The sequence below is a fragment of the Legionella cherrii genome, from assembly GCF_900635815.1.
Lineage (GTDB): Bacteria > Pseudomonadota > Gammaproteobacteria > Legionellales > Legionellaceae > Legionella > Legionella cherrii.
On record NZ_LR134173.1, the window covers coordinates 2,362,374 to 2,823,746 of the forward strand.

Here is a 461,373-nt window from a genome sequence, read left to right on the forward strand (position 1 = left end):
TCAGTATCTCTGGCCGTTAGTGATTACTACAGAAACAAAAATGGCTACAGTGGTGATGGGTATTCGATATTTAGCTGGAGTGGCAGATCAAGTCCCACAATGGCATTACATTATGACTGTTGCATTGATTGCTCTAATTCCACCTTGTATGGTGGTCATGTTCATGCAGCGCTGGTTTGAAAAAGGGTTAAAATAAGTATGGCAACAGTTAATCTCATTGAAGTATCGAAGAGTGTTGGGGCTACAACAGTTCTGGATAAAGTAAATGTTAGCATCAAAAAAGGGGAGTTTGTGGTTATTGTTGGGCCCTCTGGATGCGGAAAAACTACTTTATTACGTTTAATTGCTGGTTTGGATAATGTAAGTTCCGGTTCAATTTTAATTAATAACCAATGCGTCAATGAAATACCCGCAGCCAAAAGAGACATGGCTATGGTTTTTCAAAACTATGCTCTATATCCCCATATGACGGTATTTGAAAATATGGCTTATGGGTTAAAAATGAGACGTTATAAGAAAGCAGAAATTAAAAAAAGGGTAGATGAAGCAGCCCAGCTGTTGCATTTAACCCCTTATCTGGAACGCAAACCCCAAGCACTTTCAGGAGGACAAAAGCAGCGAGTTGCCATGGGCAGAGCTATGGTTCGTTCTCCGGCAGTTTTTTTATTTGATGAGCCTTTATCCAATCTGGATGCAAAATTGCGTACGGAAATGCGCCATGAAATTCGCCGGTTGCATCAACAATTAAACACGACCAGTTTGTATGTCACACACGATCAAACTGAAGCAATGACTATGGCTGAACGTGTTATCGTACTTCATCAAGGTATTGTCGAACAAATAGGTACTCCTCAAGAGCTCTATCAAAATCCTGCAACTTTATTCGTGGCCGGATTTACTGGACAATATCCTATGAATCTGGTTTCTGGAATCTTCGATAAAAGCAGTAATACCGTGCACACGGATTTGGGAGTTAATTACCCAGTGCCTGAGTTGGCTCTTGACCTTGAAGATAAAGAAGAGTTGGTTTTGGGCATTCGTGCCGAGCATATTTTGCTTTGTCCTGAAAATAATCCACGAGGGATCCCCATCCATATTGAATTTATTGATGATATGGGGGCTGACAAATTGATCCATGCGAAATGTGTCAAAAATGGTCAGCGGCTTAATTTGCGCGTGGCAGCGGATCAACTACTAACGAGTGGACAACTCAGTGTGGAGTTTCCTAAAATTAAATTACATCTTTTTCATCGTACCTCTGGAAAACGTATTGGAGAATGGCGTGCGTAAAGAAAAAAACAAACTAAAACCAATTGATACTCCGGTCTATGGCTATTGGTCTGCATTGTATATGTCTTTCTATGCACGACGTCTGTATATTGATGTTGGAAAACGTTGGCGGGGTTTTGCTCTTCTTTATCTCTTATTGACCATAGCTTTATGTTCCATTCCATTTTCATTAAGAATGAGCTTTAGTCTGAATCAATCTTTTAAAGAGCAAATTACTGATCCTTTATCAAAAATTCCTGTTTTTTATATACAAAATGGAGAGGTTTCTTTTGATAAGCCCATGCCTTATTTCATTAAGAATGATCAAGGGCAAGTAGTTGTTGTTATTGATACTACAGGAAAAATTAATGATTTTCCCGCAGATTATCCTTACCTTACGATTTTGATTAATAAAAACAAAATCTCTCTTAAAGTGCCAAGTCTTAAATTGTTCAATATGACGGATTCAAAACCCAGTAAAGGCGCTCCTTTAGTTCAAACCTTTGATAAGGGGACGAACCTGGTATTTGATGGTAAAAAACTTGCAGAAGAAAACTCGATTAAAGAATTAAAGTATTTTTCGCAATTAATGATTTATCCTATGGTTGTTGCAATATTCTTCTCAATTTTTATTGTTTTTTTCTTGGTGTTAGCATTTTTAGGACAAGTTTTTTCAACTATATTCTTCTCTTTTAATGTGAGCTTTTTGCAATCAACCCGACTGTTAGTCGTTGCAGGAACTCCTATGTTATTACTGCTGCTTATTATGCTCACACTCAATTCAATTTTTCAGGGATCAGGATTCGTTTTATTTGCATTACTTATTGCTTATTACAGTTTTGCTCTTCATGCCCTGCGTGCAGAAAGCAGACGTCTTGCAAATTTATAAAAAACTCTTTGAAACATTTCTAAAAGAAATGCAAATTAGATTAAATCAAATAAAAAAAGCTCCCTGACTTTAAGTATGTGTCAGGGAGCTTTTTGCTAACTATTGAGTAGTGCTCAAAGGATTTTTCCATGTATGGGCCACATCCACCTCTTTGATATTCTGCTCTTCTGAGAGAATGTGAGCCTGGGTTCCACACCTAAAAAATGGGACACCGCTGGTGAAAACAGATTTTTTTGTGCTTCCGACTTCCAAATCAGGCGACAGCAGGGATTGAATACTTTTTATAGCAGCTCCAATCTCCATACCCTCAATACGTTGGCGTAAATTCTTAGTAACTTTTTGACTCGCTTCAGTACCATCAAGAATAAATTTGACAACATCATCAAGAGAAGCCGCTTTATCTAATTTTTTTAAATTATTTAACATGGCTTTCTGATTTGTCTCATTTTTTAAAAAATCAGTGCTTTCTTTATCATGAAAATGATCCGCCTCATAGCGCCAAGCAATCCATTTAGCAGCATCAGCAGGATCACGGTACGCTCTTACTACCGCTTTAGGATCTTGGCTGGTTGGAAATGGAATGTTTATATATTTTTCTCCCTTCGTTAATCCTTCATACAATTTGTCAACTGTATTATCAGGTAACCATTTTTCGTCATAATTTTCAGGCGAAGCAATAATAACTACAGGGATTCCTCTCTCTAAGCCATTTAACATTTCAATTTGTGTCCAACGTCCGGCGGGTTCAATTACAACCATCGAAGTACACATGCTCGCTAAATAAGGAGAGTCTTGCCCCCAGTCTACATTTTCGACAATAAATTGAGTCCGAGAGCCATGAGATTCTTCCGTTTTGACGGGATCGCTATCGCTGAGAAGGAAATGTTTAGTACGGGAATGCATGGTGACTGCGTCGGTACTTCCTCCTTCCGGCATCACGGTGATGGGAGGGAAAAATCCACCACCAGAATGGGTATCATGATCATGGATTAATCCATATAAATGCCCCATGTAAGTCATACCAACTTCTCTTGGTGTTTGTTTTTGTCCAGACCAACCTCCATTTACCGTAGTGAAGGCTAATTTTTGGTTTTCAAGTTCTTCGATAACACCGTCAATAGCTCGAGCCGCATAAGAGGCGCGTTGTTGATACATCAACTTGGTTTTTCTTTCTTCTGGTCCTTTCTGTGTTACTTCTTTTTCTTCCAAATGATCAGGGAAATTACGTGCAAATCCTAATAAACCAATGCGCTGGATATGCATTTCATTCAGAGATTTTATAGTGGATCCAAGAGTAATATTTTTTTGTTTGACAAGAGTATTCTCCTTGTCGCCATAAAATGCATGAACGCTCTCGAGATCGGGATTCAACACAACACAAGGGTCAGCAATTTTAAGTTGAGGCTCACCCTTGACGTCATATGAAAAAAATATTCTCGTACAATCAGGTGGAGCAGAACAAAATTGATATGAGAAATTAGTTTCTCCCTTTGTGGAGTTGGGAGGAGTGACAGTAACATTCCACATTTCAAAACGAGATATAGACTTCAATTGTGCCATCTCTTTAACGAAAATGTTGAATTTCATTAAATCGAGGGCTTCTTTTGAGTCTGGTGAATATCCTTTCTCTTCACATATCTTTTTATTTTTATCAAGCAGCTCCAAAACTTCATAAAAGGATGGCTTGTCAAATCCCTTTAATCGTTGTTCTTTCCTTAAATTTTCTTTAAAAATTTCAGAAAAACCCATTATTTCGTCTCCGCCTAAAACAATATTGTTTTTGATTAGATCCTGATTTAAATTAGTAAAATTAATAAAAATCGACATTGGCAGTAATCAATATTGTTCATTTTAATTAACTACTGTTTCTCTATTTTACATATCAATTATTAAGGGATTGTTAATTTCGATCTATTCCTGTGCATAATTAAAATTATTTAACCAATCTTCCCTAAAAGGCGACAGTTTTTCAGCATTCAGTTTTATGTTGTACGGACCAACAATTAGTCAAAATTAAACCATATTGATAGATTATGAATCTGTATCGCTTTTCAATAGAATGTCTCTGTGTTATTATAAGAGTTTAAAATTTAATCAGTGAGGATGAAAATGAAGATTTATTATCAAACCAATAACAAAATAGGATTTTTTTCAAAAGCTCAAGATCAAGCTATTCGTGATCAAACTAAAGTGCATTCTCTTTTAACAGGGCGTAAAGACACATTGGATGAGGCTTATCTTGACCAAAGGGAAGTGAGTATGATGATTAAATATAGCCCTGGGGCAAGAGCACAAGAAATTGCACAGTTTATAGACCAAGAAGGAAGTGTGGTTATTCATCCTTTGAAAGACGAATTTAAAGCTGAATTGAGAGGCAGAATATTTAATAACAACCAAAACCCAACACCGCATAACCCCACGATAATCCCGATAATAATGTTTGCGCCCTTTCTTTATCCTAACAGCAACTTTACTCTGACAGGTACTCTTTTAAAGAGATATCTGTCAGAATAAATTTCTTCTCCAAAATTTCTATCCCTGATGGCTTCTTGAACAAAGGGTTTAAAATTGCGTTGCCTGGACGACAGCGGTTGAATTGCTGGCTAGTTCAATTCTGTCTTTCAAAATCTGCCAAAAAATCCCGACAAAAACAGCCAAATGTATGCGAAATAACATTGCTTCAACTACTATACTAAGATTAAGCTTATGAATCTTATGTTGTAGGAAATTTTTTTCAACTTGAACCGTAGTGCCTCATTGGGCATAAGTCGAAGCATTACAAACTCGTTTTTACTTGCTATAAAAATCGTTATATGATTATTTTGTTTAATTTATCAATGAGTTATGAATTGAGAGGTTTTAATTTGACCATCTACTTAAAGCTGCGGACAAGCTGGCTAAACGTAGGCGGCAGGTGAATTGTCAATACACTTCGGTTGGGGATTCTGGATTATTTATAGGGATTTCTACTGGTAGCAATGCAAATGGTGAGTTTATGAAAGAGATGATTCATTTTGCGCATGGAAATGGTTTCCCAGCTTTATGCTACAAACAAATGTTGGATGGCCTCGAGAATGAATTCGATTATTGTTACATCGACAGACTTGGCCATAATCCTTTATTTCCTGTGAGCGAAAACTGGCACAATCTCGTTTCTGAAGTTATTTTCAGTATTGAAAAGCAGGCCAATCAGCCTGTAATTGCAGTAGGGCATTCTTTGGGAGGCGTTTTAAGCTTATTGGCAGCAATTGAACAACCCGAATTATTTAAAGCGGTCATTATGTTGGACTCACCTTTAATTGGTACTTTCAAATCAAGTATGGTTCGTTTGGCAAAAGCACTTGGCATCATTGATCGGGTTACACCGGCATTTAGAACTCGAGGCCGTCGTATGTATTGGAAAGATCATGATCAATTGATTGACTATTTAAAAACACGAGACTTATTTAAAACTTTTGCGGATGCCTGCTTAGATGATTATATTACCTATGGTTTGGAGTATAAAGAGGATGGATATTATTTACGCTTTGATAGGCATATTGAATATCAGATTTATCGAACCATTCCACATGTCATTCCAAATTATGAAGGTAAATTATTAATTCCGTCAGCACTAATTTATGGTGACAAAACTACTGTGGTTGGTAAAATGGATGTGCGTTACATGAAAAAGTATTTTAATGTAGCAAGTTATAAAACTAATGGGACCCATTTATTTCCCATGGAACACCCTGAAGTTGTGGCAAAGCAAATTATAAAAATTGTGTCTGGTTTAAACTTAAATTGAGTCTGTTTACAATTCGCTAGGCTGAAGAAGAGTAGAATTGTCCACAGACTTTAGTACTTGTGGCCAGAAGGCCCAAAATTAAGGAGAATAATGTGCTACACGCTATTTTAGTGCTCATAGTCATTGGAGCTGCAGGGATATTGCTAACAAGGCAGGCAGCAATTTCAGTGTGGGCTATTAGCTTTGGTTTATTTAGTGCTCTTGTTTTCTATTATGGATCTCCTGGCTTAACGACAAAAATCATTCTTATTTTAGTTGAACTCGCTTTAATTGCTGGCGCGATAAGACCTTTAAGACGAACATTATTATCCAAATATTTTTTTAAAACCGTAAGTAAAGCCATGCCAGCTATGTCTTCGACTGAAAGAGAGGCTCTAGAGGCGGGTACTGTAAGTTGGGAAGGTGATTTATTTAGTGGTGCTCCGGACTTTTCCATTCTGAGAAACGCACCTACAGTCCGTTTGACGGAGGAAGAGCAAGCTTTTCTTGATGGTCCTGTAAACACCTTATGTGCCATGATTGATGATTGGAATATCACTCATAATCTTACCGATTTACCTCCAGAAATTTGGCAATTCATTAAAGACAATCGGTTCTTGGGTATGATTATTCCTAAGCAATATGGAGGTCTGGAATTCTCTGCCACAGCGCAAATGTCAGTTTTAGTAAAAATCTATGGGCGTTCAATTACAGCGGCTACAACTATATCTGTACCCAATTCTTTAGGACCAGGAGAGTTATTACTTAAATATGGAACTGAAGAACAAAAAAATTACTATTTGCCACGATTGGCTGATGGAAGGGAAATCCCATGCTTTGCTTTGACAGGACCTAATGCTGGCTCTGATGCCGCATCGATACCAGACAAAGGCGTAGTATGTCATCAAGAAATGAATGGTCAAAAAGTATTAGGTATTCGGTTAAATTGGGATAAGCGTTACATCACCTTATGTCCAGCAGCTACTGTAATTGGATTAGCATTCAGATTATTTGATCCAGATAATTTGTTGGGTAAGGGGGAAGATGTAGGAATCAGTTGTGCGTTGATACCAGCAAATACCCCTGGTATTACAAAGGGACGCCGTCATTTCCCACTGAATACAGGCTTTTTAAACGGTCCTACTCAAGGTAAGGATGTATTTATTCCCATGGATTACTTGATCGGTGGTGTTTCCATGGCAGGCTGTGGTTGGCGTATGTTAATGGAGTGTTTGAGTGCTGGAAGAGCTATTTCCTTGCCTTCGAGTGCTAATGGAGGTGCGCAAGCGGCTGCTTTAGCTTCTGGAGCTTATGCACGCATTCGCAAACAATTTAGCCAACCAATAGGAAAGTTTGAAGGGATTGAGGAGCCTTTAGCTAGGATTGCAGCGAACACTTATATTATTGATGCGGCATTAACAATGGCTGCGGCTGCAATTGATCACGGAGCCAAACCTTCTGTAGTAGGTGCTATATTAAAATACCATACTACGGAACGTGCAAGACAAGTTTCGCTTGACGCGATGGATATTCATGGTGGCAAAGGAATTTGTCTCGGTCCTAATAATTACTTGGGTAGAGGATATCAGGGATCTCCTATCGCTATTACTGTTGAAGGTGCAAATATCTTAACTCGAAGTTTAATTATCTTTGGCCAGGGAGCAATTCGATGTCATCCTTATGTGTTTAAGGAACTTGAAAGTATAAGAAATAATAATTTGGTTGAATTCGATAAGGCATTTTTTGCTCATGCTGGATTTGTCATTGCTAATTTTACGAAGTCAGTCATTTTTGCCTGGACTGATGCATATATGTCCAAAGCACCAGTCAGTAGTATGAAGCGTTACTATCAACTCGTGCATAAGTACAGTGCTAACTTGGCTTTTCTTGCAGATTTCTCGATGAGCGTTCTGGGTGGCAACTTAAAGCGTAAAGAAAAATTATCTTCTCGTCTTGGCGATATGTTGAGTGCATTGTATTTGACTTCAGCAGTCTTGAAACGGTTTCATGACGATGGTGAACCTAAAGCCGATTTACCTTTAGTTGAGTGGAGTTGTCAGCAATTATTGCATGAGTGTGAAATGGCAATGCATGGTGTTATTGTGAATTTTCCAGCACGTTGGGCACGAATCGTTTTACGCTTGATTATCAAACCATTAGGTAATCGAAGAAATAAACCGAATGATCAACTAGGTCATAAATTAGCTAGAATATTAATAGAACCTGGTGAAACACGTACGCGTATCACTCGTTTGGTTTACAGTAAAGCTGGTGAAAATTGTCCTTTGGGTCGCATGGAGGAGGCTTTCCATAAAATTTGCGCTGCTGATGAGTTAGAAAGAAAAGTAATGAGAGCAGTAAAAGATAATGTTTTAAAGTCACTTACCTTGCTTGAGCAGATCAATGAAGCTTTAGTATGTGGATTGCTAACTGATGCAGAAGCCAAGCAATTAAAAGAAGCGGAATTGGCTCGACAAGATGTGATCAAAGTAGATGATTTCGATGATGGGGAACTAAGACGCCCATCATCAGTAAAATCTGCTCGAGGAAAAAAAGTTGTTGTAAATAAAGATGATATAGAATCAGAGATGATTTAACTTTGATTTATGTATTAGTCGTTGTGAGTTCATTGCTAGTTCAAAAATAGTTTAGTCTGGGTGCGCAGGGAGACCAATATGATGCACTCAGGCTATTCTAGTCTATACTTAGACAAAGCCATTCAGTCAAAGCGATTATAGTCTAAAGCACATTATTCCTTGATGTTGGGAATGATTTAAAAATATGGAGGTTAGCATGAAAAAAAGTTCAGTGAAGAACACGATCATGATGACCCTATTCATGAGTTGTTTTTTACTGTTAGCATCCATATCGACTATGTCCTTCGCAGATCCTCCCACTCAAGTTGCTCGACTAAGCTACATTAACGGGACTGTGAGCTTTTTACCCGCAGGAGAATCACAGTGGGTAGGTGTCACTCTTAATCGACCTTTAATTGCAAATGATCAAATATGGTCTGATACAGGTTCGATTGCTGAAATGCAACTGTCTGGGGCTACAGTCCGTGCTGGAAGTCAAACAGCATTAAAAATTTTGAATTTAAATGATGAAATAGCACAGTTTCAAATCGAACAGGGAACTCTTGTTTTAAGTATCAAAAAAATCAATTCCCAACAATCATATGAAGTGGATACACCGAATTTAGCTTTTGTAGTAACTGAACCTGGATATTATCGTTTCGATGTCATAGCAGAAGACAATATGACTACCGTAAGTGTGAGAATGGGGCAGGGAACAGCTTATGGAGAAAGTACATCCAATACGATTAGTGTGGGTAACTCATGCAGTGCAACAGGGACTAATTTAGATAATTTTCAATGTACTACATTGGGTGTAGCATACGATGATTTTGAGAGCTGGAGTTTAGAGCGTGATAAAATGGCAGGAACAGTCTCTACTCAATATGTTTCTCCAGATACTATAGGTTATGAAGATCTTGGTAATTATGGTTCTTGGACTGAAGATCAACAATATGGTCCCGTTTGGTATCCTAGTCATGTAGAGTCAGATTGGGCACCTTACCAAAATGGTCAATGGATATGGCTAGGTCTTTGGGGCTGGACTTGGGTGGATAATCAACCTTGGGGGTTTGCACCATTTCACTACGGACGTTGGGCCTTCCTTAGGAATCGATGGTGTTGGGTTCCTGGACCAATAGGTGCTCATCCTATTTATGCACCTGCATTAACCGTATTCATTGGCGGCAATAATCCCCAATTCATGATCAATGGCGGATATGGCATTGGTTGGTTTCCTTTAGCTCCAGGAGAACCTTATATTCCTCCTTATTATGTTAGCCGAGACTATTTTACTGCGATCAATCTGAGTAACACAGTTATTGATGCTGCGTTTATCAATAATATTTACAAAAATCCAAATAAGGTAATTAATTACAGAAATGTACGGTTTGCAAATGCAGTTACTGTTGTGCCATCAGATGATTTTATTAATTCCAGGATAGTGAGGAATATTCGCTCACGTATTCCTAATCAAATTCTCTTTAATGCTGCGCAAACTCATGTCGCACCTATTGTGCCTCGACCTGTTAGTATATTTGGAGGAAAGGGATTCACACCGGCGATACCTCCTGCACAAATAATATCAAGACCAATCATAACCAAAACTCAGCCTCCTTCAGCAACGCCTTCTTTCTCACAAATAAAACCGTTTTTGTTAAAAAATGGCGGTAGACCTTTGAGTCCAGCAGAAGTTCAAAATATAAATGCTGGAAAATCAGGTATCATAACGCAATCACCTCCAGTAACTGTTCATCCAGTACCTGGGCAAGTTCCGGGTGGGCAATTAGTTCCGAATCAACCGAATCCCAAAGTGAAGCCGGGTCTAAATGTTCAGCCTACCCAAAATATTCAACCTGGGCTAAATGTTCCACCTGGCACAAAAGTCCAACCCGGTCCCAAAGTTCATCCTGGCCCAAAAGTTCAACCTAGTCCAACCGTTCAGCCTGGTCCAGCTGTTCAGCCTGGTCCAACCGTTCAGCCTGGTTCAGCTGTTCAACCCGGTCCAAAAGTTTATCATGGTCCTAAAGTCCATCCTGGTCCAACTGTTCAACCTGGTCCAACTGTTCAACCTGGTCCAACTGTTCCACCTGGTCCAACCGTTCAGCCTGGTCCAAAAGTTCAACCTGGTCCAACAGTTCAACCTGGTCCAACAGTTCAACCTGGTCCAGCTGTTCAGCCTGGTCCAGCTGTTCAGCCTGGTCCAAAAGTTCATCATGGTCCAACAGTTCAGCCTGGTCCAGCTGTTCAGCCTGGTCCAACAGTTCAGCCTGGTCCAGCTGTTCAGCCTGGTCCAAAAGTTCATCATGGTCTAACTGTTCAACCTGGTCCAACAGTTCAGCCTGGTCCAGCTGTTCAGCCTGGTCCAGCTGTTCAGCCTGGTCCAAAAGTTCATCATGGTCTAACTGTTCAACCTGGTGCAACCGTTCAGCCTGGCCCAACCGTTCAACCCGCTCCTAAAGTTCAGCCTGGTCCAGCTATTCAGCCTGGGCCAACTTTTCAGCCTAAACCGTATGTTCATCCTGGTCCAAATGTTCAACCTAAACCATATGTTCAGCCAAAGCAGCAATAGACTTTAGTCATCAATTCTACTGCAGCTTCTTTTTGCGGAGTACTAAAGGATTCTAAAGTTAACAAGGGAGTATGCGTTAAGAATGGTTTAATCATATAAAACGATGTAAACCTATATGAGTATAAAAAGAAATCAATATCTAATAGGAAATATCAAAAAAAGTTCTATGTTTTAGGGAACAAAGCTAATGATTTAGAATGGATTATTATTCCGGTAAATGTGACCCATGAGTCATGTCTCTTATTCCATGTTTCAATAACATTTTCTGAAAATCTTTAAGCGTTTTCCTTAACCTCATCTGGCATAGTGATGTTTAATTCAAGCACTGAGTTATCACCCATGCGCTCAAGATTCACACTGACTTGATCTCGAGTGACATGGACATATTTCGCAATAACAGCGAGAATTTCTTCTTGAAGCTTTGGCAGGTAGTCAGGTGTATTGCGTTGTGAGCGTTCATGAGAAATGATTATCTGTAAACGTTCTTTAGCAACTGATGCTGTAGCAGTCCTTCTACGCAAGTAATTAAAAATACTCATACCGTCACTTCCTCCTTATTTTTACTGAATAAGCGACGCAACAATCCCTTACGATCACTACTTATGAAGCGCATTGGTCTTTCTTCACCGAGAAAACGAGCAATTGCATCTTGATATGCAATACCGGCGTCACTTGTTTCGTCAAGTACTACGGGTGTACCTGTATTTGAAGCTTTAAGCACTGACTTTGACTCTGGAATAACGCCAATTAATGGAATGGCCAATATTTCTTTTACATCTGTTACAGAAAGCATGTCACCACGCTCGACACGTTCTGGGTCATAGCGTGTTAATAATAAATGTTCTTGTATTGGTGCTTTATTTTCAATAGCTCTTTTAGTCTTACTTGCAAGAATTCCTAGTATCCGATCGGAATCGCGTACTGAAGAAACTTCTGGATTCGTTACAACGATTGCATGGTCAGCAAAATACATGGCCATTAATGCACCTGTTTCAATTCCAGCAGGTGAATCACAAATAATAAAGTCAAAATCTTTAGAAAGATCATTAAGGGTTCTTTCAACTCCTTCGAGTGTTAATGCATCTTTATCTCGTGTTTGTGATGCAGGAAGGATACAAAGGTTTGGGATACGTTTGTCTTTAATTAAAGCTTGATTGAGGTTTGCTTCGCCATTTATGACATTAATAAAATCATAAACTACTCGTCGTTCGCAGCCCATAATGATATCAAGGTTTCTTAAACCGATATCAAAGTCAATAACCACAGTTTTATGCCCTAAAAGAGCAAGTCCTGAAGAAATAGCCGCAGAAGAAGTAGTTTTTCCTACTCCACCTTTGCCAGATGTAATTACAATTATTTTAGCCAACGCTGAACCCTTCCTATTTTTTTTGATTCAACACAATATTTAACCAACAGTGTACACGTTAATCGATTAATAATTCAAGTGGTGGAGGAGTGATCTGTGGAAAAACATTTTCCAAAATCGAGTGAGATAAAAATCATTTTTAAACTCTTTTTACGTTTCATTGTTTGCTTGGGTCTTTAGCAATATTCGATAAAAAAAACGGTAAATGAGGACTCAAGAATTAAGAACCTGGATTTTTGATGGGAACAGCTAATAAGTCTTATAATTATAAGGGATTATGTTGTTTATTGTAAATTATCTGTTTAATTTGTCCACAATTTATAGTAAACTATTCGGTTAATTTAACTCCTGATAGCGAGAATAAAATGGCGCTTTCTATTGTGCAGCAATCATTAACCTTTGACGATGTACTTCTTGTTCCTGCACACTCTTTAATACTTCCTAAAGATGTGTCTTTGAGAACAAAATTAACTCGTGCGATTAACCTGAATATTCCTCTTATATCAGCAGCCATGGATACTGTGACTGAGGCGCGCTTAGCCATTGCCTTAGCGCAAGAAGGTGGTATTGGTATAATTCATAAGAATATGACCATTATGGCACAGGCTGAAGAAGTCAGAAAAGTGAAAAAATTTGAAAGTGGTATGGTTCGGGATCCAATCACTGTGACTCCTAGTATCACTGTAAAGGAATTACTGGATGTCATGTCTAAGTATAATATTTCAGGGGTTCCTGTAGTTGATGGAGAACATTTAGTTGGCATCGTAACGAGTCGTGATATCCGTTTTGAAACGAATTTGTCTTTGAGTGTCGAGCAAGTGATGACACCTAAGACGCAATTAGTAACGGTTAGAGAGGGGGCGAGTCGCGAAGAAGTACGTAGTTTATTACACAAACATCGTATTGAAAAACTGCTTGTGGTAAACGATGCTTTTCAATTACGTGGGTTAATTACAGTTAAAGACATCCAGAAAGCTAAAGAAAATCCTTATGCGTGTAAAGACGATGCGGAGCAATTACGTGTTGGTGCAGCTGTTGGTGTGGGTGAGGGCACTGATGAACGTATTTGTGCATTGATTGAAGCTGGTGTTGATGTCCTTGTTGTTGATACGGCTCATGGACATTCGCAAGGCGTGCTTGATCGTGTTAAGTGGATTAAGAAGCACCATCCGGAAATACAGGTAATTGGAGGAAATATAGCTACAGCTGCAGCAGCTCGTGATTTATATACTGTTGGTGCGGATGCTGTAAAAGTGGGTATAGGCCCAGGTTCTATCTGTACTACGCGGATCGTAACCGGTGTTGGGGTTCCACAAATTACTGCCATCGCCAATGTGGCAAAAGAACTTAAAGGAAAAATTCCAGTAATAGCAGATGGTGGAATACGTTTTTCTGGTGATGTGTGTAAAGCACTAGCTGCAGGTGCTGATACTGTAATGCTTGGTAGCATGTTTGCAGGAACAGAAGAATCACCAGGTGAAATTGAATTATATCAAGGTAGAACTTATAAGAATTATCGAGGTATGGGATCAATTGGTGCCATGGCTTCATCACAAGGTTCCAGTGACCGTTATTTCCAGGATGCTTCATTAGGTTCAGAAAAATTAGTTCCAGAAGGAATTGAAGGTCGTGTTCCTTATAAAGGATCGGCGCAAACAATTATTCACCAATTGTTAGGTGGTTTGCGTTCTTGCATGGGCTATACAGGATGTGAAAATATCGAAAAATTACATACTAAGGCTGAATTTGTACAAGTGACTAATGCAGGAATGAGAGAATCACATGTTCATGATGTCAGTATTACGAAACAGGCACCAAACTATCAGGTGGATAATTAATAATGAACGATTTAAAGCAACATCCTTTATTGATCCTCGATTTTGGTTCTCAATACACACAATTGATTGCTCGCCGAGTACGTGAGCTAGGTGTCTATTGTGAAATTCATCCTTTCAACATAACCCAAGAAGAATTTGCTTCTCTAAGTCCTTGTGGCATCATTTTATCTGGTGGCCCAGCAACTGTAACCCACGATGAAAACCCTCGAGCACCCCAGTGGTTATTTACCGCGGGGATTCCTATTTTGGGGATTTGCTATGGGATGCAAACCATGGCAGTACAATTAGGGGGCGAAGTACAGTCATCTTCTATGAGAGAATTTGGTTATGCTGAATTGAAATTGCATGGTCACAGCAAATTGTTTTCGCAAATTGAAGATCGCCTTAACACAGATGGAAATGCATTATTAGATGTTTGGATGAGCCATGGAGATAAGGTGACAAAATTACCTGTTGGTTTTAAGGTAATTTGTGAAACGCGTAATGCTCCAATCGCTGGAATGGCAGATGAAAATCGTCACATGTATGGGGTGCAATTTCATCCAGAAGTAACCCATACTCTGCAAGGGATGCGTATTTTACATCGTTTCGTTGTAGATATTTGCAAGGCTTCAACGAATTGGACGTCAGAACTGATTATTGATGAAGCAATCAGTAAAATCAGAACTAAGGTAGGCACAGAGAAAGTTTTGCTCGGTTTATCGGGTGGTGTAGATTCTTCGGTGGTTGCTGCTTTATTGCATAAGGCTATTGGCAAACAATTAGTTTGTGTTTTTGTTGATACGGGCTTGTTGCGTTTTAATGAAGCAGATGAAGTCTTGGAGATGTTTGGCAAGCACATGGGTGTTGAAGTGATTGCTGTTCAAGCAGAAGAGAGATTTTTTAATGCTCTGAAAGGGGTTACTTGCCCTGAGGAAAAAAGAAAAATTATTGGACGTACTTTCATCGAAGTATTTGATGAGGAAGCACTAAAAATTCCTGGAGTTTCCTGGTTGGCACAAGGAACGATTTATCCTGATGTTATTGAGTCGGCAGCAACGAGTACCAATGGTGCTTCTGTGGTCATTAAATCGCACCATAATGTAGGTGGATTGCCAGAAACTTTAAACTTAAAACTATTAGAGCCTATCCGTGAATTATTTAAAGACGAAGTTCGTAATATTGGTCTTGAGTTAGGTTTGCCACATGACATGGTTTATCGCCATCCATTTCCTGGTCCCGGATTGGGCGTTCGAATTTTAGCAGAAGTGAAAAAGGAATATGCAGATATTTTACGTCGAGCGGATGCTATTTTTATTGAAGAATTAAGAAAAGCGGATCTTTATCATAAAGTCAGTCAGGCTTTTGCCGTATTTTTACCGGTTAAAAGTGTGGGGGTGATGGGGGATGGACGTAAATACGATTACGTGATTTGTCTTCGGGCTGTTGAGACAGTCGATTTTATGACAGCACATTGGTCGCAATTACCTTGGGACTTTCTCGGTCATGTATCCAATCGCATTATTAATGAAGTACATGGGGTATCCCGGGTAACGTATGATATTTCAGGTAAACCACCAGCTACAATTGAATGGGAATAATTGTAGGCTGGATTATAGGTCAAAATGCCCGGATTACGCTGCGCTAATCCGGGCTACAAATCACCTAAGCTATAAATTTTAAAATTTTTTTCTATAACTAATAATGAACGATCACTATTGGATGCAAATAGCATATGAGCAGGCAATTCTAGCCCAAAATGAAGGAGAAGTTCCTGTTGGTGCTGTATTGGTAAGCAAAGATAATCAGTTATTAGGCTTAGGACGAAATGTCACACAAAACAGCCATGATCCATCGGATCATGCAGAAGTCCGTGCAATCAGGCATGCATCGCAACAGCTAAAAAATCACCGACTATTAGATACAACGCTCTATGTGACTCTTGAACCTTGCGCCATGTGCGCGGGACTTATTGTTCATGCCCGGATTAAAAGAGTAGTTTTTGCAACCCGAGACTTTAAAACAGGAGCAGCCGGATCTGTCTATAACTTATTGCAGGGTTATCCTTTAAATCATAAAGTTCAAATTGATGAGGGAATTATGCAAGCGGAATGTTCTTTATTACTGACTGAATTTTTTCAAATATTGCGGTAAATTTTTTTAAAGTTTTTCTATTGGGATTCATAGGTACTTATGAATTACCGGATATAACTGTAAATTACAGAAAGATTCACATGCTCAGATGATGACTAAATTTTGGATTGAGTAAATATAAAACTTATAGTAGCTTAGGTTGGTCTTTTTCCTGTATCTCCTGTTGTTTATCCACTATCGTCCGTCCCTTAAAAAATCTTAATGTATCTTTTTCAACAGGTGCGATTTTCTTATCAAAGTCCAGAATTGCTTGATAAAATTCGGTAGTTTCTGGCTTTTGTAACTTTTTGGGGCTACGGATAGCTTTCTCGGCAGCTGCTAGGATTTTTATATATTTATCTGCCGAACTTAAAGTAGGGTCAGTTGCAATCTTATAAATACGCGCAACACGATGAGGGACTGTTTTCTCCTGTCCATCAATAACAATAGTCTTGCCTCCTCCTAATCCAAAGAAGCCCGTCTTCCATATTCCTTTTTTTATTTCATTCTTAAGTAGATCAATTATAAAACCATTAAAAAATGCATGGTATTTTCTGTTGGGGATATTTTGGGGTATATAAGTCCTTACAATCTCTGGATTTGACTCCCAAGGGGCTTCTACTTTTTTTAGTTGATTGTTTTCTTTTAAGAAGTAAAAATTGATTTGTCCCCGTTCATAATAAGGTTTAAATTGCTCCCAATAGCGGTAAAGAAAGCGAAGTTCAGCAAAAGTTATTTTGTCGAATTTTTTATCAAAACACATCTTGTAATCTATTTTGTTCAAAACAAAATGTAGCTTATGTTCATTATTAAGCGTCCAAAAAACGCCCATCTTTGACATTTTTTTAATGAAGGGCATTTTGTCAGTTTGCTTTGCTAAGGGCGAAAGTTGTTCAATTTCATTGTTTAAAAGACTGGCATATGATTTAAATGTTTGTGCGGAGGCATAAAAGGGATTGGTTGGTTTTGCAAAACTGGGATCGAGAAGGGGTTCAAGAAAGGGGTCAATAGTTGCATTAAATAGCTCATCTACTCTTGTAGCGAAAACATCTTTTCCTTGTGATCTCAAAAAATAAAATAAACTAATACGTGAACCGCTTATTCCATAAACTAGATCTCCCTCCTCAAATCCATCTAATAGTGTATCTAAGTTTTCTTCAAGAATTTTCGGAATAAATTCTTTTAAATAAAATGGATAATGAGGCTCAGAGGGGCTAGAAATTACCTCTAAAACATGATGATATTCCTCTTCTATTTCATCGGGAACTTCTTCTTCATCATCAAGATGTACCAAAGTATTATAACTTTTTTTTAGCTCTTCAATTTCATCAATATTGGCGTTCCAATAAGTTCGCAAAATCGAAGCTATCTGCCGTTTTTTCATACAATATCAGGTTGATTTCCTTTGCTTCAATATAGTCAAATTGAGAGTGATATGCAAATAAATACAGCATGTTGGTTGGATTTGTCTCGTTTCCTTTGTTAAGATGTTCTATATTTCTTGAGATGTTACTTTGAAGAGACTAGTAATTCCTGAGTTAGCTTTTGTTTTAAAACTTCTTTTTCGTCATGATTTAATGGCTGATTGTGTTGATTTGTAATATAAAATGTATCTTCTGCACGTTCCCCTGCGGTAACAATTTTTGCGTTGTGTAAATGAATATTTAAAGTGGAAAATACCTTACCTATAGTCGCTAGTAGGCCAGGTCTATCTCCAGTGACCAAAAACAATCGAGTCTGATGAGAGGTCAAGTCATCGTTGTAATGAATTTGAGTATTGACATTAAAATGAGCCAAAGCTCTTGAAAGTCTTTTTCGGGCTATGGCGGGCAGTTGTCCTGTTTTTGCTAAATGGATGCACAAAGCGTGTTGAATATCATGCGAGCGTTGTTTATCAAAAAATGCCTGATTTTGCTCATCTAAAATAATGTAGGTATCCAAATCATATTGATTATCGCAGGTAAGGATCATTGCTTCTTGAATGGTGACATTATGGTTACTTAAGACCGTTGTCGCAATGGCAAATCGATCATCCCGGTGAGGCATATAGATAAAAACTTCCGTTCCTCCCTGGCTATGGTGAGGCATGATCATCACTAAGGGAAATTTTGTACATGCAAGGATTGCTTTAGTATGACGGGCTATGATTTCGGGAGACTCATGTAAAAAGTATTTGTCTTTGAATTGTTCCCATAAATCTTCAACCATGCTTGCTGCAATTCCTTCAGCAACTAATATCGATAAAGCGTAGTGTTTTCGTACTTTAATCAGCTCTGTTTCATCCATTAATTCTTGTTCTTTATGCAACATATGTTTGGCAGCACGATATAACTCTTTAAGTAGGGAGTCTTTCCAAGAATTCCATAACGTGGGATTAGTTCCACAAATATCAGCAACAGTAAGCAGATACAAATAATCCAGAAAGTGGGGGTGGGGTAAGAGTTGGCAAAAATTCTTTATTGTATTGGGATCATAAATATCTTGACGCTGAGCAGTTTGTGACATGATGAGGTGATTTCGCACAAGCCACACAAGCAAATCACTATCTTCTTTTTCAAGATGATGATTTTGTGCAAAATGCAGTGCTTCAACTGCACCCAGCTCGGAATGATCGCCGCCTCTTCCTTTGGCTATATCATGAAATAAAGCACTTAGGTAGAGTAGTTCAGGTTTGTTTAAAGTAGACATGATTTGTACACAGAGAGGAAATTGCTCTGCATAATTTTTTTCTTTGAAACGTGATAGATTGCGAATAACAAATAATGTGTGTTGATCTACCGTATAGACATGAAATAAATCATATTGCATTTGACCGGTGACCACAGCGAAGCATTCAAGATAATGGGCTAGAACACCATATCGGCTCATTCGATGTAAGGCTTTATAAGGTCCATCCTCTGTTTTAAGAATGTTCATAAACAATTCTGTTGTTTCTGAAGATGCTTTAAAACGTTTATTCATCAGATAGAGAGATTCTCTAATTAATCGAATAGTATTCGCTCTGACCCCTTCAATATCTCGGCGTTTCGCTATCCAAAGAAATAATTTTAATAGCGCTTGGGGATGATGGATGAAAATACGGGTATTTCTTACTTCGATGTAATTATTAGACAGTTGAAACTCATTATCTAAATGAAATAATTTTTGCTTGGGGGAGTGCGCAATGGTTTCATCAAACCATTGTAATAGCATCTCATTGAGTTCTCTGTTCCGTTTAATTACTTTAAAGTAATCTTTCATAAATTGTTCTATGGCTAGTGAATGAGGTTTATCTTTATAGCCAAAAAACTGAGCTAATTTAATCTGATAATCAAAAGATAAGCGTTCCTCCGCTTTTTCAGCTAATACATGTAAGGCAAAACGTACGCGCCAGAGAAAATGCTGGCAGTATGTTAATTTTTCATATTCTTTATCCGTAATGAATCCATAGCTTATGCCATCAGCTAATTTTTTAATATTAAAATGACGCTTACCAATGCTGAGTAGAATGTGCAAATCTCGCAGACCGCCAGGGCCATATTTGACATTGGGTTCCAAGTTATAAGCTGTTTCACCATACTTGGCATCGCGTTTTTTTTTGCTCTTGAAGTTTTGCCAAAAAATAATCATGACTTGTCCACATGTGTAGGGGATGGATTTGATAAGTCAATTCTTCCATTAATGCGCCCCGACCGCATAATAAAAACATGTCCATCAGACTTGAAATCACGGCAACATCTTGACTTGCGAGATCCGCACACGAGGAAACGCTAGTGATTTGATGGCTGAGATCCAATCCCACATCCCAGCAATCCTGGATAAAGTTTTGTGCGCGCTGTAATTGTGATTTAGAAACTGTATCAGTATGAAGCAACAATATATCGACATCAGAATAGAGGTGCAGTTCTCTACGCCCATAACTGCCAAGGGCGAGAAGGCAAAAAACATCATGATCCAATTGATTTTTAGTGAATAGACTAATTACTAGTTCATCGATGAAGACAACGAGCTTACGAATAATGGTGGTAATATTGGTTTTATAATCGAATTCTTCTCGTAGTTTTTCTTTAAATTGTCTTAGAGAGTTTTTAAGATGTTGCAATTCTAAGGTCATCCCTTTTGTTTCTGCATCGAGTGCTTGTGTAAAGGGATGAGCTTTTGTAGGTTTATTTTCGTTCTTCATCGCGCAGAGTCAAAATTTCTACACCATCATCGGTAACCAATAAGGTATGCTCCCATTGGGCTGAAAGACTGTGATCTTTAGTGACTACAGTCCAATGATCAGGCAATAAACGAGTGTGGTGTTTGCCTATATTGATCATGGGCTCAATTGTGAATGTCATCCCGGGCTCCAGTTTCATTCCTGTGTTAGGTACACCATAATGCAGTACCTGGGGATCTTCATGGAAAATACGTCCTATGCCATGGCCACAATAATCACGGACAACAGAGCAACGATTTTTTTCTGCATGCTGTTGGATAGCATGGCCTATATCGCCTAAATGAACTCCGGGTTTTACCATGTCAATTCCGATAAACAAACACTCATGAGCCACCTGAGTTACATGCTTTGCTTTGACTGATGGCGTACCAATAATGAACATCTTACTTGTATCGCCGTGATATTCATTTTTGATTACGGTGACGTCAATATTAATAATGTCGCCATCTTTTAAAACTTTTTTTCCTGGGATCCCATGGCATACTACATGATTGACTGAGGTACAAATGGATTTTGGAAACCCATTATAATTTAAAGGAGCAGGAATCGCTTTTTGTATGTTCACGATGTAGTCATGACAAATAGTATTCAGTTCATCAGTGGTGATGCCTTCTTGTACATGAGGTCCAATCATCTCAAGAACTTCTGCGGCAAGTTTGCCGGCAACGCGCATTTTTTCGATTTCATCAGGGGTCTTTATAGTAACTGCCATAGGATGATCCAAAATTGTTATTTGATTTTGTTACAATATATATAGTGTAGGCTAAGTAAACGCTGTATGTATCCATGGTTTTGGAACGAAAGCCATCTTAGCATAACTGATTGTATATGTCATCGAATCCAATTTGTCGCCGGATTAGCACGGTCTCAATTGGTTTTTATTTTTAAATCTTAGGTTGGGTTAGGGCTATCGCCAACATGTTGACGATTTTCTTTCTGCTCTAACATTTTTTCTGCTACTTGTAATTTTTTTTCGGCTTTCAAATAAAGTTCGCTATGCCAAAAAGATCCGTATTTAGTATGTGCTCCTGGATTATATTTCTGAACGTTCTTTCCCATCACAACTTCCGGTTCTACTTCAGTTGGATATTTACCATTATGATTTGGAGTATAAGCCAAAAAATAATCTTCGGTATTAGGCGGTGTTTTCAAATATATAGTAAATGCTTCTAAAGTAATATGACTTTTTCTTCCCATGTTTTGTAAGGCGCTCTTAATTAAGTCTTGCAACTCAATTATGGACCCATCTTCCAGATCAACAAAACAATCTTTGGCTTCTTTAGGACAACCATGTTCGTCGATTTCAACAACTTTTTTAAAGACTTTGCCAGGAGGAATTGATAGATAAATCATAATACTTTTTCATAAGGGTAAACAATTACTCGAGTGTATCATAATCATTCAAAATTCATATTTATTTGGCGTAAAATTTTGTTTCACTTACTCTCATTTCGAGTACTATACTTTATTAAGATCTGGCCGCTTACTCTAAGGAAAGAAAATGAAAGTATGTGCTCGCGTTTTCCTGTTTGCTTTATGCTTTCTTATCAGTGTTTCTATTTTTGCTTTTGAGGGACATGTTGGTGGCGGCTACCATGGCGCACCTCCGCCAAATACTGGGTACAATAATGGGTATCACAATAATGGTAATTATGATAATTACCATGGCAATTACTATCACAATGATGATTGGTATGGAGATGGGATTAATGTGAATACAGATGATATTTGGTATGATGATAATTTGAATGATAATACCGGTGTGGTTATTGGAGTGCCTGCGGAAGGTTATTATGATCCTTCATGCCAAACAATAGATGACTGTAGTTCAGGTACTTGTGTGTTGGTTAATACGTGTGAATAAGGATTATGGATAAGAAAACATATCAATGGGCAGTGGTAGGAGCCGGTCCTGCGGGGATCGCAGCAATCGGGAAGTTATTAGATAATGGTATTATAGCAGATGATATTTTATGGATTGACCCCCATTTTAAGGTCGGTGATTTAGGACTGCATTGGTATAATGTTTCGAGTAATACAAAGGTAAAATTTTTTAAAGATTTTTTATTGGCAGTTCATTCTTTTCATTACCAAGATGCACCTCTTGATTTTCAATTAAATCATTTACCCGTTGATCAAACATGCACTTTAAGTTTCATTGTTGAACCTTTACAGTGGATTACGGAACATTTATTACAAAAGGTTCAATCAGTAAAAACAACAATTCATAGTATGTTCTTATCCAAGCGTCTATGGTCTTTATGTTCAGACTCAAAAAGCTATCAAGCTAAAAATGTCATATTAGCTACAGGTGCACTGCCGTCTACATTAAATTATCCCGGTGTTAATGTAATTCCTTTTGATACCGCAATTGATAAAGAGAAACTGTCTTCTGTCATTCAGCGAGATGAGACTTTTGGTGTATTCGGTTCATCACATTCTGCAATTATTATTTTAAAGCATCTTGTCGAATTGGAGGTTAAAAAAGTGATTAATTTTTATCGCTCTCCATGCCGTTATGCCATTGAAATGGATGATTGGATTCTTTTCGATAATACAGGACTTAAGGGTCAAACTGCGGCTTGGGCTCGAGAACATATTGATGGTGTTTTACCCTCTAATCTGGTTCGTTATAATCTCAGTGAACCTAATATTGCACGTTTTTTACCCGAATGTGACCAAGTAGTTTATGCAGTAGGTTTTGAGCAACGAAAAAGCATTGTAATTGGTGATTACGAAAATGCGCGTCATAATCCCTATGTCGGCATCATTGGGCCGGGATTGTTTGGTTTAGGTATTGCTTATCCCGAGACAAAGACTGATATTTATGGCAATGTCGAGTCTCAGGTGGGGTTATGGAAGTTTATGGTGTACCTGAATAAGGTAATGCCTGTTTGGTTGAAGTATCCCACTTAAGTTTTAATTCGTGATCCGTGAACATTAATGCCAGTGGATCACGAAAACTCTTTTAAGACCTTCCATTTTGTTATCTAAATCAGTCTCTTGTAGTGTAAAGATAAAGCTGAATAAGAATCACTATCAAATATTAAAAAAAATTTGTAAAATACGCCTCTATTTTGAGGAGAAAGTTATCAAAACAAGTCGTACAAGTTATTGGTCTAGTGAACTGATCACCTTAGTGTGTAGTCTTTTTTTTACCTTAGCATGTAACAGCTCTTTCTGGACAGAATTACTTCAAGGTAAAGACTTAGCGAATCCATATACCTGGTTTATTATTTTTTGTACAGCAACTGCAATCACAGGTTTGCAGTGGTTCTTACTTCTTTTAGTGATTAATCGTTGGACTTTCAAATGGTTTACCATGGGGCTGTTGCTGGTTACCTCTATTGCTGTGTATTTCATGAATACATTTCATGTGTACATTGATCCCACCATGATTACCAATGTTGTGAGCACCGACTATCAGGAGAGTAGTGAGTTTTTGCAGTGGCGTATTCTTCCTTATTTTCTATTCCTAGGAGTACTTCCTTGCTGGATCATTTGGCATATCAAAATTTATAAAAGAAGCCTTCCTTCCTATTGGGCTGGACGATTAGGAACTATTTTTTTGTCATTGTGTATGATGTTTGGTGGTTCATGGGCTATATTTCACGAACTTGGTCCAATTCATCGGGAAAGAAAGCAAATCATCTATTTAATTACCCCCTTAAATATCATTTCATCTTCAACAAAAGCATATTGGAGAGCGCGACAGGCGCGTGTGGATAAGACAAAAATCAAGATTGGAACAGATGCGCATAAGCTTCCACGCCCTGAAAATAGTAAACCGCGAGTTATTATTCTTGTTGTTGGTGAGACGGTTCGTGCTGGAAACTGGGGTTTAAATGGATATCATAGACAAACAACCCCAGAACTTGCTAAACGTCAAGTGATTAATTTCAGTGAAGTCACTAGTTGTGGTACGACAACAGCAGTTTCGTTGCCCTGTATGTTTTCTCATTATGGCATGCATGCATACAACAGCGCGAAAATTGATCAAACGGAATCTTTGCTCCATTTACTGGATCGTACCAATGTTTCTGTTTTGTGGCGTGATAATCAATCAGGCTGTAAAGGGGTATGTGAAGTTTCCATGTTTGAAAAATTAAAAAAGGATGCTCTATGTCAAAACAAGCGTTGTTATGATGAGGTTCTTTTGCATCAACTTCAGGAACGGATTATTAATAAAAAAGGGGATCAGCTGATCATCTTGCATATGCTTGGTAATCATGGTCCAGCTTATTTTGAACGTTACCCAGAACAATTTAAACATTGGACTCCTATCTGTGAAACCACGGATTTATCCACTTGTTCGCAAAAAGCATTGGTAAATACTTATGATAATGCAATTTTGTATACAGATTCGATATTGGCTCAAGCAATTGATTTGTTACATAATATTAAATCCCATGATACAGGATTAATTTATGTATCAGATCATGGTGAGTCACTTGGTGAACATAATTTATTTCTTCATGGGTTACCATATTTTATGGCTCCGGACGAACAAAAGAAGGTTCCTATGATTCTCTGGTTATCAGAAGGATTATCGAAACAATTAGCCATGAAAGAAAATTGTTTGCTTAATAAGCAATCTGATCCTATATCGCATGATTATTTATTTTCAACGCTGTTGTCGCTTTTTGATGTAAAAGCAAAGGAATACAATCCAAAATTTGATTTGATTCACTCATGCCGCATATAAAATAGCTTAGCGGTTTTGTCATTGCGAGCGCAGGGAGGCCTATTTCATCTTAACCTTGTGCTAGAGGGTGGAGATCTCTCGCTGCGCTCGGGATGACGAGACCAGGCTATGGTTGATGTGATCGATAACGCCAAAACTTAGGAAAGGCCAGGCAACAAACAGTCACCCCGATAATGCATAATACCCCACCGGATATCAAAGCGGTGGTAATGCTAAAACTGGATGCGATAAATCCGGCTCGGGTATCTCCTAATTTAGGTCCACTTAAATAACTGATCATTTCGATGCCTGCTAATCTGCCGCGATATTCTGTTGGAATGGTATTGTTCCATAAAGTGGCACGAAATATTCCACTTATAGCATCAAAAGCACCAGCAAGCGCCAGGAAAAATAGGACAAGCCAAAGTGAACTGGATAAACCAAATCCAATAATTGCAGCTCCCCATAGCGCAGCGGCAATTGCAATGGCTTTACCATCACGATCTATTTTTGCGGTCCAACCACTGAAAAATGAAATAATCAAAGCACCTACAGCAGGTGCAGAATAAAGTAAACCCAAAGTTTTTGCGCCACCGAATGATTGAGCTATAGCAGGGAGTAAGGAGTTAGGCCATGCAAAAACCATCGCAATAAAATCAACAAGATAGCTTCCCATTAATTCTTGTCGATTAAAAGCAAAGGAAACTCCTTGTTTTAACGAAGAGACAATGGATGGATGCTCGTGCTGTACGGGTTTGGGAATATTATGCAGTCTAATTAAAGTGACTAATGACATAAAAAAAGTAATTAAATCAATTAAATAAGTAATTATAATGCCGTATTGAGCAATGATGAGTCCAGATATAGCTGGAGCAATAATCATACAAAAACTGAATTTAAATGTAGCAAGAACCCCCATATTTTTGTAATCATTGGGCTCAACAATCTGTTGCGCAATACTATCAAAAGCAGGACGATGTAAGCCGTTAATCGCTGACATAGAAGCTGAAACGATAAAAATAAGGATTAGAGAGGGGTCAGCTTGATAGGAGTTAAGTACAAGCATGCAACAGCCCACAGCAAGGAGTAATTCACTCATGATCAATAATCCGCGACGATTGTATCGATCTGCAAATACCCCACCAATCAGGGCAGTAATTAATAGAGGTAATAATTGCACTAAGCTTAATAATCCGACCATCAGTGTTGATTGGGTCATTTGATAAATTTGATAGGGCAGGGCGACGCTAGTGATCATGGTGCCTATAAATGAAATAAATTGCCCAAAATAGAGCAGCCTGAAATCACGATTTTTTTTTAAAAGAGATAGGTCTAGAAGTTGACTCATTTTGAACATCCAAATAGATAGGCAATAAGATACGCGAATAAAAGTAGATTCTATGCTTTTTAATTGATTCAGTATAGTGCTAATCGAGCAAATCTGAGCTTATTCGATCTAGTGATCATCAGAGTCATCATGATTTCCTTTGTTTTTTATTGCTAAAGGTTCCACAAAACTTAACGGGGTAGAGTAGGTCATTGGTATTTTTTCATCGTCAAGTGCTTTTTTAATGCTTGTGAGTACTTCATCGAGTGAACGGCGTTGGTCGCTTGGTTTGGATTTTGTCCACCAATATATTTCAAAATCAATTCCATTCGAAGAAAATGAAACTACATAAATTTGAATGTATTTATCTTTAGAAACAGTCTCGCATCGTTCCAATGCTTTGGCAATCACTGAACGTGCTTTTTCCACATCTGTACCAAAATCAACACTACAGCCAATTTTTTTTCGTCTTAGCGGCGTATCAGTTAATACCACTACAGTATTAGTATACAATTTAGAATTGGGGATGTAGACACGAGTTCCATCTGTTTTACGTAAATGAGTGTTTTGCACGGAAATACGATAAACATAGCCTTGTTGTGAATCAACGATGATAAAATCACCAATACTAAAGGGCTCTCTGAGTAAAAGTAAAAAGCCGGTAAAAAAGTTTTCAAAAATGCTCCTAAATGCCAAACCAATTGCAACAGAGGTCAATCCCAAAGTTGCTAAGACATTGGCTGTGGTTACTGATGGAAATATGATGGCTGAAATGATTAATATTCCAACGAACCAAACCATGATAAGGGTCAGCTTATGAAAAATAGTGACCAAATTGGCACGAATTGCCATTCTGGGTAAAAGAGAACTGACGAGTCGACTAACTATTTTTGCGACAAAGTAAGTCACAAAAGCAAAAATAATACCGACAATGATATTAGGAATAAGCGCAATCAAATTTTGCGCAAATTTATCCAGTGTTTTTGTTATAAGCTCTAAATAGCTCATATCGGATTTCCTTATCCTAGATTCAAAGTTCTAATCGTCGATTTTAGTTTAGTAGCAAAATGGTGAAAAGAAAATAACAGGGGCTTTTACTCTAGTACTTTCTAGGCATCATACTGCGAGTTTATGTGCCCGGTATTCACATACAGCATTTGGCCCAAGAAACTCTTCTTACACAGGGTTTATTGATTATTCCGATAGCTATTTGCGATGACATAATTTGTTAATGAAATAGCAAAATGAACTGTTACAAAGAGAATTCAGATAGATTGAAGTAATCCTCGCATTCTGATGGGATTTCATATAGGATAAAATAAGGTATCCTATTGTTAATTATAAGGAATTATGGCAATACTACGACGCGATCCTAAATCTAAAGCTTCAAGAAAAGTTTCTATTGCAAGTTTGATTGGCACAACAATTGAATGGTATGACTTCTATCTTTTTGGTACTGCTTCCGCTCTTTTTTTCAACACACTGTTTTTCCCCAAAATTAGTCCTGTAGCAGGAATCATGGCCGCGTATGCAGCCTATGCAGTTGGCTTTTTTGCTAGGCCATTAGGGGGACTTATTTTTGGTCACTTTGGGGATAGAATAAGTAGAAAAAATATGCTTATTATCACGTTATCCCTGATGGGGGCATCTACCTTTATGATAGGGTTACTTCCTACATACAGCACAATAGGGATATTTGCACCAGTTTTACTTGTGATTTTGCGATGTATTCAAGGAATAGCTGTTGGGGGGGAGTGGGCTGGTGCAGTGGTAATGTCTGCTGAGGTTAGCCGAGAAAAGGAAAGAGGATTTTATTCAAGTTGGCCAAATGCAGGGGCTCCATTTGGCTTGGTTATTTCCATTGCGGTATTTCTTATTTTTTCTTCGCTTCCTAGGGAACAGTTTTTAGCATGGGGATGGCGTATTCCTTTTTTACTCAGTTTTGTTCTAGTTCTTGTTGGACTTTATATTCGACTACAAATTATGGAGAGTAAAGTTTTTGTAGAGGCCTCCAAAAATAAACGACCACCCAAAGTTCCAGCTTTAGAAATGCTGCGCTCCCATTTTAAAAACTTTATGCTAGCAATAGGGGCGCGTTTAATTGAGAGTTCTTCTTTTTATATTTTAACCGTTTTTATATTAAGTTATGGGACATATAATCTGCATTTATCAAAAACCCTTCTTCTTTATGCCGTAATGTTGGGGTCCATTTTTGAAATGCTACTGATTCCATATTTCGGTATGGTTTCGGATCTAATTGGACGTCGCCCAGTATATATCTGTGGCGCTTTATTGATGGGTTTGTTTGCATTCCCATTTTTTTGGATGTTGCAATCAAAAAGCCCGCATTTGATTTTTTTTGCCGTAATTTTGGGGATGTGTGGACCTCATGCAATGATGCATGGGGCTCAGGCAGCATTTTATTCGGAGCTCTTTAAAACACGCATCCGTTATAGTGGAACAGCAATTGCTTATCATTTATCAGCAGCATTGTCTGGAGGATTAACTCCATTAATTGCTACCGGTCTGGTAGAGTGGGCTCATGATCATACGTGGCCTGTCTCAGTCTATCTCATTATCTTGGCAGTGATTACCATTATTAGTGTTTATTTAGCTGCGGAAAAAGCACAGAAAAATATTTCCTAATTTAAAACATCGCTTGGAATTTGTTTGCTATTCCGGTTCCTTAAGAAAACCTTGAGTAATACTGTTGCTTGCTTTAATTTTTCATCCCATAGTGACCCTGTTCATCAGGGTACACCATTTGCTGCTTCGATAGATTAAGGTTAATTTAAACTAAATGAAAAAAACAAAACCACTATGATTTAAAAATACTAATAATTAGCATATAATGACCACTCAATCCAATTGAGTAAAGAGATGATATGACAACAAATTTGAATGGTACTCATTATCTTGATAATGAAAATGAAACAATAATTTCTGAATCTATTTCACAAACTGATCCGCAAATATTAAAGCCCAATCAAATAATTAAATTATTAAAATCTCAGAGTCGTCAAAAAGATGTAAGAAACGTTTTTTTTTACACTTTTGCAGATGTAGATCAAAAAGCAGTATTGGATTTAATGAGAACGCTGCAAGAGTATCCTATAGATACTTCGGATGAAGTATGTGCGGCAACAATTCATCAATGGTACCTTACATTGGGAATGCAAAATAAACATGGATTTGTTATGACTGATAAGGAATATCAGATGTCCAAAGCCGCAAATATTGCTCGTATTATTACTTCAGGCTTATCCCCACAAAGTAGAACGAGATTAAAGGGAAAAGCGCTCCTAGATGTAGGGGCAGGTGATTGCGCTATGACTTATTTAGTGAGCGAAGCACTTAAGATGGAAGGAAATGCTATTGATATTCAATCGAATATTGATTGGGGTGGGGAAAACAGTAGTGATAAGAAAAACAAAAATGAGTATATGGAACAAATTAACCGCCATTATGTCTATGATGGGAATGATTTATTAGGTGCGCTTAACGGAAAAAAGTTTGCTGTGGTGATGTATAATCATTCATTACATCATTTTCCTTCTTTCAAGGCGCAATTTGACAGTTTAAAACAGGCAAGTCAAATTTTAGAGCCGGGTGGGATTCTCTTTTTATCCGAACATGCGAATTGTTTTGATGACGATGTTTTAGATCTCTCTCATATTTTATTAAACCTAAGATATAGTATTGATAAAAATCAAATTCCTACCCCTGAAGATGCCATGAAAGCTGTTTCAAAATTTAAATCTGAATATCAATCGCATTATTTTTCCAAAAACATTCTTGATGCGATTATGGGGCAACTAGGATTTACATTGGTTAAAGAGGACATTCGCTCTGTAGACGACGTAGCAAAAGCAACGTTTTTCTGTTTTGTTAAAAAATCACCAAGAGAGGAATCAACCTATTCCCCATACTTCTTTGATATGGATAAAGCGAAGAGACTTCAGCATCATACGGAAGATTTGGATCACAATGAATCAATTCAAAGAAGATATTCTGCTGAATCAATTAATTAGCACACTCCCAACAAGGAAAATAGGGCTGTACTGCTATTAATAATTCTCGAGTATCGTAACAGGTATCTCCACCCAGGTGGAGAATTAGCTTAAATATCAATTTTATCAGGAATGGATTCCTTTATATTTTGGAATGACAACTACTTTACTATGGATTTCGCCTGCATTAATTTCTTAAATCATTGATACAGGCAATGATCTATCTGTATTATTTAGCGAACTTGTAAGCAAGCGATGGAGCCTCATCAATTTTTAAAGATGAATCCTTATCGATAGCGTTTAAAAATTCAGTTATGGTTTCTTGATATTCCGGAAATAAACGTGAATAGACAGCGAGATCCTCATGTGCTTGTTCAATGGTGTTTTTCCTGTATTCCTGTACATATCCTTTGTCTTCAAACATAGACTCTTGACGAAATAAATTGGATAACATATTCCGTACATGCTGTTGATAGGATTTAATCAGATCTCCAACATTAGCTCGATTTGCAAATAAATTTTGCATATTAATATTGCGAATGATGGTATCTAATACCACAACATTTCTATTCCAGTAGTCATTAAAGCGTTCTTCAAATAAAGAATTTTCAAATTTCATAATAAACCTTTTTTATACAAGACTAATAAATATATAGAGAAATTATTAAGAAAATATTAAGTACTATTATTCATAAAGAGAGGCATAGAAAGGTGAAGTGTTCCTAATGCATGGCGAGTATTGGGGGGGGGTTACTGATTATTCACTTCTCAACGAATTTTTAGAGGTCATCCCCTCCCATAATTCACGTACAAAATCAGTATCTTGCAGTTCATGTATGGTTAGTTTTTCAGGTAATAAGGGATTTAAATCAGCGAAGTGATTTCGTACAGGTTCTCCTTGCATCAAATCTTCTAAGTCAGTTACATAAGCAATGATGCGATCTTCAGATAAATTTTCAATTATTGCTTCATTCTCTTTTATAAAATTTGCAACTGCATTAGTAGCTTCTTCTGGATTTAAACCAGTAAAATAATCAAGTAAAGGTTCATAGAGTGAAGATAATTCGATAACTCTTCCAGGGACTCCCACAATTAATCCACTTACTCCATTTTCGACTTTCTTACCTTGTAAAAATCCAGTGAACAAGTTTTCAAGAAGCACAGTTCCTCCATAGGCTACAAGCGGTTTGTTCACCGATATGTATTTGACTAATGCTTCAATAGTGACTCTGTCAAAATTACCCCTTGTTGGCAAACCGTTCTCCGGACAACCACCGTGAATTCTATAATAGGGTATATTATGCTCAATTGCCGACGCTAACTGGGTAATACTTTGAGGCCTTGTTTTGAAAAGACCTAGTAGGCTTTTCCCAAAACTCATACGAACACTCCTAAATACAACATACTTCAAAAAGGAAAATCAATTCGTGTAAAGTATATGTATAAGTATAATGCATTATGCGTTAAGTATAGACATTAATTGGCTGTGAAAAAAAGAAGTAGTACTGATAGCTCAGTTGAAGTAGCTGAATCGCTTTGAATTGACGCTGCATTTAAAGATATAAATTCAAACAAAAGATTTTCTCAATGTTCGAAATTCCTTTGGTAGGAAATGAAATTTAAAAATTGATATCTATTAAAACTTGGGATTAGTGGTTGATAATTCGTCAGTTGATCTGTGCGTTTCTGGTGCATTAGCATCGTGCCTAAAGGTTTGTTCTGGTTTTTTACTACCATCAATTGTTTTTATTCTCTGCGAATCTACAAATTTTTTTGCTTTTTCAACGAATGAGGATGCTTTTGAAGAAAAAGTGGCATTCATGGATTTTGGTATCCATTTTTTTAAGAAATCCTGATCAAAAATCTCCTTGCGCACTGGTTTTTTATCGAGACCTTCCATTAGCTCTGTTCCCATACAAAGCAAAGCCCAATATTTTCGACTCATTAATTCGGCTTTACTCGCATTTGACGAGGACCATGAGTATATCCCATGCCTTATTGTATAGTCATCTAATTTCTTTCCAATCTCTTTCAAAAAACTGTTGGAATGGTTTTTGAATTTTTCTATCAATTTATCATGGTCTATCGCAGCCTGACCCTCTGAAGGAAGTTTGGCTGTTTTTGTGTCAAGATATGCCTTCAAAGATTCATTAGATTGTAGCAACCAAATCGGTGGAAATTTCCCTTCCTTTAAGGCCGCATCAATAAGATTACGATGATCGACCACTTTTTCTGCTTTAGCTATAGTAGGTATAAATTCCTTTTGAAAAGGCCGGTCAAATTTAAGATCAACTTGATCTTTAAGGCAGATATCCTCTAGGCTCATTTGATTCAGTCTATCCATAGTTGGCACCTTAGCCAATGGTGTTCCAGATAAATTAAGCGGGTTTCCTTGTTTATCAGCAACTAATACCATTTGATTCGGTAAATGTTTAATGTCCAGATGCGGATAATTTTGAGCCAGCCGACCTACCATTCTTTCCGTAATATGTCTATGGGTTGGCAGAACAGCGCCTTCAATAACACCATTTCCCCAAATCAATCTCATTCTGGTGTGACCGGCTTTTTGCTCAGCAATGATAAACTCTTCTAACAGCTTTTCCGATGAATTTAAGTTATCCCCACCTTTGTCATGAATGATAAGAACACTGGAAGATTTAAAATCAGTTTCGGGTGGGACCGCATCACCAGAGATGGCTATTATGCCTGCGCATCCCGTTAAAGCATCGGTGTAAACATATTGTAGGTTAGGTTCAATTAGAGGAAACTGTGCGGCAACGCATGGCGTGGGTGCACCTTCATAGGGTGCAGCAACTCCTCGGGCAATAACTGTTCCTGAAGAAATAATTTCATGATTGACTCTTTCACGATCCAAATTTTCTCGATAGAGCTCGTACTGGGTTTGCATATTCAAATGAATTAACTTTGATCATAAATAATATATAGTAGACAACAAGTATTATATGCAAGCAATTTGAGCGGAAATTGATTGAATGCTTGAGAAATGGTATAACTGGGTTATACGGCTATTTTTTTACATAAGCCAGATCTATGGCAAGTAAAGGAGTTGAACTGGTAAATAGGGAACAATTTCTGCGGATACACCAAACTTATAGAGCATATTACTCATAACCAGTTAGCGTAAATGCGAGCCTTAAAGGCAAAGAAGTCCTTCATCAAAAGGCTGCTTACTTTTAAAGCTTCTAAATGGGTTGTATATGATTGAATGAAGTTTAGTGGTTTATATGTTCTTTTCTACGGTTTGTAAACGAATTCCTTTTTCTTCAAGATGAATCAAACCCTGTTTATAAAGTTGTCCAAGTGCACTTTTAAAATTTTTTTTGCTTTCTGCAAATATTTGTTGGATCTCTGCAGGAGAGCTTTTATCATGTAACGCTAAAAAACCACCTGCTTGCTCAAGCTTAGATATAATACGTTGCGCTAATTCATTAATACTGTTTTGTCCTATTTGTCTTAAAACAACATCAATTTTGCCATCTTCACGTACTTTCTTAATGTACCCTTTTATTTTTTTGCCATAAATTAAAGTTTGAAAAATATCACCTGCATGGATTAATCCCCAGTGACTGTTATTGATAATCACTTTTTGCCCCAAAGGTGTTCTATCAGCAACAAGTAGACTAACTTCCTCCCCAGATTTAAAGTGAGCCTCTGTCTTATCCAAAAAATAATCGATTTTTGAGCTCGCAATAATGCGCCCCTGATTATCTTGCTTTAAATAGACCAGATAAGATTTCCCTTTTTCCATAGGACGAAGTTGTTCTGGTTTGGGTACTAATAAATCTTTGTCTAATCCCCAATCAAGAAAAGCACCTACAGCATTCACATCAATCACTTTTAAAAAAGCACAGTGACCTAATTGGGCATGAGGGCGTGCTGTTGTTGCAATAATTTTGTCGTCTGAATCAAAATAAACAAATACATCCAGCACATCACCAACTAGAGCTCCTTTAGGCACGGATTTATTGGGTAGTAAAATTTCGCCCCATTCGCCTCCTTGAAGATACACCCCAAAAGGAGCTTCCCGTACCATTTTTAATTTATTAAACTGCCCAATTTTAATCATGACCAAACTCATTTTTCTTCTATTAGCCAAGCTTAACACAGAAAAAATATTGTTGTTTATTTTTTATTAATGTTGTTACAAAATGATGGCAGATGGGGTTAAATCCTTGGTAAAGAAAGTCAATGCAATTTTTCCAATAAGATAACATCCGTACCACGGACATGTGATATTTTTTTTGCTGTTGCTGATGAGTCCTGGAGTATTTTTTGTATATCAGAAAATAAATCAAAACCATGGTGTTTTAATGGTCGTAATAAAAAGTAAGCTTTGCCTTTCTTTGCAAGCGAATTTTCTAGTGCTCGAATGTAATTCTGAAAAGAGCTATCTAAATAAAACCGACAACGGTTTTTAAATTGGGAAGGTGAAAGCATTCCGTGGCCAAGATGGAAATAGGGTGGATTACTGATAATCAAATCAAATTTGCCTTCCCATTTTTTTTCATGTAATGCATCATAATTTAAAAGATGCCAGCGGAATTGCAATTCAGGTCGATTGATGTGTGCCAAGTTTTGATAAAAATACTCAGTATAAATATCCTGGATCTCGATAAAATCAATTTGCCGGATTGCTTGAAGATGCCACGACAGTTCAAATCCAATGACCCCACAACCTGCGCAAAGATCTAATACACGTAATGAACCAAGATCTGGGTGGGATTTGAATTGTGTGGCGACAAATTTCGCAAGCTGGATTGAATCAAGACTAAAACGATATTCATCAGGTTGTTTGTAATGATAAGTAAAAGGCATTTGTTTGTTCTATAAAATTATTCGATGTAGGAAATATTGGTCACCGTTAAAATAGATTCTTTATCACCAACCCGTAATGTCCTACTCTCTCCAACTTTAGCTTTCAATAATGTTTTCGCTAAGGGGGAAACCCAACTTATTTTTCCTACATTAATATCTGCTTCATCCAGACCTACAATTTTGACCGACTGTGATTCACCATGTTCATTGATGTATTGGACAGTGGCGCCAAAAAATACTTGAGTAAGACCCACTTGAAGTTTTGGATCGACTATTTCAGCGCTCTCTAAACGTTTCGTCAAATAACGAATGCGTCGGTCAATTTCACGTAAACGCTTTTTTCCATAAATATAATCCCCGTTTTCCGATCGATCGCCATTACTTGCTGCCCAACTTACTACTTTTACAATTTCCGGCCGTTCATTACTCATTAGATTTCGTAATTCATTTTGCAGCATTGCAAATCCATTAGGAGTCATATAATTTTTAATACTGGGTAACGACAAGTCTGGACGTTCTGGTTCTGAATACTCATCATCTTCTTTAGTAAAAGCCTTACTCACCGGCAACTCCTATTATAATCGTTAGAACAGAGTATCTTAAATTATATCATTCTTTATAATTATCCCTGTCTGATATTATTTTTGACTTCATTATTCTCATCAAAGATTGTACTTAAGTCTATATCATTTGCGTTATTACGAATCCAAGACAATCACTTAATTTTATATAATATTCTGGTTTATTCTAATTTGATTTTGGGCTCAAGCGGACTTATTACAGAGTATAACTCCAGATATGTTGCGTCACCTCGATGGGTAAATGATGTTGTTGAGCTGCTTGATACACGAGTTTTTCTACAATACTTTGAGAGTAAAGATTGTAAATCTCGATAAAGTTCGACCTGGCTTCATTTGCTGTATCGCTTTCTGCATGGGAGCCAAGTTTTTCCAGGCGGGTAAGCAAGGTGATCTGATCATTTTCACTGAGGACTGCAGCATGTGTTACGAATAGTTTATGTACCAAATTGAGATGAAGATGATCCAAATTTGCAATCAAATGGCGAATAACGAAGATCCGTTCATTTTCATTTAGCACAGGCGTTAAGTCCTCAAGTACCTCATAAGCTCCTCTAGAATTGTAGTTGAGATTAAGAAGAAAGTTCTTTAATTTTGCTTGGAGTAGGGAAGATTGCTGTTCAGCGGGTAACCAATCCCTTAAAAGAAAAAGGGTTTTAAAAAAATGATAATGAGTGATGTCCTGAGCAGTATCGTCTATGTTTTCCATTAAGTAATTGATAAAAAACTCTTTCTTTTTGGGAGATAGCCAATCCTTTAATGCAACGATTGTTTTGAAAAGTCCTTTCCAGATATGAGGATCTTTTGTTTTTTTGATGGTTTTAAGTAAAACCCCAGTCACTTGTTCTTTTTGTTCGGAGTTACAGTTGGAAGTGCTAAATTGACGTAACGCTTTATAGGCGGCTCTTTGTAAGTTTTTATGTTTCGTTTTCTGTGCAATGATGTGGCTTAGCACAGGAATAGCAGACTCATAAACAGGTAAAGACAGTCGTTTTTGTTCTAGTGCAATGAAGTGAACAATGGCCTCTTTAATGGTTCTGTTTTTGGTAGGATTCTGTAAAAAACTAATTAAAGACAGGGCAACATCCATACATTTATCTTTATCAAGCTGAGGTTGTATGTCCGCCAGTGTTTGGACAATATCAAATTGTAACAATGGATTATCTTTTGCATGAAAAAGGGCAAGTAACTTATCATTTAAGGTGGTATACGCTGTTTTACCCATTGATGATGAGAGATGCTTGATCAGTTTTAACGTAAAAGCGGAATGGTTATTTGGGGGAGAGAACAAAGGGATTTTGGGTTGATCGATTAAAGCAAACAGACTATCAATGGTTGTGTTCTTAAATTCATCAGATAGATACCAGTTGAATGTAGTAAGTATTTCTTGAGCAGTTAACCGAGTAACATTAGCCTCATCTTCATCCTTATAAATCGTCAAAAGCATATTAAAAAATTGAGTATGCATTTTCACTTTATCAGGTGATGTATCGATTAAGGTAGTTATAATCTGGAGCGCTCTTACTCTTTCTGTTTGAGATAATAAATAAAAAAATTTCCGATCTTCATATATAGCGGGATTGAATTCGGCTAGTAATAGAGAGAATGCGTATTCAACAAGCTGGAGTCGTTTTTCCGCAGACATCATCGCAATGAGCTGAGGACGCCGCTTGGTAACAGGCTGAATATACTCATCGTAGGAGTATTCTAGATAATATTTAAAAAGATCATAGCAAATATTTTCTTGTGAGATCCTGTCCATACTGTCCTTGATACGCATGAAGAGTTCACAATAAGATTCAAAATTCATGCCCAGCTCAGGATTGTTCCTTCGATCAAAGCTTAATAATTGAGTTATTTTTCCAATCACTCCTTCTCGCATTGTTTCAGGTAGTTCAGGTAGGGCTGCGGGAATTTGGGCGAGTGAATGACAAAAAAGGCCTTCAAGAAAAGGATCGGATGTCTGTAGAAATTCCTGAATGAAATGCAACATCAGTTTCACTTGCATGGAAGAAGATGCAAACACACTGAGAAAATCGAGCTCAAAAAGAATATAATGTATGGAGACTTTATCTAATCGAAGTAACTGAGTTCGCTCTTTTCTCTTGAGTAAGTGTTCAATCGCTTCGTCAATTTGAATAGAGCAGGTTTTATCATCCATTAATTTTTTTAATGCGATTTTTGCACTCAGCTTCATATCTAAATCGGTATTGCCTATAAGAACAGTAAGGCGCTCTATAATTCTGCTGTGCAAAGACGGAGCAATCCAAGCTCGTAAATTAATAAGACTTTTTATCAGTATTTTCTGGCTTTCAAGGTCAAGTCTAGGGTCTTCCAATTTCAATAATATACGCTGAGTAAAATATTTCTGATAACCGGTCTGATACCCAGGTATCCATTTTTGCAGGGCAGACAGTTTTTCAAAAGCGTGCTTTTTTACATCATCGTTTTCATCATCTATCTCATTCAGAATAGGAGAAATCCATTGATTATAAACAGTAGTTCGCCAAAAATCGTGAACCCGTAATTGCTCGGTCAATTTATCAGACAGGTGGATATAGTGTTTGTAACAAGAAAAGAAGGCGCATAGTATTTGTGATGTACCTTGTTTGATGTCCAATTCATCAGGATGTTGATTCCAGTATTTCAGTAAATCATAGATGGCTTGATCACCTACAGAGTTAGAATCAGGATTAGGCTTTAACAGGGTAAGACAGTGCTTCGCAAGCTTAAGGTCATTTCTTTGATTTGAGTGAAGCAACATGGAGCAGCGCTGTAAGGGAGAATTTATTTTTGCTACATAGTGTTCTAATAAAGTAATTAAAACTTGACTGGCCTCCGTTCCGATGTCTTTCTGATGGATAGCCAGAATCGTTTCAATGGCTGTTTCATATTCTTTAAATGCTTTATGAATTTTTTTTTCTTCAGCTGCGTGTTCTTTGTTTATGTTAGTTCGCTGAGGGAGCAATTTTTCATTCATTATATTAAATTGTTTTACACTATCTGCCGCATCTGCTGAATCATTTTTTTCTATTTTATCTTGCATTGAATTTCCTAATGATGATCTGAATACCACTGAGGATATGGTTGCCTACAAAGGTGTAGGGCGAACTTCATTGGTTGGTATTCCTGGATAGTTGGCTATGGTTTGGTTGCGTAAACTTTATTCAATGTAATGACGAGTGAGAATATACTTTTTTGGAAAGAAAATTTTTCCTATTAAGAAATAAGCTCTAAGCTCTTTTTCATGAAAGGAATTAACAGAAATCTATTCACTTCAATAAGTATTTTGGGGAAAAGACTCCCATCGAAATGCGAGTGCATAAGAAATTTTAGGAGGGGGATTTTAGGGCTTCTTCATCAAAGGATTTAAGTATTAACTATTTTTCAATGTCTTCCATCTTCCTCTTAAAATCCACAAACCTCATTTTTTATTATCAACAAAGGAAGAGGTAATTTGTGTTGATAAGGCTTTTTCACAGAAAAAGTTCAACAGTAAATTAATTTTAGGCTCATTGACTAAATACATTGGATAAATTGCATAAAGATTAATTTCTGGAGAAGTTTCTTGAGTTAATACTGGAATTAATGTGCCATTTTTTATTTCCTCACAGACTGAGAAATACGGAGCCCATAGTAGCCCGATGCCAGCAATGGCAGCCTGCTTTAAAACACTTGCGTTATTACTTTTAAAGTTTCCTGAGACATGGACAATTTTTTTATTGAATATCCATTTATTTTGAAGTCCATAAAGGGTATTAATCAAGCAATTATGCTTTTGTAATTGCTCAATTGTTTCGGGAAATCCATATTGATTGATATAGGCGGGTGATGCAAATACCTCTCGTTGAATGGCAAATAATTTTTTGCAAATGAGTTTTGAGGAATTGACATCATCAAATGAAATGGCCACATCAAATGCAGTAGATAAAAGTTCTTTTGAATCAGATCCTACAATAATCTCAATTTCCATTTTGGGGTATTTTTGCATGAACTCAATACTTAATGCAGTTAAATAAGGTATTGCAGGCGTCACCGTAAGATACAGTGTAATTTGACCTTGTAATTCTAATGGTTTTGGAGTCGCAATCTCTCTAACCGCACCTAATTGTTCAAAAAGTCTCAATGCCTCTCTATAAAGTCTCTCTCCTGATTCAGTCACAATTAATCCCTTTGTAGAACGCTGAAATAATTTGGTTTTTAACTCATCCTCTAGCCAAGTAATTTGTTTGCTTAATTTAGATGGTGAAACATATAATTTTTGCGCGGCCTTTGAAAAGCTTTTATTATCAACAGTTGCAATAAAACCTTTCAAACACAATAAAATATTCATAGGAACACGTCTTCATTAAAATGGATGAAATTATACCATAATAACCAGAATTCATTCTGAATGGTGATTTCCATTAATTACTCAACCTATTGTTTTAATATATTTTAGCCTTTTTATTGTGTTTGTTTAAATTCTTTCAACAAAACAACAGTCGGCTATGCAGGAATGACAGGACCACGGATTAATTGCTCAAGCTTCGTGAGATATCCATATCCCAAAGTGTATTATTCTCGAACTCACCAGAACATGCTTATTGTAATCACCATTAAGCAGTGAGCGTAAATTTGAGTGAGACAGCGTCATGGGCGCCTTCATTGATGCCAGTTATAATATTCTGGGAGATTTGGATATCAATAGGTTCCTTTTTAAAAAAAGCATGGCCATATCCGAAATCAACAGTGAGATGGTTCATCAATTGATATCCCATGGAAAAACCAGTAATCAAACTGTCTCCAGGGCCTATTTGAAATTTCCCATTTGAGGGGGACTGATTGTATGTTCCTGCTACTCGGACTACCCACTTTGGTGAAACTTGATAAATTGTCCCTAAGGTTAGAAGCCAACCATTATGAAAATGATAATTAATGCGTGCCCTGGGGACGATGAAGACTTGGGAGGCGGCTTGCGTTGCAAAATTATACACAGAAACTTCTTTAAAGATATTCCATTGCAGGTATTGAACCGTTCCTAAAAAGCCTAATTTTTCATTGAGAAAATGGCTTAGTGTCATGACACTTCTTGCTGGTGTCCAGTATTTAAAGTGATAATCATCCGAAGAAATACCTGGCGAACCGGTTATTGTACTACTGCCCTGTAAATTATAAGTCACTGCACTACGGTAATTAAATCCCAAAGCTGTTTTTTTACCGGGTTTAATAAGAATCCCGAAGTCACCTCCCAAACTGTTTGCTTGAGTGTCATTCAAGCTGCGGCTTTCAGGAATATTCAAACGGGGTATGCCTGCAGTAATAGGCTCCTGGATGAGATGAGCATAGGTAAAGTTAATGTTTCCTCCTATGGAAAGAAATTGATTGATTTTAATGCCTAGCGCGGGAATAAAATCAATATTATTCGTTTGATTTCGTGCAAGGATATAGCGAAGAATTGGGTTGTTATCCAGTTCGCGATTAAAATCATTCGCAACGACAGCAAAACCTGCGACAAATCGTTCATTCATAGGGATGCTTAGGTATACGGAAGGCAAGAAAAAATTGGATTTTGAGATGGTTGAACCCGACTCGGTAATCCCAAAAGGTATATTTTGCGCACTCCCATTAAACTGAAATTGCGCTCTTGCTAGGGTGCTCAAAAGGATAAGTTGTTGATGAGGCGAAATAGTTAATGCGGCCGGATTAAAATAAACGGCTGTAGCATCCTTCACCACGGCAGTTCCCATTGTTTGCTCAATAAAAGAGGCATGTAATGGCGAGTTCAACAACAAAAAACCTATGATCACGTACTGCCTTAAACCAATTAAGCTTGCCATGAATCTTAAAGGAAGAATGTGAATATCCTTCAAGTTTTAAGAGTATTTTTTACGATAGTCAAGGTTAATTTGATGAGGATAGGTGCTAAACTCATTGCGTTAGAGTTTGAGCGGTTTGCAAGCTCCGGGACTGGCCTGCTGATAATCCCCTGGCTTGAGTCCGGTTTAGAGGCTCGAAAAGCATACGACAAGGTCAACCTCAGTGCTAAGGGTATCTCCATCCATTATAGCAGAGTGGAGATCTCTGGTTGCGCTAGGGATGATGTGAGTTTCGGTTATAAACCCGCAACCAGGAAAAGTCTTTATAATCGTGCAATTGCTCTCGGATACCCCTCTTCTGTAGCATGTTCCACCTCGGCAGACAGAGGTTGTTCTGGTTGATAATCTGGCCCTAACAAACCGTTGCGCGTGGTGTATTCGGGTTTTCTCGTTGGCATAATTCGCAGTCCGTATAAATCCATGTCGACCAAAAACTGACACAACATTTGCTTTGCAAATGGATTAGCTGGACAACGTCTTGGTCCTGCACCGAAAGAATAAAGGTCAGGATCACCCTCAATCCACTTTTCTGGCGAAAACACACGATTGGGTCCCTGCATGGGTCTAAAAAGAAACATCAACATATCGTTTTTCTGAAACGATACTGTTTCCCCATTAATGTTCACTTGAAAGGGTTTAAGTACTGCTCGGGGAAAATTAGGAATAGGAGTTGCTTGCCAAAGAGCTTCCTCAACGACTGCACGAACGTAGGGTAAATCCCCTAATCGTTTGTATGTAAAAGGCTCTTTACCCAAAACACGTGCAATTTCTTCGTGCATCTTATTGGCCACATCAGGTCTCTGACTCAGCACATCCAGCAGATAGAACATCGTTGCTCCTACATTAGAGGAGGCGAAAATCGTTAGAGGTCCGTGTTCTCGTATAAATCGATCATGTTCGATAAGATCACGTACAATTTTTGCCTTCGGATTGTGTTCCTCAAAGTGGGTACAGTCATCAAAATTGATCTCAGGGTGTAATTGTTCGGCACGAAATATTCCCAAATCCCAGATGTAATTATTACCTTTACAAATGTTGTCTATGTTTGAATTAAGAAGTTTCTTTGCAATATCTGCCATAGCCTTGCTGGTTTCCCGAAAGTCAGATCGTAGGCCTGGATGGATAAGACGGCTTAGGGGATCCATGCTTGCTTTGGTAATGAGACGTGTCGCTTGCATGAATATTTGGTGTGTATCTGAGGGTAAAACTGAGAGATCTTCACTGCCTACAAAGCATGCAGCAATACAACCTATAGTATGCCAGGCGACATAGGCATAGAGATCATCAACGCCTCCATTGGATGCGAGTTGCATCGAGGCGAAGGTGCGTTCATTGACTTGAGCGATTCTTTCAAAATTTATCGGACCACGGGCTATGGTGTTCAAAAAAACTTTACGTGGTTCAGAAGCGGCTGCTCCGTCTTCAGCAAAAAAAACTCTTCCTACCATATGCGTAAACGGTTCAAGTATGTCTCCACGCCCAAGATCAGGATATTTTGTCAGCAGTTCTTTGGCTATATTGCCATCAGTTACTATATAAATTGGTTTTGTGCCAATGTAGATTTTGAAAAACTTTTGTTTTGTCCGCGCAGCCATTTCATAAAAGAAAGGAGAAGCACCCTGTTCGAATAAACGCCCTAAGTTACGCCAGCCTTGTTGATGCTGTGGTATTGCTATAGAGGTTGTTTCAGGTTCGGGTATGATAGGCAACGCTTCATGTGGCGAACTTACAGACTTTTGTGTTGAAAAGAGGGCGTATGGACATGTTCTTGTGTTTGGCTTTTGCGCTTTAAATAATTTCGTTTTCATTTTATGGATTCCCTTAAATAATTCAAAAAAAGGTTTTATTTGGCCATGTTTCTATAAAATAGTGACTTGACCAGAACACGATTAGATTTACCTGGATAGCGAGTACTACCTGCAGTACATCAAAACTCTGGAGCCGGAAATCGATACAAACTAATGTAGATGGTACAGTTGCAAGCCAATTAGTCTATGCTCATTACCTCCGTATGCTGTTAATCGCTTCAAGTGTGATTAGCCAGCCAATCAACTACGATAATTAAGCGTCAATCTTAAGATGCTCTAATCCATGTTTTTCAAATTGCCGTGCATAGTGTTCTTTGAATTCCTCGACTTTTTTTAGTCGTTCAATAGGATTCATCTTTTTATATTGTTCCATTCCTATTTTTTGAATCATATCCCGCTCACCCAATCTTTGAGTTAATTCATCCCAAAACAGCATGTTCTCAAAGGGTTGGATAAAATTGTCATTCAAAGATTGTTCATACTCTATTTTTTCAAAATATTCATTCAATTCTGAGGAAAACTCTATTTTGTCACTAGCATCCATCTCTTTAAAATAGGACAAAAATTTTTGCTTTAAAGCGTCATATTCATTCTGCTTAGGTGCCTTTGTCGTATATAAATTCAAAACCCAATCTGCAATACATAACATATCCAGTAATGTTCCATATTCTTTTTTTGTAATACTTATGTTCATCATTATTCTCTGCTCATTTTATGCTTAATGGTCTATTATTAACCTATCTGCAAAAGTTCAAAACGGTCCATTTTGGTTAATAGAATTGGATTCTAGTGCCGATGCGCGGCTTTTTAAAGCGGTTTTATTATTATTTTTAGAGCCATTTGTACTATTTTGTAGTATGCGTCAGTGGTTAGCTTTGAAAGCATTAGTTGGAATAATCACAAAAAAAAGGTGAATAGAACGATTTATGCTGCAAATCCAGATAAAATACTGTATAATACCTGACAAATTTTTATCCATTTAATTTTAACTTAAGAGTGCTATGACTGATTTAAACCTTTACAGAAACATTGGTATCTTCGCCCACGTAGATGCCGGAAAAACAACCACTACTGAGCGTATTCTTAAGCTCACCGGTAGAATCCACAAAATAGGTGAAGTTCACGATGGTGAATCTACAACCGATTTCATGGTGCAAGAAGCGGAGCGTGGTATTACCATCCAGTCAGCTGCAGTTAGTTGCTTCTGGAAAGATCATCGATTCAATATTATCGATACCCCAGGACACGTTGACTTCACTGTAGAAGTTTATCGTTCACTGAAAGTGCTCGATGGCGGTATCGGGGTATTCTGTGGATCTGGTGGCGTTGAGCCTCAGTCAGAAACCAACTGGCGCTATGCGAACAATTCAAAAGTATCTCGTTTGATTTTCGTAAACAAACTGGACCGTGTTGGTGCGAACTTCTTGAAAGTAACGGAGCAAATTAAAAAAGTATTGGGTGCACATCCTTTAATTATGACCTTGCCCATTGGTTATGAAGACAGCTTCGTAGGTGTTGTCGATTTATTAACCCGTAAAGCGTATGTTTGGGATGAATCTGGTCAGCCAGAAAATTACAAAGTGACTGATGTTCCAGCCGATATGCATGACGACGTTGAAATGTATCGTGCACAATTAATTGAAACCGCACTTGAAATGGATGATGAGTTGCTGATGGCTTACTTAGAGGGAGAAGAGCCTTCTATAGAAGAAATTAAGCGTTGTATCCGTAAAGGTACGCTTGAATTAGCTTTCTTCCCAACTTATTGTGGTTCTGCCTTTAAAAATAAAGGAATGCAGCTATTATTGGATGCAGTGGTTGATTATCTGCCTGCTCCCCATGAAGTGAACCCACAACCTTTGACTAATGCAGAAGGAGAGCCAAACGGTCAATTCGCTATCGTTTCTCCTGATGAGCCATTCCGTGCCTTGGCATTCAAAATTATGGATGACCGTTTTGGTGCGCTAACATTCGTGCGTATCTACTCAGGAAAATTGAATAAAGGAGATACTATTCTTAACTCCTTTACTGGTAAAACTGAGCGTGTCGGTCGTATGGTAGAGATGCAAGCAAATGAGCGTATTGAATTACAAAGCGCTGAAGCAGGCGACATTATTGCGATTGTAGGCATGAAAAACGTTCGAACCGGCCATACTCTTTGCGATCCAAATCATGAGTGTACACTGGAAGCGATGGTTTTCCCTGAGCCAGTTATTTCTATTGCAGTTACGCCAAAAGATAAAGGCGCTACTGAAAAAATGGCTATTGCTATTGGTAAGATGGTTGCCGAAGATCCAACGTTTAGAGTGGAAACTGATCAAGATTCAGGTGAAACCATTCTTCGTGGTATGGGTGAATTACATCTTGATATTAAAGTGGATATTCTAAAGCGTACATACGATGTTGAGTTAATCGTAGGTCAGCCACAGGTTGCGTACCGTGAAACCATAACCAAAACAGTTCAAGACAGCTATACTCATAAAAAACAATCAGGTGGTGCTGGTCAATACGGTAAGATTGATTACACGATTCAACCAGGCGAGCCAAATAGTGGATTCACATTCATTACCTCCGTTGTGGGTGGAAACGTTCCTAAAGAATTCTTCCCTGCTATTGAGAAAGGATTCCGCTCAATGATGGACACGGGTACTTTAGCTGGTTTCCCTGTATTGGATGTTGTCATTGATCTCACCGATGGTGCTTACCATGCTGTGGACTCTTCGGCAATTGCGTTTGAGATTGCTGCAAAAGGAGCTTTCCGTCAATCGATGCCCAAAGCTGGTCCACAATTGCTTGAACCAATCATGAAGGTTGACGTTTATAGCACAGAAGAGGATGTCGGTAATGTGATCGGTGACTTGAACCGTCGTCGTGGCATGATTTCAGGCCAAGAGCCCAGTGCAGCTGGTGTTCGCATTAAAGCCGATGTTCCTCTTTCAGAAATGTTTGGTTACATCAGTACATTGCGCACCCTGACTTCTGGTCGTGGTCAATTCTCAATGGAATTCTCGCATTATGCTCCTTGCCCAAGCAATGTAGCTGAAGCAGTAATTGCCAAAGAGAAAGAAAAGAAAGCCGCAGCTATGGCATAAGATAGTTAGTAATTTTGAAAAGCACTGTCAGATGTTCTGACGGTGCTTTCAAAAATCCAATAAATCAGCTTATTCTCGAAATTTAGATCCCAGTTAAATCTAACTTTTAAGCCAATTGCAAATTAACTTACAAAAACGACAGATAGAATCAACTCCTGAAATTAAATGAACACTTAATTTCTAGGATGGACGCATAGCTAAGCTTGCTTTAGAAAGAATTTCGGCTTCTTGAGTTGAGCAGTATTTTGAATTGTACTCAAATAGCGCAAACCAAGTTGACGGATTGATCACTGAGTAAGAGCCATTAACAACTTCAAATCTGTCGTTAAACTTTTTTACAGCATCCTCTAACCCTAGTACTATTGGAACGGCGAGTGCGACCCAGTTCCAATAAATTTCTATAAATTCAGGATTCTCAGAATCATTACACTCTTCAAGCTTGTTTTTTTCTGAATTCATTTTAAAAAATCGAGTCATGATCAGATGGTTCTTAAAAAGAAATTAACAAAATTTAACATATAGCTTTTTATAATTCCATGAATAGATAATTATCCCTTCTGGAAACACACTTTTTGTGTTCTATTATTATTAATTGCAATAATGGAACAACCCATTGGCATCATCCAACAAGAGGAATTATAAGAGACAGGTGCTCTTGATAAGACAAATAGGGTAGCACTGCTTCTTTATTTTTCTTCTTTTTTTTCCAAATGATGAGCATCCAAATATCGTTCCTGACGTTCATTTTCTTGCTTCTCTATCTGTTTTTCTTTTTTCGTTCTTCCAAATTTAATGCGATTTTCTGTAGCTTTTTTATCCTTTTCCAAACGAATTTTAGCCTTTCTTTTTTTATTAAAATTAATAATGTCTACCATGGTATTCTCTATCATGTATGTTGTTTTATACTATAGCGCATAAAAACACGCGAAATCATCTAAATACACAAATTCATCAAAACACAAGAGTATTTCTATTTATTGAAGATTCAACTTGATAATTGCTCAAACATTCGCTCATAGGGTGAGTACATGCCATAAAAAATGGGCCAAAAGGCCCATTTCAAGAGTTAAATTTTTAGTTTGGCGACACTACCACTAAATCCCACCCCAAAAGAAATAAGCAATAAAGTACCATTTACTTTTTGCTGATTGATCAGTCTTTCCAGCATAAATCCTATGGAACAGGAAGATAAGTTGCCATAATTTTTAAGCACAAAATAAGAAACGGACATTTTATCCATTTGATCATCCAACATCAGATTTTTTTGGACAGCACTAATTATTTTTTTGCTTCCAGTATGAATTAAATAAAAATTAATATCCTCTTGTGTTAGATGGTCATTATTTTGACTTATAGCTTGGCGTAATAACAACTCACTATATCGCGCTCCACGTGCAGGAACCACCTTGCCCAACGTATATTGGGGAAAGTTTTGATAACATGGAATCTTGCTTCCGCCTTCATTCATGCAGAGTATCTCACTGTCACTCGCATCAATATTGGTCAAGTGATATGATTCAAAACTATCCTCTTGAGTTCCGTGACCTAATAGCAATGAAACAGCCCCATCACCGAATAAATAGCTATTAATCAAATTATTTAATGCCATCTGTGCCTCTTTTTGTTCAGTAACATCCTGAATTTCCTTTATTTCACCAAAAGAAACTATAGACTTATTGGCAAGCACAGATGAAACCATGGCGGTATGGGTTTCAGCAACAGAAATAACTACATGTTTATGAGGGTGTGCTTTTAAAAAGTAAGAGGCAATCTCAAAGGCCTTTATTAAAGCGCTACATCCTTGGTTTTGCATGTTAATGATATTAATATCATGCGGCATCATATCATCATCCATCATAGAAATAAGCTCATATGCCATACAGGGTAAAGGCCTTTCGGCAGTATTGGTGACCGCTATCAGTAAACCAACATCTAAATCGTGAGGAAATTGCGCTAAACATTTTCGGATTGAATTTGCGCCCAATTCATTCACACCAGACATCAGCTTACGTTGTTCTTCACCAGCTAGATATTGGGGATAATTTTCAACAACTGAATATCGTTTATCTATATCCATCGATTGAAGCATATCAATTACTTGAGTGCTAAGATGTCCTGATGCTTTATCCAGAAGGTCTTTGCTTGCTACACACTGTTGAGGTAAATCAGATGCAACACTTAAAATCTCTAAAGAGCCCATACCATTTTCTCCCAATTAATGTTAACCAGGTTAAAAATAAGGTCTATGCAGTGATTTTATTTTTTATGATGTTGTTTTTAAGAATCAAAACTCGACACAGCCATGAACAACAATGAAATTGCCAACTAACCAGTTATATACATCAAACTGTTTTAACCAAATAACTCTTGATGGAAAACCAACAAGTAGTATTTTTGAATGTAGCACATATTTGTACAAATTGTGCAACTGCTAACAAAAAAATTACAAAAAACATATTTTAGCAAGCTCATTATGGGTTTTTACCTTTAAAATTCATTTATAATCATCTCTGAGTGAAAAAATGGGCTTATTAAATCCAATACCCAAAAATTGATTTGCAGTGCAGCATTTTTTTAGAACTCAGCTAACCATTTGTTTCGTTCTATCTATAAAAAAGGGCATTTTGATATTTACAATCGTCGGCATTGATCTATTGTTTTTTAAGGATCGATTCGGTGAACGACTGATGGCAAACCTAGGTATCGTTCTACTTTTTACTACCTATTAATCACGATTCATCAAATAAAGGGTTCTAGAAACATTTTGTCTACCCTTATGGAGCACGATTTAAAGATTTTTTGTAATATGGTTTGATGTTTTTTAAGTATGGATTGAGACTATAACCTGGCGACATAAGCAACAGGCTGCTTCAACACGTCATTTGGAGCTAGGGAAAACTTCCCGAGGGGCCAGATCAACCCGCCTCAAGTTTGCACGCAGCTGCGTGAGTTCGCCAGTTCTGACTTTATCAAGCTGCACTAAGGCTGCCAAATCATAGATCGCAGAAGCTGTTGCCCACCCAACGACACCGCCTACAGGCTGCATGGCCCCACGAATCACAAAATCAATAACTCGATTAGCAGAGTCCGAAATGACAAAGGGAAACCAAGAGTCCTCTTTTCGCGTTCTATAATTGTAGAAGCTTAACTCCCGTGGCAAGGTTTTTTCCTTAAACGTAGGCAGCGGGTCAAATGCACGGTCTTTCCGGCAATATTCATTAGCTACATGGACAGGTACATCGCGCTGCAAGATACCTACTTTCCTCCAGGCAACCTCCATAGCATCCCAATTTCGTGTACTCAACCAGACGTCGTAACCCTTAATATAATTTTCTAGAGCTGTTTTGAGGGGGGTAAAATCAAAATGTTTGGAACCCTTTATCTCGACGCCATGTTGTATGTACGTCAAGCCATTCACTTCGATATCCTCACAGCGCTTGAGCATAGCTGCTCTGGTTTCTGCGTCCATGTATTTTTCCAGCATACGGCACATGTGAGTGTCCTTTGCCCAGTAGGCGTATTCATATGCTGTGATGTTTTTAAAGGTTCTACCCGAATAGTCAGTTAATGTGCCACACTGTAATTGCAATTCAGGGTGCATATCGACTATCTTTTCTGCTCTATCCTGTTGTCCAGTTGCTGTATTCAACAACAATAAAGAGAGTAAATCACCCAGTCGATTGGGTTGGAATAGGGCATGTGCTCTTTTGTGTGTTCTTATTAGTGCGCTGATATCTTTATCTGTTTTGGGGTCTTTCTTTTTGAGAAAGTCGCCAATTCTTGTAAGAGTCTCGTGAGAAATGGTTTCGAAGTAAGGAAATTGATTCATCAAATCAATTATCTCTTGCGGCAGGTCGTGAATCTCAGATAAATTACTAATCAATTCAAGTTGCTGATTTGGAAGCAAATGATGAAAATTCAAAAATTGATTTTTAATTTTATTGGGTATGCCTGTGAATGCAGTATTGTTTTCTTTAATCTGTTTGACAACTTTTGCATATGACAATTCAAAATGAGTGCCTAGTTCTGGCTTTTCAATTTTGTATTCTGCCATGTCAAAACACGCTCAAGTGATTTAGTTGGTGACTGATTGTATCACAAAATGCTCTTTATGTGTAATAAGTGATTAAAAAGGCCGTTATTATATCTTTAAGGGATATAGAATTGATTTCTAAAAAACTATGAATATTCGATTCGATGATGAAAAGTGTAGCAATCTTAGTAAGACTGGATCTCAATGTTGAGCATGCGGCAAGCATTTAAGATTTCTTCAACGCACAACTCATTATCATTAGAATAATAAAAAAAGTCTCTGTGAATGTTACTACTGATAGAATTTAACGAGCAGCCATAAATCGAAGAAATGGCACTCTGCCTGCCGTCTGAAAGACTCACTCTGCTGTAGTCACTGGATAAAAAACAGGTCATTTCTGGGTTATTAGAAAAAATGGAAGTTAAAAAAAATGAGTTAAAGCACTGACACGCGAATACATTGTTATGAAACAATAAAACAATTGTAATCAATATGATTAAAAAATTATTTTTAAAAGTGAGTATCATGATCAGCACCTCAGCAAATCCATTTACTAAATTATAGAATACTGATTCTTACATACTCATTTTATACGGTTCATTGAAGAATATATTGAGGCTTACTGTTTATCTGTTCATCACAAAATTGAACTAAACCCTGAATACGGTATTGATCCAACAGAGTAAAAAAAGAAGGATGGGGCAGATCGATATTATTATTTTTTATGAAATTATGGACTGCTTTTCCATATTGTTTCATTTTACGCTCATGGTACATGTTCTTTCCACGGCTAAAGATTTGATTGGAGTTACATAGTTCTAAATCTTTGTGAGCAGTTGTTTCTGCTGTTTCTTGGCTTTCAGATTCTAAAGCAACATCAATTAGACTTTTCCCGGCATAATGATCATAAAAACTGTCAAAAGCATTTTGGCCTTCTCTCAAAAGAAGATAAGTTGCTTCATAATCTGAAAGCCAAGCTCCAGCTGAATTATTATCAAAACAACATTATTTTAACCTCCAAAGAGATTTGGCTGATTTGCGTGAGGCATGCCGTACATTAGCATTAAAATAAGAGAAAATATTCATTTAAAGAATCACACAAGAATCAAGGAAAATGAGGAGTAGATAACTCAAAATAGCTCATAGTGAATAAAAAATCACTTTAAAATGATACCTTAGAAAAAAATTTTCTAAAAAATTTTTGTTCAGGAAGTGATGACCTTAATCAGCCTGATGAGCCAAAATGTGTAAGGAAGGTAAATAGTATGAAATTAAGTGACAATGGCAAGACTCTCCTTGAAGTTACTGAGGGTGATATCAAAGAAGATGGTTCGTTTGATATTCCGGCAGGGGTTACCTCTATTGGAGCAGGGGCATTTAGAGGTTGCAGCGGTTTACAGAACATCACCATCCCCGCAGGGGTTACCTCTATTGGAAGGGCAGCATTTAGAGCTTGCAGTGGCTTACAGAACATCACCATTCCACAAGGGATTGCTTCTATTGGAGAAGGAGCATTTTATGACTGCAGCGGTTTACAGAGTATCACCATACCCGAAGGGGTAACCTCTATTAAAGATGGGGCATTTGAGGGTTGCATTGGCTTACAGAGCATCACCATACCCAAAGGAGTAACCTCTATTGGAGACGCGGCATTTGCTTATTGCAGCGGTTTACAGAGCATCACCATTCCCATAGGGGTTACCTCAATAGGAAAATGGGCATTTGCTTATTGCAGCGGTTTACAGAGCATCATCATTCCCCTAGGGGTTACCTCTATTGGAAATGCGACATTTGAGGGGTGCAGTGGATTACAGAGCATCACCATTCCCATAGGGGTTACCTCTATTAAAGTATGGGCATTTAGCGGTTGCAGTGGTTTACAGAGCATTACTATTCCCGCAGGAGTTTCCTCTATTGGAAGCGATGCATTTTATGGATGCCCCAACTTGGATAGTATCGTGATCGCAAGCCAAAGTGAGGCGGTTAGAAACAGCATTGCTTCGTTATTACCTGATGATTTAAAGTCCAAAGTAATCTTAAAGGAGCTTGCGGACGAGGTTTTTAAATTTCGCGATGCAGAACTGTCGCGTTTGCTGCAAGTTCCTGAAACCAATCCTTTATTTCGTTTTTTTAATATGAAGTCACACCACAGTTCGCGGGTTAAAGGGGCAAATGGAGTGGAAGGAGAGTGCAGCAAACTACCTGATGAACTGTTGCAGACGATAAATCGTTTTAGTGGCGATAATCGCTATTACCAAAAAGCCCAAAGACGCATACGGGGTTTGCCTTTGCCTGCGAATGCAGATGCAGTGCGGGATTATAAAAACAAGATAACCGCAATCGTCAATGAATCCATGAGCAAGGCAAAAGAATTTTCGCAGCGTATTGATGAGGCGCCTGATAACAGAGCAATACAGTGGTGTACTATTCTTTAGCGGAATAATGCCTTTTAAGTCATTCCGGGATTCATTCTCGTAGATTCACCGCTGGAGTAGGTAAAGATCCCTGGCTTTTATGTTAATCATCACTCTTATGGTATAATGCGCAAAAATAGATCAGAAAAGACATAATAATATCAAAAATCACTTGAAATTTTTTTAGCTCTGGAGGTGATCAAGTCTTTATCAGCCTGATGAGCGAAAATGTGTAAGGAAGGAAAATAGTATGAAACTAAGTGGCGATGGCAAGACTCTCCTTGAAGTTACTGCGGGTGATATCAAAGAAGATGGTTCGTTTGATATTCCGGCAGGGGTTACCTCTATTGGAATGTGGGCCTTTGATGGCTGCAGCGGTTTACAGAGCATCACCATTCCACAAGGAGTTAATTCTATTGGAGAAGCGGCATTTAGAGGTTGCAGTGGCTTACAGAGCATTACCATTCCACAAGGGATTACTTCTATTGGAGCAGCAGCATTTTATGGCTGCAGCGGCTTACAGAGCATCATCATTCCCGTAGGGGTTACCTCTATTGGAATGGCGACATTTGAGGGTTGCATTCGCTTACAGAGCATCACCATACCCGCAGGATTAACCTCTATTGATGGCTGGGCGTTTCAGGGTTGCAGTGGCTTACAGAGCGTCACCATTCCCGAAGGAGTTACCTCTATTGAGAACTATGCATTTAGAAGTTGCAGTGGCTTACAGAGCATCGCCATTCCCCAGGGAGTTACCTCTATTGGAGTAGAGACATTTCTCGGTTGCAGCGGTTTACAGAGCCTTACCATTCCACAAGGGGTAACCTCTATTGAAATACGGGCATTTAGCGGTTGCAGTGGTTTACAGAGCATCACTATCCCTGCAGAAGTTACCTTTATTGGAAGCGATGCATTTGATGGATGCTCCAACTTGGATAGTATCGTGATTACAAGCCAAAGTGAGGCGGTTAGAAACAGCATTGCTTCGTTATTACCTGATGATTTAAAGTCCAAAGTAATCTTAAAGGAGCTTGCGGACGAGGTTTTTAAATTTCGCGATGCAGAACTGTCGCGTTTGCTGCAAGTTCCTGAAACCAATCCTTTATTTCGTTTTTTTAATATGAAGTCACACCACAGTTCGCGGGTTAAAGGGGCAAATGGAGTGGAAGGAGAGTGCAGCAAACTACCTGATGAACTGTTGCAGACGATAAATCGTTTTAGTGGCGATAATCGCTATTACCAAAAAGCCCAAAGACGCATACGGGGTTTGCCTTTGCCTGCGAATGCAGATGCAGTGCGGGATTATAAAAACAAGATAACCGCAATCGTCAATGAATCCATGAGCAAGGCAAAGAATTTTCGCAGCGTATTGATGAGGCAGCTGATAAGGGAGCGTTGCAAAGGGCGGAAGCGAGCAGAACGAGGGTTGCTTTGAGCCGGTAAGGATGACGTTTTGGATCACTTCTAGATCCGTTTCATTAATTTAAATTAACCAAGGATCCGTTCAGGGAAATTATTGATTCGACGCTTACTTCATTCGCTGTTCGGCGCTTGTCGGGCGCTTAACAGCATCCAAAAGGTTATACCGAATTTTGTGCCTGGCTTCACATTTTGTCGAAACTACGGCCCTTCTGGTTCATAGTTTTTTTATTTTAAAAATTCAATAATCAATAGGTTGCGATCGATTCCAAGTATAAAAAAAAACTGCAGGTACTGGCATTATGAAGGATTCTGTCACAGTTATTTACCCTTGTATTTTGAAAACATTATGTTTTATTTTTAGCACAAATATGAATCCAATTGATTTTCTAAAAAATTATAAGAAGGGTTCATTTTATCTATTAGTCGATAGGTGATGCTGGTATGAATATCCCAAAATTAGTGCTTTGACCTCTCATTTGTAATTTATTGCCCATAAAATAATTTATCTGGTATATTTGTGTTTTTAGTGTTCAAATGCAAGTCTTTTATTCGATCAATGTACTAATTCATTTTAGCTCTCTTAAGACTGGTTTTTAGAGATTAACTACGAATTAAAATCCCAAATAAAAAAGCGAGAATCATACATGAAGATGATGTCTGTTATTGGTATAAACCTTGAATTAACAAAATGGATAGTAACTGAGTCCAAATCTCCCTTCGATGAGGAGGATAATCTGTGTGTTTATGAGTGCACTAAGCCAGAAGATGCTGAGCAGATGATGGAAACTATAAAATCAGCATTCGAAACGGATGATTCTATGGATTTGGATGTAGGAGAGCAAGAATCTCCATTAAGGGATTATTGTCTAGAAACACATGGAAATTATGTTGTTGCATCCATGAAATTTTTGGAAAGGGTATTTTGATGGTAAAGTTGAGGAAGTTCATCAGGAACATAAATTTGATAATGAATTTTTCTTAATCGACAAGTTAATGAATGACGAGAATGAGTCCTTTAGCTCCCGTTTGATTGTAGTACGTACCAGTGAAAACTCAATAATAATTAAACGTATGGTACCGGAACAAATTGAGGAGCCTGATTTAATTGATTTTGCGGAAGAATATCTAGGTGCTGTTCCATATAGTAAGAGGTGTAAGGAGGGTACTGCGCAGATAAAAGCAGCATACAGTTTTAATGGACTATTTTTACCTGGTGATAATTTTAATGTACTTTGGTTGCCTGCTAAACCGTATCAAGGAAATGCTATGTTTACAGCCTATGGTTGTTCGAGTCATAGAATTGCCAAAATGTTGGAAGCAAAAATTAGAAATGATGAAAAAATGAAAGCAACTTCGCCGCCAGGTCATAGTGAACACATTACTATGGCGAGTGAGGGACCTATTTTACTGGTTTCAGGTGATTATTTAGAACAAATTTATGGTAAACCCATTTATGTTCCTCTCATCAATGATTTGGTAAAGCAAGGCCTTGCAGATAAACAGGCGGAACAACGAGCAACAGTTGTAGATAAAGTTTTATCGGGAAATGGGATAAAAAAGCGCAATTAAAAAGCCAGATCCATCTTTTGAAATTACAAAACAAAACAACACCAACTTTCTTCGCACCTCAAATAATTTCAATCGGGAAACAATAGTAATCTTCATTGGGTATCTTCATTGAATGGTAAAACTGTTGTTCCAACACTTGATACGCTTCTATCTCCTGGCATTTCTATTGAGAGAAATACTATTGTTCTAAGACCTGATCCACTGCCATATCCTTTTCCCGTGACCCAAAATTCTACTCAGAATACAACAAAGTTGGTTGCTCCGAGAACTCAATCAATGTTCCATGTTTCTCATGAAGACGAACCTTTAAAAGAGCTTACTGAAGAGGAATATTTGGGATTCTTCCAGTGATAGAAAAAAGATAGTTAAATTCTCCGTGTTGTAGCTTTATTAGACAGAACTCAATATATCTAACTTATTGAGTTCTTTATTTAATATGAATTGTATATCTATAAAATCAGTGCATTGCGAGGTTCTGATTTTTCCAATAAATGTCTGCAACTGTTGAATGTGATGCAAAAATAGTCAGTCCATGCAAAAACCAATTCTTTTGAGTAAATTATCACCCTTATGATATAATGGTCAAAATTAATCCACAATGATTTAATTGCGATGAAAAATCGATTTTTAAAATTTTTTCTCTGCAGGCTGTAAAATCCTTGTGAGCATGACCAGTCAAAATGTGTCAGGGAGTATGGTGTAGTATGAAATTAAGTGACAATGGCAAGATCTTGCTTAAAGTGACTGAGGAAGATATCAACGAAGAGGGTTCTTTTGATATTCCGGCAGGGGTTAGCACTATTGGAGAAGAGGCATTTAGAGACTGTAGTAAATTAAAGCATCTTATTATTCCAGAAGGGGTTGTTTCTATTAAAAGCTCGGCATTTATGTACTGTAGTGAGTTGCAGAGCATTGTGATCCCACCTGGGGTTACCTCTATTGAGGGTTATGCATTTTATGGTTGCAGTGGAATACGCAGTCTCGTCATCCCTAAAGGAGTTAACCGAATACAAATAAGGACATTTCATGGTTGCAGTGGATTAGAGAGCATTATTATTCCACAAGGAGTTACTGCTATTGAATTCGGTGCATTTTATGGTTGTAGTAGATTACAAAGCATCATCATCCCAGAAGGGGTTACTTCTATTGGGGCTGGTGCATTTAATGGATGCAGTGAATTACAGAGGATCTCTATCCCCAAAGGAGTTAGCACCATTGGAAACCAATCTTTTATGGACTGCACTAGGTTACAGAGGATCACCATTCCTGAACAAGTGACTTCTATTAATTATGAGGCCTTTTATCGCTGCAGCAGATTGGAAACAATAACCATTCAAGAGGGAATTATTTCTATTGATAAATCAGCTTTTAGTGAGTGCCCCAGGTTACAGAACATCGTGATTGCTAGCCAAAGTGAGGCGGTAAGAGAACGTATTAGTGGATTATTACCTAAGCCTTTAAAAAACAGAGTAATTTTGAAGGAACTTGCGGAAGAGGTTTTTAAATTCCGCGATGCTGAACTGTCTCGTCTGGTACAAATCCCAGAAACCAATCCCTTATTTCGTTTTTTTCATATGAAGTCACGACATAGTTCCAGGGTTCCAGGAGAAAATGGAGTGGAGCAAGAATGCCGCAAACTACCTGATGAACTGTTGCAAACGATAAATTGTTTTAGTGATGATAATCGCTATTATCAAAAAGCGCGAAGACGCATAATGCGCCTGACTTTACCTGCCAATGCAGAGGCATTGCAGGATTATAAAAATAAAGTAACTGCAATCGTTAATGAATGCGTGAGCAAAGCAAAAGAGTTCACGCATCATGTCAATGCGGCCAAGGATCAGGGATCAATACACAGGGCCGAGGAGAGCAGGACAAGGGTGGCCTTGATCAGGTAAGGACGGAGTTTTTGGTTATTTGTGGATGCGTTTTCATTTATTGGGGGAGCACATTTTCAGATATTGAAGTTACATAACATCAATAATGCTTAAATACCATGCATGATTTCGGTGCGATATAATTTATGTCTGGATAGACAGTATAAAATATAGAAATAAAACCATAAACTTTTATAATAATATCTGCATTTTCTTTTACGATATTTCTATGTTTCGATTTGCCCTGTTGCTGTGTTTTATCAGCTCATTTGTTTATGCTCAATCGCCAGAATTTTTTTCACAATCTAGGATAATTACATCGCAATTCTTGGAGAAACATCCTGAAACCATTTATTGTCAATGTAGTGATGGAACTAAAGAACTGACTTTAGAGAGCTGTGGTATCCCGGCTGAGGATTCAATGAAACGTGCTTTTTGCATTGAGTGGAAGCATGTTATGGCGGCCGAATATTTTGCACAGCCATTTGAATATTGGCGCGAGCCAATGGAGGAGGGTGATCATGGCCAGCCTTATAAAGAGCGAAGATGCTGTGAGAAATTCGATGAGCAATTACGTCATGTGGAAGCTGACCTTTATAATTTATGGCCAGAAATAGGCATGATGAATCAAGCCCACTCGAATTATCAATTGAGCGGGCTACATCAACAAATTGATTATTTAGGGTGTGCGATGAAAATTGATAAAGGTTCTCATTGCGCAGATCCACCTGATTCAGCCAAAGGCCTTGTCGCGCGTACTTTTTTGTTTATGGCGGAACATTATGGACTTACCTTAAGCCCATCACAAAAAAAATTATTTATTGCCTGGAATAAAGCATTTAAGCCTAATATATGGGAAAAACAATGGGCGTTACAAGTGGCGTTGATTGAGGGGTATGAAAGCTCCTACATGACTCATTGGCAAGTCAAGGCACATATAGCACTCTAAGCAGAAGCCACCGTTAAAGAGCCTATACTGACACTAATTCTTTCAATTGACCAATGTGTGGCCGATTTGCTTATGTGATGACTTATGACACATTAAAATATCAATTTCATCTCCTCCTTTGAAACGTTCAGACGGAATAATTAAAAAATTTAAGAATAAAATATATTTTTGTAATTTTCTTTTGAATTCAGGAACTTTTTTTCAATAATCCTATTTAAACTTAAAGTCAGTTTATCTCCCTAACAAACAGGATGTTGATATATAAATCAATAAGCTTGTAATGTATAATTTCTTTTTCAATTTTGAATCATTTGTTTTTTTATAGCTCAATAATTCGAATTAATTTTTTAATGGTCCGAAAACTGTTCCTCTCTAAATCGTATTTACCAAGGTGAAATTGTGCACAAAAAAATTGAAATCTTAAATCGTATAAAACCAGTCTCTACCATCTGCCTCTTAACTAAATCTGGAAAAATGCCCTTTTTTGATGTTCGTACTGAGGTAACCCAGCAATATGGAACTTTTTTTTTAGATCGAGTTATGACACCAAAGGGGTTGGCGACAGTCATTGGTCAGTATAATGGGTACTTATGGTTATGGATCGATGGTGAGGCAGGACCAACCTATTGGGATCATGTTGTCGGTAATGTTTTCAACTTAGCTGGATTTAGTCCAGCTAAAGACACTAATTATCCTGATGCAGTAAAAAAAGCACTCAATACAGCGATTGGATTTGAAATCCCCTTCGATGAGCTCACTTCTCTTGATTTATTAATACTAATAAACGAATTAGACCAGTATAGCCCTGAATCTCTGGCAGACTTACTAAAGAGAAATTTAAAGATTGATCCTCAGAATATGAGCAAGCAACTTGGTTTACTGATTCAAAAATTTAACACTTTATCTGTTTCTGATTTAGAGTTTCTTGCGGAACTTGCAGAACCAGTTCCGGAGTCTAAAGGATCAGAACTCGTTCATTTTATTCAAGATACAAAACTGGGTGATGTTGCCAAGACGGAAGCAAGTACGATAAACCAAACAGTGATAAATTTACAAATCCAGATTGATGAACTTGCAGAGAAACTGAAGTTGGTACAGAAAGAAACCCAGCCCTTGCTCTATGATATCCTCAGTAAACTTAAAGTAAATTTGGAAGAAAGCCGACTTAATTTAAGTCTTACTGCAGAAGCCTTGAATAGTGTCGCTGTCGCCCCCCAACTGACTTATCTAAAAAGAATAAGTCTATTCCATTCGTTTAATATTCTGATTAAAGTACTTATGGAGGTTTATCTTGAGTTGCAAATGAATCAAGACCGTCCTTCGGACCTAGGGCATTATCTTCAGGGGGTGTGCAAAATCACACAATTTTTATATGACCATGGCCATTATTTTTTTGATGTAGAGGCAGAGCAGAGCGCCAATAATAACAATAAAGAAGGAGCGTCTGAATCATTCAGTCGCCTTGAACTGATGTATCTTTTCTTATTAATTAGCGGTCATGCTGCGATGTCAAAAAAATTATCAGCATGTGTGTATCTTGAGATTTTAGATGCATTGAGAATCAAGTCGAATGCTGATGAAAATATGCCTGAAACTTTTGATATATCGCATTTTGTTTCGCAGAAACCGGATGACTTTATCAAACTCTACCGTTCGTTCTTTGTTGAGGAAGGAATATTCAGACAAAAAGTTGAAGAATTAATTGGGAAAAAACATCCTATTTTATTAACAGAATTAGGCAAGTTAACCTGTTACTATGCTGCGGCTTTGGAAGCTAGGGCACGGCGTGCTGATGCAAAACCCGGAGCTCAAAGCGAAGTCAATTATTATTTGAAACAGGGAGTCAATTATCTCTTACAGGCATTAAAACAAGGCTTGCCTCAGGCTGCTGAAGCTATTGATATCTTATTAACTAACAATAAAAAGCGAATAGGGCTTGGTGCTGAATTAGCCAAAGAGATGGCTTCCCATTTTTCTAAAGTAAGAAATTTTGCTAAGGCACACTATTATTTGGATATTGCTTTGAAATTTCAAGACAAGGGGACTAAGGCATTCCAGCAAGAATTAGATATTATGCAAATTGAGCTCACTCTTTTAGAGCAGGGTAAGGGACAAGAACAAGCGATTTCAAGATTATTTCAGCTAATAAAAGAAGGCAGTCAATCCGCTCTTGCTTTACTTAACAAATTAAGTGTTGAAGTACCTGCGATTGCTTTTGCTGCAGTAGTTTATTGGCATCGAGAAGATATTACCAAACTTTCATCCGAAATATTAAAATGTGCAGCAAAAGAGAAACCTGATGAGGTTGCGTGGTTTCAAAATCGTTATCAAGTAGTTTGTGAAGGACAACAACCTAATCTTGCGTTAATCCTGAAGGCAGTCAAAGTAGGTTTTGCTCCGGCGATTGTTGAATTGAATGGATTACTCGTCAGTAACGCTGACTATTTACAAGAAAATACAGATGAGATTCTGCCGATTCTTTCAGACTTTGATATCTCTCAACATATTACCCCAGGGTGTTTGGTTGCTCTTCTTGTAAATTATCATATACAGAACGATTTATCAGATGAAGCCTTGAATAAATTCATATACGCATTGGCTCATACTTCTTTTAAAAAGCCAAGCACACAGCTTGAGTTACTCATACTGGTGCTTCGCGATTTAAGAGCTTCGATTGGCTCCGATGAGCTGATTTCTGTTCTCCATGCAATTAAAAGAATCGGAGGACTGGCAAAAGAAAATCATGATTTAATGAAAACAATTGCTACTCTAATAATTGAGCGAGAGGCCGCTGAAGATAAGTCGATGTTTCATTTTTTCGTGCAAGAATTTATCCCTAACACTCCAGCGTTAGCTCGTGCCCTTTATAATGATGACGTGGCATGGGATATATTAAAAAACAATAATCAAATACTTGATCTGATTATTGAGGTTATTGAAGATAATGAAGATTCTATGGAAAAAAGTGCACACAGCAACTTATCACTATTTAATGAGAAAAATAAAGAAAATCAACAGGTCAAATTATCAAGAGAAGAAAACGGTATTGATATGGATCTCAATTCCAAAACGTCTCAAAATGGCTATGATGAATCAGGTAAGGCAGAGGTACCTGAAGACCGAAGCTCTTTTTCTTTGTCCCAATAATAATGATTTTTTGCTCAATCTCTGGCCGCAACCTAAAAGTTGCGGCGATTTCTTCCAAATCATAACCAAGTACAATCATCAATCCAAAAACTTTCTTTTTACAATTTGATACTCTCCCCAGGGGAGGAGGTATTGCTTTGATTTTTTACGTTATATGATTCTATCGCATTTTGCATCATTTCAACTGCCTCATAAAATTGATCTTGAAGATCCTCAGGAAGTTGCTTTAGGTAATTAACGGTATCGATGTTATTTGGTGCAAAAAGATCACTTGAAAGATAATTGGGATTTCGCAAAACTTCCTTCATTTCGTTTTCAAGACATAAATACTCTTCAACCATCTCTTTAACCGACCAGCCAGGAATATTATTTGAATTTGTTAATATAACAGGTAATAAATTGTTACTCATCAATAAATAAAATGTTAAAAGCATGGAACATGTACGACCCACACCATCAGGAAATGGATGATGTAAAACCGTGTATTTTATATATTTGAATATGGCTGTTAATTTCTCCTGCTTTGAATTTGATTCCGCGATCTCTTTTCTATAAGTCATTAAATGTGAGTGACACACTTCATTAAGGTATTGTTCTACATCAACAATCTTTTCATTCATTTCAGAGGAGCGGATGCTTATTTCCTGTCCTTGCTTGAGCATATCCCAAATTAATAGAGCCTTTTCTCCAGGATCAAAATCTTTATCTCTTGTGCTGACAAGAACGTTACCATTATTAGCAATAAAAGAGATTCCTCTACACTCAGGAGTCTTCATATATTGCAAAATTTCAAAAATACCGTCCAATGTATTTAGTTTCGAGTCCAATCCCCATCCTACAAACGAGTTTTTTCTGAACTCACCTGGTCTTGTAATCGTAAATAGATTCTTGACACACCGGGTACATGACGCATGAAGAGATTTTATGAATTCTATATCAAAAACCGCATCAGGCTCATGTAACTTTTTTATAATAAGGACAAAACCATGAGCCATACCAAGCAGATAACCAGGCTCTGATTGCTCAAAACCAGTCCAGTATCTACGCTTTTCGATATAATCTTTAAGTAATTGTTGGTCTTGTTCCTCAAACTTAAAAAAATGAATAATTAAATTCAACAAATTTAAATTAGAGAATCCTCTAGTTGCCAGCTGATAGAGTTCATTTAGTTTAACCGTTTCTAAATACTCCATGATTTCCTCTTTCCCGAGGATCCTGTAAGCGCCATGAAAATTAATTTTAATACCTTCCAGGCATTTAATAAGCAAATCGTAAGCAAATTGTCTGTCATCATACCGCGAGCGTTCAACAAAAAAACGCCAAAGTTCGATACATGGAAAATGTTGTAAGAAATATTGAGTTATGTTTTTTTCACTATTAGATACTGAGAAAAAAGTTTTTTTCATACGAAATACCTCTGTATTTTCTATTCTTTGTTTTGCAATAACCTGAATCACAGGTTCAAAATGTTCATTCGGCAAAAAGTAGATATGTATCAACAAAAACTATGGAGAAATTCGTGATCAGAAATTAGAGATTTATAAATAAGAAACAGTCTGTTAACCCTACGCGAAGCATGAAGAATGGAACATTGTGTGCTTAAAAATACATAAGGGACTTTTATGATATATTGGGACTGATTCACTTAAATACCTACCTCAACAAAGCTGTGCTATTGCTCATAGTTTATTGATTGAGAGTAACTAAGTTTACCTGTCCTCCATTCATCCATGCTTGACATTCGTCTTATAATTGGATGAATAATTAATATTCAGGCCAAATTATATCTGGGTTTTATTAAGAGATTATTAAAAAAACTTCAAAAGCAACTTCGAATGGCTCAAATTACCAGCTACCAAACCGGTAAATGCGAGCGATTGCTCTTCATCTGCTACATCATGTTTATAGATAAGATGAAAATTGCATGATTTGATCACGCGGTAATTTCAGGTAAAGTACTTGTATAAAATGAACAAGCAAGTGAGAGTTGAGATTATGAGTGACGCCATGCATAGTGTTTGTCCCCGCTGCCATACCTTCAATACGGCTACAAATGGGACCATAAATATAGGGACACAGGATTAACAGCTCTGCTCCAAAATTGAAACTTATCAAAAGCATAGAAATTAAGCCTGGCTTTATGAGTTAATTAATTTAAATCATACAGAAAATGAGGGTAGGTCGTGAATGAAATTCATCCAAAATTCAAAACCTGCCACATATCCGCATATCAAAAAGAGATCAAAACTCAGCTGAGTATGGGAAAATTCAAAGCACTTATTTTTAACTTAGGGATAATGAACTATGATGGACAAAAATGAGAGGCAGACAACGTTAATTAAAAAAAATAACAACTTTGGTATTCCTACAGGATTAGTTGCTCAAAAAAGAGCAGTATTAATTGCTGCAAAAGAACAGTCTAGTTTAAGGGCAATGGCACCCGTGAATACTACCCCTCTGACTCATCTTACCAGGTCAAGACCAAAGTTTGAGCATAGAAAACCTTCACCAAAACGACGAAAAGTGAACCAATTAGCACTCGATTTTTTAAAAAAAAATGAGCAAAAACCAGGTGAATCTCCCGATAGGGACTTCACTACAGATTCACTCAAAGTTTTGAAGAAAAGCATAGAAGATGCTTGGACTGCTTACAATCAATACTATGAACTGGGTGTCAATACTGGCCAGCCTAATGGATGGTTTAGTTGGTGGCGCCATGGAGTTGATGGACAAAAAAAGGCGCAATCGGTTAAAAACGCAGCCTTGGCAAGCGACAATCCTGATGTAATTATGCAGCAGATGGAACTTTTTTTTGAGGATCCGAATACGCGATTTGAAAATCACTCTTTTGCCTCCTACTTATATGCAGAATTCAATCGCTTATTACAAGGCCAAGAATATAAACTACAAGCGGAAAAAATTTATGATAAAAAGTACTGGTATACCATTGCTGAGCAATTGCGCCCATTATTGACTAAAGAAGAGTATGAGCATAGCTCGTATACAACAGGACAGTGATCTCAGTTTAAAAACCCTGAGGAGGCTATCAGTCATTTTTAATAATTGCTGTACTTTTTTCGACGGGGACGGACTCGAAGCATCTCCTGCTCATTTGCATAACGGAACCAATTTTAGCGAGTGCAAGTCGAGTCTTATCCGACATATGCTCTATGAGAACGATTTGCCAACTCAGTGGCGGGAAGGTTCATTAATGGGAATAATAATCGAAATATGAGCTGTAATATTTCTATATTCCAGTAATTTAAAGTACTCGTAAAGTTCATTCCTGATTTTTTGATCACCTTTTGACCAACTAAACCGAACCTATACACGACCTAGCAAGTATAAAATTAAAAAAATTATTAAAATAGTTCCTATAATTCCTGATGGTGCATATCCCCACTCTCTACTATGGCCCCATGTTGGCAAGGCACCAATTAAAATGAGTATTAAAACCACAATTAATATTGTACTAAGCATTATGTTCCTCCTTGAAATTACATCCATACATTAACTTTAGCATAGAAAGGCAGTAAACGCTGCGGAAGCTGATTTTTGCTGTATCAGTTAATCCTCCAACGCAAGTTACGAAGAATCAAATAGTAGTCTAGAATTAACGAAAGCTCATTTACATTAATAACATCAATACATCGTTAAAACTAGGAGTAATAAAATGAAGAAAATGGAATGTTCGAAGATCACATGTCTTTGGACGCTTCGCTTTGAAGTGCTAGGGGTTATCCTATTGGCTATCGCAACCGGTTTAACTATCTTCACTCACAGTAGTCTTGGAATAGTCGCATTATTTGCCGCAGGAGTTGTTTTATGTCTGTTTAATAAGCTGTGTTGTTATGTCTGCCCATCAAAACACGTATCTTGCCCTGTTTGTGACATGCCTCATTCTTATCACTCAGAAGAACCTGAACAAACACAGGAAGAAGAAGAGAGTGAAGCAAAACAAGCCATGGATAATGAGGGGGGAAATCAAGTTAACAGGACAAAATAATCTATTCACAGAAAGAAATCGCTTTTAATTGCAGCGATATGTCTAATTTTTTACAACATGGTGAGAGTGGATCACATATATCCACAACACTCTATAGTAAGTATCACCTTTCATTTTCATAAACTTACGGCATATAAATTACACCAACCGAGCTAAATAGGAGCAATTATCATCTATAATTAAAATGGTGGTTGTAGTTTAATGATTAAATTGTAAATGCGGTTTCTGGATAACAAACAAGGAGTATAAAATGCCTATTGGAGTTTTGTTTTGGGTTCTGATGCTCATTTGGTTACTTTTCGGATTGTATTGGCATCGAAATGAGTTTTCTCGTGGCAGCTATGGTATCGTTGGTGGCAATATAATGTTATTCATTTTATTAGCCATAATAGGCTGGAAAGTTTTTGGCCCCATCTTTCATTAGATCTTGCTCCAAGCGTTCATTGATGAGATACGACGATAAAATGCCTTATCAAAAAGGTTTTTGCAATCCTTAGTGAAGGGGAGCAATGAATTAAAAATTCAGAGGCCGAGCTGTCAAAAAATTAAAAGATTGTCTCTGAAATAATGACGAAAACGGTGAAACCTTCGGAGCAGAAGAAAACTGCAAATAAAAATAAAATTATCGCTATTAAGAATACCTTGATGAAATAAAAAATAAACCGCATCCAATAGTTCACCCGTACAAAATAGAGTGAAGTCGGAACAAAAAGCAACCAAGTCTACACGAAAACAGGATGTATCTGCTCACATGAGCGCTTTGCCTGAGAACAAGATATCCGCGCGCAAAACGGTGCTGTCAGAGAGTAAGATGGTTATATCCCGGATGACTCAGTAATCTACCTGATATCCAGATCAGTACATCTGGGCATCACACAAGCCAATCTAAGCAACCGGTAGGTGAGCAGAAAGGTAAGGGAAAAAATCCTTTTAAAAAGTAAATAGCAAAAGACGCATGGGATATGTTGCTTTCATTGGCCTGTTGCATCAAAAATAAATGTTAGAAAAGGGAATATTCGTTGGTCGGATAAAGCCTGCTTGTTACCTAGGAGAGTATATCGTACGATCTAGTCAATCGATGACAAAACTCAGATACAGAATTAAGTAGCTATGTTATAGTTAAGACAAAAATGCAACCCACTCCCCAAGACAACGAAAACATGAAAGACTTCATGGTATCCAAAAATTGTAGGGAAGGGATCCGGCCACTTAAAAGCATAGATCAAAGCACCTAGAGTATAGGTAACTCCTCCTATTGCTAATAACTGGATATTTGTTGTATCTAGCGAAGATTTAATTTCGGGAAAATAGAGAATTCCAATCCACCCCATAGCAATGTAAAGAAACGCTCTAACCCATTTGGGTACGTTAGTCCATATGGTCGTTATTAACATTCCAATTATTGCAACTAGCCAAAAGGTAGATAGAAGCTGCAATCCAGACGCGTTCTTTAACTTGAGTAGACAAACGGGAGTTGCTGTTCCCGCGATTAAAACAAAAATAGCTGCATGATCAATGCGTCTCAGTAATAAATATTTTTGCCGACTCCACATGCGGGTATGATAAAGCGCGCTCACACCATACTGTCCAATGAGGCTTAGACTATATATTATACTGGCAAAAATGGCGCAAGCCCCATTGCTGTAAAGGATGAGTATAGTGCATGCACAAAGAGTGATAAAAAATGCTACTAGATGTATATATCCACGTGCCAGAGGTTTCATACTTAATAGTCTACAACTTATTTAAATTCCTAAGCAAGGGAACGCGGGATGGGAATTACCCGAACTTCTTTCCTTTGGAGTTTAGATTATGCCTGCATCCCTATATGAATGTCTAGGTGGGTGATAATCATCCGAATAAAAAGATACCCGAAGCCCAAAAATCAAATTAATGAGAAACAGTATTTAACAAATTGTACTATCTTTTCGTTTTTTCTGATGCCAAGTTGTTTACCATTGGTTTGATTGACCAATTATTAACAATAATTGGTCTGGGACCATCCGTGCACTCGGATGATAGGCATAATCCAACTGCTATTATTTTTCCAGCCAGCGCCACATTAATTTCTTTTTAATAATTTCTACTAATGCGAGATAGAATAGTGTTGCGGCTGCAAGAAAAAGAAAATACATAGAAGGTAAAGGTACAAATCCCCAATATTTAGCCAAAGGGCTAAATGGTAATAATATACCAATGCTAACCACTGTTAATACCATTAGTGTCAGTGATAAACTAGGTTTACTTTGCCAAGGATTTTTAGCAGTTCGTATTACGAAAATCACTAATGTTTGCGTGGCTAGAGATTCTACAAACCAACCCGTCTGAAATAAAGCTTCAGAGGCAGCAAATACGTTCAACATGACATAAAAGGTAAGGAAATCAAAAATGGAACTGATCGGACCAATATAAAACATGAATTTTTTAATTATATCTATATTCCAATGTTTGGGTTTTTTGATAAAACTATTATCCACATTGTCTGTAGGTATTGTGATTTGAGAAGTATCATAGAGCATATTATTTAGCAGTATTTGTATTGGAAGCATCGGTAAAAAAGGTAAAAATATAATGGCACCTGCCATACTCAGCATATTACCGAAGTTTGAGCTTGTTCCCATCATAAGATATTTCATAACATTACCAAAAGACTTACGTCCTTCAATTATTCCATTAAGTAATACCCCTAAATCTTGTTTTAATAAAATAATATCAGCTGACTCACGGGCAATATCAACAGCACCCGCAACAGAAATTCCTACATCGGCACTATGCAACGAAGGGGCATCATTAATTCCATCTCCAAGGTAACCAACAACATGACCCCTTGTTTTTAGCGCAATTATGATTCGTTGTTTTTGAACTGGAGAAATACGAGCAAAAACATCAGTTTCTTCTGCAATTTTACCTAATGCAGAATCACTGATATGATCTAATTCTTCACCAAGTACAATCCGACTCACATCGAGTCCAACTTGCTTACATACATGAGAAGCTACTAAATCATTATCACCGGTGATAATTTTAACTTTGACTCCTTGTTGATGTAGTTCTTTTATAACGGTGGAGATTTCACTGAGTGGTGGATCGTTGAAAGCAAGAAATCCAGCAAATACCATCTCCTTTTCGTCATGAGCATGGTATGACGTTTGCGTATTTTTTACTGTTCGGTAAGCAACGGCCAACACTCTATAACCTTGTTGGCTTAATGCAGAAAACATAGAGTCGCATTGTTTGCGTATTTCATCATTTAATACTAAAAGTTTGCCGTCCCTGTCATAAGTACTGCATACCCTCATCACATACTCTGGCGCGCCCTTGGTAATGAGTAGATGAATGTCATTTTTATCAACAACAACACTTGATCGACGTCGCTCAAAATCAAAAGGAATTTCATCAATTTTATTGTATTTTTGTACGTTTGGATGATCGTGTTTTAAAATTGCCATATCGAGGGGATTAATGGATGCTTTTTTTAATACTGCCCTTTTGAATGGATTGGGAATTTCACTACCAAATAGACTAGTAAGATAAGCCATTAACATCACGTGTTCGTTCTTTTTTCCGAACAGATCGATGCATTGATCCAGAGCCATTTCTCCACTGGTTAACGTTCCTGTTTTATCGCTGCATAATATATCAATGCTACCGAAGTTTTGGATGGCGGATAAATTTTTGACTATCACTTTTTTTCTCGCCATATGAACAGCTCCTGCAGCTAAAGTTACAGTTGTGATCATGGGCAATAGTTCAGGAGTAAGTCCTACCGCAAGTGCTATTGCGAATAATAAGGACTCAATCAATGAGCGTTTAAGGTAAATGTTAACAGCGAAGACAAAAATTACCAGGAAAAATACTGTTTTCATAATAAATATGCCAAAACGCATCGTGCCTTTTTCGAATTCGGTGTGAGGCGGTGCTTTTTTTATACTTTCAGCTATTTGGCCAAAAAGAGTGTTGCTTCCTGTATTGACCACAACTGCTGTAGCTATGCCGTTGACAATGGTCGAACCTGAAAAAACTGCATTTCTCGCTTCTATTGGATTATGAGGTGCTTTCTTTTCCTGAATTGATTCTTTTTCAACTGGGAGAGATTCACCTGTTAATGCTGATTGATGTATATGGATATCTTTTGCTTTTAATAGCAGAGAGTCTGCAGGTACCAAATCTCCTGCTACTAAGCGAATAATATCTCCAGGGACTAGTTGTTCAAAGGATATTTCTATCCATTGACCATCACGGAGGACAGTTGCTGTGGCTGCAATTTGTTGTTGGAGCTTTTTTACAGCAACAAGAGCTCGGCGACTTTGGAAATAATCCAAGCCAACACTGAAAATTATTATCGCAATAATAATGCCAGCATTGATCATATTTCCAGTAAAAGCTGATAATAAAGCTGCGACAACCAAAATAATAACCAGTGGGTTAGTCGAATTGAAAATCGATTCAAGGATAACTGAGCGGTAAGGTTTGCGACCTAGATCATTTTTACCATATAAAATTTGTCTTTTCTGGGCATTTATATTGGTAAGACCTTGTTCTGAGGTATCTAGCTTATTTAGAACTTGTTCATTATCGAGAGTTACCAAAAGCGACATGTTCCTGTCCATAAACTTCCTTTAGTTATTCTTACCATTCTGTCTTTATTTTAGTATTACTAATTCTATTTCATTTATCTAGTTTGTTTACCTGAAACGTTGGGTTTTCCGAAATATCTAGCCCAAACTGGCAATAGAGGTCTCTTGGCCTTATTGAGAACGCCACCTGATAAATTAAGTGATTAGCAGAAAGTCAAAAAAGAGCATTTCACTCAAATCCTGCGATAGAATCCATTTATCAATTTAAGCAGCATCTGCATTCACTCTTAATAAAAAAAGTGTTAACGCAGCATGAGCTCTGTAAAGTAATACCTGCTTTCTTGGGCATGCATTCTGAGTTAAAGCAAAGTGCATTTAAATCATTAACCTCATTAGGCGAGACATTTTGTGCCTGAAAAATGGAGTTGCCAGAATGTGGCGGTTTGGTAAATCTAATGGAATAACTGAAGGCTTTCATCGCAAAACGAAGCGAATACAATGATGGCCTTATGGGTTTAGAAATTTTGAAAATTACAGATTAAGGGTTAAGGTTTTCTGTTCTTGATTAGTGCCCCCGAATTTGGGGAAGAGCCGTAATTTGGAATATAGAATTAATTTTAATTGATGCCGAGATTCAGGTAAAGGATGGATTCGTCGTTCACTGTGTTTGTCCCTCACCAATTTGCGGCGCGCTGAAGCGCGTTCAAAATGCTACGCCGCACTTCGTGCTCTTTGGTACGCATTTTGTCGAACCTCTTTCGGTTCGAACACTTCCGGGCCAAAGACATTGAATGTCTTGGCAACTATTTCGGAGTGATTTTTGCTTTTTTGATTTTTACTTGGAAATGGCGCGCCCGGAAGGATTCGAACCTCCGACCCCCTGGTTCGTAGCCAGATACTCTATCCAACTGAGCTACGGGCGCGTTGACTGGCGGAGAGAGAGGGATTCGAACCCTCGATGGGATTTCTCCCATACTCCCTTAGCAGGGGAGCGCCTTCGACCACTCGGCCATCTCTCCAATCAATGGCTGGGGAGTATATCAGGTATTTTGATGCCGTCAATATGCATTATTTATAAATTGCAGCGGAAAGTTGATAGACTAAGTTGTAGGTTGCTTGGAATGATCTATAATTGATCAGAATGCGCGCAATTTCTTTGCCAAACAAATGGTACTTACTTATTCAAAAGTTAATTTAATAATTTTATATTTTAATGACTTATAAAAATTCCAAATTCTTATGATTACTGCTACTCTTTATCATTTATAAATCGAAACCAATGTCAGTAAAAAGTAATGGCGTTAAGTTAAAAGATTTTCGTTCTTTTTGTTATCTCCATGAGGACATGCAACTTGTTGAGAAGTGCCACGTTAAATAGAACTCGTTGCAGTGATGTGACCGCAATTAAAATAAGGAGGATCGATGAAACAGAAGTCGAATTTACATGGTCGAGAGGTGTATGTAGTTGATGGAAATCGAACACCATTTCTCAAAGCCAAGGGAATAGGTCCTTTTTCTGGATCTGATTTAGCGGTAGCTGCAGGGATGACCTTATTAAACCGCCAGCCTTTTGCTCCAACTGAGTTGGATGAAGTGATTATTGGCTGCGCCATGCCTAGTCCAGATGAGGCAAATATTGCTCGTGTTGTCTCTTTGCGTTTGGGATGTGGTAACAACGTGCCTGCTTTTACAGTGATGAGAAATTGTGCGTCTGGAATGCAGGCACTCGATAATGCAGCCATCCAAATTGCGAGTGGGCGCAGTGATTTAATTCTTGCAGGCGGTACGGATGCGATGAGTCATGCTCCTTTATTGTTCAACCAAAAAATGGCATCTTGGCTAGCCAATTGGTATGCTGCTAAGAGTATGGGACAAAAATTAGGCCTTATCACACAATTTAGACCTGCTTATCTTGCGCCTGTTATTGCTTTACTGCGTGGTCTCACTGATCCCATTGTTGGCATGAACATGGGACAAACAGCTGAAAAAGTTGCTTTCCGTTTTAATCTTACTCGTGAACAAATGGATGAGTTTGCCAATCAAAGTCATTTAAGACTGGCAAAAGCCTATAACGAAAATAGAATGACAGAGGTATCACCACTTATTGATTACAAAGGAAAAATTTATCCACAAGATGATGGCTTAAGAGCGGACTCAACAGTAGAAAAATTAGCTAAATTAAAGCCTTTTTTTGATAAAAAATATGGTATGGTGACCGCCGGTAATAGTTCGCAAATAACAGACGGGGCTTGCTTATTACTATTAGCGAGTGCTGAGGCAGTCAAAAAGCATGGATTAAAAGTAATGGGTAGGATTGTCGACTCACAATGGTCTGCACTTGATCCTTCCCAAATGGGGCTTGGTCCTGTCCATGCTGTGACACCGATCTTACAAAGACAAAAATTAAAAATAGAAGATATAGACAGTTGGGAAATCAATGAGGCGTTTGCTGCACAAGTTCTAGGTTGTGTTGCGGCTTGGAATGACGATGAGTATTGCCGCAGTCAATTAGGTCTAGAAAAAGCCCTGGGTGGTCCTTCTTTAGAAAAACTTAATCGAGATGGAGGAGCAATTGCAGCTGGGCATCCAATTGGTGCAAGCGGTGCGCGTATTGTCTTGCACGTTTTAAAATCATTGGAACAAAGAAATGAGTCGCGAGGTATGGCTTCTATCTGTATCGGTGGAGGACAGGGCGGGGCAATGTATCTTGAACGAGTGACTGAGGTGAAAGGACATGAATAATTACAAACATTGGGACTTGCAACGAGACAGTGACAATATTCTGTGGTTAGGCCTAGACAGAAAAGATACGACTGTGAACAGTATTAATGAGGAAGTATTGGATGAACTGAATAGCCTGCTTCATGAAATTTCACAGGATAAAACCGCTGTTGGTTTGATTGTTTATTCAGCTAAAGAAAAAGGTTTCATCGCAGGTGCGGATGTAAATGCTTTTTCAAAATTTGAAACTCCAGCGCAAGCCGTAGATTTCCTGCGTAAAGGTCAAGCAGTGTTTGCTCGATTACAGGCTCTAACAATTCCTAGCGTTGCCATGATAGACGGTTTCTGCATGGGCGGTGGTTATGAGTTGGCTTTGGCGTGTACCTATCGAGTCGCTAGCGATGAAAAAGATACCCGTATCGGCTTACCTGAAGTGATGTTGGGCATACATCCAGGCTGGGGTGGCTCGGTACGTTTACCTCAGTTAATTGGTGGTTTTAATGCTTTGTCACAAATTATTTTAACCGGAAGTGCAGTACCTGCCGCAAAAGCTAAGAGCCTAGGAATGGTTGACGATGTAGTGCCAATACGTCAGTTAAAACGCGCTGCGGTCTATTTTATTAAAAATAAACCAGCGAAACATAAACCTTCATTTGTACAGGGATTAACGAATAAAGCATGGCTGAGAAAGCCTATTGCTGCTTTAATGCGACGCAATGTGGCTAAGCGAGTACGAAAAGAACATTACCCAGCACCTTATGCCATTATTGATCTGTGGGAAAAAGAAGGAGGTATGGGTGATAGGGCTTATTTGAAGGAAATAGACTCTGTAGAGCATTTAGTATCAACTGGCATTACTTCAAAAAATTTAATTCGCGCTTTTTCATTACGCGAACGTTTAAAAGGTTTTGCAAAAGGTAGTGATTTTAAGGCCAATCATATCCATGTTATTGGTGCTGGTGTAATGGGTGGCGATATTGCTGCTTGGTGCGCACTACGTGGATTGCGAGTCACCTTACAAGATCAATCCTACGATAAAATTGCTCCTGCGATTGGACGTGCGCATGCTTTATATAAGAAAAAATTACGTAAACCTCGACTTATTCAGGCTGCGATGGATAATTTAATTCCTGATCCCGAAGGACACGGAATCGCAAGAGCTGATGTCATTATTGAGGCGGTTTTCGAAAATCTTGCAGTAAAACAAGAAATCATGAAAAAAGTTGAAAAACTTGCTAAAAAAGATGCCATTATCGCAACCAATACATCGAGCATACCTCTGGATGAAATGAGTAGTGTGATGAGTAATCCTAATCGCCTGGTTGGAATTCATTTCTTTAATCCAGTTGCTAAGATGGATTTAGTTGAGGTAGTGAGTAGCGCACAAACCTCTAAGAAAGTCGAAGTTAATTCGTGCGCTTTTGTTAATCAAATTGGCAAGCTACCATTACCAGTTAAATCCAGCCCAGGATTTTTAGTGAATCGAGTCTTAATGCCTTATCTCATGGAGTGTGTTCAATTATTGGATGAGGGGTATAGTGCTGAAACTATTGATGAAGCAGCCCTATCATTTGGTATGTTCATGGGACCAGTTGAGCTGGCAGATACTGTAGGACTGGATGTTGGTTTAGCTGTTGCAGAAAATCTAACGAGTCATTTTGGCGGGACGGTTCCCCAAAGACTACGCGATATGGTGAAAGAAGGCAAACTGGGTCGTAAAACAGGCCAAGGTATTTATCAATATAAAAATGGTAAACCAATTAAAAAACAGCCGAGTACACCAATTGATCCTCATATTGCAGATCGGTTAATTCTAAGAATGGTAAATGAGTCAGCTGCCTGTTTGCGTGAGGGGGTAGTCGCTGATGCAGATTTGCTCGATGCAGGTATGATTTTTGCTACAGGATTTGCTCCATTTCGTGGCGGCCCTATGAACTATGCTAAGGATTTTGGAACAAATAATTTAGAAAATTTATTTAAGACCCTTGAATCCAAATATGGTAAGCGTTTTAAAGTGGATGAAAGTTTGTGATCTGTTTCTGCGGTTTTTTTAAAATATAATCAGAAGTCATTCTGAGTGCAACGAGCGATCCACATGCTTTAGCATGGATAAATCAATGGGACAACCCTCGTTGCACCCGAGCTGACAGCAAAAAATCTCCAATTGTTCTGCATTAATCCGGATTACTAAGATGGATAAAACATTGCAAATGTTCTTAAACAAAAAAAGGATATTTTTTTTAATTTTCTTAGAGCTCTTTTGCATCTCTTTTTCTTATGCAACAACCTTAGTTTTACCTGCAGCTGGAGACGTTGTAGGAGAAGTTAAATACACACTATCGGAAGCAAATGAAACGATTGATGAGATAGGAAAGCGTTTTGATGTTGGTTTTTATGAAATTCTCAGAGCAAATCCTCAACTCAATTCCCAGCATGTGATCGGTAATTCTCGGCTTGTTATTCCAGCACAGTACATCTTGCCTAGTGTCCCTAGAAAAGGAATTGTTATTAATCTCGCTGAATATCGACTGTATTATTTCCCTGAACATGAGAACGTGGTGATTACTTTCCCTGTTGGCATTGGTCGAAAAGGTTGGAGCACTCCCTTGGGATTGACCAAAATTATTGCAAAAGAAGCAAATCCTAAATGGCGTCCAACAGAAAATCTTCGCGCTGAGGCAGAAAAAAATGGTGATTTTCTACCTGATGAGTTTCCTTCAGGGCCTTATAATCCTCTCGGTCAATATGCTCTAAGGCTGGAATGGCCCACCTTTTTAATTCATGGTACAAACAGACTCGATGGTATTGGTATGCGTGTCAGTGCGGGATGCATTCGTATGTTTCCGGATGATATCGAATATCTTTTTCGTGTGGTTCCAATAGGAACACCGGTTCGGGTCATCAACGAACCAGTAAAAATTGGAAAACATGAAGGAGCATGGGTAATACAAATGCATCCTCTTTTGAGTGAGCAACCCACTGAATCCTTACAATCAGCACTACAAAATCAATTAAGAATTCACAATCTTATCAGCGTCAATAACAACAAAATAATTCAAAATGAGCTTGCATATCCAACAGGCTTGATAAGAAAAATTCAGTAAAGGGGTTACCCTTGTATTTGGATCAGAGGATTACACGATTTAAAATAATTTATTAGCTTTTTAAGTCGTACGATGTAAACGGTGATCTATCACAACTGCAGTATTTCAAAAGTAGATGGCTGATGAGCAAGATGATTAAGGCCGCCACAATATCGGTTACATAATGCCATCCCAGTAAAACACAGGATGCAATAAGTAATACATTGATAATCATCAACATAAAATAAGGAATTGGCCATTCCCTAAGCAAGTTCACACATAATATTGCCCAAATAGTATGAAAAGAGGGGAGCGCTATTAATCCACCCTCATTTGTAGTTGGATTAATATAATGGTGAATTTGTTTGAATTTAAGACCGGTATCTATTTGCTCGGGAGAAAATAAAGGACTGTTGATGACACTTGCAGGTGCGGTTGTTGGAAAAAAGTAATAAATGACAAAACCAATTAAAACGGTAGACAACATATAAAAATAATACTCTCTGATCAGATGAAAACGACATGTAATAATGATCAGCATAGGTAAAATGCTCATTTGATAAGGGAGTGTGTCATAAATTTTACCTAATACATATTTAAAGTGAGGATGGTTATCTGTCCAGATTAATATTTTTTCCATATGGATAGATAAATGCTTTTCGAAGGAAACAATATAGTGATCAATAGCAGGAAAGGGGGTTAATTGTACTGCATTGGTTGCGATGGCAACTACACTCATGACCATAAAAAGATAAATCAATTCCCTTCCGGCTTGAATAAACTTGCTTCTTTGTGGGAAATAAAGAAACAATCCAAGATTCATAAGAATTAATGTTAATGCTAAATAAGGTATGCCTTCAGGAAAGTAGTTATTACCTGGATAATTATAAAATAAAGAGTTTATTAAAAAGGAAATAGAGGATAATGCCAGAATCAATCCGGCAAAAAACATAATCGAGCGTGATGATACCTGACTCATTTAGGAGATTATTCAACCGTTTCTAAAAGCTGTTGTTTTTGCTTTATTGCATGAAAAATCTCTTCTCTATGCACATTCACCGACCTAGGTGCGTCAACACCGAACTTAATATTTCCATGTTCTTGTGTTTTAAAAGCTAAAATTTTAACAGTAGCATCACCAATATGAATTATTAAAGGTTCTTCAAACTGAAGAGAAATTATATCCATTAAAAACCTCTGTGACTTTTAGATAAGTTGATTGTAAAATCAATAATATTTTCTTACTGCACGGTAACCTAATTCATAGATACTTGTCACTAAAAAATTAATACAAATCCATAAAAATAACTTCATTCCCACTCTGCTTCGCTTTACATAGAAAATTCGTCACTTTTTAATCGATTCATAATTGTATGATGTACTTAAAATGGTTATAATTGGCAGCTTTTTTTATAAACCTTGCCTTACTGTTGTTTTTGATGACAGGAGGCTTCATCCATAAGGAGAAATCATGAGACATTATGAAATTATGTTTCTTGTGCACCCTGATCAAAGCGAACAAGTACCAGCAATGGTTGAGCGCTATGAAGGGATCATAAGCAAGCACAGTGGTGTGATCCACCGAAAAGAGGACTTGGGTCGTCGTCAATTAGCTTATCCAATAAGTGATGTTCATAAAGCGCACTACATTCTTATGAATATTGAGTGTAGTCTTGAAGCTCTGGAAGAAATTAAAAATGCATTCAAATACAACGATGCAATTATTAGAAACTTAATTACTCGTCAAAAACAAGCGATCACTACTGAATCTGTTTTGATGAAGAAAGAAAAAGAAACCAGATCAGCTTAAGAGGAGTCTTATTTATGTCAGCTTATTTTCGTAGAAAAAAAATGTGCCGTTTTAGTGCTGAAGGCGGTAATGAGATTGATTATAAAGATATCAATTTATTGAAAAATTACATTTCTGAAACCGGGAAAATTGTACCAAGTCGTATTACTGGTACACAAACTCGTTTTCAAAGACAATTAGCAAGAGCAATTATGCAAGCCAGATTTCTTGGTCTGTTGCCTTATTGTGATAGCCATAAATAAATAATAATGATGCGAGCAGGCAATTTTATAACAAGACAATGTAAGGTAATACTTGAAAGTAAGCAGCAAGCGATTCTTTATGCTGTTATTTTTTCAGTATTACCCTTCGCCTCTTGGCTTTCAGTTGCTTTAGTTAGTTTAGTAACCTTAAGAAAGGGTGCAAAATCTGGTTTTGATGTTTTGTTGCCTGCGCTTATTATTCATTCTGTTCCACTGATAATGTTAATTCCATTATCCGGAGCAATAATTAATACTCTAATTGCTTATTTGCCCTGTTATTTTGCAGCTTTGAGTTTGCGAAATACTGAAAAGTGGCAAGCAGTAGCTGGGGTATTTTTTGTGCTGGCCTTTTTGGGATGTTTGTTCCTTCAACTTTTAGCACCTGGTTTTATTGTGGAACAATATAATCAATTTAAAATGATTTTGACACAATACCAGGAAGTTGTTGATTCTGCTCTGAGTGGCATAAGTTCATTAATTTTGGCTCAATTATTCTTCGGCATTCAGATATTAAGCGTCATTGTTTCTGCAACAATTTCCTTGATGTTTGCACGAGCAATGCAAGCCAAATTATTTTTACCTGGCGGTTTCAGGAATGAGCTAATGGCATTTCGAAGTGGTAGACTTTCATTTTTAGTTTTTTTGGGTGTTTCATTGGCAACTTTTTATGAAATTCCCTTGGCTATGAATGTCCTTCCAATAGTGCTGTGTTATTTCTTGGCTTCTGGATTTGGTCTGGTTTATTTTATTTTCTCTCGTAAGAGACAAGTTAAGGTATTCATTTTATTAATGTTATTAATGTTAGTGAAACCAACTTTTGTATTATGTGCCTGCATTGTCCTTGGTTCATTAGATAGTTTAGTTAATTTTAGATCGTATTTACCTTCAAGGGTTGGCGAATCAATTTAAGGGGTTATTAAGATGGAAGTTATCTTATTAGAAAAAGTGAGAAATTTAGGTAACCTGGGTGATAAAGTAAATGTAAAGTCAGGTTATGGCCGTAATTTTTTGATACCACAAAATAAAGCGGTTTTTGCAACACCAAAAAATATCGAGATGTTCGAAAAACGTCGTGCTGAGCTTGAGAAAAAAGCGCAACAATCTTTTGCTACTGCTGAGCAACGTGCTGCTAAATTAAATGACACCAATTTAGTTATTAGCGCTATGGCGAGCGATGAAGGGAAATTATATGGTTCCGTTGGTATTAATGAAATCAAAGACGCTTTAACTGAGAAAGGCATTGATGTAGTCAAACGTGAAATCGTAATGCCTGAAGGTCCTCTTCACTCAATTGGTAGTTTTGTAGTTGAGATACATGTTCACAGCGATGTTGTTGCTAAATTGCATGTAGAAATTATTCCAGCTAAGTAAATACATACCTATAGTATCTTAACCCGGGTGAAGCGACAGGCGTAGTCCGGGTTTTCTCAAGCCAATAATCGTTGAAGCATACACCCTAAGTTATCTTTTTTTCAAATATTACATTAAAATAATTCTATAAAGTGCAAGTAAGGCAATTACTGTATTCAAAATGGCCCAAATATAAGAAACATATAAGCCTTTATACCCACTGTAGTAGGCATATATGGCAACAAACGTACTTCCTGAAAAAAATATCCATTTATCATTGTAGGCAAAACCCATAGAAAGCAAGGCAATTCCGAAAATTCCCAAAATTAAAAATACACTACTTTCTTTTCCAAACATTAAATAAAATGTGAGTAGTTGGCAGCACAATAATATAGGTAAGAAAAACTGAGTATAGGGGCCACTTCCTAATAAAATGGCTGCATGACCTGCGATAAGAATTAATTGAAGTGCTATAAAAAAAAGCAATCTGAAATAGATTGCCGTTATAAGTAATGCAACACCGCCAATAAAATAATGCAATTGAGAATAAAGTTTGGGGGGAGTCGTCCCAAAATACTTCAAAAGACCATACACTATAATGAGGGAGCCAATGACTCCCAAAAAAATAAATATTTTTTTAGCCACAGATCACCATTTTAAATAAATCCCCTTTGCTACTGACTCTTGTATAATTGTGCCTTGAGGTTTATTAAATGAAATCCAATAATTTCCCATATTACTTAGGGCAAACTTAACCCGTGGGTATTGGCATACTTCTAATACATTTCTGCAGTCAACGAGAGTAGTGTTTTCATCAGTGCGTTTATAACACTTAAAATTTAAATTTTTGACATCAGAAGCAAATGCACCCCAATTCAGTGGATCTAATGTAGCATGTAATGGAGGACTCATAAATGCCTCCTCAGTATTTACACGTTCTAATTCGATTTTAGAGTCAGAATGATTTTGTATTAAATAGTAAGATTGATTTCCTGTCTCATTTAAAATTAGATAATTTTGGCTATAACCAAAACCTACAACTTCACAACCTCTGGGAAATGTACTTGCTGCTTGTGTGGAGCTAATAAGAATAACGGAGAAAAGAAACGATTTATTGAATTGATGAAATAAAGACATAACTACCTCAATAAGTAAAATTTGGGGGTTATTTTAATCATAAAAAATACAAAGTCTATCCTACAATAAAAAAATAGAAGCGCTATTCCTTATGGGCGGACATTTTGGCCTTGATCATCGGGTAATAAGTTCTATAAAAACTTAAAAAAAGATACATCCCAACATATGCCAAAGAAAGGCTAAGGCAAATAATATTTGTATTTGGATAGCTAATGAGTAAAAAAATCGAACTCACTGCATAAATGGCAGAGCAAATATGCATTAATATCTTTAATATTCTAGATTCTGTTAAATAATCAAGTCTTGAGGGATAAACATATTTTACAGGAACAAAAATAAGTATAGAAAGAATAGTTAATATAATGGCATTCGTTGTCGCTGACGTATTAAAAATAAACATATATAAAATGGTGATATTCCAGTAGCAAGGAAAACCTTTAAAAAAATGATCTGGCGTTTTTGCATCAGACTGACAAAATTGATAGGCAGAAGTAATTGAAACTGCTGCAATTATAAAGACTGAGTAATTAGACGGCAGCATGCCGGGTTTGACGAGCAGGAAAAAGCAAGGGGTTATTACGTAATTCAAATAATCAACAATATTATCCAGAAGGGCGCCGTCGATTTGAGGTAAAATTTTCCTTATGTTAAACAAACGAGCAAGACTTCCATCAACAGCATCAATAACAACCGTGATAAGCATAAGCCATAGAGCAAAAATATATTCATGCTGATACATTTTTACTAATGAAAAGATACCAATACATGCTGCACTTGCAGTAAAGACGTGCACTGACCAAGCTGCTACGTATTGTAATGGATGGAATTGCTGTTTGCTTAAATTCATTAATTATCCTAGTGTTAATAAAAAAATATTGCCTAAAAGCATTCTTTCTTAAATTGGGTTTCTTAAAATATTTAAATAATTGCATTCATATATTGAGTTAAACTAGTATTCTTTTGTAAAAAGCTAAAAAACATAAAAATAGTATCAATAATCAAAAGTAGTGTGCAAGGAGAGTTGATAATTTTAGTTAAATATACTTTATTCTCTATGGAGAGATCATGAAAATTCAAACTGTAAATCCCGCAACGGAACAAATACTACAAAGCTATGATTGCCTTAATGATCAGGAAATTCATAAAAGACTAAACAAAGGCCATGAGGCCTTTTTGACATGGAAAAAGACATCTTTTAGCCAAAGAAAAACGCTCATGTTACAACTTGCATCACTCTTAAAATCAAAAGTAGATGAGTTGGCTCATTTAATGGCAACTGAAATGGGTAAGCCCATTAGTGCGGGCAGAGCCGAAATTAATAAATGCGCCTGGTTGTGTGAGCATTACGCAGAACATGCAGAAGAATACCTCGCTCCAAAACTAGTCAAAACCGATATGAAAAAGGCAAAAGTATGTCATGTGCCACTCGGGATTGTTTTTGCGATCATGCCATGGAATTTTCCCTTTTGGCAGGTTTTTCGTTTTGCAGTACCTACGCTGATGGCTGGAAATGTGGCGGTTTTGAAGCATGCACCTATTTCAACGGGCACAGGGAACAAAATTGAAGAGCTATTTTTGAAGGCAGGTTTTCCAGAGCATGTTTTTCAACATTTAATCGTTGATAATGATGGTGCAGCCAAGATTATTGAAGATCCTCATGTGATTGCAGTTACCTTGACCGGTAGCGGACGAGCAGGTAGTGCTGTAGCGAGCCATGCTGGAAAGTTTTTAAAAAAATCTGTGTTGGAACTGGGTGGAAGCGATCCTTATCTTGTCCTGGACGACGCTGATCTGGATTTGGCAGCCGAATGTATCGTTAATTCAAGACTTAATAACTCAGGTCAAGTCTGTATTGCTGCAAAGCGCATCATTGTTTTAAAATCAGTTGAAAAAGAGTTAGTACAAAAAATTACTGAGCATATGTCCACATTTAAAATGGGGGATCCACTTGATTCGGAAACCAAACTTGGTCCATTAGCTCGTTCAGATTTACGTGAAAACTTGCATATTCAAGTAGAAAAATCACTGAAACAAGGTGCTAAATTATTGGTAGGTGGTATAATTCCCGCAGGAAAAGGTTTTTATTATCCGCCAACATTGCTGACTCAGGTTACACCTGGCATGCCTGCTTTTGATGAAGAATTATTTGGCCCTGTTATTGCGATTATCACAGCCGATAATGAGAAAGAAGGTATTGCTTATGCAAATCAAAGCCAATATGGTTTAGGGGCGGCAGTGTTTACCCGTGATTTGGAGAAAGGAGAGCATATAGCTACTCACGAAATAGAGGCTGGGGCATGTTTTGTTAATGCTTTTGTAGCTTCAGATCCCAGATTACCATTTGGCGGAATAAAAGAATCAGGCTATGGTCGTGAACTATCCAAGGAAGGTATATTAGAATTTGTAAATACTAAAACCGTAGCGATTAGTGATTCATGATATTAAGGCTTGTTGACTTTTACATCTGAGGTGGATGCCAACAGTACTTAATACAACATAATTTTTTGAGCCACTCCCAACTATCCTAGTACATCAACTGGTTAGGTGAGAGCGGCTGGTTATTTTTTTAAACAATAATTCTCGCTGTAGGGCTGAGGCAAAATCGACGAGGTAAAACAACAATGTCTTATAAATTTGAAGAGGGTAAAGATGTATTAATTGAAGCCATTGTAGATAGGATTAGAAGCTCTATGGTTGGTGAGCAAACCGAGTTTTGCGCCGAATTTGCGAAACAGCTCTATGGTACTGTAGCTATGGAAGATCTGAGTGCATGGACTGTCGACGATCTTTATGGCGCTGTAGTAAATTTTTGGTCATTGATTAATGAGCGGGCACCACATGAGACGAAAATTAGAATCTATAATCCAGATTATGAGCGTCATGGATGGCAAACCACGCATACCGTAATTGAAGTAATTTGTGATGATATGCCATTTTTGGTTGATTCAATCCGTTTAGTAATTCATAGAATGGGATTATCTTCTCATCTAACTATCCATATGGGCGGCATTCGCGTTAAAAGAGACAAAAATAATCGAGTTTGTGAGATCTTACCCCGCAATCAAATGTTAGATGAAAAAGAAGTGATCCACGAGGCACCTATATTTCTTGAAATTGATCGACAAACAGATCCTAAGATTCTTGAAGAGCTGCACCAAGGATGTGAACGAGCCCTTGAAGATAATCGAGTTGTTTATGAAGATTGGGAAAAAATGCGAGCTGAAGTTCGAGAAGCAATTTCAGAAATTGATAAAGTATCTTCTGTGCTTGATTTGGATGAGGTGGAAGAGACCAAGGCATTTTTACATTGGATTGAAGACCATCATTTCACTTTTCTAGGGATGAGGGATTATGAATTAGTAGAAAAAGGTAAAGAGACAGTGTTACAAGCTGTTCCTAAAACTGGGTTAGGACTTCTACGTGAAAGCGTTACTAAATCAATGGCACGTAGCATTTCTGCAATGACACCCGAGGCGCGTGAGTTCACCTTATCTCCGCGTATTTTAGTTACGTCAAAAACAAATACCTTAGCAAGCGTTCATCGGGATGCTTACACTGACTATATAGGAATTAAGCGATTTAATGCTCAAGGAAATGTGATTGGTGAAAGAAGAATTATTGGCCTTTATACTTCTGCAGCCTATCATACTAACCCCAAACAAATTCCATTTTTGAGACGTAAGGTAGCGCTCATTATGGAAAATTCTAAATTGAATCCACGAAGTCATGCGGGTAAGGTTTTGCTAAACATTCTTGAAACGTTGCCACGAGATGATTTGATTCAAGGAACAGAAGACGAGCTTCTGGAAATTGCAATGGGTATTTTTTACATGCAAGATAGAAAACGTATTCGATTATTCGCACGTGTTGATGTTTATCACCGCTTCGTCTCCTGTTTGGTATATGTTCCTAAGGATAGAATTAATACTGAGTTAAGAATGGCAATGAAGAAAATTCTTGATGACAGTTTTAACTCGATTGAGACCACATATTCAACTCAATTTACCGAGTCTGTTCTGGCGCGTGTCCATTTTATCATTAAAATTAACCCTAATTTGCCCTTTGAATACGATTTAAAAGAAATTGAAAAGAAATTGATTGATGCAGGACGCTCTTGGACAGATGATTTACAAACTCATTTATACGAGGCTTATGGAGAGGAGCAGGCAAATAGTCTCTATGCTCGTTATAAAAATGCATTTCCTCTTGCTTATAGTGATACGTTTCCAGCAAGAACAGCGGTCTATGATATTAAACATATTGAATTACTCACACCGGAACAGCCGTTAGGTATTAATTTTTATAAGCCATTGGATGAATCAGAAAACAGTTTTAGACTAAAAGTATATCAACATGATACCACTATTCCTTTATCTGATGTTTTGCCTATATTGGAAAAGTTGGGTTTACGTGCGATTAGTGAACGTCCTTACCCATTAAAATTTGAGGATGGCAAGGTAGCGTGGATTAATGAATTTGCCATGCAATACAATAAACCAATTGAGTTTGATCTGGATGAAATTAAAGAATTATTCCAAAATGCGTTTGCCAAGGTTTGGTTTGGACAAGCTGAGAATGATGGATTTAATCAGCTCGTTTTAGCAGCAGGACTTAATTGGCGGGAAGTTGCTGTTTTACGTACTTATGCTAAGTACTTTAAGCAAATTGGTATTACTTTTAGCCAAGACTATATGGAAACGGCATTAAATAATAATGTTGCTATCGCTAAAAAGTTAGTGAGACTCTTTGAAATTCGTTGTAATCCTGCTCATGATCCTAATCGAGAAGATCGCTTTACTGATTTATCCATTGAAATATTAGCTGATCTGGATACCGTATCCAATCTTGACGAAGATAAAATAATTAGACAGTACATCCATGCGATTAGCGCCACTTTACGCACTAATTTTTACCAGGTAAATACCGATGGCCATCATAAGCCTTATATTTCGCTTAAGTTAAACAGTAAGATTATTCCAGGTGTGCCAAAACCACATCCTATGTTTGAAATCTTTGTTTATTCTCCACGTTTTGAAGGGGTGCATTTACGTTGTGGTAAGGTGGCTCGTGGTGGTTTACGTTGGTCTGATCGCAGAGAAGATTTCCGAACCGAAATACTTGGTTTGATGAAGGCACAACAAGTAAAAAATTCTGTCATCGTACCTAGCGGCGCTAAAGGTGGTTTTGTACCTAAGCTGTTGCCAGTAAATGGTACACGTGAAGAAATAATGGCTGAAGGAATAGGCTGTTATCAATTATTTATTCGAGGGCTTTTGGATATTACTGATAATTATGTTGAAGGCAAGGTTGTCAAGCCTGAGAATGTTATCTGTTATGATGAAGATGATCCTTATCTTGTGGTTGCTGCTGATAAAGGTACCGCAACTTTCTCTGATCTAGCTAATGCCATTTCATTAGAATATGGTTTTTGGTTAGGTGACGCTTTTGCATCAGGTGGCTCAATAGGTTATGACCATAAGAAAATGGGAATTACTGCCAAAGGAGCCTGGGAATCAGTGAAACGTCATTTCTATGAATTGAATATAGACATAGAAAATAATGATTTTACTGTTGTTGGCATTGGAGATATGGCTGGAGATGTCTTCGGTAATGGTATGTTGTTATCAAAACACATCAAATTAGTCGGTGCCTTTAACCATATTCATATTTTTATCGATCCCAATCCTGATGCTGAGGCCAGTTTTAAAGAACGTGAGCGTTTGTTTCATTTACCTCGATCAAACTGGACAGATTACGATAAAAAGCTAATTTCCAAAGGAGGTGGTGTATTTAATCGTAATGCTAAATCAATTCCTGTGAGTAAGGAAATGCAAGCGGTTTTTGGAATTAAGCAAAATGAAATTGAGCCAAATGAGTTAATCAAAGCGATTTTGAAAGCGAAGGTTGACTTACTTTGGAGTGCAGGAATTGGAACTTATGTTAAAGCCAGCACTGAATCAAATGCGAATGTTGGTGATCGAACCAACGATGCAACACGGGTTAACGCAAAACAATTACGATGTAAAGTTGTGGGTGAGGGCGGTAACTTGGGTTTAACCCAACTGGCACGAGTTGAATACTCACTCAATGGCGGAATGGTCTATACCGATTTCATTGACAACTCAGGTGGCGTTAATTGCTCTGATAAAGAAGTGAATATTAAGATTCTACTTAATGGTATTGTTGCAGTGGGTGATTTGACTCCAAAACAACGCAATGAACTGTTAGTTGAGATGACCGATGAAGTTAGTAAACTGGTACTTCGTGACAATTTCTTACAAACACGGGCAATTAGCTTATCTGCATCACAGCCTCTACAAGCATTGGATTTGCAAAGTCGTTATATCAGCGAATTAGAGCGTACAGGAAAAATCGATCGAAATCTGGAGTATTTACCTGATGAAAAGGTCATCTTAGAACGTAAGTTGATGGGTAAAGGTTTGATGCGTCCTGATATTGCTGTATTAATGTGTTACAGCAAAACCATTCTGAAGGAGCAAATTTTGGCTTCCGGCGTTCCTGAAGAAAGTTACATGACGCAATTTTTAATTAGTTCGTTTCCTAAGCCATTGCAAGAACGATTTAGCAAGCAAATGCAATCGCATCCGCTAAGAAGAGAAATTATTGCAACCCGATTAAGCAATATTATAGTGAACGAAATGGGCTTTACTTACGTTTACAGATTGCAGGATGAAACAGGTGCACCAGTTTCAGCAATTGTAAGAGCTTATATGATTACTCGCTCAGTGCTTAATTTAGAATCTGTTTGGAAACAAATCGAGGAATTGGGTAACAAGGTCAGCGCTAAAAAACAAGTAGAAATGATGATGCTCTATTCGAGATTAGCGCGACGTATTACACGCTGGTTCTTACGTAGTCAACGTCGATCTGTTGACATTTCTGAAGTTGTAAAACTTTATGCACAAGGGGTTGTTGAACTGAAGATGTCGGCACCAGCTGTCTTAAATGAGGAGCGGCGAGCACGATATGAAGAGCATAAACAAGAGCTCATTGATGAAGGTATTCCTCCAACTCTAGCTCACGAGTTAACTGTTACACGAGGCTTGTTTGCCGCAACAGACATTATAGATATCGCTCACAAGAAAAATATGAAAGTAGCTCAGGTTGCTGAAATTTATTTTGGAATTGGTGAGTTCCTGGATCTTGCTTGGATAAGAAAACAAATTATTATGCATCCAAGTGAGAATCATTGGGAGTCATTATCTCGTGAAGCTTTGCGAGATGATCTGGATTGGCAACAACGCCAACTTACAGCAGGCTTGATCAACTACGATGGAGATAATCCTGATTTCCAAGCACGCCTTGCTTCTTGGGGAGAATCTCACCGTGCTTTAATTCAGCGTTGGCGCTATATTTTGGCTGATCTGAAAGCAAGTACAGTACTCAACTATACTATGTTTTTTGTTGCAATCAGGGAATTGCTGGATTTAACTCAAACTACTTTGCAATCCTATGCTTTAGCAGAGCAAGAAGCATAAATAGAACTTTAGCCTGGCTGCTTCAGCCAGGAACATTAGTTATTACCACTCTTACCAGGAGCAGGTTGGGCCTTGGCCCGACCTACTTTTTTTAGCAAGCAACTAGGCTAAGCTAATGGAAGGGACTTGACGTCTGTCAATTCTATTGATTGATGGCATCCCTCAAGAAATACAGTTCGATCCGCCTCTTTTAGTATACTTACTGCGACTAAATAATGATCCAGTCCAAGAATAGAAAAATCAACCAATTCACCGAGTTCTGTTCCTTCAGGTTGATTTAGTATTTTTTGTCCAGAATAGATTTTTTGTTCAGTTTTAATTTCACAAATTTTCATTTGATGTTTTAAAGTTGCTTTATAATGCATTCGAGCAATAATTTCTTGTCCCTTATAGCAACCTTTATTGAAACTAATGTAGGGAGTTTGTTGTAAATCAAGTCGATGAGGTAAAAATAGACCTCGAGATTCAGGATATATTTCTATTTGTTTTTGATAGAGCCTTAGAGTGTGCCAGGTTAAAGAACCAAGAAACTGCTCTTTGTTCACAAAGCGTTGCTGTATCTCTTGTGCATTTTCGGCTAAGGTCAACAAAATATAGAAGCCATTACCTAAATGATAAAAACAAGAATGAGCATTATAGGTTTGCGAATAAGGTGTGCTTGGGAAAAAATCCGAGTCAGGAATAATATCCTTTTGATTTTGTAAATAAAATCCAAAAATTTTAAAACACTTGCTTGTCTTGAGCGAAACACGAGAAAGTAGAGCATATTTATTTAATGAATTGATTGTTGCTTCTTCTAGATCGGCAGGAAGGATTAACTTAATTCCTTGCCAATCGATAATATCCATTAAAGCAAGAATTCGTCCTTTAAGATTGCACTGAGCCCCTTGAATCATTTGTATATCGGATACGGACTGCACGTCGCATGTGAGTTGTCCTTGAAGAAAATCAATGGCTTTATCCCCGATAACATCAACAACCCCAATATAGGATAAATCAAATAAATAATTGAGTTGAGGCAAAAGTATTAATTCCTTTTCCAAATCTTTAAAAGTGGTTAATGTTCTACTATTAACCGGGTGTGTAAATATATTACTCATTGTGATTAACCTGAAAATAACGGTTAGTTTTAATAACTAATAACCGACTGATTGAAATGTTGATGAGTTTAGCTGATTTTTTAAACTCGCCATAGGGGCTGTTTATAATTCTACTCTGTTAGGCAAAATGGCGAATTGTAAAAGACTCTCGTAGTATCAGGTTAATGATTGCTGTTTATAAAGCCAGTAGTGTATCATTTGCTCGTAAGCTGATTCATAAGAGATATATCATGTTGGATACCAAAGAAAAAGCAAGACTAGAATGGCACTGCCGTCGAGGTATGCTGGAATTGGATCTTATTTTACAACGTTTTCTTGAACAAAAACTTGATGTTTTGTCTCCACAAGAACTCGATGCGTTCAATTCATTATTAAGCTGTACTGACCCAGAGCTATTTGCTTGGCTGATGGGACATGAAGAGCCTCAAGATAAAGAGCTAAAAAAAATTGTTACTATTATCCGAACTAGTAATTGAACCAGTAAAGTCAAAGACTTACTTGCGTTTAACTTTAGTCATTTATCTTATTACGGCTGCTTTAATCCTTTATTCCTCTATTTATCCATTTATCAAAGCAATTTTGCTTGGTTTTATTATTGTTTTAATAAAAATAGATTGGGCTATTCAAAGTCCATGTACCTCAATAAAAAAATTACAATTTATAGGCAACGAATGGATTTTGGAGCCTTATAGGGGTAACAAAAATACTTATGCTCAGGCCACCATCCTTATTCACAATCCTTTTTTTATGCTCATTGAATTTAAAAGCAATAGACAAAAAAAATGTATTGTTCTATTTAACGACCAAATTACAAACAATCAATTACGTTTGTTACATCTTAAAACACATCAAAAATAGTATATAATTATACATATGGCATAAATAATAGTCATTCATTGATATAATGGAATTATGAGGAAGTAATGAATAAAGAAGCTTCTTATAGTGATGAGGACTTAATTAATTTAGCAAGACAGGGGAACATGGAAGCTTATAATCTGTTGTTGTCACGTTATAATAATAAAATACAGCAAATTATTCACTTACATATTCAAGATCGAGCGAATGTTAGTGATTTGGCGCAAGAAGTATTAATTAAAGTTTATCGCTACTTACATTATTTTAAAGAGAAAAGCCAATTTTCTACCTGGTTGTATCGTATTACTCAAAATACAATCAAAAATCATTATCGTACTGCCAATTTACGTATGGATATGGAAGCTGAATATGCAGACAATTACAATCCATCAGTACAATTATCACCTGAATATTTATTAATTAATATTGAGTTTGGTGAGCAATTGGAATCCATTCTTTCTACTCTATCTGAAGAGTTACGTCTTTGTTATGGAATGCACATCCTTGATGGTCAATCTTATGAGGACATTGCAAAAAAAATGGATTGTCCTATTGGAACAGTGCGATCTCGTATTTTTAGAGCTCGAAAAATAGTCATGGCATCAATAGATCAATTGTAGTCATTTTTTTCTTTTCACGATTATGATATAAAACAAGTGCTTACTTACTACTCAATTTAACTGTTTTCCTTTTAAAATTAAGGGATGAATTATGTCTAAACTAGAAGAGCGCTTGGAACTATGTAACAAAAAAATAGATGCATTATTTCATGGATTGAAATTAAGTGCAGAAATTGAAAATGAATTGGAAACAATTAAATATTATTACTACGCATTGTATAAGGCAGCAAATTTTGAGGAAGATGAAGAAGAATGCATAAACATTTACGAGCTTTTGGTTACAGGACTTGAAGAGATAAAAAGTGGCGTCTCAAAACCTGATGAGGTATTAAAGACTGTAGAAGAAATAAAGTCTCTTAGAAAAAAAGGCGTTGTTCTCGAGAATATTTGTAATGCGATAGAGCTATTATTCTGGGCTGGGTCAGCGTGTACCTTTTTCTCATATAGCATTTTAATGGCGGCACCGCTAGCAGCTGCTAATCCTTTCTTTGCTCTTGCTGTAATAGCAATTGCTAGTTTGGCTGCAATTTACTCAGTGGTAAACCTTCTTAATTGCATTGATGAATTTAAATCGTGTGCCCCAATTGAGAAGGAGTATAATCGAGAAAAAAATTTAATCTCGTTTTTTAAACCTGCTTTAACATCCTCTGAAAGATCCTCTCAAGAATCTGATGAATTAACCTACCCAACTGAGAGCCTCTATCCTCAAGTCATAAACATGAGCACCAACTAATTTAGAACATATGTATTTTAAAGTAAGTCCCGAATGTAGGTACCACCTCATTTGGGACTATTTATTATTGATCCTCGGTTATTGCTGTCTGTTCATGTTTACCAAAATTCTTAATTTTCGCTTTATAAATTCAACAAATAAGCTGCGATAAAAAAAACATATGATAAAATACCCTAATTCGTTTGAACTCTTAAATAAGAACTTATGCTGGAAAGTGACCGCTTAATCAGTACTCAAGGTATCTCCTCAGAAGAGGCGATTGATCGTGCTATCAGACCCTTGAGTCTTAGTGAGTACATAGGGCAGGATGCAGTGAGCTCTCAAATGCAGATTTTTATTGATGCAGCTAAAAAACGAAAAGATGCTTTGGATCATGTTCTAATATTTGGTCCTCCTGGTCTGGGTAAAACGACTCTAGCCAATATCATTGCTCACGAAATGGGTGTTAATTTGCGACAAACCTCTGGACCGGTAATTGAACGTGCAGGTGATATCGCAGCAATTCTTACTAATTTACAAACAAATGATGTTCTATTCATCGATGAAATTCATCGACTTAGTCCGGTCATTGAGGAAATACTCTATCCGGCAATGGAAGATTATAAATTGGATATCATGATCGGGGAGGGACCTGCCGCACGGTCTATCAAACTCGAATTACCACCGTTCACTCTCATTGGTGCGACAACACGAGCTGGCTTACTTACTTCTCCACTGAGAGATAGATTTGGTATTGTACAACGTCTGGAATATTATTCTGTTGATTCATTAACACAGATTGTTGCACGTTCAGCGCAATTACTTAATGTAAAAACGAAACATGAAGGAGCAAGAGAAATCGCATTGCGTTCAAGAGGAACCCCACGTATTGCGAATCGATTGCTTCGTCGTGTTAGAGATTATGCCGAAGTTAAGGGAAGTGGGGTCATTAGCCTTGATACTGCACAAAAAGCATTGGAAATGTTGGATGTGGACAAGCATGGTTTTGATCTCATGGATAGAAAATTACTTTTAGCTGTGATTGAGCAATTTAATGGGGGTCCTGTAGGTATTGATAGTATTGCGGCAGCAATCGGCGAAGAAAAAGGCACAATTGAAGATGTTTTAGAGCCATTTTTAATACAACAAGGATTCCTTATGCGCACGCCAAGAGGTAGAATAGCCACGCCAAAGGCCTATCAGCATTTTGGTATAACCACAATAGAGCAGGATTAATTTTATGGATGCCGCAACCACGTATCAACATGTCTTTCGAGTGTATGCTGAAGACGTAGACTACATGGGCATTGTGTATCATGCGAATTATCTTTGTTATTTTGAGCGAGCTCGAACAGAGATGTTACGACAAAATAATTTGATCCTCTCTGATTTGATGAAGCAAGATACTCTTTTTGCGATATATGATGTACATATTCGTTATAAAGCACCAGCACGTTTGGATGATTTACTAACAGTTAACACTCAAGTAAAGCAATTAGGCGCTTGTAGTTTTTTATTTGAGCAAGGCATGCAAAATCAACAAGGAAAAGTAATTTGTGACGCTAAAATTCAAGTGGTATGCGTGAATAGTAGTTTGAAACCAAAACGATTTCCACTTGAATAAAAGAATTATCGTAGCTTAAGTGAGGGGTAATCCTTGGTGCAGTGCGTCATCGTCATTAAGTTAAGCAGAATCCCCTCTCCCTAGAAGGGAGAAGGAGCCCATTAGGGCGGATGAGAGTATTCATTTGGCTACCAGCCCCTCTCTCACAAGTGTGAGAGAGGACTCTCCTTAACTTACTGGCGATGTCGTCGTACTACACCCAACCTACGATGAAGAGATAAGATCTTGGTACTGGAGATAATATAGATGGGTAATCAAGCAAATGTATTAATGTATTTTATGCAAGCAGGTTTAGTTGTTAAATCAGTCATGATTTTATTAACTGCTGCATCCATTACTTCCTGGACATTAATATTTCAGCGCGCCTGGTTTTTTAACCGGAAAAAGCAGTTTACAGAGGCTTTTAGCCGAAGATTTTGGGACAGTGGTGACTTAAGCAGACTTTATGCTGATATTGACAGTAATTTAGATGAGCGACATGGCATGGCAGCTATTTTTCATGCTGGTTTTAAAGAGTTTGTACGCGCCAGAAAGCAGGGTAATGTAATCATTGAACCGATACAACGAGTCATGCAAATTACTCATGCAAAAGAAGCAGAGAAGTTGGAAAAACATTTACCCTTTTTTGCTTCTGTAGGTTCTATTGCACCTTATGTAGGACTATTTGGTACTGTTTGGGGTATAATGACATCCTTCCAAGCATTGGGACATGCCCAACAGGCTACGATTGCTATGGTGGCTCCAGGTATCTCCGAAGCACTGGTGGCTACCGCTTTAGGCTTATTTACAGCAATACCAGCGGTTATAGCATACAACCGATATACAACGCGTGCTAATGACTTATTAAATCGATTTGATTTATTTCAGGAAGAATTAATATCGCTTATAGAACAACAAAACAGTGACACTGTAAGAGGGTAGAATTTGAAATGATCCGAGCAAAAACCAAACGTGAGCGCCCCATATCAGAAATTAATGTCGTACCCTATATCGATGTGATGTTAGTATTACTTGTTATTTTTATGATTACAGCGCCGATGCTGAGTCAGGGGGTTACTGTTGATCTTCCGAAAGCTGCAAGTCAGACTTTGGCTCCTACAGATAGAGAACCTATTATTGTTTCCGTAAATCAGCAAGGTACTTATTTCCTTAACATCAGCAGTACACCTGCTGAACCTATAGAGTCACAAGCATTGGTGGTTCGCGTTGCAGCGGAATTGGAGTTAGCAAAGCAATCCAATCAAAAGCTGAATGTACTGGTTAAGGGAGACCAGGGAGTTGCATATGGAAAAGTTGTTCAGGCCATGGCACTACTCAAGCAAGCGGGCGCAGAACAAGTAGGATTGCTGACTGATTCAGAAGCAGAAAAAGCAGAGGGGCAAGCATGATAAGCAATCCCAGTTATCGCAAGGCCTTTTTTGCCGCGCTTGGATTACATCTTTTTTTAATCGTGATGTTGTTGACTGACAATTCAAGTCAACGGCCTGTTTTAACTGCAGAAACTAAGAATACTCCAGGAATAGAACAGCCCATCGCAGTGACGCCACAAACTGAGGTAGTGAAAGCTGTTAGTGTTGATAATAAACAAGTCATGGAAACAGTGAATCGTTTAAAGCAGGAACGTGAGCAACAAAAACGAGCTGAAATCAATCGACAAAATGAACTTAAACGACAAGCAGAAGCAGCAAGACAGCAACGAATAAAGGAACAACAACAAATCGCACGACTTAAGGAAGAGGCCAATAAAATAGCGATTGCACGGAAAAAGCAGGTAGAGGAAGAAAAAAAACGATTAAAAAAACTTGCCGAACAAAAAGCATTGGAGGCAAAGCGTGTTGAAGAGTTAAAAAAACAAAAAGAGGAATTGGTAAAACAACAGCAACTGGAAGCTAAAAAGCTCGACGAACTGAATAAGAAAAAGTTGGCAGAGAAAACTAAAGCAGAAAAAGAGAAAGCAGAAAAGGAAAAAGCTGAGCTGGCAAAAAAAGCAGAAATGGAGCGCAAAAAAGCAGCAGCTGATGCAGCTGCAAAACAAGCACAAGCAGCTCAAAATGCTGAAAGACAAGCACGTATCGCTGGTGAAGTTGACAAATATAAGGCTCTGATTGTAAATGCCATAGGAAGAAATTGGATATTGCCTGAAAATGTGGACAGCAGCCTATCCAGTCAATTCAGAATACGTCTTGCTCCTGATGGTATGGTGTTGGAGGTTACTTTAACCCGAAGCAGCGGTGATCCGTTACTTGACCGATCAGCACAAACAGCGATTTATAAGGCTTCGCCGTTACCTGTACCTGCGGATGCAGAAACATTCAATCTGTTTCGCGATATAAGTTTAACCGTTCGACCAGAACAAGTGAGGGGGTAAAACTCGTGATTAACCGAATTATTACAGTATTTTTATTGCTTTTGACACAGCAAACTTTTGCTCTTGATTTGGAGTTAACCCAAGGGATTAACTCTGCTTTACCCATTGCAATCAATTCTTTTGGTTCAGATAGTACTGGTAAAGAAATTGGACAAATTATCGAAAATGATCTGAATTTATCAGGGCAGTTTCGAATTGTTTCTGGCCCACTCGGAGCAAACTCCCAATCATCAGTTAGCACATTGAAACAATTGGGAGCCGACAGTGTTGTAACCGGCAGAGTAAGTCAGGTAGGCGGGCATTATGAAGTCAGTTTTACACTAACTGATGCAGTAGCTAATGGAACAACATTATTGACAAAAACTTATCAAATTAATGCGAATCAAGTGAGACCGCTAGCGCATCATATTAGCGATGAAGTATACCAAAAATTAACAGGGGAGAAGGGAATATTTTCTACTCGTATCGCCTATATTTCTGTGCAAAGAATGGTAGGCAGTACTCGTTACTCATTAGAGGTTGCTGATGCTGATGGACATAATCCTCAAAGTTTGTTGGTTTCATCCGAACCTATTATGTCCCCAGCTTGGGCACCCGATGGTAAAAGTATCTCTTATGTCTCTTTTGAGAAAAAAAGAGCACAAATATTTACTGTTTCAGTTGAGACAGGTCAAAGACGCTTAATTACCAGTTTCCCTGGAATTAACGGTGCTCCTGCATGGTCACCTGACGGCAGGGAACTCGCTGTAGTATTGTCTAAAAGCGGAACACCTAAAATTTACAGCATCGACATTAACACAGGTAATATGAAGCAATTGACCTTTGGTGATGCTATTGATACGGAACCACGCTATGCTCCAGATGGTAAAAGCATTTTATTTACCTCCGGTAGAGGTGGATCGCCGCAAATATATCGTTTATCTTTAGCAAATGGCCAAGTATCTCGTTTAACTTTTGAAGGCAACTATAATGCCCGTGCCTCTTATACTCCAGATATGAAAAATATTGTTATGTTGCATCGGGATGATAAGCAATTTAACATTGGCTTACAAAGTGCAAACGGCGGACCTGTGGTCAGTCTTACTTTCTCTGGCCGTGATGAGTCTCCATCAGTTGCACCCAATGGTCGATTGATTCTTTATGCGACTCATAATCAGGATAAAGGTGTATTGGGTATCGTTTCTCTCGACGGTAGAATAAGAATGAGACTGCCTGCACGTGAAGGAGATGTACAAGAACCTGCATGGTCTCCCTATTTAGGTTAATTATGTCACGGATTATATATGGACTTATTTTTTGTTTAGGCGCTTTAAATGCTTATTCTTGGAATGCGGCAGGCCACAGGGTAGTGGCCCAAATTGCTTATGATAATTTATCACCAAAAGCTAAGGAAATGTGTTTCAAGTACCTTCGTTCACGGACACACAACACGCCCAACTCGAGTTTTGTTAGCGCTTCGACCTGGATGGATGAGATAAGATGGAGAGAAGTGTATTGGTATGATGTAATGCATTATATTGATACCCCTTTTTCCAGTGACGGAACCCCTACGCCTCCCATTGAAAGTACTAATGCCGTAAAGACTATTAAACTGGCTAGTTCTGCACTCGCTTCTAAAAAGACAACTCCATCGGACAAAAAACTCGCATTACGCATGTTAATTCATATAACAGGTGATATTCATCAACCTTTACATGCCATAACCAGGGTCAGCGCACAACATCCCATGGGAGACTTAGGTGGTAATTTATTCTTACTAGGAACCAATCCAGTAGGTAGTAATTTACATCAATACTGGGATAATGGAGCCGGTTTTTTTCAGGGCCAATACGACGAGATGCGAGTAAAAAATACAGCCCAGCAATTGGAACAAAAACTTCCCTGTTCGGTTATTGGTAAACAAACAAGACCAGCCAAATGGGCGAAAATGTCCTATAAACTGGCTTTAAAAAATGTTTATCAAATGAATCCAAATGAAACTCCCAGTGCTAAATACCAAGAAAATGCACAGCTTTTAGTTCAAAAGCAGGTTACCTATGCAGGATGCAGACTCGCTGCGTTACTGAATAAAATTGCACAAGGATAAATTTTTGTTCTTTTGAGATTATTTAGGACTTAGAAATAGGTTGTACTTTAAATCTAAGTTCTCCTTTTCTATTCATTAAAATGATCAATCAAACAAAGTATAAATCTTGTGCTATATTTTAGAGGCATTTATTAAAAATAGATTTTTATCCTCAATTTAAAAGGAATTATTAACATGAACGAATTATTTGCAAAGGTTGGTATATTTAGCTTATTAATGAGTGTTACATTCTTTGGCTGGGCAGGATCTTGTAAAGCTATTGCAATTTCTTGTATGCAAAATGGTTACTATAAAGGCGGTGAAAAAGCCGGTAAAGGATTAATCAAAGACTGTGTTTTACCCGTAGCAATGGGTAACAAAAAATTACCAAATACCAATTTTAGCCCAGATCAACTGCAACAATGTAAAACAAAGTTAACAGAAAAATTAAAAAGTAAAATGCAACAAAAAATGCAACAACAATAGACTTTCTTGTTATTAAGTGAGGAAAAATCCCTTCTCACCAATAAGAGAAGGGATTTTTAATTATTCCTTCTGCAATGACTCCATCACAGCACCTAAGAAACGAGTTGCCTCGCCTCCAGTAACTGCTCGGTGATCAAAACTTAGTGATAATGGCAGGATATTATGTGCCTCAATGACGCCTTCGGTATTAACAACAGCCCCTTGATAGAGTCTACCTACGGCCAAGATAGCAACCATGGGTGGAACAATAATCGGACTTGCAAAGCGACCTGCAAATTTTCCAAAATTGGAAAGAGTGATTGTAGCTCCTTTCAATTTATCGGCGGTAATTTCTCGATTACTAACAGATTGTTTAAAATCGTTGATCATTTTTCGCAGTTCGGCATCGGAAAGTTTTCCAGCATCATGAATTACAGGTACAAATAATCCTTCTTCATTATCCATCGCTAATCCAAGATGGACTTGCTTAAAACATTGACGAGCACTATGTTTTGTATCGAACCATGCATTTAATGCAGGTTCTTTTTTAGCAGCGTAGATCATTGCATGGATTAAACGAACTGTGATATCAGTACCTGGTTTCCAAGCACTAATATCTGCTTCATCAAAAATACTTACAGGAACTACTTCTGTATGAGATTGAATCATACTGTTGAGCATTGCTCGTCTAACTCCGCGTAACGGTTCAAAACCAGCTGGAACTTCAGCATTTTTATCTGCTTGTGCCTGAACATCATCACGAGTAATGACACCAAACTCTCCAGTTCCTTTAAGCGTAGCTAAATCAACACCCAGTTTTTTGGCAAGCATTTTTACCGCAGGAGTGGCTTTGATACGATTTCTAGAAGAGTGTTGCGCACCTATAGTAAAGTTGTCTTCTGAAACTTCACTACTTTCTTCTAAATTACCTACTACTGTTCCTTTGTCTGCTGGCTTGGCACTGGTTGATTCAAAAGCAACCAAAGGCTCCCCTGTTTTAATGACATCACCAGGTTTTCCGTATAACTTGCTAATAGTTCCAGACTGAGGGCAAGGTACATCCACAACTGCTTTTGCGGTTTCCATAGAAACTAAAGGTTGATCTGCTACCACAGTATCGCCTTCTTTGACAAACCATTCATGTATCTCAGCATCTGGTAGGCCTTCACCCAAATCAGGTAGATTGAAAATATTCATTATTACTCCATTATGCTCATAACGCTGTTTTTAATACGTGTAATACTGGGTATGTATTGTTTTTCCAATTGGAAATAAGGCATTACAGTATCATATCCAGTTACCCGCTGAACTGGGGCCATTAAATCAGCCATACAATTTTCCATAATTTGTGCTGAAATTTCGGCGCCAACCCCACAAGTTTTTGCTCCCTCATGAACGATAACACAACGTCCTGTTTTTTCTACAGAGGCTAAAATTGTTTCTATGTCCAGTGGTTTAATGGTTGCAACATCGATTACTTCGCAGGAAATTCCTTCTTCACCCAATTGTTTCGCTGCTTGTTGTGTTTCGTGAATACTGGCACCCCAGCTTATTAAGGTAACGTCGTCACCTTCTTGCAAAGTAAAACATTTACCCATAGGCAGTGCTTGACCATTATCTTCAACAGGTTGCTTGACCAAACGATAAATTCGTTTAGGTTCAAGAAAAATGACTGGGTCAGGATTGCGCATAGCGGCTAAGAGCAAGCCATAAGCTCTCTTTGGGGAGGAGGGAATTACCACTTGTAACCCTGGAATATGAGCAAATAACGCTTCAGTACTTTCTGAATGATGTTCTGGAGCCCGGATACCCCCACCAAAAGGAGCTCGAAAAACAAGAGGACAATGTAACCGTCCGCGTGTTCTATTACGCATACGAGCAGCATGGGAAATAATTTGGTTCATGGCAGGATAAATAAATCCCATAAATTGAAATTCAGCGACGGGTTTTAGTCCTTGGATTGACATACCAATGGCCAAACCTGCAATCATCGATTCGGCAAGAGGAGTATCGAATACTCTTTTTTCACCAAAGCGTTCTTGTAATCCCACTGTGGCGCGGAATACACCTCCGTTTTTGCCAACATCTTCACCAAAAACTACCACATTTTCATCATGAGCTAACTCATAAGCCAAAGCCTGAGTTACTGCCTCAATCAAAGTAATATCAGGCATGAGTTGCTTCCTCCATAGCTATTGCGCGTTGTTCCACTAAATACTCGGGTAATTCAGCATAATGATAATCAAAAATACTGCTAATAGGCTGCATTTTCATACTCAGATATTCATTAACTGCTTTTTCTACTTCTTCAGCACAATGGATTACTAATTTTTCTTCGTCATGGGCATTCCAGATTTTTTGCTCCATAAGAAACTCTTTGAATCGAGAGATTGGTTCCCTGGGCTTGGCCTTTTCAACTTCCTCACAAGGTTGATAGCGAGTGGCATCGTCCGCTGTTGTGTGATCAGATAATCGGTACGATATCGCTTCAATTAAAGTAGGTCCTTCACCACGTCGTGCCTTTTCAATTGCCTCGCCAATAACTTGTCTTGTTGCCAATATGTCATTGCCATCGATTTGTATGCCTTTAAAACCAGCAGCTATTGCTTTTTGAGCAATAGTTTTTGAACCTGTCTGTTGGTCTCTAGGAACTGAAATAGCCCATTGATTGTTGTTAACCACAAAAACGACAGGTAAATTCCAAGTACCTGCAACATTCATCGCTTCATAGAAATCACCTTCTGAAGTTCCACCTTCTCCAAGACAAACTACAGCAACGCGTTGTTGATTTCTATATTGGAAAGCAAATGCAACACCAGTTGCATGCAAGCATTGAGAAGCAATTGGAACACATATTGGTAAGTCTTCTGAATTACAAGAAAACTGACTTCCTCGTTCGTCACCACCCCAAAATGCTAAAATTTCAGACATTTTTACACCACGTTGAAATTGAGCAGCATAATCACGGTAATATGGAATCAACACATCTTCAGGACGCATCGCATGGCCTATCGCTGTGGAAATTGCCTCCTGTCCGTTAATAGGAGCATAAGTGCCCATTTTACCTGTTCTTTGCAAAGCAATGGCTTTTTTATCAAAGGTACGTGTAAGAACCATGATTTTATAAAGCTCTTTTAGTGCAGAATGATCATGGGCAAAAGCGGGGAGTTGGCCGACTAATTTTCCATGTTCATTTAAAAATTGAATATATGTAATATCAAATTGAGCAACTGTTGACATATGAGGCTCCTTGTCAATAAAGCGTTTGCATAGCATACTCACAAATTAATTTAAAAACCAGAGAATTAGTGTTGGAATGATATTAAAAAAGAAGTAATTTTGTAGCGCTGAGTACCGCGCAGCGGGGGTCGTTCTTCAGCCCTGCTGATCCTTACTCATGCTATCTAAGTTATATAATTACCTAAGAGGGTCTATTTTGAGTCAATTTGTATTCCATTCATTGGACTATCATCATACACTGCATGATTATTATCAAAAGTTACGTCATCTACCTGGTTTTGTTCTTCTAGAGAGTACAGACCGCATTCATGGGCGCTATGATATCCTTAGTGCCTACCCTTATGATTGCATCAAAATTGATCACAGCGCTTCCGATTTATCGTACTTAGTAAAGGAAATCAATCACATTTTATCCCCATTACCCTCTGTGGCTGATCTTCCTTTTCAAGGTGGGGCTCTGGGATATGTATCTTATGATCTTGGTGCAAAGTTATTTGGCATAAACTCCCGGATACAACCCACATTAGAGAATATGCATTTATTGGATCTTGGTTTGTATGATTGGGCAATCATTGTAGATCATCATAAAAAAATTATTACATTGTTTGCAGCCAATACACATCCATCTACCCCTGGAATAGTTGATGAAGTCATCGAATTATGGAATAACTCAATCGGACAACGGAGCACTGCATTAATTAAAAGTAATTTTACTCCCTTGGTGTCCAAACAGAATTACCTAGAGGCATTTTCCTCTATCCATCAATCCTTAAACGAGGGAAGAAGCTATCAGGTCAATCTTACTCAGCCTTTTCATGCTGCTTATGAAGGAGACAGTTGGTTTTTTTACGATAAAATTTGCAGTGAAAATCCTGTTCCTTTTGCTGCTTTTATGAAAACAGACCATGCAGATATTTTAAGTTTCTCGCCAGAGCGTTTTCTATTTCATGAGGCAGGTAAATTAGTCGCATCTCCTATTAAAGGAACAATAGGGCGTTCTAATAATCTCATTGAAGATGAGCAGTTAAAAAATAAATTAACTTCTTGTGAAAAAAATCGGGCTGAGAATGTCATGATTGTTGATTTATTAAGGAATGATTTAGGTAAAATTGCTCTGCCTGGTTCAGTACACGTAACCCATTTATGTGAAGTACAAAGTTATAACTCAGTACATCATTTAGTAAGTACAATTGAAGCTCAATGCTTACCATCAATTCTGCCTTTCGAAGCATTTTTATCCTGCTTTCCTGGGGGGTCTATTACTGGAGCACCCAAAATTGAGTCCATGCGAATTATTCATGAGCAAGAACCGTATGCACGTGGAATTTATTGTGGGTCCATAGGCTATTTTTCACGACATGGACGATTTGATACAAATATTGCTATTCGCACAGTCACTGCCAAAGAGAATATTTTGCATTTAGCTGCTGGTGGTGGAATTGTTATTGACTCAGACTGTGAAGATGAATATCGTGAATGTTTTATCAAAATAGCAGCGGTCATTAATGGACTTAACTGAATTTAAAAATAAAAAAATTGTGCATTCGGCAGTGGTTGTTTTGTATGAACAACTATCTGATTCGCTCATTTTGACAAAACGTAGTGATCAGATGCGAACACATCCCGGTGAAATATGTTTCCCTGGTGGCTTATGGGAGGAAGGGGATGAAAATTATTATGCTACTGCGCTTCGAGAATTGAATGAAGAGTTGGGAATTGCTCCAGACCGTATTACACTGATAAGAGAATTGGACATACAGAAAACTCTTTTAGGAAGTGTTATTCATCCTTGGTTTGCGAGTGTTGAGACTGTTCATCCTTATCAGTTAAATTCTCATGAAGTAGTTCGCCTTATCTCTATACCAATGACATTAGTTCAAGATCCAAAAAATTATAAAGATTTTATGATTGAGCGTGGTGGACGTCGTTATGTCACTTGTGAATTTACTGCGAATAAGGATTGGGTATGGGGTGCAACAGCCCGCATAATGAGGCAATTAGTTAAATAGGAGTATAAGAGAATATGCAGTGCACGTCATTCCCAGTGTAGCGGCGGACCTCCTCGCTTAGGATGGCGGCGTAAAATCCCGGATTAGTTGCGCTAATCCGGGCTGCAAATGCTATCAACATTAAATGGCCACAGCGGGTTTTGTTTCTGGATGGCTAGGAGAAGAAGTCGAATGACTGTCTTTAAGTGCCCGACGAAGAATTTTTCCCACATTTGTTTTGGGAAGCTCATCGTAAAATTCAACTACTTTAGGGACTTTATAAGCGGTTAGATGTTCGCGACAATAAGCAATAATTTGTTCTGCAGTTAAACTAGGATCTCTTTTCACAATACAGGCTTTAACACGCTCACCAGATTCTTTATCAACAATGCCAACAACCCCGACTTCTAAAACACCGGGGTGCATTGCAATCACTTGTTCTACCTCATTTGGATAAACATTAAATCCGGAGACGAGTAACATATCTTTTTTACGATCAACTAAGTAAATAAAACCTTCTTCATCCATTTTGCCAATGTCACCAGTTTTTAAATAGCCATTTTTAGTAAATACCAATGCAGTTTCATCAGGTCGTTTCCAATATCCAGGAGTTACCTGAGGTCCTTTAATACATATTTCGCCACTTGTACCTATTGGTACTTCATGCTCCTCATCATCGAGAATAATCACATCGGTAGAAGGAAGCGGTAGTCCAACACTTCCGTTATATTCAACAAGGTTCATGGGATTAATGATGGCAGCAGGACTGGTTTCAGTTAAGCCATAAGCTTCTAAGACGGGAGTTTTGGTAACTTCCAACCATTTAAGGGCTACGCTTTTTTGCAAAGCCATTCCACCAGCAAGCGAAATTTTCAGTTTACTGAAATCAACTTCTTTAAATTTAGGATGATTTAATAATGCATTAAACAGAGTGTTTACACCGGTAATTGCTGAAAAATGCGCTTTTTTGATTTCTTTAATAAAGTGTCCTACGTCACGAGGATTGGTGATCAAGATGTTCTTTGCACCGAGTTTTAAAAAAGTTAAACAATTCGCAGTAAGAGAAAAAACATGATAGAGAGGAATTGCGGTAACAATGGTTTCATCACCATCTAAACCTATTGGTTTAATCCATGCGTCGGCTTGGAGGACATTGGAGACCATATTCCCATGAGTTAAAACAGCACCTTTTGCCACACCGGTTGTTCCTCCGGTATATTGTAAAAATGCAATGTCATCATGATCCAATTCCACATGATGAAGGGGCGACTGTTTTCCTTCAAGCAATGCATAATTAAAAGCTACTGCGTGGGGAATATTATAAGCAGGCACCATTTTTTTCACATATTTAATTATTGAATTGATAATAATTCGCTTTGGTGTCGAAAACAGATCGGCTATCTCAGTGACAATGACATGCTTTAATGTGGGCATGGAATTTAATGCTTTTTCAACGGTTTTTGCAAAATTAGCGAGTACAATAATTGCCTCAGCACCGGAGTCATTTATCTGGTGAACCAGTTCGTCAGTAGTATAAAGAGGATTGGTATTAACAACTACATATCCTGCTCGTAAGATGGCAAATAGAGCTACCGGATATTGAATTACGTTAGGGAGCATGATTGCTACTCGAGTCCCTTTATCCAATTTCAGTTGTTGAAGATAAGCAGCTAAATCTCTACTCAATTCATCCAGTTCACTAAAAGTAATACTGCTCCCCAAATTGGTATATGAGGTTTTTTTAGCATAACGCGTGCAGGATTCTTTAAACAAATCTACGAGGGAAGAATATTGACTTGCGTCAATTTCGTGCGGAACTCCTTTCTGATATTGTTCAAACCACCGTTTATCCACCTTAATATCCTTCTGTTATTGGTTTTCACATGTTAGTATAAACAAAAATATTGTTTATGGATATCATACTCATGGGTGAACATATAACGCAAACTCAAGCATTTAAGCTTAAAGGTCGTCTTTATACATTTACTGTATTGCATGTATTAAACACGGACCCAGATCTTTTTTCGCAACAACTAGCTGATACTGTTGCTAAAGCCCCCAAGTTATTTGAGCATACTCCCGTTGTTTTTGATTTGTCTTCGGTGCAACAGTTTGAGTTTGATTTGCAGACTTTACTGCAAGCTGCGCGCACTCAAGGGATGATTCCTGTTGCGATTCAAGGGGGAAGTGTATTACATAATACCTTAGCTCAATGTCATGGGATAGCGGTATTGCATGCATCTTCAACACAAGATAAGCCGATTATTGAACGACCAATTGAAAATCCTCATCACGATGCAGCAAAATCAATAACAAAATTAATTACCACACCGGTTCGTTCAGGTCAGCAAGTCGTAGCAAAAGGTGCCGATCTTGTGGTTGCTGCTTCCGTAAGTCATGGTGCTGAATTATTGGCAGATGGCTGTATTCATGTATATGGCGCTTTAAGAGGCAGAGCTTTAGCGGGGATCTCGGGTGATAAGGAAGCACGAATTTTTTGTCAGTCACTTGAGGCCGAGTTGGTATCAATTGCTGGATTTTATCGCTTAAGTGATGCGATTCAGCCTTATAACGGACCATGTCAAATTTATTTAATGGATGAACACATACATATTGAGCCTTTATGATAGAAGTTGCTTTTATTTCTGATCTTCATTTGCATCCAGAAGATCAGGACATCCAGGCGCGTTTTAATCATTTTCTTGAATGGGCAAAAATTTCAGTTAAAAATGTTTATATTCTCGGTGATTTTTTCCATGCCTGGGCTGGTGATGATACTCTTGATGAATGGAGCAGAAATATAGCCAATCAGCTATTTTCTTTAAAAAAACAGGGCATTAACCTGTTTTATATGCATGGAAATCGTGATTTCTTATTGGGGAAAACTTTTGCAAAACTCGCTGGATGGACTATTTTAGCTGAGCCTACGGTAATCCAATTAGGGCAGGAAAAAATACTCTTAGTCCATGGTGATCGATATTGTACTAAAGACTTAGCGCATCAGCGCTTTAGGCTGATAACTCGAAATAGAATATTTTCTGTTTTATTTTTAAGTTTACCAATTAAATATCGTCAACGGTTAGTGAAGCAAATACGTGATCGAAGTCAGATGAATCAGAACAAATCTGTAGAAGAAATGGATGTCGTTGCTGATGAAGTAATTAAGCATATGTCACATTATCAAGTAACTCAATTAATTCATGGTCATACACATAAACCGGGCATCACTTTGTATCAAAATAATTCGCAAGAATTAAGGCGTTATGTACTCAGTGATTGGGATGACAAACCCCAGGTATTGTGTTATGATCATACAAAAGGGCTCTATTTTGCCCATATGTAATCTTGGAGTGATAGGTTATGACCCGAACTAAAGAAGAGCTTGAAGCGGAAAAGCAAGCAGCGAATAAAACTTCTCTGGAGGGAGCGGAAAAACTCCGCAAAGAACAAAGAGATAAAGAGTACAATGCAGCGCTAGAGACCGAACAAGCCAAACAGCGACAGCAGTGGGCCAAGGTTATGGATGAGTTGAGAAGCAAACATAAGCTCAAAAATCGAAAAGAGGGCGGCCCTGAAACTTATTGGGAAGAAGTAGAGCAATTGGCTGATCATCTGATTAACTCAGACCAAAACTCCACCATCGACTGGCGTTCCAATATGATGTCCTTGTTGAATTTATTAACAAAATTGAACAAAGCGATAAACATATCGTCAGAACAAGTTGCCGGTGAGGGATTGGACCTTGTAAAGCAGGCTACTCGACCTTTCCCCGTGTTTGGACATTTATTTCATCCTAACGAAAAAATATATCAGTCGCTTAAAACGGCGATACTTCATAAAGCTATTAGGGGGATAAGTGATATTGAACCCCCGGTTTTGGAGCAAAAAGTTACATTTAAAGATGGGAAAGTTAACATAGCGGACTTAACTCGTGCCGATGATGGTACTTCCTTAGCTGCAGATATCCAACGTCAAAAAGAAGAAAATCCAGCAAATAAAGCGTTTAAAAAATTTGTTGATATTTGGTTAGAAGAACAGGGTTACCTCCCTGTTCCTCATGCCAATAAAGGAGTTTATAGACATCATGCATCTGGTGTATTATTGAATGAGGATAAATTTAAAGAATTAAATAATGATCCAAAAACAAGCTTTGCTACATTCCTCAAGGACAATGCCACCTTGAAATATGAGGAACAACAAGAGGCGCAGAGCACACCCGCTGCTCCTTAATCACTCTTAATCAGGATTGCGGTATTCCGCTATGAAAACGGAATACCGAATCAGTTGATAAAATGAAATCATTTTCTAATGATAAAAACAATTGTAAACGCTGTTCTATATTTCCACCGTATAATTTTGCCAGTCGCAGATACTCCTCAAAATGACGTGCTTCTGATTTAATTAAAGTTCCATAAAATTTGATTAAGTCCTTATCCTCAAGATAAGGGATAATCGCATGAAAGCGCTCACAGGAACGGGCTTCAATAATGGCACCAATAATCAGCTGATCACATAGACGTTGAAGGACATTTCTGCTGGTAACCTGTTTATGCATTTGGGTCGCATAGCCTGAAGGTTGCAAAGGACAAAATTGAATTCCCCTTTGGGTCATAAAATGAATGACTTTTTCAAAATGAAGTAACTCTTCCCGAGCTAAAGGAGACATCACGTCAACCAGTTCATTTTTTTCTGGATATTTGCTCATAAAATTAATGGCAGTTGCTGCTGCTTTGCGTTCACAATGGGCATGGTCAATTAACAGCAAAGGAATATGAGCTGCTGCGAAATCCAACCATGCTTGGGGCGTTTTTACCTGAAGAAAATCATTTAATAATTGTAAATCATTGTCTAAACGTTTTAACATCTGCGAGATACACTATACTTATAAAAATAAATTGTCTTATATCATATACCTTAATGAAATTGAATTGGATGAAAAATGAACGGGGAAGAAATTGATAATGAATTAAACCAATGGTTTTCAACTTATGGTGCAATAACAGCTGAACGTATATTAGGAAGATACAATGTTAATTTAGCACAAACGGACCTAGTGGCAGCAATTAAAAGTCCATTTAGTTTTTACCATCGATTAATACAAGTTCCATTAAAAAGCGTACTCAACGGTATCGTCTTACAGCAGGCGAATGATTATCATGTTTATGTCCAGAAATTATTTATAGATTATCTACTTTCTGGTGAAAATTCCAAAGGCGAAGAGGCTCAAGGGGCTGCAACACGTGAAATTATAGAAAATGAGCGGCAACAATTAGTTGCACTGGGTGAGGAGTTTCAAAAGGTGCAGGGGGATCAGGATTATTTGATTGCAAACAGTCAACGTATTTTGATTCAAATGACTCAACTATTTAATGCCGAACTTGAAAAAGCAATCAGCTCGCTTAACAAACTACTAAAAGCTGCTGGTCACAAAGTGAAAAAGAGTCAAATTCGTCAAGCTATTAATCATGCACTGATTTATTGTAATGTAATCGAAATTCAAACTAATGGTTCTCTCTTTATTGCGAAAATGAATGAAGTACTTAAGATTTCCCTAACAGAAGACTTAAAAGGTAAAATGTTAACTTCATTATCAGAAATTTTACAAATGAACATCGATTTTGATGATCAAATCATGGATTATGTTCAGCAAACCGACGAAATTAATCGGTCAGCCAATTCGTATCGAAATCAGTTTTTTGATACGATTATTCGTGTTATTGATTTAATGAAATCCTTGCCTGAATACAAAATTGATCCCGAGCAAGATGCGATTAACAGAGAGCCTTTATATTTTGATAAAAGCATAGGGTCTCTATAATGTCTCAATCGATATCGGAAAGCAAAACAACTTCGGAATCTGTTTTGCTTTTATCATCAAGACCATAATCATATAAAAATGAATTTATATTAGCCATATAGCCATTATTTCGTGTATAATATGGCACTTTAACTAACCCCCTATGGAGTCCCTGATGGCAAAAGAAACAACATTGTCAATTATTAAGCCCGACGCAGTTGCTAAATCGGTTATAGGTCAAATTTATACTCGTTTTGAAAATGCTGGCTTAAACATAGTCGCTGCAAAAATGATGCAACTTTCACGTGAACAAGCAGAAAGTTTTTATGACATTCATCGCGCACGTCCTTTCTTTAAAGATTTGGTAGAATTCATGATTTCAGGTCCAGTGATGATTCAGGCATTACAGGGAGAAAATGCGGTAATGAAAAACAGAGACATCATGGGCGCAACAAATCCTAAAGAAGCTGCTCCTGGAACCATACGTGCTGATTTTGCTGATAGCATTGATGCCAATGCAGTCCATGGTTCAGATAGCTTAGAAAATGCTGCTCGTGAAATTGCATTCTTCTTTGAACCTCATGAAATTTGTGAACGATAAAAATTATTTTTTAGATATTTAATGACTGTAGTAATGTAGCGCTGAGCAGCGCTATAATCCTGTCATCCCGGCGTCGCGAAATATCTCCTACTATAGCACAGTGTTACGAGGGGAGATCCCTCCTTACACTCGGGATGACGGCAGCTTCACTGCGCTGCTCCAGAACTACACTTTTCTTGTCCAACGTCATTAAATTTGGAGTAACAATGACTGTGCAAAAAGTAAATCTGCTGGATTACAATTACCAACAAATGCGTGAACTGCTGGATAGCTGGGGCGAACAGCCTTATCGTGCCCAACAAATAATACAGTGGATTCATCAAGCAGGTTTATCTGACTTCACTAAAATGACGAATCTAAGCAAGTCATTAAGAGAAAAGCTTGCGCAACTCTCATATATTAAATTACCTGAAATCGTTGCTTGTCAAAAATCGAATGATGGTACCCACAAATGGCTTTTAAAACTTGATTGTGGCAATTGTATTGAGACAGTATTTATTCCTGAAGCTAATCGTGGAACTTTATGTGTTTCCTCACAAGTAGGCTGCGCATTAAATTGCTCTTTTTGTTCCACTGCAAAACAAGGGTTTAATCGTAATTTATCTACTGGTGAAATTATTGGTCAGGTTTGGTTAGCAGTACGTGAATTATCATTACAACAGGGTGCGCATGACAAAAGAGTGACAAATGTCGTGATGATGGGAATGGGCGAACCTTTACTCAATTTTGATAATGTAGTGTCAGCAATGAATATAATGATGGATGATTTTGCTTACGGATTATCAAAACGTCGCGTTACTTTAAGTACTTCTGGAGTATTGCCTGACTTGGAGCGTTTAAGAGAGGTCAGTCCTGTAGCTCTGGCTGTTTCATTACATGCACCCAATGATGAATTAAGAAATGAGTTGGTCCCTATAAATAAAAAATATCCTCTGGCTCAGTTAATGGCCTTGTGTAAAACTTATTTTAAAAATGAACCGCGAAGGAAAGTGACTTTTGAATACGTAATGCTTAAGGGGGTTAACGACCAGCCATTGCATGCAAAGCAATTGATAAAGTTGTTGCGTGATGTTCCAGCTAAAGTCAATTTAATTCCTTTTAATCCTTTTCCGATGACACAATATGAGCGTTCATCTCAGGAAGCAATTGATGCCTTTAGAGATATGTTAATCGCTCAGGGCATTAATACAATTACTCGAAAAACACGCGGAGATGATATCGATGCCGCATGTGGTCAATTGGCGGGTGAGGTTAAAGACAGGACAAGTCGTTCTCAAAGATGGCAAAAGTTACACTTTATGCCTAAAGCAAATCAAGAGCTCAAGACTGCAGAATAATCGGCGCAACGTGAATGTCTGTTCGCTTTGATTATGCAGCATAATCCGAGATCTTTTTGATGTCATCCGAGTATAGCGAAGGACTTTTCATCGTAACACAGCGCTAGAGGTGGCGATCTTTCACTACTCGAGGGATGACGGAGCGGCCTTTTCATGGTCTCCAGTCCCAATTTTGTCATCTGAATTACAGTAAAAGTCATTATTTGTTACAAATCATTTTTAATTTATTTGTAAGCGGTTATAATGCGCAATCATTTCTAACCTTAGTGTGAAATATTGTGTTTAAAAAGTTTTATCTCTTGATGATTGTAACCTGTCTGTTTTTGCAGGCATGTGCGCATGATGAAGAAAGTGAAACACAGAATTTAAAAAAACCGGATCTCAGTAAGGCTGCGTCATATAATGTTCAGTTGGGGTTAGGTTATTTAAAACAAGGTGATAGACCTAGAGCTAAGAAAAAGCTGATCACCGCATTAGAGCAAGAACCGAATTCACCTGATGTTAATTCGGCAATGGCTTATTATTTTGAACAAACAAAAGAGTTGGATCAAGCAGAGAAATACTATTTAAAAGCCCTGTCGGTAGCGGGAAACAGCGGCGCCCAGCTTAATAATTACGGAGCTTTTCTATGCCGACAAGGTGATTATAAAAAAGCTGAAGCTTACTTTTTAAAAGCGGTTAATGATTTAAAATATTTGCATACTGCAGGAGCTTATGAAAATGCAGGTCTTTGTGCGCTATCAGTTCCAAATGAAGATAAAGCCAAGAGTTATTTCGCAAAAGCATTAAATCAGGATCCCTCTAGAAAAGTGTCATTTTACGAATTACTAAAACTTGAAATTAAAATGGGACATGATTCAGAGGCATTTGCTATGGTACAGAAGCATCCTGAGCTAGTTTTGAATGATAAGGCATTATTAATTTTGGCCAAAGAAGCTTCTGATAAAGTTGGGCAACATGCTATAGCTGCAGAATATGAACAAAGCATAAATAATTTGAATTCCAATATCGATAATAGTGGAGTAAATAATGAATACAACAACCACGCTGGATGAAAATATAATAGAGCATGATAAGAATCCAGGCGAGCAACTTGCTAGTATACGCCAACAAAAAGGATATACAGTTGAGTATGTTGCCAATAAATTGCACTTAAGGGCTCGTATTATTGAATTAATTGAAAACAATGAATTTCATTTGTTACCAGAACCTGTTTTTGTTAAAGGTTATTTACGTGCTTATGCTAAATTATTAGGTACTTCCCCTGAGCCTTATTTAGCCATATTTAATGAGCAGTTTGTCGTTGAGAAAAAATCGGATCGCGCCCTCTTATGGCAGCAAAGTAAGCGTGAATCTCACAAGGCAGAACATGTGATTCGTTGGTTTACAATTTTATTTGCTTTAGGCGTGATCGTTGCTGTAGGTGTTTGGTGGCAAAAAAACAGGGATACCCAACAGGTGTTTCCTGCCAAAAATGCTCCTGCTGATTTATCGTTAAATCAAACACCAGCAATGGAAACTACAGAACTGAAGCTTACTGATATATCAAAAATGCAATCATTATTAAATCCAAAACCGGAAATGTCTCCTTTGGAGAAAATAGGTGGCTGAGCGAATTCAAGCAATACGAGGAATGAATGATATTTTGCCTGATGCAACGGCATCTTGGCGGACTATTGAACAAACTTTTGTGAGGGTGTTGTCTCGTTTTGGTTATCAGGAAATCCGATTTCCACTTGTTGAAAGTACCCAATTATTTAAACGGACTATAGGCGAAGTAACCGATATAGTCGAAAAAGAAATGTATACTTTTAATGACTTAAATGGGGACAGTATTACCTTAAGACCCGAAGGTACTGCAGGCTGTGTTCGTGCTTGCTTACAAAACGGACTTTTGCACAATCAACAGCAAAAATTGTGGTATTTAGGCCCTATGTTTCGTCATGAAAGACCTCAGAAAGGACGATATCGACAATTCAATCAATTAGGTGTGGAGGTTTTTGGAATACCCGGTCCAATGGTTGAATTGGAGTTAATTTCAATTTGCCGTAAATTTTGGGAGCAATTAGGATTTGCCGATTCTGTGCAGTTACAGGTGAATACCTTAGGTGAGTTAGAGGAACGGCAGCGTTATAAAAAAATTCTTGTCGAATATTTGACTGATCATGAAAATCAGTTGGATGAGGACAGCAAACGCCGATTAAACCGTAATCCATTACGGATTTTGGACAGTAAAAATCCTGAAATGCAGCTGTTATTGGCTAATGCACCAAAATTAATGGATGTTCTTGATGGAAAAAGTCGTGAGCATTTTCAGTCTTTTTGTGAGGGGCTTGAGGCATTACAGGTACCTTATGTAGTCAATCCCGTTTTGGTTAGGGGACTCGATTATTATGGACATACCGTCTTTGAGTGGGTAACTGATAAATTAGGCAGTCAGGCTACTGTCTGTGCCGGAGGACGATATGATATATTGGTGGAACAATTAGGCGGTAATCCAACGTCTGCTGTAGGTTTTGCATTAGGTATAGAAAGAATATACTTGTTGATGGAAACTTTGGCTCTTCTGAAGGAAGAGAGAAAAAAGAATGCATTGTATATTATTACTGATAATGAACAGGCTGTGATAAAAGGACTTCTAATTTCTGAATTGATACGTAACGCTTATCCAGAAATTGAAGTATCAGTAAATACTGCGGGTGGTAGTTTCAAAAGCCAATTCAAAAAGGCAGATAAAAGTGGTGCACGCCTCGCTTTAATTTTAGGTGAAGATGAATTAGCAAATCAACAAATCAGTATTAAAGATTTACGTAATGAAGCGGAGCAAATTACTGTGAATCAAAATATGATTAATCAAGTATTAAAAGATTATTTCGAGTGAGGTAGGAGAACGCTATGTCAGTGTATATGACTGAAGAGGAACAATTAGAATCGATAAAAAAATGGTGGAAGCAATACGGTAATCTTGTCACCGTAGTATTATCGCTTATCCTCTTTGGTATTGCAGGATATCGATATTTGAATTGGCATCAGGAAAAGCTGACACAACAGGCATCAATTGCCTATGAACAAATGATGGTTGCTCTGTCGAATCAAAATATTAAATCGGTACGAGCCTATGCGAATGAATTGATTCATGAACACAGTAATACAGTCTATGCTGATGCAGCACATATGACTCTTGCGAAAATTTACGTATCCAAAAATAAACTGGATAAAGCCACAGATGAGTTACAAGCTGTTGCAGCAAACAGTAAAATGTTGTCCTTAAAGCAGATCGCAAAAATCCGTTTGGCACGAATCTTGGCCGCAGAAAAATCTTATACAAATGCCCTTAAGGAACTGAGTAGTGTTGATGATAATACTTATTTGCCAGTAATTAATGAATTAAAAGGTGATATTTATGGTGCTACTGGTCAATATCAGGAAGCCATGAGTTCCTACAAACTGGCTTTGGATGAAGTGAAAAATAATGGAATGGGTAATTTATTTTTAGAAATGAAAACTAATGCGATAGCAAGTAAATCACATTCAATGATTTCTGAGAATAAAAAAGTCGAGTCTGCATAACGATTAATAGGAGCCTGTAGGCAGTGGTGCGAAACGTCTAATTTTCCATGTTTTTCGCGTTTGCTCAGGATGGAAATTCAAAGCGGTTATCACAATTATTGATATATTTTGTATAGCACAAATTTGAGGTTTAATTTTCATGAAAATGAAATTATTTATTTTAATTCTCTGTACTTTAATTCAGGGATGTTCAAAACTTGATGATTACATGTTAGGTAAAGACAACACGCCAAAACCTAAAGAACTGAAGCAAGTTAAAGATAAAATTAAAGTGGAGCAAAATTGGACTACTTCTGCAGGTAAGGCTTCTAAAAATAAAGAATATCTAAGGATAAAACCTGTAGTCAGTGGCGGTGTTATTTATACTGCAGACACAAGTGGTTTAGTACAAGCAATTAACAAACATAATGGTAAAATAAAATGGGCTACGGAGCTGAAGCATGGTTTGGTTAGTGGTCCTGCTGTAGCCCGTGGTTATATTGCTTTAGGCACTAATAACTCGTCATTAGTGGTACTAAATCAAAATGATGGTAAAAAACTGTGGCACGCCAAGGTTACTGGAGAAATTTTATCGCCACCTACTATTCTAGGTAAAAAAGTAATCGTTAAGACAATCGATGGTAGAGTTTATGCATTTAATGCCGCAGACGGTAAGCAAATGTGGATGGCAGAGCATGGTGCACCCAGCTTAATTCTCAAGGCGGGCTCATCTCCTGTTGCTATGGGAAATTTAGTGTTAATCGGTTTTTCTGATGGTAAATTGGATGCATACGATCGTGAAACAGGGCGCTTAGTATGGCAACGAAGTATTGTATATGCCTCTGGGTCCAGCGATGTAGAGCGCTTAGTCGATATCGACGCTGATCCGATTATAGAAAATAATGTAGTGTATCTTGCGAGTTATCAGGGATACATTGGTGCACTTTCTTTGACTGATGGACAATTCATTTGGAGAAAGCCAGGTTCTGTCTATAAAAATATGGTCTTAAATGGTAATACCTTGTATGTAACGGATAGTCATGATGTCTTATGGTCTATTGATAAGCGTAATGGCCAAGTTAATTGGAAACAAACCAGTCTGAAAGCAAGAGGATTGACTGAGCCAGCTCTGGTTAAAAATGATTTGGTTGTAGGGGATAAAACGGGTTATCTCCATTTTATTGATGCTCAAACAGGTGAAATTATAGCTCGTTCAAAAGTTTCAGGTGGTGTCAGTATTTCTCCAAGCGTGGTTGGAAGAAAGTTATATGTATTAACAGACAATGGAATGCTTAATCAATTATCTGTGAGTTAATAAATGATCCCTGTGATTGCACTTGTTGGGCGTCCTAATGTTGGTAAGTCTACCTTATTCAATAGGTTAACGAAGACTCAAGATGCCCTAGTTGCTGATTTTCCTGGCTTAACTCGCGATAGGCAGTATGGCCAAGCTCAGCATAATAATAAACACTATATCGTTGTTGATACTGGTGGTATCGGTGTTGACGATATTGCTGTTGATAATTTAATGTCGAAGCAATCAGAGATAGCGCTGAATGAGGCGGATATCGTTCTTTTTTTAGTTGATGGACGCTCAGGCCTGACTGGTATTGATGAAAAAATTGCCAATAATTTGCGTAAATTAAGTAAAAAGATACATCTTGTTGTGAATAAAACGGAACAGATGGATGATGATGTGGCTTGTGCTGATTTCCATGCCTTGGGTATTGTAGATATTCATTCTATTTCATCATCTCATGGTAGTGGAATTAGAGAGCTCCTTGATAAGGTATTAGCACCATTTGCGTCTCAAGATGATGCAACTGAAGAAGATAATGCAATTAAAATTGCCTTTGCTGGTCGCCCTAATGTTGGAAAATCAACTTTAATTAACCGCATTTTGGGCGAAGAGCGGGTTGTTGTTTATGATATGCCTGGTACAACCCGAGACAGTATCGCAATTCCTTTTGTTCGTGATGAGCAGAAATACGTGTTGATTGATACAGCGGGTGTGCGTAGAAAATCTCGAATTGATGAAAAAATTGAAAAATTCTCTGTAATTAAAACATTGCAAGCCATTGAAGAATCTAATGTGTGTTTACAGCTTCTTGATGCAAGGGAAGGAATTACTGATCAAGACATGAATTTGATTGGTTTTATTATTGAATCCGGTAAGGCTTTAGTTATTGCAGTAAATAAGTGGGACGGTCTGGATGAGGAGCATAAGGAAAAGGTAAAAAGTGAATTATCCAGAAGACTGCATTTTGCAAATTTTGCAAAAATTCGATTTATATCTGCATTACATGGCAGCGGAGTGGGGAGCTTATTTAAAGACATAAATGAAGCTTATGCTTCAGCCGTCCAATCTTTTTCCACCCCAAGATTAACACGCTTACTTCAGGATATCAGCACGAAACATACTCCTCCTTGTGTGAGTGGGCGCAGAATAAAATTGAGGTATGCTCATCTTGGTGGTCACAATCCTCCTGTCATTGTAATTCATGGAAATCAATTGGCTGATTTACCTGATAGCTATAAGCGTTATTTAAATAATGAATTTATTAAACATTTGGGATTGGTAGGGACTCCTTTGAAACTTGAATTTAAAGGTGGAACAAACCCTTTTGCGGATAAAAAAGTTAAATTATCACAACGCCAAGTGAATAAAAAAAGAAGATTAATGAAGCATGTCAAAAAGAGAGCAAAAAAGTAAGAACTAGTCACTGATTTGCTGTCAATTTCTTTAAAAAATAAAATCTAATACTAAATATATATAGCATTTAAGAAATCGTTGGGCCAAGGCCCAACCTACATCGATTTATTATCCTAATCCACGTATTTTTTCGATTTATAGAGCGCTTTGCATTGTGTAATAATCTGTTTCATTCGTGTACCACCAATATTTAATTTATTAAGAATCGCAGGATTTTCAGCAATTGTTTTGCATAAAAGTATATTTTCTCCAAGTAGCATTTCGATTTCTGCTTTTGTAAAGTTGGTAATGCAGGTGATAGGATATAAGCCTGAAAACTCAATTAACTCTTTTAAACTGCCTTTTTCCGGAAAATCCCAGCTAATTAAATGTAAACCAGCGCACTGACCATATTGTATTGCGTCGTTGGTAAAGCGAGTATTAGTAACAAGCCATCCTTGTAGCGTTTCTCCAGGTTTTTTTTTATAAGCTTGTTCGATATCAAGAAAACGTGCTTTGATATACAAAGTAATTTTTACATCACATGCAAGACCTAGACGATTATGGTATTTGCACTCGACAAAAACATGTTCGTTTTGACGTTCACCAACTACATCAACTTCATGGTTGACACAATGTCCGTTGATAATTTGATTATTGAGTACCGTATAGCCTTGATGTCGCATGAGCTCCGCAACGTATTTTTCAAAAGGATATCCGGAAAATCCAAGCTGCATAATCGCGCGTTTTAGATGATACTTACCCGCCAAGGCTTTTGACTGATTGCGTAGAAGCCGAAATGCAATCCGATATATTTCATGTGTGGTCATTCCATCAACTACAGATTGTGACACTTCACTAACAATATTATTTATAAGTGATTGGTCCGCTCCAACCCGTTTTAAGGAGCGGTAGATGCGATGGGGATTGAAGAGAACTTTTTCACCGGAAGATTTAATGATATTAATAGAATTTGTAGGTGTGATGATTCTATTCATTTATAGACTCCACTTGAGTAGCGAATCAATGATATCTTGACTTATATCAATATGATTTGAGGGATGAGGGATAGTGTTACAACTAATAATTTTGGTTATATGAGAAGCTAAAAGTTTTTGATACGCAGCGCCAGCAAAAATAGCATGAACACCGATACAAATAGCGGGTTGCATCATTAAGGAATGCATATGCTTCAATGTTTCTATCATTGTCATTCCAGTAGATATAATGTCATCAATGAGTATAGGGGTTGATTTAATATATTGATTAATCCCAGGAATAGAAATTTCAACCTCGGTATCGCTTTTCCTGTTTTTCTCTAATATGGTGAAAGGAGCACTAGATTTTAATGCAATGGTTTCAACCCATTGCGCGCTCTCTGAATCAGGACCAATAAGAATTGGATTGGGTACATGTTGATGGATCCAGGAGGCAATCGCATTGGTCGCATGCAACACGGTAGTTGGTATTTCATAAATTTCATTTAAATCCTTCCAACGATGCAAGTGGGGATCAATCGTGATTAAGCCGTCAAAATAAGAAGAAATCAATTGTGCAAAATAGGCAGAAGTAATGCCTTGACCCGATTCAAATACTTTATCTTGACGCATATAAGTGAGATAGGGAGCTATTAAGATTATTTTGGATGCACCCAAAGATTTTACTGTTTGTGCAGCAAATAAAAGTGGAAGAATTTTCGAGTTGGGATGCGCCAGATTGACTACAAATATGACTATTCGCTGGGCCACATCAGAGTCAACTTTTACCACAGTTTCTTCATCCGGAAATTGATGAAAGCTCATTTGCCCAAACTCATAATGGCATTTTTTTTGGATTGTGTGCGACAATTTATCATGTCCAAATAATGTAAAAAGTATGGGGTTTTTCATGTGCTGGCCTCAATTTGAAATATTTCATGCCCTTGCTTCAGGAAATCAAGAGCATAATTGAGTTCACTACGAGTTTCTGCGTAGATTCTAAAAAGGGGCTGAGATTTTTTGACTACCGAATGCAGTTCTGTTAATAGCTCAACACCTGCTGCTTTTGATTTTGGTGCTCCAGCTAATTTTGCCATTTGAGAGATATGACGATTATCAATGTTAATCACGATCCCTGAGCGTGTGGATTCAATTGTATGAACAACCGGTGCTTTTTTTATCTCTCGTAGACCTCCTTGAGCCCGGCAAATTGCTTCAAATTTAGCTAAGGCCTTGCCACTATTAAGTAAATGAGTTGCTATATTTAGTCCTTGACCTGGCAAAACCTGAGGGGAAAACTCTATGATATGTCCCGCTAATACTAAAGCATGATCACGTAAATCTTGTGGCGCATTTTGATCGCAATTTAAAACGGATAATACATCCAGTGCCTCTAAAACAGGTCCAATCCCACGACCTACCGGTTGTGATCCATCGCTGAATATTACTTTTATTTTGAGGCCAAATTCTTCGGCAACACATTTTAGTAATTGTTTTAAAGATTCAGCCCTTTCAATCGAACGAACCTTAGCTGTGGTTCCTATAGGCATATCAATAACTAGATGATTTGAGCCCGCAGCAATTTTTTTTGACAGAATAGATGCAACCATTTGACCCTCGCTATCAATATTTGCGGTTCGTTCAATGCGGATTAGTAAATCATCAGCAGGACTTAATGACATCGATCCTCCCCAAACCAAGCAGCCGTTTTCTTGCTCCACAACTTTTTTCATTTCATTGAGCGTTAAATTAACCCTGGTAAATACTTCCATTGTATCTGCTGTTCCTGCTGGGGATGTGATGGCCCTTGAGGAGGTTTTTGGAATTACTAAGCCAAATGCAGCAACAATTGAAACAACAATAGGTGTAGTGCGATTTCCTGGTAAGCCACCCACAGAATGTTTATCCACAATGAACGGAAGCTCCCACGATAATTGTTGCCCAGAATCGATCATTGCACGAGTAAGATCAATAATTTCTTTCTGTGAAAGTCTGTCACCACCGCTCGCTGCGATATACATTGCTATATTAATGTCAGAAAGTTGACCGGATACAATGTCTTTGATGATGTGGTTTGTTTGTTCAGCAGTTAATTCATTACCATAAATTTTGGAGCGAATGTAACTAAGAGAATCAAGTGGTTGAGGATGAATTACTGCGATCTCATCGCCTTCTTTTGCGGAGAGTAGTTCCCATGCATAATTTGAAAGACTGGCTTCATTGTGCCTTAATAAATCAGTTTCTACTGTGTTCAATGTAGCAACAATAGAGCGCTTATTGAGTATAACCCGAACACGCGTTTGGGCAGTGAATCCTTCCGATTTACAAATATGACAATCTTGACGCATATAAATAACAGGCTCTTTATGGGTATTAATTCCTAAGTATTTAAGCGTCAAAGTTGTGTGCTTTTTACTCATAATTGCTCTTTTTGTCCATACTCAGGAATAGTGCATTCCCAACCGAGTTGTGTTTCAATTTTGTGCTTTAAAGAGAGTGCAGCTTCTGGTTCTCCATGAGTTACAAAAGTTTTTTTAGGTGGCTGTTGGAATTGTTTAAGCCAACCAAGTATTTCACCATAATCGGCATGGGCGGAGGTACTTCGAATAGCTTCTACTTGAGCATTTATAGGGATTATTTTGCCATGGGCTTCAATAAACTTTTTACCTGCAAGAATTTCTGCACCTAGGGTTTCCTCTGCTTGGAACCCAGTAAACAATAAAGTATTACGTGGATCCGAGGCGTAGGCTCTAATATGAAATACAATACGACCACCAGATGCCATGCCACTTGCAGAGAGAATAATCTTGGGTGTTTTATCTAAATCCAATTCAATCGACTCATCCATGGCCCTCACGTAGGTTGCAACATCACAGAGCTCCTGACATTGGCTTTGGGTTAACCGAAGATCTTCTATATGGTTATATAAAATTTGCGTTGCATTAATCGCCATAGGGCTATCTAAATAAATAGGAACATCTGGAATCGCATTTTCTTTTCTTAACTCAGAAAGATGATGCAATAGCACTTGCGTACGGCCCACAGCAAATGCTGGAATAATAACTGAGCCGCCTCGTCGAATGGTTTTATTAATAATTGTTTTTAATGTCTGCTTGGGTGGTTCTATTTCATGAAGACGATCGCCGTAAGTTGATTCGATGACAAGGTAATCAACCTGTTGAACTTCTGTAGGTGTCTTCATTACCGGATCATGCATTCTTCCTAAATCTCCGCTAAAAAGTAGCGAGGTATCCTGATATTGTATTCGTACAAAAGATGAACCAATGATGTGCCCGGCAGGAATCAATCGAACACTTAGGTGAGTATTCAGTTGTATTACTTTATTGTAGGCATGCGGCTGAAACAGATTTAATGCATTTTCAGCATCTTCAAGCGTATAAAGAGGAAGAGCAGGGTGATGTTTTGAATAATGGTGATCATTAGCGTGTTTGGCATCTTCTTCTTGGAGATGCGCACTATCACGTAATAAGAGTTCACATAAATCTTTAGTCCCATACGTGCAATAAATGGGATTATTGAAACCCTGCTTCACCAATAAAGGGAGATAGCCGGTATGATCAATATGGGCATGTGTGAGAATAACAGCATCCAATATTTCCGGACTAAATGGCAGTGGGCTCCAATTTCTTAGACGTAACTCCTTTGGACCTTGAAAAAGCCCGCAATCCACCAAAATATTTTTTTGATCAAACGAAAGAAGGTACTTGGAACCTGTAACAGTTCCATTGGCGCCAAGAAATGTGATTTGCATAATAATTAATCCTTTAATAACAGCGCAGAGAAAAAATTAAATTATTAAAGACGTAATGTTAAAACATCACATGGGGCATGATTAACCGTAGCATGCGCTGTACTACCCAAAAATGAATGCAAACCAACCGAAGAGTGGCTTCCGATAACAATAAGCTGGCAATTTAATTCTTTAACTTTATTAAAGATATGTTCTTTGACTGAGCCTACCTCAACAAATTGTTGTGCTTGCGGGATATTATAATTTTCACCCAGTAAGGCTAAAACGGTTTGCGCATCATCTTTGGCAGGATTTGCTAATTCTGTAAAACCTAAACCTTGGGCTAGTTGGAAACTCGCAGGAAGCTCTATAACATGCAACAGATATAATGTAGCATTAAATTGTTTGGCAATAGAGATTGCTTTTTCTGTGAGATGATTATGCTCCTTGAGCAAATCCGTAGCAAATAAAATATTCTTATACATAGAAGCCTCTCAATGGTATTTATTATTGTAAATAATAGTAGATTCCTTGGTATAAGTACCTATTTTACATTACAAAATATGAAATAATTTAGTTTAAATGGTTGAGCGGTGGCGCCATATTGGCCATACTTTTTAGATATTACTCATGCTGGATATTTGATGGTGTCTAATTAGTTATTTATGCCGAGACTACACGATTGCAATACATCTGAAATCAGGATTTATTTCCTTTAGAGGCGTCAAAACAAAATCTCGAGAGTGGATGTGTGGATGAGGAACAATGAGTTTCTTAGATTGAACAACACGATTTTCATATAAAAGAAGATCAATATCAATAATTCTGGGACCCCAGCGTTTTTTCCGGATTCTTCCTTGTTTCTTTTCAATTTTTTGGCATGCATTGAGTAGTTGCAAGGGAGATAAAACCGTAGAAAGCTCAACTACTGCATTACAAAAATCTTGTTGTCCTTGTAATCCCCAGGCTTTAGACCAATAAAAGGATGATACTTTAGTAACGACAGTACAGCGCAATGCTTTTATTGATTTAATTGCTTTTCGAAGTTGACGTTCAGGGTCGTGCTGATTTGATCCCAACCCTAAGTAACAAACATTCATTATGAATCGCTTGTTTTTTTGGGTTTTGGCTTACGGCGGCGTTTACGCTTCTGCGTGTCAGGTGTTAATTGCGCAACCATATTGCCTTGTTCGGCCTCGTCTGCATCCTGGAACGCCGTCCACCATTGTGCGAGCTCCATGGACTCATCCCCTGCAAGAGCGCGTAATGCCATAAAATCATATGCTGCCCTAAAGCGTGGATGTTGTAAGAGGTTAAAGGCTCTTCCTCCGAGTCTTTTGGCAAAACGATACTGTAGTAACCAAATTTCACGAATAATTTGTGTATAGCGTCTGGGAATGGAAATAATTTTGTTTTGCTCAGCAAGAACCAGTGACATTGCTTTTTCTATAGATGGGAGTGGATCAACACCAGTTTTTTGTAAGTCCTTTGAACATTCAATCATAGGGAACCATAAAAGGACTGCAAATAAAAATGCCGGAGTTACTGGTTTATCTTCTTTGATGCGCGTATCGGTATTTTCCAGAGCAATGGCTAATAAAGCATTTACAGGATATGAACTGCTTAATAGGGCATTGGTTTGTGGAAATAAATATTGAAACAAACCATATTCCATAAGCAGTTTTTGAACCACCTCAGCATTGCCGCATTGGTATAATTTGGTCATTTCATCAAATAAACGCGAATTGGAGACATGGGTTATGAGATGGCTAATTTCAGGGAAAGGGGCCTCTGTTTCGGGTGCAAGTTTGAAATTTAATTTTGCACTAAATCGAATCGCCCGTAACATTCGCACAGGGTCTTCCTGGTAACGTTTTGTTGGATCGCCAATCATACGAATGAGCTTTTCTTCAACGTCCTTAACACCACCAGTAAAATCAATAATAGTGGAGTCATTGATATTGTAGTAGAGCGAGTTAATTGTGAAATCGCGTCTCCAAGCATCTTCATCGAGTGAGCCATAGGCATTATCACGAACCAGCATTCCGCGTTCGTTTGTTTGTTGGCTCTCATCAGCAGCCAAGTGTCCTCGGAACGTAGCAACTTCAATAATTTCTCGATGAAAAAGTATATGAACGAGCTTGAATCGCCGACCAATAATTCGTCCATTTCTGAATAAATTCTTGACTTGATTTGGTGTTGCATCGGTTGCAACATCGAAATCTTTGGGGGCTTTATGCAGCAATAAATCTCGGACACTTCCGCCCACGATGTAGGCTTGAAAACCAGCACCAATTAGGCGGTTCAGTACTTTGAGCGCATTGCTACTAATGTCCGCTTTAGATATGGAATGTTTATTCCTCGGGATTATGTAAGCTGAAGCAACAGGAGTCACATGAGCTCTGTTTCTCTTTAACAGCTTTTTGATGAATTTGATGATCTCTGTATCTCACAAGATTAACGAAACATTGAATATTATATCGAAGCAAAAGAATAAAGTGAATATTTGACTTTATAAACCTCTAATTTAAAGTCAAATTTGTAGGGTGAATCTTACAGAAAAGCTTAGGTAATTATTAGATTAAGAGTATATCATATAGTTTTTCAATTTCTGACATCTGAGGCTTTGATGGATTTTATTGATGTTATTGCGAGTTTAATCGTTTTAATCATATTAGAAATTGTTTTAGGAATAGATAACTTGGTTATTTTGTCCATTTTATCTGAAAGACTACCTCCAGAACAGAGAAAAAAAGCGAGACGTTGGGGGCTAACCCTCTCCTGGGTAATGCGGTTGCTCTTACTTGCGATTGCGGTGGATTTGATCAAATTAACTAAGCCCTTGCTGACAATCAATCAGCTTTCTTTCTCTGCACGTGATTTGTTTCTCATGTTAGGTGGTGCTTTTTTAATTTGGAAAGCTACCGATGAAATTCACCAGGATGTCACGGAAGATGGCGTATTAGTAAGTGAAAATAAAAAACATCCATTTAAAGCATCTTTCAGGATGGTTATTTTGCAGATTGTAATAATGGATATTATCTTTTCTCTCGATAGTGTCTTAACCGCCGTCGGCTTGACCTCTCGATTTTGGGTCATGGCTCTGGCAATTACTTGTGCCATTTTCATTATGATTTTTGCAAGCGAAATGGTTAGTGCATTTATTAAACAACACCCGACGATTAAAATGCTTGCTTTAAGTTATTTAATTCTAATTGGCATGGTATTAGTTGCTGATGGATTTTCTTTTCATATACCTCGAGGATATATCTATTTCGCTATGGGTTTTTCCCTATCAGTTGAGTCCCTTAATTTATTGAAGCGGTCACGAAAAAAAAGTAAACGGAAATCTGGAAATTAATTATGTTATATATTAAAGCGTTTCATATTATTGCGATGGTTGCATGGTTTGCTGGATTATTTTACTTGCCGAGATTATTTGTTTATCACGCGGATACTCATGACCAGACAAGTATTATCCGTTTTAAAATAATGGAAAAAAGATTGTACTATGGAATCACCTGGCCTGCAGCGCTACTGACCACTGTATTGGGATTATTGCTGCTCAGTTACAACCCTGCTTATTACCTTAAGGCAGGTTGGCTGCATGCTAAATTGAGCCTTGTTGTTCTTTTATGGGTTTACCACCTGCTGTGCGGGCATTATTTAAAAACATTTGCTCAAAATAAAAATCAAAAAAGCGCTCGTTTTTTTCGCATTTATAACGAAATACCAACGTTATTCTTAATAGCAATCGTGTTATTGGTTGTAGTTAAGCCGTAACTTCAGTGTTGATGGAAATCATAATGTGTTTGCTTAGCCCGGGTTAGTTGCGGAATCCGGGCTACATACTTCGTTTGCGATGGCTTATGGTCTTATTCCATTTCCACCATGTCAAAATCTTCTTTTCCGGCACCACAATCTGGACAAAACCAATTTTCTGGCACATCTTCCCAACGTGTACCTGGTTCAATTCCATCTTCAGGCCATCCTTCAGCTTCATCATAGATAAAACCACAGATAACACAAATATATTTTTATACTCTTGCATGATAGTACTCATTATAAAAGGGCGTAATTTAGCTATTGTGGAACCCAATGTAAAGATCAACCTCTTTTTTTTGCCAATTTTTCGCAATGTCTGTAATATTATATCGCAAAATTATGGAGATTTTTATGACGCGTTCAACAGATTTATTTCATCAAGCCCAAGCACTGATTCCTGGTGGGGTTAATTCACCTGTACGAGCTTTTAAAGGGGTTGGTGGTGATCCTATCTTTTTTAAACAAGGTAAGGGGGCATACCTTGTCGATGTAGATAATAATGAATACATTGATTACGTTGGATCTTGGGGACCATTAATCCTTGGTCATTGTCACCCGGCTGTGATTGAAGCCGTAAATAAGGTGCTTCATAGCGGTATGAGTTTTGGAGCACCTACAGAACTTGAAGTACAATTAGCTGAAAAAATTATCTCTTTAATTCCTTCAATTGAAAAAGTACGGATGGTGAATTCTGGTACTGAAGCCACGATGACTGCTATTCGGTTGGCCCGTGGTGTCACCCAGAAAAATAAATTCATAAAATTTAATGGTTGTTATCATGGACACAGCGATAGTTTACTGGTCAAAGCGGGTTCTGGTCTGCTTACCTTAGGCATTCCCTCAACCCCTGGAATTCCACAAAGTGTCACAGAACATACTTTAACCGCCAATTTTAATGATCTCGATCAAACCGCACAATTATTTGAAAAATTTCCTGACGACATCGCCGCAGTCATTTTAGAACCTGTTGCGGGAAATATGGGTTTCGTTTTGCCTGATTTAAAATTTTTGCAGGGATTGCGCCAATTATGTGATCAATATAACGCCTTATTGATTTTCGATGAAGTCATGACTGGTTTTAGAGTGGGGTTAACTGGAGCTCAAGGCGTATTCGGAATCACTCCTGATATTACTACCTTAGGTAAAGTTATTGGTGGGGGCATGCCCGTCGGTGCTTTAGGTGGAAGAGCAGAAATAATGTCCTTTCTAGCGCCTGAGGGCCCAGTTTATCAAGCAGGGACACTTTCTGGAAATCCATTAGCTATGGCCGCTGGTCTTGCAACTTTATCTGAAATCGAAAAAGCTGGTTTTTTTGATTCGTTAAGTCAGTCTACAAAAGCTTTAACCCAAGCTTTAGCCTCGGTTGCTGAAACATTAAATATTCCATTTTTTACTGCTTCATTAGGTGGAATGTTTGGTTTTTGTTTTACAGAAAAGACTCGCATTGCAGATTATGCTGACATCGCCGCATCTGATGAAATTTTATTCAAAAAGTTTTATCATGGAATGTTAGGAAAAGGCGTTTATTTTGCTCCCTCTATGTATGAAGCTGGATTTGTTTCCAGCGCCCATGGAGAACATGAAATTATTAAAACGCAAATGGCTGCAGAAGAAGTTTTGAGCCAATTGAAAAAATAAACAAACTCCTACTCCATCTCGAGTCAATCAAGGTTTCTCCCTGCCATATTATTATATTTCAGGGGGAAAATTCTTGCCGTGCTCGAGATGATATGGGCTGTAAATAGGATCGATATAACGATAAAAAAATAAATTTTTAAAGGTACTAGACAGTAATTTTTCCACATGTCATATTCAGAGTGGGTCTTGAATTAACAAGGAAGGCTATAATGTCGGGAATGACAAAAAAGGAATTCATCAAATCAATGCCACAGGGAATTATCCCTCTTTTCTTTATTCAAATAGTCTCCACTTTAAGTTTTAGCGTTCTTTACTCTACGCTCGTTTTGTACATGAAAGGGAAGTTGGGGCTGCAAACCAACACTGCGAACAGTATTATGGGAGTATTTATTGCATTCAATTATGGCTTACACTTGCTTGGTGGCTTTTGGGGTGGACGCTTGCTTTCTAATCGCGCATTGTTTTGTGCAGGAATGGTGGCACAAATTATAGGTTGTATCTTATTATCATTTGGTGATATCTCATTCCTTTATTATGGCTTGGCAGCTTTTTTAACTGGGTCAGGTTTAAATGTAACCTGTTTAAATTGCATGTTAACCCAACGTTTTTCCCCAGAAGACACTCGTCGAGAGGGCGCTTTTCTCATGAATTATGCGGGAATGAATATTGGCTTTTTTGTAGGTTTTAGCTTGAGTGGCGTATTTCAGCTCACTCAGAATTACGAACGACTTTTTTTAATGAGCAGTTTAGGAAATTTAATTGCTTTGATCATCTGCTTGTATTGTTGGCATCAGTTATCAGACAGGGAAACAATTTTTTCTCAAAAAGATAAGCCTTCTCAAAAAAGAGCCGCTCTTTTGGGATGTGCTTTAATTATTGTACTGCCTTTCATGTTGAGTGAGTTGTTGCATTATGCTGACTGGGCTAAAAAGTTAGTCCTTGTAACTGGCGCGCTAATGATTGGTATTATTTTATATTTAGCAAAACAACAACCAACAAAAGAAGCCAGAGATAAAATCATTGCTTTTGCCGTGCTTATGATTGTCGGAACCGTTTTTTGGATGCTTTATCAAATAGCTCCTATGGGGCTTACTGTCTTCATTGATCATAATGTCCAAAGAGAATATGCGAGTTGGATTATTCCACCACAATGGTTTCAAAATATAAATACTGTAGCTATAGTTATTGGTGGTCCATTATTAGGCGTGTTATTGCATAAAATGCGCAGGAACGGTGTGCAGATTAATATTCCTACTCAGTTTGCGCTGGCATTGCTCTTTATTGGAATGGCTTTTGTTATATTGCCTATTGGTATCTCGTACGCTAATTATGAAGGGCTAGTGAATCCGGGTTGGATTATTATTAGTTATATCTTACAAAGTATAGGTGAGCTTTTAATATCCCCAATTGGTTATGCTATGATAGGGTATTTGGCTCCATCATCATTACAGGGTGTAATGATGGGCATGTGGATGCTCAATACAGGTGTTGGTGCAACTTTGTCTAGCTACAGTTCTAACTTGATGATTGAAGGGCAAGACAGTAGTTCACCTTTAGTGACTAATAGTGGTTATAGTCATGTATTTTTAATGCTAGGGTTATTTGCAATTGGTGCTTCAATTGTACTTTTTATCATTGTACCTAAGCTGAGAGAGTTAATTCAGGAAAAAAAGTCAACTGAAGTACAAGAAGCCAAAGGAATGGCTACGAATCGAGTGGTTGTATGTGAGTAATTTTTTTGTACCGATTAATAAGGCAGAGTTGGATTGGCATGGTACTCTGCCTTTTTCAACACAATATGATGATGTGTACCATTCTTCTGAAGGCGGAATGCATCAATCCCGCCATGTCTTTATTGATGGAAATGATCTAATCAAGCGTTGGCGATCATTTTCTAATGATAAGCCACAAAGATTTACCATTGCAGAGACTGGTTTTGGAACCGGTTTAAATTTTCTTGTAAGTTGGAGTTTGTGGGAACACTATGCGCCCGAATCCTGTCAATTGCATTTCATTTCATGTGAAAAACATCCTTTATCACTTAGTGATTTAAAGCGAAGCCTTGCTTTCTGGCCGCAATTGGAAAAGCAGGCTCAACAACTGATAGCCAGTTATCCGGTATTGACACCTGGATATCATCATCTGTCATTTTGCGAGGGCAAAGTGACCTTAACATTGATGCTTGGAGAGGCTTTGGAATGCTATGAACAGCTGTTAATTTGTGGGGAATCCTCACTTGAAAGGCAGCTTCGAACAGCTTTTGTCGATGCCTGGTTTTTAGACGGTTTTGCTCCCTCTAAAAATACAAGTATGTGGTCTGATGCGCTCATTAAAACAATTGCCATGTTATCTAATGAGCACACTACCTTAGCTACGTATACTGCTGCAGGTTCTGTTAAAACCAATTTGATCGAAAATGGGTTTGTTGTTGAAAAAAGAAAAGGCTTCGGACGAAAACGGCATATGCTTTGTGCTCGTTTTGCTCAAAACCCAATACACAAAGCAGCAAAAACGCCATACGCCATGGCATGTTAGTGCTCCTGAACGGTATTCCAGTAAATCAGCTGTTATTTTAGGAGCAGGATTGGCCGGCTGTTTTACCGCATACACACTTAATAAAAGAGGGTGGAAAGTTACACTTATTGATGAATTAGGTCAGGTAGGTCATGGTGGATCAGCGAATCAGCAAGCCGTCTTATTCCCTAAACTCTCTGCTTACAATTCACCTTTGACGCAGTTTATGTTATCCGCATTTTTGTATGCTGCACGAGCTTATCAACGCATTTTAAATCAGGCCAAGATAGGTGAATTATGTGGTTCTTTGTTACTTGCATACTCAGACAAAGAAAAGGCGGCACAGTCCAGTTTACATTCTTGGCTGGCTCATTATCCAGAGTTGGGTTCATTAGTTGATATACAACATGCTTCTGAGTTAGCTGGATTGTTGTTAGATAAGCCTGGATTGTATATTCCTTTATCAGGATGGATAAATTCTCCGGAATTATGCCAGTTTTTTAATTAATCGAGAAGGCATTTCTTTGCTAACCAATACTTCAATAAAACAATTAGCTTTTGATAAACGATGGATAGTGAATGATTTAGACACTGAAGTACTCATTTTAGCTAATGGGTATAAAATTAATTCATTTAAACAAACGGAGCATCTACCTGTTAAGCCTATACGGGGCCAGATGACAGCAATTCCCATCAACGGATCAAAGTGCGTCTTTAAAACTACCTATATGTGGTGATGGTCATGTTCTTCCTGCTCTTAATGGTATGCATCAATTAGGTGCCACTTATGAGTTAAAATCTGCAGAATCTCAAATTAAATCTCAGGATGATAGGATTAATTTAGCAAAGCTGAAGCAACTGGCTCCAGAAATTATATGGTCTGATGAGGTAAGCAATCATTGGGCTGGAGTTAGAGCATCAACTCCGGATTATCTTCCTTTGGTTGGTAAAATTGCTGATGCTGAACAGTTTTTACATCAATTTGCACAATTGGAAACGAATGCAAAACGTTGGATAGCGCAGAGTGGACCTTATTATCCTGGGCTTTATGCCTGTGCTGGATTCGGTTCCCGCGGTCTTACAACCATTCCTTTATGTGCGGAATGGCTGGCGTCGGTAATTAATAATGAAATAAGTTGTTTACCCAGAAATTTGCAACAGGCTTTATCACCCGCACGTTTTTTGCGAAAAAATATAATTCGTGGAGCTATTAAAATCGATTGAGATGAGATTCTCATTAGAGCATAATAATAAACCTGTAGTCCTCGTCATCTTTTGCTATCGAGATAACGACAAGAAACCAGGGTTTCACTAGTTGCAACCAGACTACGGTAGTTCATATATTTAAGATCAAGGAGTGACAATTAATGGCTGGTTCCATGGGCAAAGCCTTCAAACAGACAATCAAAGAAAATCAACCCTTACCTGTATTGGGTGCCATCAATGCTTATTCTGCTATGCTCGCGCAATGTGCTGGAGCTCAGGCAATCTATCTTTCAGGAGCTGGTGTTGCAAATGCCTCTTATGGCATCCCCGATCTTGGCATGACCAATTTATCGCAAGTGCTCGAAGATGCACGAAGAATTACCGAAGCCTGTTCTCTTCCTCTTTTGGTTGACGTAGATACTGGATGGGGGCATGCATTTAATATAGCCAGAACAGTAAAGCTGATGGAAAAGACAGGGGTTGCCGCCATACATATTGAAGATCAAGTATTGGCAAAACGATGTGGACACAGACCCAATAAAGCCATTGTATCCATGAAAGAAATGGGGGATCGAATTAAATCTGCAGTTGATGCACGCCAAGATCCTGATTTTGTCATTATGGCAAGAACAGACGCCTATGCTGTTGAAGGCATGAATGCAGCGATCGAACGAGCTTTGCTTTGTATTGAATTGGGAGCTGACATGATATTTCCTGAGGCTATGACTCGCCTCGATGAATATCAAAGATTCACGAAGGCAGTTCCTGTGCCAGTGTTGGCGAATATAACGGAGTTTGGTAAAACTCCTCTATTTAGTCGGGAAGAACTCAAACAAGTTGGTGTATCACTGATTTTATATCCTTTAAGTGCATTCAGAGCAATGTCTCAAGCTGCTTTAAACACTTACAGGACAATTCTTCAAGATGGAACGCAAAAAAACATATTGGACAAAATGCAAACTCGAGAAGAATTATACGAAGTACTTGGTTATTATCAATACGAACAAAAACTAGACCAATTGATGGAGGAAGACAATGAGTGTTAAAAGCGGCGGTTTAGCCGGTGTTGTTGCAGGACAATCAGCAATTTGTACAGTTGGACTAGCAGGTAAGGGTTTAAATTATAGAGGCTACTCAATTGATGATTTAGCAGAATATGCCACCTTTGAGGAAGTAGCCTATTTGTTACTCTATGGAAAACTGCCTACTCAAAAACAATTGGATGAATATACAAAAAAACTGACTCAGTTAAGAACATTACCAGAAGGTTTAAAAAACAGTTCTTAAATTAATTCCTAAAAACACTCATCCCATGGATGTGTTGCGAACTGGATGTTCCTTTTTGGGAACAATTGAACCTGAAGATGATTTTTCTCAGCAAAATCATATTGCAGATCGTTTGTTGGCTTTATTTCCAGGAATGATGTGCTACTGGTATGCATGGCATTTCCATAATAAAGAAATATCTGGTTTAAGTGAGGAAGAAACAACTGGAGCTCATTTTCTTGCTCTATTACATGGAAGAAAACCGAGCAAACTAGAAGCTCAGATGATGAACGTATCCCTAATTTTATATGCTGAGCATGAGTTTAACGCCTCTACCTTTGCTGCGCGAGTTACTGCTGCAACGCTTGCTGATTTTTATTCTGCAATTACGAGTGCAATTGGTACATTACGTGGTCCTTTACATGGTGGTGCTAATGAAGCGGCAATGGAGCTTATAGGACGTTTCACAAGTCCTGATCAAGCCGAAACTGAATTGAAGAAAATGTTGCTTAATAAAGCGCTCATCATGGGATTTGGACATCGTGTATATACAACGAGTGATCCTCGCTCTGACATTATTAAAAAATGGTCATTTCGCTTAGGCGAGGAAAAAGGAGACCTTCTTTTATATCATGTTTCTGAACGTATTGAAGAAGTGATGTGGAATGAAAAGAAATTATTTCCGAATCTGGATTTTTATAGTGCTTCAGCATACCACTATTGTGGCATACCAACATTCTTGTTCACTCCTATTTTTGTGATGTCACGTATTACAGGATGGTCAGCACATGTGTTTGAACAAAGAGCAAATAATAAATTAATAAGACCCACTTCTGAATATACTGGACCTGAGCCACAGAAGTTTCGTCCTATTGAATCGAGAGGATAATGCGAAATCCATGCGTCAATTGTAGCCTGGATGTAGTTGGGCAAAAACTATTAAGTTAGGAATTTTCCTGCTCCTCTCTCCCCGTTATCCCGAGCGTTGTAAGGGATCTCCTATTAGTAACCACTGTGCCATAGCGTGGGAGATCCCTCTCGGGATGACGCGGGTAGTAGAGGAGAGGGGATTACTTAGCTGATAAGGAAACATTATTTATACACAGAGGTTATTATGCACAGTTATGTTGAAGATAATATTAAGCCTGATTACGATCAGGTCATGATTGATATTGCTGATTATGTATTAAACAAGAAAATTGATAGTGCTTTAGCATATGAGACAGCACGTCTATGCCTTATGGATACATTGGGGTGTGGGATTTTGGCATTAAATTTCCCTGAATGCACCAAACTTTTAGGCCCAATTGTTCCCGGTGCTACGCTCGCTGGTGGGGCTCGGGTTCCTGGTACTGCATATGAGTTAGATCCAGTACAAGCTGCTTTTAATATTGGTGCTATGATTCGTTGGCTTGATTTCAATGATACCTGGCTTGCAGCTGAATGGGGGCATCCTTCTGATAATTTAGGCGCGATCCTTGCTGTTGCAGATTATATGTGTCGACAAAATTGCTCCAAGGGTAAACCCCCAATTTTAATGCAAGACGTACTTACTGCGATGATTAAGGCACATGAAATTCAAGGTTGCCTCGCTCTTGAAAACAGTTTTAATCGAGTGGGATTAGATCATGTCTTTTTGGTCAAAATTGCCAGTGCAGCTGTTGCTGCTCAATTGTTTGGTGCCGATAGAGACACGATGTTAAGAACCTTGTCCCAAGTTTTTGTCGATGGTCAAAGTCTGCGAACCTATAGACATGCTCCGAATGCCGGTTCTAGAAAGTCATGGGCTGCAGGGGATGCAACATCCAGGGCAGTTCGATTGGCATTAATTGCTAAAGCCGGGGAAATGGGTTATCCCAGTGCGTTAAGTGCCCCCAAATGGGGTTTTTATGATGTTCTTTTTGAAAAGAACGTATTTAAATTTCAACGTCAGTATGGCAGCTATGTTATGGAAAATGTTTTATTTAAGTTATCCTATCCCGCTGAATTCCATGCACAAACCGCCGTTGAGTGTGCAGTGATGTTACATCCAATAGTGCAACAACGATTCAATGATATCGCTCGAATTGATTTAGTAACCCATGAGTCGGCGATTCGAATTATTAGTAAGCAGGGGGCTTTGCATAATCCAGCAGATCGAGATCATTGTTTACAATACATGGTTGCTATAGGTTTATTATTTGGCGATTTAAAGGCCGAGCATTATGAAGACGATATCGCCGCCGATCCACGTATCGATGCATTGCGCGCCAAGATGCATGTCACTGAGAATGAGCGTTTTTCAAGGGATTACCTTGATCCAGAAAAGCGTTCTATTGCAAACAGTATTAAGATATTTTTTAATGATGGCACCGAAAGTGATTTGATTACAGTGGAATATCCAATTGGCCACAAACGTAGACGTGAAGAAGGTATTCCAGTTTTGTTATCCAAATTTAAAACGAATTTAAGCACGCAGTTTCCAGCAGATCGCGTTGACCGTATCATGCACGTAATGAGTGATACAAATACACTGGCCACAATGAAAGTAGAAGATTTTATGCAGCTATGGGTTGTCTCCTAGTCTTTAAGAAGTGTATTCAACCTCGGGGTTATTAATATCCCGAGGTTCTTGTTCCTAATAGCTTAACTTTGCTTATCCCAATTAAATGTATATAATTTGATCAGGTATCCGATGATTGTCAGGGAGAGGCGATGAACCTAAAAAAGACTTATCTCTCTGTGTTATATTCAATGATGCTTGGGTCTTCTGCTTTTGTAGCGCATGCTTCTTCAATTAACACCAAGGATGCGGTGAATGGAAAAATTGTTTCCGTATATTTGCTTATAGATAGACCGGAACAGCTTCAACAATACGTTGATGATTTGGTTAAACTACAAAAACCTAATTTTAACCGTGTGCTCTTTTCATTTGTTCGACCAACATTAATCGATTATCAGAGTGGTAGCCTCGCTGATACGGGAATATTGGGCTATTATACGGATCATGATGGAAAGGGCGCCCAAGCTTTTAATGCATTAAAATCAGCGATCAAATTATCCAAACAAAAGAACATTCAAACCTTCCTCTCTGTAGGAGGTTGGAATTACAGCTGTAATTTTGATTTAACTCAAGAGGCCTGTGGTCCTCGTTCTTCATCTATAAACCAGATTTTTTATGATTGGTTTCCTGACCCATCTGATAAAGATCAAGCGAGCAAAGCAAAAACCTCTTATGCAAATATAGTAAAATTAGCGAATGATTTAGGTGTGGACGGTATTGATATTGACTATGAAGAATTTTGGCATGCTGATCAATATGCAGTAACTTGGGGACCTAGCTCTGCTGGTGAGTGGTCAACAGATATAGCCCAAAGAATACTTGATGCGGGTGGACCCACTTATGAAAATCTTATGAAATATGGAATAAGTTCAGGTTCTTCATTTGTTATGCCAAAGACAATTGATAAAGTTGATGCAATTTTACATACAATAATGGATGATCCGGGAGCGAAATACCTTAAGTTTGCTACAGCTGCGCCACCAGTTGGGGCGCGTCCAATTACAGGTTTTGTCTTTGGGGACAAATTCCCAGATATCTATTCAAAGGGTGGTCTTTGGTGGAAAGGAAATCTGAAAGGGTTATGGTATGACCTAATGAATAAGGATGAAGCAGTTGTGTCACGTTTTGATAGCTTGGGTGTAATGACCTATGATTTGTGTGGTGATAACCCAACTGTATGTGCGCCTTACCCTGATGGACCTTTAGATTTGCGTGGTCAAGTCAGTGCTTATATGAAGGATTACACGAATTGGTTGAAAGCAGAGACTGTAAGCAAACCTAGCCTAACAATTGACAACATTGGGAAAGTAACTTTTTTACCCGCCAAGTATCATATTCAAGCAAAAATCCTCTTTGGGTTTGAAGTAAATCAGCCAGCTTATCCTAAAAATATTAATGGCCAACTACAGCTAACCAATGAATTAGTGAACAAAATTCTTGATCAGCAAAAGGACAGTGGAGGCGTTATTATTTGGCAAATGTATTCAAAACAAAATACTGCGGTTCCTGATTCTACTACGGTAAAATATACGATTAATCAAAGTTGTAAGACTTTTTTAGCGAATGATAATCGATATGATTGTAATGCTGATTTTCCAAGTGTTACGGAATAATCCCCTTTGCAACGATCTTGAAAATAACTATATGGGCAAATAAGATTCAAAAAATCATTTCTTAGGAAAAAGCCGTGCAAGATGGATTTGAATATATTAATCAGTTACCTCATGTTATAAAAAGTGAAGTAACCCAGTTTTTACCCACCAAAGATGCCATAATCTGTTCTATTATCTCAATAGGAAATCATGATTTATTCCGAAATCAATACTTAACTACGTTACACCGCGCCAGAAAACTTCTCCATCAAGTTGTTCGTGGAAATCATCAAGCTGTAGCAAAGATGCTTGAAAAGAATCCAGCTTTAATGCATATGAGTGGCAAGTGACCGTCATTTAACTTGTTTGAAATTCAATACAAAAGCAGATATTAAACTGACAATTGATACAGTGTTTATAATTTTCGCTGTAAACCTGAGGCAGCGAGTATTTTGGTTGATATTTCTTCTATAGAATATTTTGTCGAATTAATGTACGGAATTTTTTCCTTTTGATACATCGCTTCAACTTCATTTACTTCGAGACGACATTGCTCTGGTGATGCGTACTTGCTGTTGGGTCTGCGCTCAGCTCTAATGTGATGCAAACGTTGTGGATCAATGGTTAATCCAAAAAGTTTATTTTTATAAGGTCTCAGTACTTCAGGTAATTTAAAACCTAATATTTCCTCTTCAGTAAAAGGGTAATTCGCAGCTAAAATTCCATATTGAAGTGCCATATACAAACAACTTGGTGTTTTTCCACAACGTGAAACACCAATGAGAATAATATCCGCCTTGTCATATCCACGAGTTTTTACTCCATCATCATGAGATAAAGCAAAATCGATTGCCTCAAGTCGATGCAAGTAAAGTTTACTGTTTACCACACCATGAGTTCTTCCAACAGTATAAGAGGATTTTTCATTCAGCTCTTCTTCCATTGGGCCAATAAAAGTATTAAATAAATCAAACACACGGGCATTTGCTTTTTTTATGTAATTTCTGATTTCTGGGTCAATCAAAGTCATAAATACTAAAGGCTTAATTCCCTGTTCCTCAAATGCATGGTTGATCTGTTCCACTGCGTGTTCCGCTTTTTTTAAGGAATCGATATAGGGAATAGTAAGCTTTTCAAATTTTATGTTTTCAAATTGCGTAATTAAACTATGGCCAAAAGTTTCGGCGGTAATTCCTGTACCATCAGAGATCATAAAAACATAGCGCTTCATAGGCTGCCTTAATAAAAAGTATCTATATTATATTTTAAAATGAATTAGTTAATATCACCAGCAAGTGTACTTATTTAGATCCATCTGCTATCTTAAATTTAAGAAAAGGATATTTAAGGTTACTATGGAACAAGATCGATTTAGCAGCAATAGCAAACTCTATATTCTAGGCATGATATGTTTGGTTCTCTGCCTGGGCTTATTTTTCTTTAGTTTATATATCTTGCCCTACCTGGCTTGGGGGCTAAATTATAATGTGCCTGCGATTATTTTAGATCTTTTGAGCTCATTGCAGGATGATTATAATTACAGTATTGGAGCCAGTAAAGTTATTGCTTGGCTTATATTTTTTGTGCCGAGCATGATTACCGGACTGATCTCCTATTTTGTATCGAACTACATTGATAATAATCTTTATAAATCAGAGTTAAATACAAAAGAGGAGCAAGAAACTCCTCCAAGTAAACAAATTGGGAAAGAAATAAGAGAGTCTGCTGGTTTTGGATTAAAGATTCTTGGGTTAATGATCCTGATTGTTCTTGTGATTTTTTTATTGCAATATCTAATCCAATCAACATCATAGCAAACGGCAGGAGAAGTTATGGCCTATTTAAAACGCTGGAAAATTAAAAAAATTACTAAGCGAATAAAAGCGATGCAAGCAAATCGGGTAAATAATCAACCCGGAGATGAAATGCTAAAAAAGGAAATTGCTTACTATTTTGAGCTGGCATCCATATACAGTAAGTTAAAATGCAATAAAAAATTCCCTTATGCAAATTTAATGTACATGGAATGTTATAGGGCAGCTGCAGGATTGGATGATGCAGAGGCAAATTATCAATTAGGGCAAATGATTCTTGAAGAAGCTAAATTCAGACAAAATTTAGAAAAAGAAGGTGTTTTTAAGAGCGAAGCAAACTTAAAAAAATGCAATCAGCTTTTTGAAGAGGCACATGCTTATTTATCTGCTGCAATCGCTTTAGGCCATGTCGGTGCAAAACGATTAAGAGGCCTAAGCTTTATTAATGGTTGGGGACTTGAAGCGGATAAGAAGGCTGGTTTTGAGTTAATTGTTGCAAGTATTGAGGAAGAGGGTTCATGGGATAGAGTACCCCAAATTTTTGCGTCCATGGGCCTGAATAAACCTGAATTTTTTTCACAAATCATGCAACGCAGGAAGTCATCATAAGCATATAGTCTGGGTATATATTAAGACCATGCCCAGACATTTTTAGTAGTTAAGTACTATGGTTTCAAATGCATTATTATTCTTTTTTTGCTGAATTCTAAGTAAAAGTTCCTATCCAAAAAATTTGACACATCATTACCCCCAGATTAATTAGCGAATATTTGTCAAATATTTGTATATGCCTTATCTTTACCTCTTGAAGTTATTGATAATCATGCTACTTTTGGCGGCCTGGGAGAAGATTCAATGTAAATGGCTTACATGAATAATGAAATGATAATAAAAATAATTTCTACTGAGCATCATGTTGGCTTTGGTTAAGGATAAGAGCGATTATGTGTTCATCCAACTCCATATCATTTTCTTCTCGCTCATAACACTGTGTAAACCGTAGTTTAAATTGGTTTTTAAGGAATGATGTAGATGAACATTTTAGTTACTGGTGGTAGAGCACCTGCTACCATGGATATTATGCGTAGCCTCATGAATCAGGGATATCAGGTTTATAGTGCTGAAAGTTTGCTTTTTCCACTCGCGCGATGTGTTAAAGGAATAAAAAAGCATTTTGTCATCCCTAAGCCCAATCAGGATCTCACTGCGTTTATAAAGGCAATAAAAGAAATAGTAATTCAATATAAAATTGATCTACTTATTCCTACATGTGAAGAAATTTTTTATATCAGCCAGGGCTATGAGGAGCTATCACAACACACTAAGGTTTTTTGCGAACCTTTTGAGCGTTTAAATCAGTTGCATCATAAATATACGTTTAATCAACTTGTGCGCGAATATGGTTTGACGGCACCTCAAAGTTGGTTAGTTAACACAGATAAGGACAAGCAAAATCTTCCTCAGGCCGCAGCGCTTGTATTAAAACCTGTTTTTTCCCGTCTTGGTTCCCATACACTCATTAAACCGTCGCCCAAAGCTCTTGCTAATCTTACAATTAATGAACCGTATATTGCTCAAGATTTTATTCAAGGAAAAGAATACAGTACTTATGCCATTGCCCGTAATGGAGAGGTATTAATTCAATCGTGTTATCACTCTAAATATCGGGTAGGACGTTCTACTGGAATTTATTTTGAGCCGGCAGAAATAAAACCAATTACCGAATTTATCAAAACATTTTGCAAACGTTTCCAATTTAGTGGCCAAATTGGGTTTGATTTTATTTTGATGAACGATAAGGCCTATGTTTTAGAGTGTAATCCAAGAGTAACTAGTGGCTTCCACCTTCTCACCGATAAAATTGATTGGCATAGTATTTTAAGTGGACAGCGTCAATATGATATTCCCAATATGCAACATATGCAGCCGTTCATGCTCGGCCAGGGAATGATGCTTCATAGCCTCAAATATTTGCTTAAAAATCCAGTTCGTTTTATCAAAGATTACCGAAGAGCACATGATGTATTAAAAAACAAGGCATATCGCTGGTTAAGGTTTAAAAGCACACTGATGATCCTGAATGTGTTTTGCCGAGCAATCAGAGTGAGAAAAGGATTTTATCCAGCTTCAACCTATGATATTGATTTCAATGGAGTTGAGAATCCATCAAGATAAAGTTTATCAGCTACTACCTCGGTGAATCGCTGCGTGAGTTTTCTTGCCGTCATCCTGAGTGCAATGAGGGATCTCCATGCTTTTAGTACTGTGTTGCAACCGGAGCTCCCTCATTGCACTTGGGGAGACGGTAATACTAAAAACCCCAATTTCTTTATTGCCTATACTTAAAAGAGTTAATGCTTTAAGGATATAAAAAATGAAAAGAATATTTTTGTTTGGTGTTGGATTTTTAATGGGTATACAAATTTTTGCTCTTAACGCATCTACACCTAAAGCGAATCCAGATGTAAATAAGTCCTTATTACCCTCACCTTTTCCTGTTTATATTCTTGGAAATAATGGAGTTATTAATCATCCTTATCCAGGTGCTGAACAGGCTTTTTTACCCACAGATAATAGTTATACTCTGGATCCAGGCTGTTATATTGCATGTTATTCGCATAACCAAGGTGTTTATCCTGTGGCTGAAAATATTTATGTAATGGGGCAAATCCGGGTTCGAGGAAGATACGTGGATCGGATATGCCAGCCAGAAGGGTATAAAGGAATAGATATAAGTACGATAGGTCATTTTAAACTCCTCTGTTCGGTAAAAATCGATGCTTGTAAAAATAATTCATGTTGGGCTGGAGGCGATACAGGGGGTTGGTTTGGCGTGCAGTAATACAGCTAAAGCATAGAGATCTTCGGTTAAGTTTGGGATGACGGGAGGTTACCAGGTTTTTTGAATGGCAAGGAGTTATAAGTCGATGAAAATAGCAGTGTGCAGTGATGAGCTCTATCCAGTTAATGAGTTCGTTGTGCAAGAGCTTGAACGTTTGGGGCATCAAGTGGTCCTCTTCGGGGCAATCAAAACAGGGCAAAGTGAACCATGGATAAAAACCGCTCATGTTGCTGCTGAGGCGATTCGGAAGGGTGAGTGTGATGAGGGTATTTTCTTTTGCTGGACTGGTACAGGCATTTCGATCGTGGCGAATAAAATTCCGGGTATAAGGGCGGCTCTTTGTACTGATGCTCAGACAGCAAAGGGTGCAAGAATATGGAATAGCGCGAACGTTTTGGCTCTATCCAATCGTTTGTTAACCCAAGATTTGGCCAAAGAAATTTTAGATTCTTGGTTTAATACTAAAACGGATGAAAAAGGGAAAGAGGTTATCAACGAAATTGATGCAATAGAGCGGGGATATCGCTAACTTAGATTCATTAGAAATTACAATTAAGTCGCTGACTCGATTCCTATTTGCTTAGACCATTTTTAATCTAGCATGATTAAGTACTTGTATCATTATGACTTTTTGGGCTAAATTAGAGTTTTGCCTGCTTAAGGTTTATTTATGTTAAAACGTGATATTTCAACAACTAACATTCTAATTGCCTCTGCAGGTGGAATGATTGGTTCCGGATGGTTATTTAGTCCATTCATTAGCGCCCAAATGGCAGGTAGTAATTCATTAATTTCATGGGGTATTGCTACTGTTTTTATGCTGTTTATTGCACTTCCTTTGTGCGAACTTGGAACGATGTTTCCCATTTCTGGAGGAATGTCTAACTATCCAACTTTTACCCATGGGAAGGAAGTCGGATTTTTGTTTGCATGGACATCGTGGTTGTCTTATGTTGTTATGACCCCTATAGAAATTCAGGCAATTCTGCAATATTCAAGTCACTTTTTTCCAGTATTAATTGTCAAAGACTCAACAACGTTTACGCTTTCTGGATATGGTTATGTTGCCGCGATAAGCATCATGCTTTTTGTCGTTGTATTGAATTCCTATGGAATTAAATTGCTGGTTGAATGTAATAAGTATGCAAGTATTATTAAATTTATATTACCAAGCATTGCCATTGTTTCTTTACTTCAAGTTGCACCAAACCTTGGCAACGTGCAAATTGAATTGTCTTCAAAAGAAAGTTGGATAAATATTTTCACTGCACTCTCTGCAGGAGGTATTGCCTTTGCGTTTACTGGATTCCAGAATGGTTTGATATTGGCTGGGGAGGTAAAAAATCCACAGCGAAATATCCCCATTGCGATACTAGGGGCTGTGCTGATTGGATTTATTTTGTACTTTATGTTGCAATTGAGTTTTATCGCAGCGGTTCCTCAGAAATACCTAACTAATGGCTGGCATGCTCTAAGTTATCCAGGTGATAGCGGACCTTTAGTCGGCTTAGCTTTACTCTCAGGACTCAGTGTTGTGGCAACTTTACTATTAATCGATGCTGCTTTTTCCCCCTTTGGAACAACGCTCGTTTATACAGCCGCAACGTCACGCATTTTATATGGGATGGCACTAAATGATCATTTACCCAAAATCTTTTTAAAGGTAAATCGACATAAGATCCCTTACGTGACGCTGTATGCAAATTTATTAGTTGGAATGCTTTCATTTCTACCATTTCCTGGATGGCAAAAGTTGGTGGCTTTTCTTTCTTCAGCTAGTATTTTGTCATATAGCATCGGGCCTATATGTCTTTTAGCAATGCGTAAATTACAGCCACAAACACCAAGACCTTTTAGACTGTCCGGTGCATTAGTTTGTTCACATATTGCATTTTATTTTTGCAATTTAATGCTGTATTGGTGCGGATTTTCGATCATATGGAAACTGGATATTGCTTTACTTATTGGTATTTTGATTTATTGCATTTACCATCGTAAAAACAGCTGGGATAATAGTGCACTTTTATATTGGTTTTTATTTTATATGATGACGATACTTGTTATCTCCTATTTGGGTGTTTTTGGAGGTATAGGTATTTTAAAGTTCCCCTTTGACTTGTTGAGTTTATTACCCTTGAGTATCTTTATTCTTTATTCATCTCAAAAATTGTTGAGTCCTGAGCGTCATGAACATGTTGTCTCTCTCTCAGAAGAATCTACTGTAGTGTTAGAGGAGAAGATTCTTACTTAAAGTCGATGTATTTAAAAGGAGTAGGATTCTGAATGGGAAGTATCTGTAACATTCTTAATCATAGGGGTTGCACTTCGGCTCTGAATGGGTAAAGCTATACTTCATGTCACTTATTAGGGTAAATGTCGTGCGCTATTCTAATTATTTGTGGGTCTTTGCCGCTTTTTTCTTTAACCAAATGGGCTGCTCTCAGACACTTTCGGAAAAAATAGATGGGATTATTGCACAACAATTACCCCATGCAACTGTTGGCATACTTGTTAAAGATGCCCAGAACGGACAAGTCGTTTACAGTCGAAATGCTGATAAGCTATTATCTCCAGCCAGTGGTATGAAGATACTTACAGCTGCAGCAGCGCTTTATCAATTAAAACCAGACTATCGTTTTATAACAACACTGTCTCGGAAAAATCAAGATTACTATATTCAATTTACAGGTTCGCCTTCTTTTACTGTTGGGAATTTGAATTCTTTGTTACAAAATTTGCAAAAAAATAGCGAAAAGGTAATAAACGGCAATGTGGTAATTGATAGCTCACAATATCAATCTCCAAATTATCCGAGTGGAACCTCTTATGATGATTTGGGGTGGTATTATGCTGCTCCAGATACAGCGGCAATATTGAATGAAAATAAAGCGGCGTATGAATTAATTAGTGCGAAAGAATTAGGCAAGCCTGCCGAGGTTAAACCAAAAACTCTACCCAAAGCTTTAACTCTTATTAATGAAGTGGTTACAGTGAGTAAAGAAGAGGAAAAGAACCATTGTAGTCTGAATCTTGAAATTAAACCCCAAAATACAATGCGATTATATGGCTGCATGATCCAAGAAAAAAATCCAAAATTAATAGAACTTGCAATTCCCGACCCTATTTTATTGGTAAAACAAGTAGTCAAAAAAGCTATTGATAAAAGCAGCCTTGTTTTGAAAGGAAAGATCCTTACCGGCACATCCCCATCGGATACTGTTTTTATTGCGAGTTTTCAATCTAAAACCCTTAATAAACTCATAAAACATATGTTACAGCAATCCGATAATCTCTATGCGAACAGTATAACCAAAAAATTAGGTTACACGCTCACAGGAAAGGGAGCCCATAAAGAAGGCGCTTTCGCTATTAAAAAAATATTATCTGAACACACACACCTCGATTTGTCTCAAATGGAGATCGTCGATGGAGAAGGAACTCGCTATAATTTGGTGACAGCGGAACAAATGGTAATCCTGCTTAGTGATCTTTATCAGGATAAAGACATGAACAAAATATTTTTCGAGGCTTTACCTCAAGCAGGTGTTTCAGGCACTCTGAAGGACAGAATGAAGAAGACCATGCTTGAGAAAAAAGTGTATGCCAAAACGGGTTCAATGCATGATATCTCTTCATTATCGGGCTACATGATAAATCCAAATGAAAAAACATTTATTTTTTCTATTATTATCAATGGAGTAAATCAACCCCTAGAAAAAGCCAAGTCACTTGAAGAAAAAATATTATTAGCCTTGGATGAATACAGTTTAGAAGGTAGCCCCACTTAATTGGTTTACGCCCAGCCGCGGCTTGTTGTGACACTAGGGCTTTGTCTAAAAAATTAGACAAAGCGGTATTGATGACTAGTTAAAAATAAATGGTTTATACGCAGGAAACCCCTTGGCACAAGTTCTCTATTGACGTTAATCAAGATGAGCCTATTTCAGTTACAATCTCCATAGGGATATCTTTTTATCCTTATGATGTGTTAGATGACTTGATATCAAAAGCGGATGAATCACTTTATCAGGCAAAAAAATGGGTCCTAATAAAGTCGTGGCAAGTACAAGTGTGCATCAAAATAGAAATCGTTAAAAACTAAGCGTCGAATGGAGGACGTTGTTAGGTTTTTCTTGTTATTAATAAAAAATTCTGGATAATCTGCCAAAACTATTATTCTAAGGTACAAATCTGTGAATACTGAAAAACTATTTTCTTATGGCACATTACGTTATGAATCGGTGCAATTAAGTAATTTTGGTAGAAAATTACAAGGAACCGAAGATAGTCTTCCAGGGTTTGGAATGTCTAAAGTAAAAATAAAAGACTCGAGTGTCATTGCTACAAGTGGTGAAGAGGAGCATCCGATTATTACTTATACTGGAAAATCGGCGGATAGTGTAGAGGGTATGGTTTTTGATGTAAGTGCAGAGGAGTTAAAAAAAGCAGATTCTTACGAAGTGGCAGACTATAAACGAATTCAGGTTAAACTTGCTTCGGGGCTATATGCTTGGGTATATGTTCATGTTGAGAGTATTGAATTAACTTATTCTGACAATTAAAGCAGCAGTTCTTGCTGTTAGCCAGAGCCTGTTTTCTACCTAAGTCTGGACCTTCCTTAGCTGGTGTCCTTTCAAAGTGAGAGAATATTGCAGCTCAATGATCAGCGCTTTAATTAAGTTGTTCCGCAACTTTTGATAAAAACTAAATTCTTCTTGTTGAAAATCACTGACTTTTTGAGGATCGGGATCTTGGGTTTGAATCAGATTATAGAACGCATTCAGAAGTTTATTGTTTTCTTGTTTCAAATTATCAGGTATTGATTTTTATCAATATAGAAAGGATTACTCTCTATCTTCCAAGAGAAGATATTCCTTCTATCGCCCGAGCGATACAAGAAGATATATGAGCACCACTTAAAGTACATTCTGATTCATTCGCACTGAGGAATAGCAGTGGGATTATATTTGTTGTTGATGAAGAAGTTGATCCTACAAAACGAATCATTAAGCGCACAGAGAGGCTTAATGATTCGTTATGTTTTAATGGACTATACGATGCGAGTCTTTAACCCATCGCATCAAAAAGGCTCCAATTATTTGGTATAAAGGCAAAATGGCCAAAGCAATATGGTAACTAAATAATGAAAAATCATGAGAAGGACCGGCATTACTGAACGCATCAAGCAGTTTCCCTATTGCCGGCTCGGTAATTGCATCCAGAAAAGCGTCACTTGCATTGATTAAGGAAGTTACTGTCCCCGCCAGATATAATGGATTTGATTCTTTTCCAATGACAAATACTATGGGGAATGCGCCTAAACTAAAACCAAATAGAAAAAGCAATACACTCAATAGCCAAATTGGCATGGGGTGTGCGTAAATAACCAAGCTAATACATAAAGCAGAAACCAAGGTGCTGTAAAACATAAAAGAACAACGATTTTGTATGCGGTTAATGAATAATGCGAATACAGGGCAAGCAATTGCTAATCCTACAAAAACCAAAGAAATAAGGGAGGGAGCAACCAATTTATCCAAATGATATGCTTTCTGTAAAAAAGGGTTTCCCCATAAGCCACAAAAAATAACAATGGGAGAGAATGCTAAACCACTAAACCCTGTTAATAACCAGTTTTGTTTGTTTTTTACAATAAGTACAATATCCTTCCATAAATGAGGATTTTTAGAGGCATGCTGAGGTTCTGACTCGGATGCTTCAATGGAAGAGGAGGGTTTGTCTTTAACAATAAATAGGAACAAGAACGACAAAATGATTCCCATCCAAGCTACATTAGCTAAACTGGACCTCCAGCCTATCTGACTAACTAACCATGCCAGTGGCATTTGCCCAAAAATTGCGCCAATCATCGCAGCAGTAACAAGAAATGACGTCAATAAGGCATAGTATTTTTTGGGAAACCATACTGCTGATAATTTAAAGTAGGCGATGGAGGCAAAAGAAACACCAACACCAGTTAAAGAACGCCCCAAAATCGCGGTATTTAAATCCTGGGCTTGAGAAAAAATATAAATACCAATCGCACAACAAAAAATGGCTCCTGTTGTAATCCATCGTGTACCATAACGATCGAGAACAACTCCTACAAATAGTGGCACGATAAGATAGGTCCAGAAATACACTCCCGATAAAACACCAAGACCCAGTCCCTGTAAGTGAAACGCATCCATCAATTGTTCAGGCATTACACTTGGAAAATTTTGGAGAATGTATTTATAAAATAAAAATGCAGCACATAAACTAATGATAAAGATAGCGCGATAAGTGATTTTTTTCTGCGATGCCTCTGCATCAAGTGCGTTTCCCATGGTGATTCTCCTCAAGATTGTTAGTCGTATCGCTTGATTATTTAGCCTTCTCCCTAGAGAGGCCGAATAATCAAAACACAACTCTAGGGCGAGGAAAGGAAGACCACGACCACCACCACAACAGAAACGATAGAAGTAATAACACGCACCAACCCAAAAGAGCTGTTTACAGAAAATTGACGTTGTGTGTTATTGTTCATGTATATTACAGAGTGTGAAATAAATTATTTATTATTAGATGGTAACAATTTGTATCAGATCTTGTCAAATGGATTATCAAAATAAATTTGATTATGCGTGGATTTAAAACTATCGATGTAACTCAATTATTATTTAAATGCTTATTTTTAAGTGGATTGTTCTGTTGTAAATCTGTTTGATTTACCTAGGATATTTTTTATAGAAATCCGAGACATAAATGCCTCGGATAATTGATTCAGGTGATAACGAATTGTTATTTTTTATATTTTAACTCGGAATCGAATTCAGGTGCAGGAATATCCGGCATCTGTTTTTTGGCTCTATAAAGCCAATCAAGTCTTAGTTCCGGCTCCATAATCTGGACAGGTTTCACTTCATTGAGTCGTTCATCCAATTCAACTTTATGTGCTGGTGCAAGGCTTGGCACCAAGCATTTTAAACTAGGCATCATCAGCGAATAACTACACTTGGGTTCAAGTTTAGGCGCCGTTTTTGGAGTTGGTCTGGGTGACATTGACAACGGCGTGATTTCCTCCTGAGGTTGACTTAATAAGGCGCGTTGAGCTTTAGCACTGGATAATGCATGAAGTTGCTCAACCTTATTTGCTTTAACCTCTTCAAGGCGGTCAATGAAATTATTTTTCTTGGTGAGAAGAGGTTGTCTACGCTGATCAAGCGAGTCAAGTTGTTGTTGTCTTCGTTCATAATAATCTGCATTGACACAACAAATATCAGATTTCAACCTTTCGTAATTAAGTTTTGCTTGCAACCAATCCTCAGCAGTCAAGCGATCTGGCTGTCTATCTTCAGAAAGGATAACATAGGAATTACCGTGTTTTCGGTAACGGGCTTGCTCATTTGGATCAATGATTAAATAAGCTTGAGTAAAATCATTGACCGGCTCCAATTGGGAGTTGAGAAGAATTTTCTCTTTTCTCAAAAATTGTTGCGCCTGTAAGAATCCACGTTCTTGTAATCTTAGCCCTTCTAATTCACGCTCACGAAGTGTCATTGGGATTTGTAGCTCATTTGAACGTTGTAACTCGTCTAATCGGGCTCTTACTTGTGCAATAAGTTGTTGCACTACTTGTTCTGAACTTTGAGGTGGTTGTACAAATTGTTTTTGGAAAAAGTCGAGTCGATTTTGCAGCATTCGAATTTTTCTGTCAGTAGGTGATTCAATCGCTTGTACTCTACTGGCATCGCTTAAGGTAGACGTTTGGGCTGCATGTTGTGCTTTAAGCGCTGCAAGCTGTGCAGATAAAGAAGCTATTTGTTGGTTTGAATAGCTAATAAATTGCGTGATTGGTTGATTGTTGAATAAGGGGGCTTGCAGGAAGACATTAAGCTCATCCAAGTGGTCAGTCATATGGACATGAGTCTCTTCCATTAACAATGCTTCTTCTTCAAGAGCATTCAATTCTTCTTCAACCTCATCTAGTTTTTCTTTGAGGGATTGCTCTTCTTCCTCTAATGCTTTGATTGCTTTACTGTATGCTTGAATATTAGCGTCAACAATCTGTAAGGCAATGTAGCTAACTTTTTGCGCTTCAGCAGTTTTTGTTTCTTTTAGTTTTTGATCGATTTGTTGTTGGATAATTTCGTTAACGTGTTTTGCAAGTTTTTTATCTTTTGCAATGAAAGTCAAAAGAAGGAAAAGCAAACGTTGTTGTTTGAGCTGCTCTTCTGCATTTCGTTCCCTAATTAATTGAAGTTGTGCCTCTTCTTTTACCAGTTCTTGCACTATCATGTTTATCGTTTCGTTACCACCGGCTGTTTTAAGAAACTCGGCCACTTGTTTGGCATTACGCAGTCCAAATCGAGAAAGAAATTGAGTCGCTAAATAGGGATCTTCTTCTGAAGTATTTGGATGTTGATTTCGTTCAATGTTAGCAAACCATTGCTCTAATTGACTGGAAGTTAAAGCCATTGGGGTGGGTTTAGGGGAGGACGATGAAATAGGCACGGAATAACTCCAATATAAGATATCTGTTCAAATTATAATCTTTTTTGGATTTAAAGTAAAGCAGTTATTTCACTAATAAGCTGAGAAATCAAGATGTTAATCTTGGGTCTGTTGATTCATCCTGAATTGAACCTGTTCGAGATTGTTCGGGGCTATTTTCAAGGCTCTTTTCCATAAGAGAGATGAAAAGCCAATGAGAAACAAACACACAATAATAAATAAATCATAATACAAAAGGGAGCCATATTTTAGCGATGCAGGAGGTATAAAACTAACCGCTAGTGAAATTGTAATGCCTATAAATCCAAAAATGGAGGAGGCAATAATTAACCAATAAAATCGTTTTTTTTCTTGCCACGCTAATCGGATTGCCCCTGCAAACATACACCCGTACATGAATAAATACATTTGAGTTGCTAAAGTAATCATGAACCAGTATGACGCATTAATACTCGGGAATAATAAAAAAAGAGTGCTAATAAAAGATACGCCACATGCTTGAATCAGCAAAAATTTAGCAGAGGATTGATGTGTCGTATTGGTGAGTTCATTGCTCGCAAATAACAGACCTTTGAGGGGAGAGATAAGCCAATTATTGGCACAACCAATACATCCGAGGACAATTAAGATGTTAATAATCAAACTAAGGTTGGCAAATTGAATTTGAGTAAAAAATACTTCAAACAATGCGGGAATACCACTAATAAGATTCAATTGCTGTGGGGAAAGAAGCATCGCTAAAGTCAATGAACCAAAGAGCATTGTGGTAAAAATAATAAGTACTGAGAGTGCAATGGCTTTAGGCAACGCCGCTGGCTTACATTCTTGAGTATGAACTCCAGCAATTTCAATACCGCAAAAAGATAGAATAATAGCAGTTAGAGATGTCCATGAGTCTTGATGGGAAGAGGGCATAAGTTTTAAAGGTTGCGGATGAAAGATCACCCAAAAAGCGCCTATAGCTAAAATTAAAATAAAAGGAAGCAACAGTCCAAATATAGAGCAAAAAACAGTCACTCGATGAGACAAGTAAAAACCTTTAAGATTCACCCAGGTTAAGCACCAGATGAATAGATTAATCAGGAAGAAAAGTAGTATTTTATTCTCAATAAAATATGGGTTGATACAATATAAAAGTGTGCCCGCGATAAAACTGAAAAATGTAGGATAGATAAGGATATTTTGCATCCACTGAAACCAAATAGCGATAAAGCCAGCATTTTTACCTAGACTTTTTTTTACCCATCCATAGATTCCCTCATGCGATTTAGAGGAAAACCATGCTGCAACAATTGCACTGGGTAATAAGAAAAATAATAAAGCCAGCCCAAAATACCAAAAAATATCTGTTCCAACTAATGCGGCAGCAGGTAAATTCCGAATACTATCTACTGAACCGACAGTCATCAAAGTTAAACTAAAAACGGTTAGTTTTTTATGCATTAAAATCTCAATGATAAACAGCTTAAACCACCATCAATTTTACGGAATTCACTTACATCTACAGTGACCACTTGAAAACCTAAATTGCGTACCATTTCAGTGGTTTGATGAAACCCTTGAGGCATAATGACCGAATTATTGACTCTAATACAATTCGCTGCATAAGCTTCATTATCGGAAACAACTAATTGCTTAAATGACTTAAAAGCCGGATGATTAACTAATTCACCATGGACGAGCAGGTATCCATTCCCCAAAGAGGAAACACCTGTTTTTAAATGTAGGAATTTTTTAAGCTCGATTAATACGCTTTTATAACCATACTGAGCTAACAAGGAAGTCAATTGTCGTGCTCCCTCCAGATTAGTACGCTGTGAAATTCCTATGTAAAAAACATCTTCAATTTGCATGACGTCGCCTGCTTCCAATGTTCCTGGAGCTTCTATCTGATGGATACGTCCTTTATAAAAGGTTTGAATGCAGGGTTTAATTAAATCAACTTCGCCTTGTCTTGATAGGGCACCAGGTCGAGTTAGGATAGCAACTTTATCAGTAAGAAGCGCTGGGTCCTCTACGAAACATGAATCAGGGAAATCGTCTGCTGCAGGTAAGGCAGTAACTTCCAAACCACACTGTATCAGTGCATTCATGTAATTTTGATGTTGCTCTTGGGCTTTAATGTAATCTGGTCGACCTAAGTCTAGGGTTGATGTTAATCCATGAATCATGTTGGAGGAGGGGGTGCGTACTATTGCCTGGTGAAACATAATAAATCCCTTTTTTAAATAGAATTGGTATCTTTTGATATGCTGATAGTCACAAATCTCATCCCTCAAATCAAGAGGTTCTGCTCGTAAAAATAAATATTAAATGTTTTGTTCTTTGTTGCTCGGATTAGCCAGCATACTCAGGAGATTTTTAGTCGTCATACCGAATGAGGCGAGGAAACTCCCCGCTGTAACACCCTGTTATAGCATGGAGAACGACGTGTGGGCGCTATTGGATTATGCTGCGCTAATCCAGGCTGCAGAATCATATTAGACTGAGATCACTGCTGCTCCAGTAAATCGTCCATGACGCAGGTCATCGAGTGCTTGATTGACTTCAGTCAATGGATAAGTATGAATCTCGGTTCTAACAGGAACTTGAGGCGCTAATGATAAAAATTCTTCTCCATCTTTTCTCGTGAGGTTTGCAACGGAACAAAGCGAGCGCTCACCCCAGAGAAAATCATAGGGAAAACTAGGGATATCACTCATATGAATTCCAGCACAAACTACGATCCCACCTTTTATTGTATTGCGAAGCGCAAGGGGGACGAGTGCGCCAACAGGTGCAAAAATGATTGCAGCATCAAGAAGATGAGGAGGGGATTTATCTGAATCTCCCGCCCATGTTGCTCCAAGTTTACAGGCAAACTCTTGGGCTTGGTGGTCTCCTGGGCTGGTAAAAGCATATATTTTACGCTTTTGATTTTTCGCTATTTGAATCAAGATATGAGCTGCTGCGCCGAAACCATATAATCCCAAGTGCTCAGCATTATTGGTTTTTAATAAAGCACGATAGCCAATTAATCCGGCACAAAATAGTGGTGCCGCTTGATAATCAGAATAGCCATCAGGGATAGGAAAACAAAACCGATGATTCGCAACACAATATTCTGCAAATCCACCGTCAATTTGATAACCAGTAAAACGCGCTTGATCACAAAGATTTTCACGACCTGATAAACAAAATTGACAGGCCTCGCAACTTCCACCCAGCCAAGGAATACCGATTCGTTGGCCGATTTTAAAATGGGTTACTGAAGAACCGACACTTTCAATGGTACCAACTATTTGATGACCAGGAATAAGAGGAAGTTTAGGGTTTTTTAATTCCCCATCGACAACATGTAAATCGGTACGACAAATACCGCAGGCATGCACTTTTACGAGCACTTCATTTTTTTGAGGGGCAGGTTTTTCTACTTGTTTATAGATCAATTTATGCCCCGATTTTTCTAAAACCATAGCATGCATCATCATTTTCTAATGTTTCCTAATATCAAGAAGTGTCTGTAAAAATAATATAGAAATATCAATTAAACTGTAGACTAAATAATGAAAACTGTTTTGCTTGACAAATTACTTTTGTATATCAAACTTAGTATGGTGATATTTTCTAATATGAATAGGGAATTATATTGAACGGAGTCAATAACATGAATACGCTATTAAAATGGAAGAAAGGTAACCCCCTGGCAGAACATTCTCAACATCCTTTTTTAAATCTGCAAAATGAAGTTGATAAAGCATTCCGAGATTTTTATGATATGTTCGGACCCAGTAAGAGCTGGGAACAATTCGAAAACCTGAATTTAATGCCTTCAATGGATGTTGTAGAGGATAAAGATCATTTTACCATTCAGATGGAAATGCCAGGTATGGACGAAAAAGACATTAGCGTGTCTTTCAGTGGTAATATACTCACTATTACAGGCGAAAAATCAACCTCTAAAAAAAATGATAATAAAAAATACATTTCTCGAGAAATCAATTATGGTAAATATGAACGCTCGCTCTCTTTACCTTCCACTGTTGATATCGACAAGGCAAAGGCAAGTTTTAAAAAAGGAATGCTTTGGGTTGAGTTGCCTAAAAAATCCGAAGCAAAAGGGAAGTTTCGTGATATAAAAGTAGAACAAGCAAAATAAATAGCTCATAGCCCCATTGTCCGTATGGGGCATTATTCTTCGCTTTGCATTGAGTGATTATTCTTCGAAGCGGATTTTTATAAACATTTATTATGATAGGCATGCACATGAGTTATATAAAAAATCGCGTCTTTGATGAACTAAAAATTGGAGAATCAGCAAGTCTCGTACGGACATTAACTAAGGAAGATATTGATCTTTTTGCGGTTATCTCTGGCGATGTCAATCCTGCACATGTCGATGCAGAATATGCTAAAAATGATATGTTTCATAAGATTATTGCTCATGGGATGTGGGGAGCATCACTTTTATCTACAGTTTTGGGAACAGAGCTTCCTGGTCCAGGGACCATTTATTTAGATCAATCTTTAAAGTTTGAACATCCGGTGACTTTAGGCGACACAGTCACAGTTACTCTTGAGGTAGTCAAAAAAATAGCTGAAAAACACATTGTTGAACTTGATTGTAAATGTATAAATCAGTTGGGGGAAATGGTCATTAGTGGTCTTGCGCGGGTTATAGCGCCGACCGTCAAAATTAAAAGAAAACGCATTGAACTACCTGAAATACAACTTAAGCCAAAACAAGAACATTGGTATCATCGTTTAATCACGGCGAAGGATTCTTTAAAACCACTTGTAACCGCTGTAGTGCATCCAGTAGATGTATTGTCAATTAAAGGTGCAGTTGCTTCCGCTGAAGCGGGATTAATTACTCCTGTTCTTGTTGGTCCTAAACAAAAAATTCTTGATGCTGCAAAAGAAGCTAACGTTGATATTACACCTTATGAACTAGTTGCCACAGAACACAGTAATGAAGCAGCTGAAATAGCGGTTAAACTCGCTGCAACCAAAAAAGTTGAAGCAATAATGAAAGGGAAAATTCATACTGAAGAACTGATGAAGCCGATTGTTTCCAAAGAGAATGGCCTGCGAACAGGTCGTCGTATGAGTCATGTCTTTTCTCTCGATGTACCCAATTATCCAAAACCAATTTTTCTTACTGACGCAGCAATTAATCTTTTCCCTAATCTAAGGGAAAAGTGTGACATTGTGCAAAATGCAATTGATTTGTTCCATGCACTTGAATTGGGTACCCCTAATGTGGCTATTCTTTCTGCAGTTGAAACGGTAAATGAAAAAATTCCATCGACTCTCGATGCGACCGCATTGTGCAAAATGGCTGAACGTGGGCAGATAACTGGCGGTGTTTTAGATGGTCCTTTAGCATTCGATAACGCTATTTCTATCGATTCAGCACGTGAAAAAGGCCTTTGCTCTCCAGTTGCTGGTAATGCGGACATCTTGGTTGTTCCCGATGTTGAGTCAGGTAACATGCTTTACAAGCAAATGACTTATTTATCAGGAATTGAAGCTGCAGGAATGGTATTAGGCGCACATGTTCCTATAATCCTCACTAGCCGTGGCAGCAATGAATTATCACGAAAAGCATCTTGCGTTATGGCCTTATTATATGCACGAAGAAAAAAATAATGAAATTAAATCAAACTGATGAAGTTATTCTAGTCATTAATGCAGGCTCTTCCAGTATTAAATTTAGCCTTTTTCTTTCTTCTTTAACTTTAATCTATCGTGGTGAAATTGAAAGTATTTTTGATGTTCCACAAATTACGGTTTCTAACGCTAAACAGGTACAAATTGTTAAAAAATCGATTTTATCCTCTGGTTATGAATCGGCATTAAGTTATTTATTTGAATGGATAGCGCAGTTACCCACACATTATATTTTAAAAGCGGTTGGGCATAGGGTGGTTCATGGAGGGAATTTTTTTGATCATCCTGTCCTAATCAATGCGGATTCCATTGAAAAATTATCCTCATTAAATCCTTTGGCACCACTTCATCAACCACATAATGTTGCCATAATAAAAAGTATTTTGAAGCTTTATCCTGAGATGCTGCAAGTTGCTTGTTTTGATACGTCATTTCATCGAACACAAGATAAACTGGCAACCCTTTTTGCTATACCTAGAGAGTTAAGTGAGGAAGGGATTGTTCGTTACGGTTTTCATGGTATTTCTTATGAATACATTGCTTCGGTATTGCCTGAAGAAATAAAAAATAAAAAAGTAATCGTTGCTCATCTTGGAAATGGTGCCAGTATGTGTGCTATGGAGTATGGCAAAAGTGTTACAACTTCTATGGGATTTACTGCATTAGATGGTTTAATTATGGGAACTCGCTGCGGGGGCATTGATCCTGGAGTAATTTTATATTTGCTACAAGAAAAGAAATTATCAGTAGAAGAAGTAAATACCATTCTTTATAAAAAATCTGGTCTTTTGGGGGTTTCTGGGATCAGTAGTGACATGCGCGAGCTTCAATCAAGTACAGAAACCAAAGCTGCTGAAGCCATTGATTTATTTTGTTATCGAGCAGCACGAGAATTATGTGCTTTAGCCAGTAGCTTACAAGGGTGTGATGCGATCATTTTTACTGCAGGGATAGGTGAACATTCTGCACTGGTAAGAAAAAAAATAGGTGAACGTTTGAGTTGGTTGGGTGTTCTGTTGGATGAACACGCAAATCAACAAAATGCAGCAGTGATTAGTCATACTCAGAGCAGAGTATTTGTGGGCGTCATTCCTACAAATGAAGAATATATGATCGCAAAACATACATTAAAAGTAGTATCGTTAGATTGAGCCAAAATGGGTGCAGACCACTCATCTCGAGTGCATCGCGCTGTAGCACGGAGTTACAATCTGCGCTCGGGATATAAATTATCTGGAGTGTTATATATGTTTCAGTGGTTTTTTAGATTGCTTTTAGTCATTTCAGGATCAATTGCGAGCTGGTTTGTTGCACGTGATGAACTCAAGTTTCCTATAGTTCAAATGGTCATCGCAGTCATCTTATTTACTCTGTTTATAGGGATGATTGCTTTTTGGCCTGAATTAAAAAATTGGTTTAAGCGAATTAGAAAAGATCATTAATTGAAAGAGCGATATGAACTCTAGTTTTCAAAATCGCCCATATCCATCAATTCATGTTAAATGAAATCTGATCATTATAGTTTGCACGTTTTTATAAAAGGGATTAATTTATTGAAAATAATAAATAAATTTAGGAGAAATTAATGAAAAAACAACATTCACAGGGATTTTTGACACTAATCGCCGAAACTAAAAAACATATCAAAGAAATCACACCCAAAGCTTTAAAAGAAAAAATTGAATCAAAAGAACCCATGTTTCTTATTGATGTTCGTGAGCTTAATGAATGGGAAACAGGGTATATTCCAACTGCAATACACTTAAGTAAGGGCATTATTGAGCGAGATATTGAAAAGAAAATTCCTAATTTAAATGACCAGGTTGTTGTTTACTGCAGCGGGGGTTTTCGGTGCGCACTGGTTGCCGACAATTTACAAAAAATGGGGTATACCCAAGTTTACTCTTTAGATACTGGATTACAAGGTTGGCTTGACGAGGGGTATTCTTTACAAAAATAAATTTTTTTGAATTTTTTTCTTTAAACACCAGCGAATAGTTTCTCCTCTCCCATCCCATCAGTATCACTGACTATAGTTTTGAGCTTTTATAAGTTCAAGATGGAAGAGGAGGAAGTGAAGCAGAATATCGGCACTAAAGCGCTCATTGCCTAAAACACTGAGTAGTTTATCAACAAAAAACTTAGCGTTAGATGTGACATTTTATCCATTAATCTCTAATTTGACTCCAGGGGAGAGGCTATTTCTCTTCTTGATTTCTAATGACAACCATTTTGATAGCAAGATTAGGTCTGATTCCTTGATTTATTGTTTTGTATCGACACTCCTCTTTAGTGCCGTGCTATTTTTGACCTTTTTGGTTCTTTATTAATAATTAGTTAATAAATTTAGCTTATAATCCACCTTTTTGTAAAAATAATGGCCATAAAAATTGGTTTGGTTATTTTTGATTATATGCGAGATGATGTATGCCAGTTACAAAAAAGTCAATATCAGAAAAAAACTCCATTACAACTCATCCTGATATTTGTACTCCTACTATTTGTATGAAAAGCAAATTACCAGCTGAAATAGTACATGAACATTTCCATAGGCTACAATCCACTATGGTTGACCGCCGCAATCCAGAGCTTCCTGGAAGTAAATCATTAATGAAAGCAGCAAGAGCGCATGCCATTCTTAAAACAGGTACAAAAATAAATTTATTAACCGCAACTGGGATAAGTGAAGCTGATTTACCGTCAAAACATGGGACAGTTCATATAAGCGCTCCACGAGAGTTAACCATTAAGGCAACCTGGAAAAATAAAAACCAAGAACGTGCAGTAAGTGGTCGGGATGCAAGTGTTTTTGGTGGTTTGGGAGTATTGATAATCCCATCCGATATTCATGTGGTCGATATTCCCAAAATGAATGCGCAGAGTGTGCCCTCATCGTTTTTAGCAAAATACGGTGCCGAGCTGATTCCTCTGGAACAATCATTTATTCTGGATGCTGTAGATGATCCTTCATTACAAAACTTATATCTAATTGAATATCAATGGAATGCTGACTACATTCAAGACTATGTAATGAAGATCAGAGGTGGTGGTGGATTATTTGTTGAAACTCATCCATTTCCTCATGTTTTTACACCCTTATCCCCAGAGTGTAGTGGAGCATTGATACTAGGAGTAGAACGTGATGATGGAGCTTTTGATTTTGCTGCATTTGAAATTCCATTTGGTTATACCATGAAAATTGCTAGTAATGTAATTCATGGAGATTCTTTTTTTGTCGGACCTTATGCTATAGCACTAACTGAAACAGAATTAGCTGACTCCGTTATTTTAAAGCAGAGTACACCTGACCGCTCCATACAACAAGTAGTTCAAACGCCTACTCAAATGGTTACATATAACTTATTGGATGAAAATAGATTGGCTTCTAAGGTTAATCATAAAATAATAATGGATAAAATTCGCCATGAAGGTGTATTGGGAAGCGGTTTGGGCTTTTTTAAAGCACGGCCTAGTGAAAAACGAGCAGAGATTGACCTTTCAAAAGATATTGCCATGACTCAAGTGCAAGCGTTTTGATGAGCCTTGGTTATTAAGAATATTCTTTTGCAGTTCTAGTACTCATAAAGTGAATCGTATAATTACTGTTCCAATGCCAAGGTGTTCCCCGACTTGTTGTAATCACAAAGGAATTCACTCTTTTGGCATCTAATTGATTATTCTTATCATAGAGCATTGAAAATTCTGTCGTATTTTCAATGAGTGGAGTGAGGAGAAAAGACGATTTTGCCATATTTGCAACCAGTCTATAGCGCTTTGTTTCACCATTTTTTAGGTTTAAAGTAATGAATAACTGCTGTGGTTTAAAAAAAATGGTCGCTAGAGTTCCCCAAATTGTGGGTTTCAAATCAATCGCAACAAAGAGTAGCTGGCTCTTAGGCAAGGGAACTTGCTCACCCAGGGTATGGACTTCGCTTTTTAATAAAGACAAGTTGACCTCTTGCAGGTATTTCTTTTTATGAAGAAATAGAACATTTCGATTTAAACGAATCGGTTGATAATTGGCTAACAATAAAGGCCAACTTGCGCCATCCTCTAAAGAGGGAACGCGTTGGTCAATGGGTTGAATTTTAAAAATAATATTATCAGGCCTATGGAGTCCTTGAAGATGTTTTTTATTGTCTTTAGCCAAATTTTGATTAAAGACTGAATAACTTTGAAATACGGGACGCGGAGACCAGCGGTTGTGTGAAGAAAGTAAATAGGTTTGATCATATGAGTAAATATCAGTCGTCCCATGTAAAACAGGGAAGGCTGCTTGCTCGCGTAAAAAATCCATAGTAAAAATATAGTTTTTTTTAAGCCAAGAAGGATCTTGTATTCTGCTTTTTAGGCCATGCCATGCTGAAGAGCAGGAGGATATGAGGTTGTTCCGGATTGATATGCCGGTATAGTGGCTATTAATAGAGTACCAGCTATTGAATGAGATAAAAATGAGTAGAAGACTCACTCTGAAATTCAAAATAAAAGGTAAAAATAGTGTTGCTAATAAAATAGAAGTCCCGGGTATAAAGGCATGACCTAAATGACGAGTAAAACCGGTTTTAAAAGAAACAAATAGAAACGCAAAATAAATTCCGAGCAAGAATATTTTTGCGCCAGCAGGCATTTGTTTTTGACAAGAAATAGCCAGGAAAATGAATAAACAAGTAATTAAATACAAAATCACTTCATTCATATTTCCATCTGTGGACATTGCTTCAGTAAAGCTTGAGGCGATACGGAGTGTGCTGGTGAGATAATCAGGCAAAGAGGCGAGTGGTTGTCCTGCTGCAAGCCAAAACGTAATCATTGATATTAAAGGGGAGACAAGGCACATCAATGCTAGTTTTTTGTTATCCTGGGTGCAAAAAAAAGTAAAGCACAAAAAAAGCACAAGAATGCATAGAATGAGCATAGACCCCTTAATTAGTGCAAGTAAGCCAAATGGGGCAAATAGAAAAAAAACCAGCAATAAAAGAGATTTATTTGCAAGCCTATCTCTACATTCTGGGGAAATGATTCTGAAGCTTATTAACCCTGCAAGTAATGGGTATGAAAAAAATAATGAGTCTCGAGCGTAAACCATGCCTAAAAGGGGTACGCAATAAGCGAGAAACCAATACCATCGTTTCCCTTTCATTAAAAAAAGAAGGCAGAACCACAAAGATACGGCTAGGCCAATACACCCGATAATCATCAGGAAATCCGTAGCAGGGTGATAGGCTTTTGTGTAAAGAGACGAATAGGGGCCGAGCGTAAAAATTATTTCTCGGCCAAATGCTAATCCTTGAGCAACCGCTTGATTTAGACCAAGAGCCCAAGAAGGATCAATCCCTGGAGCCGGCATTTTAGGAGAAAAAGGAATGAAAATGCACATGATAGTCAGTAATAGCATCAGCTTGCATAGAAAATCCAAAAACACATTTGTTTTTTTGAGTACAAGTATTATTAATGTATTACTCAATGTACGCTTCCGTAACTTTAATTTTAGCTAGTGTAACTTATTTTTTTATTAGAGAGTAAGTTGAAGATTAGTTGATTACAATAGGTATTTCAGAGAATTGACGAACAAACTTATTGTATTAAGATCTTAGTCTCTTCTTGAGTCTTAAGTTGCTCAGCACTGATCATAGTGATAGCTCGTTTTACACGAATCAAAGCATCTTGTAACACTTTATCTGTTTTACCCAGAGAAGCATGAAAGAATGCACTGGATACTAATTTTCTATTTTCTTCAATAGCTGTTTCTATAATTTGTTGGCAGGTTGTAAGTTGGTTAAAATTCAATTGTTCATCGGGTTGAAGTGCATCAAAGAGCGTTTTGAGGTTAGTTTTGGCACTTAGTACACATTTTAATTTGCTTTCATTTGATACCGTGTCGAAAAGTTGTCTTAGTCGAGAATGCTTGTTTTTGGTAAGATGAGATTCAAACATCTTATCTATTATTTCTAACTCATGTTTGGCAAGCATGGCATTTGAATATTTGTTAGGTTTTATTCCATCAATAGAACGAATTGGCCTTACAGCAAAGAAATGGTTGCTGCCTTCTCTATGATAATCTGTATACAGCAGTTGAGTTCCGGGGCCATAGAGTACTTCTTTTTCCTTTCTATATGTTGATATTGACGCTATTCTCTTACCAAGGCTAGCTGAAATTGAATCTTCATAAAATACAGTATGAGTATTAGCATAGCTTTTTGAGAAGCAATTATTTTCGCTTGTGCTTAAGAAACCTTTTTCAAATAGTTCTGACTTTGTCTTCACCGAATCCAATCTTGTCTTAAAGAAATGAGAGTCTTTGCTTACTATTTCTTTTCGATAATTTCTAACTAATGAAAGACTTTCTTCTTTAGTTGTGTTTAATGTCGGTTTAGCTAGGCCATGAGCTGCAATCGCAGTACTTAATAAAATCTCTGGAACCAGGTGCCTAAGTGAGCGAGCAGAATAGTTATTATGTGAGTCTTTTATTTGGGCATATTTGCGTAAAAAACTCTGGATTTTAGAGAAAAAATCAGAAGAATAAATTGTTATAGCCAGTTTTTCGGCGTAATGGAGATGTGAGCATTCCCCATCATTATCCAGTCTTCTATAATCTTCCGAAGAAGGTATAATCTCAACACCCTGAGAAACAAGAGTCGGTTTGTTTAAAGCTTTTTTGCAGCGAAAACAGAGTATCTATCTAAATGCTCCTCAGTAAATTCAATATGTTCAAAATCAGGATCATGTAACAAGATTTGTGTGATATTAAAAAACTGACCATCAATAGAAATTTCCAGCTCATTCAGTGCATTATAAGAACAGTCCATTGTTTTATAGTCGCTTAACAATGCATGCAACACTCTTTCGAGGGCAAAACTGGCATTATTTTTAAGTCTAGGACCTTGTTTAGGTTTTTTATCAGTTTTTTCATTGAGCACATTAAAAAAGAAATTTGTACCCCTTTCTTTTTTTACCTGTTGATATCCTTCCGGATGATGCCATTTTGCTAAAAGAAGACATTTTTTTAATGGGAGTTTTCCTTCCGAATGGTCATAAAATTCAATAATCTTGTTTAGAAAATCTTTTTCTGCGTGAAGATCTTTAAGATTGCTGCAAGTCCACAATGATTTATCAATATCGGATTCGATATTCGAGATTATTTTTTTAATTTGCTTATATCCATAAGACAAATCATCTTCTTTTGTTTCGCTCTCTGCTTGAGCATTTTTTGTCTTATAATAAGAAGGAAAACTTCCCTTCAGATGAGCATCACATAGCTTCAATCTGATACCAAATTGCTCTTTAGCTGTCTCACTCACGGAGGCATCTGTTTCACATTTTGAAACCATTTCTCTTAAAATATCTTTTAGGTAATATTCATTATTCTGGAAAATAATTTTAGTGTCTTGCTCTATGCAGGCTTCTAAATGGGCTCTATCATAAAAAAGATGAATTACTTTTCCATTGAGAAGGGCTTCTTCTGAAGAAAGAAATTTTTTTATGAAATCATCTAGCGAGATAGAGGGGTCGATAACAATAGTGTTCTGCGTATTAGGTTTGTAATTTATTTTGAGAAGATTACAAATTGTTGTAAAACCGTATAGACTCTGGCTTCTTATATCATCAGGGGTATAGGTGGGAACGTATAATAGTTCATTTCCTTTATTATCTTTTTTTATTTTAGTTATAGTGTCTTCAATTGAATGAAATAATTGAGTTAATGATTGTTTTTCCTCCAACTTAAGTTGAAGTTTTTCTTCCTCAGGCGATACTTCAATTAGCTCTGCTGCTTTCTTGATATTTTCAATTATTGTGGTTGTATTTTGCTTAAATTTCTTCTTCTGTTCTTGATATTCTTTGCTACCATAATGAGATTCATTATTAGGCATTAATTCAATGGTTTCTAGGCCTTCATTAAAACCATAAAATAAGACGGCTGCTAAACTGATGTAGCCTGAACTATTCCGCCAAATGGCAGTTTTACTTTTTTTGTCAAGACGGTTAGTTTCCGTATGAAAAAATAAAATAGCTAATATTGTTTCTGGTGTTAGTAAATTAGCAATTCTTTTGTCAAGTAATATCTTTCTGTTTAAAGCCGCACTTCCATAAAAACTTTGATTAAAATAATCCTTGTTACATATCGATTGGATTTTTTTAATATTTTCACTTGCTTCCGAGCTAATATTCAATTTCCTATGTTTAAGTGGAAATTTCTTTCGCATTTCCTTAATTAGCAGTGATAAAGCAACGGTCATATCTTCTCCTGCTCACAATCCCTGACAAGCTTAGTGTCTATAAAAATACTTGCATTTATTTATTATACATCTTGAGCATTATGTGATTATTAAGTCCGTTTATAATTCAATACCTTTTGTAAACATTTATAGGCGTGGAGCCTCTTGTGGAGAAACCTTTATTGAGTGGCATTTTTGATGAATAATTTTCAATCAGCTAACAGAGATTTTAATAGGTTAGCTCTCTAATCTTGAGTATAACAAAGAGTCAATAGCCAGCCGGACTATATACTGACGGATGATAACGCTTGCTATGATGATGTTAGGTACCTATCCATGGGATAGTTGCTCCCGGGCATGATTGGATTCTTAAGATGATAAAAATCAGAAAAGCAAATTTAACCCTAAAGAGACGGTATCGGAAATATCCGGTGTAGTACTTTCATTTTCGAGTGTTTTAAATGCTCCGTAATTGTGTTCGTTTTCATATTCAACAAATATACTTAATCCGGGGATAAGACGATAATACGGTCTTACTGTGTAGCGCATTTGATTCAAGCCACTGCCAATTTGAGCATTAACAACTGTTTTAGTCGCTAAAATACTGCGAATTCCTGTCCTGATTAAAAAATTATTGGTAATTAGTGTGTCGCGAGATAATTCAATATCAAATTTAATACTGCCACCATAAAAGTAAGTTCTTATGTCGGTATCAATAAAAAAGGGCATTAATCCTTCCAGACCAAGACCTGCTTGCCAATAGGGCTTATTGGCCGGTTGATTAAAATAGTTTGCTCCACCTTTTATGGCCCAAAATTGACTGATTAAATGCCAGTAAAAGATATCTATATCTGCATTTTCTAGCTCCCCCTTATACATTTCAGCATCCTTGATAAATAATTGCAGTTTATTATAATCAGGGCCAAACATGCCTTTGTAGGTAAGGAGCTGTGAATTGTGAACAGGATCAGCACCTACATCTAGAAAATTTGATAGCCAAAAGCCAGCGCCATGAGCCATGGGGTGTTTCACCAAATCCAGATTAATCGGCTTAATGGCCTCGTCGACTCGTATTATGGGGCGGTTGTAATACGAGGTGTCTTTAATGATATGTTCCGGCTGAGTTTTGTCTTCGGCTATTTCAATAATGGTTGTATATTGGAAAACACGGTTCATTCCAGTCATCATGTGATAAAGCATATGACAATGGAAAAACCATTGGCCGCTTGCATCAGTATCTACATCCGCTGTGATTGTTCCTCCTGGTGGAATATCTAGAGTATGTTTTAGCGGATCAAAAGCGTCTTTTCCAGTACGAACAATAAACCAATGACCATGTATATGCATTGGATGATGCATCATCGATGGATTTGTAAATACAAAGCGATAACGTTTACCCGGTTTTAAAGGTATCGGTTTTGCCTTATAACCAGGTACTCCATTCACAAACCAAATATACTGCCCCATATAGCCAAATAATTCCAAATTAATGACTCCCTCTACAGGTTTATTGGGATCATTAGTCGGGACCTCAGCGGTCAAATCGCGATACTTTGTGTCCATTGATGTCATATAGGATGAGGTGGTAGGGGCTATTGTATCGTTAAATCGAGTTGGCTCAGTTGGCATTTGCATGTTCATAGAGTGTCCCATAGGCATACTATGATCCATGTGCATCGAGTGCTTATGCTGTGAAGCAAGTGCATTGTCTTGTTTTGTGTGCGTTATGGGTAAATTGCCTTGATACATACCTCCCATCATGACGTTCATCATTTCTCTTGTAACCGGGATGGGCTCAGTGAACGGTTTGATTTGAGCATAGTCGACTGTTTGATCAGGAGCTGTTTTTAGAGCACCATAGACAGTACCTACAGTATCTTTTGAACCCGCATAAATAATATAAGGCTTATTTTTTTCTATTTTTACTAAAACATCATAGGTTTCAGCAGGGGAAATAGATAATTCCGTACTAGAATAAGGTTTTACGTCGTTTCCATCAGCTTGTATTACAGTCATATCAGAATCAGGTATTTTAATACGGAAAATCGTGCTGCTTCCTGCATCAATAAATCGCAATCGGACAATATCACCTATTTTAACTGGAGCAGTCCACGGATTGTCTTTAGGATGCCCGTTCATTAAAAATGCATCAAAGGCAACGTCACTAATGTCATAAATGCTCATGCGCATTCGCTGCATGCTTTTATAGTCATCAAGAAGTTTTTGTCGTTCATTTTTTGATGCTTTTCGGTAATCATGGATAAATTTTGCTAGGGATGGTTGGAGAGGAAAGCGCGGTGCATAATAGTCTCCGGATTTTTTTAAATGAGCTAAAACTTGGTCCGGTTTGGTATTAATCCAATCAGATAGAACGACTACGTAATCTTTAGTGTAGGTGTAATGAGGTGGTTTTTTAGGATCAATCAAAAAAGCACCATATAATCCCTGTTGCTCTTCCAAGCCAGCATGGGCATGATACCAATAAGTACCTGATTGCTTTAAAGTAAATTGGTAGTGAAAGGTGCCACCTGGAGGAATTTCAGTTTGAGCCACACCTTCTACACCATCCATTTGCCATGGAACCAAAACACCATGCCAATGGATCGCTGTTCCTTTATCAAGATGATTCGTAACATTTATAGTTACCTGATCACCCTCTTTAAAATGTAATGTGGGTGCCGGGATTTGATTATTTACTGCAATAGCCCTGGCTGGTTTATTAGTAAAGTAGACCGTTTTATAACCAATATCCAAATTGATAACTTTATGTGCTGCGAATGTAGAAAAAGAAACTAAAAAAAATGAAATCAGGCAGAGTAAAGCAATCCAATGATATTTCTTAGATTGGACGTCATGAATATTTTTTAACATGATGCATTCCATGAATATAAGGTTGATCTTTTGTACTTAAACCCAATCCTAAGGTCTTATAAATTTGTACAATATCTTGCAGCACGAGAGTTTGTTGCGTTGCAAGATTGTAGTTAGTTTGGAGTGCCCCTAAATTCGTCGTTAAGTAACTTGAATCATCGACAAGCCCACCCTTGTATTGAGCAGCGGTAATTCTTAATTTATCTATAAATATTTTCGATTGTAGTTGGTAAGATTGTAAGGCTAAATAATCTTTTTGATAGGAGGATAACGCATTATCTACTTCCCTAATTGCATTGATTACGGTATTTTTATAATTTAAAAATGCAGATTCAAACTGATATTTGGAGCGCTTGTATTCACTCATTCTTAAGCCAAAATCAAAAATTGGCTGCAAGATATTGGTTCCGTAATTCCAGAAAATACTGCCACTAGAAAGAAAGTTTTTTAAATTGGGGCTGGAAAATCCATAATTACCCGTCAAATTAAATGAAGGTAAAAAATTAGCTATATTTTGTTTTTCAAGATAACCGTAAGAAACCACTTGATAAAATGCTCCACGAATATCAGGACGCCTGCATAAAACGGCAGCGGGTATATCTTTGGGTACTAGCCCAGTAAACGAGTGATTAATGAGTAAGTTATTAATTGGAAAATTAAAATGTTCTGGATATTGGCCAAGCAAATAAGCCATTGAATTCAACAGTATAGCTTTTTGTTTTTCAAGACTGCTGATATTGATTTTTATCGATTCTATTTGATTTTTTACATCATCAATAGATTGAGCATCAACAAGACCACCTTTGAATTGGCTCATAGTTAGTTTTAAGAGCTCATTAGAGAAATAAATTTGTTGTCGCAAATTGGCTAAGTTTGAATTTAAGGCAAGAATTTGAAAATAAGTATTTACTACATCACTTATTAAAGTCAGTTTAATCACATCACTATTTGCAGCGCTAACCACTGTATTCGCCTTGGCTTGGTTGACGCTGTTATGAATTTGGTTCCAAACATCAAGCTCATAACTGGCTGATACGAAACCCTCTATTGACGTAAATGGGCTTGAGAAATTTCGTAATGGAACGGATGGGTTCGTTGAACCTAAATTATTTGCGGTGCCGAATGTGTTAATTGCGTTTTTAGATAGTTTAATGCGTGTTGCGTCAAAATTTAAATTAACTTGCGGCAGTAAGGCAGAGGCGGCTTGAGTAACATAAGTCTGTGAAATTTGAATGTTTTTAATCGCTATTTGATAATTTAAATTTTCTTTTATTGCCCAAGCGACCAATTGGTTCAATTTTTTATCGTGAAAATTTGTCCACCATGAATTGTTTATATTTTTATTAGTGAATTTGATAGAGGTTTTAAAGTGTTTGGGTACCTCTAAAGGAGCGATTTTTGGTTTTTGATATAATGTACAGTTGTTTAAAATCAATAAAGTTACAAGGAAAAATAAGGATTTTATTGGTTTCATTTTTTTCCCTTGATGTAAATATCAACTAATTGTCCTGGGAAAATATTAATGTCCTCTGGTTTGGTAAATTTGAATAGGACAGGTAGGACTCTTACATCAACACGTTCTGTTCTCTCATTTGAGAGTTGAATATTAGGAATCAAATAGGGTTGAATTTTTATAAATTCGAGGGGGATACCTCTATTGGATACTCCGCGTACGAACATAGTCGCTTCTAGATGAGAGGAACTTGGTAGTGTAGGAACTAGAATTTCATCTACAAAACATCGGACTTCCATGAATGGTTTGGTCACACCCATTTCAACAACAGGTAGCATGGCTTGTGTATAGGTATCAAAACGACCTAAAGGAGAACCATAATCTCCTAATGCAACGCCTACACGTAAAATAATCCCATCAATGGGAGACCTAAGAGTATATTTATCAAGAAGAGCCTTGTCGGCATCATATTGCTTTTGAGCAACATGGACGTTTTCCATTTGTATTTTTACTGCGTTAATTGCATTGTCTAGAGCATTTTTACTCACTGATTTGGGATCTAATAAAAAAGATTTACGGTTTTTTTCTAATTGTTGTTGTAAATTTACCAAGCTCGCTTCTTGATAGCGTATTTGAGCCGCATCCTTTGCAACCAGTTCTTTTTGTATTGAATCATCCAGCGTTAAAATCGGATCACCTTTTTTAAGATATTCTCCTTCTTGAGCAAAAACTGCAGTTATCTCTCCAGAAACTTGAGGGTAAATATTAACATTTTGACCAGTAGGTTGATGACTTTCGACAATTCCAGTAGCATAGATTCCTTTTTCATAAGGATTATAACTTACCGTAATAGGATTTTCTGGTTTAATCTTTTCGTTATAAATAATTACGCTTGCAATACCCGCTAAAATCCCCAGGCAAGCGATAATAAACAAAGTTCTTATACTCATTGAGAACCTTCCAATAGTCTTCCATCTTCCATAGTGATAATTCGCGTTGCAAAATCAAAAATTCTATTATCATGCGTCACTATAATAATTGCACGCGTGTCACTTAAAATATTTTCTTTAATGAACGTGATAATATGCTTCCCAGTTTCACCATCTAAAGATGCGGTTGGTTCGTCAAATACAAGTAACTCAGGTTCTGTAATAATTGCCCGTGCGATGGCGACACGTTGTTGCTCCCCTATGCTTAACTTGTAGGGAGGAACTAAGATCCGGTGGCTTAGTCCCACTATTTCAAGGGCTTTTTTTGCTTTTTCCAGTGCTGCAATCCAGGAGACTCTCTGGAGAATGAGTGGTATTGCTACATTTTCTTGACTCGTTAATTTAGGGAATAAATGAAAGTCTTGAAATACAAAGCCTAATGAGTAGAGCCTGAAATCAGCTAATGCATCATCATTAAGCTCCCAAATGTTTTTTCCCTTAACGAGCACATATCCTTCATTAGGTCGAAGAATTCCTGAAATAATACTTAATAGCGTTGTTTTTCCTGAACCTGATGGGCCGATAATGTAGAGCATTTCACCAAAATCAAGTTCAAAACTGACATCCCTCACTGCATAAGTTTTATTGTTACCCGTACCAAACCATTTAGTTAAATTGAAAGCCTGTACAATCATAGCTAACCTCGAAAAATATCAAATGGATCAATACGAGTTACTTTTCTTATTCCTAAGTAGCTTGAAAAAGCAATAATAACTATGACCATAAAAAAAGAGAAAACTAAACTCGGATAGGTCACTAGTGATGCATAGTTAGAAAGCCTGAGCTTTGCTAATGCAATTAAAACGGAAGATAACAGTACACCAAACCCATATCCTAGAAACCCTATAATTCCTGATTGGAAAAAGATCATTTTGATCATTTCATTCTTTTTTGCTCCAATCGCTTTTAAAGCGCCATATTCCTCAATATTTTCCAAGACAAAAGTGTAAAAAGTTTGGCCGGCTATGGATAAACCCACAATGAAACTGATTAGCGTCATGATCAGCAAATTAGTTCCTAAACCCGTTTCATATAAATAATAATTTTTATTCTTCTTAACAAATTCCTGGCGAGTGACTGCAGAATACCCCAATTTTTTTACCTGCTCTTGAATGTAAGGAACATCTTGAGGTGATTTGGGCTCCAGGAGAATGTAGGAAATAGTGAAACGAGTGGTTGGTAAATCAGAAATGGCTCGGGAATAAGTAGTATATAATGTCGGTGTACCAAATAACCCATTAACTAAGGCCTTACCCAATGCAATGACAATCGCTCTATGGTCATTGACTTCAAACGTTGTACCTATTTGGGGACTATCTAATTTGTAATATTCAGTGTCTTTGATTGCAATATACGCATTATTACTAAAAATGGCATTAATATTGCCATCAATAAGTTTAGGTCTGCCAAGTAAAGTTGAGTCATCCAAACCAATTATCGTAGTTGCTTGGTATGTTCCTGTTCTTAATTTAACAAGGCCTTGTCCAGAGTAAAGCGGAGCAGCATATTTTACTCCTCTAATACTTCTCACTACATCAAGAACATAATATGGCATAGGGATATTATCCGTTTGAATTTTGACTGAAGGATCCATAACCCAAACAGAAGAGCCTATATTAAGAATGGTTGCAGAGGTTCTTTGCATGATCCCGGAAAATACAGAAGTCATTTGCATCATAAGAAAGACAGCAAACGTTATCCCTACAATTAAAGTAAAAAATTTCCCCCTATCATTTACTAAAAGCTTCAGGGCAATCCGCATCAATCCATCTTTCATTTTGGAAATATCCTTCTCCCTTAAAACCTACTCTAGTAAAGGGTATTTTTTCTTAAATTTCATTAGCATATTCGTTATTTTGAGTAATTTCTAGATAATAAAGATTTATAAATTACAGATTTGTACCATAATCTTAAAGGGATATTATAAATTTGAAGAGACTCATTTATGTCTTTATCTAGGGATGATAAGGGGTGTTTGATTGGTAAAACCGTACAAATTCATGGTTCTGTCATAACCATTGCTTGTAAGGTTTTGCCCCCTTTGCATCAAGCGCTTAAAATTTTTCGAAAGGATGATAGTTATATTTTGGAGGTTCATAAACATATCGATCACGAGCATGTGATGGCTATTGCATTACATCGAACTTCAGGGCTACAACGAGGATTGGATGTATTTGATCTGGGAGCCCCACTTGAAGTCCCGGTTTCTATACATTCATTAGGTAGACTTCTTGATGTGTTTGGTAACCCTTTAGATGGATTAGACCCAATACCCGCGAGCGAATCGCGTCCCATTTTATCAAAATCACCACTAATTGAAGGCATCACAACACCACAAACAATTTTAGAAACTGGAATAAAGGTTATTGACTTGCTTTGCCCTGTAGTTCAAGGAGGAAAGGTGGGGTTATTTGGTGGTGCTGGAGTTGGCAAGACGGTACTCTTGATGGAGTTTATGCACGCGATTATCAAAATTCATCGCGGAGCTTCTGTTTTTGCGGGGATTGGAGAGCGAGTACGCGAGGGCCATGAGTTATGGCGTGAAATGCAAACAGCTGGTTTAATGGATAACACGTTAATGGTATTTGGGCAAATGGATGAATCTCCCTGTGTTCGATTTCGTGTTGGTTTATCCGCACTCACTAATGCAGAATATTTACGAGATACATTACAACGTGATGTCTTGTTTTTGATTGATAATATTTATCGATTTGTCCAAGCTGGTAGCGAGATATCAGGGTTATTAGGAAGAATGTCGGCTAATGTAGGCTATCAACCGACGTTAATGACTGAAATAGCAGAAATCGAAGAACGTATTAGCTCTTCATCTAAGGGCGCAGTCACGTCAGTTCAAGCAGTTTATGTCCCTGCAGATGATATGAGCGATCCAGCAGTTGCAGGAATTATTACACATTTGGATTCAATAGTGGTCTTGACTCGTTCACAAGCTGGAAAAGGGATATATCCTGCAATTGATCCTTTGCTATCTAAAAGTAAATTTATGAATATTGCTGTAGTAGGGCAGCGCCATTATTCAATCGCACAGGCAGTCAGGGAACATCTGTCACATTATCGGGAGTTAGAAGACATTATTTCTATGATAGGAATCGATGAATTGTCGTCAGAGGATCAGAAAATTGTTTTAAGGGCTCGTAAATTGCAACGGTATCTTACCCAACCATTTCACGGTATGGTTGAGAGAACGGATATTCAGGGGGTATCCGTACCACTAGAAAAAACATTACAGGATTGTGAGGCATTTTTAAATGGTGATTTTGATTATTTGACTGAAGAGCAATGTTATATGAAAGGCTCCTTATCTGGAGTTCATTAAATGGCAACATTTACGCTGCATTTACATAGTGCCCTACAAGAGGAGCAAGTTAATGGGCTAGTAAGTTTTGTTGGTGAGGATGATTCAGGACAATTTGGCTTATTTGCCCATCATACGCGAATGATAACTTGCTTAAATTACGGATTAGCCCGATTTCGTTATGAAGAGGATAAAACAGAATATTTAGCAATACCCAGTGGTTTGCTTTATTTTATTGATAACGATCTTCATATTTTAACAAGACATTACATACGTTCCCCAAGCTGTCAGGATATTTTGTTTGCTATAGATCAACAGCTGCAAAGAGAAGAAAAAAAGTTAATAACTATTAAAGAAAGCATTCATCGATTAGATTATGAAATGTTAAAGAGCTTATTAGAATTAAAGAACAAGGATTGGTATGACCTCTAAGAACTCCCAAAACAAACTCAGAAACAACGTAGAGAAATCCGTTGTTAAAATAGAAAAGTCAAAAAAAGAATCCCCTACAATTTTGGCGCAAACCATTTTTTTAGGGACATTAGGAATACTTTTTATTCTGCCCATAATTATAGGCGCTTATTTGGGCGTATGGCTGGATAATAAATTGCATGGTTATTCTATTGCCTGGACAATTAATTTGATTCTTATTGGAGTTTTTGTTGGTGCGCTTAATGTATATTTATTTATAAGGGATTAATAATAAGCTGTTTTGTGCTGCTATGAATCCCCTCTCCCACTTGTGGGAGGGGGGTAGGGGGTATTAGTTAAAATCAATACCCTCATCCGCCCTCCGGGCACCTTCTCCCTACGAGGAGGAGGGAAATTACTTATGGAATACCATAGGGCTGTACCCAAGGTTACATCATGAAATGGAGAGCCGATTGATGCTGACTCAAAGCATATTAACCAGTTGGTTAATTATTTTAATTTTACTGATATGGGCCTGGTTATCTGGGCGAAAATTAAAAGAAAGGCCAAGCTCATATCAAGTGGTTACTGAAGGGATTTATTTGGCAATGTATGATGCAGTAAATGAGGTATTGCCTGAGCATGTTGAACTAATATTTCCCTTTGTTGCTACTCTATGGCTTTTCATTGTGCTGTCTAACCTAATTGGAGTAATTCCTGGATTGAGTTCTCCAACAGCAGACTTATCAGTTACATCAAGTCTTGCTATCGTAACTTTTTTTTCCGTTCATTGGTTTGGTATACGTGCAGAAGGAATTAAAAATTATTTGCGACACTATATTTCACCGAGTCCTTTGTTACTGCCTTTTCATTTAATCAGTGAGCTATCGCGAACATTGGCATTAGCGGTACGATTATTTGGTAATATGATGAGTCTTCAGTTAACTGCTATGATTGTACTTATGGTTGCAGGATTATTGGCTCCTGTCCCTATTTTAATGCTGCATTTATTAGAAGCGGTTATCCAAGCGTATATTTTTGGAATGCTTGCATTGATTTATATTGCAAGCGGGATTCAATCACAGGTAATACGAAGAGAAAAGGAGTTTCTTCATGGATAACATGAGCTGGTTTACCTTGGTGTCCACGGTTGTAGCTGGTTTGGCTATTGCTTTAGGAACTATGTTACCCGCCATTGCAATGGGGCGAGCAATTAGTAAAGCACTGGATGCAATCGCAAGGCAACCCGAAGCAGAAAAATCAATCACACGCACTTTATTTATTGGTTTAGCAATGATTGAATCCTTAGCAATCTATTGTTTGGTGATAGTATTGATTATTTTATTCAGAAATCCCTTATTGGCTTATTTAGTCAATCATTGAAGAGGATTGGAAAATGGAATTTTCCTGGTCAAGCTTTATTCTTGAGTTGATTAACTTTATTGTTCTTGTATGGATTTTAAAGTTTTTTTTCTATAGACCAGTTCAGCAAGTTATTTTAAAGCGCAAGCAGGCAGTGCAAAATGATCTTGATAAAGCGCAGACAATGCATGATGAAGCCCAGAAATTACAAGAACAATATACAAATCGTTTACAAATTTGGGACATTGAAAAAGAGCAGGAAAGAAAAAAAATAGAACGCTCACTGGAAGATTGGAAAATCAGTCAGCAAGAGGCCTTTAAAAAAAACTTGGCTCAAGAAAAAGAAAAAATGATAGAGCAACAAAAGCAAAAATTGTCCTCCATAATCCATCAGAATGCGCAAGAAGCTTTATTAAACGCCAGCAAGTTTTCTACAAAATTTTTGCTGAATTTTGCTGATATTCATCTTGAAAAAAAATGTATTGATAAAACCATTGCTGAGTTGTCGTCTTTATCAGAGGAGAAAACAACCCTATTACAGCAGGGTTTAAATGAAAATAAAGAGATTATTATCGAAAGTGCGTTTCCTTTAGAGGAACAGCAGAAAAATACGATAGCTTATACAATCCACAATAAATTTGTTGTGCCCACGGTGTTAGTGTTTAAACAAAACCCAGATCTGCTTGCAGGATTAAACATTAAAATAGGACATTTTTTTTTACAAGCCAACTTGCGTGATGAATTAGCCTTTTTTGCGGAAACTGAAAATGAAAAAAGCTAAACAGGGGACACCTACCTTGGGGCACGCTCATCTCAGAGCCAAAGGAACACCACATAATTTGAGAATGCAGCAGAAGAAGGTGGACTCATATGCTTTTAATCTACGTATGCAAGAGTTTGGCTCCATTAGTTCTGTTGGCGATGGAATTATCTGGATACAAGGGTTACCCTCTGCTGCAATTGATGAAATTTTGATTGTCGAAGACGGAAGTAGGGCCATGGTTTTCCATCTAACGGAACATCTGATTGGAGCTATTTTGTTGGAGCAATCGGATGTAATTAAAGCATCGATGCGAGTTTTTCATTACAGTCGCTCATTAAGTATTCCGGTTGGTGATCGTCTTTTAGGACGAGTCATTGATCCACTAGTACAACCCCTTGATGGTTTTGAAATACCTCAGTGTCTCGAGTATGGTTTGCTTGATGTTCTTTCACCACCAATCACACATCGTGATTTTATTAATCAGCCACTTTATACGGGTAACAAGATAATTGACAACCTAATTCCCATTGGCAAAGGACAGCGAGAATTAATTATTGGTGATAATGGCCTGGGTAAAAGTTCGTTAGCGCTCGATATTGTTATTAATCAAAAAAATAAAAATGTACGTTGTATTTATGTCTTAATTGGACAAAAAAGATCATCTGTTCTTACCTCCATTCAGTTGTTAAAGGATGCACAAGCACTTGAATATACGACCGTTGTTGTTGCCGAGGCGTCTGCATTGCCTGGGTTGCATTATCTCGCGCCCTTTAGTGGCTGTGCTATTGCCGAATATTGGATGAAGACTGGTTATGATACCTTAATCATTTATGATGATTTGAGTGCCCATGCGAACAGTTATCGAGAACTTTCTCTCTTGTTAAGACAACCTCCTGGAAGAGAGGCATTTCCAGCAGATATTTTTCACTTACATGCACGCTTGCTTGAACGTTCGAGCTGTCTTGCTCCTGAACTGGGTGGGGGCACCATGACCGCTTTTCCCATCATCGAAACTAAGGAAGGGGAGATTGCTACGTACATTCCAACCAATTTGATTTCAATTACTGATGGGCAAATCATTTTTAATGAACAACTTTTTTCAGGTGGATTCTTACCGGCAATAGATATTACTCGTTCTGTGTCACGTATAGGGGGAAGAGCACAACATCCACAAATCAAAAGGGAAGCGAGTAAAATCAAACTGGATTATATGCAATTTATTGATTTGGAGGTGTTCACTCGCTTTGGATCTAAACTTGATGAAGCTATGGAACTTCAGGTCCAGCGTGGACGGATATTGCGTGAAATTTTGAAACAAAATCAATTGTCCCCACTCCCTATTGAGTTTCAGCTTGCTTGGCTTATTGGATATAACGAGGGTTTTTTTAATGGAATAAAACTTGATGAACTACCCAAATATTTAAAAAAGATAGAACAACAGGTGTCTCACTGTGATTTGACATTAGATAGCCCTCGAGAACAATGGAAAAATAAAGTTTTTACCTGGTTGACTGAATCATGACAAAAAAAATGCGCTTTAAAGCCCATCTGCAAACTCTAAATAAAATAGGTACCATGATGACTGCCATGAGAAATCTTTCATTCATTGAGATGAATCGGGTGACTCAATGTGTTGCGACTCAAGAAAAAATGAATGCAATGATTCAACAGATAGGTATCGATTTTTTATCAAGTTATCCACAATTACTCGCTCAGATGGAAGTTGTTGAGTCTAATGTATATATACTTTTAGGGGCAGAACGAGGATTTTGTGGGGGCTTTAATGATAATCTTATACGTTATTTGGAGACACATTTACTTCATCATTCAATAAATAATCCAAAAATTATCATAGTTGGACAAAAATTGGCGGCTAAAATGATGGATGACCAACGAGTAATCCAAGTCATAGCAGGTCCAAATACCCTAGATGAAATTTCAAATATTATTTTAAATGTAATCAATGCATTAACTTTGGTTTTTACTCAGTTCAAGCTCAGTTCCTGGAATATAATTTTTAATAAGAAAATAAAAACCAGGGTAGAGGCTACTGTTAAACAACCTTTTATTGAGTTTATGAATATAAAAAAATCTGATTTTACCATTTCACCTCAGCTCAATTTATCTTACCAACAATTCATGATTGAATTTATGAATCAGTACGTTTTCTTTATGTTGTACTCACTTTTTTATCAATCGTTTTTTGCTGAAAACTATAATCGTGCAAATCACTTAGATAGCGCTTTAGAGCGGCTACAAAAAAAGGTGACTTGTCTGACGCATAGCATTAACTTATTAAGACAAGAGGAAGTTACTCAAGAAATTCAAAATATTATGCTAAGTACTCAAGTTATTTTAGAAGAAATCCATAATGAAATTAGTAGTTGAGTTGGAGAAATTACCTTCGTCATCCCGAGTGCAGCGAGGGATGCTCAAGGGAAGAGATACTCGCTATGAGAGAAAAGAGAAGGATTGTTCGCAACGAGGCTTACCGTGAATAAGGTCTAAGTTATGTGGCTAATCTTGGAGGTGGTGGTGCAGATGAAATTTCGTCCTCAGCATCTGATTTTATTTCAAGATCATAAGTCTTTTGAATTAATGCAGCCTCAGTTTTCGCTTCATTTGTAGCAATTTCTAATTCTAGTGGTGACAATTGTAAATATTTTTGTGATCGGAGTAATGCTTGTGAAAAATTGGTTATTTGTCCATTACTGGCCTCTGATAATGATTTTCCTTGATACGCATTATTGATCATTGAATGTGAGTAAGATTCCAATCTTTCAGCAACACTTATTGCTTTAAATGATAGATGACGTAAATTCAGTCCAACTAGGCTGGGTTGATTTTGGTATTTGAGTAACTCTTGATAAGTATTCGCTAAGAGTAAATAACCCGCTGATAAATAATATTTTGCAGCGACTTGAGCATAGAGGATTACTTTTCTAGCAATGTCTTCATTGAACTCCTGTTTTAATAAATCTAATCCACCCTGGCATAAGGCGTTTAAGGCAAAAAAACACCCATAGAGACCTGATGCTGCTAAAAACTCTTCGGCATCCGTATAAAATTCATCAGTGTGTTCTTTATCCTTAAAAGTATTTCTATAAATCTCATAGAGATAGAGCCCTTTTAATAGGTCAAAACATGAGGCAACGGTACACATTGGTTGATATTCATGAACTGGTAAACCATTTTGTTCCGCACGGTCTTTTGGGTTTACTCCGCAAAGACGCCATAAATCTTCCCAGTGTGATTTTAATTCGGGTGATTTACAGATTTTATCGATTTCTGGATTCATCATTGCAAGCTTGAACAGTAAGTCATGATCGAGATTTTTAATTACTCGATAAAAAAAAACAGGGTCCAAGCTTTTTTTTAAGCTCAAAATTTTAGTTTGCTGGTCTTTTTCTCGATCGTTTAACTCAAGAAACTTAGTTAGTTTCATGCATACTTCCAATTGAAATGACTAGGTACTGATAGTAAATTACTGGATTTTTTTACAAATAAGAAAATAAGAAGAATCTTATGATCTAATCTCAGTAATTAATTGTACACCGTATTCTTCTTTTTCCACAGTATCTTTGGATGTTTTTGCAGCTGTAGCTGAAGAAATAAAGATACTTGCATCTTCTGTTTCTCGTTGAGTACCCAGCCAAGATAAGAGTTGTGATTTTGATTTGCCAACGTCATGTTTGCCCACTCTAGGATTACTGTCCATCTGCTTCAACATCAAATGCGCATGTCCTTTAATTTCAATAATACTGTCCAGTTTGTGTTTCTTCAAAAGATCTAGAATCATTGAATGGGATGCGCCACTGGTACTCGATTTTCTTGCTTGTAATAAGTCATCTACAAAATGTGCAACAACGGTTTCATCAATTCCAGCCTTTTCAAGGTAGTTTATAATGAGTTGATGGCTATCGATGTTCGCATTGATGCTTGTTGGATTTATGCCACTCCAAAAATTATAACACTTAATTTGTGCTCTAGTAGGAGGCATTGAGCCAGGACCAACGTCACCACCAATATTTTCTGAACGGAGCCATTTCCAGGTTGCATCCATATATTCTTTTTCTCGAACAGCCATTGCTGCTGCACCGAAGAACATTACATTTTTATCCGCTGAGCATACATTAAGTACCATGCCATTTTTGTCATAATTGAGTGATAGATTAGTTTCAACTTCATGGCAAATGTTTCTTGTAACTTTGTCATCCTGTCCAACAGAGTAAATCAATTGGTCACATTCAATGTCAAAGGTAGGCACTTTGGGGTCATTTTGTTTAAACAATAATAATAGTTTGCCGCTAGGCTGTGGTTCAATTTTAATTAACTCGGCTTCCATTAGTTCGCCACGTGATTTTGCAGAGGATAAGGCCGTAGTAGCAAGTTTGCCGGTGCCTGCTTTCTCAAATTGTTTTGCTATCCAAATAACCGAATTTTTTTGATTATCTTTATTGAACGCCATACCCTCAGTATGAATATCATGACCAAAAAAACCTTTTCTATAACATGCAGCAGCGGTTCCACCACCTCCATAAATCACAATTTTTCTGGGTGCTTCGCTTTGTTCCTCTGTATCCGATAAAATGAATTGATTGCCATCTACGACTGGAGTAAACCCTTTCTGAAGATCCAATTGGTTAAGGGTATGGAATTCATTCTCTGTTAGTAATGATCCTGAAAGGATGTTTCGTGCAGGACCAAGACCCGTACAAATATTTAACTGATTGGTATAGATATTTTTTATTCCATCCGATGTTTTTACTACTAACCGATAGTCTTGATCTGGGACTTTCCAATCCATCATATGATTAGTTCTTTTTTCAATCATTAATACAGTCGCACGCAATAATGGCGCTTCAGTAAAACCAAGGTTCGCTTGATTCGCCTGATAGACGTGTCGACCATTGGCATGAGGATTTTTTCGATAATAATCTGATGGTAAATATACAGATGGATTTTCTTTGGCTGTTGTGCGCTCAAGAATACTGTGAGGTTGTGCAAGAGTATAATCATGTTTCCAACTTCCTGAATGTTCACCGAGCATCAGAACGGAAGGAAGCTCCCCCTTTGCTAATAGGGCCTGGCAGGTTCCATGATGTGCTTTGAATTTTTCAAGCCAAAGTGTTGTTCCAGTATCACCTGAACCTATAATGACTTGGGGAACGATAGCGAATTCTTTATCTTTCAATACACGCAAGATGTCTTGATTGATTTCGTTTTTTTTCTGGTGAACTAATTCAAGTCGATCATAACCTTTTGTAACTTTAGTCAAATCATCATCAACTGAGTCAGTGGTTGATTCCACCGTGTTTTTTTTCTTTCTAGCCATAATAAGCTTGGGCATAAGCTCTTGATTTAATGTTATTTTAAATGCATATACGGCACTGTAAGTTGCTATCGCTTTTTTTAATATGTGAAAACATTGCTCTGAAGTATATTTTTCTTTGAAAATTTGCGGATTTAAACGAATTTGTTTAATCAGTTTGTCGAAATTAGCAATTAAATCCTGGGTGGTAGTGATGCGATTATGATTTAACACCTTACAAATATAATTTATTTCATTTTGTCTTATATCTTGGGGAACAGCATCTTTACCCATCATTTACCTCAACCGCATGGATATTATACGAACATATAGTCCGTAATTTTAGCAAATAAGTATTAAGGGAGTATTAATTGCACATAAAGGTTAAATGTTTGTTCATTGTGGGGTAGTAGAAGTTATTCGCATTGATGAAACGGTGTTTTAAATTGTTGGCATTTTAAAATGCGAGTTGCATAACATATACAGTAAATTTTTATGCAGATTTTATTAACTATGTCACGAACTGAGCGATTATTGGACTTAATTCAGATATTAAGACGTCACCGGTTTCCTGTAAGCGGCATAACCCTGGCACAAGAGTTAGGAATTAGCCTTCGTACTTTATATCGAGATATTTCCATGCTGAAAGGACAAGGGGCTCCAATCGAAGGGGAGTCAGGGATAGGATATGTGCTACGTCCAGGATTTACTCTGCCTCCTCTTATGTTTACTGCGAATGAAATCGAAGCAATAGTGCTTGGTTCGCGTTGGGTAATTGATCGCGCAGATACCCAGCTTAAATTTGCTGCACAAAACGCCTTGGCGAAAATAGCAGCAGTACTTCCAAACGAATTACGTGAACAATTAGAACTTCCAGGCCTACTTATTGCCCCAGGGCAGGTCGCTGCAAGCAAAGACTCTGATTTAATTCTAATCAGAAAAGCAATGCGATTGGAAAAGAAACTTCAATTAAGTTATCAAGATGTCAATGAAACAGCATCACAAAGAACGATTTGGCCACTAGCATTAGGTTTTTTTGACCAAGTTCGTATTCTGATTGCTTGGTGCGAGCTAAGGCAAGATTTCCGTCATTTTCGAACTGATCGTATTGTTGAAATCAGTCTAATGGATACAGGTTATCCTGAGCGTCGACAAACGCTTTTAAAAAAATGGAAAAAGCTGACCCTAAAATAACAAGCACGCGTGTTTCGTGTCCCCCGTAATCCCACGGATAGCGACAAAAGGTTCAAGGCTCCAGTTCATTACACCCGCTGACTCTATCATCTCACTTTCTTTCGGTGGGGCCATAAATTTGGGATTAAGAGGTTCTGGAACAAAACGCTCAAGGATAGCATCAATTTCTTTCAAGGCTTCTGCTTCAAGTGTCCATCGCATAGCCTCATTAATGAGTATTCATCGCTCTGGATGACTTGCGGCCAATCAGTATCTATCAAAAAACAATGCGCTGCTTTAGTGACAATAAGGTTAGATTGTAACAATTGATGCACTAATTGATTTATTTTTTAAACGATACTATAAAGTAATTTATAATCATACACTTAAGGGTTTATCTTATGCTTGAAGAATTTACACACAGACTGGATAAGATTGATATTCCAGCCTTTATATACGGTACTGCCTGGAAAGAAGAGCGTACCCAAGAATTAACATTTCAGGCATTAAAAAGCGGATTTGTTGGAATTGATACCGCAAATCAACGAATGCACTATTTTGAAGAAGGTGTTGGGCATGGAATTCAACAATTTTTAAACGCTACGGGAAAAAGTCGTAGTGATTTATTTTTACAAACAAAATTCACACCTGCCCTTGGTCAGGATCATCGCAAACCCTACGATGAAACAGATTCAGCTCAAAATCAGGTGCTGCACTCTTTTTTGAGTTCTCTAGATCACTTACAAACAGATTACATTGACTCCTATATTCTTCATGGACCTACTTTTCGTTCTGGACTTGTTCAAGATGATTTAGATATTTGGGCTGCAATGGAGGGTTTATATAATCAAGGAAAAATCAGATTGCTTGGTATTTCCAATGTAACTCTAGAACAGTTGCAAACCCTGTATCGTGTTGCTACTGTGAAACCCTCATTGGTACAGAATCGATGTTTTGCTAGCAATCAATGGGATTTACCAATTCGAGAATTTTGTAAAAAAAATGGATTAATCTATCAGGGATTTTCTTTACTTACTGCAAACCAATCCTATTTGCTTACAGATCGGATGCATGCGCTTGCGAAACAATATAAGAAGACAATACCACAAATTATATTCCGTTTTGCATTGCAAATAGGCATCCTGCCATTGACCGGCACAAGTGATCCACATCACATGAGGGAGGATTTGGATTTAGATGCATTTGCGCTCACATTAGACTCAGTAAAATTTATAGAGGAAATTAATAAAGGGTAAGCCCTTTTTCTACTGACACAAACTGTCATTAAGGTCGATTATACTCTTAATTCTTTTGAGCGTCTGGCAAAGAATCATGAGTAAATGTTGGTTGGCTGTTGCCTCGGCAGAGCATGTGCGTTTGGGCAAGCAAATGGGAATAATGCAGGTCTGCCATGGTAGGCTTGCTCCTTTAAAACGAATTCAACCCAATGACTTTGTCATTTATTATTCACCAACGAGTATTTTTAAAGCAAAAGATAAGCTGCAATCATTTACCGCTATAGGGATTGTTAAGGCTGGTGAGCCCTATCAAGTGGTGATGGATGACGATTTTCATCCTTTTCGAAGGGATGTACAGTGGGCCAAGGCACTCGAGACTCCTATTGCTCCTTTGCTTTTTGATCTTGATTTCACGAGAAACAATAAAAACTGGGGTTATTCATTGCGGTTTGGACTAATTCCAATTAGTGCCCACGATAAGTCAATTATTGCTAATGCCAAGCAGGCTCAATGGCTATAATCCACAAAAAGAGAGAATGAGATGATACACATTAAACCACAACAAATTAAAGTTGAAGCATTTACCGTGACTGGACTGAGTGTACGCACTAAAAATGCCGATGAATTTAATTCTGAAACAGCAAAGTTATCAAAGCTTTGGCAAAAATTTTATGCCTCACCACTATCAATAAAATCAGACTCACCAATTTATGGAGTGTATTCTGCGTATGAGTCAGATCATAATGGATTTTATACGGTCACGGCTGGAGTCGCGACACCTGATCCACAAATAACTGATTTTGATAAGATTAACATCCAAAAAGGTAATTATCTTATTTTTAAAAACTCTGGTCCGATGCCCAAAGCGATCATCGAAATCTGGCAAGCAATTTGGCACTATTTTGATACTCAATCTACTGTTGCTAGAGCTTATGAGACTGATTTTGAAGTGTATATGGAACAAGAAGAATGTGCGGTCTATATTGGTATTAAAGATCAGATTGAGAAAAAGTGATTGAGACAGTACAAGATCTGCAATGTATATAAAAGAAATAGATTTCGTTTCAATTGATTAGAGATGCTGCCTTTAAACATGGGAGATGCGAATGAAAAAAGCCTCTCCCGTACTCCGACTGAGTAAGCAACGAGTTATGATAGAACACACCGCGTATCAGGTTACACCATTTGATAAAAACAATGAAACAGATCAAGAATAAGAGACTAGGCAATTGATAAAATAAGACCTCCATCCACGCGAATAGGAGCACCATTAGTTGCGGAAGACAGAGGGCTAGATAAAAATGCAACCATATTCGCAATTTCTTCAGTAGAAGCCAATCGCTTGATTAATGAAGTAGGTCTTAAGTTTTCAAAAAGTTCTTCTTCAACTTGTTTTGCCGATTTGTTTTGCTGTTTTCCAAGATCGGCCACAAACTGGCTCACACCTTCGCTGCTTGTAGGTCCAGGAAGAACTGAGTTGACCGTTACATGAGTTCCTTTTGTGAGCTCAGCGATACCCCGGGCAACTGCAAGTTGCGCCGTTTTGCTCATACCATAATGAATCATCTCTTTAGGTATTTGTAATGCAGATTCGCTGGAGATAAAAATGATTCTGCCCCAATTTTGTTTCAACATGGGGGCAAGGTAATGACGGCTTAAACGAACACCACTCATAACATTGACTTCAAACATCTGCAACCATTCTTCATCCGAGATATCAGCAAAAGCTTTGGCATTATAAATACCGGCATTATTAATAAGAATATCTACTGTAGGAACTTGTTTAATCAATTCATCTAGTTCTTTTTTGTGATTTAAATCAGCAGGAGCGGCAATCAAATTGGCTTCAGGAGCGCACTTTTTAATCTGATGAATTGCCTGAGTCACTCTTTCTTGGGAGCGACCATTAATGACCACAGTTGCACCTTCTCGAGCTAATATTTGGGCAATTGAAAATCCTATTCCTGCAGTGGAGCCGGTTACTAAAGCGGTTTTACCTTTGAGTTGTAGATCCATGATTTTTCCCTGAAATAAATTTGAAGCGTGTTACGATTGACACATTACTTTAATTCCCAGATTAACAAATATTTCAATTTTTTTAATCTATTTTTTTATAGTGACCTATTTTAATGCGGAGAAGTGATGGTTAAAAATGGGTATGCTCTATTTTACTTCAATGAAATGATTATCCGCAGGAGCGACAGATTCATCTTTAACAGAATCTTGCTTTTCGGTTCTAATTTTAAACATATGGTCTCTCATTTTCTCTTGCAATAATTTTCGCGCACCATGTCCTTGACCCGCATTTAATGTAGCCAACCCGCGGGATGTTAAGTCGGATTTAAGGTCTAGTTTTCCACCTGTTATTTTGGATAGTACGAATGAAAATCCATCCAAGATGGTGCCCAGTAATATTTTCATTCTTCCACATAAGCATTTTAAATCCGGATAGTTAATTGAGAGTTTATCATGAAGGTTTGTATATTGAGCGCATGTTTCTGGAGTTTGAGCTTCGGGACTAATTGCCATTGAAGTAGTCCTAAGAGTAGTTTCTAATAATAAACGTTTACCACTCCCATGCTTTTGTTTACTTACTTCATCTATAACGTTCATTCCTTTTGATAGAGCATCTAATTTTTTTGCTGTGGTTTGGGTTTGCGCTTGTAGTTCGTGCAGTTTTGTTTGCAGTTCACGTAGTTCTGGTTCTTCTTGTCGCTCTTGTAGTCTTGCTTGAAGTGTGCGTGTTTTGTCTTGAAGCTCTTCTAGTGTTGGTGTTGTTTCAAGCGCTTCTTCTGTTGGTTCTATTTGTGGTTCTTTCAGTAATTTTTGAAGCTCTGATTCTAGTTCCTGTTGTTTTGTTTGTAGTTCTTGCAAAAGCTTGTGCTTGTGATTAACTAATTCTTTCATACACTCGCTTGTGCGTTTATTTAATAAAGCCCCAACACGTTCATGAGGGCAGTTATAATCTCTCCATTCTATCAACCAAGCTTGATCTTTGTTGTGCATTAATTGATCATAATGTTTATTCACATAAGCATCAACGACGTTCCAGATGATGTCGATATGATGATTCATACCACGACCTTTAACCATTGTAGGTGCAGCATGTAAGGCTTGTTCAAACTCTTCCCGATTCATTGGGATTTTTTCAATTCCGGCATTGGCTTCCTCTTCAGTTGTTTCTTCAAATGATTTCATTAAATTGAAATAAGCAGAAGCAACCCCACCGCGGTCAATTGCATCTTTACAGGTAAAGTTAATACTTTTAGGTTTTAAGGATTCGATAATGTGATTTGTCAGTTCAAATTTTATAAAATGAAACCAGACAGCTTGTCGTTGAGCATCAGATAAAACAGTTTCATTAGAATAGCCTAATGCTTGGAAGCTTTTGTCTAGTAAATCATTGATGATTTTGGCTTCCGCTTCAGGTGTATATTTTCCATATTCATTACGAAATATTTTCTCACGAACCCGCTGACTAATGTGGAAATCTTTTACTTTTGTTAAAGGAGGGGTGTGCCCCCCATTAGCTGTGATCCATGTTTTAACTTGTTGATCATTAAGTAATATAGGGTTCTCAAGTGTCTTTTCTGTAACCTGTTTATGTTTTTGCTCAAATACAGATTTATGTTTTTGCTCAAATACAGAAAAATCCTGAATGTTTACTTTTTCCTGTTGACCATCTGATTTGATATAGAGTAGTTCTTTATCGCTCCCGTTATCGATATAGATGTAGCTCCCTTTAAATTGTGTTAGATCAGCAGGTAATTGTTCCATCAAATGCAGGTCACGACCCTCTCGTGCAATTCGTAAAAACTCTTCTTTCACATCGCCAATATTATGTTTGGCGTCGGTACTTGCATAATGATGGTGGCTCATTAGTCCCTTGTCGGCAGGAAGTGTGATAACTGCGACATTTCTATGGCCTGATAGATTATTTACAGGATCAAACTCAAGCTTTTCTAGCTGCTCTGTTAATGCACTTTCCTTAGCTCGCTCATGTGCTATGCTTTCCATAACTCCCGGAACAATATCACGACCCAGTACATTAAAATAAATATGGGTTATTTTATCTTCATCAATAGCAGGCTCTTCTTTTTCTACTAGCGCTTTGTCTACTTCAGCTTGGACTAGTGCGGGTTCATCTAATTTAACTTGGTCTTCCTGTGTTAATTTTTTCTCAGCGCGTTCTTTTTTGAGCTGTTCTATCCTGGCTGCTTCTCTGTTCTCTTCGATAGCTAGGAATCGCTCGAATAAAGGACTAACCCGCGCCTCACCTTGGTGACGTTGCCCCTGTGTTCCAAAACGGTATTCAGTAAAACCAAAATTAGAGCGGTACCGTCTTATTGTAGATAAACTGGTACCATGTTGTGGTTTATAAACATCAGCGTAAAGTGCTGAGACTTTGCTTGTTGTTGATTCTTGCTCTGCTGGTGATTGACTTTCACGGTTAATTGATTCCCCTGTATCGCTCACATGATCAGCGATGGATTTTTGGATTCTATCTGAGTTAGGGCTATGCTCTAGCGTAATGTGTCTGATATCATTATAAGTATCCTTCAAAATCTCATTATCATTAGCATAAAGAGAATAGATAAAGTCTTCTAAAGCTTCGATTTCTTTACCAAGAAGTTGGGCTTTTTGATTGAGTTTCTCATCAAATGTTTTTTTACAGATGTTTTTTGTTATTAATTTAGTAACTTGATCACTATTAAGATGTAGTGAGAGTCTTTTTGGTTTATTAATCTCTTCTAAATCAAGATCAAAACTCTTGAAATCTTTAATATTTACTGTCTTACAAGTACCATCTGCTTCAATATGATATAATTTCCTTTTTTTATTATTGGTTTCAGAGTCATAGCAATATATGTAGCTTCCCTTATAATTTGCAAGATCCTCAGGCAATTCAGCTAGCAAATGGAGGTCAGCATCCTTATCCCGGATGTTATCTGTTATCAAGCTGGTAACTTGATCCTCTCTAAGATGAAATGGGGTACTTCGCTGTGGATTCATCTTGCCTAGAGTTTCGTTAAATTTATGTTCGTCAACATTCAATTCATTTGGAGTACCATCTGGACTGATATAACAAAGGCTACTTCTTTCGGAGGTATTGACATAAATATAGCTTCCCCTATATTCGGTAAGATCCTGAGGTAGCTCCTTCAGCAAGTGGAGATCACTATGTAAATCTCTTACCTGCTGACGAAGAAGAATTCGCAGAGCTTCTTGTAGCCTATCATTTTCTTTTTTTGGAAGATTTAGATAGTTGTTAATTTGCTCGCGGGTACTACTTAAGGCTGTTCGAGGGGCATCATAAATTGTTTTAATATGCTCATCTAGATAATCAAAAAATTTAGTGTACAAATCGGCGTAGGGAAATTTTGAATCATAGGCGTCTTTATTTTTACCACGAAGCGATTTTAAATGTTCAGCCATTTTGGTGGGAAGCCTATCCAATATCGAATCAGGAAACTTAACATTTCTTAAGTAATTAAAACAATTTCTATTATGCAGCTGATCACTGGTTATTGACTTCTTTGTTTTTTCTTGAGAGCCAGACATATATTTATCTCGAATAACTATTTGAACACCCTATTTATATATAGTTTAGTTGATTTTCCTTAAAAAAATATGAACAAAGTGTTTTGTGATGAAATTCTGTTGTTATTTATGATAAGGATAAAAAAACGTTGCTTCATGTTTGTTATAAAACAGGTTCGTGATAAATGAGTTGGGTATTATTTGGAATAGTTTTATTGTAGATAACTCCACTTTGCCTTGTAGTTTAATCGTAAAAATCATCTGCTTCGCTTTTCCAGACTCTATCCATTTCATAATGAGTGCATAAGCACGATCAGGGTAACATGCAACATCCGATAAAACCCAATCATAGTTTTGCTCCATTTGGGCAGGGTCTATAGCAAAAGCACTTTGTTGTACGTAGTTTATGTTAGGCAGCTTGGCTATTTTAGGATCTAATAAAGCCTTATCAACAGCAGTGACTGAGGCACCTAATGATTGCATGACGTAAGTCCATCCTCCGGGAGAAGCGCCTAAATCCAGAACTTTATCTCCTGATTTTGGATGTTTTTCAAGAAGAGTGAGTGCTTCCCAGAGTTTTAAATAAGCACGGTTTGGAGGATTGATTTTATCTTCAATAAAATAGCATGTTCCTTGAGGCCATTTTTTTTGGCGTGTGGCGCTATAAATCAAAGTGTTTTTATCCAGTAAACTGAAAGCACCAATGGGGGGAATCTCAGACTCCAGGGGGAAATGACGCATGAGCTCTGGAATGGAACGTAATTGTTCTTCAATTAATCGAGAGCGTCTTATATGAGAAATGGGATGTAAGTACCAGAATTTTCCCGCTTGGCGAAGAATTTTTACCGCTTCAGAAATGGATTGAAATGTAACTACCTGGGGATCTAACCAAATATCTTGTGCAAAACAGACATCCAATTTTTTATTGGGGGAACTGAGCAAATCTTCTGCAATTTTTGTAACATCACCTAGCTCTTCTGAAAGCAGTGAAAGAAACTCGGGTTTGGTGACATAAATTGCAGCAATTTTGTTTTCCATGAGTTGAACCTAAAACTGGATTAAAAAAGCGGTATCTTACCATCAAGGCTTTATGGGAAACGAGTACTATTTAGTAAAATAGAATAATCCATCAGGTACTGAGACTTTGAATTTATTTGTACTATACTCGATGCAATGAGGTTTTCATTAAAAGGGAATTTAACATGAAAAAGAAAACGGTTCTAATTACAGGTGCTCTTGCTGGAATTGGTAGGGCAACTGCTTTTGCTTTTGCACAAGAAGGTGCAAATATCGTAATCTCTGGTCGTAAAAATGAAATAGGGGAGTCTTTAGCAAAAGAGCTAGGTGCGAGTGGAGTTGATGTGGTATTCATTCGAGCTGACGTTCGTTATGAAGAAGAAGTAAAATCCCTTATAGACACTGCAATAAAACGATTTGGGCATTTGGACGTTGCGGTGAATAATGCTGGCACAGAGGGACAACCGGTTTCGATTATTGATGAGACTTTGGAAAACTATCAGGCTACGTTTGACACAAACGTACTAGGTGTCTTTTTGTGCCTTAAATATGAGCTCAAAGTGATGATGGAACAAGGTTCTGGATGTATTATTAATCTTTCATCAATCGCCGGTCACACCGGAGTGCCAGGTGCTTCGATTTATTGTGCAACAAAGCATGCAGTTGAAGGGTTTACAAAAGTCGCCGCACTTGAGGCCGCTGCAGCTCATGTTCGCGTCAACGCAGTTGCTCCTGGCCCGATTAGTACCGATATGTTTGAGCGTTTTACAGGCACTGACGAAAATAGAGCAGCTTTTCTCGAGAGGGTGCCTCTAAAACGTGCAGGTCTTCCTGACGAAGTCGCTCAAACGATTGTCTTTTTGGCTTCAGATAAGGCATCTTATATTACAGGAAAAGTGCTCGGAATCGATGGTGGTATGGCCTGAGATAGTACATGCAAGATAAAAATTTAAGATTTTTGATGGAAAAGACAGAATGTCTTTTCCATCAAAGTTAATTATTGTACGTAAACAGTGCTCGCTGCGGGACCATCGTTGCTTTTGGCTTCAACAAACAGAACTTTTTTTCCGACTTCTAATTTATTGAAATCATAATCGATGACACTTTTACTGGTAAAACGGAGTCTTCTTCCATCAATGGTTTCAATAAAACCGTAATCCGCAACAGGTGCGATTTCGCGAATTAGTCCTACTGGTGGTAGCTCGTGGTATTTTACTTTTCCTCGCTGTTTGTCAACATATTTCTTAAGTTGTCGGGTCATGGCAAGAAAAGCATCTCTTATTGCAACATAGACGTCTTCATGCGCATGATTATCTGCAAGATCACGATTGACTACCAGTTCCGCATTGGGAACCGAAAGATCGATACGTATATGATAAATTTTCCCTTTATTATGATGTCGATGCGTTTCAATTCCTACGTTACAACTCATAATTCGATCACAATACGTTCCTAATTTTTCAGCATGCTTACGAACATTGCCCTCAATAGCTCGAGAGTGCCTTAGATTATTGAATACAATTTTTATAGGAAAATGTACTGAATTGTTCATTGCTTGCTCCTTATATCACAGACATCAATATCGTTTTTTAAAGCTATGTTCTTTGTCTCGCTTCTTTTTTTTGTTGAAGCTTAACTACGTCAACTATATGGGTCATTGTTTCAGTCAGAACTTCAATAAGATCATCTAAGGTAATTATGCCTATAAGCGTTTTGTTTTCATTGATAACAGGTAAGCGACGAATTTTTTTGGAATGCATTATTTCTAGCGCATCAAAAAGACTATCATTTTCAAAAACACAGCTAAAAGGATCGGTGAGAATATCTTGGACTAATAATGACTCTGGTTGAACGCCTGCTGCCATAACTTCAATGACTAAATCACGATCGGTAACAATGCCTACTGGTATTTTTCGGTTATTATGTTCTTCAACTAAAACTAAATCTCCGACATGGTAGGTACGCATGAGCTCTGCAGCGTTTTTTACCGATTCATTGCCATTGATAACCACTACATCCCGGTTACAGTATTCGCCAACTCTCATAGAGGTCTCCTAAAATAATAGCCTTTTTAGTTTTTACCTCGTAAATAAAGTACTTTTTGGTAAAACGCACTTTATCTTTACCCCATCGAACTACGAATTGACCGCAGGAAAACAAATGTTAAATATTTTATTAACTGTTTTTAGTATAGTATATAAAAGCTCTATTCGGTTGAGTTGAGCGAGTTAATCCTTTTATTTATGCTGAAACGGAGCTGGTATACTGCTGATTTTTGAGAAACTCAAAATAGAACAAGCTTAGATTAATGAATAAAAACAATATCATTAAGCTTAAAGATAAAAAAAGATGCATTTTTGATGTAATCAAAATAAATAAGATTAAAATCGAACGCATTATCTCAGTGATTAAAATTTTTTGTTTTCCATTGGAGACCGCCCCCAGAATATAAAGCGTAAATAATATAAAAACTCCAAGAAGCCATGAATTCAATGAATTCAATGTGAATATTAATGAAAGATAGGCATATAAGACGATTGCAAGAGCGGTGTTAAATAACATGTAACATTTAGGTGATTTGCAATTTTTTTGCTGAACAATTCGTTTAGGGATGTTGTTATTCTCTTGTTGCAAGCGATTTATTATCCACTCCGGAGGCATAAAAAAAGCACGAATGATATCCAGCTTATTTTTCAGGTTTTTTCCATAATACAATACATCCTTAATGACTTTAATATTTGCATAAAAAGGGTTCCATGAGTCTAAAGGTTCAGTAACTCCATACTCAGGAGGAATATTTTCTGGCTCGAAAGTTCCAAACAGTTTATCCCAAATAATTAAACTTCCTGCGTAGTTTTTATCTATATATTGTGGGTTTTTACCATGATGTACTCTATGATGAGAAGGGGTATTGAAGAGTGTTTCAAACCATCCCATTTTGCAGATTGATTGAGTATGAATCCAAAACTGATAAATGGTATTACAAGAAGAAACGATTAAAAACATCCAAGTCGGAAAACCAATGAAGGCTAAAGGGAGATAAAAAATCCAGGATGTAAGGGTTTGCCAATAGCCTTGCCTTAGGGCAACTGATAAATTAAAACGCTCACTTTGATGATGAACAGAGTGTCCTATCCAAAAGAAATTGCACCGGTGACTTGTCCGATGGTACCAGTAGTAACAAAAATCCACGCTGAGCCAAAGTATAATCCAAGAACCAATAAAGTGCGGGTTAATAGAAAAAAAAGCACTATGTTCATAGATATAATAATAACCGAAAATTATGAGTCCTCTTGCTGGCACCGTAGCAATTTGCTCAAAGATACCCGCACTGAAATTATTGATGGAGTCGTTGAATTGATAAGTTTCTGATTTAAATAACAATTCGATACCGATTAAAATAAGAAATATTGGCGCAGCAAATACTATTAAATTAATATCCATATCCATCCCTTAGAATTATACGCCTACTTCCTCACTCACAGATGATTTTAAAAATTGCTGATATTCCGTGTCGTATCCTATGCATGCAGGTAAATGCGCAACTGAACGGATGTGGTATTTAACTGGAGCCTCTAGAGACATGTTATCTAATGATTGATTATTAATAAAGCAATAATCAATCCCAAAATTTCGTGCTCCGTACCCATCGTTAACCATGGAGTCACCGACCATTAATATGGAGCGTTTGTTAATTGAGAGTTTGTGCTTGTTCGTAATTTCTTGCAGGGCAATATTAAATATTTCTACATTGGGTTTTGCAACACCCACTTCATCAGAGACAATATAACAGTCAAACCAATTATTGAGTTGAAGGCGTTGCTGCTTTTTTCCCTGCTGTTCAACGTAACCATTGGTAATTATGCCTAAAATATGACCTTTTTGATGTAAAAACTCAATGGCAGTTTTAACATTGGGTATCCACTGAGCATGTACGCTAAGATTTAAATCATATTCTGCCGCTATTTCTTCCGCAGAAGCAGAACTAGGAAGTTTTTGATTTAATTGTATAAACCGTAACAATCTTACTTCGCGTGGGGTAAGCGCATTGCTTTTAGCGCCAACTTGATTCCATAGATGGGTATTAATTTCTTTATAAAGGTGCTCAAAAATGGGATATTCAACTGATGAGTAATATAGTTCATATATATTTTTTAAGCCCGCTCGTTGGGAGTATGCAAAATCGATAAGTGTGTCGTCTAAGTCAAATAAAATAACTTGATAGGGCATTTATGAATCCTGTTATTCATCTTCTTTCAAAGGGCACTCTGTATTAGGGAACAGCCGTATTGGGTACCATTTATTCAATGTTCAGACATATCTTGGAACTGATTGCCATCTTACATCCAAAGATGCAGATACCAGTTCACGATACTATGCCCCCAGAATAAAGAAATTAATCCACTGATACATAAAAAAGGACCAAAAGGAATCGTGGTATCTTTGGATTTATTTTGTAAATGCAAATACAATAAACCAATAATTGTACCACTAATTGAAGAAAGAAGAAGAATTAACGGCAAAAATACCCAACCAAACCAAGCTCCAAAGGCAGCAAACAATTTAAAATCGCCATTGCCCATGCCAATCTTACCAGTACATAAATAAAATATTTTTATAAATAACCATAGTCCTATATAAGCTCCTGCTGCACTGAGCACTGCTTGAGGCAGGGGGGCAAATAGATTTTCTGTATTGGCAATAAGTCCTATCCATAACAAGCTTAAAGTCAGGCTGTCTGGTAAAATTTGATGATCTAAATCAATGAAAATTAGACAGATTAAGATCCAAATCGCAATCAATACAAAAATGAGTTGCAACGTAAAACCAAAATGCCAGCTCGCGTATATGGAAAGAATCATTGTGCCTAGTTCGATTAAAGGATAGCGAATAGAAATAGGACTTTTACATTGATAACAGCGCCCGCGCAAAAATAAATAACTTAAAATAGGTATATTTTGCCAGGCCTTAACCATGGTTTTACATGAAGGGCAAAATGATCTTGGAAAAAATAAATTAATCGGTCTTTGTTCCTCTTCCTTGATACCCGCTAGCTCATTATATTGTTGCTTCCATTCACTTTCCAACATAATGGGTAGGCGATAAATAATAACATTAAGTAAACTACCCACAGCAAGAGAAAACAAGACAACTACGACATACATAAACCAAGAATGATTGATGATTAAGTCATATATCATTAAATAATTCCATTTAAAATGTAGCCAGGGTGCAGCGCAGCGGAACCCGGAAAACTCATATTAAAGAACCCGGTTTCTGCTGCGCTGCACCCAGGCTACAAAACTATTGGGACTAAAGAGGGTCTTATATTGCAGATCCCAGTTTGAAGATGGGTAAATACATTGCAACCACAAGTCCACCTACCAAGACACCCAAAACAACCATAATAACAGGTTCTAATAAACTACTCAGTGAATCGACAGCATTATCCACATCTTCTTCATAAAAATCAGCAACCTTACTTAACATTTTTTCTAAAGCACCTGACTCTTCTCCAATGGCTACCATCTGGATTACCATGTTGGGGAATAATTGAGTGTTTTCCATGGCCTTATTCATTTGTTGACCGGTTGATACCTCTTCTCTAATTTGATCAGTGGCTTTGGCGAAAATTATATTTCCTGTCGCCCCTGCCACCGATTTAAGTGCCTCAACTAAAGGCAAACCTGCAGCGAAAGTAATCGACAGTGTTCTTGAAAATCGAGCGATTGCAGCTTTCTCAATAATAGGCCCAATAACAGGTAGCTTTAATAAGGTTCTATCCACATTTTGTGCAAATTGAGGGGAGTGTTTTTCTGCATAAATAAAAGCGTAAACCCCTCCGCCCAATGCGCCAAAAATTAAATACCAATAGGATTGAAAGAATTTGGACATGCTCACTACTGCTTGGGTCATAGCAGGTAGATCAGCACCAAAACCTTTAAATAGGGATTCAAACTGAGGAACAACAAAAATAAGTAAGCCGGTCGTAACAATCAGAGCGACAACCATGACGGCCATAGGGTAAGTTAACGCCTTTTTAATTTTCTTTTTTATGGTTTCTATTTTTTCTTTGTATGTGGCGACTTTATCGAGCATGATATCTAGAGAACCTGACTTTTCTCCAGCTTCCACCAAATTGCAAAATAATTCGTTAAAATAGGCAGGATGTTTCATCAATGCTTCTGAGAGAGTTAACCCTGTTTCAACATCAAGTTTAATGTTTTCAATTAATTCTTTAAGTCGTTTATTTGTCTGTCCTTTTGCAACAATATCAAAGGATTGCACTAACGGTATCCCGGATTCTATCATTGTAGCGAGTTGGCGACTAAATACCGTGATATCACCTGACTTAATTTTCTTGCTTTTAAAATTGAAGAGAGGGGCGCGTTTTTTAGCAATTTTGCTTACGATAATTCCCTGTCTGCGTAATTCTACTTTAGCTAAAGCAAGACTTCTGGCGTCGATATCGCCATTTATTTTTTGAGCCGCTTTATTAACACCTGTGTAATGAAAAGTTAAGGTGGTATTGGCATTTTTTTTCATTTTTTGCGCAGTTAATCAACGGTTACCCGATTGACTTCCTCTATAGTTGTAATACCTTGTTTTACCTTCTCAAGCCCAGATTGATAAACAGTAATCATGCCTTCATCCTGAGCAATCTTTAATATATCTAATGAATTCCCTCCGGACATGATGACCTGTCCAAGTGTTTTGGTCATAGGTAATACTTCAAATAATCCTATTCTACCGCGGTATCCATTGTTACATTTAGGACATCCTCCAGCTTTGTATAATTTAATCCCTTCTATATCTGCCTCGGTAAAACCTAATTCCAACAAACCTGGTTTATTGACGTCATCTCTCAATACTTTACAATGTTCGCATAATTTTCGAGCTAAGCGTTGTGCAATAATAAGTGTTACTGAACTGGCTACATTAAATGTCGCGATTCCCATGTTAACCAAACGATTAAGGGTTTCAGCTGCACTGTTTGTATGCAATGTTGAGAGTACCAAGTGTCCCGTTTGCGCTGCTTTAACTGCTATTTCCGCGGTTTCCAAATCACGTATCTCACCAACCATGATGATGTCAGGGTCTTGACGTAAAAATGATCGTAACGCGTTTGAAAAGGTTAAACCTGCTTTGGGATTAATATTAACCTGATTGATCCCTGGCACTTTAATTTCAACGGGGTCTTCAGCTGTGGAGATATTAACCTCTTTAGTATTAAGTATATTTAAGGCGGTATACAAGGTTACCGTTTTACCACTACCGGTGGGGCCTGTTACAAGGATCATCCCTTGAGGACGTTCAATTGAATGGACAAAATGTTCTTTTTGGATCGGGCTAAAGCCTAAAGCCTCAATACCAAGTTTTGCTGAGCCAGGATCTAAGATACGCATAACCACTTTTTCACCTGAAGTAGTAGGGCAGGTGCTTACGCGAAAATCGATGGATCGGGTTTTGGATATTTTCATTTTAAACCCCCCATCCTGAGGTATTCGCCTTTCTGAAATATCTAGGTTGGACATGATTTTTATGCGCGCCGTAATTCGCGTAGCCAAACTTCCTGGCGGTGTGGCAATTTCGTGTAAAATACCATCTTGCCGATAGCGTATTCGATATTCTTTCTCGTAGGGTTCAAAATGTATGTCGGATGCTCCTTGTTTAATGGCATCAAGAAGTATTTTATTGACGAATTTTACAATGGGAGCATCTTCGGTGAGTGACGTTGCAATATTTGTTTCATGCTCTTCTTCATCATTAATGATAAGTCCATCAAATTCATCACTATCGCCACCAACAAACTCCGATAAACCCTGAGTTTCCTGCAATGTGAGTAAGTGATCAATTAGCGCGCTCAGCTTATCAGCCTCTACGACAATTGCATGCGTATTGAGCCCAGTATGGAATTGAATTTCTTTTAAAGACGCTTGGATACTTGGATCTTCTGTTGCTAGGTATAAATTGTTGCCTCGGTAAAATAAGGGAACCATTGAATGTCGACGAATTAATTTCTCATTAACCAGACTAGTGGGGATAGAATCGACTTCAATGCAGTCAAGATCAAGTATGGGAACGCCAAAATTTCGCGACGCTGCAAGTGCAATTTGTGTGGCTGATAAAATATTATTTTTTACAAGATATTGAACCAAAGAGATTTTTTCTGCAGCTGCTTGTTTGCAGAATTCGACAGCTTGAGCTCTATCTAACAACTTTTCAAGAACAAATAGCTGTCCTATTCCATGTAATTTGAATTCATCCGTTCCTAACATAGGCTTCTATCAGCTCATAATAATATTAACTATAGTTAATCCATTTAATAAAATCACGTGTTTCAGTCAACATTATTGCTTACGTTGCGCAGGTTGGACGAAAACAATACTAAAACAATCATATCCTTAATTTAAATAGTGTCTATAGACAATTCGACTATCCAGGCCATTTTGACTCATTATTATGAGTTGTCAACAGCCTCAGCAGAAGATATTTAAGTTCAAAAAAAGAAAATGGATTGTATGTATGAGAAACTCGTTGTATTGTAGTTTAATTCAGGATTCACTATTTTAAAAGGCATTATTTTGTTGATTGAACGACAATTAAAACAATATCGCGCCCTGAATAAATGGTTTCAATCACCCCTGGGGCTTTTTGCTGCACATGAGTTTTTAGTTAATCTTGAATCTGAAAGTGATTATTCACATGGCGATACATTACTGCAATTAGGAAATTGCGGCGATAACATTTGGTTAAAAAAATTCAATTACACTCATAAATGGATTGCTTCTCCTTTTTTATTGGCTCATAAAGTGCAAATTAAATGTGCTTTAAATCAACTTCCACTCGACCGTAATAGTGTGGATTGTATTATTGTCCCACTTACCCTGGAGCCTTTCAGTAATAGTTTGAGTCTGATCGATGAAATCGATCGCGTTCTTAATCCCATGGGTTTTGTTGTTTTATTAAGTATTAATCCTTGGAGCCTTTGGGGTGGGGCAATAAAAACTGGATTACTACATTGTTATAGCGATCAAAAAGTTAAAATGAGAACCCCATTTAACATCAATCGAATTTTTTTGCAAAGAGGGTATAGACAGTATTCTTTAAGTAATTTTTGTTATATCCCGCCAGTCAATAACGCATCACTAATTAAAAAATTTACTTTTCTGGATGAAATAGGCAAGATGCTTTGGCCATTACCCTCAGGATTTTATTGCTATATTGCTCAAAAATATCAGGCTATACAACCTAATTTGCAATATAAACCAGTTGAGGAGCCAATAAAAGATTATCAGGCCCCCTTGCAGCCTGTTATTTTTTCTTCCCAAGTACCTAATTTGCGTCGATCAGATAAAATCAAATGATTTATAAATCGGTCACATAGAAGATCAAAAACTTGAGCGAACGATAAAAAGTTGATGCCAGGATCATCCCTTGATCCAGAGTGGTCATTTACATGGAATGTTACTTCTGATCCTTGGGTTTCGATGTCATATCAAACGGATTTGGGCTTTTTATCTCTCCTAAAGTAGGAGATTCTGTTTCTATGGAGCCAGTCGATTGACTTCTTTGCGTGACTGTTTCGTTGAATGTTTTTAAACTATCCATTAATTTTTCTTGACCTGAACTGCCAAAAGGTATTTGACTAATACCTTCTTTTATTGCGCTGCCTATTTCTTTTTGGCTTCCCTGATACAATTCACCATTTCCAGAAGAATACACATAATCATCTTTAGGGACAAAGGCAATGTCACTTATAAATGCAGCACTCAATGGGTTCATACCACCACAACAAAATTGTTGACATTTTTTTGCCTCATCATCATAGAATTTTTTTTTCTGTTGCTCATCGCGAAAAGAAAGAATAGGAGGGAACTCCATCAGTAACGCATTTCGCTGCTGTTTTATATTCTCATCTTTTTCCTCATCAAGAACATTGGAACGATAATGATCAATTAAAGGAGATTGCTGTTTGCCGGGAACTAGATTTTGAAAAAAAATCATTTCATTAAATTGGATAGGTTGTTCCTGCTTATTTTGTGTCATAGTATATTATTCCAATAAGCTCTTAATAATTTAAAGGTTAGCATTTATCGGATGAAATGCGAGCTCAAACTCTAATTAACTCCTGTTAATTTAATTTGAACAGTGTCCCTTTATTTTTGTATACTTCGCTTTGTCATAAGAACAGGTTAATTTTATGAATAAAAAAACAATATTCAGAGTCACTTTTGCTAATCAAGAAGCAATTTATGAAATTTATGCACGCTCCATTAAAGAAAGTGAAATGTTTGGGTTTCTCGAGGTTGAAGAACTGGTGTTTGGTGAACAAACTGCATTGGTTGTTGACCCTTCTGAAGAACGATTAAAAATTGAATTTAACGGCGTAAAGCGGACATTCATCCCCATGCATTCAATTTATCGTATTGATGAAGTGACAAAACAAGGAACAGCTAAAGTTAAAGATAATCCAGGTTATGGAAGTAAAGTTAGCCCTTTTCCAGGCACAGGAAAAATAAAAGATTAAATGAACGCTCCCTTATATCCCACTCTTTGTCCCAAGGATTCAAATAATGACTATTCCAGATAAAATTAAAAAAGTGTATGAGAAGTCAACTTGCTTGTTTACTACAAATGAAGTTGAAGCCGCTCTTGATCGTATGGCGATAAATATACATAAAGAATTGCAAGAGCAAAATCCAGTCCTTCTTTGTGTTATGGTAGGGGGCTTAGTTCTTTTAGGCAATTTATTGCCACGCTTGGACTTTCCGTTAGAAGTAGACTATGTCCATGCAACCCGTTATCAGGGCGAGACAACGGGAGGCGATATCGTGTGGAAAGCAAAGCCTTCGGCTAATTTAAAGGGAAGAACTGTTCTTGTAGTTGATGATATTCTCGACGGTGGCATCACATTAGCTGCAATTATTGATGAAGTAAAAAAACTTGGCGCGGAAAAAGTATATAGTGCAGTTTTGGTTGATAAATATAGGAAGCGTGTTGTAAATGGTCTTCAAAAGGCTGATTTTGTAGGTTTACAAGTAGAAGATCATTATATTTTTGGTTATGGAATGGATTATAACGAATACTTGCGGAACGCACCGGGTATTTTTGTTGTGCACCCTGACCATGAATAGCTAAAACTGCAAAAGAACTACATATTCGAGCTCGCATAGGGCTCGATTTTCTCATACTGAACTCTTAATTTTCTTTTAGATAACAAAGTCATAAATATCAACTATACTCATCTTATATGTAATGTATGGGCATGTGACATGTGATGAAGACTGTATTCACAGAACACCCGTATTCTGTTAACAAAGTTTATGTTCAACTTGTATTCTTTGCAGCAAAAACAGCCTGCAAATTAATATTCAGAGGTTGTACTGTTTTTTTCCATAAGATTTATTCTTTTATTTTGAATAGGTCCGCCTCCTTATTTTTAAAGGGAGATAATTATGGGCCAATTTAAGTTAGCCAGAGTCCAGACCACTAAAGATGCCAAGGATTTTATTCGAGTCAATGTCAAAATAAACAAAAATAATGCTGATTACATCCGTCCCTTGAATAAAGACATCGATGATGTATTTGATCCACAACGGAATAATACATTTCGACATGGGTGGATTCAACGTTGGATTTTACGTGATACACGGGGTGAGCTAGTGGGCCGAATTGCAGCGTTTATTAATTTACAATATCAAGTTATTGCGGATAATTATTTAGTAGGGGGAATAGGTTTTTTTGACTGCATTTACGATCATCAAGCTGCAAAAATACTTTTTGATGCGGCAAAAGACTGGCTTCAATTCCAAGGAATTGAAGCCATGGATGGGCCGATAAATTTCGGAGAACAAGACCGATGGTGGGGATTACTGGTTGAGGGTTTTCAGAACCCACCGTACCTTACGAATTATAATTTACCTTATTATCAAGAATTGTTTGAAGCCTACGGATTTCAAGAGTTTTATCATCAATTAGGTTATAGCATCGCTTTAGATACATCCTTAAAACCCATCTGGTATAAAATCCATTCTGAATATGAAAATAATCCTGACTTTTCGATTCAACATATTGATACAAATAACTTCAAAAAATTTTCTTATGATTTTACAGAGATGCTATATATAGATAAACTGGATTTAGGGCCTAATGGACAAGTTGAGTTTGATCTAGTAGTTGATCTGCTAAGAAAAATGCTGCTATTGGGCGATAATCCAATGGTTTTATTAGCTCAATATCAACAGCGTCCAATAGCTGCATTGTTTTCTATTCCAGATTTAAATCAATTAATTAAATATTTAAATGGGAAGTTTGGTATTGTGCAAATTGTGAAACTGTTTTGTTTGAAACATTTTAAACCCTGTAACAAAATAATGGGTTTAATTTATGCTATCATCCCAGAGTTTCAAAAAACAGGAATTACTGTTTACTTAACTATCGAATTATTAAAGAAAATAAATAAATCTCCAAAATTTAGGTATACGGAGTATGAAATGAAATGGATTGGTGAAGTTAATCCTAAAATGCATCAGCAGATGGAAAAAATTGGTTTAATGCATAAAAATAGAGTGCTTACAACATACAGATATTTCTTCGATAAAAGCAAAACGCTTAAATCTTCCCCACTAATCATTTAATTGAGATTAAAGCAAGCAAAGGAGCTTAAAAGATGCGATCTGCTCTGATTACTGGTGTTTCATCTGGAATTGGATTTGCCATTGCTCAAGAGTTAGTTACTCACAATATTCGTGTTTTTGGAAGTGTTCGCAATGAAGATGATGCATTAAGGATTAAAGAAGAGCTGGGTACTCTTTTTGTTCCTCTTTTGTTTGATATAACCGATGAATTGGCAGTAAAAAAAGCAGCACAAGAAGTTCGTAAACAGTTACGAGGAAAAAAACTTTGGGGATTAATTAATAATGCAGGAATTGCTGTTGTTGGTCCTTTGACCGAAATGCCGCTTGATGAGTTTCGTCGTCAATTTGAAGTAAATGTGATTGGGCAAATTAGGGTAACTCAAGAGTTCATCTCTTTGCTTGGAGGCGATAAAACGCTGGATGGAGCCCCGGGTAAAATCATCAACATAGGATCTATATCCGGTAAAATTTGCAGACCTTTTTTTGGTCCCTATTCTATTTCAAAATATGGAGTGGAAGCATTTTCAGATACTTTGCGTATTGAGCTGATGATTTCTGGTATTGATGTAGTACTGATTAGACCGGGAATGGTTGACACTCCCATTTGGCATAAAAATGAAGATCAAGTCAATGAGGATAAGCTGAGTCAGTCTATTTATGCGAAGTCTCTTCTAAAATTTAAAAGCTATATTTATCATAAACTGGAACTATCTGCTTTACCTGCCAAAAAAGTAGGTGAGCTTGTAAATAAAATTTTATCTAACCCACATCCTAAATCGAGTTATGTTTTGGTTCCTAATCTCTTCACCGATTGGATATTGCCCATGTTATTACCTAAACGTTTTATGAATAAAAAAATTGCAAATGCACTTGGTTTTTTTAAAGACAATTGAATTAAATGATACTTTGTCCCCTGGGTATGCTTAAGTGCCGAAAACTTGACTAGTTCAACTCATTGACGCAAATACAAGCTCAGATTAAGGACTTTCAAACTATTATTTGATATCATTGTTCATTTAATATCCTAATCAACAAACGATATGAAACTTGCTTTTTTTATTAGTAGTGCTGGAGATACTGATTTAGCATTAAATACGATCAGAGTCCTAGAGTCTCACGGTAAGCATGAGGTTTTACTGATTTCATTAACTAAAACAGCACAGGATCGAGTCGCTGTCTTTAATTCAAATTTAGTATCCACTAAAATATCATTGCCCGAATTAATTACTACTGAAAATAACTCTTTTGCAGTAAGTTCCTGCAATGAAGAGCAACTTAATAGGATAATAAAATACTTGCAAACAGAGAAGGTTCAGCAAGTATATTGTGGTGTTCCCTCGGTGAGCAATAAAGTTCCTTTTCAAATCGCAGCGGCATTAGAGGATGTGCCTGTACTTATGGCTTATGAGTTTATGTTTAAGCCTGATAACCATAACTTATGGGATTTTTTACCTACTCTAAAAAACAAGCCAAATGTACAATGGGCTTTGCCATTGGAGAAGGCTGTAGCAGACTTCGAAATTAAAGATAAAAGTAAAATACATATTATTGGTCATCTAAGTATTGACAATGCGCTTGCCATAAAACCGGAAGTGAATGATACAGAACTTGCACAGAGATTCGATGCAGAACGAGATCGGATCCAGAAGACGCGAAAAACTTTGCAAATTACTGAAGGAAATTCATTCGCTTTTGTGAGTAGTACCACCCAGCCTGTGGCAATTGATAGTACTTTTGTAAATGGTTTACTTGATGTACTTCCCAAGCATCCTAATATGGAAGTACGTCTTGGTCTACACCCTGGTATTGAAAATCTCGATGCTTATTTAATAGAAATACTTGAGGTTTGTAAAAAACATCAAGATGCATGTAAGAATCAATTTAAAATTATTTTGACGAGTAGTTTATTTGAAAAACTTAAAAAACCTGAATTGACTGTAATTAATCCTGAATTTGAGCATCTTTTTATACGGGCCAATGTCAATGGTAATGAAGCTGCCGCAGCTGCTGAGTATGTAGCTCAGGCTGTTCCTGGAGCTTTATTAAATCAGGGGGTATTAGAGGGAAAACCAGCTTATACTCATTTTGGGAAACCATATCTTCCGGAAAAATATTTTTCTAGCAGTATATCGGCTTTTTTTACTGCAAAACGGCAACAAGAGCGAAGTAAAGATGAATTGGGATTAGATAAGAAAACTGCCCCTGAGTGTTGTGCCGAAGTTCTTTTAAAATTATAAGATCTTCAAAGGAGTCCCCTCCGGCTTGTAGGAGGGGTGCTTTGGTGAGGGTGACACAATCATCCCCGTTATCTGTCTTGCGGATTGTTTCTCCCCTGCAGAGAGAAGTTAAGGTAAAGAGTGTTTTTTACTCACAGCTAATTATCGTACGAATAAGTTTTTTCTTCTTCTTTATTCAAAGTCCCTGGATTTGCTGAGGTTGAAGAACAAAAAAACATATGTTGTATGGGAATAGGTGGATCAGCTTTCCGCTTGTCCAACCCCTTTTTTGCCATGTTTCTCACATCATCAGTTGTTGCATTAATGCTCATGAATTCCAATTGACTTAACATCATTTGTTGTCTTTTCTTATCGTACTTCTCCCAACCATTGAATTCTTCAGCTACGCGAGCAGCTAATGTTGGATTAATTTTTTCCAATTTTAGGATGACGTCAACGATTAATTGATAGCCTTTTCCCGAAGTTGCATGAAAACCATAAGGATTTTTAATAAATGTGCCCAGTAAAGCATATACTTTATTGGGATTAGATAAATCAAAAGCGGGATGTTGCATTAACTGTTCCACAAGTTTTACAACATGCTCCGAATGTGCTGCTGTCTGCACATTAAACCAATAATTAACAGCTCCCGCATCACCTTGCCAGTAATCATAAAAACGTTGTAAGAGGGCGCTTGATTGGCTGCAATTATTGTTTACAAGCAAAATAAGTGCAGAGAGGCAATCAGTCATGTTTTTACCTAAGGAACTATTGAATTGTTCTATTAAAGAACTCTCTGTTTTTTCAGGCTGTACAGAAATTAAATAAGTATGACAAACATGCTTTAAGCGTCGTATCCCCGCAGAGACGATATCAAATGATTTAAAAGGTGAGTTGTTGGATGCAGGTAATTTATCTAGATTTTTTTGCATTAACAAAATATCGTTCTTTAATTCTTTTGCAAGCTGGACTTGAATAAGTCGACGTGCTTCTGCAATTTTTTCAAAATCCTGGTCTTGCAGATTGGAAAATAAAATTTCTTCTGGAGGTATGGATATGAGTTCGGCCAAAACCCAATGATTTAATGAACTAGATGCCTCCAGGATTAATTTTCGATAGGTGTTAAAAAATTCAGGGGTGAATTTAAGAGAATTACCCAAGCAATATTCCTTAACCATCTTGGTGATCAATTTATTTGCTGCCTCGCAACGATTATATAAATTGCTGTCATGTTGCATTAATTGAAGTAACTGTTCTGAATCATATGCAAATTCAAGTTGAACTGGAGCCGAAAAGCTGCGTAATAATGACGGAGTAGGGCGTGAATCAAGATGATTGAAGTGAAATTTCATTTCAGGCTTATCAATTATTATCGTTGTATCACCTTGAATTTCTTTTCCATCTTTAGCCAGTAATCCGAACACAACAGGTATCGGCCTACCTTTCCCATCTTGGGTTTTAAATTTCAAAGTATAACATTTTGCTTTCTCATCATATTCATCAGTAACCATTAATTGAGGAATACCGGATTCAGTAAACCAGGACAAGAAAGAGCGCATATCTTTACCTGTTGATTCACTCAATGACTCCAATACATCTTCCAAAGTTACGGCACCACCATCATTAGTTTTTAAAAATTGGGTCATTCCTTCATAAAAACTTTTTTCACCAAGAAATAGCATCATCATGCGAAAAATATCAGCACTTTTTTCATAAGCAGCGGCAGTATATAGACTTCTAACATTGGTGTATGTATTTTGCCTTGGGGCACGCTCATCAAAATTTTTTCCGTCTAACATCCGAATTAAGTCGGTTCCAAATAAGCGCTCCCGAAACATCGCTGCTCTAAACGTAGTTAAACCTTCTTTAAATGGCAAGTTAAACCACTCGCGTATGGTTACTCGATCACCTGACCAATAATGAAAATATTCATGAGCAACAACCTCTAAGACACGGAGAAAATCAGCATCAGTTCGAGTTTCGGGTGTGGCAAATAAATTTGCAGTATTGAATAAGTTTAATCCAGTCGGTTCTGAAGCACCTGAAGCATATTTATCGACTCCAGCTACCATATGTTGTGGTAACTCACATTCCAGATCAAAGACCTCTTCTTCCCAACGCATTGCTTCTTTTAAAACTTCTTTAGCGAAATCACATTTTGCGGTAGCTGCAGGGGGCACATAAAATTCAATCGGTAATTCACGCTGAGAGCGGGTTTTGAAATAAGCCACTGATTTTTGTAATTTTCCCGCAACCAAGGCAAAAAGATAACTCGGTTTAGGCACTTTATCCAGCCAGGTTACGCTGTGTAACCCATTATCGAGATTCTTTTGTTCAATAAGTGAACCATTGGAAAGTAATACGGGATAGTCTTCCTTTTTAGCAATAATTGTTGTTTTGTAGGTGGCTAAATTATCAGGCCGATCATGACAATAAAGGACACGACGTAGTCCTTCGGTTTCAGCTTTAACGAGAATTGTTCCCTCTGTTTCATATAAGCCGAAAAGATCCGTATTTTCTCCTAAACGAGTCACTGTTTCGAGTGTAAAAGCGCGGCCTTGGGGGATGTTTTTGATGATTATAGAGTCTTTTGTTATTTCATACTCTTCTTGAGATAGTTTTTTACCATCGAGTAAAACTGATTCTAAGAGCATATTTTCTCCATCCAACTCAAGATCAACCGAGTGAGATGAAGATTTGGGGTTTGGCTCAATAGTCAATAATGCTTTGGATTGAATCGGTTTTTTAGAGAGATCAATCTCCAAATCTACATGTTTTACGAGATACTCAAGAACCTCATAATCACTTAACCTAAATATCCCAGAATGATTTTTCATGAAAACTCCCTAATTCATGGTATTAGGAAGCAACAATATAAGATCAAAATGTTTATTTCAACAGAAATGATTTTTAGGTGGAACAACTCGTCTCATGTAGCGCTTCTTTTTGAAGATATTCTGTACTCTGTTCATTAATTTGCAGGTAATCGGGTACATGTTGTTTGGATTGGGTAAATGGATTATGTTCTGCATCCCAAGGAATAAAAGCCTTCATATCATTAAAATAGCAAAGTTTGGCTTCAGCAATTTTTAATGGAAGTATCGTTTTTTCGAGAATTACATTGAGTTCTCTAGTTATCTCCGCTTTAAGTTGTTCCGAAACTTCTATAGAAATTATCTTATTAGATCGTGAATAGGCCAATGTAATGTGAAAGATCTTGGGAATTGTTTCTTCAATACTCAAAGCTTCTGCTATTTCTTGAATTTGTGCTACATGCTCTCTGAATAAATTTAAAGCAAGGGATATAGTCCGACCAATGTTGACTTGCATCTTTTCAATAGAAGGGGTAATGGGTGTTTTTTGAAGAGCTTGTTTTATTTTTTTGTAGTGAGGTAAGTTATGAGTAATAAATTGGTCCCATATGGCGCCTACTTGATGCTCCGTTTCTAAACTCATTGTGGTCATATGATAACTATTGGCAGGTAGGGGAGAAAAATGCTGCATAATCAAAGGATTATTTTTTAAGGCTTTATGGATAGTTTCACAAAATTCTTTATGTTCAGGATAGCAGGCGGATACCACCGTAACTCCTGGAAATAGTGCATATTCACCATGGTCGTCAACTTTACTTAATCGTCTATGCTCCTGCTTATTTTTCATTGTGAACATTTTAATAAGCCCAAAATTAGGTTTAATGGATAGTATCATGAATTATGTCCAATGCAAAAAATGTGGTTCATATTTAATCTATAATGATTATATAGAGAACTAGTACCGTACATCTAATATGATATTAGATAATAGAAACAGAGAGTTACTATGGCATCGAAATTGAAAGAAATAGAAAATACCAAAGAATATGAGAATAAACGCCTTGATGCACTTCAGTCATTAAAAATTATGGATACAGGTCCCGAAGAAAGTTATGATCGATTGGTGCGTCTTGCAATTGATTTATTTAATATCCCCATTTGTTATATCGCGTTTCTTGATGAAAAAAGGCAATGGCTTAAATCACACCACGGTTTAAAGGTAAAACAAACCCCAAGAAACATCTCTTTTTGTAATGTAACAATAAAAAAACATGAACCATTAATTATTAACGATGCATTAAATGATGAACGATTTGCCAATAGCCCTCTAGTACAACAGGCCCCTCATATTCGTTTTTATGCAGGCGTTCCTCTGACCGATCCACAGGGTTATAATGTGGGTACATTTTGTTTGGCTGATACTTCTCCAAAACAATTAGACTCAAAACAATTAGAGCTTTTATTAAATTTAGCTCATATAGCCAAAGATCAGTTAAGCCTCCGTAAGACAAACTTTTTATTACAAAAAATAAAAAGCCAACTTGAAGTACGAAATAAGTTAATTCGTAAAGTATTTAGTTTTTATATGTCAGATGAGGTAGTAAATACCATTCTTAAATCCCCTCATCATCAAAAATTGGGAGGATATGAAAATAAAATAACAGTTATGTTTAGCGATTTAAGAAATTTTACTCCTTTATCTGAAGCAATTCCTGGTGAAACGTTGGTTTCTCTTTTAAATAACTATTTCAGTAAAATGGTTCCGGTCATAGAAAAATATCAAGGAATTGTTGATGCGTTTATTGGTGATGCCATTATGGTCATTTTTGGCGCACCATATTCCTCCGGAAATGATTCCCTTCGTGCGATAGCCTGTGCTTTAGAAATGCAACAGGTCCTAAAAAAATTGAATCAGGCTAATAAAAAGAAAAATTTGCCGCAGTTAGAAATGGGAATAGGGATTAATACCGGGGTTGCCGTTGTGGGGAATGTGGGTTCCAAAAAACGAATGCAATACAGCGCGATAGGATCATCCGTTAATTTATCATCACGAATTCAAGATCTCAGTCTTGGCGGTCAAATATTGATTTCTGAGTCTACTTATAAGGAAGTTGTAAATGATATCGAAATTAATGGGCATCTGCGAGTCAAAGTTAAAGGAATCCAGTCACCGATTACAATTTACGATGTATCACATTTAAAATTGCAAGAATAGAGGCTTTAAGTGATTGATTAAAGTTATATGAATGTAATAGCTCACTTTATCACCGCAAACAAACTCAGTGATCTCCTGGATGTAATATAGGAAGCCTCTGAAACAGGTACCATATTCAGGAGATCCCTTGGTCGCAAATTCCCCAGGATTCTGGGACTCTAAGTGGTTTCCAGTTAATGTATGGAAAACCCTTTGTGAACATATTAAATTTTGGGACCCTGACTGCTTTCTGATGAGTCGCTAAGTTCACTTGATAATCCATTTGGAGTAATTCCCCATGGTTTTACACTAGAGTGACTGACGGGTAACCCACCTTTATTTAAAATCTCACTAACCAGTGTGGTACAGTTATATACTGGATTATTAGTGGTTTCCTGCATAACTCTTCTGCGATACAATTCAACGTCAATTGGATCTTGATTGACAAAAGCAGAGCTGTCTTTAAAAAATTTAACAAGATTAATATTGGGTAGTAGTTGATAGCCTACTTCACCTGCTTTTACTTTTTCTTCGGTTTTCTTAATATGTTCACTCATTACCGGAGTATTTAAATTCTTATATTGATAAACATGATCTGGGGGTAATGGTTTTGCATCTTGGCTTGGATTTACCTGCACCGGTCTATCTGTATCTAAGTTTGTGTTATTAGATGTGCCCAAGGTTTCCATATCATCGGATAAATTGGTAGCAATGTGCGCTGGCAAGGGAAGTACAGCAGTCAATCCTGTGGATGGGATAGTATCAGGATGAATACTCGCATATTCGCCGGGATCTTCATCTTTCATTTTTGGTTTTGAGCCGCCTACTTGTATTGCAGCATGGCCAACTTTATTTGCTGTCATATCCCAAATAAATACCCAAGTATTTTTTGGGGGTTCCGTTGATTTCGTTTCTTTTATTGGAGTAACAGGGTTTAAGTTTGTAGTACTACTTTCCATATCTTTTTGGGGATTTGAATTAGAGAGGGAAGTATTTGCACTATCAACTTTTTTAGATCTGAGAAATGAAAACATAACAATCCTTTTATTAGATAAATTACCTATTCGGCACAGAGATTATAGGCAGGTATTAAATTTTAAATCAAGTGGGTATTAATTGCGCACCATATTTAATGTTTTACTAAATATGGTGTGCATCGATTTGATATTATAATTTGAAGTCGCTGCAATGTTCTTTTATAAATGTTGCTTTATCTACTTTTGTAAAACCGTGTTTTTCTAACGCCGGAGTAAATAAAGTTGGGATTGTAGGATTTTCAAAATTATAACCTGCACTTTTGATAACATGGGTTACCGAACTAGCGCAATTATCTACTTTAATTTTGGGAACTTCTGGATGATTGTCATCATACACATGGAAACCACATATATCTTCTGAGGGATAACTACCCGTTTCCTTCTTAGATTTTTCTATTACTCTTTGTGAGCCTGCACCTCCGTGAAGTAGATGTTTAAATCCATTCACTAATGGATTGGCATCACCAAAAACAGAGTAGGTCGAATGACCATTTGTTACATCTTTACTAAATTCATTTTGACCCTTTTTTGCACTTTTAAATTGTTCTTTACTTACTGAAGTAGTCAAAATATGAGTTGCTTCTTCTACATCTTGCTTATGATCTGGGGCAAGTTGTCCTGACACAGGGATCGAGCCGAAGCTCATTCCATTTATAATACTTCCGAAGAATCCAGGATAAAAACTCGTAGTACGAATTTCTGTCTTACCTTCTTTTTTCTTAATAAGCATTGCTGTTACGTGTCCTGGGCCATTTTCTTGATTAGTATCTTTGACACAGACTGCAACATGATATTCTGTTTTAACTTGATCGGATTTAACTTGCGGTGTTGTAGTAGTTTGTTGTTGTGTTTCTTTTTTAGAGAACATTTAAATAACCTCATATTTTCTGACATACGAGGCATCCATACCAAATTATAAAATCACTTTTATCCTGCATTATACGCATCAATTATTAACAAAATATTAATTAATTGAATAAAATATGAGCATGATTGCAATTTAAGCAATAGAGCGTTTGGGCGCTACTCAGTACTGTATGAGCAATTGGAATGAAGAGCAATTAATGTACTCTACACAGCAAGTTAGGAGGCAACAGCGGTGGCATTTGCGCGCAATGTGGCAGAGAGAGCACCTCTTGCATCAAGAGAAAAACTTATCAGAGTACTTTCTCATCATCTGCAAATTATTAATATAGGTCGTGGTTCTCTAAAGGATAAGCAGATTTTTTTAAGCAGGGGCGCACAAGTTTTAGGAATTGATTTATGCGAAAACGTACTTGATTTTGCCCAGGATGCTCTTCTGAACATATAACGTATGCTGAATTAAAGAATTTCAAGTATCAAGCGACAAGTTTATCTATTAATGTGTTTTGCTTGTCGCCAGCATTTTATTGGTTAATGCAATTGCTAAGGCTGAAACAAGTAATGTTAAATGAATGATAACTTGCCACATTACTGAGAAGTTACTGAGTTTATTGGGATCAATAAATGTTCTCAATAGATGAATCGATGATATGCCAATTAATGAAAGAGCAAGCTTTACTTTCATAGCTCCTGCATCAAGATGATCGAGCCATTCGGGTTGGTCCGGATGTGAGTCAAGAGCAAGGGGCGAAACAAAGGTTTCATATCCCCCCAAAACAACCATAATGAGAAGATTGGCAATCATCACTACATCAATTAAGTCCAGCACACCAAGCATAATGAGTGTATCATTAATGTTATTGAGATGGATTATTAATTCAAATAATTCATGGACAAAACGATATACATAAACAGCCAGTATTAGAATAAGGCCTAAATATAAAGGAAGTTGTAACCATCTTCCCATAAAGATAAACTTACTTATGCCTTTTTTTAGATTATTCATAAAACGTACACCATTTTTTTATTAAAAACTTTTTTTTACCACCACGCGCGTCATCCCACGTGAAATGAGAGATCCCCATGATATAGCACGGCATTATAGTGGAAGATCCCTCGCTTCACTCGGGATGACGACAAAAAATCCCCAGCTTTCGTAGCGTTAATCCGGGCTACAATTCAATAATGCAAATGTTAAGGTGCCTCAGTAACCGTAATTACTGAAGAAACACCTTGTGCTTTCGTATTTGGATTATACATTGCTTCCGCATAAGCAGGGGGAACAATGTATTTTCCAATATTCACTGCTTTTATTTTATAAACAATTTCTTTTGCAACAGACTCAACTCCACCAAAGAAATTTACTCTATCTTCACGTACATCAACAAAATCCATTGTCGTATTTTTTACAGAGTCGGTTACGACTTCAAAACCGCCTGGCAACAGATCTTCAATCGCAATATTAGACAAATAATCATTACCTAATGCACGAATTTGAATATGTACTTCAATTTCACTTCCTAGGGTAGTTGTACTGATCGTATTTCCTTTAGCATCTCTATATTCTCGGAAAATTTCCAGGCCTTGTTTTAAAGGAGTTTTTGGAATTTCGCGATTAAAACCTGATTGCATTAATTGATAGAAAAATGTTTTCTTATCAGGGTTGTTAAAACGTATCTTTAGGACATCAGGATTAATATCCGTTTTTTGATAATTTGCATTTGTCGATGGAACAGCGACTTCCTTATTATTAGCCATGATCTTGGTCATCGATAAGGCTGATACTGATTCATTAGGAAGATTTGGATGATAGGCACCCAAGGCCAGACTGGTAAATCCAGATAAAACAGTATTAATTTGATCATTATTGACTGCTTGAATTAAGCGATTGAGTAGCTCATCACCCACCTGTGGCAATAGATTGGGGAAGTGCTTCGCTACGAGATATAAATATTGAGCATCGGCAATTGCGCTACTATAAAAATCAGTAATATAAGCCTGATTATTTTGTGGCTTATACAGACCAATTAATTGATTTGCCTCATCATGACTCTGTAGCAGTTGATACGATGCAGCAATATATGCTGACGCAATATCATTCTTCCACGCATTCGTCTTATCCTTTTCCAGATACAATTGCAGGTTCCCAAGATAATTGGTTGTAACGATTTCGTTGCGGGTTAAAATATAAATGGCATATGCCTGAATTCTTGCTGCATCCATATCAGATACATTTTGACTTGCCAAGGTTTTAAGATAGTTAATTCCGTTAAAGAACAGATCATTTGGAATATTAAATCCTTGAACTCTTGCTTCAGTTAAGAAATGCATTGCATAAACTGTTGCGAAATCATTACCTTGGTTATCACCAAGCCCTGGCCAATAACTAAAACCGCCATTGGACATCTGGCGCTGGCTTAGCATTTGAATTGCAGCGTTTACTTTTTCATTCACTTGCTTTGTTTCTTCACCAAAACCAGTTTGGTTGTTCATTACCAATAAGGGTAACGCTTTACTGGTTAATTGCTCAGTACAACCATAAGGATAATTATCCAAATAACGTTGTAAACCAAATACCAGAATCATCGGGCTAGTAGAAACAGTGGCGCTCACTTTGCGATATTCTGGATATAGTGTTTGCATAATGTCCAGAGTTTTTTGGGCGTCTTCTGATTTCCCACTATTGATGTAGGTGCTAAGCGGCGTAGCGGGTCTGACACTCAGTGTAGAATCCATTGTACTTGATTTATCACCCATGCTGGCTTTGAAGGTTAATTTAGCCGCTCCTAAAAGAGATTTAGCCTTTAATTTAAAGTGAACCGTCTGTTCGCGCCCTTCAGCAATTTCTAATGTTTGTGTAGCAGATCCGACGATTTCAATTTCAGGAGAAGCGGCCAAATCTACATTGATCAGTGCATGTTCCCCAGAGTCTTTTATGTTATTTGCAATTGAAGCAGATATTTCAAATTCATCACCAGGGGCAACAAAAGTTGGAACATTGGGATTAATAATAAAATCTCCACGAATTTCGGCAGAAGTCTCTTTTGAACCAACAGAATCAGATGATACTGCTACTGCCATGACTCGTAATGTTCCATTAAAATAATCAGGAACTTGATAGACTAATTGATGATTATTTGAATCGGTATCAACAATTCCTGACCAATAAGCCACAGGTAATTCGGTTTTCCGCTTGAAAGGATTAAGGCGGCTTGCCATTCCTTCTTCACCATTATCACCCCCAATTGCAGAAAGCTCACGATCTTGAATAAATTTTGGCATGATTTGATCCACAGTTTGCTGGGTCAATACTTCAAGAGCATGCTTTTGGAAGAAGAATGATAAAGGATCTGGGGTTGTATAGCGTGCAACTTGCAGAATGCCTTCATCGACTGCAAAGACAATTATCTTTCCAGGTTTATCTGTATGATAATCTATAGTGAAAGGTTGGCCTGGACGTGCGACTGCTGCAGTGTGCAGATCAATCTTTATGTTGTGATTCTCATGGTTCACTGTGAAAGGAACAACGCTATAGCTGAGCGGGCTGATGAATATTTCAGGTGAGCTCCAATCACGTATAAAAGCAACATTGATGTACCCATCTCCTTGAAAATCAGCAGGTATATGGATGGTTTGAACGGAGTTAGTAGTATCTGTTTTAAACCATTGTGCTGCATAAACTTTATCACGTTCTATAGTTATTAAACCGGAGCCTGTATAGGGTGCGGTAATTTGGATTTCAATATCCTCATTCGCTTGATATTCCGTTTTATTGAGTTTAATTGATAATTCAGCATTTTTAGCTAAGGGCTGTTGGCTTGCACCGACTACACTGAATTTTAGCTGATTAAGTACTGTATTATCCTTCCCAAGAATACTTAAAGAATAATCACCAATTTGTTGGGTTGGTAACGTGTAATCAGTGCCTTGTTCGGAAATATTAAAAGGTGCAGTGCTAACTATTGTGGATTGAATAACGGACTGATATTGGTAGGTTCCATCCGCTTTTTTAACCAGAGTTGTAACCGGGTGTAACGAAACCAGTTGTATCTTTAAATCACTGACTGCTTGTTTGTCCAATCCAGGATTAATCGCAAGGTAATTAATACTTCGGGCACTGTTTTGCTTAATAAACGATAAATCACCATCCGGCTTATATCCTATAAAGTAGGGCAGTGGGCTAATTAGAGTTTTACTTTGGCTTGTTACACTGCGGCCACCATCAGACTCAAAACCTTCAGCAAAAAATGTTAATTGATAGGTCGCTTTTTCAAAACGATCAAGATTTAAATCAAACTCTGCTTCGCCTTTATCATTTGTTTTTGCGTCATTTAATGTTTCAGTGAAAACCTTTGGCGGCTTTTTTGGATCCAGCAAAGGATCTACAAAGACATAGTCCGGATATTTATCGAATTGAACCTTTTGGGGTACTAATAAAATCTTGGCACTAACTTTTCGATCAGCGGCAGGAGCGCCATATAAGTTCCAAAGACTTACTTCACCTTTCAAGCCAGTTGGAGCACTCCACCCAGTCGATGGTTTTGGGGACAGGCTGGTAGTGATTCTCATTCGATCAGGTAAAAATTCAGAAACGCGAATGGTTGTAGAGCCAAGTAGATTTTGCGGATATCCATCCTTCACCAAGTACAGATTGACCATGTACTGACCAGTCGGTGAACTGGTATTTGTTGCAAAATCTAGTTCCATGTAGCCTAGATCATTAAGAGTAATTTTCTCATCTTTGATTGTCGTCCCTCTTGAGTCAACCACAGTTGCTTGCAAAGGTAAGCCACCGGGTTGGGGTTGGGCATAGGCTTGTTTGACAATCATGCCGACATGAACTGCATCTCCTGGTCTATAAATCCCTCTATCAGAGAAAAGATAAGCACTTAAACTGTGTAATTCTTGATTGTTAGTGTAAAGCCCACCAATATCAAACTTGGAAAAATTTAGTTGTCTATTTGCATTATTGAATGGAATAAATGACACATCATTGTTCAATTGTGCCAAATATACGATAGGTTCTCTATCATCAACAAAGTCTTTTAACGGTGGGAATGTAACGCGTCCTTGAACATCACTAACACGCGATAAAATGGGCAAGCCATTTTTTCCCAAAACAGTTACTGTTGCATTGGCAACAGGGGTTCCCTGGGTTATGGAGTTAACGAACAGGTCATGACTACCATCTTGATTGTCTTTTACCAACAAAGCCATATCGGTGATTAATATCATACGACTTGCTTTTACATCCAATGCTGATTTATTGTGGACGTCCCAACCAGTAGCTTGCAATAAAAATAACCCTTGTGGTCCCAAGGTATTTGTATTCATAGTTAAATACTTGCTGAAGTCAAGCGCAGTATACTGTTGCTTGGCTAAATCAGAAATATCGAACTCTTGGACCTCTGAAGAGATTTGACTGATATTCTGTTGATTAAATGTAGGATTAATAAAATAAGGATTATTAAAATCACCTTGAGTTTGGGTTACTAATTGATTGATGTTTTCCGGCAACACACGTGCAAAATCAAACTTGACTGCTGGTACGCCTCGAACGAGTACAGAAAGTTTTTTCTCTCCACTTAAAGCCAGCAGTGATCCTTTATGTAAGAAGCTGATCTCTTTAGGGATTGCAGGAACAGGAATCACCGCTGCATATTCATTGCCTAGTGTAAAATCGCCAAAACTGTGCATTCCTTTATCAATTTTAATGTATATATATCGAGGAGCCTCGGTTTTAAATTTAAAACTGTGTAAGGTGGAATAGTTTTGCTCTGTAGGAATCGCTTCTTTTGTCAAGGGTGTTGATAGCGAAAGAACTGCTGCTGTTACTTCACCTGGATTTTGCCATTGATAATTCTCTTTGGCAGCTTCAGCTGTAGTTGCTGGGCGATCTTTAGGCAGCAAATAAATATGTACTGCCTTATTAAACTCATTCTCATTTACCCCCAAAGAGGTTTCGATAGTAAGGACTTGTTCGGGCCTGTCTTTATCATTGCGAACGATGGACGCTGAAGCAGAAAGAACTTTAAGGAAGTCTTTGGCGCTAGGAATCAGTAAATTTTGTGATTGTTCCTGGAGTAAATGACCAGAATTGGTTGATGAAGTAACATTTTGGCTTAAGGTTAAACGTATAAAGCGGGCTACATCACTTATCTTTATTGTTTCTGAATGTAGGTATGCTACACGCTTATTTTTATCATAAGTAAAGGTAAACGGGAGATTTTCACCGGTAGACCCTGATTTTGTTTGATACACTAAAGAGGTATGTTGTTCTAAAGTTTGGGGATTAACTGGAAAATTGAACTCTATTGTTGCTACAGCATTTCTTACCTCAGCATGGACTGGATCTTGATAGAGCTTAAACTCAGTAATTTTGGCACTAAAAGGATGAGTAGAAAAAGTAAACTGATGACTTTCCATATTGGCATTAGGAGCAAAAGCACTCTTAGCAAAAAGGATTGTATATTTTTTTCCTGCAGGCCAATCCTCTGAAGGAGTAAAAACTAATTGACTGTCGGTATTCCATGTCCATGTCCCAGGAATTTTGGGGGTTATTACTATGCCTTCGCTAACTGTTTTTCCAATCAGATTAAGTGGGGCAACTGATTGATTAATAAATCCATTATTTTTTATACCAAAATCAATAATCAAGTTGTTAGGAACTAATTGTTCTTCAGTATTTGGTGTAATGTCTGGGACTGTGATTTGTGCGGTGGTATAAATTGGTTTAGGTAAATTTTTATACCAATATAAGGAGTATCCTGCTGAAATTAAAATAAGAATTATTAATAAGCTGCTTCCCCAAAACTTTTTGGGAGATGATTTTGATTTATTACACAAGTAATTTACCCAAGGAGGGCTTCGCCAGTTTAATTTGCCAAATACAGATGAAAACGCATTTAGTAATATAGATAGCGGATTTTTATTCATCATTTATCCCAAGAGGTGGAAAGGAGTGAAAAATTTTGCATATATTTTATTCTATTTAGTGCATAATAGCGACTATGAACAAAATATTTAAATTTCTAAGCATAATCCTTATTACGCTACTTGTCAGCGCCTATCTGATATTATTTTTTTTACCTAAACCCATCTTACTGGAGGGAACAAGTTTTTCTAAAGCAGTTTATGACGAACATAATAAATTACTAAGGTTAACATTGAGTCAGGATGAGAAATACCGACTGTTTACACCTTTGTCACGCATATCAAAGCAGCTTGTTGAAGCAACCTTATTACAAGAGGACCAATATTTTTATTGGCATTATGGCGTGAATCCTTGGGCAACAATGAAAGCCATATGGCAAACCTATGGTGCACAATCACGAAGGGTAGGTGCTTCAACAATTACCATGCAAGTGGCGCGGATGCGTTATGGTATGAATTCAAAAAAAATCTCAGGAAAGTTATTACAAATCATTCGTGCGATACAAATTGAAATGCATTATAGCAAAGAGCAAATTCTGGAAGCTTATTTAAATTTGGCACCCTATGGGGGCAATGTTGAAGGAGTAGGGGCTGCAAGTTTGGTTTATTTTGGAACACCAGTACATAAAATTACTTTGCCCCAATCCTTGACCTTAAGCATCATTCCTCAAAATCCTGGCAAAAGGACACCAAACAATAAAGAGTTAAAAAAAATTCGGGAACACTTGTTAGGTCGCTGGTTAAACAAGCATCCAGAAGATCTTAACAAAAAAGCGATGTTTGCATTGCCTTTAGTGATGCAAGACACTCATATGCTCCCTTTTAGTGCGCCACATTTTGTAAATAAAATTTTATCTGAAGCACCAACCAAACAACAAAGCATTGATACAACCTTGGATTATCGTACACAAACGATTATTGAACGTATTACGCATCATTATCTTGCGAGAAAGAAGGGAATTGGAGTAAATAACGCAGCTGTTTTACTTATAGATACTCGCGATATGGGTATTAAGGGTATGTTGGGATCCGCTGATTTTTTTAATACCAGTATCAGCGGACAAATTAACGGTACGGAAGTCAAGCGATCACCAGGGTCAACGCTAAAGCCATTTATCTATGGATTGGCTTTGGATCAAGGCCTAATTCATCCAAATACTGTTTTAAAAGATGTACCCCACAGTTTTAATGGCTACAATCCTGAAAACTTTGATTACGATTTTATGGGCCCTATTAAAGCTAAAGATGCCTTGGTTTTGAGCCGTAATATCCCAGCAATTTATCTCGCTAGCCAGCTCACTAGCCCAACCTTACATCAACTGCTAGAAAAAGCACAAATTAGTCAATTACGATCAGAGTCATACTATGGACTGTCATTGAGTTTGGGTGGTGCTGAATTAACAATGGATGAGCTTGTCAGCTTATATGCGATGCTGGCCAATGATGGGATTTGGTTTCCCATTCAAGCATTTAAAAATACAGTAAAACCAAAGGGAATACGCTTGCTTAGTCCAGAAGCAAGCTACCTCGTATTGGATATGTTAAAAAATACGCCCCGCCTGGATGAGAACTCCAAGAGCTGGTCACGTTTGCAAGTTGCTTGGAAAACTGGAACTTCTTCAGGCTATCGGGATGCTTGGACTGTAGGAGTATTTGGTCCTTATGTATTAGCTGTATGGGTGGGAAATTTTGATAATAAGGCTAATCCTGCATTTATAGGCAAAGACATTGCTGCGCCTTTATTTTTTGAGTTGATTGATGCATTAAATCATGAGCGAGGGCCAATACATGCGTTGGAAAAACATCCAGAGCAAATGAATTTGAGAAAAGTAGAAGTATGTAAATCCTCCGGTATGTTGCCTACACGTTATTGTAAAGACACAGAGTGGAGTTGGTTTATTCCCGGGAAGTCCCCGATCAAAACAGATACAATTTATCGTGAGGTTGCTATTAATAGTAAAACAGGCTTACGGACCTGCCACATGGATGAATATACTCGTTTTGAGATTTTTGAGTTTTGGCCTTCTGATTTGTTGAGTATTTTTAAGAAAGCTGGGATACAAAGACATACACCTCCTTTTTTTGAACCTGATTGTAGCTTGTCTGGAAATTCGGGTATCGATCCACACATTACTTCGCCACAAAACGGGATCAGTTATATTATTCGCGCGAATTCTCCACAAAATAATACCATACCGCTCACTGCCGTCACGGACGCTGGTATTGCTTATGTATACTGGTTTATTAACGAAACATTTATTGCCAAGACTAAAGCTGGAGAGTCTTATTTATGGAAAGCAAAGCCGGGAAAATTTGTAGTTAGGGTAGTAGATGATCATGGTCAATCTGATGCTCGTGATATTCATGTACAATTGGACAGTTAATCCCGATTAAGCGGTAAAGCTCAATAATCCGCAACCTACTAATAATTTTGAAAGATTTGTAGATTCTTAATAAATACAGCAGACTATGAGGCAAAACAACCCACTCATTTTTAGCGCACTACCATGCCTCGCCAAATGGACGTATCTCTACTTCAAATGACCAAGTAGATGGAGCTTGCTGAGTAAGCCAGAATACAGTATCTGCAACATCATTAGGCTTAACAAAAAAATTATCTGGCTTATCAGGCATATATTCTCGTGTTTTGGGTAAATCAACAATGCCGTCGATAATAACCAGGGCAACATGAATTCCCATGGGGCCAAGATACTTGGCCATTGATTCGGCAAGACTTCGTTGAGCCGCTTTAGCAGGGCCAAATGCAGCAGTTTTGATTCCTCCTCTTTTGGAGGCTGTTGCACCAATGATTATCAAGTTTCCCTTGCGATTTTGTTTCATGCTGGAGAGTACATATTGACTAACCATCATTAATCCAAATGCATTAACACGCCAACTTGCTTCGAAATCCTGTGGTGTTATTTGTTCAATAGTACCCCATGAGCTTGAACCTGCATTGTACACAACGACATCAATTGTTCCTAAATCGCGCTGAATTTGGGTAAAAGTACTTTGAATTGAATCACTATGACTTACATCGCACTCATAGGGATATGCATTTACTAGTTTATTTGCAAGTTCAGTAGTAAAAGATTTTGAACGAGCTAATAAAGCCAAATGATATCCTTCTTTGGAAAAACGAGAGGCAAAAGCAGCACCATTTCCTGGTCCAACACCGACAATCACACATACTTTTTTTCCCACGATTTTATCTCCTTTAAAATACTATCTGCTTTGGCCTTTAGCTGACTATTGGAACATGAATTGAAACATAATGGATTTATAATAGAACAAAAACATTTACTTATGTGAACAATAAGCACATAATTAATTCTATTTTTTCTCATTCTACCCATGAAACGATTTTTTAAACCCGCTAAACGTCATATTTCTTTTAAAGAGTACATGGAAGATACCTTAATTACAGCAAAACGAATTACTGAAACTTCTCCTGGCCTGCAACGATATAGCAGTGCTCAATTTGAAATAGCACTTATATCTTTTGCTGATCTTGAGACGCTAAAAAAAGAGATGGATGCTGATCTTGAGGTCGAATTTCCTGATTTATTAGAGATAGATTGGCAAGCGGGTTTTGATTGGCTTGATCTCGCTGTGCACTATGGAGATGAGGACGCAATAGAATATTTTAAGCAGAATATGCAAAAGGAGGTTTTTGCCACGAATTACCTTTTATACAAAAGCGAATGTCGTCCTTACACTGTCTTACAACTCCATGAACAGGTAAGTAAACCTGAACAGATGAAGTTTTAGTATACGAATTAGTTCCGGCTATAATGAACTACTTTATTCTTGTTCATTTCCTAATCCCCTACGTCCCGAGGGAAAACCTCGAGACGCTATAGTCTTGAGGGACTGAATCAGGAAGCAATCTTTAAAGGGATTGCTTTCAAAGACAAAATTTACATTTTTTATTTAGTAGGTAGTACTGGTGTTGTCGGTATTGTTATTTGTACCAGTTCCATTATCTGTCCCAGTGCTGGTTCCAGTATTAGCTCCGTTGTTGGTACCATTATCGGTGCCCGTACCCGTATTAGCTCCGGAATTCATGCCAGGATTGGTTCCGGTGTTGGTTCCTTCAGTACCAGTAGTACTTGTTCCTCCACTACCCGGTGATGCAATAATGGTGTTTATTATCCCTGAAGCATAAGTTGAGGAAAAAGTCGCAGTTATTAATAGAACAGAAAGTATTTTTCTCATGATTTTCTCCTGAAAAAGTTAAAAATCACTACAACAATATCATTATTCACATCAAAACGAACAGCATTTTTAATGACTCTATTCTCTTCTTATTTTACAGCTATTACTTAGGAATAGCCAAAAATCCAATTTATGCAAGATTAAATCCCCGCTTTTTTAATTAACCCTTTGAATTGCTTGCGGATATTTTTTATACGATTTTTTAGAACAATTTTATAGTTTTTGATAGTGCCCAGTATTAAAAACCAGGTAAGCCTCACCATTATCGGTGAGTAACGTATCAAAAGGGAAAAGATGTTTTATCTCTGTGGTATCAAGATCGTTTCCAAGCCATTCAATCGATTGAACTTCTGTAAAATCAAAACCAAAGTGCAAATTTTTTAATCTCATAGTAAATGCCTGTTTCATTGAGCCGGGTAGCTTCTGAATGAGTTGAAGTACCTCAGTAATAGTGAATTTATTGTGTCTAAAAACCAGTTTTATATGAGCAATCGAGTCTGTCTTGTTAGGAATAAAAATGGCTACACTTTCTTGTTTGAGATGTTTTGCCAAAATTGTAGCTACCAGGAATGCTTTTTTTTGAGATAATTTTTGTAACGGTGAAACAAAAAAAATCTCTGAGTTCTCCGCGGTAAATAGTTTTTTTTCTTGTACAGTATACGTTCCAAGAGCATTTTTAAATTCTCCTAACTCCATATGTTGTCTTTGTAGTATACGAGTGGCGTCTTTTTTGAGCTGGTGTTGCTCTTTACCGATTAAACACTGAAATGCTTTTTCCATGTCCAGAATTTGAGTATTGTTTGAGTAGAAAAATTGTATATTATTTGTTTTTGTATAACCTGCAGCGCTCAATAGGAAAAAGCTGGTTATTAAAAAAAGATACACTGGTTTTTTAGTATTCATAATCTTCCCTCACCATTTTGCAATCTGAGAAGATTAGACCATATTCGGATAGGTGTTTCAGGTCGCTTAAACTTGTAATTAATTGAGCCGCTTTATTGACTCACTCTATAATTTCTTTATAGCGCAATATGCCCTCAGTCGTCCAGCATGTTTGTCCTTTGCGCAATACACATTGAAAGAATTCAATGAAAATAGACAAATGGGGCGTATATTGTATTTACTGGTATGCATACACATTGATTGTGATTTCTATTTGAAGATAATCAATTTCAGACACTCGCATACAAAAAGACTGATTACCAATTTTGTTAGAGATAAATTGAGGCTAAAATGGGTATCCCTTTCGATATGAAATACATAAGACACAATGATGTTGAGCTAATCTTATTGAGGCGGTTTACACTAATTCTTACGAAGATGTAGATGAGGGGCTTAGCCGTTTGCACAGGACAATTTTTGAAGAAGAACGAACAAATAAGGAATAACCCACTGATTTTAAATGTATTTTATATAATCCGCTTCACCTAAAAAAAAGGGGGGTATGGATAAAATAAACGAGTTGAAGAGAATATTAGGTGAAAATCTCCGTTGGAACATGGCAAGATTAGATTGTTTTGTGCGGATGTTACGGCTTTATTTATCGTTCATACGGTCAATTTAAGTGAAATGGCGGTGGCGTTTTCATCTAAGGCTGAGAAAAATTCTCGTTATAAACGGCTGCAACGTTTTTTTTTGCAAAATTTGAGATTGATTACACGTTGATTACACGATTGGGCAATCCGTTTTTCTAACCGGTTCACGTTTCTAAAAAGGTGAGCTAATGATTGTCCCAACAAACCAACATCCCAAAAATGCTATCCCAATTTATCTTCGAAGATGGGAAGTAGAATGTCTTTTGTCAGCATTAAAAGGATGTAGATTTCGTTTTGAAGAAACCCACATCACAACACTCGAACGAGTAGTGCCATTGGATTTTGTTGGGCCCATAAAGTCGGCGAATGGAAAGCTAATTCGAAAAAAGCAATTAGACTCAATAAGTATCGTGATAGCCACCGACCTCAGAATAGTTTTTTTCGTTATGGCTTTGATTGGATTCGACAGCTCATCATTAATTCCTATAAAAAATCATCTCAATTTGTAAAAACGTTAGACATATTTTTCAATGGTTACCCGCAAAAGGAACTTTCTTCATGATTTTTGTCCTGTGCAAAGAGACGATGCCTATGGATTCGTTGGCTTAATACTGTCTTAATGAATTATATGTACACTTAGTATTCATAATGAGCAATTATGAGGCCTTAATATGACAGACTTACTTCAAATAGCATTACATAAAACGAGTAATTTATTATTAAAAGCTACTTCAGATAAAGAGAGACATAATCTTGATAATGTCATTGATATTCTTAAGTTTATTAAGCATGAAAAACACTATGAAGGGGATAAGTTAGAGTTATCCCAAGAAATGTTCGATAAATTAATCGGTGGCACAGTAAATACCGAAAGTGTATTAGAAGCATTAGAAACGCTACATATTAACGGGTCAAATGGTAAAAATGGAAGACCAGAACAAAAATGTAATAAGGGGCAAAAAAGAGCGGGTATAGCTATCACCACAAATATGTTGGAGATGTTAATTGAACATTCAGAGTCAGCAGAGCTTTTGGTGAGTGCGATGCAAATGCTCGATGCAGTAAAATTTTCGCCTGTGATGAAAAATAGGATTTTGGATGCTATCAAACTATATCCAGACCATATAAATGGAATTGTACATGGTGTAAGCTTATTGGCTGACGATGATGACTTAGCAATGGAATATTTATCTCGATTAAATTCAGGAAATGTGAAAAATGCTTTCACCTTAGCGAACAAAATTTCTGAGTTAGAGATAGAGGATCAATTAACTCCTGGTAATATTGACATGATATTTTCCGGGTCTTTGAATGACTTAGCAACGAAAGCCAAAGAGCAGTCAGAGACTGATGATAAAACTAAGATGACTAATTGTGTCTCTTCGTCAGAATCAGTACTTAGTAAAGCAGTTCCATTACTTGCAAAAAGTGAAAAATTCAATACCCGAACTGACGTTGCAGGTACTCTGATTAATAATTCATTTTTTAAAGCAATAAAACCTGCTAAAGCCCAATTGATGCCTTCGATGAATCAAAGTGAAGACAATTTGTATTCATTAGATTAATGCTGCTTTTCCGCAAGCGCGGTTGCTTTTATTAGGGGCTATTGTTTAGCCTCTAATCTCGATGATTTTAAGAAGCAGCTATTATGGTAAATAGCAAATAAACTACATTCTACCAAAAAACGTTTAAACCCTCCTGCCTGAAGAAAAAACGTGGACAAATTCCAGATGCTCGTGTACCACAGGTTTGTATGAATCGGGATATGGTGTCTTAGAAGGCTTCCTCACCTTTTTCGGAACGTGAACCGGCTAGAAAAACGGATTGCTCGAATATTTTGACAGCCATATTAAATACTTTGTGTTGCTTAGGTTGTCACCCATTTTTGATTCTTGTTTATACTAGTTTTAGATAAGGGTACTGTTCGAATAACAGAATAAATTAGTTATGTTGAACTTTGAGTATCATCGATTCCAAGGTTAATCCGGGTCCAAAAGCACAACTAAAAATATGTTTCCCCTCATCTTGAGCACCTAATTTATCCCATATTTTTTTTAATACAAATAATACGGTTACAGAGGACATATTCCCATAACTTCTTAAAACGTCATAAGAATATTGATTGTCATCCGCCGTAATCTTTAATGCCTTTTCGCATGCTTGTAGAATTTTAATGCCACCTGGGTGAATTGCGTAATAATCTATATCATTAGACGAATAATTTAATTGTCTTAACAGTTTTTCAACAAACATAAAAATACCCGATTGAATTGCCTCCGGCACATAAGAGCTCAGTATAATATCAAATCCGTAATTGGTAATGGTCCATGCCATATCCTGGCTGGTTTGAGGTACTAAATCACAATAGAATGACTCCAGAGCAAAACGTTTTTGACTCGCGCTTTCTCCCTGAATCAAGGCTGTTGCAGCTCCATCAGCAAAAATAGCATTTGAGACGATGTTTTCTATGTTAAAAGCATTCTGAAAATGTATCGTACAAAGCTCAACACAAACCAGAAGCACATTACTGCTAGGTTCTGATTGACAAAATGCATTGGCTACCTTTAAACCATTAAAGGCACCATAACACCCCATAAAATTAATCGCAGTGCGCTTAATGGAAGGGGATAAATCAAGCTTTTGAACAATTTCTATATCAATCCCGGGAGCATACATACCAGTGCAGCTCACTGTAATTAGATGAGTAATTTTCCTTCGGTCAAAATCAATGCTATTTAGACAATTTTCAATGGATGCTATGGCCAAATTGAGGGCATTTTCTTTATATATAGCCATTCTCTGTGATGTTGATGGAAAACTTTCTAGAGGTGTATTAGGAAAAAATTCAAATTGACCCGGTTGTTTACAATAATCAGTTAACACACTATATCGAGTCTCTATTCCTGAGGATTTATAGATTTTTTTTAAAATTTTTGTTTGTGATACATCAAGATGGAACCCTACAGAAATGAGATCGGCAATCTCATCTTGTGTTCGCATAAACGGAGGGGTTGCTATACCAATCGCGGTGATATTTGATTGCATTTTATCCCTTTGTGAATTTTTTCCCTATATAGACACGCTGATGTTGCTTACGAGCCATCAATACATTAAATCATTATTGTAATATTGAAGTATACAATGCAGAATGAAAATTTATCATTAGTTATAATGATCATGCCCAAATTCAAAACACGATCAAGGGAAAAGGAAATCATTGATCTCGGTCCAGATTTCTATACATCACAAGAGTACGAACACTCTTTAAAAAAACTATTTAAAATCAATAGAATTATGGGTATTTTTAAAAATACTGTTAATTTACTTCAACGGTTTTCTGAGCGTTCCGTACTGGCTGATGTGGGCTGTGGCGGAGGATTACTCTTGCTTCATCTTAGTAAATATTACCCTCGAATGAAAATGCTTGGATTAGACATTTCAACAGAGGCTATTGAACTTGCAGAAAAAGAATTGGATGAATGGCAACAAAAAAATGGAAGCATTTCAGTTGAGTTTAAAATACAACCGCAACCAGAACTTGACATAACACCAAATAGTGTAGATATCATTTTAATCAATTTAGTATGTCATCATCTGGATGATGACGAGTTAATTAAATTTTTAATCAAAGCCAATCATACAGCTCGTAAAGCTGTAGTTATTAATGACTTGCACCGTAATTTCGTTGCGTATTGGCTTTATAAAATAATTAGTCCTATATTGTTCAATAACCGGCTGATTACTCATGATGGTCTGCTTTCGATTCAAAAAAGTTTTACCAGAAAAGAATTAGAGTTTTTATTACACAAGGCAGGTATCAAAAATTATCAAATCAAATGGCACTTCCCATTTTGGTGGAGTATTCTTATTTTGAAATAGGGTCTTTTGGTCAAGAAAATAAAAAAGACTTTAGTATTACGGATAAAAACCTATGACTTTGGATGCACTGATTATTGGAGGTGGACCAGCTGGTGCAACCACCGCATTACTTCTTGCCGAAGCGGGTTGGACGGTTGGCTTGGTCGAAAAGAAAAAGTTTCCTCGAAGAAAAGTCTGTGGTGAGTTTATATCGGCTACCAGTTTATCTCTTCTTCAGAAGCTGGGATTGGAAGAGTTTTATTTAGCAAATGGGGGGCCAGAAGTAAAAAAAGTCGGTTTGTATGCTGATGAGGTCATATTGACAGCAAAGATGCCGTATTCTACTGCTTCAAAAGGCCTTTGGGGTAGGGCATTAGCGCGAGAGTATCTCGATACAGAGCTCATAGAAAAAGCCAAATTAAAAGGAGTGCAAGTTTGGCAACCTTGTGAAGCAATTAATGTACATCGTCGTCAGGAAGATGGTTTATTTATCTGTACTGTAAAAGAAAATAATAACATAGGTGAGATAATTGCTCCTCTCATTGTTATTGCTAATGGTTCGTGGGAGAAAAGAATTACGCAATCAGAAACTAAAGCCCATCAATCTTCTGATCTGTTAGCATTTAAAGCACACTTTAAAAATGCCAATTTGCCTACAAATCTGATGCCCTTACTTGCTTTTCCTGGGGGGTATGGAGGAATTGTTCATAGTAGTATGCAGAAAGTAACCCTTTCTTGTTGTATTCGTCGTCATGTATTGGATGATTTACGCTTAGAAAATCCAGGTATCCAAGCAGGGGAAACCGTTTTTCAATATCTATTGACGCAGTGTCGCGGAGTTAGGCAGGCTCTTGGCTGTGCCGAACGCGAGGGAAGCTGGCTGGCAGCAGGACCAATTAGGCCTGGCATTCGTTCTTGTTATAGAGAGGGTATCTTTTTTGTAGGTAATATTGCAGGTGAAGCCCATCCTATTGTTGCTGAGGGAATCAGTATGGCCATGCAATCAGCTTGGTTATTGTCAAACAGTTTGATTCAATTTAGATCAAAGCTTAAAGGCACTAATAGTTTGGATGATATAGGTATTTATTATACGAAGCACTGGCGTAAACATTTTAGTAGCCGCATTTATTGTTCTTCATTTTTTGCACAACTTGCCATGATGAACTCTTGGCCACGATCTTGGGTTTTGCATATGATTAAAAAATTTCCTGCTATTTTAACTTTAGGTGCGCGATTTAGCGGTAAGGTGCAACACGTTGTTCCGACTAATAAAGAATAAAATAGCAGTATAAGCGTTACTTTTTTCAAAAATAGCAATCGCAACTTGTTCTCATGTATTATCTGCTTATACACTAGTAAGTAAACATGAAATTGATAATTAAAAAATGAGTCATCTCGATATAAATGTTGAAACGTTGATTATAGTGGCCATTTGGAATCAACCCGCTATTTTTCAGGGATGCTTTAAAGTTTCTGCTCTTTATTCGCAACATGAAGAGTATTTTCTTTTCCGATGTGAAGTACGTAACGCTCAACCACAGGACTTCATTGATAGCGAATTTTGTCCTGATAACTATTATTTCACCCATTTTTACGCTCAAGAACAGCTGGTTCAGTTGGATATGAACAATGAATCTCTGGAATATGCTTTATATCTATTAAAATACTCGCTTTATACCACAGTGAAAGAAATGCTGATTAATAACTCTCAAAAGCAGCATTTTCTTTCTATGGACGATATGTTTGTGGACTCTTTATTTGAGAAAATTAAACCCATCTTGAATCAAGATCCATTATGGGATGAGTCCATGAAAGAGATAGGTTTTGCTGTAGCGATGGATTTTTGTCCCAGCGAAAAAATGGGCGAGACTGCAGTACAACTCCTTTTAAGTGGTTTAGTTAATCATCAGTTTACAGAGAAGAAGGTTCACTAATTAAAATTGAATGGAATTTAGAACAAATTATCTATGTAAAATAAAAATTTCATTCCAATGAGAATAGTAGGGGAGACTCATGGCGCAAAAACCCAGGCTAAACATTCTAATCTGGGTTTTTTCTTCTTCTTAGACAACCTCAACATGAATCATGTCATTATCAATACGAACAGGATAAATCTTTAAGTTTTTGGGTTTGCTCAGCTTACCAAGTACCGTTCCGACAGCTGGTGGCCAGGGCGACCAACATTCGGGAGAACCCGTTGTGAGATTGAATGCACTTTTATGAAAGGGGCACACGATAGTATTTTCATCAGTAATTGTCCCTTTGGTTAGAGGCAATTTAAAATGAGGGCATTGGGAGGCAATAGCATGTACTTTATCATTGTGCCAAATCAATAAAATTTTATGGTCATCTATGGTTTCACAGTGACGTCCTTTTTGTTGCAGTTGACTTAATGTAATTGTTTGTTTCCAAGACATAGGATTAGATCTCTTGTTATTTAAATTATTTTTTCTTTTGGAACTATCACAAATTTCTTTGTTAATAATATCTTAATCAAGAAATTATATAATTTAAACATTTATTAATCTCGTCTACATTAACTATGTTTAAAAAAACCGAATCAAAATTATCGACCTCTAATGTTGTTCTATTTATTCCGTTTACAGTCAGTGAAAATAATTTCTCTTTATATATCAGAGCATTGAACTGGAGAAATAATTTACGCTCTTCAGAAAAGACGAGCACTATAATTCCAAGTGTAGTAATTTATCGTCATCCTGATGAAAATGAAGAAGATTATGAGTTGTATGATACAGCCCAATTTAAATTCACCCCGGAAAACTTACCTGCTAATACGGTCATTTACATTCTTGCTGATGGGACAGGCGATCCTGATTACGTTGTAAATGTTAATCAAATCGATTATGAACATTTAGGACTAGAACTCTATCAATTATCAATTGATGCAGTAGCTTGGCGGATGAAACAATGTGGCCTTACACCCAAATTAGCACAAAATCTTAAGGAAATTAACTTATATATATGTGACGAAAGGATGACTAATGATCGATTAGCTACTTATTTTGCGCAAGAGTTAGGTGAGCAGTATAAAGATCTAACCGTTAATTATTATTCTGCGACAGTTTCTGTCCCTCGACTCATAGTCACTGAAGAAGGCGAAAAACGAATAAAAAAAACAGCTTGCTTTAATATTGAGCTTAAAAACGGCAAAACACAATTAGTTAAGGCTGGTTATGCTCATGAACATAAACACTCAATAAAAGTTATCGATGTTTTAGCTCTAGAGAGAAGCACCAACTATTCAGCTGAGTCAAAAGAAGCTAAAGCGCTTTCGCTTCCAACTTTTAGAGAGCTCTCACATACATCTTCCTCAGTTACATCTTCCTCACTCGTCATCGAAGAAATTTCTGATACCGGGATGATGCCAATTGATTGGGACCAAAAGGCTCAATCAGGAAAGGTCACTTTACCTGACGATAATAAAGCTCATCAAGCAGATATTGTGAGTGAAGTAGACTTTTCAAGACTTACATTGGAGGCCTCTCAAAGTAAATATCAAATCATCAAGACAAATCAATGTAAGACTATTTTAGTATGGCAAGATAAAACCATTTTCTCCTTTTTTAAATGTGCCGAGAAGGAAAACAAAAAAAATGACGGGGCCTTAAATCACGATTTATCGAACCAATAATCTTTTGAGATAAGAATTGAGAGGGGCTTCTTTCTGGATAGTGCAATACTCAATTAAGTCTGATTATTTTGATAATCAGACTTTACTTATAAAGTGTAGTTAATACAGTCAAAGTTAAATCACTGGCATATATTTGTCCATTAACGCCTGAGCTACACTATGTATTAGCCAAAATATGCCGTCTTTTTTTTAGGTTTTAAAAATAAAGAAATTGATATTCTTACTAAAGAAAAAAAATTGATTGCTAAAGGTCATATGTACGAAATAATCATCACATATCGTTTTTCAAGTCATTTAATTTCTGATTCTCCCGGTAAGCTCTCAAGTATTTGATTAAACAGCTCCAGGTGTTTCTCAATCACATTTCCATAAAGTCTGGAAGTAGTCAAGGCGCCAATATCAGTCTCAGTTAATCGCATTTCTTTCGGTCTTTGATCAAGCTTACCTTGCATATCTAAAGCATAAATCAGTTTATTTACTGCTGCTATTTTTTGTTCAGCACTATAACCAAATTTAAGCGTGATTATCATGGTCCGATGATGAGATGCAAAATCGTCACTACCTGCTTCGGACATGCGCATAAAAACATAATTTTGCAAATCGTTTTTAAATAGTTCCTTTGGATCCTTTGGGGCTATAGATGTCTGGGGTTGGCCTTCTTTCTGAGGTGTGCTTGTCCCCGCCCCTATACTATTCTCTTGACAATCGTTGACCTGCACATTAGTCGCTTCCTGTTCCTTTCCAGCGGTTGAATCCGGCTCAACTCGTTCTCTTTTACGAGAAAGCACTAAATCTTTTAATCGTTTTGCAGCGTAAGCAAGATAGAGGTTATAGCTTGTCTTATCGTTATTATGAAACATAGCGTCCCTTTTTTTACAAGCCTCTTCACAGCCTCGCAACCATTTCTCGCTGAAAGCATCCAATTTATTGATTAAATTCTGATTGTGTTCAGCGGTCTTACGATCGCCTAACAAATACGCTCTTACTTTTGATTCCAGCAATAATTCTTTCAGATCATTAGGGGTTGGTTGACCTGAGGCAATCTCCACTTTTTTTCCCATCAGCTTTTGGTAAAATTTTATAAATTCATCGCTTGGTGCGTATTGCATCACATCGGGTGGAGGAATAAAAACATAATTTAGCTGATCCTTTTCATCATAAAGCGGAATTCTTAAACTGTCTTCAAAAAGCGCTTTGCCATTATTCTGCAATAGTTTTTTAAGATATAAAACGCCAAGCACACCGCGATGGCTTGGATCGACCTGCTGTTCAGGGGTTCCCTCTTTAGAGAGCAAGTCCCCTCTCGGTGATAAAAAGGCAGCCGAGTTTAATCCCTCATCAGTATGATATAAGATTGACTTTAAAGGTTGGTCCAGCCACTCTACTGGTTTAATAATTTCATGTTTGGTAATTATAACGGCCTCAAAATGTGTGTTACGTGTGATTCTTGTGCCACGCTCATTGTTTGTAAATACATATCCAACCATATCCTTTTCACCAAGTGACTTTTGGATAGCGAGAATTTCATCCATTGCTTGCTCTTTTGTTAAGCAACTAGTAAGCATTTTTACTTTAAAGTCTTTACTTAAACGTTCTCTTAGTTTTTCTAATTTAGCTTTAGCTTGAACAGATAAGTTTCTTTGGCAAAAAGTCTCTATCTCGTGTATTTGCTCTGAATTTAGATCTTTTTTTAATCGGTTGTTTTCCAGAAATCCTTTAGCCTTGAGAAAACTATAAAGATCATGTAAATCTTTAGTTGAAAGGTGTGTAGATGACTTTAAAACAGCAGAATCACTGAATTCGCATATTTTTAGTAAATTAAAGTACGGAAGCGTTTTAGCGGTAACTGCATCAAGTTGAGCAGCAAAGCCATTTATATTAGCTTGGAGAATGTGCTTATTAAAATCTCCATTCCTTATCAGACGAATACCAGGTTTTTCTCCATAATGAGCAAAAATCTCTCCCAGATCTTCAAAATTAAGTCGGGTTTCATGCGCATCGAAGTTGTCTGCTCCGATTGGCGAAGCCTGGAATTGTGCTTTTCGATTTGATTTTTCTCTCATGATAACTCCGTCGAAAGAAATACTTTGGAATGAGATATTTTTTGGGGATCATCCGAATTTTGGACTCATGCTAGTTATTATAGTATACCTGATCAAATTACGTATAAATCGCCTGAATTATAGGCTAATAGTGATGTTCAAAAATTTAAATGATGCCCGAGAGTAAAATCAGTTTTCAAACAATAGAATAACTAAAATTGAACAAAAGTGAGTAGCCTGTAGTCCAGGTTAAACAACTAGCATGTGCCTCTTAACGCGGGTACTACGTTTAGATTGCTGCGGATTTAGCGAAAGCAGATGCGCGCGATTTAGATTATGAGTAAAAGTACTCAGATTTTGGCTTTTGTTATAACATATGCAACATAATTCAAACCTACTTAAACTTTGTCTATGCCAGGTCAACCGATTCCCAAACAGCAGCTGATTGAGCTATTAAAAAATCACTACGCGATCAGCGCAAAAGATATTCTGCCGCTTCAATTAGGCGCTGACATGAGTGCATTGGTTTATAAAGTAAATGCTTCACCCAACTCTTATTTTTTAAAGCTTAAATACGGTAACCATGAAGAAACCCACATGGATGTTATTAAGTTGCTGCATGATTCACACGTCAAGGAAATTATTTTTCCTGTTTCTTCTATTGATGGCAAATTAATAAAACAATTAAACGACTTTAAAATGATTGTTTACCCTTTTATTGAGGGATTCGATGGATTCCAGCTAGTATTAACTAAAAATCAGTGGATCAAGTTAGGTAAAACATTAAAGCAAATTCATACATTATCCATACCGCTTGCACTTCGAAAATCACTAAGAAAAGAAATGTTTTCTCCAAAATGGCGCGAAATGGTTAAATCTTTATACTCTCAAATAGAATCGGATACATCCACCAATAAAATGACTATAGATTTTAAAAGGTATTATCGAAAACAATTCGCTTCGATTTATCGACTTGTTAATTCGGCAGAAGAATTGGTGAAAAAAATACAATTTGATGCACAGGATTACGTCCTGTGTCATGCAGATATACATGCCGGAAACATTTTAATGTCTTCGGATGAATCATTTTACATCATTGATTGGGATGACCCTATGATGGCTCCCAAAGAACGAGATCTTATGTTTATAGGCGGTGGCGTTGGCAATGTTTGGAATTTACCTGCAGAAGTAGCATATTTTTATGAGGGCTATGGTGAGGTTGTGATCAATAAGACGATTTTGTCGTATTACAGGCATGAACGTATTATCGAGGATATCGCTCTTTATGGACTCGATTTACTTTCATCCAATCAGAGCGATCACTCAAAACGAGTGAGTCTAGAGCATTTTAAATCGATGTTTGAACCCAATGGTGTTGTTGATATAGCATTTCAGGGCCTTGAATAAACTAAGTGATCTGTTGGGAATGGAATTATCTGATGTTGTTGTATTCGACCAAAGTGATGAGACTCCTGTTATGCAGTTAATCGAACAAATGAGAACGATTATTTTATAAAGTTTGGGGTCAACTCATTTGTTCCACAGAATGTTTCACCTCAGAATAGGCTGTATCTCTTAATACATTTCCATGAGCGCTAATAAGATGTTTGAATCTCAATTGTAACAAAGAGTTGAAATCAGCCTTATGAACCCCTGTGGCATTAAGCCATATAGGTGAAATTCGTGCTTTTGCTATTTCCCCATGAGTTAGAGCCATCTTTGCTGTATCTTCACTAAAGAATTCATCAATTTCAACCCAATTTTTTATGCTGTCACAGGTGATAATAATACCCTCATGATCTTCAATATAGATGAAGCCCTCAGAGGGAGATGAACTTTTGAACATGAAAAAATGGCTGTTTTTTATTGGCAGTTCATCCTGGTCGTGCAAATACCGTATACTATTAGCTTTTACTTCAGTAGGAACAGACCATAAGCTGGCGTGATATCTATCTACATAAAATGGATCATCTCTTCCATGAAATGCCCCAATGCTCAAAACGTGCCTTACGTTACCTAAATTATCAAGCGCTTGTAATCCAATCTCATTCAGTCGTACAGTATTGATGAGGGTTAAATCCCCGTTCGATTCAATAATTGTCATATTTCTACTGTGCTGAATCTTTGTATCATCAAAATGAGTAATATTAGTACCACGGACAACATAGATACCTGCAAATACTTCAATTATATCGCCATGAGGCCATGCTGGAGAGTATTTTGACATAATTGTACTCCTATCACTTCTATATAGTTATCTCTGCATTGAATGATACTTGAGTATCACCAGCTATACTATGTAATAGACAAAAAGGAACTATCAAAGAGAAATGAGATGATCTTTAAGTTAGAGAAGGAAGCAACATTACTCCTTATAGAAGGTTCTAAAAGAGCCATTCCTTTTAATGTTATTTTGGCCTCGTTGCTCGTTCTTATTTTATATCATCAGGTCCCCTTCTTACTCATTAGTGCTTGGTATTGCGGAATTTTAATCATTAGTATTATTAGATGGAATTTTTGTAGTCAAATCATTAAGAACGATTTATATCTAGTAGAAAAACAATCTATTTTAATCAAGTTTTTTTTACTCACTCTAGTCATGGGGATTGCATGGGGGGCTTGCTACTTAATTTCTTTAGCTTATGTCACTGAACGCTATGAATTCATTATTATTTTAGTATTTGGCGGAATGAGCGCTGGTTCAATTGCGACACTTTCTGTTTGTTTACCAGCATATTATGCCTATATAGTTCCCATGTTTTTACCTGTAATTGCCTATAATTATTCTGTTCTGGACATGGACAGAGCCCTTTTGGCAACTATGTTTTTATTGTTTGTTGTGATGCTACTTATTTCCGCAAAAATTAATATGAAACTATTGCATAAAACCTTTCAATTATCCCAAGAAAGAGAAACATTGATTTATGAGTTACAAATTATATCGATAACGGATCCTTTAACTGGGCTATATAACAGAAGACATTTTGAATTTCTATTCCCGCAGGAGCTTAAACGAGCCAAACGCAATAGATACCCTTTAAATCTTATATCTATGGATGTTGATAATTTTAAATTAATTAATGATAATTTTGGCCATCCTTTTGGTGATAAATTTTTAATCGGTCTTGCCGAACTTCTCAATAGTGTTTGTCAACGAACAAATGATTCGCTTTTTCGGCTAGGCGGCGATGAGTTTGCTGCAATTCTTGCCAATCAGCCTCTTGAAGAAGCTATCTCTGTATGTCAAAAAATAAACGGTTTATTTAAAAACAAACTAGTTCATGGTGATTCCAATATTAATGACCAGACCATTTTGGAGCAAGTGACATTAAGTATAGGGATTGTTAATATTCATTTTGATTATTCATCGAATATTGAAACCGTCATTAACCTTGCCGATAAGGCACTATATCAAGCTAAAAAAGGAGGCAAAAATCAAATAATAATTGAGCAGTTACATTAGTTGAAATTCGTCATAAAGTTCAAAAAAATATCAAAATATCGCTCGTTCTGGAATGCATTAGAGCAAGTTTTATTAATTCGCATTCTCTATTTATAAATGTCATTGTGCAAAATAGTAAAGCCACTCTTTTTTTAATAAAAAATAGAACTGAGTACTTGAAAAACAAATAGTTTAATATAAGATACAGATTGGACGTCGCTAAGTGTGTGATTTTTCACCTTTTTTTTTGATATAAAAGAAATAAGGCTTTTATGATTCAAGTAAATGTTTGGCTTTCAACAACGCAAATTTTTGGCAAACGGATTAAAAACCGATTCTTTGGTCCATTATTAGCCTCTGATGGAGATGAAAATATTGGCCACGCTAACTTTTACATGGAGCTTAATGAGCGCTCGCGCGGCTTCGCAAAACTAGAAGATAATCCAAGCCATTTTTTTGTAAAAAAAAGTCTTAGTTATGTACCTGAATTGGCTGAAGGTAAAGCGGGAAAATATTACAGGCGAAAAACCCTCAGAAGCGTTGAAGTAACCCATAGTTTCTGGCCCAAGATTACGCCATCAAGAAGTCAATTGGCTCAAGATTTTTTTCATTTTTTGCATCTTGCCCCGAAATGTAAGGGAGTTAAGCCAGAAATATCCGATCATGAATCCGATATGCAAAGAGAAGTAATGGGCAAAGGATCAACGCATCCCATTGAACATCCCTACTATCAAGAGGGAATACAAAAAGTAGATAAAGATAAAAAAGAAAACCTAAATAACATCGTTAAAACTTGGAACTTAGATAGTGATTTAGACAATAAAAAAAATATTGAAGCACAACTTAAAGCGTTAGTAGCAAAACAGCAAGATTTAATTACCTTACGAGATGACCTGAGTAAACGCTGTCAACAGGAACTGGATCAACTCAAGGAAAAAACAGATAATTTAACCAGAATGTTGGCTAAAAATAAGCAAAGAATTGCTTTTCTTTACAATAAATCAAGTTACTTAGAAAAAATTTGTAGTCCTGGGAACATTACATATAATGAAATGAAGTCTGTAATTCAAATGCTTGATAAGTTACAAAAGGAGAATTTAGAGCTGTCGCGGGAATTAGCTGAGCTTGAAAAAATGAGAATACAACAAGACAGTGCTTATCAAGATCAAATTCAAGAAAATCAAACAGAAATCGATCGAATTAATAAAGAAATGAGAAATCTTCAAGTCCAGCTTGGTGAACTCAGTGAAAAATTGCAAAATCTAGATGAAAAGAAGATGGAGGTATTAAAATCAGAGATCAATGAACGAGCAGATTTTCTTTCCCGTCAAGAAATGTTAATAAAAAAACTTTACAAAACTGATGGACGACACCCGGACCATTCGATCAATCTCCCTACCAGTGAGTGTGGATTACCTTATTTCGTTGATGAGTTAGAAGTGATTAAAGCCATGGAAAACGAACGAAATGAAAATTATACGCTAATTAAAAATAATTGTGCGAAAAGTGTCAAACGTTGTTTATTGGCTGGCATTGAACATTTACGAACAGTACTACCTAAGAGTTTCTTTAAGTATCAACCTATTGAAACCACTAACGGAGTTTATAAGTGGGCTAAAGCACTGGAACAAGAACTAAGAAAGCTAAATATGAAACTTGATGTAGATAAAACGCCTCCATGCATAGAAGTATATGAAGAAAACGCCGTTCAACGTTCACTGCCAGTATTTTAACAAAATATAAAGTAAGGTTGCCTAGAGCCTTGCATCCGGGATTTCTGCTCTATCCTGGATGCAAGCCGCTAATTGTAGATTTATTTTTTATACATGGCGAGACAGAACATGATCTTGATGGTGTTCATCATCATTAATAATAAGCGTGTTGTTTTTTTGTTCTCCAAGCATCAGCTTTTTAACAACTCGAAAGATAGAGTATGTATCATTGGAATACTCTAAAGAACGAAGAAAGCCTCTTTCTTTTTTTAAGAAATGGTTTGGATTATTTAAAATACAGAGCCCTAAGCTCTTTTTTTGTTCAGGTTTCAAATCGTTAATGATACATTCCAATCCTACAAGATATCCTTTTTTGCGTTCTTTAAGAGAAAGGTCTTGATACAATATATCTTGCAGCCATTGATCAATCTCGGCACCAGTTTTATTATTTAAAGTAAAATCGTTACATGAAAAATATCGAGCAGCTCTGTGCTGCCTATTTAAACTGCAAATCGCATTTTGTAATAAAGGCTCTATATCATCAACTATTGACTTTAAAGGAACTCGTCCTTTATCGATTAGAGTAGTCAATATTTCCAATTGAACCTCTTTTTTGTCAAATATATCTAAATTTTTACCTGTAACCTCCAGGTACTCCATCAAAACATCGCCAATTTCTTTCTCATTGATAGACAAATTATTTAAGGCAATCGCCCCTATTTTTGCTGATACTTCAAACAAAGTAGCAGGTTTTTTATGAGAATTAAGACCGAAGTATGTAATATCTTTTAAGGGTTGAAATAGAGTTTTTTTAATTGGTTCGTCAGGTTGCACTGAATTTCCTATAATATAAAGTTTCCTGTAATTTTCCTGGAATTTTCTCAGTTCATCTGCAGTAGGCGTTTCACCAAGAAGCAATTTGGTGAGAGTCATCTTCAGTTCATAAGCACAGCTTCTTTGCTCACGTGCAAAGCGGGCACTTCTCCTTGGATTACCTGTACGATCATAATAATAGGCATCTAAACTAAAGGGCAATAAATCTTCAAACTCAATATTTGAATGTCGTGGATTTTGTAAATTTAAAAATGACCTTAGGGTTCGATTTTGTTTATCTATAAATTTAATATTTAGACTAAAGCTTCCCTTCCCATCGGGTATCCATTCGAGATAAAGCTTTCCTATCTTTGCTTTGACCCAGTAGCGACCATTCTCTTTTGGCGGTACGACAAAATCTTCATCTAGAAATAATTTTGATGACAAATTCGTCTCATTTAATTGTGGAAGTTTGCGTATGTCATAGGAAATCATAGGGGCTTCTTCATAATTATTTCCAATCTTTCGAGAAGTTTTTGCACATTCAGAAATAATTACTCGCAAATCTTTAAGTTTGGTCATTTGTCACACCCTTCCTGCTTATGATGAGCATAATTTATTCTATTTGACCGATATTGATAATATAGAAAATTCGAAATTTAAATTTTCCAAAATGGAAATAATTTTAAAAAGACAAATGGATAAAATTACTTCAATCAACTCTCATTGTTGTTTATTTGAATTTCAAGCACTAATGCAATATGACGCAACCATTAATATCTTCAGGTAATTGTTTTATTTTATGACCAGAAAAATTTAAATACTTTAATCGAGGCAACTGAGTAACTACTTTTGGAATAATAGAGAATTCATTATCTGCCATATATAAATATTTTGTTAAATGAAACAGGAATGCTTAGAGTAAATTTTTTCTCAAAATGTAACTGGTATAACCCATAAAATTATCAGGTAATGTGGCAATTATCTGATACCCCAGCTTTTCATAGAATCCTTTTGCTTGGAATTCTGCTGTATCCAGTTGAATTATTTGGCAGTGATTCTCTTTTGCGAAAACATCTAATTGTCGAAACAATTCACGTCCTAATCCTTGGCGACGATACTGCTCATGGATCCAAACGGTAAATACTCGACACAGCTTACCCAATATATCTCCTTTAATGCCGCCAAGCACTTCCGATATCTCATTTTGTGCATGAATAATAAAAGGTTTTGCTTCATAATTGCCAATAATCGATTCATTAAATTTTTTTAAATTGTCATAAATGATTTTAGAAACAACATCATTTTCTTTAAAGTCAGTAATGATTTTAAATGGCTCGCTCATTCATATCTCCTACTCGATAAATTCGCAATTTTAAATCATCTTACAATGAAATGTGTTGTTTTATGTAGTAAATCGATTGGCACTAAACGGCAATGGATCAACGATTAAGTCCTCTTTGGTCATCATTTCAGCAAGCAAACGACCTGTAATAGGTCCTAAAGTCAAACCATGATGTGCGTGTCCGAATGCAAACCAAAGTCCCTTATGTCGGGGAGCTGGGCCAATAATGGGGAGCATATCAGGAGTACATGGCCTACAACCCATCCAAGGAGAATCATCAATTCGTGTGGTAATTGGGAAAAGCGTGCGCGCAATAGGTTCTACCAAATCAAGCTGCACCGGAGTCCTTTTCGAGTCGCGTGTGGCAAATTCTGCGCCTGTTGTAAGACGAATCCCGCGTGCCATAGGCGCGATTAAATAACCATTCTCTATATCAAGTACAGGATGATAAAGGTGTGCATTTTGCCCTATTGCATAATGCATATGATATCCACGTTTGACTGCCAGTGGAAAACGATATCCAAGCCTTGAGCATAAAACATCAGACCAGGGTCCTAATGCAATCACAGCAGCGTCGGCATGGATTAGCCCCTGCCCTGTTTGAACTGTCCATTGATTGGATAAAGTGAATGCATCGCCAAAAAAGAACTGGCCGCCAAGCTGTTCAAAATATTTTGCATAGGCAGATACCAGCGCACCAGGGTCGCTTACAGTTTCTGATTCTACATATCGAAGAGCGCTTAATAACGATTTATCGAGATCAGGTTCAACTTCTTGTAATGATGATGAATCAAGGAACTCAAATTGGATGCCATACTCCGTTTTGCACTGCTCAGCAAATTGAAGTTCAGTATCTTGTTTTTTTGAGGTTCTAAAAACTTTAATCCATCCTCCTGAGCGCAACAAATGTCGCGCTTCTGCAGCATCTGCAAGAAAGTGATGTTCATTGACACTATGCTGGATTAAAGTTGCATAAGATTTTGCAATCTTTGCATGACGAAAAGTATGAGAGTTAAGCCAATATTTCCACAAGAAAGGTGCAAGTTTGAGTATCGATTTTGGATGATATCTGACCTCAGGAGAGTAGTTCAAAGCATACTTAATTAGCGAAGCTATATCTCTTGGAAATGCATAGGGGTATACCCCTTCACGCTGAATTAAGCCTGCGTTACCAAAAGATGTTTCATTTCCTGGCGATTTCAAATCGATCAAAGCTACGGAACGTCCTCGCATTTGCAAATGAGTTGCGATCGATACTCCGACAATTCCACTGCCAAGGATAATGACATCAAATTTCATAAAACATAAACTCCATTTGCTGAGGAAAAAATAATATTATTGCGCTAGTTATACGAGCTTATAGCGTATTCATTATGAAAATTAAATAAGGGAGACCTAAATTTTAATAAGGGAAAATAACAAGTGTTGATCCCGCCTATATGCATTATAAAAGCACGATTCCAAGATAGGTTAGGTATAAAATTCCATTCAAAAGCAATGCACTCACTTTAATCCCATGTGCTGAAATATTAAACCTTAACCATGCTGTAGCCAGGTAAGTAATGAGGATGCCGGTGAGTACTATCCTGGAAGGTTGCCACGGTGTTAAAAGTATTCCTAATGCAGGTAATAATGTTCCCTGAAAAACCATCGCACCAGATATATTACCAAAGCCTAGAGTGTCTTGCCCTTTGCGTACCCAAATCACACTGTTTACCTTTTCCGGTAATTCTGTTGCTATAGGAATAATAAGCAACGATAAAAGCAAAACAGGTACACCAATAGAGTCTGCCACTTCATGTACGCCCTCAATGAATCCTTTTGCACTAAATACTAATAAAATCAAACCAAAAAGTAATTGAATCAGGATTGTTGTGAGGTTGGTTTTTAGGCCTAGCTGGTTTAGGATCAAGGGTTCATTCGTGATGACAGCATGCCCATCTTTGACTAAAGCTTTAGATGCACTAAATGTAAGTAATAAATAGATAAAATAGAGAGAAATCAGTGTAACACTAAATAAAATACGTATATAGTTTGGCTCTAGAGGAAGAAACATTGCTAAAGCACCGAATGTAAATGCTACTAGGAAAAAATTCAAATCTCTTTTAAATCCACTAACTTCTGGTGCTATATATCCCTTAATACCTCGCTTTTTAATTACTGAAAAAGCCATAATAAACGTTGATAAGGTAGATAACATTAATGGAGCACCTAAAATTGCTCCTACACTAATTTCTTCATTAATTTGTCGATCAGGAGTTCCTGCAATAATTGCTAAAAGTGGTACGGTTGTTTCTGGAAGTGCTGTAGAAATCGCTGCAAATATTGAACCGGTGACCCCAGTTGAAATATTTATTTTTTCACCAAAATATTCCAGCGCATTAGAGAATAATTGCGCTGATATTAAGATAAGAACGAGCATAACTAATAGTTCAAGCCACATGTACATAGATATCCCTAATAATCCACAGCTAAATTATCATCCTGAATAAGGAAAAAAAACATGGCATTCCTCCAGAGATAGATAGGATATTTTAAATCACGCTCTCTAGTATCCAAGTGCCGCCAATTATTCACGACATCCTGATGATCTTAATCAAATGCAAATTGCTTCATATAGATCGAAGCACAAAGCTATCAATATGCCCAGGATAATTGTAAAAAAAATTTAATGATCTTTATAATCCAAAGCAATTAAAATGCAAGGTCCGCCAGCTATGATATTGATTTTGTGTTGCTTACAGTGTTGAATGGCGTTATTACTTTCTGCACCTGGTTGCATCCAAATATTTTTAATGCCCTTTTGAATTGCATCTTCAACAACTTTCTCGGTAACGGCAGCTGGGGTGATGATGGAAATGCTTTCCACCTCGTCTGGCAAATCTCGTACTGAAGAGAAAACAGACAATCCTTCAATGTGATCTTCCTGAGGATTTACTGGATAAACCTTTTTACCATTTTGTAAATAACAACGTAAAACCTTATTTCCATATTTTCCCCGATTGGATGAGGCACCAACCACAGCAAATGCTTTTGACTTAAAAAATATATCAATTTGATCATTTATCATAGTGTCTTATTTAAAAAATTTGGCATTTAACTAGTTTAGCAGTGAATAGTGATTCATGGTATCTTTGATGACATATCCGTTTGATATGTTTAAAATTTTTACCAGCATTTTCTCTTACTTTTTAAAGGACTCATCTTCACCATCACGCAAAATTTTCTCAATCCAGGTTTTTAATTTAGTATAGTGCGAACCCTCCCAATAAATTTTTTTGCACGAACGGCATTGCATGAAGGTTTTATAATATTTTTGTGCTAATTTAGGAATATCTGCGATGATTTTAGTTTTTTCAATTTTTTTCAGCTTTCCATTACACGAGAGGCATCGAGTAAATGGATGGCACTGTTTTCCTAGCTGGAACTGATGCAACACTTCGTCTATTTGCTGTTGAGGATTGGTATGGTGTATCCAATGCCCATGGGTTATTCTTTTATTTTTTAAAATCCCGATATCACGTGTTAACACTATTCGATGTTCCTTAATACTGCATTGAATGATGAACTCATCCGTTAAATTATTTGCGTAAACCACATCAAATCCGAGTAAACGCAAATACTTAGCGAGTTTTCCAAGATGCACATCCAGAATAAAACGAGGTTTTCTCAGTGGTTCGGGGTGTAGTTGAATTATTTCACTTAAATCAAAAACCTCAAAAACAGGATATACGGAAATAAAATCTTTATCTTGGACAAGATAGTTGAAATCAACGGATATTCCATTGACTAATATCACTTCGATTTCAGTATGTGGAATCCCAAGAGATTCGATAAGATCTTTAATCGAGGTTTTTTGTGCTACGGTATGAATAAACTGCGTTTTACGCTTTTCTGGTGGGAGAAAATCATTTAATTCTTCATAAAACCGTAACTGAATGGAAATCATAGGCTGATCATATTATTCCCCTTGCTATAATATATGGCATAAAAATTTGAAAAATAAAAATGAGGAAAATAGCTTAGCTGAAGTGCAGCATGTCATTCTAGCATAGCGAGGGATCTCCATTCTGTAGCACGGTGTTACGATAGGAGATCGCTCGCTACGATCGCGATGACATGATTAGTTCCGTTCAGAGGACCAGGAATTAATGCAGAATCTTAAAAATAGAGTTGAGCCCTTTAAAAAAGCTGTACGGATGGATCTAATCGATCTAACGCTTGAAAAGGAAGCATCCATCCAGGATATTCTGGTGGTAACGCACTCACCTCATCTAACTGTTTTAATTCTTCAACTGATAATTTGAGTTTCACAGCCTCTAAATTATCTTCTAATTGTTCTATGTGTTTGGCACCAAGAATAACAGAAGTTACAGCAGGTCTGGTAAGTACCCATGCCAATGAAACACGAGCGACACTACAATTATGGTTTGCCGCTATTGGTCTGAGTACATCGAGAATTTTCCAAGCCCTTTCCTTATCGACAACGGGAAAATCAAAGCTGGAACGACGAGCGTGTTCTGGTGTTTGATTTTCACGGCTGAATTTACCTGAAAGTAAACCACCAGCAAGCGGGCTCCATACCAGAAGCCCCGTTTTTTCGGCTTCCAATAGAGGGATAATTTCTCGTTCCAAATCTCTCCCAGCCAACGAATAATAGGCTTGCAACGTATCAAAGCGGGCCAGGTTTTTAAATTGAGAAATTCCCAATGCTTTTGCAATTTTCCATGCTTGCCAATTAGAACACCCAATATAGCGAACTTTTCCTTGTTGGACTAACGTATCAAGTGCTCGCAGAGTTTCTTCGATTGGCGTAATGGGATCATTTCCATGGATTTGATACAAATCAATATACTCAGTATTCAGTCGACGAAGACTTGCATCCACAGCATCCATAATATGCCCCCGAGAGGCCCCTATATCATTGTACCCTTGCCCTACTCTTCCGTATACTTTGGTTGCGATCACTACGTCTTTGCGCGCAATATTAAGGTTTTTTAAAGAATTCCCTAAAAGACGCTCGCTTTCTCCTTCCGAATAAATATCCGCAGTGTCAAAAAAATTTATCCCTGCATCTATCGAAGCTTTGATGAGGTTATCTACACCTGCTTGGTCAACCGCACCAACTGTTTCCCAAAATCCTTTTCCCCCAAAAGTCATTGTTCCTAAACAAAGAGTAGAAACAAGCAAGCCTGTATTTCCTAAGGTTTTATATTCCATAGCCTTATCTCCAATCGAATAATTGATAAATTGATACTACACCAACTAATTGTGCCGCGCTCCAAATATTGCAAGCCCTTGAGTCCGAAACCAGTATTTGTCATCGCCCACAAAACAGGTTTTTAACTGGGGTATCTCTTGAATATCCGCATAACCTGTTGTTACAAAATAACTTTTCCCTAAAATAGAAAATTCTTTAGTATTTCGTGAAGGTGTTACCAAAATATGTCCCTCAGGAATAATTTTGATTAATTGTTCAATAAATCCGACTATCTCATTTTCTTTTTCTATCCCATTTTCAACACCAAGCAAATAGGGGACAAAAGCAGTATCAAACGTTTGAGCTCTATCATTCATCAGCAGTTGCTCTATTGTCCCTACATGGAATTGAATGTTTTTATCAAGTTCATAATTACTTTGGGTTTTGGATCGAACAGCATGTTGAACCAATGCCACCATGTAGTGAATATAGGTTCTTCTTAAGGAATTCGGTAGTATTAACCAGGATAGAAAATTAGTGAATTTTCCACTAGATAAAGTCATTAAAGGAGGATACCAGTAGGTCAGTGCAGCGAATAATTCACCGATTGAAGGAAGTGGATTTCCATGATTATCATATTCACGATAAAGGTAATATTTTTTAAATGCTTTCATCCAAGCAATTGTAACGGGATCTTTATCATAGGCAGTAACGGCTTTTGCACCTGCTTGAGCCAATAGAAAACTACTATTTCCATATCCAGGAATGACCAAGACATTTTTTCCGTCGATCTCTCCTCGAAGATCATATCTATCTTTTCGATCTCCTGCCAATGCGGATGCGAGATAGCGCTCAGCTCCCATCGGATAAATTTGAACTTCTTTATTATCAGAAAGTCTTGTTATACGCCTGTCTAAGATCCATTTTTCTTCTTGTTTACTTAAAATGGTTTCAGCAGCTGACATAAAATTCCTAAATTAATTTTGTGAGGGTTTTAATCTCGATGACTTTATCATTTTTTTTATAAACATGGGTGACTCTTTAAAATTATTGTTTAATTTTGCTGCGAGTTTTTTCCCTAATGTACGAGAAGGCTGCTCAATAAATACATGCAATAACCAAGATAATAATAAGGAAGCACTAATAACGATACTGAGTGATAGCCAAATTTTAAACTTCATCTCCAACATCATACGTAAGGCGATATAACCTGCGATACTATGAATGACATACAATGGGTAACTAATTCGTGCCAAAAAATTAAATACAGGATTTGCTTTAAAAAAATGTGGAAATATAGCAGCAAATAAAAAAGTTAATACAGCAAAAGCATAGCTCCATGCCAAGATTAAATTTCCTGAATAAGGCCCTGACCACCAAGCGATACAAAACATAGCAAATAAAGTACCGATTATGAAATATCCCAAATCAGGTTTCATTTTATGACAATATAAATAATGCAAAACAACACCAATGAATATAAAAATAATATATTGTGCTGACATCATATACGTTTCTGCCCAAATAAAAGCTACAAAATTACTTGTTGCCCACTCGGGAATCCTGTGCGACATATAGCAGGTCAAAAGAAAAAGTAATGTGGGTATAAAAAAAACCTTTAGAGAATAACGACGAAACCAGACAATGGATAGTGCTGCGATGAAATAGAATTTCATTTCTACTTCAAGAGTCCAGACAATAACATCAATATTTCTTGAAGCAAAAAGGTCTCGAATTCCGGGGAGATAGTGAATTATTATTTCCTGAAACGTATATGGCCATCCAGCAATAAAGAATTTTCCACCTAAAAATAGAGCCAATAAAGTGAAACTAAATCCAATGACATAAGTAGGAACTATACGAAAAAAACGATTCACGAAAAAACTAATGCTATTGGTCTTCCCAAGTGAAAAGGGAATAACAAATCCACTGATTATAAAAAATAATCCTACCCCATAAGCACCCCAGTCAAAAAGTGGAAATGGGTTAAGCCACATAACATAAATTGGTGTCGCGTGGGTTTCATGGGTTAATAGAGGTGCATTAATTAGATGAGAAATAGAGTCCCTCTTATACCAAAAAGCACTTAAATAATGAGAAACAACGACAAATAATGCAGCAAGACCTCGTAAGGTATTTGCAAATTCAATCTTAGAATCATCTCTCATGAGAGGCACCCAAACGGAATTATCCTAAGTTATCAATATGAGTCAGATCTCAATAACTAGAATTAGATTTTGTGATGCAGCAATCCTAATTCCTTTCTTCTCGGGAATAAAGTTTTTTATCTGAAAATAATAGTTAAATGTTTTGCCAGCAAATTATGCTAATATTATATACAAATAGGCCATAAAGTGAGAGAAACATGAAATACAAGACAACAGTTGAAGTTCAGCGCGATGGCTCTCTTGTTATGACAGATGGAACATTATCTGCTAACGGCGATATGACTTTTGCTTATCATGCACTTGTGACAATTTGCAATGATCAAGCTAACAAAGGAAACTCATTCCAAAGAGACCAGCAATTTCAAGTTCAACCTGTAGTACAGTCAAGTTCTGGTTTCCATTCAGATAGGCTTAAAGTAACGATTAATCCGGAATTTGCAAAAGACGCAATTGCAGTACTCAAAAAAGAATATCCAGGATTAACAATACAAAACGAAGAACAACTTGACCGAGCGAACGAACATAATTATAAATCCAATTAGGTATTATTGCGCTTTGGCAAATGGAGCTCCTTAATAGCTAATTATTTGCTTTAGTACTTGAAATAGCTCGTAGCATTTTAGATGATGCTACGAGCTATTTATCTTTATGAAATATCTCTACTGAACAAAAACAATTAATTCCGCATTAGTTTAAATTTTTTTTTATTGATAATAGTTTACAAGTTAACAGAATAAATTCATTATCTTGTTCCGAGAATTTAGCAAATAGGAGCCTGATGCTAAATTTGGCGTTCTGTCATCCTTTCACAACAGATGAAATAAAATTGAACGCCTTGCCTCAATTTAACCATTTTATTTAAGGAAAAATGTATGGCTAAAATTTTATGTGTTCTCTATGAGGATCCGATTAATGGATATCCCAAATATTATGCTCGAGACACACTTCCAAAAATAGAACACTATCCTGATGGACAAAGTGTCCCTACTCCTAAGCATTATGATTTTAAACCAGGAACTTTACTGGGATCTGTTTCTGGTGCATTGGGTTTACGCCAATTTCTTGAAGCACAGGGACACCAATTCATAGTGACTTCAGATAAGGAAGGCCCTAATTCAGTTTTTGAGAAAGAATTGCCCGACGCTGATGTGGTTATTTCCCAACCTTTTTGGCCGGCTTATTTAACTGCTGAACGAATTTCTAAAGCAAAAAAACTACAATTAGTCATTACTGCAGGTATCGGTTCGGACCATGTAGACTTGCAAGCTGCTCAGGAAAATAATGTTACTGTAGCTGAAGTCACTTATTCAAACAGTATCAGTGTTGCCGAGCATGTGGTGATGATGATTCTTTCTTTAGTACGTAATTATCTACCCTCCCATCAGTGGGTTGTTCAAAAAGGTTGGAATATTGCGGATTGCGTCGTGCGCTCCTATGATTTGGAAGGAATGACTGTAGGTTCTGTAGCATGCGGACGTATTGGTTTGGCGGTCATGAAACGTTTAAAACCATTTGACGTTAAGTTGCATTATACCGATCGTCATCGTTTACCAGAAAACACTGAAAAAGAATTGGGTCTTGTATTCCATCATGATGTGGAGTCTCTAGTACAAGCATGTGATGTAATTACTATTAACTGCCCTCTGACGCCTGAGACAGAAAATTTGTTTGATGCGCGATTGATTAATAAAATGAAGCGCGGCTCGTACTTAATTAATACTGCTCGAGGAAAAATATGCAATCGTGAGGCCATTGTCCAGGCTTGTGAAAATGGACAACTTGCAGGCTATGCGGGTGATGTATGGTTCCCACAACCTGCCCCTAAAGATCACCCTTGGCGCTCAATGCCTTACCAGGGCATGACTCCACACATTTCGGGAACTTCCTTGTCTGCTCAAGCGCGTTATGCTGCAGGTACTCGGGAGATTTTAGAGTGTTGGTTAGAAGGACGTCCTATCCGTGATGTTTATCTTATTGTAGATAAAGGCAGACTAGCCGGTACGGGAGCACACTCCTACACTATGGGAAATGTGACAGCCGGTGCTGAAGAAGCATAGATGATTTGATGTGACAATATGCACTGCGCTTCATGCGCGGTGCCTGCTTATTTTGCTTAACAAAGAATATTGATTAAAAGCTTATATATTAGTGGCAGGAGCCCAACTCGGATCATTCTCTTCTTGTTCTTCCAATCTGAGCTCACTATTGTATCCAAGTATGTGTCGTATGAACGTGATAAGTTTCATTAGAATATTTTGCTGATTTGCTTCAAGACGCTCAAAAGCCTTGGTTACATTTGGCATGTCTGACAATTTTGTAAGTTCAAAAGAAGTGATCGCTACAACATCGCGAGATATATTTATTTTAACACAGGTCTCAACCGCATCCACTGTTTCTCCTGTTTGGCTATCGGTAGCCAGAGTTTGCCAAATGCCTTTAAATATAAAATCCACACTATTGTTATTAACAACTTGTAATTCTATTTTGTACTCGGGTAAGTAAGGAGACATCCATATAGGATTTTCATTTTCTAAATACAGTAATGAGTCAACTATTTTGTTCATTGCATAGTGAATGCATGCTCTGCTTTGCAATGTCATATGTAAAATTTTATTTTGAAATGCAGCATCTTTAATGCCTCTATCCTCTAAACAACGACGAAAAACATCTAGGGTTATTTTAGTATTTTTGACTCTTAATTCTGGAAAAGCGGCATAGCTTGAGCTTCGGCCAATTTCATTCTCATCCTCAGCATTAAAAGTAGAAATTGAACCATTTTGCTTCGATTCACGAATAATTGAATTTGCACTTTGAATTTGAGTAAAGAACCTTAAACCATTTGTAGCATACTCTAAATTTAATTTAGTCATTTTGTTCTCAATAAAATCAAATAATATATTACATATTGAATTAAATTTAATCAAGTGATATTGGGGTAGTTCGGCTTTTTATACTGGCTGCCAGGATTATAACTTTATTTTATTAACATATGATTATGAGTGGTGATACCCCCACATCCCTCATATTCTAAGTTTGATTGAAAAATAATTAATAGAAAAGATGAATTTTGAGGTCATATGCATTTGTTTTTTAAGAGATATAAATACTTTGATTAACCGCCTTATTAAGCTTCAATATCTTCTATAATATAAAGAAGTATTGAACATCCTTTGTCTAACCAGTTGCTAAGGAAATAAATGATTTCTATAGACGGCTATGCATTACGAGAAAAAATGCGGCATAACCATAATATTGATACCTATTATGCCTTGCGACTAAGAGACAGTCGTAGAGTTCTTCTTAAAACACCAAGTAAGCCACACTCCAGTTCTGAGAACTTGGCTATTTTGCAGCATGAATATTATTTACTGAATATGATTGAAGCTCCGACAATTATTAAAGCTTATGATTTTTTGCAAAATTTAAAAACGCCTGTATTAATTCTTGAGGATGTCAAAGGGCAATTATTAACCTCATACCTTCTTATGCATCAATTGGATATTGAGAGTTTTTTAATTTTATCATTGCAACTTGTTGATATAGTTGGAGAATTACATCAGCGACATATTATTCACAAAGAAATTAAGCCATCTAATATTGTTATTGATCCAGACCAACTCAACCTTAAGCTGGTTGACTTAAGTACCTCTTCCAAGTTAACTGAAGAAACCTTTGATTATTTGAAATTAGAAACATTAGAAGAAGACTTGGCCTATATCTCCCCAGAGCAAACTGGACGTATTAACCGTCCAGTTGATTATCGCACTGACTTTTATTCACTGGGTATCACATTTTATGAAATGTTGACTAATCGATTACCCTTTCAAACAGTTGATACACTTGAATTAGTACATTGTCATATTGCCAAAAAGCCACCAACCATATTAAATGTTAGACCTGATGCGCCCAGAATGCTGGATGCAATTATCGAGAAATTGTTGTGCAAAATGCCTGAGGATCGTTATTCCAGTATTATTGGATTAAAATCGGATCTTAAGGAGTGCTTAAATCAATGGCAACAAAAAGGAGCGATTAGTGATTTTACCCTTGGTCGAAACGATATTCACGATCATTTAAGTATTTCTCGTAATTTATATGGCCGAGAACTACAAGTAGAAAAATTAATCAAAGCTTTTAATCGAATTAGCCACAGTGGTAAAGAAATTGTTTTAATTGCGGGTTATTCTGGCATCGGAAAAACCTCATTAGTGAAAGAAGTACATAAACCGATTATTCAACGTAGGGGTTATTATATTCAGGGAAAATTTGATCAATTACAACGAAGTATCCCTTATAGCGCCATTGTTGCTGCATTTAAAAATTTAGTAAAACAAGTCCTATCAGAGAGTGAAACCAAACTAGAGAAGCTAAAAAAATTGCTTATCCATTCTTTAGGTAATATAGGTCAGGTTGTCATTGATGTTATTCCAGATGTTGAGCTCATTATCGGCAAACAACCACCAGTACTCCCGTTGAGCCCTGCTGAAACTCAAATACGTTTTAATCTGGCCTTTCAAAATTTTGTACGAATCTTCGCTCAAGCAGAACATCCTCTCGTTATGTTTTTAGATGATTTACAATGGGCTGATAATTCTTCCCTAAATTTTATTGAAAACTTGTTACAGGATAGAGAAACGAATCATTTACTCATTATTGGCGCTTATCGTGATAATGAAATCAATGATAATCACCCGTTACAATTAAGTATTAACAACCTAGATAAAAATAAAGTGAACTTAAGTACTTTGACTCTACAGCCACTGCGCTTAAATAACATTCAAAGTCTTCTGGTCGATACATTATCCAGCTCACCCAAAAAAGTCCAAGATTTGGCCAAATGTGTTTTTTATAAAACTCAGGGTAACCCATTTTTTATTAATGAATTTCTAAAAATAATTTATGCACAAAACTTATTGGTTTTCTCTTATGAGCATGCTGCTTGGGAGTGGGACTTAAACAAAATTCAACAACAGAGTGCCACGGATAATGTCATTGATCTTTTGACTAGCAAAATTCACTTGCTCCCCAAAGCCACACAAGAAATCTTAAAATTAGGAGCATGTTTCGGCTATCAATTCAACTTTAAAACCTTACAAATAATTACCAATCAATCCATTAGCCAGATAGCGGAACACTTGTGGGAAGCGATGAAAGCAAATTTAATCTACCCGGTTGAGGAAGTTTATAAAACATCGGGTTTGATGGGTTTAAATGAAAAAATTACATGTCTTGGCAACACATCACTACATTATATTTTTGTTCATGACAGAGTTCAGCAAGCTGCTTATGAGTTAATTAATGAACACGAAAGACCGGATATTCATTTAAAGATAGGCAGATTATTATTAAAAGAAAATCCCCTTGTTGAATATGATGAGCGGCTTTTTGATGTATTAAAACATTTTAATCAAAGTATTTCATTAATTCATAAATCAAGCGAACGATTGAAGTTGGCTCAATATAATTTATGGGCAGGACAAAAAGCAAAATTGGCCTCAGCATATGATGTTGCAAATGAGCATCTAACTGTCGGTGTTGAACTATTAAAACCATATAATTGGAAAAAAAATTATAATCTGATGTTCCAGCTTTTTAAGGAGTTTGCAGTTTGCAGATATTTAATTGGTGATTTTAAAATTGCAGATGAGTATTTTAGCGAGCTATTAAACCACGCACACGATGCGCTGGATAAAATTGAAATTTATCGTTTGAAGATTGAAATGCTCTCGGCACTGGGAAAACATACTGAAGCACTACAGATAGGATTAAATGCATTACGAAGTTTTGGCATGAAGATACCAACGAAACCCAGTTCAATAAATATATTGGCCTCGATCTTTAGAATTAAATTTCAATTAAGACATACAAAAATTGAAAACCTACATTTACCTCTGATGAGTGACTTAAAGCAGATCGCGATAGTGAATCTAATTACTCAACTGCTCAATAGTGCATTTATCACGAATCAGCAATTGTTCGTGCTTCTGACCTGCAAAAATATTATCTTAAGCTTAAAGTACGGATATACTGAAAGTACATCGATGTCAATTCCGGTCTATGCATTCATTATTATGCATTCCTTAAATTTTTACGATGATGCCATTTCATTTGTAACGCTTTATAACCGGCTGAAGAAAGAATATGGTGCATCAAATTTTGAAGGTAAAAATCAATTTGTTCTAGGAACTTTTATTGAGCCCTATCAAAAATCACTTAATTTATGTAATAACACAGTGATTAAAGCATTTAAGTTGTGTTGTGAAGTAGGTGACTTAGTATACAGTAATTACAGTAACCTGCTTCTGATACTTCATTCATTTTCAGCGGGTAAAGAGTTAGATGAAAGTAAAAAATACATAAAATCGGCTTTATCGTTTATGTCACGCATGAACATTTCAGATTTTGTTAATGTAACCACTTTTTGGGATTATATGACGCAAGGTCTGGAGAAACCTGGCTTTACACAAATCAAACAATTATCTTTATTTGAAAAAAGTATCATTAGTGGAAAAAATAAAACCGAATTAAGCTTTTTCTATAGCTCTCTGACACAACTACACTTTCTCCTAGGGAATTTTGCTGAGGCAGTCAAAGCAGGAAGCAACCATGAGCTCTATTCGGAGTATGATAAAGGCATGATTATCCATTTCGATGGTAAATTTTTCTATGCGTTATCCCTTTTAAGCTTATTAGCTCAGTTACCCAAAAATAAACATCGTCGTTATTTAAAAAAATTAAAGGAACTCAAAGCATTTGTTAAAAAATATGAAACTTGGTGTCCTGGAAACTTTAAAGCTTATTCTTTACTTATAAATGCTGAATATATGAGTTTAAAGAAGCAAAATGAGAGTGTCCTGGTACTCTATGAGCAAGCGATCGAAGCAGCTCTTACAAGCGGACTAGTCTTAGTTGCGGCAATTGCTAGTGAACGAGCTGCTTACTTTTGCGATAAAATCAAAATAGATAATATCGCAAAAATTTATCTGTCTCATGCCCATCATTATTTCAAGGATTGGGGGGCACATACTAAAGTAAAACATTTAGAACAATCTTCTCAGACAACGGCATTAATTAACTACTATCCCGATCTGCAAGTTAAAACACCAACTATAGATATGTTGACTGTTTTAAAATTTAATCAGCTTATTTCGAGTGAAATTCGACTTGATAAATTACTCCAAAAACTTTTAGTTATTGTATTAGAAAATGCGGGTGCACAACGAGGTATTATTCTGACTCAGGATAATGATAAGTGGATGATTGAAGCAGAAGGAAATTTAGATCATCAAATGATCTACCTCAATAGCCCAATAGATCAGGAAAAGACTACAAGATACCCCACTTCCATCCTAAATTATGTTCAACGTACTCAAAAAGCCATTATTTTAAATGATGCAATTCAATCAGAACTCACTGTTCAAGATGAATATGTACAGCAAGAAAATCCAAGATCTCTTTTAATGATGCCGTTGTTCTATAAGAGTCAATTATGTCGAATGCTATATTTAGAGAACAACAGCAGTAGCTGTACCTTTACTCCAAGTCATTTGGATAACTTGCAATTACTCGCTTCCCAAGCAATGATTTCGCTTGAAAATGCCAAACTTTATTATCAAGCGACCCATGATCCATTAACCGGACTGGCCAATCGAAATTTACTCTATGAAATATTTCAACACAATACAAATCAGGTGACCCGATTTCAGGGGAAGATTGCTTTATTATTTTTGGATATTGATTATTTTAAGGTAATTAATGACACTTTGGGACATGATAATGGAGATAAGATGCTGATGCATGTCGCAAAAACAATTACTTCCTGTTTACGTGAGTTTGATATCGCTGCTCGAATAGGTGGTGATGAATTTGCAATAATCCTGTTTAATATCAATTCAAAAGAACAAATTACAACAATCGTTGAGCGATTGCTCGCTGATATTACCAAACCAGTTCCTATAGATGAACATTTAATTCAAATCGCATCCAGTATGGGTATAAGTATCTACCCTGATGATGGGAAAAATATAGAAACTCTACTTAAACAGGCTGATACAGCTCTTTATCAAGCAAAAGAGAAAGGAAGGAATCAATTTCATTATTACTCTAATGAACTCTATGAAGAGTACCAACAAACCCATGGGCTGGGTAAAGAATTACAGCGTGCCTATGATAGACAAGAGTTTTTCTTAAAGTATCAACCAGTTTGTGACGCACGCACAGGAAACATAGTTGGGCTTGAAGCTTTATTACGCTGGGCTCATCCAGAAAAAGGTGTCTTAGATGCAGGAAAGTTTATACCCAATTTAGAAAAAAGCCCATTAATCATTCCGGTTAGTGAATGGATTATTAAAAATGTATGCCGCCAGGCGAAAAAATGGCAAGATAAAAAAATGCTCCCTGGGCCTATTGCGATTAATATATCCACAGTTCAATTTATTCGACATTCACTGAGTAAAATCATTGCGGATGCATTGGCTGAAAATCAACTTGATACATCCTCTATTGAGTTGGAAATCACAGAATCAGTTTTCATTGAATATAGTGATAAGTTATACAAAGAAATTAATTTATTAAAAGAAATGGATATTAGTTTAGTGATTGATGATTTTGGTACTGGTTATTCGAGTTTATCTTATTTGAAACATTTACCCGTGAAAAAAATAAAAATCGATAAAGCATTTATTAATAATTGTCATAATGATTATTTAGATCAAACGATTATTAAAGCAATTGCAACAATTGCGCATAAGTTAAATATAAAGGTTGTTGCTGAAGGAGTTGAGAATGAATCACAACTTCACTTTTTACGGGAACAGGGTATTGATGGAATCCAAGGATTTTATTATTACCATCCATTATCAGTAGAAGAATGTAAAATATATTTACAAAACAAAAAATAGAAAATTTGAACGATTGATTCCTTATAGCTCAAAGAGTTTTTTTTTATTTCATTTAAATCTTATATTTTTTTACAAAAATCATTTAAAGCATCTATACTTACCTATGATTTTATCATTTTAACTAAGGAAGGGACTTATCATGTATAAGAAAATCATACAAGCAGCTGCATTTACTTTTACGTTAGCACTTAGCCCAGTAGTATTAGCCCATTCTTGGGGCTGCGGGGAAGGATTGAAAAATATGGTTGAATCATTAAAACTTGATGACAGCCAAAAATCTAAGATAAAACCTATTTTAGAGCAACTAAAATCAACAATACAAAATGATGCAGCTCAAATGAAGGGCTTACATGACCAACTCAATCAACAAGCTGAATCGGCCAATATGGATCAATCAACAGTTGACGGTTTAATTGATAAAAAGACAAAACTGATCGGCGACATGATGAAAGCTAAGATCACAGCTAAGAATCAAATTTATGCAGTACTTAACCCACAACAAAAAACAGAACTTCAAAATAGAATGAAAAAAATGGAAGAAAAAATGAAAGAAAAATTTAAAAGCTGTCATGAAGAATAAACGAAGTATCCTAAACAACTCGCTAGACTGAGCCAAAATGTCGTGATTTTAGAACACGAAATACAGCGTACATGAACAAAGCATTTAAAATCACGACATTTTGCCAGGATAGTAGGATCGTCAACAGATCCAATTTCAATTCAGGAACAATAATTATTATTCCTGAATTCTTAATCCAAACGGGCAAGAAATGTTATTAGATGAATATCTATGTTGTGATGTAACCGAACTGGCAAAACGAATCAAAACACACGAAGTTAGCCCCCTTGAAGTCTTGAATTGTGCTCTTTCACGGATAAATGAAGTCAATACAACACTCAATGCGGTAGTGACTGATTGTTCCGATTTTGCAAAAAAATGTCTTACCAGCCTTCATGGTGATGAGCCATATTATGGTGTTCCTCTATTAATAAAGGATTTGGGGCAGCCCATTGCTGGAATACGAGGTACCGAAGGATCACGTTTTTTTGCTAAAAATATTCCTCAAATCACAAGTGATTTAGTGAGTAAGATGATTTCATTAGGTTTTATTCCTTTTGCAAAAACAAATACACCAGAGTTAGGCCTTTCCTATGTTACTGAGTCTGCATTATTAGGACCATGCCACAACCCTTATGACCTTAATAGAACTACAGGAGGATCTTCTGGGGGTTCAGCTGCAGCAATTGCTGCAGGTATTGCGCCTATCGCTACAGCTAGTGATGGAGGTGGCTCCATTAGGATTCCTGCAGCATGTTGCGGTTTATTCGGTTTTAAACCGACTAGGGGCTTAACTCCAACAGGTCCTTTAACGGATGAATTATGGTCTGGCCTGGCAGTCAACTTTGTGTTAACTCGCTCTTTACGAGATTCTGAGGCATTATTTAAGCAATTGGCCGATCAATCTCGAGTGCATCCTCTTATTCCAGATAGAAAATTAAACATAATCTATTTAGATGGCGTTTTTGCACCAGTACCTGTTGCGAAACCATGCCTTGAAGCGGTACGCATAGTTGAAGAATTATTAAAAAGTTTAGGCCATACAATACAAAGAAAAAGTTTGGCATTAGATCTGCAAACTATCGGTGATTGTGTGATTTCCCTTATTGCCGCAAATACATATACCGTTATTAAAATCCAAGAAATTCAATTAAAGAAAAAAGCAACGCGTGATGAACTTGAGCCTGTGACATGGGAATTCTATCAACGGGGAAAAAAACTTTCTGCTGGTGAGTATTTAATTGCCAAGAGTCGTTTATACCAGCTCATTCAGCCCCTTCATCAGTTACTCAATCAAAATGATTTAGTACTAACGCCTGCTTTAGCTCAGCTTCCATTACGTATAGGAGAATTAAGTACACATGATGATTTTGAGCATTATTTACAAAAAAATGTGGAATTTTCTCCCTTTACCTCATTGTTTAACCAAGCAGGCCTACCGGCGATGACCCTTCCAGTTATGTTCCATGATCAGCTTCCGATATCAGTACAAATGGGGGCTACTCAAGGAAATGACTTATTGTTGTATTCTGTGGCAAAAAAAATACAATCCATGCTGCCTGATATGAGTCAAGTAATGCCCTTCAAGCTAAGCGAATAAATGTGCCAAACAAAAAAATCTAAACTTTATCATTGATCGTTATTAAAGTGCTTCCGCCAGAATGTGATCCGCTTTTGTGCCAACAAGCAAAAAAAAGCGCCATTAAAAAACAAAATCAGTTACGTTCAAGACCATATTATTTCCTTCGCAAATGCCCCCTTTTATTTTCCATGTAATGGCCAGCAACTATCTTGAGCGCATTACTTCTCAGCAGTCTGAATCTGCGATACTTGTAGTACGGCATTTTCTCAATGGCCCAGCCATCCTGCGCCTCGATGACTTCGTCGATGTCCCAAAACATTACTCAGATATTCTTACCACAGAGATTAGCAAAACTTTATGCGCAATTTAAAAGCTAGGTAATCCCGTCATACAGCAATTTTAACAGGCTTAAGCTCGATAAGTCTCTAATTCAAAAAGAGATCTGTTAGGTTATATATCTCTGTGGTAGTATGCGCGCCTGCTTTAGCAAATAGAAAAGGACTTAGCTGATGAAGAGATCTTACAGAAAAGTTAAAAGAAGAATTTTAAATTTTTTATCTCCTAATTCATCCACTATAAATCCTGTTGAAGTATTACCTGCAGATGAAATTTATGGCAAATTAACAACTCGAGAACAGATGTCATTTTCTATTTTGCAAAGTGATGTCTCAGTATCAGCAGATGTTGAAACTCAGTTAGAACAAAATAATGAAATTCAATCTGAGCAGACAAAAGGCAATGAGAGTGATAGTGATAGTGATGATTTAGATGAATTTCTCTTGCATGCGGTTACATTAGAAGATCATGCCCTTCATCAAAAATTTTCTATGTTGCATAGCGCCTTAGATAATTTAGAAAAAGCAATCGATCAAATTACACCGAAACAATTCAATTCCGAGCAATACGCTCATATCAATGAATTAATGAAACAAATCACGATAAGTCATTATGAACAAATTCAGGGTAATTTTCATTATCGAAATTGGTTTTTGGCTATAAGGGATAAATACCAACAGGCGCATTTTTCTCTTTTAAAACATTTGTATACTGCATCGCCAGAAATAGAAATCTCGACAAATAATCCACAAGCATTGGTTGATAAATTGCAACACAAAATAGTACCGATGATGGAGATATGCAGTAATCTTAGTCAATCAATGACCTATGACGCAAAAAGTTTCGATCAGTTATTATCGTTACTTCATTTGGTAATGCTGCTTGTAGGTGGAAAAGATAAAAGAGCTAAAATCTCATCTAATGTTGCAGTTTTGTCTGCAATAACGAGGATAAATGATAAAGAGCTGCAAATAAGGCTGCATAAGACAATTCTTGATATTTTAAAAAATATTCTGAAAATTTGTGTATCAGCTCATTTAAAAGAAGGAACAATTAAAGAAAACTACATCATAGTAAATGGGCAAAAGAAAAATGTAGATATTTTAAGAGAAACGATAATTACTTTATCCGACTTACTTTCTATTCTGTCACAAACAACATCAACAGAGATGACCGCAACAAAACTGACCAGTTTATTAAGCAGTAACATGGACCTCCTTGAAAAACTATCTCATGTAGAAAATTATGTTTCTACTAGTCAAGACATTAAAGCCAATTATTATTTTTTAGAATGTATCTATGATGATATAGAGGATTTTCAAAAACAAACATCAGTTCAATTCGATCGGGATCCTTATTTGGTTCAGGTGGTACTAAATGTTTTGTGGAGCAAATATGAAACAATATGTACCAGGAATTTCATTCATGATTTGCAATCCACGCCTGTAACGAATAATCCAGTGCTTTTCAGTGCAACAGGGAATCTTCGCAAGTTAAAACTAAGTGATAAATATAAATCCGAGCGTTTAGAGGTCGCTGTACTTTCTTTAAATGCAGAAGATTTAAAAAGGTGGATCGCTAGTGAAAAATCGGCAAATGAAAGTTTTTATCAAAAAATAGATGCTGCCCGCATAATGATTGCGAATCGAATTCGGAATATAAATGAAATGGTAAATAAACTAAATAATCCGAACCCAGCTAAACCGAATTTTTTGCTCGCAGTAATTCAAGTTCTGGAGGATTTGAAGTTATTTCCTCAAGAGGAGCTTATTAAATTAAGAGGTTTATCTTTTCAACATGTGCTCTATCAATTAAATGTGATGTTGGAAGAAAAACAAAACGAAGCAAAGAAAATCGAAGAGTTCTTAGCAATTCCATTATTGAATCGAGGATCCTACATACAATTAGAGGTTGGTGCTCGTCCAATATCGATACCTACAGAGGAAATTAGGAATTTAGCGTATCTCGCAGGCGGAGAATTTGGCATTGTTTATTCGGCTAAATATTTAGGCAATAACTCCGAAATATGTGCTCTGTTTCCTTCTCGTATGATTGTCTTCAAAGAACTAAGAATAAAAACGCCCAAAAGCTTATATGAATTTGAACAAGAAAGAGATATTTGTCTTACGCTGTCTGATTTATCGAAGAAAAATCCTGGATTGAATTGTCCATCCAGTGCCAAAGGATTGATTGTTAATAATACCCAACATACCGAAATAATAATGAGTGAATATGTTATTGGCCAACAAAAGCGCATGCTTGATAACCAATTCGAACAAAAAAGTATCGATGGGTCAAAAATTGCAATTATACTTCGTAATAAAAGTAGAATAGAACAGTTTTTAATTTTAGCTTCGATTAGTATGGGAGTTATTAATGCAGAACTTTTAATGATTGATAAAGCCGAAGTTTTACACTTAGATGCCGCATTACGTAACATACTTTTACAAATAAACGAAGATGGTAGTTACACCGTAAGGCCTACAGATTTTGGATTAAGTAGATTTCTTGGTAAGCCACTTGAAAATGGTCGTAAATTTACTAAAGAGCCAGAATCCGCTGCAAAGTTCCCTTTGCCATCTATATCGATGCAACGTTTCTTTGGTCACGGCGGCTTAGTAGAGGAAAGCGCAGGCTTATATGAATTGAAAATATTATTATTAGGATTTGTTTCCTCTTTATTGAATATTGATATGAGGATGTACATTCGAAAAGACCAAATCGCTTCAAGTTCGACGAACGATCTGCTAAGTTATCGTGAATTACTCACTTACTATAATAGTAAATATCAAAAGCGTTTCGATTTTGATGCAATTGATCAAGAAAACATATCAAGGTATTTTGACAATGTCTCATTTCTATTAAGCACGCAGGTTTTTGAGAAACAACAAGGTCTTCCTTATATTCAGGATGTTTTAAAAGATCTTTATATTGTCCTCGAGCCTTTTATTGTCAGCCGATATTATTCACTCACTGATCAGTTGGAAAAATTTAAAAGAGTTTTAGATACCATTGTGCAACATTCATTATTGATTGTTTTTTCAGAATATCAAGAAAATCAAAACTTGGATGAGCTCATGGCCTGTATTGCACACATAAGAGCTATGTTGGTGATTTTTTCTCAAAACAAATTTTTAGAATTAACTAATAAATGGAACCATGTATTCGAGAAATTAAATTTGCTACAAAACGAATATCAACATTTAAGTATTCACTCGATTGATTTTGATAAAAATTTACAGGCTTTAGAACAAGAGGTAAATCGTTTTATCGCCAGTTTAAATGAATCAACTGTGGAAGATAAAGTTGTTACTTCTAAAGAGTCGAATCATTTTGAATCTGCAGAAAGTAATCAAAAGTATTCTAATGTTAAATTTTTTAAAACATCAACAGCTGATAAAAAACAATCCCCTGCCGAGAATAAATTATCACAAGAAGCGGGAAAGTCAGCAGAAACATTTCAGCATAAATTATTTAAACATGGTCAAATGATGGAAAAGAGAAGTGAATCCAAACACAATATGAAGCAGCAACCATCATTATAATAGCATTCGCATCATACACTAACAGTTTGACTGAGGTGCGCATGCTTTTGGTAAAGAAATACTTTACAGTGCACCCATGAAATCCAGTATGCGCTTTGATACCCTATTCAGAGGTAGGGTATTGATGGTCTGTATACTGCCACGGGGACGATGAAGCTCACCACTACAAGGCGCATCGCTATTTGATAGAAACTCTAAATCAAACCTCATTGGATTTCCTTTTAGCTCAACAAGCTGCAGACTAGTATTCTGTACAGGTAATCATTTTTTCCTGATTTGAATTGGACTAATCGAAAGGTTTTTAACAAGCTAATAAAGCATCCGCTTTAGTCTCTTTACAACCATCACCGAAATTATTAGCGGCAGGTAAAATAAATGGAAAATTCCAGCTGGAGTACCCTATATAGACCCTACTTCAGATGCAAGTGTTACGGTAGAAAATGATAGTACACTTCACTCTTTGTTCGAACATACTAAGCAGATATATACAATTCCAAATAATATGGATGGTCATTGATTTCAAAAAAAAACCAATATGTTGCAAATATAGTCATAATGAGGTATGTTTTGGCAAAAGCCTCTCGTGACGACATAAATTATGTTTTTAAAACGATTTCCAGAAAATTCACTCATTAAAAAAATTAAAATAAGCGGCCCTTTTATTAGCGTTTATGTACCTGAATCTGAATTAGAAAATTTTCAAAAAAAATATGAAAAGCTATTAAGCCAATACTCGGTTTTATCGATTGGCGAAGGATTAATGCACGATTTTGCTCATTTTACTCATGGCAAAAGCCTCTCATTTCTTTTTAGAAAAGAATCAAACAAAGAGAAGAATAAGCATTTTCATTTCATTTTACCTGCAACAGTTACTGAAGCTAACTTAACAACATTTTTAAACTTTTTTGAAGATAAAGACTTAAGTAAAGGACAAAAACAACAACTCTTAAAAGAGTTTAAGGAGCATTCCAATACAGTGACTCTGGAAACATTATCAGAGCAAATTAAATCTTATAAATATATCATATCCGCGTGGTTACATGATGACCAATACCTTTCAAAAATGATGCCATTATTTACTGAAATGGTTAATAACACAGGGCCTTATTTGAGTAGTAATCCAGATGAGCCCGTCGAAATATCTCCATCGATTATGATCAAGGTGGGTGAGCATCAAGTATCTGCTCGTGATGCAAACCATAATCTTACTGCATTTTTAAGCCACTTCAGATTTTTATCATCCTTTGAAGAGATTATTGACCAATCAAATAAAGGTGGGAAAGAAGCAGCTCCCTCTGAGACAATAAAGATACTAAATAAACTCTTCCATTCTGCATCTACAACTCCATTCCCTAATTTTAGTACATCACCTTATCTATTCAATGAATTGGCAGCACATTTTCCCTTCATTGATGGGAATTTAAATAATCTATACGAAATGCTTAAACAACAATTCGCAAGTCTGTTAGAAACAGAAGAGCTTATTTTTGTCCCACAAATAACTAATCTTCCACCTGAGGATATTTCCTATAATGAGGCGATACTTTTCTTAAGTAAGCAAGGAAATATGGGATTAAAAATCATGGAAACTATGGCTCGCTTGCAAGAAGGAAAAAGGAGTTCGAATCCCTATTGGATGAACAGTGGTAGAAAACTTCAGGGTATAGTGGATGCCGTATTAAATATTAAAAAAAGAGAAGATGTCCTAGGAGAAATAGTTCAAAATCCCGAGTCAGAGCTTTGCTTGGCGCTTAATAAGCCACGTCTTTTACCTTTAACTTTCTTAGGAAGTTTTTCAGTTAACAAATCAAAAACAATGATGAAAGTTGAGGCTGAAATTTCAAGATCACTTACATGCTGATAGCATTTAAGTGGACATAGTAGCTTGCAAGATTTTGGATAATTGGATAATCATGGGGGATTATTTCGATCCTCACCTTAAGCTCATTTCAAATCTCGGAGGTTTGGATTGAACTCATCCCTAATGACTGCCGATTTTCGAAGGAATATAATCACCCAATAGCCCCTTGTTCTGCTCCCATAACTCATCGGGGATTTGTTCGTGCTTTGTTCGTGTGGCACGCCAGTATCTAAAGGATTGTTTGACCGTTTCTAGTTTATTGGGCTTTTGGGCTTGCAGTCACTCCTGAAAACGAATGATTATAGCGAATTTACAGGTTCTAGGCCTTTTCATTTCAGAGTTTCCAAACTTGGCAATACAACGACTTATTTGATCGTTTTTCGATCAAAAACTACACTTAAAAATAGCCTACGGGATTAGACTGTTGAATATATTGATTTATTAGAGAAACTCTATAACCCGGAACTTGATTTACATCACGCGGCAAAGGGCTAAAAGCATTAACAGCAAGCGTAAATATCGGAATGCTCCAGAACGGATCCCGTTAATTATCAGTCAACTTGTTCAAAATAAACCGATACCGGTCCCAGACTATAGGCTAAACAACAGCCCTGTCTTTAGTCAGGCGCTCTTGGTAAAAACTAAGGATTAATAACTCTCTATCTTAGGAAATAGAGGGTAATAGGTGACGCAAAGCCCTGATGATGCCCAGGGCTCTTAGCATATATTAATTATCATTTAGGAAATTGGTTTGGCATAGGATTACCTTTACCTATATTTTGGATATTTATATCTTTAACCCCACTTTTTTCGGTCATAGCACCTACTTGTGACATGTTACTGCCGCCGGTCATACCAGGCTTTGCAGCAGTTTGATTTATGGGTGAATTATGACTCATTGGTGCTGTAGAATGCATCATGGTGGGTTTGGATTCAGGTTTTCGTGCTTCTTGTTTTGCTTTTAGAGCAGGAGTTGTTTTACTTGGAGAAGCGGTTACCTTGGCATTTTTTTTCGCATTTGCCATTTTTGTAGACGAAGTTACCTTTTTAGCGGCAGGTGCTGCAGCTTTTTTCGCAAGAGATGACGTTTTTTCAGCAGCAGGCGACGCGGCTTTTTTGGTTGGTGAAGATACTTTTTTCGCAGCCGATGTTGCCGCTTTTTGGGCTGCTGAAGAGGCTTTTTTCACAGTAGATGCGGCTTTTTTTGCTGAGGTAGATGCTTTTTTTGCTGCAGTCTTTGTTGTGGTAGCAACTTTTTTTGTGCTTTTTGTCATTAAAGATGAAGTTTCATCCATGATCTCGTTCGCACGATGATCCATATCACGGGAAATATTTAACCAATGCCGCTCAAGGATATTGAAGGTTTCTCTCATATAATTCATAGTCATCTGACTGTTTTGGATAAATAGCTCCATATTTTTATTAAAAAACTCTTCGGGTCTTTTTATATTGAATAAATCCATTGGTTTAATTAAAGACAAGTTCTGCATCATTTTAACATTCAGTTCCATTAGTTTTTGCATTGGAGCATCCATATTGTTAAAAATCTTTTGCTCAAAAAATTGGTTCTTCATAGCATCTCCTTATGTTGCATTGCACAATTAAGATTAGTTATTATTGCTGCATTTGTCAAATGAAACCATTCTTGATTCACAGAGTTACCACCGAATTTAGAGTAGCATCATTTTCATTTTTTTGTAATTTTTCCCTATCACTAAAAAAACTTAGCGTACAACTCGAAGTAGAAGATTCAATATGACTTTTAGGTGGCATTTTAAAAGCGGCTTCGTTCTGTTCCTGTTTTAAGTGAGACAAATCTTCTTTCAACTGGATAGAAATACTATCTGAATCCAACTCTTGAATATAAAATAAATCGCAATATTCGCTATTTTTTATATATTTTGCAAATTCATCGAGATGCTCTATTTTTGACGAGACCAAATCGATATTGGCTCCTCGCATCATTAAAAAAATACTTAATTTAAAATGACTATATTCTAAGGCCGTACTAAGTATTGGATCCAGGTTTATTGAGAAAAGCATTTCTTGACTGGCTTTATGTTTATCTAAATGCTGAAAATATAGCTTCAATAGCAATTCTACAGTAGGTAAAAACCCCTTTTCTGCCGCCACACTTAATAAAGATTGGCAGTCTATTTGTTCAAAAGACGGAAAAATATCAAATTGGAGTATTCCTTTAATTAATTGGGTATTACCTAATTTTACCGCCTCTTTTAATAGTTTGAATTTATACTTTTCATTAAAAAATTTATGTCTTTCTTCTTTGGTGATTTGATTTATGATGAGTTTTAATGCTTCGAAGTTCTCAATTTTCAAAGCACACAGTATGGCTTCTTTTTTATCATCGATGTTAAGTGTTTTTTGCTCCAATAATAACCTTAAAATACCCACATCAGTCTGTCTGCAGGCAAGATATAAAGCAGGAACCCTAGCCTTTAAACCTCCTTTAGCTTTTTGTGCTCTTTTTACTACAGCTCCGCCCTTTAATAAGACTTCAGTAGTTTTAAAATGGCTATTTTTGATTGCAAGCTCTAGGGATGAAAGTCCATCTACTTGTTTTCGGATATCCGCACCTGCAGCAAGAAGCATTTTTACTTGATCAGTCTTACCCAATTGAGAAGCGACCATAAGCGCTGTCCAATCTTTATAATTAGGAGCATCTATATTTTCTCTTCCAAGAGTATGAATCAATTGTTCAAGATCATGTAAGTTGTGATAAACAACCGCAAAATGGAGAGTAAGTTGTTCTTGCGGTACGCTTAAAACAGACATATGTTTCTTTTTAAATTCAGCGTTAATTATTTTTTTGGATAAAAGAGAGTGAAAATAATTTCGCGTGGCATGCAATGCTTTTTCATAGGCATCGCTTTGATCCATGCAAAGCCATTTGTACATCATTTTATCTTCTTCTAACGTTTTAACTAATCCAGGTTCATCTTCAATTAATTCACGACACAATGGAAATTTGAATACTTCAAAAATCTCAAAAAAAGAATGTCCACCACTGTTGTATACCATCAGCGCAGCAAATGCAGTCATATATTTTTGAAAAGAATTTTTGTGGTAAACATGGCCTAAACGTTTTTCTAGAATGATATTTCTAATTTGTGCCAGCGTAGTGCTGGAAATCCCATTAGAATATACTTGGGTCATTCGTGAAAATAGAAACTGTGTCCATTGGCTTTCTATCATGAAGCTCGCCTGATCTGCAGAACGTTGAAAAGGCGACTCCATTTGTTTTCTTGTTTTATCGTCATATTGTGAATGTGCCGCATTCACCACATCATGATATAGAGGAAGTGGGGAATTGGATTTCATTAACCCCTTTGCTGTTGTTCGCACTTTATCATGATCTTTCTTTATTATTCGTCCCCTTCCATCCATTCCCATCGTAAAAACAGTATCACTACAATAATCGACTGGCATTGACTGATCAATCTGGGTATTTAATGTTGACAGGCTAGTGCTACATGCGATTTCCAACAAATTAGTGCAGGCCTTTTTAGATAAGCCATAGAAATTATTTTTGGCTAACATAGATATTATTTGTGCATATTCAGTTTCATATTTATTAAGTATTGGATCCATTTCCCCCTTAAGGATTTTTTCAGCTTTTTTAATATGATTATCATCAGGGGCGGGTAAAGAAAATAATCGTTTTTTTAAATTTTTTGTAAACTCACTTAATTCGTTTTGATTAAGTTCTTCTGCGTTATTTTGAAGAAGATAATAAGCAAGCTGCGTTTCAAAATAGCGTCGCGTGGCGTCTTCGTTAATAGTAATGGGATCCGATTTAACCGTATAATTTTTAGATGCCAAAATGTCCTGGACTTCTTTAATAAAGCTAAGTTCCTCTTTTGACTTGATGCCTTCAATATAAAGGAGATTTAATTGATCTTTTATTATGGGATCAACATTTGCTTGAATACACGCATCCATAACAAGTAATAAACTTTCACCAACGGATAAAATAACCTCGCCACCGGATTTATTTTCAGGTATGTACTGAATTAAGTGCTTTTTTATTAAATCTAAGGGAATGCTCATAATAATCGTCCTTAATTTTTATGAGTAATCTTCCAATATACTGTGTAATTATTTTTGCTTCAACTTGAATGTATTTAGAGTTTCAAAACTATGTATTTATACGAGCAACCTCATTGGCAGATTAATTTTATTATCCAATAACTTTATGATTTTTATAGATAAAAAATATAATTGCAATGTGGGTATATGCTTAAAATGTAATGTAATCATTATAATTTTCGTTCTTAAAGCATATTTTTTGTAAAAAAGCGATAGCATAACTCCCGTTTTTTCGGGTAGGATGAATAGGGTTTTTATTGTTACTTTTTTACAAGGAGAGTATTGTGGGTAAACTTACTGTTGAAGGCATGACCGCTGTTGAAAAAGCAAAAAAAGACCGTGCGGAGGCTTTAAGAGCACTAACTTCCATACCATTTAATGTAAATGATGTGGAACAACAAGCCGCACTAAAAAAATACATCAATGACTTCGAGTACAATGCGAATCTAATGTACCTTTTCCAAGGAATGAGTACTGGACTAACAGCTTGGGGTGGTTCTTGGCTCGCAGGATTTCTTTTACCAATCCCTGAGTTCGCTAATTATTTCCTAAGTATGTTTCTTTATTGTGGTGCTGCTGGTTATATTCTTCAAAATTTTAGTCTCGCTGACTTCCACAACCAGCTCGATGAAATGAAGGTGATATACAACTGGTGCTTGAAAAAAAATCAACCTGAATATGATGGTACCGATAATACCGCAATACTCTCAAATTCAGATGTTCAGCGTATGATTAAATTAATGGCCCCACTTTGCCCTACTGAATTTATGTTGGTGTGGAAAAAGGTAACTGCAGCAGAAGAAACTAAAACCTCTATTTGGAGCAGCTTCTCTTATGCCTATTCCCTCTTTTCATCACCTAAACCCGATGTTGATCTCAATCGCCTTCAAGACTTAAAAGCTAGCGTCGAGCGACGTGAACTTGAGGTGGGTGTATACAAAGGTGTAGAAAGTGCAATTCGTTACTTCGCAACTGACGCTCATTTCAGAGAACTTTTAATTGCTAAAGTACAGCAACCTGTAGAGCAAATAAAAGGGATGCTGCCTTCGGTACTTAGCTTAGGACATTCAAAGTCGGAGTAACACATACTATCACCCCGAAATTTCTTACATACAACTTAAAGTATGAAGACGCGTAGGCTGGGCTGTTAAAGCCCAGCGTTTAACTTCGGCAGAATTTCTTACTTATGAACCCCATAGGTCAGAAGTATCTTGTTCATTGGATTCACCGTGTTAAGAGTTCAATTCAATAAAACACTGAGTTGAACAGCTCAGACAATACGACTGAGTCTACTCCGAACTGAACATACTTAAGCTGAACAGATTTTTGCCGTGAAACTACTTCTTAGATAAAACCCGCGCGGTAGTGTTTTTATTTTATTCCCTTGAATATCATAACCGTAACATAAAGATTTTCCATTTGCTGCTTTCGGCCGTACTTGCAAATACTCCCCTTCTTTTGCATCGACGCTTTCAAGATGGCCAGTACCGATTTGCAAAGACAAATAATTCCAATCTGCTTCTAGAACACTCTCTTGTAGTCGATCTGGTGACCATATAAATCCTTGACCAATCCTTCTTTGTGGATAAGAGATGTCTGTATCTCCTTCTACAGGAACCCACAAAATTCGTTTTAATTTAAGGTAACATTGAGAGGTCTTCCATACTTGTCTATGAATTGTAAGTAGAGGAATGGATGTAATAAATGTCGATTCGGTGGGTTTTCCCGATTTATTTAAAGGAAGTGTTTTAAGTTCTACACCTAGAAATTTGAAGTCAGGCAATGATTTGTTTTGGGCATCAGCGCCTAAAGCTAATTCAATGGCCTGCCCCACCCATCCTTTTCTCTGATTTGGATTAGCTGGAATAGATAAACCCAGACTTAAACCAAGTTGTGCAAAACTAAGACCAGCAATAGTGGAGCATCGTTCAAGTAATTCAGCTTCAGTTTTCGGTGGTCTGATTTTTAGTGATGAGATCACCTTGTCCCTCTTTAATTTCAATGGAAATCGGTTCTATAGGAGGTTTAATATTTGCTGCTTTGAACTGTGTCATTATGGCAAACAATACTTTAGATTGAACCTCAATTCGAGTATGGATTTGCACATTAATGAAATACCGAACCTCAAACTCAAGCAAGGCTTCATCAATTTTTTTAAGAAACACTTGAGCCGGTGGATCTCCAACAATTTCTGGGGTCGTTGCTAAAATATCCTGTATCAGTTGCTGAATCATTACGGGATCATCAGAACGACTGACCTTTATAGGAATAACTGTTCTGACAATACCATCCTGATGTGTCCAGTTGGTAAAAGGTTTATTAAAAGTTTCTGCATTAGGAATCAATACCTCCATATTGTCCCAAGAAGAAACTCTCATAGACCGAATGCCAATATGAGAAACACGTCCTTCATGTTCGCCTACTGTAACTAAATCCCCTTCTCGTACAGGTCTTTCAACAAGTAACATTAGACCACCAACAACATTGCTGGCAAAATCACGTAAACCAAATCCCATACCAACGGCAAGTCCCCCGATAATCATTGACATACCGCTAAAATCAAATCCAAGCACATGCAGAGATACAAAGCCACCTAAAAGAACTATTGCATATTGACTAAAAACCGAAAGACTATTTCTTATCCCGGCATCTTTAGCATTTTTATACAACCAGCGATAACAAAATTCGCGTGTCCATTTAGCAGCCCAAACACAAACTGCAAGTAGAATAAAAAACCCTATTGTACTGGTGATAGTAATATGAATACCTGGGATATTGACGATGGTATATTGAGCAAATTTACCCAAGCTGACCATAACCCACGAATCAGAATGCCAGCCAAATAATTGAAACAGAACCAACATGCTCGCAACAAGTAATAAAATCCGCAGAATTTTATCTAAGGGTTTTAAAAAAACTTCTACCCACAACCATCCATTACGCAATGAGGAAATCATTAATTCTGAAAACAACTCTAAAGCATCGAATAAAAGGCCCCGTGAAAGGATGTAACCTACGAGAACAAGTAAAGCATAGGCCTGATATTGACTCATATTCCATGCTAAATTGATAAATCCTAATAAGCCGATTACAGCAGTAGTAAATAAGGTTATGGGGACAAGGATCACCAATAAAGAAATGGCATTTTTCACGTATCTTTTTTGACTTTTCAATAATGGACGAAGAAGATACGGAATGACATCCTTACTTTTCCATATAACCAAGGACACTGTTAAAATAAAGAGCATAAATAAACGGTTAAATATGTCTTGAAGCAGTATCGATAAGGGTAATGAATGACCAAGAGTCATTAAAGCCGTAGTCCAACCACCAAAAAGTAATAACCATTTTAAACGGTAATAAAGTTTGACATCCTTACCTGATGAGTCAGTAATTCGCTCGAGCAACACTAAGCGTGCTATCAAGATTAAAATCTTAAAAGTAAACCATACGGCAATTAATTTAAACAACAACTGATAATTAGAGAAGGAAATATGGGTTACGTAGAGCAACGCCCATAACATAGAAACGATACAAAAATAAGGTAAATTTCTTTGCACTAAAACCAAAATACCATCATATAGATAACCGGTTAAACGGGAACGCTCTTTATCTCGACGAAGCGTTCTTAAAATACGGCTTATCATGAAGAAAAAACCCGCTATAAAGACAAATCCACCCCATAAGATCACCATAGATAAAGGACTTAACCATAAGTAGCTATCGTATACTTTTAAACTCAAAGTGTTGAGGTATTTATAAAATAAACCAGGAATTGCTGCAATTTTATTAAGGATAATAGGCCAACTGCTAATATTGTAATCCGCAAGAGTTTGTCGAGCAGACATTAATTTCTTGAGCTGGGCTTGATAATCAGACAAATTCTTAATAAGCAGTTGCTTTTGTACATTCGCCTCTTTAAGTTGCAGGGCTAAGGTATCTTGTAACGACCGTATCGATTTTTTTAAATTTAGAGGACCAATAAGTTTCGTTTCATTATTCAGAAAATTGCTTATTTGTTGGATCGTTTTTTCAACTTTAGAATATTGACTTAAAGCATCTTTGTAAATATCGGTGATGAGTTGTAAATTTTTTGTATCTGGATTTTTAAGATAAATAATATCTGCTCTTACTACGGTCTTTTGGATATTTAAAGCATTTAAATGATTTTGAATCGCTGCAATATTTTGATTGTTCATCAATAGCATTGCTTCATAATCGGCCGCAGAAAGTGGTTTTGATGACTTAGAATGTTTATCTGATTTATTTTGGGCATTGGTTTCGTAAAGTACAGCCAAACGCTTATTCAGTTGTTCTTTTAATGACTTAATTTGCGCTAGTTTTTGCTCAAGAACAAAATTCGAATGCCACAGCTCCAAATGTTTTATCTCTTCATTCAATGAGGATTGATATTCTTTGGCAAGTTTTAAATTTTCAATGATGAGCTGAGTAGTTTGTTTATTGATGTTAAGCAGGTTTTCTACTTTTTCTACGCGCTCAGGAATCGTTGTATTTTCTTTCGATATCGGCATCTGCTGCAGATGCTTTAAACGCTGATTTAAATTATTTTGTTCTTTATATTGATGGTCAAGAAAACTTTCCAGGCTTTCAATCTTAACGCGGCTCATCGAGAGAATGGCCGATACTTGCTTCATTTTGGCATTAAACTCTTTCTCACTTTGAAGCATGATTGGCTGCTTTGTTTCCTGAATGGATTGTGTCAAATGCGCTTTTTCTTGGGTTAAATATTCAGTAAAAGTAGCCGGTTTCTTGGCCGGAGCAGCTATAGCTAAGGAAGAACAGAAAAAAAAGAAAAATAAGAAACTTAAATATCTTCGACTTTCTGAGAGTGATTTCATTTTTATTAATAAAGAACTCTTGCTATAAATACAGGGATCCCTCTCCAAATTAATTTTGATATCAATTGGATGAGAGATCCCCGGCTTTGCAGGGATGATCAATTTTTTTACGAGGCTAGCTAGCTTTCTACCCAGCTTGTTATTTATTTTGTGTCGTTGGAGCAAGTCTTATTCCTAATTCAGTTAATTGCGCGTTCCCCGTAGGTGATGGCGCGCTCGTTAAAAGGCACGATGCTGTTTGAGTTTTAGGAAAAGCAATAACATCTCTAATTGATGTTGAATCTGTAAGTAACATCGCTAGGCGATCGATACCCAGGGCGATACCTCCATGCGGTGGCGCTCCATATTGTAAAGCATCCAATAAAAAGCCAAACTTTTCCTGAGCCTCTTGCTCATTAATTCCAAGCAACTCAAAAACTGCTTTTTGTAAATCAGATTGATGAATACGTATGGATCCCCCGCCGATTTCATAGCCATTAATTACTATATCATAAGCCTTGGCTAAGGTCCGTGTCGGATTAGCACGTAAGTTCTCAGGTGATAGATCTTTGGGTGAAGTAAATGGATGATGCATCGGATTTAATTTGTTCGCGTCATAATCCATTTCAAACATGGGCCAATCAACAACCCATAATAATTCCCACCCCTCTTTAAGTAGTTTTCTATCATGGCCTAACTTTATTCTTAATGCGCCCATCGCTTCATTAACAATATGGTTTCTATCCGCACCAAAGAAAATAACATCTCCAGTTTTAGCTTCTGTGCGTTGCAGAATTGCGAGTACTGCATCTTCGGAGAGAAATTTTAAAATGGGAGATTGCAAACCGGTCATTCCTTCATCCAGATTATTTACTTTAATGTAAGCAAGTCCCTTAGCTCCATAAATACCGACAAAACGGCCATAATCATCGAGATCCTTTCTGCTTAGATCACAGCCACCTGGGAGTCGTAATGCAATCACTCTGGATTCAGAATCATTTGCTGCAGTAGAAAATACTTTAAAATCACAGTCTTTTACTATGTCAGCCACATCAATGAGCTCTAAAGGATTGCGCAAATCCGGTTTATCACTACCAAAGCGCCGCATTGCTTCAGCATAAGGCATTCTGCGTAATTTTTCAGGTAAATTCACATTAAGAATTTGTTTAAATACCGTTTTTAATAAACCTTCGATCAGGTTGAGAATGCTTTCTTCATCAATAAACGACATCTCGATATCAAGTTGTGTAAATTCAGGTTGTCTATCGGCTCGCAAATCCTCATCGCGAAAACAACGAACGATTTGATAATACTTGTCAAACCCAGAAATCATAAGTAATTGTTTAAAAAGCTGTGGTGATTGGGGCAATGCATAAAATGACCCTGGATGAACTCTGGATGGTACCAAATAGTCACGTGCTCCCTCTGGGGTTGCTTTGGTCAGCATTGGGGTTTCAATGTCAAGAAAATTCTGCTGATTAAGATAGGTACGAATACAACTATTTAACTGATGTCTTAATGTGAGTTTGTGCTTCATTGATGGACGACGCAAATCAATGTAACGATATTTATAACGTAGATCTTCATTTACAACTTGAAAATCATCAGGTAAAAATGGCGGGGTTGGTGATTGGTTAAGAATTTCGAGCTTGCTGCCAATTACCTCGACTGTACCTGTAGCCATCGCTGGATTAATCATCCCTTCGGGTCTTTTACGTACCACTCCGGTAATTCGCACCACAAATTCGGAGCGTAATTTTTCTGCATCAGAAAAACATTCTTTATTCTCTGGTTCATAAACTACTTGCAGAATACCTGAGCTATCACGTATATCAAGGAATATGACACCACCATGATCTCGACGATGATGAACCCAACCACATACAATAACTTCTTTTCCTAAACTTGACTCATCGACGCCCAAACAGTAGTGTGTACGCATATAAAAAACCGCCTATTTAAATTTTTACAAATTGTTTGTTAATGCAGCCTCTGACATTGGCGGCATCACTCCTAAAGAAATTATAAATTTCAGTGCATCTTCAATACTCATATCTAACTCAATAACATCAGTTCTTGGAAGCATCATAAGAAAACCTGAAGTGGGGTTAGGAGTAGTAGGGATAAATATAGAGACCAATTCTTCTTTTGTTTTATTATTTATTGATGTACTTGCTGCACCTGTTTGGAAAGCAATGCTCCATAATCCTTTACGTGGATACTCAATCAAAACTACTTTTCTAAAAGCCTCGCTATTTGTTGATAATAAGGCATTAATGACTTGTTTTACTGTTTTATATATTGAGCGGACTAGCGGAATTTTAACAAGAATCGATTCCCCCCACTCTACTAATCGCTGTCCGAAATAATTAGTCGCAATGACACCAGTAACAAGCAGAATAATAAGTGATAAAATAACTCCTAAACCAGGAATATAATGGCCAATTAATTGTTCGGGTTGATACGCTTTAGGGATCAAAGCCAAAGTATTGTCAAGTAAGTCAATAATAAAACGCAATACTCCTATAGTGATGAGTATGGGTAACCAAACCACCAATCCAGTGAGTAAATAGCTTCTTAATGACAATGCTTTCACTTAGTGTCACCGTCTGTAGTAGTTTTTGAGGAAGAAGTATCTTTTGCTTTATCTGCTGTACCGGAACCATCACTTTTAGCAGTAGCTTCTGCGGATTTAGTATTTTTGTTTTTAAAATCAGTAGCATACCAACCAGTACCTTTGAGTTGAAAGCCAGCAGCGGAGATCAGTTTGACCACTGTATCTTTATAACATACAGGACACTGTTTGACAGGCTCATCACTAATTTTTTGCATTAAATCAAAGTGATGATTACAACTGGTACATTGATATTCATATATTGGCATCGAAAACGACTCCACTAACTTCAGATAGTTCAAACTAACCTATTATTATAACGAACTCCGAAAGGATGAACAATACGTTAGCCCTATGACATGGGCTTAGATTTTTGAGTATTCCTTTGAGTTATCTAAATTTTTATAAATATTTTTCGCCGATATAAAAAAGCAGCCACCAGAAAGTTTAAAAAAAGAAACCCTATGGAATAAAAAAGCCCTGCGTTTTCTTGGCTAAATGTTCCAAATAAATATTCCGCGATGACTACCCGTAACACGTCTTGAGAGCCATCGGCTAAGTGAAAAACAAACATCGATTGAATTTTCAGTAAAATAACGTGAAAAATAAAAATAAAAAGTGCATTCATGCCAAAAATCTTAAAGGGAATAGACCATTTTGTATAACCCAATACATCGATAACAAAAAAACATAAGCCAAAAACGATAAGCGAAAAACCACTACTCCATAAAATAAAAGTACTTGTCCATAAATTTTTATTAATAGGAAAGCTATAACTCCATATCCAGGCTATCACAAGTGAAAGCAAACCCACTGCGATTAAGGTTGCGCTTTTCTTTTGTTTACTGATTCGAGTTAATAAAAAGTGTCCTGTTAAAAGGCCCAAAAGTGTTGTAGCGATTGATGGGATAGTACTTAAAAGACCCTCTGGATCAAAAGTCTTAAATAATAAATGTGCAGGAGAAAATATTTGATTATCAATATAAGCGCCCCAGTTGTTTGCCATACTTAATTGGTCCGTTGCAGAACCAGGAAGTGGAACTTGAGTTAGGAAAAACCAGTAACCAATAAGAATCCCGAAAAAGATAATAATTTGTGTGCGAATGGATGTACGAAGATAGAGAATCGAACAGATGAAGTAACATAAAGCAATACGTTGCAAAATTCCATAATACCTTATCGTTGATAAATTAATAATTTTTGGAAAAACACTAAGAAATAATCCAAAAAAAATTAAAAGAAAGGTACGCGTTAAAATACTTCGGTAAAGTTGGGCATTACTTGCCTCATTAATGTGTTTCTTCAGACTGATAACCGTTGTGATCCCGACGATAAACAAGAAAGCAGGAAATACTAAATCTGCTAAACTGCAACCATTCCACTCAGCATGCATTAATATGGGATAAGAAACCCTTGTTCCAAGGCTGTTAACTAATACCATCAATGCCATAGTTAGACCCCGGAAAACATCTAAAGATAAGATACGCTGATTATCAATTGGATTACTACTCATATGAGAAATTCATTAAAAAAGAATTATGATAGCAATAATATGCTAAGTTGTCTTCAAACCGCGCACAGGAACATCCATATGATACACGTAATGTTTGATAATTTGTTCTGCTTGTTCACAAGTTAATGGCTTGCTGATCGCTCCCTCCATAAAATAATGTTGGCAATCATATTTGACCACATCTGCTTCAAAACCAGTCAAAGCGATGATGGGAACATGATGATTTGTATTTTTTTCCTTTTGACGTAGTTGTTTTGCAACGACATACCCTGAAGAGTCTTCAAGACCAATATCCATTAAAACAAGATCATATTTTCCGGGATGAAATAATTTGATAGCGCTATCTGCAGAATCTGCTATATCGACGTGACAATGCAATGCAGTTAAGAGTGCTTTTTCAACATTTTGCGCAATTACATTATCTTCCACCATAAGCACAGTAGGCAAATAACCTTCTTTCAAGGAATGTTCAACTTTTTGATTATTTTCTTCCAGCGCATTGACATGGGTTTTAAGTTGTTTATTTAAAGTAACATCGTTTAAAATAACAATTAGTCCAATTATTTTTTTATTGCGGTCATACATTGGTATTCGAGACGATTCAAAGTAATAAGCTGTACCTGAATTGTCTTCGATAGGTTTTTCTTCGACATGATGTTGTGGGACAGCCGAAAAAATTACCTTCATATCATCTAATTTTAATTCTTCTACCCGTTGCTTATCCCATTGCGCAAATTCCTCCATTTGCTGATAAGGCGAACCCTTCAGATCTTTGAGCGAATTTAGTCCAAGCAATTTGATGAAATTATTGTTACATCCTTTGAGATTACATTCAGTATCAATCCAGTACACAATATGGGGCATTGAATTGATAATTTCCATGTAATATTGATGAATGGAATCAATCTCATCTTGAGATCTGTTTTTAACGTGGGGTGACATGCAAATACTCCAATAATTTATCGTTTCGCATGTAAATTATAGTACAGGTAAAGTATTTTGATTTTTTAGTTAAAATCTGCAAGAAGTTAGGCATTAACCCCGGATACATCCTCCTGCAACAGCTCATTTAAGAAATCATCAGGTCAATAATTAATCAATACAATCAAATATTGCAAAAAAAATAGCCTATACTAAAACTATCGGTGATGTAATTCCATTAAGTCTATGATCGATGTAAATAAATTTCAGCAGCTCTATAGAATTATCCATTTATTAATAGCATCCGATTCCGCGCCCTCCTTTTGGAAGGGCGCTATTGCATTCTGGAAGGGTACTCCAGTTACAAATGATCTTCCTAATACTGTTTTGACTATGAGGGAAATGTTCAAAGAGCATTTGAGTAGCCCTTATAAAAGCGAGGTAGCAGGACAGAAAAAATTCTTAAGTGATTTAGGAAAAATAGCAGATAGTAAAACACAGACCGAAGTGAGTAAATTAGAGACCGAAGAAAAAGGTGTCAAGGAAAAATTGAGTACTTTTAAAATGTTCGTGGGTCTTTCAAGAAATCATATTACACAAGATTTTTATGAAGCGCTTGCTCAATTAAAAGATTTAGATAAACTTCCTGATAATGAACAAAATATCTTGATCAATGAGGTTAAAAATAAATTATTAAATATAATTCAGGAAAGGAAGAGTGTTGATTTCAAATCTCCACCCTTAGTGACAGATATATTGCACGAAGAACAACAGGATCGATTGTTAAGGTCACAATTAAAGTTCAATGCTGCTGAAGAAAGAACAATAGCCTATATTTACAGTGATACCCCCCCATCACAAGTGTTTAAGCAAGGATTTAAGTCAAATGGATTTGGTCGAGTACTATTTGAAGGAATATTGGGAAGGTCTGTTAATAAAGAATCAAGCATGTATATCATCTCTCGAAATCACTTGGATTTAAAAAAAGCCCAGAAACATAAATATGTTTATGTAGTAGATGTTTTTTCTTCAGCATTAATAAATACGGATGGTTTCTCGGAAAACCGTGATCCCAATCTGAGTTTGATACCGCGTGCGGTTGAGCCTAGCGAAGTCGTTGGTTTTTTCCAAGTAACTGGTGAGGAAAAACCTCAAATTGGACATGTGGAACAGAACAAAGAGTATAAAAAATTAGTGGTTCCAGGTGAACAGCTTCTATTTCGAGCGGATAGCCGTCATCATTCTGGTGATCCTTCCAAAGACTTAGCATTGAATAATTTTAAAGAAGGCTTGATGAAGCCCGAACCAAGCAATATATTTAAGTCTGGGATCAAACCATGGTCGAAATATTCTGATGATTACGAAGGACATATTGATAAACGAACACCAACCATTTTTATTTCTAGCACTGATGACATTGAGCGGGCACTAAAATTTCCGGAGGAGGTGAAAGCAAATGAAAAGCGTTATATTTATGTAATGTATAAACCAGAACGAACAATTCAATCAAAAGACCTATATGCAAATAGTCAACATGCAATGAGTGATAGTGAATATTTAGTTCCAGGCGGTATTTCAGGTGAACATATAATCGGTATGTATACTTATGAAAATGGTAAATTCACTTCTTTTGATCCCAATCCTAATTGTACGGTAAATATTGGGAGTAGTCCTGAAGCTTTTTTGGAGGAGCGTGGTTTACCCATACCTGAAGATATGGAGAACACAGAGGAAAAGCATTCAAAATTCGAGCTTTAGAGTCCTCTACCCAGAGCAGCCCTCGGCAACGTAACATCGGGGATGGCCAGTTGCAAAAGCTATCGCAGAATCCACTCAATTTGTTGCTTTAAATCAATGGGAATTTCGGAAAGCTCCTCAAGTTCGTAATCCATATAAGGATTTTCAACTGAACTCGTCTCTTGATGCTGCCGAATTTTCTTATCGCGCTCTTGGTGTAACCATAAAATCTGCGGCTTAAATAAATGAAGTATCCCTTCAACCCATTTGTCCAGTACTTGCCAATAGGGATCATCCTGTAAGCTCATTTTGTAGCGTTTAAGTAAACGTGCACTGTGATCAGCAGGATACCAAATTTCGGAGGTTACCCAGCGATTAACAGTGAACAAACGTATGGGTTGTCCTAATTGATTCATACCAATAGCGACTAAATGAGTCATTGGATTATCAATATATCTGTCCCAATCGGCTAAAGGTGCGGGTTTGATACTTTTAGGAATCTGTTTGTACCGTAAAAAACAATGAAAATGACCGTGCTCAGTACTTTCATAGTTTTCTCTATGGCAGTGATAAAAATATTGAGCCCCCGTTTTATGATCGATACGATCTCCCTTAGGATAATGACTCATTCGTTCAAAACGACGTTTTTTATTTAAGGCGTAATGAAGAATGTTTTTACCCTTATTGGTCGTCATCATTTGTTGTGATTCTAAAATTTGTTTGGCGTAATTCAAATAAATATTCTTATGCCACTTACTTAGTTCGGGTAAGGTAAAATCTGAATGGGTAATCATATTTCTTACTTCATGAAGGAAAAAAAGAAGAGGTAGTAAAAACTACCTCTTTAAAAGAATAAAGATTACAGATTACTCGCCAGAGCAACCACCGCAACCTTTACAACCTTTGCAACCTTTGCAGCCTTTACAGCCTTTGCAACCTTTACAGCCAGTACAACCTTTGCAGCCTTTGCAAGTGCTAGTAGTTGTAGAGGCGTCATCTGCATAAGCAACAGAAACTACAGGAGCTGCTAATACAGTTAATAGAGCAGCTACAGCTATTGTTGATTTTTTCATAATTTTACTTCCTTGATAGTTAATGATTTTTAACCCAATTAGATATTAGCAAAGAAATTGGAGTTTTTCTTCCTTTTTTTTTAAAAAGTTTATTTTTTCAGGCATTTTTATCGCATTCAATATGCTTAAAAAACAAAAAATCAGGATAGCTCTTTTTTCGAAACTAATAAAAAAAATTTATCCAACATTCTTGCACTTAAAATCCATTTAAGAAAAATCATGAGATGAGCTGGAAATGTTACTGGATACTTGATCCTAGGTCTTTTAGATTCAATTGCATGAATAAATTTACTAATTACTGCATCGGGTTTTCGAGTAAAAATAGAGTCCGATTTTTTTTGTTTATAACTTGTCAGCATTTTTTCATATTGTTTGGAGAAATAACTATTTTGTACATTGATATGACTCAATGATTTATCAACACTGTTATCTCGAAAATGGCTTTCTATTGGACCTGGCTCTATTGTAATGACATCAATACCTGATGATTTCAATTCAAGCCTTAACGTATCACTAATCCCCTCTAAGGCATATTTGGAGGCATTATAAGCACCACGAAAAGGCAAACTAATAATACCTAAAATTGAACTTAAATTGATAATACGACCATACCCCTGCTGACGCATTACTGGAATGGCAAGATTTGTAAGCTCGAGTAAGCCAAAAACATTGGTTTCAAATTGTGCACGTAATACATCGCGTGAAATATCTTCTAGAGCCCCTGCTTGACCATAACCTGCATTGTTGATTAAAACATCTAAACGTCCTTTTGTTAGAGCGAGAACTTCAGTAAACGCACTTTGAATTGAAGATGAATCGGATACATCCAGTAGAACCGCTTCTATTCCCATATCCAATAATTTTTGGACATCCTCTTTTTTTCTGCACGAGCCTATCACTCTATGCCCTCTTTTTTTCAGAGCAAAAACAGCATCAAAGCCTATACCACTGGAGCAACCAGTAATTAAAATTATTCTTTGCTTCATCTTTCAAATCCCAAAATTGCTCATGAAAATTATTTATAATCTATAATTGTTGATGTAACAACAAAAAGATGGGGTTGCATCATGGAAAAGGTTAGCATCCAAAGTTACAAAATAGTGACACGTCTTCTGCTCTCCGTTACCTTCCTTATAGGCTTTTTCTACAGCAGCTTAGTTAGAGCAGATTCACCACCTTCACAACTACCAGGCCAGCAGCTTGCTTATTTTATTGGATATCATTCTGGCGGCTATTATGAACCACCTCCATATTATTATCATCGTCATCAAAGGAATCTGTTCTGGACCCCCTGGAGATATGTAGGGCATGGCTGTCGTAGAAGCTGTCTTATTGACCGCTGGAGTGGTCGTGTTATTCGTTGTAGAAGAATGTGCCGATAATAAAACGGTTTTTGATAAAATCCAGGTGTTCAAACCACGTCATTCCGAGCATAGCGAGGTATCTCCAGCAGTAGGACAATATTACGATAGTGAGACTCTTCGCTACACTCGTGATCACGTGGGTTATTAGGCAAAATAATCGACTAATCCCTTAAGTCTTTCTTTACTTCTTAAGGGGGTTATTCCAACTTCCTCTTCAAATGGTTGAGTTAGTTGCTCTTGGTCTCTATTATTTTGCTGAGAAAACTGACGAGGATTGGCTTCAGAATCAATTTGCACCTCAGATAAATTTAAACCTTGCTCAGCCATCATCGCCTGTAATCTCGGTAATGATTGATCAACAATGTCTCGAATATGATCATTATGGGTGATTATATTTACAGTAGCTGAATCATTTACCACCTTAATATTAATTTCTAGCGGTCCTAAATCTTCAGGATGTATTTTAATTACAGCACTCTTAATTTCTTGTTGACCAAGCCAAATAATATGCTCGGAAAATTGTTTTGCCCATTCAGGTTTATCTATTTCCATGGGTATCGTTAATGATTGAGGTGCCCGCTCTAAAATGGCTACCCTGTTTTCTATTTCCCTTGGTACATCAACTCGTACTTCATTTGTTAATGTAGGAACAATGGGTTGGAATTCCGTCCCAACAGGATTTTCACTTGTCGGTGTCGATATGGGAAGAGATGATGTTTCTTCCTTTTCTTTGATTAGTGGTTGAAATGAAAGGAATTCTTCCATCTTTTTTAGTTCTACTGGGTTTTCTAAATAGTTGAATTCAGATTCTAACGGTAAATTTGATGCCATTAACTCCATATTTTTAAGATGAGTTAGCGGAATACTTGGAGCATCTATTCTGTCTTTAACTGGTTCTACAGACTGTACTATTGTATTTTTAAAATAGAGATCAAAGTCGGCATTTAAAATCTGATCGATATCATTAAGGGGATTATCCTTAACTTCGGCCAAACTGGGTTGTTGTTCTTGGAAATTTTTATCATGTATCTCTTGTTGTTTTATCTCTTCGGACAAAACATTTTTTCTAAAACCCATTTCATCATGTAGTGTTTGATTTTCTATAACTTGTACTAACCCAGGTGAAGTTTTTTCATCATCTTGCTCTGTAAGTGATGCGCTATTTAACAAATCAATTGGATTATCTTTCTGCTCTGCATTGCTCTGATTTATTTCAATTTCCTGCCGATAATAGTGAGAATTAATCCAGGAAACAGCAACATTATTTTCCATTTCACTTAGTGCTTGCTCTTCACTTTTATCTTCGGAAAGCTCTTCAGATTCTGAATGAATTGTTTCTGATGGAGGCAGCTGAAGTTCTTCTGGAGTTGAAGGATTTTCCTGATAATTCGATATCTTTTCTACAACATGTGTCAATAATAAAATAAAAGCATTCGGATTGTTGAAATCGATGGTTGGCAGAGGATTTTGAGTATCATTTTGATATGTTCCTACTGATGCTGCCAATATTTCGCCAGTTATGGCAGTTTCACATGACTCATCGTTAGAGAAAAAGTCAGCAACGCCAGGTAGATTCGATAGTACATTATTCAAGTCGGTCATTCTAACTCTCTCCATAATTTTGATTATTGGAAAGCAATATTCGTACCAATTGAGAACTTAAAATGGAATTATCAAAATTTTGTAAAAAAATATTTCTTGAGTGTAAATTAATCTAAAAGGTCTATTTTAGTCCAAGTCAATAATGTTAATCTACGCCCAATAAAATTTAAAGGACAATTAACATGTTTTCGAAGTCATTTTATTCTAAAAAATATACGCATCAATCAGTTATGATGGAAATTAAAGAGGCGAAAGACTTATTGAAGGACAAAGAAGAAACCGATAAATCTGCTTTTTTTATCCTGCTACAGGTTCGAATGGATGATTTTGAGAAGGCCCTGAAGGAAACTTCTGATTCTTATGAACAACAAAGAATCATTGATCAATACCACCGTTTTGCTAAAACGGTACTCGATTGCCTCTCCAAACCGAAAGAAACGCCTGGTCATTTAAGAATTTACTTCGACTCTAGAAATTATTACCCCGTAGGTGTTACTGAGGTAACTAAAGAGCCTATTCGGCATCACATATCACTCGCTGTGACTATTTTAGGTGCTGCGCTGATCATAGCATCCATTGCCACACTTTTTGTGAATCCCCTGTTTACAGCTATCTTGCTCCCTATCGGTATTAGCCTGTTAGCTCCTGGATTATTTTCTTTATTAAATCCAAACTCTCTAGACCCATCAAGCAAACAAGAGGTAGAGAAACAAATTTTTGAAGCGGGAGCTCGATTAATTGATCCAAAGTTTGATGAGGATCAACAATATACCACCCCGTTGAGCACTATGGCGTTATAAAAAGTTCAGGCCTAATTTCATCAGATCTCATGGAATTTTCTTAAAATTGAGCTATCATTCAGTTTTTGATTTCAGGAGCTCCTTAAATGAAAGTAGGTCGTGACAGCTTATCAACAAAATCTCAATTGCATGTAGATGGAAAAACATATCATTATTACAGCCTTAAAGAAGTCGAACAAAAAAACTTCAAGGGAATAAGTCGACTTCCCTATTCGCTTAAAGTCCTTCTTGAAAATTTATTACGTTTTGAGGACGATAACACAGTAACAACTAAAGATATTAAAGCGATCGCAGACTGGCTAAACAATAAAACTTCCCAACACGAGATTGCCTTTAGACCTGCGCGTGTATTGATGCAGGATTTTACAGGAGTTCCAGCGGTAGTTGATTTAGCAGCAATGCGCAATGCAATCGCTCAAATGGGTGGAAACCCTGATAAAATCGCTCCTTTATCACCTGTTGATTTAGTGATTGATCACTCAGTGATGGTTGACAAATTTGGAAGCACCGATGCGTTGACAGTGAATACCGAAATTGAGATGAAGCGAAATAACGAACGCTATGAATTTTTACGCTGGGGTCAAAAAGCTTTTGATAATTTTCAAGTCGTGCCACCTGGAACAGGTATTTGTCACCAAGTCAATCTTGAGTACTTGGGAAAAACCGTATGGAGCAGTAGCGACAACGGTACTTTATATGCCTATCCAGATACTCTAGTTGGCACAGACTCTCATACAACGATGATTAATGGTCTAGGTGTACTGGGATGGGGAGTTGGTGGTATTGAGGCAGAAGCAGCGATGTTGGGTCAACCTGTCTCCATGTTGATTCCTGAAGTGATTGGCTTCAAATTGCATGGCAAGATGAAAGAAGGCATTACCGCAACTGACCTGGTACTTACTGTAACCCAGATGCTTAGGAAAAAAGGCGTTGTAGGTAAATTTGTTGAATTTTATGGCCCCGGTTTGAGCGATTTACCGCTTGCTGATCGCGCCACAATCTCTAATATGGCACCTGAATATGGGGCTACCTGTGGATTTTTCCCTGTCGACAAAGAAACAATACGCTATCTTGAACTAACTGGACGTGATAAACACACCGTTGCCTTGGTTGAAGCTTATGCTAAAGCGCAAGGAATGTGGTATGAAAAAGATAGTGAAGATCCTATATTCACTGACACTTTAGAACTTGATTTAAGTACCATTGTACCCTCATTAGCTGGTCCTAAACGCCCTCAAGATAAAGTCACTCTAAGCACTTTACCTATTGAGTTTAATACGTTCCTCAAAGAAGCAGGAAAAGAACAAGAAAAAGATTCTTCATTTGCAGTTAAAAATCATGATTTTAAAATGAAACACGGACATGTAGTTATTGCTGCGATAACCAGTTGCACGAACACATCGAATCCGAGCGTCCTTATGGCTGCAGGCTTATTGGCAAAAAAAGCAATTGAAAAAGGGTTACAGCGCAAGCCTTGGGTAAAATCTTCTTTAGCCCCTGGTTCAAAAGTAGTAACAGATTATCTCAAACAAGCCGGGTTACAATCTTATTTAGATCAATTAGGGTTTAATTTGGTGGGCTACGGTTGTACTACATGTATTGGTAATTCTGGCCCGCTGCCTGATGCAATTTCTCACAGCGTTAGTGATAATGATCTCGTTGTTTCTGCTGTTTTATCAGGAAACCGTAATTTTGAAGGACGTGTACATCCTCAAGTTAGAGCAAACTGGTTGGCTTCACCTCCGCTAGTAGTTGCTTATGCGCTTTGCGGCACCACGACCATTGATTTAAGCAAAGATCCCATAGGTAAAGACAATAAGGGCAATGATGTATATTTGAAGGATATTTGGCCTTCTAACGCCGAAATTGCAGCTGAAGTATCTAAAGTAACGGGGGGAATGTTCCGCAAAGAATATGCAGAAGTATTCCTTGGTGATGAACACTGGCAAGCGATTAAAACAGGCAGTGGAAAAACTTATGAATGGGACGCTCATTCAACCTACATTCAGCATCCACCGTTTTTTGATAACTTAAAAATAAAGCCTGAGCCGATTAAGCCGATTAAACAAGCGTATATTCTTGCTTTATTTGGTGACTCGATTACCACGGATCACATCTCTCCAGCAGGTTCTATTAAGGCGAACTCTCCTGCAGGCCTTTATTTAAAATCCAAAGGAGTTGATGAAAAAGAATTTAACTCTTATGGCTCTCGCCGCGGGAACCATGAAGTGATGATGCGAGGCACTTTTGCTAATATCCGTATCCGTAATGAAATGACTCCAGGCCAAGAAGGCGGTATCACACATTATATTCCTTCAGGTGAGGTAATGCCCATTTATGATGCAGCAATGCTTTATCAAAAGGAACATCATGATCTTGTGGTCATTGCAGGTAAAGAATACGGTACCGGATCTTCAAGAGACTGGGCGGCAAAAGGAACCAATTTACTTGGCGTCAAAGCAGTGATTACTGAAAGTTTTGAACGCATTCACCGTTCCAATTTAATTGGCATGGGGGTCTTACCATTACAGTTTTGTGATGGGATGACGCGTAAGACATTGGAGTTAAAGGGAGATGAGCGCATTAGTATTGATGTATCCGATTCTTTAAAACCTGGCTCCATGGTTCCAGTCACCATTGAACGAACCAATGGTCAAGTCGAACAAATAAAAGCATTATGCCGAATCGATACTGCAGACGAATTAGAATATTATAAAAATGGTGGTATTCTGCAATACGTTCTCAGAAATCTGTGTGCTTGAGATGATCATGATATATTCTCAGTTGGGTCTCTGGCCCAACTGCTGCATTTGCAAATTATTTCGATATACTCATCGTTTGTTTGAGTTAAAATCCAATCCTATTTTTTTATTTAAATTTGATAAATGACAATAGCACTGGCATCCAAAGTTATTGGCGGTTTGGTTAGACCGCATTTGTTAAGGATTAATCATGAATCAACCTAAAAAGGTTCTTAGCGTTTTTTCTTTGGTAATGATCAACGTCATTGCTGTGGATAGCTTACGAACTTTGCCTATTAGTGCCAAACTCGGCCTTACACTAGTCTCTTATTATGTTGTTGCCGCATTTGCCTTTTTTATTCCTGTCTCTTTAGTGGCAGCTGAATTAGCCACCACCTATCCTGAAACAGGAGGAATTTACGTATGGGTTCGAGAAGCATTCGGCAAACGCGCAGCGTTTATTACGATTTGGCTTCAATGGATATATAATGTCGTTTGGTACCCAACCATACTTGCTTTTATCGCAGCCACCCTATCCTACTTAATTGCCCCCGAATTGGGAAATAACAAGTATTATTTGTTAGGCACAGTACTTGTTCTGTTTTGGTTGTTCACAATACTGAATTGTTTTGGAATGAAAATATCAAGCATAGTGAGCACTATTGGCGCAACAATAGGAACTATATTTCCGATGCTTTTTATTATTTTCTTGGCAATTCTTTGGGCAGTTCAAGGAAAACCTATGGTTGTGGGCTATCCCACCGCATGGTTACCTGACTTCAGTTCTTTGGGTAATTTATCATTATTTGCCGTGGTTTTATTTGGTCTACTTGGTATGGAGATGTCAGCCGTTCATGCTGAAGAAGTAAAAAATCCCCAACGCGATTATCCAAAAGCACTTTTTTATTCAACTATTTTAGTCATTTCTACCCTTTCCCTGGGCTCAATAGCCATTATGGTTGTAGTCCCTAATGAAAGTTTAAGTGTTGTATCTGGACTTATTGATGCTTATGCAGTTTTTTTTAATTCCTATAACATGCCCTGGATGACCTCAATTATTGCTATTTTAATTATTTTAGGTGGCCTCAGTGGCGTTTCAGCATGGATTATTGGCCCCACAAAAGGGTTAATGGTTTCAGCGCGTGACGGCTCTTTACCTGTTCAATTCGCCCATACCAATAAATATGGCGCGCCGACAACTATTCTCTTTGCACAAGCTGTTATTTTTACCATTTTAAGTACTGCTTTTATTTTGTTGGATTCAATTAATGCAGCATACTGGATGTTAAGTGATCTGTGTGCTCAAATGGCTTTATTAGTATATGTCTTTATGTTTGCTGCAGCCATTAAATTAAGGTACAGCAAACCCAACCTACATCGTGGTTACACTGTCCCAGGTGGTAATGCATTCATGTGGTTATTATGTATTATGGGGATTCTCTGTTGCCTTACAGCAATAGTTATTGGTTTTGTACCTCCGACACAAATACCTGTTGGCAATGTATACATATTTGAATCATTTTTAATCGGTGGGTTAATTTTATTCGTATTAATTCCTTGGTTTCTTGCTAAAAAGCATTAGAGTATTTTAATTAAACATTTGTTTTAACAAGCACTTCGCATACCCCTCATCCTAACCTTCTCCCCAAAGGGCGAGGGGATGAATAATAAATCTACAGCCCCCCTCTCCCGCTTACTGGAAAGGGCTAGTATGAGAGTATTAAAAATTTTTTCATGAGCATGAAGGGTTACACACTAACCCAAGGCTGCAATTATTGATTATTATGCAAAGAAATCAATAACCGCTTGGTTCCACTGTTTCGGTTGCTCCAAATTAGATAAATGACCTGTATTCGGCAAAATAATTAATTGACTATTTTGGGCAAGTGAATGCATATCGATACTTTGTTGGGGTGGAATTACTTGATCCATTTCGCCTGTAATAATTAAAATAGGCAACGTTGTCGTTGCGAGTAGGGATGAGGTGGAGTTACGGAGTGCCATCCCGCGCAAAGCAGATGCTGCAGCTGTTGATTTTTGCAAGCTTAATATATGATAAAGGTAGGTTTTTATTTCCAGCGAAACGTTAGAAGAAAGTGCTTTTACCATAAATCCATCGATCCATTTATCCATTCCATTTTCAAGAACCTCAAGAGCAGCTTTTTCACGAGCCGCTTTTGTTTCTGGGCTATCTGCCTCAGATTGGGTATTGGCAAGTACCAATCCCAATACTCGATTTGGATATTTATCTAAAAAGGCCAGAGCTATGTATCCCCCCATGGATTCCCCACCAATGATCGCTTTATCAATTTTTAAGTAATCTAATAATTCTTGTATTTCATGAGCATATTCTGACATAGGAATTGCATGTCCATCGACACTCGATGATTGGCCAAATCCCCATAGATCCAATGTAATTACGCGAAAATTCGCTTTAAGCCCCTCTTGTTGAGCCTGCCATATTCGTTGATCGGTGGGAAATGCATGAATTAATACAAGTGGCTTTCCCACTCCCACGTCATTATAAGAAATAAAATGATTTGTATCAGGAAAAGCTATGGTTGTTGCGAACAAAGTATTATTCAAAATAAAAAAAATAGAAATTAAAATAAAGCGGGATACAAAGAACAGCTTGTTCATTAATTACTCCCTTAATCATCATGTTGTCACTTCATGTTACATGATAAATATAAAAGTTACTTTAAAAGAGTGATTAACCCCTCTTTTAAAGTAACATCCTTTATTCGCACATCGCTTAATCAGGCAAGGACATCAAACTTGCATTTCCTCCAGCTGCAGTGGTATCCACAGTATAAGTTCGCTCATGACAAAGTCGGACTAAATAGTTAGGTCCACCTGCTTTAGGACCTGTTCCTGAAAGTCCCTCACCACCAAAAGGTTGTAAACCGACAACTGCCCCTATCATATTTCGGTTTACATAACAGTTCCCTGCATGAACATTCTGTCTGATGTATTCAACGGTCTCATTAATACGGCTATGGATACCAAGAGTTAAACCATAACCGGTTGCATTAATTTGTTTAATCACTTGATCCAGGTCTTTGCGCTTAAATTGAATCACATGCAACACTGGGCCGAAAACTTCTCTTTCTAGTGCATTGATATGATCAATAGCAATAGCAGTTGGTGGCATAAAATATCCTGATTCATGTGACTCATCCAATGGGCATTGGTAAATTATTTCAAAACGTTTTTTCATATTTTCCACATGACTTTTTAAGGTGGACAATGCCGTTTTGTCTATAACAGGTCCTATATCAGTAGCGAGCCAGCGAGGATCTCCTACGACCAACTCCGCCATGGCCCCTTTTAAAAGCGCTATAGTTCTTGGGTAAACCTCCTCCTGAACAAATAACACCCTCAATGCAGAACATCTTTGACCCGCACTACCAAACGCTGAATTGATTGCATCAACAACAACTTGCTCTAGTAAAGCAGACGAATCAACGATCATTGCATTTTGACCACCCGTTTCAGCAATCAATGGAATAATTTCTCCGCCTCGTGTCGATAAGGTTTGATTAATCAGATTGGCAGTATCAGTTGAACCTGTAAATAACACTGCTTTAATTCGTTTATCAGCGACCAATGCAGCGCCAATAGTCTCGCCTGGGCCAGGGAGTAATTGTACAGCACCGATAGGAATTCCTGCTTGATGCATTAATTTAATAGTATATGCAGCAATCAATGGAGTTTGTTCTGCAGGTTTTGCAATAGCGCAGTTTCCTGTTACTAAAGCAGCAGCAATCTGCCCTGTAAAAATCGCTAATGGGAAATTCCACGGACTAATACAAAGTACTATGCCGCGTGGATGCAAACTCAACTCGTTTAATTCGCCTGTATACCCCGATAAACGCAAAGGAGCTGATAGGATTTGCTGTGCTTGCGTGGCATAGTAGCGGCAAAAATCAATGGCCTCGCGCACTTCAGCAATACAGTCACTCATTGTTTTACCCGCTTCCAGACAGGCTATAGTCATCAATTCGGCCTGGTTTTCCTGCAATAAATCAGCAAATCGATTGAGACATGCAGCTCGTTCTTTAACGGGCATAGCGGACCAAGCTGGAAAGGTCTGCTCTGCTTTTGCTAGAGCCTGATCTACATCCCCAAGTGATGCATTTTGGACCGTTCCAACAAGGTTTTCTATTTGTTGTGGGGATTCAATTCGTTGCTTTTCACCTATTAGCGTGGTGCTGCCTGCGATAATGGGTTCTGAAGTCCATTGCTGCAGCTTGAGTTGTGCCATTTTTTGTTGCAAAAGTGCGCGCTCGGTTCGATCGGTAAAATCAAAACCTTTAGAGTTTTTTCTATTGGGTTGAAACACATCATCAGGCAAGGGAATATTTTGATTCATTTTATGCAATAATGACTTGGCTTTTTCAACAGGGTCCTCAACCAAAGTACTTATAGGCGCGTTGTCATCAACGATTCGGTTTACGAATGAAGAATTTGCTCCATTTTCTAATAATCTACGCACCAAATAAGGAAGTAAATCCTCATGACTACCTACAGGTGCATAAATACGACAAGGAATACCATAACACTCAGCCGGCACGATTTGTTGATACAGTTCATTGCCCATTCCATGCAAACACTGAAACTCAAAATCTCGATAATCGCCAGTAATATTTAAAATCATCGCTACAGAATAAGCATTATGTGTCGCAAATTGCGGATAAATGGCATCCGTCATAGTTAATATTTTTTTTGCACAAGCCTGAAAAGAAACATCAGTAAAAACTTTACGTGTAAAAACAGGGTATTCATTTAAGCCCTGCATTTGCGTTTTCTTAATTTCGCTATCCCAATAGGCGCCTTTAATCAAGCGCACCATAATTCGACGTTGTTTTCTTCTTGCTAGAGCGGCTACCCAATCAAGTACATAAAACGCTCGTTTTTGATAAGACTGGACTGCCAATCCAAAGCCATTCCATCCATCTAAACTGGAGTCATTAAAAACACGCTCCATGACATCAAGTGATAACTCCAAACGCTCAGATTCTTCCGCATCAACAGTTAGAGCGATATCATAATTTTTTGCCAAACGAGCAAGAGCCAACAGTTTAGGTGGCAGCTCATCCATAACTCGCTCATGTTGGCTCTCATTATAACGTGGATGTAATGCAGAAAGTTTTATAGAGATCCCTGCCCGTTTATAAACATTTGAATCTTTATCAGCCTGCCTGCCTATTGCTTCAATTGCTTCTTTATATGCTTCAAAATAACGTGATGCATCAATCGAAGTAAGCGCTGCTTCACCTAGCATGTCATAAGAATAACGATATCCTTGAGCTTCTTTCTTTTTAGCTCGGTTTAATGCTTCATCTATGGTACGTCCCATAACAAATTGTTTACTCATAATCCGCATTGCTTTATCGACGGCTTTTCTAACAACCGCCTCACTACTGCGATTAACGAGTTTCATTAACGATTTAGATAATGTTGTTTGGGCCTTTTCTGGGGTCAGTATTTTTCCTGTAAGCATCAGAGCCCATGTTGTGGCATTTACAAAAAATGAATCACTTTGACCTATATGGGATTTCCAATCACCACCAGATAATTTATCTTTAATTAAATTATCAATTGTAGCGCTGTCAGGAACACGCAGTAATGCTTCGGCCAAACACATGAGGGCAATCCCTTCATCACTGGATAAGGCATATTCAGTTAGAAATGAATCAATCCCCGTACTTTTTTTTCTATCGGTTCGCACTGACTCAACCAGTTTTGTTGCACTATTTTTAATATCAATTAATTGCTGTTGCCCTAAGGTTGCTTTCTCACAAAGTTCAGTTATCAATGATAACTCATCAACACGATAGGCATAATTAATAGCAGCTCGTATTCCTTCAGGTAATTTTATGATCTGCTTTTCCAGCATAGCATTCTCCGAAATCAAATAGATAACTACTCTCTTTATTCCCCGGCCTCCGTTCAGGATCATTAAGCCAATGCTGGGTTAAAAAGAGTGCAAAAAGTATCAGCCAAGTATAATTTAGTGCCATATAAAATGGAATGCACTCACTATTATTTTGCTGTAGAATACAGTCTATATCCGCTGTAAGCGCAGTAATTATACCTGGTTTTTAGCAAAATATCTGCATTTAATTTAGCAAAATAGAGCTAATTTTACACTGTTTGCACAATATTTGCAGATACAAATAGACCAAATATTAATCTATTTGGTAATCATTCATGCAATACCATTTTGGTGGGCTATCGTAAGCCTCTGAATTGATTCATATTTTTTCTTAATGAGCAAAGAAAGACCTTTAAATTTTACAATTACATGAATTGTTAATATAATCACCATTTTTCTGAAGAACCATAAAGGCAATTTACAAGAAGAAAGGAGAAGTATGAATACCCTATTGACTCTAATCTCAACCGTAATTTTAACCAGCAATATAACATCCAGTGCGCCTTCATTTGCAGCAAGATCTGAACCAGACATCAATACTAAATTACAGCATTTGAGTAGTAAGGCACCGAAATTAAATAGAAACGTGTTAAAGCTTGCATTAACTGCATATAGAAATGCGAGTAAAAAAGGAGCTGTCAAAAAACCTGTGCTTACAGTAATTGATTACTCTTTACCCTCAAACAAGCAACGTATGTGGGTATTTGATCTCAATAGAGAGCGTCTTCTATATAACACTTATGTTGCACACGGCAAAAATTCAGGTGTGAATAAAGCAAGTCATTTTTCGAATATTCCCTCAAGCAAACAATCGAGTTTGGGTACGTATATTACTAAAGATACCTACATCGGTCATAAAGGATACTCACTCAATCTGCAAGGTTTAGATAAAGGCTTTAATGATAATGCATTAAGTCGACGTGTAGTAATACATGGTGCATGGTATGTAGAACCTGATTTTATAAAACGTGCAGGTCGAGCTGGGCTATCTTGGGGTTGCCCCGCTATTGCTCAAACTTTAGCAAAACCCGTAATTAATACCATTAAGAATGGTTCCGTAATTTTTGCTTATTTTCCTGATAAAAGATTTTTATCTAAATCAGGTTATTTAGTGGCATAAAAATAAAAAAGCCAGGGTCCCCCCTGGCTTTTCGCAGTCATCCGTATAAGAACTTCCCGTTCTTATTATCATCCATGATTAACCATATCCTTATGGTTACAATTCCATTTGTCTGACTTATATCCATACAAGTCATGATTAAAATGTAGCAATAGAAAAAAAGAAGTTCAAGATTGATTTACACCCCTTTCTTGATTTGAGTTGGGTAACCCGTTCTATAATTTTTATCGATTTATGTTTAAAAACAATGACTTAATCATATAGCCCAGAATTTATACATAAAAAAAAGGCTGTTATCTTCAGTCCATTTGAGAAATATCTTACAAGAAATCGAGCAAAAAAACTGAGCATATATTTTTGAATTAAGTATCGATCATTTGAAATAACTAGGGGTAATCACTATGTTTGCATGCAAGTGCTTGATTATGTCAAAAGATGTGGTAGTTTATTCTGCATCTTGATAACGTTTTAGAGCAATACAATGGACAAACAAAAGCTAACTACAGGTAAAAAAGATAAGCTACACGTTATAGATTGGCTTATTGAACACTTTCCAAATGCTTTTTTTAAAAAAGGAAATCAGATTAAACCCCTCAAAATTGGGATATTTGATGACATCATCGATTTCTATGAGCGCCTTGATTCCCCGCCATTCAGTAAAAAATCGTTGCGTGAAGCCTTAAGCTACTATAGTGCTTCTCCAGCCTATCTAAATTGTCAAAAAGAAAACTCTGCACGAATTGATATTTACGGTAATGAGGTCGATGTGGTAACCCAAGAACAAGCTAAATATGCTCATCAACGATATTTAGAGCGCTACAGTAAGAATAAAAACTCGGAAGCATAAATTAATTTATAACAGTGAAGTCGAGTTTAAATCTCGACTTCATGATCTCTTGTCTTACACTCTCTTTTTTAGAGCAGGTTGCGACATTTATTGTAAAGCCATCAAATAGTTAACTCTAATGTCCGATCCTAATGAGGCTTTCCTTAAAAAAGGGTTGTAATCCATTCCTTTGAGCTCAATTAAGTTAAAACCCCACGGTCGAGCCATGGCTAGTAACTCACTTGGCTTAATAAATTTTTTATAATCATGTGTTTGTTTAGGTAATAGATTTAATATATATTCTGCAGCAATAATTGCTGTAGCATAAGCCTTAATAGTTCTACTAATTGTTGATACAAATAAAAAACCTTGTGGTTTAAGAAGTCGTTTGCAATGCTCAAAAACCAATTCAGGGTTTTCTACGTGCTCTAACATTTCCATACAGGTAATTACATCAAATCGCTGTTCGTCATACTCTTCCACTGAAGTGGATAGATAATTAATCTTCAGATGATTATTTTTTGCATGTTCTTGAGCGACCACAATTGCCTCAGATGCCGCATCAATCCCCGTGACATGAGCCCCAGCGCTTGCCATGGCCTCACACAAAATACCTCCACCACACCCTACATCCAAAACAGTTAAATCACTCAAAGTAACATGCTGCTTTATAAAATCAAGCCGCGTTTGATTTATGTCATGCAGGGTTTTCAAAGGTCCCTCAGTATCCCACCATAAATTGGCATGCTGAGCAAATTTATTAATTTCTTTAAGATTAACCGTTGATTCAGTATGACTCATATTGTAATAAATCCAGAGGTTTAAAAAAATCGATAACCGATTGATTGGTAATAAAACTTACATTATAAGGATGTTCTGCGCTAAGTCCTATAGGTAATTTACTTTGTGCCGCAGTTTCTGCAATTTTACCTAACAAAATCAGTTGGATGGAGGGCTTAATTAAGGCTAATTGACTAAAAAGGCTTTGTATGAAAGGTTTCCATTGTCGTGCATGATAAGGAACCTTACCTTCGCTATAAACTAAAGAAGCATTGAGTAACAAAATACCCTTCTTCATCATTCCCTCAAACAATTGCTGTGCTGTTTGTGCCAATAATTTTTTATCCAATAGTGCAATATTGGCTTGTGACGTATTGGAATCTAATTCACCGCGCGCTACAAGTAGCATTTTAATCAAGTTACGCAAAGAAGTGGCTCGATTAACCGCTTTACTTAACCCATTCATACTCCATAAGCTCCCAACCGTATTATCCCAAAAAGCATATCCATTCGCTGAATCTTCGCGTGGATAGGGAGATTCACCTAATAAAATATATCGAGTCTTAGCGAGTGGCAAACTAAACGCCGCAAATAACCGCTCCTTACCTGGCAACCATTTTTCATCATGTATTAACTGGTGCAAATAGTTCGAGTCCATAGTTTCTAGGGCTTTAAGAACAATGTCCTTCCAGTCAGAATGGCAATTAGTCAGTAAAAATTGCATTTCTACTTTTATGTTCGGTGAAGATAATTCTAACGACACTTCCACTCTGCCTCCTTAAATGAGCGTCTACATACAGATATAAACGATTTTCTATATATTCAGGGTGATTATAGCAATATGACGTTATCGTAACTGCTCTAACTGTTTTCTTCAATTGATACCCAAAATAATAACCCACATCATTAGGCAACCCATCGAAGAAAATAACTGCTGCACCTCCTAAATTTTTTTATACAGCGGAACACATAATTCCAGAAATCGCGTTGATTTTTGGGCAAATCAGCGCAAGCGAGTCATCTACTGCATATTGTTTTAAATAACTCCAAAATATCGAATTTTTACTTGCTTATTTAGGTTTTTGTGGTTAAAAATAGAATTTACAGGGAGATTCTTAAACACAGGGAGTGTGGTGTATGTCTACTAACGAACAAGAACTTGATACATTAATTAAAAGAGATACTAATCTTTCTAATGCGAATAAAGTAATTATTGAAAAAGCTTTGGCACAGATGAGTTTTTCTGATGCAGCAAAACAATTATTATTAGATCCAAAATCTCCTCCAGCTGATTTAGATAGTTTACAAAGCATTGCTTTAACCCAAGAGCACCTGGCACAAGTCAAAAAAAGCCTAGGCGTAATAGTTGACACGTTACAAGCTAATCCAAGTCTTATATCTCGTGCGGCGGCTTTATGGGGTGAGCTGCCTTTATGGCAAAGAATTCTCGGTGGGGTTGCTCTATCAGGTCCAACCCTCATTATTGGAGCGGCCGCACATATAGGTTTTCTGGTCACGATTAGTGGCGTCAGTGCTTTAGCTTACACCACAAGTGGTATTGTGCTCGATGACCATCATTACCATACCAAAAATATTACTCAAAAATTGAAAGAAGGAATTTTTGGTGTTGCAGAAATTCTTGAATTAACTATTGGCGCATTAGATTGCATTCGTAAAAAACTTGCCGCTGAAATCGATAAATTTAAGGCGGAGAATGAGAAGCTCGCCCAAAATATTACGCGTTTGAATGAGGAAGTTGAGACTTTGAGTGCTCAGGTAGAGGTTTATGTTGAAACGGAAAAATTACTCCGTAAAACAAAGGAAAAACTTGAAGAAACAAACTCCGCCTTAAAGCAAGATCTTCAAAAACAAAATGAACAATTTCAAGCCAATCAAAAAGAGCTTTTAAAAGCTCGAGATGAACATTCAAAATGTCTATTGCTCTTATCCCAGAAAACTTCCGAATTATCAGAGGTGAGGCAATCTATGGGGGCTGAACTGGAAAAAGCAAAAAAAATTGCCACCTCCTTGGAAGGAACAGTGAAAGTATTATCCTCTGCAGCAATCAGCGACACCAGTCAACGACAAGCTTTTCAAGAAAAACTCAATAATTTTTTAACCGATAAAGCGGCTAATTTTGATCAAGTAGCTGAACGAATGAATAAAGCCGAATCTGAGCTTTCTCTGGTTAAATCGGAATTAAAAGCAAGTACAGAGCGTTTTAATAAATTATTAGAGCTTCAAGAAAAGCAGCTGCTACGCTTACAAGGACTTGATCGACGAGTTGATGCGAGCATTCATCCCGAACAACATGCAACTCAAAGTGACGAACAAGTAAAATACGAGGGATTATTGAGTAAATTAGGCCTTATGGCTTTGCCCCAAATATGGCCATTAACCAACTCGACACAACCTGCCAAACAAAACTCTCCCATCAATCCTGTACCTTAAACGAAATCCTAAAGTGATCAAATCCTCCGGGTTGTATTATTCGGAGGATTTGATCTATTTTTTTCTTTGGTTATACCAACATTGTGAAGTACCCTAATTTCCGCTATTCTGTATTTTTAACTTCAAGTTAAAAGCCGTGATTAAATCATACAATAAACTGATAAAAATAATAAAAAATAATCAGGAAACGATGGTGAAGCAACTTCATCAGTTTTGTGAGATTAACTCGGGTACATCCAATTTAGATGGGCTAGCCCAAATGGCTAATCTACTGCAAACAGCCTATAGCTCTATAGCAGACACAATTCAAATCAAAAAACTTCAGCCATTTTCAGTGATGGATATATCCGGTAATACAGTAATACAAAACTGTGGTGATGCACTGTTTATTAGAAAAAGGCCTCATTTGAAACGTCGAGTTTTACTCTGTGGGCACATGGATACTGTTTATGCCGCAGACAATCCTTTTCAGAGATTAACTTATATTAATAAAAATTGTATTAATGGGCCTGGTGTTACCGATATGAAAGGCGGTCTTATTGTGATGTTGCATGCTTTATCCGCCTTCGAACAAGATGAGTATGCCGCAGAACTCGGTTGGGACGTTTTAATCAATACTGATGAAGAGATTGGCTCACCAGCATCCAGCGCGCTTTTTGATGAGTTAGCAGAGAATTATCAAGCAGCTTTAGTCTATGAACCTACTATGACGCCAACAGGCACCTTAGCAAAAAATCGCAAGGGAAGTGGAAAGTTGACGCTGATTGCGACTGGAAAAGCGGCACATGCTGGACGTGCTTTCTCAGAGGGTCGAAATGCAATCTGTTATTTAGCTGAGGCTATATGCGCTGTGCATGCACTTAATGGGAAGCGTGAGGGAGTAACAATTAATGTAGGAGCAATTGCAGGCGGTGAAGCGCTCAATGTGGTTCCTGACAGAGCGGTAACACAACTTGACATTCGGATTAGTCTACCTGAAGATGAGTTTTGGGTGCGAACTGAGCTGGATGAAATTATTAGTCGATTAAAACGCCAAGGTTATTCTTTAAACGTACATGGTGTTTTTGGTAGGCCAGTAAAACGTGTATGCTCAGGTACAAAACGCTTGTTTCATCGTCTTCAACATTTAGGACAAGAGCTAGGTCTATCTATAGATTGGAAAGATAGTGGCGGCTGCTGTGATGGAAATAATTTAGCTCAACATGGTTTACCAGTTCTAGACACACTTGGGGTTAGGGGTGGTAATATTCACAGTTCAGAAGAGTATATATTGCTTGATAGTTTATCCGAACGCGCAGCACTCAGCACCCTACTCTTGCTTGATCTAGCTCAAGGTGGTTTAGAGGATCTAAAAAATGATGCTATTTCGTAGTGCTCGTGATACAGATTTGGATGCTATTCATCATTTGGCTGAGGAAAGTGGCGTAGGAATAACAACGCTTTCCAAGGATAAGGAAATATTGGAAAAACGACTTCGCTGGTCTACTGACTCCTATAAAAAAATTATCGAAAAGCCGTATAATGAATATTATTTATTTGTTTTAGAAAATCCAACAAATAAAAAAATAATAGGTGTTTCAGGAATAGAATCATGCACTGGATATGAGGCTCCTTTTTATTCTTACAAAATATCTAAGCGCACTCGAATTTGTCGTTCATTAAATATACGCAGTGATTATGAGGTTTTAAGTCTAGTAAATGATAATCAGGGACGAAGTGAAATCTGCACCCTGTTTTTAGAACCTCAACATAGAAAAAATCAAAATGGTTTATTACTTTCCAAAGCCCGTTTCCTGTTTATCGCTCAATATCCAGAACGTTTTGCTTCAACTGTAATCGCTGAAATGCGCGGAATTTCAGATGTAAATGGTATATCACCTTTTTGGGAGAATGTAGGAAGCCATTTTTTTCACATGTCTTTTGCTGAAGCAGATCGACTCACACTCGCCACTGACAAACAGTTTATAGCAGACTTAATGCCTCGTAATCCTATCTACGTTAAATTGCTATCTCCAGAAGCCCAAGCAGTCATAGGTCAAGCCCACCCCTCGACACAAGCGGCAATGAACATTTTATTAAAAGAAGGGTTTCGCTATAACAAGTACATTGATATTTTCGATGCGGGTCCAACACTCGAAGTACCACTATCCAAAATCAAAACCATTGAACTCAGTCGCGTGGTCACCATTAAAAACATTAGTGATGAAGTGAGCAGCACGAACTATTTATTAGCAAATACCCAATTGGATTTTCGTGCAACCATTAATAGCGCCTTAATAAACAGAGAAAATAATACTTGTATTATTAGTAAAAAAACAGCAAATCTCCTTCAAGTTAAATGTGGAAATCAACTGCGTGTTGCTCCGGTATTATTTGATAATGGAGTGTCAAATGATTAAATCATCAATATTGAATGGTAAAGGACACTATATTAGTGGTCAGTGGATTCAAGGACATGGAACTACGCTGGAATCACTAAATCCGGCTTATGGTACATTATTTTGGCAAGGGACAAATGCAACTCAACAAGAAATTTCCTCGGCCTATCATGCTGCTCATCAAGCCCTTTTCCCCTGGTCTGCACTTGATTTCGAAACACGTGCCAATTACATCCAGAAATTTGCGAAGCAAATTGAAAAAAATCGTGATCAATTGGCGCGGCTCATCGCATTAGAAACTGGAAAACCTTTATGGGAAGCACATACCGAAGTCAATGCAGTTATAGGGAAGATTAATTTATCCATCCAAGCTTATCAGGAAAGAACCGGGACAAAAATAACCAAAACAACAGAAGCAAATGCCTGCCTTCGGTTTAAACCTCACGGCATTGTAGTTGTTCTTGGCGCATTTAATTTCCCAGCTCATTTGAGTAATGGACATATAGTCCCTGCTCTTCTAGCAGGAAATACTATTCTTTATAAACCAAGTGAACATACACCTGCAGTAGCCGAGTTTGTCATGCAATGTTGGCATGAGAGCGAACTGCCTCCAGGAGTAATCAATTGTTTACAGGGTGATGCAACTTGTGCAAAAGTCTTACTTGCACAAGACATTCAAGGTGTGTATTTTACCGGTAGCTATGCCACTGGGTTACGTATTCACCAACAATTCGCGGATAAGCCTGAAGTAATTTTAGCTCTTGAAATGGGTGGAAATAATCCTTTAGTCATTGACGAAGTTACTGACCTTGAAGCGGCAGTTTACCATACATTACTCTCTACCATAATTACTGCTGGTCAACGTTGCACTTGTGCACGACGTGTTATCATCCCCGATTCCACTCAAGGTGATGAGTTTTTGCAACGTTTTATCAAGATGTGCACATCAGTCAAGGTGGGCCCATTTGATCAAAAACCAGAGCCATTTATGGGGCCAGTTATAAGCCATGTGCAAGCTCTTAAACACATTCATAGCCAAAAGAATCTGACTGAGTCAGGCGGTATCTCTTTATTGCCGATGACATTACTTGCTGAGTATACAGGTTTACTATCACCAGGCATCATAGATATGACACATTTTGAAAATCCACCAGATGAGGAAATTTTTGCGCCTTTAGTACAAATATATCGGTACACAGACTTTGAACATGCAATTTATTTGGCGAATCAAACTCGTTATGGTTTGGTCGCAGGTTTATTTAGTAATAATGAGCAGAATTATCAACAATTTTATCAACATGTCCGAGCTGGTTTAATTAATTGGAATAGACCCACCACAGGCGCAGCCAGTAGTCTTCCTTTTGGCGGGGTCGGGTTAAGTGGAAATCACAGACCAAGTGCTTACTTTGCTGCAGATTATTGCGCTTATCCCGTAGCCAGTATGGAACAATCTCTTTTAACCATGCCTGAACAGATAGTACCAGGTATTGGCGATTTTGGTGTATTGTAGCCGAATTAGCGTAGCGTAATTCGGCTAGAATTTAAAATGGAATATAAAATGAATGTTTATGAGTTAAACATGGATGGCCTTGTTGGCCCTACCCACAATTATGCTGGTATTGCACCAGGTAATCTTGCATCTTTTAATAATGCAGCGGCAATTTCCAATCCACAAGCGGCCGCACTGCAAGGATTAGAGAAGATGCGCTTACTGTACGAAATGGGCCTAAAACAAGGATTATTTCCACCGCATCAACGTCCGAATCTAGAGCTACTCCATCAATTGGGTTTTTGCGGTACGCCGAAAGAGCAAATTAATAAAGCTTATAAAAAGGCACCCGAACTTCTTAGTGCATGTTATTCAGCTTCCAGTATGTGGGCAGCCAATGCAGCTACCGTTTCTCCAAGCACGGATACTCATGACCATAAAGTTCATTTTACTGCCGCAAATCTCATAAGCAATTTACATCGGCATCATGAGGCAGATTTTTCAAAAAAATTACTGGAGCTAATTTTTTTTAACCCAAATTATTTTCATCATCATGCGATTCTGCCACGATCAACGATTACTGGGGACGAAGGTGCAGCAAATCATAGTCGTCTCTGTCAAAACTACAGCCAACCAGGAATTCATCTTTTTGTTTACGGGAAAAAAACTTTAGGGAAAAATCAGTCAAACATTGGTCCAATAAAATATCCAGCCCGTCAAACTCAAGAAGCATCTGAGGCGATTGTACGTCAACATCAGTTATCGGAAAACCAAGTTGTGTTCGCTTGCCAAAATCCACTTGCTATCGATCAAGGGGTTTTTCATAATGACGTTATTTCTGTAGTCAATGAATCAGTTTTTCTAGTCCATGAGCAAGCGTTTCATCAACAAAATTCCATACTGGACGAATTAAAGGAAAAAGCTCCCTTTCCTTTAATTATTATTCAAATTCCACAAAAGGAACTTAGTGTTGCTGATGCTGTTTCAACCTATCTTTTTAATTCGCAAATTATTAGTTTAAAAAAGTCAAACTCGATGATGCTTATTGCTCCCTTTGAGTGTCAAAACAATCCTCGTTCTAATGCATGCATTGAGAGAATACTTGCTGATGACTCGAACCCCATTAACTCGGTACATTTTCTTGATTTGAAACAAAGTATGCAAAACGGTGGCGGCCCTGCTTGCTTAAGATTGCGTGTTCCCTTGAATGAGGAAGAACTTGAAGCCATGCATCAAGGCGTATTAATCGACGATAAATTATTAAAAACTTTAGAAATGTGGGTTTTAAAGCATTATCGTACTGAGTTAGTTCCTAAAGATTTAGCTGATCCTCTGCTTATTGAAGAATGTTTTTGTGCCTTGGATGAATTAACTCAAATTCTAAAACTTGGTTCCGTTTATCCTTTTCAATTAGAGAATACACGCTAAATGTGGAAAACGAAGTTCGGTAGATGCATTCACACATCCCCTTCAGGTTATAAAGTGTATCAAAATTTATGTTATCGTTGGCTTACATTAGGAAGTACAGCACTCCAAACAGTAATTAACCGTTATCAACCGCAAAAGCCAGTTTTATATTATCTTCCTGCACTTACATTAATGGCTCGAAAATACCCTGGAGTTACCTGTATGCTGGGATTAGGCGGTGCGGGGGTTGCGTGGATGTTAAAAGATGTTCCTCTGGTTGCCGTAGATAATAGTGAAGAAGTGATTGACATAGCAAGACACTTTTTTATGATAGACCACTTAAAAAAGTTAACAGTTGTCCATGAAAATGCTAAGGATTATATAGAAAAATGCAAAAAAAAATACAATCATCTCATCATTGATCTATATAACGCCAACCATTTCCCAACTGAATGCGCTGATGCTAATTTTTTTGCTTCATGCAAAAGAATAATCACCGAAGATGGTTTTTTGGCAATAAACTTGGCCAATACAAAAGAACAAGATCCTATTTTTCAATTAGTTAGGAACCAATTTAAACATACCCTGGTTATTCCAGTACGTAAAAGTTCGAATATGGTAATTTTTGCTGCCGACGAAAGCAAAGAATGGTTCATGAATAAAATAAAACAGACGTCTGCTTTTAAACGTATTATTTGGGTTGAATCATGGGGTTATGTTGGAGATTTTATACAAACAAATTGGCAGCGACTAGCAATCTATTTTAGAAAAATTTCTCTATAACCTTCTTTCATCCAGCATAATCTATTGTATCCGACAGAACGCACTTTATTAGCTATACTTTAACAAAGATCTAATTAGGGAAATTAATATGTCTACGGGTCATATTCATAATGATGATATTTCATTAGGATTTGGGTACAAACACTTTAAACACGGTGCTCATGCCTGTCTTATTTATCGAGATGAAGCGGAAAGACGTAGAGTAATATCCAAGTATATAGAGTCGGGAATAATCAATAACGAACAAATAGGTTATTTCGTTGATACAATGACACCAGAAGAGGTAAGGGTTTGGTTGGCGGAGCTCAATGTGGAGTTACCCGAAAGCAAGCAAGTTGAAATTACTCCTGCGGTTTCAACTTATTGCCCAGATGGGAAATTTGTACCTGAACAAATGCTATCTTGCCTTAAGCTTCACTATGAACATGCTATCGCAGCGGGTTTTTCTGGTTCTCGTCTTTCAGGAGAAATGACCTGGTCTTGCAGAAACATTCCTGGTTCAGATCAATTAATAGTCTATGAAGCCTTAATAAATACTATTCTTGATACACATCCAGTTACAGCAGTTTGTCAGTATGATGTCAGTAAATTTGATGGGGGCTTAATTTATGATGTCTTGCAGGTTCATCCTTTTATGTTTGTACATGGGCAAATTGTCAAAAATCCTGCTTACATAAAACCCGATGAATTTTTACATAATTACAAAAGTAATATGGAAAAATGAATAATAATAAATTGTCAGATAATGAAAAAATTCTCTTTAGACTTTATGCTGCTCATAGCGTACTTTTTCTTTTTACGCGTACAGAACAGTTTATACCCTACCTTGAGAAGACTATTGGCAGTATACCCGGAGTACAAGAGTGTGAGGTATGTCTTATCAAAAATATTGATCGAAGCGATAAAGAATTACACTCAAGATTTATTGGAACAATCGATCTAAAAAATGGGATGTTTAGCATATCTGATTTTTTTCAGCTTAGTGAGACTTTTGAAGAAAGAAAAATGCAAGTTTATCCTTTATTTGCGAAAGAATTTTTTTACGGACTAATTGTTGTGAAAATTAGTGACTTTAATCATTTTAACTTATTTGACCCCATCATTAATAGCTTTACAATTTCTACCTCTATTATTTTCGAGAATTTATTTCAAAAACACATGCTTGAAAGAAATAATCAGGAATTGGTAATGCATAGAGAACATTTGTCTGTTTTAGTGAAAAATAGGACTAAGTCTCTATGGCAGGCAAAACACACTCTCCAAGATATGTTAGAGAAAGCGATTGAATCATTAGCATTAATTGCAGAGCAGCGCGATCCTTATACGGCAGGTCATCAATTTCGAGTTGCTAAGCTTTCTGAAGAAATAGCCAAAGGTTTAGGCTTAAACTCTAAAAAAACACATGAAATTTATCTGGGCGCCTTAATTCATGATATAGGTAAAACCCGCGTCCCTATGGAAATTCTAGTGTCACCTGCAAAACTTACTGAATTGGAATATCGTTTTATCAAAATACATCCCGAGGTAGGTTATCAGATTGTAGATAGAGTCACTTTTGGAGAAACAATTACGGATATCATTTTGCACCATCATGAACGTTTAGATGGCTCTGGCTATCCGGACGCATTAAAGGCTGATGAAATTCGTTTTGAAACAAAAATTGTGTCGGTTGCAGATGTGTTCGAAGCCATGAGTTCTCATCGTCCATACCGCCCTAAAAACTCAGTAGAAGATACCCTAAATGAATTATGCGAAGGTGCTGGAATACGCTACGAAAAATCTGTAGTTGAATGTTGTATCGATCTCATTACCAAGAAAAATTTTGAATTTCCACCTCTTCCATATAATCGAGTGTATAGTTCCATGTATAGATAGCAGTAGCAGTAGCAGTAATGACTTCAAGATATAATCGAGCGACATAATATGTAATAGATTATAAGTGCATCTGCACCAAAAGGATATTGCCAAAGTTAACGTTTCTGACTATAAAACCACTGCTGTATTCCAAGAAGATACTTCTGCAGTAAATTTATCAAGCGCTTCCATTTCTTTAGAAGGCTTAAATAAACCAAATGCAGTAACACCTCCCGCGATAACCCCTGACACTACGCTCGAAGAAGCAACAGTTACAGCAGCAGTATAACCACTTAATATCCCCGCAAAAAAAGCGCCTGGACCAGCCCACCAACTACACGCAACCCCAATTGTAAAGCCAATTAGTGCGGTTACAATCAATACAATAGCTGCTGCAGCAACAGAAAGTGCTGCTTTAAGGATATTAGGATTCTCACCTGCTAAAATGATGTCACTATTCTTTATAAAACTATCGATGGCCTTAGCTTTATTTTTTGGGGTACCTTTCAAGTCCAATATAATTTTAGACAGTTCTTCCAATTCAATATCCATCAAGCCTTTTTTTGTCTTTGGCAGATTTTTTATACCTTCTTTTAGTTTTATAACAGCCTCAGTCCACGACAGTAGCAGTTTCGCTTCACAGTGAGCGCGGATTAGATTAAAAAGCTCCTCGATATTCTCCCCGTTTTTTGCTGAAGTGGTAATGAAATTGGCAAATAATTCCTTTGAGTTAATTTTTTCTAAGGCGTTAAGATTTGCTTTAGGTGAATCTGATTTTGTGCCAACACAGATAATTGGAGCAAGGGGAGCAAATTTACGAAACTGCTGGATACTTTTAACAAGTTCTTGCTCGTCAATTTCTTCGGTTAAATCAATACAAAATAAACCTACATCAGCCCCTTTATAATAATATGGGTTAATTTGTTTAAATCGCTCTTCTCCAGATATATCCCATAGGTCTACAATATTATTGGAATCCATTTGCCGAGAGAAAAAATCAGCACTTAAGGTAGGGGAAGTCTCTTCTGCAAAATCAATTTTTGTTTGAGCAACTTTATGAGCCAGTTTGGTTTTACCACTTTTGCCAAAAATTACAACTTTATACTTCATAAGGAACCTCCAAAAATTATTTTCAGAAGCATTTAAGAGAAATTTATTAAGCTATTTTTCTATTAATCAATAAAAAAACTTAATTGAGATTCTTTATCATGACTAAATTAACAAATTAAATAAAGTAGTTTGTACTTTTTTTGAGTAACAATTGCATTAAAAAATTTATTACAACTTGAGGTTATTCACCTCAAGCTGTCACTTCATTTAAATTTCCATTAAATCTTTTTCTTTTTCAGCCAATAATGCATCTACTTCCAGAATATATTTATCGGTTAGTTTTTGAATGACTTCAGTTGCTCGACGCTCATCATCTTCAGAAATAGCCTTTTCCTTAACTAATTCTTTTAATTGATTATTTGCATCTCTTCTGATATTACGAATAGATACCTTTCCTTGCTCGCCTTCATTACGAACAACTTTGATTAACTCTTTTCTTCGTTCTTCAGTCAAAGGTGGCATAGGGACACGAATCGCAGAACCTGCTGTAGCCGGATTCAAACCCAAATCAGAGGTTAAAATTGCCTTCTCTACAGCTGATACCATAGATTTTTCCCATGGGGTAACTAATATGGTACGAGAATCACTGGCAGTAATATTAGCTACTTGGTTCAATGGAGTCATCGTTCCATAATAGTCAACTTGCACATGATCAAGTAAACCAACATTCGCTCTTCCGGTGCGAATTTTTGTTAGGTCTGTGTGCAATACTTCAATAGTTTTTTTCATTCGCTTTTCTGAATCTTGCTTAATCTCATTAATCATGATTAGCTCCGACTATAGTTCCTACGCGTTCTCCAGATACAATTCTTTTCAATGCATTAGGTGCAGTCATATCAAAAACCTGCAATGGCATGCCTTGATCTTGACAAAGACAAATTGCAGTAGAGTCCATTACTTCTAAGCCTTGCGTTAATACTTCGATATAGGTCAAGTAATCATATCGTTTGGCATTAGGGTTTTTAAAGGGATCTTCTGAATAAACACCATCGACTTTAGTTGCTTTTAATACCACATCAGCGCCAATCTCAATGGCTCTTAAGCAAGCCGCTGTATCCGTAGTGAAAAAAGGATTTCCTGTTCCTGCTGCGAAAATAACAACGTGTCCGGTGCGCAAATGTGTAATTGCCTTACGGCGATGATAAGGGTCAACGACTCCCAGCATGGGAATAGCTGACATAATACGCGCTGGCATATCAATTCGTTCTAAAGCATCTCTCACCGCTAAAGCATTCATTACTGTAGCCAGCATCCCCATATGGTCACCAGTTACACGTCCAACCCCTGCTTGAGAAAGTGCCTTACCACGAAATAAATTACCACCACCTAATACGAGACCAACTTCAACGCCCATCTTAATTAATTCGGCAATATCCCTGGCTAAAGTATCCAGAACCGAGGGATCAATACCGAATTGTGACTTGCCCATAAGGGCTTCGCCACTGTATTTTAGTAAAATACGTTTGTATTTTAATGTTGGGTGACTTTCATTCATCATGTACGAACCTGAGCCATCACTTCTTCAACAAAGTTATCTTCTTTTTTCTCTATACCTTCACCAACTTCATAGCGTATAAAAGAAAGTACTTCTGTATTTTTTTCTTTTAAAAGTTGTCCCACTTTAATGTCAGGGTTCTTAACAAATGGCTGACCTAATAAACTTACTTCATCAATAAATTTATTGATTCGACCTTCAATCATTTTATCGATAATTTCTTGTGGTTTGCCACTTTCTTTTGCTTGAGCTGTAAAAATTTCACGCTCATTTTCAATAGCCTCAGCAGAAACTTGATCTCGGCTTACAACAATTGGCTTGCTGGCAGCAATATGCATAGCAATGTCTTTGGCAAGTTCTTCATCACCTGTTTTCAGAGCTGCCATAACACCAATCCTTGAACCGTGTAAGTAATGACCAATTACCCCGGTGTCACATGACATGCGCTCTAGACGTCTTAATTTAATGTTTTCGCCAATTTTCGCTACTAATTCTTGACGAGCTTGTTCTACGGTATTTCCAGATGCAAGGGTAATTGCGGACAATTCGGCAATTGTAGTAGCAGAACTATTTAATGCAGTTTCAGCGACCTTGCTAGCAAAGTTAGTAAAGTTCTCGTCACGAGCAACAAAATCGGTTTCACTATTAATTTCAAGCATTACTGCACTACGTCCATCTGCGGAACGTGCAATAACTACCACACCCTCAGCGGCAACACGATCTGCTTTTTTATCTGCTTTTGCTTGACCTGCTTTACGCATTTCAATAATTGCAGCCTCAATATCACCATTGGTTGCTATTAGAAATTTTTTACATTCCATCATGCCAGCACCGGTACGTTCACGTAACTGCATGACTAAACTCGCACTAATTGACATTTTCATTTCTCCGTATAGCAAAAAGGGGGCAAATTGAGGTGTTCTGACACCCGGCCCCCTATATTTTAAATTTTAATTATTCCCCAGCTTTTTCTGCATCACTGGTTTGTTCAACTACTTCAACAAATTCAGCATCAGAAGAACCTACGCCTACTGTATTAGTGCCTTTTGCATCTAAAATTGCATCAGCAACACAACGTACGTAGATATCAACTGCTCTCATAGAGTCATCATTACCAGGAATAATGTAATCAATATTTCTTGGGCTATTGTTTGTATCAACAATACCAATAACGGGGATTCTTAAACGGTGAGCTTCTTCAACGGCAATATGTTCGAAACCAACATCAACAACAAATAAGGCATCAGGCAAACCGCCCATGTTCTCAATACCACCTAAGCCTCTTTCTAATTTTTCAAGTTCACGCGTCAGCATTAATGCTTCTTTTTTAATCATTCCATTAAATAATCCCTTTTCTTTCATTTCTTTTAATTCTTTCAAGCGAAAAATAGACTGACGTACTGTTTTATAGTTGGTTAACATACCGCCCAACCAACGATGATCAACATAAGGCATGCCACAACGTTTCGCATGTTCGCGAATACTCTCTTGCGCTGCTCTTTTGGTACCTACAAACAGAATTTTTGCTTTATTAGATGCTAATCTGCCAACATAGTTTACTACGTCGTTAAGCATTACCATCGTTTTTTCAAGGTTGATAATATGGATTTTGTTACGAGATCCAAATATATACTCACCCATTTCAGGATTCCAAAATCGAGTTCTGTGTCCAAAATGAGCACCTGCTTCGAGTAATTCACGCATACTTACATTCATTTTTTTATCTCCAGGGTTATTCCTCCACGTTTCCCATACGAAACCCTTGCTGGGACCCTATCGTATGTGCCGAACCGTGTGTGTATTTAAAGCGCGTCATTTATATCATATTAGAGAAAATTCATCAATCGAATTTAGTGACAAATCATTTTTTTTAACTTGTGCTAAGCTTTTTATTAATAGCCCTGTTTTCGTTGTACTGAAATATAAAAGAACTGGCTTTTTATATGCGGTAATTTATTGAACTCAAATAATAAAGAAAAAAAATGTATCAATATAACCCAAAATTACATGTAAAAATCTGGTTAAGCAATAATCCAAACGCGTTTATGAATTTGGAGAATCAAATTCGTCTTATTGAAATGCGTGAAAAAAATAGTAACGATACAATTCACTTAGTGTACGAATCCAGCTTACTCACTCAGACATCAGTTAATGCGCTACACGAATTTTGTAGGGAACATCGTATTAATTTAATTGATGCCAACACAATTCGCCCCTCCCTTCAAACAGATAACGAAAAAAAATTGTACCAATTTTATAAAGACGAAATTTGTAATTTAAAAATGGGGGGAAATTTAGCTGTTGCTAGTGATATTTTAAGATGGCTGTCTCCAATATTTAAAAATGGAACTTATACCGATTTTGATTTTCCAATTGATACGACAAATCTTCCGCAACTTATTCCAACTGAAATGCCAATATTACTCAATATTGGTAGTTTAAGAATGGGCAGAAAAGAATTTATTCTCGCAAATAATGATTTTGTCGCTATAGTAGACGCCATAGCAGCGCAAAATGATATTGAGCGTGTACAACGTGGACTTATTGCCCGGCTTTCTCATTATGATACCGACTTCATTGAGCGCACAGAAGCTGAATTAAACGAAGACAACTTTATAAATCGTTATCTCTTAAAATTCATGAAAAATCGTTCTGAGTCACTCTATATAGCAAAATCTAAAGAAATTAGCCCACCCGATACATCTACTTCTTCATTAAGAATCAGAAAATACATTAATGAAGTGATGGCGGATAAAAATAAATTTTTAGATTTTAATAAAATATATCCCCAAGAAACTCACGAAGAAGTGATAAAAAGATTGAGAAAAGATCTTCAGATTCAACTGAATTTAATAAAATATTTATTTTTTAGTAAAGAATATTCCTTAATTAAACGAATTTTAGAAAAAAATGATGATAAGTTTTTAACTTATTTAATGAAAAAAGAGCGAGACCTTTATCTTAAATCCATTGTTGTATGTACTACGGGCCCAATACAGATATCGAATGCTCTATTTCATGGCTATGTGGTCGATGCTAATAAATTCAGCAAAGAAATCCAACCCCACTCGTTTAATCATTATGGCTTACAAAAAGCCTTTTGCTCACAAAACTCTATCCCTTTGCATGAAAATGTTTTGGGAATGCTCAAGTTTCTTGGTGTTGATGAGGGTGAATTAAATGATTCTTCCTGGTTAGATTCTGGAAAAAAATTACAAAGTTCGCGATCGAAATTACTTGCTGCCCGACAAAAGGAACTTGCTTTGAGCTTACCCACTTCTTTTTTAAAGATTAAAAGAGAAGTGGAAGAAAACATTCAAAAAATACCCCAAATCCCTTATCGATCCTTTATCAGAGATAAGAATCATTCCAAAAGAGAAGACCTTGAGCTTATTTTGAATTGTTTTAATCAAGAAAACGAATTTAGTATCATACAATTTAATAATATTTTAGTTAATATTAAGAATCATAAACAAGATGACTGCACGCAAAGATTAATTAAAGAACTTAAAACGCTTTGCCATGATGCACTAATTTTTAATCTTACAAAAGATAAAAAAATAAAATTAGCTCATCCCTCTTCTCAATTGCCCCAATCATGTCCAACACCACCTATAAGGAAGAAAATTAGGGGGTTGAGCCAATACATGCATAACCTGATCTCTTGGCAAAAATAGATCGCGATTTTCCTATTTCAATTACCGCTAACATACTGTATTTATTCACTCTATAGTCTATACTCCAATAAGGTCATCCTAAATACCATAAGACACAACAGGAAAGTTGGTATAATTATTATGAGGAATGGATAATGAGTAAAAAAATTCTCTGGTTATCAACCGTCTTATTTGTACTAACATTTGGTCAACCAAGTTTTGCGTGTATTGGTGGCTCAAAACACTGTAATTCTCATCACCGGTTCGATAGATTAGCCCAAGAACTGAACCTCACTGCTGATCAAAAAGCTAAAATTAAAGCATATAAAGAAAAAGCTAGAGCTGCATTCAAAGAAAACTATGGTCAACTCAGATTACTACGTAGTCAAATTAACTCTATGATTCAATCAAATAAAATTGATGAAGCAAAACTTGATTCTTTAATAGAGAAAATAAGTAAAATCAGAGGCTCTATGTTAAAAAATAGAATAATGATGCAACATCAGATGTTTTCACTTTTAAATGAAAAACAAAAGGCCAAGTTTCTTGAATTAAAGAAAAAATGGTATTTAAAGCGTGATGCTTAGTCTATTCTTCAATCACGAGCGTAGAGTGAATCGCCCCTGGTCTCTTCATTAAATTAAGTCTGGAACACTGTCCAGACTATAACTTTATGGTTTCTATTTACTGTAATGCAATTATTTTTTAAGTACAGCAACCGCTTTAAAGTTTATGGTCACTTCATTTTTTATTTCACTAGTACTTGACCAATCGCCCTGCCCTATACCAAAGTCTAATCGTTTCACTGTGGTATGTCCTTCAACAAGCAGATGATCTTTAGGTGATTCAACTGCTGTAAAAGCAAGAACTACGGGCAGTGATTTATTTTTTATGGTTAATGTTCCAGCAGCCTCATAATTTTTATCATCCTTTTTAGTAAACTTGGTTGATTTAAATTCAGCTTTGGGAAATTCTTTGGCATTAAACCAATCGGAGCTGAGTAAAATTGAAGTTATTTCTGCGTATGACATTGTAAGGGAGTTAATATTCACTACCACATCGACATTACTGTCTTGATAATGTGCAGGATCAGCATTTATTGTTGCGGTAAACTCTTTAAATGAACCAGTAACAGGTGCATTATTTTGTGTTGCTGTAAAACTTATACTGCTTTCACTGGGAACAAGAGTCCATTCAGGTAAGGCATTTGCATAGGCAGTATTCAAAAAAAATAAAACGAAAAGAAACTTTATCATTTTCATGGGAACATTCTCCGTAATATATCATCCTTATTAATAAAATGATGTTTAAGAGCAGCTGCGCTATGCATAACAATTGCTGCGATGAGCGCATACCCCAACCATTCATGGATCCATTCAAATAGAATTCTTTTACTGTCATCTGGTGCTATAAGATTAGGTAAGGTAAACAATCCAAAAAATGATGCAGGTAATCCAGCAGCTGAAGTAATTAACCAACCAGTAATTGGCATGGCAAACATAAACAAGTAAAAAGCCCAATGCATGCTGCGTGCAGCAATTTTTTCCAACAAAGGCAAGGCAAGCTCAGGTTGTTCATTGCTCAGACGCCAAATAATTCTAAAAAATGCCAAAAAAAGGACGAGTAAACCATACTCTTTGTGCCATCCATAGAATTTCAATCTTTGGGGATTCCATGGTAAAGAGACCATGTACAACCCCAGCACTAACAACCCAATAATTAACAAAGCAATAACCCAATGAAATACTATAGTAACAATACCAAAGTGAGTTGCACTATTTTTGATTTGCATGAGAAGTCCCTATTTCTTATCCTGATATGCTTCTGCCCCAATTGAAAGGTTTACTTTATCACCTACAGAAGGCAGGAAAGCATTTATCCCAAAATCAGAACGATTTATAGTGGTAGTAGCTGTAAAGCCAACCGACATCTTATTGCTAATTGGATTCATTCCCTCTTTATTTAAGGTAACATCCAATACCACAGGTTTACTCACACCACGCAAAGTTAAGGTACCATCAACAGTTGCTTTATTATCGCCTTTGGGAGTTACCTTATTACTGACAAAAGTCGCAGTAGGAAAATGTTCCGTATCAAAAAACAACTTACTTTTTAAATGTTTATCCAACTCTGGAATACCGGTAATCATATCCGCAACATCAATCTTCACGTTGACTTTACTTTGACTTGGATTCTCTTTATCTAGAATCAGTTGACCTGTTCCATACCATTTACCATATTGAGTAGAAAAGCCCAAGTGATCAATGCTCCACAACACAAAAGTATGGTTTTTATCCAATGTATACGTTTCTGGTGCGGCATGAATTGGCGACGTAGAAAAAGTGAATACCATAAACAATAATGAGGACAAGCCTCCTAAAATTTTTTTCATTATTAACTTCCTTTTTTTAATGAGAATTTGAAATAATTTATTTTAAATTTTTACTCAGGCTTGAGACTACCACCAACTATCCGCTCACAGAGTCCTTTGGGTAATAAAATAAAAGCGTCTTTTTGTTTATCTTTCGTTGCAGAGGAAGCACATGAAGCTGTTGCAGTAGCACAGTCATTCATTCCTTTTTTAGCAATTCCATAACATTTTTCAGTTGTAGAATTTGTATCGTTGTTGTCAGCTGCTGAACTTCCAGTTGCAACTAAAACAAAAAAAGCAGTCATTACTGATTGCACTAATTTATCTCGTATTAACATAGTTATCCCTTTCATTGATGAATGTCTTGATAAACATACAATAGTGTCATGGAAACAACAAGTAAAAGGAAAAAAAAACGACCTCCTACATAACCCTGGTATTAATCTGGGCTATTAAAAATCAATCATTGTAATGTCACCAGCAAATGGTAGCACTGCCAAAAGAGGGGCAGTAAGTTTTTGCTTTAATGTGTCAATATTAGCTGATAAAGCGTTCATGTTTGGGTCAATGCAATTTGCAATCCAGCCCGTGCATTGAATGTTATTTGCATGCAACACAGCTTCTGTTAACAACGAGTGATTAATACATCCTAATTTCATGCCAACTACTAAAATAACAGGGACCTTAGTAATCTTTAAAAAATCAATCCATGTTTCATTGTCATTTAGCGGCACCATTAACCCACCCGCACCCTCAATGAATAATGTTTCAATACCCTCCAGCTGCAAATTAAGGCAATATTCTGCTATTTCAGAAACGCTTAAACGCACTCCCTCATTCTGTGCCGCAATATGAGGGGAAACAGGAGCTTTAAATCGCCAGGGATTGATTACATCCATATGGATGCTTATCTTGCTGTTTTTTTGTAAATGCTGCGCGTCACTGTTCACCAGTTTATTTTCTATTTCCATGCATCCACTTGCTACCGGTTTAATTGCTGCTGCCGATGAAAAATAATGTAACAGACTTGCTGTTACATAGGTTTTACCGCAATCTGTATCAGTACCCGTAATAAAAAATCGCTTCATTGAATAAATCCTCGGATTTCTTCGATAAATAAATCCATATGAGATAAAAAAGGCATGTGTGCCGCTCGTTTGAACAGATAATAATGAAACTTGGGATAATTCAGTTGCATCGAACTCATTGTTTTAATGGAAACAATGGGATCAAGCCGACCAAACATAAAACATGTGGGTTTGGCAAACTCTTTCAGCTCCTCTCGTAAATCCCAATCTTCTAGAATTTCAAGACCTAATTTCAACCCTTCTGGAGATGGAAGTTTATTAGGGAGATGATGCACTCGATCATGAGTAGTTAATCCATTGAGTTCCATAAATTCGTTTAAAGTACCCTTTGGCTCTTCTAATAATTTTTTATAAAAATTTTTAAAAACATCATGAGAAACACCTGGCCATCGATCCGCCTGCAAAAATCGGGGTGATGAAGTCACGTTAATAAGAGACTGTACTCGTTCAGGTTCTTCTAATGCAAAACGGATGGCATATAAGCCCCCCATAGACCAACCTACTAATGCAAATTGTGGGGGTAATTGGCTCACTAAAAACCTTTTAAATGAATCCCAGTCCATGATTGGACTATGACCAAATCCTGGTAAGTCAATTAATATGAGCTGATACTCCATGGACAGTTTAAGCACTAATGGCAACCAAACTCGACTGTCAAATCCCCATCCGTGCAGAAACACAATAGGGAATCCTTTTCCATAACTATTGATGTTTATATTCATAAATAACACTTAATTGATTAAATAACTCCCGGATCTGTTCTGGAGTATGATTGTAATTCAAAATGACACGCAAACCGGATGCTTTGGTACTGACTGTAGGCCTTCTTATTGCACAACAGCTAATTCCTTTTTTCTTCAACTCACGAGCATAATATAATGCTAAATGCGGACAACCTAATTGAAGTTGCTGAATTGGGGTAATAGAATCAGACCACTTTAGAGGAGATTGTTTCATATAGGATCGAAATAAAGTAATGAGTTGTGTTAATTTCGACCTTCTATCTTCAGCATTAACTACAAATTCCAATGCATGCAACAAGCCATAACTTAAAGCAGGGCTTATGGCAGTTGAATAGATAACAGAGCGACCGGCTTGTAATAAAGCATAGATCCACTCTGCTTTACCAGCAACCAGTGCACCTTGAGCAGCATAGGCTTTCCCTAGAGGAATAATCCTCAACGGAACTTCGTTTTGAGTTAAACCATGATACGCTACTGCCCCCCTTCCCTGAGTGCCTAAGAGCCCAAAAGAATGAGCCTCATCAACCAAGAGTGCACTTTGGTTCGTACTACACAGAGAGGACAGTTTAGCCAAAGGTGCCATTTGGCCACTCATGCTAAAAACTCCCTCCGTAATTAATGCGGAGCCATTGGCATAAGTTATTAATTTACGGTCTAAGTCATTTAAATTATTATGCAGATAGCGTGTATAGTTTACTTGTGATAGACCTAAACCATCGTAAATTGATGCATGTATTTCTTTATCTATAAAGCAATGGACCTTTAATTGCCCAAGTAAGGCAGTAACTGCAAGATTTGCTGCATATCCTGAAGAAAATAAAATACAATCATCTACAGCCAATAAATTAGCAAATGCCTCTTCAACTGCCCGATGATTGGGGTGATAACCACTTAACAACATTGAGGCACCACTTCCACAAGGATAAAGCGCATACCCTCGCTGGTATCCTTCTGCAATACGTGGGTGCCTAGCTAGCGACAAATAATCATTACTGTCAAAATGAATTAATGACGGATCATCAGCGTTTATTGTCCTATTCCTTAATAGGCCTCCTTGAGCTAGCTGATTCGTATAATCTTTAATCTTCTGACTTATAGCCATTTAAACCATCTCAGTTAAACCTAGCTTGCTAAAAAGGGTTTTATCTTTTACTCGTTGAGGATTTTCTTCTGTTAATAATTTATCACCAATAAATACAGAATTCGCTCCGGCAAAGAAACAAAGTGCTTGTAATTCATCACTCATTTCTGTTCTTCCAGCGGTCAAACGAATGACGCTTTTAGGCATTAGTATTCGAGCAGTTGCAATCGTACGAACTAACTCAATCCCTTCGACTGGCTGAGCTTTCGCAAGAGGTGTACCTTCTACTGGAATTAAACGGTTTATAGGAACACTTTCAGGAGGAGTTTCCATGTTGGCTAGAGTTAATAAAAATTCAATACGATCTTCGCGTGTCTCTCCTAAACCTAAAATACCACCACAACATACATTAATTCCGGCTTCTCGCACATTATTTAATGTATCCAATCGCTCGCTGAATTTGCGTGTCGTTACTACTTTCTCATAATAAGAAGGTGATGTGTCGATATTATGATTGTAATAATCCAAACCGGCTTCTTTTAAACAAGCAGCTTGCTCTTGATTTAACATTCCTAAAGTCATACACGTTTCCAAACCTAAAGACTTCACCCCTTTAATCATTTCTTGTAATTCATTCATCGCCTTATCTGGTGGACAACGCCAAGCGGCTCCCATGCAAAAACGTTTGGCACCACCCTCTTTAGCTTCCTGAGCTGCTTTTAATACTTCAGCAACTGACATTAAATTTTCTTTTTCTACATGAGTTTTGTGATGGCCACTTTGTGAACAATAACCGCAGTCCTCAGGACAAGCACCTGTTTTAATACTGAGCAGAGTGGCAAATTGTAATGAATTAGGCTGATGATATTCTCTATGTACAGCATGCGCCTGGTGCAACAAATCATTAAATGGTTGCTCATAAAGAGCTGTAATTTCAGAAATAGACCAGTGCTTCTTAGTTTGGGTCACAACAGTTCCTCCTATTAAGGAAATAAAAACAATGTAGTCTTGATGCGGCTCTGAGAAATCCGGGATTCATCCCCATCGTAGTCTGTAATTTCGTATCACAACATTGTGCTACTAGGTAGAGCTCCCACACTGGACTTGGGAAGAGGGACACTGCACCAATTCATAGTCCGGATAAAAATGATGCTCCTCTATCTTAGGCAAAGCGAAGCAAAATCCAGCTACATCCATATTTCTCATTTTATTTAGATAGCGAACATGATAAAGTGCCTCCTAATCTTGTCAACCAAAATTTTAAAAATGGTTAACGTACATCAATTAATTAGTAGAGATTTGAAACATTTTTGGCACCCCTGCACCCAAATGAAGGATTTTGAAACCTGCCCTCCACTGCTTGTTGAAAAAGCGCAAGGCAGTTATCTTTACACCAATAAAGGACCTTTGATTGATGCCATTTCCAGTTGGTGGTGTAAATCATTAGGACACGGCCATCCGGCTGTAATGTCAGCAATAACAGAACAACTGAATCATTTTGAACATGTTATTGCAGCAAATACGACACATACCCAACTTGTTGAGTTGGCAGAAGAGCTTGCAAAAATTACAAAAAAACAACATACTTTCTTTGCCAGTGATGGTTCTAGTGCAGTTGAAATAGCAATGAAACTGGCAATTCATGCAAGTCAAATTAAAGGCTTCACAGAGAAGAATCAATTTATCGCCCTTAAAAATGGATATCATGGAGAAACTTTAGGTGCAATGAGTATCAGTGATTTAGGCATTTATAAATCACCCTACACTTCATTTGGTCTAACGTGTCATTTTATTCAAAATATTCCTTATATCTCTGGCAAAAAAGATCTTTTATGGAATGATTGTGATTCGTATTGGCCTGCAGTAGAAAAAGAATTAGAAGCAGTTAGCGACAAAGTCTGCGCCATTATTGTTGAGCCGTTGATTCAAGGCGCAGGAGGAATGTTGTGCTATAGCCCCGACTTTCTTAAAAAACTCTCATCCTGGGCTAAAAGCAAAGATATTTATCTTATTGCTGATGAAATAATGACGGGGATGGGACGTACAGGCCAATGGCTGGCCTCACACCATGCTGATGTAGAACCGGATCTGATTTGTCTATCCAAGGGATTAACTTCGGGATCCATTCCTTTAAGCTGTATCATGATTGATAGCTCTATTTTTGAGCTTTTTTACGCTGATTATGCCAGCGGTAAATCGTTTCTTCACTCACACACCTATAGCGGCAACGCACTCGCAGTGAGCGCAGCATTGGCAACCATGCGTGTAATGCATGAAGAAAAAATACTGATGCATGCTCAAAACCTTGGTGATTATATGTTTACTACTTTGACTGAAATAGCTCAAATTTCAGGCAGGTTAAGCAATGTTCGGGGAGTTGGCGCAGTTGTCGCAGCGGATCTTGAGGAAATAGGACATGATCGTATAGGGAATAAAGTTTATCAGCAGGCATTAAATCATGGTGCATTAATAAGACCGATAGGAAATACGCTTTACTGGCTTCCACCGTTAAATACAAGTCATGAAGTAATTGGGAAATTAGCAGAAATCACACTACACTCTATAAAGGGAGCCTATGTAACACCATAATTATGCGAAAAATATGCAGAAACCTGACATTTTTTGTCTACAAACGATTCAAATTATTCTGGATATTTTTCACCATTTTTTTGCTTGCAGTCTTTTCATATGTCAATTGGCATAATAACGTCACCAATTCTTTCACCTTAGTTACCGAAGTAAGCAATAAACTGTCACAAAAGGTCGATCACCTTATAAATGATATATTTCAAAGCTCATATCAAATTCCATCTGATCAAGAGAATAAGCTATCGTGTTCAGCCGATATTATTCCTTATTTACAACACATCGTTATCAATCATCCACAAATCTCTGGATTAGCCATACGTAATCTAAAACATCAAATCATATGTTCCACCTTACCTTACAATCAGACCTTTCTCCTGAGTCGTAATCTACATCAGATGATTATTGGGCCATTAACAACACCTATGTTTAATCATCCAATTTATGCAATACAAAAAAAAATTGGTGATTATCAGGTAGAGGTAGTTATCATGTCCTCGATGCTGGAAAATATGTTGAAAACGCCAGATAGTGTTTCACGCACAGTCACCCTGTATGATGTAAATAAGAAAAAAGAACTGATTCAAGTAGGAAAAGTAAACGACGAATCGTTGATAAGTCATTTATCATCTGACTCATCTTTCGCATCAGAAAGAGTATTTGCCACAGCCAAATTATCAAGTCTTAATGGAGTTTTACTCATAGTATCTGAACCCAAGCAAGTAATGATGAATAGTCTGTGGTTTAATCAAATCCTGCTCGCTCTCGATGTTTTGGTATTTTCAATTTTTTTATACTTTGTCATTAAGAATATTTTTATTCAACATTATTCTTTGCATGGAGCAATAAAACAAGCGCTTCGCGGCAGACAATTTTACCCTGTTTACCAACCATTATTTGATGCAGAATGCGGGACCTATTCAGGAGCTGAAGTACTATTAAGATGGCAGGATAATTATGATGAAATTATAATGCCTGATCTGTTCATAGAAGAAGCTGAAAATACAGGGTTAATTGTCCCGATAACATTACAAATTATTGAAATAGCATTTAAAGAAGCTAAAAATATCTTAAAAAATCAGCCTACGTTCTATTTATCTTTTAATATTTGTGCCCTACATTTTACTGATAGTCATTTTTTTCCCAAGTTTTATAAACTTGTACAGCACTATTCTATTTCACCCAAACAAATATTATTGGAAATAACTGAGCGTTATTTACTTGATATGAATAATAAAATTTATATCAACAGGATGCATGAGCTTAGAAAAACCGGTTATTCACTGGCTATAGACGATTATGGAACAGGACATTCAAGCATCAGCTATCTACAATATTATCCTTTTAATTATCTTAAAATCGACAAATTATTTGTACATGCAATTGGTACGAAGGCCATCGCAGAAACACTAAATGATGCAATAATTCATTTAGCAAAAAAAATTAATTTAATTATTATTGCAGAAGGTGTAGAAACCAAAGAGCAACACGACTATTTATTACAAAACGACGTTCGATTCCTTCAAGGTTGGTTTTTTTCAAAGGCCTTGTATGTGGAACAATTAATTGAACTGCTTCAGGGGGAGAAAAATGAATAAGAACATAGGATGGTATTTTTTGCTGCTTTTAGGAATATCAATATCAAGTTTTGCTGAACCATTAAATACAGAAGGTAATTATTGGCAATGTTTCGCTCATGATGCGACTCATGCCAAATGGTCTTCACAAAGTCCTTATCAAAAAATAGCTTTAAATCTATCTTATGCGGAATGTAAAAAAAACAGCAAAGCGCCAGCTACCTGTAAAACAACTAAGATGAGCTGCATACGATTTATTGACGGTATCAATGTCATGCCCATGTGGCGATGTACCGCTTTTGACAGGGAAGCATTATCATGGCGAAGTAATCTTTATCCAAATCGCGAAGATGCTGCATTGGCTGCCCTAGCATTCTGCAAACATAAAAGTCCAGTGCCTTATACTTGTTATATGAATGTAGTAACATGTATTAATCAAAATGAGATATAAAATATGGTTTATTGTGTTGGAATAACTGGTGATATAGCGAGTGGGAAAACTACTGTTGCAGAACTTTTTTCCAAATTCGGTATGGAAGTAATTTATGCTGATAAAATTTCGAGGGAACTGACCCAAAAGAACAAAGATGCATACACAAAAATTGTTGAACATTATGGTCGTAGCATTCTTAAAGAAGATCACGAATTGGATCGTAATAAATTAAGAAAAATCATTTTTTCTAACCATAAAGAGCGGCATTGGCTTGAGCAACTATTACATCCTCTTATACGACAAGAAATTAAAAAGCGGGTTGATGAATGTACCACACCTTATTGTGTCATAGAAATCCCCTTGCTTATCACAAAAAAAACTTATCCTTATATCAAGCGAACGTTGCTTGTATGTGCGCCCAGAGAAACACAAATATCACGGCTAATGCAACGAGATCAATCCAGTAAAGAACAGGCTCAGGCTATTTTATCAACTCAACCCGATTCGGATACACGTTTAGAAAATGCAGATGATATTATTATTAATAATATAGGGTTCGAAGAGTTAACTAAAAAAGTACACGATTTACATTACAGATATCTTCAGGAATCTAAAAAGGAACAATAAATATTTTACCGTCGTATACGAGATAATGAGAAGTCCAAACGAGTCTCAATCGATGAGGTAAAATATCTAGAATATAACGAATGCAAGGGACTCAATGATCAATGAAATTAATTACTTTAAATTTATGGGGAGGACATATAAGAAACCCCCTTTTAAAATTTATCAATGAGCATCGTGATGTTGATATATTTTGCCTGCAAGAAGTGTATTACAACGCTCACCGAAAAATAACTAAGGAAGATAGAGAACTTAGTTTAAATATTTTTGCCGATCTACAACGACTTCTTCCTAATCATTTTGCTATTTTTAAACCTGCTGTTGAAAATGTATATGGCGTAGCGATGTTATTAAAAAATAATATTGATATTTTAGGAGAGGGAGATATTAATATTCATCAAAAACAACATTATCCAGGAATAGGATTAAACCATCCTAGAAACTTGCAATGGGTTGAATGCGAAATCAATAAAAAAATTTACTCCATTCTCAATGTACATGGTCTTTGGAATGGGCAAGGAAAAAAGGATACTCCCGAGCGAATCAATCAGTCATATCGTATCCGTCATTTTATGGATACCATCAATACCCCTAAAATTTTATGTGGCGATTTTAACTTAAGACCTGACACAGAAAGCATGCACATAATTGAACAAGGAATGAACAACCTGATTACGATGAACAATATTAAATCCACAAGAACTCGTTATTATAAAAAAGCCGAGAAATATGCGGACTATATTCTGACCTCACCAGACATTGTGGTGAATCAGTTCATTGTCATGAATGATGAAGTTTCTGATCATGCTCCATTGTTTCTTGATTTTAATTAAGATTAGATGCTTAATAAGCTGGAATTGCTCCTCACCAACAACACAGCTAACGAGGGGTAAATACTCTTGTTATGACAAATACAAGAACAGTTTACCCCTTCCCTATATCTTCAAAGATAAAGCTATTTTATAAGCCATCAGCACTTTATATTTCCTTACCCGCCTAGGCTATACTTAAACGAACCCATTATGGCCTTTAAGAATATGAAATGAAAATCGCAGTAATTTTCGCTAATGTTGAATACATTGACCTTCCTTTTGGTCACCTATATCAACTGGATAAGTTAGGTATTTCAAATATCATCATTTTGCTTAATGAAGATGAGTTTGAGAAAGCACATACAACCCGATTCGTGGTATTTGATCATACACTGCCTCAAACAGTTATAGAGCATTATCAATCTCAAAGTGATCGACTAAAAATAGACATTATAAATACTGGGAAAGCTACTTCAGAGGAAGAAAAATTAGATTTTTATTTGAAGCATGCAGAAGGCCAATTTGAGCTCAATCTCTTTCTTTGTAAAGGAGCGATCGATGGTGTAAATGAAGAAATAAGTGCAAAACCACTAATAAGAGAAACCACTGAATACATACATATTCCTTTTTTTAAAAGTACGAAACGAAAAAAAGTTCCATTGTTTCAAAGTCCTTGCTCATCAGATCAAACGATTGAACTTTTGCAACACGAAATAAACCCTTGTTTTTGTTATCAAATGTCTTCTTTTGATGTGTTGCATTATCAATGGCTATTCAATATTTTTGTTGAATTAATCCATCTTAAAATTAAATTACATGAGGGAAAAAATGCGGACTTCCTATCTCAGTTAAATAAAATAATTAATAATTTTAATAAAACAATACTCCATTTCGAGAAAGCAGAAATGGCATTCGAGAAAACTAATAAAAAAGCATATAATACATTCGATAAACCCGATCTAATCCTTCGACTACGACATGAGAAACATGTGAAAAAGAAAGAAAGGCTCGAGGAAGATTTTCCCATCCTGGTAAATAAACTAGTCAGGCTCTATGAAAAATTAGCATCGCTAGAAAATCGCAATCTATTAAATGAGAAAGATGAAATGATTAGTGAAGGTTTTATTGAACCGATTGAAACCAAACCCTTTGGTAACTAACTTGAAACACCAAATAGTTCTATTAAAATCCAATACATCATATATTTTTTGCTTTATCCTCAAGATCTGGAGAACTAGGCCAATAAGTAATTTTTTACCATGGCAATTACTGCATGATTCGCTTCAGGGAAATGTTCAGGATTTAACTCGTGCTGGTAAACCCATTTCATAGCCAATTGCCCTTCCAAACATGAAGGCATTCCAGAAAATTGATTCACAAGAAAAATAATTAATTTTACCGTTTTATCAGGATATTGGTGGTGGACTTCACCGAGTAAGTGGTATTGATTAACCTCTAAGCCCACTTCTTCTTTTACTTCTCGTATTAATGCGGATGATGATGACTCATCTGTTTCTAACTTACCGCCGGGAAACTCCCAACATCCTCCATGAGGTACATGAAAAGGACGCTGGGTTATTAGAATTCGTTGCTGCTCATCAATAATGACCGCTACGGCAACGGTAATGCTCACGCCAGACTTCCATGGCAAGATTTATATTTTTTACCTGATCCACATGGACAAGGATCATTTCGACCCACTTTCTTTTCTTGTCGCTTGTAGGTTTGCGGCTGAGCTTCTTCTTCATTTTCATCGGCATAGTTGCCATGTTGTAAGCTCATCTTACTGACCTGATCAGCACGTCGTTGTTCTTCAACCGCATTAACGTCTTCTTCAGTTTGAATTTCAACTGAAGAAATTAAACGAACTACATCATACTTTAAATTATCAAGCATGGTTGTAAACAGAGTAAATGCTTCCTTTTTATACTCTTGCTTTGGATCTTTTTGCGCATAACCACGTAAATGAATACCTTGACGCAATTGATCCATTGCAGCCAAATGTTCACGCCATTGATTATCTAAAGTTTGTAAAACCACAGACTTTTCAAACTGTGACATCGTGGCTCTTCCAGCCTGTTTTACTTTTTCATCGTATTTACGTGCAGCCAGATCAAGAACTTTTTCTCTAATTTGTTCTGGTTGGATATGATGATCTTCTTCAATCCACTCAAGCACTGGTGCTTTGAGCTTAAATTCATCCATCAGGACATCACTTAAAGCTTTGGGGTCCCATTGATCTTCCAAGCTTTGTGGAGGAATATAAGTATCAACAAGATTAGATATCACTTCCTCTCTCATCGTGTTAATCATCTCCTCAGTATCCGTCATTTCCATGATTGAGGCACGTTGAGTATAAATAACTTGTCTTTGATCATTAGCCACATTGTCATAATCGAGCAGTTGCTTTCTCACATCAAAATGGTGCCCTTCTAGCTTTCGTTGAGCATTCTCAATTGCTTTGGTAACCAAGCTATGTTCAATAGGTTCACCCGGTTTCATGCCTAAACGACGCATCATCGATGCAACACGCTCTGAAGCAAATATTCGCATCAAATTGTCTTCAAGTGACAGGTAGAAACGGCTACTTCCGACATCACCCTGACGTCCTGAACGACCTCGCAACTGATTATCAATCCGGCGTGACTCATGACGCTCTGAACCTATAATTCTTAATCCGCCTGCTGCAAGTACTTCATCATGGCGTTTTTGCCACTCTTTTTTTACAGCATCTATTTCTTCGGCACTTGCCGTTTCAGGTAATTGCGCCAAATCAGCAGATAAACTTCCACCCAGTACAATATCTGTTCCCCGACCAGCCATATTGGTAGCAATAGTTACGGCACCAGGTCGCCCCGCTTCGGCAATAATTTGTGCTTCTTTTTCATGGAACTTAGCATTAAGTACCTGATGTTTAATATTTTCTTTTTTAAGGAGTTGACTTAAAAATTCAGACGCTTCTATCGAAACAGTACCGACAAGAACAGGTTGTTTGCGCGCGATACACCCACGAATATCTTCGATAACAGCCTGAAATTTATCTTTTTGAGTTAAATAAACCAAATCAGACTCATCTTTGCGTACCATAGGTTTATTTGTAGGAATTACAACCACATCAAGATTGTAAATCTGCTGTAATTCATAGGCTTCGGTATCTGCTGTCCCAGTCATTCCTGACAATTTATTATACATACGGAAAAAATTCTGGAATGTAATTGAAGCCAGAGTTTGGTTTTCATTTTGAATGGAGACCCCCTCTTTAGCTTCAACAGCCTGATGCAGGCCCTCAGACCATCTTCGACCAGGCATGGTTCGACCAGTATGCTCATCAACTATAATCACCTGACCGTCTTTAACGATATAATCCACATCACGATGAAACATAGCATGTGCTTTTAATGCTGCATTGACATGGTGCATTAACATAATGTTACTGGCATGATATAGGCTCTCGCCATGATCCAAAAGTTTTGCTTTAACCAGTAACTCTTCAATATGTTGATGGCCTGCGTCAGTAAGATGTGCCTGCTTTTGTTTTTCATCAACAGTATAATCTCCTTCTCCACCCTCTTCTTCTTGTTTTTTCAAATGGGGGATTAAGGTATTAATTTTGATATAAAGTTCTGAGCTGTCTTCAGCTGCACCTGAAATAATCAGCGGGGTACGTGCTTCATCGATGAGAATTGAATCCACCTCATCCACTATAGCAAAATTTAGATCTCTTTGTACTTTGTCTTCTAGACTAAAAGCCATATTATCGCGCAAATAGTCAAAGCCATACTCATTGTTTGTTCCGTATACAATATCACAACGATAAGCTTCTTGTTTCGCAGGATGCGGCATATCAGGGAAAATCACACCTACAGTTAATCCCAAAAACTCGAATATAGGCTTCATCCATTGACTATCCCGTTTAGCAAGATAATCATTCACTGTAACAACATGCACACCACGCCCAGTAATCGCGTTTAAATATGCAGGCAAAGTAGCGACTAATGTTTTACCTTCCCCTGTTCGCATCTCGGCAATATTACCTTCATGCAACACCATTCCACCGATTAACTGCACATCAAAATGACGTAAGCCTAAAGTGCGTACGGATACCTCTCTTACTGTAGCAAAAGCCTCTGCTAACATCTCATCAAGGCTTTCTCCTTCTGCAAAACGTGCTTTAAAATGCTGGGTTTTTGCGGCCAATTCAGCATCAGTGAGTGCTTGCATTTGTGGCTCAAATGCATTAATTGCCATTACTGCCTTTTCCATACGCCGCAATGTACGCTCATTTCGGCTTCCAAACATTTTCTTAATCAACGTATTCAGCATGGCCTAAATAATCCTCTGGAGATATCAAATAACAAATTGCTTAATGTACTAAAATTTGGGGAAAAATACTATGAATACCTACTAATTTAAGTGAATCTTCATGGTTTAACTTAGTGAAAGGAACAGTTTCTGACAAAACAGACAACTAAAATATTAATTTCCGCCATTTTCTCTCATAGTATACAATATTTTAGTATCTAAATGGCGCATCGATTCAGAATATATCTTACAGTGGAAATCTTTAGTACTAGAAAAAAACCTCTAAGCGTGAAATACCCTAGCAAGCACACAAACTGATCAATTAAAAAATACAGCCCTATCTTCTGTAAATAAAAATAACAATATGTTTTTATTAAGAATTGTGATAAAAGCCTGATTTTGAAATTAACAGGAGATAATAATGGTACAAATAGTTTTTTTTACTGACCCAGGAAAAGATGGGGATGATTTGCTTGCTACAGTCCATGTCATCATGCAAGCTAAAGCTGCAGGTATTATAGATCCTTTAACACCGATTAAATTAATCACCACCGACGAAATTCCTTGCAATGAATATGGAGTGCAGGACCCCAATGGCAAATACGGTTTGCGTGCTTTATATTTACAAATGCACATTGAACAATTGCAGAAACAATTAAACCTGCCCAAAGGTAATTTACCCGAAGTAATTGCTGGCCCAGTAACAAGTTATTACAGCTATAACGAACAACTTAAAAAATACCATCATGAACCATCAAAAAGCGATGCCTTCTATCCTACTGATGAAGTAATTAAGTATTATGCACAATCTGATGTATTGCCACAGATAAACTCTCTTTTAAGCACTGCCGAACAACCCAATGCGTGGTTACAAAAAATTGGGCAAGCAAGTCCTGAAGACACAACTTTAGTTAATATCGCATCATTTAATGCAGTTAGCGATTTTCTTGCACAAATGGCACCAGAAGAGCAGAAAAAGTATACCCTTATCAATATGGGTTATAATAGACCATACTCTCAAAATGATTATCAAACTTCGGATCTTCCCTACAATGCACGGAGCACCGACACGAACAAGGCAGCTGTTGCAGTAGCAGCATTAACCCATGACAAAGCATTTCATGTGGTTTCAAAAACAACTCGCGTACTCCCTAACTACAGTAAAATAACATCGATTAAAGGGACATCAGAGATTATGTCTCGTGCCTATCCTGTATTAACCGGACAATATGCCCCTACGCTGCTCACAGCGATGAGCGAGTTTATAAACAGTTCTAAATACAAAGGATTTTGGCCTCATGATGTTGTGGCTTCACTTTTGGCATTAATTGGAATAATCAATTGGAAAGAGTCAATTGGAACTGAAGTGACTAAAGAAATGCTGTTTAAGGAAACAGCTCAAATACCTGCCCATGATCTCCGCCTACGCATGGTCAATACTACTGGAGTTTTAATTGATTCCACCGTTCCTGCAGACCAAGAGAAAAAAGATATTGCGATAGAAAGTGATGGAAACTTTATTTATGGTAAAGAAATAGATCCCATATTCTTTACTTCTCTATTGCATCTCATTGCTGCGGGCTGTGTCAAAGAACAAGAACGCTTAGTTAATTGCTATAAAAAAATCATTGAATTAAAAGCTGACTTACATCACTTAAAACAACAAGGTAAAACTGATCCAGAAAAAGAGAAGCGCGTTAATTCTCTCTGGATAAAGGCGAACTTATTGGAACTGCAACAACAGCTCAAACTACAAGCTCAGGCTAACCTAGATGAAGCAAATAAATATTTTCTTAGCGCTGAAACATTAGAAGCTGAGAATAAAAATGCATTAGGTGAAAATCTCCTGCAATGGGTTAGGGAAATCGAAGCATTCTTACAACTTACTGAAAACCATGATTTGCCAGAATCAATGATTCAAGAAATCAATAAAGCATTCGAGCAGCCTACAACGGAGAAAAAATATACTGCTTTGACAGGCCTCTTCGTTAATATGCTAAGACCCAAATTGATGCCAACTGAAAGTGCATGCAATTTACTACAGCAAAATGGCAAATTGGGTTTTGAATTTAAACGAACTGGTAATAGCGTTCTATACTATTCTTTAGCCACCCTAAACCACTTTGTCACTGCGTTTTCAAACGGTGTTCGGGGCATGTCTGCAGGATATAAAAAACTACTGCGTTTAGAAGGTCATTCTGAAACCAATAAAACGGCGTTTTATTTGCATTTAGCACTTCATGATGCAGGAAAAGGGGACCAAATAAAAAATGCAGTCCATCGGGATATCAAAGGGAATTATTTAATTCGGCTTCCATCTGGCAGCTATTTTAAGTGCACTGACAACCGACTCCTTTCTCCCGCTGATGCAGAACAATTCGAGAAAGCAAAAGAATATGTTGATCATGACATTGCCCTGGAACTTTATGGTTTTGTTGGTTCTCAAGAAAAGAATTGTACTGCTACAGAATATTTATTATGGGGTGGTCCCGCACCTGAAGAAGAACAAAAAAATAAAGCAGCATTTATTCTATGTGATGAATTGTTCGATTTAAGCAATGAAATGAACATTGCCCAAATTGTTCAAGGCGAAATTCCTTTTGCAGGAATTAAAAAAGGATTAGATTTATTTTTTGCTGCGTACAAAAAAAATCCAAAACTCGCTGAATTGGTTTTTGTACATCATTGCTATGACATTTTTGGCGCGAAACCTTCTGATACAATGGTTAGTGCTTCTGGAAGTTCGCCTGAAATTCATTTAAAAATCAATCTACTTTATCAAACATTAGTTCGCGTAGCTCAAAAACAAGAACCAGGTAAAGATGCTGCTGAAGAAGCCTATACTCTGTATCGCAAAAAATTAGCGAAAGCCATCCCTGAGATTCTGGGCTCAGAGCCTTCATTGCACGATTTAGCAATTACACGTATTGCGCAAATGTTGCGTTGTCATTTATTTAAAACGGTACAAAATCCAAACAATAAAAAAATGACAATTCGTGACGAAGGGCAATACGAAGCAAGGACTCGTTTATTTGTAGAAAGTATTGATGCTGCATTCCATCAGTTACCTAAAAGAGAACAACAAAAATTAGTAGAATTTCTCAATAATACAGGCACCGGAATGACTCCGGCGGTGATGGTCAAGTATGGTCCCAAACTTTTACTGACAGCAACTACTGGCGCTGAATATGCTAAAGCGGATCCAACCGATGCAACTAAAATTGCTCAATGTCTAACACCGATATTGAAACTCTATTTGAGGCTGTACGAATATCAACAAACTCGTTCTAGCAGATATAGTGATATCGATGTCGATGATTTAGCAAAGATCATGGAACAAGTTTTTACTTGGTATAAAGATGCAAGCAAGAAAGAGAAAGATCATTTTGCAGACTTGCTTTTCGATTTACAAGTAAAAGGACAGGCCAATGCGTTTTTAACTCAGCTCGGAGATATCAAGTCTAAATCTGCTTTAGAACAAGTGGCAAAGATACAAGAAGGTTGCAAATCAATGGGTTATCGTTCGATTGAAACTGAAAATGAGAACGTTAGCTTTTTGGACTATGAATCAAGGCTGCGTACGACCCCCATTCATACTATCTATTCTGATTTGCAAAAATCTGATCTAGATAAAAATAAAAAAAATTCCTTTAAGAAGGATTTTCTACTCTATCAATTAAATAACTTACCTCAGGTTTCGGAATGGCAACTGAAAGCAAGAAATGCAAATGGAACAATTGATAGCTTCAAGATTCATAAAGACTCAATTTTTGCCCCAGAGTCGCCTAAGGAGGCTGTTAATAAAGCATTATTAGAAGTACTTAAATACCTCATAATCGACACGCAGTGGGATATTGGTTATTTCGGTGGGGAAAAAGTTAAATCTACTACAGGTGATTCCAATCTCATTCCTAAAGGAATGTATGCGGTCCTTAAAGAGATAGAAAATGCGCAAAAAGGCTCGGTGTCATTTACAAAAACTGTAGAGAAAGTCGCTGGGATGATTGCGGCTTCCGCTAAAAGAAATGATCACGGCTTGTTCAATAAACGAGGAGAAACGACGCAAATTTTCTATGACAAAGCACAAAAGCTGCTAAGTGAAGATGCAGAAGAAAGTTTGCACCAAGCGTTTGTTAATCTGTAATCTCAATAAGGAGCAACATAATCCCGACTGTAGCGAGGGATCTCTAAATCAGGAGATCCTTCGTTGCATTACCCTGGCGTCAATCAACTCATAAATCTGGGTTTTGTCTGTCTGCATAATACCTGATGCATTTCCTACTTTAAGTACGACACAAACGAACAGCTAAACCAATAGAAGATCCTACGTTACACCGTTTTTTAAAGTACGAACAAATGTTGAATATCTGCATCCTTCTTACTTAATTCTAAAAACAGCTTTCCCCCTTATCATAGGTTGTCCTGACATTATCCTTATCAAACGAATTATCATATTGTTGGATGAAATTTAAAAACGCTATTTTTCATTTCGACCATTCATTATTGTAGCACTACAGGATAATTCGATTCAGAGCTGTCTTGAATCATGGTTCAAGACAGTAGATGTTTTGTTCTTGCGCGAGTAGACAATTGTGTTCAAATTTTTCTAGGGCGTGCAACGTGTTTTTTTCTAATAATTTAGCCGTTCTGATAATTTCCTGTTTTATATCTATTAATGAATTGATGCTTGTCTCTTTTCCAATTTTTAAAAGCGATGATGAGAGGTGATTTAATTCACTTATGGGTGTGTGTAAGCTAATACCCAAAATTAGTTTTTTTAGTTCGCGATATTCATCATTTATTGTTCTAATCTCCTGTAATAAATGAAAATATTGTTCAAAAAATTTAAGCTTCAACATGCTGTGCTTGAGGAATAACATGTGGTCCTGATACATTTCTGGTGCGAAACGATGCATGGCTTCTAATGTACTGGGTGCTACTGCAAATAGACCGTTATAAGTGCATCGGAATAAAAGTGCCATGTCGCATTCGAGTTCTTTAAAAACAGCCTGATATACCTCATCAATTGGCCCACAAAATGCAGGGTCATCAGAATTTAAAGAGATCATTTCATCTTTAAATAAAGTTTGAAATTGAGTATGAGATTTTAAATTGGGTATTGATTTTGGGAAAAATGCAACATCACTTAAAGGGCATAGCTCAAGTGTTATGCCGTCAAATTTAAGTGTTTTTTCGAGTTCTGGATAATTGGCAACATTTCTTCCATGGGCAAATCGGTCAAGATATTTTTTTGCAATTTCCAGGGTATGTTTCTGTGCCTCAGGCTCGATATGGGCGGTGATAAAATACCAAGGATTACCCTTTTGCTGTCTGTAATGATTGATCTCAGCGAAAAAATTAAAAAAACGCTCTAGAGGGAACCCATCTTCTGCACCTGCAAGGCCTATTGTTGTTACCATCGGATTGGGATATTGTTGAATACTAGCCCATATGCTCTGAAAATCTTCTGGATCTATGTGTCGCTCTTGATAATAGCGTAATCTTAATGTGGTGACATCACCAAACTCTTTGATACCTCGCGCGATACCACGATTATAGGCCTGGTTAAATTCAACAAAAGTTATATGCTCTTTACATTGAATCCAGGATATTCCAGGCAAAGCGAAAATGACATGATGCTCATAACAATATTTATAAAATGCATAAGTGAGATCTTCGATATCTTGTGGCGTTTTCAACAGATTCGAAATACGTCGAAAGTCTTTGATAAATTGATCCAGATCATCCGAACCAGTAAATTTCCATTGCTGGGTTTGTTCATCGATCAAGTCATATGGAAAAGGGATATTATTTCGCTCAGCTATAATTTTAGCTAATTCAATATCAATCAAAAAGCCCGCCTCAGCGTGAACATGTAAATCTGTTTTAGGCATTTTTTGAATAAGCAAGGTATTGATATCAACATCTTCATCACATAAAGTCTGTAAATGGTGTAAATCTTCCAAACTAAGCGATGGGAGTTTAATTGAAAAGTCGGAGCTGGCTTCCTTAAAAAATCGTTCTTGCATATATCCCTCTTTATAATATGATTAGACCGGCTTGTCCGGATATGCTAAACAGTAAATTATTATTTTTACAAAATATAGGGTCAGGTCGTGCTTTTTGCCTTTATTCGTAAAAGAGAGCAAGTCAGGGTAATAAACTCCTTAGCGTAAGGAAACGGTTAAAAAAATAAATTTCAATTCTCATCACACCGCTGCAAGCAATTCAATATTCTGAAGATACTCGCTTAGTTCTTGAAACAAAGTTAAATTTTTATCCTGCAAAATCAGCATCAACTTTTTTTTCCACTGACTGGCGCCAGGTAAACCAAAAGCAAGGTTGAATACAGGTTTTATTAGTAAACTAAGCGATACACCCTTGCTGTATTGATCAAGCAAATAATCCAAATAATAGTTAAATACCTGACTGCGTGTTCTCACGGAAGTTTCAGGATAAAGCGTTTGATGTATTGTTGCTATTTGAAAAGGATTATCACAAGCTAAACGTCCAAGCATCACTCCTTCAACATGTTGCAGATGTTCCTTAATTTCTCCTATATTCAAAATATTGCCATTGATCACTATCGGAATTGCAGGAATTTCCTTTTTAAGACGATAAACATACTCGTAATTAACCGGTGGAATTGTTCGATTTTGCTTTGGATTTAAACCGTTTAACCAAGCTTTACGTGCATGAACAATAATCTTTTGTGCCCCGGCTTCAACTAATTGATTTACAAAATCACTAAAAAATTCATAACTGTCTTGATGATCAATTCCTATTCTAGTTTTGGCTGTAACAGGAATACTCCCTGCTTGTCGCATGGCATGAATACAATGAACAACCTGTTTTGGATCGTTCATCAAACAGGCACCAAAACGTCCTGCTTGAACCTTATCACTAGGGCAGCCAAGATTGATATTCACTTCATCATATCCTTCTTGCTCAGCACGTTGAGTGCATTGCGCTAAGGCATCAGGATCCGAACCACCAAGTTGAATTGCGATGGGATGTTCTTTTGCATTAAATTGCAAAGAACGCACAGGATTGTTTTGTATCGCCCCAGTAGTTTGCATTTCAGTATACAAAAGTGCATGAGGAGCCAAAAAACGCATAAAAACTCGAAAATGACTGTAGGTCCAATCGATCATCGGAGCAATAGACAAAGGAGAAAGCAGAATATTCGTCACTGTTATTGTTCGGTTAAAAAGTGCTGATTATAACTGAAACTAAAATTTTTTGTGCAAAAAAATAACCGAATTGCAGTAGATGCCGATGTAACACCCCCCCTCCATCCCGAGCATAGCGAGGTGTGACGGGGAGATAAGCACTTCACTCTATTTTTGATGTACCGCATTCATTGCTTGAATAAGTAATTGTAAGCGTGTGCGTCCTTGGTAAAAATTAATATCCAGCTTATAAGCCGCATGGATGTATTTAACTCTGTGGTTTGGCCAAGATTTTAAATCAATGTTAAATGCAATCGCATCCACCTGTTGATCACCCTGTGTTGTTGCCAAAGTCATTTTCAAATGATTTTTTCCCACCAGTCGTTGCTCAAGCACTTCAAAAACATTATCAAATACAGGCTCAGCAAATTGCTGTCCCCAAGGACCCGCTTGCTGGATCAATTGAGCAATCTCAATATTAAGCTCTTCAGGCTGCAATGGCCCATCTGTAAGCACTTCCCCTTCGCATTGAGATAAATCAATATGCTTACTCACTTCAGAAATTAATGCTTCACTAAAGACTTTAAACGAGTTTGGATGAATACTCAGACCTGCAGCCATGGCATGACCACCAAATTTACTGATGAGCCCTGGATAATCCTTATCAATTGCTGCCAATACATCTCGAATATTTAAATCCGGAACAGACCGTGCAGATCCTTTTAATTCATGTTCACTGACTTCCGCAAATGCAATAACAGGTCGATGATATCGCTCTTTCACGCGTCCCGCTAAAATTCCAATAACCCCCTGATGCCAGGTTTTATCAAAAAGGCATAAGGCGATGGGTAAATGATTACTTGTATATTCTGTACTTAAAGCAAGTTTTTCCAATGCAAGCATTGCTTGCTCTTTCATTTCAGTTTCAATCAACTTTCTTTCTTCATTTAACTCATCGAGTTGTTGACAATAGTTTCTGGCTTGTTGCTGATCGGTAGTAATTAAGCATTCTATGCCTAAAGCCATATCGTCCAATCTTCCTGCAGCATTGAGTCTTGGTGCAATAGCAAAACCTAAATCGGACTCTCTTAGTCGCGCATACTCACGTCCAGACACTTCAATCAAAGCCCTAATTCCTACACGACATTGTCCTTGACGAATTCTGGAAAGACCTTGATTCACCATAATGCGGTTATTCTGATCCAGCCCCACTACATCAGCGACAGTGCCTAATGCAACTAAATCCAAAAAACTGGCCATATTAGGTTCAGTGATATTCATTTCATGGAACCAATTGGCATTCACCAAATGTCTACGCAAAGCCAGCATGACGTAAAAAATAACCCCTACGCCAGCAATCGATTTACTGGGAAATTTACAATCTGGCTGATTTGGGTTCACAATAGCACAGGCAGCAGGAAGAGTATCTGCAGGCAAATGATGATCGGTGATTAAAACATCAATCCCTAACTGGTTTGCTTTTTCCACACCCTCAACACTAGCAATACCGTTATCTACGGTGATAATGAGATCAGGCTTCCATTTACTGGCCACCTCAACGATTTGAGGTGTTAAACCATAGCCAAACTCAAACCGATTAGGAACCAAATAATCAACAAATTGAGCTCCCATAGCCCGTAAAGCAGTAACAGCAAGTGCGGTTGAAGTTGCACCATCTGCATCAAAATCACCAATGATTAAAATTCTATGCTGTTCACGTAATGCGCTCTCTAAACGTACACAAGCCTCTTTGATTCCCTTAAAGCTGTCAAAAGGCAGTAATGTTTGGAGTTGTTTATCCAATTGGCAAGATTCTTTGATCCCCCTGTTTGCAAATATTCGCCTTAATACATCAGGCACATTAGGTAAATCGAGTATGTGTGATGGTCTGGGGCGTTGTTTAATTAGCATGTATTATTTTTCTCCATAAACGTGCATACCACCTGCCGCTATTCATCAAATAAGCAGTATTATTCCAATACAAATGAACGGGCATTTTCTTTAATTCTTCTTGATGTTGCTTGCTCAGTATTGAAAACTCAGAGAGTAATAAAATTTGAAAGTCCTTGAGCTTTATTTCTGGGCTATAAACAGTCACCTGAGTACTGCATAATGTCGCAAATGAAAAAAAATGCGTGTCAACACAAATATTAAGTGCTTTTTTCTCATTAAGTTTTGCATTTCCCCAAACCCACAATCCATTAATTAAAGAGTGATTCGGTCTAGAGGCGAACAGCATTTGGCTTTCAGTGATAAATTTCTGCCAATGCATCGAATTATCAAGTTGGATTAATTCGGGCATTATGGATTGATGCAATATATGATGGGGCGGTTTTGCATTTAAAGAATATTTTTTATTCGTATTAAGCAACCAGGTTTCCGCATCATGATAATAAAGTACGGTCTCGTCTTCAGCCAGATACTGTGAAAATACGTCAAACCATGATCTCGACTCACGCTCTTCCAGCTGTAAGTCTCTAGCCGAGGCAACGATCATCGCATCATTATGGGTTGCTTCCCAGTGAACTGGTGTGACTATGAACCACTCGCCTTCCAAATTATGATGTCGTTTTAATAAATCGGCATAAGGTGGATTAGTAGGTTCATAGCCCAGGCTCAATAAAAAATTGAGTAACACATTCCCTTCTGAGGTTAGTGGACTCATTCGTTCTGGAATAGAATTACACTGTGCGTCAATTACAACATGCATGTTTCTTCGGCCTTAATCAATCCATCTCTACGAAACAATGCCTTTAAGTTTCGTAATGCTTGCCGCATACGATCTTTATTTTCTATTAAACCAAAACGAACATGATGATCACCTTGTTGGCCAAAGCCTATCCCTGGGGATACAGCGACATGAGCTTCTTTAAGTAAGTATTTGCTGAATTCAAGTGACCCCATGTGTTGATAATGAGTTGGGATGGGTGCCCAAACGAACATAGTTGCTTTGGGTCGAGTCACTTCCCAGCCAATCTCATTTAAACCATCACAAAGAATATTACGTCTTTTCTCATAGAGTGCCCTGATTTCATGCACACACTCATCAGGCCCATCTAGTGCGGCAATAGCAGCAACTTGGATTGGTGTAAACGTACCGTAATCCAAATAAGATTTAATTCGAGTAAGCGCGGCAACGAGTTCCTCATTTCCACAAGCAAAACCAACTCGCCAACCCGGCATATTATATGACTTGGACATCGAATAGGTTTCGATGGCAACATCCGTAGCGCCGGGTACTTGAAGTATTGATGGAGCTTTATATCCATCAAATACAATATCAGCATAAGCTAAATCATGAATTACCCAAATTTTATGTTTTTTAGCCAGATCAATTACTTGCTCAAAAAAAGAATAATCGACACAATGCGTACTTGGATTAGCCGGGAAATTAATGACTAATGCTTTAGGTTTCGGCAAGCTTCGATTAATTGTGTCCTCTATTGACGCTAAAAACTGAGTTTCATTAATCAAAGGAATTTGTTTGACGTTAGCACCTGCAATAATAAATCCATAGGTATGGATAGGATAAGCTGGATCAGGGACCAGTATGGTATCTCCAGGCCCACTTATCGCTAAGGCCAAATGTGCCAACCCCTCTTTTGAACCAATAGTAGCTAATATTTGAGTCTCACTATTTAACTGTACATCATAGTTACGTTGATACCAGGAGGCCATAGCCCTTCTTAACCTTGGTATTCCTTTGGACATAGAGTATCGATGGGTATCTGGCCTTTGTACTGCCTCAATTAACTTATTGACAATATGAGGTGGTGTGGGTTGATCCGGATTTCCCATACCGAAATCAATAATGTCTTCTCCCCGCGCCCGCGCTTCGGTTTTTAATTGCGTTAAAGTATTAAAAACATAGGGTGGCAAACGATTTATGCGCGGAAATTGACTCATAATAGTGACCTCCGTAGTATACTTGCAGCTATGTATAATTCATTTGAACATTCTAAACCATGAACATCAATTTAGAGTCAGCAGAACAACACGCAGTACAAGCTTATAGTGATAACAAAATTCAGATTAATTCCATTGTTTATGAACGCAGTTTAATAATTTCTAAAACGGAAATCATTAGTGATCTTTCAATTAAAGCCATTGAAGAAATTGATGCACACTATATGAACTTATTAACGCAATTTAAACCGGAAATTATCATCATTGGTCATGAACATACCGGAAAACTCCTGCCTCTGTCAATTCTCAATCAACTGACACAACAGCAAATAGGTATAGAATGCATGTCTGTAGGTGCAGCATGTCGTACTTATAATGTGTTATTGAGTGAGCACCGTGCCGTTGTTGCAGGATTTATTTTTAAATAGAAATATAGAACTAGCCTGGGTGCAGCGCAGCGATCGTAAGGAATTCCCCTCTCCCACTTGAGGGAGAGGGGTTGAGGTGAGGGTTTCCCTCATCTGCCCATACCAGCACCTCTCCCCAAGGGGAGAAGGGAAAAATAATGGCTGAGCTGTGCACCCAGGCTACATTTTATCAGGAAACAACTTAAAGCTGTCTTCGTGCCTCAAGCACATTCGGGATTTGCTCTAATTTTGTTAATAAGCGAGACAGGCTATTTAGGCCATCAACATCTACAGTTAATGTAATGTAGGCCATGTTTTCTTGTTTGTTACTTTGAGTTTGTAGCGCATAGACATGTGCTTTTTCATTGGCGAGTAATGAAGTGACATCTTTTAAAAGCTCAGAACGATCAAATGCCTTGATTAAAATATCCACTACATAGTTTTCACGTGTAGCACTGCCCCAAGTAACCTGCAGGAAGCGTTGCTTTTGGCGTTCACTCGCATGAATAATGTTAGGACAATCTGGTCTATGTACTGACACACCTCTTCCTACAGTAATGTAGCCAATTACCGGATCACCTGGCACGGGTTGGCAACATCGAGCCATAAAAGTTAATAAATTACCGACTCCTTCAATCCGAAGATCGCTTCCAGTAACTTCTGGTTTGGCCTGTGGTTTAACAAATCGCTCAAGATTGAGTTCAGAAGTAGCTGGTGGAGCAAGCTTACTAATAATTTGTCCTATCTTGATATCACCACGTCCAAGATTTGCATAGAGATCATCAAGCTTTTTGAAATGCAGTGCCGTCGCCACTTCATTCAGTTTATCAGATTTTATTCCTAATGATTTTAATTCTTTATCTAATAACTCACGTCCATCCTGGATATTTCGATCGTAATCTTGCATTTTAAACCAATGCAATACTTTGGCCTTAGCTCGGGATGTTTTGAGATAGTTCAAGTGGGGATTGATCCAATCACGAGATGGCTTGATTTCTTTTCCAGCCAAAATCTCTACCTTATCTCCTGTTTTCAGTTGATAAGTCAATGGAACGATATGGCCATTGATACGGGCCCCTCGACAGCGATGTCCTAAATCACTGTGTACATGGTATGCAAAATCCAAAGGAGTGACGCCTTGGGGTAGATCAAGGACATCACCATCAGGAGTAAAAACATAAACCCTATCTTCGAGAAACTCTGTGGTTGTACTTTCGGGAACCCCTTTATTACTTGCCATTTCTCGATGCCAAGCCAAAACATCGCGTAACCATTCAATTTTACGTTCATGGCTTTGTTTCTGTTTAAAACCACCCTCTTTATATTTCCAATGTGCGGCAACCCCCATTTCGGCCAAATCATGCATATGAAATGTTCTTATTTGTACTTCAAAAGCTCGACCTTCAGGGCCTGTAACTGCTGTATGCAAGGATTGATAGCCATTTGCTTTAGGATTAATAATATAATCATCGAACTCAGCTGGAATTTGCTTCCAAAGTGTATGCACCATACCTAAGACCTCATAACATTGAGGTTGGGTATCTACGAGTACACGTACCGCCGTAGCATCATAAATTTCATCAAGCGACACATTCTTGCGGGTCATCTTTTTATAAATACTATGGATATGTTTTGATCTGCCGTAAACAGCAAAATGATCTATTCCACTTGCTTTAATTTGTTCATTAAGCTGGGCAACAATAGTATTGACAAAGTTGTCGCGCTCCAGTCGTTTCGCCTTCAGACCCTTGGCAATCGCTTTATAATCTTCAGGATGTAGATGACGAAAAGCCAAGTCTTCCATTTCCCACTTAATCGCCCCTATTCCCAGTCTGTTGGCTAAGGGAGCATAAATTTCCATTGCCTCGGTAGCTAGTTGTTTGCGTAATTCTTCAGATAAATGAGTGGCGGTTCTTAAAACACACAAACGTTCAGCAAGCTTGATTAATACAGCCCGCACATCATCTACCATAGCCAATAACATTTTGCGAATGTTATCAATTTGTTGCTTATTTTGAGGGTATTTATTTAATCCTTGAAAACTGTGCATCGCGCTCATGCGCTCAATACCTTTCACCAGCTTTGCAATATTAGGACCCAACTGCTCCGACACATCATCAATGGACAGATCGGCATAATGCACATTTTCAAAAATAATTGCAGCAGCCAGAGTTTCCGGGTCAACTTCAAGATCAGCAAGCAAATCTGCCATAATCAATCCTTGTTGCAAACAAGAATGACCTGTTTCTGTAGCATGTTCTTGACCTGCAAGCTGACTGAGAGTACATGCGCTACGAATGAGTTCAAGATTTTCCAAATAACCTTTTGCGCCTAATTGATGAAGCCATAAATCAACATCAATGCTTCCATCTTCGCACAATGGAACGGTATCTTTTACTCTAACCATGAGTTTTATCCTTTTTCAAATAACGCTATCGACTCAACATGGGCAGTATGAGGGAACATATCCATTACTCCTGCTTTTATCAGTGTATAGCCTTTTTGATTGACTAATATATCAGTATCTCGTGCTAATGTTACGGGATTACACGATACATAAACAATACGCTCTGGATTTAATGCATCAATTTGTTTCACAATTTCAAGCGCGCCTGATCGAGGAGGGTCAATTAATACTTTACTGCAAGGCTGTTGAACCAGTTTCTTTACTTCATTAACATCATCCAAATTTGCAGCATAAAAATCTACATTTTGAATATGGTTTAATTTGGCATTCATATATGCTCTTTCAACCATAGTCTTACTGCCTTCAACACCGAGTACTTTGGCACAAAATTTAGCCATTGGAAGTGAAAAATTTCCCAACCCACAAAATAAGTCTAGCACTATATCTGTACTTTTTAAGTCCATAAGTTGTATTGCTTGCGATACCATGGAACGATTTAACGCAGAATTCACTTGAGTAAAATCTGTGGGATGAAATGAATAGGTAATCTGATAGTCCGGTAATGTGTAAGTGAGATACTCACTGGATTTGGGTGGATAAAAACAATAAACGCTATCGGGGCCACCAGGCTGAAGAAAAATTTTATATTGATAGTTTTCAGCAAATTTTTGAATTTTTAACTCATCTTCACAATTTAGAGCATTTAAATTCCGAAAAATAAGAGCAACCTCCTCATCCCCAGCTGCAACTTCAATTTGTGCAATACAATGTTTGTCTTGCATCGAATCGATCAATTGCCTTAATGGAATGATATCAGCATCAAGTTTGGCATTTAAAACAGGACATTGGGTAATCTCAGTAATATACCGAGGATTATTACGTTCCCTAAAACCAACCATTGAAGTCTGTTTCTTCTCAACAAATCGTACGCTTAATCGTGCCTTATTTCTGTAATTCCAATAATTTGAAACAAGAGGTAATAACACAGTTTGCGGTTTGGTATGCCCGTATCGTAATAACAAATCCAATAATTGCTCTTGTTTAAAATGAATTTGTTCTTCTTCACTCATATGTTGTAATGAACAACCCCCACACATTGAATAATGCGGACACTTAGGTTCCACACGTAAGGAAGATGGTTTAAGAACCTTAAGTAAAAGGCCTTCATCAAAATCTTTTTTTATCCTTTTATACTGGAACTCAACGAATTCACCTGGCAAAGCACCTTGAATAAAAGTTGCCTTACCTTGAATACGTGCAACTCCTTTTCCATCGTGGCTTAAATTATCGATTTGAGCAGTTTGCGGGGTGGGATTTTGTTTGGGTTTTGCTCTTCTCATGAATGTATTCTCAACATATAAATCTTTTAATTAACTGAAAAAACCATTGCAATTGCGAAAATAATTGCATTGTTTAAAACGGTAAAGAGTACCACATGCAATTTATATTTGTCATGGTTATTTGTTATGACAAAATCCATGATGTTCAAATAAATGTCATTGCATGTCCTGCTTGAATTAAAGTAATACCTATTATATGACCCCTCTCATATTCAGCCTTTATTGTAATAGACAATAGTTTGCATTTCAGGATTGGGTTATTTTAGAACATCATTAAAATGAGCTTATTTATCAAGTAATTCATAGTCCTATTCACAGTGTTATCCACAGTTTCTGTGGATAACACGTATGTCAGTCCATTTTTTTAAAAATAACAATACCGCGCCACACAAGGGGTATATGAATTTTTTAGTAAAAAAATGAAATAAAAAGCAACTTTATAAAAAAAGTTATTCACAGGAAAGGAATTTTAAGACGTTACAGAGTTGGTCGTACATAATAACTAAAGAAAAATTTAAAAAACAGTCTTGACAGTGAATTTTTATATATTTTTTTAGAATTTTAATTTTGAATGTGTAATATCTTTTTCAATACAATTGCATCTTCAATATTATTATCTTCTATGTAATAACCCGGTTTAATTTCTACTTGTTCAAAGCCCATAGTCTGATAAAGAGATAACGCTGCTTTATTGCTAGGCCGCACCTCAAGAATGACATAATCAATATGCTGTGATTCAGTTAAAGAAAAAAGTACTTTTTGCAGAAATTGGCGTCCATAACCTTTTGATTGAAATGGTTTGGCAATACAAAAATTTAAAATATGACAGCATTTGTTACTGTGTCTGGAAATAATATAACCACCAATCTGTAGTTTACTTTCTTCATCAACTTCGCATAGGCGACAATCATATCCTACACGAACGCAATCCCTTAAAATTTCTCTACTCCAAGGAGCAATATGAGCATTTTTTTCAATTAAATAAACTGCATCAACATCTGATTCAGTCATGCGCCGAATGTTGAATGCCATCCCTGTTTACTCCTAAATAATTTTTTTTTCGAAACTCAGGAGAAAGCTCCCAATTACCATACTGAATATTTTCCATTTCTGCAAAAGTCGAAAATGAAAATAGTACTTTACAACAAAAAGACCTACGAAAACTGCCCCATCTGTGAACCTATTAATTTAATAAGAAACACCCCTTCCCCCCCTTGGGGAGAAGGAGCCCGCCCGGGCGGATGGGGAAATACAACCTTTCTCTGTCAAATGTTACTCAGTACTTTTTTTCTTTTTTGGCAAATAAAGATCGGTTATCGTACCCTCAAATGCCTCTGCAGCTTGAGCAATAGTTTCCGAAAGTGTTGGATGTGGGTGTATTGTCAGAGCAATATCTTCAACATCACAACACATTTCAATAGCCAGTGATGTTTCAGCGATTAAATCACCAGCATTAATTCCAACAATTCCTGCACCCAATATTCGGTTGGTATCAGGACAAAATAACAATTTAGTCATTCCTTCTTCACGTCCCATACTGAGAGCACGGCCACTGGCAGCCCAAGGGAAGGTAGCTTTTTCATAACGAATACCTTTTTCTTTAGCTTCCTTTTCAGTTAAACCTGTCCAAGCAACCTCGGGATCGGTATAAGCAACACTCGCAATACATTTGGGATCAAAATAATGTTTTTTTCCAGCGATAACTTCTGCAGCAACTTTACCTTCAGGAATTGCTTTATGGGCAAGCATAGGTTGTCCAACTACATCACCGATAGCAAAAATATGCGACACATTGGTTCGTTGCTGATTATCTACCTTGATAAAGCCTCGCTCGTCCACCTTTACCCCAGCTTTTTCTGCATCAATCGCACCACCGTTTGGTTTTCTTCCAACTGAAACAAGAACTTGTTGGAAGCACAGCGGTTTGTCGGTTGCATGCTCGCCTTCCATAGAAACATAAATACCATCTTTTTTGGCTTCAACTGCGGTTACTTTGGTTTTCAAAAGGAATTTGACGCCTTTCTTTTGCATGCGTTTTTGCAAAACATTAACGAGATCAAAATCAGCACCTGGAATAAGTTGATCCATAAATTCAACAACGGTTACATCAACTCCAAGAGATGAATAAACTGTGGCCATTTCCAGTCCAATAATTCCTCCACCTAAAACCAATAAATTGCCTTTAATGTCAGCAAGTTCTAACGCACCTGTTGAACTAAAAATACGTTTGTCTTCAGGAATAAAAGGTAAATTAATGGATTCAGAACCTACAGCAATGATAGCGTTTTCAAACTCCACTTCGACTGAGCCATCTTTGGTAGCAACAGTTATTTGGTGGGAACCCGAGAACTTCCCTACTCCGGTAATTACTTCTACTTTCCTTTGTTTTGATAAGGCTTTTAAACCACCAGTTAATTTGGAAACAACTGAGTTTTTCCATGCAACAATTTTTTTATTATCCAGTTTTGGTTTGCCAAAGCTTATACCTTGCTCAGACATTTCATGAGCTTCATCAACAACTTTTGCAATATGCAACAATGCTTTAGAAGGGATACAGCCCACATTTAAACAAACTCCACCTAGTGAATCATAACGTTCAACTAAAACTACTTTTTTTCCTAAGTCCGCTGCTCTAAATGCTGCTGTGTATCCACCAGGTCCACTTCCTAACACAACGACATCAGTTTTAATTTTATTAGCCATTACAAGCCTCTTTTAATTAGATATTATAAAAAACTACAGTAAAATTCGTCTTATATCACTTAAGCAATCACAAATAAAACGAGTAAAACGCGCTGCTTCAGCACCATCAATCACTCGATGATCGTATGATAAAGATAAAGGCAACATTAATCTTGGTTGGAATGCGCCATTTTCGTAGACAGGTTTTATTTCAGAACGAGACAACCCAAGGATCGCTACTTCGGGGCTATTCACTATGGGTGTAAAAGATGTACCACCAATTCCACCTAAGCTGGAAATAGTAAAGCAGCCACCAGCCATATCTGCCGGCATCAATCCTTTATCTCGAGCCTTTGAGCTTAAACGCGTCATTTCGGTTGCAATATCAGCGACGCTTAACTTATCCACATTTTTAATTACCGGCACTACCAAACCATTTGGCGTCTCAACAGCAATTCCTATATTGCAATATTTTTTGTAAACAAGATTAGCACCAGTAGCATCTAAAGATGCGTTAAATTGAGGGAACGCTTTTAAAGCTTTGCTCACTACCGCACAGACAAATGCAAGTAATGTAAGTTTATAACCCTTTTCTTTTGCATTTTCTGCTTCAGATTTTCTAAATGCTTCTACATCGGTAATGTCAGCTGAATCAAATTGGGTTACATGAGGTATTGTAATCCAAGAACGATGGACATTAACCCCAGTAAGCCTTTTAATTTTATTAAGTGGTTTCGTTTCAATTTCACCGAACTGACTAAAATCAATTACTGGATTAGATGGCATACCTAAAGAGCTGGATCTGGGTTGCTCACTGAGACGTGCTTTTACAAAAGCCTGGACGTCTTCTTTCGTAATACGCTCTTTACGACCAGTTCCTGCAACTTCAGATAAGTCTACCCCAAGCTCTCGAGCCATACGTCTTACAGCAGGACCGGCGGCGAGTATTCTTGTTGAGTCAACGGTACTGGAAGAAATAGTTTTTGATGAAACATCTTCTCTTTTATGATCCTCTGCAGCTGATTTCGAAGATTCAGAAGCACTTACTTGGGCTGATTCGCTGGCTGTTGGTTCAGTTTTTGTTACTTCAGAACCATTTTCTACAGTAGCGAAAAGAATGACATCGCCTTCAGATACTTTATCACCAACGTTTACACTCAGTTTCGTGACTCTTCCAGCCACTGGAGAAGGGATATCCATGCTGGCTTTATCCGACTCTAAGGTAATGAGTGGCGTATCAACTTCAATCTGATCCCCAACGTGCACCATAATTTCAATCACGTCGACTTGTGTTGCGCCACCAATATCGGGGATCTTGATTTCTTTTACACTTTCTGATTTTTTTTCCTGCACAATTTGAGCTTTATCTGGCTCTTTATTTGGTGTTTCATTTTTAGGAGCTCGTGGTTCACTTTCTTTTTCAGTTTCTGATTTACTTTCAACTGTTGCCAAAAGAATCACGTCTCCTTCAGAGACCTTATCCCCCACTTTCATTTTCAGTTTAGTGATTTTTCCAGCAACCGGAGAAGGAATCTCCATGCTGGCTTTATCTGATTCCAAAGTAATAAGTGGTGTATCAACTTCGATTTGCTGACCAACCTGAACCATTATTTCAATCACATCAACTTGAGTAGCTCCACCGATATCAGGAATCTTAACTTCTATTTCGTTTGACATGTCTTTCCTCAAAGGTTGCCGATTAATTCAAGCAACGATATTCAGGAAGCAGACCTAAAATAGTTATCCGCTTCCTTAGTCTCAGGGCTTGAATTACCAAGGCCACTATCTATTTCAATTCTAATGATTAACCGGATTCAATTTATCAGGTTTAATGTTATAGCGCTTCATTGCATCAACTACTTTGGACTTATCAAGGCTTCCTTCAGCAACTAAAGCGTTTAATGCTGCCAAAACTATAAACTTAGCATCCACTTCAAAGAAATGACGTAAACGCTGACGTGTATCACTTCTTCCATAACCATCTGTACCTAATGTTACAAAATGATTTGGAACAAAAGGTCTAATTTGATCCGCATAAATTCTCATATAATCCGATGCAGCAATCACTGGTCCAGTTCTACCCTCTAATTGCGTTGTAACATAACTTTTTAATGCCTTTGCCTCAGGATGCATTGCATTGTATCGTTCCGCAGCTAATCCGTCTCTTCTTAACTCATTAAAGCTTGTCACGCTCCAAATATCCGAGGTCACAGAATAATCTTCTTTTAGCATCTTTGCAGCTTCAATTACTTCACGCAAGATAGTGCCGCTTCCCATTAGTTGCACATGCTGTTTCGATTTTTTCTTATTTTCCTGAAGTAAATACATTCCTTTGATAATACCCTCTTCAACTCCTTCGGGCATATCCGGATGCATATAGTTTTCATTCATTACTGTAATGTAATAAAAAACATTTTCTTGCTTTTCATACATACGGTGTAAACCATTTTGAATGATCACAGCAAGCTCGTAAGCAAAGGTAGGATCATAAGAAAGACAATTCGGAATTGTTGATGCATATAAATGACTATGCCCGTCTTGATGTTGCAATCCCTCTCCCGCTAGCGTTGTTCGTCCAGCGGTTCCACCGAGCAGAAATCCCCTGGCCTGCATATCACCTGCAGCCCATGCTAAATCGCCAATGCGCTGAAATCCAAACATAGAATAATAAATATAAAATGGAATCATGGCCAATTTATTGGAACTGTATGAGGTTGCCGCAGCAATCCAAGAACAAAAAGCACCTGCCTCATTAATTCCTTCTTCGAGAATTTGTCCATCCTTAGCCTCACGATAAAACATTACCTGCTCGTGATCTACTGGTGTATAAAGTTGGCCAACTGGAGAATAAATACCAATTTGTCGAAACAACCCTTCCATACCAAACGTTCTGCACTCATCAGGAACAATTGGAACAATACGCGAACTTATCTCTTTATTTTTTAGTAATACAGAAAGTATTCGTACAAAAGCCATTGTTGTTGAGATTTCTCTATCCCCTAATCCCTTTGTAACGGATGAAAAATCTTCTAAAGGAGGAGTTTTAAGTGGTTCTACTTCAGTAGAGCGTGATGGCAAATACCCACCTAACGCTTCCCGTTGTTTTTTGATGTATTTAATCTCTGGGCTATCATCCGCAGGTTTATAAAAAGGAATGTCAGCAATTTGCTCATCACTTATAGGAATACTAAATCGATCTCTGAACGCTTTTAATTGATCAACAGTCATCTTTTTTTGCTGGTGGGTTATATTTTGTCCTTCACCAGCGGCTCCCATTCCATAGCCTTTAATTGTCTTAGCTAAAATAACAGTTGGTGAACCTTTATGCTCCACAGCTCGAGCATAGGCCGCATAAACTTTTTGCGGATCATGTCCACCTCGATTTAATCTCCAAATTTCTTCATCGGTGTAATTTTCAACCATTTTCTTTAATTCAGGGTATTGATTAAAGAAATGTTGTCGTACATAGGCACCATCATTTGCCTTGTAGGCCTGGTAATCACCATCAACACATTCTTCCATACGTTTTTGCAACCAGCCATCCTTATCACGCTCAAACAAAGGATCCCAACGGCCACCCCAAATCACTTTAATGACATTCCAACCCGCTCCACGGAATAAACCTTCAAGTTCTTGGATAATTTTGCCATTGCCGCGTACAGGCCCATCAAGTCTTTGTAAGTTGCAATTCACAACAAAAAATTAGATTATCAAGTTTTTCTCGAGCAGCAATGCTTAAAGCGCCTACTGACTCTACCTCATCCATTTCACCATCACCAAGGAAAGCCCACACTTTTCTGTCTTCAGTGTTAATGAGGCCTCTATTCTCTAAATATTTTAAAAAGCGTGCTTGATAAATCGCTTGTAATGGGCCTAATCCCATAGAGACAGTAGGAAACTGCCAAAATTCGCTCATCAACCAAGGATGGGGATATGATGATAAACCATCAACTTCTACTTCTTGTCTGAAATTACATAATTGTTCTTCTGTCAAACGTCCCTCAAGGAAAGCGCGTGCATAAATTCCAGGAGAAGAGTGTCCTTGAATATAAATTAAATCACCCCCATGCTCGCCATTGGGTCCTTTAAAAAAATAATTGAATCCAGTTTCGTATAAAGTAGATGATGAAGCATAGGAGGCAATATGTCCTCCAAGCTCAGGAGCATATTTTCCAGCGCGTAAAACCATTGCCACAGCATTCCAGCGAATTAATGCACTAATTCGTTTGCCTATCCCTTCATCTGGAGGAATTTGCTTTTCTTCATATGGCTTAATGGTGTTTTTGTAGGGGTATTAATTGAAGTCGTTAAGTTAACCCCTTCTGAATTTGCTTTATTAAGAAGCTGCTTCAAAAGAAAAGCACCTCGTTCAGGGCCATCATTGACTAATACAGCTTGCAGGGCATCCAGCCATTCACGCGTTTCTATAGGATCCAAATCTAAATTAGTTTCATTTGCCATGAAAGTGTTCCCCGAAATCTATTAAACACAATAAGGTATAACGTGTAATTTTGTTGGAATTACACCCGTGCAACCTTTCTTACATATTGCCAAATCAAATAAGCAATCGCATGTCACTTTGCGGCATTGTAGTGGATCGCGGTAAGAATTCAACTCGCGCATCACCTTTTTGCCTTCTACTTTTCGTTCATGCACGTATTTAGCAAAATTTTTCCCTGCCGTTCTTTGAGCCTTATAAGAACAAGTTGGGCAGTTATCAACACAATTTTGTCTGCAAAATTCAAAATGTTGCATGCACGTCATATTGCATCGTTGTTCTTCTTGGGCTTTAAGTGCGCTTTGTTTTAATCCCTGGCAACTCCCAAGTCCTAATATTATAGTGCAACAAACTAAACGCAAAAAAGAATTCATATAGAGAGCATCCGAATAAATAATTATGCAGGTTGAGCCATAAGCCCAACCCCAATCTCAATTCATAAATTAAAAAACTAAAGCCAAGGAATTAAGGTAAATAGAGCAATAAAAACCAACATGACTATAATTGCATGTTCAACTAAACCTTCGGCTTCAGGCATAGGAACTTCTTCAGCTTCATTTGTTCTGACTGCTAATAATCCACACTCACGTAGCATATTACTATTCAAATCGGGTTTGGCAAAAAAGTATTTGGTAAACGAGGAAAAACCGCGTTGAAAATTTCCCACAAGTAAAAAAAGCAAAGCGGTTAATCGTGCAGGAATCCATTCAAGCAGATCAGTAATTTCATTTGCATGCTCACTAACAGAATGAATATCACGGCATAATGTGATCAGACGGTAAGCCAAAGCACCTACAGGTCCGGCAATAATATACCAAAATACAAGAGAAAATAACTGCCGGTTAACTAAGATAAAATAGTCCCCCAAAAGCTCTTGATTACTTTTAGTATCTGATTGAGATACTGGATAAAAAACATTCTGTGGGCCAAGGCAATAAAAGAAAATGAACAAACTTAAAAGAAATCCCATCAATCCAAAAACGATATGGTGCAGTAATAAATATATGATTAATACAAGCAATACGACAGGCATTACTATTAAGGCTAACAATATCCAGGGATTACTAAACATGCTGTGTTTGTCAGCAAATTTTTTTATTTTTTGATAATAGTCGGCAAACCAATAGAATCGTTGATAGGACATACTGTGAATCAAAAAACGTTCACTTAGCAAGCACAATAAGATAACAAGTAATTTCATTATTTAATCCTTACGCATTTTATCAGAGAATGCTATGGGGGTTGGGTATTTCAAAACAACAAAGTATGATGAAACAATAAAAGTTAAAATGGTTGTTGCTTGAATTAAATTCGATGCTTTATCCGAAATAAGGTTGGTGCTTAGAGCAATACTGGCGACAAGTAACGAAAACTCGCTCGCTTGCCCCAATCGGATACCAACTTCCTTCGCAATATGTTTTTTTTTCACCCGACTTACCAAGAAGTAAAGAAAATAATATCGGTTTAAATAGTAAAACTAAACCTGATAAAATAAGTGCGGGAATAATGACTTGATGCGCCAGTCCAAAATTAAATGTTGCCCCGATTGAAAAGAAAAACATAACCAGGAAAAAGTCTCTTAAGGGTTTTAAACTTTCTGCAATATAAAGAGAAATAGGACTGGCTGCTAAAGCTACACCTGCAATAAATGCACCAATATCTTCTGAAAGACCTATCGCTTGCGCAAGAACAGACAAGCCAAGACACCATCCAATTGACAAAAGAAATACATATTCTTGAGTTCTATCAAAACGAGCAAGTAATCGGATCAAAACATACCGCTCAATGGCAAATGCAAAAAGCCATAGTGCAGGTAAATCAATGCCTACTAAAATAATATCATCGATAGATAAACCGTTTGTTTGTTTCGCACCATTTATTAGGATCAACACGATAATTGCAATAACGTCTTGCATCAATAATACACTGATCATGACCTCACCAGTATGTTGATGGTGCAAGATGGTTGTTGGTAATAATTTCAAGCCGATAATGGTACTTGAAAACATCATTGATCCACCTAAAATCCATGACTCATTCACAGTTAAACCGAAAAACCTGCCCACCCAATAACCCATAACTGCAAAAAGGATAGAACTAATTAGGGCAATCCAGGTTACTTTTTTTAGCATGTGTATCAGGTTTTGTGGCTGCAAATGCAATCCAAGTAGAAATAATAGAAAAACAATTCCAACATCACCAATTTGCTTAACAATAGTTACATCGGATACCAGACTTAAGCCCCAGGGCCCAAACACGGCACCAAGCAGAATATAAGCAACCAATAAGGACTGTTTGGTATAAAGAACCAACGTTGATAGTAATGCAGCGCCTGCGAAGATTAAGAAAATTGTATAAAACACAGTGCCATCATGCATTGATTGAATACCTCAATATTAAAAAATATCAACCTAAGAAAATTTTAGCTTGATGATGTCGCAAGAATAAGAAATTGAACACAACAAACGAGTTAATACACGCTTCATCAATGCTACAATTTTGTTACCATAGCAATTCTAATGTCCTGAAAATTAGACGGGATAATTTTATCTATTAATCCGCGAATTAGCTACCAATAATTCAATGTTAATTAAATCAAAACAGAAAAAGATCCTGTAATACCATTAAGAACCAATTTGTGCTTTAAACTATCCGCCATAATTTTTGACCCAAATGGCCCTACTCTTACAATATAATGCTGTTTAAAATGCTCAATATAAACAGGAGAAGGGGTAAGGTGGGATAATTTCTCTTTTAAACGCTTTGCTAAGATTTCAGTCGAAAAAGCACCTGCTTGCAGATAATAATGCGCTTGTCCAGCAGGCCCCATTAACGTTTCAATTTCAACTGGAGCTGTTCCCTTAGGAAATACGCCGAGTTTTAAAGCTGCAGCGTATGACAAATCGATGATCCTATCTGAGTGAAAAGGACCACGATCATTTACTTTAACCACAGCTTCTTTTCCATTATTTAAATTTTTAACTTTGACATAAGTAGGTAAAGGTAAGGTCTTATGAGCAGCAGACATGACGTACATATCGTAAGGCTCGCCGCTTGAGGTTCTTTGCTTGTGAAACTTTGTTCCATACCAGGAAGCAATCCCACGTGTTTTATAACCCGTTGAGCTTCTCATCACCTGGTATGAGCGTCCATCAACAGAATATTCAGTTGGATTGCCATATCGGCTTAATGGTTCTTTGGTTGGCACGGGTTCCTTGAAACTGACTGGTTTCGTTTTAGAGGGGGCCCCATCTTTTAATTGGGTATAGCGATTTGTTTTATTTTTATAGCGATTGTATATGGAATTATTCGTTTTTTTACTTGCTTGTCGTGTAGACTGTTTCGCCCCTGATGATGCAGAATCAAGAGACTGATTTGTAGTTTGACATCCTGTTAACAGAATGAGCACAGCAATAAGTATCTTTCGCATTTTTTCCATTTTTTATTATTATTTTCTTGCTAATATACCGAAATATCACTTAATTTCGAAGAATTATTTTAATTTGAAAAAAATTTCATTATTTTTCATCTGTTATTTTGTTGCCATCAAAAGGCTGTGATAATATATTCTCATTTTTGTAATTGGACTAGTAAACAACATGACAAGAACAACGTCTATTCTATTAACCACTCTTTTTATCATTACCTTATTTGTACAATCAACCAATTCGATTGCTGATGAAGGTTCATTACCTACAAAACCTACTGCTGATTTGGAAAGACCCTCTCCAACAGTGAACAATAAACCCTTAGTAACTCCAGCGCCTCCAATTCTTAATGCAAAAGCATACATATTGATAGATGTGAACAGCGGTAAAATCATTGCTGAAAAAAACAGTGAAGAGCGTTTACCTCCAGCCAGCCTAACAAAAATGATGACTTTATATGTCATTTCCAATGCATTGCATCATGAACAAATTCACCTCACTGATAGTGTGCGTGTAAGCCGTGATGCCTGGAAAATAGGTGGCTCTCGCATGTTCATCAAAGAAGGACAACAAGTCCCGGTGGAAGACTTGCTTAAGGGAATTATTGTTGACTCAGGTAATGATGCCTGCGTAGCAATGGCAGAACACGTGGGTGGAACTGAGAACTCATTCACTGATCTGATGAATCAGCAAGCTCAAAACCTTGGAATGAAAAACAGCCATTTTACTGACAGTACTGGTTTGCCCGATCCTAATTTGTACACAACAGCGAAGGATTTAGCGATTCTTGGTAGAGCATTAATAATCGATTTTCCGCAATATTATGATTGGTATAAACAAAAATGGTTTACCTATAATGGTATTCGTCAACCCAATAGAAATCGCTTATTATGGCGCGACAATCAAGTCGACGGTATTAAGACTGGTCATACGAATGATGCAGGTTTTTGTCTCGTCTCTTCTGCAAAACGTGACAACATGCGTTTATTAGCAGTAGTCCTTGGAGAACCAAGCGACTCTTCCCGTGCTGATGACAGTGAAAAATTATTAAATTATGGTTTTAGATTTTTTGAAACCCATCAGCTTTACAAATCAGGACAATCAATATCCGAGCTTCCTCTTTATAAAGGAAAAGTGGATAAAGTTACTGTAGGATTAACTGAAGATCAATTTATCACGATTCCTACTGGGCAATACCAACGATTAAACATTTCAACTAAAGTTCCATCATACCTTGAGGCTCCAATTAAAAAAGGTGATAAAATTGGTGATTTAGTGGTTCAATTTGATAATAACGTCGTCTCAACCCGACCTCTTTATGCTTTACAAGATGTCGAATCAGGCGGTTTTTATACTCGAACCAAAGACTCCATTCGTTTAGCCTTCAAACGTTGGTTTGGTTCCTAAGATTTATAGGATTGAGGATGAAAAAAACGACTCTGATTGAATTTCCCTGTTATTTTCCTATAAAAATAATAGGGAATAATTCGCCCGTTTTTTTTGAGGAAATTAAACACATCACTATCACTCACTTTCCTAACATTGAAGATGAGGCATTGACTCATAAGATGAGCAAAGACTCTAATTACTTGGCAATAACAGTGACTGTTTATGCTGAAAATCAAGAGATGCTTGATGCGTTTTATAGAGCCGTTACTCAGCATCCCGAAGTAAAAATGGTTCTATAATGAAAATACAACAGCTAGGTATTAAAGATTACAATGATGTTTGGCTGCTAATGAAAGAGTTTACCCAAAAACGTGATGCAGAAACACACGATGAACTTTGGCTCCTAGAGCATTTTCCTGTCTATACCCAGGGACAGGCAGGCAAACCCGAGCACATACTAAATCCTCAGTCCATACCCATAGTGCAGTCTGATCGAGGAGGACAAGTAACATATCATGGACCTGGCCAGCTAGTTGCCTATGTATTAATGGATATCAGGAGAAAAAATTTAGGGATCAGATCATTAGTGAGTAAATTGGAACAAATTTTAATCTCTGTCCTGGCACAATATCAAATAGAAGGATCTATTCGTTGTGGTGCGCCAGGAGTATATGTCAAAGAACAAAAAATTGCTTCAATAGGATTAAGAGTAAAAAATGGCTGTACTTATCATGGAATTGCGCTCAATGTTGATATGGATTTAAACCCTTTTTCAGGAATAAATCCTTGTGGATTTGCAAAAATGGAAATGACTCAAATAAAACATTTCGTTCCTGATGTTCAAATCACTCAAGTTAATCAGCATTTCGTGCAATATTTTCTAGAACAATTTTATCCCTGAACACAATATGAATTTGTTCGTTGACTATGTACAACCGCTTACAGAATGGTTGCAACACAACCCGCGCTGGTCTTTATTCATTACCTTTCTAATTTCTTTAACAGAATCCTTAGCCATTGTGGGCAGCATTGTACCAGGGAGTGTCACTATGACCGCTATAGGGATCCTCGCTGGTTCTGGAATTATGCGTATTGATTTGACTTTATTGGCTGCTATTTTAGGTGCTGTTGCTGGAGATAGCCTAAGTTATACCTTAGGTTATTATTACAGCGATCGATTAACTGAAATTTGGCCATTTAGTAAATATCCAAAATGGATAGAATATGGTAAGGAATTCTTTAAAACACATGGTGGGAAAAGTGTATTAATTGGTCGTTTTGTTGGTCCTTTGCGTTCAATTATTCCTGTCATCGCTGGCATATTGCATATGAAGCAATGGCGTTTTTTTGTAGCTAATGTCTTATCTGCAATTGGCTGGTCTCTATTATACGTAATGCCTGGCGTCGCAATCGGGGCAGCAAGTCACGAATTATCAGCAGAAAGTGCGACACGTTTATTTATATTGATACTTGTTTTACTTGCAGGGCTCTGGGTTATTAGTTTAGTTATAAAGCGACTAATTCGGTTGTTAAATACTTTTTTAACGGCTTATTTACATGATTTTTGGCTCAGGCTTAAAAACAACTCGCTATGGGCATATGTATACAAAGCATTTACTCCAAAAAGTGAAACAAACCATTATCCTACAGCTGCTCTTGTCCTAATAACCGTAGTTTGTATGCTCTGTTTTTTGATTCTTCTTGGCTTAACTGTTACAACACAATACCTAACTTATATTAATTTGCCTGTCTATCTGTTTTTACAAAGTTTTAACACATTGTCCTTAAAAGTATTTTTTATCTTTTGCACCCAATTAACCTCTACAATAACAATAATTAGCATTTTTATTATTTGTTGTTGCTGGTTCATTTTCCATAAGAATAGAAGAGCGATTATTTATTTATGCAGTCTGATTTTTATAAGCAGTGTGGTGGCGCTATTACTTAACTCACTGATTCATAGTCCTAGACCGTCGGGACTCTTAGTGACTCTTCCAGGATTCTCTTTTCCGGCAACAAATCTTTTGATTGCTACTGGATTATACGGATTTATTTTATTTTACATTAATAGTACCTTTACCTTATTTACGAATATACTGAAATCAATCCTATTTGTAATTTTGGGCTTTAGTGGATTAGGCTCTCTCTATTTAGGAGATTATTGGCTCACAGACGTGTTGTCATCCTATTTTTTAGGTACAACAATTTGTTTAATTCACTGCTTGGTTTATAGAAAATCGAATATCCCTCTCAAGAAAGCAAGACATTCATTGTTAATGATCTCTCCGCTTTTAATCGGCATTCTTTTAGCTTCAGTCACATCGACCTACATTAATTTTAAAACGCTATCTTATAATCACACACCCAACTATAAAAAATTTACTCTAAGTGAAGTAACATGGTGGGAGCAAGAAAAACCTATTCTTCCTATGTATCAATACAGTAGAATCGGCAAAAGAATCAGTTTATTGAACCTTCAATTCGCAGGTAATTTAGAATCATTGCAAAATAGTTTAAATGAGAATGGGTGGAAATTACAAACAGACTCATTTTTTATGAACTTACTTATGCGTATGAATCAGCAACCAAACAGTATTAAACTCCCTTTATTTACCCAATTATATGAAAATAAAGCGCCCCAGCTCGTCATGACCTATACCGATCAAGAGACTAAGTTAACGCTTGAGTTAAGAGTTTGGGAGTCTAATTATAATTTACTTGAATCGAACCAGCCCTTATGGATAGGCAGCATTCATCCATCCAATCGCGCTAACAAGCAGATGAGTAACCAAGGTTATTTTCCAAAACTACTCAATCCATTAAAATATTTGTTTACAAAGAATCACGCCTTTGCAGTCAAACAAATCAAATTACCGGATACTATGATTAAAACAACAATCTATCCGACAGAGCCCTACTTAACCCTTATAAAAGAAAATGATGAAGTCCTTGGTAACTAATCAAACGAACACCTACAAATAAGCACTCTTTATTGAATGCTGTAGAAATGCAAACAATTTCCTACATTTTAATGTAATTTAAAATCTCTGCTTTATTTACTTCTCCTCATCCCCAACTTCCATTCAGCAGTTTCTATCAGTGATTTGATTTCGTCGAGTGATGGTCAATCAAAAAATACCTTCAAGCGTGTCATTATCTATACATCTATAAAAATTACTGTTATAACTATAGAGTTTTAAAGTAAATACTATTTAATTTTGAGAGTATGCTCGAATGTATACACTGGGAAAACTAATCCAAGCTCTTTTTCCATTAATTGCACTAGTACTCTTTATTATTGGAATTAAAAGAAACGCTATTTATTATATCATTTCATCTCTTTGGCTAAGCCTTATAGCCTTACTAATTCATTTCCAGTTTTCAGGAAATCAGATTTTTGGAACTTATTTTAACTATTTTAATGCAGGAATTTATTCATTTAATTTCCTTATATTGCTTCTTGCCTTGATACAGGTCATTTCACATTTAAGTGTTAATGGTCCCGCATTCAAATACACATACGCCTTAATTAGTTCACTTATGGTGGTGGGAGCGTTTATTGTAATTAGTAATCTTTGGATTAATGCATATTTTATAGAAAATAAGTTGGAAGGCACTCCCATAATGCAAGTAGCTCTGTTTGAAAAACCAGATTATTGTGGCAATAAGTATGTTTTTTACAAAATTGATCAAGACAGCACCGTCACATACCTCTGCCCAAATTATTATGGTTTGTTACCTTCAATTGGACACTTAGCGACAAGTCCAGATTTCATTACAACACAATTGTCATTACCTGTTAAAAAACAATTACTTTTGAAACAAAAGAATAAGAGTTAATGTATTAATAAATTATTACAAAGGGTTACGTAGTCCTGATTCGATCTGGAGGTTAAATTGTTCTTTGGGTTAATCTTTGATAATATGCCAATAATTCAGCACTTTAATATTTATATGAAACGGTTATTATCTATTACCATAATGATTCTTAGTTTCAATTGCCATGCAATGGCCCCTAAACTTAATTGGGACCAAGCGGTTGATAAAGCAATAAAACGCTATGGTTTACGAGTTGAACCCCGGCTTAAATCTTATTTCTCCAAAGCAAAAGTAAGTTATCCTCCGAGTGAGATCGCCTTACTCGCTTTTAAATCAGAAAGAAAAGTAGAGCTATGGGCTAAAAATACCAATCAAAAATGGAAACATATACACGACTATCCGTTAACTGGTTTTAGTGGTCGGTTAGGACCTAAGTTACGTGAAAATGACAAACAAATTCCTGAAGGGGTTTATAGACTGGTTAATTTCAACCCTTTTAGTAGTATGCATTTATCCATGATGATTAATTATCCCAATAATTTTGATAAGCAAAAAGGTTATCAAGATGGGAGAAGAAACTTAGGTAATAATATTTTTATTCATGGTAAAAATTTATCCGTGGGGTGTTTGGCTGTAGGCGATCTGGCCATAGATCAGCTTTTTATATTGGCACGTCGTGTTGGTCTAGATAACATTCAAGTCATTATTGCACCAAATGATTTGCGTAAAGGCAAGCCATCAACATCTACATTTGCTCAACCCAGATGGCTTCCTGAATTATACAAACAAATTGCTGAGTCACTAAAACCCTTTAGCAAGAAAAGCTATACAGTTTAAGATCGAGTGAAAAATCAGATGTAGGTTGGGCCAAGGACCAACCTACAAATATGAGAATAGATTTTTGATAGTTTCATAGCCCGGATTAGCACAGCGTATTCAGGGAATTACAGTCTATGCGTCGATACACTTCGAGCTTTTTCAATTATTCCTTTGGTAAAGAAGCCAAAAACTCAGTAACCTCTTTCGGGGATAATTCATAACACTGCCCCCGTGACAAGTACCTTGGCATAGTTAATAGACCATAGCGTATACGTATTAATCGGCTGACTTCGACACCTTGCGATTCCCATAGGCGTCGGACTTCCCGATTACGCCCCTCATTTAAAGTCACATGATACCAAGAGTTAGCACCCTCACCGCCGCGAAATTCTAAACGAGTAAATTTAGCGACTCCATCTTCCAGTTCAACTCCCTTTTGAAGCTTATTTAAGGCTTCAGGACTCACCTGACCATGCACTCTCACAGCATATTCCCTTTCTAAACCATATTTGGGGTGCATTAACTGATTGGCTAAATCACCATTATTCGTAAAGATAAGCAACCCAGAAGTGTTCAAATCCAAACGTCCTACTTGCACCCAACGACCTTGTCTTAAGTGGGGTAAATGATCAAAAACTGTTTTTTCAAATTTAGGATCATGGCGGCTAGAAATTTCTCCAACGGGTTTATGGTAAAGAAGAATGCGTACATTTTGTCTTACCTTAAGTGGATTGGGAATTAATTTTCCTTTTACAGTGATCTTATCTTCAGCACTTGCTGAGTCCCCTAATTTAACCGGTTTTCCATTCACTTGTACCCAGCCATTCTCTATCCATCGCTCCATTTCTCGTCGCGACCCAAGACCTGCTTGGCTTAGTATTTTTTGTAACCTTTCGCTGCTCATTCGGTAATATACTCTTCGTTAGGATTGTGTAAGGTTAATGCTTCCATAACCTCGGGTAAGGTTGGAAGTTCATTTAAATATTTTAAATTAAAATAATTTAAAAATTCTCTCGTCGTTGTATATACAGCAGGTTTACCTGCTACATTTTTATAACCAGAAATACGAATCCATTCTCTTTCCAGCAGTGTTTTCATTATTTGACTGCTTACTGCGACTCCACGCAGTTCTTCGATATCTGCTCGAGTAACGGGTTGCTTATAAGCAATAATGGCTAAAGTTTCAAGTAAAGCACGCGAGTATTTAGCGGGTTTCTCAATTTGCATTCGTGCAATCCAGTTACTGTACTCTTTTTTTGTTTGAATAATAAAACCTGTTGCGACTTGTACCAGATCAAAAGATCGAGATACATACTCCTCCTTTAGGTCATTGATAATCACACTTAAATAGTCTTTAGTGGGTCTTTGCCACTCATCAAAGACCTCTAACATTCTATCAAGAGATACGGGTTCATTACTGCTTAAGAGTAATGCTTCCACTATGTTTTTTAACTCCTTTTCATCCATTTTATGCTGCCTGTAAATGTATTGGTGAAAATGGTTCATTTTGTGTAATCACAATCAGTGATTGTCGTGCTAACTCTAAAATGGCCAACAAAGAAACAACCAATCCAATTCGACCTTCTTTAATAGAAAATAATTGATTAAATTCCAAGAGCTTGTGTTCCTGTAGCCGCATTAAAATATCGCTCATACGCTCACGAACAGATAACACCTCACGAGAGACCTGATGATGACTTATTTGTTCTTCTCTTTTCAATAATGATTTCATTGCATCAATTAAATCCTCGAGTGTAACTTCTGGGTGCACGATTATCCTTTCAAGTTCTGAAGGTACTACTTGAATCATAAAGTGATCACGCTCTTGTCGAGGGAGTCCATCAAGCAGCTCTGCTGCAATTTTTATTTGTTCATAAGCTTGTAGTTTTCTTACTAGTGCCATTCGAGGGTCCTCTTCCTCTTCATCACTCGAAGGTGGCGCTGGTAGTAATAGCCGTGACTTAATTTCTGCAAGCATTGCCGCCATCAACAAATAATCAGCGGCTAACTCCAATCGTCTACATTCCATTAATTGAATGTAATGCAAATATTGTTTAGTAATACTCATAATAGGAATATCTAAGATATCAATATTCTGTTTGCGAATAAGATATAGAAGCAAATCGAGCGGGCCGCTAAATGAATCCAGCAGTACTTCAAGCGCATCTGGAGGAATAAATAAATCATCCGGAAGCTCTGTGAGCTCCTTACCATCAACTATTGCTTTTACTTCCGGATTGCTTGATATTTCAATATCCATGCTAACAACTCATTCTTATTCAGCTGGTCAGTCCACTTTCAAAGATTGACATAATCAACAATAGAATGGATGAACCTGAACCTACGGTCATTATTCTAAAAATTTATGTCATTCCCACAAAAAGACCTGCCGGAATCTATTCGTAAGGCAGGCTTGTGCTGCCCAAAAAAGAAACTCCCGCCTTCGCGCGAACGACGGTTTCTATTTAATAACAGTGAAGCCAGGGAGTCATTATTATAACTCTAAGGACACCCATACAGCTGATATCAATAATCGAGACCCATGACTTCTCGGACCGTACTTAAATTTTTACTAGCCACTTCTCGCGCTGCCTCACTCCCCTCAGAAACGATTCGTTTCACGGAACTTAAATCAGACTCATATTCAGAAATTGCTTCCTGGATAGGCTGTAACTCTTTATTAATCGCGTCGACAACAGGTCTTTTACATTCAATACAACCAATCCCTGCAGAACGACATCCATTTTGTACCCAATCTTTCACTTCATTATTTGAGTAAATTTTATGAAATTGCCAAACTGGGCATTTCTCTGGCTCCCCAGGGTCGGTTCTTTTGACTCGTGCTGGGTCAGTTGGCATCGTCAATACCTTTTTTTCGACTTGTTCCGGCGGCTCTCTTAACATAATTGTATTGTGATAAGACTTAGACATCTTTTGTCCATCAAGCCCAGGCATCTTGGCTGTCTCAGTCAGTAATGGATGCGGTTCTGGTAGAATAATTTTACCACTACCCTCTAAATAGCCTAATAAACGCTCTTTATCGCCAATAGATAAATTAGACTGATCTTCTAAAAGAGCCTGTGCTGTTTTAATCGCTTCGTGATTCCCATGCTCCTGAAATTGTCGACGTAATTCACTATAATATTTGCTGTTCTTTTTCCCCATTTTTTTAATTGCTTCAGCTGCAAGCTCTTCGAAATTAGGCTCCTTACCATAGATATGATTAAATCGACGCGCAATTTCTCTGGTCAGCTCAATATGAGATACCTGATCTTCGCCCACTGGAACATAATCGGCATGATAAATTAGAACATCAGCACTTTGTAATAAGGGATAGCCTAAAAAACCGTAAGTGGATAAATCCTTCTCTTTTATTTTTTCTTGCTGATCTTTAAAGCTGGGCACTCTTTCAAGCCACCCCAAAGGTGTAATCATGGATAAGAGTAAATGAAGCTCTGCATGTTCTGGCACCCATGATTGAATAAATATTCGTGATAATCCAGGATTTACGCCACAAGCCAGCCAATCAATAATCATATCCCATAAATGGTTTTCGATAAAACCAGGTTCATCATATTGTGTTGTTAAGCCGTGCCAATCGGCCGCAAAAAAGAAGCAATCATATTGATGTTGTAATTTAATCCAATTTTTTATTACACCATGGTAGTGACCAAGATGTAATCTTCCGCTAACTCGCATTCCAGAAACAACTCGTTTATTGGAACTAAATAGTGCTGACATCAATATCCTCTTTTTTTAATTATTAATTATCTAAAGGGCTCAGGATCACCTTTACCCTCCCTTATTATCACTGGATAATCACCAGTTAAATCAACTACCGTTGTGGGTTCATGCCCACAATTACCACCATCAATAACCAAATCGATTTGATTTCCCAAAAGATCTCGAATGGCTTCAGGTTCGCTTAATGGAGCCTTGGCACCAGGAAGAATTAAGGTAGTGCTCATTAAAGGAGCATCAAGACAATCCAAAAGTGCCAGTGTAATCAGGTTATTAGGTACCCGTAATCCTAATGTCTTTCTTTTGGGATGCAACATTAAACGAGGAACCTCATGTGTTGCATTAAGAATAAAAGTATAGGAACCCGGTGTGAATGCTTTCAATAATCGAAATATTGGATTTGATACTCGAGCATACGTGCCAAGTTGAGATAGATCACGGCATACAAGAGTCATATTATGATTCTTATCCAATTGACGTAATTTTCTAATGCGCTCGAGCGCGGCCTTGTTCCCCAAACTACAACCTAATGCGTAGCCTGAATCTGTGGGATATACAATTAAACCACCTTCCTCAATGATATTTACCGCCTTTCTCAACAAACGAGCTTGCGGATTATCAGGATGTAATGCAAAAAACTGACTCATAAAGTCCCCTGTTATATGTTCCATTCATGCCAAATAGGCGTACAGTTTGCTGGTAGTTGTTTTTGACCACCAAGATTAACACGTGAAGTGCGATCACTATGATAGTCTGAACCAGAAGAACCTAATAAATGAAAACGAAGACATGTTGCAGCCATTTCATTAACTTCAGTTACTGTCATTTCCCCCGAGACGACCTCTATTCCTACTCCACCTGCTTCTTTAAACTCATTAATTAACTCATGCAATTTAGAACGCGTCAATCCATATTTAAGTGGGTGAGCGATGACTGCCTGACCACCAGCAGCGATAATGCCCTGCACTGCTTCTTGAAGGCTAATCCAGGGAGTAGGCACATAGGCACACTTACCTCTTCCTAAAAAACGTTTAAATGCAGCAGCAAGATCCCTAACCATTCCTTCATTAACGAGAAGCTGTGCAAAATGAGGTCTACCTACTCGTTCATGACCTGCCAAATTACAGGCTTTTAAGTAGGCATCCGAAATACCGAGGGAGTCTAAAGCGCTACCAATTTGCTGCGCACGATTGACTCTACTTTGATTTTGCCGCTCAATCAGTTCCAGAAAATCTGCAGTATGATTTATTTGATAACCAAGGATGTGTAATTCATGCTTTTTCCATCGAACACTGAATTCTATGCCATTAATTATTTTAATGGATGTCGCAGCGGTTGCTTCAAGCAACTCTGAATAACCTGCAACAGTATCGTGATCGGTGAGTGACAAACACCTAATCTTTTGATTTTGCGCTTTTTGTATAAGTTCTTTTGGACTTAAAACTCCATCAGAAAAATTGCTATGACAGTGAAGATCGATCATGAATTCGTGTTATATCAAAAAGAATGATTGTAGCATAAATCTTGCAGGAGATGTGCTTTCTGCACTATTCTTGCATACCTATATTTTTCAAGGTCAAAAAGTATTAAAAATACTATACTCATAATATATATTACTTTATTGAGGAAAACCAAAAAATAATGATTCATAATGTTCATCACGTTAAATTATGCCGAAAATCGATTGCTGCGCGAAATAACAAACAAGCTGATTTTCTCGATTCAATTGATCGCTCTGACATAACTTTTGCTGTTGGTCCTGCTGGAACTGGGAAGACTTATTTGGCTGTATCTAAGGCAATACAATGCTTTGAAAAAGGGGAAGTACAAAGATTGATTTTTGTTAGACCCGCAGTTGAAGCAGGTGAAAAATTAGGTTTCCTACCAGGAGACTTGGTTGAAAAAGTATTGCCCTATTTAAGACCTATTTATGATGCTTTATATGAAATGATAGGTTTTAAAGAAACACAAAAATTAATTCAAACTGATATAATCGAAGTTTTACCTTTGGCATTTATGCGTGGACGAACATTAAACGAATCATTTATTATTCTTGATGAGGCACAAAATACGACCATTATGCAAATGAAAATGTTTTTAACTCGCATAGGTTTTGGTTCAAAAGCGGTGGTAACTGGAGATATGACCCAAGTAGATTTACCCAAGGGTATTGATTCGGGACTTGCCCATGCAGTAGGATTATTCAAAAAAATACCGGAAATTAGTATTCATATGTTCACAAGTCGGGAAGTAGTACGACATCCTTTAGTATCTAAAATTGTTGACTGCTATGATAATGCATCAACAGGAAAAAAATAATGAGTTATTATATTGATATTCAAAATGCAACTGATGAATCCTTACCTGTTAGTGAAGACGAATTAATACGTCTCGCACATCTGGCTTTGCGGGATAAACAAAAAGATGCTGAACTGACCATTCGTCTCGTTACACCAGAAGAGATGATCTACTTAAATCACACATACAGAAAACAAAATAAGACAACAAATGTACTGTCATTTCCCAGTGCTTTGCCTCCTGAAATACAACTTGAATGCCCTCTCTTAGGTGATGTTGTTATTTGCCCGCAGGTATTAGTCGAAGAAAGTAAACAGCTTAATAAAACTTTGGAAGCCCATTGGGCATTGATTTTGATTCATGGAATATTGCATTTATTGGGCTATGATCATATTAAGGATGATGAAGCAACTATAATGCAAGCTATTGAAATTAAATTGTTAGCGGAACTGGGGTTTCCTAATCCTTACGACGCAGAGGGTATTGAACTTGAATAAAGAGGAAGACAATAGTACGTGGTTTGCTCGCTTTAAACAGTTTTTACAAGGAGAACCACAAAATCAAGAGGAACTTGTTAGTTTATTAAGGGACGCTCAAATTCGCTCTCTTATTAGTGCAGAAACTTTGGCAATGATCGAAGGGGCTATTTCATTTTCCAAGATGCGCGTACGCGATATTATGCTGCCTAAAAATCAAATGGTTTGCATCAAGCAAAACGATGAGTTCTGCGATATTATAAAAACTGTAACTCAAACCGGCCATTCAAGGTTCCCAGTTATTGCTGCAGAGGCAGATGAAATCATTGGGATCCTCCATGCAAAGGATTTACTACGCTATCAATCGTCTAATCTGGATAGCTTTGATTTGTTGGATATTTGTCGCTTGGCGGCTTTTGTTCCTGAAAGCCGACGTCTCGATAGCTTGCTCAGTGAATTTCGTAGTAACAAAAATCACATGGCTATTGTTGTGGATGAATATGGTGAAGTTTCAGGATTTGTAACCATTGAGGATATTATTGAACAAATAATCGGCGATATTGAAGATGAGTTTGATATCGACGAAGATGCTTACCTTAAAGTACATGAAGATGGGCACTATATTGTCAAAGCCCATATGCCCATTGATGAATTTAATGAACAACTCAATGCCGATTTTAGTGATGAATTTTATGATACAATTGGTGGTATTGTAATGAATAGTTTTGGTCATTTACCTTCACGAGGCGAAACCATTACAATTGATTCTTTTGAATTTAGAATAATTAATGCAGATGCCAGAAGAATTAAGTTAATGGAATGTATTGATAAACGTAAGGCATAATGAAGTATGAATGGTAATATTCTCATAATTGATGATGATACAGAGCTGACGGATTTATTGTCCCAATATTTGGTGCCTGAGGGTTTTAACGCTGTATGTGTCCATGATGGTGAAAGTGGCGTAAAAAAGGCCTTAAATCAAACTTTTGATGCGATTATTCTCGATGTGATGCTGCCTAAATTAAATGGTTTTGAGGTATTAAAAGCAATTCGAGAGCATTTGGAAACCCCTGTACTCATGTTAACTGCTCGGGGGGATGACATCGATCGTATCGTGGGTCTTGAAATTGGCGCTGATGATTACTTACCTAAACCCTGTAATCCACGTGAATTGGTTGCCCGTTTGCGTGCTATCTTAAGACGTACTCAAAAAATTCCCACTTCAAGACCGATCATTGAACAACATAATATTGTTGTTGATTGTTCCAAACGTCATGTAACTATGGCCGGAAGTTATCTTGAGTTAACCAATGCCGAATTTAATATTTTAGAAATGCTTATTAAGTCACCAGGACAAGCGTTCTCAAAAGAAGAGCTTACTGAATATGCTCTTGGACGAAAATACACCGCTTATGATCGCAGCATTGATGTTCATATAAGTAACCTAAGAAACAAGTTAGGAGATAATCCTCAAGGCGAACCCATAGTTAAGACGGTTCGTGGCTTTGGATATATGTTTAATGCGTAGTCTATATTGGAAAATTTTTATTTCATTTTGGCTTGCCACCATACTTATTATTTTCACTACTGCATGGGTCATCAGCCATATTGTACAAAAGTCATCATTACCCGCACAAGAACAACTCTTTATGGACAGCTATGCGAATGCAGCAGTTGCTACTTATGAATCAGGCAGGCAAGCTGCTTTATTAAAATGGCTCAATAAAATAGGCATTTCTCGTCATATGTCCATTTATTTATTGTCCAGTACTGGTGAAATTATTGGAACACAGGCAGCGCCAGAAAATGTCAAGAAAGTCGCTGAAAATCTGCTTCAAGATCAATTGAGTGAAGGTATTTTAAAGTCAGGAAAGCTCATAGTCAGTCATGAAATTTTATCCACTTCGGGAAAATTCTATCGTCTTGCAGCGGTTAGTGAAAAACCTATCTATCATTTTGTTGGTGTACCGTGGGCAGGTCTAGCTATTCGTCTTATCTTAGCAACATTTATCAGCGGGCTAATATGTTATCTATTATCACGCTACTTAACTCAGCCGTTGCGTTCTTTAGGCATGGCAGCAAAATCAATCGCAACGGGAAAATTAAATACGCGTGTCGGGCATTTAAGAGGCCATCATAACGATGAAATTGCTCAATTAAGTAAAGAATTTGATCGCATGGCAGAGCAACTGGAAAGATTGGTTAATTCAAAAGAACGATTGCTGCAAGATATTTCTCATGAATTACGCTCCCCTCTTGCTCGACTACAAATTGCCATTGAATTGGGGCGCAATAAAACACAACATTTGGCGGATACCGAATTCAACCGTATGGAGCTTGAATGTTCTCGTTTAAATGCATTGATTACAGAAGTTTTAGATTTTGCTCGTTTAGAAAAATCAACGACGGAACTTAATTTATCTGAAGTCGATCTTTCTGAGTTATTGTTCCATATCATCGAAGATGCCAATTATGAGGTTGGTGAGGCTACACCCAGAGTCCAGGCAGGAGTTATCGAGCCTTGTCACTTATTAATCGATGAACGTTTGATTCACAGAGCAATAGAAAATGTGGTTCGCAATGCATTGCACTATTCACCGGCTGCTGAACAGGTTACTGTATCATTAAAATATGATGAAACAAAAGAACACGTATGCATCGAAATTAGTGATAAAGGACCAGGCGTTCCAGACGATCAGTTAGAGAGAATATTTAATCCCTTTTATCGAGTCGATACATCGAGAGCAAAAAAAACTGGGGGATATGGTTTAGGCTTGGCTATAGCATCTCGTGCGATTAAAATGCATCATGGTAAAATTATGGCTCTAAATAATTCGGGCGGAGGATTGCTTGTACGAATTATTCTTAATTCAAATTTTGCGAGTGCAGTTCGAATCGAAAAAACTGAATTAGACTCGCTTATGACCATGTAGGACATCAATGCTGACTCTTCTTAGTGTCTGAAAATGAACTATTTTTTTCTGTCTAATTAAGGTACAATGCTTAGGGTTATACACTCTCCAGGACTATTTATAGAATGACTGTAGCTCAGAAATTAGATAAAGCAAGTGGTATTTTATTCTTCGCTGGCTTTTTGCTTTCAAAGCTCCAATATCTGCCTTTTCCTATTGTATCAGCTGTTTTCAGATTTGTTTCTCTGGGGATCTATTTACTCGCTTATCTTTCTTGGCTTACAGCATCCATTCTTCATCCAGATCATAAAGAACACTATCTAAAATGGTATGGCTTTGCCCAAATAAAAGAACAATTTTTTTATTCATCATTCATAGGGTTAGGTGCAACAATCCTCAGTGTTGCCGCAGTTTTTATCCCTGCTCTATTCCCTCCAGCAGCTTGGCTCTTTTTTCTGGGTAACCTGGTATGGACCGTTGGCGAATATCATAAATTAAGAAACCCACTGGATAAAAATGCCTCTTATTCTAAACAAAGTGCTTATTGCGGTTATGCTACAACATCATCTGCTATATCATTTGTCACCGCAATCTCAGCCACTCTTATATTCATATTTCCTCCTATGGCAATCCCCATTACTATTTTTTCGCTGATCGTTTGTGTAGGGCTTGGTGCTTTGGCCTTTGAATTCTGGCTTAACTCCTCCTTTGGGGATCATAAACCAGCTACAGGACCTGGACCAGGTAGTTATGTGCAGATGGGCGATACACTAGGACCGTCACCTTCCCCGGAGCATGCTGATACACCCGAACCAGGCTGTTGGAGCGGCTTGTTTTCTAGTCCCAATGATAAAACTAATAAATCAATTTCAAATTCTATTGAATTAATTGATGCAGTGAAACATCAAGAAATTGCAGGAGGACATAGTCTTAGTAACAATAGTCTTTTATAATTGAATAAATAGTATCTATTTTATTGAGACTTATTATGGATCCCAAAATTACCACAATGATTACAAATGCATATCAAGCACTTGCTCATTCATACTCACCCTACTCCAAATTTAGTGTAGCCTGTTGTATTTGTACGGATAAAGATAATCTGTATACAGGCGTTAATGTGGAAAATAGCTCTTATGGTTTAGCAGTATGTGCAGAAACTTCAGCAATCTCAGCGATGGTTTCTGCGGGGGAGCAGCATATTAAAAGTATGGTGGTACTTGCAGGAACCAATGAATTGTGTTCACCATGTGGTGCGTGCAGACAAAGGATTTATGAGTTTGCAACACCCGATACCCTAGTCCATCTGTGTAATAAAGATTCGATATTGCATAGCTTAAAAATTGATGAACTCCTGCCGTTGGCTTTTAAGTTTGATTTTAACTCTTAACATAATAGGAAAATTTGTATGACCGATACTGCAACCAAGCAGAACTATGCTCATTTAGCAGCAAACCATATCAAAAAACTCTATCCTTCATTTAAGCCAGCTATTGCTGTGGTTTTGGGATCTGGATTAGGTAAATTTGCTGATGAATTAAAAGATTCAATCCGTATCAATTATGATGAATTACCTGGATTTCCTAAAATTACAGTACAAGGACATGGTGGTAATTTAATTCTTGGCTATTGGAACAACGTAGGTGTTGTCTGTTTGCAAGGACGAGCTCATACGTATGAAGGTATAGAAAACTATGAGACGGTTAAGACCTACGTTCGGACTTTGAAACTTCTGGGATGCACCTATTTTATTGCAACTAATGCCTCAGGTTCACTAAGAGAAGATGTTGGCCCAGGGGAACTAATGCTCATTTCCGACCATATAAATTTGCAACCAAGTAACCCTCTAATAGGTCCTAATGATGATGAGTTTGGTCCAAGATTTTATCCTTTAGATAATGCTTATGATAAACAGATGCGTTTCGATTTATTATCAATTGCAGAAAAAAATTCAATCAAACTGACTGAAGGAGTTTATATCTCTGTATTAGGTCCACACTATGAAACAGCCGCAGAAATTAAAGCATTTAAAATTTGGGGAGCAGATGCGGTGGGAATGTCTACAGTCCCAGAAGTTTTAGTAGCCAACCACTGCTCTATGCATGTAGCAGTAATTGCCATGATAACTAATTACGCGACTGGCCTTTCAAAAACAGCTCATAGTCATGAATCAGTCGTTGCAATGGCAGAAAGTGCCGCTGAACAGCTGAATCTTATCCTAAAACAATACATTGCGAGCCTAAAGTGACTTTAGAGACCCATTTCAACGAGGTCATGCATGTTTTGCTTGGCAGTTATCCTCATCGTGGGATAACGGCCAAACAACTCATCCATACACTCGATCTCACCTTATTGGATGAGCAAGCAACCGATGAATCATTATCTCAATTGAAACAGAATGCCAATCTGAACCATGTTGCTGCACTATGTATTTACTCACAACATCTAGAACAGTGTTCCTCGCAAAATATCATCCCCTTGGCAACAGTGATCAACTTTCCTTATGGAAAGGATGACTTAGACTTTTCACTTGCATCTATAGAACAAGCGATACAATTAGGCGTAACTGAAATTGATTATGTCCTTCCCTATCATTTGTATCTGCAGGGACAGAAACAAAAAGCATTAGCCCAATGTCGTGCTGTTTCAAAATCATGCAAACAACATAATCTTGTTTTAAAAATTATTTTGGAAACGGGTGCTTTCCCTGACATGCAAACCATTTACAATGCAAGTAAAGAACTAATTGAATCAGGTTGCGATTTTCTTAAAACATCTACAGGTAAAATACCTTTAGGTGCGTCTTTATCCGCAGTATTTGCGATTTTAAGTGCAATCAGAGATACAAAAGCAGACTGTGGCGTTAAGGTTTCTGGGGGTGTAAAAAAAACCCAGGATGCATACAATTATGCGACGCTCTCAGAACTAATAATCGACAAACAAATTAACAAAAGCTGGTTTCGCATAGGAGCGAGCAGTTTATTAAATGAACTGTTAAAAATAATTTAATTCTCGGTTATACTTCGTGCGGCCAAACATTAAATTGATGATATGACTCGGTGTTATTTCGGTCATGTCCTAACTGGAGTTTAAGCCCTATGAATAAAAACAACTTATTTAAATCTGTTTTAATATTACTTTTTGGCTTTATTTTAATAAGCTGCAACAAAGCATTGCCTCCCGGTGAGTATGATACAAATGAAGTTGGCAAAGTTAAAAAAGTAATACCTGGAACAATTATTTCTAAACGTCCGGTGAACTTACATCGAAACATGAATAATATGACTAAAAGTACAGGCAATGGGTTTGTAGATAATGGTTATAGTCAAACCCGTGGTGTTGAGTACGTTATTAAATTAAATTCTGGTGGAATTATTTCTGTGGTTCAGTCCGAAGATCTCAGGCTTAAAACAAAACAAAAAATTCTTGTAATTTATGGAAAACACACACGTGTTGTGCCAGATAATGGAAGTGAGACGTTTTAATAAACTGTCACCATGGCGATAACTTTTGGATGAATCAATCCTGTGATGCTAATACAGCCTGGTTGCTATCAGCCGGGCTTTGTTAATCCTAAAAAGATGACTTAAGATTTAGATGCATTCATTAATTGGAACTAAATAGAACCCTCTTTTGGTGCCCCCTCTAGATTCAGCTCATCAATTCGTTTATCAAATTGACATGCAAGCTCATTGCTTTTTTAAAATTGCTCAAATCTTGATTCTCATTTACAAAGGACTTACTGTTTATGAATTTATAAATAACCTATATCGCTACTGCCAACCACATCCATGCTCCATAGTACCCGCTCACGATAAAAGCTTTAAAACAATCCTGTGGTTCTCTTTTCTTAATAAGCTTTTGTTGGTAAATCAAGATAAAACCCGCTATACACCAAATAATATAAAAAAATAAATTCATTTGATTTACCAATGCCCAATACAGCCATAAGCCATGAAATAAACTCTGTAACACACCAATAATTAATCGATCATAATCAGCAAACAAAATTGCAGTGGATTTTACCCCAATTCGTAAATCATCTGCTTTATCGGCCATAGCATACATGGTGTCATAAACAAGGATCCAACAAAAATTGATTAAAAATAATAAAAAACATTCAATAGTTAACGTGAAACCTGAGGCGACATAAGCCATAGGTATCCCCATAGAAAATGCCAAACCAAGAATCAGTTGTGGAGCGTCTAAAAAACGTTTGCAAAATGGATAGAGCAAAGAAACAAATAATGCGATTAATCCAAGATAAAAGCAATTTCGAGGTAACTGAATTAATATAAACAATGCGGCTAAAAGCAATACAATTAATAAAAGGAAAGCCTCGGGTAAAGTCACCTCTCCAGCAGTTAATGGTCTTAATTTAGTGCGAGCAACATGCCTATCGATATTTCGATCGGCAATATCATTAATGACACAGCCTGCTGCTCGCATAAGAACTGTGCCGCCTAAAAAAAGGAGAAACAGTCTAAGTGATGGCTCTCCTTTGTTTGCTAGCCACAAAGCCCAGGCAGTGGGATACCATAGCAATAAAATTCCCACCGGTTTATCAAAGCGCATTAATCGCCAATACGCATTCCATTTCATGGATTCAAATTCTCAAGTTCAGGTAACATAATTTCAACTAAATAAAATGACTCCTTTTGTTGAAATGAAAATTCTGCGAGGCGAACCCAAAGTACACCATGAGCTGAATCCAAATTTCGTTTTACCCAATAATATTCTAAACAATGTTGATCAGCCGGATAACTGATCCATTGCACGCGACGCACTTTCTCTTCATCAAAAATTAAGTTTTTTATGGATTCATTTTTAAGGCGTCCAAAAAAATCGGGAGCGAGGTCATAACATTTTTTAGGAATAATACTTCGGGCATACCAATAAGCGACACCATGACTTCTCATAATAATGTCACGCTGAAAAACCATTTCATCTTCAATTTGTAAAAGATTTTTATTCCACCAATCAGTATTTATCCAACATTGGGAAATAAGTTCAATTTTTGCCTCACCTTTTATTTCCTGTAATTTATCAGTTAATGAAGATTGATAATTGAGCCACTCGGTAAGAGGCTCGGATCTTTTTGCATTTATTGTAAAAATTGATTGGGTATTAATAGCCATCGATGGTATTACTTAAAACAAAATATTATCAGTAAGATCTTACAAAATTAACGCTCCAGCGACAAGTTATTGCTGACTCTTATTCTTCCTAGTCGATTTAAAATCACAGTGAATTGCTCATGAGTCACTTTATTAATTAAGGTAAAATGTCCATTGCTCATTGCCTGTCCAAGAACAGTAGAAAATGTGATCTTATTTGTTGAACCAGCACCCTCCCAATTCAAACTCCAGCGTGGATGACTCCATTGCCATTGATAAATCAGTTTGTCTTGATTGGTTTGTTTATCTAAAAAACTCAAAACCATACCATTTGACCAATTGGATGAACTATCTATGGGAGTAAGATATACTGGACTGCCAAGAATAATCGCCTGAATCTTGGCATATTGAATTGCTGCTCGTAGTTCATCAATTATTGTTTGTTGCTCATTTTTATTGATGAAATAAGTATATGAAGCGATTCCTAATAGTGATAATCCTATAAATAATGCCATTGTTATCACTAACTCAAGAAGTGTAAAACCTTTACTTTTCATAAAAATAAATACCACTCCATGTCTACTCCTGGTGCGAATGGAAGTAAATAAAATATCATGTATTGCAACATATTACATGTTAAAAGAAAACGCCTCATCAGAGTCATCCTCTTCATAATAAACACCTGAAACTACAGTTTGCAAAGGCTCACTTTTTCTGCTCATCGAACGAAGTAAGCGAGTATTAATTTGAGAATCCTTGCTCCATATACGCAACATACGCAAACATTGTGGAAAAGTTAAATCCCAACGTGCAAAATACTCGTCTTTATCCATGTTTTTATTCCCATTCAACAAATCAAGCACCTGACTCAATGCATCATACACCTCTTTACCTGGATTTTTTTTAAGTTCTTTTAATAACTGAATCACAATATGAAGTATTAAATGGGTCTCGTTGCGAATTTTTGCAAAATGCTCTAAACAAGCAAAGGGATCTTTCAACAAAAATGAATGCCGAGCGTAATCAAAGATTTTTTTGTCCGTGCTGTCTTTTAATAATGACTGCGATAACTTTAAAAATACTGGATATACCGCAAGTAAAATTTTGTGATTCTCCATTCTCACTGCAGAGGAAAAGGTGTGCGATATTTCATTACCAAAAAATGTTAATGGACGATCTTCATGTAAGGGGCTATTTAATGAAGAAGATCCCGAATTGAAATAAAGAGCTTTTAATTCTTGAGCCTGTTTTAGCAAATCAACGCGATTAGGAGCAGTAGATTCCTCAAGAAGTTGATACACCCTATCAAACCATTGTCTATCTCCTCTATAACAACAATAAGAGAGCAATTCACCTAAAGAGCTGAACGTCTCATACATGAACTCTTCATTATCATACTCATCAAATTCATTTTTGTGATAGCGCATATTTAAGTAGTTTATTGTCTCTTTATAACCTGACTCAATCATTTTTTTTCTTGTTTTCTCTTCCACAGTAAATGATGAGGTAGATACATTATCCACATTAATCACAATGGATTGGCATGCATATTTTCTTAATTTCAAACGGTCTTTTTCCCACCCACTGGCAGGATCACTGACCCCAGTGAGCAAGCGATAAATCCAGTTTAATACTATATTTTCCCTATAGACCCTATCCATTACACGATCTATTGCCTTTCTTTCGGGTCCATCATCGAATTTGACAGCGAGTACTTTTAAATTATTACCATATTCGGATTCGAGTAATGTTGTATGATCATCCACAAAAGCTTCGGTAGGAAAATTATTCAATACACCACCATCATTATGCGGATCCCCATCAATATCCGTCGAACGATAAACTATAGGAAAGCTTGCTGATGTTTTAACTGCCTCACTTACTTCAAAATTTGGTGAGCGTAAAAATGAAAAATAGCGTGTTTCTCCTTTACGTTTATTCGTAGCCGTTACCACCAACTCTTTCCCTATGCCACATCCAGGACATTTTTTTCTTATATCTTCTAAGGTTGCGAAAGTAATTTTTCCTTCTGGATAGGGAATTCGATATTTAGCAACGATTTCATTTAATTTATAGGCAATTGCATAATCAAGAGCTGTCTTTAACGAATGAGCTTCTGAAATTCCATTAATATTAATATCGAAATGAACTAAATGTTCATGTTTAAAATGTTTAAATAATTCTTCAATTTCAGCCGCTGAATAGCCTAAATAACACATTAAAGCCATAATGGCGCCCGCAGAACTACCCGCGAACTTTTCAGGATATATTCTGGCTTCATTTAGAGCCTTCCAAACCCCAATATGTGCAAAAATTTTTGCACCACCACCGCAAAGAACGATATTTTCAATATTAGGTTTTCTTTCTCTGACTAAAATCTCATGAGATTTTAAAAATCGAAATATTTCTATTTTTTTTGATTCATATAAGGGAACTATTTGTTTTTCTTTAATGGATTTGCTTTTAACTTTTTCCTCACCCAGCCATGGAAATAACCAAATCCAAATTCGAATATACCAAGGTTTCATTGAGACAAATCGCTGCATTTTTCGATAATCATACATTTTATCCAGACGTTCCTGCGGATCAGACACTTCTATAGATTGAGGGTGCGGACTTTTGCATACCGATTCAAATCTGATATTTTTTAAATTGAGCGTAATAAGCTGGTCGACTAATTTATCGGTAATAAAAATTCGTTTTGTATTTCCTAAAGGCTCCTGTTGTAAATCATTGTGGGCTTTGTACTTTGTTCCTGTTCCAGGTACTAGAAATTGATTGAAGCCGATCAATATTCCATGAGTCCCTTGACACATTTCAATTCCAGTCAATTGATAGTGAGATATTTTTTTCAGTGACAAATCGATATCGCTTACTTTCCAATAGTCTAAATACAAACCTTGGAACCAGCTTACTATTCTACCCCACCAAGACAAAGGGACCTCAGCAGTAAAACCTCGATATTCATTTACGGTAACACCTCTTAAAAATACCTTCGTTTTATCTTCTTGATGCGGATCTAAGAACCATTGCATAAATAGGGCTCTTTTTTCTTCACTTAGACGTGTGAAATCGAACATCATCTGCTCGTTGTCAAATAAATAGTTCCCTAAGGCAATTTTATTATCTGGAGGCAAGCCGTTGATTTGTAGACGACCTAAGTAGGCAGTAATAATAATTTTTTTTAATAAATCCAGATTTTTAGCATATTGAGCTGAGTCAGAGTCAAGCAACTGACTTATTACGTGTTGTGGTGTCATCACTTATCCTTAAGTTATGATAATCCATTAATTCATTCAGCAGCTTTATTTTATTTTGCAAAATTTCCTATTCCGCTTATATCTTCCTTTTGTTTAAGCTCCTGCTTTTCTTAATCACCTTATTCATTGTAGTGATACGGTTGGATGCCTAGCTGTTTTATTATTTTTAACCATCACAAATATAATTAACACAAATTTATCAGAAATTAAATAGCACTAATTAATCAAAAATTACACTTCTTCGTTTGAAGTAAGTAAGATTGACTTGAGACATAAAAAATAATTTTTTAAGATAACCCTGGGTAACTACTTGGGTTACCCTGAGCATTGAGATAATTAAGATTTTTGAATACTTTTTAGAATTTCTGCGACAACAAGTTCTGGATTTAATGATTGGGTGATGGGACGGCCTACTACTAAATAATCACTACCTTCCTTAATAGCTTGTTCCGGTGTCATCACTCTTGATTGATCATCATTTGCATCATCTGTAAGTCTTATTCCTGGAGTAACTGTAATAAATTGATCGCCACACGCCCTTTTAATTAGGTTAACTTCTTGAGCGGAGCTAACCACTCCATCTAAACCGGACTCTTTGGTTAAGATTGCCAGTTTCTTTACATGCTCCATGATCGGTGTATTTATGCCAATAGAAGTTAATTCGGTTTGATTAAAACTGGTTAAAACAGTTACTGCGATTAATAGAGGTCGATTAGCGCCATAAGCATCGACTGCTCTACGTGCCGCCTGCATCATGCTTACTCCGCCGGAAGCATGAACATTCATCATCCACACCCCTAATTCAGCCCCTGCCTTACACGCATTTGCAACAGTATTGGGAATATCATGAAATTTTAAATCCAAGAATACCTTAAATTGTCGCTTCACTAATTGTTTCACAAAATCGGTGCCAAATAGAGTAAAAAGCTCGCTACCTACCTTTAAAGCACAACTTTTAGGGTCGAGCTTTTCAATTAGGCTTAAAGCAGCATGCTCATTATCAAAATCGAGCGCAACAATTAATTTAGGTGTCATTTTATGCTACAGCCTCTTCTTCGTGCATTTCCAGGGCATTTTTAACCGCAGCAACAATTTTGATTTGTTCGGCTTCTTGCAAATAAGGATGCATAGGTAAACTTATTACCCGACTACTTGCATGTTCAGAATGGGGAAAATCTCCCAATTTGTAACCTAAATAAGCTAAGGCATTTTGTTGATGCAACGGTATTGGATAATGGACTGCTGTTGGGATTCCTGATTCGCTCATTGATTTTTGAAAAGCATCACGATTATTTACTTCAATTGTATATTGCGCGTAAACGCTTGTGTTATAACTATGAATATAAGGTGTTTTTACTAATGGCGAGAGCATCTGATCATAAGCCTTAGCAACCCTTTGCCGCATAATGATTTCGTCTGGGAAAAGTTTCAATTTTTCAATTAAAACAGCAGCTTGTATGGTATCCATACGTCCATTAATGCCTATTCGATTATGACAATAACGCGCATTTTGTCCATGAATTCTTATTTCAATGAGTTTTTGTGCTAAAACATCATCATTGGTAAAACAAGCACCAGAATCACCATATCCACCTAAAGGTTTAGATGGAAAGAAGCTAGTACATCCGATTGTTGATAAGGCGCATGAATACTTACCTTTATACGTTGCACCGAAACTTTGCGCTGCGTCTTCAATTACCGGAATACCATAACGAGCAGCAATAGCATTAATTTCATCATGATCAGAACATTGACCATACAATCCAACGGGCATTATTGCCTTAGTTTTACTGGTAATAGCCGCTTCCAAATGTTTGGGATCCATATTATAGGTAAGCGGGTCGATATCCACAAAAACTGGTTTGGCTTGGCAAAGGCTAATTACTTCTGTGGTGGCAAAAAAACTAAACGGAGTAGTAATAACCTCATCTCCAGGCTGAATTTCCAAAGCCATTAATGCCATTAATAAGGCATCCGTTCCACTTGAATTGACAATAACATGTTTGACACCTATAAAATCAGCCAATTGCTTTTCAAGCTCTGTAATTTCAGGCCCCATGATATATTGGCCATGATTCAAAACATTTTTAATACTGGCCAAAATTTCGGTTTCTATTATTGAATACTGTTTTTTTAAATCGATAAATTGCATCATAATCTCTTAAAATTAGTTAATATCCTTCCAAACCATGGACAGGTTTCATTCTTCCCCAGTTTTTACAACCGGGACAATGCCAATGCAGATGCTTACCACCAAAACCGCAATGAACGCATCGATAAACTGGCTTATTGTCTAAAAACTTACTCGTTATATCATAAAGCATTTGTAATTTGTCACGAACTTTCCCGTGAGCCGATTCAAGATGCCAATAAATTAACTGATTTAAACCTCTTATTGACGGATGTTTGCTTAAATTGTCGGCTACGAAATCTATAGCGGCATCCATATTCTTTTGTTGTCTTAAATATTCTGCGATGACAAAAATTACTGAAGCCCGAGGATGATTTTCTAAGGTCTGCTCAAGATACTTGATGCACTCATCCATTGTATTTAATTCTTTGTGGCATATAACTAGTGGCTCAATAATTTCTGTTAAAAAATCTGCATCTTGTTGTGGGACGCGCTTTAATGATCGAATGGCTTGCTTGTAACGACCTTCTTTCATTTCCAGGTTTGCATTCATTAAACTGGCTCGAACTGATTCATTATCCACAGATATAGCCTGTTTAATACAATAGGTAGCCTTATCAATCGCATTACTTTTTAATGCCTGACTGGCCATTTCACAATAATAATGAGCTGCTTGATTGTGAAAACTTGTTCCAGTTGAAATTTCTAATTTTTTAATTACATCTAAAGCCTTTTCCCAAGCTTTTTCTTGCTGATAAATGGCTAATAAGCCATGTAAACTTCGTGTTTCTTTAGAACCACCTAACTCGACAACCTCTAAAAAAATTCGCTCTGCCCTATCAAATAAACCAGCACTCATATAATCCTGGCCAAGAGCCATTAAAGATTCTTTCCTTTGCACAATACTTAACTGAGGTCTTGCAATCAAATTTTGATGAATTCGGATGGCTCTATCAACCTCGCCACGACGCCTGAATAAACTTCCCAATGCAAGGTGAGTTTCTACCGTATCACTATCTACCTCTAATAATTTAATAAAAATATCAACAGCCTTATCGGGTTGTTCATTTAAGAGATAATTAAGTCCGACAACGTATTCACGTGATAAACGATTATAAAAAGCAGGATCTTCTTTGGGCTTACTACGATTTGCCATCCACCAGCCCGACCAAGCAGCAGCAGGCAATAGTAATGGCCATAAATCAATCATTATTACCCTCCTCTGTGCATGTTACGTTTTATATAATAAAAAAACTAATGTTGATCTTGCAATGGAATTGATCGTAAGTTTTTAATTTCTTTTTCAGTTAATTTCAATTGATTTTTAATTTTGTAACATTCCGCCTTTAGACGCCAATATCGTCCAACAAAAAGTATAAAACCCACTAAAATACCAATGCCCAACATAATTGTCATAAGAACTGAGATAGGCATAGATATTGTTTTAAAATAAAAATTAACATCTACCGAAGTAGCATTTAGGGCAGCAAAACTAACGCCAATAATAATGAGAAGTAAATAAATAACCAGCATTAATATGCGCATAAATTCTTCCTTTTTGTTGCCTGGGCAGTAAAAGCGAAGTGCAACCCGGTGTGACCAGGAGACTATAATAACATAAACCTGAGCTCACTTCGCCTCACTCAGATTATTTAAATAGATACAAACAAAAAAGCGTAGAAAAATCTACGCTTTTTTAGCTATTTGACAATAAAGAAATTAATCACTTTCTTTGCTTGCCATTTTTTCTTTCAACAAATCACCTAAGGTTGTTGTTGATGCACCTTCAGTTCTAGAGTACTTCTTAATCGCATCAGCTTCATCTTGAGCATCTTTCGCTTTTACTGAAAGAGTAATTGAACGGTTTTTACGGTCAACATTGATGATTTTTGCTTCAATCTCGTCACCTTCTTTGACAAGAGTAGTCGCATCATCAACACGCTCATCTGAAAGCTCACTCGCACGAATAGTACCAGTAATGTCATCTGCCAATGCTACAGTAACTGTTTTAGGATCAACAGAGACAACAGTTCCTTTAACGATAGCTCCCTTGGTGTACTCATCAACAAAACTTGTAAAGTTGTCACCTTCAAGTTGTTTAATACCTAAGGAAATACGCTCACGCTCAGGGTCTATAGCAAGAATAACTGCTTCTAATTCCTGTCCTTTCTTAAACTGTTTTACTGCTTCTTCACCAGGAACAGTCCAGGAAATATCAGACAAGTGAACTAAGCCATCAATATCGCCATCTAAGCCAATGAATATTCCAAAATCAGTGATTGAGCGAATCTTACCACTAACTTTTTGGTTCTTATTGTGCGTTGCAGCAAATTGTTGCCATGGATTACCCACACATTGCTTCATACCTAAAGAAATACGACGTCGTTCTTCATCAATTTCAAGCACCATAACATCAACTACATCACCTAGTGAAACCACTTTACTTGGATGTACGTTTTTATTGGTCCAATCCATCTCAGACATGTGAACTAAGCCTTCAACACCTTCTTCAATTTCTACAAAGCAACCATAATCAGTAATATTAGTTACTTTACCTTGTAATTTTTTGCCTATTGGATAACGTTCCACCAGGTCAACCCAAGGATCGTTACCTAATTGCTTCATGCCTAAAGAAACACGGTTTCTTTCGCTGTCAAAGCTTAATACTTTCACTTTTACATCTTGACCAACTGATAATACTTCACTTGGATGTTTGACCCGTTTCCATGAAATATCAGTAATGTGTAGCAAGCCATCTATGCCGCCCAAATCGATAAATGCACCATAATCGGTAAGGTTTTTGACAATACCATGGAGTTCTTGGCCTTCATGTAGTGACTCAAGCAATGCTTGTCTGTCAGCGCTGCTTTCTTCTTCAACAACTGCGCGACGTGATACAACAATATTGTTGCGCTTTAAATCCATTTTAATTACTTTGAATTCAAGCTCTTTTCCTTCAAGATAAGAAGGATCTCTTACAGGTCTGACGTCTACTAATGAACCAGGTAAGAAGGCGCGTATCGTTCCAATCTCAACAGTAAATCCGCCTTTGACCTTGCCGGAAATAAGACCAGTCACTGTATCATTGTTTTCATGTGATTTAGATAATTTTCGCCAAGCTTCCTGACGTTTTGCTTTTTCTCTTGAAAGGAGCGTTTCGCCGTAGCCATCTTCGACTGAGTCCAGCGCTACTTCGACAGTATCACCCAGGTTAACTTCCAAGGCACCATCTTTGTCATAAAACTCTTCTTTAGGTACAATCCCTTCAGATTTTAGACCGGCATTTAAAATGACATAATCACTATCGATACCGATAACTTTGGCATTAATAATGGCACCAGGATAAAATTGAGCACCGGCAATACTTTGCTCAAACAATTCTTTGAAACTTTCAGACATGTTAATAAACTCTTTAGTAAAAAAATGAAAGAATGAGTTCCACTCATCTTTCCCCTAATAAAACTTAACCATTGTGCAGACGTTCTTTCATTAATTCTAATACAATATTAAACACTTGTACAATGGATAAACTGGTTGTATCAATTTGCACTGCATCATCTGCAGGCTTTAATGGCGCATGTGCACGACCAGTATCCCTTACGTCACGTTTAGCCAATTCTTCTACAACCTGCGCGAGGCTAACATTAATTCCTTTTTCTTTCAACTGTAAATATCGTCTATTTGCTCTTTCTGCTTCGTTTGCATATAAAAAAATCTTTAAAATGGCCGTTGGAAAAACCACTGTGCCCATATCACGGCCATCAGTAACCAAACCGGGAGGTTGAGCAAAATTACGTTGACGCTCAAGCAAAGCCTGCCTTACTTCCTGGAGAGCAGCAATTTGAGATGCATCTTGCCCACATTGCTCGCTTCGAATTGCTGAGCTGATGTCTTCTTCGTCTAAAATAGCTCGTGTTCCATTATCGGAAGACTCAAAACGTAAATTTAGGGAGCGGGCTAAAGCAGTTAATTGCCCTACATCATGAAAATCGATTTTGTTCTTTCTTGCTGCATAAGCGAGAACGCGATAGATTGCACCGCTATCAAGCATATTCCATTTAAGATGTTTTGCAAGTAATTGACATATCGTTCCCTTACCAGTTCCACTTGGCCCATCTAGGGTTATCACAGGTACGGTGTCATTGTACATTATCAACAATTTCCTCTACTTGTAGCTGAAGTTCCCTTGCTGTTTCTATGAACAAAGGAAATGAGGTAGCTACATTGGCACAATTTTTAATAGTAACGGGTTCACTAGCTACAGCCCCAGCGATTGCAAAAGACATGGCAATACGATGATCACCCCTACTTTCAACAATACCGCCGTGCATCATTCCGCCCTCAATCATGACACCGTCATCGAATGCTTCCGCATGAATGCCTAATTTTTTTAGGCCATCAACCATGGTAGCAATACGGTCACTTTCCTTAAAACGTAACTCGCTTGCTCCATGAAGTGTAGTTTGTCCTTGGGCACATGCTGCGGCTACAAAAATAGCAGGAAATTCATCAATTGCAAGTGGAACCATATGTGCACCAATATTAATTCCTTTTAATGGCGAGTATTTAACGCGTAAATCAGCAACCCATTCTTCTCCGAGTTGCCGCTGATTTAAGAGAGTAATGTTGGCACCCATTTCGAGTAAAATGTGAATTATTCCTGTACGTGTTGGATTAATGCCAACATTACGGATGAGGACATCAGAACCAGGAATAATCGTGGCCGCAACCATGAAAAATGCTGCCGATGAAATATCTCCAGGAACAAAAATCTCAGTACCCAAACATTCGCTTGCTGAATTAATAATCAGAGTATTGTCTTTATGATGTACTGGATATGAAAAATATTTGAGCATCAGCTCGGTATGATCACGACTTACACCGGTTTCAGTAATTCGAGTTTCACCTCGAGCATAAAGCCCGGCCAATAAAATACATGATTTCACCTGAGCACTTGCTTCAGGCATTACATAATGGATCCATTAAGTTCTTTTCCACCTCTAATTGTTATCGGAGGTTTCCCATCAACAGTAGTTATATCAGCACCCATTTGTGTCAATGGCTTACTAACCCGTAGCATGGGTCTCTTTAATAAACTTTCATCACCAGTCAACTGACTATCAAAAGATTGTGCCGCCAATAATCCCGCTAATAAGCGCATGCTGGTTCCAGAGTTTCCACAATCAATAACTTGTTCTGGCTTCTTCAACCCATGTTTTCCAACACCATGGATTACAACTTGTTGTTCATCAGGCCCTTCTATTGAAACGCCCATAGCTTGAAATGCTTTCAAAGTCGCCATGCAATCCTCACCATCGAGAAATCCGTTAATGATGGTTGTTCCTTTAGCTATAGATCCGAAAATAATGGAGCGATGCGAAATCGATTTATCACCAGGCACATTGATCTCACCTTTTATTCCGCGGACAGGTTTACTTATGAAATTATGTATTCTCACCGATTATTTTCCTTAGCAAATTCAGACATGAACTCAATAAGTGCATCAACCCCAGCCATGGGCATTGCATTATAAAGGCTGGCGCGAAGTCCACCCACAAGTCGATGTCCCTGTAAAGCATATAAACCCCGGAGTTGGGCTAAACGAAGGAATTCACCCTCTAATTGTTCATTTTTAAGTGAGAAACATATATTCACAATGGAACGGACTTGAGGATCGATATTCGTAGTATAAAAATCTGAGCTATCCAGATATTGATATAACTTCGCTGCTTTTTGGCAGTTAATACGATATATTGCTTCGACTCCACCTTGTTTTTTTAACCAATCAAACATTTTATCAGCTAAATAACAATTAAATACCGGCAAAGTTGCATAAAGTGAATGATGCTCCGCTTGAATCTTATAATTTAACATGGTGGGTACAGGAGGAACAGGTAATCTCTCCAGTAGGTCATCCCGAACAATTACTATGGTTAAACCAGCATTTGCTATATTTTTCTGAGCTCCAGCGAAAATCAAACCGTAATTCTTGATGTCTATGGGCTCGGTAAGCAGAGCTGAGGTCATGTCGGCAATTAATGTACTACCTTTTGTTTTAGGAACATAGGGAAATCGTACACCATTGACGGTTTCATTAGGTGTATAATAAACATAGGATGTATTTTCTCTTATTTCCCAACTTTTAGGTTCAGGAATTGTTTTATAACCATGTTCTTCGCCACTGGCAATGCAATAGGCTTTTTTTAAGTGCTGCGCTTCAGCTAAAGCCATATGCGACCATACACCGGTAACTAAATACCCCGCCTGCTCCTCGGGGTGCAAAAAATTCATGGGAATCATAGCAAATTGTGTACGGGCCGCGCCTCCAAAAAATAGTACTTGATAATTTGGAGGTATAAAGAGTAATTCTCTTAAAGACTGCTCGGCATGATTCAAAAGCGCCGAAAATTGTGGTGTACGATGCCCCACTTCAAGCACTGAAACACCTAAATTTTGCCAATCAAGGAATTCTTCCTGAGCTTCCTTTAATATGGCCTCAGGAAGCATTGAAGGACCAGCACCAAAATTATAAACTCGATTCGTCATCGCCACTTTCTTCAATTTCAATTTCAATTTCGTTATCGGACTCATTAGAGTCTTCGCCCAAATCTTCAATTTTCTGCATACCCACCACTTTTTCTCCTGGGGTGACATTAATTAATCGTACCCCTTGAGTATTTCGTCCGATTACAGACAATTCATTTATCCTAAAGCGTACCAACGTGCCTTTGTCTGTAATGAGCATGGCTTCATCGGCATCAGTCACTTGGACTGAGCGAACAACTTTACCATTACGTTCGCTTACCTGAATGGAAATCACCCCTTGTCCACCTCGACCAGAAACACGATATTCTTCAATAGAGGTACGTTTACCGTATCCATTTTCTGTTGCAGTTAATATGGTTCCATCTGGGTGCGCTACAACCAAGGAAATTACTGCCTGACCTTCTTCTATGCGAATACCTCGCACACCACGCGCAGTACGTCCCATAGGTCGTACTTTATTTTCATCAAAACGAACCACTTTTCCAGCATCAGTGAATAACATGATATCTTTACTACCATCTGTGATATCCACACCGACCAAGCTGTCATCTTCGTCAAGATCCACAGCAATAATTCCATTGGATCTGGGTCTGCTAAAGGCATTTAAAGGTACTTTTTTGACTGTTCCTTTTTTAGTAGCCATAAACACATAATAACCATCTTGATATTCTCTTACTGGCAACATGGCATTAATTTCTTCGCCTTCCGCAAGTGGTAAAATATTAATAATTGGACGACCTCTGGAAATACGGCTGGCTAATGGAAGCTGATAAGCTTTAAGCCAATAGAGTTTTCCATGGTTAGAGAAACAAAGCAGAGTGTCATGAGTACTTGCAATAACGAGACGTGAAACAAAATCTTCATCTTTAACATTTGTTGCAGACTTGCCCTTTCCGCCTCGACGCTGAGCCTGATATGCGCTAAGCGGCTGGTATTTTACATAACCCTGATGCGACAGAGTCACCACCACATTCTCTTCAGTAATTAAATCTTCAATGGTTAAGTCTTCTTGTGATGCGGTAATTTCGGTACGACGCTCATCACCAAACTGTGTTTTAATCTCAAGAAACTCATCACGGATCACTTGCATAAGCCGTTCAGGAGAAGCCAATATTTCCAATAGCTCGCGAATCAACTTCAATAATTCCTCGAACTCACCTAAAATCTTATCCTGTTCCAGAGCAGTTAAACGATGAAGTCTTAATTCCAGAATGGCTTGGGCTTGAGCTTCTGATAATTTATACCCATCAGCACCTAAACCAAACTCAGCAGCCAAATCATCGGGTCGTGATGCATCAGAACCTGCTCGCTCCAGCATCGTTTTAACCATGCCTGCTTCCCACAACTTAGCAAGTAAGGCTTCTTTTGCATCTTGCGGGGTTGGTGATTGTTTAATCAAAGCAATCATCTCATCAATATTAGCCAGGGCAATACCTAGACCTTCCAATAAATGAGCACGGCTGCGTGCTTTTTTGAGATCGAACAAGGTTCTTCGGGTGACCACTTCACGTCGGTGTTTAATAAAATATTCAAGAATTTGTTTCAAATTTAATGTTCGGGGTTGACCATCAACTAAGGCAACCATATTGATTCCGAACACGTTTTGCATTTGCGTATGAGCATATAGGTTATTTAAAATGACATCAGCGACTTCATTACGTTTTAGCTCAATAACAACGCGCATTCCTTGTTTATCTGATTCATCTCTAAGCCCAGAAATCCCCTCAATCTTTTTATCACGAACCAGTTCAGCAATACGTTCAACCAAACGGGCTTTATTCACTTGATAAGGAAGTTCCGTAATAATAATGGCCTGGCGCCCAGAATCTTCATCTGTTTCAATTTCTGTTCGCGCACGGATAATGGCTCTACCTTTCCCTGTACGATAACCTTGAATAATTCCAGCTCTTCCATTAATAATTGCCGCTGTTGGAAAATCAGGACCCGGAATAATCTCCATAATGTCATCGAGACTTAATTCAGGATCATCAACCAAGGCAATACACGCATTAATTACTTCAGTCAGGTTATGGGGAGGAATATTAGTCGCCATACCTACAGCGATACCTGAAGAACCGTTGACCAATAAATTGGGAACACGTGAAGGCAAAACTACGGGAGCGAACTCAGTTTCATCATAGTTGGGACTAAAATCAACCGTTTCTTTTTCCAAATCCGCTAATAAAGCGTGAGCCACCTTAGACATTCTTACTTCGGTATATCGCATTGCCGCGGGTGCATCACCATCTACAGAACCGAAGTTACCCTGGCCATCAACCAAAAGATATCGCATTGAAAAAGGTTGTGCCATGCGAACGATTGTATCATAAACCGCTGTATCGCCATGTGGATGGTATTTACCGATCACATCCCCTACGACACGCGCTGACTTTTTATAGGGTTTATTCCAGTCATTACCTAACTCACTCATTGCATAAAGCACACGTCGATGAACCGGTTTTAACCCATCGCGAACATCAGGCAAGGCTCTACCGACAATAACGCTCATCGCATAATCGAGATAGGATTGTTTTAATTCATCTTCAATATTAACTGGCAAGACTTCTTTAGCTAAATAAACCATGGTTTGGACGTATCCTTGACGATCAATTTTAATAATAAAGAATACCACACAGACGGATTTAATTAAATCATCTATCCTAAAATGTAGCCTTGGGAAAACGCAGAGATACCGTATTTCTGAGATAAACAGCGAAATGGACGCGTAACCTTAGTGCGCTCTATGCACAGAACAAATTTATTATTTTTTTTACTGTTATTCTTTGAAATTCTAAACCATAATAAAATTGACTGTAAGTGAGCATTTTTATATAGTGCCACGCACAATCAATATGAATCCTTTATCAGGAGAAGCAATGACCAATAAAACAGCCACACTTAGCCTTAAAGGCCAAGAGCCGCTTGAGTTACCCGTATATACGCCTACCTTGGGAAATGATGTGATTGATATCACGAAACTGGGTGCAAGTGGCGTCTTTACCTTTGATCAAGGTTATTTATCAACTGCCTCCTGTGAATCTAAAATCACTTATATAGACGGCGATAAAGGTATATTGCTCTATCGCGGTTACCCTATCGAGCAATTGGCTGAGAAAAAAAGATTTCCTTGACGTTAGCTATCTTTTACTTAATGGCGAATTACCTAATGCTGAGGAAAAGAAAAAATTTGTTAGCTTAATTAACAATCACACCATGGTACATCAACAAATGTATCAATTTTTAAATGGTTTTCGTCGTGATGCGCATCCCATGGCAATCATGGTGGGCATGGTTGGTGCACTCTCTGCGTTTTATCATGAGACTATGGATATTAACAACGCCGAAGATCGCTTTATTTCTGCAATTCGCATGGTTGCTAAAATGCCCACTTTTGCGGCAATGAGTTATAAATATTCCATAGGATTACCATACATTTACCCACAAAATAAAATGTCTTATGCAGAAAACTTCTTGCATATGATGTTTAGTGTACCATCAGAAGAGTCTACTCCTGATCCGGTTCTAGTCCGTGCCATGGATACAATCTTTATTCTGCATGCAGATCATGAACAAAATGCTTCCACTTCTACTGTTCGCCTCGCTGGCTCAACAGGTGCGAATCCTTTTGCATGCATTTCTGCAGGTATCGGCGCATTATGGGGGCCTGCACATGGGGGTGCAAATGAAGCCTGCCTGAACATGCTCAAAGAAATTGGAAGCGTTGATCGCATTCAACATTACATTAAACGGGCTAAGGATAAAGATGATCCATTCCGATTAATGGGATTCGGGCATCGTGTGTATAAGAGTTATGATCCTCGAGCAAAAGTAATGCGTCAAACCTGCTATGATGTCTTGGAAGCTGTAGGTGCAAAAGATGAGCCATTATTCAAACTGGCTATGGAACTAGAGCGCATTGCCCTTGAAGACGACTACTTTATTGAGAAAAAACTATATCCCAATGTTGATTTCTATTCAGGCCTGACTTTAAGTGCCCTAGGCATTCCAACCAATATGTTTACAGTAATTTTTGCTTTGGCTCGAACTGTTGGCTGGATGAGCCATTGGATGGAAATGGTTGCCACCAAGTCACGAATTGGTAGACCACGTCAGCTTTACACTGGCGAAAAAACTAGAGATGTACCTTAAAATCCACATTTAGCCTGTGTTTAGCTCACACCCATTATCCCGCGTGTAATGAGGGATAATGGGTAATTAATCACAGTCTGTAACTACCCCTTTGCTTTTTGCAATGCCTGCCGCCAGCCCCGATAATCCATTTCCACTTGCTCTAAAGCTCTTTGTGGAATAAATTCTTGCTCCACAGTCCAAATTGCATTGAGATCATCTAAAGAATTAAAGACACCACATCCTAAAGCAGCCAACATCGCTGCGCCCTTAGCCGTGGTCTCGATATCTTTAGGTTTTTGAATTTGCAGTTGACATTGATCGGCTAAAAATTGTAAGAACCATTGATTGACTGCCATTCCGCCATCAACACGCAGTAGGGACAAATCCAATTGACTGTCCTCACGCATACAAAGACATACTTCGCGCGTTTGGTAACAAACGCCCTCTAACGCAGCTCTGGCAAAATGAGCTCTGCTGCTGGACAAACTTAAACCGACCATGGATGCTCCAGGTACTGATAACCAATGGGGAGCGCCCAAACCTGTAAAGGCTGAAACCAAATAAACCCCGTCATTTCCTTTCAATGAGTTTGCTAAGGTTTCGGTTTCATCAGCATGAGTAATAAGTTTCATTGAATCTCGTAACCACTTTACAGTAGTACCCGCATGATAAATGCTTCCTTCTAATCCATAAGCTGTTTTTCCATGTATCTTATAGGCTATGGTTGTCAAAAGTTTATGCTGCGATAAAACCGCCTTACTTCCTGTATTAAGCAATAAAAATGCACCTGTTCCAAAAGTGGCTTTTATCATGCCAATGTTGAAGCAGACCTGACCAATTAATGCGGCTTGCTGATCGCCAGCAACTCCGGTAATCGGAAGTTCAATACCCAACCACTTTTTATCTATCAGGCCAAAATGACTATCACTTGCACAGACTTTCGGCAAAACGGACTCAGGGATTCTAAAATATTCGAGCAAATCCCAATCCCATTGTTCTTCCTTAATATTGAAAAGCATGGTCCTTGATGCATTAGTCACATCTGTTAAATGCAAATGTTCTTTAGTTAAACGCCAGATAAGAAAACTATCAATAGTGCCAAAGGCTAAATCACCTTTATCTGCTAATTTTTTTGCTTCAGGATTATTATCTAAAAGCCATTTTAGCTTAGTCGCTGAAAAATAAGGATCAGGTATTAAACCCGTTTTCTCTTGAATCATCGATTCATCAACTATTAATGTTTTGCAGTATTCAGCGGTTCTGCGATCTTGCCAAACAATAGCCGGCGCAAGACAATCCCCAGTTTTTTTATTCCAGATTACTGTAGTTTCTCTTTGGTTTGTTACGCCACAAGACAGGATTTGCTCCATAGGAACTCGAGATATAACATCACGCATGGCGGTTAGAGTTTTTTGCCATATTTCTTCTGGATCATGCTCGACCCATCCGGCTTGCGGATAATGTTGCGTGATTGGATATTGACTGGAAGTAACTAATTCGCCATGAACAGTATATATCATGGCACGGGTACTGCTCGTTCCTTGATCGATTGCCAGCAAATAATTCATTGTTGCAGAGTTCCTTGTCCCAACTATTATGTGTATATTGTAAGTGTATACTTTTTTTATGGAGACCAAAATATGAATTCGGTTTTTGATGTTGCAATTATCGGTGGCGGCATCAATGGCTGTGGTTGTGCTGCAGATGCGTCATTAAGAGGATTGTCTGTAGTACTTTTGGAGCAAGATGATTTAGCCTCTAAAACCTCTTCAAGCAGCACAAAACTAATTCACGGTGGGTTTAGATATTTAGAAAATTATGAATTTGGTATGGTTAAAAAAGCAATCACCGAAAGACAACGGCTTTTAGATTTGGCGCCCCATTTAGTACATCCCCAAGCCTTAGTTCTACCTTATGAAAAGCATATGCGACCCGCTTGGTTTTTACGTTTAGGTCTTTTTATTTATGACCATTTAAGTAGCAAAAATCGTTTACCCAAATGTAAAACCATTTATAGAAGAAACAAAAAAGAATATTTTGACCCTTTGATTAATAAACTAGACATGGGTTTTCTATTCTATGATGCTGTAACTGATGATGCTCGCTTAACCATTGTTAATGCAATCCAAGCAAAAAATCATGGGGCAAGCATAAGAACCCACTCTACAGTGATTCATATTGAAGTTGTGAATAATTTATGGCAATTAACCATTCAACCGAAAGTCGGTTCAAGCTATACCCTCTATGCCAAATCAGTAATTAATGCGGCTGGTCCGTGGGTTAAATCGGTGGAACAACTCACACGGATCCCCGATCGGCAAAAAATTAGTTTAATTAAGGGAAGCCACATTATTGTTCCTCAAATTTATGAGGGCAATCATGCATATTTGTTACAACATCAAGACAAACGGGTTATTTTTGTTATTCCATACCACGGATTTAGCATGATAGGTACCACTGATATTCCACTCGCTGGTAACCCAGGTAATGCGAGCATCAGCAATGAAGAGGTTCATTATTTGATTGATCTGGTTAATTCGTATTTTAAAAGCACGATATCCGCACAAGATATTATTTATACCTGGAGTGGTGTCAGAGCCTTGCTCGCTGACGAAAACAAGGAGGCCAAAGCTTTAAGTCGTGATTATTCATATGAAGTCCATCTCAAACCCGCACCTAGTGTCACCATTTATGGTGGGAAAATTACTACTTACCGGCAATTAGCAGAAGAGGTTATCAATCAACTCCTTCAAACATTTCCACAAATGGGCCCTTCGATCACGGCATCAACGCCATTACCAGGAGCCTCTTTTGAACAAATGAATTTTGAGCAGTACGTTCATTATGCAAAAGAAAAATATAAATGGATGGATACAGACTTATTTAATCGTTATTTGAATACTTATGGAAGTCGCATGGAATTATTCCTTTCCTCCTGTAATAGCAAAGAATCCTTGGGAAAAAAATATTGTACCCATCTATATCAAGTAGAAGTAGACTATCTGATTTTAGAAGAATGGGCACAAAATTGTGATGATATACTCAAACGCCGAACAAAACTTGATCTAATCATTGATGAAACAGGCAAAAAAGAATTGGCAAATTATTTATCAAACGTTACTTGTTATCCTTCTGCCGAAGCTCCTCTTTTATTGCACTGACATCAACAGCCACGGCTTGTTCAACCAATTCTTTAAGCGTTGAAGCTGGCATACTGCCAGCATTTGAATAAATCACAATTCCTTCTTTGAATACCATCAGATGAGGGATAGAGCGGATTTCAAAGAAATCCGACAATTGTTGTTCCGCTTCAATATTTACTTTTGCAAATTTTATATTGGGAAACTGCTCAGCCACTTGCTCATAAACCTTGGAAAATTGTTTACATGGAGCACACCAGTCTGCCCAAAAATCAATGAATACAATTTCATTTTCATTAATTAAAGATTCAAATTCAGAGCTGGTTATAGTAAGGCTGGTCATATTTCTTCCTTAGCTTCAATTGAGTTAACAATTTTTTGGAATACATCATCCACATCTCCAGCGCCACTAATACTATGGAACTCAGGAGCACCATGGGTGCCACTCTCAGCCCAAGACTTATAGTAATGAACTAAAGGTGCTGTTTGATTACGGTAAACCTCCAAACGCTTTCTTACAGTTTCTTCTTTGTCATCTTCACGTTGAATTAAAGCTTCGCCTGTAACATCATCTATTCCATCACGTTTTGGCGGATGATTTTGGATATGATAAACACGGCCAGAAGGCTGATGGATACGTCTTCCACTAATACGCTTAATGATTTCTTCATCATCAACATCAATTTCAATAACATGGTCTAAATAAATTTCGGCTTGTTTCAAGGCATCTGCCTGTACAATTGTTCTAGGAAAACCATCAAATAAAAAGCCATTAGCACAATCGCTCTTTCTTAAACGTTCTTTGACTAGCCCAATAATAATATCATCGGAAACCAATCCTCCCGTTTCCATAATCTTTTTGGCACTGAGTCCCAAAGGAGTTCCTTGCGCAATAGCAGCACGAAGCATATCACCTGTGGAGATTTGCGGAATTTGATAACGTTCAATCAAACGCAAAGCCTGGGTTCCCTTTCCTGCACCCGGCCCACCCAAAAGCATTAATCGCATTAAAAACTCCTTAGTGATCTATATCAGTTTTAATTACTGAATATATTATTACTTATTAAACCATATAAATTCAAATTTACCCTAAGCTTCTACGTCACAAATTCAGGAAAACATTAGCACCAATAGTTCAATTCTAATATTTTTTACACGAATTAAGCTGCATTGCATAAAGTTGTGAGCGCGCTTTCACTTTGCGAGCAACGGGTATTAACCATGATTTTTTCAAATAAGTTTTACGTTGATAACCACCTATACCTTCATGATAGGCCAAATAAAGTAAATACGCATCTGTTCGGGGCACCCTTGCTCTTTTATACGCTTCATTGGCGTACCAACCAATAAAATCGACACCATCAGCAAAATCATCCCGTGAAGCAAACCATCCACCACAACTTTGTTTATAATGATTCCAAGTTCCATGTAGTGCTTGGGTATATCCATAAGCTGAAGAAGGTCTTTTCCAAGGAATAATACAAAAGAGCTTCTGCCGAGGTGGTCGTGCTCGTGCGTTAAATTTTGATTCTTGATGGATGATTGCCATTTGTACTGGAATTGGAACTTTCCATCGGCGCTCCACATCCTTAGCATCTCGATACCATTTAGGATATTGCCTAAAAATATTACAAAGATTATTAACATCCGCAGGAGGATGACTAACACACGCAGTAAGAATTAGAGCAAATAATAAAAAAAAGGCTATTCGTAACTTCTTAAATATGTGTAACAAAGCGTCCATGAGCAACCAAACATTAAAAATGAACATTTTAACAAATTTGATCACTACAATCTACGCTTGAATTATAGCCATGATGAACTCGAGATGGGCTGTTATATAAATTAGCTTCTGTATCCATTGGTTCGAATGAACCAAAATGGAATGATTTTGGAAACCCTAGTGCCGCCGGGTAATCCCGAGTGCAAGGAAGTTTCTCAACGTATCACGGTGCTACAGCATGGAGATCCCTCGTTGTACTCGGGATGACGTAACAAGAGGTAGAATTGTGAAACCTACTATTTCCTCACCCTACCCCGTGCTAAGATAGGGTTTCATTTAAAGTAAAAGAAACCTAAACCGATGACCATTCTTGTATTTGATATAGAAACAATTCCTGATATTGAATCAGCCCGTAATTTATATGATTTACACGGCCTGTCTGATGAGGACACCGCAGAAGCAATGTTTGCATTACGCCGAGCTAAAGTAGGTAACGATTTCTTACCGCATTATTTACAAAAAATTTGTGCTATTTCTTTGGTTATGAGTCATGGGTCACAAATAAAAGTATGGTCGTTAGGTGATGAAGCCTCTGATGAAAAGGAATTAATCACCCGTTTTTTTGCTGGAATCGACAAACATACACCAACACTAGTGAGTTGGAATGGCAGCGGGTTTGATTTACCGGTTTTGCATTATCGTTCCATGTTGCATGGAATCAGCGCACCTACGTATTGGGAAACAGGAGAAAATCAACAAAATTTTCGTTGGAATAATTACTTAAGCCGTTTTCATTATCGACATCTTGATCTCATGGATGTGATTGCAGGATATCAAAATAAAGCGTTTGCTCCACTGGATGAAATATCCAGTATGCTGGGATTTCCTGGAAAAATGGGGATGAGTGGCTCCAAAGTGTGGGAACAGTATTTATTAGGCCAAATAAAAAGTATTCGTGATTATTGTGAGACGGATGTGCTCAATACCTATTGTGTTTTTTTACGGTTTGAGCTCATGCGTGGCGTGCTCCAACATGATGAATATCATCGTTCATTAGAGTTGCTAAAAACTTATCTAAGTTCTGAGCAAGATAAAAAGCATCTGCAAGAATTTTTAAGTCATATGTCATAAAATTAGTTGTAACTTAAGTGTAGCGCACCCCTGTCCTTCCGAGCGTAGCGGGGAGATCATTCGTTGCGCTCGGGATGACAATAAGTGAACCCGGGGTCCGGTACACAAGCTACCATTAGATTGTAAAGGACCTATGACCGTTAAAAGAAGGCAACAACTTATCGGCATTAATAATATCAAGAGCATTCCGATAATCATCGCTCTGTAAATGTTGTAAAGTTTTTGCAAAGCGTTCTGTTCCTAGTTTTGCATACTCTTCCTCACTCACAGATTTCGCTTTATTTGCCAATTGGGTCCATGACCAAAGGGTTATCCACCATTCTACTACCGGTTTATAAACAGTAAACCAGGCCAATATCGACTCTGTAAGTTCTTCTTCTCCAAAGTATGCTTTTAAAAAAGTTAATTCTTGTTCTTTGCTCAGTTTTGCTTCAATTGCAAAATAAACAAGATCCCACATAAAGTCGTTATTACTGGAATACTCCCAATCAATTTGATAGAACACTTTCTCCTTCTTTGGTCCAGAAACTGCCATCATATAATTTAAGGGTGTCGAATCATTATGGCATGGACTCATCTCAATATGATACGAAGAAAATAAATTCTTCAATGCAATCATCTGTTCCGCTATAAAGTCTGTTTCCTCAGGAACCACAAAACTTTTACTTTTTAGCCGTTCCAATAATTGTTCGTTACGTTCGAAAACTGCTGTGTCATTGTCAAAAGGTTCCGATGTATGCAGTTTTTTGGCCATACTTGCTAGCGTGTTTAATATGTCAATACGTTGTAATGTTTCCTTGTCTAAATCATGAGCATTTTCAATATACTCCATCAATTGTAATCCATCAGGATCAAAGTGTTTTATGGGTACATTAAGTCCCAAGACTGAAGCTTTGCGTGCATTTTCTGCTTCGTGTTCACGCGATATTGAAAATGAGGACACCTCTCCAGGAATTCGTAATACCCATCGTTTGAATTGGCTACGCTCGATGAGATCCGGATTGATTCCAGGGATTTTTGCAAGCAATTTAGGAGTATTAGGACCAATTTGTACTCTGTAAACTGTATTTGTCATTCCACCCGATAATAATTTGAATCTCAGCACATCCAACCCCACTTTTGAAAGCAGTGGTATGCGATGAATTGTGGGTAATAAGTTCATATATTTGTGAGTTAAATCGACCATCTCTTTCCATGTATGGTTTACCAAAGATGCCTTGAACTGCGAAATAGGATCGAGTAGACTAAGAATGTAGATCATTAAATGTTCATTAATTCTAGGATTGCCATTATCTTTGCCAAAAAAATACCATTTCATAAAGATCGTTTCACAAATATTGAGCATCAAAAGAGTATATAAAATTTAGCCACAAAATTACAAGACAGTACATTTAAAGAGAAAATTAAACAACAAGGGCTCTTGCTATGACTGACCCCCTTATTCCTATAACAAAAAGACAAGCTTTAATATTTACCTGTTTTTTTGTCATGTATGAGTTTTTAACTTATATAGCCAACGATATGATCATGCCGGGGATGATTCATGTGGTTCAGTCTTTTAATGCGCCTGAATCAGCCGTAGCAACTTCTTTGAGTGTTTATATTCTTGGAGGCGCAAGCTTGCAAGTTTTCTTAGGTCCTATATCCGATAGTTATGGACGCAGGCCCATGATGCTTCTTGGTGCATTTCTATTTTTTATTTTTACTCTATTTATTGCCAGCTCGAATTCAATGTATCAATTTCTAATCGCACGTTTTTTTCAAGGTATGGGATTATGCTTTATTGGCGTCATAGGTTATGCGACCATTCAAGAGATATTTGAAGAAATGGATGCCATTCGTTTAATCTCGATTATGGCAAACGTTGCAATTCTTGCGCCCTTATTAGGCCCCCTGATGGGAGCTATAGTAATTCATTACACTTCCTGGCGTTATATTTTCATAACCATTGCTCTGGGTGCTCTTGTTGCATTATGGGGATTATGGAAATACATGCCTGAACCGATTGGCCAAACAAAAAAAAATGGAGAAGTAACACCAAAAACTAAGTTCTCAGCAAATAAGGTATTACGAAACTATAAAGATTTGTTTACCAATAAAGCATTTTTATTTGGAACCTTGGCCGCAGGTACAGTAGGTATCCCATGTATTGCTTGGATTGCTTTAGCCCCTATTATTTTAATTGCTGAGGCAAAACTTACGGTCATTCAATATGGTCTTTGGCAACTTCCAGTATTTGGTGCGACCATTTTGGGTAATTGGTTTTTACATCAATTAACTTACAAATACACAATTAAACAAATTATTTTTTGGGGCTGTATTATTATGGTTATTGGGGCAATTTTAACTTCATTGCTTCCATACCTCTATGGTAATGCCTATTACCATTTGCTCCCTGGAACAATTATCTATTTTTTTGCACTCAGTGTAATTAATGCGCCTTTAAACAGATACTGTCTTTTTGTAACGCCTGTAAGCAAAGGCACTGCGTCGGCATTGGTTAGTTTATGTGTTATGGTTGTAGGTGCGATAGGAACAGAGTTAGCTAATTTTTTCTATAAATATCACAATAATCTTCATTTCGGACTTTATTGTAATGCAATTCAATTCCTATTTTTAATATTTATAGGTTTAACGTTCTTCCCTAGTCAAAATGCAATTATGGAAGAAAATAAAGCAGGTACTGATAACACCATCTAGTTCGCAGGCTCGATTGCGCGATACCAACCCAGTTTTTAATCCTGGGTTTCCGTTTTCCTATTATTCGCTATATATATCTTAAGAAATCCACAAATTTTTATCTAACATACAGTGAACTTCCTTTTCCCCGGTTTTATAGGGTGCCATGCGACAATCCATCGTAAGACTAAGTAAGGAGTAGGTATCGAGTCGAGTTAATTTTTTCTCAGCAGCAATTCGATTGAGCATAGTCATAGAGGCTTTTTTCATTGCATTTTCAATATTATTATCCTTTGCATAAGTAACGTATTGAGTGGGCGTATCCGTTTTAGGCAATAGGAAGGGAGTTTGTTTTTCAGATTGTTTTGGAACAATACAATAAACACCTTTAACTCCATTAACTACTTCTGAAATAGGGCAATTCCATGTTGCAAACATAATTTGCTCAGCTTGTTCGCGAGATACTTTACGTTGATCCATAATCAATTGAATCGTTTCTCCTTTAAGTATATCCAGAGCCTTATTCAAATCCGCATCATAACCTACTGCGATCCATGCATCTGGCGTTTCGACACGTGGCCAGCTCAATGGAGTATGTTTGAGCAAATCAACTGTAATATTGAACTCTTCATATGCGGTTTCAATTGCAGTGAGATTGATCTCGCCATTTCCCTGCCCTGCATGCGAATCACCTGTCCAGAGTAGCCCCCCTTTGACGAAAACCGGTAAGTACAATGTGGTGCCCTCTTTCATTTCACGTAAATCCATATTTCCACCAAAAGGACCCGGTGGAATCGTGTCAAAATCGCCAGATTGTTCATGTGCTACTGCAATTAAACCCGGAAATGGCGCAAGTGGAATTACAATCCCCGGCGCAAATTGCATCTGCATCTTTTTTACATCCAGATAAAAATACTTAATTTGTCCCTCGGGGAATTCTTCTGGGAATAATCCTTTTCCAGGAACATTATTATTCGATGCATAGCTTCGTGGCAGTATTTTATTAAAATGAATTTTGAGCACATCACCAGGTTCCGCACCTTGGATATAGACGGGTCCCGTAATAGTATGGGGGCCTCTCCCTGGGACTGCATTATTCATACGGACCACTTCTTCAATAGGCGTACCTGGCACCACTTGGTTATCTGAAGCAGCCATAGTTTCTATAGAAATACTGTCACCTGGATTAATGGTTAAAACAGGGGGTTGATGATTATTGTATACACCCCATTGTGTCGTTGCAGGCGTTGCAGGAAGAATATAGGTTTTATGTGCTAAGTTGTCACTCTCTAGTGGAGCAGCCATAAGTTTTTGCTCAGGTAATTTTTCAATATATGGAAAACATTTTTTTGTTTTTCCTACTGAATTGATTGAGTTATCTTGAGCTAAGGCCGCACCAGAATTCAGTATATTGAAACAAACTGCGCCAACAAGTAAAAATAATTTATAGTCCACAACCATAGTTCCGCTCCATGTCAGCCTTAATAGTTTATTGTTTTTTTTAGATAACGTCCTTGTCTGCATCCGCAGTTTCCTTTTAACGGTATAGAGTTAGGTATTCCTTGTCAATATCAAACGATGGGGCTTGCTTTAGAAAAATATATAGTTAAAGATGTAAAGAAAGATTTGTATGTCTATGCTTTTGAAAGAAAAAAATCATGATCCGATTATTATTTTTTACTTTACTTATTCTCCTACCTGGTATTCATAACCCTGTTAATGCACAGACATTAAAAAATTCTCCCACAAAGCCAACGAAATCAGAACAAAAACCGATTGCAAACAACTCCAGTATTAGTTCTAACCCTGCCGCAGTTAATGTAACTACTGGCTCTGGGGTACTACAACGTTATTTAGAAAACAAGCTAAGTATTCAAAATAATCATGGAATTATGCTTCAAGGAGCTTGGATTGGTGACACCAACAGATTGTTCTCTGGTGGAATTCCTGATGCGGACCTAGTGACATCCAACAGTGTTCTTTTAGTTGATCTTACCGTGGATATGGGACAATTTACTGGATGGGATGGTGGGTTGTTTAGTGCTCAATTTTTGCAACAAAATGCTCAGAACACCAATGCACAAGCGGGTATTATACAAGGATATAACTCATTACCCGATGTTTATCCTTTTAATCGTTCTGAACTTTATGCCCTTTGGTATCGCCAAGAACTGTTCGATAAAAAATTATTTGTCCGAATTGGAAAAACAATCACCACACTTGATTTTAATAACGTCATTAAGCCCGCCCCACTGAGCTCTGACGCACCTAACATTCCTGCAGTGACAAGTTTAATTTATACGCCTATTTTTATTAATCCTGAAGTAGATGGCATCATGCCCGGTTATACCAATACTGCATACGGTATTACTATGACTTTGGCCCCAATCTCTCAATGGTATCTATCCTATGGAATATATGATGGCAATTTAGCCAGTGGCAAACAAACCGGATTAACCGGTCCGACATTTAATGGAAGGTATTTTCAAGTGAGTGAAATGGGTGGTGCTTGGGTTTTAGGAAAAAATCATTTACCTGGGACTGCTGGACTAGGTATATGGCATCAAACTGGTTTAATTCGACAGCACAATCTCACTGAAATGGAAGCAACAGGCGCTTATCTATTTGGTTCGCAGCGTTTATGGTACCGCCATCCTGGATATGATACCAGCGGGATTTCCGCGTTTTATCAATACGGGATCAATAACTCCAGTGTGTTACCTATGAAACAATCTGTAGGAGGTGGCCTTACTTTATTTGGCCTTATTGCACATCGTGAGGGTGACTCATTAGGCGCAGGTTTTTCGCTGGCCTGGCTCAATCAGCGCATTACTGATCGCTCCTCTGAATTGATGTATCAAATTTATTATCAAGCAAAAATAATAAATAATATCTATCTTGAACCGGTACTTTCATACATCCCCACCCCAGGTCAGAATGCTAATTTACCCCCTGCATTCGCAGGAACATTAAGAGCTATTGTATTGGCATAAAAGCATCTTTAAAAATTAAAATTAGTGTTCATTTTGCCCATCCTTATTTATCTTGGGAGCGTGGACTCAATGGATAGACTAATTGACTTGGACGGGAATATTTATGTTCCAGTTTTGATTCAAGAACAGCTCAACATTTAATAGCTATTAATAAAACACGTAATAAAAGACCTAGAAAATGCTAGGATTTAAAACTTCTAATAGGTTATTTTTGCCGCAAGAAACTTATAGTGAAGTACGAAGTCAGAGCTTGAATTGTGAATTTTTAAAACTATAGTCATAATTTTTTGACTATTTTACTCTCACTAGAATAATGCAAACGAAAATATTCCCCAATTTCTTCACAATTCAAGGCCTGACCCCGTTGACACGCTTGCTGTAATGAATTCTATAACATTCCAGCACGCCGAGTTTCATAATTTATAGATTCTGTTGCCTTTTCTATCTTTGGATTTAGCTTGTTTAGATGCTCATTCTGCCAAGTTATTTCTTTGCCTTGCTCCCTTGCCAATTGATTTAAATCATCGATAATTTCACCTAACTCATCAAGCCCCTCATTGGTCTTATCTAAGAGCTCTAAATGTTTTTCATCCAGTAAAGTTCTATCAACTGGTTCATTATATTGGGTTTTAAGTTTAGGTTCATGATGTCTTGGCAGTTCCTGCTTAATAGATTGAGTCAGAGTTGAGTGTCTTGGTGGTTCATCTTTTGACTTGCGTCTGAAGGGGTGATTAAAAAAATCAGGCATTGGAGGAAAAAAGCGAGATAAGCCATAAGTTTTTATGTTTAAAATACTTTCCTCTGCCTGTTCAGCCGTATTTTGTATATTTTCTGTAATTTTCTCTATTCTTTGAATTTTTTTTGATTGACCCTCTAAGGCCTCTACAGTATCTGCCCCTATTTCTCGAGTTCTTCGTGCCATACGCGCAGCTCGCTCTACAGACGCCTCTGAATCTTCGATGACTTCATTGATCTCCTGAATCTTTTCCTGAAAAAATAATTCTTTTTTCATTCTCATTGTTAATGTCCTTGTTCCTTTTTATTGCAGCTTATTTAAACTCTTTTTACATTACAAGAGACAAATACTGGTAGGTAATGCCTTGCTGTAATCCTACTTGATTTTCACCTACTTTTACCAGGACCTGAGTGTATAGAAATGTTAATTAGCACCCAACTATAACCGAAACACATATAGGGTCAGAACACATATAGCACATATAGGGTCAGGCCTTGAATTGTGAATTTTTCATTAAAAGTTAATTAAATTCACAATTCAAGGCCTGACCCCATTAAGCTTGCATTAAGGAAGCATTGATAACTCTTAAGCTGTTGACCTACGCTTGCTCCCATACAATCTGTATAATACATCCTTATACTTATCCATCAGAGAATTAGCACTTGAATTACGAGAATCAAACACCCTATGCGCAACTCGATCCCGATACCATTTTGGATGCAATTGAAAGCACGGGGGTTCTGTGCACAGGCAGCCTAGTCGCACTCAATAGCTATGAAAATCGAGTTTATCAAATAGGAATTGAAAATGCCGAGCCGCTCATTGCTAAATTTTATAGACCGAATCGCTGGTGTTCAGCAGCTATTTTAGAAGAACATCAATTTTCACTTGAGTTAGCACAACATGAAATTCCAATTATTGCCCCCCTCATTATAAATGACCGAACCTTACACCATCATCAAGATTTCAGATTCGCACTCTTTCCAAGGCGCAGCGGCCATGCACTGGAATTGGATAATAGCGAACACCTCGAATGGATGGGACGCTTTATAGGGCGATTACATCGAGTTAGTGCATGCCAGTCATTTCAACATCGCATCCAATTAAATCCCCAAAGTTATGGCCAGGAACCTTACAAATTGCTCATTGAACAAAGTTTTATTCCTGATTATTTAGCCTCAAATTTTTGCAAAACAGTTGAAACAGCATTACAAAAAGTAAATCAGATATTTAAGTCTATAGGAGATATTGATCTAATACGCTTGCACGGCGATTGTCATGCTGGAAATGTGTTATGGAGCGAAACAGGTCCTCATATCGTTGACTTAGACGATTGTCTCATGGGCCCTGCGATACAGGATATTTGGATGTTACTTTCAGGCGAACCAAAACAAATGGATTTGCAACTGGAGAATATTTTAGAGGGTTATTGTAAATTTCATGATTTTAACCCGCGTGAGCGCCATTTAATCGAAGCATTGCGTACACTACGCATGCTGCATTATTCAGGATGGATCGCAAAACGCTGGGCCGATCCCGCATTCCCTTTGAGTTTTCCATGGTTTAATACGCCTGCATATTGGCAAAACCTGTTGATAAATCTTAATGAACAGATTGAATTATTAGATCAATTTGAATGCTAGCTAGTGGGACGGACAAACGATTTTTCCAGACTTTATTCTGCGCTTGTCGAACAATTTTAACCAAAGCCTGGCGTCCTTAAAAGCAAGTTTTTAATGAAAATTTGGCTTGATTTTAAGGGGCAGTACCTTCGCTTGCTATCACGACAATTAATGTACAATTACTATTCATCGTGATAGTATTTTCCACTTAAAAGTGGTAACACTTCTTGAACGATGGACTAAATGAAAACAACTACCATGTTAACATCCGCCTCTATAAGTCCTTTTGATAATTTGCCGAATGAAATACTGCACTATTTGCTCCGTTTTACCAATCATCACGGCAGGTTAGTATGCAAACGCTTTCTGGAAGCTGATAGAGAATTAATCAAAAATGAAGAGCAAGAGTTATTCAACGACTACCTATAAACTAAAACGATACACTTTGACTCAGTAAACCCTCTAAAAATAATACATCTTATCACTGTATTTGCGCTTGATGAATTGCCTCAAATATCCGATCCAAACAAAAAGGAGGCGAGTATCGGTATCTTATTATTACAATTGTATGAAGTGCTGTATTTCTATACCAACCTTAACCAACTTGAATTTACACTGCCACGCGAACCCGACATAATAGAGAGTTCAGTAGTGACAGTTTCGTATTTGATTACTGCTAATGATGAGAGTGATGCCCTAAGAACTCCTATTTCAGAAAAAGACATTGATAAGATCAAAGACGATGTAGGTGATATGCTGACCTTTCTTACTGGCACAAACTCAGAAAAAAGCATCAAAACTTGTTATTTTAATGAAATTGTTACAGGGATGATGCAAGATTTCAAAGAAGGTATGAAACATGCCGTCAATAATACCTCTTGCTGTAATTTACGTTTTTTTAGCTTTACCACTACTGAAAATAAAGCACAGATAATTTTACGCTTGATAAATCAATGTGCTTCTTTGCTTGAAAACCAGTTATCCACATCTCAGCTAACTTGCATCCTGTTTTAATTCTGTCTTTTAAATTGAATCTGTAATAAGCTTAAGCGTAGTATCACTGCCATTTAGTTAAGGCATAATTTAGTGATTTTATATTTGAAATTATGCTATAGGGTTACATCAATTGATGTTAGAGTTTCTGTGATTATTTATATGCTTTGTTCTTCCTATATTTTGGATGCATAATTGAAACTAATTAACAGTTCCAATGTATACTCTTCAGATATGACTATCCTGCTCTAAAAAAAATTAAATGACCCCATTTTTAACTACTACAAGATTAATTATTTGCGAACCCTCTCTGAATGATTTTGACAATCTCTACAGACTGCAATCAAATTTTCAAGTGATGCGTTTTATAGGTCATGGGGAACGTGATAAAAATGAAGTAATGGTTGGATTAGAAAAAGCCATTCATCACTTTCAAAAACATCAATTTAGCCTTGGCTCTGTTTATACAAAAGATTCCCATGAATTTATCGGTCGAGCAGGACTGATTTATTTCAATTATGATGACCATCAATCAGAGGTTGAAGTCGCCTATGCTTTATTACCTCAATACTGGGGCAAAGGGTATGCTACAGAAATCACTACCTCTCTAATTCAATTTGTTTTTCGAAAGCTCAATATGCAAAAACTAATCGCTGTAGTCCATCCTGAAAATGCCTCTTCCCAAAATGTATTAATCAAATGCGGAATGAGTTATGCAGGAACAATTAATTATTGGAATAAAGAGATTATGAAATTTGAGATAACCAATAAATTCCTAACCATCTAGTTCATTCTCGTCCATCATTGATACAAGTTGAACCCCTCATGGATTCAATATAAAATTTTCAACCACCAGCTGTGTTAGTGATTTAATAGGAAAGTGTAATGTACAATAAAATTGAAAGTGAAAAATATTCGACTCGCAGCAGTTGGGCAAAATCTTCAGAGGAAAAGCAAAAATTAATTTTGGAGTATCAAGACATTTATAAATCTGAATTATCAGAAGGAACTGTATTTAGGATTGTGGGTCTTTCTATTTTAGAGACATTAGCCTTGCCTAGATGTAACCACCTTTGGGTCTTGCCTGTAGGGCGCTATCATAGTGTCCCTCCTAAGCTCACACTTTCCTCACCTGAAAGTTCGGAAATACAAAATCAAGGTGGCGCTTCTCGTTTTGGCTCAGTGATCGTCTATGATGAAATAACAGGAGGAATGTGCCTTTTTCATTTTGGTAAAAATCCTGCATATCTATCTCATTCAAGTGCGGAGTATAATAATAACAAAGAGTTCTTTTTGGATACCCCTTCTGCAAAACTTTCGGTAGACATATTAAATATATTAAACGAAAGTAATACCTTGGATAAAGTAGGAGGCTCTACCCTTTTTGCTAGTTTTAAAACACATGTTAAGGAAGAAATAATTCGACATGCAAAAAAGCTAACTGACCAGACCACAAATAATTTAGCCACCTTTACAAACTTAGGCCTGGAGAGTGATACGGTAAAAATTCTCAGTGGCGAGCATGAGGAAAATACGATTATCGGTATTATTCCTTTACTGCCAGAAGAGCAGCCACTTATTCTTTGTAGTGCTGACCCTATATTCGGCCCAAGTACCCATTTTACTCAAATCCCTGCTCTTTTAATGCAACCATTCACTGAGTTAGGTACAGATAAATCCTCTGGTGCAGACAATGAAGTACTCCATGACTCTGGAGAGGAAGCGTTCCAGCAAAACTCAACTACACCACACTCTTCTTTGAGTATTTTTAGTCATTCTTCATCTCATGATCACGACTCAACTTCTCTGGTCGATGCACTGGGAATGACTTTTAAAGGTTTTTACAGATTTTAGCAGTGTATGCCGCCGCTACGCATGATATTTTGAAACGAAACAATACCCAGCAATACCCAGGGTCAGGCCTTGAATCTTGTTCAATTGAAACTCATAATTCAAGGCATGACCCTGAAATACACTATAACTTAGGTTTGGATATTCACTTTAAAGGTTCACCTCTCCTACATGAAAAGGTGAACTTAAAAGCTATTTAGAATTAATGTTTCTTATATGCTGGATGTGACTCTTTTAACACAAAACTTGCAATGAGCAAACTTGCTAAAAAGCATATTGGCATAACCATTAAAGCAATTTGGTAACTTGAAATACTGTATACATGTACTCCATTAACCAAATGCCATAAGTTGGTATGCTGTAATATGTACCCTACTAAAGGCTGAAATAAGGCCCCACCTAGCACTACTGATAGATTATTAAAACCTGAGGCAGTACCAACAAGCTCAGGGGGATTATTTTCTTTGACCACAGCAAAACTTACCGTTTGCCCACCTGCTCCTAAACCCAATACAAACAGAATAAATGGCGTCCATCCATAAGATAATCCAGGCAAATACAACAAAACCAATGTCGCAAACAAACCTAAAATGGCACTGATAATGAGCGCGATGCGTCGACTTTCAATACGATCACTGAACCATCCTAATAAAGGGCTTCCCACACCAATTCCAATCCAAATCATACTGCATAGCCCTGAAGCGGCAACCACGCTTATTTGGAATTTTTCTTGTAAATAAGGAACTCCCCAAAGTGCTGCGAAGACAGCAATGGGAGCCCATATTGTGAACGCATACCCCCCTATTATCCAGGTATAACTATGTTTGCACACCGCCATAAGTCTTTTCCATTCATCACGGAGGTAATGCTCAGGGACTGCTTGGCTTTTCTGATGTGGATAATCACGGATATACAACCAAAAGAATGCTGCCAGAATAAAGCCAATAATCGAAAGAATAAAGCTTGCATTTCGCCAGCCAACCCCCTGAATTAGATAAGCTAGGGGCATTTCACCAAACATAGCACCCACTGAACTCATCAATTGGGCGATCCCTGCTAAAATGGCGAAATAATGAGGAGGAAACCAACGTGATAAAAGAACCAATACCCCAATAAAAGAAAATGCTGAGCCAATTCCAATTAAGAATCTTCCGATACATGCCGTGAACACACTGTCAGTTGAAGCAAAAAAAGCAGAGCCAAGAGCACATAGGATAATGGCAAAAGTCATTAATTTTCGAGGACCATAACGATCGAATAACACACCTGCGGGTATTTGAGTGGGTGCGTAGGCATAGAAATAAAATGCGGAGATAACTCCAAATCCTTGTCCTGTAACCCCAAAAGTTTTCATCATCGATTCAGCCATGACGCTAGGGGCTACCTGCAGAATGAATTCATATAAATAAAATGATGCTGCCAGGAAAAAAATAAAATACGCAGTCACCAGACTTGTACTTACTCCTTGAGGTGTTTTTTCTATATAATTTGCGCTCAACTTAAGGCCACTCCGTTTCAAATTCCTCATTTAAGCTCATACAGATTTATTTTGTCAATATGATCTTAATGCAGAAAAGCAAGTCAGATGAATTTTATTAAAGAATTCACTGTTCTTTTTTTGTCTTCATCCCGAGTACAGCAAGGGATCTCCATGGCTGTATTACCGTGTTACGAGTGGAAATCCCTCGCTGTACTCGAGATGACGAGAACTTCACAGCACAACATCCATGCTACATGATTCTACTTTTGTTTAGGGTAAATCGCACCCAAAATTGCAGGAGTTCGAGATCCAGTAATCGTAGTTAAATCCACGGGAACGTGATTTATTGTTTGTGCAGCCAGCCAAGCAAACATCATCGCTTCTAAATAATCAGGGCTAATGCCTACCTCTGCTATACTTTTCACACGGGTTTCTGGTAATAGTTCAGTAAGCCTATGCAATAGTGCATGATTGTGGGTGCCCCCACCACACAGGTACATTTGCTCCACTTGATTTGGTTCATTTAAAACCGAATTCGCAATCGTTTGAGCAGTAAATGCAAGCAATGTTGTTTGAATATCTACTGCTTTATATCCGTCCCTTAAATGGTTTTTAAGCCATGATAAGGAAAAATATTCTTTACCTATGCTCTTTGGTGCTGAAGAGGTAATGAAAGAATCTGTCATTAACGCTTCAAAAAGTGGGGCAATAATTTCTCCTTGTTGCGCCCATTCTCCACCCGCATCATAATCCTTTCCCTGCTGTGTCCTAATCCAAGCATCCATTAAGCAATTCCCAGGGCCTACATCCCAACCTTTAGTTGGCTCATTCCCATGAATAAAGGTAATATTGCTTATACCACCTACATTCACTACAGCGATATGATCATTTCTGCCACTAAATAACTGCTGATGATAAAGTGGTGCAAAAGGAGCTCCTTGCCCACCCAGTACCAAATCACGAGTTCTAAAGTCAGCAACAACAGTGATACCAGTTAATGTTGAAATAGTATGAGCACATCCCAACTGTAAAGTATATGGAATAGAACAATTCGTATTATGGCACACGGTTTGACCATGACTTCCTATCGCACAAATATCACTGGCTGATAATTTTGCTTTTTGTAATAATTGATTTACTGCATAGGCAAACTCTCTTCCAATCAATGTATTAAGTTGACAAATAGAGGCCAAACTTAGGTCTGGGCCATGGAGCAACTTATCGATGCGTGCTTTCACTTCATCGCTGTACTTATTAGTGATCCCATAAACCAGTGTATTTTTTGATACATCAACCAGCGCAGCATCAATACCATCCATACTTGTTCCAGACATCAAGCCTATGTACAAAGTCATTCTGTGATCCCCAATAGAAAATATTAAAAGCATGTAACTGGGTACAACGCTTTGGCATTGCGATTAAATAAGAAACTTCCCTTACCCCCTGGGGGAAGCTGCCCGTCAGGACAGATGAGGGTATTGAGCATGGCTAATTCCCCCTCACCCCTTTACATCTCTATACGCCTACAATTTGAAACAAGTATAAAAGTTATTGGTAGTAATTTCAGCTATTTCATCATATGACATACCACGGAGCTCAGCGATAGCTTCCGCTACATGTTTTACTAGTGCAGGATGATTTTGTTTTCCGCGATAAGGTACTGGAGCTAAATAAGGTGAGTCCGTTTCAATGAGTATTCGGTCCAAAGGTATTTTTTTTGCTACATCTTGAAGGGCCGTTGCATTTTTAAACGTAACTATTCCCGAAAATGAAATATAAAAATTCAAATCCATGGCTTGATGTGCTATATCCAAACTTTCAGCAAAACAATGCATAACACCACCAATTTGTTGGGCATTTTCTTCTGCCATTAATGCTATGGTATCTTCTGCTGCTTGACGAGTATGAATAATCAATGGTTTTGAAGATTGTAAAGCAGCCTTTATATGCGCTTTAAATCGACTACGTTGTATTTCTCGCGCTTCTTCGGTATGAGTTCGATAATAATCTAAACCTGTTTCACCTATTGCAACACATGCTGGATTCTTTGCTAAATCAAGCAACATCTTTGAGGTAACCGCAACATCCATTTCAGTATTTGGATGAACACCTACCGAAATACTAATATCAGTATATTCTGCAGCGAGCTTTTCTAATTGTGGATAATCCTTTAATTCAACGCAAACACATAAAAAATGCTGCACGCCATTTGCTTTTGCCTGTGCCAAGACATTCGCCATATCATTATTAAAATCAGCTAAATCGAGAAAATTCAAATGACAGTGTGAATCAACTAACATGGATGACCTCTTAAAATGTTCGTCAGCCCAACATAAGGAATGGAAGGAAATAGTTCCCCATATTGAATGAACCTAAATTGTATCTGTAAATTGAGAGGATTTTAACATGCCTGCTAAATAGGTCTCTATTTTATTGCATAAATAGCGGCTGTTTTCACCGATAAATTGTACTCCTATCCCAGGTACTTTATTTCCCTGCGCTCCTTTAGGAGTAATCCAGATTACTTTACCCTCAACAACATAGGATTCATCATCATCCATTAGTTTAATTAATAGCCTAACCTCTGAACCAAATGAGTAGTTTGTTTTAGTCCGGATAAATAACCCGCCTCCTTTGACAAAAGGCATATAAGCTGCATAAAGATCTGACTCACTCAGAAACGAGCAATTGATTTGTTGAGTTGTATCCATCATAGATCTTCCTTAAATACTCTGGATTTCATAAAAATCACAACATTACATATTTTGAGACGCTCTAGATTCACTGTATAGTGTTAACAATAAATCTTCCAATGCCAAAGTTTGATTTACATTCATATTATGGCTTAATTTTCGCTGTAATGTATTGATTCTATCAATTTGAGAAAAAATCATTAGGGGATTCAATAAAGACATTAAGCACCTCATCTGAGGTAAAATTGGACCAGTATCTGCAGGTGTAATAATTTGCATCATTTGTATTTGTGCATAAACCAAATACAGAAACCAAAGTAATGTTCCTAACTCAAATTGATTCCATTGAGCAGCTACACGGCTTGGATGCTCCTTTTGTTCAATTACTGTAATTAACCCATCTAAAATAAATTCTGATTGTTTCACAATCCTTGCTTGCTCAGATTCTTCTGGATAGTACTCTGCCAATTGCAAATAATTAGTCCCGAATAAATCCTCATATGAAGCAAAACGTATGATCTGACATCTGCTTAAGACTGTTGGTAATAAAGTACTTATTTGCTGAGCCAAAAGTAAAAATATGGTCTGTGGAGGAGGCTCTTCTAAAATTTTTAATAATGCATTAGCAGCAGAAAGGTTCATGCGATCTGCGGATTCAATAACAATCAAACGGTATTTAGTGCGTTGGGGTGTCAAATACGCATTATTTTGCAACTCTCTTATCTGGTCAACTTTAATTGCCCCACCGCTTTTTTCTGGTTTAACCCAATCCACATCGGGGTGCTCGCTGCATGCAACCATTTGACAATCAGAACATACAAAACAAGGCTGATTCTCTTCTTTTTTACAGAAAATCAGCTGGTTTAATTTTTTTACAAAATCCATAAAGGCACAATCAAACGCGCCCACAAACAGCATAGCCTGAGCAATACGCTTATTTATCCATGCCGATTGAATTTGATTCCATTGGGATTGATATTTTATTATCTGATCCGATAACTTGTTAAAATTGCTCATTATTGCTGCTCAATAAATACATTTATTGCATTTTGTATTGCCTGTTGCACTTCATGTAGAGGACTTCGAGCGTCAATCATTACCGCATTAGAGTCCATTTTTACATAATGTGTGTAACTTTCATGAACACGATGAAAGAAATCAATTGATTGTTGTTCAATCCTATCAAATTCCCCCCTTGATTTAACCCGCATCATTCCTTCTTCAGGGCTAATGTCCAAATATAAAGTCAGATCAGGTTTAAATCCCCTAAGTGCAAAAGAAGATAACTTGTGGATCATCTCTTGATCTAATCTTCGTCCGCCACCTTGATAAGCCATCGTTGACAGTTCGAATCGGTCAGCAATAACCCAAATTCCTTGCCGCAAGGCAGGTTTAATCACTTCCTCAAGAAGCTGAATTCGAGCAGTATAAAGCAATAACAATTCACTGCGATCATCTAAAACATCCCGATATTTGGGATTCTTAATCAGTTCGCGCAGAATCTCACCTATTGCTGTACCACCAGGCTCTCGAGTAGTTAAGGTCTGAATTTCTCTTTTTGACAAAAGTTCTGTAACAGTATTTATTGCGGTCGATTTACCAGCGCCTTCTAATCCTTCAATAACAATTAACTTCCCAGCTAAAGATGACATTAGAGATCCTTGCGTTTGTATTGATTAATTGCTTGTTTTTGCTGTTCGTACGTTTCGGAAAATTGGTGTGTTCCATCCCCTTTGGCAACAAAATACAGATAGTTGGAAAGTTGTGGATGAGCTGCTGCATCCAATGCTTCTTTACCGACCATAGCAATAGGTGTTGGCGGCAAACCTCTATAATGATATGAGTTATAGGGAGAATCAATAAGCAAATCATTATGAGAAAGCTTTCCCTTGTAAGCAGCACCCAAACCATAGATCACAGTAGGATCCATCTGCAATGGCATTTTTTTATTTAATCGATTCACCATCACACCTGAAATTAACTTACGCTCTTGTGGAACAGCTGTTTCTTTTTCAATGATTGAGGCAGCGATAAGCATCTCATAGGGTGTTTTATAAGGTAAGTTAGGCGCTCTATTCGTCCAACTGATATTTAAATAGTTAATTAAATTACGATGGGCATACTCTAATAAACTCTTACCACTACTTCCACCATGATACTGATAGGTATCCGCAAGCAACAACCCTTCTGCATTAGGATGGTCGTCTTGAATAGAGCGCCAGTCTTCGGGACTATAATTCAGATAGGCCGCTTTAGCCAAATCTTGGGAAATTTTTTGCTGTGTGGTACCCGAAATAACTGTAAAATTTTGGGTTAAGACATCCCCTGCTACAATTCGATGAACCAGTTGCATTGCCGTTTCACCCGGTTTAATTTGGTATACACCCGCTTTAAGCTGGGATGATAAACCAGAGAAACGAATCATCATTAGAAGGGCCGAATCTGAGTGGATTAGTTTTTTCTCTTTTAGTATTTTTACAAATTGTGACGCTGAAGCAGTTCGGTCAAGTGTGATAATAACTGGTGCGCCCTCATTGGGAATAATGGGTCGGATAATCTGAATATAATTGCTAAAAAAGAAGAGAAAACAAGACATAAAAAACAATATTACTATAAAAAATATCAGTTTTTTATGTCTTGAAAATGTCATTTAGACCCGCTTAAATAACAAGCTACCGTTTGTTCCACCAAAACCAAGAGAATTGCTCAGAACAAAATTGATCGCTCTTTTTTGAGGTGTATAAGGTACATAATTCAAATCACATCCTTCATCAGGATTATCTAAATTAATAGTTGGGGGTGCAATTTGATCCCTGAGTGCTAAAATACTAAATATTGCTTCAACAGCACCAGCAGCACCTAATAAATGACCTGTCATTGATTTTGTAGAACTAACTGCTAGATCATAAGCATGTTGTTTAAAAACACGCTTAATGGCTTTTGTTTCATTCAAATCGTTAAGATAAGTCGATGTGCCATGTGCATTAATGTAATCAACTTGTTCTGGATCAATTCCTGCATCATGTATGGCTGCTTCCATGGCACGTGCTGCACCATCCGCATCATCATCGGGTGCAGTAATATGAAAAGCATCACCAGACATACCAAACCCAACAAGTTCGGCATAAATTTTTGCACCACGAGCTTTAGCGTGCTCATATTCCTCTAGAATAAGAATACCTGCGCCTTCGCCCATAACAAAGCCATCTCTATCTTTGTCAAAAGGTCTTGATGCCTTTTCAGGCTCATCATTTCGTTTAGATAGGGAGCGCACAGCAGAGAATCCCGCTAAACACAGTGGGGTTAAGGTCATTTCAGCCCCACCACATACCATAACATCAGCATCACCATAAGCAATCATTCGTCCCGCAAGTCCAATATTATGTGTACCCGTAGTGCATGCAGTAACGACTGAAATATTAGGTCCTTTCAGCTGATGTCTTATTGAAATCTGCCCAGCAACCATATTAATGATTCCTGCTGGGATAAAAAATGGAGAAACCTTTCGAGGTCCACCCGCCATCAGTTTGTCTTGGTTATTGGTAATTGTCTGGATGCCACCAATACCTGCACCAACAGCCACACCAATGCGATTTGATAAATTCGCATCAATCTTCAAACCCGAATCCTTTATTGCTTCATCAGCTGCAGCAATTCCATATTGGGTGAACACATCCATTTTACGTGCATCTTTAAGCGGAACATAATTCTCAATATTAAAATTCTTAACCTTAGCCCATATCCGTGTGCTGTATTCATTGGCATCAAACTCATCTGCCAAAACAACACCACTTACACCAGCTAATATATTTTGCCAAGTTTCTTCTACATTAAGCCCGACAGGGGTAATCGTACCCATACCAGTAATTACTACACGCCGCTTATTCAATGAAGGCTCCTCGTAAAACAATTCCCATCTCTCTCCCACACATTGCGTAGGAGAGAAAGAGATAAAAGCAAATGCTTATGCTTCTTCTTTATTTAAATTAGATTCAATATAATCAATCGCTTCTTGAATCGTGGTAATTTTTTCAGCTTTCTCATCAGGAATTTCTGTTTCAAATTCTTCTTCAAGAGCCATAACCAATTCCACAGTATCTAAAGAATCAGCACCTAAGTCATCAACAAATGATGCATCGTTCTTTAACTCTTCTTCTTTAACGCCTAATTGTTCAACAACAATCTTGCGAACACGCTCTTCAACTGTACTCATAACTTGATTTTCCTCTTTCGGTTGATAGAAATTTAAAAAAATTCCAGATTATTAAAATACAACTTCCACTTAACTTTGATTGCTTAATCACTGAAATTTAAAAGCAATCGCAAACACCAAACAACCAAAGTTAAATGGAAGTGGTATAGTTTATTCATTTATACAGATAACGCAAGTGCATTTAATCCATATACATGCCGCCATTGACATGAATTGTTTCACCCGTGATATATTTAGCACTTTCTGATGCTAAAAAAGCTACTGCTTCGGCTATATCTTTGGGATCTCCCAGCTTCCGCATAGGAATTCTTTTTAACATCTCTTCCTTTACCATATCGGGTAAAGCTGCTGTCATGTCTGTATCAATAAACCCAGGCGCAACAACATTGACCGTAATTCCTCGACTTCCAATTTCTTGAGCTAAGGATTTACTGAAACCAACAATACCGGCTTTTGCTGCAGTATAATTTACTTGGCCTGAATTCCCACTTGAACCGACTACTGAACCTATAGAAATAATTCGTCCCCATCGCGCTCTAAACATGGGTTTTATACAAATTTTAGACATTTTGTATATTGAATTCAAATTTGTTTCAATTACCTTATACCATTCATCATCATCCATACGCAGCAGTAAATTATCTGCGGTTATCCCTGCATTATTCACTAATATTGAAGGGGATTGATTCTTATCAACCAATTCACCGATTACTTTTTCTATTTGCTCTGAATTTGTAACATCTAGAACGAGCCCCTTTCCTGATAAATTTTCTTTTCAAAATAGGCATTTATTGATTGAGCACCTTGTTCAGTAGTAGCAGTACCATAGACAAAAGCACCTTGCTGAGCCAATTTAACAGCTATAGCCTGACCTATTCCTCGGCTTGCCCCTGTTACTAAGGCAGTTTTCCCCTCTAAACTTGTCATTTATTTTCCTCTATAGAAAAAGTTATTTCTTTAGGTTGAACATGTGTCTCACTAGATCAATGTCATTTTAAGTGCTGCTCATTCTACATCTCAGCATATCCCTAAGTTAGGCTATGCAAATTGCTCTTCAAGTTGTTCTAAACTAATCGTATCGTAAACGCTAATTGTATTTAAGCTTCTATCAATTCTTTTAATTAATCCGCTCAAGACTTTTCCTGGACCACACTCCAGGACGAGGCCTATGCCACTGTTTTTAAAGAGTTGAATCGTTTCGACCCAACGTACAGGACTGTAGAGCTGTTCTTTTAGTTTTTCACGTATATGTTGCGCTGAATGATAAAAACTTAAATCAACATTACTCACAACATCTGTTTTTGGGCTTTTAAATTCAATTTTAGCAAGATAATCGGCAAATGATTCAGCAGCTTCAGACAATAAAGGACAATGACATGGAACACTGACTGGAATCACTTTAGCAAGACGTGCGCCTTCCTCTTCAGCTAAGCCCAATATTCTGTTTACCGCTGGAGTATGTCCTGCCACAACAACTTGTCCAATTGCATTATAGTTTGCAGGAGTGACCACTTCATTTTCACGACTGGCCTGCTCACATAGTGTTTTTACTTGTTCATCGGTTAAACCAACGATTGCTGCCATAGCACCCAAGCCTAAAGGGACTGCATTTTGCATTACTTGTCCTCTACGCGCTACTAAACACGCTGCATCAAACAATGATAATGCCTCAGCACAAACCAAAGCTGCATACTCACCTAAACTATGGCCGGCCATGAGCGTTGGTTGACCGACATCATGCTGCATCAGTACCCTATATACTGCAACATCAGCAGTAAGCATTGCGACCTGTGTATGTTCTGTCTGATTTAATTTTTCTTCAGGTCCTTGTTGCACGAGTTTCCATAGATCGTAACCTACCGCTTCAGATGCTTCTGCAAACGTATTGACAACAATAGGATACTGCAACTCAAAATCAGCTAACATACCCACTGATTGTGAACCTTGCCCAGGAAATACAAATGCTGTTTTTACCATATCAAAAATAGCTCCGAACTAAAAATTTAATTCAAAAAATGAACTCAATAAAATTATTAATAACGAATTACCATAGCTCCCCAAGTCATTCCACCTCCAAAAGACTCAATCAATAATAATTCATCTCTTTTAATCTGATTGGTTCGAATAGAATGATCCAGAGCCAAAGGTATGGATGCGGCCGAAGTATTACCTTGACTACCAATAGTAACAATCACTTGTGACATAGGGAGGTCCAGTTTTTTAGCGATGGCTTGTATGATACGCATATTTGCTTGATGAGGAATGAGCCATTGAATATCAGATTTTTTCAAATGACTGACCTCTAAAACTTCATCAACAACATCACCCATAATTTTAACGGCGATTTTAAAAACTTCATTACCACGCATGGTAATCGTAGCACGTTGATTTTCAAATGTAGCATTACTTAAGTTTAGTAATTTTTCTGCATCGTAAGAGGCATGTAGCACACTACCCATAATGCCTTGTCTGTCACTAGCACTTAAAACGACTGCTCCAGCTCCATCTCCAAATAGGACGCATGTTGCACGATCGGTCCAATCAACTGCTCTAGACATGCTTTCACTGCCGATAACAAGAATATTTTTAGCAGCACCGGACACGATATACTGTTTTGCAATATCCATTACATAAACAAAGCCACTGCATGCGGCGCCGACATCAAAAGCAGGTATAGGACGTTTAATTTTTAAAGCATGCTGGACATAACAGGCAACCCCCGGAAAAAAATGATCTGGGGTACACGTAGCTACTAATATTAAATCGATTTCATCAGCATCCATACCGGAAGCACTTAAAGCTTGTTCAGCAGCTTTGGAAGCCATATATGAGGTGGTTTCATGAGGTTGCGCCACACTACGACTGCTGATTCCAGTTCTAGTGACAATCCACTCATCACTGGTATCAAGTATTGACTCAAGCTCAAGATTTGTAAGTTGCTTTTCAGGAATATAACTTCCAGTACCACGTATTACAGCATTTTTCATAACAGCAATCCCTGATTGATAAAATCATTTATTTGTACACGCACTAAATCAATCACGTTATTTTTAACTTCAAGAACTGCTTGTTCAATAGCATGTTGAAATCCTAATTCATTAGCACCGCCATGGCTTTTTACAACAATGCCATTTAATCCGAGCATGCTTGCGCCGTTATAACGAGAAGGATCAAAGCGTTTCTTAAGATGCTTTAATGCAGGTCGTGCAATTAAAGCAGAAAGTTTGGTATACCAGTTCCTGTTAAATGACTCCATGAGTAAACTTACAAAAAACTTTGCAAGGCCTTCGCTCGCTTTCAAAGCTACATTACCCACAAAACCATCGCAGACTACTAAATCAACTTCCCCAGTATAAAAATGATCACCTTCTACATAACCAACGTAGTTCATAACGTCACACTCTGCAAGCATATGTGCCGTACGTTTCACTTGATCATTTCCCTTCATTTCTTCCACGCCGATATTCAATAAGGCAATTTTAGGCTTGGGCTTATTCGCTACCGCTTGAACTAATGCAGATCCCATTACAGCAAATTGAAATAAATGTTCCGCACAAGAATCAACATTAGCACCCAAATCAATCACCCAAGTCCTACCACGCATGGTCGGTAACTCAGAAATAATTGCAGGTCTATCGATTCCGGGTAAAGTTTTTAAAACATAACGTGCTGTAGCCATAAGAGCGCCAGTATTTCCGGCACTAACACAAGCTTGCGCCATTCCCTCTTTCACCAAATTAATGGCTACGCGCATCGAAGAATCTTTTTTATTGCGCAAAGCATGTGAAGGCAATTCATCCATAGTCACTACTTCAGAAGCATGGACTATGGAAAATTGATTTGAAGAAGCCACTCCATGCTTTTTTAAAAAAGCATGAATTTTATCATGAACTCCAACAAGAATGAGTTTCAAATCAGGATTATTATTTGCTGCGCGAATACAGGCAGGAATCACAACATTCAAACCATGATCCCCACCCATCGCATCAATTGCAATGGTGATATTTTTCAAGAAAATTACTCTTGTTCGTAAACAGTATCAGTGTCAATAATCTTTCTACCACGATAATAACCATCTGGAGTCATGTGATGACGAAGATGTGTTTCGCCGGTAGTTTCATCCACAGAAAGTGTTGGCTTTGTCAAAGCATCGTGCGAACGACGCATGTCACGACGTGAGCGTGATTTTTTATTTTGTTGTACGGCCATTGTATTACTCCTAAACAAATTGCATTCATAAAGCGGGAATATTAGTGTTAATTAGATAAAATTTCAATAAAATTCATTTTTTTCCCACTAAAATTTGGTTTATTTCACTGCTGCAATCATTAATTTCAGGATGAAACTGTGGCGCGTAGAGATGTAACTCATCAATCAGCATATCTTCCAAACTGACTTGCAAATTCTCAGAAACAATACATTCATAATGTTCCAATATCTGCTCTGCCCTCTCATCATTACGACATACAGCAACTACAGTCATATTATCGTATGGAAAATTAAATTCGTCTAGACAACGTTGACATTGCGTAGGCAGATCGCCCTTAACATGAAGATGAATAAGATAAAAATCTTCTTTTACTTCAACATGATAAGTCACCTCTAGCTGGCAGGAAGTAGTAATGAAATTAGGTAAACGTTCACTAAGTGTCACAGTCTTAGTTTGTTGCCCTTGTTTAACCATTTCTTGTAAGTGCAGCATTATTGTCGTATCCTAAAGAGTTATAATTTGTATAAGTTCACTTGCACAATCGTAGCCTAGGCAATAGAACCTCGCTCATTTGCCGTCAGCCCAAGCATAGCGAAGGATGACGGCAAATCCACTCGCATAGGCTACGATTGTGAAAAAATAGAATATTAAGCGGTATCTCAATTTTATGAAAGCTAAAGTTATAGTTGGAATGTCTGGTGGTGTTGATTCTTCTGTTGCGGCCTGGTTATTGCAAGAAGCAGGCTATCAAGTTGAAGGCTTGTTCATGAAGAACTGGGAACAAGATGATAAGGATGGATTCTGTCCTGCAGCACAAGATCTTGCTGATGCCCAAGCAGTATGCAATCAATTGCGTATTCCGCTGCATACAGTTAATTTTTCAGAAGAATATTGGCAAAGAGTTTTCACTCATTTTTTAAATGAATATGAAAAAGGAAGAACGCCCAATCCTGACGTCTTGTGTAACAAGGAAATCAAATTCAATGCTTTTTTAAATCATGCATTAACCCTCGGAGCAGATTACATTGCAACAGGACACTATGCTAAAAATAAAATAGAAGGCGATATTGGGCTCTTATATAAAGCAAAAGATCGCGATAAAGATCAAACCTATTTTCTTCACGCAGTCAACCCTAAAGCTTTGGCCAAAACTTTATTTCCTATAGGAGATTATACTAAGCCCGAAGTGAGAGAGTTTGCGAAAAAACTTGGCTTAGTAACCCAGGCCAAAAAGGATTCAACAGGGATTTGTTTTATTGGCGAAAAACGATTTAAATCCTTTTTACAGGAATTTATTTTAGCACGACCAGGCGAGATAAAAAGCACGGATGGCAAAGTTTTAGGACAACATGACGGATTAATGTTTTATACTTTAGGTCAACGGCAAGGGCTAGGAATTGGTGGTTTACAAAATTCAACCGATGATCCTTGGTATGTGGTTGATAAAGAAGTGGCTACGAATACTTTATATGTAGCTCAAGGCAGCCAACACCCCATGCTCTATGCACAAGGCCTAATTTGTGGTCCAATCCATTGGTTAGCTGATTGTGCAGATAATTTACCACTGACCTGTTATGCTAAGACCCGATACAGACAGGCAGAACAAGGCTGTATTATTTCGCCTCAGAATGAAAATCAGCATTATGTAATGTTTTCAAATCCGCAACGAGCAGTTACACCGGGTCAATATGTGGTTTTTTATGATAAAAACCAATGCCTGGGTGGAGCTACTATTGAACAGATTATACGATAATTGCGTTATAATTATATTATAACTATGGGAGTTAAAATGGCTGCTATTGATATATCCCCTACTACTAGCGATATCCACTTTTCTGTTAGTGCAGCAGACAAAGTGGCTGAACTCATAAAAGAGGAAGATAATTTCAAATTAAATCTACGTGTATCCATTACAGGTGGCGGTTGTTCCGGGTTTCAATATGGATTTAGTTTTGATGAAGAAATCAATGAGGATGATACTGTCATTGTGCAACAATGCTCAGATGGTGTGTCTTCAGTAAAACTTCTTGTTGATTCAATGAGTTACCAATATTTGCATGATGCTGAAATTGATTACGTTCAAGGCATACAAGGTGAACAATTTGTTATTCGTAATCCCAATGCGAAAACTACTTGTGGATGCGGTTCATCATTTAGCATTGATGATGAGGATGATTATTAAAATAATTTTTAACCACGTCATCCCGAGCTTAGCGAGAGATGACGTAATTAGAAGTAGAAATCAGTAAGGTTTAACAACGACTTTTGTTCCTATTTTAATAAAATTCTTACTGAGCCAGTAAGCATCACTAGGATGCACACGTATGCAACCATGGCTCGCATTATAATTTGGTACCTCATAAGAACCATGTACTGCATAATATTTAGTAAAAAACATACAATAAGGCATAGGCGATCCCCCTTTTCCTACCGGGTAACGACTAGATTTGCAACCAGCCCCTCCTTTACTCCATATAGTGAATACGCCTATTGGAGTTTTACATCCTCTATGGATGTCTGGACAATATCGTCTACCTCCAGATCCTCTGCCAGTACGTACTACTTTTCCGTTTGAATCAATCGCTTTCCAAGTTAGTGTGTTGGGATTGAAAACAAAGGTATTCGCTAAAGCAGAAGAAGAATAAAAAAGAAAGGCGAACAGTAGAATGAATAAAGAATAAGCTAATGGTGATAAGATAGAACTTTGTTTTTCCATAATAAATTCCTAAGATTTATCCATCGTCACCTTAATTTTAGATTATTTTTTAATCAAAACAAATTAATTTTAAGCAAGATTGAGATATTTGTTCTACTATTTTAATGAAATGATTACAAAAGGTATTCAATCATGACTAAACAATTGCAGGCAGCTTTATACATTTTTTTAGGATGTACCCTTATTTCTTTCACATCGAATGCTGAAGATACATCCAAGAGTACAAGCACGGGTACAACTACGGGCACAGGTACAAGTACAAGCACAAGTACAAGCACAACTACAAATACTAACGGTGCTGCATCCTCGGACAGCTCAATGGAAATATCCAAAGATAGCTGGTTAAAATCAGTAACCCCACTATTGCCCGATCTCATTTGCAAAGGATTTGAAAATGACCCTCAGCTAAAAAAACGACTAGATGACATCAAAATGAACTATGATAAGTGCATCGCTGCAATTCCAGAAAGCGTCAGTAAATGCCAACAACAATTGTATGGAAGCATTCCTGATAAAATCAATAACGACAGTGCAGCTGTTTGGGGAAAATCACTTGGTGAATGTATTGGTAAAGATTTTGCACTAAAATATTTAATCCCTAAAAGCTAATGAAGGACTAACGAGCCGATAAATGCAAATAAGTTCGGTGCCAGCCTAATCCCCGGATTATAATCTCGTGTAATCCGGGTTATACCGAGTCAACTCTCCTCCCAATAATTAACTCCTGATTTCTTATTGAGAAATGCGACAAACTCTTGGTGCAATTCAAGCTCTTTAGTATCGGCGGACAAAACTATTGGGTTTGCTAACTGAAGTGCTGCAATTTCTTGGGGTTTGATTTTGGTAGAGATGGAAGCTTCTTCAACTTCTGCAAATAAACTGGTTTGACCACCGGTCATAGCCAGATAGACGTATGCAAGAATCTCCGCGTCGAGTAACGCGCCATGAAGTTCGCGATTGAAGTGATCGATTCCAAATCGTTTGCATAAAGCATCTAAACTGTTTCGTTGTCCGGGGTATTTATCACGGGCTAAGACTAAGGTGTCAATGATAGTGCAAGAATCTTCTAATCTTTTGTTCCATTGGATGTGTTTAAATTCTGAATTTAAAAATCCGACGTCAAAAGGTGCGTTGTGAATTATGAGTTCAGCACCAACAATAAAACTCCAAAATTCGTCTGCTTTTTCTTCAAATAATGGTTTATCTTGTAAAAACTCATTACTAATTCCATGGACACGAAAAGCACCTTCATCAACCAGACGTTGTGGATTAAGATAAACATGAAAATGTTTCCCTGTTAATTTTCTATCAAATAATTCCACGCAGCCAATTTCAATAACACGATGCCCCTGCTCATGCCCTATACCTGTAGTTTCAGTATCTAAAACAATCTGTCGCATGATTTACTCACTTAACTCTTCAATTGCTTGATTGGCCAATGCATCAACTAAATCATTTTCTACATGACCCGAATGCCCTTTTACCCAGTGCCATTTTATTTGATGACGTGACGCCAATTCATCGAGTAATTTCCAAAGATCTGCATTTTTTACAGGTTCTTTTTTAGAGTTACGCCATCCATTGAGTTTCCAATTAACTAACCATTCGGTCATGCCTTGTCTCAAATATTGCGAGTCAGTATAAAGATTAACAATGCAGGGACGTTTTAAGGCTTCCAAACCCTTAATTGCCGCCATAAGCTCCATTCGGTTATTGGTAGTATGTGCTTCCCCACCATATAACGTCTTTTCCTCTCCCTTATAACGAAGTAATACGCCCCAACCACCAGGCCCTGGATTTCCTTTACATGCACCATCGGTATAAATTTCAATAGTCACTTTGTCCTCTAATCTTGATTCCACAAATGCAAAAATGGGGTTTTAAATTCCTCATTCAAAATTTTTTGTTTGATTATGGAAATATCTGGTGCAAAAAAACGATCTGTATCATAGGGGGCTACGTAAGAGCGTAAACGTTGGTGAATATCTTCCAATAATGCAGATGATTTTAAAGGTTTATAAAATTCCACTCCTTGAGCAGCTGCTAACAATTCGATGGCTAAAATAGTTGCCGTATTGTCATTCATATCATGCAATCTGCGTGCAGCACTGGTTGCCATAGAAACATGATCTTCTTGGTTCGCAGAAGTAGGAAGGCTATCCACTGAGTGGGGATGCGCAAGCGCCTTATTTTCACTAGCACAAGCCGCAGCAGTGACATGAGCAATCATAAATCCTGAATTCAATCCACTCTCTTTGATAAGGAATGCGGGTAAACTACTAAAGTTTTTATCAATTAACAATGCAATACGTCGTTCGGAACTGGCTCCTATTTCAGCAATTGCCAAAGCAAGGTTGTCAGCGGCCATAGCTACAATTTCACCGTGAAAATTGCCCCCTGAAATTATTTGCTCTTGCTCACTAAAAACGAGCGGATTATCAGAAATTGCATTCACTTCTACCTGCAAGGTTTCTCTAACAAAGCGAATTTGATGCAATATCGCGCCCATAATTTGAGGTTGGCACCTCAAGGAATAGGGATCTTGAACACGTGAGCAGTGCAGATGGGCTGCACGAATCTCACTCCCACTTAAAAGCTCACGGTAACACTTCGCTACATCGTGCTGAGCCTTATAACCACGAGCCTTTTGTATCCGCTCATCAAATGGAACATCACTGCCATTTGCCGCATCAACAGATAAGGCGCCCGCGATGAGTGCCGTTTCAAACAAACTTTCTGAGGCAAACAAGGCATTTAAAGCAATTGCGGTAGACACTTGCAGCCCATTTAGGAGTGCTAGACCTTCTTTTGCTTCCAATTCAACGGGTTTTAAACCCGCAATCTTCAGTCCCTCAAGAGCAGGAATAATTTTCCCTTGATAGCGTACTTCGCCAACACCGAGTAAGGGTAAAGACATATGCGCTAAAGGCGCTAAATCACCTGAAGCACCTACTGAGCCTTTAGAAGGGATACAAGGATAAATATTATGGTTATATAAGGAAATCAACGCCTCAATCAGCTCCAGCCGAACACCAGAATATCCTTGCGCTAAGTTATTGATTTTAAGCAGTAAAATTAATTTAACTATTTCATCAGAAAGTAACTCACCAGTACCACATGCATGGGACAGCACAATATTGCGTTGTAACTGTTTCAGGTTTTCTTCTGAAATGGTCTGATTAGCTAATGATCCAAAACCGGTATTGATACCATAAACTGTTTTTTTCTCATGAATTACCTTTTTAACCGTTTGCCGTGATGCGTCGATCCGCTCAAATGCTTCTTTAGGAAGAGCACAAGGTAATTGCTGATTTAAAATATGTCTAATCGATTGCAAGTCCAACTGACCAGGTTGAAGAAGAAATGGCTCTTGCATTAACGTATCTCCTTAAAGTAAGTTGGAATTGCTCCCAATAGATTGCCATACCAACCACTATTTTTAATATTGTGTCACCAATAACCACACGAAAAATCCAATCTACGCTTCCATGGGTAACCAGAGTGCATTTTCTTTAGCGCATTTTTTTGCAATTTCATAACCAGCATCAGCATGACGCATGACCCCAGTAGCAGGATCGTTATGGAGTACTCTTGCTAAACGCTGCGCTGCTTTTTCTGTTCCATCTGCAACAATCACCACTCCTGCATGTTGGGAAAATCCCATACCTACACCACCGCCATGATGAATGCTAACCCACGTTGCGCCACTTGCGCAATTTAATAAAGCATTGAGTAAAGGCCAATCAGATACAGCATCACTTCCATCCATCATCCCCTCGGTTTCACGATTAGGGCTTGCAACCGAACCTGAATCTAAATGATCACGGCCTATTACGATAGGCGCTTTAACAGCACCTGTGCGGACCATTTCGTTAAAAGCCAGGGCGAGACGCGCTCGATCTTTCAGTCCAACCCAGCAGATGCGTGCTGGTAATCCCTGAAATGCGATTTTTTTTCTTGGCCATATCCAACCAATTATGCAAGTGCTTATTATCTGGAATAAGTTTTTTCACCATTTCATCCGTTGCATAGATATCTTCGGGATCCCCAGATAAAGCAACCCATCTAAAAGGTCCTATTCCTTCACAAAATAAAGGACGTATGTAAGCAGGTACAAATCCTTCAAATTTAAAAGCACTCTTCTCACCGGCTTCAAAAGCCATTTGTCTGATGTTATTACCATAATCAAAAACAGGAATGCCTCTTTTTTGGAATTCAAGCATCGCATGTACTTGTAATGCCATAGATTCTTTTGCAGCTTTAACAACCTCATCAGGCGCTGACTTTCTCAATTGAGCCGCTTGCTCCAAAGTCCATCCAGCAGGCAGATAACCGTTTAATGGATCATGGGCACTGGTCTGGTCAGTTACTAATGCTGGAGAGGCTCCTCGTTGAACCAATTGAGGGAAAATTTCAGCAGCATTTCCTAAAATAGCAACGGAGTTCGGCATCTTGTTCTGACAGGATTCATTTATCCAGCTTAGGGCTTCTTCTAAATCCGTCGTGTAACGATCCAAGTATCTGGTTTTAATACGTTTTTCTATTCGTGAAAGGTCACATTCAACTGCCAATACACTGGCTCCAGCCATAGTTCCCGCTAGGGTTTGAGCACCACCCATCCCCCCAAGCCACCGGTTAAAATCCAACGCCCTTCTAGATTTCCTGCGTAATGTTTACGCGCTGCAGCAACAAAAGTTTCGTAAGTCCCTTGCACAATCCCCTGTGAGCCAATATAAATCCAGCTCCCGGCAGTCATCTGTCCGTACATCATTAAACCTTTTTTGTCTAATTCATTAAAATGTTCCCAGGTAGCCCAACGAGGAACCAAATTGGAATTAGCAATAAGCACCCGAGGTGCATCTTCATGTGTTGTAAAAACACCTACAGGTTTTCCCGATTGAATTAATAGTGTTTGCTGATCATCTAAGGTCTTTAGCACTTCAACAATCTTGTTGAAACACTCCCAGTTGCGAGCCGCTTTCCCTAAGCCGCCATAAACAATTAGAGAATCTGGGTCTTCTGCTACATCGGGGTCAAGATTATTGCATAACATGCGAAGTGCTGCTTCAGTAAGCCAACTCTTAGCTTGTTTCTCTTTGCCATGATTTGCTCTAATTACTCGATTTGACTTGTATTCTTCCATTAAGAATGCTCCATAATGAACTAAAAATAAATGCATCATACACTAGACCTATTTCAGCGCAAAGATACAATTTCAGTATTAGAAACACAGAGGAAAACAGCCTCATTTCTTTGCATGAGTTTTTAGTAATGGAATTCATAAGAATCCCCAAAAGACAGATCCTTTTGACCATTAAAAGCACATATTGTCTACTAATACCTAAGCTTCTATGTTATACTTCGCCTTACGTTAACAAACCATGTAAGTACAGTGCATACCTCCTCTGAAAAACATCCAAAGTCACTCCGTATTTTTTTTGCCACTGAAATGTGGGAACGATATGGTTTTTATGTAGTTCAATCTCTTTTAGCACTTTATTTAGCCTTACATTTTAAATGGCCTGACAAACAAGTTTATGCCTTAGTAGGTTCGTTTACTGCATTGACTTATCTTTCCCCTGTAGTCGGAGGATGGATAGCCGACAAATTAATCGGTCAAAAAAGAGCTGTTTTACTTGGTGCCATTGTGCTCTTTTTAAGCTACTGCATCTTATCGTTAGTGGATAACACCAAGATGCTTACGGCATCGCTGGCTGCGATTGCTGTAGGAACTGGCTTACTGAAGCCCAACATCTCTTCACTGTTGGGTAATGAATATCTAATGAGTTCTGCTCGTCGTGAGAGTGGTTTTACCATTTTTTATATGGGAATTACCACCGGTATTATTTTAGGAACTACTCTGCCCAGTATTCTCAATGAGAATTTTGGTTGGGTCGCATCATTTACCAGCGCTGCAATTGGCATGGTCATTGCCTTTTTTGTATTTTTTTATGGGATCAAAAAATACAACATCCGAGATTATAATCCTTTTGTTTTTCAATATAAGAAGATCATTGCTGCTGCTTTGCTCATCGTATTTCTGTGGTCATTATCTTTTTATATTCTGAATTCCCCACAATTAGCCAATATTATTTTTGGTCTGGTTGTCATATTCTCTGCCGGTTACATTTTATACTCAGTAAGCGGGGAAAATGCGAATCAATCGCGACAAACACTGGTCATTGGCTTATTGTGTATTATTTCGGTGGTATTTTGGTCCTTTTACTTTCAAATGTTTATGTCATTAACTCTGTTCATTTCACGAGTTGTCGAACCCACATTTTTTGGTATCCAATTCCCGGCACCGTATTATGTGACCATTCAAAGTGTAGGTATGTTACTTGTAGGATATTTTCTTGCAAAGAAAAATCCAAAACTTAACCTAATCGAACGTGGCTTAAGTATTGGGAAAAAGTTTCTACTTGCTATATTTATCATCACTGCAGCCTATGCTGTGATTGCATTAGTCAGTAATTTCACTGACAAGAATGCCTTACTTTCCCCACTTTTAATCATTCCAGCTTATTTAATGTTTTCATTAGCCGAGCTTCTTTTGTCTCCGGTAGGATTATCTGCAATTACTTTGTTAGCGGATAAGAATAAAGTAAGTACTTTAATGGGGATCTTTTTCGTTTCTTTAGGAATTGGTGGATTTTTATCAGGTAAGCTAGCCTCATTAACGGCGATACCTTCAGGGGAAACAAACATCACGGTACTAAAAACGCTCTACGCCGCTGCGTTTGCGCAACAACTGGGAATCCTGTTTATTGCGGCTTTATGCTGTTTGGTTTTGTTTGCAGTGATTAAATTTTTATTAACTCATGTGCACTTAACTGAATAATCCTATTTGGGGTGAAATAAAGAAGACCCGTTTATTTCATCCCATCAATAAAAACAAGATGATGTTTCTTGATAATTCAATCAATTACATCTAAAAGAACAATACGAACGGCTTCAACCCTTTTTATATAGAGAAAATACTGCTATCATTCAGCGCTTTTTATAAATGATTCACTTACTTATGTCAGATCAAAATCCAATATTAACAAAACTATTACAACTACTTGATGATAACCAAGCCATTGACGTTAAAGTAATTGATGTTCGAAAGCAAACAACAATTACTGACTATATGATCATTGCTTCAGGACGTTCATCCCGCCATGTCAAAGCCATAGCGCAAAAAATGATGGAAGATATGAAGGCTTACGGCTCGCCTGCTATGAATTGTACCGGTTTGGAAACTGGTGATTGGGTTCTTATTGATTTTAGCGACTTCATAGTTCATGTCATGCAGCCTGAGTACCGACAATATTACAATTTAGAGGGGCTGTGGGAAGAACACTCCAAAGACTAAATATTTTGATTCATTCATTATGTTAAAAATTACTCTCATTACTTTAGGTAATAAAATGCCCGACTGGGTTACTGAAGGATCGAATGAGTATGCCAAACGCTTTAATGATGGGATTCAGCTAAAAATCATCGAGATCCCTCTAATTCGTCGCAGCAAATCATCGGACTTGACGCGGATCATGGAAAAAGAGTCTGCTTTAATGAAAGAGGCTTTACCTAATAACGCACGAATTATTGCTTTAGAAATCGAAGGTAAGACGTTTAGTAGTGAAGAGTTAGCCCTTAAAATATCTCAGTTGAATCAAACAACCAGCCACCTCTGCTTTCTAATCGGTGGACCTGAAGGCCTTACAAAAGACATTCTAAAATTATGCGATGAACGTTGGTCTTTATCCAAACTCACCCTTCCTCATCCCTTAGTACGTATCGTATTACTCGAAACCTTATATAGAGCCTGGTCTATTATTAACAATCATCCGTATCATAAGTAGTAAATGTTGTTTGGGTAAAACTATTGCCCCCTAACCCTAACCCTCTCCCCTAAGCATGCGACCGCATCCCCTCGCCCCTTTAGGGAGAGGGTTGGGGTGAGCGGTTTTTTAAACAAATTTTCTTTATACTGGACTTCCCCTATTTTAAGATACAAATAAAACCTCATCATACCAGGTTTCCAATGCGCTACACCGAGCTACAACGCTAGTAAACCGTCAAATTTTAAGTTACTATGCAGATCTTTGAGTCCTGCTTAACTGACAGTGCGTCAATGAGTTATCATTCTTTTAATAATTACCGAACAGAATCCCAACACCAACTCTTTAGAATTAAACTGCTGGTAGCCTTTCTTATTATTTTATCTTTAATTCTTGTTTTAAGGCTCGCTTTTCTACAAATCTCTGAATTCAAAAAATATCAAACACTCTCTTTAAAAAATCAAATGAGTATTATTCCTATCGCCCCACCTAGAGGAGTAATTCTTGATAGAAATGGAGTATTACTTGCAGAAAATATTCCTGTCTATGTTCTGGAAATTATTCCTGAACATGTTAAAGACATGGATAAAACTTTAATCGAACTACAAAAACTAATTCCTTCCATCTCTGAAGAAGATATAAAAAACTTTAAACGAACTCGAAAACAAAATCGATCCTTTGTGCCCATACCCATTAAGTTAAAATTAACTCAAGAAGAAGTCGCGCTTTTTGCTATCAATCAATATCATTTTCCTGGTGTCAGTATTAAAGCGCGCCTGATGCGCCATTACCCTTTAGGCGAAATGACGGCACATGTTTTGGGTTATGTCGGTAGAATTAATATTGAGGAATTAAAAGCAGTCGATCCTACTAATTATCGGGCTACAAACTTTATTGGTAAGGCGGGTATCGAAAAATATTATGAGGATGTACTCCATGGCAAAGTTGGATACCAAATGGTAGAAACTGACGTCAGCGGACGGACACTTAGGGTCATTGATAAAATTAATCCTCGTTCAGGAGCAAAACTCTATTTAAGTATCGATGTCAGACTCCAGCAAGCAGCATATGAAGCGCTAAAAGACAAACGAGGGGCCGTAGTCATGATTAACTCCAAAAATGGAGAAGTTTTGGCCATGGTGAGCTCTCCTAGTTTTGATCCTAATATTTTTGTAGGCGGTGTAAGTTCTAAAGATTATAAAAAACTCTCTAATACCTTACAAAGACCTTTATTCAATCGTGCGGTACGAGGTGTCTACCCGCCCGCCTCAACAATCAAACCATTTGTGGGTTTAGCAGGATTAGATAAAGGTTTTATCACCACAGCAACAACCATTTATGATCCGGGAAGATATAAACTTCCCACGGCCAGCCACATTTACCGAGACTGGAAAAAAACAGGGCATGGAATGATTAATTTTAAACGTGCAATCACTGTATCTTGTGATACCTATTTTTACCAGCTAGGAAATAAAATGGGTATTTCCAATATTGAAGACATGCTTGTTAAATTTGGTTTAGGCCATTTAAGCCATATTGATCTTTATGAAGAGGCATCAGGAATTGTACCAAGCTTGCGTTGGAAAAAACAAACTAAAGGAGTGCCTTGGTATCCTGGGGATACTTTAATTTCTGCTATAGGCCAAGGTTTTATGCTGGCTACACCCCTACAGATGGCTAATGCAACAGCCTCTTTAAGCCAGCATGGGCAACGATTTAGACCTCATTTATTGACGAAAACCGTGAACAGCGATAGTGGTGAGGTCAAACAATATAAGCCTGTTGAAGAATACCCAATTTATCTTAAAGATGAGGCAAATTGGGATATTGTTGCAGATGCAATGCATAGTGTATTAACCAGTAATGAAGGTACAGGTTATCGCTTTGGACGTAATCCACCCTACCCTGTTGCAGGGAAAACAGGTACCGCACAAGTATTTAGCGGTAGACAATATGAAAAAGCAAAATATGAAGACATTCCCGAAGCATTACGCGATAACTCCTTGTTTATTGCATTTACTCCGGTTGAAGAGCCTGAAATTGCACTTGCAGTTGTTGTTGAAAATGATGTTGCAGCCTCAACGGTCGCACGCAAAGTTCTCGATACTTACTATCAACTTTATCCGATGAAAACTCATGAACAGACGCCACAGTAAACCCGTTTATCGTTTTACCACAAAATCACTCCATTTAGATTTTCCTTTATTGGGGTTGTTGCTCGTATTAATCAGTTTTGGTCTTTTAATATTATACAGCGCTTCTAATGCCAATTCAGGTATGATTTTACGTCAATCCATGAGACTTATTTTTGCATCACTCATCATGATTGTGCTTGGTTTTATCCCGCCTCATAAATATAAAATATGGACTCCATGGATATATAGCGTCGGGTTAACATTACTAATTGCAGTCATGCTCATGGGTAAAATTGGGAAGGGAGCACAGCGCTGGCTTGAATTGGGCTTATTTCGCTTTCAACCCTCTGAAATAATGAAACTGGCCGTCCCGATGATGGCCGCATGGTACTTTGATCGCCAGACTCGACCCAGTAGTTTCAAATCGCTTAGCATCGCCGGGCTCATTATTTGTGTCCCCGCCCTTCTTATTGCCAAACAACCCGATTTAGGGACTGCAATTATGGTGGCTGCTGCTGGCTTATGTGTGGTATTTTTAGCTGGAATTCGTTTTAAGGTGATTTTGTTAATTATGCTCCTGGTTGGCGCTGCGATTCCAGTGGTTTGGCATGTCATGCATGATTATCAAAAACAGCGCGTTTATACACTGCTTGATCCGGAACAAGATCCATTAGGATCAGGATATCATATTATACAGTCTAAAATTGCCATTGGCTCAGGGGGTCTTGCTGGAAAAGGTTGGTTGCAAGGAAGCCAATCACATCTTAACTTTTTACCTGAGCATGCAACCGATTTTATCTTTGCAGTAACCAGTGAAGAATTTGGATTCGCAGGTGGGTTCGCTATTATTGCACTGATTGTTTTAATTTCCCTAAGAAGTCTAAATATCGCCTCAAATGCCCAAACGACATATACTCGCCTCTTGGCAGCAAGTCTTGCGATGTCGTTCTTTATGTCGGGTTTTGTAAATATTGGCATGGTTATGGGGATTATTCCAGTTGTTGGTATCCCTTTGCCTTTAGTCAGCTACGGTGGTACGGCAATGGTTACTTTTTTAGCGAGTTTCGGGATCTTAATGTCCATTAGCTCACATAAGATTTTATTCAATAGCTTACACTGATGTCCCTTCATCCCGAGCGTAGCGAGCGATCTCCCATAGAATAGCACTGTGCTACTTGCGTGGAGATCGCTACGCTCGGGATGAAGGGAATTTCAGCTGTGAAGGACGCTGCGCCACTCAGGCTAAGTTTATTTTTACAGCAATACGGCAACTGGTTCAAAACTTCGACGATGAATCATGCATGGGCCAAGTCGATTTAATGCTTCCCGATGTGCCACTGTTGCATAACCTTTATGCTCAGCAAAACCATATCCCGGATAAATCGCATCAAGTGCCTTCATTTCCGCATCTCGGAACACTTTGGCAAGAATGGAAGCAGCACTAATTTCAGGAATCAAATTATCACCGTCCACAATTGCCTTGCAGGGAATACTTAATTTGGGGAGATGTAGGCCATCAACTAATACTTGATCGGGCTGGATTGGCAAAGCTTCAACTGCTCGTTGAATTGCCAGTAATGTAGCATGATGAATATTCAACGTATCGATTTCATCTACTTCCGCCCTGCCATATGCATAAGCTAAAGCCTGTTCTTTTATTTGCGCAGATAACAATTCACGTTTTTTCGGGCTCAATTTTTTTGAGTCTGCAAGACCAGCTATAGGCTTTTTTAAAATAACTGCCGCAGTAACAACAGCACCTGCCAAAGGACCACGTCCTACTTCATCAACTCCAGCTATAAGCATAATATTTATCTCATTCTTTAAATCAGTATAGTCTTGGGCTTTAAGGTCGGCTAATAATACTCTTTTAAAATTGATTTATCATCCAGGAAATGCGATCATTCGCACAAATAATTAACATATAGACATTAATGAGTAAAATTCGTTGCGCAGTAATTGGTGTAGGTTATTTAGGTAGATTTCACGCACAAAAATATAAACTCCTTCCAAATGCCGAGTTAATTGGGGTTTGCGATCTGAATCAGACAGCAGTCGAGAGCGTATCACTAGAGTTGGATGTCCCAGGCTATAGCGATTATCGCGACTTATTTGGCAAAGTTGATGCAGTAAGCATTGCCGCCACGACCAATAAGCATTTTGATATTGCCAAAGCATTCTTGGAACATGGCATCCATGTGTTAATTGAAAAGCCAATCACTGAAACAATAGCTCAGGCAGAAGAATTAATTCAACTCGCCAAGAAAAACCATGTCAAATTGCAAGTTGGGCATCTCGAACGCTTTAACTCTGCACGACTCGCTTTAGATGAATATTTAGATACGCCTTTATTTATTCAATCAGAACGTTTAGCTCCATTTAATCCTCGTGGTGCAGATGTTAATGTGATTCTCGATATTATGATTCATGACATCGATTTAATTCAAAATATAGTAAAAAGCCCTATTGTCTCAATCCAAGCCCACGGCACACCAGTAGTTACTAATGCAATCGATATTGCCAATGCCCATATTACATTTGCTAATCAGTGCGTCGCCAATATCACAGCGAGTCGAGTAAGCTTTAAGACGGAACGTAAGACAAGAATATTTCAGCCTAATTCGTATCTTTCAATCGATTATCAGCACAAAAAATTTGCCGTTTTTAAAAAAGGAAATAATGAACTGTTTCCTGGCGTTCCTGATATCATTCGTGATGAAAAAGAATTTGAAAAAAGTGACGCCTTGCTTGAAGAAATAAAATCGTTCATCAGGTGCATTGAAGAAGACAGTATTCCATTGGTTACTGGTGAAGATGGCCGTCTCGCGCTTGAAACCGCTGAGACAATTACTTCGCTCATTCAGAATAATTTAATTGAACGTCATGCAAAAATCTAAACGAGTTGTCATTATTGCTGGTGAAGAATCGGGTGATGTTCATGCATCCGTTTTAATTCGGCAATTAAAAGCCACTTATCCTGATATAGAGATTAGTGGGATTGGTGGTCAGCATATGCAAGAAGCCGGAGCGCAAATAATTTCTGATTTAGCACGCTTTGGAGTAACAGGACTTACAGCTGTTATTCGCCACCTTAATGTAATTCGTAAGGCATTTATCGCCATTAAAAAGCATTTAAACCAACAAAAACCAGATTTACTTATTCTTGTAGATTACCCAGGCTTTAATTTGAGGCTGGCTAAATATGCAAAACAAAAATTAGGTCTTAAAATTGTTTATTATATAAGTCCACAAATTTGGGCATGGAAAGCAAATCGTATTCATCTAATCAAAAAATGCGTTGACCAAATGGCAGTTATTTTGCCGTTTGAAAAAGCTTTATATGAAAAAGCCCAAGTTCCAGTAAATTTTGTTGGCCACCCCTTAGTAGAAAAAATAACATCCGTTGACTCGAGCCATGCTCAACGTACAGCTCTAGGTCTCCCTCAGGACGCAAACATTTTTGCGCTTCTTCCTGGAAGTCGCACTAATGAAATCAAATATCATATGCCCATACTGCGTGATACGGCTCAAATTTTGCAGCAACGTTATCCTAACTTACATTTTGTAATCCCTATTGCAGATACAATTAATCCAGAAACGATCAAACATTATTTTTCGGATATGAAGTTATCGATTAGCTTTGTCCAAGGAAAAGCAATAAATTGTATGGCTGCTGCGGATTTCATCATTGTTGCTTCAGGTACGGCCTCTCTTGAGTGTGCCTTATTAGAAAAACCTATGTGTATTATTTATAAATCTTCTTTTCTTTCCTACGTATTAGCGATGAGGTTTATTCGAGTAAAATTTTTTGGTCTGTGTAATCTTTTGGCGAATAAAATGATCGTGCCTGAGTTTTTACAATACGACTGTAATGCTCATGAATTAACTCGATATATTGATCTTTTTTATAATGATCCCGAGCAACCTACAAAAATGATTTCGCAATTAACCAAGGTAAAGAAATCTTTGTCCTCAGAAAAATCCGATCGCTCATTATTTAGTCTTGTGGTGAATGAATTGCTTGAAAATAATGCATAGTTTTCTCTTAAAAATATAGAATATCAATTATCCTTCATGTACAATTAATTTTGCTTTCATTTTAAATGTTAGCAATTGGAATGTGTGATTTAATTAATAATAAGGAAGTTAAGATGACTGTCATTGAAACACCTGATACTACTCTAAGCATGACTAAACAAGACCAAGGTCTACAAGATTTAGTCTACAATCTAGTCACTCGTTTTCTTGCTGAAAACAAGACCAAAAACATTGATGATCTTTACGACATGATATTATCTGAGGTTGAGCCTCCATTACTGCAAGCAGTTATGGAAAAACGTCGTGGCAATCAACTACAAGCTGCTAAGATGCTAGGTATTAGCCGTGGCACCATCCGTAAGAAACTCCAAAGATATTTTGGAACTAAATATTTTCGCTTAACTGATGAATAATAAATATTAATTATGCTAAAAAGGCTCGAATATCGAGCCTTTTTTTTGTAATAGGTAAACCAGCTTTTAAGGATTTGTAATGAAAAAAATAATCTATCTAACCCCTCTAATTGGCTTACTATTAACTTCCTGTGTCACTGATAAACCTGATGTCATTGCAGATGATGCAGGTAACTTGCATTACACAACGCCCTATCAAGACGACAAACGTGGCCGCACAGTTTTTCCTATGAAACGAGATGTTCAAGGGAAAAAACTCTTTGTTTTTGATCCAAAAGCTTATGCATGGGCAGCTTATGATGCGCAAGGAAACAGAGTTATGACCGGTAGTGCCTCGGGCGGAATGGATTATTGTGATGACATTCACGAATCATGTAGAACAGTTACAGGAACCTTCCATGTGTTCAATAAAAAGGGAGCGGACTGCAAATCGAATGAATATCCTATTGCTCGTGATGGCCATGTGATAGGAGGAGCCAAAATGCCTTATTGCATGCATTTCCATGACGGTTATGCAATCCATGCGGCTTATGAAGTACCAAAATACAACAGCAGCCATGGCTGTATTCGTGTTTTACCCGGGGCGGCAAAATGGCTTAATGAGAATTTCATTGATGTAGGAACAACTGTATTAGTTCTTCCCTACGCATAATCGCTACGGAATCCTGGGAAAGTGAATCTCATTTCCCAGGACTTTAAAGAAGGATAAGAATCTTACTTTCTGGAACTAAGCGCAACAAAACGATGATGTTTTGAAAAATTGGCTTATACAACAAGAGATTCAATTGCTTGCACAGTTTCTCCCATAGTTTTCAACAAAGCATTTTGCTCTTCCATTTCACACAAAAATTTAATCTCTTCTTAAACTCACAAGATTCGTCATTCGATTCTTGTCTGATAGATTGTACTTGTCATTTTGAAAGGAACTCTCAATATCAAGGCACAACACTCAAGAGTTTAATTTTAATAGAAAAGAATTCAAAAACTTCAACTCATTTTTACTGCGATTAGCTGCATCTTTCATAATCACTGAAAAAGATATAGCCTGGATTCAGCCACACCGTACCCAGGCTATATAAATTACTTCTAAACTGCCGTTGAAACCAGCAGCTTATTGACTCGATTGACAAAATCCGCTGGATTATCGAGTTGACCACCCTCAGCTAAAACGGCTTGTTCAAACAACATGGTGACCCATAGCTTAAATAAATCATCATCTTGGATATCATGTAAACGTTTAATTAATGCATGATCTGGATTAATTTCGAAAACAGGTTTGCTCGTAGGTACTTGTTGACCAGCAGCCTGCAGAATACGTTGCATTTCTAAGCCCATATCTTGCTCATCAGCAACAACACAAGCGGGTGAATCAGTTAACCTGTTTGTAACCATGACATCCTTTACTTGCGTCTCTAAGACTTGCTTAATATGTTTTAGCAAAGGTTCAAGCGTTTTTTCTTGCTCTTTTATTTGCTCACTTGATTCATCATTTAATTCAACTTTACCCTTGGAGATAGACTGAAGTTTCTTGCCAGCATATTCGCTCAAATAACCAACCAACCACTCATCCACTTTGTCGCTGAGTAATAAGACTTCAATTCCCTTTTTCCTAAAGATTTCTAAATGAGGGCTGTTCTTAGCCGCATTGTAGCTGGAGGCAGTAATATAATAAATCTTATCCTGGCCTTCTTTCATACGACTTATATACTCATCTAAAGTCACATCTTGCTTCTCAGAATCGTTTGCAGTTGTCGCAAAACGTAGTAATTTAGCAATCGCTTCTTTATTGGTAAAATCTTCAATGGGTCCTTCTTTCAAAACCAATCCAAATTCATTCCAAAACTTTTGATACGTTTCTTTATCCTGAGTACTCATTTTTTCAAGCATGGATAAAACACGTTTGGTACATGCGGAACGTATGCTCTCTACTTGCTTGTTGTCTTGTAAAATTTCTCGGGAGACATTCAGTGGCAAATCGCTTGCATCAACAATACCTTTAACGAAACGCAGATAACGAGGTAAAAATTGAGTGGCGTCATCCATAATAAAAACACGTTTCACATAAAGTTTTAAGCCATGCTTCACTTCATGTTGCCACAAGTCAAACGGTGCATGCGCAGGAATATAAAGTAAAGAAATATAATCATTCTTTCCTTCAACATGGTTATGTGACCAAATGAGTGGATCCTGGAAATCATGGGAAATGTGCTTATAGAGTTGTTTGTACTCTTCATCAGTAATGTCTGATTTTTGCATTGTCCACAAGGCAGTTGCCTTATTGACAGTTTCATATTCATTTGACTCTTTATCATCCTGAGATATTTTCTTCATCTCGATAGGCCAGCAAATATGGTCTGAATATTTGCTGATAATACTTCGTAAACGCCAATTACTCAGGAACTCATCATCATCTTTTTTGATATGTAAAGTAACTTCGGTGCCGCGTGTTGCTTTATTTTCAGAACCAATGGTAAATTCACCTTCACCATTAGACTCCCAAACGATTCCATCTTCAGGCTTCATCCCGGCGCGTCGGCTTTTTACGGTTACTTTATCTGCAACAATAAATGCGGAATAAAATCCTACACCGAATTGTCCAATTAACTGTGAATCTTTTGCACTTTCACCCGTTAAATGGCTCATAAATTCTTTAGTACCTGATTTCGCAATGGTCCCTAAATTCTCCACTGCCTCATCCCAGCTTAAACCGATGCCATTATCCTTAATCGTTATCGTTTTTAGTTTCTCATTAACCTCAACGGTAATTTTTAAATCGGAATCATTTTCATAAAGTGTGTTGTTTGATAAAGCCAAAAATCGCAATTTGTCTAATGCATCGGAAGCATTAGAAATTAATTCACGTAAAAATATTTCTTTGTTGCTATAAAGCGAATGCACTACCAAATGCAACATTTGCTTTACTTCTGTTTGAAAGCCCATAGTTTGTTGCTTATTCGACATTTACCTAATCTCCTTGTTACACATTTTATGATGATGTTTCTCATATAGGGTTTGAGTTAATAAATTTCAAGGGGCAAATGAAATGAAATTATCATTTGAGCTCCAAAGGGCTGTTGACAATTCAACTACCCCCTAGTAATTAAATCCAGGCATCGTTAATGTGCCGCCAGAATGAATGATTAAGGCATTACCCCTTAAGTGTTGGGTTTCGATGTATTTCCTTGACTCATAGAAGAGTTTTGCTGCATAGATTGGATCAACCAAAATGCCCTCTTCTCGGGCCACACGTCTGACTTCATTTTTAATGGTTTGATTTACAGAACCAAAAGCTTTCGCTGTAGTTGGATAAAAGCAAACAACCTGTTCGGGAATGGATCCAATCCATTGCTTTAACTTACAACGAAATATTGATTCGTTATCCGCGAGTAACAATACATGAACATGTGCTGGATGACGGGAGCGATTCAATCCATTTAAGAGTCCAGCAGCAGAAAAACCTGTACCGGCATCAATGAAAATATGTTGAAATTTGAAACCTAAAGTTTGTTCATTTAAAATAATATCATCAGCAAGGGTCAATGCCCCGCTCATTGCCTCCGGAACACTTGCTCCTTCTTGTAAAACAAACCCTTTTTCCCTTAAGCTGAGTAGATGGTGATATGCCAATTCATTAACTTGTGACCACTGATCGCGACTAATCCAAACGATTTCATCCTCGTCAAGAAATAGACGACTTAATTTATAATTTCCCTGCAGCTCTAATTTCCAGGGTTTAATTAGAAATGCCGTCACTTTTAAATGAAACTCTCTAGCCAATTGCAAAGCAGCAAGTAAATTATTGGATTGGGGTCCAGCAATAATAATTAAATGCTGTATCCCCTGCTCAATTAAAAAAGGGAAAAGGCTGGCATACTTACGCAGCTTTGAACCACTAATCCCACACCCTAACTCATCATCCCGCTTAACATAGCAATTCACTTCATTATTGGGAAAATGATTTAAACGATGTACTCGACTGGATAAATTCCACATAGATTAAATATCAAATTATATTGGTAGCCTGTGCCAATTTTAGCCTGGATTATACGCTAATCCACGCTTCAAAGCTGAATTAGCTGTGGGTTGGGCCACGGTCAACCTCGTATCGGGCCTGCCTGTGAGCAACTTGGATCCATTATTTATTTTTTTAATGGGTATCTCTTACAAAATCAAGATGCTGATCAGTTGAAGTCGGCTCATGGAATTTATAGCCTAACTCATTAAATTGCTTCAGATGAGTCAAATCATCAAATTGATTTTGCATCAGAAATTTTGCCATCGTTCCGCGAGCTTTTTTAGCATGGATACCAATCATTTTCAGTTGCTCATTCTTTTTTTCATAAAAATTGATAGTAACAACAGGATAATCTAATCTTTTTTCATCCACAGCTTTAAAATACTCCGTAGAAGCAAGATTAATCAAAACGGGATTCTTTTGATTTGCTAATTGTTGATTGAGTGAATGAGTCACTGTTTCCTGCCAAAAATCATATAAATTTTTGCCTGAAGGATTTTCTAAACGTACGCCCATTTCAAGCCTATAGGGCTGAATACTATCCAATGGGTTCAATAAGCCATAAAGACCAGATAATATTCGCAAGTGATTTTGTGAATATTCCACAGTCTTTTGCTCCCAACTGGTAGCTTTTAAACCTTGGTAAACATCTCCTTGAAATAAAAATAAAGCGGGATATGAGTGTGACAGCACTTTTTCTTCTAAGTCAAAAGATTGATAACGATTATAATTTAATTCAGCCAAATCTTTAGATAAATCCATCAAAGCAGCTATCTCGTTAGCTGATTTCGTTTTCATCAGTTTCACAAGAATATTTGTTTTATCCGCAAATGTTGGTTTGGATGTAGTTCCAGTATATGGCTTAAAACTATTTAATAATTTTTTTGCTGGTGATAATAAAATTAACATAATTAATCCCCCAAATTTAGGGTCTGTTTTACAATGCGTTATCTTGCACCAAAATAGACAACTGTAAACAAACTAACGTGCTCCACCACCGGGAACCATGCCTACCCGTGGTCTAAAAACATAAATAGTTATTGGATCGCTTGTTTCAATCACATTTTCATCTGCATCCAAAACTTGCACTGCCAAAGTATGGGTTCCTCGATACATACCATTTATTTCAAACACAGGATTTCTTTGAGGTTCGCCAAGGGCACCGTTATCGTATAACAGCTGTAATTTATCTCCAGGAAATAACTCAGGTTCTACTTCTACAGTCACCGCAACAAAACCCTGATTATTACGAATGGTTGTACCCGATTGAGGCTGAGCAATCGCTAGTTTTGTATAAGTATGCTTTAACTTTACCGTGTGACTCTCATGTTCAGATGATGGTGGTGTTGGTGCAGTCGATGGGGCTGGTGATGAAAAACTTTGTGCATCAGGAATGTTTACAATCTCAGCCCCCTCATGCGGGGTATCACTGAAATGTACATTCCCCTGACTATCAGTCCATTTGTAAATTTGCGCATAAGATGCGCAAATCACTATCATCAATGATAGAAAAACAAAAAATTTATTCATCACCATTTAGTCCTAAAGGCTGTAATATAACTCAAACTCATAAGGATGAGTCAAACTTCTTATTTTGCTAATTTCCTCTTCCTTCATGCTGATGTAGTTATTAATGAAATCTTGGGTAAATACATCACCTTGTATCAAGAAATCATAATCCATCTTCAGATTTTCCATGGATTGTTCCAAAGAGGCACATACTGTGGGTACATCAACCAACTCTTCTGGTGGTAAATCATAGAGATCTTTATCCATTGCATGACCAGGATGAATTTTTCGTTGGATTCCATCCAAGCCGGCCATCATCATCGCGGCAAATGCTAAGTAAGGGTTTGCAGTAGGATCGGGGAAACGTACCTCAATACGACGCGCTTTAGGATTGTTCACATGCGGAATTCGAATCGCAGCAGATCGATTTCTTGCAGAATAAGCTAACAGAACTGGCGCTTCAAAGCCTGGTACTAACCGTTTGTAACTGTTGGTTGATGGATTCGTGAATGCGTTTAAAGCACGCGCATGCTTGATGATTCCACCGATGTAATAAAGCGCGGTTTCTGAAAGCCCAGCATATTGATCGCCAGAAAACAGATTAACCCCATCTTTAGTTAACGATTGATGACAGTGCATCCCGCTTCCATTATCACCAACCAGAGGTTTAGGCATAAAAGTAGCTGTTTTCCCATAATTATGGGCTACATTATGAACTACATATTTTAATATCTGCAATTCATCTGCTTTCTTAGTCAATGTATTAAATCGAGTAGCAATTTCGCATTGGTTTGCAGTGGCCACTTCATGATGATGCGCTTCAACTACCATTCCCAAGGATTCAAGAGTGAGACACATTGCAGAACGCATATCATGGGAAGAGTCTACTGGAGGAACAGGAAAATACCCGCCTTTTATTGGAGGGCGATGGCCAATATTTCCACCTTCTAATTCTTTTCCTGAATACCATTGTGCTTCTTCTGAATCGATTTTATAAAAAGCACCGCCAATGGTTGTTTCCCACTGCACGCTGTCAAAAACAAAAAATTCTGGCTCAGGTCCAAAAAGAGCGGTGTCTGCAATACCAGTAGATTGCAAATAAGCTTCAGCACGTAAAGCCAGTGATCGAGGACAACGCTCGTATCCCATCATGGTTTTAGGATCAACTACATTACATCGAATGAATAAAGTATTGTCTTGAAAAAACGGATCCAGTTTGGTTGTTTCCAAATCAGGCATAAGAGCCAAATCAGACTGATGTATTTTTTGCCAACCCTTAAATGAAGACCCATCAATCATTTTTCCATTTTCTATAAAATCGTCATCTACGGCTGAAACTGGAATGGTGATATGCTGCTCTTTACCACGAATGTCGGTAAATCGCAGATCAATTAATTTGACATCATGCTCTTTAATAGCCTCTTGTACTGTATTTTTGCTCATTATTGCTCTCCAGGATAGTCTGGGTATATAGTGTACCTTAAGTGACTTATTAAACCCAATAGATTACACTCTATGTTTTCACATAAACCATAAAAAATTATGGGTGCTTATCAATATCAGGCGCTTCAAAAAAGCGGCAACGCAACCAAAGGGGTACTGGAAGCTGATTCTGAACGTCATGCGCGCCAGCTTTTGCGGGATCAAGGATTAATTCCAACCCAAATCCGCGTGCTAACCCAGCAACGTTCAGGGAGCAATACCAAAGGCAAAATTTCTGCTGCAGATCTTGCCCTATTCACACGTCAATTAGCTACATTGCTTGCTGCTGGCATTCCCGTCGAAGAATCGTTGCGTGGGGTTAGCGAGCAAACAGAAAAAGACAAAGTAAGAGAACTGATTATTGGTGTTCGTGCCAAAGTGCTGGAAGGTTATGGATTAGCGCAAGCTATGGGCCAATTTCCACATGCATTCCCCGAATTGTATCGAGCTACAGTGGGTGCCGGTGAGCAAACTGGGCACCTTGATGTGGTTTTAGAAAAGTTAGCTGATTATACTGAAAATCAACAGCAAACCCGCCAAAAAGTTCAGCAAGCATTGATTTATCCGTTCATTATGATCCTCGTTTCAATTGCTATTATTTGCTTTTTGCTCAGTTTTGTAGTTCCTAAAATCATTGAAGTCTTCACCAGTGGAGGACAAACGCTTCCTGAAATGACACTCATATTAATTCATATTAGCCATTTCATTAAAAATTATGGCCTCTATACTTTGCTAGGCATTATTCTGATTTTTATTGGCTTTAAAAAAAGTCTTGCCAATGAAAAAATTAAACTATTTTGGCATCGATTCTTATTGAAATTACCCATCGTTTCGTATTTAGTAAAAACGGTTAATGTTTCGCGTTATATCCATACTTTTGGTATACTTTTCGCAGCAGGTGTGAGCGTTCTGGAAACAATGCGTGTTGCAGCGAGTTTAGTAACTAATATCGTTATGCGACAAGCTTTTGATGCTGCTGCAGTTAAAGTTAGGGAAGGATGTGGTATTAATGAAGCGTTAAAAGAAACAGGTTATATTAGCCCCATGGCAATCCATTTAATTGCCAGCGGTGAGAAAAGTGGCCAATTATCAAATATGATGGAACGCGCAGCAGTCCATCTGGATAATGAAGTAAAACGAATAATTGATACTTCCCTGACATTATTAGAGCCGATGGTGATTTTGTTTATGGGTGCAATTGTTTTGTTTATTGTGCTTGCTACGTTGTTACCTATTTTCTCAATGGAGCAATTAATTACTTAAAGTTACAATCAGTCTGCATTTAAATTGGAGTAAAAATGAATCGACAAAAAGGTTTCTCATTAATTGAAATCATGGTAGTAGTGGTTATATTAGGTATCCTAGCTTCTATAGTTGTACCTAAAATTATGGGACGTCCCGATGAGGCACGAAAAGTAAAGGCAAAACAAGACGTACTTGCAATACAAAATGCTCTTGATCTGTATAAGCTTGATAATGGTAATTACCCAACCACCGATCAAGGCTTGATGGCGCTTGTTGAGAAACCCACCTCAAATCCAACACCGAATAATTGGAAACAATATCTTAAGTCACTGCCCAAAGATCCATGGGGCCGAGATTATCTTTATTTAAATCCTGGTCAACATGGTGATGTCGATGTATTTACCTATGGTGCTGAAGGACAACCTGGAGGTACGGGTATTAATGCCGAAATTGGTAATTGGGATGAGAAAAAATAGACATAATCAAGGTTTTACCCTGATTGAAATCTTGATTGTTTTAGTGATTATAGGCATAACTTTTGGTTTTGCCTTAATCGCTTTTGGTGATTTCGGTGAAAATCGACGCATCTTGTTTTCTGTAGAACAATTAGCTAATACACTTCGTTTAGCTCAGCAACAGGCTATTTTGGAAACCAGCACGCTTGGTTTGCGTATTGATAATGCCAGTTATCAGGTTCTGCAACTCAACAACGCTCTATGGAAGCCTATTTCCGAAAAAGGAGTGTTTAAAATGACTTATTTTCCCCAAGACACACATATTACTTTGAAAACCAATCACGTTACCCCACCAGGAACCCCTGCCATTATTATATCTGCCTCTGGTGATATGACCCCTTTCACTTTGAATTTTGGCAGCAAACAAGACCCTAACCTAGCATCACTGATTGGTAAGCGGAATGGAGTCTTACAACTTAATTTGGTGCCCACTAAATGAGTGCTCAAGACCGCAAATCAGGTTTCACACTAATCGAAGTATTATTAGCACTTTCTATAATAGCGATTGCATTAACTGCACTGTTGAAAGCAATATCCCAAAATGTAGAAACAACTCGTCGTGTTAAAGAAAAGACCGTGAGTCATTGGATCGCTATGCAAGGGGTAGCCATGATTCAACTCAATTTATTGCAGATTAATCAAAGCCAGGAAACCACCCAGGATACAACGATGTTGAATGAGCACTGGTACTGGCGAGCAAGTGTCAGTTCCACGCCACAAAAGAACATTCAAAAAATTGTCATTTCAGTGAGCACTGAAAAATCAGGACCTTTTAGAGAGGAACTGCAAGCATTCCGGTATGTATCATGAAAAAAAATACCCCATCTTCAGCGCTTAAAGGTTTTACACTCATTGAGATTTTAATCGCACTTGCCGTATTTGCCATTCTGGCAACAATTACTTCTTCCGTTTTGTATAACGCATTCACAACACGCGCTCGAGTCAATGAACAAAGTGAACGCTTAAATGAACTGCAACTTGCGATAAGCCTTATTCAACAGGATACAAGTCAAATAGTGGAGCGCCCTATTCGCAGTAATGACATGCAATTGGCGCCAGCTTTTGTGGGACAAACGAACACTCTCGAATTCACTCGTGATGGAGATGTCAATCCAGGTAGCCTTGAAAAACGCAGCACGCTAAAGCGAGTTGCTTATATTTGTCAACAAGGAACGTTAATCCGCAGAACTTGGAGTACTCTCGATAGAATGAATCAAGATATCTATGAGGATAAGCCGTTACTGAATCGCCTTACTCATTGTCATTTCGGTTATTTAAATCAAAATTTACAAGTACTGCCTGAATGGAGGGAACAAGCTGTAGCCCTAAACCAGCGTAAAGAGCCTTTTCCCAAAGCCATACAAGTAAATATGACTTTGCAAGACCAGGGCGAGATCAATTTGCTTTTTATTGTACCGGGTGCAGTTTATGCAGCAGGCTAAAAGGATAAAAGGTAGTGCCCTACTCACCGCTCTGTTTATTATGACTCTAGTTGCCATTGTAGCCACTGCAATGAGCACCAAAGTGCAATTAGATATTTACCGTACTCGACTTATAATCACGCACGACAGGCTTTATCTTGCTTCACAAGCAGTTACTTTTTGGGGGCTAGGTCAATTAGCTGATAAAAAAAATAAATTGATTAAAGCAACTCCCCAAGGAATTGTCAGTCTCTATCCCGCGAATATGGAAAATATCTATAGCAACGTCGCGGTAAAGGGGGCACTTTATGATTTACAAGCTCAATACAATATTAATAATTTAGGAAATCGAAAATCGATGTTAGGTTTTATAAACCTTATCGGAACTGCCATACCACAGAATAGTGAGTCAGAAAAAGTGAAATTAGCCTTAGCAATTAATGATTGGCTCTCTGCTTATGACCTCGCGCGGGGTAAGGACAATTATTTATCTTATTATGTCAACCAAAAACCGCCCTACTACCCCAGCCATCAACTGATGAGCAGTAAGTCCGAATTGCGTCTAATTAAAGATGTGAGTGCGCCGCTTTATTTATCCTTAGAACCTTTAGTTACCGCATTACCCGAAGCTACACCCATTAACATCAATACTGCTCCAATGAAAGTACTCAAATCACTAAGCAGCGGCATGAAGGAAGACCAACTCAATGAATTAATCAAGATAAGAAAAGAAAGTGGGATTAAAGACTTAGAAAAAATCTCGGAATTACTCAAAAAACTTGACATAGCTACTGATCAGATAACTTTAGAGAGCTCTTACTTTCTCGGTGTCGCTTATGCTACGAGCGATAATCTAAATCTTACCGTATTTACTTTATTTAAAAGAACCAAAGATAAAAATGAAAAAATATCGGTGAATGTGCTTCGACAAAGTTTCAATGTGTACTAGGACCACTTTATCGTATGAGTTGACGACGAACAATCTGCTGCGACTCAGGTAAGCTCTTGACGACCCTTCACCCAGTTCGGGATGTGGTTTGCCTTAGAGGAATTGAGGGGGAAGAATCAGCTGGTTTGAACCTATTTTAATAAAACTGATACCGCCCATTGGAGAGCCCTTACCCTGTTGGTGGTAACACATTGTTGTAAACAATGCTATTCTTCTTTTTGAGGTATCTTAAAATTATTGTTTTGAATAATTTCTTTGGCTAAATCATTACCTGCTTTAACGTCTGCATCGGAGAGTTTATTTTTCAACATCTTCAACTCTTTTATTGCTTCCTCATTTTTATTTTGTGCTGCAATTTTAAACAAGGCATACGCTTTAATCCAATCTTTATCGACACCCAATCCCGCAAGGTACATATAGCCTAATTTAGCCTGCCCAACAGGATTTCCCTGTGCGGCAGACTTGGTAAACCAGTATGCAGCTTGTTGGTAATCTTTATCAATTCCTGTTCCAGTGAGGAGTAATTGCCCAATTTCAGCTTGTGCCTCAGGTTGACCACTAAGTGCCGCAGCTTGGTACCAGTATGCGGCTTTTTCTGGATTGGCTTCAACACCATATCCTTTAAGATAGTAGTAAGCCAAATAAGTCTCTGCTTTGACGTGTCCTTGATTAGCTGCTTGGGAAAACCAGTAAAATGCTAATTTGTCGTCTTGGGCAACACCTGATTGTTGTCCAGTATACAAAAGACCAAGACTATACTCGGCACGGACATCTCCCTGATCCGCAGCCTTTTGATACCAATATAAAGCCTTGTTTACATCTTTGGCTGTTCCTTCACCAACAATATAAGCATAAGCAAGATTCACTTGCGCTTTACTGTATCCTTGTTTTGCAGATTTTTCGAACCATTCGAATGCAGTCTTTTTATTTTGTTTCACACCATCACCAGTCACATACATTAGACCGATATTTCTCTGCGCAATCGCATTTCCTTGCATGGCGGACTTCATGTACCATTTAAACGCTTCTGGAAAATTTTGCTTTACTCCTTGTCCTAGGTCATACATAAAGCCCAGACTGAGTTGTGCTAACGGATTATTTTTATCTGCTGATTTTTGATACCAACTGATGGCTTCAGTATAATTTTTAGTTATACCTTCACCATATTGGTTCATACGACCAATTAAATACATGGACTCCGGATTTCCATCCCTTGCGGACTTCATTAAATAGGGATAAGCAGTGGAGTAATCTCCATTTTGATATGCTGCAAAACCAACAATCTCTTCACCTGCAAAAGCAGTATTCACTACCAGCAATGCTGCTAAAATGACCCTGCGCATGCCGACTCCAATTCAATCCTCTTATCTAAAGCGTAGAATAAAGAATCAACAAAGCAAGTTCACCACCTTGATTAAAAATATGATATTCTTTGAATATTGCTGAAAGAATCGACTCACAAACGATGCGAGATCCAAAAACTTTTGATTATATAAAATACTTTATCAAACGATTTTTACGTTATCTGTTAGTGGGTACCTTTGCAGGATGTGTCACGTTTTTTCCTCTTTTTTTGACGATTATCCTGCCTTTCTTAATTCAGTTGAGTGGTGTACTTGCACTCCATGATTTGGTTATTGCAAAAAAAACAGGCGAATTTTTACCCTCTTTTACCCCTATGTATGCCTATTTACTCAGCTGGACTTTTACCCTTGCTATTGGATTGTTTCTTTTCGTTTTACTCTATTTAGCCATGACGGGTGCACTATGAAAAATAATATGCAAATAATTCACTTTGGCTTAAAGAGATTTTTTCGTTATTTTTTGATTGGAATAATTTGTAGTGTGACACTGATGCAATTGGGCGGTTTTCCAATTGTTTTCCCAGCTTTAGTTTTATTCAGTATTATTTTATCGATCGATGATGTGGGTCTACACAAACAATCTGAATATTATCCTCCTACATTTCCTCTATCCTACTGGGTTATTTGTATTTTTGCGCTATTTTTGGATGGGATCGTCTATTATTTTAAACTCATGTGATTCAGTCGCGAAAATCACAGATCCCTGCCGTAACGCAAGGATCTGAATTTCCTTTTACTTCCCTGCAATCATCATTTTTTCAATTAATACAGAGCCACATCGTGTTGCAATATTGGGGTTAATATCGTTGCCCACTGCAAGAATGGCTTTGAACATATCTTTTAAATTCCCTGCAATAGTTATTTCATCAACTGGGTATTGGATTTCACCCTCTTCAACCCAATAGCCGCTGGCACCGCGAGAATAATCACCCGTTACAATATTTATTCCTTGCCCCATCAATTCAGTGACTAATAATCCCTTGCCCATTATTTTTAATAAATCGGCAAGATCACCTGCTGTAGGATCAATCGTTAAATTATGAACCCCATCAGCATTTGCTGTAGTTTTTAATCCCATTCTTCGAGCAGAATAACTGCCTAATACATATTGCATCACACGGCCTTTTTCAACAAGGAGGTTAGGTCGTGTTGGAACTCCTTCACTATCAAAAGAGGAACTACCCAAAGCACCTAATAAGTGAGGCTGTTCATAAATACGAATAAACTCTGGGAACACTTGCTGTCCTATAGAATCGAGTAAGAATGTGTTTTTTCTATAAAGATTTGAACCACTAATTGCATTGATAAAAGTTGAAAATAAACCGCTAGAAATACGCGATGAAAAAATAACAGGGGTTACTTGGGTTGCAATCTGCTGGGCCCCCAAACGGCTAATTGCACGATCCACTGCATTTTTAGCAATGATGTGAGGGTCTGTTAATTCACGTGCATTACGAGCCGTTGTATAGTCATAATCACGTTGCATTTCCTCGCCATCCTTTGCGATTAAAGAACAACTTAAACTGTGACGTGTACTGTGAATAAATCCAGACCCACCATAGGTATTGGCAAATCCATGATGTGATTCGTATGAAGATACATTCACTCCATCTGAATTCGTTATTCGTTTATCCAGTGATAATGCATACTTCTCGCATTTTAAAGCCATATCAATTGCTTGTTGAGGATCGATATCCCAGGGATGAAATAAATTCAAATCCGGATGATTTTTAGACATCAGCTCTTTGTCGGCCAGTCCAAAACAAGGGTCTTCGGCACTCACTCGCGCGATGTCGCATGCAGCTTTTACCATCGCCTCCAAAGCGGCAGGAGAGGTATCGGTGCTGCTTGCCCCACCTTTACGTTGACCAATGTAAACGGTCAAACCAACACCCTTATCTTCACTAAATGCAACTGTTTCAACTTCCCCCATACGAACATCAACTGAAAAACCTTTATCATTATTTACTGCGACCATCGCATCCGTTGCACCTTCTTTTTTGGCCAGTTCGAGTACATCATTCATCAAATGAGTTAAATCTGTTGTTGACTTCTGTATATCACTATTGTTATGTTGCGTTTTAATTTGCATAAGAGATTCCGTGGTATTGAATGATGTACATAAGGATACAATAACATGTCTTCACAAACCAATGTTTATCCTGCAAACAAATCATATTTGTTCCATTTATTATTTCTGCTTTGCATCGTCTTTACACCACTTAGTTCATCTTATGCTGAAGGGTACTGGCGTAAATTAAGTCCCGGTATTGAATATCAGGATCTTTCAGGAGGCATTCTTTCGCCCTGGTCGCATATTTATGCATTCCGTATTGATCTCAATAAAAATAAACTGGCCTTGGTCAATGCAAAAAAACTATCATTAAAAAATGCCTCCGTAGATCAATTTGCTGAACACAGCAAAGCGCTATTGAGCATTAATGGCGGTTTTTTTGATCACGAGTTTAACCCGCTTGGGCTTAGGATCAATAATAAAAAATTGATAAATCCCTTAAAACGAATCAGTTTGTGGGGAATTTTTTATGTAAGAAATAATCAAGCTCATATTTCCAGTTTAAACCATTTTAAGCACGACAATCATATTGATTTCGCCATTCAAAGCGGACCTCGATTATTAGTTAAAGGAAAAATTCCATCCCTAAAACCAGGTATCGCTGACCGTTCGGCTCTTGGGATTACTGCGGATGGAAGAGTCATTATTTTGGTTTCAACTAATGCTGCAATGACTACGAATAAGCTCGCTCAATTACTGAGATCACAACCCTTATCATGTGTTGATGCGATTAATCTCGACGGAGGGAGTTCAAGCCAACTTTATGCCCATATTGGTTCATTCCTACTAAATGTTCATGGCTTTTCTAATGTCAGTGACGCAATTATTGTAAAAAAGACATAGCTCAGGTTCATTCAATTTCACTTTCCCCCCTTCTCCTGTTAGCCCTCGCTATGCTCAGGATAACAGAGGGAGAAAATAAGGTGACCGTCAGGGCGGACGAGGGTATTGGATTACCGCTAATGAACCCTCCCCCTACCCCTCTCTCTCAAGCGGGAGAGGGGATGTCCTAGCTAAAGCAGAAAACGTAGGATCTATTCGATATATTTTTGTATGGGAATACATTTTAGTAAATCCTGATTGCAAGCAACCAGGCTACGACTCGTCAATAAAGAACAATTGTGCACAAACCCACAAGTTATCCACAAAATACTCCCATATTATTCTCTTGACCATTATGCCAAAACACATTATCTTGTTATTTTGTACCGAGAACAACCCAATATATTGTGCTATAATCTGATTAATAGTGAATAAATTTAACTGCCTGTTAATAATAAAATAATAATAAATGCGTGGAGGAAAAATGTCCGCAATTCTTGATCCGGTAAATGATGTGCCGCAAACGAGTCAACTGGAATTGACTGCTAATGCCCCTGGTTTATTAAAAACCATTAAACGCAATGGTAAAGTAGTAAATTATGATGATACGAAAATTAAAGTTGCAATCACTAAGGCATTCATTGCCGACGAAGGCGGTACAGCACCAACGTCAGATCGTATTCATCAACAAATTGAAGAACTTACCCGTCAAATAACTCAAGTGTTTAAACGCCGCTTGCCCAGCGGTGGTGCAGTTCATATTGAGGACATTCAGGATCAAGTAGAGTTAGCACTCATGCGTAGTGGTCACTACAAAGTTGCTCGCGCTTATGTGTTGTACCGCGAAGAACACCGTAGGGCACGTGAAAATGAATTAAAACAACAAGCCAGTGACAACAAAATTTTATTAATTACGATGCCCGATGGTGAATTAAAGCCATTGGATACTGAGCGCATGAACACGATTGTTAATGAAGCATGCCGTAATTTAGAGCATGTTCAGGCAGAACCTGTGATTAAAGAGGCAATGCGTAATCTTTACAACCAAGCGAAATTTGAGGACGTGCACAAAGCGTTGATTATGGCTGCACGTACATTGGTTGAAAAAGAGCCCAACTACACTTATGTCAGTGCTCGTTTGTTATTAGACAGCTTGCGTATGGAAGCACTAGCTAAATTAGAAATCCAAGCGGATGCAACCTTTGATGAGATGATCAAACTTTATCCATCATACTTCAAAGTCTATATTGCTCATGGTATCAAACAAGGAATGCTGGATGTAAAAATGGCCGATTTTGATTTAGAAAAACTCGGCAAGGCGCTGTTGCCTGAGCGTGATATGAAGTTTAGCTATTTAAGTTTACAAACCTTATATGACCGTTACTTCATCCATGATCATGGCATACGTTATGAGTTGCCTCAGGCATTCTTTATGCGTGTTGCTATGGGACTGGCTCTGCGTGAGCAAAATAAAGATGATAAAGCCATTGAGTTTTATCAATTGCTGTCTTCTTTTGATTACATGTCTTCAACACCGACTCTGTTTAACTCAGGGACAATTAGACCCCAATTATCCAGTTGCTACTTGACCACTGTTCCTGATCATTTGGATGGTATATACAGCGCCATTAAAGATAATGCCTTACTTTCCAAATATGCGGGTGGTTTGGGTAATGACTGGACTCCCGTACGTGCAATGGGTTCACATATCAAAGGCACCAACGGAAAATCACAAGGTGTAGTCCCCTTCCTGAATGTTGCTGATGCAACCGCAGTTGCAGTAAACCAAGGAGGTAAACGTAAAGGAGCAGTCTGTGCTTATCTGGAGTGCTGGCATAAAGACGTAGAGGAGTTCCTTGAGTTAAGAAAAAATACTGGGGACGATCGACGTCGTACACACGATATGAATACTGCATTGTGGATACCTGATTTATTTATGATGCGTGTACGTGAAAATGGGGATTGGACTTTATTTTCACCTGATGAAGTGCCTAATTTACACGATCAATATGGTAAAGCTTTTGAAACACTCTATCGTGAGTATGAAGAAAAAGCACGTCAAGGTCTCATCAAGAATGCAAAAACTTTATCTGCAGTGAAACTGTGGCGTAAAATGCTGTCCATGCTTTTTGAAACTGGCCATCCATGGATGACCTTTAAAGATCCTTGCAATTTGCGTTCTCCACAACAACATGCAGGTGTAGTTCATAGTTCTAATTTGTGTACTGAGATTACATTGAATACCTCTGAAGAAGAGATTGCTGTATGTAATCTAGGCAGTATCAATCTTCCTGCTCATATCAAAAAGGGCAAACTGGATACTGAAAAGTTAAAACGCACTATTAGAACAGCTATTCGTATGTTGGATAATGTGATTGATATTAACTACTATTCCGTACCGCAAGCACGTAATTCCAACTTGAAACATAGACCTATTGGTTTAGGCCTTATGGGTTTTCAAGATGCATTGTATGAGTTAAAAATTGATTATGCTTCCCCTGAGGCAGTCGAATTTGCTGACTCATCCATGGAATTAATCAGTTATTATGCTATTGAGGCTTCTTGTGATCTGGCTAAAGAACGAGGTAGTTACTCCAGTTACGAAGGTTCTCTATGGAGTAAAGGCATACTGCCAATTGATTCAATTAACTTGTTACAGCAAGCACGTAACAAATATTTAGAACAAGATCGTTCACAACGATTGGATTGGGAAAGTTTACGTATTAAAGTTCGCACACAAGGAATGCGTAACTCCAATGTGATGGCCATAGCACCTACCGCTACAATTTCCAATATTTGTGGTGTATCACAATCCATTGAGCCTACGTATCAAAACTTGTATGTCAAATCCAATTTGTCAGGCGAATTCACTGTAGTCAATCCTTATTTGGTTGCGGATTTGAAAGCATTGAATCTTTGGGATGAAGTGATGGTCAATGATTTGAAATACTTTAATGGTAGTGTGCAACCAATCAGCCGTATTCCTGCTGAATTGAAACAACGTTATGCCACTTCATTTGAAATTGATCCTATTTGGTTAGTTGATGCAGCTTCTCGTCGTCAAAAATGGATTGATCAGGCGCAATCGTTAAATATCTATATGGCTCAGCCATCGGGTAAGAAACTGGATCAACTCTACATGCATGCGTGGATACGTGGATTAAAAACTACTTATTACTTACGCAGCTTAGGAGCATCCAATGCGGAGAAATCTACTGTAACTGATGGTGCACTCAATGCAGTTAAAATAATAGCAGAGGAACCTAAGGTATGCTCCATTCTCGATCCAGACTGTGAAGCGTGCCAATAATCAGGAGAATTTAAATGTCAGAAAATATACAACATCACGATATAATTCATACTGGTGCAACAGGATATGAGCCTCTTGAAATGGGAGCTGCACGTATTCACGTTGATGATAAACGTATCATTAACTGCCGGGCAGACTTAAACCAGCTCGTTCCTTTTAAATATAGATGGGCTTGGGACAAGTACTTAACCGCTTGTGCAAACCATTGGATGCCTAATGAAATCAATATGAGCGCTGACGTAGCGCTCTGGAAAGATCCTAATGGACTTACAGAAGCCGAGCGTTTAATTATCAAACGTAATTTGGGATTTTTCTCAACAGCAGATTCATTGGTTGCCAATAATCTAGTACTCGCTGTTTATCGACACATTACCAATCCGGAATGCAGACAATATTTGTTACGTCAGGCCTTTGAAGAGGCATTGCATACTCATGCGTACCAGTACGTTATTGAAAGTCTAGGACTTGATGAGGCAGAAGTCTTTAATATGTATCGTGAAATCCCATCCGTAGCAACTAAAGCAGCTTGGGCATTACCCTTTACTCAAAGCTTGGGTGATGAAACATTCCATACCGGTACTGTAGAGAATGATCAGCGCCTCTTGCGCGATTTAATTGCCTTCTATGTAATCTTTGAAGGGATCTTTTTCTATGTTGGCTTCACGCAAATCCTCTCCATGGGACGTCGAAATAAAATGGTAGGCACTTCAGAGCAGTTCCAATATATTTTACGTGATGAATCCATGCATATGAATTTTGGTATTGATGTCATCAACCAAATTAAAATTGAGAACCCCCATTTGTGGACACCTGAATTTAAAGAAGAAATGATTCAATTGATTCGCCAAGGTGTGGCGCTGGAGTATCAATATGCCAAGGACACCATGCCTCAAGGCATTTTAGGAATGAACGCAGAAATGTTCGAAGAATACTTACACTTCATTGCTAACCGCCGTTTAAATCAAATCGGACTCCCAGAGCAGTACCCTGGAGCTGAAAACCCATTCCCTTGGATGAGTGAAATGATGGATCTGAAAAAAGAGAAAAACTTTTTTGAAACTCGCGTCATTGAGTATCAAGCAGGCGGTACTCTCAGCTGGGATGATGAATAAGAGTCTCTTTTCCAGAACCCCAAATAACTTCAAGTAGGGCTTGTTTGCAGTGTTGCAAACAAGCCCTAAATTTATATACCGATTTAATATTCTTCCGACTCCTCATTTAATCAAGTAACGCGGATTTATTTTTTCCTTCTGCTTCCCCAAAATAATCGCAACTAACATATATTAATCAAAGATAAATCCCAAGAATTTGTTTGCAAATAGTGGTTTTTATACACTTAATGTTCACATAATATTCACATGATAAAATTATGTACAGAAAGAAGTTTTGCTATTGGAGAAATGTTATGTCACTGACATTAACTGAATGGTGGACAGAACTAGACAAGGAGACCCGAGAGGTTGCAAAAAAATATGGGGCTAGCTATCCCGATGCCTTAACTCCTGCTAACACTGTAAATGTGAATGCAGACTTGACTCCTTTGGAAGCCGTCCATGCAATGGCAAGTCTTGGGTCCACGATCGAATCAATAAGTCTCCTTAGTGCCGCAGGTATTGCAGGTAGGATAGCTACTGCTTCAAAAAAACTAGGTGAGCCATTACAGAAGAAGTCCTCAGATGACGAGCAGCATTACGTTCCAAAAATCACTGATGAAAAAAGTTTACTACTTGCCGTAGTGTATTATCGCTCCCAATGTCGGTTTCAACATATTCAATCAAAAAATGCCACCATTCAAAACGGTGCTGTAGGAAAACCAGGCATAGAACAAAATAAGCCCGGGGTTGCAAAAGAGGCAGAAGCCTTAAGGGCAAAAATTAAAGACTATTGTTCTAATAATACAAAAATTGCCGAATCCGCCCTAAAAAACTTCAATGAACTCTTTCCTCCACCGAACGAACTAGGAAGTGATTTATTTAAACCCAAAAGCTTAGCTGAACAATATCAAGATTTTGCGCATCAGTTAATTGCCGAGCTTTTTAATATTGAGGAAGAATCTCATGAGAAATTACACAATACTGCACTAGATAATACCAAAAAAATCAAAACGCAGCTGGAAGACGCAGAAGCAAAACTAGAGACTTTATATTTCTACAAAAAATTAAAAGAATTTATAACGAATACTACTGAATATTCCGATGCAACTTTTGCTGGCTTTGCGGATACTCTGCACAGGGACTATGGTGCACAAGCCAAAGAAATATGGGACCAAGCAGAGTCATTCGCCAAGGGAAAAAAATCAAAGAAGGATCAAATTACCGAGGGAATTAATAATTATACTCCTGCTTTTCTCCAAGGCTTTATGCATGCTCGGCTTAACCCATTGGCTTATGTTCCTTGGGTAATGGGTGTCGATGAAAACGCGCGTTTTAAACGATTTAAAGAACATTTTGAATCGCATGTAACCAGTAAAATAGCATCCGCTAGTCAGGCTGTCTCTGGTATAACAAAGATTAGCGAAGAGGATCTCAAGGCGGCCAGTTCTGGACAAATTTTAGATTTAATCACTATGGGTCATGATTTACGTATAGAAATAGAGCGTTTACAAAAATCCATCGAATCCTATGTCGAAACACTCAAAGAGGATGAGCTTATTAAATTTTCAACAAGAACGCCATTCATTGGATGGATTACGAAACTACTTGCTGATTTTCCTTTGACGAAAGGCTTATTGCATGACAACATTCATTACCTTGATCTTGCCAACAAATTTTCTCAGCAATTAGATACAATAAAACAAATGCAGGATGATCAAAATCCAAGGGACCAGCTTGAAAATCTCAAAAAATCAATTCAAACAGAGGTTGATAGCATTAAAAAGGGAAGTCATTATTTGCTCTTTAAAGATGAGAGGGAATTAGCACATAAACACTTCCATCACATTATTGTTGGTAAAAAAATTGAGGGAAAGGCGGAAAATAATGACGAAGAACCGTCTAATCCAGGCCTCAAAAAAGTTTAATGCCAATGCATTATTGGCATTTTTCTTCTTATGAAATTGGATTTCCAGAATTTAAGTTATTCAAGTACAGTTGCCTGGGTGTAAGTCTGAAGAACTGAAGCCCGGGTTCCACTACGCTTCACCCCGGCTAAGACAATACCTAAATCGTTCGTCTAATCATAAATGACAAACAAAATGCTCATCTAGCTAGCACAAGTAAAAAAATTAAGATGATATTTTTCTTCCCTATAGTAGAATCTTAACGTGTCGAAAATGCAATTTCGACAATTGCACTCAAAAAATAGTTTATTTTTATCGACTAAAACACAGGAGGTGACCTATGGCCAAGAAAAAGGAAGACAATACCAATTATAGCTTTTTACTTAAATGTATGGCTGCACTCACTGCTGCAGCGATAGTGACAGCAGGAATTATTGCTGCAGTGACATTAAAATCTGCTGCAACAGCCACAACTGCAATCGCCGCGAAAACGCTCCTTACATCAACTTTTATATTTGCACCAGCTGTATTTCCATTTGCACTTGTTGCGATTGGACTTGTTTTTGTATTACCTTTTTTATTCGGTTGTAACAGTAATACCTATACTACGGTAAGAACGACCGCAACTCCTGGGTACAGAAGTTATGGAAATTATAGTTTTTATACTCCTACCCCCGATTATACTTTTCCTAATTATGATACGAGTAGTAACGTTTACATCGGTAGCACCAACTCCCATGGGCATCCTGCCTCTGAAGGTACCGTTCATGTACATGGTAGCACAAATACACATGGGCATGATGGAAATAGACATGGACATGATGCTACTCGACATGGGCACTTTTAAAATCAGTAGATTGTAATCAATTCGAAGGGTCTTTGGCTGGATCTCCTAATTTTGAGCATTCTATTTTTATCATGATGCTCATAGAACATACTGGAGATCCCCCATTACGCCCTTTTGTTTCACTTCAAAAACCCCTTAATTTAGCTCTATTGATCGAGATTTATACTTATTTTTACTATAATTAATTAGATATATTTAAATAGAGATAATTCTTTGGATAAATGGGGGAAGGAGGGATACGAAATGAAAAGCGTATTATTAACAGCACTGCTGCTCGCATTCTCTACAGCGGCTTTGGCAGATGAAAGTGTCATCGTCACCCAAACAAAAACTTGGCAGAGCGTGCCCATTACTGTAGATGAACAAGCTCATACTTATACCGTTGAGAAAGGAGTCACGTTGCCTGAAGGAGATTATTATTACACTTATCCAGGCTACCGTTGTTTAAAAGAAAAAAGAGATATTGTCGGTGTCAATGCAGTCGTATTCCAAACAGGTATTCCTGGTGGAAGCGATATCTATTGTTATGCAGACTAAAATCAAAAACTCCGATCAATAGAACACTGAATAAAAAGGCGTAATCGTAAAAACTGTACACGGTTACGCCTTTATTAAGTCATTTTATGTTATAAAACCATCCCATTTACTTGACTGTCCCAAAGCT

At 37.5% G+C, this 461,373-nt stretch carries 395 protein-coding genes, 2 tRNA genes and 12 pseudogenes (2 of these 409 running past the window's edge); 205 read left to right on the plus strand and 204 right to left on the minus strand.

Going from position 1 to position 461,373, the window contains the following annotated elements:
• The 3 genes in view from ugpE to EL022_RS09975 are tightly spaced (at most 2 nt apart) and all read left to right on the plus strand, a layout consistent with a single transcriptional unit that may run on beyond the window.
• Window positions 1-196 carry the final stretch of a sn-glycerol-3-phosphate ABC transporter permease UgpE gene (ugpE, locus tag EL022_RS09965; protein ID WP_028381819.1) on the plus strand. It extends 635 nt beyond the left edge of the window, so only the last 196 of its 831 coding nucleotides appear in the window; the start codon falls outside the window, past its left edge; the stop codon is at window positions 194-196.
• Between the two features lie 2 nt (window positions 197-198).
• Window positions 199-1,290, plus strand: a complete 1,092-nt coding sequence (locus EL022_RS09970) for an ABC transporter ATP-binding protein (RefSeq protein ID WP_028381818.1) — start codon at window positions 199-201, stop codon at window positions 1,288-1,290.
• Window positions 1,283-2,158, plus strand: coding sequence for a DUF1189 family protein (locus EL022_RS09975; RefSeq protein WP_028381817.1), 876 nt, complete (start codon window positions 1,283-1,285; stop codon window positions 2,156-2,158). Before EL022_RS09970 ends, EL022_RS09975 begins: the two co-directional genes overlap by 8 nt.
• A 99-nt stretch (window positions 2,159-2,257) precedes the next feature.
• Here the strand turns inward: EL022_RS09975 and EL022_RS09980 are convergent, their stop codons facing one another.
• Window positions 2,258-3,985: a hypothetical protein gene (locus tag EL022_RS09980; RefSeq protein ID WP_028381816.1), complete on the minus strand. Its 1,728-nt coding sequence runs from the start codon at window positions 3,983-3,985 to the stop codon at window positions 2,258-2,260.
• A 282-nt stretch (window positions 3,986-4,267) separates the two neighbouring features.
• Here EL022_RS09980 and EL022_RS09985 point away from each other — a divergent pair, with 282 nt between their 5' ends.
• The 4 genes from EL022_RS09985 (at window position 4,268) to EL022_RS10000 (ending at window position 11,069) form a co-directional block, all read left to right on the plus strand.
• Window positions 4,268-4,672, plus strand: coding sequence for a hypothetical protein (locus EL022_RS09985; protein ID WP_126325178.1), 405 nt, complete (start codon window positions 4,268-4,270; stop codon window positions 4,670-4,672).
• 481 nt (window positions 4,673-5,153) lie between these two features.
• A complete protein-coding gene (locus tag EL022_RS09990; protein ID WP_028381814.1) occupies window positions 5,154-5,945 on the plus strand; it encodes an alpha/beta fold hydrolase in 792 nt (263 codons plus the stop codon).
• A gap of 92 nt (window positions 5,946-6,037) precedes the next feature.
• Entirely contained in the window at window positions 6,038-8,521 is a 2,484-nt protein-coding gene (locus EL022_RS09995) for an acyl-CoA dehydrogenase (RefSeq protein WP_028381813.1), read from the plus strand.
• 196 nt (window positions 8,522-8,717) lie between these two features.
• Window positions 8,718-11,069 carry a DUF6600 domain-containing protein gene (locus EL022_RS10000; RefSeq protein WP_065235796.1) on the plus strand — a complete coding sequence of 784 codons (2,352 nt, stop codon included), beginning with the start codon at window positions 8,718-8,720 and terminating at the stop codon, window positions 11,067-11,069.
• A 275-nt stretch (window positions 11,070-11,344) separates the two neighbouring features.
• Here EL022_RS10000 and minE read toward each other — a convergent pair whose 3' ends face one another.
• Window positions 11,345-11,608, minus strand: coding sequence for a cell division topological specificity factor MinE (gene minE, locus EL022_RS10005; RefSeq protein ID WP_028381812.1), 264 nt, complete (start codon window positions 11,606-11,608; stop codon window positions 11,345-11,347).
• Entirely contained in the window at window positions 11,605-12,435 is an 831-nt protein-coding gene (minD, locus tag EL022_RS10010; RefSeq protein WP_028381811.1) for a septum site-determining protein MinD, read from the minus strand. The genes minE and minD overlap by 4 nt, the downstream gene beginning before the upstream one ends.
• 365 nt (window positions 12,436-12,800) lie before the next feature.
• Here minD and guaB point away from each other — a divergent pair, with 365 nt between their 5' ends.
• The 3 genes from guaB to tadA all read left to right on the plus strand — a co-directional run bounded on the left by guaB (window position 12,801) and on the right by tadA (window position 16,406).
• Complete coding sequence (gene guaB / locus EL022_RS10015; RefSeq protein ID WP_028381810.1) at window positions 12,801-14,273, plus strand: IMP dehydrogenase; 1,473 nt, start codon at window positions 12,801-12,803, stop codon at window positions 14,271-14,273.
• Between the two features lie 2 nt (window positions 14,274-14,275).
• On the plus strand, window positions 14,276-15,853 hold the full coding sequence (gene guaA / locus EL022_RS10020; RefSeq protein ID WP_035901157.1) for a glutamine-hydrolyzing GMP synthase: 1,578 nt from the start codon (window positions 14,276-14,278) through the stop codon (window positions 15,851-15,853).
• Window positions 15,854-15,956: 103 nt separating this feature from the next.
• A complete protein-coding gene (tadA, locus tag EL022_RS10025; RefSeq protein ID WP_028381808.1) occupies window positions 15,957-16,406 on the plus strand; it encodes a tRNA adenosine(34) deaminase TadA in 450 nt (149 codons plus the stop codon).
• Window positions 16,407-16,530: 124 nt separating this feature from the next.
• Here tadA and EL022_RS10030 read toward each other — a convergent pair whose 3' ends face one another.
• The 4 genes and pseudogenes from EL022_RS10030 to EL022_RS10045 form a co-directional block, all read right to left on the minus strand.
• Window positions 16,531-17,769, minus strand: a complete 1,239-nt coding sequence (locus EL022_RS10030) for a hypothetical protein (protein WP_028381807.1) — start codon at window positions 17,767-17,769, stop codon at window positions 16,531-16,533.
• Between the two features lie 125 nt (window positions 17,770-17,894).
• Window positions 17,895-20,478, minus strand: a pseudogene (gene glnD, locus EL022_RS10035) ([protein-PII] uridylyltransferase).
• A gap of 52 nt (window positions 20,479-20,530) precedes the next feature.
• A complete protein-coding gene (gene map, locus EL022_RS10040) occupies window positions 20,531-21,298 on the minus strand; it encodes a type I methionyl aminopeptidase (RefSeq protein WP_028381805.1) in 768 nt (255 codons plus the stop codon).
• Window positions 21,299-21,477: 179 nt separating this feature from the next.
• On the minus strand, window positions 21,478-21,939 hold the full coding sequence (locus tag EL022_RS10045) for a hypothetical protein (RefSeq protein ID WP_028381804.1): 462 nt from the start codon (window positions 21,937-21,939) through the stop codon (window positions 21,478-21,480).
• 148 nt (window positions 21,940-22,087) lie between these two features.
• Between EL022_RS10045 and EL022_RS10050 the strand changes: the two genes are divergently transcribed.
• From EL022_RS10050 to EL022_RS10060, 3 genes are all read left to right on the plus strand, one after another.
• The gene (locus EL022_RS10050; RefSeq protein ID WP_028381803.1) at window positions 22,088-22,450 is read left to right on the plus strand and encodes a hypothetical protein; all 363 of its coding nucleotides are present in this window, start codon (window positions 22,088-22,090) and stop codon (window positions 22,448-22,450) included.
• Between the two features lie 5 nt (window positions 22,451-22,455).
• A complete protein-coding gene (locus EL022_RS10055) occupies window positions 22,456-23,502 on the plus strand; it encodes an FAD-dependent oxidoreductase (RefSeq protein ID WP_028381802.1) in 1,047 nt (348 codons plus the stop codon).
• A gap of 211 nt (window positions 23,503-23,713) precedes the next feature.
• Entirely contained in the window at window positions 23,714-25,291 is a 1,578-nt protein-coding gene (locus EL022_RS10060; RefSeq protein ID WP_272947078.1) for a phosphoethanolamine transferase, read from the plus strand.
• 106 nt (window positions 25,292-25,397) lie between these two features.
• Here EL022_RS10060 and EL022_RS10065 read toward each other — a convergent pair whose 3' ends face one another.
• Together EL022_RS10065 and EL022_RS10070 are read right to left on the minus strand one after the other, a co-directional pair.
• The gene (locus EL022_RS10065; RefSeq protein WP_028381800.1) at window positions 25,398-26,618 is read right to left on the minus strand and encodes an MFS transporter; all 1,221 of its coding nucleotides are present in this window, start codon (window positions 26,616-26,618) and stop codon (window positions 25,398-25,400) included.
• A 108-nt stretch (window positions 26,619-26,726) separates the two neighbouring features.
• Complete coding sequence (locus EL022_RS10070) at window positions 26,727-27,605, minus strand: mechanosensitive ion channel family protein (RefSeq protein ID WP_051544492.1); 879 nt, start codon at window positions 27,603-27,605, stop codon at window positions 26,727-26,729.
• A 342-nt stretch (window positions 27,606-27,947) separates the two neighbouring features.
• On the opposite strand from EL022_RS10070, the gene EL022_RS10075 reads away from it, so the two are divergent.
• Together EL022_RS10075 and EL022_RS10080 are read left to right on the plus strand one after the other, a co-directional pair.
• A complete protein-coding gene (locus EL022_RS10075) occupies window positions 27,948-29,243 on the plus strand; it encodes an MFS transporter (protein WP_028381799.1) in 1,296 nt (431 codons plus the stop codon).
• A 239-nt stretch (window positions 29,244-29,482) separates the two neighbouring features.
• Window positions 29,483-30,628 carry a methyltransferase domain-containing protein gene (locus EL022_RS10080; protein WP_028381798.1) on the plus strand — a complete coding sequence of 382 codons (1,146 nt, stop codon included), beginning with the start codon at window positions 29,483-29,485 and terminating at the stop codon, window positions 30,626-30,628.
• Window positions 30,629-30,836: 208 nt separating this feature from the next.
• On the opposite strand, the gene EL022_RS10085 is transcribed toward EL022_RS10080, so the two are convergent.
• The 11 genes from EL022_RS10085 to EL022_RS10135 form a co-directional block, all read right to left on the minus strand.
• Window positions 30,837-31,226, minus strand: a complete 390-nt coding sequence (locus EL022_RS10085; protein ID WP_028381797.1) for a hypothetical protein — start codon at window positions 31,224-31,226, stop codon at window positions 30,837-30,839.
• Window positions 31,227-31,364: 138 nt separating this feature from the next.
• On the minus strand, window positions 31,365-31,988 hold the full coding sequence (locus tag EL022_RS10090; RefSeq protein ID WP_028381796.1) for a hypothetical protein: 624 nt from the start codon (window positions 31,986-31,988) through the stop codon (window positions 31,365-31,367).
• A gap of 255 nt (window positions 31,989-32,243) precedes the next feature.
• The gene (locus EL022_RS10095) at window positions 32,244-33,515 is read right to left on the minus strand and encodes a hypothetical protein (RefSeq protein ID WP_028381795.1); all 1,272 of its coding nucleotides are present in this window, start codon (window positions 33,513-33,515) and stop codon (window positions 32,244-32,246) included.
• A 333-nt stretch (window positions 33,516-33,848) separates the two neighbouring features.
• A complete protein-coding gene (locus EL022_RS10100; RefSeq protein ID WP_028381794.1) occupies window positions 33,849-34,694 on the minus strand; it encodes a CvfB family protein in 846 nt (281 codons plus the stop codon).
• Window positions 34,695-34,813: 119 nt separating this feature from the next.
• A complete protein-coding gene (locus tag EL022_RS10105; protein ID WP_028381793.1) occupies window positions 34,814-35,443 on the minus strand; it encodes a methyltransferase in 630 nt (209 codons plus the stop codon).
• Window positions 35,444-35,460: 17 nt separating this feature from the next.
• Window positions 35,461-36,006 carry a transcription elongation factor GreB gene (gene greB / locus EL022_RS10110; protein ID WP_028381792.1) on the minus strand — a complete coding sequence of 182 codons (546 nt, stop codon included), beginning with the start codon at window positions 36,004-36,006 and terminating at the stop codon, window positions 35,461-35,463.
• Window positions 36,007-36,220: 214 nt separating this feature from the next.
• The gene (locus EL022_RS10115) at window positions 36,221-39,067 is read right to left on the minus strand and encodes a hypothetical protein (protein WP_028381791.1); all 2,847 of its coding nucleotides are present in this window, start codon (window positions 39,065-39,067) and stop codon (window positions 36,221-36,223) included.
• Window positions 39,068-39,445: 378 nt separating this feature from the next.
• Window positions 39,446-40,354 (minus strand): LysR family transcriptional regulator, encoded by a 909-nt coding sequence (locus EL022_RS10120; RefSeq protein ID WP_028381790.1) that lies wholly within the window; start codon window positions 40,352-40,354, stop codon window positions 39,446-39,448.
• A gap of 265 nt (window positions 40,355-40,619) precedes the next feature.
• The gene (locus EL022_RS10125; protein ID WP_237761278.1) at window positions 40,620-41,840 is read right to left on the minus strand and encodes an OmpP1/FadL family transporter; all 1,221 of its coding nucleotides are present in this window, start codon (window positions 41,838-41,840) and stop codon (window positions 40,620-40,622) included.
• A gap of 302 nt (window positions 41,841-42,142) precedes the next feature.
• A complete protein-coding gene (locus EL022_RS10130) occupies window positions 42,143-43,687 on the minus strand; it encodes a cytochrome P450 (protein ID WP_028381788.1) in 1,545 nt (514 codons plus the stop codon).
• Window positions 43,688-43,940: 253 nt separating this feature from the next.
• Window positions 43,941-44,384, minus strand: a complete 444-nt coding sequence (locus EL022_RS10135; RefSeq protein ID WP_237761279.1) for a hypothetical protein — start codon at window positions 44,382-44,384, stop codon at window positions 43,941-43,943.
• A gap of 304 nt (window positions 44,385-44,688) precedes the next feature.
• Here EL022_RS10135 and fusA point away from each other — a divergent pair, with 304 nt between their 5' ends.
• Window positions 44,689-46,779: an elongation factor G gene (gene fusA / locus EL022_RS10140; protein WP_028381787.1), complete on the plus strand. Its 2,091-nt coding sequence runs from the start codon at window positions 44,689-44,691 to the stop codon at window positions 46,777-46,779.
• A gap of 180 nt (window positions 46,780-46,959) precedes the next feature.
• On the opposite strand, the gene EL022_RS10145 is transcribed toward fusA, so the two are convergent.
• From EL022_RS10145 to EL022_RS10165, 5 genes are all read right to left on the minus strand, one after another.
• Window positions 46,960-47,256 (minus strand): hypothetical protein, encoded by a 297-nt coding sequence (locus EL022_RS10145; protein WP_028381786.1) that lies wholly within the window; start codon window positions 47,254-47,256, stop codon window positions 46,960-46,962.
• Between the two features lie 209 nt (window positions 47,257-47,465).
• Complete coding sequence (locus EL022_RS10150; RefSeq protein ID WP_028381785.1) at window positions 47,466-47,654, minus strand: DUF4169 family protein; 189 nt, start codon at window positions 47,652-47,654, stop codon at window positions 47,466-47,468.
• 191 nt (window positions 47,655-47,845) lie between these two features.
• A complete protein-coding gene (locus EL022_RS10155; RefSeq protein ID WP_028381784.1) occupies window positions 47,846-48,979 on the minus strand; it encodes a 3-oxoacyl-[acyl-carrier-protein] synthase III C-terminal domain-containing protein in 1,134 nt (377 codons plus the stop codon).
• Between the two features lie 678 nt (window positions 48,980-49,657).
• Window positions 49,658-50,833, minus strand: coding sequence for a hypothetical protein (locus EL022_RS10160; RefSeq protein WP_028381783.1), 1,176 nt, complete (start codon window positions 50,831-50,833; stop codon window positions 49,658-49,660).
• Window positions 50,834-51,409: 576 nt separating this feature from the next.
• On the minus strand, window positions 51,410-51,754 hold the full coding sequence (locus tag EL022_RS10165; RefSeq protein WP_028381782.1) for a hypothetical protein: 345 nt from the start codon (window positions 51,752-51,754) through the stop codon (window positions 51,410-51,412).
• Window positions 51,755-52,077: 323 nt separating this feature from the next.
• On the opposite strand from EL022_RS10165, the gene EL022_RS10170 reads away from it, so the two are divergent.
• The 7 genes from EL022_RS10170 (at window position 52,078) to EL022_RS10200 (ending at window position 62,190) form a co-directional block, all read left to right on the plus strand.
• The gene (locus EL022_RS10170) at window positions 52,078-53,247 is read left to right on the plus strand and encodes a leucine-rich repeat domain-containing protein (protein ID WP_126325180.1); all 1,170 of its coding nucleotides are present in this window, start codon (window positions 52,078-52,080) and stop codon (window positions 53,245-53,247) included.
• Between the two features lie 229 nt (window positions 53,248-53,476).
• Window positions 53,477-54,661 (plus strand): leucine-rich repeat domain-containing protein, encoded by a 1,185-nt coding sequence (locus EL022_RS10175; RefSeq protein ID WP_126325182.1) that lies wholly within the window; start codon window positions 53,477-53,479, stop codon window positions 54,659-54,661.
• Window positions 54,662-55,292: 631 nt separating this feature from the next.
• The gene (locus EL022_RS10180) at window positions 55,293-55,574 is read left to right on the plus strand and encodes a hypothetical protein (protein WP_126325184.1); all 282 of its coding nucleotides are present in this window, start codon (window positions 55,293-55,295) and stop codon (window positions 55,572-55,574) included.
• A gap of 67 nt (window positions 55,575-55,641) precedes the next feature.
• Entirely contained in the window at window positions 55,642-56,217 is a 576-nt protein-coding gene (locus tag EL022_RS10185; protein WP_126325186.1) for a hypothetical protein, read from the plus strand.
• A 704-nt stretch (window positions 56,218-56,921) separates the two neighbouring features.
• Window positions 56,922-58,115: a leucine-rich repeat domain-containing protein gene (locus tag EL022_RS10190; protein WP_051544424.1), complete on the plus strand. Its 1,194-nt coding sequence runs from the start codon at window positions 56,922-56,924 to the stop codon at window positions 58,113-58,115.
• Between the two features lie 208 nt (window positions 58,116-58,323).
• On the plus strand, window positions 58,324-59,043 hold the full coding sequence (locus EL022_RS10195) for an endonuclease (RefSeq protein ID WP_028380682.1): 720 nt from the start codon (window positions 58,324-58,326) through the stop codon (window positions 59,041-59,043).
• Between the two features lie 399 nt (window positions 59,044-59,442).
• Window positions 59,443-62,190, plus strand: a complete 2,748-nt coding sequence (locus EL022_RS10200) for a hypothetical protein (RefSeq protein ID WP_028380681.1) — start codon at window positions 59,443-59,445, stop codon at window positions 62,188-62,190.
• Window positions 62,191-62,288: 98 nt separating this feature from the next.
• Here the strand turns inward: EL022_RS10200 and EL022_RS10205 are convergent, their stop codons facing one another.
• The gene (locus EL022_RS10205; RefSeq protein ID WP_028380680.1) at window positions 62,289-63,596 is read right to left on the minus strand and encodes a hypothetical protein; all 1,308 of its coding nucleotides are present in this window, start codon (window positions 63,594-63,596) and stop codon (window positions 62,289-62,291) included.
• Between the two features lie 898 nt (window positions 63,597-64,494).
• Between EL022_RS10205 and EL022_RS10210 the strand changes: the two genes are divergently transcribed.
• A complete protein-coding gene (locus EL022_RS10210) occupies window positions 64,495-65,208 on the plus strand; it encodes a hypothetical protein (protein ID WP_126325189.1) in 714 nt (237 codons plus the stop codon).
• Between the two features lie 306 nt (window positions 65,209-65,514).
• On the opposite strand, the gene EL022_RS10215 is transcribed toward EL022_RS10210, so the two are convergent.
• On the minus strand, window positions 65,515-65,697 hold the full coding sequence (locus tag EL022_RS10215; RefSeq protein WP_051544423.1) for a DUF3309 domain-containing protein: 183 nt from the start codon (window positions 65,695-65,697) through the stop codon (window positions 65,515-65,517).
• 166 nt (window positions 65,698-65,863) lie between these two features.
• Here EL022_RS10215 and EL022_RS10220 point away from each other — a divergent pair, with 166 nt between their 5' ends.
• Both EL022_RS10220 and EL022_RS16080 read left to right on the plus strand, forming a co-directional pair.
• Window positions 65,864-66,196, plus strand: a complete 333-nt coding sequence (locus tag EL022_RS10220) for a hypothetical protein (protein ID WP_028380677.1) — start codon at window positions 65,864-65,866, stop codon at window positions 66,194-66,196.
• A gap of 250 nt (window positions 66,197-66,446) precedes the next feature.
• Complete coding sequence (locus tag EL022_RS16080; RefSeq protein ID WP_155832649.1) at window positions 66,447-66,620, plus strand: hypothetical protein; 174 nt, start codon at window positions 66,447-66,449, stop codon at window positions 66,618-66,620.
• 676 nt (window positions 66,621-67,296) lie between these two features.
• Here EL022_RS16080 and trhA read toward each other — a convergent pair.
• A complete protein-coding gene (gene trhA / locus EL022_RS10225; protein ID WP_035900490.1) occupies window positions 67,297-67,920 on the minus strand; it encodes a PAQR family membrane homeostasis protein TrhA in 624 nt (207 codons plus the stop codon).
• A 315-nt stretch (window positions 67,921-68,235) separates the two neighbouring features.
• Window positions 68,236-70,794, minus strand: coding sequence for a magnesium-translocating P-type ATPase (gene mgtA / locus EL022_RS10230; protein ID WP_237761280.1), 2,559 nt, complete (start codon window positions 70,792-70,794; stop codon window positions 68,236-68,238).
• A 132-nt stretch (window positions 70,795-70,926) separates the two neighbouring features.
• On the opposite strand from mgtA, the pseudogene EL022_RS16780 reads away from it, so the two are divergent.
• Window positions 70,927-71,272 (plus strand): annotated as a pseudogene (locus EL022_RS16780) (transposase); the annotation flags it as partial.
• A gap of 347 nt (window positions 71,273-71,619) precedes the next feature.
• On the opposite strand, the gene EL022_RS10240 reads toward EL022_RS16780, so the two are convergent.
• A tRNA-Arg gene (locus EL022_RS10240) sits at window positions 71,620-71,696 on the minus strand.
• 6 nt (window positions 71,697-71,702) lie between these two features.
• Window positions 71,703-71,792, minus strand: a tRNA-Ser gene (locus EL022_RS10245).
• Between the two features lie 403 nt (window positions 71,793-72,195).
• Between EL022_RS10245 and EL022_RS10250 the strand changes: the two genes are divergently transcribed.
• The 3 genes from EL022_RS10250 to EL022_RS10260 all read left to right on the plus strand — a co-directional run bounded on the left by EL022_RS10250 (window position 72,196) and on the right by EL022_RS10260 (window position 76,598).
• A complete protein-coding gene (locus EL022_RS10250) occupies window positions 72,196-73,515 on the plus strand; it encodes an acetyl-CoA C-acetyltransferase (RefSeq protein ID WP_028380674.1) in 1,320 nt (439 codons plus the stop codon).
• A complete protein-coding gene (locus EL022_RS10255) occupies window positions 73,508-75,526 on the plus strand; it encodes a 3-hydroxyacyl-CoA dehydrogenase NAD-binding domain-containing protein (protein ID WP_028380673.1) in 2,019 nt (672 codons plus the stop codon). The genes EL022_RS10250 and EL022_RS10255 overlap by 8 nt, the downstream gene beginning before the upstream one ends.
• Window positions 75,527-75,686: 160 nt before the next feature.
• Entirely contained in the window at window positions 75,687-76,598 is a 912-nt protein-coding gene (locus EL022_RS10260; RefSeq protein WP_028380672.1) for a L,D-transpeptidase family protein, read from the plus strand.
• 52 nt (window positions 76,599-76,650) lie between these two features.
• Here EL022_RS10260 and EL022_RS10265 read toward each other — a convergent pair whose 3' ends face one another.
• Both EL022_RS10265 and EL022_RS10270 read right to left on the minus strand, forming a co-directional pair.
• Window positions 76,651-77,556, minus strand: a complete 906-nt coding sequence (locus tag EL022_RS10265; protein ID WP_051544422.1) for a phosphatase PAP2 family protein — start codon at window positions 77,554-77,556, stop codon at window positions 76,651-76,653.
• A gap of 8 nt (window positions 77,557-77,564) precedes the next feature.
• Window positions 77,565-77,765, minus strand: coding sequence for a carbon storage regulator (locus EL022_RS10270; protein WP_028380671.1), 201 nt, complete (start codon window positions 77,763-77,765; stop codon window positions 77,565-77,567).
• A 283-nt stretch (window positions 77,766-78,048) separates the two neighbouring features.
• Here EL022_RS10270 and rpsF point away from each other — a divergent pair, with 283 nt between their 5' ends.
• Genes rpsF through rplI form a run of 4 tightly spaced genes read left to right on the plus strand, consistent with a single transcriptional unit; the run spans window position 78,049 to window position 80,000 of the window.
• A complete protein-coding gene (gene rpsF, locus EL022_RS10275; RefSeq protein ID WP_028380670.1) occupies window positions 78,049-78,387 on the plus strand; it encodes a 30S ribosomal protein S6 in 339 nt (112 codons plus the stop codon).
• Between the two features lie 14 nt (window positions 78,388-78,401).
• On the plus strand, window positions 78,402-78,629 hold the full coding sequence (rpsR, locus tag EL022_RS10280) for a 30S ribosomal protein S18 (RefSeq protein ID WP_010653600.1): 228 nt from the start codon (window positions 78,402-78,404) through the stop codon (window positions 78,627-78,629).
• Between the two features lie 6 nt (window positions 78,630-78,635).
• Window positions 78,636-79,538, plus strand: a complete 903-nt coding sequence (locus EL022_RS10285) for a hypothetical protein (protein WP_028380669.1) — start codon at window positions 78,636-78,638, stop codon at window positions 79,536-79,538.
• A 12-nt stretch (window positions 79,539-79,550) separates the two neighbouring features.
• Window positions 79,551-80,000 carry a 50S ribosomal protein L9 gene (gene rplI, locus EL022_RS10290; RefSeq protein WP_028380668.1) on the plus strand — a complete coding sequence of 150 codons (450 nt, stop codon included), beginning with the start codon at window positions 79,551-79,553 and terminating at the stop codon, window positions 79,998-80,000.
• A 108-nt stretch (window positions 80,001-80,108) separates the two neighbouring features.
• Here rplI and EL022_RS10295 read toward each other — a convergent pair whose 3' ends face one another.
• The 3 genes from EL022_RS10295 to pcsA form a co-directional block, all read right to left on the minus strand.
• Window positions 80,109-80,624: a hypothetical protein gene (locus EL022_RS10295; protein ID WP_028380667.1), complete on the minus strand. Its 516-nt coding sequence runs from the start codon at window positions 80,622-80,624 to the stop codon at window positions 80,109-80,111.
• A 3-nt stretch (window positions 80,625-80,627) separates the two neighbouring features.
• Entirely contained in the window at window positions 80,628-81,116 is a 489-nt protein-coding gene (locus EL022_RS10300) for a hypothetical protein (protein WP_028380666.1), read from the minus strand.
• An 82-nt stretch (window positions 81,117-81,198) separates the two neighbouring features.
• Entirely contained in the window at window positions 81,199-81,963 is a 765-nt protein-coding gene (gene pcsA, locus EL022_RS10305) for a phosphatidylcholine synthase (protein ID WP_028380665.1), read from the minus strand.
• Between the two features lie 218 nt (window positions 81,964-82,181).
• Between pcsA and EL022_RS10310 the strand changes: the two genes are divergently transcribed.
• Together EL022_RS10310 and EL022_RS10315 are read left to right on the plus strand one after the other, a co-directional pair.
• Entirely contained in the window at window positions 82,182-83,555 is a 1,374-nt protein-coding gene (locus tag EL022_RS10310; protein WP_028380664.1) for an NAD-dependent succinate-semialdehyde dehydrogenase, read from the plus strand.
• 182 nt (window positions 83,556-83,737) lie between these two features.
• Window positions 83,738-88,615, plus strand: a complete 4,878-nt coding sequence (locus EL022_RS10315; protein WP_028380663.1) for an NAD-glutamate dehydrogenase — start codon at window positions 83,738-83,740, stop codon at window positions 88,613-88,615.
• Between the two features lie 107 nt (window positions 88,616-88,722).
• On the opposite strand, the gene ygfZ is transcribed toward EL022_RS10315, so the two are convergent.
• Window positions 88,723-89,715: a CAF17-like 4Fe-4S cluster assembly/insertion protein YgfZ gene (gene ygfZ / locus EL022_RS10320; protein ID WP_028380662.1), complete on the minus strand. Its 993-nt coding sequence runs from the start codon at window positions 89,713-89,715 to the stop codon at window positions 88,723-88,725.
• Window positions 89,716-89,945: 230 nt separating this feature from the next.
• Here ygfZ and EL022_RS10325 point away from each other — a divergent pair, with 230 nt between their 5' ends.
• The 12 genes from EL022_RS10325 (at window position 89,946) to EL022_RS10380 (ending at window position 98,448) form a co-directional block, all read left to right on the plus strand.
• Window positions 89,946-90,191 carry an FAD assembly factor SdhE gene (locus tag EL022_RS10325; RefSeq protein ID WP_028380661.1) on the plus strand — a complete coding sequence of 82 codons (246 nt, stop codon included), beginning with the start codon at window positions 89,946-89,948 and terminating at the stop codon, window positions 90,189-90,191.
• Window positions 90,163-90,573, plus strand: coding sequence for a hypothetical protein (locus EL022_RS10330; protein WP_028380660.1), 411 nt, complete (start codon window positions 90,163-90,165; stop codon window positions 90,571-90,573). The genes EL022_RS10325 and EL022_RS10330 overlap by 29 nt, the downstream gene beginning before the upstream one ends.
• Before the next feature lie 65 nt (window positions 90,574-90,638).
• Window positions 90,639-91,193 carry a sigma-70 family RNA polymerase sigma factor gene (locus tag EL022_RS10335; protein ID WP_028380659.1) on the plus strand — a complete coding sequence of 185 codons (555 nt, stop codon included), beginning with the start codon at window positions 90,639-90,641 and terminating at the stop codon, window positions 91,191-91,193.
• A gap of 91 nt (window positions 91,194-91,284) precedes the next feature.
• Entirely contained in the window at window positions 91,285-91,926 is a 642-nt protein-coding gene (locus tag EL022_RS10340; RefSeq protein WP_237761281.1) for a DUF5638 domain-containing protein, read from the plus strand.
• Between the two features lie 204 nt (window positions 91,927-92,130).
• Window positions 92,131-93,141 (plus strand): Holliday junction branch migration DNA helicase RuvB, encoded by a 1,011-nt coding sequence (gene ruvB, locus EL022_RS10345; protein ID WP_028380657.1) that lies wholly within the window; start codon window positions 92,131-92,133, stop codon window positions 93,139-93,141.
• Between the two features lie 4 nt (window positions 93,142-93,145).
• Complete coding sequence (locus EL022_RS10350) at window positions 93,146-93,529, plus strand: YbgC/FadM family acyl-CoA thioesterase (protein ID WP_028380656.1); 384 nt, start codon at window positions 93,146-93,148, stop codon at window positions 93,527-93,529.
• A gap of 246 nt (window positions 93,530-93,775) precedes the next feature.
• On the plus strand, window positions 93,776-94,450 hold the full coding sequence (gene tolQ / locus EL022_RS10355; RefSeq protein WP_028380655.1) for a protein TolQ: 675 nt from the start codon (window positions 93,776-93,778) through the stop codon (window positions 94,448-94,450).
• 8 nt (window positions 94,451-94,458) lie between these two features.
• Window positions 94,459-94,917: a protein TolR gene (gene tolR, locus EL022_RS10360; protein ID WP_028380654.1), complete on the plus strand. Its 459-nt coding sequence runs from the start codon at window positions 94,459-94,461 to the stop codon at window positions 94,915-94,917.
• Window positions 94,914-95,897: a cell envelope integrity protein TolA gene (tolA, locus tag EL022_RS10365; protein WP_028380653.1), complete on the plus strand. Its 984-nt coding sequence runs from the start codon at window positions 94,914-94,916 to the stop codon at window positions 95,895-95,897. The genes tolR and tolA overlap by 4 nt, the downstream gene beginning before the upstream one ends.
• Window positions 95,898-95,902: 5 nt before the next feature.
• The gene (gene tolB / locus EL022_RS10370) at window positions 95,903-97,162 is read left to right on the plus strand and encodes a Tol-Pal system beta propeller repeat protein TolB (protein WP_028380652.1); all 1,260 of its coding nucleotides are present in this window, start codon (window positions 95,903-95,905) and stop codon (window positions 97,160-97,162) included.
• Between the two features lie 2 nt (window positions 97,163-97,164).
• Window positions 97,165-97,983 (plus strand): S1/P1 nuclease, encoded by an 819-nt coding sequence (locus EL022_RS10375; RefSeq protein WP_028380651.1) that lies wholly within the window; start codon window positions 97,165-97,167, stop codon window positions 97,981-97,983.
• 174 nt (window positions 97,984-98,157) lie between these two features.
• On the plus strand, window positions 98,158-98,448 hold the full coding sequence (locus tag EL022_RS10380; RefSeq protein ID WP_028380650.1) for a hypothetical protein: 291 nt from the start codon (window positions 98,158-98,160) through the stop codon (window positions 98,446-98,448).
• 60 nt (window positions 98,449-98,508) lie between these two features.
• On the opposite strand, the gene EL022_RS10385 is transcribed toward EL022_RS10380, so the two are convergent.
• Genes EL022_RS10385 through pdhA form a run of 3 tightly spaced genes read right to left on the minus strand, consistent with a single transcriptional unit; the run spans window position 98,509 to window position 101,667 of the window.
• Window positions 98,509-99,624 (minus strand): dihydrolipoamide acetyltransferase family protein, encoded by a 1,116-nt coding sequence (locus EL022_RS10385; RefSeq protein ID WP_028380649.1) that lies wholly within the window; start codon window positions 99,622-99,624, stop codon window positions 98,509-98,511.
• Between the two features lie 2 nt (window positions 99,625-99,626).
• Entirely contained in the window at window positions 99,627-100,601 is a 975-nt protein-coding gene (locus EL022_RS10390) for an alpha-ketoacid dehydrogenase subunit beta (RefSeq protein WP_028380648.1), read from the minus strand.
• On the minus strand, window positions 100,594-101,667 hold the full coding sequence (pdhA, locus tag EL022_RS10395; protein WP_028380647.1) for a pyruvate dehydrogenase (acetyl-transferring) E1 component subunit alpha: 1,074 nt from the start codon (window positions 101,665-101,667) through the stop codon (window positions 100,594-100,596). Before pdhA ends, EL022_RS10390 begins: the two co-directional genes overlap by 8 nt.
• 196 nt (window positions 101,668-101,863) lie before the next feature.
• Here pdhA and pabB point away from each other — a divergent pair, with 196 nt between their 5' ends.
• Both pabB and EL022_RS10405 read left to right on the plus strand, forming a co-directional pair.
• Window positions 101,864-103,186, plus strand: coding sequence for an aminodeoxychorismate synthase component I (gene pabB / locus EL022_RS10400; RefSeq protein WP_028380646.1), 1,323 nt, complete (start codon window positions 101,864-101,866; stop codon window positions 103,184-103,186).
• On the plus strand, window positions 103,173-103,676 hold the full coding sequence (locus tag EL022_RS10405; protein WP_028380645.1) for an NUDIX hydrolase: 504 nt from the start codon (window positions 103,173-103,175) through the stop codon (window positions 103,674-103,676). The genes pabB and EL022_RS10405 overlap by 14 nt, the downstream gene beginning before the upstream one ends.
• Before the next feature lie 120 nt (window positions 103,677-103,796).
• Here EL022_RS10405 and EL022_RS10410 read toward each other — a convergent pair whose 3' ends face one another.
• Window positions 103,797-105,509 (minus strand): AMP-binding protein, encoded by a 1,713-nt coding sequence (locus EL022_RS10410; protein WP_028380644.1) that lies wholly within the window; start codon window positions 105,507-105,509, stop codon window positions 103,797-103,799.
• A gap of 71 nt (window positions 105,510-105,580) precedes the next feature.
• Between EL022_RS10410 and minC the strand changes: the two genes are divergently transcribed.
• Genes minC through EL022_RS10425 form a run of 3 tightly spaced genes read left to right on the plus strand, consistent with a single transcriptional unit; the run spans window position 105,581 to window position 107,885 of the window.
• On the plus strand, window positions 105,581-106,282 hold the full coding sequence (gene minC / locus EL022_RS10415) for a septum site-determining protein MinC (protein WP_028380643.1): 702 nt from the start codon (window positions 105,581-105,583) through the stop codon (window positions 106,280-106,282).
• Window positions 106,279-106,998: a UDP-2,3-diacylglucosamine diphosphatase gene (locus EL022_RS10420; RefSeq protein WP_028380642.1), complete on the plus strand. Its 720-nt coding sequence runs from the start codon at window positions 106,279-106,281 to the stop codon at window positions 106,996-106,998. The genes minC and EL022_RS10420 overlap by 4 nt, the downstream gene beginning before the upstream one ends.
• Before the next feature lie 17 nt (window positions 106,999-107,015).
• The gene (locus EL022_RS10425) at window positions 107,016-107,885 is read left to right on the plus strand and encodes a hypothetical protein (protein ID WP_028380641.1); all 870 of its coding nucleotides are present in this window, start codon (window positions 107,016-107,018) and stop codon (window positions 107,883-107,885) included.
• A 10-nt stretch (window positions 107,886-107,895) separates the two neighbouring features.
• Here EL022_RS10425 and EL022_RS10430 read toward each other — a convergent pair whose 3' ends face one another.
• Window positions 107,896-108,519: a MiaE family protein gene (locus tag EL022_RS10430; protein ID WP_028380640.1), complete on the minus strand. Its 624-nt coding sequence runs from the start codon at window positions 108,517-108,519 to the stop codon at window positions 107,896-107,898.
• 75 nt (window positions 108,520-108,594) lie between these two features.
• Between EL022_RS10430 and EL022_RS10435 the strand changes: the two genes are divergently transcribed.
• The 9 genes from EL022_RS10435 (at window position 108,595) to der (ending at window position 117,652) form a co-directional block, all read left to right on the plus strand.
• Window positions 108,595-109,473: a hypothetical protein gene (locus tag EL022_RS10435; protein WP_028380639.1), complete on the plus strand. Its 879-nt coding sequence runs from the start codon at window positions 108,595-108,597 to the stop codon at window positions 109,471-109,473.
• Window positions 109,474-109,627: 154 nt separating this feature from the next.
• Entirely contained in the window at window positions 109,628-110,053 is a 426-nt protein-coding gene (gene ndk / locus EL022_RS10440; protein WP_028380638.1) for a nucleoside-diphosphate kinase, read from the plus strand.
• Between the two features lie 206 nt (window positions 110,054-110,259).
• Window positions 110,260-111,390, plus strand: coding sequence for a dual-specificity RNA methyltransferase RlmN (gene rlmN / locus EL022_RS10445; protein ID WP_028380637.1), 1,131 nt, complete (start codon window positions 110,260-110,262; stop codon window positions 111,388-111,390).
• Window positions 111,391-111,692: 302 nt separating this feature from the next.
• On the plus strand, window positions 111,693-112,445 hold the full coding sequence (gene pilW / locus EL022_RS10450) for a type IV pilus biogenesis/stability protein PilW (protein ID WP_193392434.1): 753 nt from the start codon (window positions 111,693-111,695) through the stop codon (window positions 112,443-112,445).
• On the plus strand, window positions 112,420-113,001 hold the full coding sequence (locus EL022_RS10455; RefSeq protein WP_028380635.1) for a helix-turn-helix domain-containing protein: 582 nt from the start codon (window positions 112,420-112,422) through the stop codon (window positions 112,999-113,001). The genes pilW and EL022_RS10455 overlap by 26 nt, the downstream gene beginning before the upstream one ends.
• A complete protein-coding gene (gene hisS, locus EL022_RS10460; protein WP_028380634.1) occupies window positions 112,994-114,271 on the plus strand; it encodes a histidine--tRNA ligase in 1,278 nt (425 codons plus the stop codon). The genes EL022_RS10455 and hisS overlap by 8 nt, the downstream gene beginning before the upstream one ends.
• A 14-nt stretch (window positions 114,272-114,285) precedes the next feature.
• On the plus strand, window positions 114,286-114,960 hold the full coding sequence (locus EL022_RS10465) for a YfgM family protein (RefSeq protein ID WP_028380633.1): 675 nt from the start codon (window positions 114,286-114,288) through the stop codon (window positions 114,958-114,960).
• Window positions 114,961-115,099: 139 nt separating this feature from the next.
• On the plus strand, window positions 115,100-116,254 hold the full coding sequence (bamB, locus tag EL022_RS10470; protein WP_028380632.1) for an outer membrane protein assembly factor BamB: 1,155 nt from the start codon (window positions 115,100-115,102) through the stop codon (window positions 116,252-116,254).
• A 3-nt stretch (window positions 116,255-116,257) separates the two neighbouring features.
• Window positions 116,258-117,652, plus strand: coding sequence for a ribosome biogenesis GTPase Der (der, locus tag EL022_RS10475; RefSeq protein ID WP_028380631.1), 1,395 nt, complete (start codon window positions 116,258-116,260; stop codon window positions 117,650-117,652).
• Window positions 117,653-117,765: 113 nt separating this feature from the next.
• Here the strand turns inward: der and EL022_RS10480 are convergent, their stop codons facing one another.
• The 7 genes from EL022_RS10480 to pcnB all read right to left on the minus strand — a co-directional run bounded on the left by EL022_RS10480 (window position 117,766) and on the right by pcnB (window position 124,754).
• On the minus strand, window positions 117,766-118,629 hold the full coding sequence (locus tag EL022_RS10480) for a restriction endonuclease (RefSeq protein WP_028380630.1): 864 nt from the start codon (window positions 118,627-118,629) through the stop codon (window positions 117,766-117,768).
• Window positions 118,630-119,520: a ribose-phosphate diphosphokinase gene (locus EL022_RS10485; RefSeq protein WP_028380629.1), complete on the minus strand. Its 891-nt coding sequence runs from the start codon at window positions 119,518-119,520 to the stop codon at window positions 118,630-118,632.
• Window positions 119,517-121,028, minus strand: a complete 1,512-nt coding sequence (locus tag EL022_RS10490; protein WP_028380628.1) for a thymidine phosphorylase family protein — start codon at window positions 121,026-121,028, stop codon at window positions 119,517-119,519. Before EL022_RS10490 ends, EL022_RS10485 begins: the two co-directional genes overlap by 4 nt.
• Window positions 121,025-122,380, minus strand: coding sequence for an MBL fold metallo-hydrolase RNA specificity domain-containing protein (locus EL022_RS10495; protein ID WP_028380627.1), 1,356 nt, complete (start codon window positions 122,378-122,380; stop codon window positions 121,025-121,027). The genes EL022_RS10490 and EL022_RS10495 overlap by 4 nt, the downstream gene beginning before the upstream one ends.
• Before the next feature lie 44 nt (window positions 122,381-122,424).
• A complete protein-coding gene (locus tag EL022_RS10500; protein ID WP_028380626.1) occupies window positions 122,425-122,844 on the minus strand; it encodes a universal stress protein in 420 nt (139 codons plus the stop codon).
• A 189-nt stretch (window positions 122,845-123,033) separates the two neighbouring features.
• Entirely contained in the window at window positions 123,034-123,459 is a 426-nt protein-coding gene (gene folK / locus EL022_RS10505) for a 2-amino-4-hydroxy-6-hydroxymethyldihydropteridine diphosphokinase (RefSeq protein WP_028380625.1), read from the minus strand.
• Window positions 123,459-124,754, minus strand: a complete 1,296-nt coding sequence (pcnB, locus tag EL022_RS10510; RefSeq protein WP_028380624.1) for a polynucleotide adenylyltransferase PcnB — start codon at window positions 124,752-124,754, stop codon at window positions 123,459-123,461. The genes folK and pcnB overlap by 1 nt, the downstream gene beginning before the upstream one ends.
• A gap of 234 nt (window positions 124,755-124,988) precedes the next feature.
• Here pcnB and EL022_RS10515 point away from each other — a divergent pair, with 234 nt between their 5' ends.
• A complete protein-coding gene (locus tag EL022_RS10515; RefSeq protein ID WP_028380623.1) occupies window positions 124,989-125,720 on the plus strand; it encodes a TerC family protein in 732 nt (243 codons plus the stop codon).
• Window positions 125,721-125,722: 2 nt separating this feature from the next.
• A complete protein-coding gene (gene hemJ, locus EL022_RS10520) occupies window positions 125,723-126,142 on the plus strand; it encodes a protoporphyrinogen oxidase HemJ (protein ID WP_028380622.1) in 420 nt (139 codons plus the stop codon).
• A 92-nt stretch (window positions 126,143-126,234) separates the two neighbouring features.
• Here hemJ and EL022_RS10525 read toward each other — a convergent pair.
• A pseudogene (locus tag EL022_RS10525) lies at window positions 126,235-126,410 on the minus strand (rubredoxin).
• 125 nt (window positions 126,411-126,535) lie between these two features.
• On the opposite strand from EL022_RS10525, the gene hemL reads away from it, so the two are divergent.
• The 10 genes and pseudogenes from hemL (at window position 126,536) to EL022_RS10565 (ending at window position 137,292) form a co-directional block, all read left to right on the plus strand.
• Window positions 126,536-127,822 carry a glutamate-1-semialdehyde 2,1-aminomutase gene (gene hemL, locus EL022_RS10530; protein WP_028380621.1) on the plus strand — a complete coding sequence of 429 codons (1,287 nt, stop codon included), beginning with the start codon at window positions 126,536-126,538 and terminating at the stop codon, window positions 127,820-127,822.
• Between the two features lie 209 nt (window positions 127,823-128,031).
• The gene (locus EL022_RS10535; protein WP_028380620.1) at window positions 128,032-129,555 is read left to right on the plus strand and encodes a peptide MFS transporter; all 1,524 of its coding nucleotides are present in this window, start codon (window positions 128,032-128,034) and stop codon (window positions 129,553-129,555) included.
• The gene (mnmC2, locus tag EL022_RS16390; RefSeq protein WP_241972161.1) at window positions 129,548-130,357 is read left to right on the plus strand and encodes a tRNA (5-methylaminomethyl-2-thiouridine)(34)-methyltransferase MnmC2; all 810 of its coding nucleotides are present in this window, start codon (window positions 129,548-129,550) and stop codon (window positions 130,355-130,357) included. Before EL022_RS10535 ends, mnmC2 begins: the two co-directional genes overlap by 8 nt.
• A complete protein-coding gene (locus EL022_RS16395) occupies window positions 130,302-130,844 on the plus strand; it encodes an FAD-dependent oxidoreductase (protein ID WP_241972162.1) in 543 nt (180 codons plus the stop codon). The genes mnmC2 and EL022_RS16395 overlap by 56 nt, the downstream gene beginning before the upstream one ends.
• A 188-nt stretch (window positions 130,845-131,032) precedes the next feature.
• A pseudogene (gene mnmC1, locus EL022_RS16400) lies at window positions 131,033-131,560 on the plus strand (FAD-dependent 5-carboxymethylaminomethyl-2-thiouridine(34) oxidoreductase MnmC1); the annotation flags it as partial.
• Window positions 131,561-131,703: 143 nt separating this feature from the next.
• Entirely contained in the window at window positions 131,704-132,588 is an 885-nt protein-coding gene (gene prpB, locus EL022_RS10545) for a methylisocitrate lyase (RefSeq protein WP_028380618.1), read from the plus strand.
• Window positions 132,578-133,697: pseudogene (prpC, locus tag EL022_RS10550) on the plus strand (bifunctional 2-methylcitrate synthase/citrate synthase). The gene prpB and the pseudogene prpC overlap by 11 nt, the downstream one beginning before the upstream one ends.
• A 225-nt stretch (window positions 133,698-133,922) precedes the next feature.
• Window positions 133,923-135,371 (plus strand): bifunctional 2-methylcitrate dehydratase/aconitate hydratase, encoded by a 1,449-nt coding sequence (locus tag EL022_RS10555; RefSeq protein WP_028380616.1) that lies wholly within the window; start codon window positions 133,923-133,925, stop codon window positions 135,369-135,371.
• A 131-nt stretch (window positions 135,372-135,502) separates the two neighbouring features.
• A complete protein-coding gene (locus EL022_RS10560) occupies window positions 135,503-136,963 on the plus strand; it encodes a glycoside hydrolase family 18 protein (protein WP_028380615.1) in 1,461 nt (486 codons plus the stop codon).
• Between the two features lie 74 nt (window positions 136,964-137,037).
• On the plus strand, window positions 137,038-137,292 hold the full coding sequence (locus EL022_RS10565; protein ID WP_028380614.1) for an F-box protein: 255 nt from the start codon (window positions 137,038-137,040) through the stop codon (window positions 137,290-137,292).
• A gap of 65 nt (window positions 137,293-137,357) precedes the next feature.
• Here EL022_RS10565 and ppsR read toward each other — a convergent pair whose 3' ends face one another.
• Window positions 137,358-138,173 (minus strand): posphoenolpyruvate synthetase regulatory kinase/phosphorylase PpsR, encoded by an 816-nt coding sequence (gene ppsR / locus EL022_RS10570; RefSeq protein WP_028380613.1) that lies wholly within the window; start codon window positions 138,171-138,173, stop codon window positions 137,358-137,360.
• A 124-nt stretch (window positions 138,174-138,297) separates the two neighbouring features.
• Between ppsR and EL022_RS10575 the strand changes: the two genes are divergently transcribed.
• From EL022_RS10575 to EL022_RS10615, 9 genes are all read left to right on the plus strand, one after another.
• Window positions 138,298-138,756 (plus strand): membrane protein, encoded by a 459-nt coding sequence (locus EL022_RS10575; RefSeq protein WP_028380612.1) that lies wholly within the window; start codon window positions 138,298-138,300, stop codon window positions 138,754-138,756.
• A gap of 18 nt (window positions 138,757-138,774) precedes the next feature.
• On the plus strand, window positions 138,775-139,365 hold the full coding sequence (locus tag EL022_RS10580) for an SEL1-like repeat protein (RefSeq protein ID WP_028380611.1): 591 nt from the start codon (window positions 138,775-138,777) through the stop codon (window positions 139,363-139,365).
• A 423-nt stretch (window positions 139,366-139,788) separates the two neighbouring features.
• Entirely contained in the window at window positions 139,789-140,931 is a 1,143-nt protein-coding gene (locus tag EL022_RS10585; protein ID WP_028380610.1) for an ATP-grasp domain-containing protein, read from the plus strand.
• A gap of 199 nt (window positions 140,932-141,130) precedes the next feature.
• Entirely contained in the window at window positions 141,131-141,598 is a 468-nt protein-coding gene (locus tag EL022_RS10590) for a hypothetical protein (RefSeq protein ID WP_028380609.1), read from the plus strand.
• 85 nt (window positions 141,599-141,683) lie between these two features.
• Window positions 141,684-142,127: an RpiB/LacA/LacB family sugar-phosphate isomerase gene (locus EL022_RS10595; RefSeq protein WP_028380608.1), complete on the plus strand. Its 444-nt coding sequence runs from the start codon at window positions 141,684-141,686 to the stop codon at window positions 142,125-142,127.
• A 141-nt stretch (window positions 142,128-142,268) separates the two neighbouring features.
• Entirely contained in the window at window positions 142,269-143,849 is a 1,581-nt protein-coding gene (locus EL022_RS10600; protein ID WP_028380607.1) for an APC family permease, read from the plus strand.
• Between the two features lie 127 nt (window positions 143,850-143,976).
• Complete coding sequence (gene dacB, locus EL022_RS10605) at window positions 143,977-145,386, plus strand: D-alanyl-D-alanine carboxypeptidase/D-alanyl-D-alanine endopeptidase (RefSeq protein ID WP_028380606.1); 1,410 nt, start codon at window positions 143,977-143,979, stop codon at window positions 145,384-145,386.
• Window positions 145,387-145,475: 89 nt separating this feature from the next.
• Window positions 145,476-145,700 (plus strand): diguanylate cyclase domain-containing protein, encoded by a 225-nt coding sequence (locus EL022_RS16785; RefSeq protein ID WP_028380605.1) that lies wholly within the window; start codon window positions 145,476-145,478, stop codon window positions 145,698-145,700.
• 91 nt (window positions 145,701-145,791) lie between these two features.
• Window positions 145,792-146,160: a gamma-glutamylcyclotransferase family protein gene (locus tag EL022_RS10615; protein ID WP_028380604.1), complete on the plus strand. Its 369-nt coding sequence runs from the start codon at window positions 145,792-145,794 to the stop codon at window positions 146,158-146,160.
• Window positions 146,161-146,640: 480 nt separating this feature from the next.
• On the opposite strand, the gene EL022_RS10620 is transcribed toward EL022_RS10615, so the two are convergent.
• From EL022_RS10620 to EL022_RS10640, 5 genes are all read right to left on the minus strand, one after another.
• The gene (locus EL022_RS10620; RefSeq protein WP_028380602.1) at window positions 146,641-147,927 is read right to left on the minus strand and encodes an MFS transporter; all 1,287 of its coding nucleotides are present in this window, start codon (window positions 147,925-147,927) and stop codon (window positions 146,641-146,643) included.
• 454 nt (window positions 147,928-148,381) lie between these two features.
• The gene (locus EL022_RS10625) at window positions 148,382-150,094 is read right to left on the minus strand and encodes a hypothetical protein (protein ID WP_237761282.1); all 1,713 of its coding nucleotides are present in this window, start codon (window positions 150,092-150,094) and stop codon (window positions 148,382-148,384) included.
• Window positions 150,095-150,190: 96 nt separating this feature from the next.
• The gene (locus EL022_RS10630; protein ID WP_051544420.1) at window positions 150,191-151,537 is read right to left on the minus strand and encodes an APC family permease; all 1,347 of its coding nucleotides are present in this window, start codon (window positions 151,535-151,537) and stop codon (window positions 150,191-150,193) included.
• Window positions 151,537-152,304: a dimethylarginine dimethylaminohydrolase family protein gene (locus EL022_RS10635; protein WP_028380601.1), complete on the minus strand. Its 768-nt coding sequence runs from the start codon at window positions 152,302-152,304 to the stop codon at window positions 151,537-151,539. The genes EL022_RS10630 and EL022_RS10635 overlap by 1 nt, the downstream gene beginning before the upstream one ends.
• A gap of 270 nt (window positions 152,305-152,574) precedes the next feature.
• On the minus strand, window positions 152,575-153,558 hold the full coding sequence (locus EL022_RS10640) for a zinc-dependent alcohol dehydrogenase family protein (protein WP_028380600.1): 984 nt from the start codon (window positions 153,556-153,558) through the stop codon (window positions 152,575-152,577).
• A gap of 182 nt (window positions 153,559-153,740) precedes the next feature.
• On the opposite strand from EL022_RS10640, the gene EL022_RS10645 reads away from it, so the two are divergent.
• From EL022_RS10645 to EL022_RS10670, 6 genes are all read left to right on the plus strand, one after another.
• Window positions 153,741-154,232 (plus strand): Hsp20/alpha crystallin family protein, encoded by a 492-nt coding sequence (locus tag EL022_RS10645; RefSeq protein ID WP_028380599.1) that lies wholly within the window; start codon window positions 153,741-153,743, stop codon window positions 154,230-154,232.
• Window positions 154,233-154,339: 107 nt separating this feature from the next.
• Window positions 154,340-155,725, plus strand: a complete 1,386-nt coding sequence (locus EL022_RS10650) for a bifunctional enoyl-CoA hydratase/phosphate acetyltransferase (RefSeq protein ID WP_028380598.1) — start codon at window positions 154,340-154,342, stop codon at window positions 155,723-155,725.
• Window positions 155,725-156,897, plus strand: a complete 1,173-nt coding sequence (locus EL022_RS10655) for an acetate/propionate family kinase (protein ID WP_028380597.1) — start codon at window positions 155,725-155,727, stop codon at window positions 156,895-156,897. The genes EL022_RS10650 and EL022_RS10655 overlap by 1 nt, the downstream gene beginning before the upstream one ends.
• Window positions 156,898-156,903: 6 nt before the next feature.
• On the plus strand, window positions 156,904-157,188 hold the full coding sequence (locus tag EL022_RS10660; RefSeq protein ID WP_241972163.1) for a hypothetical protein: 285 nt from the start codon (window positions 156,904-156,906) through the stop codon (window positions 157,186-157,188).
• A gap of 143 nt (window positions 157,189-157,331) precedes the next feature.
• Window positions 157,332-157,706: a rhodanese-like domain-containing protein gene (locus EL022_RS10665; RefSeq protein ID WP_028380595.1), complete on the plus strand. Its 375-nt coding sequence runs from the start codon at window positions 157,332-157,334 to the stop codon at window positions 157,704-157,706.
• A 467-nt stretch (window positions 157,707-158,173) separates the two neighbouring features.
• Window positions 158,174-159,283 (plus strand): hypothetical protein, encoded by a 1,110-nt coding sequence (locus EL022_RS10670; RefSeq protein WP_051544419.1) that lies wholly within the window; start codon window positions 158,174-158,176, stop codon window positions 159,281-159,283.
• A gap of 13 nt (window positions 159,284-159,296) precedes the next feature.
• Here the strand turns inward: EL022_RS10670 and EL022_RS10675 are convergent, their stop codons facing one another.
• From EL022_RS10675 to EL022_RS10710, 8 genes are all read right to left on the minus strand, one after another.
• Entirely contained in the window at window positions 159,297-161,210 is a 1,914-nt protein-coding gene (locus tag EL022_RS10675) for a hypothetical protein (protein ID WP_028380593.1), read from the minus strand.
• 110 nt (window positions 161,211-161,320) lie between these two features.
• Entirely contained in the window at window positions 161,321-162,010 is a 690-nt protein-coding gene (locus tag EL022_RS10680; protein WP_028380592.1) for a hypothetical protein, read from the minus strand.
• A gap of 380 nt (window positions 162,011-162,390) precedes the next feature.
• The gene (locus tag EL022_RS10685; RefSeq protein ID WP_051544418.1) at window positions 162,391-163,980 is read right to left on the minus strand and encodes a hypothetical protein; all 1,590 of its coding nucleotides are present in this window, start codon (window positions 163,978-163,980) and stop codon (window positions 162,391-162,393) included.
• 363 nt (window positions 163,981-164,343) lie between these two features.
• Window positions 164,344-166,830, minus strand: a complete 2,487-nt coding sequence (locus EL022_RS10690) for a multicopper oxidase domain-containing protein (RefSeq protein ID WP_028380591.1) — start codon at window positions 166,828-166,830, stop codon at window positions 164,344-164,346.
• Window positions 166,811-168,304 (minus strand): efflux transporter outer membrane subunit, encoded by a 1,494-nt coding sequence (locus EL022_RS10695; RefSeq protein WP_028380590.1) that lies wholly within the window; start codon window positions 168,302-168,304, stop codon window positions 166,811-166,813. The genes EL022_RS10690 and EL022_RS10695 overlap by 20 nt, the downstream gene beginning before the upstream one ends.
• Complete coding sequence (locus EL022_RS10700) at window positions 168,301-169,233, minus strand: efflux RND transporter periplasmic adaptor subunit (protein WP_028380589.1); 933 nt, start codon at window positions 169,231-169,233, stop codon at window positions 168,301-168,303. Before EL022_RS10700 ends, EL022_RS10695 begins: the two co-directional genes overlap by 4 nt.
• Window positions 169,230-169,907, minus strand: a complete 678-nt coding sequence (locus EL022_RS10705) for an ABC transporter ATP-binding protein (protein ID WP_028380588.1) — start codon at window positions 169,905-169,907, stop codon at window positions 169,230-169,232. The genes EL022_RS10700 and EL022_RS10705 overlap by 4 nt, the downstream gene beginning before the upstream one ends.
• Window positions 169,908-169,909: 2 nt before the next feature.
• A complete protein-coding gene (locus EL022_RS10710; RefSeq protein ID WP_028380587.1) occupies window positions 169,910-171,049 on the minus strand; it encodes an ABC transporter permease in 1,140 nt (379 codons plus the stop codon).
• 168 nt (window positions 171,050-171,217) lie between these two features.
• Between EL022_RS10710 and atpD the strand changes: the two genes are divergently transcribed.
• The 8 genes from atpD to EL022_RS10750 all read left to right on the plus strand — a co-directional run bounded on the left by atpD (window position 171,218) and on the right by EL022_RS10750 (window position 177,509).
• On the plus strand, window positions 171,218-172,606 hold the full coding sequence (atpD, locus tag EL022_RS10715) for a F0F1 ATP synthase subunit beta (protein WP_028380586.1): 1,389 nt from the start codon (window positions 171,218-171,220) through the stop codon (window positions 172,604-172,606).
• Entirely contained in the window at window positions 172,607-173,017 is a 411-nt protein-coding gene (locus EL022_RS10720; RefSeq protein ID WP_028380585.1) for a F0F1 ATP synthase subunit delta/epsilon, read from the plus strand.
• On the plus strand, window positions 173,007-173,285 hold the full coding sequence (locus EL022_RS10725) for an AtpZ/AtpI family protein (protein ID WP_028380584.1): 279 nt from the start codon (window positions 173,007-173,009) through the stop codon (window positions 173,283-173,285). The genes EL022_RS10720 and EL022_RS10725 overlap by 11 nt, the downstream gene beginning before the upstream one ends.
• Window positions 173,286-173,472: 187 nt before the next feature.
• Entirely contained in the window at window positions 173,473-174,117 is a 645-nt protein-coding gene (locus tag EL022_RS10730) for a F0F1 ATP synthase subunit A (RefSeq protein ID WP_241972164.1), read from the plus strand.
• Window positions 174,110-174,379 (plus strand): F0F1 ATP synthase subunit C, encoded by a 270-nt coding sequence (locus EL022_RS10735; protein ID WP_028380582.1) that lies wholly within the window; start codon window positions 174,110-174,112, stop codon window positions 174,377-174,379. The genes EL022_RS10730 and EL022_RS10735 overlap by 8 nt, the downstream gene beginning before the upstream one ends.
• Before the next feature lie 13 nt (window positions 174,380-174,392).
• Window positions 174,393-175,139: a F0F1 ATP synthase subunit delta gene (locus EL022_RS10740; RefSeq protein ID WP_028380581.1), complete on the plus strand. Its 747-nt coding sequence runs from the start codon at window positions 174,393-174,395 to the stop codon at window positions 175,137-175,139.
• The gene (locus tag EL022_RS10745) at window positions 175,126-176,643 is read left to right on the plus strand and encodes a F0F1 ATP synthase subunit alpha (RefSeq protein WP_081776857.1); all 1,518 of its coding nucleotides are present in this window, start codon (window positions 175,126-175,128) and stop codon (window positions 176,641-176,643) included. Before EL022_RS10740 ends, EL022_RS10745 begins: the two co-directional genes overlap by 14 nt.
• Window positions 176,640-177,509, plus strand: coding sequence for a F0F1 ATP synthase subunit gamma (locus tag EL022_RS10750; RefSeq protein WP_028380579.1), 870 nt, complete (start codon window positions 176,640-176,642; stop codon window positions 177,507-177,509). The genes EL022_RS10745 and EL022_RS10750 overlap by 4 nt, the downstream gene beginning before the upstream one ends.
• Before the next feature lie 121 nt (window positions 177,510-177,630).
• On the opposite strand, the gene EL022_RS10755 is transcribed toward EL022_RS10750, so the two are convergent.
• On the minus strand, window positions 177,631-178,566 hold the full coding sequence (locus EL022_RS10755) for a DUF5630 domain-containing protein (protein WP_028380578.1): 936 nt from the start codon (window positions 178,564-178,566) through the stop codon (window positions 177,631-177,633).
• Between the two features lie 78 nt (window positions 178,567-178,644).
• The gene (locus EL022_RS10760; RefSeq protein WP_241972165.1) at window positions 178,645-180,729 is read right to left on the minus strand and encodes a hypothetical protein; all 2,085 of its coding nucleotides are present in this window, start codon (window positions 180,727-180,729) and stop codon (window positions 178,645-178,647) included.
• 216 nt (window positions 180,730-180,945) lie between these two features.
• Here EL022_RS10760 and EL022_RS10765 point away from each other — a divergent pair, with 216 nt between their 5' ends.
• Window positions 180,946-181,626, plus strand: a complete 681-nt coding sequence (locus tag EL022_RS10765; RefSeq protein WP_028380576.1) for an HTH domain-containing protein — start codon at window positions 180,946-180,948, stop codon at window positions 181,624-181,626.
• Here EL022_RS10765 and EL022_RS10770 read toward each other — a convergent pair.
• Window positions 181,618-181,827: a hypothetical protein gene (locus tag EL022_RS10770; RefSeq protein ID WP_028380575.1), complete on the minus strand. Its 210-nt coding sequence runs from the start codon at window positions 181,825-181,827 to the stop codon at window positions 181,618-181,620. The two genes, EL022_RS10765 and EL022_RS10770, sit on opposite strands and share 9 nt — an antisense overlap.
• 179 nt (window positions 181,828-182,006) lie before the next feature.
• Between EL022_RS10770 and EL022_RS10775 the strand changes: the two genes are divergently transcribed.
• From EL022_RS10775 to EL022_RS16410, 3 genes are all read left to right on the plus strand, one after another.
• Window positions 182,007-182,861 (plus strand): aldo/keto reductase family protein, encoded by an 855-nt coding sequence (locus EL022_RS10775; protein WP_035900473.1) that lies wholly within the window; start codon window positions 182,007-182,009, stop codon window positions 182,859-182,861.
• Between the two features lie 76 nt (window positions 182,862-182,937).
• On the plus strand, window positions 182,938-183,363 hold the full coding sequence (locus tag EL022_RS16405; protein WP_028380573.1) for an EVE domain-containing protein: 426 nt from the start codon (window positions 182,938-182,940) through the stop codon (window positions 183,361-183,363).
• 21 nt (window positions 183,364-183,384) lie between these two features.
• Window positions 183,385-183,858 (plus strand): GyrI-like domain-containing protein, encoded by a 474-nt coding sequence (locus tag EL022_RS16410; protein WP_028380572.1) that lies wholly within the window; start codon window positions 183,385-183,387, stop codon window positions 183,856-183,858.
• Between the two features lie 206 nt (window positions 183,859-184,064).
• On the opposite strand, the gene EL022_RS10785 is transcribed toward EL022_RS16410, so the two are convergent.
• From EL022_RS10785 to EL022_RS10795, 3 genes are all read right to left on the minus strand, one after another.
• Window positions 184,065-184,859 carry an SDR family NAD(P)-dependent oxidoreductase gene (locus EL022_RS10785; RefSeq protein ID WP_028380571.1) on the minus strand — a complete coding sequence of 265 codons (795 nt, stop codon included), beginning with the start codon at window positions 184,857-184,859 and terminating at the stop codon, window positions 184,065-184,067.
• A gap of 147 nt (window positions 184,860-185,006) precedes the next feature.
• Complete coding sequence (locus tag EL022_RS10790) at window positions 185,007-188,279, minus strand: OmpH/Skp family outer membrane protein (RefSeq protein ID WP_126325193.1); 3,273 nt, start codon at window positions 188,277-188,279, stop codon at window positions 185,007-185,009.
• Window positions 188,280-188,507: 228 nt separating this feature from the next.
• The gene (locus EL022_RS10795) at window positions 188,508-189,422 is read right to left on the minus strand and encodes an SAM-dependent methyltransferase (RefSeq protein WP_028380570.1); all 915 of its coding nucleotides are present in this window, start codon (window positions 189,420-189,422) and stop codon (window positions 188,508-188,510) included.
• A 164-nt stretch (window positions 189,423-189,586) separates the two neighbouring features.
• Between EL022_RS10795 and EL022_RS10800 the strand changes: the two genes are divergently transcribed.
• Complete coding sequence (locus EL022_RS10800) at window positions 189,587-190,327, plus strand: SDR family NAD(P)-dependent oxidoreductase (protein WP_028380569.1); 741 nt, start codon at window positions 189,587-189,589, stop codon at window positions 190,325-190,327.
• Window positions 190,328-190,398: 71 nt separating this feature from the next.
• Here EL022_RS10800 and EL022_RS10805 read toward each other — a convergent pair whose 3' ends face one another.
• The 7 genes from EL022_RS10805 to pilB all read right to left on the minus strand — a co-directional run bounded on the left by EL022_RS10805 (window position 190,399) and on the right by pilB (window position 197,680).
• Window positions 190,399-190,953 carry an HPF/RaiA family ribosome-associated protein gene (locus tag EL022_RS10805; protein ID WP_028380568.1) on the minus strand — a complete coding sequence of 185 codons (555 nt, stop codon included), beginning with the start codon at window positions 190,951-190,953 and terminating at the stop codon, window positions 190,399-190,401.
• Between the two features lie 43 nt (window positions 190,954-190,996).
• Complete coding sequence (locus tag EL022_RS10810) at window positions 190,997-191,446, minus strand: CBS domain-containing protein (protein WP_028380567.1); 450 nt, start codon at window positions 191,444-191,446, stop codon at window positions 190,997-190,999.
• Window positions 191,447-191,642: 196 nt separating this feature from the next.
• Window positions 191,643-192,845 (minus strand): sterol desaturase family protein, encoded by a 1,203-nt coding sequence (locus tag EL022_RS10815; protein ID WP_028380566.1) that lies wholly within the window; start codon window positions 192,843-192,845, stop codon window positions 191,643-191,645.
• Between the two features lie 15 nt (window positions 192,846-192,860).
• Window positions 192,861-193,631 carry an HAD family hydrolase gene (locus EL022_RS10820; protein ID WP_028380565.1) on the minus strand — a complete coding sequence of 257 codons (771 nt, stop codon included), beginning with the start codon at window positions 193,629-193,631 and terminating at the stop codon, window positions 192,861-192,863.
• Between the two features lie 110 nt (window positions 193,632-193,741).
• Entirely contained in the window at window positions 193,742-194,602 is an 861-nt protein-coding gene (locus EL022_RS10825) for a prepilin peptidase (RefSeq protein WP_028380564.1), read from the minus strand.
• 124 nt (window positions 194,603-194,726) lie between these two features.
• Window positions 194,727-195,947: a type II secretion system F family protein gene (locus EL022_RS10830; protein ID WP_028380563.1), complete on the minus strand. Its 1,221-nt coding sequence runs from the start codon at window positions 195,945-195,947 to the stop codon at window positions 194,727-194,729.
• A gap of 11 nt (window positions 195,948-195,958) precedes the next feature.
• Complete coding sequence (gene pilB, locus EL022_RS10835) at window positions 195,959-197,680, minus strand: type IV-A pilus assembly ATPase PilB (protein ID WP_028380562.1); 1,722 nt, start codon at window positions 197,678-197,680, stop codon at window positions 195,959-195,961.
• Between the two features lie 306 nt (window positions 197,681-197,986).
• Here pilB and EL022_RS10840 point away from each other — a divergent pair, with 306 nt between their 5' ends.
• Window positions 197,987-198,769, plus strand: a complete 783-nt coding sequence (locus EL022_RS10840) for a methyltransferase domain-containing protein (RefSeq protein WP_028380561.1) — start codon at window positions 197,987-197,989, stop codon at window positions 198,767-198,769.
• A 100-nt stretch (window positions 198,770-198,869) separates the two neighbouring features.
• Here EL022_RS10840 and EL022_RS10845 read toward each other — a convergent pair whose 3' ends face one another.
• On the minus strand, window positions 198,870-199,451 hold the full coding sequence (locus EL022_RS10845) for a hypothetical protein (protein WP_028380560.1): 582 nt from the start codon (window positions 199,449-199,451) through the stop codon (window positions 198,870-198,872).
• A gap of 154 nt (window positions 199,452-199,605) precedes the next feature.
• On the opposite strand from EL022_RS10845, the gene EL022_RS10850 reads away from it, so the two are divergent.
• The 6 genes from EL022_RS10850 (at window position 199,606) to EL022_RS10870 (ending at window position 204,279) form a co-directional block, all read left to right on the plus strand.
• Complete coding sequence (locus tag EL022_RS10850; RefSeq protein ID WP_028380559.1) at window positions 199,606-199,932, plus strand: DUF1820 family protein; 327 nt, start codon at window positions 199,606-199,608, stop codon at window positions 199,930-199,932.
• A gap of 46 nt (window positions 199,933-199,978) precedes the next feature.
• Window positions 199,979-200,539, plus strand: a complete 561-nt coding sequence (locus tag EL022_RS10855; protein WP_028380558.1) for a hypoxanthine-guanine phosphoribosyltransferase — start codon at window positions 199,979-199,981, stop codon at window positions 200,537-200,539.
• 143 nt (window positions 200,540-200,682) lie between these two features.
• Entirely contained in the window at window positions 200,683-200,874 is a 192-nt protein-coding gene (locus tag EL022_RS16790; protein WP_420324325.1) for a DUF6356 family protein, read from the plus strand.
• Window positions 200,861-202,042, plus strand: coding sequence for a hypothetical protein (locus tag EL022_RS10860; RefSeq protein WP_035900468.1), 1,182 nt, complete (start codon window positions 200,861-200,863; stop codon window positions 202,040-202,042). Before EL022_RS16790 ends, EL022_RS10860 begins: the two co-directional genes overlap by 14 nt.
• 32 nt (window positions 202,043-202,074) lie before the next feature.
• The gene (locus EL022_RS10865) at window positions 202,075-202,935 is read left to right on the plus strand and encodes an SDR family NAD(P)-dependent oxidoreductase (RefSeq protein ID WP_028380556.1); all 861 of its coding nucleotides are present in this window, start codon (window positions 202,075-202,077) and stop codon (window positions 202,933-202,935) included.
• A gap of 147 nt (window positions 202,936-203,082) precedes the next feature.
• Entirely contained in the window at window positions 203,083-204,279 is a 1,197-nt protein-coding gene (locus EL022_RS10870; RefSeq protein WP_028380555.1) for a hypothetical protein, read from the plus strand.
• Between the two features lie 137 nt (window positions 204,280-204,416).
• Here EL022_RS10870 and pepN read toward each other — a convergent pair whose 3' ends face one another.
• Both pepN and EL022_RS10880 read right to left on the minus strand, forming a co-directional pair.
• Window positions 204,417-207,095 carry an aminopeptidase N gene (gene pepN, locus EL022_RS10875; RefSeq protein ID WP_028380554.1) on the minus strand — a complete coding sequence of 893 codons (2,679 nt, stop codon included), beginning with the start codon at window positions 207,093-207,095 and terminating at the stop codon, window positions 204,417-204,419.
• 73 nt (window positions 207,096-207,168) lie between these two features.
• A complete protein-coding gene (locus EL022_RS10880; RefSeq protein ID WP_241972167.1) occupies window positions 207,169-207,918 on the minus strand; it encodes a DUF1868 domain-containing protein in 750 nt (249 codons plus the stop codon).
• A 159-nt stretch (window positions 207,919-208,077) separates the two neighbouring features.
• On the opposite strand from EL022_RS10880, the gene EL022_RS10885 reads away from it, so the two are divergent.
• Complete coding sequence (locus EL022_RS10885) at window positions 208,078-209,286, plus strand: adenylate/guanylate cyclase domain-containing protein (RefSeq protein WP_028380552.1); 1,209 nt, start codon at window positions 208,078-208,080, stop codon at window positions 209,284-209,286.
• Between the two features lie 203 nt (window positions 209,287-209,489).
• Here EL022_RS10885 and EL022_RS10890 read toward each other — a convergent pair whose 3' ends face one another.
• From EL022_RS10890 to EL022_RS10905, 4 genes are all read right to left on the minus strand, one after another.
• Entirely contained in the window at window positions 209,490-210,299 is an 810-nt protein-coding gene (locus EL022_RS10890) for a hypothetical protein (protein WP_028380551.1), read from the minus strand.
• A gap of 133 nt (window positions 210,300-210,432) precedes the next feature.
• Window positions 210,433-211,170: a hypothetical protein gene (locus EL022_RS10895; RefSeq protein WP_028380550.1), complete on the minus strand. Its 738-nt coding sequence runs from the start codon at window positions 211,168-211,170 to the stop codon at window positions 210,433-210,435.
• A 492-nt stretch (window positions 211,171-211,662) separates the two neighbouring features.
• Window positions 211,663-212,172, minus strand: coding sequence for a TIGR00645 family protein (locus tag EL022_RS10900; protein WP_028380548.1), 510 nt, complete (start codon window positions 212,170-212,172; stop codon window positions 211,663-211,665).
• Between the two features lie 188 nt (window positions 212,173-212,360).
• Window positions 212,361-218,102, minus strand: a complete 5,742-nt coding sequence (locus tag EL022_RS10905; protein ID WP_028380547.1) for an alpha-2-macroglobulin — start codon at window positions 218,100-218,102, stop codon at window positions 212,361-212,363.
• A gap of 74 nt (window positions 218,103-218,176) precedes the next feature.
• Here EL022_RS10905 and pbpC point away from each other — a divergent pair, with 74 nt between their 5' ends.
• The gene (gene pbpC / locus EL022_RS10910; protein ID WP_028380546.1) at window positions 218,177-220,483 is read left to right on the plus strand and encodes a penicillin-binding protein 1C; all 2,307 of its coding nucleotides are present in this window, start codon (window positions 218,177-218,179) and stop codon (window positions 220,481-220,483) included.
• A gap of 118 nt (window positions 220,484-220,601) precedes the next feature.
• Here pbpC and EL022_RS10915 read toward each other — a convergent pair whose 3' ends face one another.
• Complete coding sequence (locus tag EL022_RS10915; RefSeq protein WP_028380545.1) at window positions 220,602-221,303, minus strand: SDR family NAD(P)-dependent oxidoreductase; 702 nt, start codon at window positions 221,301-221,303, stop codon at window positions 220,602-220,604.
• 201 nt (window positions 221,304-221,504) lie between these two features.
• Here EL022_RS10915 and EL022_RS10920 point away from each other — a divergent pair, with 201 nt between their 5' ends.
• Window positions 221,505-221,870: a hypothetical protein gene (locus EL022_RS10920; protein WP_241972168.1), complete on the plus strand. Its 366-nt coding sequence runs from the start codon at window positions 221,505-221,507 to the stop codon at window positions 221,868-221,870.
• A 162-nt stretch (window positions 221,871-222,032) separates the two neighbouring features.
• Here the strand turns inward: EL022_RS10920 and EL022_RS10925 are convergent, their stop codons facing one another.
• Entirely contained in the window at window positions 222,033-222,317 is a 285-nt protein-coding gene (locus tag EL022_RS10925) for a hypothetical protein (RefSeq protein WP_028380543.1), read from the minus strand.
• 213 nt (window positions 222,318-222,530) lie between these two features.
• On the minus strand, window positions 222,531-223,220 hold the full coding sequence (locus EL022_RS10930; RefSeq protein WP_028380542.1) for a hypothetical protein: 690 nt from the start codon (window positions 223,218-223,220) through the stop codon (window positions 222,531-222,533).
• A 1,303-nt stretch (window positions 223,221-224,523) separates the two neighbouring features.
• On the opposite strand from EL022_RS10930, the gene EL022_RS10935 reads away from it, so the two are divergent.
• Window positions 224,524-225,417, plus strand: a complete 894-nt coding sequence (locus tag EL022_RS10935; protein WP_028380540.1) for a hypothetical protein — start codon at window positions 224,524-224,526, stop codon at window positions 225,415-225,417.
• Window positions 225,418-225,793: 376 nt separating this feature from the next.
• Here the strand turns inward: EL022_RS10935 and EL022_RS16795 are convergent, their stop codons facing one another.
• On the minus strand, window positions 225,794-226,270 hold the full coding sequence (locus EL022_RS16795; protein ID WP_278043690.1) for a 3-oxoacyl-[acyl-carrier-protein] synthase III C-terminal domain-containing protein: 477 nt from the start codon (window positions 226,268-226,270) through the stop codon (window positions 225,794-225,796).
• Window positions 226,250-226,906 (minus strand): annotated as a pseudogene (locus tag EL022_RS16800) (type III polyketide synthase); the annotation flags it as partial. The pseudogene EL022_RS16800 and the gene EL022_RS16795, both read right to left, overlap by 21 nt.
• 87 nt (window positions 226,907-226,993) lie before the next feature.
• On the opposite strand from EL022_RS16800, the gene EL022_RS10945 reads away from it, so the two are divergent.
• The 3 genes from EL022_RS10945 (at window position 226,994) to EL022_RS10955 (ending at window position 229,644) form a co-directional block, all read left to right on the plus strand.
• Window positions 226,994-227,731 (plus strand): methyltransferase domain-containing protein, encoded by a 738-nt coding sequence (locus EL022_RS10945; RefSeq protein WP_126325195.1) that lies wholly within the window; start codon window positions 226,994-226,996, stop codon window positions 227,729-227,731.
• Window positions 227,732-227,783: 52 nt separating this feature from the next.
• Window positions 227,784-228,989, plus strand: a complete 1,206-nt coding sequence (locus EL022_RS10950; RefSeq protein ID WP_028380537.1) for an NAD(P)/FAD-dependent oxidoreductase — start codon at window positions 227,784-227,786, stop codon at window positions 228,987-228,989.
• A gap of 106 nt (window positions 228,990-229,095) precedes the next feature.
• Window positions 229,096-229,644 (plus strand): hypothetical protein, encoded by a 549-nt coding sequence (locus EL022_RS10955; RefSeq protein WP_028380536.1) that lies wholly within the window; start codon window positions 229,096-229,098, stop codon window positions 229,642-229,644.
• 129 nt (window positions 229,645-229,773) lie between these two features.
• Here EL022_RS10955 and EL022_RS10960 read toward each other — a convergent pair whose 3' ends face one another.
• Complete coding sequence (locus EL022_RS10960; protein WP_028380535.1) at window positions 229,774-230,127, minus strand: Rieske (2Fe-2S) protein; 354 nt, start codon at window positions 230,125-230,127, stop codon at window positions 229,774-229,776.
• A 125-nt stretch (window positions 230,128-230,252) separates the two neighbouring features.
• Between EL022_RS10960 and EL022_RS10965 the strand changes: the two genes are divergently transcribed.
• Complete coding sequence (locus EL022_RS10965; RefSeq protein WP_028380534.1) at window positions 230,253-231,362, plus strand: hypothetical protein; 1,110 nt, start codon at window positions 230,253-230,255, stop codon at window positions 231,360-231,362.
• Between the two features lie 290 nt (window positions 231,363-231,652).
• Here the strand turns inward: EL022_RS10965 and EL022_RS10970 are convergent, their stop codons facing one another.
• On the minus strand, window positions 231,653-233,425 hold the full coding sequence (locus EL022_RS10970) for a hypothetical protein (RefSeq protein WP_241972169.1): 1,773 nt from the start codon (window positions 233,423-233,425) through the stop codon (window positions 231,653-231,655).
• A 390-nt stretch (window positions 233,426-233,815) separates the two neighbouring features.
• Between EL022_RS10970 and EL022_RS10975 the strand changes: the two genes are divergently transcribed.
• A complete protein-coding gene (locus EL022_RS10975) occupies window positions 233,816-234,811 on the plus strand; it encodes an aminoglycoside phosphotransferase family protein (RefSeq protein ID WP_028380532.1) in 996 nt (331 codons plus the stop codon).
• 118 nt (window positions 234,812-234,929) lie between these two features.
• On the opposite strand, the gene EL022_RS10980 is transcribed toward EL022_RS10975, so the two are convergent.
• Window positions 234,930-235,631, minus strand: a complete 702-nt coding sequence (locus tag EL022_RS10980) for a hypothetical protein (protein ID WP_028380531.1) — start codon at window positions 235,629-235,631, stop codon at window positions 234,930-234,932.
• Between the two features lie 108 nt (window positions 235,632-235,739).
• Here EL022_RS10980 and EL022_RS10985 point away from each other — a divergent pair, with 108 nt between their 5' ends.
• Together EL022_RS10985 and EL022_RS10990 are read left to right on the plus strand one after the other, a co-directional pair.
• A complete protein-coding gene (locus tag EL022_RS10985; RefSeq protein WP_028380530.1) occupies window positions 235,740-236,867 on the plus strand; it encodes a GGDEF domain-containing protein in 1,128 nt (375 codons plus the stop codon).
• A 251-nt stretch (window positions 236,868-237,118) separates the two neighbouring features.
• A complete protein-coding gene (locus tag EL022_RS10990) occupies window positions 237,119-238,579 on the plus strand; it encodes a hypothetical protein (RefSeq protein WP_051544416.1) in 1,461 nt (486 codons plus the stop codon).
• 87 nt (window positions 238,580-238,666) lie between these two features.
• Here the strand turns inward: EL022_RS10990 and EL022_RS10995 are convergent, their stop codons facing one another.
• From EL022_RS10995 to EL022_RS11035, 9 genes are all read right to left on the minus strand, one after another.
• Window positions 238,667-239,953 (minus strand): hypothetical protein, encoded by a 1,287-nt coding sequence (locus EL022_RS10995; RefSeq protein ID WP_028380529.1) that lies wholly within the window; start codon window positions 239,951-239,953, stop codon window positions 238,667-238,669.
• Window positions 239,954-240,287: 334 nt separating this feature from the next.
• Window positions 240,288-240,716, minus strand: coding sequence for a GNAT family N-acetyltransferase (locus EL022_RS11000; protein ID WP_028380528.1), 429 nt, complete (start codon window positions 240,714-240,716; stop codon window positions 240,288-240,290).
• Window positions 240,717-240,776: 60 nt separating this feature from the next.
• Complete coding sequence (locus tag EL022_RS11005) at window positions 240,777-242,015, minus strand: NAD(P)/FAD-dependent oxidoreductase (protein ID WP_028380527.1); 1,239 nt, start codon at window positions 242,013-242,015, stop codon at window positions 240,777-240,779.
• A gap of 145 nt (window positions 242,016-242,160) precedes the next feature.
• Window positions 242,161-243,159 (minus strand): sodium:calcium antiporter, encoded by a 999-nt coding sequence (locus EL022_RS11010; protein ID WP_028380526.1) that lies wholly within the window; start codon window positions 243,157-243,159, stop codon window positions 242,161-242,163.
• Window positions 243,160-243,384: 225 nt separating this feature from the next.
• Window positions 243,385-243,786: a CoA-binding protein gene (locus tag EL022_RS11015; RefSeq protein ID WP_028380525.1), complete on the minus strand. Its 402-nt coding sequence runs from the start codon at window positions 243,784-243,786 to the stop codon at window positions 243,385-243,387.
• A 114-nt stretch (window positions 243,787-243,900) separates the two neighbouring features.
• The gene (locus EL022_RS11020; protein WP_028380524.1) at window positions 243,901-244,665 is read right to left on the minus strand and encodes a Mut7-C RNAse domain-containing protein; all 765 of its coding nucleotides are present in this window, start codon (window positions 244,663-244,665) and stop codon (window positions 243,901-243,903) included.
• 233 nt (window positions 244,666-244,898) lie between these two features.
• The gene (locus EL022_RS11025; protein ID WP_028380523.1) at window positions 244,899-245,936 is read right to left on the minus strand and encodes an aldo/keto reductase; all 1,038 of its coding nucleotides are present in this window, start codon (window positions 245,934-245,936) and stop codon (window positions 244,899-244,901) included.
• 45 nt (window positions 245,937-245,981) lie between these two features.
• A complete protein-coding gene (locus EL022_RS11030; protein ID WP_028380522.1) occupies window positions 245,982-246,881 on the minus strand; it encodes a hypothetical protein in 900 nt (299 codons plus the stop codon).
• A gap of 12 nt (window positions 246,882-246,893) precedes the next feature.
• The gene (locus EL022_RS11035) at window positions 246,894-248,084 is read right to left on the minus strand and encodes an acyltransferase family protein (protein ID WP_028380521.1); all 1,191 of its coding nucleotides are present in this window, start codon (window positions 248,082-248,084) and stop codon (window positions 246,894-246,896) included.
• Between the two features lie 197 nt (window positions 248,085-248,281).
• Here EL022_RS11035 and EL022_RS11040 point away from each other — a divergent pair, with 197 nt between their 5' ends.
• Together EL022_RS11040 and EL022_RS11045 are read left to right on the plus strand one after the other, a co-directional pair.
• Window positions 248,282-248,626, plus strand: coding sequence for a hypothetical protein (locus EL022_RS11040; protein WP_028380520.1), 345 nt, complete (start codon window positions 248,282-248,284; stop codon window positions 248,624-248,626).
• A gap of 330 nt (window positions 248,627-248,956) precedes the next feature.
• Window positions 248,957-250,141 carry an NAD-dependent formate dehydrogenase gene (locus EL022_RS11045; protein WP_028380519.1) on the plus strand — a complete coding sequence of 395 codons (1,185 nt, stop codon included), beginning with the start codon at window positions 248,957-248,959 and terminating at the stop codon, window positions 250,139-250,141.
• An 81-nt stretch (window positions 250,142-250,222) separates the two neighbouring features.
• Here the strand turns inward: EL022_RS11045 and EL022_RS11050 are convergent, their stop codons facing one another.
• The gene (locus tag EL022_RS11050; protein WP_028380518.1) at window positions 250,223-250,954 is read right to left on the minus strand and encodes a hypothetical protein; all 732 of its coding nucleotides are present in this window, start codon (window positions 250,952-250,954) and stop codon (window positions 250,223-250,225) included.
• A gap of 327 nt (window positions 250,955-251,281) precedes the next feature.
• Between EL022_RS11050 and EL022_RS11055 the strand changes: the two genes are divergently transcribed.
• From EL022_RS11055 to EL022_RS11075, 5 genes are all read left to right on the plus strand, one after another.
• Window positions 251,282-256,984: an EAL domain-containing protein gene (locus EL022_RS11055; protein WP_028380517.1), complete on the plus strand. Its 5,703-nt coding sequence runs from the start codon at window positions 251,282-251,284 to the stop codon at window positions 256,982-256,984.
• Between the two features lie 139 nt (window positions 256,985-257,123).
• Window positions 257,124-257,564: a Spy/CpxP family protein refolding chaperone gene (locus EL022_RS11060; RefSeq protein ID WP_028380516.1), complete on the plus strand. Its 441-nt coding sequence runs from the start codon at window positions 257,124-257,126 to the stop codon at window positions 257,562-257,564.
• A 190-nt stretch (window positions 257,565-257,754) separates the two neighbouring features.
• Window positions 257,755-259,143: an amidase gene (locus EL022_RS11065; RefSeq protein ID WP_028380515.1), complete on the plus strand. Its 1,389-nt coding sequence runs from the start codon at window positions 257,755-257,757 to the stop codon at window positions 259,141-259,143.
• A gap of 620 nt (window positions 259,144-259,763) precedes the next feature.
• The gene (locus EL022_RS11070; protein WP_126325197.1) at window positions 259,764-263,006 is read left to right on the plus strand and encodes a protein kinase family protein; all 3,243 of its coding nucleotides are present in this window, start codon (window positions 259,764-259,766) and stop codon (window positions 263,004-263,006) included.
• Between the two features lie 598 nt (window positions 263,007-263,604).
• Window positions 263,605-264,867 carry a hypothetical protein gene (locus tag EL022_RS11075; protein ID WP_028380513.1) on the plus strand — a complete coding sequence of 421 codons (1,263 nt, stop codon included), beginning with the start codon at window positions 263,605-263,607 and terminating at the stop codon, window positions 264,865-264,867.
• A gap of 734 nt (window positions 264,868-265,601) precedes the next feature.
• On the opposite strand, the gene EL022_RS11080 is transcribed toward EL022_RS11075, so the two are convergent.
• Together EL022_RS11080 and EL022_RS11085 are read right to left on the minus strand one after the other, a co-directional pair.
• Window positions 265,602-266,441 carry a hypothetical protein gene (locus EL022_RS11080; RefSeq protein WP_051544415.1) on the minus strand — a complete coding sequence of 280 codons (840 nt, stop codon included), beginning with the start codon at window positions 266,439-266,441 and terminating at the stop codon, window positions 265,602-265,604.
• 76 nt (window positions 266,442-266,517) lie between these two features.
• Window positions 266,518-268,935, minus strand: coding sequence for an ankyrin repeat domain-containing protein (locus EL022_RS11085; RefSeq protein WP_035900463.1), 2,418 nt, complete (start codon window positions 268,933-268,935; stop codon window positions 266,518-266,520).
• Between the two features lie 323 nt (window positions 268,936-269,258).
• Here EL022_RS11085 and EL022_RS11090 point away from each other — a divergent pair, with 323 nt between their 5' ends.
• Window positions 269,259-270,056 (plus strand): hypothetical protein, encoded by a 798-nt coding sequence (locus tag EL022_RS11090; RefSeq protein ID WP_028380512.1) that lies wholly within the window; start codon window positions 269,259-269,261, stop codon window positions 270,054-270,056.
• A gap of 227 nt (window positions 270,057-270,283) precedes the next feature.
• On the opposite strand, the gene mutH is transcribed toward EL022_RS11090, so the two are convergent.
• The 7 genes from mutH to EL022_RS11125 form a co-directional block, all read right to left on the minus strand.
• Window positions 270,284-270,955 (minus strand): DNA mismatch repair endonuclease MutH, encoded by a 672-nt coding sequence (mutH, locus tag EL022_RS11095; RefSeq protein ID WP_028380511.1) that lies wholly within the window; start codon window positions 270,953-270,955, stop codon window positions 270,284-270,286.
• Window positions 270,918-273,833 (minus strand): mechanosensitive ion channel domain-containing protein, encoded by a 2,916-nt coding sequence (locus EL022_RS11100; protein ID WP_197718060.1) that lies wholly within the window; start codon window positions 273,831-273,833, stop codon window positions 270,918-270,920. Before EL022_RS11100 ends, mutH begins: the two co-directional genes overlap by 38 nt.
• Window positions 273,834-273,972: 139 nt before the next feature.
• Window positions 273,973-275,754: an aspartate--tRNA ligase gene (aspS, locus tag EL022_RS11105; protein ID WP_028380509.1), complete on the minus strand. Its 1,782-nt coding sequence runs from the start codon at window positions 275,752-275,754 to the stop codon at window positions 273,973-273,975.
• Window positions 275,755-275,778: 24 nt separating this feature from the next.
• Entirely contained in the window at window positions 275,779-276,408 is a 630-nt protein-coding gene (locus EL022_RS11110) for a DUF502 domain-containing protein (protein ID WP_028380508.1), read from the minus strand.
• Window positions 276,405-276,695 carry an FmdB family zinc ribbon protein gene (locus tag EL022_RS11115; RefSeq protein ID WP_028380507.1) on the minus strand — a complete coding sequence of 97 codons (291 nt, stop codon included), beginning with the start codon at window positions 276,693-276,695 and terminating at the stop codon, window positions 276,405-276,407. The genes EL022_RS11110 and EL022_RS11115 overlap by 4 nt, the downstream gene beginning before the upstream one ends.
• Before the next feature lie 125 nt (window positions 276,696-276,820).
• Complete coding sequence (locus tag EL022_RS11120; protein WP_028380506.1) at window positions 276,821-277,939, minus strand: acyltransferase family protein; 1,119 nt, start codon at window positions 277,937-277,939, stop codon at window positions 276,821-276,823.
• A gap of 42 nt (window positions 277,940-277,981) precedes the next feature.
• On the minus strand, window positions 277,982-278,881 hold the full coding sequence (locus EL022_RS11125) for a response regulator (RefSeq protein ID WP_028380505.1): 900 nt from the start codon (window positions 278,879-278,881) through the stop codon (window positions 277,982-277,984).
• Between the two features lie 381 nt (window positions 278,882-279,262).
• On the opposite strand from EL022_RS11125, the gene EL022_RS11130 reads away from it, so the two are divergent.
• The gene (locus tag EL022_RS11130) at window positions 279,263-280,618 is read left to right on the plus strand and encodes a scabin-related ADP-ribosyltransferase (protein ID WP_126325199.1); all 1,356 of its coding nucleotides are present in this window, start codon (window positions 279,263-279,265) and stop codon (window positions 280,616-280,618) included.
• Between the two features lie 59 nt (window positions 280,619-280,677).
• Here the strand turns inward: EL022_RS11130 and EL022_RS11135 are convergent, their stop codons facing one another.
• The 3 genes from EL022_RS11135 to EL022_RS11145 form a co-directional block, all read right to left on the minus strand.
• Window positions 280,678-281,391, minus strand: coding sequence for a DUF6969 family protein (locus EL022_RS11135; protein WP_028380503.1), 714 nt, complete (start codon window positions 281,389-281,391; stop codon window positions 280,678-280,680).
• Between the two features lie 72 nt (window positions 281,392-281,463).
• Window positions 281,464-281,670, minus strand: coding sequence for a hypothetical protein (locus tag EL022_RS16710; protein ID WP_028380502.1), 207 nt, complete (start codon window positions 281,668-281,670; stop codon window positions 281,464-281,466).
• Window positions 281,671-281,810: 140 nt separating this feature from the next.
• Window positions 281,811-282,656, minus strand: coding sequence for an SDR family NAD(P)-dependent oxidoreductase (locus EL022_RS11145; RefSeq protein ID WP_028380501.1), 846 nt, complete (start codon window positions 282,654-282,656; stop codon window positions 281,811-281,813).
• A gap of 322 nt (window positions 282,657-282,978) precedes the next feature.
• Here EL022_RS11145 and EL022_RS16095 point away from each other — a divergent pair, with 322 nt between their 5' ends.
• Window positions 282,979-283,182, plus strand: coding sequence for a hypothetical protein (locus EL022_RS16095; protein WP_028380500.1), 204 nt, complete (start codon window positions 282,979-282,981; stop codon window positions 283,180-283,182).
• Here the strand turns inward: EL022_RS16095 and EL022_RS11155 are convergent.
• Complete coding sequence (locus EL022_RS11155) at window positions 283,179-284,636, minus strand: flagellar hook-length control protein FliK (protein ID WP_028380499.1); 1,458 nt, start codon at window positions 284,634-284,636, stop codon at window positions 283,179-283,181. The two genes, EL022_RS16095 and EL022_RS11155, sit on opposite strands and share 4 nt — an antisense overlap.
• Window positions 284,637-284,818: 182 nt before the next feature.
• Between EL022_RS11155 and EL022_RS11160 the strand changes: the two genes are divergently transcribed.
• From EL022_RS11160 to EL022_RS11170, 3 genes are all read left to right on the plus strand, one after another.
• Window positions 284,819-285,436 carry a lpg1689 family Dot/Icm T4SS effector gene (locus EL022_RS11160; RefSeq protein ID WP_035900457.1) on the plus strand — a complete coding sequence of 206 codons (618 nt, stop codon included), beginning with the start codon at window positions 284,819-284,821 and terminating at the stop codon, window positions 285,434-285,436.
• A gap of 86 nt (window positions 285,437-285,522) precedes the next feature.
• Window positions 285,523-288,198, plus strand: a complete 2,676-nt coding sequence (gene acnA, locus EL022_RS11165) for an aconitate hydratase AcnA (protein ID WP_028380497.1) — start codon at window positions 285,523-285,525, stop codon at window positions 288,196-288,198.
• 190 nt (window positions 288,199-288,388) lie between these two features.
• Window positions 288,389-289,759 carry an APC family permease gene (locus tag EL022_RS11170; protein WP_028380496.1) on the plus strand — a complete coding sequence of 457 codons (1,371 nt, stop codon included), beginning with the start codon at window positions 288,389-288,391 and terminating at the stop codon, window positions 289,757-289,759.
• Window positions 289,760-289,959: 200 nt separating this feature from the next.
• Here EL022_RS11170 and EL022_RS11175 read toward each other — a convergent pair whose 3' ends face one another.
• Together EL022_RS11175 and putA are read right to left on the minus strand one after the other, a co-directional pair.
• On the minus strand, window positions 289,960-290,817 hold the full coding sequence (locus EL022_RS11175) for an alpha/beta fold hydrolase (RefSeq protein WP_028380495.1): 858 nt from the start codon (window positions 290,815-290,817) through the stop codon (window positions 289,960-289,962).
• Window positions 290,818-290,932: 115 nt separating this feature from the next.
• Complete coding sequence (putA, locus tag EL022_RS11180; protein ID WP_028380494.1) at window positions 290,933-294,079, minus strand: bifunctional proline dehydrogenase/L-glutamate gamma-semialdehyde dehydrogenase PutA; 3,147 nt, start codon at window positions 294,077-294,079, stop codon at window positions 290,933-290,935.
• A 478-nt stretch (window positions 294,080-294,557) separates the two neighbouring features.
• On the opposite strand from putA, the gene EL022_RS11185 reads away from it, so the two are divergent.
• A complete protein-coding gene (locus tag EL022_RS11185; RefSeq protein ID WP_028380493.1) occupies window positions 294,558-295,238 on the plus strand; it encodes a murein L,D-transpeptidase catalytic domain family protein in 681 nt (226 codons plus the stop codon).
• Between the two features lie 481 nt (window positions 295,239-295,719).
• The gene (locus tag EL022_RS11190) at window positions 295,720-296,085 is read left to right on the plus strand and encodes a ProQ/FINO family protein (RefSeq protein WP_028380492.1); all 366 of its coding nucleotides are present in this window, start codon (window positions 295,720-295,722) and stop codon (window positions 296,083-296,085) included.
• Between the two features lie 87 nt (window positions 296,086-296,172).
• Here the strand turns inward: EL022_RS11190 and ubiG are convergent, their stop codons facing one another.
• Both ubiG and EL022_RS11200 read right to left on the minus strand, forming a co-directional pair.
• Window positions 296,173-296,865 carry a bifunctional 2-polyprenyl-6-hydroxyphenol methylase/3-demethylubiquinol 3-O-methyltransferase UbiG gene (ubiG, locus tag EL022_RS11195; RefSeq protein ID WP_028380491.1) on the minus strand — a complete coding sequence of 231 codons (693 nt, stop codon included), beginning with the start codon at window positions 296,863-296,865 and terminating at the stop codon, window positions 296,173-296,175.
• A complete protein-coding gene (locus EL022_RS11200) occupies window positions 296,852-297,568 on the minus strand; it encodes a uracil-DNA glycosylase family protein (RefSeq protein ID WP_197718085.1) in 717 nt (238 codons plus the stop codon). Before EL022_RS11200 ends, ubiG begins: the two co-directional genes overlap by 14 nt.
• A gap of 413 nt (window positions 297,569-297,981) precedes the next feature.
• On the opposite strand from EL022_RS11200, the gene EL022_RS11205 reads away from it, so the two are divergent.
• From EL022_RS11205 to EL022_RS11240, 8 genes are all read left to right on the plus strand, one after another.
• Window positions 297,982-299,295: a LegC2/C7 family Dot/Icm T4SS effector gene (locus tag EL022_RS11205; RefSeq protein WP_028380489.1), complete on the plus strand. Its 1,314-nt coding sequence runs from the start codon at window positions 297,982-297,984 to the stop codon at window positions 299,293-299,295.
• A gap of 136 nt (window positions 299,296-299,431) precedes the next feature.
• Window positions 299,432-300,667 carry a hydrolase gene (locus tag EL022_RS11210; RefSeq protein WP_028380488.1) on the plus strand — a complete coding sequence of 412 codons (1,236 nt, stop codon included), beginning with the start codon at window positions 299,432-299,434 and terminating at the stop codon, window positions 300,665-300,667.
• Window positions 300,651-301,694, plus strand: a complete 1,044-nt coding sequence (locus EL022_RS11215; RefSeq protein WP_028380487.1) for an arginine N-succinyltransferase — start codon at window positions 300,651-300,653, stop codon at window positions 301,692-301,694. Before EL022_RS11210 ends, EL022_RS11215 begins: the two co-directional genes overlap by 17 nt.
• Window positions 301,687-303,183, plus strand: a complete 1,497-nt coding sequence (gene astD / locus EL022_RS11220; RefSeq protein ID WP_028380486.1) for a succinylglutamate-semialdehyde dehydrogenase — start codon at window positions 301,687-301,689, stop codon at window positions 303,181-303,183. The genes EL022_RS11215 and astD overlap by 8 nt, the downstream gene beginning before the upstream one ends.
• Before the next feature lie 48 nt (window positions 303,184-303,231).
• Entirely contained in the window at window positions 303,232-304,590 is a 1,359-nt protein-coding gene (gene astB / locus EL022_RS11225) for an N-succinylarginine dihydrolase (RefSeq protein WP_028380485.1), read from the plus strand.
• Complete coding sequence (locus EL022_RS11230) at window positions 304,591-305,352, plus strand: spermidine synthase (RefSeq protein ID WP_028380484.1); 762 nt, start codon at window positions 304,591-304,593, stop codon at window positions 305,350-305,352.
• Window positions 305,353-305,440: 88 nt separating this feature from the next.
• Window positions 305,441-306,076: an MEDS domain-containing protein gene (locus EL022_RS11235; protein ID WP_028380483.1), complete on the plus strand. Its 636-nt coding sequence runs from the start codon at window positions 305,441-305,443 to the stop codon at window positions 306,074-306,076.
• A complete protein-coding gene (locus tag EL022_RS11240) occupies window positions 306,073-307,227 on the plus strand; it encodes an HD-GYP domain-containing protein (protein ID WP_051544414.1) in 1,155 nt (384 codons plus the stop codon). Before EL022_RS11235 ends, EL022_RS11240 begins: the two co-directional genes overlap by 4 nt.
• Before the next feature lie 108 nt (window positions 307,228-307,335).
• Here the strand turns inward: EL022_RS11240 and EL022_RS11245 are convergent, their stop codons facing one another.
• The 5 genes from EL022_RS11245 to rpsB form a co-directional block, all read right to left on the minus strand.
• Window positions 307,336-308,316, minus strand: coding sequence for a Rab family GTPase (locus tag EL022_RS11245; protein WP_028380481.1), 981 nt, complete (start codon window positions 308,314-308,316; stop codon window positions 307,336-307,338).
• A 207-nt stretch (window positions 308,317-308,523) separates the two neighbouring features.
• A complete protein-coding gene (gene frr, locus EL022_RS11250; RefSeq protein ID WP_028380480.1) occupies window positions 308,524-309,081 on the minus strand; it encodes a ribosome recycling factor in 558 nt (185 codons plus the stop codon).
• The gene (pyrH, locus tag EL022_RS11255; RefSeq protein WP_028380479.1) at window positions 309,074-309,814 is read right to left on the minus strand and encodes a UMP kinase; all 741 of its coding nucleotides are present in this window, start codon (window positions 309,812-309,814) and stop codon (window positions 309,074-309,076) included. The genes frr and pyrH overlap by 8 nt, the downstream gene beginning before the upstream one ends.
• Entirely contained in the window at window positions 309,811-310,689 is an 879-nt protein-coding gene (gene tsf, locus EL022_RS11260) for a translation elongation factor Ts (protein ID WP_028380478.1), read from the minus strand. The genes pyrH and tsf overlap by 4 nt, the downstream gene beginning before the upstream one ends.
• A 76-nt stretch (window positions 310,690-310,765) precedes the next feature.
• Complete coding sequence (gene rpsB, locus EL022_RS11265; protein WP_028380477.1) at window positions 310,766-311,527, minus strand: 30S ribosomal protein S2; 762 nt, start codon at window positions 311,525-311,527, stop codon at window positions 310,766-310,768.
• Between the two features lie 266 nt (window positions 311,528-311,793).
• Between rpsB and EL022_RS11270 the strand changes: the two genes are divergently transcribed.
• Together EL022_RS11270 and EL022_RS11275 are read left to right on the plus strand one after the other, a co-directional pair.
• Window positions 311,794-313,488: a glycosyltransferase family 88 protein gene (locus EL022_RS11270; protein WP_028380476.1), complete on the plus strand. Its 1,695-nt coding sequence runs from the start codon at window positions 311,794-311,796 to the stop codon at window positions 313,486-313,488.
• A gap of 134 nt (window positions 313,489-313,622) precedes the next feature.
• Window positions 313,623-314,054 carry a Spy/CpxP family protein refolding chaperone gene (locus EL022_RS11275; protein ID WP_028380475.1) on the plus strand — a complete coding sequence of 144 codons (432 nt, stop codon included), beginning with the start codon at window positions 313,623-313,625 and terminating at the stop codon, window positions 314,052-314,054.
• A gap of 111 nt (window positions 314,055-314,165) precedes the next feature.
• On the opposite strand, the gene EL022_RS11280 is transcribed toward EL022_RS11275, so the two are convergent.
• From EL022_RS11280 to bioB, 8 genes are all read right to left on the minus strand, one after another.
• Window positions 314,166-314,729 (minus strand): YceI family protein, encoded by a 564-nt coding sequence (locus tag EL022_RS11280; RefSeq protein WP_028380474.1) that lies wholly within the window; start codon window positions 314,727-314,729, stop codon window positions 314,166-314,168.
• Entirely contained in the window at window positions 314,726-315,259 is a 534-nt protein-coding gene (locus tag EL022_RS11285; protein ID WP_028380473.1) for a cytochrome b, read from the minus strand. The genes EL022_RS11280 and EL022_RS11285 overlap by 4 nt, the downstream gene beginning before the upstream one ends.
• Window positions 315,260-315,268: 9 nt before the next feature.
• Window positions 315,269-315,859, minus strand: a complete 591-nt coding sequence (locus EL022_RS11290) for a YceI family protein (RefSeq protein ID WP_028380472.1) — start codon at window positions 315,857-315,859, stop codon at window positions 315,269-315,271.
• Between the two features lie 50 nt (window positions 315,860-315,909).
• On the minus strand, window positions 315,910-316,176 hold the full coding sequence (locus EL022_RS11295) for a BufA1 family periplasmic bufferin-type metallophore (protein ID WP_028380471.1): 267 nt from the start codon (window positions 316,174-316,176) through the stop codon (window positions 315,910-315,912).
• Between the two features lie 114 nt (window positions 316,177-316,290).
• Window positions 316,291-316,926: a dethiobiotin synthase gene (gene bioD / locus EL022_RS11300; RefSeq protein WP_028380470.1), complete on the minus strand. Its 636-nt coding sequence runs from the start codon at window positions 316,924-316,926 to the stop codon at window positions 316,291-316,293.
• Window positions 316,923-317,648: an alpha/beta fold hydrolase gene (locus EL022_RS11305; protein ID WP_028380469.1), complete on the minus strand. Its 726-nt coding sequence runs from the start codon at window positions 317,646-317,648 to the stop codon at window positions 316,923-316,925. Before EL022_RS11305 ends, bioD begins: the two co-directional genes overlap by 4 nt.
• Window positions 317,629-318,771, minus strand: coding sequence for an aminotransferase class I/II-fold pyridoxal phosphate-dependent enzyme (locus EL022_RS11310; protein ID WP_028380468.1), 1,143 nt, complete (start codon window positions 318,769-318,771; stop codon window positions 317,629-317,631). The genes EL022_RS11305 and EL022_RS11310 overlap by 20 nt, the downstream gene beginning before the upstream one ends.
• Complete coding sequence (gene bioB / locus EL022_RS11315) at window positions 318,772-319,719, minus strand: biotin synthase BioB (RefSeq protein ID WP_028380467.1); 948 nt, start codon at window positions 319,717-319,719, stop codon at window positions 318,772-318,774.
• 297 nt (window positions 319,720-320,016) lie between these two features.
• On the opposite strand from bioB, the gene bioA reads away from it, so the two are divergent.
• The 6 genes from bioA (at window position 320,017) to EL022_RS11345 (ending at window position 325,942) form a co-directional block, all read left to right on the plus strand.
• Window positions 320,017-321,339 carry an adenosylmethionine--8-amino-7-oxononanoate transaminase gene (gene bioA / locus EL022_RS11320; protein WP_028380466.1) on the plus strand — a complete coding sequence of 441 codons (1,323 nt, stop codon included), beginning with the start codon at window positions 320,017-320,019 and terminating at the stop codon, window positions 321,337-321,339.
• Between the two features lie 2 nt (window positions 321,340-321,341).
• Window positions 321,342-322,934 (plus strand): EAL domain-containing protein, encoded by a 1,593-nt coding sequence (locus EL022_RS11325; protein WP_028380465.1) that lies wholly within the window; start codon window positions 321,342-321,344, stop codon window positions 322,932-322,934.
• Window positions 322,927-323,364: a hypothetical protein gene (locus tag EL022_RS11330; protein WP_028380464.1), complete on the plus strand. Its 438-nt coding sequence runs from the start codon at window positions 322,927-322,929 to the stop codon at window positions 323,362-323,364. The genes EL022_RS11325 and EL022_RS11330 overlap by 8 nt, the downstream gene beginning before the upstream one ends.
• A 3-nt stretch (window positions 323,365-323,367) precedes the next feature.
• Window positions 323,368-323,973 (plus strand): dephospho-CoA kinase, encoded by a 606-nt coding sequence (gene coaE / locus EL022_RS11335; RefSeq protein ID WP_028380463.1) that lies wholly within the window; start codon window positions 323,368-323,370, stop codon window positions 323,971-323,973.
• A gap of 101 nt (window positions 323,974-324,074) precedes the next feature.
• On the plus strand, window positions 324,075-324,803 hold the full coding sequence (locus EL022_RS11340; RefSeq protein WP_028380462.1) for an endonuclease/exonuclease/phosphatase family protein: 729 nt from the start codon (window positions 324,075-324,077) through the stop codon (window positions 324,801-324,803).
• A 209-nt stretch (window positions 324,804-325,012) separates the two neighbouring features.
• Window positions 325,013-325,942 (plus strand): hypothetical protein, encoded by a 930-nt coding sequence (locus EL022_RS11345; protein ID WP_028380461.1) that lies wholly within the window; start codon window positions 325,013-325,015, stop codon window positions 325,940-325,942.
• A 74-nt stretch (window positions 325,943-326,016) separates the two neighbouring features.
• Here the strand turns inward: EL022_RS11345 and mutT are convergent, their stop codons facing one another.
• Entirely contained in the window at window positions 326,017-326,415 is a 399-nt protein-coding gene (mutT, locus tag EL022_RS11350) for an 8-oxo-dGTP diphosphatase MutT (RefSeq protein WP_035900449.1), read from the minus strand.
• Window positions 326,412-329,105: a preprotein translocase subunit SecA gene (gene secA, locus EL022_RS11355; RefSeq protein WP_028380459.1), complete on the minus strand. Its 2,694-nt coding sequence runs from the start codon at window positions 329,103-329,105 to the stop codon at window positions 326,412-326,414. Before secA ends, mutT begins: the two co-directional genes overlap by 4 nt.
• A 400-nt stretch (window positions 329,106-329,505) precedes the next feature.
• On the opposite strand from secA, the gene EL022_RS11360 reads away from it, so the two are divergent.
• Window positions 329,506-333,228, plus strand: coding sequence for a hypothetical protein (locus EL022_RS11360; RefSeq protein WP_028380458.1), 3,723 nt, complete (start codon window positions 329,506-329,508; stop codon window positions 333,226-333,228).
• A 400-nt stretch (window positions 333,229-333,628) separates the two neighbouring features.
• On the opposite strand, the gene EL022_RS11365 is transcribed toward EL022_RS11360, so the two are convergent.
• The 5 genes from EL022_RS11365 to alaC form a co-directional block, all read right to left on the minus strand.
• A complete protein-coding gene (locus EL022_RS11365; protein ID WP_028380457.1) occupies window positions 333,629-335,113 on the minus strand; it encodes an amidohydrolase family protein in 1,485 nt (494 codons plus the stop codon).
• Window positions 335,114-335,293: 180 nt separating this feature from the next.
• A complete protein-coding gene (gene dusA / locus EL022_RS11370) occupies window positions 335,294-336,277 on the minus strand; it encodes a tRNA dihydrouridine(20/20a) synthase DusA (RefSeq protein ID WP_028380456.1) in 984 nt (327 codons plus the stop codon).
• A 147-nt stretch (window positions 336,278-336,424) separates the two neighbouring features.
• The gene (gene recJ, locus EL022_RS11375; protein ID WP_028380455.1) at window positions 336,425-338,167 is read right to left on the minus strand and encodes a single-stranded-DNA-specific exonuclease RecJ; all 1,743 of its coding nucleotides are present in this window, start codon (window positions 338,165-338,167) and stop codon (window positions 336,425-336,427) included.
• On the minus strand, window positions 338,157-338,966 hold the full coding sequence (locus EL022_RS11380) for a hypothetical protein (RefSeq protein ID WP_028380454.1): 810 nt from the start codon (window positions 338,964-338,966) through the stop codon (window positions 338,157-338,159). Before EL022_RS11380 ends, recJ begins: the two co-directional genes overlap by 11 nt.
• The gene (gene alaC / locus EL022_RS11385) at window positions 338,954-340,162 is read right to left on the minus strand and encodes an alanine transaminase (RefSeq protein ID WP_028380453.1); all 1,209 of its coding nucleotides are present in this window, start codon (window positions 340,160-340,162) and stop codon (window positions 338,954-338,956) included. The genes EL022_RS11380 and alaC overlap by 13 nt, the downstream gene beginning before the upstream one ends.
• 59 nt (window positions 340,163-340,221) lie before the next feature.
• Between alaC and EL022_RS11390 the strand changes: the two genes are divergently transcribed.
• Entirely contained in the window at window positions 340,222-340,590 is a 369-nt protein-coding gene (locus EL022_RS11390; RefSeq protein WP_028380452.1) for an Mth938-like domain-containing protein, read from the plus strand.
• 181 nt (window positions 340,591-340,771) lie between these two features.
• On the opposite strand, the gene relA is transcribed toward EL022_RS11390, so the two are convergent.
• The 10 genes and pseudogenes from relA to EL022_RS11440 form a co-directional block, all read right to left on the minus strand.
• Window positions 340,772-342,976 carry a GTP diphosphokinase gene (relA, locus tag EL022_RS11395; RefSeq protein WP_028380451.1) on the minus strand — a complete coding sequence of 735 codons (2,205 nt, stop codon included), beginning with the start codon at window positions 342,974-342,976 and terminating at the stop codon, window positions 340,772-340,774.
• Between the two features lie 5 nt (window positions 342,977-342,981).
• Window positions 342,982-344,316: a 23S rRNA (uracil(1939)-C(5))-methyltransferase RlmD gene (gene rlmD / locus EL022_RS11400; RefSeq protein ID WP_028380450.1), complete on the minus strand. Its 1,335-nt coding sequence runs from the start codon at window positions 344,314-344,316 to the stop codon at window positions 342,982-342,984.
• Window positions 344,317-344,877: 561 nt separating this feature from the next.
• Window positions 344,878-345,348 carry a ribosomal protein S18-alanine N-acetyltransferase gene (gene rimI / locus EL022_RS11405; RefSeq protein WP_028380449.1) on the minus strand — a complete coding sequence of 157 codons (471 nt, stop codon included), beginning with the start codon at window positions 345,346-345,348 and terminating at the stop codon, window positions 344,878-344,880.
• A gap of 240 nt (window positions 345,349-345,588) precedes the next feature.
• Window positions 345,589-347,019, minus strand: a complete 1,431-nt coding sequence (gene lpdA / locus EL022_RS11410; protein WP_028380448.1) for a dihydrolipoyl dehydrogenase — start codon at window positions 347,017-347,019, stop codon at window positions 345,589-345,591.
• Between the two features lie 33 nt (window positions 347,020-347,052).
• Window positions 347,053-348,675 carry a dihydrolipoyllysine-residue acetyltransferase gene (gene aceF / locus EL022_RS11415; protein ID WP_028380447.1) on the minus strand — a complete coding sequence of 541 codons (1,623 nt, stop codon included), beginning with the start codon at window positions 348,673-348,675 and terminating at the stop codon, window positions 347,053-347,055.
• A 120-nt stretch (window positions 348,676-348,795) separates the two neighbouring features.
• Window positions 348,796-351,459: pseudogene (aceE, locus tag EL022_RS11420) on the minus strand (pyruvate dehydrogenase (acetyl-transferring), homodimeric type).
• A gap of 21 nt (window positions 351,460-351,480) precedes the next feature.
• Entirely contained in the window at window positions 351,481-351,870 is a 390-nt protein-coding gene (locus EL022_RS11425) for a hypothetical protein (protein WP_028380445.1), read from the minus strand.
• A gap of 77 nt (window positions 351,871-351,947) precedes the next feature.
• On the minus strand, window positions 351,948-352,697 hold the full coding sequence (locus tag EL022_RS11430) for a regulatory signaling modulator protein AmpE (protein ID WP_028380444.1): 750 nt from the start codon (window positions 352,695-352,697) through the stop codon (window positions 351,948-351,950).
• A 3-nt stretch (window positions 352,698-352,700) separates the two neighbouring features.
• A pseudogene (locus EL022_RS11435) lies at window positions 352,701-353,874 on the minus strand (cation:proton antiporter).
• A gap of 212 nt (window positions 353,875-354,086) precedes the next feature.
• A complete protein-coding gene (locus EL022_RS11440; RefSeq protein WP_028380442.1) occupies window positions 354,087-354,926 on the minus strand; it encodes a septal ring lytic transglycosylase RlpA family protein in 840 nt (279 codons plus the stop codon).
• A 169-nt stretch (window positions 354,927-355,095) separates the two neighbouring features.
• Here EL022_RS11440 and EL022_RS11445 point away from each other — a divergent pair, with 169 nt between their 5' ends.
• The 6 genes from EL022_RS11445 to EL022_RS11470 all read left to right on the plus strand — a co-directional run bounded on the left by EL022_RS11445 (window position 355,096) and on the right by EL022_RS11470 (window position 360,969).
• Window positions 355,096-356,331, plus strand: a complete 1,236-nt coding sequence (locus EL022_RS11445; protein WP_028380441.1) for a D-alanyl-D-alanine carboxypeptidase family protein — start codon at window positions 355,096-355,098, stop codon at window positions 356,329-356,331.
• Window positions 356,332-356,348: 17 nt separating this feature from the next.
• Window positions 356,349-356,612, plus strand: coding sequence for an HP0495 family protein (locus EL022_RS11450; RefSeq protein ID WP_028380440.1), 264 nt, complete (start codon window positions 356,349-356,351; stop codon window positions 356,610-356,612).
• The gene (gene lipB / locus EL022_RS11455; protein WP_028380439.1) at window positions 356,612-357,214 is read left to right on the plus strand and encodes a lipoyl(octanoyl) transferase LipB; all 603 of its coding nucleotides are present in this window, start codon (window positions 356,612-356,614) and stop codon (window positions 357,212-357,214) included. The genes EL022_RS11450 and lipB overlap by 1 nt, the downstream gene beginning before the upstream one ends.
• A gap of 7 nt (window positions 357,215-357,221) precedes the next feature.
• Window positions 357,222-359,273 (plus strand): VTT domain-containing protein, encoded by a 2,052-nt coding sequence (locus EL022_RS11460; RefSeq protein WP_028380438.1) that lies wholly within the window; start codon window positions 357,222-357,224, stop codon window positions 359,271-359,273.
• A gap of 274 nt (window positions 359,274-359,547) precedes the next feature.
• Window positions 359,548-360,153 carry a hypothetical protein gene (locus EL022_RS11465; RefSeq protein ID WP_028380437.1) on the plus strand — a complete coding sequence of 202 codons (606 nt, stop codon included), beginning with the start codon at window positions 359,548-359,550 and terminating at the stop codon, window positions 360,151-360,153.
• 168 nt (window positions 360,154-360,321) lie between these two features.
• On the plus strand, window positions 360,322-360,969 hold the full coding sequence (locus EL022_RS11470) for a L,D-transpeptidase family protein (RefSeq protein ID WP_035900620.1): 648 nt from the start codon (window positions 360,322-360,324) through the stop codon (window positions 360,967-360,969).
• 145 nt (window positions 360,970-361,114) lie between these two features.
• Here EL022_RS11470 and rluB read toward each other — a convergent pair whose 3' ends face one another.
• The 6 genes from rluB to EL022_RS11500 form a co-directional block, all read right to left on the minus strand.
• The gene (rluB, locus tag EL022_RS11475) at window positions 361,115-361,855 is read right to left on the minus strand and encodes a 23S rRNA pseudouridine(2605) synthase RluB (protein WP_028380435.1); all 741 of its coding nucleotides are present in this window, start codon (window positions 361,853-361,855) and stop codon (window positions 361,115-361,117) included.
• Window positions 361,852-362,418, minus strand: coding sequence for an SMC-Scp complex subunit ScpB (gene scpB / locus EL022_RS11480; RefSeq protein WP_028380434.1), 567 nt, complete (start codon window positions 362,416-362,418; stop codon window positions 361,852-361,854). Before scpB ends, rluB begins: the two co-directional genes overlap by 4 nt.
• Before the next feature lies 1 nt (window position 362,419).
• A complete protein-coding gene (locus EL022_RS11485) occupies window positions 362,420-363,211 on the minus strand; it encodes a segregation and condensation protein A (protein WP_028380433.1) in 792 nt (263 codons plus the stop codon).
• 266 nt (window positions 363,212-363,477) lie between these two features.
• Window positions 363,478-364,692, minus strand: a complete 1,215-nt coding sequence (locus EL022_RS11490) for a tryptophan--tRNA ligase (RefSeq protein WP_028380432.1) — start codon at window positions 364,690-364,692, stop codon at window positions 363,478-363,480.
• 26 nt (window positions 364,693-364,718) lie between these two features.
• A complete protein-coding gene (locus EL022_RS11495; RefSeq protein WP_028380431.1) occupies window positions 364,719-365,339 on the minus strand; it encodes an L-threonylcarbamoyladenylate synthase in 621 nt (206 codons plus the stop codon).
• Between the two features lie 11 nt (window positions 365,340-365,350).
• Complete coding sequence (locus tag EL022_RS11500; protein WP_028380430.1) at window positions 365,351-366,175, minus strand: PHP domain-containing protein; 825 nt, start codon at window positions 366,173-366,175, stop codon at window positions 365,351-365,353.
• Window positions 366,176-366,333: 158 nt separating this feature from the next.
• Between EL022_RS11500 and EL022_RS11505 the strand changes: the two genes are divergently transcribed.
• The 10 genes from EL022_RS11505 to EL022_RS11550 all read left to right on the plus strand — a co-directional run bounded on the left by EL022_RS11505 (window position 366,334) and on the right by EL022_RS11550 (window position 373,866).
• Window positions 366,334-367,011, plus strand: coding sequence for a PhoH family protein (locus tag EL022_RS11505; RefSeq protein ID WP_081776853.1), 678 nt, complete (start codon window positions 366,334-366,336; stop codon window positions 367,009-367,011).
• On the plus strand, window positions 367,011-367,487 hold the full coding sequence (ybeY, locus tag EL022_RS11510) for an rRNA maturation RNase YbeY (protein WP_028380429.1): 477 nt from the start codon (window positions 367,011-367,013) through the stop codon (window positions 367,485-367,487). The genes EL022_RS11505 and ybeY overlap by 1 nt, the downstream gene beginning before the upstream one ends.
• Entirely contained in the window at window positions 367,474-368,310 is an 837-nt protein-coding gene (locus tag EL022_RS11515) for an HlyC/CorC family transporter (RefSeq protein ID WP_162151242.1), read from the plus strand. The genes ybeY and EL022_RS11515 overlap by 14 nt, the downstream gene beginning before the upstream one ends.
• Window positions 368,311-368,316: 6 nt before the next feature.
• Window positions 368,317-368,997 (plus strand): two-component system response regulator CpxR, encoded by a 681-nt coding sequence (gene cpxR, locus EL022_RS11520; RefSeq protein ID WP_028380427.1) that lies wholly within the window; start codon window positions 368,317-368,319, stop codon window positions 368,995-368,997.
• On the plus strand, window positions 368,990-370,402 hold the full coding sequence (gene cpxA, locus EL022_RS11525; protein ID WP_028380426.1) for a two-component system sensor histidine kinase CpxA: 1,413 nt from the start codon (window positions 368,990-368,992) through the stop codon (window positions 370,400-370,402). Before cpxR ends, cpxA begins: the two co-directional genes overlap by 8 nt.
• A 104-nt stretch (window positions 370,403-370,506) precedes the next feature.
• The gene (locus EL022_RS11530; protein ID WP_028380425.1) at window positions 370,507-371,334 is read left to right on the plus strand and encodes a membrane protein; all 828 of its coding nucleotides are present in this window, start codon (window positions 370,507-370,509) and stop codon (window positions 371,332-371,334) included.
• 35 nt (window positions 371,335-371,369) lie between these two features.
• The gene (cdd, locus tag EL022_RS11535; protein WP_028380424.1) at window positions 371,370-371,771 is read left to right on the plus strand and encodes a cytidine deaminase; all 402 of its coding nucleotides are present in this window, start codon (window positions 371,370-371,372) and stop codon (window positions 371,769-371,771) included.
• An 18-nt stretch (window positions 371,772-371,789) separates the two neighbouring features.
• Window positions 371,790-372,629 carry a purine-nucleoside phosphorylase gene (locus EL022_RS11540; RefSeq protein ID WP_028380423.1) on the plus strand — a complete coding sequence of 280 codons (840 nt, stop codon included), beginning with the start codon at window positions 371,790-371,792 and terminating at the stop codon, window positions 372,627-372,629.
• Window positions 372,626-373,390, plus strand: coding sequence for a deoxyribose-phosphate aldolase (gene deoC / locus EL022_RS11545; protein ID WP_028380422.1), 765 nt, complete (start codon window positions 372,626-372,628; stop codon window positions 373,388-373,390). The genes EL022_RS11540 and deoC overlap by 4 nt, the downstream gene beginning before the upstream one ends.
• 89 nt (window positions 373,391-373,479) lie before the next feature.
• Window positions 373,480-373,866: a hypothetical protein gene (locus tag EL022_RS11550; protein WP_028380421.1), complete on the plus strand. Its 387-nt coding sequence runs from the start codon at window positions 373,480-373,482 to the stop codon at window positions 373,864-373,866.
• A gap of 280 nt (window positions 373,867-374,146) precedes the next feature.
• Here EL022_RS11550 and ubiA read toward each other — a convergent pair whose 3' ends face one another.
• The 13 genes and pseudogenes from ubiA to gyrA all read right to left on the minus strand — a co-directional run bounded on the left by ubiA (window position 374,147) and on the right by gyrA (window position 390,019).
• Window positions 374,147-374,983, minus strand: coding sequence for a 4-hydroxybenzoate octaprenyltransferase (ubiA, locus tag EL022_RS11555; RefSeq protein WP_028380420.1), 837 nt, complete (start codon window positions 374,981-374,983; stop codon window positions 374,147-374,149).
• Window positions 374,980-375,519, minus strand: a complete 540-nt coding sequence (locus EL022_RS11560; protein ID WP_028380419.1) for a chorismate--pyruvate lyase family protein — start codon at window positions 375,517-375,519, stop codon at window positions 374,980-374,982. Before EL022_RS11560 ends, ubiA begins: the two co-directional genes overlap by 4 nt.
• Window positions 375,520-375,566: 47 nt before the next feature.
• A complete protein-coding gene (locus tag EL022_RS11565; protein WP_028380418.1) occupies window positions 375,567-376,055 on the minus strand; it encodes a GspH/FimT family pseudopilin in 489 nt (162 codons plus the stop codon).
• A 72-nt stretch (window positions 376,056-376,127) separates the two neighbouring features.
• Window positions 376,128-378,758, minus strand: coding sequence for a Dot/Icm T4SS effector VpdC (vpdC, locus tag EL022_RS11570; protein WP_028380417.1), 2,631 nt, complete (start codon window positions 378,756-378,758; stop codon window positions 376,128-376,130).
• Window positions 378,759-379,094: 336 nt separating this feature from the next.
• The gene (gene pyrF / locus EL022_RS11575; RefSeq protein WP_028380416.1) at window positions 379,095-379,793 is read right to left on the minus strand and encodes an orotidine-5'-phosphate decarboxylase; all 699 of its coding nucleotides are present in this window, start codon (window positions 379,791-379,793) and stop codon (window positions 379,095-379,097) included.
• Window position 379,794: 1 nt separating this feature from the next.
• Window positions 379,795-380,910, minus strand: a complete 1,116-nt coding sequence (locus EL022_RS11580) for a DegT/DnrJ/EryC1/StrS family aminotransferase (RefSeq protein ID WP_028380415.1) — start codon at window positions 380,908-380,910, stop codon at window positions 379,795-379,797.
• A gap of 19 nt (window positions 380,911-380,929) precedes the next feature.
• A complete protein-coding gene (gene lapB, locus EL022_RS11585) occupies window positions 380,930-382,099 on the minus strand; it encodes a lipopolysaccharide assembly protein LapB (RefSeq protein WP_028380414.1) in 1,170 nt (389 codons plus the stop codon).
• Window positions 382,100-382,143: 44 nt separating this feature from the next.
• Window positions 382,144-382,434: a lipopolysaccharide assembly protein LapA domain-containing protein gene (locus tag EL022_RS11590; protein WP_028380413.1), complete on the minus strand. Its 291-nt coding sequence runs from the start codon at window positions 382,432-382,434 to the stop codon at window positions 382,144-382,146.
• A gap of 174 nt (window positions 382,435-382,608) precedes the next feature.
• Entirely contained in the window at window positions 382,609-384,288 is a 1,680-nt protein-coding gene (gene rpsA / locus EL022_RS11595; RefSeq protein ID WP_028380412.1) for a 30S ribosomal protein S1, read from the minus strand.
• 64 nt (window positions 384,289-384,352) lie between these two features.
• Complete coding sequence (cmk, locus tag EL022_RS11600) at window positions 384,353-385,039, minus strand: (d)CMP kinase (protein ID WP_028380411.1); 687 nt, start codon at window positions 385,037-385,039, stop codon at window positions 384,353-384,355.
• A pseudogene (gene aroA / locus EL022_RS11605) lies at window positions 385,029-386,347 on the minus strand (3-phosphoshikimate 1-carboxyvinyltransferase). Before aroA ends, cmk begins: the two are co-directional and overlap by 11 nt.
• Window positions 386,344-387,435 carry a 3-phosphoserine/phosphohydroxythreonine transaminase gene (gene serC, locus EL022_RS11610; RefSeq protein ID WP_028380409.1) on the minus strand — a complete coding sequence of 364 codons (1,092 nt, stop codon included), beginning with the start codon at window positions 387,433-387,435 and terminating at the stop codon, window positions 386,344-386,346. Before serC ends, aroA begins: the two are co-directional and overlap by 4 nt.
• A complete protein-coding gene (gene gyrA, locus EL022_RS11615) occupies window positions 387,416-390,019 on the minus strand; it encodes a DNA gyrase subunit A (RefSeq protein ID WP_028380408.1) in 2,604 nt (867 codons plus the stop codon). The genes serC and gyrA overlap by 20 nt, the downstream gene beginning before the upstream one ends.
• Before the next feature lie 292 nt (window positions 390,020-390,311).
• On the opposite strand from gyrA, the pseudogene gltA reads away from it, so the two are divergent.
• A pseudogene (gene gltA, locus EL022_RS11620) lies at window positions 390,312-391,584 on the plus strand (citrate synthase).
• Between the two features lie 83 nt (window positions 391,585-391,667).
• On the opposite strand, the gene glpK reads toward gltA, so the two are convergent.
• On the minus strand, window positions 391,668-393,134 hold the full coding sequence (glpK, locus tag EL022_RS11625; RefSeq protein ID WP_028380406.1) for a glycerol kinase GlpK: 1,467 nt from the start codon (window positions 393,132-393,134) through the stop codon (window positions 391,668-391,670).
• 72 nt (window positions 393,135-393,206) lie between these two features.
• Between glpK and glpD the strand changes: the two genes are divergently transcribed.
• Window positions 393,207-394,727, plus strand: coding sequence for a glycerol-3-phosphate dehydrogenase (glpD, locus tag EL022_RS11630; protein WP_028380405.1), 1,521 nt, complete (start codon window positions 393,207-393,209; stop codon window positions 394,725-394,727).
• On the opposite strand, the gene EL022_RS11635 is transcribed toward glpD, so the two are convergent.
• From EL022_RS11635 to EL022_RS11645, 3 genes are all read right to left on the minus strand, one after another.
• Entirely contained in the window at window positions 394,684-395,049 is a 366-nt protein-coding gene (locus EL022_RS11635) for a thioredoxin family protein (protein WP_028380404.1), read from the minus strand. The two genes, glpD and EL022_RS11635, sit on opposite strands and share 44 nt — an antisense overlap.
• Window positions 395,046-395,714 (minus strand): adenylate kinase, encoded by a 669-nt coding sequence (gene adk / locus EL022_RS11640; RefSeq protein ID WP_028380403.1) that lies wholly within the window; start codon window positions 395,712-395,714, stop codon window positions 395,046-395,048. Before adk ends, EL022_RS11635 begins: the two co-directional genes overlap by 4 nt.
• A gap of 133 nt (window positions 395,715-395,847) precedes the next feature.
• Window positions 395,848-396,450 (minus strand): transglycosylase SLT domain-containing protein, encoded by a 603-nt coding sequence (locus EL022_RS11645; RefSeq protein ID WP_028380402.1) that lies wholly within the window; start codon window positions 396,448-396,450, stop codon window positions 395,848-395,850.
• Window positions 396,451-396,789: 339 nt separating this feature from the next.
• Between EL022_RS11645 and EL022_RS11650 the strand changes: the two genes are divergently transcribed.
• Window positions 396,790-397,560 (plus strand): 3'-5' exonuclease, encoded by a 771-nt coding sequence (locus EL022_RS11650; protein WP_028380401.1) that lies wholly within the window; start codon window positions 396,790-396,792, stop codon window positions 397,558-397,560.
• 115 nt (window positions 397,561-397,675) lie between these two features.
• On the opposite strand, the gene EL022_RS11655 is transcribed toward EL022_RS11650, so the two are convergent.
• Window positions 397,676-398,878 carry a phosphotransferase gene (locus EL022_RS11655; RefSeq protein ID WP_028380400.1) on the minus strand — a complete coding sequence of 401 codons (1,203 nt, stop codon included), beginning with the start codon at window positions 398,876-398,878 and terminating at the stop codon, window positions 397,676-397,678.
• Between the two features lie 107 nt (window positions 398,879-398,985).
• Between EL022_RS11655 and EL022_RS11660 the strand changes: the two genes are divergently transcribed.
• Window positions 398,986-400,260 carry an MFS transporter gene (locus EL022_RS11660; RefSeq protein ID WP_028380399.1) on the plus strand — a complete coding sequence of 425 codons (1,275 nt, stop codon included), beginning with the start codon at window positions 398,986-398,988 and terminating at the stop codon, window positions 400,258-400,260.
• Window positions 400,261-400,338: 78 nt separating this feature from the next.
• Here EL022_RS11660 and EL022_RS11665 read toward each other — a convergent pair whose 3' ends face one another.
• On the minus strand, window positions 400,339-401,700 hold the full coding sequence (locus EL022_RS11665; protein ID WP_051544413.1) for an acetamidase/formamidase family protein: 1,362 nt from the start codon (window positions 401,698-401,700) through the stop codon (window positions 400,339-400,341).
• Window positions 401,701-401,897: 197 nt separating this feature from the next.
• Between EL022_RS11665 and EL022_RS11670 the strand changes: the two genes are divergently transcribed.
• Window positions 401,898-403,232 (plus strand): carbohydrate porin, encoded by a 1,335-nt coding sequence (locus tag EL022_RS11670; RefSeq protein WP_028380398.1) that lies wholly within the window; start codon window positions 401,898-401,900, stop codon window positions 403,230-403,232.
• Between the two features lie 388 nt (window positions 403,233-403,620).
• On the opposite strand, the gene EL022_RS11675 is transcribed toward EL022_RS11670, so the two are convergent.
• Window positions 403,621-404,250, minus strand: coding sequence for an SNARE domain-containing protein (locus EL022_RS11675; protein WP_028380397.1), 630 nt, complete (start codon window positions 404,248-404,250; stop codon window positions 403,621-403,623).
• Window positions 404,251-404,630: 380 nt separating this feature from the next.
• Between EL022_RS11675 and EL022_RS11680 the strand changes: the two genes are divergently transcribed.
• The 5 genes from EL022_RS11680 (at window position 404,631) to EL022_RS11695 (ending at window position 408,437) form a co-directional block, all read left to right on the plus strand.
• Window positions 404,631-405,611, plus strand: coding sequence for a serine/threonine protein kinase (locus tag EL022_RS11680; protein WP_028380396.1), 981 nt, complete (start codon window positions 404,631-404,633; stop codon window positions 405,609-405,611).
• A gap of 222 nt (window positions 405,612-405,833) precedes the next feature.
• Complete coding sequence (locus tag EL022_RS16415; protein WP_241972170.1) at window positions 405,834-406,019, plus strand: F-box protein; 186 nt, start codon at window positions 405,834-405,836, stop codon at window positions 406,017-406,019.
• Window positions 406,020-406,241: 222 nt separating this feature from the next.
• Window positions 406,242-406,604, plus strand: a complete 363-nt coding sequence (locus EL022_RS16420; protein ID WP_241972171.1) for a hypothetical protein — start codon at window positions 406,242-406,244, stop codon at window positions 406,602-406,604.
• 241 nt (window positions 406,605-406,845) lie between these two features.
• Window positions 406,846-407,370, plus strand: a complete 525-nt coding sequence (locus EL022_RS11690) for a GNAT family N-acetyltransferase (RefSeq protein WP_035900444.1) — start codon at window positions 406,846-406,848, stop codon at window positions 407,368-407,370.
• 98 nt (window positions 407,371-407,468) lie between these two features.
• Window positions 407,469-408,437, plus strand: a complete 969-nt coding sequence (locus tag EL022_RS11695) for a hypothetical protein (RefSeq protein WP_028380395.1) — start codon at window positions 407,469-407,471, stop codon at window positions 408,435-408,437.
• Between the two features lie 199 nt (window positions 408,438-408,636).
• Here EL022_RS11695 and EL022_RS11700 read toward each other — a convergent pair whose 3' ends face one another.
• From EL022_RS11700 to EL022_RS11770, 15 genes and pseudogenes are all read right to left on the minus strand, one after another.
• A complete protein-coding gene (locus EL022_RS11700) occupies window positions 408,637-409,962 on the minus strand; it encodes an MFS transporter (protein ID WP_237761295.1) in 1,326 nt (441 codons plus the stop codon).
• Window positions 409,963-410,174: 212 nt separating this feature from the next.
• Window positions 410,175-411,269: an anhydro-N-acetylmuramic acid kinase gene (locus EL022_RS11705; protein WP_028380392.1), complete on the minus strand. Its 1,095-nt coding sequence runs from the start codon at window positions 411,267-411,269 to the stop codon at window positions 410,175-410,177.
• 168 nt (window positions 411,270-411,437) lie between these two features.
• Window positions 411,438-412,214 (minus strand): TatD family hydrolase, encoded by a 777-nt coding sequence (locus tag EL022_RS11710; protein WP_028380391.1) that lies wholly within the window; start codon window positions 412,212-412,214, stop codon window positions 411,438-411,440.
• A 72-nt stretch (window positions 412,215-412,286) separates the two neighbouring features.
• Window positions 412,287-412,625, minus strand: a complete 339-nt coding sequence (locus EL022_RS11715) for a PilZ domain-containing protein (protein ID WP_081776867.1) — start codon at window positions 412,623-412,625, stop codon at window positions 412,287-412,289.
• A gap of 45 nt (window positions 412,626-412,670) precedes the next feature.
• Window positions 412,671-413,624, minus strand: coding sequence for a DNA polymerase III subunit (locus EL022_RS11720; RefSeq protein WP_035900441.1), 954 nt, complete (start codon window positions 413,622-413,624; stop codon window positions 412,671-412,673).
• Complete coding sequence (tmk, locus tag EL022_RS11725; RefSeq protein WP_028380388.1) at window positions 413,624-414,259, minus strand: dTMP kinase; 636 nt, start codon at window positions 414,257-414,259, stop codon at window positions 413,624-413,626. The genes EL022_RS11720 and tmk overlap by 1 nt, the downstream gene beginning before the upstream one ends.
• Window positions 414,259-415,257, minus strand: coding sequence for an endolytic transglycosylase MltG (mltG, locus tag EL022_RS11730; protein ID WP_028380387.1), 999 nt, complete (start codon window positions 415,255-415,257; stop codon window positions 414,259-414,261). The genes tmk and mltG overlap by 1 nt, the downstream gene beginning before the upstream one ends.
• Window positions 415,258-416,496: a beta-ketoacyl-ACP synthase II gene (fabF, locus tag EL022_RS11735; RefSeq protein WP_028380386.1), complete on the minus strand. Its 1,239-nt coding sequence runs from the start codon at window positions 416,494-416,496 to the stop codon at window positions 415,258-415,260.
• A 75-nt stretch (window positions 416,497-416,571) separates the two neighbouring features.
• Window positions 416,572-416,820, minus strand: coding sequence for an acyl carrier protein (gene acpP, locus EL022_RS11740; protein ID WP_003631752.1), 249 nt, complete (start codon window positions 416,818-416,820; stop codon window positions 416,572-416,574).
• Window positions 416,821-417,001: 181 nt separating this feature from the next.
• A pseudogene (gene fabG, locus EL022_RS11745) lies at window positions 417,002-417,747 on the minus strand (3-oxoacyl-ACP reductase FabG).
• Window positions 417,748-417,858: 111 nt separating this feature from the next.
• Entirely contained in the window at window positions 417,859-418,797 is a 939-nt protein-coding gene (gene fabD / locus EL022_RS11750; protein ID WP_028380384.1) for an ACP S-malonyltransferase, read from the minus strand.
• A 56-nt stretch (window positions 418,798-418,853) separates the two neighbouring features.
• On the minus strand, window positions 418,854-419,807 hold the full coding sequence (locus EL022_RS11755) for a beta-ketoacyl-ACP synthase III (protein ID WP_028380383.1): 954 nt from the start codon (window positions 419,805-419,807) through the stop codon (window positions 418,854-418,856).
• On the minus strand, window positions 419,804-420,832 hold the full coding sequence (gene plsX / locus EL022_RS11760) for a phosphate acyltransferase PlsX (RefSeq protein WP_028380382.1): 1,029 nt from the start codon (window positions 420,830-420,832) through the stop codon (window positions 419,804-419,806). The genes EL022_RS11755 and plsX overlap by 4 nt, the downstream gene beginning before the upstream one ends.
• Before the next feature lie 5 nt (window positions 420,833-420,837).
• Complete coding sequence (gene rpmF, locus EL022_RS11765; protein ID WP_028380381.1) at window positions 420,838-421,029, minus strand: 50S ribosomal protein L32; 192 nt, start codon at window positions 421,027-421,029, stop codon at window positions 420,838-420,840.
• Between the two features lie 73 nt (window positions 421,030-421,102).
• Complete coding sequence (locus EL022_RS11770) at window positions 421,103-421,522, minus strand: YceD family protein (RefSeq protein ID WP_028380380.1); 420 nt, start codon at window positions 421,520-421,522, stop codon at window positions 421,103-421,105.
• A gap of 175 nt (window positions 421,523-421,697) precedes the next feature.
• On the opposite strand from EL022_RS11770, the gene mnmA reads away from it, so the two are divergent.
• Together mnmA and erpA are read left to right on the plus strand one after the other, a co-directional pair.
• Window positions 421,698-422,783: a tRNA 2-thiouridine(34) synthase MnmA gene (gene mnmA / locus EL022_RS11775; protein ID WP_028380379.1), complete on the plus strand. Its 1,086-nt coding sequence runs from the start codon at window positions 421,698-421,700 to the stop codon at window positions 422,781-422,783.
• 36 nt (window positions 422,784-422,819) lie between these two features.
• Window positions 422,820-423,212 (plus strand): iron-sulfur cluster insertion protein ErpA, encoded by a 393-nt coding sequence (erpA, locus tag EL022_RS11780; protein ID WP_028380378.1) that lies wholly within the window; start codon window positions 422,820-422,822, stop codon window positions 423,210-423,212.
• A 60-nt stretch (window positions 423,213-423,272) separates the two neighbouring features.
• Here the strand turns inward: erpA and EL022_RS11785 are convergent, their stop codons facing one another.
• Window positions 423,273-423,746 carry a L,D-transpeptidase gene (locus tag EL022_RS11785; RefSeq protein ID WP_028380377.1) on the minus strand — a complete coding sequence of 158 codons (474 nt, stop codon included), beginning with the start codon at window positions 423,744-423,746 and terminating at the stop codon, window positions 423,273-423,275.
• Window positions 423,747-423,878: 132 nt separating this feature from the next.
• Between EL022_RS11785 and EL022_RS11790 the strand changes: the two genes are divergently transcribed.
• On the plus strand, window positions 423,879-424,355 hold the full coding sequence (locus EL022_RS11790; RefSeq protein ID WP_028380376.1) for a hypothetical protein: 477 nt from the start codon (window positions 423,879-423,881) through the stop codon (window positions 424,353-424,355).
• 89 nt (window positions 424,356-424,444) lie between these two features.
• Here EL022_RS11790 and dnaQ read toward each other — a convergent pair whose 3' ends face one another.
• From dnaQ to hutU, 4 genes and pseudogenes are all read right to left on the minus strand, one after another.
• On the minus strand, window positions 424,445-425,146 hold the full coding sequence (gene dnaQ, locus EL022_RS11795; protein ID WP_028380375.1) for a DNA polymerase III subunit epsilon: 702 nt from the start codon (window positions 425,144-425,146) through the stop codon (window positions 424,445-424,447).
• 3 nt (window positions 425,147-425,149) lie between these two features.
• Window positions 425,150-425,584, minus strand: a complete 435-nt coding sequence (gene rnhA, locus EL022_RS11800) for a ribonuclease HI (protein ID WP_028380374.1) — start codon at window positions 425,582-425,584, stop codon at window positions 425,150-425,152.
• A gap of 8 nt (window positions 425,585-425,592) precedes the next feature.
• Entirely contained in the window at window positions 425,593-427,122 is a 1,530-nt protein-coding gene (gene hutH, locus EL022_RS11805; protein ID WP_028380373.1) for a histidine ammonia-lyase, read from the minus strand.
• 102 nt (window positions 427,123-427,224) lie between these two features.
• Window positions 427,225-428,889: pseudogene (gene hutU / locus EL022_RS11810) on the minus strand (urocanate hydratase).
• A gap of 249 nt (window positions 428,890-429,138) precedes the next feature.
• Between hutU and EL022_RS11815 the strand changes: the two are divergent.
• The 5 genes from EL022_RS11815 (at window position 429,139) to rodA (ending at window position 434,827) form a co-directional block, all read left to right on the plus strand.
• Window positions 429,139-430,587: a peptide MFS transporter gene (locus EL022_RS11815; RefSeq protein ID WP_028380371.1), complete on the plus strand. Its 1,449-nt coding sequence runs from the start codon at window positions 429,139-429,141 to the stop codon at window positions 430,585-430,587.
• A 180-nt stretch (window positions 430,588-430,767) separates the two neighbouring features.
• Window positions 430,768-431,103, plus strand: a complete 336-nt coding sequence (gene rsfS / locus EL022_RS11820) for a ribosome silencing factor (RefSeq protein WP_028380370.1) — start codon at window positions 430,768-430,770, stop codon at window positions 431,101-431,103.
• Window positions 431,104-431,122: 19 nt separating this feature from the next.
• Window positions 431,123-431,593: a 23S rRNA (pseudouridine(1915)-N(3))-methyltransferase RlmH gene (rlmH, locus tag EL022_RS11825; protein ID WP_028380369.1), complete on the plus strand. Its 471-nt coding sequence runs from the start codon at window positions 431,123-431,125 to the stop codon at window positions 431,591-431,593.
• Between the two features lie 272 nt (window positions 431,594-431,865).
• On the plus strand, window positions 431,866-433,728 hold the full coding sequence (mrdA, locus tag EL022_RS11830) for a penicillin-binding protein 2 (protein ID WP_028380368.1): 1,863 nt from the start codon (window positions 431,866-431,868) through the stop codon (window positions 433,726-433,728).
• Window positions 433,709-434,827, plus strand: coding sequence for a rod shape-determining protein RodA (rodA, locus tag EL022_RS11835; protein ID WP_028380367.1), 1,119 nt, complete (start codon window positions 433,709-433,711; stop codon window positions 434,825-434,827). The genes mrdA and rodA overlap by 20 nt, the downstream gene beginning before the upstream one ends.
• Before the next feature lie 134 nt (window positions 434,828-434,961).
• Here rodA and rnhB read toward each other — a convergent pair whose 3' ends face one another.
• On the minus strand, window positions 434,962-435,513 hold the full coding sequence (gene rnhB / locus EL022_RS11840) for a ribonuclease HII (RefSeq protein WP_028380366.1): 552 nt from the start codon (window positions 435,511-435,513) through the stop codon (window positions 434,962-434,964).
• A gap of 128 nt (window positions 435,514-435,641) precedes the next feature.
• Between rnhB and EL022_RS11845 the strand changes: the two genes are divergently transcribed.
• The 4 genes from EL022_RS11845 to EL022_RS11860 all read left to right on the plus strand — a co-directional run bounded on the left by EL022_RS11845 (window position 435,642) and on the right by EL022_RS11860 (window position 438,810).
• Window positions 435,642-436,604 (plus strand): Gfo/Idh/MocA family protein, encoded by a 963-nt coding sequence (locus EL022_RS11845; protein ID WP_028380365.1) that lies wholly within the window; start codon window positions 435,642-435,644, stop codon window positions 436,602-436,604.
• On the plus strand, window positions 436,591-437,745 hold the full coding sequence (gene lpxB, locus EL022_RS11850) for a lipid-A-disaccharide synthase (RefSeq protein ID WP_028380364.1): 1,155 nt from the start codon (window positions 436,591-436,593) through the stop codon (window positions 437,743-437,745). The genes EL022_RS11845 and lpxB overlap by 14 nt, the downstream gene beginning before the upstream one ends.
• Before the next feature lie 113 nt (window positions 437,746-437,858).
• The gene (locus EL022_RS11855) at window positions 437,859-438,158 is read left to right on the plus strand and encodes a helix-turn-helix domain-containing protein (RefSeq protein WP_028380363.1); all 300 of its coding nucleotides are present in this window, start codon (window positions 437,859-437,861) and stop codon (window positions 438,156-438,158) included.
• A gap of 79 nt (window positions 438,159-438,237) precedes the next feature.
• The gene (locus EL022_RS11860; RefSeq protein ID WP_028380362.1) at window positions 438,238-438,810 is read left to right on the plus strand and encodes a L,D-transpeptidase; all 573 of its coding nucleotides are present in this window, start codon (window positions 438,238-438,240) and stop codon (window positions 438,808-438,810) included.
• A 434-nt stretch (window positions 438,811-439,244) separates the two neighbouring features.
• Here EL022_RS11860 and htpG read toward each other — a convergent pair whose 3' ends face one another.
• The 5 genes from htpG to glnA form a co-directional block, all read right to left on the minus strand.
• Window positions 439,245-441,119 (minus strand): molecular chaperone HtpG, encoded by a 1,875-nt coding sequence (htpG, locus tag EL022_RS11865; RefSeq protein ID WP_028380361.1) that lies wholly within the window; start codon window positions 441,117-441,119, stop codon window positions 439,245-439,247.
• Window positions 441,120-441,251: 132 nt separating this feature from the next.
• Window positions 441,252-442,151 (minus strand): pyridoxal-phosphate dependent enzyme, encoded by a 900-nt coding sequence (locus EL022_RS11870; RefSeq protein ID WP_028380360.1) that lies wholly within the window; start codon window positions 442,149-442,151, stop codon window positions 441,252-441,254.
• A 154-nt stretch (window positions 442,152-442,305) separates the two neighbouring features.
• Window positions 442,306-443,082, minus strand: coding sequence for a peroxide stress protein YaaA (yaaA, locus tag EL022_RS11875; protein ID WP_028380359.1), 777 nt, complete (start codon window positions 443,080-443,082; stop codon window positions 442,306-442,308).
• 72 nt (window positions 443,083-443,154) lie between these two features.
• Window positions 443,155-443,703: a DUF4124 domain-containing protein gene (locus EL022_RS11880; RefSeq protein ID WP_028380358.1), complete on the minus strand. Its 549-nt coding sequence runs from the start codon at window positions 443,701-443,703 to the stop codon at window positions 443,155-443,157.
• 12 nt (window positions 443,704-443,715) lie between these two features.
• The gene (gene glnA / locus EL022_RS11885) at window positions 443,716-445,125 is read right to left on the minus strand and encodes a type I glutamate--ammonia ligase (RefSeq protein WP_028380357.1); all 1,410 of its coding nucleotides are present in this window, start codon (window positions 445,123-445,125) and stop codon (window positions 443,716-443,718) included.
• A 99-nt stretch (window positions 445,126-445,224) separates the two neighbouring features.
• Here glnA and lspF point away from each other — a divergent pair, with 99 nt between their 5' ends.
• From lspF to gspK, 6 genes are read left to right on the plus strand one after another with little or no spacing between them, the layout of a single operon-like run.
• Entirely contained in the window at window positions 445,225-446,427 is a 1,203-nt protein-coding gene (lspF, locus tag EL022_RS11890) for a GspF family T2SS innner membrane protein variant LspF (RefSeq protein WP_028380356.1), read from the plus strand.
• 35 nt (window positions 446,428-446,462) lie between these two features.
• Complete coding sequence (lspG, locus tag EL022_RS11895) at window positions 446,463-446,885, plus strand: GspG family T2SS major pseudopilin variant LspG (RefSeq protein ID WP_028380355.1); 423 nt, start codon at window positions 446,463-446,465, stop codon at window positions 446,883-446,885.
• Complete coding sequence (gene gspH, locus EL022_RS11900) at window positions 446,872-447,363, plus strand: type II secretion system minor pseudopilin GspH (RefSeq protein WP_028380354.1); 492 nt, start codon at window positions 446,872-446,874, stop codon at window positions 447,361-447,363. The genes lspG and gspH overlap by 14 nt, the downstream gene beginning before the upstream one ends.
• The gene (gene lspI, locus EL022_RS11905; protein ID WP_028380353.1) at window positions 447,360-447,734 is read left to right on the plus strand and encodes a GspI family T2SS minor pseudopilin variant LspI; all 375 of its coding nucleotides are present in this window, start codon (window positions 447,360-447,362) and stop codon (window positions 447,732-447,734) included. Before gspH ends, lspI begins: the two co-directional genes overlap by 4 nt.
• Window positions 447,731-448,366 (plus strand): GspJ family T2SS minor pseudopilin variant LspJ, encoded by a 636-nt coding sequence (gene lspJ / locus EL022_RS11910; protein WP_028380352.1) that lies wholly within the window; start codon window positions 447,731-447,733, stop codon window positions 448,364-448,366. The genes lspI and lspJ overlap by 4 nt, the downstream gene beginning before the upstream one ends.
• Entirely contained in the window at window positions 448,353-449,294 is a 942-nt protein-coding gene (gene gspK, locus EL022_RS11915; protein WP_028380351.1) for a type II secretion system minor pseudopilin GspK, read from the plus strand. The genes lspJ and gspK overlap by 14 nt, the downstream gene beginning before the upstream one ends.
• 206 nt (window positions 449,295-449,500) lie before the next feature.
• On the opposite strand, the gene EL022_RS11920 is transcribed toward gspK, so the two are convergent.
• Window positions 449,501-450,637 (minus strand): tetratricopeptide repeat protein, encoded by a 1,137-nt coding sequence (locus EL022_RS11920; RefSeq protein ID WP_028380350.1) that lies wholly within the window; start codon window positions 450,635-450,637, stop codon window positions 449,501-449,503.
• Window positions 450,638-450,726: 89 nt separating this feature from the next.
• Between EL022_RS11920 and EL022_RS11925 the strand changes: the two genes are divergently transcribed.
• On the plus strand, window positions 450,727-451,065 hold the full coding sequence (locus EL022_RS11925) for a hypothetical protein (RefSeq protein ID WP_028380349.1): 339 nt from the start codon (window positions 450,727-450,729) through the stop codon (window positions 451,063-451,065).
• Window positions 451,062-451,337, plus strand: coding sequence for a hypothetical protein (locus tag EL022_RS11930; RefSeq protein ID WP_028380348.1), 276 nt, complete (start codon window positions 451,062-451,064; stop codon window positions 451,335-451,337). Before EL022_RS11925 ends, EL022_RS11930 begins: the two co-directional genes overlap by 4 nt.
• 54 nt (window positions 451,338-451,391) lie before the next feature.
• Here EL022_RS11930 and pmbA read toward each other — a convergent pair whose 3' ends face one another.
• Window positions 451,392-452,750: a metalloprotease PmbA gene (pmbA, locus tag EL022_RS11935; protein WP_028380347.1), complete on the minus strand. Its 1,359-nt coding sequence runs from the start codon at window positions 452,748-452,750 to the stop codon at window positions 451,392-451,394.
• Between the two features lie 45 nt (window positions 452,751-452,795).
• Between pmbA and EL022_RS11940 the strand changes: the two genes are divergently transcribed.
• The 6 genes from EL022_RS11940 to EL022_RS11965 all read left to right on the plus strand — a co-directional run bounded on the left by EL022_RS11940 (window position 452,796) and on the right by EL022_RS11965 (window position 461,246).
• On the plus strand, window positions 452,796-453,575 hold the full coding sequence (locus EL022_RS11940; RefSeq protein WP_028380346.1) for a phosphodiester glycosidase family protein: 780 nt from the start codon (window positions 452,796-452,798) through the stop codon (window positions 453,573-453,575).
• 463 nt (window positions 453,576-454,038) lie between these two features.
• A complete protein-coding gene (locus EL022_RS11945) occupies window positions 454,039-456,864 on the plus strand; it encodes a ribonucleoside-diphosphate reductase subunit alpha (RefSeq protein ID WP_028380345.1) in 2,826 nt (941 codons plus the stop codon).
• 14 nt (window positions 456,865-456,878) lie between these two features.
• Window positions 456,879-457,976 (plus strand): ribonucleotide-diphosphate reductase subunit beta, encoded by a 1,098-nt coding sequence (locus EL022_RS11950; protein ID WP_028380344.1) that lies wholly within the window; start codon window positions 456,879-456,881, stop codon window positions 457,974-457,976.
• Window positions 457,977-458,269: 293 nt separating this feature from the next.
• Window positions 458,270-459,883 (plus strand): hypothetical protein, encoded by a 1,614-nt coding sequence (locus EL022_RS11955; RefSeq protein WP_051544412.1) that lies wholly within the window; start codon window positions 458,270-458,272, stop codon window positions 459,881-459,883.
• A 319-nt stretch (window positions 459,884-460,202) separates the two neighbouring features.
• Complete coding sequence (locus EL022_RS11960) at window positions 460,203-460,709, plus strand: hypothetical protein (protein ID WP_028380343.1); 507 nt, start codon at window positions 460,203-460,205, stop codon at window positions 460,707-460,709.
• Between the two features lie 243 nt (window positions 460,710-460,952).
• Window positions 460,953-461,246 carry a hypothetical protein gene (locus tag EL022_RS11965; RefSeq protein ID WP_028380342.1) on the plus strand — a complete coding sequence of 98 codons (294 nt, stop codon included), beginning with the start codon at window positions 460,953-460,955 and terminating at the stop codon, window positions 461,244-461,246.
• A gap of 89 nt (window positions 461,247-461,335) precedes the next feature.
• On the opposite strand, the gene EL022_RS11970 is transcribed toward EL022_RS11965, so the two are convergent.
• Window positions 461,336-461,373 carry the end of an ABC transporter ATP-binding protein gene (locus tag EL022_RS11970; RefSeq protein WP_028380341.1) on the minus strand. It continues 1,741 nt past the right edge of the window, so the window shows 38 of its 1,779 coding nt (coding positions 1,742-1,779); its start codon lies off the right edge, out of view; it ends in the stop codon at window positions 461,336-461,338.

Excerpts from the sequence above, each read along its gene's own strand:
- EL022_RS09970 (WP_028381818.1), top strand. The coding sequence starts at position 199 with ATGGCAACAGTTAATCTCATTGAAGTATCGAAGAGTGTTGGGGCTACA.
- EL022_RS09980 (WP_028381816.1), bottom strand. The coding sequence starts at position 3,985 with ATGTCGATTTTTATTAATTTTACTAATTTAAATCAGGATCTAATCAAA.
- EL022_RS09985 (WP_126325178.1), top strand. The coding sequence starts at position 4,268 with ATGAAGATTTATTATCAAACCAATAACAAAATAGGATTTTTTTCAAAA.
- EL022_RS09990 (WP_028381814.1), top strand. The coding sequence starts at position 5,154 with ATGAAAGAGATGATTCATTTTGCGCATGGAAATGGTTTCCCAGCTTTA.
- EL022_RS10000 (WP_065235796.1), top strand. The coding sequence starts at position 8,718 with ATGAAAAAAAGTTCAGTGAAGAACACGATCATGATGACCCTATTCATG.
- minE (WP_028381812.1), bottom strand. The coding sequence starts at position 11,608 with ATGAGTATTTTTAATTACTTGCGTAGAAGGACTGCTACAGCATCAGTT.
- guaB (WP_028381810.1), top strand. The coding sequence starts at position 12,801 with ATGGCGCTTTCTATTGTGCAGCAATCATTAACCTTTGACGATGTACTT.
- guaA (WP_035901157.1), top strand. The coding sequence starts at position 14,276 with ATGAACGATTTAAAGCAACATCCTTTATTGATCCTCGATTTTGGTTCT.
- tadA (WP_028381808.1), top strand. The coding sequence starts at position 15,957 with ATGAACGATCACTATTGGATGCAAATAGCATATGAGCAGGCAATTCTA.
- EL022_RS10030 (WP_028381807.1), bottom strand. The coding sequence starts at position 17,769 with ATGAAAAAACGGCAGATAGCTTCGATTTTGCGAACTTATTGGAACGCC.
- map (WP_028381805.1), bottom strand. The coding sequence starts at position 21,298 with ATGGCAGTTACTATAAAGACCCCTGATGAAATCGAAAAAATGCGCGTT.
- EL022_RS10045 (WP_028381804.1), bottom strand. The coding sequence starts at position 21,939 with ATGATTTATCTATCAATTCCTCCTGGCAAAGTCTTTAAAAAAGTTGTT.
- EL022_RS10050 (WP_028381803.1), top strand. The coding sequence starts at position 22,088 with ATGAAAGTATGTGCTCGCGTTTTCCTGTTTGCTTTATGCTTTCTTATC.
- EL022_RS10055 (WP_028381802.1), top strand. The coding sequence starts at position 22,456 with ATGGATAAGAAAACATATCAATGGGCAGTGGTAGGAGCCGGTCCTGCG.
- EL022_RS10065 (WP_028381800.1), bottom strand. The coding sequence starts at position 26,618 with ATGAGTCAACTTCTAGACCTATCTCTTTTAAAAAAAAATCGTGATTTC.
- EL022_RS10070 (WP_051544492.1), bottom strand. The coding sequence starts at position 27,605 with ATGAGCTATTTAGAGCTTATAACAAAAACACTGGATAAATTTGCGCAA.
- EL022_RS10075 (WP_028381799.1), top strand. The coding sequence starts at position 27,948 with ATGGCAATACTACGACGCGATCCTAAATCTAAAGCTTCAAGAAAAGTT.
- EL022_RS10080 (WP_028381798.1), top strand. The coding sequence starts at position 29,483 with ATGACAACAAATTTGAATGGTACTCATTATCTTGATAATGAAAATGAA.
- EL022_RS10085 (WP_028381797.1), bottom strand. The coding sequence starts at position 31,226 with ATGAAATTTGAAAATTCTTTATTTGAAGAACGCTTTAATGACTACTGG.
- EL022_RS10090 (WP_028381796.1), bottom strand. The coding sequence starts at position 31,988 with ATGAGTTTTGGGAAAAGCCTACTAGGTCTTTTCAAAACAAGGCCTCAA.
- EL022_RS10095 (WP_028381795.1), bottom strand. The coding sequence starts at position 33,515 with ATGCAAACCCAGTACGAGCTCTATCGAGAAAATTTGGATCGTGAAAGA.
- EL022_RS10100 (WP_028381794.1), bottom strand. The coding sequence starts at position 34,694 with ATGATTAAAATTGGGCAGTTTAATAAATTAAAAATGGTACGGGAAGCT.
- EL022_RS10105 (WP_028381793.1), bottom strand. The coding sequence starts at position 35,443 with ATGCCTTTTACTTATCATTACAAACAACCTGATGAATATCGTTTTAGT.
- EL022_RS10115 (WP_028381791.1), bottom strand. The coding sequence starts at position 39,067 with ATGCAAGATAAAATAGAAAAAAATGATTCAGCAGATGCGGCAGATAGT.
- EL022_RS10120 (WP_028381790.1), bottom strand. The coding sequence starts at position 40,354 with ATGAATATTTTATTGTGTTTGAAAGGTTTTATTGCAACTGTTGATAAT.
- EL022_RS10125 (WP_237761278.1), bottom strand. The coding sequence starts at position 41,840 with ATGGCAAGCTTAATTGGTTTAAGGCAGTACGTGATCATAGGTTTTTTG.
- EL022_RS10130 (WP_028381788.1), bottom strand. The coding sequence starts at position 43,687 with ATGAAAACGAAATTATTTAAAGCGCAAAAGCCAAACACAAGAACATGT.
- EL022_RS10135 (WP_237761279.1), bottom strand. The coding sequence starts at position 44,384 with ATGATGAACATAAGTATTACAAAAAAAGAATATGGAACATTACTGGAT.
- fusA (WP_028381787.1), top strand. The coding sequence starts at position 44,689 with ATGACTGATTTAAACCTTTACAGAAACATTGGTATCTTCGCCCACGTA.
- EL022_RS10145 (WP_028381786.1), bottom strand. The coding sequence starts at position 47,256 with ATGACTCGATTTTTTAAAATGAATTCAGAAAAAAACAAGCTTGAAGAG.
- EL022_RS10150 (WP_028381785.1), bottom strand. The coding sequence starts at position 47,654 with ATGGTAGACATTATTAATTTTAATAAAAAAAGAAAGGCTAAAATTCGT.
- EL022_RS10155 (WP_028381784.1), bottom strand. The coding sequence starts at position 48,979 with ATGGGCTCTTTAGAGATTTTAAGTGTTGCATCTGATTTACCTCAACAG.
- EL022_RS10160 (WP_028381783.1), bottom strand. The coding sequence starts at position 50,833 with ATGGCAGAATACAAAATTGAAAAGCCAGAACTAGGCACTCATTTTGAA.
- EL022_RS10170 (WP_126325180.1), top strand. The coding sequence starts at position 52,078 with ATGAAATTAAGTGACAATGGCAAGACTCTCCTTGAAGTTACTGAGGGT.
- EL022_RS10175 (WP_126325182.1), top strand. The coding sequence starts at position 53,477 with ATGAAACTAAGTGGCGATGGCAAGACTCTCCTTGAAGTTACTGCGGGT.
- EL022_RS10180 (WP_126325184.1), top strand. The coding sequence starts at position 55,293 with ATGAAGATGATGTCTGTTATTGGTATAAACCTTGAATTAACAAAATGG.
- EL022_RS10185 (WP_126325186.1), top strand. The coding sequence starts at position 55,642 with ATGAATGACGAGAATGAGTCCTTTAGCTCCCGTTTGATTGTAGTACGT.
- EL022_RS10190 (WP_051544424.1), top strand. The coding sequence starts at position 56,922 with ATGAAATTAAGTGACAATGGCAAGATCTTGCTTAAAGTGACTGAGGAA.
- EL022_RS10195 (WP_028380682.1), top strand. The coding sequence starts at position 58,324 with ATGTTTCGATTTGCCCTGTTGCTGTGTTTTATCAGCTCATTTGTTTAT.
- EL022_RS10205 (WP_028380680.1), bottom strand. The coding sequence starts at position 63,596 with ATGAAAAAAACTTTTTTCTCAGTATCTAATAGTGAAAAAAACATAACT.
- EL022_RS10210 (WP_126325189.1), top strand. The coding sequence starts at position 64,495 with ATGATGGACAAAAATGAGAGGCAGACAACGTTAATTAAAAAAAATAAC.
- EL022_RS10215 (WP_051544423.1), bottom strand. The coding sequence starts at position 65,697 with ATGGATGTAATTTCAAGGAGGAACATAATGCTTAGTACAATATTAATT.
- EL022_RS10220 (WP_028380677.1), top strand. The coding sequence starts at position 65,864 with ATGAAGAAAATGGAATGTTCGAAGATCACATGTCTTTGGACGCTTCGC.
- EL022_RS16080 (WP_155832649.1), top strand. The coding sequence starts at position 66,447 with ATGCCTATTGGAGTTTTGTTTTGGGTTCTGATGCTCATTTGGTTACTT.
- trhA (WP_035900490.1), bottom strand. The coding sequence starts at position 67,920 with ATGAAACCTCTGGCACGTGGATATATACATCTAGTAGCATTTTTTATC.
- mgtA (WP_237761280.1), bottom strand. The coding sequence starts at position 70,794 with ATGTCGCTTTTGGTAACTCTCGATAATGAACAAGTTCTAAATAAGCTA.
- EL022_RS10250 (WP_028380674.1), top strand. The coding sequence starts at position 72,196 with ATGAAACAGAAGTCGAATTTACATGGTCGAGAGGTGTATGTAGTTGAT.
- EL022_RS10255 (WP_028380673.1), top strand. The coding sequence starts at position 73,508 with ATGAATAATTACAAACATTGGGACTTGCAACGAGACAGTGACAATATT.
- EL022_RS10260 (WP_028380672.1), top strand. The coding sequence starts at position 75,687 with ATGGATAAAACATTGCAAATGTTCTTAAACAAAAAAAGGATATTTTTT.
- EL022_RS10265 (WP_051544422.1), bottom strand. The coding sequence starts at position 77,556 with ATGAGTCAGGTATCATCACGCTCGATTATGTTTTTTGCCGGATTGATT.
- EL022_RS10270 (WP_028380671.1), bottom strand. The coding sequence starts at position 77,765 with ATGGATATAATTTCTCTTCAGTTTGAAGAACCTTTAATAATTCATATT.
- rpsF (WP_028380670.1), top strand. The coding sequence starts at position 78,049 with ATGAGACATTATGAAATTATGTTTCTTGTGCACCCTGATCAAAGCGAA.
- rpsR (WP_010653600.1), top strand. The coding sequence starts at position 78,402 with ATGTCAGCTTATTTTCGTAGAAAAAAAATGTGCCGTTTTAGTGCTGAA.
- EL022_RS10285 (WP_028380669.1), top strand. The coding sequence starts at position 78,636 with ATGATGCGAGCAGGCAATTTTATAACAAGACAATGTAAGGTAATACTT.
- rplI (WP_028380668.1), top strand. The coding sequence starts at position 79,551 with ATGGAAGTTATCTTATTAGAAAAAGTGAGAAATTTAGGTAACCTGGGT.
- EL022_RS10300 (WP_028380666.1), bottom strand. The coding sequence starts at position 81,116 with ATGTCTTTATTTCATCAATTCAATAAATCGTTTCTTTTCTCCGTTATT.
- pcsA (WP_028380665.1), bottom strand. The coding sequence starts at position 81,963 with ATGAATTTAAGCAAACAGCAATTCCATCCATTACAATACGTAGCAGCT.
- EL022_RS10310 (WP_028380664.1), top strand. The coding sequence starts at position 82,182 with ATGAAAATTCAAACTGTAAATCCCGCAACGGAACAAATACTACAAAGC.
- EL022_RS10315 (WP_028380663.1), top strand. The coding sequence starts at position 83,738 with ATGTCTTATAAATTTGAAGAGGGTAAAGATGTATTAATTGAAGCCATT.
- ygfZ (WP_028380662.1), bottom strand. The coding sequence starts at position 89,715 with ATGAGTAATATATTTACACACCCGGTTAATAGTAGAACATTAACCACT.
- EL022_RS10325 (WP_028380661.1), top strand. The coding sequence starts at position 89,946 with ATGTTGGATACCAAAGAAAAAGCAAGACTAGAATGGCACTGCCGTCGA.
- EL022_RS10335 (WP_028380659.1), top strand. The coding sequence starts at position 90,639 with ATGAATAAAGAAGCTTCTTATAGTGATGAGGACTTAATTAATTTAGCA.
- EL022_RS10340 (WP_237761281.1), top strand. The coding sequence starts at position 91,285 with ATGTCTAAACTAGAAGAGCGCTTGGAACTATGTAACAAAAAAATAGAT.
- ruvB (WP_028380657.1), top strand. The coding sequence starts at position 92,131 with ATGCTGGAAAGTGACCGCTTAATCAGTACTCAAGGTATCTCCTCAGAA.
- EL022_RS10350 (WP_028380656.1), top strand. The coding sequence starts at position 93,146 with ATGGATGCCGCAACCACGTATCAACATGTCTTTCGAGTGTATGCTGAA.
- tolQ (WP_028380655.1), top strand. The coding sequence starts at position 93,776 with ATGGGTAATCAAGCAAATGTATTAATGTATTTTATGCAAGCAGGTTTA.
- tolR (WP_028380654.1), top strand. The coding sequence starts at position 94,459 with ATGATCCGAGCAAAAACCAAACGTGAGCGCCCCATATCAGAAATTAAT.
- tolA (WP_028380653.1), top strand. The coding sequence starts at position 94,914 with ATGATAAGCAATCCCAGTTATCGCAAGGCCTTTTTTGCCGCGCTTGGA.
- EL022_RS10375 (WP_028380651.1), top strand. The coding sequence starts at position 97,165 with ATGTCACGGATTATATATGGACTTATTTTTTGTTTAGGCGCTTTAAAT.
- EL022_RS10380 (WP_028380650.1), top strand. The coding sequence starts at position 98,158 with ATGAACGAATTATTTGCAAAGGTTGGTATATTTAGCTTATTAATGAGT.
- EL022_RS10385 (WP_028380649.1), bottom strand. The coding sequence starts at position 99,624 with ATGAATATTTTCAATCTACCTGATTTGGGTGAAGGCCTACCAGATGCT.
- EL022_RS10390 (WP_028380648.1), bottom strand. The coding sequence starts at position 100,601 with ATGCCTGATATTACTTTGATTGAGGCAGTAACTCAGGCTTTGGCTTAT.
- pdhA (WP_028380647.1), bottom strand. The coding sequence starts at position 101,667 with ATGTCAACAGTTGCTCAATTTGATATTACATATATTCAATTTTTAAAT.
- EL022_RS10405 (WP_028380645.1), top strand. The coding sequence starts at position 103,173 with ATGGACTTAACTGAATTTAAAAATAAAAAAATTGTGCATTCGGCAGTG.
- minC (WP_028380643.1), top strand. The coding sequence starts at position 105,581 with ATGGGTGAACATATAACGCAAACTCAAGCATTTAAGCTTAAAGGTCGT.
- EL022_RS10420 (WP_028380642.1), top strand. The coding sequence starts at position 106,279 with ATGATAGAAGTTGCTTTTATTTCTGATCTTCATTTGCATCCAGAAGAT.
- EL022_RS10425 (WP_028380641.1), top strand. The coding sequence starts at position 107,016 with ATGACCCGAACTAAAGAAGAGCTTGAAGCGGAAAAGCAAGCAGCGAAT.
- EL022_RS10430 (WP_028380640.1), bottom strand. The coding sequence starts at position 108,519 with ATGTTAAAACGTTTAGACAATGATTTACAATTATTAAATGATTTTCTT.
- EL022_RS10435 (WP_028380639.1), top strand. The coding sequence starts at position 108,595 with ATGAACGGGGAAGAAATTGATAATGAATTAAACCAATGGTTTTCAACT.
- ndk (WP_028380638.1), top strand. The coding sequence starts at position 109,628 with ATGGCAAAAGAAACAACATTGTCAATTATTAAGCCCGACGCAGTTGCT.
- rlmN (WP_028380637.1), top strand. The coding sequence starts at position 110,260 with ATGACTGTGCAAAAAGTAAATCTGCTGGATTACAATTACCAACAAATG.
- pilW (WP_193392434.1), top strand. The coding sequence starts at position 111,693 with ATGATTGTAACCTGTCTGTTTTTGCAGGCATGTGCGCATGATGAAGAA.
- EL022_RS10455 (WP_028380635.1), top strand. The coding sequence starts at position 112,420 with ATGAATACAACAACCACGCTGGATGAAAATATAATAGAGCATGATAAG.
- EL022_RS10465 (WP_028380633.1), top strand. The coding sequence starts at position 114,286 with ATGTCAGTGTATATGACTGAAGAGGAACAATTAGAATCGATAAAAAAA.
- bamB (WP_028380632.1), top strand. The coding sequence starts at position 115,100 with ATGAAAATGAAATTATTTATTTTAATTCTCTGTACTTTAATTCAGGGA.
- der (WP_028380631.1), top strand. The coding sequence starts at position 116,258 with ATGATCCCTGTGATTGCACTTGTTGGGCGTCCTAATGTTGGTAAGTCT.
- EL022_RS10480 (WP_028380630.1), bottom strand. The coding sequence starts at position 118,629 with ATGAATAGAATCATCACACCTACAAATTCTATTAATATCATTAAATCT.
- EL022_RS10485 (WP_028380629.1), bottom strand. The coding sequence starts at position 119,520 with ATGAAAAACCCCATACTTTTTACATTATTTGGACATGATAAATTGTCG.
- EL022_RS10490 (WP_028380628.1), bottom strand. The coding sequence starts at position 121,028 with ATGAGTAAAAAGCACACAACTTTGACGCTTAAATACTTAGGAATTAAT.
- EL022_RS10495 (WP_028380627.1), bottom strand. The coding sequence starts at position 122,380 with ATGCAAATCACATTTCTTGGCGCCAATGGAACTGTTACAGGTTCCAAG.
- EL022_RS10500 (WP_028380626.1), bottom strand. The coding sequence starts at position 122,844 with ATGTATAAGAATATTTTATTTGCTACGGATTTGCTCAAGGAGCATAAT.
- folK (WP_028380625.1), bottom strand. The coding sequence starts at position 123,459 with ATGAATGTTTGTTACTTAGGGTTGGGATCAAATCAGCACGACCCTGAA.
- EL022_RS10515 (WP_028380623.1), top strand. The coding sequence starts at position 124,989 with ATGGATTTTATTGATGTTATTGCGAGTTTAATCGTTTTAATCATATTA.
- hemJ (WP_028380622.1), top strand. The coding sequence starts at position 125,723 with ATGTTATATATTAAAGCGTTTCATATTATTGCGATGGTTGCATGGTTT.
- hemL (WP_028380621.1), top strand. The coding sequence starts at position 126,536 with ATGACGCGTTCAACAGATTTATTTCATCAAGCCCAAGCACTGATTCCT.
- EL022_RS10535 (WP_028380620.1), top strand. The coding sequence starts at position 128,032 with ATGTCGGGAATGACAAAAAAGGAATTCATCAAATCAATGCCACAGGGA.
- prpB (WP_028380618.1), top strand. The coding sequence starts at position 131,704 with ATGGCTGGTTCCATGGGCAAAGCCTTCAAACAGACAATCAAAGAAAAT.
- EL022_RS10555 (WP_028380616.1), top strand. The coding sequence starts at position 133,923 with ATGCACAGTTATGTTGAAGATAATATTAAGCCTGATTACGATCAGGTC.
- EL022_RS10560 (WP_028380615.1), top strand. The coding sequence starts at position 135,503 with ATGAACCTAAAAAAGACTTATCTCTCTGTGTTATATTCAATGATGCTT.
- ppsR (WP_028380613.1), bottom strand. The coding sequence starts at position 138,173 with ATGAAGCGCTATGTTTTTATGATCTCTGATGGTACAGGAATTACCGCC.
- EL022_RS10575 (WP_028380612.1), top strand. The coding sequence starts at position 138,298 with ATGGAACAAGATCGATTTAGCAGCAATAGCAAACTCTATATTCTAGGC.
- EL022_RS10580 (WP_028380611.1), top strand. The coding sequence starts at position 138,775 with ATGGCCTATTTAAAACGCTGGAAAATTAAAAAAATTACTAAGCGAATA.
- EL022_RS10585 (WP_028380610.1), top strand. The coding sequence starts at position 139,789 with ATGAACATTTTAGTTACTGGTGGTAGAGCACCTGCTACCATGGATATT.
- EL022_RS10590 (WP_028380609.1), top strand. The coding sequence starts at position 141,131 with ATGAAAAGAATATTTTTGTTTGGTGTTGGATTTTTAATGGGTATACAA.
- EL022_RS10595 (WP_028380608.1), top strand. The coding sequence starts at position 141,684 with ATGAAAATAGCAGTGTGCAGTGATGAGCTCTATCCAGTTAATGAGTTC.
- EL022_RS10600 (WP_028380607.1), top strand. The coding sequence starts at position 142,269 with ATGTTAAAACGTGATATTTCAACAACTAACATTCTAATTGCCTCTGCA.
- EL022_RS16785 (WP_028380605.1), top strand. The coding sequence starts at position 145,476 with ATGGTTTATACGCAGGAAACCCCTTGGCACAAGTTCTCTATTGACGTT.
- EL022_RS10620 (WP_028380602.1), bottom strand. The coding sequence starts at position 147,927 with ATGGGAAACGCACTTGATGCAGAGGCATCGCAGAAAAAAATCACTTAT.
- EL022_RS10630 (WP_051544420.1), bottom strand. The coding sequence starts at position 151,537 with ATGCATAAAAAACTAACCGTTTTTAGTTTAACTTTGATGACTGTCGGT.
- EL022_RS10635 (WP_028380601.1), bottom strand. The coding sequence starts at position 152,304 with ATGTTTCACCAGGCAATAGTACGCACCCCCTCCTCCAACATGATTCAT.
- EL022_RS10640 (WP_028380600.1), bottom strand. The coding sequence starts at position 153,558 with ATGCATGCTATGGTTTTAGAAAAATCGGGGCATAAATTGATCTATAAA.
- EL022_RS10645 (WP_028380599.1), top strand. The coding sequence starts at position 153,741 with ATGAATACGCTATTAAAATGGAAGAAAGGTAACCCCCTGGCAGAACAT.
- EL022_RS10650 (WP_028380598.1), top strand. The coding sequence starts at position 154,340 with ATGAGTTATATAAAAAATCGCGTCTTTGATGAACTAAAAATTGGAGAA.
- EL022_RS10655 (WP_028380597.1), top strand. The coding sequence starts at position 155,725 with ATGAAATTAAATCAAACTGATGAAGTTATTCTAGTCATTAATGCAGGC.
- EL022_RS10660 (WP_241972163.1), top strand. The coding sequence starts at position 156,904 with ATGGGTGCAGACCACTCATCTCGAGTGCATCGCGCTGTAGCACGGAGT.
- EL022_RS10665 (WP_028380595.1), top strand. The coding sequence starts at position 157,332 with ATGAAAAAACAACATTCACAGGGATTTTTGACACTAATCGCCGAAACT.
- EL022_RS10670 (WP_051544419.1), top strand. The coding sequence starts at position 158,174 with ATGCCAGTTACAAAAAAGTCAATATCAGAAAAAAACTCCATTACAACT.
- EL022_RS10685 (WP_051544418.1), bottom strand. The coding sequence starts at position 163,980 with ATGACCGTTGCTTTATCACTGCTAATTAAGGAAATGCGAAAGAAATTT.
- EL022_RS10690 (WP_028380591.1), bottom strand. The coding sequence starts at position 166,830 with ATGTTAAAAAATATTCATGACGTCCAATCTAAGAAATATCATTGGATT.
- EL022_RS10695 (WP_028380590.1), bottom strand. The coding sequence starts at position 168,304 with ATGAAACCAATAAAATCCTTATTTTTCCTTGTAACTTTATTGATTTTA.
- EL022_RS10700 (WP_028380589.1), bottom strand. The coding sequence starts at position 169,233 with ATGAGTATAAGAACTTTGTTTATTATCGCTTGCCTGGGGATTTTAGCG.
- EL022_RS10705 (WP_028380588.1), bottom strand. The coding sequence starts at position 169,907 with ATGATTGTACAGGCTTTCAATTTAACTAAATGGTTTGGTACGGGTAAC.
- EL022_RS10710 (WP_028380587.1), bottom strand. The coding sequence starts at position 171,049 with ATGAAAGATGGATTGATGCGGATTGCCCTGAAGCTTTTAGTAAATGAT.
- atpD (WP_028380586.1), top strand. The coding sequence starts at position 171,218 with ATGTCTTTATCTAGGGATGATAAGGGGTGTTTGATTGGTAAAACCGTA.
- EL022_RS10720 (WP_028380585.1), top strand. The coding sequence starts at position 172,607 with ATGGCAACATTTACGCTGCATTTACATAGTGCCCTACAAGAGGAGCAA.
- EL022_RS10725 (WP_028380584.1), top strand. The coding sequence starts at position 173,007 with ATGACCTCTAAGAACTCCCAAAACAAACTCAGAAACAACGTAGAGAAA.
- EL022_RS10730 (WP_241972164.1), top strand. The coding sequence starts at position 173,473 with ATGCTGACTCAAAGCATATTAACCAGTTGGTTAATTATTTTAATTTTA.
- EL022_RS10735 (WP_028380582.1), top strand. The coding sequence starts at position 174,110 with ATGGATAACATGAGCTGGTTTACCTTGGTGTCCACGGTTGTAGCTGGT.
- EL022_RS10740 (WP_028380581.1), top strand. The coding sequence starts at position 174,393 with ATGGAATTTTCCTGGTCAAGCTTTATTCTTGAGTTGATTAACTTTATT.
- EL022_RS10745 (WP_081776857.1), top strand. The coding sequence starts at position 175,126 with ATGAAAAAAGCTAAACAGGGGACACCTACCTTGGGGCACGCTCATCTC.
- EL022_RS10750 (WP_028380579.1), top strand. The coding sequence starts at position 176,640 with ATGACAAAAAAAATGCGCTTTAAAGCCCATCTGCAAACTCTAAATAAA.
- EL022_RS10755 (WP_028380578.1), bottom strand. The coding sequence starts at position 178,566 with ATGAAACTAACTAAGTTTCTTGAGTTAAACGATCGAGAAAAAGACCAG.
- EL022_RS10760 (WP_241972165.1), bottom strand. The coding sequence starts at position 180,729 with ATGATGGGTAAAGATGCTGTTCCCCAAGATATAAGACAAAATGAAATA.
- EL022_RS10765 (WP_028380576.1), top strand. The coding sequence starts at position 180,946 with ATGTCACGAACTGAGCGATTATTGGACTTAATTCAGATATTAAGACGT.
- EL022_RS10770 (WP_028380575.1), bottom strand. The coding sequence starts at position 181,827 with ATGCGATGGACACTTGAAGCAGAAGCCTTGAAAGAAATTGATGCTATC.
- EL022_RS10775 (WP_035900473.1), top strand. The coding sequence starts at position 182,007 with ATGCTTGAAGAATTTACACACAGACTGGATAAGATTGATATTCCAGCC.
- EL022_RS16405 (WP_028380573.1), top strand. The coding sequence starts at position 182,938 with ATGAGTAAATGTTGGTTGGCTGTTGCCTCGGCAGAGCATGTGCGTTTG.
- EL022_RS16410 (WP_028380572.1), top strand. The coding sequence starts at position 183,385 with ATGATACACATTAAACCACAACAAATTAAAGTTGAAGCATTTACCGTG.
- EL022_RS10785 (WP_028380571.1), bottom strand. The coding sequence starts at position 184,859 with ATGGATCTACAACTCAAAGGTAAAACCGCTTTAGTAACCGGCTCCACT.
- EL022_RS10790 (WP_126325193.1), bottom strand. The coding sequence starts at position 188,279 with ATGGCTGAACATTTAAAATCGCTTCGTGGTAAAAATAAAGACGCCTAT.
- EL022_RS10795 (WP_028380570.1), bottom strand. The coding sequence starts at position 189,422 with ATGGAAAACAAAATTGCTGCAATTTATGTCACCAAACCCGAGTTTCTT.
- EL022_RS10800 (WP_028380569.1), top strand. The coding sequence starts at position 189,587 with ATGAAAAAGAAAACGGTTCTAATTACAGGTGCTCTTGCTGGAATTGGT.
- EL022_RS10805 (WP_028380568.1), bottom strand. The coding sequence starts at position 190,953 with ATGAACAATTCAGTACATTTTCCTATAAAAATTGTATTCAATAATCTA.
- EL022_RS10810 (WP_028380567.1), bottom strand. The coding sequence starts at position 191,446 with ATGAGAGTTGGCGAATACTGTAACCGGGATGTAGTGGTTATCAATGGC.
- EL022_RS10815 (WP_028380566.1), bottom strand. The coding sequence starts at position 192,845 with ATGGATATTAATTTAATAGTATTTGCTGCGCCAATATTTCTTATTTTA.
- EL022_RS10820 (WP_028380565.1), bottom strand. The coding sequence starts at position 193,631 with ATGCCCTATCAAGTTATTTTATTTGACTTAGACGACACACTTATCGAT.
- EL022_RS10825 (WP_028380564.1), bottom strand. The coding sequence starts at position 194,602 with ATGATATATGACTTAATCATCAATCATTCTTGGTTTATGTATGTCGTA.
- EL022_RS10830 (WP_028380563.1), bottom strand. The coding sequence starts at position 195,947 with ATGAAAAAAAATGCCAATACCACCTTAACTTTTCATTACACAGGTGTT.
- pilB (WP_028380562.1), bottom strand. The coding sequence starts at position 197,680 with ATGTTAGGAACGGATGAATTCAAATTACATGGAATAGGACAGCTATTT.
- EL022_RS10845 (WP_028380560.1), bottom strand. The coding sequence starts at position 199,451 with ATGACACAAAATAAGCAGGAACAACCTATCCAATTTAATGAAATGATT.
- EL022_RS10850 (WP_028380559.1), top strand. The coding sequence starts at position 199,606 with ATGAATAAAAAAACAATATTCAGAGTCACTTTTGCTAATCAAGAAGCA.
- EL022_RS10855 (WP_028380558.1), top strand. The coding sequence starts at position 199,979 with ATGACTATTCCAGATAAAATTAAAAAAGTGTATGAGAAGTCAACTTGC.
- EL022_RS16790 (WP_420324325.1), top strand. The coding sequence starts at position 200,683 with ATGAAGACTGTATTCACAGAACACCCGTATTCTGTTAACAAAGTTTAT.
- EL022_RS10860 (WP_035900468.1), top strand. The coding sequence starts at position 200,861 with ATGGGCCAATTTAAGTTAGCCAGAGTCCAGACCACTAAAGATGCCAAG.
- EL022_RS10865 (WP_028380556.1), top strand. The coding sequence starts at position 202,075 with ATGCGATCTGCTCTGATTACTGGTGTTTCATCTGGAATTGGATTTGCC.
- EL022_RS10870 (WP_028380555.1), top strand. The coding sequence starts at position 203,083 with ATGAAACTTGCTTTTTTTATTAGTAGTGCTGGAGATACTGATTTAGCA.
- pepN (WP_028380554.1), bottom strand. The coding sequence starts at position 207,095 with ATGAAAAATCATTCTGGGATATTTAGGTTAAGTGATTATGAGGTTCTT.
- EL022_RS10880 (WP_241972167.1), bottom strand. The coding sequence starts at position 207,918 with ATGAAAAATAAGCAGGAGCATAGACGATTAAGTAAAGTTGACGACCAT.
- EL022_RS10885 (WP_028380552.1), top strand. The coding sequence starts at position 208,078 with ATGGCATCGAAATTGAAAGAAATAGAAAATACCAAAGAATATGAGAAT.
- EL022_RS10890 (WP_028380551.1), bottom strand. The coding sequence starts at position 210,299 with ATGTTTTCATTTCTCAGATCTAAAAAAGTTGATAGTGCAAATACTTCC.
- EL022_RS10895 (WP_028380550.1), bottom strand. The coding sequence starts at position 211,170 with ATGTTCTCTAAAAAAGAAACACAACAACAAACTACTACAACACCGCAA.
- EL022_RS10900 (WP_028380548.1), bottom strand. The coding sequence starts at position 212,172 with ATGAATAATCTAAAAAAAGGCATAAGTAAGTTTATCTTTATGGGAAGA.
- EL022_RS10905 (WP_028380547.1), bottom strand. The coding sequence starts at position 218,102 with ATGAATAAAAATCCGCTATCTATATTACTAAATGCGTTTTCATCTGTA.
- pbpC (WP_028380546.1), top strand. The coding sequence starts at position 218,177 with ATGAACAAAATATTTAAATTTCTAAGCATAATCCTTATTACGCTACTT.
- EL022_RS10920 (WP_241972168.1), top strand. The coding sequence starts at position 221,505 with ATGGAAGATACCTTAATTACAGCAAAACGAATTACTGAAACTTCTCCT.
- EL022_RS10925 (WP_028380543.1), bottom strand. The coding sequence starts at position 222,317 with ATGAGAAAAATACTTTCTGTTCTATTAATAACTGCGACTTTTTCCTCA.
- EL022_RS10930 (WP_028380542.1), bottom strand. The coding sequence starts at position 223,220 with ATGAATACTAAAAAACCAGTGTATCTTTTTTTAATAACCAGCTTTTTC.
- EL022_RS10935 (WP_028380540.1), top strand. The coding sequence starts at position 224,524 with ATGACAGACTTACTTCAAATAGCATTACATAAAACGAGTAATTTATTA.
- EL022_RS10945 (WP_126325195.1), top strand. The coding sequence starts at position 226,994 with ATGCAGAATGAAAATTTATCATTAGTTATAATGATCATGCCCAAATTC.
- EL022_RS10950 (WP_028380537.1), top strand. The coding sequence starts at position 227,784 with ATGACTTTGGATGCACTGATTATTGGAGGTGGACCAGCTGGTGCAACC.
- EL022_RS10955 (WP_028380536.1), top strand. The coding sequence starts at position 229,096 with ATGAGTCATCTCGATATAAATGTTGAAACGTTGATTATAGTGGCCATT.
- EL022_RS10960 (WP_028380535.1), bottom strand. The coding sequence starts at position 230,127 with ATGTCTTGGAAACAAACAATTACATTAAGTCAACTGCAACAAAAAGGA.
- EL022_RS10965 (WP_028380534.1), top strand. The coding sequence starts at position 230,253 with ATGTTTAAAAAAACCGAATCAAAATTATCGACCTCTAATGTTGTTCTA.
- EL022_RS10970 (WP_241972169.1), bottom strand. The coding sequence starts at position 233,425 with ATGAGAGAAAAATCAAATCGAAAAGCACAATTCCAGGCTTCGCCAATC.
- EL022_RS10975 (WP_028380532.1), top strand. The coding sequence starts at position 233,816 with ATGCCAGGTCAACCGATTCCCAAACAGCAGCTGATTGAGCTATTAAAA.
- EL022_RS10980 (WP_028380531.1), bottom strand. The coding sequence starts at position 235,631 with ATGTCAAAATACTCTCCAGCATGGCCTCATGGCGATATAATTGAAGTA.
- EL022_RS10985 (WP_028380530.1), top strand. The coding sequence starts at position 235,740 with ATGATCTTTAAGTTAGAGAAGGAAGCAACATTACTCCTTATAGAAGGT.
- EL022_RS10990 (WP_051544416.1), top strand. The coding sequence starts at position 237,119 with ATGATTCAAGTAAATGTTTGGCTTTCAACAACGCAAATTTTTGGCAAA.
- EL022_RS10995 (WP_028380529.1), bottom strand. The coding sequence starts at position 239,953 with ATGACCAAACTTAAAGATTTGCGAGTAATTATTTCTGAATGTGCAAAA.
- EL022_RS11000 (WP_028380528.1), bottom strand. The coding sequence starts at position 240,716 with ATGAGCGAGCCATTTAAAATCATTACTGACTTTAAAGAAAATGATGTT.
- EL022_RS11005 (WP_028380527.1), bottom strand. The coding sequence starts at position 242,015 with ATGAAATTTGATGTCATTATCCTTGGCAGTGGAATTGTCGGAGTATCG.
- EL022_RS11010 (WP_028380526.1), bottom strand. The coding sequence starts at position 243,159 with ATGTGGCTTGAACTATTAGTTATGCTCGTTCTTATCTTAATATCAGCG.
- EL022_RS11015 (WP_028380525.1), bottom strand. The coding sequence starts at position 243,786 with ATGATAAATGATCAAATTGATATATTTTTTAAGTCAAAAGCATTTGCT.
- EL022_RS11020 (WP_028380524.1), bottom strand. The coding sequence starts at position 244,665 with ATGATTTCCATTCAGTTACGGTTTTATGAAGAATTAAATGATTTTCTC.
- EL022_RS11025 (WP_028380523.1), bottom strand. The coding sequence starts at position 245,936 with ATGGAATATAAAACCTTAGGAAATACAGGCTTGCTTGTTTCTACTCTT.
- EL022_RS11030 (WP_028380522.1), bottom strand. The coding sequence starts at position 246,881 with ATGTCAGCTGCTGAAACCATTTTAAGTAAACAAGAAGAAAAATGGATC.
- EL022_RS11035 (WP_028380521.1), bottom strand. The coding sequence starts at position 248,084 with ATGAGAGATGATTCTAAGATTGAATTTGCAAATACCTTACGAGGTCTT.
- EL022_RS11040 (WP_028380520.1), top strand. The coding sequence starts at position 248,282 with ATGAAATACAAGACAACAGTTGAAGTTCAGCGCGATGGCTCTCTTGTT.
- EL022_RS11045 (WP_028380519.1), top strand. The coding sequence starts at position 248,957 with ATGGCTAAAATTTTATGTGTTCTCTATGAGGATCCGATTAATGGATAT.
- EL022_RS11050 (WP_028380518.1), bottom strand. The coding sequence starts at position 250,954 with ATGACTAAATTAAATTTAGAGTATGCTACAAATGGTTTAAGGTTCTTT.
- EL022_RS11055 (WP_028380517.1), top strand. The coding sequence starts at position 251,282 with ATGATTTCTATAGACGGCTATGCATTACGAGAAAAAATGCGGCATAAC.
- EL022_RS11060 (WP_028380516.1), top strand. The coding sequence starts at position 257,124 with ATGTATAAGAAAATCATACAAGCAGCTGCATTTACTTTTACGTTAGCA.
- EL022_RS11065 (WP_028380515.1), top strand. The coding sequence starts at position 257,755 with ATGTTATTAGATGAATATCTATGTTGTGATGTAACCGAACTGGCAAAA.
- EL022_RS11070 (WP_126325197.1), top strand. The coding sequence starts at position 259,764 with ATGTCATTTTCTATTTTGCAAAGTGATGTCTCAGTATCAGCAGATGTT.
- EL022_RS11075 (WP_028380513.1), top strand. The coding sequence starts at position 263,605 with ATGTTTTTAAAACGATTTCCAGAAAATTCACTCATTAAAAAAATTAAA.
- EL022_RS11080 (WP_051544415.1), bottom strand. The coding sequence starts at position 266,441 with ATGAAGAACCAATTTTTTGAGCAAAAGATTTTTAACAATATGGATGCT.
- EL022_RS11085 (WP_035900463.1), bottom strand. The coding sequence starts at position 268,935 with ATGAGCATTCCCTTAGATTTAATAAAAAAGCACTTAATTCAGTACATA.
- EL022_RS11100 (WP_197718060.1), bottom strand. The coding sequence starts at position 273,833 with ATGAAATCACTCTCAGAAAGTCGAAGATATTTAAGTTTCTTATTTTTC.
- aspS (WP_028380509.1), bottom strand. The coding sequence starts at position 275,754 with ATGCGTACACACTACTGTTTGGGCGTCGATGAGTCAAGTTTAGGAAAA.
- EL022_RS11115 (WP_028380507.1), bottom strand. The coding sequence starts at position 276,695 with ATGCCAATATATGAATATCAATGTACCAGTTGTAATCATCACTTTGAT.
- EL022_RS11120 (WP_028380506.1), bottom strand. The coding sequence starts at position 277,939 with ATGAGTAGTAATCCAATTGATAATCAGCGTATCTTATCTTTAGATGTT.
- EL022_RS11125 (WP_028380505.1), bottom strand. The coding sequence starts at position 278,881 with ATGTCACCCCACGTTAAAAACAGATCTCAAGATGAGATTGATTCCATT.
- EL022_RS11130 (WP_126325199.1), top strand. The coding sequence starts at position 279,263 with ATGTTCAAAGAGCATTTGAGTAGCCCTTATAAAAGCGAGGTAGCAGGA.
- EL022_RS11135 (WP_028380503.1), bottom strand. The coding sequence starts at position 281,391 with ATGATTACCCATTCAGATTTTACCTTACCCGAACTAAGTAAGTGGCAT.
- EL022_RS16710 (WP_028380502.1), bottom strand. The coding sequence starts at position 281,670 with ATGAAAAAATCAACAATAGCTGTAGCTGCTCTATTAACTGTATTAGCA.
- EL022_RS11145 (WP_028380501.1), bottom strand. The coding sequence starts at position 282,656 with ATGAAGCAAAGAATAATTTTAATTACTGGTTGCTCCAGTGGTATAGGC.
- EL022_RS16095 (WP_028380500.1), top strand. The coding sequence starts at position 282,979 with ATGGCTGTCGTAGAAGCTGTCTTATTGACCGCTGGAGTGGTCGTGTTA.
- EL022_RS11155 (WP_028380499.1), bottom strand. The coding sequence starts at position 284,636 with ATGACCGACTTGAATAATGTACTATCGAATCTACCTGGCGTTGCTGAC.
- EL022_RS11160 (WP_035900457.1), top strand. The coding sequence starts at position 284,819 with ATGTTTTCGAAGTCATTTTATTCTAAAAAATATACGCATCAATCAGTT.
- acnA (WP_028380497.1), top strand. The coding sequence starts at position 285,523 with ATGAAAGTAGGTCGTGACAGCTTATCAACAAAATCTCAATTGCATGTA.
- EL022_RS11170 (WP_028380496.1), top strand. The coding sequence starts at position 288,389 with ATGAATCAACCTAAAAAGGTTCTTAGCGTTTTTTCTTTGGTAATGATC.
- EL022_RS11175 (WP_028380495.1), bottom strand. The coding sequence starts at position 290,817 with ATGAACAAGCTGTTCTTTGTATCCCGCTTTATTTTAATTTCTATTTTT.
- putA (WP_028380494.1), bottom strand. The coding sequence starts at position 294,079 with ATGCTGGAAAAGCAGATCATAAAATTACCTGAAGGAATACGAGCTGCT.
- EL022_RS11185 (WP_028380493.1), top strand. The coding sequence starts at position 294,558 with ATGAATACCCTATTGACTCTAATCTCAACCGTAATTTTAACCAGCAAT.
- EL022_RS11190 (WP_028380492.1), top strand. The coding sequence starts at position 295,720 with ATGGACAAACAAAAGCTAACTACAGGTAAAAAAGATAAGCTACACGTT.
- ubiG (WP_028380491.1), bottom strand. The coding sequence starts at position 296,865 with ATGAGTCATACTGAATCAACGGTTAATCTTAAAGAAATTAATAAATTT.
- EL022_RS11200 (WP_197718085.1), bottom strand. The coding sequence starts at position 297,568 with ATGCAATTTTTACTGACTAATTGCCATTCTGACTGGAAGGACATTGTT.
- EL022_RS11205 (WP_028380489.1), top strand. The coding sequence starts at position 297,982 with ATGTCTACTAACGAACAAGAACTTGATACATTAATTAAAAGAGATACT.
- EL022_RS11215 (WP_028380487.1), top strand. The coding sequence starts at position 300,651 with ATGATGCTATTTCGTAGTGCTCGTGATACAGATTTGGATGCTATTCAT.
- astD (WP_028380486.1), top strand. The coding sequence starts at position 301,687 with ATGATTAAATCATCAATATTGAATGGTAAAGGACACTATATTAGTGGT.
- astB (WP_028380485.1), top strand. The coding sequence starts at position 303,232 with ATGAATGTTTATGAGTTAAACATGGATGGCCTTGTTGGCCCTACCCAC.
- EL022_RS11230 (WP_028380484.1), top strand. The coding sequence starts at position 304,591 with ATGTGGAAAACGAAGTTCGGTAGATGCATTCACACATCCCCTTCAGGT.
- EL022_RS11235 (WP_028380483.1), top strand. The coding sequence starts at position 305,441 with ATGTCTACGGGTCATATTCATAATGATGATATTTCATTAGGATTTGGG.
- EL022_RS11240 (WP_051544414.1), top strand. The coding sequence starts at position 306,073 with ATGAATAATAATAAATTGTCAGATAATGAAAAAATTCTCTTTAGACTT.
- EL022_RS11245 (WP_028380481.1), bottom strand. The coding sequence starts at position 308,316 with ATGAAGTATAAAGTTGTAATTTTTGGCAAAAGTGGTAAAACCAAACTG.
- frr (WP_028380480.1), bottom strand. The coding sequence starts at position 309,081 with ATGATTAATGAGATTAAGCAAGATTCAGAAAAGCGAATGAAAAAAACT.
- pyrH (WP_028380479.1), bottom strand. The coding sequence starts at position 309,814 with ATGATGAATGAAAGTCACCCAACATTAAAATACAAACGTATTTTACTA.
- tsf (WP_028380478.1), bottom strand. The coding sequence starts at position 310,689 with ATGTCAATTAGTGCGAGTTTAGTCATGCAGTTACGTGAACGTACCGGT.
- rpsB (WP_028380477.1), bottom strand. The coding sequence starts at position 311,527 with ATGAATGTAAGTATGCGTGAATTACTCGAAGCAGGTGCTCATTTTGGA.
- EL022_RS11270 (WP_028380476.1), top strand. The coding sequence starts at position 311,794 with ATGTATCAATATAACCCAAAATTACATGTAAAAATCTGGTTAAGCAAT.
- EL022_RS11275 (WP_028380475.1), top strand. The coding sequence starts at position 313,623 with ATGAGTAAAAAAATTCTCTGGTTATCAACCGTCTTATTTGTACTAACA.
- EL022_RS11280 (WP_028380474.1), bottom strand. The coding sequence starts at position 314,729 with ATGAAAATGATAAAGTTTCTTTTCGTTTTATTTTTTTTGAATACTGCC.
- EL022_RS11285 (WP_028380473.1), bottom strand. The coding sequence starts at position 315,259 with ATGCAAATCAAAAATAGTGCAACTCACTTTGGTATTGTTACTATAGTA.
- EL022_RS11290 (WP_028380472.1), bottom strand. The coding sequence starts at position 315,859 with ATGAAAAAAATTTTAGGAGGCTTGTCCTCATTATTGTTTATGGTATTC.
- EL022_RS11295 (WP_028380471.1), bottom strand. The coding sequence starts at position 316,176 with ATGTTAATACGAGATAAATTAGTGCAATCAGTAATGACTGCTTTTTTT.
- bioD (WP_028380470.1), bottom strand. The coding sequence starts at position 316,926 with ATGAAGCGATTTTTTATTACGGGTACTGATACAGATTGCGGTAAAACC.
- EL022_RS11305 (WP_028380469.1), bottom strand. The coding sequence starts at position 317,648 with ATGAATATAAACATCAATAGTTATGGAAAAGGATTCCCTATTGTGTTT.
- EL022_RS11310 (WP_028380468.1), bottom strand. The coding sequence starts at position 318,771 with ATGGCTATAAGTCAGAAGATTAAAGATTATACGAATCAGCTAGCTCAA.
- bioA (WP_028380466.1), top strand. The coding sequence starts at position 320,017 with ATGGTTAACGTACATCAATTAATTAGTAGAGATTTGAAACATTTTTGG.
- EL022_RS11325 (WP_028380465.1), top strand. The coding sequence starts at position 321,342 with ATGCGAAAAATATGCAGAAACCTGACATTTTTTGTCTACAAACGATTC.
- EL022_RS11330 (WP_028380464.1), top strand. The coding sequence starts at position 322,927 with ATGAATAAGAACATAGGATGGTATTTTTTGCTGCTTTTAGGAATATCA.
- coaE (WP_028380463.1), top strand. The coding sequence starts at position 323,368 with ATGGTTTATTGTGTTGGAATAACTGGTGATATAGCGAGTGGGAAAACT.
- EL022_RS11340 (WP_028380462.1), top strand. The coding sequence starts at position 324,075 with ATGAAATTAATTACTTTAAATTTATGGGGAGGACATATAAGAAACCCC.
- EL022_RS11345 (WP_028380461.1), top strand. The coding sequence starts at position 325,013 with ATGAAAATCGCAGTAATTTTCGCTAATGTTGAATACATTGACCTTCCT.
- secA (WP_028380459.1), bottom strand. The coding sequence starts at position 329,105 with ATGCTGAATACGTTGATTAAGAAAATGTTTGGAAGCCGAAATGAGCGT.
- EL022_RS11360 (WP_028380458.1), top strand. The coding sequence starts at position 329,506 with ATGGTACAAATAGTTTTTTTTACTGACCCAGGAAAAGATGGGGATGAT.
- EL022_RS11365 (WP_028380457.1), bottom strand. The coding sequence starts at position 335,113 with ATGCAAGAACGATTTTTTAAGGAAGCCAGCTCCGACTTTTCAATTAAA.
- recJ (WP_028380455.1), bottom strand. The coding sequence starts at position 338,167 with ATGCTAATTAAACAACGCCCCAGACCATCACACATACTCGATTTACCT.
- EL022_RS11380 (WP_028380454.1), bottom strand. The coding sequence starts at position 338,966 with ATGCATGTTGTAATTGACGCACAGTGTAATTCTATTCCAGAACGAATG.
- alaC (WP_028380453.1), bottom strand. The coding sequence starts at position 340,162 with ATGAGTCAATTTCCGCGCATAAATCGTTTGCCACCCTATGTTTTTAAT.
- EL022_RS11390 (WP_028380452.1), top strand. The coding sequence starts at position 340,222 with ATGAACATCAATTTAGAGTCAGCAGAACAACACGCAGTACAAGCTTAT.
- relA (WP_028380451.1), bottom strand. The coding sequence starts at position 342,976 with ATGGTTAGAGTAAAAGATACCGTTCCATTGTGCGAAGATGGAAGCATT.
- rlmD (WP_028380450.1), bottom strand. The coding sequence starts at position 344,316 with ATGAGAAGAGCAAAACCCAAACAAAATCCCACCCCGCAAACTGCTCAA.
- rimI (WP_028380449.1), bottom strand. The coding sequence starts at position 345,348 with ATGGCATTCAACATTCGGCGCATGACTGAATCAGATGTTGATGCAGTT.
- lpdA (WP_028380448.1), bottom strand. The coding sequence starts at position 347,019 with ATGGCTAATAAAATTAAAACTGATGTCGTTGTGTTAGGAAGTGGACCT.
- aceF (WP_028380447.1), bottom strand. The coding sequence starts at position 348,675 with ATGTCAAACGAAATAGAAGTTAAGATTCCTGATATCGGTGGAGCTACT.
- EL022_RS11425 (WP_028380445.1), bottom strand. The coding sequence starts at position 351,870 with ATGAATTCTTTTTTGCGTTTAGTTTGTTGCACTATAATATTAGGACTT.
- EL022_RS11430 (WP_028380444.1), bottom strand. The coding sequence starts at position 352,697 with ATGAAATTACTTGTTATCTTATTGTGCTTGCTAAGTGAACGTTTTTTG.
- EL022_RS11440 (WP_028380442.1), bottom strand. The coding sequence starts at position 354,926 with ATGCGAAAGATACTTATTGCTGTGCTCATTCTGTTAACAGGATGTCAA.
- EL022_RS11445 (WP_028380441.1), top strand. The coding sequence starts at position 355,096 with ATGACAAGAACAACGTCTATTCTATTAACCACTCTTTTTATCATTACC.
- EL022_RS11450 (WP_028380440.1), top strand. The coding sequence starts at position 356,349 with ATGAAAAAAACGACTCTGATTGAATTTCCCTGTTATTTTCCTATAAAA.
- lipB (WP_028380439.1), top strand. The coding sequence starts at position 356,612 with ATGAAAATACAACAGCTAGGTATTAAAGATTACAATGATGTTTGGCTG.
- EL022_RS11460 (WP_028380438.1), top strand. The coding sequence starts at position 357,222 with ATGAATTTGTTCGTTGACTATGTACAACCGCTTACAGAATGGTTGCAA.
- EL022_RS11465 (WP_028380437.1), top strand. The coding sequence starts at position 359,548 with ATGTATACACTGGGAAAACTAATCCAAGCTCTTTTTCCATTAATTGCA.
- EL022_RS11470 (WP_035900620.1), top strand. The coding sequence starts at position 360,322 with ATGGCCCCTAAACTTAATTGGGACCAAGCGGTTGATAAAGCAATAAAA.
- rluB (WP_028380435.1), bottom strand. The coding sequence starts at position 361,855 with ATGAGCAGCGAAAGGTTACAAAAAATACTAAGCCAAGCAGGTCTTGGG.
- scpB (WP_028380434.1), bottom strand. The coding sequence starts at position 362,418 with ATGGATGAAAAGGAGTTAAAAAACATAGTGGAAGCATTACTCTTAAGC.
- EL022_RS11485 (WP_028380433.1), bottom strand. The coding sequence starts at position 363,211 with ATGGATATTGAAATATCAAGCAATCCGGAAGTAAAAGCAATAGTTGAT.
- EL022_RS11490 (WP_028380432.1), bottom strand. The coding sequence starts at position 364,692 with ATGTCAGCACTATTTAGTTCCAATAAACGAGTTGTTTCTGGAATGCGA.
- EL022_RS11495 (WP_028380431.1), bottom strand. The coding sequence starts at position 365,339 with ATGAGTCAGTTTTTTGCATTACATCCTGATAATCCGCAAGCTCGTTTG.
- EL022_RS11500 (WP_028380430.1), bottom strand. The coding sequence starts at position 366,175 with ATGATCGATCTTCACTGTCATAGCAATTTTTCTGATGGAGTTTTAAGT.
- EL022_RS11505 (WP_081776853.1), top strand. The coding sequence starts at position 366,334 with ATGATTCATAATGTTCATCACGTTAAATTATGCCGAAAATCGATTGCT.
- ybeY (WP_028380429.1), top strand. The coding sequence starts at position 367,011 with ATGAGTTATTATATTGATATTCAAAATGCAACTGATGAATCCTTACCT.
- cpxR (WP_028380427.1), top strand. The coding sequence starts at position 368,317 with ATGAATGGTAATATTCTCATAATTGATGATGATACAGAGCTGACGGAT.
- cpxA (WP_028380426.1), top strand. The coding sequence starts at position 368,990 with ATGCGTAGTCTATATTGGAAAATTTTTATTTCATTTTGGCTTGCCACC.
- EL022_RS11530 (WP_028380425.1), top strand. The coding sequence starts at position 370,507 with ATGACTGTAGCTCAGAAATTAGATAAAGCAAGTGGTATTTTATTCTTC.
- cdd (WP_028380424.1), top strand. The coding sequence starts at position 371,370 with ATGGATCCCAAAATTACCACAATGATTACAAATGCATATCAAGCACTT.
- EL022_RS11540 (WP_028380423.1), top strand. The coding sequence starts at position 371,790 with ATGACCGATACTGCAACCAAGCAGAACTATGCTCATTTAGCAGCAAAC.
- EL022_RS11550 (WP_028380421.1), top strand. The coding sequence starts at position 373,480 with ATGAATAAAAACAACTTATTTAAATCTGTTTTAATATTACTTTTTGGC.
- ubiA (WP_028380420.1), bottom strand. The coding sequence starts at position 374,983 with ATGAAATGGAATGCGTATTGGCGATTAATGCGCTTTGATAAACCGGTG.
- EL022_RS11560 (WP_028380419.1), bottom strand. The coding sequence starts at position 375,519 with ATGGCTATTAATACCCAATCAATTTTTACAATAAATGCAAAAAGATCC.
- EL022_RS11565 (WP_028380418.1), bottom strand. The coding sequence starts at position 376,055 with ATGAAAAGTAAAGGTTTTACACTTCTTGAGTTAGTGATAACAATGGCA.
- vpdC (WP_028380417.1), bottom strand. The coding sequence starts at position 378,758 with ATGACACCACAACACGTAATAAGTCAGTTGCTTGACTCTGACTCAGCT.
- pyrF (WP_028380416.1), bottom strand. The coding sequence starts at position 379,793 with ATGACACCTAAATTAATTGTTGCGCTCGATTTTGATAATGAGCATGCT.
- EL022_RS11580 (WP_028380415.1), bottom strand. The coding sequence starts at position 380,910 with ATGCAATTTATCGATTTAAAAAAACAGTATTCAATAATAGAAACCGAA.
- lapB (WP_028380414.1), bottom strand. The coding sequence starts at position 382,099 with ATGATTGATTTATGGCCATTACTATTGCCTGCTGCTGCTTGGTCGGGC.
- EL022_RS11590 (WP_028380413.1), bottom strand. The coding sequence starts at position 382,434 with ATGCGCATATTAATGCTGGTTATTTATTTACTTCTCATTATTATTGGC.
- rpsA (WP_028380412.1), bottom strand. The coding sequence starts at position 384,288 with ATGTCTGAAAGTTTCAAAGAATTGTTTGAGCAAAGTATTGCCGGTGCT.
- cmk (WP_028380411.1), bottom strand. The coding sequence starts at position 385,039 with ATGTACAATGACACCGTACCTGTGATAACCCTAGATGGGCCAAGTGGA.
- serC (WP_028380409.1), bottom strand. The coding sequence starts at position 387,435 with ATGACGAATCGAGTTTATAATTTTGGTGCTGGTCCTTCAATGCTTCCT.
- gyrA (WP_028380408.1), bottom strand. The coding sequence starts at position 390,019 with ATGGTTTATTTAGCTAAAGAAGTCTTGCCAGTTAATATTGAAGATGAA.
- glpK (WP_028380406.1), bottom strand. The coding sequence starts at position 393,134 with ATGAATTATTTGCTGGCAATCGATCAAGGAACGAGCAGTACCCGTGCC.
- glpD (WP_028380405.1), top strand. The coding sequence starts at position 393,207 with ATGAATTCGGTTTTTGATGTTGCAATTATCGGTGGCGGCATCAATGGC.
- EL022_RS11635 (WP_028380404.1), bottom strand. The coding sequence starts at position 395,049 with ATGACCAGCCTTACTATAACCAGCTCTGAATTTGAATCTTTAATTAAT.
- adk (WP_028380403.1), bottom strand. The coding sequence starts at position 395,714 with ATGCGATTAATGCTTTTGGGTGGGCCGGGTGCAGGAAAGGGAACCCAG.
- EL022_RS11645 (WP_028380402.1), bottom strand. The coding sequence starts at position 396,450 with ATGGACGCTTTGTTACACATATTTAAGAAGTTACGAATAGCCTTTTTT.
- EL022_RS11650 (WP_028380401.1), top strand. The coding sequence starts at position 396,790 with ATGACCATTCTTGTATTTGATATAGAAACAATTCCTGATATTGAATCA.
- EL022_RS11655 (WP_028380400.1), bottom strand. The coding sequence starts at position 398,878 with ATGAAATGGTATTTTTTTGGCAAAGATAATGGCAATCCTAGAATTAAT.
- EL022_RS11660 (WP_028380399.1), top strand. The coding sequence starts at position 398,986 with ATGACTGACCCCCTTATTCCTATAACAAAAAGACAAGCTTTAATATTT.
- EL022_RS11665 (WP_051544413.1), bottom strand. The coding sequence starts at position 401,700 with ATGGTTGTGGACTATAAATTATTTTTACTTGTTGGCGCAGTTTGTTTC.
- EL022_RS11670 (WP_028380398.1), top strand. The coding sequence starts at position 401,898 with ATGATCCGATTATTATTTTTTACTTTACTTATTCTCCTACCTGGTATT.
- EL022_RS11675 (WP_028380397.1), bottom strand. The coding sequence starts at position 404,250 with ATGAGAATGAAAAAAGAATTATTTTTTCAGGAAAAGATTCAGGAGATC.
- EL022_RS16415 (WP_241972170.1), top strand. The coding sequence starts at position 405,834 with ATGAAAACAACTACCATGTTAACATCCGCCTCTATAAGTCCTTTTGAT.
- EL022_RS11690 (WP_035900444.1), top strand. The coding sequence starts at position 406,846 with ATGACCCCATTTTTAACTACTACAAGATTAATTATTTGCGAACCCTCT.
- EL022_RS11695 (WP_028380395.1), top strand. The coding sequence starts at position 407,469 with ATGTACAATAAAATTGAAAGTGAAAAATATTCGACTCGCAGCAGTTGG.
- EL022_RS11700 (WP_237761295.1), bottom strand. The coding sequence starts at position 409,962 with ATGAGGAATTTGAAACGGAGTGGCCTTAAGTTGAGCGCAAATTATATA.
- EL022_RS11705 (WP_028380392.1), bottom strand. The coding sequence starts at position 411,269 with ATGACTTTGTACATAGGCTTGATGTCTGGAACAAGTATGGATGGTATT.
- EL022_RS11710 (WP_028380391.1), bottom strand. The coding sequence starts at position 412,214 with ATGTTAGTTGATTCACACTGTCATTTGAATTTTCTCGATTTAGCTGAT.
- EL022_RS11715 (WP_081776867.1), bottom strand. The coding sequence starts at position 412,625 with ATGGATACAACTCAACAAATCAATTGCTCGTTTCTGAGTGAGTCAGAT.
- EL022_RS11720 (WP_035900441.1), bottom strand. The coding sequence starts at position 413,624 with ATGAGCAATTTTAACAAGTTATCGGATCAGATAATAAAATATCAATCC.
- tmk (WP_028380388.1), bottom strand. The coding sequence starts at position 414,259 with ATGTCATCTTTAGCTGGGAAGTTAATTGTTATTGAAGGATTAGAAGGC.
- mltG (WP_028380387.1), bottom strand. The coding sequence starts at position 415,257 with ATGACATTTTCAAGACATAAAAAACTGATATTTTTTATAGTAATATTG.
- acpP (WP_003631752.1), bottom strand. The coding sequence starts at position 416,820 with ATGAGTACAGTTGAAGAGCGTGTTCGCAAGATTGTTGTTGAACAATTA.
- fabD (WP_028380384.1), bottom strand. The coding sequence starts at position 418,797 with ATGGTAAAAACAGCATTTGTATTTCCTGGGCAAGGTTCACAATCAGTG.
- EL022_RS11755 (WP_028380383.1), bottom strand. The coding sequence starts at position 419,807 with ATGAAAAATGCTGTAATACGTGGTACTGGAAGTTATATTCCTGAAAAG.
- rpmF (WP_028380381.1), bottom strand. The coding sequence starts at position 421,029 with ATGGCCGTACAACAAAATAAAAAATCACGCTCACGTCGTGACATGCGT.
- EL022_RS11770 (WP_028380380.1), bottom strand. The coding sequence starts at position 421,522 with ATGCTGCACTTACAAGAAATGGTTAAACAAGGGCAACAAACTAAGACT.
- mnmA (WP_028380379.1), top strand. The coding sequence starts at position 421,698 with ATGAAAGCTAAAGTTATAGTTGGAATGTCTGGTGGTGTTGATTCTTCT.
- erpA (WP_028380378.1), top strand. The coding sequence starts at position 422,820 with ATGGCTGCTATTGATATATCCCCTACTACTAGCGATATCCACTTTTCT.
- EL022_RS11785 (WP_028380377.1), bottom strand. The coding sequence starts at position 423,746 with ATGGAAAAACAAAGTTCTATCTTATCACCATTAGCTTATTCTTTATTC.
- EL022_RS11790 (WP_028380376.1), top strand. The coding sequence starts at position 423,879 with ATGACTAAACAATTGCAGGCAGCTTTATACATTTTTTTAGGATGTACC.
- dnaQ (WP_028380375.1), bottom strand. The coding sequence starts at position 425,146 with ATGCGACAGATTGTTTTAGATACTGAAACTACAGGTATAGGGCATGAG.
- hutH (WP_028380373.1), bottom strand. The coding sequence starts at position 427,122 with ATGCAAGAGCCATTTCTTCTTCAACCTGGTCAGTTGGACTTGCAATCG.
- rsfS (WP_028380370.1), top strand. The coding sequence starts at position 430,768 with ATGTCAGATCAAAATCCAATATTAACAAAACTATTACAACTACTTGAT.
- rlmH (WP_028380369.1), top strand. The coding sequence starts at position 431,123 with ATGTTAAAAATTACTCTCATTACTTTAGGTAATAAAATGCCCGACTGG.
- mrdA (WP_028380368.1), top strand. The coding sequence starts at position 431,866 with ATGAGTTATCATTCTTTTAATAATTACCGAACAGAATCCCAACACCAA.
- rodA (WP_028380367.1), top strand. The coding sequence starts at position 433,709 with ATGAACAGACGCCACAGTAAACCCGTTTATCGTTTTACCACAAAATCA.
- rnhB (WP_028380366.1), bottom strand. The coding sequence starts at position 435,513 with ATGCTTATAGCTGGAGTTGATGAAGTAGGACGTGGTCCTTTGGCAGGT.
- EL022_RS11845 (WP_028380365.1), top strand. The coding sequence starts at position 435,642 with ATGAGTAAAATTCGTTGCGCAGTAATTGGTGTAGGTTATTTAGGTAGA.
- lpxB (WP_028380364.1), top strand. The coding sequence starts at position 436,591 with ATGCAAAAATCTAAACGAGTTGTCATTATTGCTGGTGAAGAATCGGGT.
- EL022_RS11855 (WP_028380363.1), top strand. The coding sequence starts at position 437,859 with ATGACTGTCATTGAAACACCTGATACTACTCTAAGCATGACTAAACAA.
- EL022_RS11860 (WP_028380362.1), top strand. The coding sequence starts at position 438,238 with ATGAAAAAAATAATCTATCTAACCCCTCTAATTGGCTTACTATTAACT.
- htpG (WP_028380361.1), bottom strand. The coding sequence starts at position 441,119 with ATGTCGAATAAGCAACAAACTATGGGCTTTCAAACAGAAGTAAAGCAA.
- EL022_RS11870 (WP_028380360.1), bottom strand. The coding sequence starts at position 442,151 with ATGTGGAATTTATCCAGTCGAGTACATCGTTTAAATCATTTTCCCAAT.
- yaaA (WP_028380359.1), bottom strand. The coding sequence starts at position 443,082 with ATGTTAATTTTATTATCACCAGCAAAAAAATTATTAAATAGTTTTAAG.
- EL022_RS11880 (WP_028380358.1), bottom strand. The coding sequence starts at position 443,703 with ATGAATAAATTTTTTGTTTTTCTATCATTGATGATAGTGATTTGCGCA.
- glnA (WP_028380357.1), bottom strand. The coding sequence starts at position 445,125 with ATGAGCAAAAATACAGTACAAGAGGCTATTAAAGAGCATGATGTCAAA.
- lspF (WP_028380356.1), top strand. The coding sequence starts at position 445,225 with ATGGGTGCTTATCAATATCAGGCGCTTCAAAAAAGCGGCAACGCAACC.
- lspG (WP_028380355.1), top strand. The coding sequence starts at position 446,463 with ATGAATCGACAAAAAGGTTTCTCATTAATTGAAATCATGGTAGTAGTG.
- gspH (WP_028380354.1), top strand. The coding sequence starts at position 446,872 with ATGAGAAAAAATAGACATAATCAAGGTTTTACCCTGATTGAAATCTTG.
- lspI (WP_028380353.1), top strand. The coding sequence starts at position 447,360 with ATGAGTGCTCAAGACCGCAAATCAGGTTTCACACTAATCGAAGTATTA.
- lspJ (WP_028380352.1), top strand. The coding sequence starts at position 447,731 with ATGAAAAAAAATACCCCATCTTCAGCGCTTAAAGGTTTTACACTCATT.
- gspK (WP_028380351.1), top strand. The coding sequence starts at position 448,353 with ATGCAGCAGGCTAAAAGGATAAAAGGTAGTGCCCTACTCACCGCTCTG.
- EL022_RS11920 (WP_028380350.1), bottom strand. The coding sequence starts at position 450,637 with ATGCGCAGGGTCATTTTAGCAGCATTGCTGGTAGTGAATACTGCTTTT.
- EL022_RS11930 (WP_028380348.1), top strand. The coding sequence starts at position 451,062 with ATGAAAAATAATATGCAAATAATTCACTTTGGCTTAAAGAGATTTTTT.
- pmbA (WP_028380347.1), bottom strand. The coding sequence starts at position 452,750 with ATGCAAATTAAAACGCAACATAACAATAGTGATATACAGAAGTCAACA.
- EL022_RS11940 (WP_028380346.1), top strand. The coding sequence starts at position 452,796 with ATGTCTTCACAAACCAATGTTTATCCTGCAAACAAATCATATTTGTTC.
- EL022_RS11945 (WP_028380345.1), top strand. The coding sequence starts at position 454,039 with ATGTCCGCAATTCTTGATCCGGTAAATGATGTGCCGCAAACGAGTCAA.
- EL022_RS11950 (WP_028380344.1), top strand. The coding sequence starts at position 456,879 with ATGTCAGAAAATATACAACATCACGATATAATTCATACTGGTGCAACA.
- EL022_RS11955 (WP_051544412.1), top strand. The coding sequence starts at position 458,270 with ATGTCACTGACATTAACTGAATGGTGGACAGAACTAGACAAGGAGACC.
- EL022_RS11960 (WP_028380343.1), top strand. The coding sequence starts at position 460,203 with ATGGCCAAGAAAAAGGAAGACAATACCAATTATAGCTTTTTACTTAAA.
- EL022_RS11965 (WP_028380342.1), top strand. The coding sequence starts at position 460,953 with ATGAAAAGCGTATTATTAACAGCACTGCTGCTCGCATTCTCTACAGCG.